This is a genomic window from Rhodospirillales bacterium, assembly GCA_020638175.1.
GTDB lineage: Bacteria > Pseudomonadota > Alphaproteobacteria > Micavibrionales > Micavibrionaceae > JACKJA01.
In genome coordinates this window covers 173,015-634,387 of record JACKJA010000002.1, presented here as the reverse complement: position 1 = coordinate 634,387, position 461,373 = coordinate 173,015, and the positions used below count along the sequence as shown (strand labels likewise).

General features: G+C 52.1%; 441 protein-coding genes, 4 tRNA genes and 2 pseudogenes (2 of these 447 only partly in view). 208 read left to right on the top strand and 239 right to left on the bottom strand.

Annotated elements, in window-relative coordinates:
• The 7 genes from H6868_03105 to H6868_03075 form a co-directional block, all read right to left on the bottom strand.
• On the bottom strand, positions 1-458 hold the start of the coding sequence (locus tag H6868_03105; protein ID MCB9988306.1) for an aminotransferase class III-fold pyridoxal phosphate-dependent enzyme. The gene continues 778 nt to the left of window position 1, outside the view; 458 of the gene's 1,236 nt are visible here — the first part of the coding sequence; the start codon lies at positions 456-458; its stop codon lies off the left edge, out of view.
• A gap of 11 nt (positions 459-469) precedes the next feature.
• Positions 470-2,200 (bottom strand): thiamine pyrophosphate-binding protein, encoded by a 1,731-nt coding sequence (locus tag H6868_03100; GenBank protein MCB9988305.1) that lies wholly within the window; start codon positions 2,198-2,200, stop codon positions 470-472.
• 11 nt (positions 2,201-2,211) lie between these two features.
• Positions 2,212-3,369, bottom strand: a complete 1,158-nt coding sequence (hisC, locus tag H6868_03095) for a histidinol-phosphate transaminase (protein ID MCB9988304.1) — start codon at positions 3,367-3,369, stop codon at positions 2,212-2,214.
• Positions 3,370-4,455, bottom strand: coding sequence for a radical SAM protein (locus H6868_03090; protein MCB9988303.1), 1,086 nt, complete (start codon positions 4,453-4,455; stop codon positions 3,370-3,372).
• Positions 4,456-4,566: 111 nt separating this feature from the next.
• Positions 4,567-5,958, bottom strand: coding sequence for a histidine--tRNA ligase (gene hisS, locus H6868_03085; protein ID MCB9988302.1), 1,392 nt, complete (start codon positions 5,956-5,958; stop codon positions 4,567-4,569).
• A gap of 155 nt (positions 5,959-6,113) precedes the next feature.
• A complete protein-coding gene (locus H6868_03080) occupies positions 6,114-6,797 on the bottom strand; it encodes a hypothetical protein (GenBank protein ID MCB9988301.1) in 684 nt (227 codons plus the stop codon).
• 29 nt (positions 6,798-6,826) lie between these two features.
• Positions 6,827-8,299, bottom strand: coding sequence for a hypothetical protein (locus H6868_03075; protein ID MCB9988300.1), 1,473 nt, complete (start codon positions 8,297-8,299; stop codon positions 6,827-6,829).
• A gap of 105 nt (positions 8,300-8,404) precedes the next feature.
• Here H6868_03075 and H6868_03070 point away from each other — a divergent pair, with 105 nt between their 5' ends.
• From H6868_03070 to H6868_03060, 3 genes are all read left to right on the top strand, one after another.
• On the top strand, positions 8,405-9,076 hold the full coding sequence (locus H6868_03070) for an HAD family hydrolase (protein MCB9988299.1): 672 nt from the start codon (positions 8,405-8,407) through the stop codon (positions 9,074-9,076).
• 100 nt (positions 9,077-9,176) lie between these two features.
• Positions 9,177-10,502 (top strand): histidinol dehydrogenase, encoded by a 1,326-nt coding sequence (gene hisD / locus H6868_03065; GenBank protein ID MCB9988298.1) that lies wholly within the window; start codon positions 9,177-9,179, stop codon positions 10,500-10,502.
• A 57-nt stretch (positions 10,503-10,559) separates the two neighbouring features.
• Positions 10,560-11,474, top strand: a complete 915-nt coding sequence (locus H6868_03060) for a hypothetical protein (GenBank protein MCB9988297.1) — start codon at positions 10,560-10,562, stop codon at positions 11,472-11,474.
• Positions 11,475-11,558: 84 nt separating this feature from the next.
• Here the strand turns inward: H6868_03060 and H6868_03055 are convergent, their stop codons facing one another.
• Together H6868_03055 and H6868_03050 are read right to left on the bottom strand one after the other, a co-directional pair.
• A complete protein-coding gene (locus H6868_03055; protein MCB9988296.1) occupies positions 11,559-13,676 on the bottom strand; it encodes a histidine--tRNA ligase family protein in 2,118 nt (705 codons plus the stop codon).
• Between the two features lie 435 nt (positions 13,677-14,111).
• Positions 14,112-15,092 carry a Fic family protein gene (locus tag H6868_03050; protein ID MCB9988295.1) on the bottom strand — a complete coding sequence of 327 codons (981 nt, stop codon included), beginning with the start codon at positions 15,090-15,092 and terminating at the stop codon, positions 14,112-14,114.
• A gap of 326 nt (positions 15,093-15,418) precedes the next feature.
• Here H6868_03050 and H6868_03045 point away from each other — a divergent pair, with 326 nt between their 5' ends.
• From H6868_03045 to H6868_03035, 3 genes are read left to right on the top strand one after another with little or no spacing between them, the layout of a single operon-like run.
• Positions 15,419-15,796 (top strand): hypothetical protein, encoded by a 378-nt coding sequence (locus H6868_03045; GenBank protein MCB9988294.1) that lies wholly within the window; start codon positions 15,419-15,421, stop codon positions 15,794-15,796.
• Between the two features lie 48 nt (positions 15,797-15,844).
• On the top strand, positions 15,845-17,005 hold the full coding sequence (locus tag H6868_03040; protein MCB9988293.1) for an efflux RND transporter periplasmic adaptor subunit: 1,161 nt from the start codon (positions 15,845-15,847) through the stop codon (positions 17,003-17,005).
• On the top strand, positions 16,995-20,153 hold the full coding sequence (locus H6868_03035; protein ID MCB9988292.1) for an efflux RND transporter permease subunit: 3,159 nt from the start codon (positions 16,995-16,997) through the stop codon (positions 20,151-20,153). The genes H6868_03040 and H6868_03035 overlap by 11 nt, the downstream gene beginning before the upstream one ends.
• A 127-nt stretch (positions 20,154-20,280) precedes the next feature.
• Here the strand turns inward: H6868_03035 and H6868_03030 are convergent, their stop codons facing one another.
• The 4 genes from H6868_03030 to H6868_03015 all read right to left on the bottom strand — a co-directional run bounded on the left by H6868_03030 (position 20,281) and on the right by H6868_03015 (position 23,016).
• Entirely contained in the window at positions 20,281-20,871 is a 591-nt protein-coding gene (locus H6868_03030) for a YceI family protein (protein ID MCB9988291.1), read from the bottom strand.
• A gap of 117 nt (positions 20,872-20,988) precedes the next feature.
• Complete coding sequence (locus H6868_03025) at positions 20,989-22,176, bottom strand: amidohydrolase (GenBank protein MCB9988290.1); 1,188 nt, start codon at positions 22,174-22,176, stop codon at positions 20,989-20,991.
• A gap of 40 nt (positions 22,177-22,216) precedes the next feature.
• Positions 22,217-22,369 (bottom strand): hypothetical protein, encoded by a 153-nt coding sequence (locus H6868_03020; GenBank protein ID MCB9988289.1) that lies wholly within the window; start codon positions 22,367-22,369, stop codon positions 22,217-22,219.
• Entirely contained in the window at positions 22,366-23,016 is a 651-nt protein-coding gene (locus tag H6868_03015; GenBank protein MCB9988288.1) for an HlyD family efflux transporter periplasmic adaptor subunit, read from the bottom strand. The genes H6868_03020 and H6868_03015 overlap by 4 nt, the downstream gene beginning before the upstream one ends.
• 355 nt (positions 23,017-23,371) lie before the next feature.
• On the opposite strand from H6868_03015, the gene H6868_03010 reads away from it, so the two are divergent.
• Positions 23,372-23,719, top strand: coding sequence for an alkylphosphonate utilization protein (locus tag H6868_03010; GenBank protein ID MCB9988287.1), 348 nt, complete (start codon positions 23,372-23,374; stop codon positions 23,717-23,719).
• 13 nt (positions 23,720-23,732) lie between these two features.
• Here H6868_03010 and H6868_03005 read toward each other — a convergent pair whose 3' ends face one another.
• From H6868_03005 to H6868_02995, 3 genes are all read right to left on the bottom strand, one after another.
• Positions 23,733-24,962, bottom strand: a complete 1,230-nt coding sequence (locus H6868_03005; GenBank protein MCB9988286.1) for a sodium:proton antiporter — start codon at positions 24,960-24,962, stop codon at positions 23,733-23,735.
• A 105-nt stretch (positions 24,963-25,067) separates the two neighbouring features.
• A complete protein-coding gene (locus H6868_03000) occupies positions 25,068-27,839 on the bottom strand; it encodes a M10 family metallopeptidase C-terminal domain-containing protein (protein MCB9988285.1) in 2,772 nt (923 codons plus the stop codon).
• 134 nt (positions 27,840-27,973) lie between these two features.
• A complete protein-coding gene (locus H6868_02995; protein MCB9988284.1) occupies positions 27,974-28,150 on the bottom strand; it encodes a hypothetical protein in 177 nt (58 codons plus the stop codon).
• 108 nt (positions 28,151-28,258) lie between these two features.
• On the opposite strand from H6868_02995, the gene H6868_02990 reads away from it, so the two are divergent.
• The 5 genes from H6868_02990 (at position 28,259) to H6868_02970 (ending at position 32,377) form a co-directional block, all read left to right on the top strand.
• On the top strand, positions 28,259-28,657 hold the full coding sequence (locus H6868_02990) for a helix-turn-helix transcriptional regulator (protein ID MCB9988283.1): 399 nt from the start codon (positions 28,259-28,261) through the stop codon (positions 28,655-28,657).
• A gap of 47 nt (positions 28,658-28,704) precedes the next feature.
• Positions 28,705-29,457, top strand: a complete 753-nt coding sequence (locus H6868_02985) for a LuxR family transcriptional regulator (protein MCB9988282.1) — start codon at positions 28,705-28,707, stop codon at positions 29,455-29,457.
• A gap of 71 nt (positions 29,458-29,528) precedes the next feature.
• Positions 29,529-30,182, top strand: a complete 654-nt coding sequence (locus H6868_02980) for an autoinducer synthase (GenBank protein MCB9988281.1) — start codon at positions 29,529-29,531, stop codon at positions 30,180-30,182.
• A 16-nt stretch (positions 30,183-30,198) separates the two neighbouring features.
• Positions 30,199-30,510: a hypothetical protein gene (locus H6868_02975; protein ID MCB9988280.1), complete on the top strand. Its 312-nt coding sequence runs from the start codon at positions 30,199-30,201 to the stop codon at positions 30,508-30,510.
• Positions 30,511-31,021: 511 nt separating this feature from the next.
• Positions 31,022-32,377 carry an MBL fold metallo-hydrolase gene (locus H6868_02970; GenBank protein MCB9988279.1) on the top strand — a complete coding sequence of 452 codons (1,356 nt, stop codon included), beginning with the start codon at positions 31,022-31,024 and terminating at the stop codon, positions 32,375-32,377.
• Between the two features lie 88 nt (positions 32,378-32,465).
• Here H6868_02970 and argH read toward each other — a convergent pair whose 3' ends face one another.
• From argH to H6868_02925, 9 genes are all read right to left on the bottom strand, one after another.
• The gene (gene argH / locus H6868_02965) at positions 32,466-33,797 is read right to left on the bottom strand and encodes an argininosuccinate lyase (protein MCB9988278.1); all 1,332 of its coding nucleotides are present in this window, start codon (positions 33,795-33,797) and stop codon (positions 32,466-32,468) included.
• On the bottom strand, positions 33,794-34,987 hold the full coding sequence (locus H6868_02960; protein MCB9988277.1) for an aspartate aminotransferase family protein: 1,194 nt from the start codon (positions 34,985-34,987) through the stop codon (positions 33,794-33,796). Before H6868_02960 ends, argH begins: the two co-directional genes overlap by 4 nt.
• On the bottom strand, positions 34,987-35,865 hold the full coding sequence (gene argB / locus H6868_02955) for an acetylglutamate kinase (GenBank protein MCB9988276.1): 879 nt from the start codon (positions 35,863-35,865) through the stop codon (positions 34,987-34,989). Before argB ends, H6868_02960 begins: the two co-directional genes overlap by 1 nt.
• 10 nt (positions 35,866-35,875) lie before the next feature.
• Positions 35,876-36,889, bottom strand: coding sequence for an N-acetyl-gamma-glutamyl-phosphate reductase (locus H6868_02950; GenBank protein ID MCB9988275.1), 1,014 nt, complete (start codon positions 36,887-36,889; stop codon positions 35,876-35,878).
• Positions 36,886-38,127 carry an argininosuccinate synthase gene (locus tag H6868_02945; protein MCB9988274.1) on the bottom strand — a complete coding sequence of 414 codons (1,242 nt, stop codon included), beginning with the start codon at positions 38,125-38,127 and terminating at the stop codon, positions 36,886-36,888. Before H6868_02945 ends, H6868_02950 begins: the two co-directional genes overlap by 4 nt.
• Positions 38,128-38,257: 130 nt before the next feature.
• The gene (argF, locus tag H6868_02940; GenBank protein MCB9988273.1) at positions 38,258-39,166 is read right to left on the bottom strand and encodes an ornithine carbamoyltransferase; all 909 of its coding nucleotides are present in this window, start codon (positions 39,164-39,166) and stop codon (positions 38,258-38,260) included.
• Positions 39,167-39,688: 522 nt separating this feature from the next.
• Positions 39,689-40,285: a hypothetical protein gene (locus tag H6868_02935; GenBank protein MCB9988272.1), complete on the bottom strand. Its 597-nt coding sequence runs from the start codon at positions 40,283-40,285 to the stop codon at positions 39,689-39,691.
• Between the two features lie 28 nt (positions 40,286-40,313).
• Positions 40,314-41,093 (bottom strand): hypothetical protein, encoded by a 780-nt coding sequence (locus H6868_02930; GenBank protein ID MCB9988271.1) that lies wholly within the window; start codon positions 41,091-41,093, stop codon positions 40,314-40,316.
• A 415-nt stretch (positions 41,094-41,508) separates the two neighbouring features.
• Positions 41,509-41,847, bottom strand: coding sequence for a hypothetical protein (locus tag H6868_02925; GenBank protein MCB9988270.1), 339 nt, complete (start codon positions 41,845-41,847; stop codon positions 41,509-41,511).
• A 310-nt stretch (positions 41,848-42,157) separates the two neighbouring features.
• On the opposite strand from H6868_02925, the gene H6868_02920 reads away from it, so the two are divergent.
• A complete protein-coding gene (locus tag H6868_02920) occupies positions 42,158-42,817 on the top strand; it encodes a helix-turn-helix transcriptional regulator (protein MCB9988269.1) in 660 nt (219 codons plus the stop codon).
• Entirely contained in the window at positions 42,814-43,836 is a 1,023-nt protein-coding gene (locus H6868_02915; GenBank protein MCB9988268.1) for an L-histidine N(alpha)-methyltransferase, read from the top strand. Before H6868_02920 ends, H6868_02915 begins: the two co-directional genes overlap by 4 nt.
• Before the next feature lie 343 nt (positions 43,837-44,179).
• On the opposite strand, the gene H6868_02910 is transcribed toward H6868_02915, so the two are convergent.
• A complete protein-coding gene (locus H6868_02910) occupies positions 44,180-44,896 on the bottom strand; it encodes a hypothetical protein (protein MCB9988267.1) in 717 nt (238 codons plus the stop codon).
• Positions 44,897-45,067: 171 nt separating this feature from the next.
• Complete coding sequence (locus tag H6868_02905; protein MCB9988266.1) at positions 45,068-45,670, bottom strand: hypothetical protein; 603 nt, start codon at positions 45,668-45,670, stop codon at positions 45,068-45,070.
• 76 nt (positions 45,671-45,746) lie between these two features.
• Between H6868_02905 and H6868_02900 the strand changes: the two genes are divergently transcribed.
• The 4 genes from H6868_02900 to H6868_02885 all read left to right on the top strand — a co-directional run bounded on the left by H6868_02900 (position 45,747) and on the right by H6868_02885 (position 48,680).
• The gene (locus tag H6868_02900) at positions 45,747-45,920 is read left to right on the top strand and encodes a hypothetical protein (GenBank protein MCB9988265.1); all 174 of its coding nucleotides are present in this window, start codon (positions 45,747-45,749) and stop codon (positions 45,918-45,920) included.
• A 211-nt stretch (positions 45,921-46,131) separates the two neighbouring features.
• Entirely contained in the window at positions 46,132-47,448 is a 1,317-nt protein-coding gene (locus H6868_02895; GenBank protein MCB9988264.1) for a ParB N-terminal domain-containing protein, read from the top strand.
• Positions 47,445-47,927 carry a hypothetical protein gene (locus tag H6868_02890; protein MCB9988263.1) on the top strand — a complete coding sequence of 161 codons (483 nt, stop codon included), beginning with the start codon at positions 47,445-47,447 and terminating at the stop codon, positions 47,925-47,927. Before H6868_02895 ends, H6868_02890 begins: the two co-directional genes overlap by 4 nt.
• Before the next feature lie 3 nt (positions 47,928-47,930).
• Positions 47,931-48,680 carry a hypothetical protein gene (locus H6868_02885; protein ID MCB9988262.1) on the top strand — a complete coding sequence of 250 codons (750 nt, stop codon included), beginning with the start codon at positions 47,931-47,933 and terminating at the stop codon, positions 48,678-48,680.
• Positions 48,681-48,973: 293 nt separating this feature from the next.
• On the opposite strand, the gene H6868_02880 is transcribed toward H6868_02885, so the two are convergent.
• Positions 48,974-49,059 (bottom strand) — tRNA-Tyr (locus H6868_02880).
• 68 nt (positions 49,060-49,127) lie between these two features.
• Between H6868_02880 and rlmB the strand changes: the two genes are divergently transcribed.
• The 3 genes from rlmB to H6868_02865 all read left to right on the top strand — a co-directional run bounded on the left by rlmB (position 49,128) and on the right by H6868_02865 (position 51,364).
• Entirely contained in the window at positions 49,128-49,934 is an 807-nt protein-coding gene (gene rlmB, locus H6868_02875; GenBank protein MCB9988261.1) for a 23S rRNA (guanosine(2251)-2'-O)-methyltransferase RlmB, read from the top strand.
• Positions 49,935-49,946: 12 nt separating this feature from the next.
• On the top strand, positions 49,947-50,528 hold the full coding sequence (locus tag H6868_02870) for a hypothetical protein (GenBank protein MCB9988260.1): 582 nt from the start codon (positions 49,947-49,949) through the stop codon (positions 50,526-50,528).
• Positions 50,529-50,650: 122 nt separating this feature from the next.
• The gene (locus H6868_02865) at positions 50,651-51,364 is read left to right on the top strand and encodes a hypothetical protein (protein ID MCB9988259.1); all 714 of its coding nucleotides are present in this window, start codon (positions 50,651-50,653) and stop codon (positions 51,362-51,364) included.
• Between the two features lie 20 nt (positions 51,365-51,384).
• Here H6868_02865 and H6868_02860 read toward each other — a convergent pair whose 3' ends face one another.
• Together H6868_02860 and H6868_02855 are read right to left on the bottom strand one after the other, a co-directional pair.
• Positions 51,385-52,452: a pentapeptide repeat-containing protein gene (locus H6868_02860; GenBank protein ID MCB9988258.1), complete on the bottom strand. Its 1,068-nt coding sequence runs from the start codon at positions 52,450-52,452 to the stop codon at positions 51,385-51,387.
• Between the two features lie 62 nt (positions 52,453-52,514).
• Positions 52,515-53,384 carry a prenyltransferase gene (locus H6868_02855; GenBank protein MCB9988257.1) on the bottom strand — a complete coding sequence of 290 codons (870 nt, stop codon included), beginning with the start codon at positions 53,382-53,384 and terminating at the stop codon, positions 52,515-52,517.
• A 53-nt stretch (positions 53,385-53,437) separates the two neighbouring features.
• On the opposite strand from H6868_02855, the gene polA reads away from it, so the two are divergent.
• The gene (gene polA, locus H6868_02850) at positions 53,438-56,251 is read left to right on the top strand and encodes a DNA polymerase I (GenBank protein MCB9988256.1); all 2,814 of its coding nucleotides are present in this window, start codon (positions 53,438-53,440) and stop codon (positions 56,249-56,251) included.
• 16 nt (positions 56,252-56,267) lie between these two features.
• Here polA and H6868_02845 read toward each other — a convergent pair whose 3' ends face one another.
• Positions 56,268-57,029, bottom strand: coding sequence for a DUF1223 domain-containing protein (locus tag H6868_02845; protein ID MCB9988255.1), 762 nt, complete (start codon positions 57,027-57,029; stop codon positions 56,268-56,270).
• A 45-nt stretch (positions 57,030-57,074) separates the two neighbouring features.
• Here H6868_02845 and H6868_02840 point away from each other — a divergent pair, with 45 nt between their 5' ends.
• The 3 genes from H6868_02840 (at position 57,075) to H6868_02830 (ending at position 59,029) form a co-directional block, all read left to right on the top strand.
• Positions 57,075-57,608, top strand: coding sequence for a DUF4864 domain-containing protein (locus H6868_02840; GenBank protein ID MCB9988254.1), 534 nt, complete (start codon positions 57,075-57,077; stop codon positions 57,606-57,608).
• Positions 57,609-57,749: 141 nt separating this feature from the next.
• Positions 57,750-58,244 (top strand): xanthine phosphoribosyltransferase, encoded by a 495-nt coding sequence (gene gpt / locus H6868_02835; GenBank protein ID MCB9988253.1) that lies wholly within the window; start codon positions 57,750-57,752, stop codon positions 58,242-58,244.
• A gap of 11 nt (positions 58,245-58,255) precedes the next feature.
• Positions 58,256-59,029, top strand: a complete 774-nt coding sequence (locus tag H6868_02830) for an alpha/beta fold hydrolase (protein MCB9988252.1) — start codon at positions 58,256-58,258, stop codon at positions 59,027-59,029.
• A gap of 1 nt (position 59,030) precedes the next feature.
• On the opposite strand, the gene H6868_02825 is transcribed toward H6868_02830, so the two are convergent.
• Positions 59,031-59,441: a hypothetical protein gene (locus H6868_02825; protein ID MCB9988251.1), complete on the bottom strand. Its 411-nt coding sequence runs from the start codon at positions 59,439-59,441 to the stop codon at positions 59,031-59,033.
• Between the two features lie 145 nt (positions 59,442-59,586).
• Here H6868_02825 and rpmI point away from each other — a divergent pair, with 145 nt between their 5' ends.
• Together rpmI and rplT are read left to right on the top strand one after the other, a co-directional pair.
• Positions 59,587-59,829: a 50S ribosomal protein L35 gene (rpmI, locus tag H6868_02820; protein MCB9988250.1), complete on the top strand. Its 243-nt coding sequence runs from the start codon at positions 59,587-59,589 to the stop codon at positions 59,827-59,829.
• Positions 59,829-60,194 (top strand): 50S ribosomal protein L20, encoded by a 366-nt coding sequence (gene rplT, locus H6868_02815; protein MCB9988249.1) that lies wholly within the window; start codon positions 59,829-59,831, stop codon positions 60,192-60,194. Before rpmI ends, rplT begins: the two co-directional genes overlap by 1 nt.
• 52 nt (positions 60,195-60,246) lie before the next feature.
• Here rplT and H6868_02810 read toward each other — a convergent pair whose 3' ends face one another.
• Positions 60,247-60,999, bottom strand: a complete 753-nt coding sequence (locus H6868_02810) for a phosphoglycerate mutase family protein (protein MCB9988248.1) — start codon at positions 60,997-60,999, stop codon at positions 60,247-60,249.
• A 125-nt stretch (positions 61,000-61,124) separates the two neighbouring features.
• Here H6868_02810 and H6868_02805 point away from each other — a divergent pair, with 125 nt between their 5' ends.
• The 5 genes from H6868_02805 (at position 61,125) to H6868_02785 (ending at position 67,099) form a co-directional block, all read left to right on the top strand.
• Positions 61,125-61,799 (top strand): HAD family hydrolase, encoded by a 675-nt coding sequence (locus tag H6868_02805; GenBank protein MCB9988247.1) that lies wholly within the window; start codon positions 61,125-61,127, stop codon positions 61,797-61,799.
• A gap of 64 nt (positions 61,800-61,863) precedes the next feature.
• Entirely contained in the window at positions 61,864-62,958 is a 1,095-nt protein-coding gene (pheS, locus tag H6868_02800) for a phenylalanine--tRNA ligase subunit alpha (protein ID MCB9988246.1), read from the top strand.
• Positions 62,955-63,389, top strand: coding sequence for a GNAT family N-acetyltransferase (locus H6868_02795; protein ID MCB9988245.1), 435 nt, complete (start codon positions 62,955-62,957; stop codon positions 63,387-63,389). Before pheS ends, H6868_02795 begins: the two co-directional genes overlap by 4 nt.
• A gap of 103 nt (positions 63,390-63,492) precedes the next feature.
• Positions 63,493-65,901, top strand: a complete 2,409-nt coding sequence (locus H6868_02790) for a phenylalanine--tRNA ligase subunit beta (protein ID MCB9988244.1) — start codon at positions 63,493-63,495, stop codon at positions 65,899-65,901.
• Between the two features lie 133 nt (positions 65,902-66,034).
• Positions 66,035-67,099, top strand: a complete 1,065-nt coding sequence (locus H6868_02785; GenBank protein MCB9988243.1) for an Ldh family oxidoreductase — start codon at positions 66,035-66,037, stop codon at positions 67,097-67,099.
• Here H6868_02785 and H6868_02780 read toward each other — a convergent pair.
• The 11 genes from H6868_02780 to H6868_02730 all read right to left on the bottom strand — a co-directional run bounded on the left by H6868_02780 (position 67,096) and on the right by H6868_02730 (position 80,069).
• A complete protein-coding gene (locus H6868_02780) occupies positions 67,096-68,772 on the bottom strand; it encodes a long-chain fatty acid--CoA ligase (GenBank protein ID MCB9988242.1) in 1,677 nt (558 codons plus the stop codon). The genes H6868_02785 and H6868_02780 overlap by 4 nt on opposite strands.
• Complete coding sequence (locus tag H6868_02775) at positions 68,739-71,915, bottom strand: efflux RND transporter permease subunit (protein MCB9988241.1); 3,177 nt, start codon at positions 71,913-71,915, stop codon at positions 68,739-68,741. The genes H6868_02780 and H6868_02775 overlap by 34 nt, the downstream gene beginning before the upstream one ends.
• Positions 71,912-73,000, bottom strand: a complete 1,089-nt coding sequence (locus H6868_02770; protein MCB9988240.1) for an efflux RND transporter periplasmic adaptor subunit — start codon at positions 72,998-73,000, stop codon at positions 71,912-71,914. The genes H6868_02775 and H6868_02770 overlap by 4 nt, the downstream gene beginning before the upstream one ends.
• A 165-nt stretch (positions 73,001-73,165) precedes the next feature.
• Complete coding sequence (locus tag H6868_02765; GenBank protein MCB9988239.1) at positions 73,166-73,645, bottom strand: gcrA cell cycle regulator family protein; 480 nt, start codon at positions 73,643-73,645, stop codon at positions 73,166-73,168.
• 194 nt (positions 73,646-73,839) lie between these two features.
• Positions 73,840-74,745: a GTPase Era gene (gene era / locus H6868_02760; protein ID MCB9988238.1), complete on the bottom strand. Its 906-nt coding sequence runs from the start codon at positions 74,743-74,745 to the stop codon at positions 73,840-73,842.
• Positions 74,742-75,434, bottom strand: coding sequence for a ribonuclease III (gene rnc, locus H6868_02755; GenBank protein ID MCB9988237.1), 693 nt, complete (start codon positions 75,432-75,434; stop codon positions 74,742-74,744). The genes era and rnc overlap by 4 nt, the downstream gene beginning before the upstream one ends.
• Positions 75,435-75,438: 4 nt before the next feature.
• Positions 75,439-76,251, bottom strand: coding sequence for a signal peptidase I (gene lepB / locus H6868_02750; protein MCB9988236.1), 813 nt, complete (start codon positions 76,249-76,251; stop codon positions 75,439-75,441).
• Between the two features lie 51 nt (positions 76,252-76,302).
• Positions 76,303-76,701: a holo-ACP synthase gene (locus tag H6868_02745; protein MCB9988235.1), complete on the bottom strand. Its 399-nt coding sequence runs from the start codon at positions 76,699-76,701 to the stop codon at positions 76,303-76,305.
• Positions 76,698-77,297 (bottom strand): DUF2062 domain-containing protein, encoded by a 600-nt coding sequence (locus tag H6868_02740; GenBank protein ID MCB9988234.1) that lies wholly within the window; start codon positions 77,295-77,297, stop codon positions 76,698-76,700. Before H6868_02740 ends, H6868_02745 begins: the two co-directional genes overlap by 4 nt.
• Before the next feature lie 81 nt (positions 77,298-77,378).
• Positions 77,379-79,556, bottom strand: a complete 2,178-nt coding sequence (locus H6868_02735; GenBank protein MCB9988233.1) for a bifunctional (p)ppGpp synthetase/guanosine-3',5'-bis(diphosphate) 3'-pyrophosphohydrolase — start codon at positions 79,554-79,556, stop codon at positions 77,379-77,381.
• A 114-nt stretch (positions 79,557-79,670) separates the two neighbouring features.
• A complete protein-coding gene (locus tag H6868_02730; protein MCB9988232.1) occupies positions 79,671-80,069 on the bottom strand; it encodes a DNA-directed RNA polymerase subunit omega in 399 nt (132 codons plus the stop codon).
• Between the two features lie 95 nt (positions 80,070-80,164).
• Here H6868_02730 and H6868_02725 point away from each other — a divergent pair, with 95 nt between their 5' ends.
• The gene (locus H6868_02725) at positions 80,165-80,818 is read left to right on the top strand and encodes a uracil-DNA glycosylase (protein MCB9988231.1); all 654 of its coding nucleotides are present in this window, start codon (positions 80,165-80,167) and stop codon (positions 80,816-80,818) included.
• On the opposite strand, the gene H6868_02720 is transcribed toward H6868_02725, so the two are convergent.
• The 5 genes from H6868_02720 to H6868_02700 all read right to left on the bottom strand — a co-directional run bounded on the left by H6868_02720 (position 80,815) and on the right by H6868_02700 (position 86,105).
• A complete protein-coding gene (locus H6868_02720; protein MCB9988230.1) occupies positions 80,815-82,362 on the bottom strand; it encodes a 2-isopropylmalate synthase in 1,548 nt (515 codons plus the stop codon). The two genes, H6868_02725 and H6868_02720, sit on opposite strands and share 4 nt — an antisense overlap.
• 352 nt (positions 82,363-82,714) lie before the next feature.
• A complete protein-coding gene (mltG, locus tag H6868_02715) occupies positions 82,715-83,713 on the bottom strand; it encodes an endolytic transglycosylase MltG (GenBank protein ID MCB9988229.1) in 999 nt (332 codons plus the stop codon).
• Positions 83,713-84,984 (bottom strand): beta-ketoacyl-ACP synthase II, encoded by a 1,272-nt coding sequence (gene fabF / locus H6868_02710; protein MCB9988228.1) that lies wholly within the window; start codon positions 84,982-84,984, stop codon positions 83,713-83,715. Before fabF ends, mltG begins: the two co-directional genes overlap by 1 nt.
• An 81-nt stretch (positions 84,985-85,065) precedes the next feature.
• Positions 85,066-85,305, bottom strand: coding sequence for an acyl carrier protein (locus H6868_02705; GenBank protein MCB9988227.1), 240 nt, complete (start codon positions 85,303-85,305; stop codon positions 85,066-85,068).
• A gap of 98 nt (positions 85,306-85,403) precedes the next feature.
• Positions 85,404-86,105, bottom strand: coding sequence for an HAD family phosphatase (locus H6868_02700; protein ID MCB9988226.1), 702 nt, complete (start codon positions 86,103-86,105; stop codon positions 85,404-85,406).
• Positions 86,106-86,221: 116 nt separating this feature from the next.
• Here H6868_02700 and H6868_02695 point away from each other — a divergent pair, with 116 nt between their 5' ends.
• Positions 86,222-88,027 carry an N-acetylmuramoyl-L-alanine amidase gene (locus H6868_02695; protein ID MCB9988225.1) on the top strand — a complete coding sequence of 602 codons (1,806 nt, stop codon included), beginning with the start codon at positions 86,222-86,224 and terminating at the stop codon, positions 88,025-88,027.
• Here the strand turns inward: H6868_02695 and fabG are convergent, their stop codons facing one another.
• The 4 genes from fabG to fabD form a co-directional block, all read right to left on the bottom strand.
• The gene (gene fabG / locus H6868_02690; GenBank protein ID MCB9988224.1) at positions 88,028-88,765 is read right to left on the bottom strand and encodes a 3-oxoacyl-[acyl-carrier-protein] reductase; all 738 of its coding nucleotides are present in this window, start codon (positions 88,763-88,765) and stop codon (positions 88,028-88,030) included.
• Between the two features lie 14 nt (positions 88,766-88,779).
• A complete protein-coding gene (locus H6868_02685; protein ID MCB9988223.1) occupies positions 88,780-89,406 on the bottom strand; it encodes a hypothetical protein in 627 nt (208 codons plus the stop codon).
• Positions 89,407-89,415: 9 nt separating this feature from the next.
• Positions 89,416-90,072: a peptidase C39 family protein gene (locus H6868_02680; GenBank protein MCB9988222.1), complete on the bottom strand. Its 657-nt coding sequence runs from the start codon at positions 90,070-90,072 to the stop codon at positions 89,416-89,418.
• Between the two features lie 101 nt (positions 90,073-90,173).
• Complete coding sequence (fabD, locus tag H6868_02675; GenBank protein ID MCB9988221.1) at positions 90,174-91,121, bottom strand: ACP S-malonyltransferase; 948 nt, start codon at positions 91,119-91,121, stop codon at positions 90,174-90,176.
• Between the two features lie 228 nt (positions 91,122-91,349).
• Here fabD and rpsF point away from each other — a divergent pair, with 228 nt between their 5' ends.
• Genes rpsF through rplI form a run of 3 tightly spaced genes read left to right on the top strand, consistent with a single transcriptional unit; the run spans position 91,350 to position 92,758 of the window.
• Entirely contained in the window at positions 91,350-91,718 is a 369-nt protein-coding gene (gene rpsF, locus H6868_02670) for a 30S ribosomal protein S6 (GenBank protein MCB9988220.1), read from the top strand.
• Positions 91,718-91,990, top strand: a complete 273-nt coding sequence (locus tag H6868_02665) for a 30S ribosomal protein S18 (protein MCB9988219.1) — start codon at positions 91,718-91,720, stop codon at positions 91,988-91,990. Before rpsF ends, H6868_02665 begins: the two co-directional genes overlap by 1 nt.
• 36 nt (positions 91,991-92,026) lie before the next feature.
• Positions 92,027-92,758 (top strand): 50S ribosomal protein L9, encoded by a 732-nt coding sequence (gene rplI, locus H6868_02660; protein MCB9988218.1) that lies wholly within the window; start codon positions 92,027-92,029, stop codon positions 92,756-92,758.
• Positions 92,759-92,833: 75 nt separating this feature from the next.
• Here rplI and H6868_02655 read toward each other — a convergent pair whose 3' ends face one another.
• Positions 92,834-93,349, bottom strand: a complete 516-nt coding sequence (locus tag H6868_02655) for a hypothetical protein (protein ID MCB9988217.1) — start codon at positions 93,347-93,349, stop codon at positions 92,834-92,836.
• 205 nt (positions 93,350-93,554) lie between these two features.
• Here H6868_02655 and H6868_02650 point away from each other — a divergent pair, with 205 nt between their 5' ends.
• Both H6868_02650 and alr read left to right on the top strand, forming a co-directional pair.
• Positions 93,555-95,054 (top strand): replicative DNA helicase, encoded by a 1,500-nt coding sequence (locus H6868_02650; protein MCB9988216.1) that lies wholly within the window; start codon positions 93,555-93,557, stop codon positions 95,052-95,054.
• On the top strand, positions 95,054-96,169 hold the full coding sequence (gene alr / locus H6868_02645; GenBank protein MCB9988215.1) for an alanine racemase: 1,116 nt from the start codon (positions 95,054-95,056) through the stop codon (positions 96,167-96,169). The genes H6868_02650 and alr overlap by 1 nt, the downstream gene beginning before the upstream one ends.
• Positions 96,170-96,236: 67 nt before the next feature.
• Here the strand turns inward: alr and H6868_02640 are convergent, their stop codons facing one another.
• Positions 96,237-96,854: a hypothetical protein gene (locus H6868_02640; GenBank protein MCB9988214.1), complete on the bottom strand. Its 618-nt coding sequence runs from the start codon at positions 96,852-96,854 to the stop codon at positions 96,237-96,239.
• A 212-nt stretch (positions 96,855-97,066) separates the two neighbouring features.
• On the opposite strand from H6868_02640, the gene H6868_02635 reads away from it, so the two are divergent.
• From H6868_02635 to H6868_02595, 9 genes are all read left to right on the top strand, one after another.
• Positions 97,067-97,882, top strand: coding sequence for an ABC transporter permease (locus tag H6868_02635; protein MCB9988213.1), 816 nt, complete (start codon positions 97,067-97,069; stop codon positions 97,880-97,882).
• Positions 97,879-98,661, top strand: coding sequence for an ATP-binding cassette domain-containing protein (locus H6868_02630; GenBank protein ID MCB9988212.1), 783 nt, complete (start codon positions 97,879-97,881; stop codon positions 98,659-98,661). The genes H6868_02635 and H6868_02630 overlap by 4 nt, the downstream gene beginning before the upstream one ends.
• Positions 98,645-99,100, top strand: a complete 456-nt coding sequence (locus H6868_02625) for an NUDIX domain-containing protein (protein ID MCB9988211.1) — start codon at positions 98,645-98,647, stop codon at positions 99,098-99,100. The genes H6868_02630 and H6868_02625 overlap by 17 nt, the downstream gene beginning before the upstream one ends.
• Positions 99,101-99,145: 45 nt before the next feature.
• Complete coding sequence (locus H6868_02620) at positions 99,146-101,569, top strand: penicillin-binding protein 1A (protein MCB9988210.1); 2,424 nt, start codon at positions 99,146-99,148, stop codon at positions 101,567-101,569.
• A gap of 155 nt (positions 101,570-101,724) precedes the next feature.
• Complete coding sequence (locus H6868_02615; protein ID MCB9988209.1) at positions 101,725-104,736, top strand: type IV secretion protein IcmB; 3,012 nt, start codon at positions 101,725-101,727, stop codon at positions 104,734-104,736.
• Entirely contained in the window at positions 104,733-105,281 is a 549-nt protein-coding gene (locus H6868_02610) for a hypothetical protein (GenBank protein ID MCB9988208.1), read from the top strand. Before H6868_02615 ends, H6868_02610 begins: the two co-directional genes overlap by 4 nt.
• Positions 105,282-105,433: 152 nt before the next feature.
• Complete coding sequence (locus tag H6868_02605; protein MCB9988207.1) at positions 105,434-105,814, top strand: hypothetical protein; 381 nt, start codon at positions 105,434-105,436, stop codon at positions 105,812-105,814.
• 12 nt (positions 105,815-105,826) lie between these two features.
• The gene (locus H6868_02600) at positions 105,827-106,975 is read left to right on the top strand and encodes a hypothetical protein (protein MCB9988206.1); all 1,149 of its coding nucleotides are present in this window, start codon (positions 105,827-105,829) and stop codon (positions 106,973-106,975) included.
• A gap of 90 nt (positions 106,976-107,065) precedes the next feature.
• Positions 107,066-107,404, top strand: coding sequence for a P-II family nitrogen regulator (locus tag H6868_02595; protein ID MCB9988205.1), 339 nt, complete (start codon positions 107,066-107,068; stop codon positions 107,402-107,404).
• 40 nt (positions 107,405-107,444) lie between these two features.
• Here the strand turns inward: H6868_02595 and H6868_02590 are convergent, their stop codons facing one another.
• Together H6868_02590 and H6868_02585 are read right to left on the bottom strand one after the other, a co-directional pair.
• Positions 107,445-108,089 carry a porin family protein gene (locus H6868_02590; protein ID MCB9988204.1) on the bottom strand — a complete coding sequence of 215 codons (645 nt, stop codon included), beginning with the start codon at positions 108,087-108,089 and terminating at the stop codon, positions 107,445-107,447.
• Positions 108,090-108,225: 136 nt separating this feature from the next.
• On the bottom strand, positions 108,226-108,843 hold the full coding sequence (locus H6868_02585) for a hypothetical protein (GenBank protein MCB9988203.1): 618 nt from the start codon (positions 108,841-108,843) through the stop codon (positions 108,226-108,228).
• 228 nt (positions 108,844-109,071) lie between these two features.
• On the opposite strand from H6868_02585, the gene rpmH reads away from it, so the two are divergent.
• The 4 genes from rpmH to yidC are packed head-to-tail and all read left to right on the top strand — an operon-like array spanning position 109,072 to position 111,841.
• Complete coding sequence (gene rpmH / locus H6868_02580) at positions 109,072-109,212, top strand: 50S ribosomal protein L34 (protein ID MCB9988202.1); 141 nt, start codon at positions 109,072-109,074, stop codon at positions 109,210-109,212.
• A gap of 21 nt (positions 109,213-109,233) precedes the next feature.
• The gene (gene rnpA, locus H6868_02575) at positions 109,234-109,605 is read left to right on the top strand and encodes a ribonuclease P protein component (GenBank protein ID MCB9988201.1); all 372 of its coding nucleotides are present in this window, start codon (positions 109,234-109,236) and stop codon (positions 109,603-109,605) included.
• Positions 109,602-109,922 (top strand): membrane protein insertion efficiency factor YidD, encoded by a 321-nt coding sequence (yidD, locus tag H6868_02570; protein ID MCB9988200.1) that lies wholly within the window; start codon positions 109,602-109,604, stop codon positions 109,920-109,922. Before rnpA ends, yidD begins: the two co-directional genes overlap by 4 nt.
• Positions 109,919-111,841, top strand: coding sequence for a membrane protein insertase YidC (yidC, locus tag H6868_02565; GenBank protein ID MCB9988199.1), 1,923 nt, complete (start codon positions 109,919-109,921; stop codon positions 111,839-111,841). Before yidD ends, yidC begins: the two co-directional genes overlap by 4 nt.
• A 10-nt stretch (positions 111,842-111,851) precedes the next feature.
• Here yidC and H6868_02560 read toward each other — a convergent pair whose 3' ends face one another.
• Both H6868_02560 and H6868_02555 read right to left on the bottom strand, forming a co-directional pair.
• Positions 111,852-113,483 (bottom strand): U32 family peptidase C-terminal domain-containing protein, encoded by a 1,632-nt coding sequence (locus H6868_02560; GenBank protein MCB9988198.1) that lies wholly within the window; start codon positions 113,481-113,483, stop codon positions 111,852-111,854.
• 31 nt (positions 113,484-113,514) lie between these two features.
• Entirely contained in the window at positions 113,515-114,804 is a 1,290-nt protein-coding gene (locus H6868_02555) for an RsmB/NOP family class I SAM-dependent RNA methyltransferase (GenBank protein MCB9988197.1), read from the bottom strand.
• A 70-nt stretch (positions 114,805-114,874) separates the two neighbouring features.
• Here H6868_02555 and H6868_02550 point away from each other — a divergent pair, with 70 nt between their 5' ends.
• Positions 114,875-115,969: an alkene reductase gene (locus H6868_02550; GenBank protein MCB9988196.1), complete on the top strand. Its 1,095-nt coding sequence runs from the start codon at positions 114,875-114,877 to the stop codon at positions 115,967-115,969.
• A 2-nt stretch (positions 115,970-115,971) separates the two neighbouring features.
• Here the strand turns inward: H6868_02550 and guaB are convergent, their stop codons facing one another.
• Positions 115,972-117,453 carry an IMP dehydrogenase gene (gene guaB / locus H6868_02545; GenBank protein ID MCB9988195.1) on the bottom strand — a complete coding sequence of 494 codons (1,482 nt, stop codon included), beginning with the start codon at positions 117,451-117,453 and terminating at the stop codon, positions 115,972-115,974.
• Between the two features lie 161 nt (positions 117,454-117,614).
• Between guaB and H6868_02540 the strand changes: the two genes are divergently transcribed.
• The 3 genes from H6868_02540 to H6868_02530 are packed head-to-tail and all read left to right on the top strand — an operon-like array spanning position 117,615 to position 119,689.
• Positions 117,615-118,259 carry a hypothetical protein gene (locus H6868_02540; GenBank protein MCB9988194.1) on the top strand — a complete coding sequence of 215 codons (645 nt, stop codon included), beginning with the start codon at positions 117,615-117,617 and terminating at the stop codon, positions 118,257-118,259.
• Between the two features lie 13 nt (positions 118,260-118,272).
• Entirely contained in the window at positions 118,273-119,004 is a 732-nt protein-coding gene (locus tag H6868_02535; protein MCB9988193.1) for a hypothetical protein, read from the top strand.
• A 22-nt stretch (positions 119,005-119,026) separates the two neighbouring features.
• Positions 119,027-119,689, top strand: a complete 663-nt coding sequence (locus H6868_02530; GenBank protein MCB9988192.1) for a hypothetical protein — start codon at positions 119,027-119,029, stop codon at positions 119,687-119,689.
• Here the strand turns inward: H6868_02530 and H6868_02525 are convergent.
• Together H6868_02525 and H6868_02520 are read right to left on the bottom strand one after the other, a co-directional pair.
• Positions 119,686-120,339 (bottom strand): RlmE family RNA methyltransferase, encoded by a 654-nt coding sequence (locus tag H6868_02525; GenBank protein MCB9988191.1) that lies wholly within the window; start codon positions 120,337-120,339, stop codon positions 119,686-119,688. The genes H6868_02530 and H6868_02525 overlap by 4 nt on opposite strands.
• Positions 120,340-120,354: 15 nt before the next feature.
• The gene (locus H6868_02520; GenBank protein MCB9988190.1) at positions 120,355-120,702 is read right to left on the bottom strand and encodes a hypothetical protein; all 348 of its coding nucleotides are present in this window, start codon (positions 120,700-120,702) and stop codon (positions 120,355-120,357) included.
• A 57-nt stretch (positions 120,703-120,759) separates the two neighbouring features.
• Between H6868_02520 and H6868_02515 the strand changes: the two genes are divergently transcribed.
• The 6 genes from H6868_02515 (at position 120,760) to accC (ending at position 125,868) form a co-directional block, all read left to right on the top strand.
• Positions 120,760-122,139 (top strand): M48 family metalloprotease, encoded by a 1,380-nt coding sequence (locus H6868_02515; protein MCB9988189.1) that lies wholly within the window; start codon positions 120,760-120,762, stop codon positions 122,137-122,139.
• A gap of 39 nt (positions 122,140-122,178) precedes the next feature.
• On the top strand, positions 122,179-122,922 hold the full coding sequence (locus H6868_02510) for a DsbA family protein (GenBank protein MCB9988188.1): 744 nt from the start codon (positions 122,179-122,181) through the stop codon (positions 122,920-122,922).
• 15 nt (positions 122,923-122,937) lie between these two features.
• On the top strand, positions 122,938-123,546 hold the full coding sequence (locus H6868_02505; GenBank protein ID MCB9988187.1) for a DsbA family protein: 609 nt from the start codon (positions 122,938-122,940) through the stop codon (positions 123,544-123,546).
• Positions 123,547-123,552: 6 nt separating this feature from the next.
• The gene (locus H6868_02500; GenBank protein MCB9988186.1) at positions 123,553-123,984 is read left to right on the top strand and encodes a 3-dehydroquinate dehydratase; all 432 of its coding nucleotides are present in this window, start codon (positions 123,553-123,555) and stop codon (positions 123,982-123,984) included.
• A gap of 62 nt (positions 123,985-124,046) precedes the next feature.
• Positions 124,047-124,502, top strand: coding sequence for an acetyl-CoA carboxylase biotin carboxyl carrier protein (gene accB / locus H6868_02495; protein MCB9988185.1), 456 nt, complete (start codon positions 124,047-124,049; stop codon positions 124,500-124,502).
• Between the two features lie 16 nt (positions 124,503-124,518).
• Positions 124,519-125,868, top strand: a complete 1,350-nt coding sequence (gene accC / locus H6868_02490) for an acetyl-CoA carboxylase biotin carboxylase subunit (protein ID MCB9988184.1) — start codon at positions 124,519-124,521, stop codon at positions 125,866-125,868.
• Here the strand turns inward: accC and H6868_02485 are convergent.
• A complete protein-coding gene (locus H6868_02485; GenBank protein ID MCB9988183.1) occupies positions 125,865-127,001 on the bottom strand; it encodes a hypothetical protein in 1,137 nt (378 codons plus the stop codon). The genes accC and H6868_02485 overlap by 4 nt on opposite strands.
• Positions 127,002-127,062: 61 nt before the next feature.
• On the opposite strand from H6868_02485, the gene H6868_02480 reads away from it, so the two are divergent.
• Complete coding sequence (locus H6868_02480; protein MCB9988182.1) at positions 127,063-127,737, top strand: leucyl/phenylalanyl-tRNA--protein transferase; 675 nt, start codon at positions 127,063-127,065, stop codon at positions 127,735-127,737.
• Between the two features lie 111 nt (positions 127,738-127,848).
• Complete coding sequence (locus tag H6868_02475) at positions 127,849-128,025, top strand: hypothetical protein (protein ID MCB9988181.1); 177 nt, start codon at positions 127,849-127,851, stop codon at positions 128,023-128,025.
• Here the strand turns inward: H6868_02475 and H6868_02470 are convergent.
• The 3 genes from H6868_02470 to H6868_02460 form a co-directional block, all read right to left on the bottom strand.
• The gene (locus H6868_02470) at positions 127,982-128,467 is read right to left on the bottom strand and encodes a DUF2155 domain-containing protein (protein MCB9988180.1); all 486 of its coding nucleotides are present in this window, start codon (positions 128,465-128,467) and stop codon (positions 127,982-127,984) included. The genes H6868_02475 and H6868_02470 overlap by 44 nt on opposite strands.
• A 64-nt stretch (positions 128,468-128,531) precedes the next feature.
• A complete protein-coding gene (gene mlaD / locus H6868_02465) occupies positions 128,532-128,996 on the bottom strand; it encodes an outer membrane lipid asymmetry maintenance protein MlaD (protein MCB9988179.1) in 465 nt (154 codons plus the stop codon).
• A 19-nt stretch (positions 128,997-129,015) separates the two neighbouring features.
• Positions 129,016-129,414 carry an NADH:ubiquinone oxidoreductase subunit NDUFA12 gene (locus H6868_02460; protein ID MCB9988178.1) on the bottom strand — a complete coding sequence of 133 codons (399 nt, stop codon included), beginning with the start codon at positions 129,412-129,414 and terminating at the stop codon, positions 129,016-129,018.
• An 81-nt stretch (positions 129,415-129,495) separates the two neighbouring features.
• Between H6868_02460 and H6868_02455 the strand changes: the two genes are divergently transcribed.
• Positions 129,496-129,960: a RidA family protein gene (locus H6868_02455; protein MCB9988177.1), complete on the top strand. Its 465-nt coding sequence runs from the start codon at positions 129,496-129,498 to the stop codon at positions 129,958-129,960.
• Here H6868_02455 and H6868_02450 read toward each other — a convergent pair.
• Positions 129,957-130,841: a response regulator gene (locus H6868_02450; GenBank protein MCB9988176.1), complete on the bottom strand. Its 885-nt coding sequence runs from the start codon at positions 130,839-130,841 to the stop codon at positions 129,957-129,959. The two genes, H6868_02455 and H6868_02450, sit on opposite strands and share 4 nt — an antisense overlap.
• Before the next feature lie 75 nt (positions 130,842-130,916).
• Here H6868_02450 and H6868_02445 point away from each other — a divergent pair, with 75 nt between their 5' ends.
• The gene (locus H6868_02445) at positions 130,917-131,660 is read left to right on the top strand and encodes a hypothetical protein (protein ID MCB9988175.1); all 744 of its coding nucleotides are present in this window, start codon (positions 130,917-130,919) and stop codon (positions 131,658-131,660) included.
• Here H6868_02445 and H6868_02440 read toward each other — a convergent pair.
• From H6868_02440 to H6868_02420, 5 genes and pseudogenes are all read right to left on the bottom strand, one after another.
• Positions 131,647-132,135: a hypothetical protein gene (locus H6868_02440; GenBank protein MCB9988174.1), complete on the bottom strand. Its 489-nt coding sequence runs from the start codon at positions 132,133-132,135 to the stop codon at positions 131,647-131,649. The genes H6868_02445 and H6868_02440 overlap by 14 nt on opposite strands.
• An 81-nt stretch (positions 132,136-132,216) precedes the next feature.
• Positions 132,217-132,801 (bottom strand): NAD(P)H-dependent oxidoreductase, encoded by a 585-nt coding sequence (locus H6868_02435; protein MCB9988173.1) that lies wholly within the window; start codon positions 132,799-132,801, stop codon positions 132,217-132,219.
• 42 nt (positions 132,802-132,843) lie between these two features.
• Positions 132,844-135,140 (bottom strand): annotated as a pseudogene (clpA, locus tag H6868_02430) (ATP-dependent Clp protease ATP-binding subunit ClpA).
• 5 nt (positions 135,141-135,145) lie between these two features.
• On the bottom strand, positions 135,146-135,508 hold the full coding sequence (clpS, locus tag H6868_02425) for an ATP-dependent Clp protease adapter ClpS (protein ID MCB9988172.1): 363 nt from the start codon (positions 135,506-135,508) through the stop codon (positions 135,146-135,148).
• 172 nt (positions 135,509-135,680) lie between these two features.
• A complete protein-coding gene (locus H6868_02420; GenBank protein ID MCB9988171.1) occupies positions 135,681-136,058 on the bottom strand; it encodes a phasin family protein in 378 nt (125 codons plus the stop codon).
• An 88-nt stretch (positions 136,059-136,146) separates the two neighbouring features.
• Between H6868_02420 and H6868_02415 the strand changes: the two genes are divergently transcribed.
• From H6868_02415 to H6868_02405, 3 genes are all read left to right on the top strand, one after another.
• Positions 136,147-136,446: a hypothetical protein gene (locus tag H6868_02415; GenBank protein ID MCB9988170.1), complete on the top strand. Its 300-nt coding sequence runs from the start codon at positions 136,147-136,149 to the stop codon at positions 136,444-136,446.
• Positions 136,447-136,697: 251 nt separating this feature from the next.
• Positions 136,698-138,086: a D-alanyl-D-alanine carboxypeptidase gene (locus H6868_02410; protein ID MCB9988169.1), complete on the top strand. Its 1,389-nt coding sequence runs from the start codon at positions 136,698-136,700 to the stop codon at positions 138,084-138,086.
• A 1-nt stretch (position 138,087) separates the two neighbouring features.
• Entirely contained in the window at positions 138,088-138,783 is a 696-nt protein-coding gene (locus H6868_02405) for a hypothetical protein (protein MCB9988168.1), read from the top strand.
• 2 nt (positions 138,784-138,785) lie between these two features.
• On the opposite strand, the gene H6868_02400 is transcribed toward H6868_02405, so the two are convergent.
• A complete protein-coding gene (locus H6868_02400; protein MCB9988167.1) occupies positions 138,786-139,388 on the bottom strand; it encodes an SCO family protein in 603 nt (200 codons plus the stop codon).
• Between the two features lie 108 nt (positions 139,389-139,496).
• Between H6868_02400 and H6868_02395 the strand changes: the two genes are divergently transcribed.
• The gene (locus H6868_02395) at positions 139,497-140,441 is read left to right on the top strand and encodes an L-lactate dehydrogenase (GenBank protein ID MCB9988166.1); all 945 of its coding nucleotides are present in this window, start codon (positions 139,497-139,499) and stop codon (positions 140,439-140,441) included.
• On the opposite strand, the gene H6868_02390 is transcribed toward H6868_02395, so the two are convergent.
• The 4 genes from H6868_02390 to H6868_02375 form a co-directional block, all read right to left on the bottom strand.
• Positions 140,438-141,094, bottom strand: coding sequence for a hypothetical protein (locus H6868_02390; protein MCB9988165.1), 657 nt, complete (start codon positions 141,092-141,094; stop codon positions 140,438-140,440). The two genes, H6868_02395 and H6868_02390, sit on opposite strands and share 4 nt — an antisense overlap.
• A gap of 5 nt (positions 141,095-141,099) precedes the next feature.
• On the bottom strand, positions 141,100-141,867 hold the full coding sequence (locus H6868_02385) for a PhoH family protein (protein ID MCB9988164.1): 768 nt from the start codon (positions 141,865-141,867) through the stop codon (positions 141,100-141,102).
• Positions 141,868-142,143: 276 nt separating this feature from the next.
• Entirely contained in the window at positions 142,144-142,407 is a 264-nt protein-coding gene (locus H6868_02380; GenBank protein MCB9988163.1) for a hypothetical protein, read from the bottom strand.
• Complete coding sequence (locus H6868_02375; protein ID MCB9988162.1) at positions 142,407-143,543, bottom strand: thiolase family protein; 1,137 nt, start codon at positions 143,541-143,543, stop codon at positions 142,407-142,409. The genes H6868_02380 and H6868_02375 overlap by 1 nt, the downstream gene beginning before the upstream one ends.
• A 174-nt stretch (positions 143,544-143,717) precedes the next feature.
• On the opposite strand from H6868_02375, the gene H6868_02370 reads away from it, so the two are divergent.
• Complete coding sequence (locus tag H6868_02370; GenBank protein ID MCB9988161.1) at positions 143,718-144,140, top strand: TIGR02300 family protein; 423 nt, start codon at positions 143,718-143,720, stop codon at positions 144,138-144,140.
• Positions 144,141-144,149: 9 nt separating this feature from the next.
• Entirely contained in the window at positions 144,150-145,067 is a 918-nt protein-coding gene (locus H6868_02365) for a 50S ribosomal protein L11 methyltransferase (protein MCB9988160.1), read from the top strand.
• Here the strand turns inward: H6868_02365 and glmS are convergent.
• The 3 genes from glmS to glmU are packed head-to-tail and all read right to left on the bottom strand — an operon-like array spanning position 145,054 to position 148,651.
• Entirely contained in the window at positions 145,054-146,886 is a 1,833-nt protein-coding gene (gene glmS, locus H6868_02360) for a glutamine--fructose-6-phosphate transaminase (isomerizing) (GenBank protein MCB9988159.1), read from the bottom strand. The genes H6868_02365 and glmS overlap by 14 nt on opposite strands.
• Before the next feature lie 23 nt (positions 146,887-146,909).
• A complete protein-coding gene (locus H6868_02355) occupies positions 146,910-147,317 on the bottom strand; it encodes a hypothetical protein (protein MCB9988158.1) in 408 nt (135 codons plus the stop codon).
• Entirely contained in the window at positions 147,314-148,651 is a 1,338-nt protein-coding gene (gene glmU / locus H6868_02350) for a bifunctional UDP-N-acetylglucosamine diphosphorylase/glucosamine-1-phosphate N-acetyltransferase GlmU (GenBank protein MCB9988157.1), read from the bottom strand. The genes H6868_02355 and glmU overlap by 4 nt, the downstream gene beginning before the upstream one ends.
• Positions 148,652-148,844: 193 nt before the next feature.
• Here glmU and H6868_02345 point away from each other — a divergent pair, with 193 nt between their 5' ends.
• Positions 148,845-149,126 (top strand): hypothetical protein, encoded by a 282-nt coding sequence (locus H6868_02345; protein MCB9988156.1) that lies wholly within the window; start codon positions 148,845-148,847, stop codon positions 149,124-149,126.
• Positions 149,127-149,129: 3 nt separating this feature from the next.
• Here H6868_02345 and H6868_02340 read toward each other — a convergent pair whose 3' ends face one another.
• Positions 149,130-149,942, bottom strand: coding sequence for a DUF3108 domain-containing protein (locus H6868_02340; protein MCB9988155.1), 813 nt, complete (start codon positions 149,940-149,942; stop codon positions 149,130-149,132).
• Between the two features lie 16 nt (positions 149,943-149,958).
• A complete protein-coding gene (locus tag H6868_02335) occupies positions 149,959-150,903 on the bottom strand; it encodes a GNAT family N-acetyltransferase (protein ID MCB9988154.1) in 945 nt (314 codons plus the stop codon).
• Positions 150,904-150,921: 18 nt separating this feature from the next.
• Here H6868_02335 and dapD point away from each other — a divergent pair, with 18 nt between their 5' ends.
• From dapD to dapE, 3 genes are all read left to right on the top strand, one after another.
• A complete protein-coding gene (dapD, locus tag H6868_02330) occupies positions 150,922-151,785 on the top strand; it encodes a 2,3,4,5-tetrahydropyridine-2,6-dicarboxylate N-succinyltransferase (protein ID MCB9988153.1) in 864 nt (287 codons plus the stop codon).
• A gap of 64 nt (positions 151,786-151,849) precedes the next feature.
• On the top strand, positions 151,850-152,764 hold the full coding sequence (locus tag H6868_02325) for a hypothetical protein (GenBank protein MCB9988152.1): 915 nt from the start codon (positions 151,850-151,852) through the stop codon (positions 152,762-152,764).
• 45 nt (positions 152,765-152,809) lie between these two features.
• Entirely contained in the window at positions 152,810-153,937 is a 1,128-nt protein-coding gene (dapE, locus tag H6868_02320; GenBank protein MCB9988151.1) for a succinyl-diaminopimelate desuccinylase, read from the top strand.
• Here dapE and truA read toward each other — a convergent pair.
• From truA to H6868_02300, 4 genes are read right to left on the bottom strand one after another with little or no spacing between them, the layout of a single operon-like run.
• On the bottom strand, positions 153,922-154,701 hold the full coding sequence (truA, locus tag H6868_02315; protein ID MCB9988150.1) for a tRNA pseudouridine(38-40) synthase TruA: 780 nt from the start codon (positions 154,699-154,701) through the stop codon (positions 153,922-153,924). The genes dapE and truA overlap by 16 nt on opposite strands.
• Positions 154,698-155,645: a methionyl-tRNA formyltransferase gene (locus H6868_02310; GenBank protein MCB9988149.1), complete on the bottom strand. Its 948-nt coding sequence runs from the start codon at positions 155,643-155,645 to the stop codon at positions 154,698-154,700. Before H6868_02310 ends, truA begins: the two co-directional genes overlap by 4 nt.
• Positions 155,646-155,648: 3 nt before the next feature.
• On the bottom strand, positions 155,649-156,182 hold the full coding sequence (locus tag H6868_02305) for a peptide deformylase (protein ID MCB9988148.1): 534 nt from the start codon (positions 156,180-156,182) through the stop codon (positions 155,649-155,651).
• Between the two features lie 31 nt (positions 156,183-156,213).
• Positions 156,214-157,431 carry a DNA recombination protein RmuC gene (locus H6868_02300; GenBank protein MCB9988147.1) on the bottom strand — a complete coding sequence of 406 codons (1,218 nt, stop codon included), beginning with the start codon at positions 157,429-157,431 and terminating at the stop codon, positions 156,214-156,216.
• A 42-nt stretch (positions 157,432-157,473) separates the two neighbouring features.
• On the opposite strand from H6868_02300, the gene H6868_02295 reads away from it, so the two are divergent.
• Entirely contained in the window at positions 157,474-158,178 is a 705-nt protein-coding gene (locus H6868_02295) for a hypothetical protein (protein ID MCB9988146.1), read from the top strand.
• A gap of 3 nt (positions 158,179-158,181) precedes the next feature.
• On the opposite strand, the gene H6868_02290 is transcribed toward H6868_02295, so the two are convergent.
• Genes H6868_02290 through H6868_02270 form a run of 5 tightly spaced genes read right to left on the bottom strand, consistent with a single transcriptional unit; the run spans position 158,182 to position 161,515 of the window.
• Complete coding sequence (locus H6868_02290; GenBank protein MCB9988145.1) at positions 158,182-158,820, bottom strand: YihA family ribosome biogenesis GTP-binding protein; 639 nt, start codon at positions 158,818-158,820, stop codon at positions 158,182-158,184.
• Entirely contained in the window at positions 158,817-159,695 is an 879-nt protein-coding gene (locus H6868_02285) for a transporter substrate-binding domain-containing protein (GenBank protein MCB9988144.1), read from the bottom strand. Before H6868_02285 ends, H6868_02290 begins: the two co-directional genes overlap by 4 nt.
• Entirely contained in the window at positions 159,692-160,936 is a 1,245-nt protein-coding gene (locus H6868_02280; protein MCB9988143.1) for an O-antigen ligase family protein, read from the bottom strand. Before H6868_02280 ends, H6868_02285 begins: the two co-directional genes overlap by 4 nt.
• Positions 160,937-160,963: 27 nt before the next feature.
• The gene (locus tag H6868_02275; protein MCB9988142.1) at positions 160,964-161,338 is read right to left on the bottom strand and encodes a hypothetical protein; all 375 of its coding nucleotides are present in this window, start codon (positions 161,336-161,338) and stop codon (positions 160,964-160,966) included.
• 45 nt (positions 161,339-161,383) lie between these two features.
• The gene (locus H6868_02270; protein ID MCB9988141.1) at positions 161,384-161,515 is read right to left on the bottom strand and encodes an entericidin A/B family lipoprotein; all 132 of its coding nucleotides are present in this window, start codon (positions 161,513-161,515) and stop codon (positions 161,384-161,386) included.
• Between the two features lie 406 nt (positions 161,516-161,921).
• Here H6868_02270 and H6868_02265 point away from each other — a divergent pair, with 406 nt between their 5' ends.
• The 3 genes from H6868_02265 to H6868_02255 all read left to right on the top strand — a co-directional run bounded on the left by H6868_02265 (position 161,922) and on the right by H6868_02255 (position 164,691).
• A complete protein-coding gene (locus tag H6868_02265; GenBank protein ID MCB9988140.1) occupies positions 161,922-163,475 on the top strand; it encodes a hypothetical protein in 1,554 nt (517 codons plus the stop codon).
• Positions 163,476-163,500: 25 nt separating this feature from the next.
• Positions 163,501-163,896 (top strand): hypothetical protein, encoded by a 396-nt coding sequence (locus H6868_02260; protein ID MCB9988139.1) that lies wholly within the window; start codon positions 163,501-163,503, stop codon positions 163,894-163,896.
• Between the two features lie 99 nt (positions 163,897-163,995).
• Positions 163,996-164,691 (top strand): HNH endonuclease, encoded by a 696-nt coding sequence (locus H6868_02255; protein MCB9988138.1) that lies wholly within the window; start codon positions 163,996-163,998, stop codon positions 164,689-164,691.
• Positions 164,692-164,698: 7 nt separating this feature from the next.
• Here H6868_02255 and H6868_02250 read toward each other — a convergent pair whose 3' ends face one another.
• A complete protein-coding gene (locus tag H6868_02250; protein ID MCB9988137.1) occupies positions 164,699-165,553 on the bottom strand; it encodes a hypothetical protein in 855 nt (284 codons plus the stop codon).
• Positions 165,554-165,635: 82 nt separating this feature from the next.
• On the opposite strand from H6868_02250, the gene H6868_02245 reads away from it, so the two are divergent.
• The 3 genes and pseudogenes from H6868_02245 to H6868_02235 all read left to right on the top strand — a co-directional run bounded on the left by H6868_02245 (position 165,636) and on the right by H6868_02235 (position 170,199).
• Positions 165,636-166,211: a YqgE/AlgH family protein gene (locus H6868_02245; protein ID MCB9988136.1), complete on the top strand. Its 576-nt coding sequence runs from the start codon at positions 165,636-165,638 to the stop codon at positions 166,209-166,211.
• A gap of 143 nt (positions 166,212-166,354) precedes the next feature.
• Positions 166,355-167,737 carry a hypothetical protein gene (locus tag H6868_02240; protein ID MCB9988135.1) on the top strand — a complete coding sequence of 461 codons (1,383 nt, stop codon included), beginning with the start codon at positions 166,355-166,357 and terminating at the stop codon, positions 167,735-167,737.
• Positions 167,738-167,812: 75 nt separating this feature from the next.
• Positions 167,813-170,199, top strand: a pseudogene (locus H6868_02235) (enoyl-CoA hydratase/isomerase family protein).
• Here the strand turns inward: H6868_02235 and H6868_02230 are convergent.
• Complete coding sequence (locus tag H6868_02230; protein ID MCB9988134.1) at positions 170,196-170,408, bottom strand: hypothetical protein; 213 nt, start codon at positions 170,406-170,408, stop codon at positions 170,196-170,198. The pseudogene H6868_02235 and the gene H6868_02230 overlap by 4 nt on opposite strands.
• A 143-nt stretch (positions 170,409-170,551) precedes the next feature.
• On the opposite strand from H6868_02230, the gene H6868_02225 reads away from it, so the two are divergent.
• The 5 genes from H6868_02225 to H6868_02205 all read left to right on the top strand — a co-directional run bounded on the left by H6868_02225 (position 170,552) and on the right by H6868_02205 (position 176,324).
• The gene (locus H6868_02225) at positions 170,552-172,429 is read left to right on the top strand and encodes a hypothetical protein (GenBank protein MCB9988133.1); all 1,878 of its coding nucleotides are present in this window, start codon (positions 170,552-170,554) and stop codon (positions 172,427-172,429) included.
• A gap of 168 nt (positions 172,430-172,597) precedes the next feature.
• Positions 172,598-173,524 (top strand): c-type cytochrome, encoded by a 927-nt coding sequence (locus H6868_02220; protein MCB9988132.1) that lies wholly within the window; start codon positions 172,598-172,600, stop codon positions 173,522-173,524.
• Between the two features lie 56 nt (positions 173,525-173,580).
• Positions 173,581-173,823, top strand: coding sequence for a hypothetical protein (locus tag H6868_02215; protein ID MCB9988131.1), 243 nt, complete (start codon positions 173,581-173,583; stop codon positions 173,821-173,823).
• A 209-nt stretch (positions 173,824-174,032) separates the two neighbouring features.
• The gene (locus tag H6868_02210) at positions 174,033-175,817 is read left to right on the top strand and encodes an acyl-CoA dehydrogenase C-terminal domain-containing protein (protein MCB9988130.1); all 1,785 of its coding nucleotides are present in this window, start codon (positions 174,033-174,035) and stop codon (positions 175,815-175,817) included.
• Positions 175,818-175,904: 87 nt separating this feature from the next.
• A complete protein-coding gene (locus tag H6868_02205) occupies positions 175,905-176,324 on the top strand; it encodes a hypothetical protein (GenBank protein MCB9988129.1) in 420 nt (139 codons plus the stop codon).
• Here the strand turns inward: H6868_02205 and H6868_02200 are convergent.
• The 7 genes from H6868_02200 to H6868_02170 all read right to left on the bottom strand — a co-directional run bounded on the left by H6868_02200 (position 176,321) and on the right by H6868_02170 (position 184,076).
• The gene (locus H6868_02200) at positions 176,321-176,497 is read right to left on the bottom strand and encodes a type II toxin-antitoxin system CcdA family antitoxin (protein ID MCB9988128.1); all 177 of its coding nucleotides are present in this window, start codon (positions 176,495-176,497) and stop codon (positions 176,321-176,323) included. The two genes, H6868_02205 and H6868_02200, sit on opposite strands and share 4 nt — an antisense overlap.
• 74 nt (positions 176,498-176,571) lie before the next feature.
• A complete protein-coding gene (locus H6868_02195) occupies positions 176,572-177,837 on the bottom strand; it encodes an insulinase family protein (GenBank protein ID MCB9988127.1) in 1,266 nt (421 codons plus the stop codon).
• Positions 177,834-179,234 carry a threonine synthase gene (locus H6868_02190; protein MCB9988126.1) on the bottom strand — a complete coding sequence of 467 codons (1,401 nt, stop codon included), beginning with the start codon at positions 179,232-179,234 and terminating at the stop codon, positions 177,834-177,836. The genes H6868_02195 and H6868_02190 overlap by 4 nt, the downstream gene beginning before the upstream one ends.
• A 50-nt stretch (positions 179,235-179,284) precedes the next feature.
• Entirely contained in the window at positions 179,285-181,000 is a 1,716-nt protein-coding gene (locus tag H6868_02185) for a carboxypeptidase M32 (protein ID MCB9988125.1), read from the bottom strand.
• 115 nt (positions 181,001-181,115) lie between these two features.
• Positions 181,116-181,988 (bottom strand): PEP-CTERM/exosortase system-associated acyltransferase, encoded by an 873-nt coding sequence (locus H6868_02180; GenBank protein MCB9988124.1) that lies wholly within the window; start codon positions 181,986-181,988, stop codon positions 181,116-181,118.
• A gap of 123 nt (positions 181,989-182,111) precedes the next feature.
• Entirely contained in the window at positions 182,112-182,972 is an 861-nt protein-coding gene (locus H6868_02175; protein MCB9988123.1) for a PEP-CTERM/exosortase system-associated acyltransferase, read from the bottom strand.
• A gap of 75 nt (positions 182,973-183,047) precedes the next feature.
• Positions 183,048-184,076: a hypothetical protein gene (locus tag H6868_02170; protein ID MCB9988122.1), complete on the bottom strand. Its 1,029-nt coding sequence runs from the start codon at positions 184,074-184,076 to the stop codon at positions 183,048-183,050.
• 165 nt (positions 184,077-184,241) lie between these two features.
• Between H6868_02170 and H6868_02165 the strand changes: the two genes are divergently transcribed.
• Together H6868_02165 and H6868_02160 are read left to right on the top strand one after the other, a co-directional pair.
• On the top strand, positions 184,242-184,472 hold the full coding sequence (locus tag H6868_02165) for a hypothetical protein (protein ID MCB9988121.1): 231 nt from the start codon (positions 184,242-184,244) through the stop codon (positions 184,470-184,472).
• A complete protein-coding gene (locus tag H6868_02160) occupies positions 184,469-186,226 on the top strand; it encodes a hypothetical protein (GenBank protein MCB9988120.1) in 1,758 nt (585 codons plus the stop codon). The genes H6868_02165 and H6868_02160 overlap by 4 nt, the downstream gene beginning before the upstream one ends.
• A 9-nt stretch (positions 186,227-186,235) precedes the next feature.
• On the opposite strand, the gene H6868_02155 is transcribed toward H6868_02160, so the two are convergent.
• The 4 genes from H6868_02155 to guaA form a co-directional block, all read right to left on the bottom strand.
• Complete coding sequence (locus tag H6868_02155; GenBank protein MCB9988119.1) at positions 186,236-186,799, bottom strand: GNAT family N-acetyltransferase; 564 nt, start codon at positions 186,797-186,799, stop codon at positions 186,236-186,238.
• A gap of 111 nt (positions 186,800-186,910) precedes the next feature.
• Complete coding sequence (locus tag H6868_02150; GenBank protein MCB9988118.1) at positions 186,911-187,735, bottom strand: hypothetical protein; 825 nt, start codon at positions 187,733-187,735, stop codon at positions 186,911-186,913.
• Between the two features lie 650 nt (positions 187,736-188,385).
• Entirely contained in the window at positions 188,386-189,150 is a 765-nt protein-coding gene (locus H6868_02145) for a hypothetical protein (protein MCB9988117.1), read from the bottom strand.
• 147 nt (positions 189,151-189,297) lie between these two features.
• Positions 189,298-190,863 (bottom strand): glutamine-hydrolyzing GMP synthase, encoded by a 1,566-nt coding sequence (gene guaA / locus H6868_02140; protein ID MCB9988116.1) that lies wholly within the window; start codon positions 190,861-190,863, stop codon positions 189,298-189,300.
• Positions 190,864-190,932: 69 nt separating this feature from the next.
• Between guaA and H6868_02135 the strand changes: the two genes are divergently transcribed.
• From H6868_02135 to metE, 3 genes are read left to right on the top strand one after another with little or no spacing between them, the layout of a single operon-like run.
• A complete protein-coding gene (locus tag H6868_02135) occupies positions 190,933-191,757 on the top strand; it encodes a purine-nucleoside phosphorylase (GenBank protein ID MCB9988115.1) in 825 nt (274 codons plus the stop codon).
• Positions 191,754-192,590, top strand: coding sequence for a methylenetetrahydrofolate reductase (locus H6868_02130; GenBank protein ID MCB9988114.1), 837 nt, complete (start codon positions 191,754-191,756; stop codon positions 192,588-192,590). The genes H6868_02135 and H6868_02130 overlap by 4 nt, the downstream gene beginning before the upstream one ends.
• 34 nt (positions 192,591-192,624) lie before the next feature.
• Entirely contained in the window at positions 192,625-194,916 is a 2,292-nt protein-coding gene (metE, locus tag H6868_02125; GenBank protein MCB9988113.1) for a 5-methyltetrahydropteroyltriglutamate--homocysteine S-methyltransferase, read from the top strand.
• Positions 194,917-194,923: 7 nt separating this feature from the next.
• On the opposite strand, the gene H6868_02120 is transcribed toward metE, so the two are convergent.
• The 16 genes from H6868_02120 to H6868_02045 form a co-directional block, all read right to left on the bottom strand.
• Positions 194,924-195,568, bottom strand: a complete 645-nt coding sequence (locus H6868_02120) for a hypothetical protein (protein ID MCB9988112.1) — start codon at positions 195,566-195,568, stop codon at positions 194,924-194,926.
• 173 nt (positions 195,569-195,741) lie between these two features.
• Positions 195,742-196,308, bottom strand: coding sequence for a hypothetical protein (locus H6868_02115; protein MCB9988111.1), 567 nt, complete (start codon positions 196,306-196,308; stop codon positions 195,742-195,744).
• Between the two features lie 242 nt (positions 196,309-196,550).
• A complete protein-coding gene (locus tag H6868_02110; GenBank protein MCB9988110.1) occupies positions 196,551-197,573 on the bottom strand; it encodes a DNA polymerase III subunit delta in 1,023 nt (340 codons plus the stop codon).
• A 4-nt stretch (positions 197,574-197,577) separates the two neighbouring features.
• Complete coding sequence (locus H6868_02105; protein ID MCB9988109.1) at positions 197,578-198,972, bottom strand: hypothetical protein; 1,395 nt, start codon at positions 198,970-198,972, stop codon at positions 197,578-197,580.
• Between the two features lie 246 nt (positions 198,973-199,218).
• Positions 199,219-199,725, bottom strand: a complete 507-nt coding sequence (locus H6868_02100; protein MCB9988108.1) for a hypothetical protein — start codon at positions 199,723-199,725, stop codon at positions 199,219-199,221.
• The gene (locus H6868_02095) at positions 199,718-202,276 is read right to left on the bottom strand and encodes a leucine--tRNA ligase (GenBank protein ID MCB9988107.1); all 2,559 of its coding nucleotides are present in this window, start codon (positions 202,274-202,276) and stop codon (positions 199,718-199,720) included. The genes H6868_02100 and H6868_02095 overlap by 8 nt, the downstream gene beginning before the upstream one ends.
• Positions 202,277-202,326: 50 nt before the next feature.
• The gene (locus H6868_02090; GenBank protein MCB9988106.1) at positions 202,327-202,758 is read right to left on the bottom strand and encodes a hypothetical protein; all 432 of its coding nucleotides are present in this window, start codon (positions 202,756-202,758) and stop codon (positions 202,327-202,329) included.
• A 50-nt stretch (positions 202,759-202,808) separates the two neighbouring features.
• Positions 202,809-203,639, bottom strand: a complete 831-nt coding sequence (gene rsmA / locus H6868_02085) for a 16S rRNA (adenine(1518)-N(6)/adenine(1519)-N(6))-dimethyltransferase RsmA (GenBank protein MCB9988105.1) — start codon at positions 203,637-203,639, stop codon at positions 202,809-202,811.
• A gap of 1 nt (position 203,640) precedes the next feature.
• Positions 203,641-204,606, bottom strand: coding sequence for a peptidylprolyl isomerase (locus H6868_02080; GenBank protein MCB9988104.1), 966 nt, complete (start codon positions 204,604-204,606; stop codon positions 203,641-203,643).
• A gap of 75 nt (positions 204,607-204,681) precedes the next feature.
• Positions 204,682-205,629, bottom strand: coding sequence for a complex I NDUFA9 subunit family protein (locus tag H6868_02075; protein ID MCB9988103.1), 948 nt, complete (start codon positions 205,627-205,629; stop codon positions 204,682-204,684).
• 11 nt (positions 205,630-205,640) lie between these two features.
• Positions 205,641-206,657, bottom strand: a complete 1,017-nt coding sequence (locus tag H6868_02070) for a hypothetical protein (protein ID MCB9988102.1) — start codon at positions 206,655-206,657, stop codon at positions 205,641-205,643.
• Between the two features lie 211 nt (positions 206,658-206,868).
• Positions 206,869-209,088 (bottom strand): UvrD-helicase domain-containing protein, encoded by a 2,220-nt coding sequence (locus H6868_02065; protein ID MCB9988101.1) that lies wholly within the window; start codon positions 209,086-209,088, stop codon positions 206,869-206,871.
• Between the two features lie 41 nt (positions 209,089-209,129).
• Positions 209,130-210,170: a GGDEF domain-containing protein gene (locus H6868_02060; GenBank protein ID MCB9988100.1), complete on the bottom strand. Its 1,041-nt coding sequence runs from the start codon at positions 210,168-210,170 to the stop codon at positions 209,130-209,132.
• 146 nt (positions 210,171-210,316) lie between these two features.
• Positions 210,317-211,222, bottom strand: coding sequence for a DUF1311 domain-containing protein (locus H6868_02055; protein ID MCB9988099.1), 906 nt, complete (start codon positions 211,220-211,222; stop codon positions 210,317-210,319).
• Between the two features lie 96 nt (positions 211,223-211,318).
• Entirely contained in the window at positions 211,319-212,251 is a 933-nt protein-coding gene (locus H6868_02050; GenBank protein ID MCB9988098.1) for a hypothetical protein, read from the bottom strand.
• A gap of 122 nt (positions 212,252-212,373) precedes the next feature.
• A complete protein-coding gene (locus H6868_02045; GenBank protein ID MCB9988097.1) occupies positions 212,374-213,879 on the bottom strand; it encodes a YifB family Mg chelatase-like AAA ATPase in 1,506 nt (501 codons plus the stop codon).
• A gap of 162 nt (positions 213,880-214,041) precedes the next feature.
• Here H6868_02045 and H6868_02040 point away from each other — a divergent pair, with 162 nt between their 5' ends.
• On the top strand, positions 214,042-214,611 hold the full coding sequence (locus tag H6868_02040) for a hypothetical protein (protein MCB9988096.1): 570 nt from the start codon (positions 214,042-214,044) through the stop codon (positions 214,609-214,611).
• On the opposite strand, the gene H6868_02035 is transcribed toward H6868_02040, so the two are convergent.
• Entirely contained in the window at positions 214,608-214,976 is a 369-nt protein-coding gene (locus tag H6868_02035; GenBank protein MCB9988095.1) for a histidine triad nucleotide-binding protein, read from the bottom strand. The genes H6868_02040 and H6868_02035 overlap by 4 nt on opposite strands.
• Positions 214,977-215,034: 58 nt before the next feature.
• On the opposite strand from H6868_02035, the gene H6868_02030 reads away from it, so the two are divergent.
• On the top strand, positions 215,035-215,394 hold the full coding sequence (locus H6868_02030) for an aspartate 1-decarboxylase (protein ID MCB9988094.1): 360 nt from the start codon (positions 215,035-215,037) through the stop codon (positions 215,392-215,394).
• Here H6868_02030 and H6868_02025 read toward each other — a convergent pair.
• Both H6868_02025 and H6868_02020 read right to left on the bottom strand, forming a co-directional pair.
• The gene (locus tag H6868_02025; GenBank protein MCB9988093.1) at positions 215,391-215,942 is read right to left on the bottom strand and encodes a GNAT family N-acetyltransferase; all 552 of its coding nucleotides are present in this window, start codon (positions 215,940-215,942) and stop codon (positions 215,391-215,393) included. The two genes, H6868_02030 and H6868_02025, sit on opposite strands and share 4 nt — an antisense overlap.
• A gap of 203 nt (positions 215,943-216,145) precedes the next feature.
• Positions 216,146-217,024 (bottom strand): amino acid ABC transporter substrate-binding protein, encoded by an 879-nt coding sequence (locus tag H6868_02020; protein MCB9988092.1) that lies wholly within the window; start codon positions 217,022-217,024, stop codon positions 216,146-216,148.
• Between the two features lie 195 nt (positions 217,025-217,219).
• On the opposite strand from H6868_02020, the gene hslV reads away from it, so the two are divergent.
• Positions 217,220-217,777, top strand: coding sequence for an ATP-dependent protease subunit HslV (gene hslV, locus H6868_02015; GenBank protein MCB9988091.1), 558 nt, complete (start codon positions 217,220-217,222; stop codon positions 217,775-217,777).
• Here hslV and H6868_02010 read toward each other — a convergent pair.
• Positions 217,774-219,405 (bottom strand): SulP family inorganic anion transporter, encoded by a 1,632-nt coding sequence (locus H6868_02010; protein MCB9988090.1) that lies wholly within the window; start codon positions 219,403-219,405, stop codon positions 217,774-217,776. The genes hslV and H6868_02010 overlap by 4 nt on opposite strands.
• 168 nt (positions 219,406-219,573) lie before the next feature.
• On the opposite strand from H6868_02010, the gene hslU reads away from it, so the two are divergent.
• Entirely contained in the window at positions 219,574-220,881 is a 1,308-nt protein-coding gene (gene hslU, locus H6868_02005) for an ATP-dependent protease ATPase subunit HslU (protein ID MCB9988089.1), read from the top strand.
• Here hslU and H6868_02000 read toward each other — a convergent pair.
• Positions 220,861-221,868, bottom strand: coding sequence for a hypothetical protein (locus H6868_02000; protein MCB9988088.1), 1,008 nt, complete (start codon positions 221,866-221,868; stop codon positions 220,861-220,863). The genes hslU and H6868_02000 overlap by 21 nt on opposite strands.
• A 99-nt stretch (positions 221,869-221,967) precedes the next feature.
• Here H6868_02000 and H6868_01995 point away from each other — a divergent pair, with 99 nt between their 5' ends.
• A complete protein-coding gene (locus H6868_01995) occupies positions 221,968-222,927 on the top strand; it encodes a M23 family metallopeptidase (protein ID MCB9988087.1) in 960 nt (319 codons plus the stop codon).
• A gap of 86 nt (positions 222,928-223,013) precedes the next feature.
• Entirely contained in the window at positions 223,014-223,214 is a 201-nt protein-coding gene (locus H6868_01990) for a hypothetical protein (GenBank protein MCB9988086.1), read from the top strand.
• Positions 223,215-223,219: 5 nt separating this feature from the next.
• Here the strand turns inward: H6868_01990 and H6868_01985 are convergent, their stop codons facing one another.
• The 8 genes from H6868_01985 to H6868_01950 all read right to left on the bottom strand — a co-directional run bounded on the left by H6868_01985 (position 223,220) and on the right by H6868_01950 (position 230,273).
• On the bottom strand, positions 223,220-223,747 hold the full coding sequence (locus H6868_01985; protein ID MCB9988085.1) for a Smr/MutS family protein: 528 nt from the start codon (positions 223,745-223,747) through the stop codon (positions 223,220-223,222).
• Between the two features lie 9 nt (positions 223,748-223,756).
• Positions 223,757-224,764, bottom strand: coding sequence for a lipid A deacylase LpxR family protein (locus H6868_01980; GenBank protein MCB9988084.1), 1,008 nt, complete (start codon positions 224,762-224,764; stop codon positions 223,757-223,759).
• 7 nt (positions 224,765-224,771) lie between these two features.
• Positions 224,772-225,371, bottom strand: coding sequence for a dephospho-CoA kinase (locus tag H6868_01975; protein MCB9988083.1), 600 nt, complete (start codon positions 225,369-225,371; stop codon positions 224,772-224,774).
• Positions 225,368-226,207: a shikimate dehydrogenase gene (locus H6868_01970; protein ID MCB9988082.1), complete on the bottom strand. Its 840-nt coding sequence runs from the start codon at positions 226,205-226,207 to the stop codon at positions 225,368-225,370. Before H6868_01970 ends, H6868_01975 begins: the two co-directional genes overlap by 4 nt.
• A complete protein-coding gene (locus H6868_01965; GenBank protein ID MCB9988081.1) occupies positions 226,191-227,057 on the bottom strand; it encodes a kinase/pyrophosphorylase in 867 nt (288 codons plus the stop codon). The genes H6868_01970 and H6868_01965 overlap by 17 nt, the downstream gene beginning before the upstream one ends.
• 48 nt (positions 227,058-227,105) lie before the next feature.
• Positions 227,106-228,158, bottom strand: coding sequence for a hypothetical protein (locus H6868_01960; GenBank protein ID MCB9988080.1), 1,053 nt, complete (start codon positions 228,156-228,158; stop codon positions 227,106-227,108).
• Between the two features lie 13 nt (positions 228,159-228,171).
• Positions 228,172-229,470, bottom strand: a complete 1,299-nt coding sequence (locus tag H6868_01955; GenBank protein MCB9988079.1) for a hypothetical protein — start codon at positions 229,468-229,470, stop codon at positions 228,172-228,174.
• A gap of 200 nt (positions 229,471-229,670) precedes the next feature.
• Positions 229,671-230,273: a hypothetical protein gene (locus tag H6868_01950; protein ID MCB9988078.1), complete on the bottom strand. Its 603-nt coding sequence runs from the start codon at positions 230,271-230,273 to the stop codon at positions 229,671-229,673.
• A gap of 403 nt (positions 230,274-230,676) precedes the next feature.
• Between H6868_01950 and H6868_01945 the strand changes: the two genes are divergently transcribed.
• Genes H6868_01945 through hemJ form a run of 5 tightly spaced genes read left to right on the top strand, consistent with a single transcriptional unit; the run spans position 230,677 to position 234,896 of the window.
• Positions 230,677-231,729: a uroporphyrinogen decarboxylase gene (locus tag H6868_01945; protein ID MCB9988077.1), complete on the top strand. Its 1,053-nt coding sequence runs from the start codon at positions 230,677-230,679 to the stop codon at positions 231,727-231,729.
• Positions 231,726-232,751, top strand: a complete 1,026-nt coding sequence (gene hemH, locus H6868_01940) for a ferrochelatase (protein MCB9988076.1) — start codon at positions 231,726-231,728, stop codon at positions 232,749-232,751. The genes H6868_01945 and hemH overlap by 4 nt, the downstream gene beginning before the upstream one ends.
• Positions 232,748-233,611 (top strand): transporter substrate-binding domain-containing protein, encoded by an 864-nt coding sequence (locus H6868_01935; protein MCB9988075.1) that lies wholly within the window; start codon positions 232,748-232,750, stop codon positions 233,609-233,611. Before hemH ends, H6868_01935 begins: the two co-directional genes overlap by 4 nt.
• Complete coding sequence (locus H6868_01930) at positions 233,608-234,447, top strand: transporter substrate-binding domain-containing protein (protein MCB9988074.1); 840 nt, start codon at positions 233,608-233,610, stop codon at positions 234,445-234,447. Before H6868_01935 ends, H6868_01930 begins: the two co-directional genes overlap by 4 nt.
• A 2-nt stretch (positions 234,448-234,449) precedes the next feature.
• Positions 234,450-234,896 carry a protoporphyrinogen oxidase HemJ gene (gene hemJ / locus H6868_01925; GenBank protein ID MCB9988073.1) on the top strand — a complete coding sequence of 149 codons (447 nt, stop codon included), beginning with the start codon at positions 234,450-234,452 and terminating at the stop codon, positions 234,894-234,896.
• Positions 234,897-234,899: 3 nt separating this feature from the next.
• On the opposite strand, the gene H6868_01920 is transcribed toward hemJ, so the two are convergent.
• A complete protein-coding gene (locus H6868_01920) occupies positions 234,900-235,637 on the bottom strand; it encodes a hypothetical protein (GenBank protein MCB9988072.1) in 738 nt (245 codons plus the stop codon).
• A 303-nt stretch (positions 235,638-235,940) separates the two neighbouring features.
• Between H6868_01920 and rho the strand changes: the two genes are divergently transcribed.
• Positions 235,941-237,197 (top strand): transcription termination factor Rho, encoded by a 1,257-nt coding sequence (rho, locus tag H6868_01915; GenBank protein MCB9988071.1) that lies wholly within the window; start codon positions 235,941-235,943, stop codon positions 237,195-237,197.
• Positions 237,198-237,209: 12 nt separating this feature from the next.
• Positions 237,210-238,091 (top strand): transporter substrate-binding domain-containing protein, encoded by an 882-nt coding sequence (locus H6868_01910; GenBank protein MCB9988070.1) that lies wholly within the window; start codon positions 237,210-237,212, stop codon positions 238,089-238,091.
• Here H6868_01910 and H6868_01905 read toward each other — a convergent pair whose 3' ends face one another.
• The 5 genes from H6868_01905 to rfaE1 all read right to left on the bottom strand — a co-directional run bounded on the left by H6868_01905 (position 238,092) and on the right by rfaE1 (position 242,967).
• Complete coding sequence (locus tag H6868_01905; GenBank protein ID MCB9988069.1) at positions 238,092-238,673, bottom strand: hypothetical protein; 582 nt, start codon at positions 238,671-238,673, stop codon at positions 238,092-238,094. It abuts the gene before it with no gap.
• Between the two features lie 17 nt (positions 238,674-238,690).
• Complete coding sequence (locus tag H6868_01900; GenBank protein MCB9988068.1) at positions 238,691-239,422, bottom strand: hypothetical protein; 732 nt, start codon at positions 239,420-239,422, stop codon at positions 238,691-238,693.
• An 86-nt stretch (positions 239,423-239,508) separates the two neighbouring features.
• Positions 239,509-240,318, bottom strand: a complete 810-nt coding sequence (locus tag H6868_01895) for an aldo/keto reductase (GenBank protein MCB9988067.1) — start codon at positions 240,316-240,318, stop codon at positions 239,509-239,511.
• A complete protein-coding gene (locus tag H6868_01890) occupies positions 240,315-241,505 on the bottom strand; it encodes an FAD-dependent oxidoreductase (protein MCB9988066.1) in 1,191 nt (396 codons plus the stop codon). The genes H6868_01895 and H6868_01890 overlap by 4 nt, the downstream gene beginning before the upstream one ends.
• Positions 241,498-242,967 carry a D-glycero-beta-D-manno-heptose-7-phosphate kinase gene (rfaE1, locus tag H6868_01885; GenBank protein MCB9988065.1) on the bottom strand — a complete coding sequence of 490 codons (1,470 nt, stop codon included), beginning with the start codon at positions 242,965-242,967 and terminating at the stop codon, positions 241,498-241,500. The genes H6868_01890 and rfaE1 overlap by 8 nt, the downstream gene beginning before the upstream one ends.
• A gap of 205 nt (positions 242,968-243,172) precedes the next feature.
• On the opposite strand from rfaE1, the gene H6868_01880 reads away from it, so the two are divergent.
• Positions 243,173-244,120, top strand: a complete 948-nt coding sequence (locus H6868_01880) for a transglutaminase-like cysteine peptidase (protein MCB9988064.1) — start codon at positions 243,173-243,175, stop codon at positions 244,118-244,120.
• A 60-nt stretch (positions 244,121-244,180) separates the two neighbouring features.
• On the opposite strand, the gene pyk is transcribed toward H6868_01880, so the two are convergent.
• Positions 244,181-245,629: a pyruvate kinase gene (pyk, locus tag H6868_01875; GenBank protein ID MCB9988063.1), complete on the bottom strand. Its 1,449-nt coding sequence runs from the start codon at positions 245,627-245,629 to the stop codon at positions 244,181-244,183.
• Positions 245,630-246,086: 457 nt separating this feature from the next.
• Here pyk and H6868_01870 point away from each other — a divergent pair, with 457 nt between their 5' ends.
• The 4 genes from H6868_01870 (at position 246,087) to H6868_01855 (ending at position 250,599) form a co-directional block, all read left to right on the top strand.
• Entirely contained in the window at positions 246,087-247,934 is a 1,848-nt protein-coding gene (locus tag H6868_01870) for a ribonucleoside-diphosphate reductase subunit alpha (protein ID MCB9988062.1), read from the top strand.
• A 55-nt stretch (positions 247,935-247,989) separates the two neighbouring features.
• On the top strand, positions 247,990-248,514 hold the full coding sequence (msrB, locus tag H6868_01865; GenBank protein MCB9988061.1) for a peptide-methionine (R)-S-oxide reductase MsrB: 525 nt from the start codon (positions 247,990-247,992) through the stop codon (positions 248,512-248,514).
• A 122-nt stretch (positions 248,515-248,636) separates the two neighbouring features.
• Positions 248,637-249,725 carry a ribonucleotide-diphosphate reductase subunit beta gene (locus tag H6868_01860; protein MCB9988060.1) on the top strand — a complete coding sequence of 363 codons (1,089 nt, stop codon included), beginning with the start codon at positions 248,637-248,639 and terminating at the stop codon, positions 249,723-249,725.
• Positions 249,726-249,729: 4 nt separating this feature from the next.
• Positions 249,730-250,599, top strand: a complete 870-nt coding sequence (locus tag H6868_01855; protein ID MCB9988059.1) for a pantoate--beta-alanine ligase — start codon at positions 249,730-249,732, stop codon at positions 250,597-250,599.
• 355 nt (positions 250,600-250,954) lie between these two features.
• On the opposite strand, the gene H6868_01850 is transcribed toward H6868_01855, so the two are convergent.
• Positions 250,955-252,316, bottom strand: coding sequence for an MATE family efflux transporter (locus H6868_01850; protein MCB9988058.1), 1,362 nt, complete (start codon positions 252,314-252,316; stop codon positions 250,955-250,957).
• A 255-nt stretch (positions 252,317-252,571) separates the two neighbouring features.
• Here H6868_01850 and H6868_01845 point away from each other — a divergent pair, with 255 nt between their 5' ends.
• Both H6868_01845 and H6868_01840 read left to right on the top strand, forming a co-directional pair.
• Positions 252,572-254,353 carry a cadherin-like domain-containing protein gene (locus tag H6868_01845; protein MCB9988057.1) on the top strand — a complete coding sequence of 594 codons (1,782 nt, stop codon included), beginning with the start codon at positions 252,572-252,574 and terminating at the stop codon, positions 254,351-254,353.
• Between the two features lie 172 nt (positions 254,354-254,525).
• Positions 254,526-255,551: a class I SAM-dependent methyltransferase gene (locus H6868_01840; protein MCB9988056.1), complete on the top strand. Its 1,026-nt coding sequence runs from the start codon at positions 254,526-254,528 to the stop codon at positions 255,549-255,551.
• Between the two features lie 9 nt (positions 255,552-255,560).
• Here the strand turns inward: H6868_01840 and H6868_01835 are convergent, their stop codons facing one another.
• The 3 genes from H6868_01835 to H6868_01825 form a co-directional block, all read right to left on the bottom strand.
• The gene (locus tag H6868_01835) at positions 255,561-256,550 is read right to left on the bottom strand and encodes a MoxR family ATPase (GenBank protein ID MCB9988055.1); all 990 of its coding nucleotides are present in this window, start codon (positions 256,548-256,550) and stop codon (positions 255,561-255,563) included.
• Positions 256,551-256,617: 67 nt separating this feature from the next.
• Entirely contained in the window at positions 256,618-257,520 is a 903-nt protein-coding gene (locus tag H6868_01830) for an ATP-dependent Clp protease ATP-binding subunit (GenBank protein MCB9988054.1), read from the bottom strand.
• Positions 257,521-257,545: 25 nt separating this feature from the next.
• On the bottom strand, positions 257,546-258,091 hold the full coding sequence (locus H6868_01825) for a DUF3576 domain-containing protein (protein ID MCB9988053.1): 546 nt from the start codon (positions 258,089-258,091) through the stop codon (positions 257,546-257,548).
• A gap of 319 nt (positions 258,092-258,410) precedes the next feature.
• Here H6868_01825 and H6868_01820 point away from each other — a divergent pair, with 319 nt between their 5' ends.
• Positions 258,411-259,598, top strand: coding sequence for a porin (locus H6868_01820; GenBank protein ID MCB9988052.1), 1,188 nt, complete (start codon positions 258,411-258,413; stop codon positions 259,596-259,598).
• A 90-nt stretch (positions 259,599-259,688) separates the two neighbouring features.
• Complete coding sequence (locus tag H6868_01815) at positions 259,689-260,351, top strand: YggS family pyridoxal phosphate-dependent enzyme (GenBank protein ID MCB9988051.1); 663 nt, start codon at positions 259,689-259,691, stop codon at positions 260,349-260,351.
• On the opposite strand, the gene H6868_01810 is transcribed toward H6868_01815, so the two are convergent.
• Positions 260,302-261,132: a hypothetical protein gene (locus H6868_01810; protein MCB9988050.1), complete on the bottom strand. Its 831-nt coding sequence runs from the start codon at positions 261,130-261,132 to the stop codon at positions 260,302-260,304. The two genes, H6868_01815 and H6868_01810, sit on opposite strands and share 50 nt — an antisense overlap.
• Positions 261,133-261,362: 230 nt before the next feature.
• Between H6868_01810 and H6868_01805 the strand changes: the two genes are divergently transcribed.
• On the top strand, positions 261,363-261,998 hold the full coding sequence (locus tag H6868_01805) for a winged helix-turn-helix domain-containing protein (protein ID MCB9988049.1): 636 nt from the start codon (positions 261,363-261,365) through the stop codon (positions 261,996-261,998).
• 8 nt (positions 261,999-262,006) lie between these two features.
• Here H6868_01805 and H6868_01800 read toward each other — a convergent pair whose 3' ends face one another.
• Together H6868_01800 and H6868_01795 are read right to left on the bottom strand one after the other, a co-directional pair.
• Positions 262,007-262,564: a hypothetical protein gene (locus tag H6868_01800; protein ID MCB9988048.1), complete on the bottom strand. Its 558-nt coding sequence runs from the start codon at positions 262,562-262,564 to the stop codon at positions 262,007-262,009.
• A 31-nt stretch (positions 262,565-262,595) separates the two neighbouring features.
• Complete coding sequence (locus H6868_01795) at positions 262,596-263,318, bottom strand: hypothetical protein (GenBank protein MCB9988047.1); 723 nt, start codon at positions 263,316-263,318, stop codon at positions 262,596-262,598.
• A 133-nt stretch (positions 263,319-263,451) separates the two neighbouring features.
• Here H6868_01795 and H6868_01790 point away from each other — a divergent pair, with 133 nt between their 5' ends.
• Entirely contained in the window at positions 263,452-265,134 is a 1,683-nt protein-coding gene (locus H6868_01790) for a mucoidy inhibitor MuiA family protein (protein MCB9988046.1), read from the top strand.
• 4 nt (positions 265,135-265,138) lie between these two features.
• Here the strand turns inward: H6868_01790 and H6868_01785 are convergent, their stop codons facing one another.
• Together H6868_01785 and H6868_01780 are read right to left on the bottom strand one after the other, a co-directional pair.
• Positions 265,139-265,894 carry an anaerobic ribonucleoside-triphosphate reductase activating protein gene (locus H6868_01785; protein MCB9988045.1) on the bottom strand — a complete coding sequence of 252 codons (756 nt, stop codon included), beginning with the start codon at positions 265,892-265,894 and terminating at the stop codon, positions 265,139-265,141.
• A 3-nt stretch (positions 265,895-265,897) separates the two neighbouring features.
• Positions 265,898-267,901 (bottom strand): ribonucleoside triphosphate reductase, encoded by a 2,004-nt coding sequence (locus tag H6868_01780; protein MCB9988044.1) that lies wholly within the window; start codon positions 267,899-267,901, stop codon positions 265,898-265,900.
• 332 nt (positions 267,902-268,233) lie between these two features.
• On the opposite strand from H6868_01780, the gene H6868_01775 reads away from it, so the two are divergent.
• Entirely contained in the window at positions 268,234-268,854 is a 621-nt protein-coding gene (locus H6868_01775) for a hypothetical protein (protein ID MCB9988043.1), read from the top strand.
• 75 nt (positions 268,855-268,929) lie between these two features.
• On the opposite strand, the gene H6868_01770 is transcribed toward H6868_01775, so the two are convergent.
• Positions 268,930-269,017: transfer RNA gene (locus H6868_01770), tRNA-Ser, on the bottom strand.
• A 168-nt stretch (positions 269,018-269,185) separates the two neighbouring features.
• Between H6868_01770 and H6868_01765 the strand changes: the two genes are divergently transcribed.
• Genes H6868_01765 through H6868_01755 form a run of 3 tightly spaced genes read left to right on the top strand, consistent with a single transcriptional unit; the run spans position 269,186 to position 271,774 of the window.
• A complete protein-coding gene (locus H6868_01765; GenBank protein ID MCB9988042.1) occupies positions 269,186-269,599 on the top strand; it encodes a hypothetical protein in 414 nt (137 codons plus the stop codon).
• A 13-nt stretch (positions 269,600-269,612) separates the two neighbouring features.
• A complete protein-coding gene (locus H6868_01760) occupies positions 269,613-270,845 on the top strand; it encodes a glycosyltransferase family 4 protein (GenBank protein MCB9988041.1) in 1,233 nt (410 codons plus the stop codon).
• Positions 270,842-271,774 carry a glycosyltransferase family 9 protein gene (locus H6868_01755; protein ID MCB9988040.1) on the top strand — a complete coding sequence of 311 codons (933 nt, stop codon included), beginning with the start codon at positions 270,842-270,844 and terminating at the stop codon, positions 271,772-271,774. The genes H6868_01760 and H6868_01755 overlap by 4 nt, the downstream gene beginning before the upstream one ends.
• A gap of 3 nt (positions 271,775-271,777) precedes the next feature.
• Here the strand turns inward: H6868_01755 and H6868_01750 are convergent, their stop codons facing one another.
• Both H6868_01750 and H6868_01745 read right to left on the bottom strand, forming a co-directional pair.
• On the bottom strand, positions 271,778-272,092 hold the full coding sequence (locus tag H6868_01750) for a winged helix-turn-helix transcriptional regulator (protein MCB9988039.1): 315 nt from the start codon (positions 272,090-272,092) through the stop codon (positions 271,778-271,780).
• Between the two features lie 131 nt (positions 272,093-272,223).
• Positions 272,224-273,006, bottom strand: a complete 783-nt coding sequence (locus H6868_01745) for an SDR family NAD(P)-dependent oxidoreductase (GenBank protein MCB9988038.1) — start codon at positions 273,004-273,006, stop codon at positions 272,224-272,226.
• Positions 273,007-273,071: 65 nt separating this feature from the next.
• On the opposite strand from H6868_01745, the gene gmk reads away from it, so the two are divergent.
• Positions 273,072-273,710: a guanylate kinase gene (gene gmk, locus H6868_01740; GenBank protein ID MCB9988037.1), complete on the top strand. Its 639-nt coding sequence runs from the start codon at positions 273,072-273,074 to the stop codon at positions 273,708-273,710.
• Here the strand turns inward: gmk and H6868_01735 are convergent.
• The 4 genes from H6868_01735 to H6868_01720 form a co-directional block, all read right to left on the bottom strand.
• Positions 273,682-274,803, bottom strand: coding sequence for a hypothetical protein (locus tag H6868_01735; GenBank protein ID MCB9988036.1), 1,122 nt, complete (start codon positions 274,801-274,803; stop codon positions 273,682-273,684). The two genes, gmk and H6868_01735, sit on opposite strands and share 29 nt — an antisense overlap.
• Positions 274,804-274,901: 98 nt before the next feature.
• Positions 274,902-275,849: a hypothetical protein gene (locus H6868_01730; protein ID MCB9988035.1), complete on the bottom strand. Its 948-nt coding sequence runs from the start codon at positions 275,847-275,849 to the stop codon at positions 274,902-274,904.
• Positions 275,850-275,926: 77 nt separating this feature from the next.
• A complete protein-coding gene (serB, locus tag H6868_01725) occupies positions 275,927-276,817 on the bottom strand; it encodes a phosphoserine phosphatase SerB (GenBank protein ID MCB9988034.1) in 891 nt (296 codons plus the stop codon).
• 63 nt (positions 276,818-276,880) lie between these two features.
• On the bottom strand, positions 276,881-277,153 hold the full coding sequence (locus H6868_01720) for a hypothetical protein (GenBank protein ID MCB9988033.1): 273 nt from the start codon (positions 277,151-277,153) through the stop codon (positions 276,881-276,883).
• A 171-nt stretch (positions 277,154-277,324) separates the two neighbouring features.
• Between H6868_01720 and H6868_01715 the strand changes: the two genes are divergently transcribed.
• Positions 277,325-278,497, top strand: a complete 1,173-nt coding sequence (locus tag H6868_01715; GenBank protein MCB9988032.1) for a phosphoserine transaminase — start codon at positions 277,325-277,327, stop codon at positions 278,495-278,497.
• A gap of 5 nt (positions 278,498-278,502) precedes the next feature.
• Here the strand turns inward: H6868_01715 and H6868_01710 are convergent, their stop codons facing one another.
• Positions 278,503-279,486, bottom strand: a complete 984-nt coding sequence (locus H6868_01710) for a hypothetical protein (protein MCB9988031.1) — start codon at positions 279,484-279,486, stop codon at positions 278,503-278,505.
• A gap of 169 nt (positions 279,487-279,655) precedes the next feature.
• Here H6868_01710 and H6868_01705 point away from each other — a divergent pair, with 169 nt between their 5' ends.
• Positions 279,656-281,239: a phosphoglycerate dehydrogenase gene (locus tag H6868_01705; GenBank protein ID MCB9988030.1), complete on the top strand. Its 1,584-nt coding sequence runs from the start codon at positions 279,656-279,658 to the stop codon at positions 281,237-281,239.
• Here H6868_01705 and H6868_01700 read toward each other — a convergent pair whose 3' ends face one another.
• Positions 281,240-282,379 (bottom strand): murein transglycosylase A, encoded by a 1,140-nt coding sequence (locus H6868_01700; protein MCB9988029.1) that lies wholly within the window; start codon positions 282,377-282,379, stop codon positions 281,240-281,242. It abuts the gene before it with no gap.
• Between the two features lie 55 nt (positions 282,380-282,434).
• On the bottom strand, positions 282,435-283,169 hold the full coding sequence (locus tag H6868_01695; protein ID MCB9988028.1) for a Tim44 domain-containing protein: 735 nt from the start codon (positions 283,167-283,169) through the stop codon (positions 282,435-282,437).
• Positions 283,170-283,242: 73 nt separating this feature from the next.
• Here H6868_01695 and H6868_01690 point away from each other — a divergent pair, with 73 nt between their 5' ends.
• From H6868_01690 to H6868_01680, 3 genes are all read left to right on the top strand, one after another.
• Positions 283,243-283,713: an FxsA family protein gene (locus H6868_01690; GenBank protein ID MCB9988027.1), complete on the top strand. Its 471-nt coding sequence runs from the start codon at positions 283,243-283,245 to the stop codon at positions 283,711-283,713.
• Positions 283,714-283,864: 151 nt separating this feature from the next.
• Complete coding sequence (gene secB / locus H6868_01685) at positions 283,865-284,344, top strand: protein-export chaperone SecB (protein MCB9988026.1); 480 nt, start codon at positions 283,865-283,867, stop codon at positions 284,342-284,344.
• 131 nt (positions 284,345-284,475) lie between these two features.
• Positions 284,476-285,330, top strand: a complete 855-nt coding sequence (locus H6868_01680; GenBank protein ID MCB9988025.1) for a hypothetical protein — start codon at positions 284,476-284,478, stop codon at positions 285,328-285,330.
• Here H6868_01680 and dnaQ read toward each other — a convergent pair whose 3' ends face one another.
• Complete coding sequence (gene dnaQ, locus H6868_01675; protein MCB9988024.1) at positions 285,331-286,023, bottom strand: DNA polymerase III subunit epsilon; 693 nt, start codon at positions 286,021-286,023, stop codon at positions 285,331-285,333. It lies immediately after the preceding gene.
• Positions 286,024-286,122: 99 nt separating this feature from the next.
• On the opposite strand from dnaQ, the gene H6868_01670 reads away from it, so the two are divergent.
• Positions 286,123-286,911 carry a hypothetical protein gene (locus tag H6868_01670; GenBank protein ID MCB9988023.1) on the top strand — a complete coding sequence of 263 codons (789 nt, stop codon included), beginning with the start codon at positions 286,123-286,125 and terminating at the stop codon, positions 286,909-286,911.
• An 82-nt stretch (positions 286,912-286,993) separates the two neighbouring features.
• The gene (locus tag H6868_01665; GenBank protein MCB9988022.1) at positions 286,994-287,296 is read left to right on the top strand and encodes an SCP2 sterol-binding domain-containing protein; all 303 of its coding nucleotides are present in this window, start codon (positions 286,994-286,996) and stop codon (positions 287,294-287,296) included.
• Here H6868_01665 and H6868_01660 read toward each other — a convergent pair.
• From H6868_01660 to H6868_01635, 6 genes are read right to left on the bottom strand one after another with little or no spacing between them, the layout of a single operon-like run.
• On the bottom strand, positions 287,293-288,375 hold the full coding sequence (locus H6868_01660; GenBank protein ID MCB9988021.1) for a homoserine O-succinyltransferase: 1,083 nt from the start codon (positions 288,373-288,375) through the stop codon (positions 287,293-287,295). The two genes, H6868_01665 and H6868_01660, sit on opposite strands and share 4 nt — an antisense overlap.
• A 1-nt stretch (position 288,376) precedes the next feature.
• On the bottom strand, positions 288,377-289,240 hold the full coding sequence (locus tag H6868_01655; protein ID MCB9988020.1) for an ATPase: 864 nt from the start codon (positions 289,238-289,240) through the stop codon (positions 288,377-288,379).
• A 4-nt stretch (positions 289,241-289,244) separates the two neighbouring features.
• Complete coding sequence (locus tag H6868_01650; GenBank protein MCB9988019.1) at positions 289,245-289,457, bottom strand: Trm112 family protein; 213 nt, start codon at positions 289,455-289,457, stop codon at positions 289,245-289,247.
• 31 nt (positions 289,458-289,488) lie between these two features.
• Positions 289,489-290,163: an LON peptidase substrate-binding domain-containing protein gene (locus H6868_01645; GenBank protein MCB9988018.1), complete on the bottom strand. Its 675-nt coding sequence runs from the start codon at positions 290,161-290,163 to the stop codon at positions 289,489-289,491.
• 26 nt (positions 290,164-290,189) lie between these two features.
• Complete coding sequence (locus tag H6868_01640) at positions 290,190-291,131, bottom strand: co-chaperone YbbN (protein MCB9988017.1); 942 nt, start codon at positions 291,129-291,131, stop codon at positions 290,190-290,192.
• A gap of 24 nt (positions 291,132-291,155) precedes the next feature.
• Positions 291,156-291,695: a prolyl-tRNA synthetase associated domain-containing protein gene (locus tag H6868_01635; protein ID MCB9988016.1), complete on the bottom strand. Its 540-nt coding sequence runs from the start codon at positions 291,693-291,695 to the stop codon at positions 291,156-291,158.
• 115 nt (positions 291,696-291,810) lie between these two features.
• Between H6868_01635 and H6868_01630 the strand changes: the two genes are divergently transcribed.
• Positions 291,811-291,885: transfer RNA gene (locus tag H6868_01630), tRNA-Gly, on the top strand.
• Positions 291,886-292,200: 315 nt separating this feature from the next.
• Here the strand turns inward: H6868_01630 and asnB are convergent.
• Positions 292,201-294,138, bottom strand: a complete 1,938-nt coding sequence (asnB, locus tag H6868_01625) for an asparagine synthase (glutamine-hydrolyzing) (protein MCB9988015.1) — start codon at positions 294,136-294,138, stop codon at positions 292,201-292,203.
• A 161-nt stretch (positions 294,139-294,299) separates the two neighbouring features.
• On the opposite strand from asnB, the gene H6868_01620 reads away from it, so the two are divergent.
• Complete coding sequence (locus H6868_01620) at positions 294,300-294,737, top strand: DNA starvation/stationary phase protection protein (GenBank protein MCB9988014.1); 438 nt, start codon at positions 294,300-294,302, stop codon at positions 294,735-294,737.
• 12 nt (positions 294,738-294,749) lie between these two features.
• Here the strand turns inward: H6868_01620 and H6868_01615 are convergent, their stop codons facing one another.
• The 4 genes from H6868_01615 to mnmG form a co-directional block, all read right to left on the bottom strand.
• Entirely contained in the window at positions 294,750-295,676 is a 927-nt protein-coding gene (locus H6868_01615; GenBank protein ID MCB9988013.1) for a ParB/RepB/Spo0J family partition protein, read from the bottom strand.
• 3 nt (positions 295,677-295,679) lie between these two features.
• Complete coding sequence (locus H6868_01610; protein MCB9988012.1) at positions 295,680-296,546, bottom strand: ParA family protein; 867 nt, start codon at positions 296,544-296,546, stop codon at positions 295,680-295,682.
• A gap of 131 nt (positions 296,547-296,677) precedes the next feature.
• Positions 296,678-297,319 carry a 16S rRNA (guanine(527)-N(7))-methyltransferase RsmG gene (gene rsmG / locus H6868_01605; GenBank protein MCB9988011.1) on the bottom strand — a complete coding sequence of 214 codons (642 nt, stop codon included), beginning with the start codon at positions 297,317-297,319 and terminating at the stop codon, positions 296,678-296,680.
• A gap of 39 nt (positions 297,320-297,358) precedes the next feature.
• A complete protein-coding gene (gene mnmG, locus H6868_01600; protein MCB9988010.1) occupies positions 297,359-299,119 on the bottom strand; it encodes a tRNA uridine-5-carboxymethylaminomethyl(34) synthesis enzyme MnmG in 1,761 nt (586 codons plus the stop codon).
• Between the two features lie 85 nt (positions 299,120-299,204).
• On the opposite strand from mnmG, the gene H6868_01595 reads away from it, so the two are divergent.
• Positions 299,205-299,666 carry a hypothetical protein gene (locus tag H6868_01595; protein MCB9988009.1) on the top strand — a complete coding sequence of 154 codons (462 nt, stop codon included), beginning with the start codon at positions 299,205-299,207 and terminating at the stop codon, positions 299,664-299,666.
• On the opposite strand, the gene mnmE is transcribed toward H6868_01595, so the two are convergent.
• The 3 genes from mnmE to H6868_01580 are packed head-to-tail and all read right to left on the bottom strand — an operon-like array spanning position 299,599 to position 302,182.
• Positions 299,599-300,951: a tRNA uridine-5-carboxymethylaminomethyl(34) synthesis GTPase MnmE gene (mnmE, locus tag H6868_01590; GenBank protein ID MCB9988008.1), complete on the bottom strand. Its 1,353-nt coding sequence runs from the start codon at positions 300,949-300,951 to the stop codon at positions 299,599-299,601. The two genes, H6868_01595 and mnmE, sit on opposite strands and share 68 nt — an antisense overlap.
• Positions 300,948-301,922, bottom strand: a complete 975-nt coding sequence (locus H6868_01585; GenBank protein ID MCB9988007.1) for a permease — start codon at positions 301,920-301,922, stop codon at positions 300,948-300,950. Before H6868_01585 ends, mnmE begins: the two co-directional genes overlap by 4 nt.
• An 8-nt stretch (positions 301,923-301,930) precedes the next feature.
• Positions 301,931-302,182 carry a hypothetical protein gene (locus H6868_01580; GenBank protein ID MCB9988006.1) on the bottom strand — a complete coding sequence of 84 codons (252 nt, stop codon included), beginning with the start codon at positions 302,180-302,182 and terminating at the stop codon, positions 301,931-301,933.
• Between the two features lie 137 nt (positions 302,183-302,319).
• On the opposite strand from H6868_01580, the gene H6868_01575 reads away from it, so the two are divergent.
• The 10 genes from H6868_01575 (at position 302,320) to H6868_01530 (ending at position 311,546) form a co-directional block, all read left to right on the top strand.
• Entirely contained in the window at positions 302,320-302,607 is a 288-nt protein-coding gene (locus H6868_01575) for a helix-turn-helix domain-containing protein (GenBank protein MCB9988005.1), read from the top strand.
• The gene (locus tag H6868_01570) at positions 302,600-303,496 is read left to right on the top strand and encodes an ATP phosphoribosyltransferase (protein ID MCB9988004.1); all 897 of its coding nucleotides are present in this window, start codon (positions 302,600-302,602) and stop codon (positions 303,494-303,496) included. Before H6868_01575 ends, H6868_01570 begins: the two co-directional genes overlap by 8 nt.
• 14 nt (positions 303,497-303,510) lie before the next feature.
• Positions 303,511-304,818, top strand: a complete 1,308-nt coding sequence (gene hisD / locus H6868_01565; GenBank protein MCB9988003.1) for a histidinol dehydrogenase — start codon at positions 303,511-303,513, stop codon at positions 304,816-304,818.
• On the top strand, positions 304,811-306,475 hold the full coding sequence (hisC, locus tag H6868_01560; GenBank protein ID MCB9988002.1) for a histidinol-phosphate transaminase: 1,665 nt from the start codon (positions 304,811-304,813) through the stop codon (positions 306,473-306,475). Before hisD (H6868_01565) ends, hisC (H6868_01560) begins: the two co-directional genes overlap by 8 nt.
• Positions 306,476-306,567: 92 nt before the next feature.
• On the top strand, positions 306,568-307,176 hold the full coding sequence (locus tag H6868_01555; GenBank protein MCB9988001.1) for a hypothetical protein: 609 nt from the start codon (positions 306,568-306,570) through the stop codon (positions 307,174-307,176).
• 3 nt (positions 307,177-307,179) lie between these two features.
• Positions 307,180-307,773 carry an imidazole glycerol phosphate synthase subunit HisH gene (gene hisH, locus H6868_01550; GenBank protein ID MCB9988000.1) on the top strand — a complete coding sequence of 198 codons (594 nt, stop codon included), beginning with the start codon at positions 307,180-307,182 and terminating at the stop codon, positions 307,771-307,773.
• A gap of 3 nt (positions 307,774-307,776) precedes the next feature.
• On the top strand, positions 307,777-308,505 hold the full coding sequence (gene hisA / locus H6868_01545) for a 1-(5-phosphoribosyl)-5-[(5-phosphoribosylamino)methylideneamino]imidazole-4-carboxamide isomerase (GenBank protein MCB9987999.1): 729 nt from the start codon (positions 307,777-307,779) through the stop codon (positions 308,503-308,505).
• The gene (gene hisF, locus H6868_01540; protein MCB9987998.1) at positions 308,499-309,269 is read left to right on the top strand and encodes an imidazole glycerol phosphate synthase subunit HisF; all 771 of its coding nucleotides are present in this window, start codon (positions 308,499-308,501) and stop codon (positions 309,267-309,269) included. Before hisA ends, hisF begins: the two co-directional genes overlap by 7 nt.
• Positions 309,266-309,871: a bifunctional phosphoribosyl-AMP cyclohydrolase/phosphoribosyl-ATP diphosphatase HisIE gene (locus H6868_01535; protein MCB9987997.1), complete on the top strand. Its 606-nt coding sequence runs from the start codon at positions 309,266-309,268 to the stop codon at positions 309,869-309,871. Before hisF ends, H6868_01535 begins: the two co-directional genes overlap by 4 nt.
• Positions 309,872-309,911: 40 nt before the next feature.
• A complete protein-coding gene (locus H6868_01530) occupies positions 309,912-311,546 on the top strand; it encodes a hypothetical protein (protein MCB9987996.1) in 1,635 nt (544 codons plus the stop codon).
• A 95-nt stretch (positions 311,547-311,641) separates the two neighbouring features.
• Here the strand turns inward: H6868_01530 and H6868_01525 are convergent, their stop codons facing one another.
• From H6868_01525 to H6868_01505, 5 genes are all read right to left on the bottom strand, one after another.
• Positions 311,642-311,971 carry a hypothetical protein gene (locus tag H6868_01525; protein ID MCB9987995.1) on the bottom strand — a complete coding sequence of 110 codons (330 nt, stop codon included), beginning with the start codon at positions 311,969-311,971 and terminating at the stop codon, positions 311,642-311,644.
• A 369-nt stretch (positions 311,972-312,340) separates the two neighbouring features.
• Positions 312,341-313,069: an amino acid ABC transporter ATP-binding protein gene (locus H6868_01520; protein MCB9987994.1), complete on the bottom strand. Its 729-nt coding sequence runs from the start codon at positions 313,067-313,069 to the stop codon at positions 312,341-312,343.
• An 11-nt stretch (positions 313,070-313,080) separates the two neighbouring features.
• Positions 313,081-313,746: an ABC transporter permease subunit gene (locus H6868_01515; GenBank protein ID MCB9987993.1), complete on the bottom strand. Its 666-nt coding sequence runs from the start codon at positions 313,744-313,746 to the stop codon at positions 313,081-313,083.
• A gap of 39 nt (positions 313,747-313,785) precedes the next feature.
• A complete protein-coding gene (locus H6868_01510; protein ID MCB9987992.1) occupies positions 313,786-314,292 on the bottom strand; it encodes a hypothetical protein in 507 nt (168 codons plus the stop codon).
• Between the two features lie 50 nt (positions 314,293-314,342).
• Positions 314,343-314,843, bottom strand: a complete 501-nt coding sequence (locus tag H6868_01505; protein ID MCB9987991.1) for a response regulator — start codon at positions 314,841-314,843, stop codon at positions 314,343-314,345.
• Between the two features lie 1,437 nt (positions 314,844-316,280).
• On the opposite strand from H6868_01505, the gene H6868_01500 reads away from it, so the two are divergent.
• The 6 genes from H6868_01500 to H6868_01475 all read left to right on the top strand — a co-directional run bounded on the left by H6868_01500 (position 316,281) and on the right by H6868_01475 (position 331,373).
• A complete protein-coding gene (locus tag H6868_01500; protein ID MCB9987990.1) occupies positions 316,281-323,372 on the top strand; it encodes a type I secretion C-terminal target domain-containing protein in 7,092 nt (2,363 codons plus the stop codon).
• A gap of 243 nt (positions 323,373-323,615) precedes the next feature.
• Positions 323,616-324,977: a TolC family outer membrane protein gene (locus H6868_01495; GenBank protein MCB9987989.1), complete on the top strand. Its 1,362-nt coding sequence runs from the start codon at positions 323,616-323,618 to the stop codon at positions 324,975-324,977.
• An 83-nt stretch (positions 324,978-325,060) separates the two neighbouring features.
• Positions 325,061-327,328, top strand: coding sequence for a type I secretion system permease/ATPase (locus H6868_01490; protein MCB9987988.1), 2,268 nt, complete (start codon positions 325,061-325,063; stop codon positions 327,326-327,328).
• A 6-nt stretch (positions 327,329-327,334) separates the two neighbouring features.
• Entirely contained in the window at positions 327,335-328,741 is a 1,407-nt protein-coding gene (locus H6868_01485; GenBank protein ID MCB9987987.1) for an HlyD family type I secretion periplasmic adaptor subunit, read from the top strand.
• 67 nt (positions 328,742-328,808) lie between these two features.
• Positions 328,809-330,767, top strand: a complete 1,959-nt coding sequence (thrS, locus tag H6868_01480) for a threonine--tRNA ligase (GenBank protein ID MCB9987986.1) — start codon at positions 328,809-328,811, stop codon at positions 330,765-330,767.
• A gap of 81 nt (positions 330,768-330,848) precedes the next feature.
• Complete coding sequence (locus H6868_01475) at positions 330,849-331,373, top strand: translation initiation factor IF-3 (protein MCB9987985.1); 525 nt, start codon at positions 330,849-330,851, stop codon at positions 331,371-331,373.
• Between the two features lie 80 nt (positions 331,374-331,453).
• Here H6868_01475 and trxA read toward each other — a convergent pair whose 3' ends face one another.
• The 5 genes from trxA to tsaE all read right to left on the bottom strand — a co-directional run bounded on the left by trxA (position 331,454) and on the right by tsaE (position 339,497).
• The gene (gene trxA, locus H6868_01470) at positions 331,454-331,774 is read right to left on the bottom strand and encodes a thioredoxin (GenBank protein ID MCB9987984.1); all 321 of its coding nucleotides are present in this window, start codon (positions 331,772-331,774) and stop codon (positions 331,454-331,456) included.
• Between the two features lie 113 nt (positions 331,775-331,887).
• Positions 331,888-335,373: a double-strand break repair helicase AddA gene (gene addA / locus H6868_01465; GenBank protein ID MCB9987983.1), complete on the bottom strand. Its 3,486-nt coding sequence runs from the start codon at positions 335,371-335,373 to the stop codon at positions 331,888-331,890.
• Positions 335,370-338,366 carry a double-strand break repair protein AddB gene (gene addB, locus H6868_01460; protein ID MCB9987982.1) on the bottom strand — a complete coding sequence of 999 codons (2,997 nt, stop codon included), beginning with the start codon at positions 338,364-338,366 and terminating at the stop codon, positions 335,370-335,372. The genes addA and addB overlap by 4 nt, the downstream gene beginning before the upstream one ends.
• Entirely contained in the window at positions 338,363-339,088 is a 726-nt protein-coding gene (locus H6868_01455; GenBank protein ID MCB9987981.1) for a nucleotidyltransferase family protein, read from the bottom strand. The genes addB and H6868_01455 overlap by 4 nt, the downstream gene beginning before the upstream one ends.
• Complete coding sequence (gene tsaE / locus H6868_01450; GenBank protein ID MCB9987980.1) at positions 339,075-339,497, bottom strand: tRNA (adenosine(37)-N6)-threonylcarbamoyltransferase complex ATPase subunit type 1 TsaE; 423 nt, start codon at positions 339,495-339,497, stop codon at positions 339,075-339,077. Before tsaE ends, H6868_01455 begins: the two co-directional genes overlap by 14 nt.
• 18 nt (positions 339,498-339,515) lie before the next feature.
• Between tsaE and H6868_01445 the strand changes: the two genes are divergently transcribed.
• A complete protein-coding gene (locus H6868_01445) occupies positions 339,516-340,541 on the top strand; it encodes an NAD(P)/FAD-dependent oxidoreductase (GenBank protein MCB9987979.1) in 1,026 nt (341 codons plus the stop codon).
• Between the two features lie 19 nt (positions 340,542-340,560).
• A complete protein-coding gene (locus H6868_01440) occupies positions 340,561-340,998 on the top strand; it encodes a hypothetical protein (protein ID MCB9987978.1) in 438 nt (145 codons plus the stop codon).
• Here H6868_01440 and H6868_01435 read toward each other — a convergent pair whose 3' ends face one another.
• From H6868_01435 to H6868_01425, 3 genes are read right to left on the bottom strand one after another with little or no spacing between them, the layout of a single operon-like run.
• On the bottom strand, positions 340,999-343,350 hold the full coding sequence (locus H6868_01435; protein MCB9987977.1) for a PAS-domain containing protein: 2,352 nt from the start codon (positions 343,348-343,350) through the stop codon (positions 340,999-341,001). It abuts the gene before it with no gap.
• Between the two features lie 57 nt (positions 343,351-343,407).
• Complete coding sequence (gene purU, locus H6868_01430) at positions 343,408-344,262, bottom strand: formyltetrahydrofolate deformylase (GenBank protein MCB9987976.1); 855 nt, start codon at positions 344,260-344,262, stop codon at positions 343,408-343,410.
• A gap of 1 nt (position 344,263) precedes the next feature.
• The gene (locus tag H6868_01425; protein ID MCB9987975.1) at positions 344,264-345,583 is read right to left on the bottom strand and encodes an adenosylhomocysteinase; all 1,320 of its coding nucleotides are present in this window, start codon (positions 345,581-345,583) and stop codon (positions 344,264-344,266) included.
• Between the two features lie 113 nt (positions 345,584-345,696).
• Here H6868_01425 and H6868_01420 point away from each other — a divergent pair, with 113 nt between their 5' ends.
• A complete protein-coding gene (locus H6868_01420; protein MCB9987974.1) occupies positions 345,697-346,083 on the top strand; it encodes a hypothetical protein in 387 nt (128 codons plus the stop codon).
• Between the two features lie 111 nt (positions 346,084-346,194).
• On the opposite strand, the gene rapZ is transcribed toward H6868_01420, so the two are convergent.
• The 22 genes from rapZ to H6868_01310 form a co-directional block, all read right to left on the bottom strand.
• On the bottom strand, positions 346,195-347,040 hold the full coding sequence (gene rapZ / locus H6868_01415) for an RNase adapter RapZ (protein ID MCB9987973.1): 846 nt from the start codon (positions 347,038-347,040) through the stop codon (positions 346,195-346,197).
• 2 nt (positions 347,041-347,042) lie between these two features.
• Positions 347,043-348,413, bottom strand: coding sequence for a sensor N-terminal transmembrane domain-containing protein (locus tag H6868_01410; GenBank protein ID MCB9987972.1), 1,371 nt, complete (start codon positions 348,411-348,413; stop codon positions 347,043-347,045).
• Positions 348,379-349,065 carry a response regulator transcription factor gene (locus H6868_01405; GenBank protein ID MCB9987971.1) on the bottom strand — a complete coding sequence of 229 codons (687 nt, stop codon included), beginning with the start codon at positions 349,063-349,065 and terminating at the stop codon, positions 348,379-348,381. Before H6868_01405 ends, H6868_01410 begins: the two co-directional genes overlap by 35 nt.
• The gene (locus tag H6868_01400) at positions 349,037-350,413 is read right to left on the bottom strand and encodes a bifunctional folylpolyglutamate synthase/dihydrofolate synthase (protein MCB9987970.1); all 1,377 of its coding nucleotides are present in this window, start codon (positions 350,411-350,413) and stop codon (positions 349,037-349,039) included. The genes H6868_01405 and H6868_01400 overlap by 29 nt, the downstream gene beginning before the upstream one ends.
• Positions 350,414-350,416: 3 nt before the next feature.
• Positions 350,417-351,481, bottom strand: a complete 1,065-nt coding sequence (locus tag H6868_01395; protein ID MCB9987969.1) for an acetyl-CoA carboxylase carboxyltransferase subunit beta — start codon at positions 351,479-351,481, stop codon at positions 350,417-350,419.
• Positions 351,482-351,556: 75 nt separating this feature from the next.
• Positions 351,557-352,351, bottom strand: a complete 795-nt coding sequence (locus tag H6868_01390; protein MCB9987968.1) for a tryptophan synthase subunit alpha — start codon at positions 352,349-352,351, stop codon at positions 351,557-351,559.
• Complete coding sequence (gene trpB, locus H6868_01385) at positions 352,348-353,580, bottom strand: tryptophan synthase subunit beta (GenBank protein ID MCB9987967.1); 1,233 nt, start codon at positions 353,578-353,580, stop codon at positions 352,348-352,350. The genes H6868_01390 and trpB overlap by 4 nt, the downstream gene beginning before the upstream one ends.
• Positions 353,581-353,593: 13 nt before the next feature.
• Positions 353,594-354,223: a phosphoribosylanthranilate isomerase gene (locus tag H6868_01380; GenBank protein ID MCB9987966.1), complete on the bottom strand. Its 630-nt coding sequence runs from the start codon at positions 354,221-354,223 to the stop codon at positions 353,594-353,596.
• 15 nt (positions 354,224-354,238) lie between these two features.
• Entirely contained in the window at positions 354,239-355,015 is a 777-nt protein-coding gene (locus H6868_01375) for a hypothetical protein (protein ID MCB9987965.1), read from the bottom strand.
• Between the two features lie 26 nt (positions 355,016-355,041).
• On the bottom strand, positions 355,042-355,758 hold the full coding sequence (gene pyrF, locus H6868_01370) for an orotidine-5'-phosphate decarboxylase (GenBank protein MCB9987964.1): 717 nt from the start codon (positions 355,756-355,758) through the stop codon (positions 355,042-355,044).
• Between the two features lie 20 nt (positions 355,759-355,778).
• Positions 355,779-356,114 carry a LapA family protein gene (locus H6868_01365; GenBank protein ID MCB9987963.1) on the bottom strand — a complete coding sequence of 112 codons (336 nt, stop codon included), beginning with the start codon at positions 356,112-356,114 and terminating at the stop codon, positions 355,779-355,781.
• A gap of 45 nt (positions 356,115-356,159) precedes the next feature.
• Positions 356,160-356,453 (bottom strand): integration host factor subunit beta, encoded by a 294-nt coding sequence (gene ihfB, locus H6868_01360; GenBank protein ID MCB9987962.1) that lies wholly within the window; start codon positions 356,451-356,453, stop codon positions 356,160-356,162.
• Positions 356,454-356,702: 249 nt separating this feature from the next.
• Positions 356,703-358,502: a 30S ribosomal protein S1 gene (rpsA, locus tag H6868_01355; GenBank protein ID MCB9987961.1), complete on the bottom strand. Its 1,800-nt coding sequence runs from the start codon at positions 358,500-358,502 to the stop codon at positions 356,703-356,705.
• A 102-nt stretch (positions 358,503-358,604) separates the two neighbouring features.
• Positions 358,605-359,258 carry a (d)CMP kinase gene (locus H6868_01350; GenBank protein MCB9987960.1) on the bottom strand — a complete coding sequence of 218 codons (654 nt, stop codon included), beginning with the start codon at positions 359,256-359,258 and terminating at the stop codon, positions 358,605-358,607.
• The gene (locus H6868_01345) at positions 359,258-360,091 is read right to left on the bottom strand and encodes a transporter substrate-binding domain-containing protein (protein MCB9987959.1); all 834 of its coding nucleotides are present in this window, start codon (positions 360,089-360,091) and stop codon (positions 359,258-359,260) included. The genes H6868_01350 and H6868_01345 overlap by 1 nt, the downstream gene beginning before the upstream one ends.
• The gene (locus H6868_01340; protein ID MCB9987958.1) at positions 360,088-360,921 is read right to left on the bottom strand and encodes an ABC transporter substrate-binding protein; all 834 of its coding nucleotides are present in this window, start codon (positions 360,919-360,921) and stop codon (positions 360,088-360,090) included. The genes H6868_01345 and H6868_01340 overlap by 4 nt, the downstream gene beginning before the upstream one ends.
• Positions 360,918-361,748 (bottom strand): amino acid ABC transporter substrate-binding protein, encoded by an 831-nt coding sequence (locus tag H6868_01335; protein MCB9987957.1) that lies wholly within the window; start codon positions 361,746-361,748, stop codon positions 360,918-360,920. Before H6868_01335 ends, H6868_01340 begins: the two co-directional genes overlap by 4 nt.
• 15 nt (positions 361,749-361,763) lie before the next feature.
• Complete coding sequence (gene aroA / locus H6868_01330; GenBank protein MCB9987956.1) at positions 361,764-363,125, bottom strand: 3-phosphoshikimate 1-carboxyvinyltransferase; 1,362 nt, start codon at positions 363,123-363,125, stop codon at positions 361,764-361,766.
• A 30-nt stretch (positions 363,126-363,155) separates the two neighbouring features.
• Positions 363,156-365,342, bottom strand: a complete 2,187-nt coding sequence (locus H6868_01325) for an EAL domain-containing protein (GenBank protein MCB9987955.1) — start codon at positions 365,340-365,342, stop codon at positions 363,156-363,158.
• Between the two features lie 285 nt (positions 365,343-365,627).
• Positions 365,628-366,746 carry a dihydroorotase gene (gene pyrC, locus H6868_01320; protein MCB9987954.1) on the bottom strand — a complete coding sequence of 373 codons (1,119 nt, stop codon included), beginning with the start codon at positions 366,744-366,746 and terminating at the stop codon, positions 365,628-365,630.
• A 5-nt stretch (positions 366,747-366,751) separates the two neighbouring features.
• Positions 366,752-367,357, bottom strand: coding sequence for an energy transducer TonB (locus H6868_01315; protein ID MCB9987953.1), 606 nt, complete (start codon positions 367,355-367,357; stop codon positions 366,752-366,754).
• A gap of 49 nt (positions 367,358-367,406) precedes the next feature.
• Positions 367,407-369,482 carry a TonB-dependent copper receptor gene (locus tag H6868_01310; GenBank protein ID MCB9987952.1) on the bottom strand — a complete coding sequence of 692 codons (2,076 nt, stop codon included), beginning with the start codon at positions 369,480-369,482 and terminating at the stop codon, positions 367,407-367,409.
• A gap of 145 nt (positions 369,483-369,627) precedes the next feature.
• Here H6868_01310 and H6868_01305 point away from each other — a divergent pair, with 145 nt between their 5' ends.
• Entirely contained in the window at positions 369,628-370,488 is an 861-nt protein-coding gene (locus H6868_01305; GenBank protein MCB9987951.1) for a response regulator, read from the top strand.
• A 64-nt stretch (positions 370,489-370,552) separates the two neighbouring features.
• On the top strand, positions 370,553-371,938 hold the full coding sequence (locus H6868_01300; GenBank protein ID MCB9987950.1) for a cysteine--tRNA ligase: 1,386 nt from the start codon (positions 370,553-370,555) through the stop codon (positions 371,936-371,938).
• A 2-nt stretch (positions 371,939-371,940) separates the two neighbouring features.
• Here the strand turns inward: H6868_01300 and H6868_01295 are convergent, their stop codons facing one another.
• Together H6868_01295 and H6868_01290 are read right to left on the bottom strand one after the other, a co-directional pair.
• Positions 371,941-372,630: a hypothetical protein gene (locus H6868_01295; protein ID MCB9987949.1), complete on the bottom strand. Its 690-nt coding sequence runs from the start codon at positions 372,628-372,630 to the stop codon at positions 371,941-371,943.
• Positions 372,631-372,652: 22 nt separating this feature from the next.
• A complete protein-coding gene (locus H6868_01290) occupies positions 372,653-373,045 on the bottom strand; it encodes a hypothetical protein (GenBank protein MCB9987948.1) in 393 nt (130 codons plus the stop codon).
• Positions 373,046-373,137: 92 nt separating this feature from the next.
• Here H6868_01290 and H6868_01285 point away from each other — a divergent pair, with 92 nt between their 5' ends.
• The 3 genes from H6868_01285 (at position 373,138) to H6868_01275 (ending at position 374,212) form a co-directional block, all read left to right on the top strand.
• A complete protein-coding gene (locus H6868_01285) occupies positions 373,138-373,338 on the top strand; it encodes a zinc-finger domain-containing protein (protein ID MCB9987947.1) in 201 nt (66 codons plus the stop codon).
• Between the two features lie 104 nt (positions 373,339-373,442).
• Positions 373,443-373,964 carry an Hsp20 family protein gene (locus tag H6868_01280; protein MCB9987946.1) on the top strand — a complete coding sequence of 174 codons (522 nt, stop codon included), beginning with the start codon at positions 373,443-373,445 and terminating at the stop codon, positions 373,962-373,964.
• 17 nt (positions 373,965-373,981) lie between these two features.
• Positions 373,982-374,212, top strand: a complete 231-nt coding sequence (locus H6868_01275) for a hypothetical protein (GenBank protein MCB9987945.1) — start codon at positions 373,982-373,984, stop codon at positions 374,210-374,212.
• A 3-nt stretch (positions 374,213-374,215) separates the two neighbouring features.
• On the opposite strand, the gene H6868_01270 is transcribed toward H6868_01275, so the two are convergent.
• The 5 genes from H6868_01270 to putA form a co-directional block, all read right to left on the bottom strand.
• Positions 374,216-374,689, bottom strand: a complete 474-nt coding sequence (locus H6868_01270; protein ID MCB9987944.1) for a PTS sugar transporter subunit IIA — start codon at positions 374,687-374,689, stop codon at positions 374,216-374,218.
• 211 nt (positions 374,690-374,900) lie between these two features.
• Positions 374,901-375,524 (bottom strand): ribosome-associated translation inhibitor RaiA, encoded by a 624-nt coding sequence (gene raiA, locus H6868_01265; protein ID MCB9987943.1) that lies wholly within the window; start codon positions 375,522-375,524, stop codon positions 374,901-374,903.
• Between the two features lie 2 nt (positions 375,525-375,526).
• Positions 375,527-375,778: a hypothetical protein gene (locus H6868_01260; protein MCB9987942.1), complete on the bottom strand. Its 252-nt coding sequence runs from the start codon at positions 375,776-375,778 to the stop codon at positions 375,527-375,529.
• Positions 375,779-375,817: 39 nt separating this feature from the next.
• Positions 375,818-377,284: an RNA polymerase factor sigma-54 gene (gene rpoN / locus H6868_01255; protein MCB9987941.1), complete on the bottom strand. Its 1,467-nt coding sequence runs from the start codon at positions 377,282-377,284 to the stop codon at positions 375,818-375,820.
• 4 nt (positions 377,285-377,288) lie between these two features.
• Positions 377,289-380,378 carry a bifunctional proline dehydrogenase/L-glutamate gamma-semialdehyde dehydrogenase PutA gene (gene putA, locus H6868_01250; protein MCB9987940.1) on the bottom strand — a complete coding sequence of 1,030 codons (3,090 nt, stop codon included), beginning with the start codon at positions 380,376-380,378 and terminating at the stop codon, positions 377,289-377,291.
• Between the two features lie 52 nt (positions 380,379-380,430).
• Here putA and H6868_01245 point away from each other — a divergent pair, with 52 nt between their 5' ends.
• Positions 380,431-381,828 carry an exodeoxyribonuclease VII large subunit gene (locus tag H6868_01245; protein ID MCB9987939.1) on the top strand — a complete coding sequence of 466 codons (1,398 nt, stop codon included), beginning with the start codon at positions 380,431-380,433 and terminating at the stop codon, positions 381,826-381,828.
• Between the two features lie 53 nt (positions 381,829-381,881).
• Positions 381,882-382,385, top strand: coding sequence for a hypothetical protein (locus H6868_01240; protein ID MCB9987938.1), 504 nt, complete (start codon positions 381,882-381,884; stop codon positions 382,383-382,385).
• 2 nt (positions 382,386-382,387) lie between these two features.
• Here the strand turns inward: H6868_01240 and H6868_01235 are convergent, their stop codons facing one another.
• The 3 genes from H6868_01235 to H6868_01225 all read right to left on the bottom strand — a co-directional run bounded on the left by H6868_01235 (position 382,388) and on the right by H6868_01225 (position 385,013).
• Entirely contained in the window at positions 382,388-383,194 is an 807-nt protein-coding gene (locus tag H6868_01235) for a TerD family protein (protein MCB9987937.1), read from the bottom strand.
• Between the two features lie 24 nt (positions 383,195-383,218).
• Positions 383,219-384,199, bottom strand: a complete 981-nt coding sequence (locus H6868_01230) for a calcium/sodium antiporter (GenBank protein MCB9987936.1) — start codon at positions 384,197-384,199, stop codon at positions 383,219-383,221.
• A gap of 70 nt (positions 384,200-384,269) precedes the next feature.
• Entirely contained in the window at positions 384,270-385,013 is a 744-nt protein-coding gene (locus H6868_01225; GenBank protein ID MCB9987935.1) for a TerD family protein, read from the bottom strand.
• A gap of 81 nt (positions 385,014-385,094) precedes the next feature.
• Here H6868_01225 and ettA point away from each other — a divergent pair, with 81 nt between their 5' ends.
• The 4 genes from ettA (at position 385,095) to H6868_01205 (ending at position 395,228) form a co-directional block, all read left to right on the top strand.
• The gene (ettA, locus tag H6868_01220) at positions 385,095-386,774 is read left to right on the top strand and encodes an energy-dependent translational throttle protein EttA (protein ID MCB9987934.1); all 1,680 of its coding nucleotides are present in this window, start codon (positions 385,095-385,097) and stop codon (positions 386,772-386,774) included.
• Positions 386,775-387,028: 254 nt separating this feature from the next.
• Positions 387,029-389,713: a DotA/TraY family protein gene (locus H6868_01215; GenBank protein ID MCB9987933.1), complete on the top strand. Its 2,685-nt coding sequence runs from the start codon at positions 387,029-387,031 to the stop codon at positions 389,711-389,713.
• A gap of 23 nt (positions 389,714-389,736) precedes the next feature.
• Positions 389,737-392,541: a DotA/TraY family protein gene (locus tag H6868_01210; protein ID MCB9987932.1), complete on the top strand. Its 2,805-nt coding sequence runs from the start codon at positions 389,737-389,739 to the stop codon at positions 392,539-392,541.
• 32 nt (positions 392,542-392,573) lie between these two features.
• Entirely contained in the window at positions 392,574-395,228 is a 2,655-nt protein-coding gene (locus H6868_01205) for a DotA/TraY family protein (protein ID MCB9987931.1), read from the top strand.
• A gap of 24 nt (positions 395,229-395,252) precedes the next feature.
• Here the strand turns inward: H6868_01205 and H6868_01200 are convergent, their stop codons facing one another.
• From H6868_01200 to lptF, 4 genes are all read right to left on the bottom strand, one after another.
• Positions 395,253-395,780, bottom strand: coding sequence for an ABC transporter substrate-binding protein (locus H6868_01200; GenBank protein MCB9987930.1), 528 nt, complete (start codon positions 395,778-395,780; stop codon positions 395,253-395,255).
• Positions 395,781-396,176: 396 nt separating this feature from the next.
• Positions 396,177-396,965, bottom strand: coding sequence for a VacJ family lipoprotein (locus H6868_01195; protein MCB9987929.1), 789 nt, complete (start codon positions 396,963-396,965; stop codon positions 396,177-396,179).
• A gap of 249 nt (positions 396,966-397,214) precedes the next feature.
• Positions 397,215-398,315, bottom strand: a complete 1,101-nt coding sequence (gene lptG / locus H6868_01190; protein ID MCB9987928.1) for an LPS export ABC transporter permease LptG — start codon at positions 398,313-398,315, stop codon at positions 397,215-397,217.
• Positions 398,312-399,448: an LPS export ABC transporter permease LptF gene (lptF, locus tag H6868_01185; GenBank protein MCB9987927.1), complete on the bottom strand. Its 1,137-nt coding sequence runs from the start codon at positions 399,446-399,448 to the stop codon at positions 398,312-398,314. Before lptF ends, lptG begins: the two co-directional genes overlap by 4 nt.
• A 94-nt stretch (positions 399,449-399,542) precedes the next feature.
• On the opposite strand from lptF, the gene H6868_01180 reads away from it, so the two are divergent.
• Positions 399,543-401,039, top strand: coding sequence for a leucyl aminopeptidase (locus H6868_01180; protein ID MCB9987926.1), 1,497 nt, complete (start codon positions 399,543-399,545; stop codon positions 401,037-401,039).
• Positions 401,040-401,489 (top strand): DNA polymerase III subunit chi, encoded by a 450-nt coding sequence (locus H6868_01175; GenBank protein MCB9987925.1) that lies wholly within the window; start codon positions 401,040-401,042, stop codon positions 401,487-401,489. It begins immediately after the preceding gene.
• A 63-nt stretch (positions 401,490-401,552) separates the two neighbouring features.
• Here the strand turns inward: H6868_01175 and H6868_01170 are convergent, their stop codons facing one another.
• Positions 401,553-402,158: a cytochrome c family protein gene (locus H6868_01170; protein ID MCB9987924.1), complete on the bottom strand. Its 606-nt coding sequence runs from the start codon at positions 402,156-402,158 to the stop codon at positions 401,553-401,555.
• A 138-nt stretch (positions 402,159-402,296) separates the two neighbouring features.
• Between H6868_01170 and H6868_01165 the strand changes: the two genes are divergently transcribed.
• Entirely contained in the window at positions 402,297-403,145 is an 849-nt protein-coding gene (locus H6868_01165; protein ID MCB9987923.1) for a prephenate dehydratase, read from the top strand.
• Between the two features lie 25 nt (positions 403,146-403,170).
• Positions 403,171-403,356, top strand: a complete 186-nt coding sequence (locus H6868_01160) for a hypothetical protein (protein MCB9987922.1) — start codon at positions 403,171-403,173, stop codon at positions 403,354-403,356.
• 13 nt (positions 403,357-403,369) lie between these two features.
• Here H6868_01160 and H6868_01155 read toward each other — a convergent pair whose 3' ends face one another.
• Entirely contained in the window at positions 403,370-403,732 is a 363-nt protein-coding gene (locus H6868_01155) for a hypothetical protein (GenBank protein ID MCB9987921.1), read from the bottom strand.
• 312 nt (positions 403,733-404,044) lie between these two features.
• Between H6868_01155 and H6868_01150 the strand changes: the two genes are divergently transcribed.
• From H6868_01150 to recR, 6 genes are all read left to right on the top strand, one after another.
• Complete coding sequence (locus H6868_01150; protein ID MCB9987920.1) at positions 404,045-406,441, top strand: DNA translocase FtsK 4TM domain-containing protein; 2,397 nt, start codon at positions 404,045-404,047, stop codon at positions 406,439-406,441.
• A 90-nt stretch (positions 406,442-406,531) separates the two neighbouring features.
• On the top strand, positions 406,532-406,927 hold the full coding sequence (locus H6868_01145; protein MCB9987919.1) for a hypothetical protein: 396 nt from the start codon (positions 406,532-406,534) through the stop codon (positions 406,925-406,927).
• Positions 406,928-407,015: 88 nt separating this feature from the next.
• Positions 407,016-407,300 (top strand): HigA family addiction module antidote protein, encoded by a 285-nt coding sequence (locus H6868_01140; protein MCB9987918.1) that lies wholly within the window; start codon positions 407,016-407,018, stop codon positions 407,298-407,300.
• Between the two features lie 37 nt (positions 407,301-407,337).
• Positions 407,338-407,958: an outer-membrane lipoprotein carrier protein LolA gene (locus tag H6868_01135; GenBank protein ID MCB9987917.1), complete on the top strand. Its 621-nt coding sequence runs from the start codon at positions 407,338-407,340 to the stop codon at positions 407,956-407,958.
• A gap of 3 nt (positions 407,959-407,961) precedes the next feature.
• Positions 407,962-408,684: an oxidoreductase gene (locus tag H6868_01130; GenBank protein ID MCB9987916.1), complete on the top strand. Its 723-nt coding sequence runs from the start codon at positions 407,962-407,964 to the stop codon at positions 408,682-408,684.
• Positions 408,677-409,276: a recombination protein RecR gene (gene recR, locus H6868_01125; protein MCB9987915.1), complete on the top strand. Its 600-nt coding sequence runs from the start codon at positions 408,677-408,679 to the stop codon at positions 409,274-409,276. Before H6868_01130 ends, recR begins: the two co-directional genes overlap by 8 nt.
• A 1-nt stretch (position 409,277) precedes the next feature.
• Here recR and H6868_01120 read toward each other — a convergent pair whose 3' ends face one another.
• Complete coding sequence (locus H6868_01120; protein ID MCB9987914.1) at positions 409,278-409,613, bottom strand: hypothetical protein; 336 nt, start codon at positions 409,611-409,613, stop codon at positions 409,278-409,280.
• A gap of 148 nt (positions 409,614-409,761) precedes the next feature.
• Positions 409,762-410,583 (bottom strand): response regulator, encoded by an 822-nt coding sequence (locus H6868_01115; GenBank protein ID MCB9987913.1) that lies wholly within the window; start codon positions 410,581-410,583, stop codon positions 409,762-409,764.
• Positions 410,584-410,780: 197 nt separating this feature from the next.
• Between H6868_01115 and H6868_01110 the strand changes: the two genes are divergently transcribed.
• From H6868_01110 to H6868_01070, 9 genes are all read left to right on the top strand, one after another.
• Positions 410,781-410,867, top strand: a tRNA-Leu gene (locus H6868_01110).
• 63 nt (positions 410,868-410,930) lie between these two features.
• Positions 410,931-411,545: a ribonuclease D gene (locus tag H6868_01105; GenBank protein ID MCB9987912.1), complete on the top strand. Its 615-nt coding sequence runs from the start codon at positions 410,931-410,933 to the stop codon at positions 411,543-411,545.
• A gap of 14 nt (positions 411,546-411,559) precedes the next feature.
• The gene (locus H6868_01100; protein ID MCB9987911.1) at positions 411,560-412,543 is read left to right on the top strand and encodes a KpsF/GutQ family sugar-phosphate isomerase; all 984 of its coding nucleotides are present in this window, start codon (positions 411,560-411,562) and stop codon (positions 412,541-412,543) included.
• Between the two features lie 44 nt (positions 412,544-412,587).
• Positions 412,588-413,241 carry an LPS export ABC transporter periplasmic protein LptC gene (lptC, locus tag H6868_01095; GenBank protein ID MCB9987910.1) on the top strand — a complete coding sequence of 218 codons (654 nt, stop codon included), beginning with the start codon at positions 412,588-412,590 and terminating at the stop codon, positions 413,239-413,241.
• Complete coding sequence (locus H6868_01090) at positions 413,238-414,047, top strand: ostA-like family protein (GenBank protein MCB9987909.1); 810 nt, start codon at positions 413,238-413,240, stop codon at positions 414,045-414,047. Before lptC ends, H6868_01090 begins: the two co-directional genes overlap by 4 nt.
• A 44-nt stretch (positions 414,048-414,091) precedes the next feature.
• Entirely contained in the window at positions 414,092-414,844 is a 753-nt protein-coding gene (gene lptB, locus H6868_01085) for an LPS export ABC transporter ATP-binding protein (protein ID MCB9987908.1), read from the top strand.
• Complete coding sequence (locus tag H6868_01080) at positions 414,841-415,230, top strand: hypothetical protein (protein ID MCB9987907.1); 390 nt, start codon at positions 414,841-414,843, stop codon at positions 415,228-415,230. Before lptB ends, H6868_01080 begins: the two co-directional genes overlap by 4 nt.
• A gap of 2 nt (positions 415,231-415,232) precedes the next feature.
• The gene (gene purD / locus H6868_01075) at positions 415,233-416,525 is read left to right on the top strand and encodes a phosphoribosylamine--glycine ligase (GenBank protein MCB9987906.1); all 1,293 of its coding nucleotides are present in this window, start codon (positions 415,233-415,235) and stop codon (positions 416,523-416,525) included.
• 96 nt (positions 416,526-416,621) lie between these two features.
• Complete coding sequence (locus tag H6868_01070) at positions 416,622-417,866, top strand: EAL domain-containing protein (GenBank protein MCB9987905.1); 1,245 nt, start codon at positions 416,622-416,624, stop codon at positions 417,864-417,866.
• A 65-nt stretch (positions 417,867-417,931) separates the two neighbouring features.
• On the opposite strand, the gene H6868_01065 is transcribed toward H6868_01070, so the two are convergent.
• Positions 417,932-418,420 carry a nucleoside deaminase gene (locus tag H6868_01065; GenBank protein ID MCB9987904.1) on the bottom strand — a complete coding sequence of 163 codons (489 nt, stop codon included), beginning with the start codon at positions 418,418-418,420 and terminating at the stop codon, positions 417,932-417,934.
• Between the two features lie 74 nt (positions 418,421-418,494).
• Here H6868_01065 and H6868_01060 point away from each other — a divergent pair, with 74 nt between their 5' ends.
• Both H6868_01060 and rsmD read left to right on the top strand, forming a co-directional pair.
• A complete protein-coding gene (locus H6868_01060) occupies positions 418,495-419,241 on the top strand; it encodes an rRNA pseudouridine synthase (protein ID MCB9987903.1) in 747 nt (248 codons plus the stop codon).
• The gene (gene rsmD, locus H6868_01055; protein ID MCB9987902.1) at positions 419,238-419,795 is read left to right on the top strand and encodes a 16S rRNA (guanine(966)-N(2))-methyltransferase RsmD; all 558 of its coding nucleotides are present in this window, start codon (positions 419,238-419,240) and stop codon (positions 419,793-419,795) included. Before H6868_01060 ends, rsmD begins: the two co-directional genes overlap by 4 nt.
• On the opposite strand, the gene H6868_01050 is transcribed toward rsmD, so the two are convergent.
• On the bottom strand, positions 419,758-420,585 hold the full coding sequence (locus H6868_01050; GenBank protein ID MCB9987901.1) for an undecaprenyl-diphosphate phosphatase: 828 nt from the start codon (positions 420,583-420,585) through the stop codon (positions 419,758-419,760). The genes rsmD and H6868_01050 overlap by 38 nt on opposite strands.
• 21 nt (positions 420,586-420,606) lie before the next feature.
• Between H6868_01050 and H6868_01045 the strand changes: the two genes are divergently transcribed.
• The 4 genes from H6868_01045 to H6868_01030 are packed head-to-tail and all read left to right on the top strand — an operon-like array spanning position 420,607 to position 423,113.
• Positions 420,607-420,852, top strand: a complete 246-nt coding sequence (locus H6868_01045; GenBank protein ID MCB9987900.1) for a hypothetical protein — start codon at positions 420,607-420,609, stop codon at positions 420,850-420,852.
• A 17-nt stretch (positions 420,853-420,869) separates the two neighbouring features.
• The gene (locus H6868_01040) at positions 420,870-421,424 is read left to right on the top strand and encodes a cytochrome b (protein MCB9987899.1); all 555 of its coding nucleotides are present in this window, start codon (positions 420,870-420,872) and stop codon (positions 421,422-421,424) included.
• 49 nt (positions 421,425-421,473) lie between these two features.
• Positions 421,474-422,142 carry a glutathione S-transferase family protein gene (locus H6868_01035; GenBank protein ID MCB9987898.1) on the top strand — a complete coding sequence of 223 codons (669 nt, stop codon included), beginning with the start codon at positions 421,474-421,476 and terminating at the stop codon, positions 422,140-422,142.
• Positions 422,143-422,189: 47 nt separating this feature from the next.
• Positions 422,190-423,113 carry an SDR family oxidoreductase gene (locus H6868_01030; GenBank protein ID MCB9987897.1) on the top strand — a complete coding sequence of 308 codons (924 nt, stop codon included), beginning with the start codon at positions 422,190-422,192 and terminating at the stop codon, positions 423,111-423,113.
• A gap of 6 nt (positions 423,114-423,119) precedes the next feature.
• Here H6868_01030 and H6868_01025 read toward each other — a convergent pair whose 3' ends face one another.
• From H6868_01025 to H6868_01015, 3 genes are all read right to left on the bottom strand, one after another.
• Positions 423,120-425,066, bottom strand: coding sequence for a PAS domain-containing protein (locus H6868_01025; GenBank protein MCB9987896.1), 1,947 nt, complete (start codon positions 425,064-425,066; stop codon positions 423,120-423,122).
• Between the two features lie 127 nt (positions 425,067-425,193).
• Complete coding sequence (locus H6868_01020; protein ID MCB9987895.1) at positions 425,194-425,793, bottom strand: redoxin domain-containing protein; 600 nt, start codon at positions 425,791-425,793, stop codon at positions 425,194-425,196.
• A gap of 11 nt (positions 425,794-425,804) precedes the next feature.
• Positions 425,805-427,967, bottom strand: coding sequence for a thioredoxin family protein (locus tag H6868_01015; protein ID MCB9987894.1), 2,163 nt, complete (start codon positions 427,965-427,967; stop codon positions 425,805-425,807).
• 124 nt (positions 427,968-428,091) lie between these two features.
• Between H6868_01015 and H6868_01010 the strand changes: the two genes are divergently transcribed.
• The 6 genes from H6868_01010 (at position 428,092) to H6868_00985 (ending at position 433,067) form a co-directional block, all read left to right on the top strand.
• Positions 428,092-430,044 carry an acetoacetate--CoA ligase gene (locus H6868_01010; protein MCB9987893.1) on the top strand — a complete coding sequence of 651 codons (1,953 nt, stop codon included), beginning with the start codon at positions 428,092-428,094 and terminating at the stop codon, positions 430,042-430,044.
• 79 nt (positions 430,045-430,123) lie between these two features.
• Positions 430,124-430,330 carry a hypothetical protein gene (locus H6868_01005; GenBank protein ID MCB9987892.1) on the top strand — a complete coding sequence of 69 codons (207 nt, stop codon included), beginning with the start codon at positions 430,124-430,126 and terminating at the stop codon, positions 430,328-430,330.
• Between the two features lie 20 nt (positions 430,331-430,350).
• Complete coding sequence (locus H6868_01000) at positions 430,351-430,692, top strand: hypothetical protein (protein ID MCB9987891.1); 342 nt, start codon at positions 430,351-430,353, stop codon at positions 430,690-430,692.
• Positions 430,693-430,971: 279 nt separating this feature from the next.
• On the top strand, positions 430,972-432,174 hold the full coding sequence (locus H6868_00995) for a pyridoxal phosphate-dependent aminotransferase (GenBank protein ID MCB9987890.1): 1,203 nt from the start codon (positions 430,972-430,974) through the stop codon (positions 432,172-432,174).
• Positions 432,175-432,227: 53 nt separating this feature from the next.
• A complete protein-coding gene (locus H6868_00990; protein MCB9987889.1) occupies positions 432,228-432,515 on the top strand; it encodes a DUF2892 domain-containing protein in 288 nt (95 codons plus the stop codon).
• 6 nt (positions 432,516-432,521) lie between these two features.
• Positions 432,522-433,067, top strand: a complete 546-nt coding sequence (locus H6868_00985) for an RNA methyltransferase (protein ID MCB9987888.1) — start codon at positions 432,522-432,524, stop codon at positions 433,065-433,067.
• Here H6868_00985 and H6868_00980 read toward each other — a convergent pair.
• Complete coding sequence (locus tag H6868_00980) at positions 433,064-433,741, bottom strand: cupin domain-containing protein (GenBank protein ID MCB9987887.1); 678 nt, start codon at positions 433,739-433,741, stop codon at positions 433,064-433,066. The genes H6868_00985 and H6868_00980 overlap by 4 nt on opposite strands.
• A complete protein-coding gene (locus H6868_00975; protein MCB9987886.1) occupies positions 433,738-434,340 on the bottom strand; it encodes a sigma-70 family RNA polymerase sigma factor in 603 nt (200 codons plus the stop codon). Before H6868_00975 ends, H6868_00980 begins: the two co-directional genes overlap by 4 nt.
• A gap of 287 nt (positions 434,341-434,627) precedes the next feature.
• On the opposite strand from H6868_00975, the gene H6868_00970 reads away from it, so the two are divergent.
• From H6868_00970 to H6868_00960, 3 genes are all read left to right on the top strand, one after another.
• Entirely contained in the window at positions 434,628-435,146 is a 519-nt protein-coding gene (locus H6868_00970; GenBank protein ID MCB9987885.1) for a hypothetical protein, read from the top strand.
• 29 nt (positions 435,147-435,175) lie between these two features.
• Positions 435,176-435,658: a hypothetical protein gene (locus H6868_00965; protein MCB9987884.1), complete on the top strand. Its 483-nt coding sequence runs from the start codon at positions 435,176-435,178 to the stop codon at positions 435,656-435,658.
• A gap of 86 nt (positions 435,659-435,744) precedes the next feature.
• Entirely contained in the window at positions 435,745-437,211 is a 1,467-nt protein-coding gene (locus tag H6868_00960) for a peptidoglycan DD-metalloendopeptidase family protein (protein ID MCB9987883.1), read from the top strand.
• A 5-nt stretch (positions 437,212-437,216) separates the two neighbouring features.
• Here H6868_00960 and H6868_00955 read toward each other — a convergent pair whose 3' ends face one another.
• Complete coding sequence (locus H6868_00955) at positions 437,217-437,957, bottom strand: 16S rRNA (uracil(1498)-N(3))-methyltransferase (GenBank protein ID MCB9987882.1); 741 nt, start codon at positions 437,955-437,957, stop codon at positions 437,217-437,219.
• A gap of 20 nt (positions 437,958-437,977) precedes the next feature.
• On the opposite strand from H6868_00955, the gene H6868_00950 reads away from it, so the two are divergent.
• A complete protein-coding gene (locus H6868_00950; GenBank protein MCB9987881.1) occupies positions 437,978-438,874 on the top strand; it encodes a 4-hydroxybenzoate octaprenyltransferase in 897 nt (298 codons plus the stop codon).
• A 6-nt stretch (positions 438,875-438,880) separates the two neighbouring features.
• On the opposite strand, the gene H6868_00945 is transcribed toward H6868_00950, so the two are convergent.
• From H6868_00945 to H6868_00935, 3 genes are all read right to left on the bottom strand, one after another.
• Complete coding sequence (locus tag H6868_00945; GenBank protein MCB9987880.1) at positions 438,881-443,719, bottom strand: NAD-glutamate dehydrogenase; 4,839 nt, start codon at positions 443,717-443,719, stop codon at positions 438,881-438,883.
• 72 nt (positions 443,720-443,791) lie between these two features.
• Positions 443,792-444,574, bottom strand: coding sequence for a 3-hydroxybutyrate dehydrogenase (locus H6868_00940; GenBank protein MCB9987879.1), 783 nt, complete (start codon positions 444,572-444,574; stop codon positions 443,792-443,794).
• A 44-nt stretch (positions 444,575-444,618) separates the two neighbouring features.
• Complete coding sequence (locus H6868_00935; GenBank protein ID MCB9987878.1) at positions 444,619-445,584, bottom strand: AMIN domain-containing protein; 966 nt, start codon at positions 445,582-445,584, stop codon at positions 444,619-444,621.
• Positions 445,585-445,877: 293 nt separating this feature from the next.
• Here H6868_00935 and H6868_00930 point away from each other — a divergent pair, with 293 nt between their 5' ends.
• Positions 445,878-448,250, top strand: a complete 2,373-nt coding sequence (locus tag H6868_00930) for a tetratricopeptide repeat protein (GenBank protein MCB9987877.1) — start codon at positions 445,878-445,880, stop codon at positions 448,248-448,250.
• 243 nt (positions 448,251-448,493) lie between these two features.
• A complete protein-coding gene (locus H6868_00925) occupies positions 448,494-449,120 on the top strand; it encodes a DUF4402 domain-containing protein (GenBank protein MCB9987876.1) in 627 nt (208 codons plus the stop codon).
• 127 nt (positions 449,121-449,247) lie between these two features.
• Here the strand turns inward: H6868_00925 and H6868_00920 are convergent, their stop codons facing one another.
• Positions 449,248-450,537, bottom strand: coding sequence for a hypothetical protein (locus H6868_00920; GenBank protein ID MCB9987875.1), 1,290 nt, complete (start codon positions 450,535-450,537; stop codon positions 449,248-449,250).
• 150 nt (positions 450,538-450,687) lie between these two features.
• Between H6868_00920 and H6868_00915 the strand changes: the two genes are divergently transcribed.
• The 9 genes from H6868_00915 to H6868_00875 form a co-directional block, all read left to right on the top strand.
• Positions 450,688-451,254: a DUF4402 domain-containing protein gene (locus H6868_00915; GenBank protein ID MCB9987874.1), complete on the top strand. Its 567-nt coding sequence runs from the start codon at positions 450,688-450,690 to the stop codon at positions 451,252-451,254.
• Positions 451,255-451,305: 51 nt separating this feature from the next.
• Complete coding sequence (locus H6868_00910) at positions 451,306-452,169, top strand: hypothetical protein (GenBank protein ID MCB9987873.1); 864 nt, start codon at positions 451,306-451,308, stop codon at positions 452,167-452,169.
• Positions 452,170-452,327: 158 nt separating this feature from the next.
• On the top strand, positions 452,328-455,153 hold the full coding sequence (locus H6868_00905; GenBank protein ID MCB9987872.1) for a carboxypeptidase regulatory-like domain-containing protein: 2,826 nt from the start codon (positions 452,328-452,330) through the stop codon (positions 455,151-455,153).
• Positions 455,154-455,235: 82 nt separating this feature from the next.
• Entirely contained in the window at positions 455,236-456,534 is a 1,299-nt protein-coding gene (locus H6868_00900; GenBank protein ID MCB9987871.1) for an FAD-dependent oxidoreductase, read from the top strand.
• Positions 456,535-456,558: 24 nt separating this feature from the next.
• The gene (locus H6868_00895) at positions 456,559-456,762 is read left to right on the top strand and encodes a DUF2892 domain-containing protein (GenBank protein ID MCB9987870.1); all 204 of its coding nucleotides are present in this window, start codon (positions 456,559-456,561) and stop codon (positions 456,760-456,762) included.
• A gap of 27 nt (positions 456,763-456,789) precedes the next feature.
• Positions 456,790-457,641 carry a transporter substrate-binding domain-containing protein gene (locus tag H6868_00890; GenBank protein ID MCB9987869.1) on the top strand — a complete coding sequence of 284 codons (852 nt, stop codon included), beginning with the start codon at positions 456,790-456,792 and terminating at the stop codon, positions 457,639-457,641.
• A gap of 75 nt (positions 457,642-457,716) precedes the next feature.
• Entirely contained in the window at positions 457,717-460,383 is a 2,667-nt protein-coding gene (locus H6868_00885; GenBank protein MCB9987868.1) for an MMPL family transporter, read from the top strand.
• A 65-nt stretch (positions 460,384-460,448) separates the two neighbouring features.
• Entirely contained in the window at positions 460,449-461,240 is a 792-nt protein-coding gene (locus tag H6868_00880) for an outer membrane lipoprotein-sorting protein (protein MCB9987867.1), read from the top strand.
• Between the two features lie 113 nt (positions 461,241-461,353).
• Positions 461,354-461,373: the start of a hypothetical protein gene (locus H6868_00875; GenBank protein MCB9987866.1), read on the top strand. 412 nt of this gene lie beyond the right edge of the window; only the first 20 of its 432 coding nucleotides appear in the window; it begins with the start codon at positions 461,354-461,356; its stop codon lies beyond the right edge, outside the window.

The window sequence follows — 461,373 nt, the reverse complement described above, 5'->3', positions numbered from 1 at the left end:
ATCATTTCCTGTTTCAATGAATCGGGGATGCCTGTGGATACGGTGGCGGGAAGAAACGCATAAATTTCTTCATTAAGCCATCCGTGATAATGGCCTACGAATTTTATAATTTTGCTACGGCCAGTCGTAGCGCGCGCCAATCTGATCGCCAAATGAACTGCTTCGGATCCTGAGTTGGTAAAACGCAAACTGTGTTTTTGAGAGATCTCCAAGATATCATTCGCTACGGGCGGAATTTCAATGTTCGCATAGTCCCCAACATTGGTGTATCTTTCGAGCGTTTCCAGTATGGCAGATTGAAAGCTAATCCCGTTGTGCCCGGCAATTTGAGTTAAATTTCCCAAGATAAAGTCAATACATTGTCCGTCACTAACGTCTGTAACATAGCAGCCGTTTGCATTTTCTATCATCAATCCATGCAAATCAAAGCGGCCCGCAATTGAGCTTGGTGTTTTCATTTTATGGTTCCTTAAAAAAAGAATGGGGGTTTAGGACTTGTTTCATTACTGATAACAATATTGAGAAGTCTGGGTTTATTCCCTTGGAGGGCGGCTTGAAATTCCTCCCTGAACTGTTTAATATTTGTGATTGTGACGGCATCAACGCCTAAAGAGCGCGCGTATTCTGTAATGTCTATATCCGGTAAGTGGCACCCGATATAGCGTCCATCACAATAGTCTCTTTGATAGTGTTTTTGGGTTCCGAGTATTCCATTATTCAGAACGCACCATACAACTTTGCAATTGTAGGAGGCTCCTGTAGAGATATCATTTCCCATCATCAGAAAACCGCCGTCTCCGGAGATGCTGATGACTGTTGCCTCGGGGTTGGCCATACTAATGCCAACCGCCCCCGGTGCGGCAAATCCCATGCTCCCCAATCCCGCATTGACGATGTATGTCTTGCGAGAATACGACTTTACAAGAAACTGGCTGAAATAGGCGTTTTCTCCGACATCAAGTACGATAATGTCCTGAGGGCTGCGCAACTTGCTAAGTTCGATTAAAACGTCATAGGGCTGTAAACGATCATCATTTTCCTTGATCGAATAGTCGGCAAGGCTGATGGTCTCATAGTATCCATGTTTTTCTTTTAGATCTTTGATCTTCTCGCGTGCTTCCCGAAAGTTTTTATAAATAGGTTGTTCTGTTTGATTGCTAGCAAATTCATTTAGGATATCTGCCAGAAAGATCTTGGCATCAGACAAGACGGAAAGGTCCGGATTGATATTGCGGGTCAATTCATCCGGATCTATGTCCACTCGAATAATCTTTTTGTTTTTGAGACTTCTCCAGCCAAGGGTAGAAAGCTCTTGAAAAGTGGTTCCCACGGCAATAAGAACATCTGCATGATTGAGGATATAATCATTGGCAGCTTTTTGCCCCCAAATTCCAAGGCAGCCCAGTGACAACTCATGATCTTCGTTTAACAATCCTTTGGCTGGCAAGGATGTTGCAAATGGAATTCCGGTATGTTCTACTAATTCCATGGCTTCGTTTTCTGCGTTTGCAATTTGGGCGCCGTTGCCAAGTAGCAGTAGAGGGCGTGTGCTGCTCCTGATCATGGAGGTCGCTTTGCGCAGTTTTTCTGTATTCACCAACGCGTCAGACTTTTTTATTGAGTATTCTTTTGTAAGATCCACAAAAAGGTCATCTTCTTTAATTTCAATGTCTTCTTGCAGAACATTTTGGGGGATTTCTATGAAAACTGGGCCTTTGCGTCCCGTATTGCTAATCAGATAGCCTTCACGTAGAGCTGATAAGAGTTGTGTAGATGACCTAACTTGGATGGCATGCTTGCTGACCGCTTGCATTACTTTCATTTGATTGGGCGTTCTTCCAATGCCCGTACTTTCTTGTATAGCGTATTTTCCTGTATCCTCGACAGGAGTTTGTCCGCCAATCACAAGCAGAGGGACAGAATCCGTATAGGCAACAGCAACACCGTTTATAAGGTTCATGGTGCCCGGGCCGGTCATCCCAACACAGCAGCCTTTGCCATTTATATGGGAGAAGCAGGTGGCCATATAGGATGCCCCCTGTTCGTGAAGAGTAACAACCATTTCAATTCCACCCATTCGGTATGCTGCATCATATAGAGGAAGAATTTTGCGTCCTGGGATGCCGAAAACGTGAGTAAAACCGTTTCTCTTTAGGAAGTTTATTACAATTTCTGAGCCTTTGAGTACAGATAAAACCATAGCCTTTTATTTCATTCAGAGGCCGAGCTCTTGCTCTTCCCATTTCCACGAAGTTGTGCCAGCAAACTTTTTAGGGAGGCAAGCGCTATGTCGTTATCATGCGACGTGCCAATTGAGAAGCGTAAGTATAGCCCATGCTCGCGATAGTTAAAAAACCTAAGCTGCACTTTTTGTTTCAGTAGATCAAGTGTGAGCTTGGAAATGTCAATGACATCTGGAATTTTTACAAACAGAAAATTGGCATCAGAATGGAAAACTTTAAACTTGAAATTGTCGGATAAAATTTTTGATATGCGTTTTCTTTCGAGATCGTTGTTTTTAATAACGGTCGGGATGTGTTTTTGCAGATCTTCAAAAAAGGCCGATGCTATTGCTTGAGATAACACTCCTACATTATATGGAATCTTTATTTTCAAGAGCACATCCAGAATTTCGGGTGTGGCGATGGCGATGCCAACTCTTAGTGCGGCTAGTCCATAAGCTTTGGAAAGGGTGCGAAGGATAATAACATTGGGTAGTGTCAATGCATGGGAGACAAAGGTTTTCCTACTAAAGTCGTGATACGCCTCATCTATAACAAATAATGTTTTCGGCAACGCTGAAATTGCTGCGAGTATCTCTCTTTCCGAGAAGCAGTTTCCTGTCGGGTTGTTCGGATAGGCAAATATTACCAGATCAGGCTTGTCTTTTACCAATTGCTCGTAAGTATCCGGGGGCAGGTCGAAATTTGTTTCTAAAAGATTAATATCAATGACTTCCATCTCATAAACTTTTGCCAAATGGTAATATATGGGATAGCTAAAAGTCGGGATGGCGACTCGCTTGCCGAAATAGGCTAGGAAAATGAGGCTTAGCAATTCATCGCTTCCGTTTCCTATTAGCAGATTGTTGATGTCAACATTCATGCTATTTGATATTTTTTGCCGGAGCTTGGTTGCAAGGGGATCAGGATAGCGCGATAGGGGGACTTGGTGGACTACCTCGTTCAACATATTCCGGATTTTATCTGGAAGAGGGTATGTGTTTTCATTAGCGTCCAGTTTGACGAATTCAGGGTCTACGAGGGCATCGGCATCATATGCAACATTATACGAAGATATGTCAGAGATCGACTCGCGAGGGGTAATTTGCAGGAAGGTGCTGTCGTTTGTTTTAGACACATTAGGCATTTATCCGCTCCTTGGACTAAACTGACGTAGTATGTCTTGATAAACCCAGCATTCACCATCACTCAAAGGGTCTGGGGACTTTGTTTGGGAAATAGCGGGACATCCCCCGCAATGTTGGGATGCAGGGCATTCGCTGCAATCGCCACTGATATTAAAGCGATCTCTCAATGGTCCGGTTTTTTCTTTGAAAGATTCTAGCCATTGATCATCTTCGAGTACATTTCCATACATATCTCCTACCATAGGGCAACTTAGAAGTTCTCCTTTGTGACTAATAAAAATAGAATGGCCATGTGAGCAGCCTACAGAATTTTCGTCACTTTTTCCCATCAGCAAATTCCACGAAGGCATGCTTGTCATGATGTCGATATGTGAGGTGTGACCTAAAGGTACAAGCGTATCTAAAACAAATGATTTTTCATCTTCTCGAGAGAGACAATATTGTTCATTATTCTCTCCTGAGCCGCAAGGTGTAAATTTTAAAACATAGAGGAACTGGGCGTCTAACTGGTCTACTAACCGGTATAGATCAGAAAATTCTTTGATGTTCTCGGAATGAACCGTGTGATTGATTCCGAAGGGAATACCTTCTGCCTTGAGTTCTTTCAAAAACTCTATGCTCTTGTGCCACGATCCGGGAACACCTCTGAACTTGTCGTGTATGTCCGGATTGTGAGAATCCAAACTGACTTGGACTCCGTTTAGTCTGGAATTTCTAATTTCTGCGACCAAATTTTTTCTTGGTACGGTTCCATTGGTGCCTAGCCAAGTTTCTATCCCCATGAGTCGAAAATATCGAATTAAGTCAAATAAGTCCTTATCAAGCGTAGGTTCCCCACCACTGATGCAGATCACTTGCGCTGAACGGACGATTTGTTGAGCTATCTCCCATTTAAGATCTTTCTCTGATGTCCGCTTTCCTTGTGTTAGGGAGGCAGCTTCCATGTAACAATGTTGGCAGCTTAAATTACAGCTGTTGTTTATGGCCCACTCTATGGTGGCTCCAATTGGAGGAGGGGGGGCATTTTCCCTTATTAGGGTTGCATGCATTGTATTTGCGGATGGTTCGATATTAAAAATTTTCATAATACCAGCCTTCCCTAAACTATTCTGGTTGAGAGTAACGCAGCTTAATTTACTCACTTAGCATCTTTATTCATTCCTACTTTGCAAGAAATAAAAAGGTTTTTATAACAGTTAGAACGGTTTTAATGCCCGTGCGGGAGAAATCAATATTCTCGAAGAGTAGCCGCGATTCTCTTCGGGAACCACCCAAGTTGCAGGATCAACTGGACGTTGTTCCCTTGTGCTCAGGTTTTTGATTTCATGTGAGTGTTCAGGATTAGTAGAAGGAAATAGCACATAGGGGATGCCTTTGGCCAAGGCATATTTTATTTGTTTCTGTATTTTTGCACCTTGGTGGTAAACTTCTACATTATTGCCATTGGCACGGAGGTTTTCGGCAATTTGTGTCAAAAGTTTAGGATCTGCACCATCCTGATAGCGAACGACCAGTATGTTCGTTGGACTGCTTTCTTTCACATTGATCAACCCTTCTTCCAAGAGCTTGCCAAAGATTCGGGTCAACCCGATAGATATGCCTACGCCTGGTAGACTTTGTTTGTGGAAGATGCCCACTAGGTTATCATATCGGCCGCCACCGTATATTGTAGCAAAATCAGGGTAGTCTCTAAATTTCCCCTCATACACTGTGCCTGTATAATAATTGAGGCCGCGTGCAATCGCCATATTGGCCATGATGGAGCCCTGCGGAAGGTCTTCTAGTGAAGAAATAACATAGGAAAGCTCATCCAAACCTTCTGTAAGGGTATCGTTTGTGACTCCCAAAGCCGCGACTTGGAATGCAAAGCTGGCATCTGTAGATTTGATTTGCGCAAGTTTCAAACAGGAATCAATAACTCTATCCGATAATCCCATTTGGGTCTTTAGAGAGTCCCTTACACCATCGGGACCAATTTTATCGATTTTGTCAACGATTTGAATGGCAAGCATGGGCTCCGAAATTTCCAGGCCGGCATAGAAACCTTGCATCAGTTTTCTATTGTTGATGTGCGTTACTGTTGAAGGCAGTCCCATATCCGTCAAAATTTTGTGTGCAATTCTCGGTAGTTCGGCATCAAACTCAATCGACACATCATCCCGATCCAGAACATCAATATCGGCTTGGGTGAATTCGCGGTAGCGCCCTTGTTGTGCGCGTTCTCCTCGGTAGGACTTTTGAATTTGATAGCGTTTAAATGGGAATTGCAACTCATTGTAGTTTTGTGCAACGTATCTTGCCATTGGGACGGTTAAGTCGAAGTGCAGGGCAATCTTTGCGTCTTTGTCACTGTCTTCACTTCCATTCAAACGACCGACAGAAAATATTTCATTATCTACATCCCCCCCCTTTGAACAAAGAGTGGAGACTTCCTCCATTACAGATGTTTGCAAAGGAGTGTATCCGTAGCTTTCGTAATGGTGACGGATTATGTCTTCCCATTGAAGTTCAATAATTCGTTGTTCTGGGAGCCATTCAGGAAAGCCGCTAATTCTTTGGGGCGTTTTGGGGGATTTTGCCGCACTCATAATAATTACACACTCACGTTAGTTTGCTATTTTTCACTTTGAATAATATGTAATTAGATGGCTGTTGTCATATTGTCAAGGAAAATCCTATTCGATCTTAACGGAGACTTGAAATTACAGAATATATTGCTTTGCTCTACTTAAAAGCTGAAATTTCAAATTCTGAAATCAATTTGATCGTAAAAAGCCAAAGGACGATTATAATATGCTGCCCATTCGCGGTCGCCATATGAGAAATGCCACCATTCTCCATCAAAAGGTGCAAATCCTGCCAATAACATACATTGGCGTAATTTTTGCCGATTCAACCAAACATCTTTGCTTAGATAAGGGTTGAACGTGTAGCTTTCTTTGGAAAAGGCATGAAGATCGGAGCCCATATCCAGTTGCTTCCCATCAGGAGTAAGTATTCTGACATCGACTGCTCCGCCAGTCGGGTGACCTGCAACGTTCGGTATTGCAATGTATCTATGAACAGCTTCGTTCAATGAGCTTTCATCCAAGTCGGGGAACTGAGTTGCTATATTTGATTTTATTTTATGGTAGTTTTCTTTTTGGATAGCCTGAGACCTATAACCGTAGACAACATCCAATATGTGTTCGTTCAAAATTTCTTGTAAAAAAAACTGAGCTTTTATCAAAAGGTCCACTACCTTTTGCCGGACATAGACGTTGCTTCCGGTTGATGGAGATAGCAACCCTTCAAGGAGGGTAAAAGAAACACCGTTTTCCCTTAAAGAGACCATCTCTTCGCCACAGTCTTCGACAGGAATCTTTATCAGATCACTGTATGTGAGAAATTTCTCTTCCAAAAGGTTGAAAAACCTATCGTCGACCATAGGATACCAGCGTTTCAATTATCGTTTATTTAGATACACTTAGCTTTAGGGTTAGATGCATGTTCATGTCTTTGTCTTGGAGACGAAATATACATTGTGCCGTCAAAAAGGACTTCAATCGGTCCGTTTACGGTGGCCCCCTCAAAACGGTCATTCGTTCTTTGGATCGAAACCAATAGATCCATTCCGCTCGGTTGTTTAATTCTGAGATTATTGACGGGCTGCGATGTTTTTTTTGCCACCATGACACCAACCGAGGTGGAGCCGCTACCACAACCGGTTTCGTAATAGAGCGTACCCGTATTTCTAACAAAGACGAACGGCTCTAGCTTATATGAGCCATCATCTTGCATATCGACAACCATTACGCCTGAGGCAGGCTGTTCGTCCATAAGATGGCCATCACGCAAGGCGTCTATAACAATCGATTTTTGTGTATCCAAATCTGTCTCGGACATAATACGGCGGCCAAGTGTGTGATTTTTGTCCGTGATAATAAAAGAGATACCATCAAGATGCACCATATAGTCTTCTCCATATGGTTGTGCAGAATCCAGAGAGTCTTTTACCGGCAGGGCTGTTTGTGACATCCCATTCTGAATAACAACCGATAACGGCTTTGTTGCACCGGAAATCTCCAAAAGAGTTTCTCCGTCCTTTCCTTCTCTTACGAGATAGCCAAGAGATCTTGTGGCGTTTCCACAGAATTCTCCGCCAGCCATTTGTCCGCGTACAAGGCCATCTTTACCGTCTTCCACGAACATGACTTGTTCAATTCCGGGGTAGGTGTCTTGTATTTTCTTAGACAAGTCACCTTGTTGATCGCGAGGGATATTATCCCAGACAATTGCTGTGTCATTGCCTCCAGGGCGAACAATCGTAACGCGGTCAAGCTTTTGGGTTTGTCCCGGAGTTGGATGGGATGTGAGGTCAAAATTATAAAATGAGCGGGTATCTGTTGTCATGCGTCCATCCGACCGTCTACTGGTTACACTCTGGAATAGTCCCGAAATTACAGTTCCGCAAGCTTTATTTACAGCACTTATTTGTTTATAGTTATAAATGCTTGTTCTTAACAGAATCGCCTCAAAGCCTTCGTCTCTACAAGCTGTGAGCAGGCGACTTTTCATTTCATTGGAAATTCCTTTTTTGCGCAATTCAATATCTACGCCATCTTCTGCAAAATAGGCGGATTTGTGTATATCAAGGGTATCTTTGGCGACGGCAACTAGATTAAAGTCTGATGTCAGTGGAACTGATGCGACAAATGCAACGGGTCTGCCTTCTTGATTGGCTGCAACAAGAATAATTCCTTTGCTGCGAAAATATTCAAGAAATATCTCATCGACTTCATCTTGCGAGAATTGTTCTTCATAGGGAGGCGCTGCAAAAATTTCCTGATAAAGACTATTAAGTCCGGTGTTCAGCGCTTGTTTTAATTCAGCTTCGCTATTTATTCTGTAATGCGTCAGCTGGAGTTCCTCAAGAATATTGTGGCCCATGAAATAATCCTCTCTCTGTTTGTATGCATGGATTGTAGTGGCACAGGGAAAAGAATTCTGTCAATATAATTTTTGATCGGTCAGTGTTTAAAAGGCAGCATATGAATGGAATGGTGTGCGCAGAGTTGGGGTATTATTTGGGATTTAGATGGAACTCTTTATTGCGACGATACACCAGAGATGGATGATGCTTCCAAGAAGGCTGCAACTCAGAGCATCATGGATTTATGTCAGGACATAGATTTCCAAACGGCAGAGTCGTTAGCTTTAAATTGTTATGGAGAATATGGCGCTTCCATAGAGCATTGTTTTGCACCGCATAACATAAATGAAAAAGACCTGCATATCCTTTATCATGCTATTCTTGATGCAAGCTCCATTTCGTATTCAGAGGATGTTGTGGCAGGCTTTTCCCAGCTATATAACAGTTTCCGGCACGTTTTATTGACGCATGCATCAGGTCAATGGGCACAGAAAGTTCTTGAGCGATTACAATTGACGGAGTTTTTTCCTGCTGAGAGGGTTATTGCTCTGGAAAATGTGGGGTTTTGTAAAAAAACAGAGGGTACGTCTCCTTTTTTGTTGGCGCTCAAAACACTAGGGTCTCCTCCGGACAGAACTATCTTTATAGATGATCACGAAGAAAACTTGGCTGTTGCTGCCAGTTTGGGTATCCATACGATTCATTTTTCGTACCCTCCCCAAACTCATTTGGACGAGCAGAGTACTTTTGGCGACTTGGTAAAGATGATATTGTCTCACACAGAGCTTGAATAGCTTGGTTAATCAATTGACCTATTTCTAATAACATGGTAAGAGCAGCCAGTTATCCAGTTCAGCAGCACTCGAAATTTTATAGACCTTACAAGGAGGTGCCATGTTTCCTATTGTTAATTTCCCGCTGGAATCAGAAAGCGAAATATTGAATGCGTTGACTATGCGTAAGCAACCTCCTTCAGACAATATGGAAGGTGTTGTTCGTAAGGCCTATAATGAAGTCGCTCAAAAAGGTGAACAGGCTATAGTTGAATATACTCGTGAACATGATCACTCAGGTTTTGAGGAGTCAGGGATATTTGTATTGCGAAGCTATGTTGAAGAGTGCGTGCAGGGACTGGATTCCGATATCGCTGATGCCATTCAAGGCGCAACTAAGAATATTGATGCTGTAAACAAAAAAATTGCTGACAGTATGACGGGTTGGGATATGTCCCTAAGTGATGGGCATGAAGTAGGGGAACGTGCATTTCCTTTTGAGAAAGTTCTTTTGTGGGCGCCAGCCAGAAAAGCACCGCTTGTTTCGACTGCTATCATGCTTTGTTCAGCAGCAGCTGCTGCTGGAGTAAAACAAATTATTCTTGCAACACCCCCGGGCCCTGATGGAAAACCGAATGCTGCGACCATCGCAGCAGGTCATATCGCTGGAGCAACGGATGTTGTTTGTGGTAATGCTCTGACAGTGATCGCTGCGGCTGCGACCGGAAATTGGAGACATGGAAAGGTTAATGCTGTTTTTGGCCCGGGACCTGATATTGTAGCTCTGACTATGCTGAATGCCGCACGTTATGGTCTTGTGACCCAGCCTGGTATTGGTCCTTCGGATTCACTTATCGTTTTTGATGGTATAACGGATCAGGAAGCTGATATTTTGGCACGTGACGTACTCACTGAAACAGAACATGGTAAAGATTCGTATACATATGCGTTGACTACAAATAAAGATGCGGCCGACAAGTTGCAAAAAGCCTTGGAACAAGAGGCTCTTGAACTCTTTGGGAAAGACGAAATATATGAAGAGGTGTCGCGGAAAGGTAATGCGGCAATCGTGCTGTTCGAAAACACGGATGCCATGATTGGTTTTGCCAATGAATTTCATCCCGAACACTTAATGGTCTATATGGAAGAAGAGAAAGCTAAGCCGTTGGCTGACAAGTTGACTGGCGCTGCGGAACTTCTTATTGGTAAGAATATTCCCTTTTCTGCAGCCAATTATTGTGTTGGTATCACAGCTGTGCTTCCTACGAACGGTTTTGCTCGCTCTTATTCAGGTATCACCAGCAGACAATTCTTCCGCCATGCAACCAGAGCATATTTGAGCTCCGAGGCAATGAACAGAATTGCTCCGACTGTTGAGGCTTTTGGGAAGACAGAAGGGCTTATGAACCATGCTCACGCCGCAACTGTTCGTCGTGATATAAGTTAAGCCTGACAGAAAAAGCCAAACCTCTCGATCTTTTGAGAAAACTGTAAAGGAAACGGTATGAATAAAGAGACTTCACCAATTGAACACTTGTATCTTTTTGATGATTTATCGATTCACCTTAAAAGAATTTCCAAGGAAATTGATGCCCCTCAAGAAGAGACTGAGGATCTTCTTGAAAAAGTCTGGTCTCTCATTCTTGATTCAGTCAAATGTATCGACCTCAAGCGTGTTGACGTGAATTTGATCAATTGGGAACATGCGTGCGCACAACTGGCCTTTCAATTGAAGAACGCAAATAGAATGTATGACATTATGGTTTCGCAAGGCTGTAATGGTGAATATGCCATGAGGGACCTTAATAGTCTTCATAAGGAAAATTACGGATATCTTGTTGCCGAGAATACCCCTAATGTTCGTTTGGCGCATTTGCTGGATGATCCGTCGGACCCTTTCTATTCCACTTTCAAATTAGGAACGAGCAAAGGCAGGCCGCTGGATGAGCAGATCAATGATGTCGCAGAAATAGCGCGGAAAATGTTCCAGAAACGAGGGACAAAAATTAGACTGGCTGTTTTTGACGACTGTATGGGTACTGGAGAAGGTAGTAAATATGTTGGTGAAAAATTACTTGAATTTCTACCAGATGTTCCTGTTTCGCTTCACATGGTGGCTTTTATTGGTAATGAGTCGGCTATGTACCGTTTCCAGTCTATGGGGTTTGAGACACATGTTGGTGTTTTGTTTCGTGGCAAAGTTTATCCTGAGTCGTGGAAGTGGGACATTTATTTCTTGAAAGACCAATTTCTTAGTTCTGCCATTCGTTATACAGATGGAACTTCTGTGCCATATATGGCAGGTGGATGGTACGATAAAATTTTCGCAGGGAATCCAGAGAAGGCTACTCAAATTTTCCATCAAGTCAGGGATATTTTAAGTGAAGCAGGTTATCTTGCTAAACTGGAGAGTATGTAACAAATTTCTTCCATTTAAATGGAAATCTTACCAGTTGAGATTTTTAAACCTTATCGTCCGCGAGTTATGGCTGCGACAAGCCGCTTAGGCCGGATTCCATTGATTGAAAACCATCTTTCTGGTTTTTCCTGATGTGGTTTCTTCAATGGTCACTGTGTCACAAGAGCCGTTAATTCTCATGATTTCAGGAATGCCCCTTTCTTTAGCGTATTGGCGTCCATGCTCAACATCCCCACATCTATAATCTATTTCGGCAGGGATGCCTTTTTTCCTGATTTCTCCAGCAAGACGTTCTCCTTCTAAGAGATTTTGGGAGGACGCACATATGATCAGGATCTTTGTCGGAGATGCAGCCCCTACTTCAAAACAGCCGGAATCTCTCAGTAGATCAATTGCTCGCGTAATATCCAGCGAGGCCCCAACGCCAGGGCGACTTTGCGCCATAAAATGGCTAACCAGATTATCATATCTTCCTCCCACAATAATGGGAGGATAAGCAGGGTTTCGGGTACATCTTCCTTCGTAAACAGTTCCCGTATAGTACTCCATTCCTCGCACGACAGACATATCGGCGTGAACCATGTTTCCTGGGATGTCTTGCAAGAGTTCCATAACTTGCTGGAGTTCGGCAATCCCTTCCTCAAGTAATTGGTTAGTGCCGCAAACTTTCCTAATTTCATTCTTGAAAGTGCCATACGATGTTCTGATTTTTGCAAAATCAATACAACGGGCAGCAATTTCTCTATCGAGGCCTAAATCTTGATGTAATTGGGCTTGAATCCCCTGAAAGCCAAGAGTGTTTACATTTCCAATGATTCCAATAACTTTTTTGGCCTTTTCTTTGTCTAATCCCAGAGACGAAAAGAAGCCTTGAGTAATCTTTCTGTTACTAATTCCTAGTTCAATCGTGCCCAACCCAACGGCATCAGCTACTTCACACATAATGCGCGGGAATTCGGCATCATACTCCAAGGGTAGAGAGCCATCACCAACAACATCAATATCTGCTTGAACAAATTCTCTATGCATTCCCCTAGTGATATCTTGTGATCGCCAAACAGGGCCAATTCTTGCACTTTTGAATGGTAAAGGGATTGTTCCCAAAGCGGTGTTTTCAGCAATGTAGCGTGCAAGAGGGCCTGTATGATCAAAACGCAAACCAAGGGTTGGGCCTTTTTGTGCTGAGGCGTGTGCAAAAGCTGAACTGATCTCGAATATACGGCTTTTCTCGTTCTCCGTGTTTTCTTCCAGCACCAGCACGGATAACTCTTCAACTGACCTTGTTCTTATAATCGGGTATCCGTGCAATTCAAAAATTTTCCGAATGTTTTCAATCCATCTATGTTCGACAGTCTCAATTTCTGGCGGATAATCCTGAAACCCGGCAATAGCAGTCGGTTTATGATATCTACGTTTCGGTTTATCTTGATGTATAAGCTCTGCCGGCGTGATAGGAGATCCATCGGGCAGGCGCCTAGTTTGCAAAAAAACATCATATGCGACCTGTTTGGCCCCTTTCTTGGATTTATCGGGGTTCAGCGGGTCATAATTTTCAATCATTTCCTTTGCTTGCTCGATTGTTTTCCCGGGGAAAACAATGAATGTTCCGTTTGAAAAAGTTTGGTCACCGTCAGCTGGCCCGTCGAAAGAACCGCTTCCTTTCAAGTATATGGCAGCCGATATTTCATTTTTGTAGATAAATCTACCAAAATAGCCATTTTCGACATCATCTGTGGGGTCATACTTTTTATTTATATCCGAAAGCGAAGCGTTCCAGCGGTCACCAATGCCTGTTTCAAGATATATTCTCTGCAAAGCTGCCGTAATTTTATTAGGAGAACAATCAGGCTGGTCTGCGCCACAAGAGTGTATAATTTCTTTGATTTTGATTGCTTTGGAATCGCTTGGTGACATAAGCATGATACTGCCTGTCCCATCAATTTTAACCCCTTGGGAGGCGTTATCTTTGTGATTGTGAAACCGAAGCCTGTAATCTTTTCTACTTGTTTTAGAATCGATTTTATCTGAGCCATTTTCCTGTTTGGTAAATATGTCAGGATCTTGAAACTTTGGCTCTCCATTTTCGTCAAGCATATTGGGAATCGGCCAACAAAAGCGTGACGATGTCTCAACATCACGGTTGTAATCAACCTCAAATAAACGGGCTGGATCCAGATCCCCAATAGTCCAACGATTACTCATTTTAATTCTCTCCTTATTTGTTGCAACTTTATTGCACACTGTTTTCGTAAAATCAACTTTTATGTCTTTTCTTGTCCGAATCTGCGGTCAGATCTTCAGGAGGATGCCTGAAATGTGGAGCCCTCTGACTGTTTTCCGTCAGCACAAGTTGGACAGAGAACGCATTTATAATGAGGCGTTACTGTTAGAACAGAAAGACCCGCGGTTATTGGGCACTCCAAGGTAACGCGGAGGTAACGTTTTTGCTCAATAACCGCGAGGACAGGGCAGGAATTTAGGGTAAAGGAGAGGAATTGCGGTGCTGGGCAAACTGTTATAAACTAAGGAACTGACAGTAATCGACAAGCACCTATAATAGTTATGTTAATATAACTCCAAAACCGTAGGTCGCAGGTTCGAATCCTGTCGCCCCTGCCATCAACCAAACAATCTTCGCTAACTTTTCTCTAGCAGTTGTTTTATTTCTTGTAGGCTGTAGCGCTGGTCTTTCAGCTTGTGAATTTTTTCTACGCGCGCGATCATGTCTGGCGCATAAAGCTGGTATCCTGATTTGGTAGTTTCAGCCACCTCAAGTAGTCCTTCTTTTGTCCAATGGCGGATGGTGGAGTTATTTTCATTAACAGCTTTAGCAATCTCCCCAATCTTCATAAGTTTTGGCTCAATACTCTGCGTATCTGTTTCACCGTTTATGGCCTTTAGATAAATATCAAGCGAACGGTCAACGGCTTTGCTTATAAGCTTAAAATAATCTTGTTTGGAGTCACCCAATTGCGCTTTTTCAAGGGCACCGATATAGGCCAAACGGTCACGTTTTCGAATAATGGCAGGAGGATAGCCCTCCATCATCAAAATCATATTCATCAATAGGCGTGCTGTTCGGCCGTTACCATCAACAAAAGGATGGATTGTGACTAAGCGATAATGTGCTTCAGCAGCCAATTCAACAGGATGTAGTTTTTTTTCGGACCTTAGCCATGCTTGCATATCAGCCATTAAATTAGGAACTTTGGCTGGGTTGGGCAAAACAACAGATGAGCCGGAAATACGCACAGGGACGTTGCGGTAGTGTCCTGCATTTTCATCATCGATGCCTTTCAGGATTATATTGTGGATTTTGAGAATATCGTCCTCTGTCAAAGCCTGAGGCTTGCGATCGACCTGATCCTTAACCCAGTCAAGAGCCTGCGCGTGATTAGTGGCCTCCAAATGCTCTATTAATGATTTACCCCCGACAGTCAGGCCTTTCTCAACAACCAGCGCTGTTTCACGGCGGGTGAGTGTGTTGCCTTCAATAGCGTTGCTCGTATATGTAAGTTCAACACGAAACCATTCGTCCAGATTATTGACCAGAGCATCTGGGAGTGGCCTGTACTTGTCTAAAACTCGTTTATTTTGCGTTAAAACATCATAATTCATCTATAAACCATAAACCATAACATTATGGTTTTCAAGGTTTTTTGCTCTCTGGAGAATAATTATTGTTCGATTGCATCCCCTGCCATTTAGTCCATAATTTCCCGATATTCCAGATTTTATACGCCTCAGCCCCGCACACCGCGGCGCTTCCCGAATGCCTTCAGTTCGAAGGACAGCAGAGAACACCTTCTCACCCTCATTTCTCACCTTTTTCTCTAGCCCCTGTTTTCCCGTCCTTTGGGCAGGTGAAAATACGATAATCTCTAGTATGAACAATCTTTAGTAACTTTAAGACTTTTTTATCCGAATAGTGTATTATGAGACCCATGCGCAATATTTTGCTTGGATTGATGACGTTTTTGATGCTCACGCCGATACTGACGTGCGCGATGCCGTTTTGTCCTATGAAGGGGGCGCAAGCGGCAGAAGAAAAGCCCTGCCATCAATCGAAAGAAAGTAAAAAATCAAGCCCGATGATGGCGCTGGACTGTATGGGCGTAGATTTGTTTCAGCCAAGTGTACAGGCCGATGTACCGCAGCCGGATCAATCCCTGGACATTATTCATTTCGCATGGGCTGATTTAACCACCGATTACAGTTTTCAGCCCACTGATATTCACGGCATTCGCGGCCCGCCTGATGGAGCCGGGCGAACGCCTAACGAACCTCCCCTGATACTCACCACGCAGCGTTTTAGAATTTAAACACGCCTCTTTTCCTGTTTTTTTCAACCTTAGGAAAGGAGATTTATTATGCGTGTTTTATTTTTCATTCTATTCTTATTTGCGTTTGTCCCATCTGCACTGGCAGCAGAGGACATCTATATATGCCCGATGCACCCGCATATCAGCGGGGAGGAAGGCGATACGTGCCCGATTTGCGGTATGACGCTGGTACCGAAAGTAGCCGAAGCGCCGGATGGCGCAGACCACGAAGGTCACAGCGCAGCCGCCGCTGAAGGCGCATTTCATATTGATCCGTCTTACGTTCAAACTCTTGGTGTTAGAACTGCGGAAGCGATGCATCACGATTTTGGCCGGAACATCCGTGCCTTTGGAAAAATCGCGCCCAGCACACGATTGGAATATGCCGTGGATGTGCGTACCAAAGGCTGGATTGTTGGCCTGCCTGTGGCGGCCGTCGGCGATACGGTCAAAAAAGGCGATCTGTTGTTTACCTATTACAGCCCTGACTTGATGAGTGCACAATCGGATTTTCTTATTGGCAGCCGGATCGGCAATGCGGAGCAACGTCTGCGCCTGTACGGTATGGATGACAAGGGGATCGCAGAGCTCAAAAAGCAAGGCAAGTTCCTGGAAGAAACACCGTTTTATGCACCGGCTGACGGTACGGTGACAATGCTCAATGTGCGTAAAGGCGCGCATGTGAATGAAGGCGGCAGTGTTTTAAAATTGCAGGACTTTTCCAAGCTCTGGGTCAATGCAGATGTGCCGGTGCGTGATGTGCAATTTCTGGAAAAAGGAATGCCCGCCACTATAACCGTGCCGGAAACAGGAGAGCATTACGAAACGACCGTGGATTTTATCGATCCCGTGGATGATCCGCAAAGCCGCACAGTTCAGGTGCGCCTGCTTTTGGACAACCCGGATGGAACGTTAAAATCCGACACTTACGTGGATGTTGTCTTCAATGCCGATGTGCAATCACGCCTCGCCGTTCCGGTGGAGGCCGTTCTGTATGGGGAGATGGGTGCATATGTCATAGAAGACGCGGGCGATGGATATTTTAAACCTGTCATGGTGGAAACGGGAATTACGGCGGACGGTCTGACCGAGATTAAAAGCGGCCTCTCTCACGGCCAGCGGATTGTGACCTCCGGGCAATTTATGCTGGATGCCGAAAGCAATCTGCGCGGCGGCATGGCGGGAATGGAGCATCATCATGGACAATAATCATATTCATGATCCTTCCCAGAGCTTCGCGGCCAAGGTTATCGATTGGTCAGTGACCCATCAGTTTTTTGTCATGCTAGGCGCTTTGGCCTTATTTGTGACGGGAATGGCGGCGGTAACGAAAATCCCGTTGGATGCCATTCCCGACCTGTCCGACACACAGGTGATTATTCGCACAGACTGGCCGGGGCAAGCTCCTCAGGTGGTTGAGGATCAGGTGACCTATCCGCTCTCCACACAGATGCTCTCGCTGCCCAAAACAAAAGTCGTGCGAGGCTTTTCGATGTTCGGCACGTCGTTCGTCTATATCGTTTTTGAAGATAACGTGGATATGTATTGGGCGCGGAGCCGCACGTTGGAATATCTCTCGCAGGTACGCGGTATGTTGCCCGAAGGCGTAGAGCCGCAACTCGGGCCGGATGCAACGGGCGTGGGCTGGGTGTTTCAATATGCATTGTATGACCGCACGGGCCAGCATGATCTTTCGGAATTGCGTAGCTTGCAGGACTGGTTTGTGCGCTTTGAACTGGCGACCGTTGCCGGTGTGGCGGAAGTGGCCAGTGTCGGCGGGTTTGTGAAGGAATATCAGGTCCTGGTCGATCCTAACAAACTGCGCGCCTTTGACATTCCTTTGCAAACAGTGATCGAAGCTGTGCGCTCTGCCAATCAAGAAACCGGGGGCCGGACGCTGGAAATGGCCGAAACGGAATATCTGATCCGCTCTCTCGGCTATGTAAACAAACCGGAAGATTTGCAGCAAGCTGTTCTAAAAAGCATAGATGGAACGCCCATTACAGTTGGTGATGTGGCGCGCGTGGTGGAAGGCCCGGCGCTCCGTCGCGGCGTAACGGAACTCAACGGTGTGGGGGAAGCGGTAGGCGGCATTGTTGTTATGCGCCCCGGTGCCAATGCTCTGGATGTCATCCATAATGTCAAAGCGCGGCTGGAAAGTGTGAAACAAGGGTTGCCAGACGGTGTGGAAATCAAAACCGTTTACGACCGCAGTGAATTGATTGAAGGCTCGGTCGAGTACCTTAAACATAAATTGATTGAAGAAAGCCTGATGGTTGCACTCATTACCTTTCTGTTTTTACTTCATGCCCGCAGCGCTTTGGTCGCCATTATCACCATTCCGCTCGGTATCCTTGCCGCCTTTATTGTGATGAATGCGCAGGGGATTACGGCCAATATCATGTCGCTGGGCGGAATTGCGATTGCCATTGGTGCGATGGTGGATGCGTCGATTGTGATGGTGGAGAATGCCCACCGGAAATTATCCGGCATGGGGGCGGAGGCAGATAAGGAGGAAAAACAAAAAGCACTCATACAAGCCGCCAAAGAAGTTGGGCCGGGGTTATTTTTCTCCCTGTTGATTATTACCGTGTCTTTCTTTCCGGTTTTTGCCCTGACCGGGCAATCGGCGCGGCTGTTCACGCCGCTGGCTTTTACCAAGACTTATGCCATGGCTGCTGCTGCATTGTTATCGGTGACAGTGGTGCCGGTGCTGCTGCTCTGGCTGGTGCGCGGCAAAATCCGTCGCGAAGATGAAAACCCGACCAATCGTTTCTTTATTGCTTTGTATAAACCATTTTTGAATGCGGCTTTGGAATGGCGCAAGACAACGATTGTGCTGGCTCTTATTGCTTTGGTCAGCACCGCGCTTCCGGCCTCGCGTTTGGGCAGCGAGTTCATGCCGCCGCTTTATGAGGGCGGGTTGCTTTATATGCCGATGTCTCTGCCGGGCGTGTCGGTCACCAAAGCAAGGGAGATTTTGCAGGTTACCAACCGCCAGATCATGACGGTGCCTGAGGTCGAACATGTATTTGGTAAAGCGGGCCGTTCCAATTCGGCTACCGACCCCGCGCCACTGGCGATGATTGAAACATGGATTGAACTCAAACCCCGGTCTGAATGGCGCAAGGGGATGACGCCGCAAAAACTGATCGCCGATCTCAATGAGCGCGTCGGCCTGCCGGGGATGATGGATAGTTGGGGCTATCCGATCAAAATCCGCCTCGATATGTTGACCACAGGAATCCGTACCCCGGTCGGGATCAAGGTAGCCGGAACCGATTTGAACAAGATCGACGGGATTGCCAAACAGGTCGAGGGGCTGGTCCGCACTGTGCCGGGCACGCGCAGCGCCATTGCCGACCGGGTTGTTGGCGGAAAATATATCGAGATTGTGCCCAACCGCCGGGAGATTGCCCGCTACGGCATATCGCTTGGTATGGTTCAGCGGGTGATACAAACGGCGCTGGGCGGGATGCAGCTTGATGAAGCTGTGGAAGGGCGGGAGCGTTATCCGATCATGCTGCGCTACGACAGGCCGTTCCGCGAGCATGTAACGGAACTGGATAATATCCTTATTCCCACGCCGCAGGGTGCACAAATTCCATTGGCTGATCTCGCTGAAATCCGTATTGCCGAGGGGCCGTCCATGATAAAATCCGAAGATGCGCGGCTCAATGGCTGGGTGTTCGTGGATATTGAGGGCCGGGATCTTGGTTCCTACATTGCTGATTTGCAGGAAAAACTGAAAACGCTGGAATTGCCGCAAGGCTACACGCTTAAACTCTCCGGGCAGTTCGAACAGATGCAAGAAGCGAATGAGCGTCTGAAAATGGCGGTTCCAGCCACGTTGCTGATTATCTTGACGTTGCTTTACCTGCATTTTGGTCGCTGGGATCGCACATTGCTGATTATGCTCTCCGTGCCGTTTGGTGTAACGGGCGGGGTGTGGTGGCTGTGGCTGGCCGGGTATCATCTGTCCGTAGCTGTCGCAGTTGGGTTTATTGCGTTGGCCGGGATTGCCGTTGAAACCGCGATTGTCATGTTGATTTATCTCGACCAGCAAATGCGCGATCATTGGCCGGATAGTTTTGAAGGTCTACTGGAAAATGTTCGTCGCGGCGCAGTGCAGCGCGTGCGTCCCAAAATGATGACCGTTTCCGTGATTATTCTCGGCCTGATCCCGATTTTCCTGACCGAAGGGCCGGGTTCGGACGTGATGCGGCGGATTGCCTTGCCGATGGTTGGCGGCATGATTAGCACGACGATCCTGACGCTTATCCTTATTCCGGTTCTTTATGCGGCGTATATGCAATGGAAACTGAAACTACCGACACAAACCGAAAGGAAAGATTAACTTTGATTGACGTTTCATACGACGATTTGGGACAAGGAACAGTTAACCTCTGACTGCTTCCGCTGCCATTTTCCAAATATTTTCAAACTTTGACGAGAACAACGGAACGGGTGCGCGCGGAGTGGCCCTACCCTTTCTCAAAGACGAAACGAAGCGTGACAGGAACGACGCGAGTAATCCCCGGCAAGCCCGCCAGCTCCCTTAATTTATCGATTCCGGCATCAATACCAAGATCCTCGGTTGTCACCATAATCATTTCATCAGTCACCGCCAGGATCTTATCCGCGCTCAGCCGGGCCACAAACATTGACGTTTCAACCGGCACGGAGATGCCGGACAGGTCGAGCGCTCCCTCAACATCAAGCGTGGTTGTTTCTCCTGGTGCCAAAGCATCCAGCTTTTCAAGATCAACCTGGGTTTTCAGCGTTGCTGTGGGATGTTCACTATCAAACACGTATGTGCGCATCCGTTCGTTACGAATATCGACGTTTGTTTCCACCGACATGACGTCGATATCAACCGTGACCTGACCGTCATCGCCCACCGTGCCTGAAAACTTTCCGAAATGATTGTTCTCGCCGATCGAATCTTTCTTGATCGATCCATAGGCGATTTTTGATTCACCCAGCGCCAGTGTCCAGACAGCGTCATCGGCCGCAAAAGCCGGGCTTGCCCACAGAAAAGCCATGAAGGCCACAGAAACGATCATTTTCTTCATAAAATGTCTCCTTCGATTACAGAACTTCGCCAATCGCAGCATCTGGATTCAATATGTACAGATAGAAGGCGTAAACAAGCCCGCAGTCCCTTATTATTCTCTTTGTTCACGATTTTTCTAGCTTCCCAGCTTCATTTCCACCAGCCGGACCCAGTATTCCGCGCCTGTGGCGATGACATCATCGTTAAAATCATAGTGCGGCGTGTGGAGACTATGACTGCAGGGCGTACCGTCTTCCCCGCTATTCTGGCCCAGCCAGATATAACAGCCCGGAATTTTACTTAGAAAAGCGCCGAAATCCTCGGCCGCCATCGAGGGTTTGACGTTCGCATCGATATTTCCCGTCCCGACAATTTCGGCGGCCACCCCGGCACAAAAAGCGGCCTGTTCTGCATCGTTGATCGTCGCTTCGGTATCACGAGTATAGGTATAGCTCACGGTCACGCCGCTGGCCTGCGCCGTCCCCTGTAATATCTCCCCCAGCCGTTTTTCCAGCCTGTCCCGGACAGCCGGATACAGCGTCCGGACAGCGCCCTTGATAACGGCCTGGTCGGGGATAACATTCAACGACCCGGTGCCCGCCGCCACATTCGTTACACTAATCACGGCCGAGTCCAGCGGGTCTACCTCGCGGCTGATAAAGTTCTGTATGGCCGTAATCATGCCGGCCGCCGCAATCACGGGGTCTTTGGTGTTGTGCGGCATCGCTGCATGGCCGCCGACGCCCCGAATTTCTGCTGCGAAATAATCGCTGGCGCCCATGATCGGCCCCGGACACACCGCCATCTGCCCCTTTGGCAATCCCGGCCAGTTATGAAGCCCATATATGAAGTCCATCGGGTATTTTTCAAACAACCCTTCCTCAATCACGCGCAGGGCGCCGTTGCCACTTTCTTCGGCGGGCTGAAAAATCAGGTACACCGTGCCGTTAAAATCCCGGTTTTCGGATAAATACCTGGCCGCCGCCAGCAGCATCGCCGTATGACCGTCATGACCACAGCCATGCATTTTGCCGTCAATCTCGGAGACCCAAGGCTTATTAGCCTGTTCCTTTATGTTCAGCGCATCCATATCAGCTCGCAAGCCAATGGCTTTGCCGCTGCCCGTTTTGCTGCCGGCAATCGTTGCGACAATTCCGGTTTTCGCCCAGCCGCGTTCATGCGGAATATTCCATTCGGCCAGCTTTTGCGCGACAAAATCACTGGCAAACCGCTCTTCATAAGAGGTTTGCGGATGCCTGTGCAGCGCCCGCCGCCATTCGGCGGCTTCCTGCGCAATACCAAGAATTTCATCTCTGATGTTCATTTTATTCTTCTTCCCTTACCTGTTTCCATTACCCGTAAAATTAATCCAGTGTACGACGATAGCGTTTCATGGCGATGAGCGTAATGATAACCATGAACACCATCAGCGGCCAGAGATGCGGCCAGATTTCCGTGAAATTACTGCCCTTGAGCAAAACGGCCTCGGCGTGGCGAAAGGAAAAGAAGGTCTTCATGCCTGTTTCCCTTCGCTTTTAAAATTATCCTGAGCATCGGCCATATAGCGGATAAACACGCCTTCGAAAGACGGGCTTGCCTCGTGCCATTCATAGCCGGGTTTCTTAAAGTACGGAGCGAGAGCCTCTTCCAGCTTGTCCTTATCCGTGCCGCCGACATGGAGGCTATCCCCGAACGGCGCAACGCCTTGTCCCGCCTTTAGCTTTGATACCGTGCCCTCCGGCACATAAAAACGGATTTTCACGTTTCCCGGCGGGAGCAAATTCACGACAGGCTGGCCTGCCGCTACATATTCGCCGGGCCGAAAAAACGTCTCTTCAATTATACCGTCAGCCGGTGCAAACGGCGTTGCTTCTATCAGTTTTTTTTCGGCCTGCTTCAATGTTTGTTCGGCCATATCTACGGATGCTTTAGCGGCGGCGATCCTATCACCGCGCGCGCCCAGCCCCGCTGTTTTCAACTGTGCCTCCAGCTCATCCATCCGGGCTTTTGCGCTATCCAGAGCCGCCTTGGCGTCGTCACGGGAGGACAGGCTGGCCGGGGCTATCATGACAAACTCACCTTCGATATAGCCATGGATTTTGGGACCAGACGGTTCACAGGCTACAAGCAAAAGGGGCATCAGTAAAAGCAGGATTTTGCTCATGATACAGCTTTCTTTCTACGGGCTGCGGTAATCGCTTCTTTTTCTTTCAAACCATAACGCTCCGTCCCGGATGGAGAAAGACAAATTCCTTATGCGCTTTAAAAAAATAGACGTCCGGCCCCGCATATAGAAGAATAATGCCTTGAATCACAAAGGATTTAAAAAAAATTTATAGTCCAATCTGACGGGAAAGATAGTACGACGAATGGCGAAATCAATTCCGCTGTCCCTGATTTGTTTTTGCACCATGCTCCCGGACAGCGGGAAACTAGGGCATAAATTCTTGCTTTGAATAACGGCAAATAAATGGTGTAGACTGGCCCCCGCGCTGAAAAAAACGGAAAGTACGGAAAAGATGAGCACTATCCCCCCCTGTCCCCAATGTAACTCTGCTTATGCTTATGAAGACAGAGGCTTATACAATTGTCCCGAATGCGGTCATGAATGGTCGGAAAGCGGTACATCCGGCGAAGAAAGCGGAAACGTCGTCATTCGGGATGCCAACGGCACGGAACTGCAAGACGGCGATACCGTTACCGTCATCAAAGACCTGAAAGTAAAGGGATCGTCAGCCGTTGTGAAAGTCGGAACCAAAGTTAAAAATATCCGGCTGGTCGGCGGCGACCATGATATCGATTGCAAAGTTCCCGGCATTGGCCCGATGGGCCTCAAATCCGAATTCGTGAAAAAAGTATCCGATTAAAATCGTATGTGCTCTAGCCGTGGTAGCGGCGGCTTAAGCGCCCAATGGTCAATCCCTGGACCAGGATCGAAAACAGCACGATGCAATAAGTGACCAGCAACAGGAAATCACGCAGCTCGCCGGTCGGCAGCGACAAAACCATCGCAACAGAAAGGCCGCCCCGCAGGCCGCCCCATACAAGGATCGGGATTACGCCCGCGCTGAAAGTCCGGTAGCGGCTGAGAATGCCGACCGGGAAACTAACCGACAAGGTCCGGATCAAGAGCAGCCCCGGAATCATAATCAGCCCCGCATAAAACGCCGTCTGGTTAAAGGGGATCATCACCAGTTCGAACCCGATCAGCATAAACAAAATCGCATTCAGAAACTCATCTATCAGTTCCCAGAAATTGTCGAGGTTCTGCTTGGTCATATCAGACATCGCATGCGCCCGGCCGATATTCCCGACAATCAGCCCGGAAACAACCATGGCGATCGGACCGGATGCATGAAGCGCATGGGCAAGCTGATAGCCCCCCATCACCAGCGCCAGAGTCAGGAAAATCTCGACCTGATAATTATCGACACTGCGCAGCATCAAAAATGTGATATAGCCCAGAACCGCGCCCAGAACCGCGCCGCCGAGCGCCTCCTCGACAAACAGCAGGGCAACGTGAGACGGGCTGGCATGTCCCTGGGTCACAACACCAAGAATGGCCAGAAACAAAACAACCGCGACGCCATCGTTAAACAGTGATTCACCGACCACCTTGATCTCAAGCGTTTGCGGCACGCCCGCTTTTTTCAAGATGGCCATAACCGCGATCGGATCGGTCGGCGAGATCAAAGCCCCGAACAGCAGGGCATGGAGAAACGAGATATTGAAACCGAGCAAGGGAAACAGGTACCAGCACACCAGCCCCACTAACACGGTCGAAAATACAGTGCCGAAAAAAGCGAGGATCGAAACGATGTATTTCTGGGCGTGCAGGGTCTTCCAGTTAACATGCAGGGCTCCGGCAAACAGCAGAAAACTCAGCATGCCATCAAGCAGGGTTTTCGAAAAATCTATTTCGCCGAAAATACTGCGCACCAACGGCAAGACATCAACCCCGACAAGCGGCAATAGCAGCAAGACCGTCGACATGGTCAGAGCCATCACCATGATGCCAATCGTCGTCGGCAACTTGATGTAGCGGTAATTGATATAGGAAAATACCGCGCAAAAGGTAACAAGGATACTGGTCAGAGAGATAATGCCCATAAGGCTTTTATATATGATCCGGGGGGACGCCACCAGCCTAAAGTTAATCTCTATGTCCGGCTTTTTGCTCCGGCCGGCGATGTGTTTGGTTCTGATGTCAATCCGTTACAGAATCTGGTCTCCCTGATTATGAACATCCAGCAGATCAACCAGCGCCGTCCCCTGCTCGGCACCGCCGGTCACGGTTTCAACTGCGATTGCCGTATTTTGCGTGCCAGCATTGCTCATATTTTCCCATGTATGTTCATCGGAACACAATTGATCCAGCGCATCCTGCTCGGCGCTGCCGAAATCAATCAGGTCGGAGATATCCAATGCCATCGCCGCGCTTCCACCATCCTGTATTACCGTTTCCTGCGTCGCCGCGCCGGCAGGCAGTGTCGTTGTCATGATGAAACTCTGCCACGCCGATGCGTACGTCCCGTCGGATACCTTGGCCCATAATTTATCGGTGCCTTCCGCGCTGCCGCCCACGATGTTCAGGACATCAAATTCGGCCTGCGTCAAGATATGGCTCCCGCCGGCAGACAATCTGACGCCGTTCAGCTCGAAATACCCCGACACATTATTCGTTCCGCTATCCCAGACCTCGTAGGTCAGTGCATCGCCATCGGCATCCGCTGCGATAATGACGCTCGAGGCCAGTATTGCCGTTTCTTTGCCCAGGCTAAAATCACTGGCCGTCACGGTCGGCGCCGTATTAACACCGCCGCCATTGCCGCCCGTTTCGGCGATACTGCCGCTGGTCGTCAGGATAAAGGTTTGCCATGTTGCCGTGTGCGTACCATCGGAAACCCGGACCCACAGCTTGTCGGTGCCGTCGGCGCTGCCGCCCATGATGTGCAGGGCGTCAAATTCAGCCTGCGTTAAAATATGGCTCTGGCTGGCCGCCAGTTTGGCGCCATTCAGCTCAAAATACCCCGATACGTATTTGTTCTCGCCGTCCCATACTTCGTAGCTCAGTGTATCGCCATCAGCATCCGCCGCGGTAATGACGCTCGAGGCCAGCGCAATCTCTCCTTTGGCCAGAGTCAGGCCGCTGGCTGTCACGGTCGGTGCCGCATTACCGCCGCCTCCTCCACCGCCGCCGCCGCCAGCGAGGCTACCGCTGGTCGTCAGGATAAATCTCTGCCAGGCCGTTGTGGTGCTGTCATCGGAAACCCGAACCCACAGCTTGTCGGTGCTATCGGCGCTGCCGCCTACGATGTTCAGGGCATCAAATTCAGCCTGCGTCAGGGTATGCCCCCTGCCGGCGGCCAGTTTGCTGCCGTTCAGTTCGAAATATCCCGACACGCTTTTCGTATCGCCATCCCAGACCTCATAGGTCAGCGTGTCCCCGTCGGCATCCGTGGCGGTAACGACACTCGAGGCCAGCGTGACCTCTCCTCTGGCCAAAGTCAAATCACCGGATGTGAGAACTGGGGCCGTATCAAGAGAACCAAAATTCGCCAAGAGCTGGGCAAACGTATAGGAGCCGTCCGAGAAAATGAAGTTCTCGAAATTAGAAAGAACATCTGTAAAATTCTGGACGATGTGGTGAAAGGAAACAGTGACGCTGTTTATGAAGTTAAAGGCAAAGGCGCTGACCGAATAGTTATAGTTCGCGGTATCCGTCCCGCCGCCGCCATCCAGCGTATCATTACCGATCGTGCCGAATACGACGTCATTGCCGTTGTTCCCCAGCAGGATATTGTCGGAATCGTTGCCGTAAATCGTATCGCTGCCCGCCCCGCCCGTCGCGTTTTCGATCGTTGCGCCGTAGGCAATCACAAGGTTATTTGTCAGGCCGCCGACATTGCTGAAATCGCCGGAAACAAGCGTAATCGTCTGGGCCATACCGTACCCTGACAAATCCAGCGTGTCCGTCCCGCCGCCATCCCAGATAGCAACGATGGGCTGGGTCGTGATCGAAAAATCATACTGGGCGCGCCCGGCATTGCTGTTAAAGCCATAAATCGTGTTGCCGCTGCGCGTGGCATAGTTCGTACCATAGATGTTCTGGATGGCCAGCATATCAATCAGTTGCGGCGTCGAACCGTATTGCCCCATGTGGTTCGCGCCGGTAAAGCTGGCCGAGAAATAGGACATGATCGTGAACTGGCGCGTGTCGTTCGTCCAGATCGCATCGTTGTTATAGGTTGCGCTGCCGTTGTAATTACCGGAGTGCCCCAGACCCAATGAATGTCCGATTTCATGCAGCGCCGTTTGCAGGCCGTACAGACCGATCGTGTTCAGATCCCCCCAGCCGAACACATTCGTATCAATGGAAATCATGTTAGACGCAATATCGCCGCCGACAAAGACGGACGAAGACGAATAGGCGCGGCCATCGTCTCCTTCCACAATATCCATATCCCCGCCGCTGGCGACTTCCGAAAATGTAATATCGGCGATCTCCTGCCACATGCTAAAGGCATCGCGGAGCCCGGCCTTCTGGGCCGCCGTAAATTCGTTGGAGATCGAGTACGTTACGTTATGCTGCGCCCATGATCGCGCAATCGACCCGGCATCCGCCCAAAAGCCGTTGACCAGATAATCAGCGAACTGCGCGGGCGTAGCCGCCCCGCCCGGCGCATAAAGGGGCGCATCGTTAATTATTGTTTCTTCGATTTGTGTCACGGTGTTTCTGGTATCACCAGCATTGCTTTTCTTGCCTGTTGTTACGGGTACATGGGAAGCCCCGTCTTGTCTGATGTGCAGCAAAGCATTTTCAATTCCCGCGGCCGGGGACGTGCTTGTACCGTCGCCGTACAGAATGTCATCATCATCAAAATGATAGATATCTTTTTCTTTGTGCGACAAAACAACGGCTGGTGTAAACATACCGCTGGCGTCACTGACCGGCTTCATGCCGCCCTTTTGTGAAAAGCTCTCCACGTCTGAATCCTTACTGCGCTGGTTGAAGAAGAAGGGAACCCTTCTTTAAGACCTTTCACCAATTATAAGCGGTAAGACGTTGAGCGCCAATATAAAATTTAGACCTCTTTATAAAGGAAGAATGGATTGGAAAATCAGTAGAAAGTCAGCAGTCCTCCGGGAACAAAATCGCTGTCGTCATCTGTTTGCACAGCCCCGCCTTTATCTGCTTTTTTGTTTTCCGAATTATCATTGGCATTTTTATGGGGAAAAATAGACTGGCTCTTGTTCAATAAAGAGCAAGATATTGTCGTTATCTTTGGTTTTTTCATTTTTACAACACACGTTCTAGGTGTTAATGTTAGTTCATGGCTAATAGCCAAAGAATGAGTAACCCGTCAAACTTTACGTTATAAAAAATTAGAAGATATACACAAGCTATGACAAATTTTTCATTGATATCGAAACGCTCCACGACCGATCTTGATCGCTATATGGGGCAAAAACTAAAAACCCTGCGCTCTTTTAAAGGGATATCGCAGTCAGATCTCGCTGAATATATGGGACTTTCGTTCCAGCAAATTCAAAAATACGAAAATGGCAAAAACAGAATCAGCGCTGCCTCCCTGTTCCATATTGCTAAAATCCTGGATGCTAACGTCACAGATTTTTTTCCCGAAGAAAGTGGTCAGAAGGAAGAGGATACGTTATCCGACATATTGCTGGATAAAAATATTGTGGAACTTGTTCGTCTTTATGGTCAATTACCGGACGATGATAGAAAGAAATCTGTGCAACAATTTATACGCTTATTCCTAAAAATACAGGACACAGAATAAACAAAACCGACCGGGAACGTCTTTTGAGGAGGGTATAGCTTGCAGTCATGACCTCAATTGAAGAGTTTATTGAAAAAAGCAATAAAGCATCAAATGCAGAAGAAGCCTTTCATCTGTTTTCCCAAACCCTATCTGAAATGGGGTTTGACCGGGTTGTCTACAGCCTTTTAACAGACCATTTTTCTCTTCAAAAAAAGGCCGGGCACGGTATTGCCTATAATTATCCTGATGATTGGATGAAATACTACGCAGAAAAAGGCTATGACACAGAAGATCCTGTTCCCAAACAGGCTTTTAAATCTTCCCGTCCTTTTTCCTGGGAGGGGTTGACTAAAACAAGTGAACTAACGGCGCTTGAACAGAAAGTCATGAATGAAGCCGAAGAGGCCGGTCTAAAAAATGGCGTTGGCATCCCTCTTTATGGCGCCCATAGCGAAATTGCCGGCGTCGGACTTGCCAGCAGCACCGGAGGGATTGATATTGACCAGAACACACTTTGCAAGCTGAGGGCTATTTCATCCCAGTTTCATATGATTTATTCCGATTTCCTCACCGTAGAAACGTCCGTCAGCAATGTTCGCCTGACGCCGAGGGAAAGAGAAATCCTGTTGTGGGTTTCTGAAGGCAAAAGCGATCCTGTCATTTCTGAAATTATTGGTATCTCCATTCCCACGGTTCGTTTTCATTTGAACAATATCTATCAAAAACTACAAGCCAATGAGCGTACTTTTGCTGTCGTAAAGGCCTTACATCTGGGCCTTATTTCACCGAGTATTATCGCGGCCCCCTATCAGACTTGATAGCTACCTGATCTCCCCTTTTTTCGCTTTTCTAAACCCTGGTGAAACGACAAAGCACGGGGAGAAAAAGCATGATTGATTGTGTCTCAATTGAAAATGCCCATATGTTCAAAGGCAATCCATTAGCTTCGCAACATAAACTTCGTTATCAGAGCATTATTAAACGACAAGGCTGGGATGTTCCGGTTGTAAAAGACATGGAATACGATTCCTATGACAACCCCGCCACCACTTATCTCGTCTGGCGCGATGAAAATAATGTCGCACGGGGCGTATCGCGGCTTTATCCGACAGACCGCCCTTATATGTTGCAGGAAGTCTTTTCTCACCTTGTCACGGAAGAGTTACCCAATGACGTAAAAATATGGGAAGGAAGCCGTTTTTGTGTTGATGAGAGCCTTTCTCCACAAATGAGAAGACGGATCATACAAGAACTCGTTCTGGCCTATCTGGAGTTCGGGCTGGATCAGGGAATTGAACGTTATATTGGTCTTATGTACCCGATCTACTGGCGGAACATTTTCACCAAGGCCGGTTGGGACATTGATTTCATGGGACCTGAAATCCGGCTCGAAGAAGATTACGGTCATGCCGTTCGTGCGGGCGGGGTAAGGGTTTCCGAAGAAAACCTTTTCAAGGTTCGTGAAAAAACAGGCATCCATCACCCTGTACTTAATTATAGCGATTACAGCGATGAAATCGAAAAAATCACAAAAGTGGCTTAACACACAGGTAAAAAAAATGACTATCGCTCACCAAATCGAAAACACAAAAGAAATCAGAAGTATTATGGCCTCTTTGTTTTACTTATATAAGGAGACTGAGAAGTCAGGACTAACCGAGCTTTCCGATATTTTGAAAAATGCTTTGCACGAAACAAATTCATGGCTCGAAGATAAAAAATTGCCTGCTGAACGCCTTATCCTTGATAATCGCACGCTTCAGCTATTTGAAATTCTTTTCAAGGCGACGAGCATGTCACCTCGACAACTGGAAAAATTTCTTTCCATCGTAGGAGACAAGGACACTCCTCCAAGCACCATCCTGAATTAGCCACCCTTCTGATCATTCCCGGCTTTTTCCAGAGTTACGGCTCTTTAATGGAGCAAGGTGCCGAAACGGATAGTAGTTATTCTTACAAAATCACAAATTACATAAATTTCCAGCCTGCGGGTCCAGAAAAACTGGTAGTTCAGGTTGACCGGGTACAAAAAACTCTCTGGATTCTTTCTTACGTAATCAGATGCCCGTTTGCGCCCCCTCCTTTGCCTTGATTCAGCCCGTGCCCAAAAAGGCGATCATTCCGGGGGTGGCCACGGCGTAGAAGATGACATTTTTCACAGTGAGCACAATTTGTAATGCGCCTCATGGTCTTTTGTGCAGAGGGGGGCCGTTTTATTCTTCTTCTTTTGATACCCGTAGCAAGGGTGTATAGATATTCCGTATGAAGAACTGGTGTGCTTCTGCCACCAAACGAACAGCATAAAAAGGCCTGTCCGAAACAGAAACCAGGGATCGGCTACGACAGTGTTGTTTAAACAAGCTGACGGAAAGCGAGATATTGATGAAACTGACGTTCATGGGTGCGACGGGAACGGTAACAGGTTCCAAATACCTGCTGGAAGATGAAGGAAGACGTATACTCGTTGATTGTGGTCTGTTTCAGGGGCTTAAGGAATTACGTCTGCGCAACTGGGACAGGCTGCCGATCGACCCGGCCTCCGTCGATGCCGTTATTCTGACCCACGCCCATATCGACCATAGTGGTTATCTACCGCTGTTTGTCAAAAACGGCTTCAAAGGCTCTATCTACTGCTCCGAAGCAACGCTTGATCTGTGCCGCATATTGTTACCGGATTGTGGCCGGATACAGGAAAGCGACGCCGAGCGTTCCAACCGCCATGAGTACAGCAAGCACAAACCCGCCTTGCCGCTTTACACCGAAAAAGATGCCTTCGCCGCACTGGGACACTTTAAAGCTGTCAGGTTCGGACAAGAGTGCCATCTGAGCGATTTTTTGACTTTTTCTCTTAGCCGGGCCGGACATATTCTCGGGGCGGCCTGCGTTAAGATTAGCGATGGCCAGACGTCTATTGTCTTTTCCGGCGATCTGGGCCGTCCGAATGATCCGATCATGAAAGCACCGGCACAGATCCAGTATGCTGATTATCTCATACTGGAATCTACCTATGGCGACCGGCTCCATGAAGAAACCAACCCGATGGAAAGAATGGCTGATATTATTAACCGTACTTTCAAGCGTGGCGGCATAGTTGTTATTCCGTCGTTTGCAGTCGGACGTGCCCAGCTTATTCTGTACTACCTCCATGAGCTTATCAGGACAAAAAAAATCCCATATGTTCCTGTTTATCTCGACAGCCCAATGGCCATAGATGCAACAAAACAGTGGCAAGACCATGTTGACGAACATCGGCTTGATGCTAAAAAAGTCGGCGAAGTTTGCCGGACCGCAACCTACACACAATCGGTCGAGCAATCAAAAGCGCTGGATAACGGTGCGGTTCCGGCAATCATCATCTCGGCCAGCGGCATGGCAACCGGCGGCCGCGTTTTGCATCATATAGCGCATTATATCGGCGATGAGCGCAACACGATTTTATTCGCCGGTTATCAGGCAGCCGGCACACGCGGGGCGCGGCTTGTCCACGGTGAAAAAGAAATCAAGATACATGGCCACTTGCACCCGGTTCGGGCGGAAATCCATAACCTTGCCAGTTTATCGGCCCATGCTGATTATGCCGAAATCATAGACTGGCTACGTGCATTTAAGAAAAGACCGCGCAAAGTATTCCTGACCCATGGCGAACCGGAAGCCACCAGTTCATTCAAATTTAAGATCGAAGAACATTTAGGATGGAACGTGGAAATCCCTGATTATCTGCAAGAGGAAGAGCTGTAGAGATGAGGAACCGCCAGATACAACGCGGCTTTGACGGCCGCAGAGAATATTGGTGATTTTGACGGTAAAAATGGAATTCTCCTCCCCCTTACTTCTTCAGCCGGGCCTCAACCGCTTTCTCGACATTCAAGGCTTCAAACACTGTATCCGTAATCCGTGGTTCGATGGATTGCATGTCGGCTAATGCCAGTTCATCAAGTTTACAGCTTTTGTTTTCAGCCATTTTGACAATCTGGCCGGTAACATGATGAGCATCGCGAAACGGCATGGCCAGTTCTTTGACCAGCCAGTCGGCCAGATCGGTTGCCGTGGAAAAACCGTTTTCGGTATCGGCACGCATTTGCGTCACGTGAACCTGCATGCCGGCGACCATGCCCCCCATCGCTTTCAGACAGAGCTGCAGCGTGTCAAAGGCTGCGAACACCGCTTCCTTGTCGTCCTGCATGTCCTTGTTGTATGTCAGCGGCAACCCCTTCATCACGGTCAGCATTTGCATCAGTGCACCAATCATCTTACCGCTTTTGCCGCGCACCAATTCCGCCGCATCCGGGTTTTTCTTTTGCGGCATGATAGAACTGCCGGTCGTGAAACTGTCACTCAGACGGATATAGCCGAACTGGGACGTGGACCATAGGATCAGTTCTTCTGCAAAACGGGAGAGGTGAACAGCGCAAATACTGGCAACGGACAGAAATTCAAGCACGAAATCCCGTGCCGCCACCGCGTCCATCGTGTTGGCCACCGGCTGTTTGAACCCCAGTTCCTCAGCCGTCATCGCCCGGTCGATCGGGAACGACGTCCCGGCCAATGCCCCGGCCCCCAGCGGGCATTCGTCAAGCCGCTCCAACGCATCCGCCAACCGCCCCCTGTCCCGCGCCAACATCGCCGCCCACGCCTCCAGATGCAGGCCGAGCGTCACCGGCTGGGCGATTTGCAAGTGGGTAAAGCCGGGCATAATGGTGTTTTTGTGTTCATTCGCCTTGTCATTAAGGACGGCAAGAAAAGCATCAACATCACCAATCAACGCCATCACTGCCTCTTTCATCCAGAGACGGAAATCGGTTGCGACCTGATCGTTCCGGGAGCGTGCCGTGTGCAGTTTTCCGGCCACATCACCGATAATTTCTTTCAGCCGCGCCTCGATATTCATATGAATATCTTCAAGCTCGGTTTTAAAAACGAACGATCCGTTTTCAATTTCCCCCCGGATTTGCTGCAAGCCTTCGGAAATTTTTTGCGCCTCTTCGGCTTTAATAATCCCGCAGGCCGCCAGCATTTTCGCATGAGCCAGCGAACCTTGAATATCCTGCCGGTACAGGCGTTTATCAACATCAATCGAGGCGTTGATCTGCATCATCACATCGTCCGGCGCGCTTTCAAACCGCCCGCCCCACATCTGGTTGGATTTTGTCTGACTCATGCTGTTTCCTCCAATGTCTTTTTCAAAATCTCTATGGCCTCGTCGACTTCCGCCCGTCCGGCGATCAGCGGCGGCGCGAGGCGTAAAGTATTTTCCCCGGCGCTCAGTGCCATCACGCCGTTTTGCAGCAAAGCTTTCAAGAACGGGCTAACCGGGATATTCATATCAACCCCGACCAGTAAACCCTTGCCGCGGATAGCGCCCAGCGCCGGGAAATCATGCCTTAAACCGTCCAGTTGATCCATAAGATAAGCGCCGGTTTCCCGGACATTCTTCAGGAATGCCGGCTGCCAGACCGTTTCCATCACCGCCAACGCCACGTTCGCCGCCAGCGGATTGCCACCATAAGTCGTGCCGTGGGTGCCGTGGCCGAAATGGCTGGCGAAATCGCCCTTTGCCAACATCGCGCCCACCGGAAAACCACCACCCATTCCCTTGGCCAGCGTGATTATATCAGGGATAACGCCGTATTGTTCATAGGCAAAAGCCGTGCCGCATCGCCCGGCCCCGCACTGAATTTCATCAAAGATCAGGGCGATGTTTTTTTCGTCACACAGCGTCCGTAATGCCTTCAAAAAGGCTGGGGCAGCTATCCATACTCCGCCTTCGCCCTGCACGGGCTCGATAATGATCGCTGCTGTTTTATCTGTAACTAGTGCTTCCACCGATGCCAGATCATTGAAATCGGCAAAATTAATTCCCGGCACATAGGGACCCAAGAAAGGCTGGTTATCACGTTTATAGGTCAGGCTCGCCGCACCCATACTTCGCCCATGAAAACCGTTATGAAAGGCTATCACCTCATGGCAGTCCGGTCCTTTGGTTTCATAGGCCCATTTCCGCGCGAGCTTGAAAGCGGCTTCCACCGCTTCCGTTCCCGAATTGCACAGGAACACCCGGTCAAATGCGGAATGCTCGATTAAGAATTCCCCGCAGGCCAACCGGGGAGAGGTCATATACGTCCCCGGACAAGTGGTAAAGCACCGGATTTGCTCTTCGACGGCCTTGATAAAAACCGGATGGGCATGACCAAGGGACGCCACGGCAATCCCGGCGGCAAAATCGAGATAACGCTTGCCATCCGTGTCGAACAGGCAGCATCCTTCCCCGCGATCCAAAACAATGTCCTGCAGCGGATACAGATCGACAAAAACGCTTTGCGCTTTTTCCAGCATTTCCTGTGTATCCATTATGCAGCGTCCTTCTCAATAACCCGTTGTTCCTGATCGTATTTCTTCTTCTCGCTCCGTCGGACAATCATTGTGCCGCAGCCGGACGCCGTATAAATTTCATCCCGCAAAGCATCGGATTTAAAGCCGTTCAGAATATGAACGCGCCGTGCCCCGGCCTCCAGCACCCGGATACAGTTTTCCATCTTCACTTTCATGCCACCGGTAATCATCCCTGCAGCAATTTGCTTGCGCAGGTCATGGGCCGTCAGGACAGAAGCGGTTTTACCGTCAATCAAAACCCCATCTGTGTCGGTCAGGAAAATCAGCTTGGCCGCCTTCGTAGCCGCGGCCAGTTCTACCGCCACATTATCGGCATTGATATTGACAGCCTGACCTTCCGCATCCATCGCCAAACAGGGACACGCGATAAAAGAGGTTCCTTTTAACATCCGCCGGATCGCCTGCGGGTCGACAGTTTGCAACGTGCCGTCAAACCGCTTTGTCTGACCATGCGGCGACCGCCGCTGTGCCTGCCCCCATGAGGGCGGCACAGCATTTAAACAAATTCCTTCCAGATCAATAGCCTTCATCGTTTCCGTCAGTCGGAACGCCAGATCTCCGGCCATGACGTTTTGAATGAGCGCAATATCTTCTGCCGTTGTTACCCGCAAACCGTCCAGTTTCAGGGACGTCCGGCCCGTATTCTTTATGGCATCGTCAATCACATGCCCGCCGCCATAGACCAGCAGGACTTTTATCCCATCATCCGTCATTTCCTTTATATTTTTCAGCAGGTTTTCTCGGGCCGATTCATCCGTAATAACCCGTCCGCCTGCCTTGATAAGGAACAGCTTTCCTTTAAACAGGTGACTATAAAAACCATGGAAATCAAACATACCTATCTCCTTACGGGTAAACCGGGGTTGTAAAGTCCAGCCCGGCCGTTTCCGGCAGGCCGCACATCAAATTCATATTCTGGACCGCTGTGCCCGACGCCCCGCGCAATAGATTATCCAGCGCACCCTGCGCAATGATCGTCCCCCCCGTTCCTTCCCGGTAGTGAACATGGCAATGATTGGTGCTAACGACATGGTTTAAGTGCACCTCCGGCACGACATGCGTGAACAGCTCCCCATCGAAAAACCCGTTCGTGATGTCCAGTGATGCATCAGTCTGCACAAAGGCGCTGGCAAAAATCCCCCGCACATACGGCCCGACGGTCGGCAGAAAATTGAGCTGCTCTGCCGTGATGCCAAGCGTCCGGGTAATCTCGGGCGTGTGACGGTGTTCGTTAATGAGGTAGCTGTTCATATCCTGTGCCAGCACCGGATGGGTGGCCGGATCGCGGGGCGACCGCCCGCCGCCGCTGGTGCCGGAGACCGCCATCACATCTGCCTGTTTAATCTGGCCCCGGAACGGCAACAAAAGCGTCTGGATCAGCAGCGCATAACAACCGGGATTGGCCACAGCCTCCGCGGTTTCGATCGCTGTCCGGTTAATCTCCGGCAAGCCGTAGACAAACGTACCATCCAGCAAGTCCGGGGCTTTGTGATCTTCATGATAATAGCGTTTAAAAGTCTCCGCATCGGACAACCGGAAATCCGCTGACAGGTCGATCAGTTTGGTCTTACCGAGAAACTGCGCCGCGACATCCTGCGAGGCCATATGCGGCAGGCACAGGAATACAACATCACTTTCCGCTGCCACCGTGGCGTAATCGGTATTTGTTACCACGATATCCTGAACCGCTGGCAAGGCTGCCAGCCGCGGATATACCGCGGCCAGCGCCTCATTGTCATGCTGCCGTGACGTCAGGTACGCCAGCTCCACGAACGGATGCGCCAGTAAAATCCGCAGCAATTCCGTGCCCGTGTAGCCGGTGATCCCGACAATCGAGACTTTCAGCTTCGCGCCGGTCATGCCGCTTTCTCCAGCTTATGAGCCGCCGTTTGATAGCCGGCTTTGAGCCGGATGGCGTTAATCCGGATGAAGCCCTGTGCGTCTTGCTGGTTATATCCCCCTTCTTCGTCCATAGAGGACAGCTCGGCGTTATAAAGCGACTTGGCAGAACTCCGCACTACCGGATAGGCACAGCCTTTGAACAGCTTCACGGTGACATCACCCTCGACATTTTCCTGCGCCTTTTTCATGGCATGAAGCAAAAAGGCCATTTCAGGTGAAAACCAAAAACCGTTGTAGATCAGGTCGGCCATTTTGAGCGAGAGCATATCCCGGATGTGCATCACCTCCCGGTCCATCGTCAGGCCTTCGATATCTTTGTGCGCCTGCAGGAGGATTTCGCCGCCCGGCGTTTCATAGACGCCCCGCGATTTAATCCCGACATACCGGTTCTCGACCATATCCAGCCGCCCGATCCCATGCTTCGCGCCCATCTCGTTAAGGTACGTAAACAGTGCCAACGGCTCGGTATGTATCGTCTTGTCGCCCTTGTTCTCGACTTTGACCGGATAACCGTTTTTAAAGCTAAGCACGATATGATCGGCTGTATCCGGGGCTTTTTCCGGCGCAATCGTATGGGAATAGACATCTTCATCAGCCGCCGTGGCCGGATCTTCTAAAACCCCCGCCTCGTGCGAGATATGCAGCAGGTTTTCATCCTCTGAGTACGGTTTTTTGACCGTCGCGGTTACGGGAATCCCGTGTTTTTCCGCATAAGCCAGCATATCCGACCGCCCTTTAAACTGGTTGAGAAATTCAGGCATTTTCCACGGAGCAAGCACCTGAATATCCGGCTTCAGCGCATAATAGCCAAGTTCAAACCGTACCTGATCGTTACCTTTCCCGGTCGCGCCGTGGGAAACAAAAGCCGCACCTTCTTTCTCGGCAATCTCGATCTGCCGCTTGGCAATAATCGGCCGGGCCAGAGACGTCCCCAGCAGATACCGCCCTTCATAAACCGCGTTGGCGGAAAAAGACGGAAAGATATAATCGGTCACGAATTCCTTTTTAAGGTCCTCGATATAGACTTTCGATGCCCCGATTTTTAGTGCCTTTTCCTTCGCAGTTTCGAAATCTTCTTTTTGTCCTACGTCGGCGAGGTAGGCTATGACCTCATACCCCTGTTCCAAAAACCACTTCAGAATGACCGATGTATCCAAGCCACCTGAATAGGCCAGTACGATTTTTTGTTTACTCATTGTTTTTCTCCTTTGGTTTACTACAGATTTACACCGTCATTGCGAGGAGCATCAGCGACGAAGCAATCCAGAATCTTTCCTTGTGGCACTGGATTGCCGCGCTCCCTCCGGTCGCTCGCAATGACAAAGCTCATATCGCGACGCCGGCATTTTCCAGGCACCAGACCAGAACGGCCTTTTGCGCATGAAGCCGGTTTTCCGCCTCGTCATAGATAATGCTGTGCTTTGATTTCAGGACGCTGTCCGTGACTTCCTCTCCCTGATGGATCGGCATACAGTGCATGAACAAGGCATCGTCATTGGCAAGAGCCATCAAATCGTCATTGACCTGATAAGGCTCGAACATGGCAATGCTCTTGCCCTCCTGTCCCATCGACACCCAGGTATCGGTGACAATGACATCCGCAGCTTTGGCGGCACTGGCCGGATCGGCGGTAAAGGATACAGCCGGACCAAAACCCTCATTCGCCGGGTGGAGACTTCCGGGGGCAGCAATGTGGAATTCGTAATCCCAGATCGAAGCGGCCTGTGCCAGTGTCCGGGCCACGTTGTTATAATCGCCCATCCACGCGATCTTCTTGCCCTGCACGCTGCCAAGTTTTTCCTCGATTGTCATCAAATCGGCCATAATCTGGCACGGATGCGACCAGTCGGTCAGGCCGTTAATCACCGGAATATAGCTGTAGCTCGCAAATTCACTCAGAACTTCGTGATCGCTCATCCGGACCATCACGGCATCAACAAACCGGGCCATGACCTTGGCGGTATCTTCGACGCTTTCCGCCCCGCCGATCTGCATGTCGCCCATGCTCATGACGACCGTATGGCCGCCGAGTTGCTTCATGGCAACCTCAAAGCTCACCCGCGTCCGGGTTGACCGCTTGTCGAAAATCATCGCCAGTGTCAGCCCTTTCAGAAGTTGTGGTGGCTCGTATTTTTGCGCCTTCAGGCTATGTGCGTTTTTCAGGATACTTTTCAGCTCATCCACCGGGATATCGGGCAGATCGAGAAAATGTTTGGTTTTTATGGTCGTGGACATTGTCCGGTTCCTTTCGTTCGTTTGCATTGAAAAAGTCAAAAACGTGACGCGCCGCTGCTCTTGTCTGCAGCGGAAAAACGAAAGGGAAATTTCTTTTAGAGAGAGTTAGAAGAAACCTTTACGCAGCCAGCCACAAACGCGACGCGGTTGTACGTCGGCTGCGGCGGCGGGCTGTTACAGTTTGTAAGGTTTGTGTGTTCATGTCTTTACTAACTCATATTTCCTGCGGCATCGTCAAGCAATAATTTTTCCCGGCTTCATTTCGACGAGACGTACCCAGTATTCCGCACCAATCGTGATGACATCATCGTTAAAATCGTAATGCGGGATGCTCGAAAAGTGATCGCAGAGAGAAACGGCTATTTTAACTTTGAAGAATAAAGCATAATCTTCTTTTCATTATACTTATGTTACATTTATGCCTTATCTCAACAAGGAAGATAATAAAGATGAGAAAATTGCCCGTTACGCCCGTTGAAGTTCTCAATTTTTCAACCAGCAAACTGAAATTCAAAACAAATATCATTGTAAAATGCGCTGAATTACTCGGTTTTTGGAAACGGCCTTATCGGCAAGCTGCCACGTCAATGGAAGAAATGACGTTAAAGGATATCTATTATTGGGTCTATAAATCCAAAAACCCGATTCTCCACAGAGAAAAGACGGGAAAAGAAATTGCTTTAGAAACTGATAGCAGCATTGTGACGCTGCAATTAATTTTTCTCCCTCTGGAGCAGTCGTATAAGAAACAGCCGGTCCGACAACATTAGTAAGTTGATTGTAAGATCTCCCTATGGCTCTTATAGAATCCGTAAAAGCAGCATCACTAGGAAAAGCTGTTAAATGTGATTGAAAAATAGCCTGAAACTGCTTATTAACCAAAGCATCCGTTACAGCCCACCCTTCTGAATATTCTGGAGTCTCGGGACTTCCACCATTTTGATATTCTTGATAACCAGCATTGATAGCAGAGTATCCCCCCACAGCAAGATTAGCCATACCTATATAATCAGCTACCTTTGACGCGCCAGTCATACCGGAGTTAGCTAGGTGTCGAGTAAACAATTCCATCGCCGTCAATGTATGCTGGTAATTATTTTCAAAATCGAATTGTGTCATCTCTTATTTCTCCTAATCGAAAGCCAGATTAAAAATTCAAATATTTACTTAACGCCTGCGTTACAGCGAAAATAGACAGGGATGAAAGAAACGAAATCACAAAAATGTCTATGAAAATCCTGAACGTTTCCAATTCTCCACTAAACGTTCCCAGAAACAGAAAATAGAAATAATCGGGAATAAGCGTCATGCTGATAAAAAGGCCACTTAGCTGCAAGTCCAAACCTCTGATACTTGCATAACCATCTCCCGTCTGTACCGGAACGTCGCCGATTTTCAACAATGAGAACCAACGTTTAAAACAAATCGACACACTAAGGATGATGAAAGAAACCGCCCCGATAAGAATCAGGTTCGCAAACAACTTGTATATCCGTAACGTCTCCGTATCCGGATAGCCAGTATAAAAACGGGGCCTCAGATAAACAAGATCCCAATGCTTTATGATATCGAGATAACCATAGGAACTGATTAGCCTCTCCAAACTGGGACTACCATACATAACCACTGCATATAAAGCGCTTAAAGGGACCGCGAACAACACGCCCAAAAGGACAGAATAGCGAAGCGAATCCCAAAGAACCAAACCGCGTTTCTGATAGTCTTCTTTAAAGTCCGCCAGATCATTTTGAGTATCATCAAGCTTTCTTCTCAGATAAAAAGCCAGATAAACAGTCCATAAAATCACACCAACCAAAATGAGTTTGGTAAAAAAAGCCGCCACCATAAAGACGGTAGAGAAAAGGCAAATCAGAAGAATCGGCAAATTCAAAGATTTTAGAAAAATACGGAATAGAACTTCTTTCATTGATCTGCTCCCCCCGCCATAAACGCCGGGATGAACAAAAATGACAGGATAATGGTAATCAGCCGCAGTTTATGCATCGCGTCCCTGTTCCTTTTGTTCTTGTTTTCGTTGTCTCGAATGTGGTTACTAGAGCACAACCTTTTCCCCCTGACAAGCCCGAAAAACTACTTAAGATTGCTCAAAATTTAACCTGATTAATTTAACAAGCATGCCCGTCAACCGCAGGTCAAACCCGTTCAACTCACACGGGAATTTTTCCCGTTATTGTCCTCTGCCAGACCGGCGACAAGATGCTGCACGCTCCGGCGCAGCACGGGCGATTTGACCTTTCCCACAAGGCCGGGCTCTGCGACATCCGCCGCAGGCCCGATAGAGTTTATGTGTGGCGTTTTAAACTTTTTCGGCGCGGCTTTTATTAAGCGGCTTTTTTCATGATTTCTTTTGACCGGGTTTCCGGGTTCAAGCCGCCGATATAGCGCCGGCAAATGTGTAGCGCTTCGTGATGCGCTTTCCTGTACAGGCGCCGGCATGTCTCAAATTGCTGCCGGACAGAGGCGCGCTCCATCACCAGCGCATAACGCTCGTTCAAATCCCGCGACCGGGCCAGTTGTTCGTTTAAAATCCGCAAATCGACGATCTTGCCGCGCACCCGCATGCGCCACAGCGCCGCAGTGTCGTTCAGTTGTTTGCAATCCAGATATTGCGGTTCAATCATCTGGTCCGGCCCCAGGCCGTATATTGACTGGATGGTCATTTTTACTTCCCCTGTACACACACGTTTTTTTAAATGTTAGCGATCACACCCCTGTTACCGCTGTTCGTCCGAAGGCTTGCTTTGCCCCCCTCGCTGCCTTTCGAAGAGACGTCCGTCCCGATTTCATGTGTGGGGAGAACCGGGCGGGCATCTCATCGAAAGACAATATGTTTTGCATTTTTTATAATGTGGTTGCAATTTATACAATTATGGAAAGGGTGTCAATATATTATTGCAATTTTGTTGCATTTTTATTTTTTTCTGCTAAAGTTGAGAAAATTAACAGAATAACTTGCGGAAAAATATAATTATGTTAATTAATGCTAACCAAATTCGAGCGGCGCGTGCGTTAATAGATTGGACCCTTGCTCATTTGGCACAGGAGGTTGGTGTAGGAACAACAACGATTTCTGCTATAGAAACGGGACGGTCCGCCGGCTCCTTAGAACTTCTCACCAAAATCATAGACGCCTTTCAAGCATCTGGCGTTGAATTTACCGAGGATGGTGGCGTACGGCCTCGACAAAGCGCAGTCAAGACATATAAAGGCCATGACGGTTTTGCTGATTTTAGAAGAGATGTTCTGAAAGCTGTTCAATCTGGCGCGCTGGATATTTGCGTTAGCAATGTTGATGAAAGAGAATTTTCCAAATGGGGCGGCGAGCTTGTTAACCGCACTTACAGGGAAGAAATGGCTAAAATCAAAGGCGTGAATTTCAGAATTCTCGTTGAGGAAGGAGACCGATTTTTTAGCGCCTCAAGTTATGCTCATTATAAATGGACGCCCAAACGTGAATTCGACAATATTCCCTTCTATGTTTTCGGAGATACGGTGGCCATTATTTCTTTCGAAGAAAACAACATAGACATTTTCTCAATAAACCATCCCTTGCTTGCTGATTTCTATCGAAAACAATTTGAGCAAAACTGGAGCCGAGCTCTTATGCCAACCGGAGATCAGTCGTCATGAGACAAATGGCCTATAAGCAGCATGATCAAATTATAAACCCGGCATTCCAGAAAGATGTTTGTGATTTTTTTGCAGAACGACGTTCAGGCCACATCGGTCACTGGCGCTATTCCGAACCGCTTTTTCCCGGCGATCACGTCAATGGCATCCAGCATTGGCGTCGTTTTATTGAACAAGCAAAAAACGGCAGTGACTATTATATCTATGGTGATGAAATCAGCGTCATTCAGAATTTTATGCCCCAAATCGGCATGCTTATCCCTAAATCGATCACTGCCATCGAACTCGGTCCTGGCTCAAAGGATGCTCTGGAACAAAAAACTCTCGTCAGCCTTCGGAGTATAAACAAGGTTGTATCGTATGTGGGCGTTGATATATCCGAAAGCGTCCTTGAAAACGCAGAACAGATTATATCTCGCGAAATGCCCCACATTTCTTTTCATGCGATTAATCAGGATTTTTTTCGGAAAAATCTGACGTTTCCCGTAACAGGCATGCCCGTCATGATGATGTTCGGGCAAACGATGTTTAATCTTCCGATATCGCCTTTTTCTCCTTCTGTTCCCAAAGAGATTCTAACCGGATATCTGGCACATTTTAAAAGCCATCTGGGGAATACAGGCTATTTTGTCGTGACACAAGATACCAATCAGGATGCCGATAATCTGTATAGTGCTTACATCGGAGAAAAAGTTTTCGCAGAAAATCTCCTGCATCGTATTATCCGAGATTTGCCGGTTAGTGAAGCCTTCAACCCGGCAGGCTTTTTATTTGAACCCTTCTGGGTCCCTGAAACCAAAGCTTTGGCTCACACTTTTGTTTGTCTGGAAAATATGAAATTCACTATTGGTGATGAGGCCTTTTATATTAAACAGGGCCAACGTTTATGTTTTCACAATACCTATAAGTTTTCAGACAGTGCTTTTTTGAGCATGGCAATGGATTCCGATTTCGTTCCTGTATCCAGTTTCGATGCTTCCGGCGGATGCGTTAAATTGCATGTGCTAAAAGCTACTTAACAAGCAATGCAAGCGAACCCTATCCATCGTCAGGCATAGTTTAGATAGAAAGTGTTAGTTACCGGGGGGGGGACCTGTATCTTGCTTTTCATACTAGAGGTTATCGTATTTTCACCTGCCCAAAGGACTGAAAAACAAGGGCTAGAGAAAAAGGTGAGAAATGAAGATGAGAAAGTATTCTCTGCTGTCCTTCGAACTGAAGGCATTCGGGAAGCGCCGCGGTGGGCGGGGCTTACGCGTTTATCGACGGAATTGTTACCCGGCATAGTGCCAAATTTGATCCCGGCATTATATCCGCGGTTATACGAGTCCATCGCCAGAATGGCTTTCATCAGATCAGGATTCATTGTTTTTCTCCCATTGTAAAATTGCCACCATAGAGTCCGTATGGCGCATTCCTTGATGTAAAGCCGCCATCCAAGTAACCACCCTTAAGTTCGCTTAGCCACGGCAAGACTTGTTCAATACCCCATGTGACGGGCTCGTCTGTCATCTCCACTGTCACGCTATGAAGTTTTACGCCCTCGCCGAAAACTCGTTCGAAATCATCTACTGGGACACCTTTTTGCTGTTTGATATCAAAGACGTTGCCCTTGACGATTTCTACAGTCAGGGGATTGTTTAGATCAGTAAAATGCACCATCCACGGCATATCCTTTGGCAATACCGGAGCTTTAACGCCTTTGAGCTTGCTGTAATACTCGCCGCCTTCGATAGTGAAAAGTGACGGGCCCTTAAATGTATCTGTTACTTCCGGATAGGAATCGGAAGACGTGATGGCGAATAATAGGCCGCGCTTACCAAGGTCAACAACGACGGCTTCTCCCTTCATTTTGTGTGAGGCATAGTATGGGTGTGGTCTATAACCTGGACGCGGTTCTATCTTTATATCAATTTGCCGCACCGCCGATCCGCTCTTGAGCCCCTCCGGCGTTTCGACGGTGACAGTCATTTTGTAGCGCCAGCTGTAGGATTTATTGCCGGCAGTCTCGCCCATGGCATAGGCCACAGCCGCGCCGGTGAGGATGATGAGTCCTGCGATGGCCAAAAACTTTTTCATGGCGATTGTCCCTTCCTTGGCTTCTGTTCTTGCGCTTTATGACTATGTATGACTCCTGCACATAAAAAATTTAAAAACAAGTCTTGATCATTTGTTATAAGTAGGGCACAAATTAAAACTTATGATTGTCTTCCTGATTATCATGTTTCAATCTTCCCTTTCTCTTCATCATCAGATGACCATCGCCTTGGCGGTCAATGCCCGCGATTGTTCGACAGACTGTTCCGTTTGCGGACTAAAAGACCCGTCAGAGTTTTGGGACCATGCAACATCCCCAGAACCCAAAACAGATACATTTTGAGAATCGAAGAAGTAAGCTGGTACGTCACCTAAATTATTACCATTTTCATCAATAAACCAATATCGCATATAATGAGGAGTTATCTCATCGACGAAACTGAGTCCAATTCCTCTTACAGCTACAGCTCCTTCAGGAATTGAGGGATCTTCCGGCAAAATAATCTGATCGCCATCTTTGAAATTGAATAACTGCGTCCCGTCGGACAGGGTCATCTTCCTGTCCTGCATCCATTCATTCCCGGGTTGAGTGAGGAGATTATCAATGCTGCCCAGCTTGAATTCGCTCTCTAACTGCGCTGCTGTTTTATAACCGGCCAAAAATTCTTCAAATTTTGCGAGACTGAAATTGGGGTCGTTAACGTTGAAATCAATGTTGTCCGCCAGATAATCGAGATACGGTAATACCCCAATATCTGTCATACCGTTGTATTCTGCGACTTCCAGTTCTTCTGGCAGTCGTGATGGCGAAGGCACCCCTCTTGATGGATACGTCAGGTGCAAGCTCCTGGTAGAGGCTTACCTGAAAGCGCCACGAACGGCAAAATTCCCCATGGATTACAGCAAGCATGTAACGGCCAGCCGTTATGAGGGTACACGATATGTGACCGTCAATTCCTACGTCGATGCCCAGAACAGTTTTGGTGCCATGCTCCGCATGCCGTACATGTGCAAATCCAAATACAGCAATGGTGAGTGGGAACTGATTGATTTTAAAATGAACTAGAGCAATAGAAAATATAGTCACGAGAAGTATACTTAACAAAGAATTGGTACACTATATCAATCACTTGAAATCTAGTCCGACTTCATTTATAGTGCTCTTACATACAGGTATTCAGACATAGTTAGTTAGGCGTCTGGAAATTCTGAAAATGGCCCTCCGTGCCTTCTTGGCCCGGGGATTGTTTCGAATTTTCAAACGAACGGAGACAGCTATGTCTAAAAATTCATATCTCCCCTCTAATATAAAAATAGAATATATCCCGCCTGAACAACTCAGGCCTCATCCAAACAACGCGCGCACGCACTCAAAGCGTCAGATAGAACAGATTGCCGACAGTATTCGCCGGTTCGGGTTTATCGGCACCGTTCTTGCCGATAGCAACAACAGCATTATTGCCGGGCACGGCCGTGTCGCAGCAGCCCTTACCCTCGGCATCAAGAATATCCCGGTCATATGCATTGACCATTTGAGCGAAGCGGAAAAACGGGCCTATATCATCGCCGACAACCGGCTGGCTGAAGAAGCTGGTTGGAACAATGACCTGCTCGCCATCGAATTCGCCGCTATTATCGAGATGGATCCGGGATTAGATCTCGAGATTACCGGTTTTGAAACCGCGGAAATCGACATCATCATGGGCGATGCCGGGCCACAGGAGGACCCTGCTGATGAACTGCCCGAAGAGAGCGATGGCCCGCCGGTTGTACGGAAAGATGATCTCTGGAAACTGGGCATACACCGGCTTTATTGTGGCGACAGCCTTCAACCTGAAAGCTACAGCGTCCTGATGGATGGTGAAAAAGCCCAAGTGGTCTTCTGTGATGCCCCTTACAATGTCCGGGTCGCCGGCCATGTCTGCGGCAAAGGAACTGTAAAGCACAACGAGTTTGCCATGGCCTCCGGCGAAATGTCCGGTGAGGAATTCACCGGGTTCCTGACAACCACTTTCGGCCACCTGATAGACTGGTCGGAAGACGGCTCCATACACTTTCAATGCATGGACTGGCGGCATATCGGGGAAATCATCGAAGCCGGGGCACAGGCCGGGTATGATCTCAAAAATCTCTGTGTCTGGGTCAAGGATAACGGCGGTATGGGCTCTTTCTACCGCTCGCGTCATGAACTGATCTTTATCTTCAAAAACGGCCAGGCCCCGCACATCAACAACATCCAGCTCGGCAAACACGGACGCTACCGGACCAATGTCTGGGAATATCCCGGCGTTAACACCCTGAAAGCCGGCCGGATGGATGAGCTGTCCATGCACCCGACCGTTAAACCGGTTGCCATGGTTGCCGATGCGCTCCTTGATTGCTCCCGCCGGAACGACATCGTTCTGGATCCTTTCGGTGGGTCAGGTACGACCCTGATAGCGGCCGAAAAAACCGGCCGTGTTGCTCGCCTGATCGAAATTGATCCGTCCTACTGCGACACCATCATCCGCCGGTGGCAGGACATGACCGGCCAGCAGGCCATACACGCCGAAACCGGCAAATCATGGAATCAAACGAGGGAGGCCCGATCATGAGCAAAAATGATGAAAAACCTCAACGCATACTCCGTGACCGGCGGCCCGATGGCACATCCCGGATCATCCCCCTTGATCCGGAGCCTGATGATCTACCGGCTGACTATGAGGTCGGGTACGGGAAACCCCCTGTAAAAAACCAGTTCAAACCGGGAGAGTCAGGTAACCCCAAAGGACGGCCGCCGCGCTCAGAGAATTTTAAAACAATTGCCCGGGAAATACTGGATGAACAGATATCGATCCAGCAAAACGGGCGACGACGGACCGTTACAACCCGCCGTGCTCTTGTCATGGCACTCATAGCGGCGGCCATGAAAGGAGACCGCAAAGCGATGGAAATGCTCAAGAGTATGGATGCAGATGTTGAAGATTTCATGGCCAAAAACCAGCAAACATCGACGGAACTAACAGCAGGCGACCAAGAAATCCTGAACAGCTACAGCGCAAGAATAGCCAGTAACAACACAGAGGGGAATTAAATTATGACCTACACTGATAAACAGGTTCTGTTGAGCCTTTTACGGACCGAATTTTTCAGTTTCGTGTGCAAAGTGTTTGAAGAACTTAATGGAAACAAAAGACTCACAGCCGGAGAATATCTTCAGGTCATGTGCCTGATGCTGGAACAATGTACGAATGGTGACATCAAACGCCTTCTGATTACCATCCCTCCCCGTTACCTCAAATCCATTACCGTCTCGGTCGCCCTCACAGCATGGATCCTCGGTCATTTTCCAGACAAAAAGATCATCGTTGCAAGTTACGGAGCAGATCTGGCGACCGAACACACTCTTGCCTTTCGGCAAGTCCTCGAATCTGCATGGTACAGGGAACTTTTCCCGCACACGAAGATCCGGGCCGGGGTTTCGCGGATCACCGTCCAGCCGGATGCCCTTGATATCGTCATCAATTTGCCAGAGATGATTGCGTATTTGAACGACACCCTGCACCTGACCATCCCGGCAGCCAAACAGAAAGATTTCACGATTGCCACCCCCTTCACAACCCGCCGGTCATACAAGGGTGCCATTATCCTGAAACCGGAAACAGATGATACGGACCCTTTCGACCTGCCACCCCAGCAACTCAGAAATCTGGTTCGCGGGATCGTCTGGCGCGATGAACATTTCGCCGGCATATCGATGAAAGAGATTGCCGATCGCGAAGGGCTGACAAAAGGCGGCGTTCGGAAAATCATCATGGCCAGTTTCGATACCCTGATGGCCGCATAAATTCCCTGCACATTCCCTGTTATTTTGACCGCTGGTCATAGCGCATGCCAGAGATTCTCTGGTGTTTCTCTGTTGAGGATGCATGGAAAACAAAAAATTTCCCTGATAATTCCCTGTTTAACAGGGAATTTGAGATCCCGGTACACTCGAGAAGTGCCCGCAGAGAAAAATGGCGATTTTGGCCGGAAAAACGAAATTCTCTGAGTACACCGGGAAGTACAAATACACAAAACCCCGCGGAGTGCGGGGTTTGCAGCGAAAATTCTCTACGGTATCCTGAAATAAAGACTAGATGGTGGAGGAGGATGGATTTGAACCACCGTAGACCGAAGTCGCCTGATTTACAGTCAGGTGCAATTGACCGCTCTGCCACTCCTCCACATCCGGCTTGCGCCGATAGTCGTGCGGGGTAACAAAAAGGATTTTGCTTTGCGTGTCAAGTGTGACATGTATGTGAACATGAAAAAACATCCACAGCCTAGAAACAAACCGGGGCAAAAACCGCATCACAAGCCCCCTGCGCGGCCCCATACAAAATCCTCTATCAAGGCGGATTTGTGGGGTTCGCACGCCGTTCAGGCCGCGTGGCTGAACCCGGACCGGGATGTCCGGGCGCTGTACATCACGGAAAGCGCCCTGAAGGATTTTTCCCAGAGCGCGCCAGTCAAACGGCCGCCGCCGATGATTGTCGATAAAGCGGCGCTTGACCATGCCCTGCCCAAGGGGGCCGTGCATCAGGGCATCGCCTTGGACTGTCCGCCGCTGGAAGAAACATTCCTGAACGATCTGATTATCCGGGCGGGCGGGCAGCCGAAAACGGTTTTGCTAATGCTTGATCAGGTGACCGACCCGCATAATGTCGGCGCGATTTTGCGCTCAGCCTGCGCCTTTGGCGCGGCGGGCATGATTATGCAGAAAAAGCACGCGCCGGAACTTTCCGGGGTTCTGGCCAAGACGGCCTGCGGCGCGGTCGAACATGTGCCGGTGGCCTATGAGACCAACCTGACGCGCTCTTTGGAAACGCTGCAGGAAAACGGTTTTTTCGTGATCGGGCTGGATGAGCGCGGCGAAGACATTGCCGGCCTGAGCGTTCCTGACAAATGCGTGCTGGTGCTGGGCGCGGAAGGGCCGGGACTGCGGCGGCTGGTAAAGGAACAGTGCGATACGCTGGCACGCCTGCCGATGAACGGTCCGATGCCGAGCATCAATGTGTCGAATGCGGCGGCGGTGGCCCTTTACGCGCTGTCTGTTTAAGGAGATATGACGATGAACTATTTGTTTCTGATGTTTGCTATTCTTGTTCTGGCGTTTTCCCCTGCGCACGCATCGGAAAAACAAAAACAGGATGTTCTGGATTTTTGCCAGAAAAATCAGGACCGCTGGCCGATGGACTGCACATGCGTCATACGGCAATACGATGTCGAGATCGGCCAGATGAACGCCGCGGGCCAGCAGCGTCTGGACATGGATCAGGAAAAGATTGATGAAAAATACCGGACACTCATGGCGGCGCCCGGCATGGGCCCACAGTCTCTTGAAAGAATGTGTACCATCATCAAGAAAAAAGAGCGCGTTGCCGAAAATAACCGGAAATTCCTGGATATACGCACCCCGGCCGCAGAAAAACCGGCGGCGCTGATCGACCGGGATCCGAAACTGGACGAAGAACTGAGACGTTTACAACACAATCTTGATCGCCGGACAGCCAACGCCGTGGTTGGTTATTGCGGATCTCTGAAAATCATTGATAAACGCGAGGCTCTGATCGCGGATGACAGTAAAATGCTGAATGGCTCCACAGGAATGCTTAACCTGAGTCTGGGCAATCACGGTCATTGCCAGCGGTAGGGCTGCCAATATTCCCTTTCACGTTCTCCGGTTTTTATGAGGCGGCTTAAGGCTTTTTTCATAAAGCGGCACTAGACTATGATGAGATTATCGGGGGGCACCTTGCGCCCCAGAGGAGAGCCATGGGCAATTTATCTGACGTACTACGCAATGCTGCGGAGGCCCCGCGCTATTATGACGGCATTGACGAAGAGCACAACATTTACAATAAATGGCAGCCCTTGCTGGACAATGACCGTCACTATGTCTATGTGCCCGGCGATGGCCGGGAAAACCAGTCCTTCGATCAGTGGAAAACCCATAACGACCAGCTACGCGCCACGATGAATATGAGCCCTGCCGAACAGGCTGCACGGAATGAAATGGAAAAAAGCATTGAAACGCTGCATAAACCCAGAGTGGATATGATCAATAAAATCAGAGACGAAGAAATTGACCCGGCGGCGGCAACATCGAGAACAGCCGATCTTCAACATCTTATCGACCATCACACCCAGGAAACCCGTTATGCGCAACTGAATGTGCTAATGAAAGAAGGATATGAACAAACCCCGGAAATTGCTGCTCGCTTTCGTTCACCGGGAACCAATCTTAATCTCCAATATCTGAAAGAGCACCTGGACGATGCCGAAACCACTTTTCGTCATGACCTGAATAGCGATTATCCGGAGAGAGTCGACCGGGCAAACGAGGCTGTCGGCCTGATTGGTCAGTATAAGGATAGAATTGGTTATATGGAACAAACGGCGGACCGGGCGATGAGCCCCGCATTTACACCGGACAACCCTGCACCCTCCGTGCCGGAACAGCATCCTGAATCATCGCTCGACTTTTAACTAAACCGTGTATTGTATTGCTATACTGTGAAGTCCTGCGTTGATACGGCGGGTCCGGCGGGTGTCGGCACCATGACAGGATCGACGGGCTCAACTCCGGCGGCGGCGGGATTGAAAGCAGCCGTGGGGCTTTTTAAACCTTCACTGCTGATTCCTTTGCCCAGACTATTATCTCCTTCGGCAGCGGTCAGGCGGCTGGCCGGCTCTTCTGCCTGCGATGAGGGAGAAAAGCGGGTTCCATCGGTTTGAGCACCTTCCATCTTTGCTCGCAGTAGGTTTGCGCCTGTCATATCCGATCCCCGTAAATCCGCATTTTCAAAATGCGTATGGTTCAAATGCGCGCCCCGTAAATCTGCTCCTTTCAGATCGGCCCCGTCCATTTTGGCCGCATAGAAGTTGGCTTGTGTCATCCCCGGCTCGGCGCTGTTAGCGTCGACCCCGGTCATATTCGCACCGGAGAGTTTGGAATAGGACGCTTCAACGCCTTTCATGTTCGCATTCGATAAATCCGCACCTCTCAAATCAGCGCTTTCAATGTCGGCCTTTTCAAGATTGATGTTAGCGGCCTTGGCGCCAGACAAATCGGTATGTTCGATGTTGGCTCCCGGCCATTGTGCCCGCTCTAGATTAGCCCCGGACAAATTACTGCCGCCAATGATATTCAGTGCGGTCCCCCCACCGACGGGTAAGGCGTGCGTGTTCGATAAATCGGCACCGGACATATTGGTTTTTTCGATTTGCATTGTTCCCAGTTTAGCCCCAGAGAGATTTGCCCCTCTTGCTGTACTGTCTTTGATGTGCATATCAGAGAGATTGGTACCGGAACCGCTTAAATCTGCGTTATCAAGATTCGAAAAACTGATATGAACCGAACCGGACAAGCCGCTTAATTTGGCATCGCTCATATCAACATTGTTAAATTGCAAACCGCCGGGACCGGCTTTAATTCCCGAAAGATCGGCCCCTTTCAGATTGGCGCCATTTATACTGCCGCTCAGGCTTTCAGGCACACCATTTTGCGCAACGTAGTCCTGCCACGCTTTGGTGCCTTTATTGAGTGCCTCAATTGCCGCGTCATTTGATGCCATTATGCCTACTCCCGGTTTTCGCCCTTATTATAAGGTTTCCGGGGTTAACATAAGGTTTATAGCTACAGGAATAGCCCCGCCGCCATCAACACGGGGGTCAGGAGAGTTACCGCTACGTTCAGGGCCATCGCCGGGATAACTGGGCCGGATTGCCACAGGCGGATGATAACAATGACGGCGAGCGGCATGGTCAAAAGGCCGGAGAACACGAAAAGCGGCAAAACCCCCATGGATACAGCGAAAACCATGGCGCCATATGCCCCTGCGTAGAACAGGGCGGCCAGCAGCACAGCTTTCTTTTCGCCCCACAGGATCGGGATGTTTTTGCGGCCGGCGGCGCGGTCGGCGGCAATATCCGGAAGCTGGTTGATAAGCAGCAGGTTGTTGGTCAGGAAAAAGACCGGCAGGGCCGCCGCCAGCCCGGACCATGAATAGGAGCCGCTGAGCACGTATTCCGTGCCCATAATCATCGCCAGCCCAAACCCCGCGCCGGGCGCGATCAGGGTCAGGATCGGGCGGAACACCAGCCACGGCCCATAGGCCGCGACAATCAGGACGCCCGGCAACCCGGCCCACAAAAGCGGCCAACCCGTTTTATACAGCAAGACCAGACCTGTCAGGATCGTGACGGCCAACAACCCCGCCGCCAGTTTTTGCGCGGCGGGCAGTAAATCGGGATGGGCCGGAAGTGTACCGCTGCCGCCGCTGAATGGTGTTTTATCCGTGTTCAGATCGAGACCGTTTTTGAAATCGCAGACCTCGTTCAGAGCATTGACCGCCGCATGCGCACACAGCGCCCCGATCAGGATGATGGCCAGTAACGATCCGTCAAATGCGCCGGCTTTTTCGTGAGCCACGGCCACCCCGACCGCGACACAGGCCGGGACCAGCAATAAAAACGGGGGGCGGATGATACCGATGAGGGCAGACATATCTCTTCTTGATCGTTTGGAATCAGGTCTAGACTTCCCCCGTACCATGCGGCATGTTGACGATCATGACAACTGATAATGACACGCTCTATCTGGTCGACGGGTCCGGGTATATTTTCCGGGCTTATTTCGCCCTGCCCCAGAATCTGACCAACCCGGAAGGCACGCCGGTCGGGGCTGTGCTGGGCTTTACCAATATGCTGCTCAAGCTTTTGACGGACGAGCATGCACCCTCGATCGCTGTGATTTTTGATGCGAAGCGCGCTAATTTCCGCAACGATATTTACCCGGACTACAAAGCCAATCGCGAAGACCCGCCAGAGGATTTAATTCCGCAATTCGGCCTGATCCGCGAAGCAACCGAAGCGTTCGACATCCCGGCGATTGAGCTGGAAGGCTATGAAGCCGACGATTTGATCGCAACCTATGCGCGGCTGGCCAAGGAAGCCGGGAAGCAAGTTGTGATCGTGTCTTCGGACAAGGATTTAATGCAGCTCGTCGATGACGACGTTTCTATGCTCGATCCCATGAAACAGCGCAAAATCGGTCCTGCCGAAGTTGTCGAGAAATTTGGCGTGATGCCTGACAAGGTTGTCGATGTGCAGGCGCTGGCCGGGGATTCCACAGATAACGTGCCTGGCGTGCCGGGGATTGGCATTAAAACAGCGGCAGAGCTTATCAATGAATATGGCGATCTGGAAGGGTTGCTGTCCCGCGCCGCAGAGATCAAGCAACCCAAGCGCCGGGAAAAGCTGATTGAAAACGCCGATATGGCCCGGATTTCCCGGCAGCTTGTCCGGCTGGCACCCGATGCGCCGGTGCCGGTTGCGCTGGACGACCTCAAAGCCCGCGATCCGCACACACCTAAATTGATTGAATTTGTGAAGAAACAGGGGTTCAAGTCCGTTCTGGCCCGGCTGGAAAATAACGGCGCGGGCACGCCGGGCGGCAAGCCTTCAGATTCTTCGCCCACGGCGCAGGATAACAAGAAGGGATTGCCCGCACCGAAGCAAAACGAATATACCCTGATTACCGATGAAAATACGCTCAAAGACTGGATTGCCGCCGCTTATGAGAGTGGTGTTCTGGCCATAGACACCGAAACCACCGGCCTGACCCCGGCCCGGGCCGAACTGGTCGGTATTTCTATGGCTTCCGCGCTCGGCAAGGCAGCTTATATCCCGATCGGGCACGGTGTAAAAACGGAAGCGCCGACCGACCTGTTTGCCGCTCCCGAACCGGTAGATAACGCTGGCGACATCAAGCAAATCCCGCTGGACAAGGTTATCGCCTTGCTTAAACCGTTGCTGGAAGACGAAAGTGTCCTGAAAATCGGGCATAACATGAAATACGATTTCCAGATGTTCGCGGCACACGGCATCCGCCCGGCGCCGTGCGATGACACGATGCTTTTGTCTTATGTGCTTGACGGCTCGGCGCACGGACACGGCATGGATGAGCTCTCCGAACTGCTGTGCGGTCATACAACCATCAAATACGAAGAGGTCTGCGGCAAGGGCAAAAGCCAGATCGGTTTTGCGGAAGTGCCGATGGACAAGGCGCTAGACTACGCCGCCGAGGATGCCGAAATTACCCTGCGGCTGTGGTATGTTCTCAAGCCCCGGCTGGCGCAGGAGAAAATGGCGACCATCTATGAAGATATCGAACGGCCGCTGATCCCTGTGATTGCTGACATGGAGAGGGCCGGGATCCGGGTTGATCCGGCCAAGTTGAAAGAGCTGTCTTCCGATTTCAGCAAGCGCCTGATGACACTGGAAGAAGACATTCACAAAATAGCCGGTCATCCGTTCAATGTTGGATCACCCGCGCAGGTCGGCGATGTGCTGTTCGGTGATATGGGGCTGGACGGCGGCAAGAAAACCAAAACGGGGGCGTGGTCGACTAATGCGGCCATTCTTGAAACGCTGGCCTTGCAGGGGCATGAGATCGTCCAGAAAATTCTCGACTGGCGGCAGCTTTCGAAACTGAAATCGACCTATACCGATGCCTTGCCGGAGCAAATCAACCCCGCAACCGGCCGTATTCATACATCTTTCCACCTGACAGGAACCAATACGGGACGTCTCGCATCGTCCGATCCGAACCTGCAAAACATACCGATACGGACCGAAGAAGGCCGTAAAATCCGGGAAGCGTTCATTGCCGAGCCGGGATGCACCTTGCTGTCCGTTGACTATTCGCAAGTCGAATTACGGCTGGCGGCGGCGCTGGCCAATGTGGGGGCTCTCAAGGAAGCGTTCCGCAATGATGTTGATATTCATGCCCTGACGGCCAGCCGCGTGTTTGGCGTGCCGTTGGAAAACGTCACGCCGGAGCTGCGGCGGCAGGCCAAGGCCGTCAATTTCGGAATTATATACGGTATTTCCGGCTGGGGGCTGGCCAAACAGCTCGGCTGCGAGCCCGCAGACGCCAATGCGTTCATCCGCACGTATCTTTCCCAGTTCAACGAGATTCAGGATTTCATGGAAGCCGCCAAGGACGAAGCGCGTAAAAACGGGTTTGTTCGCACGCTGTACGGCCGCAAATGTGTGATCCGCGGTATTAACGACAAGAACGGCGCGATCCGGGCGGCGGCCGAGCGGCAAGCGATTAACGCGCCGCTGCAGGGCACCGCCGCCGACATCATGAAAATGGCAATGGTCAAAATGCCGGACGCTTTGAAAAATGCCGGATTAAAAGCCCGGATGCTGTTACAGGTCCATGACGAGCTGATATTTGAAGTGCCGCATGACGAGCTGGATAAAACAGCCACCCTCGTCCGGGATATCATGGAAAACGTTGCCGATGTGGGCGTGCCGCTGGAGGCCGAAGCCGGACACGGCGATAACTGGGCGCTGGCGCATTAACTTTTTCTGGAACGATCTATGGCGCGGGGCGCGCATATTGTCCGGCGGCCATGATACCGTCAGGGCCGCTGTCCTGAGCCAACACAACGAAACCTGCGTTCGTATCCTTGAACATCGGCTGGACAATTTTCCCGCCTTCACGGCCATCCCATTCGCCAAGATCAACCAGTGTGCTGACCACGTTGAGATACTCCATAACCTGACCGCGGTTTTGGCCCTCGGCCACCGTGATCTGGTGCGGACGGTCGTACACCGCCATCCATAAATGCAGGGGCTGGGACAAGGTGACACCCAGCGCCGGTAAAACCACCTTGAAAACGCCGGGTTGCGCCGTTTTGACGATGGATAACGCCACAGGTTCTTTTCCCTGCTGGTCCTTTAAAGCTGTAGCAACTTCCTTCATCTTATAGCCGACCGCATCAATCCGGCCATTCACGACAATCTGCGGCGTATAGTTTGGCCCGGCGCGCAAAGCCTGCATGTAATCATTCTGGCGCGTGGTACAAAACGGGCGGGCTAACGAGCCTTTCGTCACATCGAAATAGTCAATGTGACAGGCCAGCCCGATCACATCGTTTTGCCGCACCAGATCCGCAAACAGCCGGTCGGCCTGCGGACAGAAAACGCACGCCTGTGATGAAAACAGCTCGATAACGACAGGCGCCTTGTCCGAAACCGTAATCGCCGCGTCTTCAGATTGCGCAAAAGAAGCGGCGCCGGACGCCAGAAAAAGAAAAGCCGCGAATAAAGCCGTTAAGCGCTGATTAAGTTTCTGCATTTTATAATCAATATGTAAATTATTGAAACGGGTTTACTTGAAATTATGAAGAGCATACCGGATACAGGAAAGCAAGTCATACGCTTTCATGCCTTTTCATCTGTTTTCTGGACAGTGGCGGCGCTTTGCGTATGGGTGGCGGTTTTTGCACTGGTTCTGGCCATGCCGCCCAATGTCCGGGCCGAGGGCCGCGGCCTGCCCCATCAGCAAAACACCGAAATTCCGACCGAAGACCCGGAAGAAGACGCCTTGCGGCTGATCCACCAGCAACTGGCCGCCATCCGCGCGCGCAACGCGGAACAAGCCTTTGCGCTGATGACTGCGCGCTCTCACGAAGCCTTTGAAAGCGCCAACGATTTTCTGGGAACGCTGCGCTTTGAATACCGGCCTTTATATAATTCCGAAAGCCTCCACGTCCTGCACAGTCACAAGGGCGACGGCGATTCACTGCAAACGGTCGAAATCTTCGATGAAGACGGGGACGCCCTGACTGTTCTCTACCGGATCGAGCGCCAGAGCGATGGACGGCTTCTCATTGATTCCTTTACGATTCTGGATGATGAAGCCCTCGCCATTTAGAAAACACCCTTTTCCTATACAGAGCGCAGGTATATTTTTGATCCTCTTTGCTTTGCCAAGAGGTCTGGAAACGTTTATACCTGATTTAGCTGTTTCTGAAAAAACCATGTGGCACAGCTTAAAAAACGAAAAGGATATGTCATGACCAACCCTGACCCCACCGAAGAAATCCAGCCGGAAGAAGTTGTTCTGGAATGGGCAGAAATCCATAAGGACTGCGACGCGCTGGCCGCCAAGCTGAACGACCGGGAATGGCACGGCATTATCGCGATCACCCGCGGCGGGCTGGCCCCCGTTTCGTTGATGGCCCGCGCACTCGACAATAAAATGATCGAAACGCTGTGCATGGCCAGCTATGACCATCAGGATCAGGAAAAACTGGAAGTATTAAAAGCTGTCGAACACATTGGCGACGGTGAAGGATGGCTGGTGGTTGATGACTTGTCAGACACTGGCAAGACCTTTGAAGAGGTTCGTAAAATGTTGCCCGCAGCCCATTATGCCTGCCTGTATGTCAAACCGATGGGGCAACCACACGCCGATACCTATATCCGCGCCTATGAACAGCATGTCTGGATTAATTTTCCCTGGGAGCTGAAAGCCGGATTTTCCGCCGACCATTTCGAGCCTTACTAGACAAGAAACCCATGAGTGAACAATTCATTCCCGTCGGTATCGGACAAAGGCTTTTCAGCCGTTACACGGTCGCCCCCCATACCGCGACAAAAGACCCGGCAGACAAGACGCTGGCCATTTTAGCCCACGGGTTTCCGGGCGGTCATATCGAATGTCACGGCCATATCTTCGCCGATCTGGAGAATATCTGTCACAATCGCAAGATTGATACGCTTTGCTTCGATTTTCGCGGATGCGGCGATAGTGATGGCCAGTCGGAAGATTTCACCCTGACCGCCGCCCGTCAGGATTTCCAGACGGTTTTGAACTGGGCCAAAAAACAGGGCTATCACAAATTCTTTTATATCGGCGAAGGGCTGGGGGCGGCCATCGCCTTGATGAATGCCGACGAAAACCTCAAGGGGCTTGTTATGCTGTGGCCGCTGCTCGACTTCCGCAAGACCGTCTTCCGGGATTTTTTCGATGCCGTGCAAACACCCGTTAGCCGTCAGAATCAATCTATCACGATGGAAGGCTACAAAGTCGGGTTGCCGCTTTTGAACGAGCTTTTAACCACGACTATCGCGCCTTTTCTGGAAAAAATCCGGGCGCCGATCCTGATCCAGCATGGCGATGCGGATACCGCCGCGCCAATCACGCAGCTTGATCTGCTCCGCCGCCATACCCAAAAATCCCGGCGCGTGGATATTACGTCTTACGAAAAGGGAGAACATGGCCTGCCGCTGATCGGGGAGCGGCGGATGATTTTTCATCATGTTGAGCAGTTTTTAAAGACGTATAGCTAGCTCATGGTTTGTACGGCGCTATAACCTTTAGAAAATGGCTGACCATTTTATTGGCGAAAGGCCGGCTGATGTGCCTTTGCTCTACGAGATAATCCGTTCCGCTAATTAGATCACCGACCATCACCCGCCAATCGGACCCCGGAAACCCGATGAGTAACGCATCGTCGTTATGGTTGTTAAACTCTGCGGTCACATCCCTCAAACGCGCTTCATTTTTTGCCTCAAGATAAAGGCCAAGACCATCTGTGTTCTCCAGAAGATCCCTCGCTCTTTTTTCATGGGGGCCCATTAAATCGCGCCCCGGATCGTTACAAATCGACCAGGCAATAATCAGCCGCCCGCTTTGGACCGGGGTTACATCTTCCAATGATTGACAGTATATGTCTGCAAAAGGATACATGGTAGTTGTCATATAACAAAAGCGTTTGGTTTGGCAATATTATTTTCTCTTGCGTTTCCATGATAATCCTGTGTATAAAGCCCCATTCAAATGACAGCCTGGCTAAAACGGCATGCCTCGGTTGTCTTGTATAAGACCACTTTTTAAGGAGTAGAAAATGCCGAAGATGAAAACCAAAAGCGGTGCGAAGAAGCGATTCAAAATCACCGCATCCGGCAAGGTAAAAGCCAAACAGGCCTTTACAAGCCACATGATGATGAACAAATCCAAAAACATGAAGCGGAAAGCCAAGGGGACAACGACCCTGTGCAAGGCAGATGCGCGCATTGTTCTGCGCAGTTTCCTGCCCTACGCCCGCAAGAAAAAAGCAGCGGTTAAAGCTGTAGAAGGGAGCAACTAATGGCACGGACAAAAGGGGGGCCACGCGCCCACGCCCGTCACCGTAAAGTGATTAAGGCCGCCAAGGGTTACTACGGCCGCCGTAAAAATTGTTTCCGTACAGCTGTGCAAGCGGTCGAAAAAGCCGGGCAATATGCCTATGCTCACCGTCGCCGTAAAAAGCGCGATTTCCGCAGCTTGTGGATCCAGCGTATTAATGCCGGTGCACGCCTGAACGGTTTGACCTACAGCCAGTTCATGCACGGCCTTAAACTGGCCGGGATCGAGCTGGACCGTAAAGTCCTGTCGGCGATTGCGATCGACAGCGAAAAAGACTTTGCGGCGCTGGCCCAACAAGCCGCCGATGCCCTGAAAAAAGCAGCATAAGCAGCGATTAAAAGATTGAGTGAAAAAGCAGCCTGTCATAGGGCTGCTTTTTTTATGGTCTGAAACGCAGATGTTCGGGGACTTCAGGTAAGATAGCCTCTCCGGCCTTTAACTTTCGACTCCAGTCGATATCTACGGCTATGGCCCGCTCTCCATTATATATCTGCTTGAGGCTGTAACCTTCGTTTCTGTCTCCGGCGATCAGGTAAACAGATCCATTTTCCGGGTTTGGGAATTTTTTGTAGCGTAGCGGATCAATATGCATGAAAGACATAGCAAGAACCCGCAGCGTAACGCCGTGCGTTACCCCCAAATGCGTATCAACGCCTTCGGCTTTATCACGAAAAATTGTATCAATGAACGGTTCCACCCGCCTTTGGACCAAATACGGGCTTTCCCCGCGCGGCGGGCGGGCGTAAAAACGGTCTTCCCTGCGGGCCCGGTCGAATGCCTCGGCGACCCACGGCATTTTTTCACGGCGTTCCTGATCCGAATGATAAGCTGAAAAATCCCCGAAATCCATTTCGGTCAGTGATTCTTCAACGCGCGGTCTTTCCTGAAAAAAACCATTCGCACCATATATTATGCCGCTTGTTGTTTCGCGCGTACGTTGAAAGGGGCTCATCCAAAGGCGCGGCGGCGGGATATCGTGTTCCTCACAATAATTTCTGATAAACTCCCCGGCGCTAAAAGCCTGTTGCCAGCCTTTGTCCATCAATGAAATCCGGGCATCACTGCGTAACTTATAATTATCAAGATTGTCATTGCCTTCGGAATAACCGTGGCGTGCAAGAAAAATCCGCATATCTCTGCCTTAATATGTTTATTATCCATAAACCGATATCCTGTTTCCAGTCGCCATGCAAGAATTTGCTCTCGTTTTTCCTGACATGGGTGTTTAGTATAAAGCGCCTATTGTGAAAGGATCCCATGACTCATCTCGCTGTTTTTGACTGGAACTGCACACTGTTCGACGATTTCGAACCGATGCTTGATGGAACAAATGCCTCTATATCCCTTTTTGGGCGGCCCGCCATTGATGCTGAAACGCTGCGGGATCATTTTACAATGCCGATTTTACATGGCTACGTGGCGCTGGGGATCGGGGTGGATGAGTACCTGTCCCGGCACGAAGAAGCCGCCCTGACTTTTCTTGAATGCTATGAGAAAGGAGCATTGGATTGCCGCCTAAAGGACGGCGCTCTCGATCTTCTGCTCTGGCTGAACGAGCATGACGTTCACTGCCTGCTCCTCAGCAATCACCTCCGGGAGAACATAGATATCCAGCTGCGCCGTTTCCAGATCGAGAGCATGTTTCACGGCGTTTCCGGACGGGATCAATATGATGCCTCCTTTATCAGCGGCATGGACAAGCAAGAACGGCTGGAAGTTTATATGAACAAGCATGGTTTTTCCCCGGACAAAGCCTTTATCATCGGCGATTCCGAAGAAGAACCCGAAATCGGCAATCATCTGGGGCTGACAACGTTTTCGATTACCGGCGGCGTGGTCAGCGAAGAGCGCCTGAAAAAATGCAATCCGGATTATGTTGTTCATGATTTGCCCGGCGTTAAAACGACGTTGGCGGAAATCTGGTCAATTTAAAGCTTAACCTTGAGCAAATCCGGTGCTAAAAAGGCTTTTCAGGCAATATAAAGCTAACGAAACCATGACAGATATGACACAGACAATTACTGCATTAAAGGATGAGCTGACCTCTCTGATCGAGGCGGCCAACGATCTACAGGCTCTCGACGACGCGCGGGTGACGGCGCTGGGCAAGAAAGGCCGGGTGACCGAGCTGATGAAGGGGCTGGGCGCCATGGACCCGGAAGAGCGCAAAACCATGGGGCCGGCGCTTAACACCCTGAAGGACGATATTGCCGCCCTGATCGAAAAACAGGAAGCGGCCTTGAAAAAGCAAGAGCTGGACGCCCGTCTGGCCCGCGAACAAATCGATATTACCCTGTCGGCCCGGCCTGAGAAAAAAGGCACCATCCACCCGGTCAGCCAAACGATAGAGGAACTCACCACAATCTTCGCCGATATGGGATTTGAAGTGGCCGAGGGGCCGGACATTGAAAGCGACTGGTACAATTTCACATCTCTGAATTTTCCGGCAGGACACCCGGCCCGCGAAATGCACGATACGTTCTTTATGCCGGACGATGAAGAAGCCAGCGAAGAACACCGCATCAAAGTCCTGCGGACACATACATCTTCCGTGCAGATCCGGCATATGCTGGAAAAAGGTGCGCCCTGCCGGATTATTTGCATGGGCCGCACTTATCGCTGCGATTCCGATATGACTCACACGCCGATGTTCCACCAGATCGAAGGACTGGTGATTGATAAAGATATCCATATGGGGCACCTGAAGGGTTGTCTTCACGATTTCCTGAAAGCCTATTTTGAAGTCGATGAGCTGCCGATGCGGTTCCGGCCTTCTTTCTTCCCGTTCGTTGAGCCGGGGGCCGAGGTTGATATCGGTTGTTCCCGCGAAGGCGGCGGCCTGAAAATCGGTGGTGGAGATAGCTGGATGGAGATTCTGGGCTGCGGCATGGTCCATCCGAATGTCCTGAAGAACTGCGGTATTGACCCGGATGAATATCAGGGCTTTGCCTTTGGCATGGGGATCGACCGGATGGCGATGTTAAAATACGGCATTCCTGATTTACGAACCTTTTTCGATTCCGACGTTCGCTGGCTCGATCATTACGGCTTCAACCCGCTGGAACGTCCGAACCGCGCTACGCAGTCATGAGAATCGAGCGCCTTTGTCCTGACGATTACGCTGCCTGGCTGCCGCTATGGGATGCCAATAACAAGGGCCAGTGCCCTGTCGACGCCACAGCGGTCACCTGGGAACGGTTAATGGATGACAACCAGCCAGTTTACGGCCTGTGCGCACGCGATGATAACGGCATTCCGGCTGCGATTATGCACTATGTTTTACATCCGACGACGGGCAATATCCGTCCGGTTTGCTATATGCAGGATTTATTCGTAGACCCGGATCATCGCCGGCGGGGCATGGCCCGCGCACTGGTCAACGAACTGGCCCGGATCGGGCGGCGGGAAGACTGGGCCCGGATTTACTGGCTGGCTGACGGCACCAATGAAGCCGCTCAAAATCTCTACAAAACCCTTGGCATAAAGCTGAATTTCAGCTTACATGTATTGCCGTTACAATAATCAAAAAGTTGTCATTCTGAGAGAGTGATAACGATCGAAGAATCTCATATGATCCTGAGACAGAGATCCTTCGCTAACGCTCAGGATGACAGAGGAAAATGTAATGAAATTCACACTGAGCTGGTTGAAAGATCATCTGGAAACGGACGCAACACTGGAACAGATTGCCGAAGCATTGACGGCAGTCGGGCTGGAGGTCGAAGGGATCGAAGACCCCGCCGCCAAATATGCACCGTTTAAGGTCGCTTATGTCGAAAGCGCCGCACGGCATCCGGATGCTGATCGTCTGCAAGTCTTGCGCGTTAAAACCGAAAACGAAAGCCTGCAGGTCGTTTGCGGGGCGCCCAATGCCCGCGCGGACATGAAGGGCATTTTTGCTCCGGTTGGCGCGATCATTCCGGGCCTTGAAAATATGGAGCTAAAAAAAGGCGTGATCCGCGGGGTTGAGTCCTGCGGGATGATGGCTTCGGAACGCGAACTCGAACTGTCCGACGAGCATAAAGGCATTATCGAAGTTGACGCCAAATGGGACATCGGCACGCCGATGGCCGAGGTTTTTGGCCTGAATGATCCCGTGATCGAGATCAACGTCACGCCCAACCGCGCCGATTGCACAGGTGTGCGCGGCATTGCCCGCGATCTGGCGGCGGCGGGACTGGGGACGCTCAAAAATATCGACGATAGCGCCGTTCATGGTCACACCAAATCACCGATCAGCGTTTCGATTGAGGATACCGCCGGCTGTCCGCAATTTCTCGGGCGTTATATCAAGGGTGTTAAAAATGCCCCGTCACCCGATTGGCTGCAGCGCCGTCTGAAAGCCATTGGCATGAATCCAAAATCGGCGCTGGTCGATATCACCAATTATGTTTCCTATGATCTGGGGCGCCCGCTGCACGTATTCGACGTATCGAAACTGTCCGGTAATATTACCGTCCGGGCGGCCAAAGATGGCGAAAAATTCACGGCGCTGGATGAAGAAGAATACACCCTCAAAGACGGCATGACGCTGGTGTGTGATGAAAAAGCCGTTCACGCCATTGGCGGTGTGATGGGCGGTCTGCACAGCGGATGCAGCCTTGATACCACCGATGTTTTCCTTGAGATTGCCTATTTCGACCCGGCGCGCATCGCCCGGACTGGCCGCGATACAGGCATCGTCAGTGATGCGCGCTACCGGTTTGAGCGCGGCGTCGATCCCGCATTCCTGCCCGCAGCCACCGAAATTGCCACGCGGATGATCCTTGATTTGTGCGGGGGCGAGGCCAGTGAAGTCGTTCATGCGGGAACCGAGCCCTCATGGCAGCGCATGATTGATTACGACCCGGCTTACTGTGAAAAACTGACCGGGATCGCCGTCGATGACAAGGAACAAACCCGCATTTTGGAATCACTGGGTTTTGCGATTGCCGGGATCGGTGACAAATGGGAAGTCCAGCCGCCGTCATGGCGCGGTGATGTAGACGGCAAGGCCGATATCGTTGAGGAAGTAGCTCGGATCGTCGGCTATGACAAGCTACCGGCAACATCCGTGACCAAGCCGTTTGCGATTACGCAGCCCGCCGAGACGACCGCGCGCACCCGTGCCCGCCAGGCCCGCGCCGCGCTGGCCGCCCGCGGCATGAATGAATGCGTGACATGGTCGTTCATGCGGGAAGACTGGGCGGAGATGTTTGGTGCCAATGATTACCAAGCGGCAAAAACGCTCAAGATCAAAAACCCGATCAGCGCCGAGCTATCGCAAATGCGCCCGACACCGCTGCCAAACCTGATTGAGGCCGCCGGACGCTGCGCCGCGCGCGGTTATCCGGAGAGTGCTCTGTTCGAGGTCGGTCCGGCATTCCACACAGCCAAACCCGACGGACAAGTGTTGATTGCTGCCGGGGTTCGTAAAGGCGCGAAAGGGCCGCGGCACTGGAGCGGCGCAGAAGCCAGCCGCCCGGCCGATGCGTTTGACGCCAAGGCCGACGCGCTTGCCGCATTGGAAACCGCCGGGGCGCCCGCCGCGAACCTGCAAGTTACGCGCGATGCGCCGGACTGGTATCATCCGGGGCGGAGCGGCGCTCTGCGCCTAGGGAAGAACGTACTGGCGCAGTTCGGGGAAATCCACCCGGCTCTGCTTGAGGAAATGGGAGTCAAAGGCCCGGTTGTCGGGTTTGAAATCTTCCTCGATAACATCCCCGAAACCCGTAAATCCGGCAAGGCGCGCAAGCTGCTCGACCTTTCAAGCTTCCAGCCTGTGAACCGCGATTTTGCCTTTATCGTCGATGAAGCCATTGAAGCCGGCGACCTGATCCGCGCGGCGAGTGCCGCCGATAAAAAGCTGATTGCCGCTATCGAAGTTTTCGATGTTTATCAAGGCAAGGGCGTGGATGAAGGCAAGAAATCCGTGGCGCTCAACGTAACGCTTCAGCCTGTGGATGCGACCCTGACCGAAGATGACATTGACGGCGTATCAAAGAAAATCATCGACGCCGTGGCCGCCAAAACCGGCGGCGTGTTGCGGGGATGACAGGGCTTGCTCCGTCATTGCGAGGCGGTGAAAACCGACAAAGCAATCCATAGTGTATAATGGATTGCCGCGCTCCCGCTGGTCGCTCGCAATGACGATGCAAAAACACACAAACTGTACTGAGGTTTCAAATATGTTCACCATCGACAAAAACACGTTGGAATCTTTTGCGGCGACATTGTTACAGGCGGGCGGCTTTACGCAGGAAGAAGCAGGTATAACTGCCCAAAGCCTTGTCCTGTCCAATCTTTATGGTCACGATTCACACGGTGTCATTCGGATTATCGAATATCTGTCCTCCCTTGCCGACGGCGAAATTGTCAGCGGCGTTGATCTGCGTGTTGAAAACGAGACGAATAACAGCCTATGCGCCGATGCGTGTTTCGGACTGGGACAAGTCCAGATGCCGCGGTTACTGGACGCCCTGATGGCCAAGCTTCCCGGAAACGGCGTTGTGACCGGCTCTCTTTATAATTGTTCCCATGTTGGCCGACTGGGGGAATGGACCGAATATATCGCCCATAAGGGATTGGCCGGGTTTACACTGGCCAACGACAACGGCGTTGTTGAGTTTGTTGCTCCGCCCGGCGGAAAAACCGCCCGCACGAGCACGAACCCGATTGCCTTTGCCGTCCCGTTGCAAAATGGCGAGATATTTTCACTCGACATGTCGACGAGCGCCACCGCCATGGGAAAGGTCCGCCTTTCTTATCTTGCTCATCAGGACTGCCCGGCAGGCGTTTTGCAGGATTCAAATGGAAACTCTACAAACGATCCTGCGGTTTTGTACAATGATCCCAAAGGCTCCGTTCTACCCATGGGCGGCGCCCAGGGATACAAGGGATTTGGCCTGTCCATGATGGTTGACTGCCTCGTAGCCGGTCTGTCCGGCGGGTTTACGCCGCCCGCGCCAGCAGACTCCCTTTACTGCAACAACGTCATTGCCTGTATCTGGGATCCGGCGCAGTTTGCGGGGCTGGCGCATATGCAGCAGCAGGCCGAGAAATATCTCGATTACGTCCGGCAAACGCCGCCGATTGACCCGGCAAAACCCGTGCGCATTGCCGGGGACCGTTCAAAGCAAGAGAAAGCGAAGCGCCTGAAAGATGGCATTCCGCTCAGCCTTGCCACCGGGCAGCGCCTTGCGAAATATGCCGGGAAGTTCGGCGTGGCCCTGCCGGATGAATTTCCGGACTAGTCCTTTTCCTCCGCCAGCACATCCTTCCGGCTGAGTTTTCCGATCATGGTTTTGGGCAAGGGCTGCTCGCGGAATTCGTAGAGGCGCGGGGTTTCCATGGGCGAGAGTTTGTCTTTCAAGAAATCCTTCATGTCGACCACAGTTAGTTCACGGCCCGCTTTCGGTTTGATCCACGCCTTGACGATTTCGCCGCGCTGTTCGTTTTTCACGCCAGCGACGATACATTCCTCGACCGCCGGGTGGAGGTAAATCGCTTCCTCGACATTGCGGGGATAGACGTTGTAGCCGTTAGTGATAATCATGTCCTTGATCCGGTCGACGATAAAGACATAGCCTTCCTTATCCATGGTTGCCACATCGCCGGTATGGAGGCGGCCGTTTTTCAGAACCGCGGCTGTTTCCTCGGGCTTGTTATAATAGCCTTTCATAACCTGCGGCCCCCTGACGCACAGCTCGCCACGCGCACCCGGTTTGACCGGCTGGCCGGTTTCCGGGTCAATCAGTTCAACAATCGTGTTCGGCACCGGCAAACCGATCGAGCCTGCCTTGTTTTCACCCTCCGCCGGATTGACACAGACAACGGGCGAGGATTCCGACAGGCCATAGCCCTCGACCACCACGCATCCTGTATGGCGTTCAAAGGTGTTTTTAACCTCAACCGGCAGCGGCGCGCCGCCCGATACGCAATAGCGCAGCGACGTCAGATCATGGCTATCGAGATTTTTGTGATTGTTGATAGCGCTGTAAATCGCCGGGACCGCCGGAAAAAAATGCGGTTTCTTTTTGTGAATTATTTTCAGGGTTTCATCGAGTTCAAAACGCGGCGTTGCAATGATTTCAAAACCACAGCGTACGCTCATATTCATGATCGCCGTCATCGCAAAAACATGGAAAAACGGCAAAACGCCAAGCATTTTTTCCTGACCTTCGCGCCGCTGCGGGAACCAGCGCGCCGATTGTTCGAGATTAGCAACAATATTGGCATGGGTCAGCATCGCCCCCTTGGGCGTGCCGGTCGTGCCGCCGGTATATTGCAACACGGCCACATCATTTACGGGGTCGATCATGACCGGCGCCGGGTTGCCTTCATTGGCTGTCAGTTTATCGAACGATATCATCCGGTCCGGGTGGGCGCATTTGGCGAGTTCCCCGGCCTTGAAAATTTTGAACAGCACGTTTTTGGGAAACGGCAAAATAGCGGTAAAAGAACAAACGATCAGCTTGTTCAGCCGCGTGGCATGCAACATCGCGTGCATTTTATCGCACAGCATCTTCAGGTCCGGCGTTACCATGATATCAGTTTCGCTGTCCTCAATCAGATGCGCCAGTTCCCGTTCCGGATAGAGCGGGTTGAAATGGACGACCGTGCCCCCGGCCTTTAGCACCGCATAATAAGATACCAGAAAATACGGGCAGTTCGGCAGGAACAAACCGACTTTTACGCCTTTTGTAACCCCTATATCCTGTAGACCTCTGGCCATCCGGTCGACCAGATTGCCGATCTCCGCCCAGGTCCATTTTTTGTCCAGAAAATCAAAGGCCGGGCGATGCCCATAAGTCTTGATTGTTTCCTCCAAAACCTCATAGACCGGGCGCACCGGAATATCGGCATGCCAGTCAATCGCATCGGGGTAATTATTCAGCCATGGGTAGTCTTGTTTTTGCTTATCCATGTCTTTGATTTTACCATGATTTTTGTAAATATCGAAGATGCCGTTTCTTTAAATACCAAGGCACACGGCGTCACCACCAACGTTAACAAAGTTGAGAAACTCAGGCCGAACGCAATCGCCGTCGCCAGTTGCACCCACCACTGGGTAGACGGCGCACCATGTGAAATTTCCCGTGACGCAAAATCTATGTTGAGCTGGAACACCATCGGCAAAAGCCCCAAAATCGTGGTAATCGTTGTCAGCAAAACAGGCCGCAGGCGCTGCGCTCCGGTCCGCAGGACAAGTTCTTTTACGCTCATCTGATCGTGCAGCTTTTTATGCAGGACATCGAACGTGTCGATCAGGACGATATTGTTGTTCACGATAATCCCGGCCAGCGCGATCACGCCGATCCCGCTCATAATGATCCCGAAAGGCTGGCCGGTAATCAGCAGCCCCAGCATCACACCGATCGTCGACATAATGACCGCCGATAAAATCAAAAACGCCTGATAAAAACTGTTGAACTGGGTCACCAGAATGACCGCCATCATAAAGAGCGCAATCCCGAACGCCTTGATTAAAAACGACTGTGATTCACGCTGCTCTTCATCCTCCCCGCGGAACTTAATATCCAGCCGGGGATCAATCTTGTCGGCATTATCCGCCAGCCATTGCTTGATCTGGTCGACTTTGGCGGCCGTGTTAATGCCGGGCGGTAAATCGGCTTTGACCGTAACCACGCGTTTTTGATCGACGCGGTTTATGGTGCCGACGGCGGGTTCGGCCGTCCGCCGGACAAAATTACTGATCGGTACGGACCCATCGCTGCTTTCGATCCGTATCCGGTCAAGCTGGTCAAGGGTGCGCTCCTCGCGCTTGTGCCGTAAAACGATATCAATTTCGTCATGGCTATCATCCGGCCTGTACTCCGCAACCTTCAGACCATTGGTCACCAGCCGGATATAATTCCCGATCGTGGAAATATCCATACCGAATTTCGCCGCCTGGGCCCGGTCAACATCCAGCTCCCAGCGCACGCCGGGCAGCGGCAGAGTGTCCTCGACATCTATAAAATCACCCAGATCCGTTAACACGCCGCGAACCAGAGTTACCGCCGGAGGAATAGCGTCCGGGAAGCGGGAGCTGATTTCGATTTGCACAGCTTTTCCGGTCGGGGGGCCTTCCTCCATCTTCGCGGTTTCTACGAAGATTCCCGCCATATCGGCTGTGCGTGCCTCGATATCGGATAGAATTTCGTTTGCCGGACGGCGGGTATTCCATTCGGTAAACTCCACCTGAATCTGGCCGATTACATCTTCGGCCAGCTCGGAGCCGGACCCCGCCGCCTTACCCGAGCGCGTGTAAAATGTTTCAATCCCGTCCATGTCAAGGATACGGCTTTCGACTTCGCGGACCAGTTCATCTTTCTCGTAAACCGACAGATTTCCGCGGGCATGGATCAGAACCGATGCAATCTCTGGCTCGATATCCGGGAAGAATTCGACGCCCTTGCCAAATTTGCCATAGGCAACCTGTACCCCGACCAGCAAAAAAACGGCCAGCAGCAGGATTTTACCGGCGTGATTGAGAGCATGATCCAGCACCCGCACGTAAAACCCCGTAAAACCCGGCAACGACAATAGATCGCGAGAGCCCATCGCCGATAAATCTATCTTTTTATGGCTTTTATCCGGCGCGCCAATCAAAGATCCCAGCGTCGGCACAAAAATCAGCGCCATCAACAGGGACGAAGCCAGAACGGCAATCATGGTAATCGGCATGAATTTCATGAATTCGCCGACCGTATCCGGCCAGAACAGCAACGGCGCAAACGCCGCCAAGGTTGTCGCGGTCGAAGCAATAATCGGCCATGCCATACGGGTAGCGGCGGCGGCATAGGCCTCTTTGCGCGGCAATCCTTCGATCATTTTACGATCTGCGTATTCCGTCACGACAATCGCGCCATCAACCAACATCCCCACCGACAGGATCAGGGAAAACAAAACCACGACATTCACCGTCAACCCCATAAGGGAGAGAACCATAATGCCGCTCAGGAACGCGCCGGGGATCGCCACGCCTACAAGCCCCGCCGCCCGCACGCCCAGCGCCGCCACAACGACAATCATGACCAGCAATACTGCGCTGATCATATTATTTTGAAGATCGCTCAACATCGTGCGTATATTTTTGGACTGGTCCTGACTGAAGCTGACATCGACGCCTTCGGGCCAGTAAGCGCGTTCTTCCGCCACCATTTTTTTGACCGCTTCCACGGTTTCGATGACATTTTCACCGCTGCGTTTGACAATCTCGAGGGCTATGGCCCGCTGGCCGTTCAGGCGCGCGAAATTCTCCGGATCTTTAAATGTCCGGCGAATTTCTGCAATATCCTTTAGCTTGATCGCTGAATCCCCTTCGGCGCGGACCGGCATGTCGTAAAGATCCGTTACGCTTTCAAACAGCCCCGGCACTTCAATGGCAAACCGCCCGGCCCCGGTGTCGAGATTCCCCGCCGCGACCAGCCGGTTGGAACGCTGGAAAAACTGGATGATTGCTCCGCCATCGAGGGCGTAGCTTTCCAGCGCTTTGGAATCAATCAGGATTTCAACAACCTCTTCCCTATCGCCGGCAATATTGGCTTCGAGAATAGAGGGAATGCCTTCCAGTTTTTCCTGAAGATCGCGGGCCAGACGCAACAAGGATCGTTCGGGAACGTCACCGGACAGCGTCACAACCAGAACAGGGAACAAGCTAAAATTAACTTCCGTAACTTCCGGCTCTTCGACATCGTCCGGCAAGTCAGGACGCGCATGATCGACGCCCTTTTGCACATCGTCCAGCGCCTTATCCTTGTCAAAGCCGGCCTGAAACTCCAGAAGAACAAAGCCGCCGCCCTGATAGGCAGTCGATTTCAATTCATCCAGTCCCTCTATGCTACTGAGTTCCTGTTCCATCGGGCGCAAAAGCAGCCGCTCGGCATCATCGGGCGACACACCTTCGAGAGCCATCGAGACATAAATCATCGGAATGTCGATATCCGGGTTAGCCTCTTTGGGGATGCTCCTGTATGCCCCCAGCCCGACAATCAGGATCAGCACCAAAACAGACAAAACCGTCCGGTTGCGGTTGATCGCGGCATTAATCAGACGACCGCTCATAAATCACCCTCTTTATCATTCACAAGCCGGGGATCGACCTGCTGGCCTTCCAGAACGAAATCCTGTCCTATCGTGATTAAACGTGCCTTGTCCGGCAAACCCGTCACCCACATGTAATCGGGCGTATTCGCCAATACATTTACAGATACGAACCGAACCGTATCCTTATCATCAACCACCTTGACGCCGATCTCGCCGGCATCATTCAGGGCAATAATCGCGGGTGAGATTTGGTGCGCTTTTTTCTCCCGCGCCGGGATATGTATTTCCGCGGTCAGCCCTTCGACGATCACATAATCGGGATTATCCGCCGTCATCTCTATCGCAAATGTCCGGGTGTCCGGATCGGCCGCCGAGGCAATAAAGCTGACCTCTCCCTTGATCGCCCGGTTTCCCGTCAGGATGGCTGATGCTTCCGTGCCCGCTTTGATCAGGCCGACTTTTTGCTCGCTGATATAACCGGATAGTTCAACCGGGTTCAGATCAACGATACTATAGAGAAGCTGTCCCTTTTCGACGTAATCGCCAATTTCGATATCCTGCGTATTCAGAACCCCGGCAAATGGGGCTTTTATTTCTATGTTAGCCAATTCAATTTCAGCGTTTTTCAGAACGGCCCGCGCCGATTCCAGATCCGCCCGGGCTTGCGCCAACCGGATTTTAGAATTAAACCCCTTGTTTTCCAATGATTTGGCGGCATTATATTCGATCTGACGCTGGTTGACACGTTCGCGGGCCTCTTCCAGTCTGGCCTTGCGATCCCGTTCATCAAGACGAGCGAGAACCTGCCCTTCTTCGACAAGCGCCCCTTTTTCAGCCAGAAGCCCGGTTATTTTTCCGTCCGTTTCCGCTCGCAATTCAACCGTCCGCGAGGCCTTCGTCCGCCCGGTAATCACGATATCGTCAACCATGGGCAGCGCTACACTTTCCTGGACCCGTACCTTCATCAAGGCCGGTCCAGAGGATTCCACCGCCGTTTCTTCTTTGCTACCGCCTGCCGGGTCCGACGAAGAAACCAGCCCGGATATAACCCAGACAGCAGAACAAAGCGCAATGACTGCGGCAATCATGTATGACTTATTCATGGAATGTCGGTGCCTTTTTATCAAGTTCTTCAATATGCTACCGATAACACAAGGGTTCGGTTCCCGTCACCCATTTAATTAGGACGGTCAGAAGGAAAAACATCATGAAAACAAATAAAAACCGCCCCAAACCGGGACGGTTTTAAAAAATAAGGCAAGAACAGCTTAAACCGCTACGACTTTTTTGACATCCTGATCGACGTTATCAAAGTCTTCCGCCTGAAAGGCGCGGGAACGGCTGGTTGTCTGATAGGCCATCCGGGCATGCTCCTCGCAATAGGGCATACTGGGGACGGAATTGCAGCCGCAAAAACGGAAATCGGCGCTTTTGGGATCCCCCATCGGCCACCGGCACATTTTCGGGGTTAATTCCGCCATCGTCACGCCGTCTGTTTTAACCGGGTCGCGCATGACGGGCTTAGCCAGCCTTGCCGCCTTTGGCTTTTCTTCGACAGCGATTTTAGAGGTTACTTTCTTTGTGTTTTGCTGAATGGGAGAAACACGATTGGACAATTTTAAACGGTGCGCTTTTCCGATAACGGCGTTTCGGGTTACGTCACCAAGTTCCTTGGCAATCTCGGCGGCGGTCCGCCCCTCTCCCCAGAGTTTTTTCAAAAGCGCAACGCGTTCTTCCGTCCAGCTCATATTTTCTCTCCTCCCGTGAATCCACACACGCAGGGCACAATTAACCCTTTGAAAAACATAAAAAACATTTTGTTCAGCGAATTTTTGTACTGTAGCAGGCGAATGATTCGCCGACCAGAGTCGGCCTATAAAAAACTGCTTCTTATCCACAAATTCAAAAAAAGAAAAAAGAAAGACTGGACGGCAAGATATCACTATGCCCGGAAATCAAGGCCCATATGTTCATAGCGTTCCGGGTCATCCGCCCAGTTTTCATGGACTTTGACAAACAGCTTCAAATGAACCTGTACACCCATGATATCTTCCAGCTCTTTGCGCGCCATCTGGCCCACGGCCTTGATTGTCTGTCCGCCTTTGCCCAGAACAATCGGCTTATGGGCTTCCCGCGAGACATAAACGATCTGGCTGATTTTGATGCTGCCGTTATCAAACTGCTCCCAGTTTTCCGTTTCAACGGCCAGAGAATAAGGCAGCTCCTGATGCAGGCGGTGGTAAAGCTTTTCGCGGGTGATTTCCGCCGCCATAAAGCGCATCGGCATATCGCCGCTTTGGTCTTCGGGAAACAAAAACGGCCCTTCCGGAACCGCCGCCGCCAGCGTATTTAAAATATCATCCGTTCCCTTGCCTTTGAGCGCCGACACCATAAATGTCGCCTGAAAGGGAAAACGGTCATTCAATTCCTGGGCGCTTTTCAGCAGCTTTTCCGGAGCAATACAATCGACTTTGTTCAACACCAGAAAACAAGGACGTTTGTCGCCGGACTGAACAAGACGGTCAATAATCGCCGCGGTTTCTTCCTTTGCCCGCCCCTTCGCGGATGCATCGACCACCAGCACAACCATGTCGGCTTCGTCGTTTCCCGCCCAGGCCGCCGCCACCATTGCTCGCTCCAGACGTTTTTTCGGCACAAAAATCCCCGGCGTATCAACAAAGATAATCTGGCTGTTTTCGTGCAAAGCGATACCGCGCACCTGCGTGCGGGTGGTTTGTACCTTGGGCGATACAATTGTGACCTTGCTGCCGACCATCTGGTTAATCAGCGTTGATTTACCGGCGTTCGGGGCGCCAATTACCGCAATAAAACCGCACCGTGTTGTCATAATGACATTCCCTTTTCCAACCGGGCCAATAATTTGGCCGCGGCATCCTTTTCCGCCTTGCGGCGGGACGCGCCGGTCGCATCGGCGGAATCAAACCCCTCGACACTGACCTGTATATGAAATTCCGGGGCATGATCCGGACCTTCGCGGGCGAGTTCCTCGTACAGCGGCAACGGCAAACCGCGTCCCTGCGCCCATTCCTGCAGCGCGGTTTTAGGATCGCGCGGGGGCCGGCGCATCACCAAGATACGGTCACCCCACAAGCGTTTAATCAGATCCATACACACATCCAGCCCTTGCTCGAGAAACAGGGCACCGATGATCGCCTCCATCCCGTCAGCCAGAATATTATCATTGTTGCCGCCACCCGCCGCGCGTTCGGATTCCGACAAAATCATAAAATCACCCAGATCAATTTCCCGCGCGATCTGGGCCAGCGTTTTTCCCTGAACCAGTACCGCATGGCGTTTGGCCATATCGCCTTCGTCTTCTTGCGGAAAGGTTTCAAACAGAATCTTAGCCATCACCAGACCGAGAACCCGGTCGCCCAGAAACTCCAGCCGTTCGTAATTGTCCGCCGGCCCCATGCTGGCATGGGTCAGCGCTTTTTCGAGAAGGGATAGATCCTGAAAACGGATTGCCAGTTTTTTCTGAAGGCTATCAATCCGCTGGGGTAATGGCATATTCATGCGCTTATTCCATTGCCGGGCGGACGGGGCCAATGCTCTTGAACAAACGGTCGTAACGTATGCTCCACGGCCATTTCCACACTTCCGCTATGTTGGCGTAACCGTTGGTCGAGAAGAAAATAAACGAGGCCCGCCCCACAATATTTTCCAGCGGTACATAGCCAACAACGTATGATACCCGGCTGTCCTGAGAATTATCGCGGTTATCGCCCATCATGAAATAATGCCCTTCCGGGACGGTGAATTCTTCGGTGTTGTCGAGCGGACGATCGTCAGATTCCTCATAAATACTGTGCATAATCCCGCCCGGCAACGTTTCAATATACTCCATGACCGTGACGCCGTTATCGCCTTCCTTGATCCGCTTCAGCCCCACCGGATCGCGAGGCACCAGTCGCCGGTTCAAATACAGCTTGCCGTCAACCACCTGTACGGTATCGCCCGGCAGGCCGATAATACGTTTGATATAATCAACAGACTCGTTGGTTGGCAATTTGAACACAACCACATCACCCCGTTTAGGCTCTTTCCCGCGGTTCCAGATCCGTCCTTCGATCGGCGCGAAACTGAAAGGAAAGGAATGACGGCTATAGCCGTAGGCCGGCTTGTAGACAAACAAATAATCGCCAATCTCCAGCGTCGGCTTCATCGAGCTGGACGGGATATTGAACGGTTCCATGAAAAACGTCCGCACCAAAAGCGCCAGAACAACGGCAATCAGGGCCGTTTTTATGAACTCTTCCCAGTCCTCCCGCGCATTTAGCGGCGGCGTGACGGGCTTTTGTTCTTCCTGTGTTTCTTCGGGTTTTTCAGACATGATTTGTTTTCTTAACCAATCTTTCCGGCAAAGGCCAGAGGTGATTTAATTTTAAAGCGCTTCTATCACCACAAAAGCCTGTGCATGGTTTCCCTCATCGGTCAGGCTGACATGGATGGCCGCTGTCTTGCCCGGCGGGGTCAAGGCTTTCAGCCTTTCCGCCGCCTCGCCGGTCACCGACAATAACGGGCGGCCCCATTCATCATTTGTCACTTCGATATCCTTCAGGATAAGACCGTCCCGAAAACCGGTGCCCAGCGCCTTGGCGCACGCTTCCTTGGCGGCAAAACGTTTGGCGTAGGTTGCAACTCTTGAATCTTCCGAGCGGCTCTGTGACAAAGCTATTTCCGCTTCGGTAAAAACCCGGTGGAGAAAACGGTCGCCGTGACGGTCGATATCCGCCCCGATCCGCTGAATGCCGGTTAAATCGCTGCCAATTCCTATGATCATCTCCCTGATGCTTTCTTTCGATAGAGCCGTTTTAAATGCTGTTTGCGATAAGCTTTTCGTAGCATATAGACCGGATAATACAAAAAACCATAGGCCAGCGGCCAGAACAACGCCCCGGCCACATAGCCGCCCACCCCGAAGGGCAGCAGGATTTTTACCGGATTGTTGAAAATATAATCCACGAATTCCCTAGGCTGGAGCAACAATTCCCCGAAATTCATGTCGTCCGGCAGAGCTATAAAATCGCCGAAACCCGCCAGACGCACAATCCATGCCCCGACCGTATAGCTGGTCCAGAACAAAAACGGAAAGGTCCACGGGTTTCCTAAAACTGTCCCCGCCAAAGACGCCAGAACATTAAACCGGAACAACCAGGAAAATAAAACGGCCTGCACAAAGTGCGTCCCGATAAAGGGCGTGAACGATATCGCGGCGCCCAATGCCAGACCGCCGGTGATTTTATGCGTGGAATCGCCGCCGCGAAAAATCCGGTGCTTGTAGTAGTACCATGTCCGCAGCCAGCCTTGTGTCGGCCACACAGATTCCTTCACGCGCTGATGGAGCTTACGGGGATTGCGGCGTTTGAGGATGGCCATAGCGCTGTTCAATATTGGGTTGTTTTGGTTTTCTGAAGTTTTATAGACCGGCAGCCTGTCCCTGACAACCGGGAAACACCCTTATCGCCCGCGGGCCCGATTAACCGATGTAATCTGAGGCGTTGCGCGCAGAGCGGCGATCACATTGTTCAGGTGCTTGGTATCGTTCACATAAACGTCGATTAACATGTCCCAGAAATCAAGGCTGCGGTTGGTAATCTTCAGGTTGGTGATGTTGCCGCCGTTTTTGGCGATCACCGTCGATAACGTCCCCAGCGCCCCGGCCACATTGCTGATTGTCATTTCAAGCCGCCCGACATGAGCTTCGGGTGTGTCCGGGCCTTCTTCCCATGAGACATCAATCCAGCGCTCCGGCGTGTCGGCAAAGTTCTCCAGCGTGTCGCAGTCAATCGTGTGAATCGTAACGCCTTTGCCGGTTGTCACGATCCCTACAATCCGGTCCCCCGGCAACGGGTGGCAACAGCGGGCAAAATGAACGGCCATCCCCGGAATAAGTCCCTTGATCGGCATGGGCCCGCCGCTGGAAACAGACCGCTGGCCCGGCGTTCCGGTGCGCTCGACGATCGGGGTTTCTTCCGGTTTTTTCGCCGGGGCCGTTTTATGACCGGGAAAGATCGCCTTGAATACATCGCGCGCGACAATATTCCCCGACCCGATGCCGGCGAAGATATCCTCGATATCATCGGCGCGGAACTGGTTTAAAACGCCGCCAACCGCTTTTTCCGTGAATTCATAGTCTTCTTGCTGGAAGACCTTGACCAACATCGCCCGGCCCAGTGTGACGTACTCGTGGCGCTGTTGCTGGCGAATATAACGGCGAATGTGAGAGCGCGCCTTACCCGTCGCCACAAACCGTTCCCAGGTCGGGGACGGCGTCTGGTTTTTGGCGGTAATGACTTCGACCTGATCGCCATTTTGCAACTTGGTGTTCAGCGGCGCAATCCGGCCATTGACCTTTGAGCCTACGCATTTGTCACCAACAGCCGAATGAATGGCATAGGCGAAATCAACCGGAGTTGCCCCGCTCGGCAGCTCGATCAGATCACCCTTGGGTGAAAAGACATAGACATGATCCTGAAACAGCTCCAACTTGGTGTTTTCCAGAAAATCTTCGGGCCGCGCTTCCTGTTCGATAATATCCAATAATTCGCGCAGCCAGCGGTAATTCTTGGCGTCTTTGATATTCAGCGGCTTACCGCTTTCGCTTTTCTTATAGGCCCAGTGCGCGGCAACCCCCAGATCGGCTTCCTCGTGCATTTCACGGGTGCGTATCTGGATCTCGATACGTTGGTTTTCCGGCCCGATCACCGTCGTGTGGATCGAGCGGTAACCGTTTGGTTTGGGCGTTGAAATATAATCCTTGAACCGACCGGGAACGGTTGGGTAATGCGCGTGGATGATCCCTAAGACATGGTAGCATTCCCCTACATCATCAACCACCACCCGGAACGCCATAATATCGGAGAGCTGTTCGAACGTAACGTTTTTACGCTGCATTTTGCGCCAGATCGAATAGCGGGTTTTCTCCCGGCCCGTTACTTCTGCTTTAATGCCTGCCTCGCGCAACAGTTCTGTTAGCTGCGTTAGAATGCTTTTAACAATTTCCGTCCCCTCTTTTCGCAGGAACGACAAACGGTTGGTAATGCTTTCCCGGGCTTCCGGGTTCAAATAGGAAAAGGCCAGATCTTCTATTTCTTCCTTAACCTTGTGCAGGCCGATCCTCTCAGCCAGCGGCGCATAGATTTCCAGTGTTTCCAGTGCAATCCGCCGCTGTTTTTCCGGTTTGGAAAAATGATGGAGCGTACGCATGTTGTGAAGGCGGTCGGCCAACTTGACGAGCAAAACCCTGATATCTTCACTCATCGCCACAACGAGTTTGCGGAAATTTTCAGCCTGTTTGCCTTCGACCGTCTGGCTTTCAATCCGGGTCAATTTACTGACGCCATCAACCAGCGTGGCGACCTCTTCGCCGAATTCGCGTTTTATGTCCGCAAACGTCGCATCGGTATCCTCGATCGTGTCGTGCAAAATCGCCGTCAGCACCGACCCGGCATCCAGCCCCATATCAACCAGAATTCCGGCCACTTCCACCGGGTGGGTATAATACGGCTCGCCAGAGGCGCGGGTCTGCCCTTCGTGTTTTTCCTTTGCGAAGTCAAAAGCACGTGCTATCGCATCCAGATCAATATCCGGATTGCGTTCATGAACCTGTTTCAGAAAATCTTCTTTTTCTATCATCTAAGTATTATACGTTCTCAAACCGTTTCTGACTATATGTCAGGCGCGGAATATAAGAAAGGCCGGTTTTCACAAACCGACCCGTCATAAAGATAAAATATTTTAAATGAGAGACTAGAAGTCGTCATCATCATCGACGTTATTGCCGGCCAGACTTTTCAGGCCGATTCCGTCGTCGTCGTCACCTTCGAATTCGCTGAGATCAACAGCGGAGCTCTGAGCCGCAATCGCATCCCAGCCTTCTTCGCCATCCATCAGGTCGATCACATCTTCGTCATCTTCCATTTCGATGATGCGCTGGTGAGAACGGATCAGATCTTCTTTCAGTGTTTCCTGCTGAACTTTGTCTTCGGCCAGCTCCCGCAGGGACACAACCGTGTTTTTATCATGGTCACGATCCACCAGCAACGGTGCCCCGGAGCCAATTTCCCGTGCGCGCTGGGATGCCATCATCACCAGTTCAAAACGGTTTTGAATTTTTTCTACGCAGTCTTCAACGGTCACGCGTGCCATGGCTTGTCCTCTTTATTTGCTCGATTTTCTCGATAAATTTCGTATAGTGCCGGTGTTTATAGGACGTCCCGCCACAAAATGCAAGGTCTAATCACATGACAAAGCCGTTCGAAAACCCGCCGCGCGATTGTACGCTGTGCCCGCGTCTGGCCCAGTTTCGCCAGGATAACCGGAAAGCCTTTCCGGACAAATTCAACGCGCCCGTTCCCGCCTTTGGCGGGCTTGATGCCGCGTTCCTCGTCGTCGGGCTGGCGCCGGGGCTGCGCGGGGCTAACTTTTCCGGGCGGCCGTTTACCGGCGACTGGGCCGGGGATCTGCTGTATGCGACACTTTTGAAGAGCGGATTTGCCAAAGGAACTTATGGTGCGCACGCCAATGACGGGCTGGAACTGGTCAATGCGCGGATTACCAATGCTGTGCGCTGCGTGCCGCCGGAAAATAAGCCGATTGGCGATGAGATGAACAAATGCCGTCCGTTCTTACAGCAAGAAATGGCCGCGATGCCGAATCTGAAGGTTATTTTATGCCTTGGGAAGATCTCGCATGATGCCGTGGTGCGGACCTGCGGAGAGAAACTTTCCGCCTATAAATTCGGGCACGGCGCCGTGCACAAGCTGGGGAACGGCCTTATGATTATCGATTCCTACCATTGTTCGCGCTACAACACCAACACCGGCCGCCTGACGACGCAGATGTTTGAGGATGTGTTTGAGGAGATTAAACACATCCTCAAACAACCCAGTATTTAAGGTCCTTCGTCGGGCTGGCGGCGTTCGCGTTTCACCAGCAGCTTATTCAGGGCGTGCAGGTAAGCGCGGCAGGATGAGACCAGCGTATCCGGGTCGGCGCCTTGCCCGACAACCGTTTTGCCGTTCTCCTCGAGCTTCACAGTTACTTCGGCCTGTGCGTCGGTGCCGCCGGTAATCGCGTGGACCTGATAGAGCATCAGTTTGGCCTCCGGGTGCGGGATGATTTCGCGGATCGCTTTAAAGATAGCATCGACCGGGCCGTTGCCTTCGACCCACGCCTGTTTGCGTTCCCCATCAACCACCAGCGTCAGCGCGGCCGTTTGCGGACCGGACGTTCCGGCCTGAACCTGCAGGCCTTCGAATTTGATGCGTTCATTCATGCGAACGACTTCATCATCGACCAGCGCGATAATATCGTCGTCGAAAACGTCTTTCTTGCGGTCCGCCAGTTTTTTGAAGCGCTGAAACGCATCCTGAAACGCGTTATCGCCGATATCGCCGTAACCCAGTTCGTTCAATTTATCCTTGAACGCATGACGGCCGGAGTGTTTGCCCATCACCAACGACGATTTGGTCAACCCCACCGATTCCGGAGTCATGATTTCGTAGGTTTCCGCACATTTCAAAACGCCGTCCTGATGAATGCCGCTTTCGTGGGCGAAAGCATTGGCGCCGACGATCGCCTTGTTGGGCTGGACCTGAAAACCGGTGATGGTCGACAGGGTCCGGGACGCCTTGGTGATTTTGGTCGTATCAATGCCGGTTGTGAAGGGCAGGAAATCAGCCCGCGTGCGCAGCGCCATGACGATTTCCTCCATTGCGGCATTCCCGGCACGCTCGCCGATCCCGTTGATGGTACATTCAACCTGCCGCGCTCCCGCCTGTACCCCGGCCAGCGAGTTGGCCACGGCCAATCCCAGATCGTTGTGACAGTGGGTCGAGATAATCACCTTGTCGATATTGGGTACGCGTTCAATCAACATGCGGATGCGGGCGGCGAATTCCTCGGGCACGGCATAGCCGACCGTATCGGGGATATTGATGGTCGTTGCCCCGGCCTTGATCGCGGTTTCGACAGCGCGGCACAGGAAGTCGTCTTCGGTGCGGGAGCCGTCCTCTGCGCTCCATTCCACATCGTCGGTAAACTGACGAGCCAGCGTAATGCTCTCGGTAATTTTCCCGATGACCGTTTCCGGGTCCATCTGCAGCTTATGCTTCATGTGTAGCGGGCTGGTGGAAATAAAGGTATGAATCCGGCGGCGCGCGGCGGGCTTAATGGCCTCACCGGCGGCCTCAATATCGGCCCGGACAGCGCGGCACAGGCCGGCAACCGTCGCGTTTTTCACGCTCTTGGCGATCTCGTTCACGGCTTCAAAGTCACCGGGGGAGGCCACCGGAAAGCCAGCCTCAATCACATCAACGCCCATGTCATCCAGAATGTGGGCGATGCGCAGTTTTTCCTCCAGATTCATGGAGCAGCCGGGCGATTGTTCGCCGTCACGCAAAGTGGTATCGAAAATAATAATACGGTTTTTGTCAGACATGGTCTTTCCTTTATTTCTTCCCTGTCATTCTGAACTAAGTGAAGAATCTTCGTTGTGCGATCCTTACGATCCTTCGCCTATGGCTCAGGATGACATCCTTGTTAAACAATAATTTCGTGAAATTTGAAACCCCTGAACGTGAGCGCATGAAAAGCGCCCGCTACCCATTCAGGGGCGGGGAAGGAGGAGAAGCAGCAGGACTGTGTTTATTCTCAACGTCATAGGATTTATATAATGCGAAGTGAGAAATATTCGCAAGAAAAATTTATTTGTCATTGCGAGCGTTAGCGAAGCAATCCGGGATGTATAAGATTGCCGCGTCGCTACGCTCCTCGCAATGACGAACCCGGCCTTACTGCCCCTTCCGGATCTTTCGCCATTTGGCGACATTGGCGTTATGTTCGACCAGTGTTTTGGAGAACACGTGCCCGCCCGTACCGTCGGCGACAAAATAGATAAAATCGTGCTGTTCGGGATTAAGCACGGCGGCAATCGACTCCCGGCCCGGATTGGCGATCGGCCCCGGCGGCAAGCCCGGATATTTGTAAGTGTTGTAGGGAGAGTCGATCTCAAGGTCTTTTTTGAGCAGGCGGCGGCCGAGCGGGCCTTTGCCTTCGTCCTGTATCTTTCCGTTCGTCAGGGCATAAATCACCGTCGGATCGGTTTGCAGGGCAATTCCCCGCCGCAAGCGGTTGATAAAGACACCGGCAACGCGGCGGCGTTCACCCGGAACGCCCGTTTCCTTTTCGACGATTGAGGCCAGGACAAGCGCCTCTCCCTTGGTCTTTACCGGCAGGTTATCGGCACGGCTTTCCCAAAGTTCGTCGAGTGTTTGCTGCATGGCTTTTTGCATCTGGGCGATTTTATCGCCCCGGCTTTCATCGCGCACATAATCATACGTTTCAGGCAGGAGCGACCCTTCCGCCGGAATGGTTTCTATATCGCCACTCAAGTCTTCGACCCCGTTTAACAGTTTGACAATCTGCCAGCTCGTCAGGCCTTCGGGGATGGTAAAAAAGCGCTGGTAAACGTCCCCGTTAACCAGTTGTTCCATTACATCTTCCATCGGCATCCCCGGCCAGAAAGCATATTCGCCGGCTTTAAGGTTCTTATCGTTGCCTTTTAATTTGGCCGTCAGTTTGAATAGTAAAGCGCTGGAGATAACGTCTTCGCGTTCGAGATAATCCGCGATAGCGGAAACACCCTGTCCTTTTCTGATATGAAGGATTTTTTCCTGCTGCAACGGGGACGGCGCCAAAGCGTATTGCTGCCAGCCCCACAGTCCGATCCCGGCCACGACCAGTGCGATCAGGATCATGTGGACGGCAACAATCGCCAGAAAAATGCGCATCAGATTTTCTTCATCACCAGTGAAGCGTTGGTCCCGCCAAAGCCAAAGGAGTTGGAAACGGCGATATTAACGGCTTTTTCTTTCGCCGTTTTCGGAACCAGATCAATCCCCTGACAAGGTTCTGAGACATTTTCAAGGTTCAGGGTTGGCGGCAGGATGCCGGTCTGGATTGCTTTGAGTGTAAAGATGGCTTCGACCGCGCCGGCCGCACCTAGCAAATGCCCGATGGCCGATTTGGTTGAAGACATAGACATCGTATTCAGCGCATTTGCAAACAGGCGTTTGATCGCCGTACATTCGATGCCATCGCCCATCGGCGTGGATGTACCGTGGGCGTTAATGTAATCGACATCTTCCGGATTTACGCCGGCATGGGCCAGCGCGGCTTTCATCGCGCGGTAACCGCCATCGCCACCTTCGGCCGGGGACGTGATATGGTACGCATCGCCGGACAGGCCATAGCCGATCACTTCGCCGTAAATCTTTGCGCCGCGGGCCCTGGCGTGTTCGTATTCCTCCAGAATGACAACCCCGGCCCCTTCCGCGATCACAAAACCGTCACGATCTTCATCGAACGGGCGGGAGCCTTCGGTCGGGCGGTCGTTGTACCCCGTCGACAATGCACGGGCCGCCGCAAAACTGGCCACGCCCAGACGGCAAACAGCCGCTTCCGCGCCGCCAGCCACCATGACATCCGCATCGCCATAAGCAATCAGCCGCGCTGAATCGCCAATCGCGTGCGTACCAGTCGCGCAGGCCGTCACAACCGAATGGTTCGGGCCTTTAAAACCGTATTTGATGGAAACATGGCCAGAGGCCAGATTAATCAGCATCGCCGGCACCGAGAACGGTGACAGGCGCCGCGGGCCTTTTTCATTCAGGACCAGTGAGTTTTTATACATCGTATCCAGACCGCCGATTCCGGAGCCAATCAGAACCCCGGTGCGGTACAGATCTTCTTCATCAGTCGGCTGCCAGCCGGAATCCGCAACGGCTTCCTGCGCCGCCGCCATGGCATAGGCAATGAACACATCCATTTTGCGCTGATCGGGGACCGGCACAAAATTATTGATGTTAAAGGAACCATCAGTCGGGTTTTCTTCGTCAGTTTTCGGAACCAACCCGGCAATCTGGGAGGTAATATCCGAGACCTCGAATTCGTCGATTTTGCGGATACCGCTTTCGCCGTTTGTGATACGGCTCCAGTTACGGTCAACCCCCACGCCCAGCGGCGACACCATCCCCAGTCCTGTTACAACAACGCGTCTCATATCATACCCCCAACAAGGAAATGAGGCCGTGTTCTAGACAACACAAGCCTCATGTTTTTAATCCGTTAGTACGCCCGAAAATTAATCGGTAACGTTTTCTTTAATGAAGCTGACAGCATCGCCAACCGTCTGGATTTTTTCAGCGGCATCATCCGGAATTTCAATGTTGAATTCTTCTTCGAAAGCCATGACCAGTTCAACGGTCCCCAGAGAGTCTGCGCCCAGATCATCAATGAAGCTGGCGCTCTCAACAACTTTGCTTTCGTCAACACCCAGGTGCTCAACAACAATTTTCGCTACGCGTTCGGCAATGTCACTCATCGCTCTTCCTTACCTTTGTTTGTTTACAGTTCAAAATTTCGACGGACGGTAACCGCCTCAAATCACAAAATCAAGCAGTTTGTTTGGAGTAACATAAGTTATCCCGTCAAGCCAGCCCTTTCCGGGATAAAATCCACAGCTAAATCATCACGGATATCACCAAGGGAATCATAGATTTTATCGGCGCCGGCCTTTTGCAGGCTGGCGGTCTGGCCCGGCTTGTCATGCGCGGTGCCCACAAAACCGAACACAGTCATTCCCGCCGCTTTACCGGCTGTGACACCCGTGACGCTATCTTCGATCACCAGCGTTTTTTCCGGGGCAGCGTCCTTTTTTTCCGCCGCCAGCCAAAACAAATCCGGGGCCGGTTTGGGGTGTTCGACCATCGCGCCGTAAAAAACATTGTCTTCCGAGAAAAAACGGTCCAGCCCCGTCATTTTCAGCGAGGCAAAGATATTATCCCGCTCGCCATTCGAAGCCATGCAGATTTTTGCATGATGCCGTACAAAATCGACCAGATCCTCCGCCGACGCTGTTGCTTTCAGATAGGCCGGCGCGAACCGGGCCACAAAGTCGACAAAGCGCTGGTTCATGTCTGCCGGCAGCTTTGTGTTGTTCTCATCCTCAACCAGGCGCACGATCACGTCAAAGTTCATGCCCGTAAAGCGTTCACCGATCACAGAAGGCGTATATTGGGGCAACCCCAGCGATTCAAAAAGCGCCGCCACGGCCAGCATGTTCATATGTTCGCTGTCGACCAGCGTTCCATCACAATCAAAAATAATCAGGTCATAAGTCATGCTGTCTGTTTGCCCTAAAAGCCGCCGGGAAGCAATCTAATTAAGTAAAAATTAATATTGCTGCTTTATATATGGAAAGGCAAAAACGTAACCATTCCATGGGGTTTTTACAAAGCATGAGCGACGACGTACTGGCAGATTTGCAAAGCTATCAGAAAAGCACTACCCCGCCGGCCGGGACAGTCGCCGACGCCGAAAATACCGATACATCTTTGTCTCTTGGTGCTTTTTTCAAGCGCCTGTTCAATGTACAGGCTGAAAACACCAACCCCGACAGACCGGTTCCCACTGCGGAGATCGCCCCGCGGTTACAAGACGATGGTACAGCGCTTACCTTTGCCGCATCACCGCCGCCAGTGATTACGGCTACGCCGTTGCCACCGGAAACCGCCGCCCGTGATCCTTTAACACCGGAAAGCGTCAATCTGGACGATCTGCGCCGGGCTGAGATTAAAGAGCTTTTGACAACGCAAGGGAAACTGGGGCTGGATCAGGTCGGACGGTTGCAGGAATTGTTGAACGAAGACGGGCATTCTGTCGGTAACATCGATAAAGATTTCGGCGCAAAAACGGCGGCGGGAGTCGTCGGGTTTTTGAAAGATAACCCGGATATGGCGCGGCTGGTCAGCCCGGAGATGTACGCCTCCCTGATTAACAACGACCCGCATAACGCCAATAAACAAGCTTTACGCGGGATGGTATCCGGCAATGAAACGCTGAAGGCGCAGATCGTCGAATCGACCAAAAATCTGCTGGGCACTGATCCGGCAAGCATGAGCGATGGCCAGAAAATTGCGCTGCAGACCAATTTGAGCCTTTTAGGACATTACGATTACGACCGGGCCGGCAAACAGGAAATTGACGGGACGCTCGGCAAAGGCAGCCGGCGGGCTATTGACGCCTTCCGCACTGAAAACGGGCTGGCGGTTGCCGATAAGGATCCCGTCATCAAAGAAACACCTAGCGAAAAACTAACGCAGAGCTTTACCAAAGAGGCCGACAAACCGCATATCGGCCTGCCGCGCTTGCCGGCGGCGGTCCGTAATCTGGACCCGGAATCCTTTATCACAGAGGATACATACGGCCTTTCACGGGACGCCGTGGCTGAAGCGTGGCGGGTTACACTGAGCGGGGAAACGCCGCAATACAACCCGCAATTCCAATCAGATCACCCAATTTTTGTCGGCATAGCCGCGCATAATCAAGCCAATTCGTACGGCACGATCGACCCCGGCGCCGTTTCGCCTCTGGATGAGACTCTGCACGAAGCCGATATCAACCGGGCCCTAGCACAGGCCTCCGTTAAAGCCGCGTACAAACAGGGTTTTAATGCCGTTTATGTCGGCGGCACTGAAAACACGCCCTTCCCGGTTAATTACAATCGTGACTTGTCCCATATCGCGGTCAAGGGTGCCTTTGCCCATAATCTGGGCATCATCACCGGCGCACCGATTATCGCGGTTAACCATGAAACCAATGCCATCGACAACATAGATGTTAAAGGGGCGCGGGTTTACGCCTTTACCAATACCAAAGACGATGCGGCAACCCGCCCGGCCCTGAACAGCCAGTCGGAAAAACTGGCGCGGGAAATGTCCAGAAATTTCCAGACCGGGGATACGCCAACTTTGGAGAAAACCGCGCGGCATATGGCTCTTCGCGGCGTTGAAAAGGGCGTCATCGAACAAGGCGGCCAGAATGCCGCCATAACGGTTGAAAGCGGTTTCCTGACCAATCCCGACGATGTCCGTGAATTGAAAGCTCTTCGCGACAACCCGGTCAATGCCGGCGCGCAGATTGCCCAGGGCGCTGCCAATTATTACAACGGGACGAACCCGCAAGTGGCTCTCGCCCCGCGCATAGAAGAACAGGACATCCAGATCGCGCAAGCACCCGCGGCGCCCGATACTCTTAAACTGTAATCAGATCATCGCCATACCGCCGTTGACGTGGATCGTTTGTCCCGTCACGTAGGCGGCTTCGTCGGAGGCCAGATAAACGGCGGCCGCAGCGATTTCCTCGCTGGTGCCCATGCGTCCGGCCGGGATGTTTTTGTTGATCGCTTCTTTTTGCGTATCGTTCAGGGCATCGGTCATGGCCGTGGCGATAAAGCCCGGCGCAATGCAGTTCGCCGTAATGCCGCGTGCCGCCAGCTCCGCCGCCATGGCTTTGGTCCAGCCGATCATCCCGGCTTTGGAAGCACAATAGTTGGTCTGGCCCGGATTACCCGTTACCCCGACGATGGAAGAAATATTCACGACCCGGCCAAAGCGGTTTTTCATCATGCCGCGCTGAACGGCGCGTGCCAGACGGAACGGCGCGGTCAGGTTCACATCGAGGACTTCCTGCCAGTCCTCATCCTTCATGCGCATCGACAGGCCGTCACGCGTCAGGCCCGCATTGTTCACCAGAATGTCGATCCGCTCCATCGCCGCCGTTGCATCGGCCACCAGCTTATCCACGCCTTCGGCACTCGACAGGTCAGCCGGCAGAACATGAACCCGGTCACCCAGTTCGGCAGCCAACGCTTTCAGTTTATCTTCGTTACGGCCGGAAATACCGACCGTTGCCCCGCTTGCATGCAGTGCCTTGGCAATCGCGCCGCCGATACCGCCCGTCGCGCCGGTTACCAGCGCCGTTTTACCTGTCAGATCAAACATGATTTTCTCCTTTTTTATTCCGTATATTCCAGTATCCATAGACCGGCCGCATGTCCAGCCTTTTCATTTCGGGCATGTTTACAAATTGAATTGTAAATCAAATCCAGATCGTACGTCCGCCATTTGGCACCGCGGGCCGGATCGACGATACGCAGAGTATCACCCATGATTTTATCCGCAACGACAATATGGCCGGCCCCCGGATCGGCAGGGCCTATATGAGCATGGCTGTCCATGACATCCATCCAGCGCAAACACAACAGAACATCAAAATCCTGATTGAGGCAGTCTTCCAGACGGTTTTTGAAACTGTCGATATCCGGAAAACGATCGGCGGTTTCCATCCGCAAACGCAAAGGAATGCCCAGAGAATCGAACGCCCGATCAGGATCGACAGATTTTGTTCCAACCTGTGTACCATAGAACCCGGACGGCGGCGTTGTGGCGGAAACACGGGGATTATAAAAGTAAGCGCTGTCCTCCGGCGGTACCGTCAGGCCCAGATGCCAGCCCAGATATTCCTGCGGCACCATCGGAATATTCCGGCGCATCATGACCATCTGGATCGACGCCGGGCAACAACAATAAGGTTGCTGCTGTACCGGGACATAACGCGTATCGACCGGGGTAACATTTTGCATTTTTATCAGTTATTCCTTCGGTTTGAAAGCCATCAGTTTTCCGGTATCGCCGCGGTCATTCAACGTGCATGTCCGGCGAAAAAGATCGTAGGCAATATGCTGACTGGCGGCGGCGCTGTCCAGTGATTTGACGCCGGGGTTGTGAGCAATAAAGCCGTCGTCATCATAGCCGTGAATCAGGATGGAATGGGAAATGGCCCGGCCTTCTATTCCTGCCAGAACCGCTTCATCGACCATTGTCAGCAAGACATGACCTTTATCCAGCAACCCTTTCAGATCATCAAACGTGTAGCTTTTCTGATGGATCGTAATCCCGTTCGTCTGAAGTAGCTCACGGGCGTCTTCGACGACGACATCCATCACCGAGTTCTTCAGGATATCAGCGGCCCGGTCCGCGCCATAATTGGCCTTCAGATAGGTTTCAGCATCTTTAATGAATTCCGGATAATCAACGATATCGTAGACGACCACATCATAGCCCCGCGCCGCCGTCGCAATGTAAAGCCGCATGTACCATGCATATTTTCCGGGAATTTTACCGCTGAGCGTATCGAGTTCGTCCCATGTCCATTGCTTCTCCGGGTAAAAATACTCATAGCCCATACGCAGGCAACATTGCTGGCAATGGGTATCGTCGGGGTTGGGGTAGAAGGGAGGTAAAGACATAGCGGTTTCTATAATGATGTCATCCTGAGCGTTAGCGAAGGATCCAGTCTCATTTAATTTGACAGATTCTTCGCTTCGCTCAGAATGACAAATTAAAATTTTTACTGCAACTTCCCGATCAATGCTTCAATCTGTTCCGGGGTGCCGACGGATTCGCAGGCGATATCCTTATCAATGCGTTTGATAAGCCCGCACAGCACCTTCCCCGCGCCCAGCTCAATCATTTCCTCGACGCCTTGCGCCTTCATCCACTGGACCGATTCGCGCCAGCGGACCGTCCCGGTAATCTGGTCAACCAAAAGCTGGCGGATTTGCGCCGGATCGTCTGTGCCTTGCGCAATCACGTTCGCAACAACCGGAACGCACGGTTTGCGGATATTAGTGTCGGCCAAAGCTGTCGCCATTTTCTGGGCGGCCGGGGCCATCAGAGAACAGTGAAACGGGGCACTGACCGGTAGTTCGATTGCCCGCTTGGCGCCTTTTTCCTGCGCCATGGCAATGGCGGCCGCCACGGCGGCCTTATGCCCCGATACAACCACCTGGCCATCAGAATTGTCATTGGCGGCCTGACAGATTTCCTCGTTACCCGAAACGGCGGCGGCGATTGCCTGCACATCCTCGAACGCCAGCCCCAGAATAGCCGCCATAGAACCTTGCCCGACCGGCACGGCGGCCTGCATCGCTTCGCCGCGCAATTTCAAAAGACGCGCGGTATCGGGCAAATCCAACGCCCCCGCCGCCGTAAGCGCCGCATATTCGCCCAGCGAGTGGCCCGCCACGAAAGCACATGTCTCGTCGAGTTTGATCCCGCCTTGCCGCGTTAACACATTTACCACGGCCATAGACACCGCCATCAAAGCGGGCTGAGTATTCGCCGTCAGGTTCAAGTCGGTATCCGGGCCGTTAAATATGAGTGCGCTCAGTTTCTGGCCGATGGCATCATCGACTTCTTCGAATGTCTGCCTTGCTTCCGGGAACGCATCGGCCAAATCCTTGCCCATGCCAACAAACTGCGACCCCTGGCCGGGGAATACAAAGGTACGTTTCATATCGCTTGCGCCTTTACTTTCGTTTTATGGTTATCCAACCCATTGATAGCGCGGGATGGATCGTCATTCAAGCTGACTCAGTTTTTTCTTGCTTTTGGCCCACAATTCCGCAATAGTGCCCGGCATTCGAAAACCTCGCTGGTGCCTATAGACGTATCAGCTTTGTTTTTGGGCTTTGCAAGCGCGGTGTTTGCAAGTCTGGAAGGCAAAACCGAGAGGAGAAAATATATGCCTTATTATGAAACCGTGTTCATCGCACGGCAGGACCTGTCATCTGCACAGGTTGAAGCCATGACCGAACAATTCTGCCAGATCATCAAAGATGGCGGCGGAAAAATCCACAAAACCGAAAACTGGGGTCTGCGGACGCTGGCTTACAAAATCAACAAAAACCGTAAAGGTCACTACGTTTTGATCGAATCCGACACGCCGGCACCGGCGGTACTGGAGATGGAACGTCTGATGCGCCTGAACGAAGATGTCATGCGTTACATGACCATCCGCGAAGATGCTCTGTCCGAGGGTCCGTCCATTGTTATGGACAAAGGTGGCCGCGACCGTGATGACAATAATAATGATGAGAAGGAGGCCGCGTAATGAGTGCGACAGATACACCGACAACAAAACGCCCGTTTTTCAAACGGAAGAAAACCTGCCCGTTCTCTGGCCCGAATGCTCCGGCCATTGACTGGAAAGACACACGGACGCTGGGCCGTTATATCTCTGAGCGCGGGAAAATCGTTCCCAGCCGGATTACAGCCGTGTCCCAGAAAAAACAACGCGAGCTGGCGACCGCCATCAAGCGTGCCCGTTACATGGCTTTGCTGCCGTATGTCCGTCAAGAAATGGACAATACCGGCTCACGCTAAGGGATAAAGAAAGGATAAAAACAAATGTCTGCTGCAATGGAAATTATTTTGCTGGAGCGCGTCGATAACCTCGGAAAGATGGGCGACGTTGTAAAGGTAAAAACCGGATATGCGCGTAACTACCTGTTACCGCAAAACAAGGCTCTGCGGGCAACGAAAAACAATGTTGCCTATTTCGAAGCCCAGAAAGCTTCGCTGGAAAAACTCAGCGCCGAAAAACAAAAGGATGCTGAAAAAGCTGCGAAGAAACTTGATGGAGCCAAAGTCAACCTGATCCGTCACGCTTCGGAAAGCGGTCACCTGTACGGGTCCGTTACCTCCCGCGATATCGCCGTCGCGATCAGCGAGCAAAGCGGTGAAACCGTTGACCGTCAACAGGTTATCCTGACCGATGCGATCAAATCGATCGGTTTGATCCCTGTGACGCTGGCGCTGCACCCGGAAGTCAAGCTGGAGATTACGCTGAACATCGCCCGTTCAAGCGAAGAAGCGAAAATCCAGGCTGAAACCGGGCGGGCCCTGGTTGCCGGTTCCGAAGAAGCTGCCGAAGCGGAAGCCGCTGAAGCCGCGAAGGAACAGATGCTGGAAGACGCCGCACTGGAAGCTGAAAAAGTCAAAGCGGAAGCTGCCGAAGCGGAAGCCGCCGAGGAAGCCGAACGCGCTGCCAAAGCTGCTGAAAAAGCTGCCAAGAAAGCCGCTAAAGAGGCTGAAGAAGCTTCCGATGAAGCTGAGGCACCGGCTGAAGAAGAGAAAAACGAAGACGCTTAATTTTCTTCCTTATAAAGATACAAGAAACCGGGCTGCGATGGCCCGGTTTTTTTGTTGCTGTCTAATAAAGAGGTTTTACGGTGCCAGAGACAACGGCCTGAACATCGAATTTGATGAAACCGTCTCAGACGCTACTTCCACTTCCAACTCTTTTGCGATTTCTTCTTCTGCGCTGCCCGTTGTAATTTCAACAAAGGGGACTGCCGGCACTTCCGGTTCTACATATGTGCCCGGTTCTTCGATCGGACGCCATTTATGGACAGATTCAGAAACCGCCACTTTGGCTAAAGCCACAGCCGGAGATACTGCAGGCTGGGCATGCGCTTCACTGATCAACGAAAAACCGCTTGAAGGTTGATCTGCGGTGTCTTTGTTGTGATTGGCTGCCGTGTTAAAGCTCACTTGCGGCAAGACCAGCGCCGTCGCGAGGGCTATCCCTACGGCCCCAATAATAGAGACGACATCTCCGGCACGATTTGCCGTATTTTCCGACATTTTATGTGTATATCCACCATATTGATCGTGATGATCGGCGAACTCTCTTGGATCGTATGGAACGGCATGCCGCTCGCTATTACCTAATATACTCATTACACCCTCTCTTGGACCTTATGGTCCTTTTTAGTTTTCATAGCATCGAAATATCATGCCTTACATCTTCCTGTCCATAAAATTCGATATTTCTAATATAACTGATTCCCGTTCCGATCGTATCGGATTTTTGCCCCCGTGATTCACAGGGCTGTGGATTATAAAATACTGGCATCAAGGGGCGCTTGTCTGTAGTCTAACCGTCATGGTCACAGAAACTGTTATACAAAATATCGCCCCGGTGCAGGACAACGACGGCAACAAGCCCGGTTATCGCTCTCTGCCTGCCAATCTGGAGGCTGAGCAAGGTCTTCTGGGGGCGCTGCTGGTTGATAACCGCGCGATGGAAAAGGTCGGCGATTTCCTGCGGTCCGAGCATTTTTACGCAGCGCCGCACCGGCGGATTTTCGATGCGATTGCCACCATGATCGACCGTGGCCAGACCGCCAGCCCGGTGACCCTGAAAACCTATTTCGAGAAAGATTCGGATTTAAGCCATGTCGGCGGCGCGGCATATCTGGCCGATCTGGCAGCCAGCGTTGTCAGCATCGTTAATGCCGAGGATTACGCCCGGACCATTTACGACCTGCATTTACGGCGGGAACTGATTACGCTGGGCGAAGACGTTGTCAATGAATCGTTCGAGCACACCATCGAACGGGACGCCGTCGCCACCATCGAACACGCCGAAGCCCGCCTGTTCAAACTGGCCGAAACCGGCGATATTCGCGGCGGATTCCTGACCCTGAAAGAATCGGTCCTGACCGCCATTGAAATTGCCGAAGTTGCCTTCAAAACCGATGGTCATGTGACCGGGGTTACGACAGGGCTGACGGACCTGGATGCAAAACTTGGCGGGCTGCACAAATCCGACCTTCTCATTCTGGCCGGACGGCCGTCGATGGGTAAAACGTCGCTGGCGACCAATATTGCCTTTAACGCCGCGAAAAAATATGCCGAAACCGGCGGCGCGGAAGGTGCTATCGTCGGATTTTTCTCGCTGGAGATGTCCGCCGACCAGCTGGCCACCCGGATTTTGGCCGACGAATCCGAGATTTCCGGGGATGCCATCCGGAAAGGCAATATCAGTGAGTCCGATTTCCGGCGCTTTGTCGAAGCCTCGCAGGTGCTGGCGCAAGTGCCGCTTTACATTGACGATACACCGGCCCTGTCGATTTCAGCGGTGCGGACGCGGGCGCGACGGCTCAAACGCCAGCACGGGCTGGATTTGCTGGTGATTGACTATCTGCAACTGTTGCAGGGTTCCGGCTCGCGCCAGTCAGAGACCAGCCGGGTGAACGAGATTTCCGAGATTACCCGCGGTCTGAAGGCGATTGCCAAGGAATTGCAAATCCCGGTGATTGCCCTGTCCCAGCTCTCGCGGGCCGTTGAACAGCGTGAAGACAAACGCCCACAACTTTCGGATCTTCGTGAGTCCGGTTCTATCGAGCAAGATTCCGATGTTGTCATGTTCGTGTACCGGGAGGAATATTATCTGGCGCGGGAAGAACCGACGCAGCGCGCCAGCGAAGGCGAAGAAAAATTCCTTGAACGGCACGAGAAATGGGCGCAACGTTTGCAGGAAACCGCCAATACCGCCGAAGCCGTCATCGCCAAGCAGCGGCACGGGCCGATTGGCATTGTCCGGATGTTCTTTGATCCGAACCTGACGCGCTTTTCCGATCTTGATAACCGGCATTCATGATGACAGCGGCGCCGCTTTCCTCTCGCCCTGTTTCCCCATCGCCAACTGTGCCTGCGCGCCTGACCGTTGATCTGGCGGCTCTCCGGAACAATTACCGGTTGCTCAAACAAGCGGCGGGCACCGCCGCCGTTGCCGGAATCGTGAAAGCCAACGCTTACGGGCTAGGGATGGAACAGGTTGTCCGCGTTCTGGAATCAGAGGCTTGTCCGCATTATTTTGTCGCGACGCTGGAGGAAGCCATCGCCCTGCGGGCCTTGACGAACAAACCGATCGCGATGCTCGGCGGGCTGTGGGCCGGGTGCGAAAATGAATATCTCCATCACGATATCACCCCGGTTTTGAATTCTCTGGACGAAATCGCGCGCTGGCACGATACCGCCCGCAATAACAATCAAGGGCTTTCGGCTTTGATTCATTTCGATACCGGCATGAACCGATTGGGGATAACGCTTGCAGATACGGATATTTTGCTCAACGATTTTTCCCGGCTGGACGGGCTTGATGTCCAAATGGTGATGAGCCATTTCGCCTGCGCCGATGAAAAAGACAGCCCGATGAATGCGGCCCAGTTTCAAAAATTTTCGACCATCGCCAGCCGCTTTCCTAACGCCCAAAAATCACTGGCGAATTCGTACGGACTGTTTCGGAATCCCGCTTATTGTTTTGATATGGTGCGACCGGGGATCGCTCTGTATGGTGGCAATCCGGCACCGGAAGGCGCTAACAAAATGAATCCGGTCGTGAGTTTAAACACCTTGATTTTACAGGTAAAGTCCATTCCTGAAAATGAAACAATAGGATACAACGCTACGTACCGTTTTAAAAAAGAGGCGCGCGTTGCTACCGTTGCCTTGGGCTATGCCGACGGGTTTTTCCGGTCTAATAGCAACAAGGCAATCCTGTACCTGAACGGTCGCCCCTGCCCGGTGATCGGACGGGTGTCGATGGACCTTGTGACAATCGACATTGGCGATCAGGACGCCCGGCCCGGCGATATGGTCGAGGTGATCGGCCCGCATCAAAGCGTCGATGATCTTGCGGCCAGCGCCGGGACCATCAGCTATGAAGTCCTGACCAGCCTCGGTCATCGTTTCGAGCGCAGCTACGAAGAATAAAACATAAAAAAAACGGCCCCATATACCAAAGTACAGGGGCCGCCATTAATATTTAAAACTTCAAAAATTATCGTGTGAAAACGTTGGGAATAAAGCTTCCCAAACCGCCGGCCTTTTGTTTGGCGGCCCCAGTCGCAGCGCCCGCTGCACTATCGACAGCCCCTTCAGCGGCTTTTTCCATTTTTCCCGGCGCAGAGCTTTTCAAGTCATTTACTTTTTCTTTGCCTGCCTTGTACTTTTCCTGCGTAAAGCATTCAACGGTGTTCCCCAGCGTTGCAAAGGTTTGTTTCACATTAGCCGTTTGTGCATTGTCGGGCAGCTCCTTAACAACCGCTCTCATGTGCGACAGGGCTTCACTGTTAATGTCGCCATCGTCACCAAGCAGCGGCGTTTTTTCCAAACCTTCCTTGTCCTTTTTATAGTCATCCCAGGATCCTTTGGAACCCCGACCGGTTACACCATCAATGGCGCCCTTGTAATGACCCGTGTATTTCAAGAATTTCTGGGCAGCGCGTTTACGGTCATCGACACTGCACTTTTCATCAGTCACATCCAGCGTACTGGCAACCTTGCCACCAAAATCAGATACGGCTTTTCCCGGATTTGACTGGCACCCCCCCAGATTTGTAGCGCCGACAGCCGTAGCCAACACGATTGCAAGACGTTTTTGAGAATTAATATTCATGATTTACACCCTCTTATTTTGTAAAATTATCGCAAATAATAATCATTTGCCGCACTTTTACATATGAAAGTCTGTGGTGCAATTATTTTTTATAAAAAAAGCACGCCACTTCCGTCTGGACCCGCTTTCAAAAATGTTTTAACGTTCCCAAGCTGTTATCAATCTGAGGATTCGCGAAAAACATGTCAGATCACGCTCACGAGCATCCGATAATGGACGAATGCGTCAAGGACAGTAAGCTGGCCATTGATTACGTGCTGGATTCCTGCGCGGCAATCGGCAAAACAGTTTTACACCTGTTTGAAACAACCGGGCGGCTGGTTCATTTTATGCTCCGGGCCATTATGCACGTTTTCCTGCCGCCGTTTTTTCCGCGGCTTATCGGCAAGCAACTCATTGATATCGGCTATTACTCCCTGCCTGTGGTTGGCATGACGGCCTTGTTTACCGGGATGGTGCTGGCGCTGCAGAGCTATACCGGCTTTACCCGGTTTAACGCGGAAGGCGCGATTGCCGGGGTGGTTGTGCTGTCCGTAACGCGCGAGCTGGCTCCTGTGCTGGCGGGCCTGATGGTCGCCGGGCGGATCGGCGCCGCGATAGCCGCTGAAATCGGCACCATGCGCGTCACCGAGCAAATCGACGCCCTGACGACGCTGTCCGTTAATCCGTTCAAATATTTGATCGCGCCACGGATCATCGCCGGGGTTTTGATGCTGCCGGCGCTGGTTTTAACCGGCGATATTATCGGCGTGTTCGGCGGTTATGTGGTTAGTATTTACAGCCTCGGGTTTTCCCCCGGTTCGTACCTGACGCAGACCTGGGACGTTCTGGAAAAGATGGATGTGATGTCCGGCCTTTACAAAGCCGCCGTCTTTGGGCTGATTGTCTCCCTGATGGGCTGTTACCATGGTTTTAACTCCGGGCGCGGGGCACAGGGCGTGGGCGCGGCCACGACGAACGCCGTTGTCTCGGCCTCGATCCTGATCCTGATCTTTAACTATATCCTGACGCAGGTGTTTTTCTCATGACCGGAATTCCCCCGAAATTACAGCTGTGCGGCGTCAAAAAAGCTTTTGGTAAAAACCGGGTTTTACAGGGCGTCGACCTGCAAATCCCGCAAGGTAAATCCATGGTCGTGATCGGGGGATCGGGAACCGGTAAATCCGTGATGCTGAAATCGGTTTTGGGTATCATCGCGCCGGACGAGGGTTCGATCCTGATCGACGGCCATGAAACAATTGGCATATCAGCAAAAGAGCGTGACAGAATGATGCGTAAATTCGGCATGCTGTTTCAGGGCGCGGCTTTGTTCGATTCCATGAAAGTCTGGGAAAATGTAGCGTTTGGCCTCGTGCAGGGACGCGGCATGAACCGCCGGGATGCTTATGACCTGGCGATTGAAAAAATGGCCGCTGTCGGGCTTAGCAAGGATGTCGGCGACCTGTTTCCGGCGGAGCTGTCGGGCGGCATGCAAAAACGTGTCGGGCTGGCGCGCGCGATTGCCGCCAACCCGGAGATTATTTTCTTTGACGAACCGACCACGGGTCTCGACCCGATCATGGCCGACGTCATCAACGACCTGATCGTCAAATGCGTCAAGGAACTGGGGGCCACGGCCCTGTCGATTACGCACGATATGGCCAGCGCCCGAAAAATCGCCGACTATGTCGCGATGATCTATCACGGGAAAATTATCTGGTGCGGGCCGGTTGAAGAGCTCGACGATTCCGGCAACGAATATGTCGATCAGTTCATTCACGGCCGCGCCCGCGGCCCGATTACCGATCTCCATGCCAAAGCTGCCTGAACATAGCGGCCTTGGCCGTCCCGGTGTCGGGGTTGGAATCTGGATTTTCCACAATGATAAAATTTTGTTTTCCCGCCGGATTGGCAAGCATGCCCATGGCACGTGGGCCTTGCCCGGCGGACATCTGGAGCACGGTGAAAGCTTCGAAGATTGTGCCCGGCGCGAAGCCATGGAAGAATGCGGACTGGAAATTCACGATATCCGGCTTTACACTGTTACCAACGATTATTTCACGGAGAACGGTAAACACTATGTGACCGTGCATGTTGTCGCCCGATCCGATTCAGGCACATTTAAAAACCGCGAACCTGAAAAACATGCCGATTTTGGCTGGTACGCATGGGAAAATATGCCAACCCCGCTTATGAAACCTATTGAAAATATGCTAAAGCAAGGGGTGTCACCGCCCGCTGATTTTATGAAGCGTTCAAAAAAGTAATCTAGACTCTTTCCTCATACGCGCGCCTGTGCCATATAAATGCCCATGCGCTTTTTCTGGTACACAGTCATGGCTTTGTTTTCGCTCGGCATGATCGGCCTGGTTGTCGGTATTGTCGGAGCGATTTACCTTGTCTCGTGGTATGGCCGTGACCTGCCGGAATATGCCCAGCTTAAGGACTACGAACCGCCGGTGATTACCCGTCTTTATGCCGGGGATGGGCGGTTGATGGCCGAATATGCCGAAGAAAAACGCGTTTTCGTGCCGATCGAGGAAATTCCCGATATCGTTAAAAACGCCTTTATCGCAGCGGAAGACAAGAATTTTTACACCCATCCGGGCATTGATTATTTCGCGATCATGCGCGCGGTGATCCGCAATCTGCAAGGTGAAAGCCTGCAAGGCGCTTCGACAATTACCCAGCAAGTCGCCAAGAATTTCCTGCTCACCAACGAGCGCACCTACACCCGGAAAATCCGGGAAGCGATCCTTGCTTACCGCATGGAGCGCGCGCTGAGCAAAGACCGCCTGCTGGAGCTTTACCTGAATGAGATTTATCTGGGCGCGGGGTCTTACGGCGTGGCTGCCGCCGCCCTGAATTACTTCAACAAGTCCCTTGATGAACTTCAAATCCACGAAGCCGCCTTTCTGGCCGCCTTGCCGAAGGCGCCGAACAACTACCATCCCGTGCGCCACCATGAGGCCGCGCTGGACCGCCGGAACTGGATCATCGGCCGGATGGAAGAAGACGGCTATATCGGAGAGGGAGAAGGAAGCCTGGCCAAGGATATGCCTTTGGAGATGGTTAATGCCGACAACGCCCGTACCGTGAATGCGCCCTATTTTGCCGAAGAAGTCCGGCGGAAACTGATTGATCGCTATGGCGATGAAATCCTGTATGGCGGCGGGCTGGCCGTTCGTACCAGCCTTGACCCCCGGCTGCAGAACATCGCCGCCCGTGCCCTGCGTGACGGGTTGGTGGAATATGATCGCCGCCATGGTTATCGCGGGCCTGTGGCCCACTGGGAGTCGATAGAGGACTGGCCGGAACGGCTTGAAAGTTTGCCTATTCCCGGGAAACCCGATGACTGGAAAACCGGTCTGGTTCTAAAAGTCACGAACGGGGAGGCGACCGTTGGCCTTTCCGACAAAAGCCGGGCGCCCCTGTATCTTAAACATTTGGGCTGGGCCCGGAAAACCAAGGACAAAGGGTATCTTGGTCCCAACGTCACATCCGTCAAAGACGTCCTGCAAGAGGGCGACGTGATTATGATCGACCGGGTTGATGTCGATGGTGAAAAGGTTTGGGGGCTGCGCCAGATACCGGCTGTGAATGGTGCGATCGTTGCGCTCGACCCTCACACAGGCCGGATTTTGGCTATGGAAGGCGGCTGGTCATACGAACAAAGCCAGTTCAACCGGGTCACACAGGCCACTCGCCAACCGGGTTCGGCCTTCAAACCGTTTGTCTATCTGGCGGCGCTGGATAAAGGCTTCACCCCGGCTACGCTGGTTTTGGATGCGCCGCTGGTCATCGACCAGGGACCGGGCCTGCCGAAATGGCGGCCTTCGAACTATTCCAACGAATATTACGGCCCGACGCCGATCCGGGTGGGGATCGAAAAATCACGAAACCTGATGACCGTCCGGCTGGCGGAATATGTCGGCATGGACAGCATCGTCGATTATACGAAAAAATTTGGCGTTATGGATGACCTGCCGCCGCTTTTGGCCAATTCACTGGGATCGGGGGAAACGACCCTGTTGCGCCTGACTACCGGGTACGCCCAGTTTGTTAATGGCGGGAAAAAGATAAACCCCACCATGATCGACCGTATTCAAGACCGGCGCGGGACGACCGTTTTTAACCACGATACGCGGCCTTGTGCGTATTGCGGATCCCGCGTGGCCTGGGAAGAACAGGATGTCCCTAAGATCCCGGATATCCGTGAACAGATTGCCGATCCGCGCCGTGTTTACCAGATCGTCTCCATGCTGGAGGGGGTTGTCCAGCGCGGCACCGGGGTTCGAATCAAATCCCTGAACCGTCCTCTGGCCGGGAAAACCGGAACAACCAACGATTCGAAAGATACGTGGTTTATCGGCTTTTCCCCGGACTTGGCTGTAGGTGTTTTTGTTGGATTTGATGATCCGAAACCTATGGGCAAAAAAGAAACCGGATCTTCCGTCGCCGTTCCTATCTGGAAAGAATTTATGGAGCAGGCTTTGGAAAACACCCCGCCGACACCTTTCCGGGTTCCTCCCGGCGTCCGGCACGTCCAGATCAACGCTGAAACCGGGGCGCGGGCGCAACCCGGGGATGAAAGAGTCATATGGGAAGCTTTTCTGGTCGGGACCGAGCCTACTGAAAAGATGTATATTCTGGACGGTAGCGGCATCAACCTCCTTCCCTCCCTTGGCGGCTCTCCGCAAAACAACGCTTCGATCGGCACGGGCGGGCTGTATTAGCTCCAAAATCCGGAAAAAATAAATTTTCCTCTGAATATTGTCTTTTAAAGCCTTTTTCTTAGCATTTGCTGTTTGTCGGCGACGCTAAAGTCGCTATACTATTGCGTTGAAGTGTTTATTTATCCGGCTAAATTTTTCTGGAATTATCCTGAACGATGAGTTTTATTCGCAAAGTCCTGTTACCTTTTCAAGTTGCCCTGCGGCAGTCCGTTGACAGCTTTATCCGTCTGGAAACATCGGATGACGATATAACAATGGTCGCTGAAGATGGCTCGCTAATTTCCTATATCAAGGTTGACGGCAGCCGGCAGGTCATCGGGGAAGAGGAATATCAGCTCCTGATTGAAGGCGCGACGCTGAAAATCGGTGCCCGTTTTGACCGCCCCGGCCATGCCCTGCAGATCTATTTTGTACGGGATCCGGGACGGATTGAGGCGCACCTGAAAAAACTCGTCCGGCCCTGCAAAGTGACCGCCGAAACCATCGAAATGGATATGGACGACCTGTTCGAAGAGCGGGTCCGAAACCTGAAAAAATATGTATCTTACGAGGAATGCTATTTTGTTCTCTGGACCCGCCCGGAGGTTCTGACCAAAACGGAAATGCAGCGTGCGGCCAAAGACGCCCGCAGCAATAATCAGAAATGGGTCAATGCCGGTTATGCGCAGAACCCGTTGGCGGCGCTGCCCCCTCTGCGCACCCGTCATAAAAGCTACGTATCGGCCATTCTGGCTTCGCTGCACGAGCTTGGCATTATGGGTGAGACTATGGAAGTCCATGATGCCCTGCGGGCCATCCGTAACAATTTGCACCCCGACCACGCCAACGAAGACTGGAAAGCCTGTCTTCCGGGAGATCCTATCCCGCCGCGAGCGCCGACAGAGCCTCACGACCTTTCCGACATTATGTGGCCGGCCCTGAAACAGCAGCTCTCAACAAGTAATGCTGTTGTCGTAGACAACACAATCGTACGAATCGGGAATCTCCTGTGGGGCGGCGCCGATATGACGCTGGGGCCGATGGACGCCTTGCCGTTTACCCAGCTCCTGAATCGTTTGTTCGACGCCAAGGTCCCTTACCGGATATCTTTCCTGATCGAAGGCGGGGGTGCCAATGCTTCGGCGTTCCGGGCCTTTATCGCAACGATTTTGGGGGTCACCAACGCGCTTAATAAACAAATCAAGTTTTCCCTGGAAAACCTTCAGAGCATGGCGCGCCGGGAACCTGTTATCAAGCTGCGGGTGTCTTTTGCCACATGGGCACCGGCCGACGATATGAGGACCATACAAAACCGTTTATCCGTTCTGGTTCAGGCCGTAGAGAGCTGGGGATATTGCCAGGTCAGCGAGATATCCGGGGATCCGCTTGATTGTGTCATGTCTTCCGCCATGGGTATTCACTGTGCGGGGACGGCGCCGACCGCGATCGCGCCCATGTATGAAATTATGAAGCTTTTGCCGTGGCAACGGGCGTCCAGCCCGTTTGATAACGGCTCTATCCTGCTGCGAACAGCCGATGGGAAAATATGGCCTTATCAAACAGGGACCAACGTCACCACCACTTGGTTCGACCTGGTTTTCGCGCAGCCGGGTGCCGGTAAGTCGGTTTTGCTGAACTCCCTGAACCTTGGCACTTGTCTTTCTGCGGGTTTAAGCAAATTGCCCTATCTGGCGATTATTGATATCGGGCCTTCCTCATCCGGTTTGATCTCCCTGATTAAGGAAGCCCTGCCCATGGGCAGGGATCATGAAGCGGCTTACTACCGTTTACAAATGGCTCACCAGTTTGCCATCAACCCCTTTGATACACAGCTGGGTTGCCGCTTTCCCCTGATTGATGAAAGAAGCTATCTGGTTGAGCTGCTGAGCTTGCTTTGCACGCCGCCGGGGCATGACAAACCGTATGACGGTATCCAGCAATTATCCGGGATGGTTGTCGACGAAATGTTCCGTTGGCGGGACGATGGCTCGGCTAACGCCGAACCCCGGCCTTACCTGCCGCGACTGGATCCGGATGTGGACGAAGCGCTGGCGAAGTTTAACGTTCATCTGCCTTCTGATCCTTATTGGTGGGACGTCGTCGATAAAATGTTCGATCTGGATCAGATTCACATCGCCGGTCTGGCGCAGCGCCATGCCGTCCCGACGCTTAGCGATGCCGTGACTGCGGCGCGCCGGCCCCAGATTCGCAGCCTTCTGGAAGAAACATCTGTCGGGTTCAGCGCCGAAAATGTTGTTAACGCCTTTGAACGGATGATTACCTCTGCCATTCGAGAACTGCCGATTTTGGCCTCTATCACCCAGTTTGATATCAGCGACAGCCGGGTTTGCGCCCTCGACCTTATGGACGTTGCCCCCCAAGGCGACGAAGTGGCGGACCGGCAAACTTCGATTATGTACATGTTGGCACGCCATGCTCTGGTCCGCAGCTGGTGGGTCGGACCGGAATCCCTGCAATTCATTCCTGAAAAATACCGCGATTACCATGAGTTGCGGCTTCAGGATATCGGGGAAACACCCAAACGGCTTTGTTATGATGAGTTTCACCGGACCAGTTCCTCTGGCGGGGTGCGCGGACAGGTTATTCGTGACGTACGGGAAGGCCGTAAACGCGGCGTCCAGATTATTCTGGCATCACAGCTTCTGGACGACTTTAGTCAGGACATGATCGATCTGGCCACCGGCGTATGGGTTCTGGGGACCGCCGTTTCCGAAGCTGCCGTTGAAAACATCCGGGAGCGGTTCGGTTTGTCTGAAACGGCCCGTGATGTTATTCGTTTCCGCCTGACAGGCCCAAAATCCGGCGGGGCGCCGATGCTGTTTATTCTGGGGACCAACGATGGGCGCTATGAACAATACCTGATTAACACATTGGGGCCGATCGAACTTTGGGCGCTATCGACATCCATGGAAGACGTAGCTATCCGTAACCGTCTGTATGGTCGGTTGGGGGCAGGTACCGCCCGCCGTTTGCTGGCCGCCACCTTCCCCGGCGGAAGCGCCCGCGGGGAAATCAAGCGCCGGGTTCTGGCAAAAAGCGAGAAAGAAGGCGAAAGCAAGAGCGCCATGACCAGCGCTGTTATCGAGGAAATCGTTCAGGAGCTGGTAACCAAGGCTGAACAGAAAAAAGAACAAGAATACGATAGCAGACTTGACGAGGTGTCATGACCGATAAAGACAAAGTCCGGCGTGATAAGGCTGCCAAGGCAGACGAACCTGAAAAAGAGGTGCCTGCCTCTGACGAAGAAACCGAAACACCCGGAAAGACAAAAAAGAAAACACCCGGGTGGATGTATCTTGCCGGCGGGGCGGGTGCGCTTTTAATTTTGGTTATATGGTGGGGGATGCAACCCCTGCGGGGAAGTGTTCATTACGGGATATGCAAGACCTTCGTTGAAACACAGCTGGCCTATCCGAGCACTTTGAGCGTTAGTTCCTATGACCAGTTCGGCCCGGCCGTGCGTATTTACCTGAACTATTTTGACCCCTTTGGCGAATACAAGCAGACTTTGGTCCGGTGCGTTTTTCAAAAAGATGAAAATACCGGCCAGATCACCTTGCTGCTCGACAAAGTTAAAATCGGACGAATCGACGTCGATCAGGAAAAATTATGGGCGTTTAATGAAACGGTCCCGACTATCTTGCAATATGAAATGGACTTGTCCGTTCCGCGCCCGCCGGGTGAAGATATTGAAGACCTGAAAACCAACTAACATTCCTGAAGACCGCTGTTTCGTCTCTGATTTCAGCCGATCGTAAAGACTTTCTTAATATTTTACCTCTATGGTGTAATGAAATGAATTTATCATAAATGCCGGATATTTAAATCCGGACAGGTGAGGACAATAAAACGGCAGGCTTTCTTATGACGCAAAAAACGGTACAAAAACATCACAAAGGAAAGGGGCAAATCCCCGCGGCCGCTGTAGCGGACAGTCCGGTTTTGAAGCCGTTAGTAACACAGATGCATTTTGATCTGGTCGTCAACGAACAAGGACAAGCCTGGGTGCTGCATGACAAACCTCTGCCCAGTGTTTTGCAATGGGTCGAATATGACCGGCAAGAAAGCACCCTGACCCTTATCCTGCAGGGTGGGAAGCTTCAGAATATCGGGATGAACGTCGAAAAGCATATCGACGAATACTTGAAAGACATTGAACAGATATGCGTGGCTCATATGAAGGCCGGCACTATGGCTGATTTCGGACTCGTTCCGCTTCTGGTCCGCGACATAGTCTGGCATTAGGGGGTAAAAACGATGGCTACAGAATTAAATGACGTCGCACAGGAAAAACTTAAAAGCTTTGCTTCTGATATAGGAAAAATGACGGGTGGTCCGGATGCTGTCGGCAAAATTACCATGGCTTTTATTCTTCCTTCAGGCGCTGGCGGGTTTGATGACGAAACAAAAAATAAAATCACCACAGCCCTAAATGACAACCCAGATGAAGCTCTTAACAACGCAAGAGAGGCCATAAACGCCGATCCAGAATTATTAAAAAGAATTTCTAGAGATCCATCTGCATTATTACCCGCTATGGAAAAAGCGGAAGCGCCAGCTGTCTCAGCTCCGGCACCGACAGTGGCAGCAGTGCCGACATCGGCAGGTCCAGCATTAGCTGGTCCTTCTCCTGAATTAACAAAGTTTATTGGACAGCTACAAGACCCCAACAATGCCCCTTTAAAGCAAGCCTTCGAGGATATTTTCGGTCAGGGGGGACAAAACTTATCACCTGCCGAACAGATCAAAGAATTACAAAAGCTGGAGGCTCAAGACCCGACATTCTTCAAAAAACTGAATGAGGTCATTGATCGCCCGGATTTTGATAAATTCCTTGTAAAGGCGGGTGAGCATGAAGAATTGCGCGATATGCTGGCCGATACGCTTGGAACATCAGGAAGCAACCCGGAAGAAGCCTCTCAGTTCTTGAACGGTTTGCATAAAGCGGCCATGGGCGATGAAAAATTTTTCACGACCACTAACCGGCTGATCGATGAACACCCGCAACAGATCGGCAACATCATCCGGGAAATTCGCAACGATCCCAACGGGGATTTTGCCAGCATGAGTATGTTCACACAGCTGGCGGGCGGGATGCACAGTATGATTGACGTTGTCGGGGGGCCGAATTCTCAATTCGGTGGTATGTTGCAGGGACTTATGAATACCTTGATGGAAATGATGCCCCAGCTACAAAAAATGTTGGCACCCTTTATGGGCATGATTGACAAGCTAGGCTTAAACGCCCAGCAAAACGGGACCGATCCACGGGCGCAAGGAACCGGGGCTAATCTGGCCGCCGGCCTCGATGATCGACTGAAAACGGCCATAGATGCCCGTAAACCCGGTGACAACGTTATTATCAAACCCGATAATTCGATCGAAATAACGCCAACACTCAGCTAAACCCTACAAAAAACGCTTGGCAAACTCATGAATTCGCCCTAGTGTCGGCGGCGGATTTAACCTGTTTTTTTGCGAAGGATTGTCCCCGCCATGAAAATGATTTCCGCGATTATCAAACCGTTCAAGCTCGATGATGTGCGCGCCGCGCTGACCGAACTCGGCGTCGAGGGCATGACCATTACCGAAGTCAAAGGATATGGCCGTCAAAAAGGTCAGACCGAAAGTTTCCGGGGCAACGATTACGCAACCAATTTCCTGCCGAAAATCAAACTGGAGATTGCCGTTCCGGCTAAACTCGCCGATAAGGTTGTCGCCGCCATCATAGAGTCGGCCAACACAGGCCGCATTGGTGATGGCAAGGTTTTTGTCTATGACCTGCAAAAAGCCATCCGCATTCGCACCGGCGAAACCGGCAATGACGCGCTTTGATTTCAGGATTATAATTTCAGGAAACGCTTAACCGCGCGTTCTACCACATAACCGGCAGATCATATTCCAGACCCAGACGCAGTTCGTGGGCGCCGTAGTCGATATCATAGCTGTCGACTTCCAGACTGGACGTACCCAGATAGCGATATCCGCCGGTAATTGCCAGTGAATCGTCCACGCGATATTTCAAGCCGGCCCCAGCCTGCCACGCCAGCCCGAACGAATTGCCTGTGCTGCTCGGCATGCCGCCCACGCCGCCGATATCGCCGCTATGCATGGCAAACCCCACACCGCCGGTAACGTAAGGCGAAAGATTTTTCCATTCCATGTCAAAATCGTAATAAAGGTTGGCCAGCGCCAGCCATGTGCCAATTTCACCGGCCCCGCGGAACGTCCCGCCGGTAGTGATATCCACCGTATCAATAGAGGCCTTGCGGTAAGATAATTCACCTTCAAGCCGCCAGTTTTGCGTCAACCGCAACCCCAACGCCCCGGCAAAAGACATGCTGTTATCGTATGTGAAATCACCGCTGCGCGGCGTGGTGTTTTCATCAAATTCCGTTTCGGTCGTCAGGTTCAACCCCATATAACCGGCAACATACAAGCGGCTGGACTGCGCATAAGCCGCCGTGGTCACCATCACCAGCGCGATTGCCAGACATAATGTAAAAAGGACTTTTTTCATGATCGCTTTGACAATTCCAAACGATAGAAGATAAAGAGGCGCACGACAGCATCCCCCGAATAGACATGCTGATTCTACCCCACCTGAATCGGGAGCGCAAGTGGCCGTTGCCACAAGAATACCGTTTTAAAGAAACCTACGCGATCGGCGAGTCGACCCGCACCGGCAGATCGGCGGCAATCGGTTCGTCATCAAGCATTTCGATCATCCCGCCCGGCTGGACCGCGAAATTGGCGATAAACAGAGCGTTGGAATAGAACACCACACCATCGCATAGCATGAAGCCCTGCTCGTTTTTGCCTTCATAGGTCGCGGGACGGATAGACCCTTCGACTACCGCACGGGTTTTATCATCCATGTCTTTCGGCAGATCGGGGTTATCAATATCTTCGGCGATCAGGAACGGCCCTTCTTCCCCGCGCACGAAATAACAGAAAAACCGCAGGTAATCGAGGACGTTTTCCTCGGTAATCTTGATCGGCGCCTGAGCGTTTACTTCATGGATCGGCGGGGATGTTCCGTTCAAACGGAACAGATTCCCGTCAAGGGTCAAATAGTACAACGTCAATTTTTGAGGCGTCCAGCTCGGGTCTTTCAGACGGATCAGAACCACGCGCTCATAAAACGGTAATTGCCGCCAGGATACCTGTGTTTGCGGAGAGGTTTTGTATTTACCGTCCACCGGGTTGACCTGGGCCAGAAAACCTTCGAGTTCTTCGCCCGTTACGGGGTTCCAGTTGTTGTCGTCGTACATGAAAAACCTATTTTGTATTTAGTACCTACAGCGAAAAAATTTACCCGCTATCATAACAGATAGCAAGGGCCATCCCCATGTTTATCGTGCAAATATGAATATTTTGTAAAACAATCCGGCCATAAAACGGAAAAATGCGCCGTAAAGATTGACAGCGCGACCGGAAACCATTATATACCCCCCTTACCGAATTAACGAAGAATTTGAAAAGGTCGGAGGACCAACGACATGTCGACAAAACGTACTTTTCAGCCTAGCCGTCTGGTTCGCGCCCGCCGCCATGGTTTCCGCGCCCGTATGGCAACCCGTCATGGACGCGCAATCCTGTCTGCACGCCGTGCCAAAGGGCGGAAGCGCCTGAGCGCTTAAAGCGCCGGTATGGCCCCGGCCATGAAAGCTTTAAAAGAACAAATTGAACGATTGGGCCGCTTGCAAAAGCGGTCTAATTTTTTGCACGTCCAGAAAAATTGCAAAAAATGGGTTTCAAAGAGCCTGATCCTGCAGGTTGCCGACAATGACAGCGGAGAAACCCGCTTTGGCCTGACCGTCACCAAGAAAGTCAATAAACGCGCCGTCGTGCGCAACCGCATCCGGCGGCGCCTGCGCGCGCTGGCCTTTGACGTGTTGCCCGGCCATGCCGCAGAGGGTAAGGATTACGTCCTGATCGGCAGAGCTGAGACAGAGACGAACACTTATGAGGATATGGCCAAGGATCTGAAATGGTGCCTGAAGCGGCTTGAATGCCGAAAGGATACCCCATGATTGATAAATTTTTTGTCCGCATAGCCCAGATTCCCGTCCGGCTTTACCGCTTTTTCCTGTCCCCGTGGATAGGAAACCAGTGCCGGTTTTATCCCACTTGCTCGGCTTATATGCTAGAGGCCATGGAAAAGCACGGCGCCGCCAAAGGATTATATCTGGGCATTCGCCGTATTCTGGCCTGTAACCCGTGGAATAAGTACCATGGACACGATCCGGTGCCTGAGCGGTTTACATGGGGGGATATGCTGGGCTATAAACGCAAACAACATCCACATCCCTGCCACGAAAAAGCAGATAACAAGGAATCGACTTTATGATGAATAATCAGGACCAGATGCACCCGGACGACTGGCGCAATTTCATTTTGTTTGTTGTCGCCTCTCTGGCCCTGTGGTTTTCTTTCGACCACTTTATTCTACAGCCGCGCATGCAGGCCATGGAAGCCGCCGCGCAACAAGCTGCCGAGGATGTCACCGTCAAAAATGACGGAGCAGCGGCAATCACGGAAGGGGCACCCCGTGACCGGGCCGAAGTCCTTGCCGAAAATCACGCCCGTTTACCGATTGATAACGGCGCCATATTCGGTTCCCTATCTTTGCAGGGCGGTCGAATCGACGATATCAGCCTGCAGACTTATTACCGGACATTGGAAAAGAAAGACCACGTTGTCCTGTTTTCACCCGCCGGCAGCAATTACCCCAAATATGCTGAATTTGGCTGGGTTGCCGCAGACAAAAGTGTAAAAACACCTGACAAGACCTCTCGCTGGCGCGTTGCCGAAGGCGATCTGGCCAAAGGTCTGAGTCCTGATACCCCGATTACCCTGTATTGGGAAAATGGCGCGGGATTGCGGTTTGAACGAACCCTGGAAATAGACGACCAGTTTTTGATGACGGTCAAACAGCGCGTTATCAACAAATCGGGCGCGGCCGTTACATTGTATCCTTTCAGCCTGATTGCCGAGCATGGACTGCCGGAAAATGTTTTTGGCATGTATATCATTCATGAAGGGCCGATTGGCTATGTCGGCGGTGAACTGACCGAACTGTCCTACAAGAAAATTAAAAAGACCCCGCTTACCGAGCAAACAGCAACGGATGGCTGGATTGGTATTACCGAGCGCTACTGGTTTGCCGGACTGATCCCCGCACAAGGCGAAGAAACAAAATATCGTTACATCTATGCCCCGGCCAGTAGCGAGAATAGCCGGGAACGATTCCAGACCGATGCTATGGGTGCCGCCCACACGATCGAACCCGGCCAGAGCACCGAAAGCACCAACCGGCTGTTTGTCGGCGCCAAGTCTCTGGGGATTCTCGACCGCTATGAAAAAGAACTCGATATCCGGCACTTTGACCTGGTTCTCGATTTCGGGATGTACTATTTCCTGACCAAGCCGTTTTTCTATATCCTTCATTTCTTCGGTCAGCTCACGCACAATATGGGGATTGCCCTTATTATCCTGACCATCATCGTACGGCTTTCCGTTTTCCCATTGGCCAACACCTCTTTCCGTTCCTTTGCCAAACTGCGGAAAATTTCTCCAAAGATGCAGGAATTGCGCGAAAAATTCGGTGATGACCGACAAAAACTGCAGGAAGAGCTGGTCAAGCTTTATGAGACGGAAAAGGTCAACCCGATGGCCGGGTGTTTCCCGATTCTGGTCCAGATTCCGATTTTCTTTGCCTTGTACAAGGTCCTGCAAATCTCGATAGAAATGCGTCATGCGCCGTTCTATGGCTGGATCGCCGATATGTCGGTCAAGGACCCGACAAACGTTTTGAACCTGTTTGGATTGTTATCATGGACGCCGCCTGAATTCCTACCTGCGATTGGCGCATGGCCCTGCATGATGCTGATGGTTCAGTTAATGCAGCGCCAGATGAACCCGCCGCCGCAAGATAAAACCCAGGCGATGATGATGAACCTGATGCCGTTCGTCATGACGTTGGTTTTGGCTAAATTTGCTGCCGGGCTGGTTATTTATTGGACGTTCTCGCAAGCGCTTTCGATCCTGCAGCAATACGTCATTATGCGCGGCATGGGCGTTGAAGTGCATTTCCTGCGCCGTTCCAGAGAAGACAAGGAAATGGCCAAAGAAGTGGCCGAGGGGCCAGCGGTTCATCCGAAACTGGAAATGATCGAAGAGACAGTGGAAGAAGCCTTGTTTGGGGACGATGAAGGGCAAGATAAAGCCATATCCAAGCCCAAACCCAAGAAAAAGAAGAAGAAATAAGAGGTCGTTATTATTCGGCGGCGCGCATATCGCGGTCGAACATTTCGCCGATTTTCTTTTTGGCCAGAACTTCACGGGCCTTGGCGTATTCGGGATCATACCAGAACACCGCGCAGCCGTTACAGCCTTTGCCGCAGCACCCTTCCGTGCCCAGCCGCGGGGATCGCGGCGAGCGGTCCATCAGTTTTTCTTCCAAAGCAACGCTCAGGTTTTTGCGGTTGGTTTCATAGGCCTTTTCCGATCCCTGATCCTGCTCGCGGCGGTTGGCCGTGCGGTCGAGTTTCAGACGCGCCCACTCGGCGGCGCTCAAAGCTTTTTCCTTACGGATAATGGTGAGTTCCGGCAGAGCCGCGCGCAGTTTTTCCGGATCTTCATGATCGAAAGCGCTAAACGGAATTACGATTTTTTGTTTTTGCCCGGCATGGACGGCTTCGACCGTTTTGCCGTTTTCGAGCGTAAATTCATATAAACGCAAGAGCACCGTTTCGCGGCTGCGCGGCGGAACAAATTCCAGAACGTCACCCGCTTCCAGTTTGTTTTTGACTTCCATGACAAAGGCCTCGTCACGGACTTCGCAGATTGATCCGGCATATTCCCATTCAGCCAACGAATGCGTGTCTTCATAATTATGCGCGTAATTGGTCAGGCGGCCATTGTGGAAAGCCAGCGAAAATCCCCGGTTACCGACCGTTTCCAATTCTCGCATATAAGGACGCGCGTCCCAGTCATCCGGGTTGGCGTAATAGTCGTCAATCGCATGGCGATAGGCACGGGCGTTCACAGCCACGTAATACGGGCTGCGGCCCCGTCCCTCAACCTTCAGGCTGTCGACGCCAATGCGCAAGTAATCGTCGAGTTTCGGCATCAAACATAAATCTTTGGCATTCAGGATATACGAGCCGCGTTCGTCTTCCTCAATCGGTAGGAAGTCACCGGGACGGTAGCCTTCCTCAAGGAAAAATTCGAACATGTCGAGATTGTCGTCGTTGATCTCCAGTTCTTTGAGCGTGCCGTCCTTGAGCTTGATATGAACCTTGTAGTTCCAACGGCAGGAATTGGCGCATGCACCCTGATTTGCACCGCGCTCGGCCATATAGTTGGAAAGCAGGCAGCGCCCGGAATAGGTCATACACATCGCGCCATGGACGAAAGCCTCCAGCTTTACATCCGGGCATTTTTCGCGGATTTCTTCGAGTTCGGCAAAGGACACTTCGCGGGCGAGAACCACCAGTTCCGCCCCTTGTTTATGCCAGTAATCGACCGTCAGAAAAGAGCACACGTTGGCCTGCGTCGAGATATGCAGCGGAATTTCCGGGGCATTTTCCCGGACGAAACTGAATACACCGGGATCGGCAACAATCAGCCCATCGGGTTTAACGCTACGGATCGTGTCGAGATATTCGGGCAGGCGGGCGATATCCTTGTTATGAGCAAACAAGTTAAGGGTCAGGTAAACCCGCACACCATGGCTATGAGCAAACTCAATGCCCTCGACAACTTCCTCCAGCGTCATTTTTGACTTGGAGCGCAAAGACATATCGGGCGTGCCCATATAAATGGCATCCGCGCCATACAGCACAGCCGTTTTCAGGGTCGTTAAAGACCCGGCAGGCATCAGCAGTTCAGAGCGTCTTTGCGTCATGGTTTTTGTCATGGCCGGGACTATACAGGCGTTAGCCTTTTTTTTGCAAGCTTGCCGCGAAGAACCCGTCGGTGTTGTGACGGTGCGGGGTCAGGCGCATAAAGCCGTTCTTATCGCTGGGGACTCCTGCGGGCAGAGCGCCAACTTCAAAATCAGGATGCTCCTTTAAAAACCGCTCGATTTGCTGTTCATTTTCATCAGGCAACAGCGAGCATGTCGCATAAACAAGGCGACCGCCCGGTTTTACGGTTTTGGCGACTTTATCGAGAATCTCGGCCTGAATTTCAACAAGCTCTTCCAGCGGCGGGCCATACACCGTCCAGCGCATGTCGGGATTGCGGCGCCATGTTCCCGTCCCCGTGCAAGGCACATCGGTTAAAACCAGATCAAAGCTTTCCTTTTGCCGGCGCAGCCATTTACGGTTTTTCTCGTCTGACAACGGGCGGACTTCAATACAATCGGCAACACCGGCTTTTTTGATCCGAACGCGCGATTTTTCAAGACGGCGCGGCTCCGTATCCATCGCAACTATCCGCCCCTTGTTACCCATCGCAGCAGCCAACGCCAGCGTCTTGCCGCCTGCACCGGCGCAATAATCAAGCACCTGCATGCCCGGCTGCACCCCGCAGGCCAGTGCGATCAGCTGCGAGCCTTCATCCTGAATTTCGACCCAGCCCTTGTTCCAGGCCTTGGTTTTGGACAGATAGGCCTTGCCCCGCGCCCGCAAACCCCAAGGGGAGATAGGCGTATCATCAGTTTCAACGCCGTCGGCCTCCAGAAACTTCCGGACTTTTTCCTTGTCGGCGCGCCAGACATTCACCCGCAAATCCAGCGTGGCGCCGCCGAGCATCGCTTTCATTTCCGGGACGAAATCGTCACCGAAATAGGCGCGGAGCTTGTCTTCGTAAAGCGGCGGGCATTCAACGCGGACAGCGTCGGGCAGGGATGAATTGTTCAGGTTTTTTCCCTGCAGATCGTCGACGATTTTAAATTCTTCATCGGTCAGCCGCTCCGCGCCGTATTTGGAACCATCAAACAGATCCTTGATCCGTTTGTGGTCGTTACTTTCTCCCAGCACCAGCCATGCGAGCATACGGTTGCGGGGGGTGTCCTCTGCCCCGACCTTTTCCAGCCAGCGTCCGAGCCGCGCTGTCGCCCTGACCATGCCGTATGTCCGTTCGGCAATCGCTGCGCGGTCCTTGGAGCCAATATAACGGCGGTGGCGCATATAATCGCCTGTCACCGTATCCATCGGCACGCGTCCGACAGCAATGTTTTCCAGTATATCAATCGTGGCCTTGATCCGCGCGGCGGGGGTCATAATGTTAGCCTTTCAAAATTCAGTTCATGTGCTAAATAATAACAAGCCGTACTTCTAACAGGAGAGCTCTATGACCGCCAGCCTTTTCGATTCCATCCGTTTTGGTTCTATTGATTGCAAAAACTGTATCATCATGGCGCCGCTGACGCGCGGGCGCGCCGAGGGCAATGGCATCCCCACCGATTTGATGGTGGAATATTACAGCCAGCGGGCCGGGGCCGGGATGATTATTTCCGAGGCGACCGCTATCTCGCCGCAGGGCTATGGCTGGTATCACGCGCCGGGGATATGGACGGACGAGCATGTTGCCGGATGGCGCAAAATTACCGATGCCGTGCATGACGCCGGTAGCAATATGATCTTACAGCTCTGGCATATGGGCCGGGTTTCGCATTCGGATTTTCATGACGGCGCCCTTCCCGTCGCGCCGTCAGCGCTTGCGGCTCAAGGTGATATCCGCGTACCGGATGGGTCGAAAAAACCGCTGGAGACGCCGCGGGCGCTGGGTACCTCGGAAATTCCCGGCCTTATCGAAGATTATATCGCCGCCGCCCGCCGTGCCATGGAGGCCGGGTTTGACGGCGTAGAGGTACACAGCGCCAACGGTTACCTGCTCGACGAATTCCTGCGCGATGGCGCCAACGAGCGCACGGATGAGTATGGCGGCAGCCTTGAGAACCGGGCGCGGCTTTTGTTACAGGTCGTTCAGGCTGTGACCAAGGCCATCGGCGCAGACAAAGTCGGCGTGCGGATTTCCCCGACCAATCCGAAAAACGACATGAATGACAGCGATCCAGCCGCGCTTTTCTCTTACGTCGCGGCACAGCTTGATCAATTTGGTTTGGCGTACCTGCATGTCATGGAACCGTTGCCCGGTCATATGCTGGCCGACCCACAAGGGCGCTGGGTGCTACCGCATATCCGGGAAAATTTCTCCGGGCCGCTGATTGCCAATGGCGGTTATGACCGAGACAAGGGGAACGCGGCCCTGGCAAACGGGGAAGCCGATGCGATTGCCTATGGCGTACCCTATATCGCCAATCCGGATCTGGCGGAACGATTCAAGGCGGGGGCATCGCTGAATGCGCCCGACATCGAAACCTTCTATACCGAAGGCCCGAAAGGTTATACGGATTATCCGTTTTTGAAAGATCGGGCCGCTTAAACCTACTGGGCTTCCGTCCGGTAGTTCGGCGCTTCTTTCGTGATTGTCACATCGTGGACGTGGGACTCACGGAAGCCCGCGCCGGTCATTTGCATGAATTCAGCTTTTTTCTTCATATCGGCAATCGTGGCGCATCCCGTATAGCCCATAGAAGCCCGCAAACCACCGATCATCTGGTGAATTACCGGGCCAACCGGACCTTTGTAAGGCACGCGGCCTTCGATACCTTCGGGAACCAGTTTTTGCTCTTCCTTGACATTACCCTGAAAGTAACGGTCAGCAGAGCCGCGGGTCATCGCCCCGACGGAGCCCATCCCGCGATAGGTTTTGTAGGAGCGCCCCTGAAACAGGATCACCTCGCCCGGCGCTTCATCGGTCCCGGCCAAGGCGCTGCCCATCATGGCACAATCGGCCCCGGCGGCAATCGCCTTGGCAAAATCGCCGGAATATTTGATCCCGCCATCGGCAATCACCGGGATTTTCTTTTTCGCGCAAGCTTCGGCCACATCCATAATCGCCGTCAGTTGCGGCACACCGACACCCGCCACGACGCGCGTGGTGCAAATCGACCCCGGCCCGATGCCGACCTTGACCGCATCGGCCCCGGCTTCGATCAAAGCTTTTGCCGCACTGGCCGTTGCAATATTCCCGGCAATAATCTGAAGGCGTTCACCCAGCAAATCGCGGATCTGGCTCACCGTATCGAGAACGTTTCTTGAGTGGCCATGAGCGGTATCAACTACAACCACATCCAGCCCAGCGGCCGCCATGGCTTCGGCTCGTTCGATGCCGCTGTTGCCGGTTCCGACAGCCGCGCCACAAAGCAAGCGCCCTTGTGAATCCTTGGTAGAAAGCGGGTGCAGTTCCGATTTCTCAATGTCTTTCACCGTCATCAGCCCGGTGCAGCGCCCGGCTTCATCCACGACCAACAGCTTTTCAATCCGGTATTTGTGCAGCAACCGTTTGGCTTCTTCTTTATCAACGCTGCCGACAACCTTGACCAGATTGTTGGCTGTCATCAGATCCTTGACCGGCTGTTCGGGATTTTCGGCAAAGCGTACATCCCGGTTGGTCAGGATACCCACAAGCTGGCCGTTAGCCTCGGTTACGGGAATCCCGGAAATACGGTTAATACTCATCAGCTCCAAGGCCTGCGCCAAGATCGCGTCCGGCTGGATTGTGATCGGATTTTCAACCATGCCGGACTCAAACCGTTTAACGATCCGGACCTGCGCGGCTTGCTCCTCGACCGAATAGTTCCGGTGAATAACGCCCAGCCCCCCGGCCTGCGCCATGGCAATGGCCATATCCGCGCCGGTAATCGTATCCATTGCCGAAGATAACAAAGGGATATTCAATTCAATATCCCGCGTCAGATGCGTTTTTGTGCTGGCGTCGTTCGGATGGATTTCCGAAGCGGCGGGCAACAAAAGCACGTCATCAAACGTCAGACCTTGGCGGATATGGGATTGTTTTGTCGGCATGGCGCAAATTCCTTTTTCAAAGCGGCGATAGCTGAAATTTGCAGGGCACTATAACCAGCAAGCACCGAAAAGAGAAGGGAAAAGTTCACAAAAAGATTGATTTTTCATATTTTCATCGTCTAGGATGTAAAAAACAATGACAAAAGGCGGTTACGGGTTTCATGGGCAAGCCATCGACAAATGTTATTCCCTTTTTGCGTCCGGCGTTTACAGAAACGCAGGATAGCCAGTTTCCTGCACAAACAGAAAACCCCCACCCTTTTTATCTTGATCCTGCTTTAAACATTATCTTGCGTCTCAATGATTTTGCGGCGCGCTTTACGGGTGAAATGCACCGGATGTTGAAAGACCTGAACATCCAGCACTACACGGGTAAGAATGTTTTTTCTCACACGATCGGGATACTCCTGCCGCTTGACAGTGAAGAAGCAACCCTGATCATCGACAGCTACATCGCCGATCTGGCCGAAAATGCGCCGGATAATTTCCGGGATTTTCTGGAAAGGAACGCCCCCGAAATCTTGATCGCTTACGAGGAAGATCATGATCTGAATCATGTACATGATTCTATTGTCCGTGATCTATATCTGAAAGAAATGCTGCGGAGGCTTCAACAGGAAACAGTGCTGGATGAGCTGATGTCCCGTAACCTGCCGGAATTCCAGCTGTCGTTTGATATCCTAACCGCCGATGACAAAGCCGTACTTACCATGACATTCAACTGGGATGAGGATTGCGATGCCCGTCAGGAGCTTCAGCGTTTTCTGAATTGCCGCAGCAAGACCCCGCAACTGGTCAAATGCTAGGAAGGGCGACACCATGACGGATGATCGGGATGACAATGTTATTATTTTGGGTCGTTTTACGCAAGCGGCCCGGCCAGTATCTGAGATGGAAAACGAGGAATTTTCTTTTGATGAATCTCCTTTTCTTGCCTTTTTTATTCTTGACGAGGCCGCAAGCAAATATCCTTTGTTTGATGATCTCGAAATATATTTAAGCAGCGCGCTCGGGGCCATTAATCAAGACCATGCGCGCATGGTTCAGGAATATGGCCCTGATTTTGTAAAAAAAGCCGGACCTATGACGGGCCAGTATTTCCCCCTTAATATCAGCATTCCTTATTCAATGTGGGCAGACGTCGTTACCGATTTTCAGGATAAAATGCGGGCCATCGAACCCAAAGAATTTGTTCGTGTTCAACAGCGCGCCAAACAAGAACAAGCAAAAACCTCTGTCCACGATGTTTTTTCTCCCCAACAAATAGATATAAGAGTTTTTGGCGAACATCTGGTTGGCGGCTTAAAGGCATTCAAGAACTTTGCTAACATTATGAAACGCCATCTGCCTGAATTGGATGTGCGACCGGCTGTACGATTAGCAAGTAATGATGCCGATGCACAAAATCCTATTGTGATTCTGTCTGCCCTTGTTACGCGCAAAGACGGCAACAAGAACATGGATATCCGTGAAATACTTTCTGATTATCTATACCGCGCCCGTAAAGGGCGCCTGCACCTTAGAAGTGTTTCGTGCCCTAAACCTGACTAAAAACAGCTAAAGAATAACCACCATGGCCGATGATAAGGGAAGAATTATTTATGCTTTTGGTGAAAGTGCGCCAGCTCTATCCGAACCTGACGAACCACTATTTGCAAAGCTAATAGGTAAGATTAATGCCTACACAGAGGATTTTGGTTGTAATTTCAGAGCCTATATCAAATCATATTTAAGTGATCTCAATTACCGTCACCATCAAGATATACAGGCTGGCCGAACAGATGGAAAAAAGCCTCTTCTTGTTGTTTTTCTGCCTATTGACGTTGCTATACCGGCCTCCCAGTGGGTCGAGGCCGTTGATAGTCACAGAAATTTTCTGCGGGAAAATCATCCGTATTTGCACGAGGTTTCTATGGGATTTGCCCAAAGAAATTTCAAAAATAGCGATGACCCTGACAAAAACAGCCGCCACTTTATTCTAGATAGTTTCGGAAAGGCTATGGTGACACGGCTTGAATCATACAAAGCCATCACACAGGGGATTCTCAAATATTTTCCACAAACTCAATTTCATGCCGAATTATACGCTTTTGAAGAAGAAGGGATCGGCTTCATATCACCCTGTATTGCTTGGCGTCACAAAGATGGACTTGATATGAAACAGCATATAGAACGCTTTTTGTCTCCCAGTTCACAGTCGCGTTTGGGCGTTGTCTCCAAAAACAGGCCCGATTAACTGGTTTCCGCCCTGTACCCCGTGGCCACAACATATTGCTCCGAGCTTTCTTTCCGGCTGGCGGGCGGTTTGATATGGCGCACGGTTTTAAAATCCTTTTTCATCTGCGCCAGCAGGGTATTTTCCGCACCCCCCTGAAACACCTTGGCGACAAAAGTGCCATCGGGCTTTAGCACCTGCGTGGCGAAATCATAAGCCATTTCGACCAGCGCCATAATCCGTATATGATCGGTCTGTTTATGACCGATCGTGTTGGGCGCCATGTCGGACATGACGATATCAACGCCTTCGCCGGTGGCACGGATCAAGGTCTCCGGCGCGTCATCGTCGGTGAAATCCATCTGGAAAAACGTTACGCCGGCCAGCTCATCCATCGGCAGTAAATCAATCGCCACAACCTTGCAGCCTTTATCGGCCGCGTATTGGCTCCACCCGCCCGGCGCCGCGCCCAGATCGATAACAACCTGCCCGGATTTAAACATGTCCAGCTTGTCATCCATTTCCATGATTTTGAAAGCTGCCCGCGAACGCAGCCCCTGCCGTTCGGCTTCACGGACGTAAGGATCGTTGAGTTGCCGCTCCAGCCAGCGCTTGGACGAGGTCTTGCGGCCTTTTGCGGTTTTCACTCTGGTCTTTGCTTTATTGCGCAAAATAAAAATCCTTTACTAGAGAGTCATCATAATCATCGAAAAGCAAAACGCCAGAATATAGATCGACAGCGATGCCGCGAAAAAAATCACTTTCTGGGTTCCCGGCGAAAAATACGCTAAAATCATATATAACGCAAAAATAATGCTATAGATGATCAGCCCGCGGTTATAGACCGATGATTTCATCAATGCCAGAATTCCGGTGCCATAACCGATCGACTCCATCAGTTCTACTTGCGTGCGGAAGGTCAAAAGGCATACAAATATAAAACCCAGCACAAACCAGCGCTGGTGTTTATGCACGACAAACCACGCCGCAGGCAGCCACAAAAAATCAACCCATTGATAGATAAACTGGCCCATACTAGATTATTAGAGACGTTAAGCGTTACCGGAAAGGCTTTGAAACAGGCAGCCCTTATGAATCATACCCGCTTTTTATCCCCCGTGAACAGAGCCTTTGTTGTTTTTGCGATGATGTGCGCTATCCTGCTGTCTTCTGGTCCACAAGCGCTGGCTCAGGCAAGGCCGGTCATTATTCGTGATACCGAAATCGAGGCATTCATCAAACAGTGGGCTGATCCGGTTATCCGGGCGGCGGACCTGACGCCGGAACAAATCAATATTATCCTGGTGCAGGACCCTGCCATTAACGCCTTTGTCGCCGGCGGTCCGAATATTTTTATCTATACCGGGCTTTTGACCCGCACAGATGATGCCTCCGAAATTGTCGGCGTGATCGCCCACGAACTGGGACACATTCGCGGCGGCCATCTGGTCCGCATGCGCGGGGCGATGGAGAGCGCCTCTTATGAAAGCCTGCTGGGAACGCTTCTTGGTCTGGGGGCGGCACTGGCCACGGGTGAGGGCGGACTGGGGACGGCGATTGTCACAGGGACCAGTTCCATGGCGCAACGTAAATTTCTATCCTTTAGCCGGGTGCAGGAATCGAGTGCCGACCAAGCCGCGCTAACCTACATGGAAAAAGCCTCCATCAACCCGCAGGGCTTGAAAACATTTATGCATAAGCTGGAAAGCGAGGAGCTTCTCCCCTCCGATAAACAAAGTGAATATGTCCGCACCCACCCGTTGACCCACGACCGGATTGAATCGCTGGATGCGGGGTACAAGCGTTCAAGCAATCAGGGCAAGGCTTATCCGCCCGAATGGCAGGACCAACACGCCCGCATGATTGCCAAGCTGAAGGCCTTTATTACCCCGGAGCGCGTGGCCTGGGATTATGACGACCGGAACAAATCGATCCCTGCCCGCTATGCCCGCGCCATTGCCGCCTACCGGGAAAATCAGGTGAAGGACGCCCTGCGCGAAATCGACGATTTGTTGGCGGCAGAACCCCAAAACCCGTTTTTCTGGGAGCTGAAAGGCCAAATGCTGGTTGATTTTGGCCGGGTTTCCGAAGCCCTGCCCGCTTATAAAAAATCTCTGGACCTTTATCCCAACGCGCCTTTGATCCGAACAGCTTACGCCCATGCCCTGATCGAGACGGCGGGTGATAACAAAGCCACGCTCCAACAGGCGGTCAATCATCTGGAACGATCCTTGCGGGAAGAGCCTCGATCGGGTTACGCCCATCACTTGCTGGCCACAGCCTACGGCCAGATGGGGCAGGAAGCGCTGGCCAAATTGCATCTGGCCGAAGAAGCCTTGCTGAAAGGCCAAACCGATTATGCCAAAAAGCAAGTTGAGGTGGCCTTACGTGATCTGGAAAAAGGATCGGCGCCGTGGATCCGCGCACAAGATATTCTGGCCTATATTGAACAAGGCGAGAAAAAAGGCTAGTTTAGTACCCGTATTTGATTTTAACAAAGGAGTCTTCCTGTGACATACCGCCTATTTGGCTTTCTGGCCGCTTTGATAACGACCACTATTGCTCTCCAGCCTGTGTCTGCCACGGCCGCGGATTTTTCCGACAGCCAAAAGAAAGCCATTGGTGAGATTGTCCGCGAATATATTCTCGATAATCCGGAAATTCTCTATGAAGCAGCTGAAAAGCATCAAAGACAGCAGGAAGAAGCGGCGGACAGCCAGTTCAAAACATATTTGTCCGATAACAAGGATGCCGTTTTCAATGGCGCCCCGACAGCCGGAAATCCGAACGGCGATATCGTGATTGTCGAGTTTTTTGATTACAACTGCGGCTATTGCAAAAAAGCCATGGAAGATGTTGCCGCTTTGCTGAAAGAAGACAAGAACCTGAAATTCGTCTTCAAGGACATGCCTATCCTCAGCCAAACCTCCGTTGATGCCGCCCGTTGGTCACTGGCTGCGGACAAACAAGGTAAATATCTTGATTTCCACATGGAGCTGATGAAATCACCCGGCCAAAAAGACGAAAAGACTTTTGAACAGATTGCCAAAAAACTGGGGCTGGACGTTGAAAAGCTTCGCAAGGACGCCGATGACGAATCCATCACCAAGCAAATCCGCGATAATATGGAACAAGCTCAGGAACTGGGCATTCGGGGAACGCCCGGATTTATTATCGGTGACTATCTGGCCCGTGGTTATATGGGGCTTGACGGCATGAAACAAACCATCGCCGATCAGCGCGCCAAAAAATAACCGGAGATTCCGCTTGTGACCCTGTTTTTACGATTTCTGTTTGCCGCCATTATTATCGTCGCCGGTTTGGTCGGTTATAAGGCCTGGAACGTTCACGCCTCGATCAAAAACATGCAGCAAGCTGAACTGGGACAGGTTCTCGGCACCCCCGACGCATCGCGGGTTATTGTGGAATTTGCCGATTATCGCTGCAATTATTGCCGCATGCTCAATACCGTTGTCAGGGAACTGGTTGAACAAAACCCCGATATCCGGGTGGTGATTGCTCATCTCCCGGTTTTGGGTGAAAAATCCGCTTATGAAGCACGGCTGGCGCTGGCCGCCGCCAAACAGGGTAAATTCTCTGAAATCCATGATCTTTTGATGCAGCGGGAAACCCCGGTGGCGGAAGCGGAAGTCGAAGGGCTGGCCGAGCAGCTTGGGCTGGATTATGAGCGTTTGAAATCCGAAATGGAAAGTGATGAAGTAACGCAGGCTTTGCTGGCCAATATTGATGCTGCCGAAGCGCTGGATATTTTCTCAACGCCGACTTTCCTGATCGGCAAAACCATTTACAACCCGGCAGGCACCAACATGCCTACCGCCGAGGATATTAAAAAAGTCCTCGACCAGCTCGGGAAATAGCATCCCATGACACATATAATGGTACTGGCCGGTCCCAATCTTAATCTTCTGGGCGTTCGTGAACCGGACATTTACGGCCATGAAACGCTTGAAGACATCCGGAGCATGTGTGAACAAGAAGCGCAAAAACATGGCTGGAGCGCCGAGCTGCGCCAATCGAATTACGAAGGCGATCTGGTCACATGGATTCAGGAAGCCCGCGAAACGGCCAGCGCCATTATTATTAACGCGGCGGCCTATACGCACACTTCTATTGCCATTCACGACGCGCTAAAGATGTTTGAAGGCCCGATTATCGAGGTTCATCATTCCGATCCTTCGAAACGCGAAGCCTTTCGCCACATTTCTTATATCGAACCTCTGGCCGCTGCCGTTTACAAAGGGCATGGCGCAAAAGGATACACAATGGCTTTTGACCATCTGGCGTCTATGCTTTGACATTTTGTCAAAAGTCGATTAGGGTCCGGTGAAATTTTGGAAAAACAACGCAAGAAAATTCCATGAAAATCGATGAAAATGCCATCCGCAAACTGGCGGAACTTCTTGATGAAACAGGCTTGAGCGAGATTGAGATCGCCGAAGGGGAACAATCCCTGCGCGTCAGCAAGGGCGGATCACAGGTCGTTACGGCCGGGGCGGCGGCTCCTGTCGTTATGAATTCCGATCCGACGATCCCGCAAGCCGCCAATACGCAGGCACCGGCTGCCGACATCCACGATCATCCGGGCGCTGTTACGTCACCGATGGTGGGAACGGCTTATATGTCTCCCGAACCGGGCGCGGCTGCTTTTGTGAAAAAAGGCGACGATATCCGTGAAGGTGATACGCTGATGATTATCGAAGCCATGAAAGTCATGAACCCGATCAAGGCCCATAAAGCCGGAACGATTACGCAGCTTTTGGTCGAAAACGGACAGCCGGTTGAGTACGGCGACGTTCTCATGGTCATCGAATAACAAACGGCCCCTCGCCATGTTTGAAAAAGTTCTCATAGCCAATCGCGGCGAAATTGCCCTTCGCATCATTCGGGCCTGCCGGGAAATGGGCATTCAGTCCGTGGCCGTCCATTCAACGGCAGACGCATCGTCCATGGCTGTTCGTTTGGCCGACGAGTCCGTTTGCATTGGCCCGCCCGCCGCTAAGGATTCGTACCTGAATATTCCCTCTATCCTGACGGCGGCGGCGGTTACCGGCGCGGATGCCATTCACCCGGGCTACGGGTTTTTGTCGGAAAACGCGCAGTTCGCGCGGATGATTGAAGAGCACGGCTTTACGTTTATCGGCCCCAGGGCGGAGCATATCGAAAGCATGGGTGACAAGGTTGTGGCCAAGCAAACGGTCTCTGCCCTTGGCCTGCCCGTGGTGCCCGGCTCTGACGGCGCGGTGGAAAGCGCGGAAGAAGGACTGAAGGCCGCCAGAGAGGCGGGATTTCCTGTCCTGATAAAGGCCGCGTCCGGCGGAGGCGGAAAAGGCATGCAGATCGTCCGTACGGAAGAAGATTTTATGGAAGCCTATTCCACTGCGCGTGCCGAGGCCAAGGCCAATTTCGGGGATGACACGATTTACTTTGAAAAATTCCTCGAAAACCCCCGCCATATCGAGGTCCAGATTTTCGGGGATATGCATGGAAACGCCATTCATCTGGGAGAGCGGGACTGTTCCATTCAGCGCCGTCACCAGAAACTGGTTGAAGAAGCGCCCTCCCCCGTTCTGACCGAAGAAGAGCGGAACCAGATCGGCACCCTTGCCGCGGACGTTATTCGCGAGATGGGATATGTCGGGGCCGGCACAATCGAATTTTTGTATGAAGACGGCAAATTCTATTTCATGGAAATGAACACGCGCATTCAGGTGGAGCATCCGGTCACGGAAATGATTACCGGCATTGACCTGATCGCCGAGCAGATCCGCGTTGCGGCGGGGGAACCCCTGACTATCAAAAAAGAGAGAATCCGTCTGCGCGGCCATGCCATTGAAGTGCGGATCAATGCCGAAGACCCGGAGACCTTTATTCCGTCTCCCGGCAAGATTACCCAGTTCCATGCCCCCGGCGGGCTTGGGGTGCGTTTTGATTCGGCCATTTACGGCGGTTATACGATCCCGCCTTACTACGATTCCATGGTTGGGAAGCTGATCGTCCACGGCCGGAACCGCGAAGAAGCCCTGCGCCGTATGCGCCGCGCCATCATGGAAACCGTTGTCGAGGGCGTTAAAACGACGCTGCCCCTCCATCAGTGGATTTTGGAACAGCCGGAATTTGAAAGCGGCGCGTACAATATTCACTGGCTGGAAAAGAAACTGGCAGAAAGAAATCAAAGTTAAGCCGGGATCAGGTAGGCTTGGCCTTTGTATCTCTCAATTTCCGTTAATGCCGGGCTTTCCGGCTTTACGCACTTCATTTTCCCGGCGGGCACAAAATCATGCCGGAGTGAAAAGTCGACCGTTTTCCCGTTTAAGGTCATTTCCGGTAATCTGATTTCCGGTGCGGCTGTACCGGTTTTCTTCGAGGTTTCTATTAATGGGTCGAGTGACTGGTACGGGTTTTCACGCCGGATGTCGTGTTTTAGTACTTCCACAATCCCAAACCCGGCCAAGAAATTACCAACACCAAAGTACACGTTTTCGTTGGGAACAAATGTTTTTTGCGCCCACATTTGCATCATACCAACGCTTAACATGGTGGCTCCTGCGGTATACTGGAATGCACAAGAGATTCCTCTTGCGATGAAGTTGTTCGACATGTACAGGCCTTTGTCGGCGACTTTCTGTGTTTGTTTCCTGAGCAAACGCGGCAGATTTTTATTACCCGCTATACGGTTAAAGCTGTTCTTGATCTGTACGGCCCGATGATGGGGGTTAACCTTGGAGTCCGTGACAACAAGCGCCATCATACCCAATCCTAGCCCTGTCCAGAGTAGCGCCGGTGTTCCCATGGTCGTGATCATATAAGAAGACAAGGCCAAAACGGCGGCTGCCGAATAAAATTCGGCGCGGCCAAACATGTCACGCCAGAAAAAATTCCGGGAATTGTCGGGAGCAAACATGTTGGGGAATTTTTTCGGTTTCCAGCCATTTATCTGGCCACCCTTAGTAATCGTGTAGGCCGCCCAGTTGAAGTAGGCAATTCCCATGTTCAGGGCGTAGGGTTGCTGAGTTCTGATCCCTCTATCCAGGTAATAAATCGAGGCTGCAAGCAAAGACAGACCTTCCGCGATCATTGGCGACCCTGCATGCTTTTTGAGAAAAGAGCTGTTTTTTGCAGATGGTGAAAACTCTCTGTATGCGGCAACGCCTATAGCTATCGTTGATTCAATCATAGTAAAAATGATTGGTATGATGCCGCCCGGAATAGCCATAGAAAGTCCAGCCCCACCAAAAAGTGTTGCCGGATCACGAAGGACATCGCGCAGCTTTTCCTTAAAATTCTTGCCTGTTTTACGCGTGCCCTTTGCCACGAAGCGTGTTTCCTCTCATAATGGCGTATGGATTGGGGCTTATAGCACAAAGTTTTTATTTATGTCTAATAATGATTTAACCCTTAATGATGTTCTCAATGCCTACGCCAACGGGCTGTTCCCGATGGCAGAGCGGGCGGAAGAAGATGAATTTTACTGGTACGATCCGCCGCGGCGCGGACAGCTTTCGATTGCCGGGCTTCATATTCCCCGGCGGCTGGAAAAGACCGTGCGGCAGGCGCCCTATGACGTGCGGATTGATACGGCCTTTGCGGACGTTATTGATGGCTGCGCCGCAAGTACGGATGTCCGCGCCGAGACATGGATCAACCGCCCGATCCGCAATTTGTTTGTTGCCTTGCACGAAGCGGGTTTCGCACACTCAGTAGAATGTTGGGATGGCGAAAAACTGGTTGGCGGGCTTTACGGGCTGGCGCTGGGCGGTGCTTTTATGGGGGAGAGCATGTTTTCCCGTTCCCGCGATGCCAGCAAAATTGCGTTGGTTCATTTGTGCGCCCGGCTGTGGAAGGCCGGGTTTAGTGTTCTGGATACCCAGTTTGTCAACGATCATCTGAAACAGTTCGGCATTTATGAAATCCCGAAGGAGGCGTATTTAAAACGCCTGCATATGGCCATACAAACGCGTTGTGATTTTCATTTGGAAACTTTCCCGGATCTGGCGGAAAAAGGGCTGGTTGACGATTATCTGGAAAACCGGGAAGCGCTGCCCGTATAAAAAATGTGAATAAATATTTATTATGTATAATATTTGACTTTTTGTTAACATTCTGTTAAGCTTTTGGTATTCTATTAGAGACGGTAAAAAGAATAAGAAAGCGGGTGCGCTATGTTTATTGATATTAGCAATTTTGCGGATGGCGTTTTAGCCAATCACTCTCCCAAACAGCCTTTTGAAGAGGCTGCGACAGGGGCGCAGGCCGTGGCCGCCAATAAAGATAGAGACTGGGATTTCACCGGATTCAATAAACCGCGGGCAGCTGCTGATCTTCGGCCGGCAATGTAGGGGTTTGTATCATTGTTTTATCATCTAAAACGCCGTCGGTTTCGTCGGCGTTTTTGTTTTCCGGGGGAAGGACAGCCCCCTCAATGGCGGGCACTTCAATAGCTTCTTCTGACGGGATTTGTTCTTCCTCTGGCGCTTCGCCCGTACAATCCAGAACCCAGACATCATAAAGCGGATGATCCATTGCCGACAAAGACGGCGAAGAGGCAAACATCCACCCCGAAAAAATCCATTCCGGCTCCTGTGTCTTGTTGTTCACTTCCCAGATTTGCAGAAAAGCAGCCGATTCAGGAGGGTCTATCGGCGGGGCCTTGCGGCAGGCGCGGACTTTGATGTAAAGCGGCCCGTACTGGACGGTTGCGCCGACGCGCGCCTCAAAGGTCGATGTCCGGGCCGTTCCCTTGTCCAGCGCCTGCAGTTTAACGGAAGGGTAATCCTGCATCCCGGCGTAGGCGGGCAAGGCCCATAACAGGCCAGCAACAAGACATCCTATAATGAAAAGCCGATTACTGAGCACCGCTGTCATCTTTGTTCTGCATGCTGAAAATGAATTTTCCAAGCAGCTGTTCAAGATTTTGCGGGGCTTGCGTGTATTGCACACGGCCGCCGGCCGCAATCATGTCTTCGGCCGCGCCCGGCTCCAGCAACAGATATTTCCCGCCCATCAAGCTCGTCGAGGAAATCAGCGCCGTTGTATCTTCGGGCAGTTCTATACCCGGCTCGATGCTCATATGCACGCGGGCCAGATAGGTTTCCGGGTCCAGTTCCACCCCGATAACCGAGCCAATCTTAACACCGCTGATCTGGACATCGTCACCGACTGCCAATCCGCCGATTCCGGAGAAATCGGCAGTCACTTCATAGCCGCTGACCTTTTTCACGTTGGCGGTATTATAGCTGAATGCCAGAAAGACCCCGGCAATCACCAGCACCACTGCGCCCAGAACTGTTTCAATTACACTGCGTTTCATAGATATCCTCTTTAAACTATTATGATTCCGGAGTCCATGCTTCGTAATCGCCGGTGACAACCGGGCGATGGCCGCCCTTTAATATATGCCCCGGCGGACGATAAGCTTGATTGGTGCCCGTGCGGTTTCCTTTATGCGCTTTTTGCCATGGGCGGCGGAAAGATTCAGCCGCGGCAGCAGGTACCTCGTCGGTCTGGTAATGAAGCCAGCCATGCCACTCCGGCGGCACCTTGGCGGCGTCGGGGCGGCCCTTGTAAATTACCCAGCGGCGCGGGTGGTTGTAACCGGCGCGGGCAGGGGATTGATAATATTTATTTCCAGCATTATCCCGGCCCATCCGTTTTGCCCCGCTGGTCAGCGTGACCCAGGTAATATGGACCGGTGAGAGAACACCCAGAAGCTGCTTTATAAATTTCATGGTCTTTGGCCTTTTCGTCTTAACAGGAATGGCTTAAAACAAAGCAAGAATCAACCCTTAAGAGCAAAAGGATACACCATCATGTCCGATGTGGAAACGCGTTTAAAAGAGTTAAATATCGAACTGCCCGCCGCCGCTGCGCCCGCGGCCAATTACGTGCCCTACGTCATCAGCGGCACCACGCTTTTTATCGCCGGGCAAATTCCCTTTCTGAACGGTCAACCGATGCACAAAGGCCGTCTGGGGACGGATATGGATGTGGAACAAGGCGCCGAAGCTGCCCGTGCCTGCGGCCTTAATATCCTGGCACAGGCCCATGCCGCCGTTCAGGGTGACTGGGGGCGGATAAAGCGCTGTGTCAAGCTGGGCGGATTTGTTAACTGCACCCCGGAATTTACCGATCATCCCAAGGTTATTAACGGGGCGTCGGACCTGATGGTTGCCGTTCTGGGTGACGCCGGAAAGCATGCGCGGTTTGCCGTGGGTGCCCCGTCCCTGCCGCTGGGCGTGGCTGTTGAAATCGACGCTATATTTGAGCTTGCCTAACTCGTCTTTTTGGCTGCTTCCGCGCGCAAAAACATGGCCAGCGCCTCGTCATGGCCGCGCTGTTCGTGGGACACTGTACGCTGGGAAAGCGGTTTGGCGATTTCGCCCATAATCCCGGCTTCGCTGACGCGTGCCGCGCCGGTTTCTTCGTGACTCAGGCCATAGAAAACCTTTTCAATGCCGGTGCCAATAATCAGCGCCTCGCCGAGCATCGTCGGTTCGGAGCTGCTGTAGACAACACATCCCGTCAGATCGGTACTGGCGCGTTTTTCGGTCGCCCGGCGAATGGCCAGCACCTCGGCATGCGCCGTCGGATCACAACGGGTTTTAACACCGTTCACGCCCTCGCCCAGAATTCGGCCCGCCGCGTCGGCCACGACCGCGCCAAACGGCCCGCCCATCCCCGAATCGGCATTTTGCCGGGCCAGCATAATCGCCCGGTGCATGAGTTCGTCAGGCGTCCATTGTTTTTCATCACCCATACCGATGGCATCTGGGTTCTTGCCATAAATGCGCAATACGCGCCGAACCGTTTCTATAAATCTCTGCGGCTCAACCGGATTTTCCATGATCTGGCGGATATTGTAATTTCCGGCCTCCATCAATAAATCCGTTGTTGCTTCGGATGTCAGCATTATGACCCCGATATCATGACCTTTGACCAACAGATGTTTGGCAAATTCCAGCCCGCCATGCGGCTTCATCCGGTAGCGCACCACGGCCAGATCGGTACCCTGTTCTTCCACGACCTTGATCGCCGTCCCGCCGTCGATAGCTTGCTGGACCTGAAAGCCGTTTAGTTCCAGAATACCGGCAACATATTTACGGTTTTTGTCATCACTATCGGCCACCAGAACCCTGATATTGTTGGTATAACGCATGAAGCGGTTCCATCCTTTGTAATAAAATGTAAAGATAGAAGACGATACTTTGTCTTTCAACCGGATCATTATATCATGCGTCATTCCCATTCAGAAGCCGGCAGCGTCCTGATCTATATTTTTCTGGCTATTGTCTTGTTTGCCTCGCTCAGCTTTGCGGTCAGCAACATTATGCGCAGCGGCGATCCGACCACTATCCCGCGGGAAACCGCTAAATCCTATGCTACTGATATCATGCAGCAAGCCAACGGTATCCGCCGCGCCATACAGGTCATGGGGATTGACGGATATGAAGACACAGCTATCAGCTTTGAAAATGATTTTGTTTCCGGTTACACCAACCCGAATTGTACCGATAATGGCTGCAAGGTGTTTCACCCTAACGGCGGCGGATTAACTTATATCGTGCCGAACGAGGGTTGGCTGGATACAAGCTTTCGAGCCTCTTACAACGGGGATCCCAGCCGGCCGTGGGGCCCCTGGGCTTTTACGGGACAGAACTCCTTTCCCGACGTCGGCACCGTCTGCAATACGGCAGATTGCAAGGAGTTATCGCTGTGGCTGCATTTTGTGAAAAAAGATGTCTGTGTCGCGATCAACAATTCTCTGGGGATTGCCAATCCGTCGGGACTCCCCCCGACGGAACGACTGGTTTCCCCGCCGGGAACCATTGCCAGCCCGGCCTTCACCGGCACCTATTTCAATGCCTCTCAGGGCGTTGACGTTGGTGCCGGACCGGCGATGGCCGCCTGCCTGACGGTCGAAGATCCCGCAAACGACGAATATTATGCCTTCTATCAGGTGCTTATTGCCCGGTAGGTTTGGGTGTCCCCGGACCTGCCAAGAAGGGCATACAGCAATGATCCGGAACCGTTCGGCTTCTGGAGAAAACAAAGCCATTTTTAGCCACAGACAAGGGAGAGAGCTTGCGCTCTTTGTCAATCTCCGTATCAATAATGGCACTCAGGCGCGGAATATTGGTGCCTGTCTCGCGAAAAAGATTATCAATTATTCTCATCTCCATCAGTTTTTTTAATTTTGTCAGCGTTGTCAGAGCGGACGCCGCTTTCTTTCCCGGTGCAATAAGAGGCGGATTGTACTTTTCTCCGGTATCGGCTTTTAACTTTTTCTCCAGCAAATTTGTATCTGTTCCCGCCATCGTCATGAGTCCTCTGAAATGGCGATTTTTCACGATTTTCAAAAGTGTACGGAGATTTTTTATGTGTGTTGGCACCCCAGAATTTTTATCAAATTCATGGGCGACTGGCGGATAATTACCGGATGATGCGTTCATATTTTGCTCCCTGACCAAATTATTTTATATGTCAAAACGAGAGTGTTTTAGTCATTCTGCTATAAAAAATGCAAGAAATTTTTATTTAGCGAGCCGCCCGGTCGTATTTATAAATGTCGTCATCACATGCTCCAACGCCTTGACCTGTCCGGGATTTTTCAAACGATCGTTCTCATCAAAAGCTTCGTGGGCCTGCGGCACAGCTAACTGGTCGGGGATGACCGTGACACCGATATTGCCGAGCATCATGCGCAGCGGTACCAGCCCGCGCAGGCCGCCATAGCCACCGGGAGAGGCCGCCACCAGAGCTGCAACTTTGCCTTTAAAGGCTATTAAAGGCGGTTCGTCGTCCGTTTCTTTGCGGGATATCCAGTCGAGCGCATTTTTGAGCAGCGGCGCCAGAGAGCTGTTATATTCCGGCGCGGCGATCAGAAAACCGTCACTTTCCGCGAACAATTTTTTGAGATCTTTGGCACTATCAGGCAAACCGCGTTCATCTTCGAAATCGCCGTCATAGATCGGCATCGGATAATCCTTGAGATCGATAAATCGGATGGTTGCGCCTTGTTGTTCCGCAATGGCGGCAGCATGACGGGCGAGTTTTTTATTGAATGAATCTTTACGGGCGCTGCCGGCCAGAATCAAAAGTGTCGGCTTATCTGTCATTTATCAATTCTCCTGAACGGGTTACAGAGAAACGATATAGGTCTAAACCTTTTCCTTGCCAGATTTTTTCTGTGGCTTTTTAGGTTTGTCATCAATGACATCAAAGGTCAAAGCGCCGTCTTCCAGATCAATCTGAACGAGGCCGCCACCGGTCAACTTGCCGAACAACAGTTCTTCGGCCAGCGGACGTTTGACTTTTTCCTGAATGACACGGGCCAGCGGACGCGCGCCCATGGCGGGGTCATAGCCTTCCCTGGCCAGATAGGCGCAGGCCTCGTCAGACATATCAATCGACACGCCCTTATCGGCGAGCTGCGCTTCAAGCTGGATAACAAACTTATCGACGACTTTTTCAACCGTTTCCGCCTTCAGCGCGTGAAACGGCACGATTGCATCCAACCGGTTGCGGAATTCCGGGGTAAAGGTCCGTTTGATTTCTTCCTGATCGTCTTCCATCCGCATTTCACGTTCAAAGCCGACCGGCGCCCGCGCCATTTCCGCGGCGCCTGCATTGGTCGTCATAATCAGGATAACATTGCGGAAATCGACGACTTTTCCGTTATTGTCCGTCAGCTTCCCGTAGTCCATTACCTGCAGCAAAATGTTGAAAATATCGGGATGGGCTTTTTCGATTTCATCCAGAAGCAGGACGCAGTGGGGCTGCTGGTCCACTTTATCCGTCAAAAGGCCCCCCTGTTCAAACCCGACATAGCCGGGCGGGGAGCCGATCAGGCGCGATATGGCATGACGCTCCATATATTCGGACATATCGAAACGGGCCAGCTCCACGCCCAGCGTTTTGGAGAGCTGCCGCGCCACTTCCGTTTTTCCTACGCCGGTCGGGCCGGAAAAAAGATAACAGCCGATAGGTTTGTCCGGCTCCCGCAGGCCTGCGCGCGACAATTTGATTGCATCGCAAAGCGTGTCGATGGCTTTGTCCTGATCGAAAACCAGCGTTTTCAAATCGCGCTCCAGATGCAGCAGTACATCCTTGTCGCTTTTGGTCATGGTCCGGGCGGGGATGCGGGCGATGGCCGCCACGACACCCTCGATATCCTTGACGGTGATCTGTTTTTGCGCTTCGCCGCGGGGACCAACATCTGCGCCGCGCCGACCTCGTCGATAATATCGATCGCCTTATCCGGCAATTTTCGGTCCCCGATATATTTGGCCGAAAGCTCAACGGCGGCTTTCAGCGCTTCATCGGTATATTCCACGCCGTGATGGTCCTGATAATAAGGTTTCAGACCTTTGAGAATTTCAAGTGCCTCATCCAGGGTCGGTTCATAGACGTCAATCTTCTGGAACCGCCGGACAAGCGCGCGGTCTTTTTCAAAATGGTTCCGGTATTCCTTATAGGTCGTAGAGCCGATGCAGCGCAAAGTGCCGTTGGATAAAGCGGGTTTGAGTAAATTGGACGCATCCATCGCGCCGCCGGATGTTGCGCCTGCGCCAATCACCGTATGGATTTCGTCAATAAACAAAACGGCGCCGTCAACCTGTTCAATCTCTTTTAAAACGGATTTTATGCGTTCTTCAAAATCGCCGCGATAGCGCGTACCGGCCAAAAGCGCGCCCATATCCAGCGCATAAATCGTGACTCCCTTTAAAACGTCCGGCACATTGCCTTCGACGATTTTGCGGGCCAGCCCTTCGGCGATTGCGGTTTTTCCGACGCCCGGATCGCCGACATAAAGCGGATTGTTTTTGCTGCGGCGGCAAAGGATCTGGATCGTGCGGTCGATTTCTTTTGCCCGGCCGATCAGGGGGTCTATTTTTCCGGATTTCGCTTTGTCGTTCAGGTTTTTGCAATAGGCATCGAGCGCCTCGCGCCCCTGGCGCGGCTGACCGGCATCATCCCGGCCTTCCTCTGCACCCTCCGGCGGTTTGGGAACTTCCTGCCCCGGCACCTTGGCAATACCGTGGGAAATGTAATTGACGGCGTCAAACCGCGTCATGTCCTGTTCCTGAAGAAAATAAACCGCGTGGCTTTCGCGCTCTGAAAACAGGGCGACCAGGACATTCGCGCCGGTGACCTCTTCCCGGCCTGCGGACTGCACATGAATCGCGGCGCGTTGCAGCACGCGTTGAAAGGCGGTCGTCGGTTTGGCTTCTTCGGATTCGTTGTTCACCAGATAGGTCAGCTCGTTATCAAGATACAACCCGACCTGCTCACGCAGATCCTCCAGATCAATCCCGCAGGACCGCAGGACCGCCATAGCGTCCTGATCGTAGCACAGCGCCAGCAGCAAATGTTCCAGCGTTGCATATTCATGCCCGCGCTCCGTCGCGATTTCGAGCGCTTTATGCAAGGTCTGTTCAAGGTTTCTTGAGAGCATGGTCGTTATTCTTTCTCCATCGTGCATTGCAGCGGTTGTTCGTTGGCGCGGGCGAAATCCATGACCTGCGCCACTTTGGTTTCCGCCACTTCATAGGTAAAAACGCCGCAGATCCCGACGCCCCGCCGGTGAACGTGGAGCATGATGTCGGTGGCTTCCTGCCTATTCTTGCTGAAAAACCTTTCCAGAATATGAACGACGAATTCCATCGGCGTATAATCGTCGTTCAGCAGAAGAACCTTGTACATGGACGGCTTTTTGGTTTTGGGCCGGGTTTTCAGCAAAAGCCCGGTTTCCTTTTCTTCTTCCGTCGCGGCACCATCGTTGCCGTCATCCGATTCATCGAAATCCGGGAAGTCTTCGTCCATTCGCACAGCCAGAGATTTTTTTACATGCATCATAAGCATTAAAATAGCCTCTCCGCTTTTAAAAATCCAATGAAAAACCCCGGCCTCTGACTGCACTCAGAGAGCCGGGGCTGGTTGTCATGTCGGAGGAATCCGACAAACCTGTTTTCAGCCGTAAAAGCACAAAGCCGCTTTAGGCCGCCATGCTTTTGCCAGCTTTTTTAACCGTTTCACCGATTTGCTGGTTGATCGGAGCCATCACGTCCACCGCCAGTTTAACGCACTGTTCGGAGGTCCGGGTCGCCATATCCATCAAATCGTTCAAATTAGCCTGGGCGATTTCGTTTTGGGTTTCCGCCCATTCGTTCAGAGTTTTGACCTGAAGCGAGTCATTCATGTATTGCGCCTGTTTTTCAGCGAATTTCTGGATGAACGCCGTGTTGGTCTTTACGATATCTTCGGAGCCTTTGAACAAAATACCGAAACATGCCGCGTAAGCCTCGGCCTGTTGTTTACCGGCGCTGGTCATGTCTTGCGCAATTTTATCGATTTTCACTTGTCCCTTAGCCATGGTGGCCTCCATTATTTGAACGGGTTGTTTTTGCGGTGCAGGCGCTTTTTTAGCGGCTGCCGCCGTCACTGCTTTTCTGGCAGGTGCTTTGCGTTTAATTGCCGTCTTTACAGGCTTTTTTGTTACTTTTTTGACGGTTTTCTTCGGTGCTGCCGCTTTTTTGGATACGGCCTTCTTCACTGTTTTCTTCACCGTCTTTTTCGGCGCGGCCACTTTTTTCACAGCTTTTGGAGCAGCGGCCTTCGTCGTTGCCGGCTTGGCCGTTTTGGCGGCTGTTGTTTTTTTCACCGGTTGTTTGGATGCCGTCTTTTTCGGCGCGGTCGTTTTCTTCTTACCTGTTTTTGCGGAAGCCATTGTACTGATACCTCTTTGTTGCCGGATTACCTGATTAAAGTGACTTTACAAGCACATGATTGTACAGGCTCTTATTGCATCGCACAATACCTAAAGTAACATTCACACCGGTCCCTGTCAAGAAAATGGTGCGCCGCAACAAACATGGTGCGCGGGGACCACCTATCTATTGGACAGCCTTTCAAAAAAACGCTAATATGAGTGTGTGTGTTTTTCGAAGTGGTCGGGAACAGCACATTTCCGGTCACCCCGGATTTCAAAAACAAAATATCAGGAACGGATACCATGGGCTTTAAAACCCCTCGCATCTTTCATATCGCTGTTTTTTGTTTAATAGCCTGCACGGCCTGCTTTCTGGTGCCGGAAACAGCCGACGCCAAAGGCAATCCCAAATATGCCTCTATTGTTATTGACGCCGATACCGGCATGGTTTTGTCGCAAAGTCATGCCGACCGGGTTTTGCACCCGGCCTCTCTGGCAAAAATGATGACATTGCTCCTGACATTTGACGCCCTTGAGCGCGGGGATCTGAAACTAAGTGACCGCGTTGTATTCTCTCGTCATGCCGCCAGCATGGTTCCCAGCAAACTGGATATTCCCGCCGGGCAGAGTATCCGCGTTGAAGACGCCATTTATGCGCTGGTAACAAAATCGGCTAATGACGTGGCGGTCGCGCTGGCCGAAAAAGTCGGCGGCAGCGAAAATCAGTTTGCCTATCAAATGACCTCGAAAGCCCGGGAAATCGGCATGTCGAGCACCCGGTTCCGCAACGCATCGGGGCTGCATGATCCCCGTCAGGTTACAACGGCGCGCGATATGGCCAAGCTGGCTGCCTATATCATCCGGACCTATCCACAGTATTACAGCTATTTTTCGACCCGGAATTTCAGTTATCAGGGTAAAAGTTATCACAACCACAACCGGCTTCTCGGTGTTTACAAGGGGATGGACGGCTTTAAAACCGGGTACGTTCAGGCATCAGGTTTTAATCTGGTCGCTTCGGCCAAGCGCGATAACCAGCGCATTATCGGCGTTGTCTTTGGCGGCCGCACAGCACGGAGCCGTAACGATCACATGGTTAGCCTGCTCGATAAAGGCTTTTCCAAGATGGAGACTATACGGATTGCTTCGGCCAAGATTCCTGTTCCCTCCCGCAAACCCGTCACTTTAATGCAAGTCGCCGCTCTGGATAATATGGCTCCGGCCGCCGGAAACGACGATGATGACGATGACAGCAATGTTAAATGGGCTGACCTAAACCCGATGCTCCAGAATCAAGCGTTCCAGAACATCATCGGTCAGGGAGACTATGATCCGGCCATCACCAGCCGCTTTGAAACGGGGCTGATGGCCATTGCCGCCCATAAAGAACGTCAGGCGCCGCCCAGCACCGGAATCCAGACTGTTGCCTATACGTCTCCGCAGACCAATAAAGGCTGGGCTATCCAAGTTGGCGCCTTTGCCAGCCGGGTAAAAACCGATAAAGCCATCGCCCGCGCCCAGAAAAAACTGCCGCCGACTCTGGCCGATTCAAAAACAGCGATGATCGCGCCGCTCAAAACCGGTGACGGCTGGCTGTTCCGGGGACGGATCGCAGGCTTTACCAAAAACGAAGCCCTGCGGGCTTGCCGCTATTTACGTGATTGTCTGCCCGTTTCACCGCAGGCTTATTGATATGGCCATCCCTTCGATTTCCAACGACGGATCCGACCCGGAGTCGGGCAATGTGATCTTTTTTATATTGCTGGCGATTGTTCTGATCGGGCTGGTCACGGCGGCTCTTCGCTCCGGCGGTGATGAAGGATCGAACATTGACCGCGAAAACCTTGTCATTAAAACAACGCAAGTCCGGCAATATGCTGGCGAGCTAGAACGTGCGGTCGTCTTTGTCATGCAAAACGGAATCAGCGAGGTCGATATTCGCTTCGCCCACCCCGACGCGCCCAGCGATTACGGAGACATCACCGTCAATCCCACAAACCAGGTCTTCGGCCGCACCGGCGGCGGCGCGGAATACCGGCAACCGCCTAGCGGCCTGAATGACGGCAGTAATTGGGAATTCTACGGTGGAACGCACATGCCGGACGTTGGCTCTTCCCGCGCTGAACTTATTGCCGTTATGCCCAATGTAACACAGGAATTTTGCGATAAAATCAACGAAATGGACGGCTATGACAGCGCCGTCCAGCCCACAGACGGCGGCACATGCCTGTATTCAGGAACTTCCGGCCGGTTCGGCGATGCCACCCAGTTCAGCGGCGCGCCCAACACCACGACCGAAGCGACCTTTACCGTCAAACCCGCCATGCAGGGCTGCGTTGAATGCGCCGATAACTCCCTGCATTTCTTCCACGTCTTGATGGCCCGATAAACTCAGGACCGGCTTTCCAGTATTTTTTTGATTTCGTCGGTCATTTCCTGCGGGCCTGTTTGCATATTGAACAAGGCCGTCAGCTTGTTGTCCGGCCCGATCAGGTACGTATAGGAAGAATGATCCATCGTATGTCCGCCAGAAACCTTGTTTTCCACCTTGGCGCTATAGACCTTGTATTCCTCATGCACCGTCCGAAGCTGTTCCGACGTGCCGGTCAGGCCCACAATGCGGGGATTGAACATCTCGACATAGTTTTTCATCGTTTCCGGGGTATCGGTATCCGGATCGACGGTGATGAAAAGCGGCTGGATATCATCGGCCAGCGGTCCCAAGGCCTCCAGCACCAATGCCATTTTTTTAAGCTCGCCGGGGCAAATCGCCTCACAGGACGTAAAACCGAAAAACACCAGCTTGTAGGGCGCTTTATAGCTGGCGTCGGTTACTGCTTTGCCGTTATGGTCGATCAGGGTAAACGGTCCGCCCGCCATATCCGTGCCGCCCGGTTCGGTCTTTTGCATCCACATCACACCCGCCATCAGACACATCAGCACGATTAATCCGACAACAAACAGGCTACCCGCTTTTTGTTCTTTATTGCTCATAACGACCCCTTATATTTTTGATTGGTTTTTATGAAGGGCATGATATGAAATGGACAAGCTCATAAGCAAGCGGTGATTGAAACAGGGACAATAAAAAGGGGGATTATCATGAAAATCGGGGTTGTCGGATGCGGTCATGTTGGCGCGGCCAGTGCTTATGCTTGTGTCATGCGCGGCGTGGGAACGGAGATCGTTCTGGTCGACATGAACAAGGACCTGGCTATTGCACAGGCCGAAGATATCCTGCACGCCACGCCCTTTTCCCATCCTGTGCCGTGCCGTGCCGGGACGTATAAGGATTTAAAAGGCGCAGGCATCGTGATGATTGCCGCCGGTGTCGGCCAAAGGCCGGGGGAAACACGGCTGGATTTGCTGAAACGCAATGCCGCCGTGTTTGGCGATATCATTCCCCAGATTCTGGCGGCCGCACCCAGCGCTATTTTGCTGATCGCTTCGAACCCTGTCGATGTCATGACCCACATGGCCGCTTTGATTTCGGGTGGATGTTGCAGCCACGACCACAGCCGGATTATCGGATCGGGCACTATTTTGGACACGGCGCGATTCCGCTCGCTTCTGGGGCAACATCTGGGTGTTTCCAGCCACTCTGTCCATGGCTATGTTCTGGGCGAGCACGGCGATTCAGAAGTCCTGCACTGGTCGGGCACGACGGTCGGGAACTTGCCGCTGGCCGATTTTGCCGCGCAGGTCGAAGCCCCGGTGACCGATTCCGTCCGCACCGCCATTGATAACGGCGTACGGCGCGCTGCCGACCGGATTATTGCCGGTAAGGGCGCTACATGGTTTGGGATCGGCGCCGGTATGGCCCGGATTGCGCAGGCGATTGTTGATGACGAACATGCGGTTTTAACATGCTGCACCCCCGTAGATGATATCGAGGGCATTCCCGATGTCTGCCTGTCTTTGCCGCATGTTGTTTCCGCCGCGGGCATCGAGAGAACGATCTATCCGGCCCTGAACGATGCCGAACGGGGGGCTTTGCGCCGCAGCGCCGAGATCCTCAAGGAAGCAATCGAAGCGGTCGGGCTTTAATCTTTCATTTCAAGCCGTTCTTTTACCGGTTTCTGGAACAGGTAATGTTCAACCATGTGCATACCGGCGTCAGAGATCGTCTTTAATCCCATAAAGAGCAAGATTGCCTGCCCTCCCATCGCCGTGCCCAGAATGATCGTCAGGTGCATCGGGACGATCCTCATATAAGGATAAAACATGATCGTGCCGAGGCTGGGTTTTTTGTGCCTGAAATCCTGCCCTTTGTTGTAAACGAAGGAATAAATATGGCTGGAGGCAAAAGCCAGAACACAAAAGGAAACTGTAAAAACCTGCTCCGGGGTCAGGGCACCGTCAAAATTGTCAGAGATCAAAAGCATCGCATAGACAAAGTGGAAAAACCCGTAATGAAACAGGAAGAAAAAGGATACCTGATATTTGCCGGCGCTTGTTTCAGGAACCGGATGATCGTTCATGGTCATCCCTTTTGTCGTGAATTCCTTCAGGTTTATCATCCGGACAAAATTCGTCAGACCGATAATGACACTTTGCGCCCAGTACACCCACAAGACCGGTCCCATTTCCCAGCCCTGTATAAAGGCCATGGCCATCGTCATCACGTTGCTGGCCGTCAAAATCCAAAGAGAGGGGTCGGCAAGACGCCTGCCGACCCCGTTTTTATTCGTCTGATCCATAGACCCTACAAGACCTCCAGCATTTCCGCGACCAGCGGGTGACGAACGATGTCCTGCTGCGCCAGTTTGACCACGGCGATATTGGGAACATGTTCCAGCCGCCGGATGACTTCATCCAGACCGGACATGCCCTCCAGCAAATCGCTTTGCGCCGGGTCGCCGGTCACGACCATTGTCGAATGCCACCCCAGACGGGACAGCAGCATCTTGAGCTGGCCATAGGTACAGTTCTGTGCCTCGTCAATCACTACAAAGGCATTGTTAAGCGTCCGGCCCCGCATAAAGCCGACCGGGGCGATTTCAATGGTGCCATCCTGTATCATCTGTCTGACTTTCTTGCCACCCATCCGGTCACCGAGCGCGTCATAAAGCGGGCGCAGGTACGGCGCCATTTTTTCCTGCAGATCGCCGGGCAGGTAACCGAGGCTTTCCCCGGCCTCCATCGCCGGACGGGACAGAATAATCCGCTCGATCTTGCCTTTTTCCAGCGCTTCGACCGCGCTGGCAATCGCCAGATAGGTTTTCCCGGTTCCCGCCGGCCCGGCGGCAATCGTCAGATTTTTGGATTTGATGGCTTCGTAGAGTTCCGTTTGTCCCTCGGAGCGTGGGCGAATATTCTTCACAAATTTCTGATCGCGGCGACCGTCAAGTTCCTGGTCCAGCGGGTGCCAGTCCAGATCGTCTTCGAAGGCCGCGTGGCGGACGACGTTATTACCTCCTCTGACCGCATTCAGATTCGAGTTTGATTTGTTTTTGCGGATTTTTTTAGCCATGAGGATGCTCCTTTCATGGTTGAGGGAATCCTGCCGCCACCAGTGGCGAAACAGGCACAAAAAAACCGTGCGGCAAGGCACGGCTTAAAACGGTTTGAAAATCGGGTTCGAAAGCGGCCCTCTCGGCATCTCCGGGGATGCTGCCGGGGTAAGTGACCGGGATTTTTTCAAAAACAAAGGGCAAGGATTGTCCTTTTTTGAGAAAGCGTTTAGGTCCGCCGGAACAGCCGACCCGATATGCGAATCATAGCAGAAAAAATGAATCGGGCCAAATTTCTAAATGTCAGATGAATTTTTCCTGTAGATATGTTCGATCCATAGACGTCTTAACAAGGGTAAGGTCTGGGTTGAAATCAGATAAGCGCCTGCCGGTACGGCGGCATGCCACAAGGCATTTTCGACGCCCAGATATATTAGATAGCTGCCAACGATGATGTAGGTTCCTACAGTAATTAAAGCCCGACGGGTTTTTGACGTTTCCCATGCCTTGTCGGCCTCAACACGGATATTGCGTGTTTTGATATCGTCAATATCCGTCATTAATCTACGGATTCCAGAATTGTCGCGACGCCCTGGCCGCCGCCGATACACATGGTAGCGAGGCCGAGCTTTTTGTTTTCACGCTGCATGAGGGACGCGAGTTTCCCGGTGATCCGCGCACCGGACGCCCCCAGCGGGTGACCCAGCGCAATCGCGCCGCCGTCGACATTGACGATGTCCTGCCGGGCTTTCAGGTCGAGCTTATGCAGGACGGCCAGAGACTGGGCTGAAAAAGCCTCATTCAGTTCAACCAGATCAATGTCTTCAATTTTGACACCCGCGCGCTTTAATGCCTTGTCCGTTGCCGGCACCGGGCCGATGCCCATGATTTCGGCCTTACAACCCGATACGGCCACCGATTTAATCCGGGCCATAATCGGCAGGTTGTGTTTACGGGCGTAGTCCTCGGATGCCACCAAAACCGCCGATGCCCCATCGGTCAGCGGTGAAGAGGTTCCCGCCGTTACCGTGCCCTTTTCATCGAAGGCAGGCTTGAGGCCGGCCAGTGTTTCCGCCGTTGTTTCGGCACGGATGGTGCCGTCCTCGGTCACATCGCCGATCGGCACGATTTCGTCGGCAAACTTGCCGTTTTCCCGTGCCGCCGCGGCGCGGACATGCGATTGTACGGCAAAGGCTTCTTGTTCCTCGCGGCTGATTTCATATTTCTTTGCCAGATTTTCGGCCGTTTCGCCCATGGACATGTAAGCCTGCGGGTAAATTTCACCCAGCTTCGGGTTCGGCATCGGGTTAAAACCGCCCATCGGAATGCGGCTCATTGATTCAACCCCGGCACAAATAAACACATCGCCCGCGCCCATCTGGATAAAACCTGCGGCCATGTGGATGGTTGTCATGGAAGAACCGCAAAAACGGTTGAGTGTTGCCCCGGCCACACGCACAGGAAGTCCCGCCAGATTGACCACCAGACGGCCAATATTAAACCCTTGCTCGGCCTCCGGGAAGGCGCAGCCCATCAAAAGATCCTCGATGTCATCCGGCTCAACGCCCGTATCCGCCACCAGCGCCTTTACGACTTCAGCCGCCATATCATCGGGACGGACACCCGCCAGCGCGCCTTTATTGGCGAAGTGAAAGGGAGAGCGTTTATATCCGCAAATGACAACCGATTTTTCCATGGTATGGGCCTTCTTTAAAAATTTTGATTCTTTCTGTCGTCAAATAGATTACCGTCAATCCGACGAATAATCCATGCTGTTCATACGAATGATTTAATTTTGCTTTGACATTGATTTCAAAATCGGGCATCTCGGAAAACATATTTAGCAAGAGTGATTTTATGGAGGACTCAAATCGTGGCCGATGCCGATAAAAAAGGACTAAAAAGGATCTGCCCCAACTGTGGCACCCGCTATTACGATATGAACAAACGCCCCATCATCTGTCCGTCGTGCGCGACAGAGTTTACCGGGGACATAAAGGTTAAAAGCCGCCGCGGGCGCGGGGCCGCCAGTGAAGACGCGGGGCAAGTTACAAAGGCGACCGCTGTTGACGCTGCCGATAGCGATGATCTGGACGATGAAGAAGACAGCGAAGAAGATATCGTAAGTCTGGATGACGTCGAAGACATGGAAGACGCGGATGATGACAGCGAAGAAGATCTGGACGATCTGGACGGCGATGACATTGATCTTGACGACCTTGATGATGTTGATGTCGATCTGGACGACGACACCGATATCGACGTTGATCTGGACGACGACGATCATAAATAAAGCCTGATTTTGTCCGAAGATACGCTTTACAAACTTACCGTAACATTGCCTGCCGATCTGGAAGAGCTTCAGGTCGGCAGTCTTTCTTTGTGCCTGGAAGACCACGCTCTTGCTACGTCCATTTTGCCGCCGAAAGACGGCGCCGGCTGGCGCATCGAATGGCTGATGACGATTGTGCCGGATGAAGCCGACAGAACAGCCCGGCTGGCCGTCATGACGAATCTGGTCGGGCTGCAAAATCTGGCGGATCGCGATGTTATATGGACGACCGAGACGATGCCCGCTCTCGACTGGGTGGCGGCCAGTTACCGCCCCGTCCCGGCCTTTACAATCGGGCCGTTTTTTATCTGTGCGCCGGAAGACAAAACGCCGCCGCCCGCCGGAAGCATTCTCCTCAAAATCGAAGCCGCCACAGCCTTTGGGTCCGGTGAGCACGGCACGACTGCCGGTTGCCTGAAGGCGCTGGCTGATTTAAAGGCGCAAGCGTTTACACCCCGCAATATTCTCGATCTCGGCACAGGGTCGGGTATTCTGGCCCTCGCCGCCCGGAAATTATGGCCGGAAGCCGCCATCCTGGCCACCGATATTGAGGACGAGGCCGTCCGCGTTACGCAGCATCACTGCGTTATAAACGGCGCGCCGGAAATTTCCTGCCTGCAAAGCGACGGGTTTGCCGCGTCCGCCATAGCGGCGCGGGCGCCTTTTGATCTGATTATTGCCAATATTCTGGCGGCGCCGCTCAAAGAGATGGCGGGCGATCTTGCTGCCGCACTGGCCCCGCAAGGCAAGGCTATCCTGTCCGGCATGCTGCGGGAGCAGACGGAAAAACTGTTATCGGTTTACAGCAAGGAAAGCATGGCCATAGAAAACCGCTATGACGAAGATGAATGGACGAGTTTGATCCTGCACGGCCTTATTCCACCGTGACGCTCTTGGCGAGGTTACGCGGCTGGTCAACATCGGTGCCTTTGGCAATCGCGACATAGTACGCAAGAATCTGGACCGGAAAGGCGTAGAGGATCGGCGCAACAAACGGGTGAACATCGCCCAGCTTAATCATCCACTGCGCATGATCGGCCAGACGCTCACAGCCCTTCTGGTCGGAAACCAGCAGAATCTTGCCACCGCGGGCGACATTTTCCTGGATGTTCGAAGCGGTTTTGTCAAACAGGCGCTCGTTCCCCGGTGCCAGCACGACAATCGGCATTTGTTCGTCAATCAACGCGATCGGGCCGTGCTTCAGTTCCCCGGCGGCATATCCTTCCGCATGGATATAGGACACTTCCTTGAGCTTCAATGCGCCCTCCATCGCCAGCGGATAGAGGCTGCCCCGTCCCAGATAAAGCATGTGCTGGGCCTCGGAAATATCCCGGGCCATGGCCTTGATCGGCTCTTCACACTCATTCAAAACGGCGGCGGCCTGCGTCGGGATATGGCGCAAGGCATCGGTCATGGCCGTTAATTCAGTTTTCTCAACCGTGCCCTTACGGATCGCCAGCGCCAGCGTCAGGCACGCCATCGTCGTGAGCTGCGTTGTAAAGGCCTTGGTCGACGCAACGCCGATTTCCGGTCCGGCCAGCGTATGCATAACGTGGTCGGATTCGCGCTCGATCGTGCTTTCAATCGTGTTGACGATCGACAAGATTGTCTGGCCTTGCCGTTTGCAATAGCGCAAAGCTTCCAGCGTATCAAGCGTCTCGCCCGACTGGGAAACAAACAGGGCGACGCCGCCTTCGGGCATCGGCGCTTCGCGGTAACGGAATTCCGAGGCAATATCAATTTCGCATGGCACGCGGGCGATTTGCTCCAGCCAGTATTTGGCCGTCATGCACGCATAAAAAGCCGTGCCACATGCCACCAGCGTAATGCGCGGCGCTTTTTCCAATGATGACAGAATTTCTTCGGGAACAGAAATTTCCCCCGTTGCCGGATTAATAAAGGAGTTCAGCGTATCGCCAATGACGGCAGGCTGTTCGTGGATTTCCTTTAGCATGAAGTGGCGATAGCCGTCCTTGCCGGTCGTGGCGCCGCTCTGGGCCGTAATGCGCACAGGGCGCTGCACGGGCTGGTTATCGTTTACATAGATGTCCGCGCCTTCGCGGGTGACCTGCACGCGGTCGCCATCTTCCAGAAAACAGATTTTTTTGGTCAGAGGCGCCAGTGCATAGGAATCAGACGCAAGGAACATTTCTCCTTCACCATAGCCAACGGCCAGCGGCGTACCCTGCCGCGCGCCAATCATCAGGTTATGTTCACCTGCAAAAATCAGGGCGACGGCAAACGCGCCTTCGAGATGATCGAGCGCCTTGTTGGCCGCTTCACGCGGGGCCATCCCCTGCGTCAGATAATGGGTCACCAGATGGGCGATGACTTCCGTATCTGTCTCGGTTTCAAAGCGGCACTGATGTTGTTCCAGCTCTTCTTTCAATTCCGCATAATTCTCGATAATGCCGTTATGGACGACGGCGACACGCTCGGTGGCATGCGGATGGGCGTTGTTCTCGGTCGGGCCGCCGTGGGTCGCCCAGCGCGTATGGCCAATCCCGGTGGTGCCCTTCAGGGGATGAGCCTTTAATTTCTCGTCCAGATTGACGATCTTGCCTTCGGCCCGGCAGCGATCAATGTGGCCGTTGGAAAGCGTCGCAATCCCGGCGCTGTCATAGCCGCGATATTCAAGACGCCGCAGTCCCTCGACCAGCAAAGGCGCCACATCATTTTCACCCAAAATTCCGATAATTCCGCACATATATGATTATTCCTCTTTGTGATTTAGTAGCTCGTGCAATGCATTTCGTTGCCAACCGGGACGCAGGTCGTCTGGACCGGGAAGCGCCGATCGTAGGCCTCAAAGATTTGCGCGCGATAAGCTTCTTCCTGCAAACCTTTGCGACGAATTTCGTTGAGTTTTTCGATGAAGCGCAACTGGGCATCGGCTTCGCTGGTTTCACCATTTCGAACTTGTTGAACCAGAAGATCTCCGGTTTTCAAATATTCATGGATCAGAGTGTCTCTTTGCATATCCGGTGTTTGCGCCACATTGGCCTTTACGCAAGCCACCTGCTGCGCGATGGTTTCGTAAGTTTCCATGCAAACGCTGTGATATTCCGTGACGCTAGCGGCACAGGCTGTCAGTAAAAAACCTAGCCCGCACAGCATACTATACCGGGCCTTTATCATTGATCTGTTCCTTTCCGCTTTCGCGTTACCCAGCCTTCAATAATCTTAGATTTTTCACGGGCAACGGCCAGCGCCTCGGCAGGAACATCCTTGGTAATCGTTGAACCGGCGGCGACAAAAGCATTATCGCCGATGGTCACCGGCGCCACCATGGTTACGTCGCTGCCGATGAAGGCGTTTTTGCCAATCGTGGTTTTATGTTTGTTTTTGCCATCATAATTCGCGGTAATCGCGCCGCAGGAATAGTTTGTCCCCGCGCCGATCTCCGCATTACCGATATAGGCGTGATGCCCGGCTTTGACCCCTTCGTGTAGAAGGCTGCTTTTGATTTCTACGAAATTTCCAATTTTTGATTTTGTCCCGATTTCCGCGCCGGGACGTAACCGCGCAAACGGCCCCACAGAGGCCTTTTCAGCAATCTTCGTTCCCTCCAGATGACAAAAAGCCTTGATGTGAACGCCATCACCGATCTCGACATCGGGACCGAAGAACACGTTCGGTTCCACGAGAACATCGCGGCCCAGCTTTGTGTCCCAGCTGAAATATGTTGTTTCCGGATCAATCAGCGTTGCCCCGCTGTCCATGGCGGCGACCCGTAGTTTTTGCTGTACAATGCGCTCCAGCGCCGCCAGGTCGGCGCGGCTGTTAACACCCAACACATCGCCGGGGTCTTCGGTCACATGAACATGGCAAACCGCGCCATCGGCGGCTGCGATTTCAACAAGGTCGGTCAGGTAATATTCGCCTTGCGCATTATCATTGGTAATGCGGCCCAGCCAGTCGGCAAGGCGCCGGCCATCAACGCAGTAAACCCCGGCATTGCAGAGCTTGATGTTTCGTTCGTCGACCGTGGCGTCTTTAAATTCGACAATCTTTTCAAGGCTGCCATCCGCATTCAGAACCATACGGCCATAAGCAGCCGGATTATCCGGCTTCATCCCCAAAACGGCGATCTTTGTCATGTCGCTTTTGTGCCGGGTTTCAATCAAGGCCCTCAACGTTTCCGCCCCGATGAGCGGCGCATCGCCCATCAGGATCAGGACATCGCCCTCAAACCCTTTTAGCTCCGGCAGGGCTGCTTTGACCGCGTCGCCGGTGCCCTTCGGTTCGTTCTGGATAGCTGTGTGATACGACTCTACCGCTTTTCCCAAATCCGCCATATCCGGCCCGGCAACCACGACAACCTTGTTCGGTGTCAGGCTTTCGACCGTATCCAAAAGCCAGCTCACCATTGGCCGGCCAGCCAAGGGATGCATCACTTTCGGTAAATCGGATTTCATGCGGCTGCCGCGGCCGGCGGCCAGAATAACAACGGCCAGTGGTTTTGTGGTCATCGTGGTTTTGTTTTCCTGTCATCCTGAGCGTTAGCGAAGGATCCCAACCCAAACAACGAGATTCCTCGGCCTTTTCCAAGGCCTCAGAATGACAAGACAAGCCGGCAAACGCAAGTCACATGATATTGCGGGATGTAACAAATTTCTTGTGTCCGGGCTTTCTGTCTGCTTTTAATACCCAAAGGATTAAATTATGACAAATAAATATCTGAAGCAGCGCTGGGATAAGGTGGCTCCTATCATCGAAGATATACTCGGTCAAATTTGCATGCAGGTCGAACAGGAACGATCCGTTCGGAACGGTTTATGCCGGGTTGAGCTTTCCCCGACGTCACTTAACGAGTTTTTCATGACGGCCGGTCGGCATCTTTTCTCCGGCTGTTACCAGAAAGACGGTAAAATAACCCTGGAGATCAATGCCCGCAACACACGAGACATGATTGATTTATTCAAAGAAATGAATTGCGATTTTTAATCTTTATTTCGCTGCCAGCTTGACCCCATCGCCGTTCTGGTAGCCGACCAGATGCATGAATAACGTGCCATATTCGGTTTTTACACGGATTTTAACGGGAACGGCGGGACCATCTTCACTAATTTTCGCCAGCCAAACCGTTGGCAGACTGCCTTTTTCCCGGCCTTGTTCCTGAATGGACATCCAGCCCCGCGGCTTTTTATGCCAAGCGCCGGCCAGCGGTTTCACTTCGACCTGACAGCGTGCCGCCGTACCGCCATAGATATTGTAACGGCTGGAGTCCAGCGTATCGTCGGATTCATGGCTAAACACCAGTTCGTAGCGGCGGCGCCCATCGAAGACTTCCGAGCTACCTTCACATTTGCCGCCATCAGCCACTTTTTTCATGACCTCCAGCGTCGCCGTCATGGCATCGGTCGTACCCTTCGTCAGAGCCTCATCCAGCTCTTTGGGCGTATAATCGCGGCCATCCTCGATCACTTTATAGTCTTTAAATGAACCATCCGGGGCGTATTGATAGGTTTTGACCTCTTCTTCTTCTTTCCAGACCGATACGGATTTATGTTCCTCGGGGCGATCCACCCCGTCTTTTTTCAGCCAACCCAGTGTCTCGAAAGACCCTTTCCACGGGGCCAGCTTGGCCAAAAACCCCTTGGTCCGCGCCGATAGTTTCATCGCATAGCGTTTGTCATTTTCGTAGGCAACGTCCAGTTCAGCCTGCACAGCATTAATGCCGCCGGCGTAAACTTCGTACGTCATTGTCTGGATATTTTTTCCCAAAGACGATCCCTGCGCCATCGCCGGACCAGCCAGCATCAAAACCGTAATCGCGCTAGCGGTAGCAGCCGACAAGCGTAAGCTCTTGCCCACCCATGCCTTGCTTGAATTTTTTAACGTGTTTTGCCGACTCACCATTGATTCCCCCTAAATCGAAATCACGAAAACCATTCTTCTTTAATTCTAACACAGCCTGCCATAATAAAGCATTATGTGCCGCAACATTTCGTCCTTCATCGGAACTCCATCCGATCTGATAGGTTGCCGACGTGCCGTGACACAGAATTAAGATGGCAGCAACCAGACGATTGTCCAGTGTCGCGTGCCCGATCATCACCTTGTCCCCGAAGCTTTGCGCCAGAGCGCGCAGCAAGGGCAGTGACGGCCCGGCATATCCCTTTTTCGCGCGATCGGATGAATAATTCCTTAACAGCGATGAAAAAACTTCGGGGCTGTTATTCCATCCTGTCTTTAAACCGGCTTTTGGCCCTTTGTTGAGTTTGTTGCGCCATTGCGCTTTCAGGGCACTGCGCAGCTCCTCTTCGTCCTGCGTTAAATCAATCCAGATTGTTTGATAACCGGGGAAATTCTGTCTTTCGTACCCCGCATCGACAAACAACGCGCGGTTTTCCGGCGAATCCCCGGCAGCCGGTATGATTCGCCGCCGCCGCCCAAAGCGCCGGGGAAACCGCCGTGAGAATTCCGTAAAAAATGCTTTGCTATGTGCCGGCGTCCCATAGCCGTCGAACCAAAGCGGCCCGCAATCCAAAATGACGCCATGGATCAGGTTTTTTAAAACCCCCGCTTCGAGGATTTGCACCAAGCCCGCTTCTACGCCCTTTATTTTGATAAGACCCCAACGGGCTTTCTGGCGATTCAACGGGCATATCGCCCGCGCGTAATCATAGGATTGCAACAGGTTCGCCCGGCGGATGCGGCCAAAGCGGTCTTGCCATTCGGCAAGAGAGAGGTTATTCCAGTCAATAGAACATTCCACCATAAGCAGGGAGCATAAACTATGACAGCACTGGCGGCTACACAGAATACCGATCTGATGGGCATCATTGAACAGGCATGGGATGAGCGGGATACGATTAACACGGCGACAAAGGGGGCTGTCAGAGATGCCGTTGAGCAAGCCCTTGCCATGCTCGACAGCGGACAAGTCCGCATTGCCGACAAACGGGCACAGGGACAATGGGTCGTTAATCAGTGGTTGAAAAAGGCCGTTTTGCTTTCGTTTCGCCTGAATGACATGGCCCTGATTTCCAGCGGGCCCGGCGGGGCGCCGTGGTGGGACAAAGTTCCCAGTAAATTTGACGGCTGGGCCGAAGCCGACTTCCGGCGCTCCGGATTTCGTGCCGTTCCTAACTGCATCGTCCGCCATAGCGCCTATATTGCCCCCGGCGTGGTACTGATGCCTTCTTTTGTCAATCTGGGCGCTTATGTGGATGAAGGCACAATGATTGACACCTGGGCCTCTGTCGGATCATGTGCCCAGATCGGCAAGAACTGTCACATTTCCCAGCAAGCCGGAATCGGCGGCGTTCTGGAACCGCTTCAGGCCGAACCGGTTATTCTGGAAGATAATATTTTTGTCGGGGCCGGTTCGGAAATCACCGAAGGCGTGATCGTCGAAGAGGGGGCTGTTCTGGCCATGGGCGTGTTTATAAGCGCCTCGACCAAAATCATCGACCGAACCACCGGCGAAGTGTTCACAGGCCGAGTGCCCGCCTACAGCGTCGTTGTTCCCGGTTCCCTGCCCGGCAAGCCCTTGCCGGATGGCACGCCCGGCCCTAGTCTTTATTGTGCCGTGATTGTCAAACGTGTGGATGAAAAAACCCGGAGCAAAACAGGGATCAATGAATTACTAAGGGATTAGGGGTCCCCTTTTATCCATAATAATTTTTGCTTTTTTACGGGCCGCATGTTAGGAAAGCAGCGTTATGGAACAAAACCCGGAAATTAAATACACATTTCTTGACGCGGGGCGCGGGAAAAACGCGGATTGTGTTGCCTTTTTACAAGAATGTCACGATCTGACCAATGGTGTATGGAAAGCCCTTAACAGCCAGCCTATAAAATTTTCCGCCGCTATTGAGGCTTTCCGTCTTTCGATCGAGCACCACCACTATACAATTGATTCAGACGAAGGTTTCCAACTCCAGCGGCGGCGAGATGGATGGCCCGCTTTTTTGCATCAGGTCTGCCAGGCCGCTTTTACGCTGGATTTATTAAACCGCAACCTTCCTGTCCTTGAGCCGGATGCCCTGTTATCGACCAATTTTTGTCATGATCTGATTGAAGACACGGCGATTACCAAAAAAACCATACAAGAGCGCATCAACCGGAAAACCGCCCACCGAGCACGGCTGATGGCTAAAAAAGAGAACGGTGTTAAGCTTTATAGCGATGAAAATATCTGTGATTATTACGACCTGATTGAAAACGATCCTGTTACCAGTCTTGCCAAGGGACTGGACCGCATGCAAAATATGTCGACCATGATTGGCGGCATGAAACCAGACAAGATGATTGCCTACATTAACGAGACCGAGACCTATATTCTGCCCATGCTGAAACGGGCAGCCAAATTATTCCCCGAACAGAAAGAAACTTATGAAGCCCTCGGACAAACGATCGAGGCCCAGATATGCCGGACGAACCAGTTCCTGTACCAGACCGGGTATAAAAAACAACCCGTGCCGCCGTGGCGGTGGGTCGATGCGCCGAATGATTTGTTTGACACGCTGGATGAGAATTTTCATCCGGTCAAACTGATTGAAAAAAGAGCTGCGGAGACTATGGGGCTTCCCCTGAAATCACCGACTTTTAGCGCCTCTCTGCGCCATATCTTTTGATAATATCCGGTTTGCACGGCTGGATTTTCTGTTATCCTGCTGCCTATGAACAAAGCTACCGCCCTCTTGCAAAATCTGATCCGTATTCCGTCAATAACGCCGGAAGATCATGGATGCCAGCAGGTCTTGGTCGACTTTTTGGAGCCTGCCGGGTTTTCATGCCATGCGCTGGAATTTGATGGGATTAAATGCCTATTTTCTCGCATTGGCGAAGGGCGCCCGCATATCTGCTTTGCCGGGCATACCGATGTCGTGCCAACCGGGAACGAAAGTCGCTGGACGCACCCCCCCTTTGGCGCCGAAATCCATGATAATGTCCTTTATGGACGGGGGGCCGTCGATATGAAAGCTGGCGTGGCCGCATTTGCCGCTGCGGCGCTGGCATACGGAAAGCCGCAAACCGCTACGATCAGCCTGCTGATTGCCGGGGACGAAGAGAGCAGCGTGAATATCGGCACCGCCCGGACGCTGGAATGGATGAAAGAAAACGGCCATATCCCCGATGTCTGCCTCGTCGGCGAGCCCACATCTCTCGATACATTTGGTGATATGATAAAGGTCGGGCGGCGCGGCTCCCTGACCGGACACGTCACAATCACCGGCCAGCAAGGCCATGTTGCCTATCCCGACCGTGCCCGCAATCCGATGCCGGTCATGGGCCGGGTCATGAAGACGCTGGAAGAATTGCTGCTGGATAATGGAAACCGCTATTTCCAGCCGTCAAATCTGGAATGGGTTACGGTCGATACCGGCAATCCATCCGGTAACGTCATCCCGGCGCAGGTGACCGGGACATTCAATATCCGGTTTAATGACGAGCATACGCATGACTCGCTGGAAGCAATGCTTGTGCGTGAGCTTAAAAACCAGGAAAAAGACGGCATTACCGTTGACGTTCGATGGGTCCGCGGGGCCGAAAGTTTTTTCAGCCCGCCGGGGGATTTTGCCACGCTGGTGCAAGATGCTGTGGAAAGCGTATCCGGCGTGCGGCCGACTCTGGATACGATCGGCGGCAGTTCCGATGCGCGGTTTATATACAAATACTGCCCGGTTCTGGAATTCGGACCGTTATGCGGTCTCGCCCATCACATTGATGAGTCGATTCCGGTTGCCCATATCGAGCAAACCGCCGCCGTTTATACCGAAGTTTTAAAGCGTTACTTTGGATCGTAATCCACCCGGACGAGATACAAACCATCGGCCGGGCATGTCGGGCCGCCCTTTGTACGGTCGCGGGATTCGAGCGCGGCTTTTACATCCGCCTTTGTCCATTTGCCTTCGCCAACCAGCGCCAGTGTGCCCACCATATTGCGGACCTGATGATGCAGGAATGACTGGGCTTCGGCATGGATCAGGATTTCAACGCCTTCATGATCGTCATAGGGACGCGTTTCGATATCCAGCCGATCGAGCGTTCGTTCCGGAGATTTAGCCTGACACTGGCTATCGCGGAACGTTGTAAAATCATGATGGCCGAGCAATACCGTTGCTGCGTCAGCCATGGCCGCGGCATCCAGCGTTTTTTTAACGTACCAGACCAGCCCGCCCTCTAATGCCGGCGGTGCCGAACGATTAACAATCCGGTAGGTATAAAGCTTGTTGGTTGCCTGAAAACGGGCATGAAATTCGGGATCGGCTTCTTCCGCCTTCACGATGGCAATAGCATGGTCCCGCAAATGCGCGTTCAGCGCCTTGGCCAGATCAAAACCGGTGAGCGGCCGGGTGCCGTAATCCAGATCGAAATGAGCAACTTGTCCTCTGGCATGAACACCGGCATCGGTCCGGCCCGCCACGTGGATACGGATATCTTGCTGGCAAAAGGCCGTGATGGCTTCCTCGACCGCCTGCTGGATCGTCGGATCACCGTCCTGACGTTGCCAGCCGCAATAATCCGTGCCTTTATATTCAACCGTCAGTTTCCAGCGTTTGAGCGTCATGCAAAGGCCTCGTCAACGTGAACGTACCCCCCATTCACCGCCGCGGTCACATCCATTGCCTTGGCGCTTTCCGGCTGGATCCGGGTCAGGCGCAAAACCGTATCGTTGCCGCATACCACATGCCCGCCGCGATCGGCCAGCGTTCCGGGTGGCTCGGTATAGCGCTCGCTGACCGGTTCAGCTTCGAGAATCTTAATACGCTTGCCCAGCATTGTTTCGGTCCAGACACCCGGCCAAGGCGTCAAAGCCCGGATCTGGCGGTCAATCGCCGCGGCATCCAGCGTCCAGTCAACCCGGCCATCATCCTTGGTCAGCATCGGCGCGTAGGTTGATAACTCATCGTCCTGCAGTTCGCTGTCTAGCCGGCCCTTGGCGGACAATTCGTCCAGAACGTCGACAATCATGGCCGCGCCCAGGGCCGATAATTCATCATGCAAGCTTTGCGCCGTCGTTATCGGCCGGATTTTGACGCTGCGTTTTTCGACCATCGGGCCGGTGTCGAGGCCTTCTTCCATCTGCATAATGGTAATGCCGCTTTCCGTATCACCATCCCAGATCGCATACTGGATCGGGGCCGCGCCGCGCCAACGCGGCAACAGCGAAGCATGAATGTTCAGGCAGCCATATTTCGGCGCGTCCAGAACAGCCTTGGGCAATAACAAGCCATAAGCCGCCACGACGGCCACATCCAGATCATGAGCCGCAAATTCTTCCTGTGCCGCTTCGTCCTTTTTCAGGGAGCGCGGCGTGTAAACCGGGATGCCGTGTTCGGCGGCAACCTGATGAACCGGCGACGGCTGGACCTGATGCCCCCGGCCTTTGGGACGCGGCGGCTGGGTATAGACACAGACAACCTCGTGATCGCTGTCGATCAGGGCTTCGAGCGCCGGAACGGAAAAATCCGGCGTACCCATAAAAGCTATGCGGAGGCGATTGTCAGTCATGGGTTACAGGATGCTCTGGCTCTTTTTGGCCTTTTCCAGCCTTTTGATAATCATATTGCGCTTCAGACGCGAGATATGATCGACGAACAACATGCCGTTCAGATGGTCGATTTCATGCTGGACGCAGTGAGATAACAGCCCACTGGCCGCCAGTTCGGCTTCCTTGCCGTTATAATCAAGGTATTTAACGCGCACGTCTGCCGGGCGCTGGACTTCGGCGTAATGACCGGGAACCGACAGGCAGCCTTCCTCCATCATACTGATTTCTTCGGATTCCCAGATAATTTCCGGGTTGATGATAAAGTGAGGATTGCCTTGCTGGCGTTCACCGTCTTCACCGCGCCAATCCAAATCCATAACGAGGACACGGCTGAGCAGCCCGACCTGATTGGCGGCCAAGCCGATCCCGTTGCTTTCATACATAGTTTCCAGCATCGCATCGAGCTGTTTACGCAGCGCGTCGTCCACGCGCGCGACGGGGTTGGCCATAGTGGCCAGAACCGGGTCGGGGGCTGTGATAATCTCTAACGTACTCATTTTACCTTACTTATCATTATAACACGGACGATCAAGCATTTACCTGCTTTTTCAGGGGTTCTTCTTCGCCGCTGCCCTCTGCCATCATCAGGCCACGCGGGGTTTTATCAAGCGGGCTCAGTTCAGGCAAGTCTTTACTCCCCGATTGTACGCCGAGTTCCTTGAGCCGCCGGGCTGCGGGCAAAACCATCCGGTCGAGCGATCCGACAGCGTCGTTGTAAGACCCCATTGCCCCGCTGATCGAACGGCCGATTTTTTCAAAATGGCTGCCGAACGTCAAAAGACGCTTGTAAAGTTCCGCCCCCTGCGCCGAGATTTTCTGGGCATTTTCGGCGAGTTCCGCCTGCCGCCAGCTAAGGCCCACGACACGCAGAAGGCTCATCAACAAGGTCGGGGAAGCAATGATAATATCGTTTTCCGCGGCAAAATCGACAATCGCCGGGTCGGCTCGCAAGGTCATGGAAAACATGTGTTCCGAGGGTAAAAACAGCACCGTGAAATCCGGGCTTTCAATATTCTCCCAGTAACCGCGCCGTCCCAGCTTACGGACATGATCGCGGACCTGCCGGGCCAGATTTTGCATCAGGGCGTCATGTTCTTCGGCGCTCATATCCTCGGCCAGCCGGTGGGCAAATTCGTTCAGCGGCGCCTTGGCATCAATGATGATGTTAAAGCCGTCCTGCAGACGGATCACGGCATCCGGGCGCTGGCGGCCTTCCGCCGTATCCATTGTGACCTGCGTTTCATAGTGGACACCTTTTATCAGGCCCGATTTATCCAGCAGGCCTTCGAGGATGAATTCACCCCAGCGGCCCTGCGCCGCCGGATCGCGGAGCGCGCCGGTCAGCCGCGCCGTTTCCCGGCTTAAATTCTGCAAATCCACTTTTAGGGCCTGATCGGTTCCTTTGATCTGTTCGATCGCACTACCCAGCGATTTGAGCTGATCCTGGATCGGTTTGACCATTTCATGAATGGATATCTGGCGTTTTTCAAGGTCGTGAACGCTGTTAGCCTGCGCCTGTTTCATCTTTTCCTGCGCCAGTTCGGAGAAGCGCTGCAGGAATTGTTCGCTGTTTTTATCCAGCGCTTCCTGCGCGCTCAGGGCAAATAAAGATCCCATTTCATCGGCAGCCTTTTCCTGATAGCGCATTTTTTCCCGCAAGGCGGCCATTCCGGGAGCCAAAAAAGCCACGGCAATCAAAAGCCCCGCGCTTAGCCCGAACATCAATGAAACCCAGTCAATCGTCATTTTGCTTTTATCCTTCTATGCATGCTGTACAATAACATTGTTATGAACGCTTATTGCAAATCTTTTTCGAAAAAACGGCAGACCGGCAACGCCCTGATCTATGTCCTGATCGTTGTTGCCCTGTTTGGCGCGTTGAGCTTCCTGCTGGCGCGGCAGACCGATACATCCGAAACCGGCGTGGTCGGAGAAGAGAAAATCAATATCTATGCCGGGCAGCTCATATCTTCAGCCAGCCAGCTCAAACAAGCCGTCGATATGATGCAATATAGCGGCAGCGCCATCGATGATCTGGATTTCGTCACGCCCGATGATGAGCCGGCTTATTCAACAGCGCCCCATATCGACAAGGTTTTTCATCCGGAAGGCGGCGCGGTTATCCTGCCCAAGCTGCCGACCGAAGTCGTAAGCCAGTTCAGTAACGATCCGATTGCCAAATGGTATATTGGCCGCTTTAATAATGTTGAATGGACTCCCTCGATCGCCGAAGACGTCATTCTGGTGGCCCACCAGATATCGCCGGCGGTCTGTGCCAAAATCAATGAAACCCTGACCGGGTCGGCAACGATCCCGGCGCTCGGTGTGGCTTATTCCCTGCGTAACGTACTGATCGACGATTCGCTGCATAGCGGTGCTAATACCGATTTTGACGTAGCGGCCTGTGCCGCCTGCGAGGGTGTGCCCTCCCTGTGCATCACAAATAATGCCGGCACGATGTACAGTTTTTACAGCATCGTGGCCCAGCAATAATCTTTATGCTGTTAGCTGGCAGACCAGCGCCCGCAGTTCCGGGATGCCTCTCTCCGCATGGGAGCTTGTCGTCATCACCGCATTAAACGCCGCCGGATGTTTTTTGAGGGTTGTTTCGATCTTTTCGATCAGGGCCGCCAGAGGGTCGCGTTTAACCTTATCGGTTTTGGTCAGGACGATCCGGTAGGATACCGCCGATTCATCCAGCATCTTCATGATCTCTATATCGCTGTCTTTCAAGCCATGGCGAGAGTCCACCAATATAAATACGCACCGGAGCGTTTGTCTTCCCCGCAGATAGGAACGCAGCAGTTTATTCCAGTCTTTTTGCTGGGATTTAGAAACCTTCGCATAACCGTAGCCCGGCATATCAACCAGATAAAACCGGTCGCCCATATTAAAGAAATTAAGCTGCTGGGTCCGGCCCGGCGTATGGGACGTACGGGCCAGCGCCTTACGCCCCGTCAGCGCGTTAAGCAATGAAGATTTGCCGACATTGGAACGGCCGGCAAACGCAATTTCCGCGCGATCCCCCGCAGGAAGTTGCCCCAGATCGGCAACGCCCAACACAAAGTCACACGTCCCGGAAAACAGTTTCCGAGCTTCTTCTATCTCGTCCGGGGAAAATTCATCATTCATCATTGATACGGCTTCGCCGCGCGGTAAATGCCGCCGTCGACCTCTTCATATTTACGGATGGTTTTTTCAACAAACCCGCCATTTAACAACTGCACCAGCGCCGCATTCAGCATGGATTGAAACCGCACATCATCCTGCGGGATAGCGATGGTATTGCCAAATACCCTGATAGGGTTGTCGGGAATAACATTCCTGAGGGTGCCGGGGTTATTTTTCCGGTATTGTTCGCCCAGATAGGTTTCCACGAACGTTATGTCGGCCTTGCCCGTTGCGACTTCCAGCATCTGGGTCGTTTCGTCCGTCATATTCGGCAGGGAAACCAGCCTGGCCGAAGGGAAGTCCTGCCCGGCCACCAAAAAAGCCATATTACCGTCTGTAGCCGATATACGAATTTCCGGGCTGTCGACGTCAGAAAGGCCGCCGTCAAAACGATGGTCATCTTCCTTCACATAGGCTCCCACGGCTGAATAGAACAGGGGGATCGTAAAACCCAGATAGCGGCCTTCCACCGGATTTTGCCAGAAACTTGTACAGATGGCATCAACCCTGTTGCTTTCGATAGCTGTTACCGTATTGCCCCAGCCGAGTTCTTCGGCCCAGTCGATCTTCAAACCGAGCAAACGCGCGGCTTCCTCCATGATATCATGGGTAATCCCGGATTTTTTTCCGGTTGCCGGATCGACAATCAAATGGGGGCTGTAATCAATATACCCGCAGCGTATCGTGCCCGTGCGCATCACCCGTTCATAGGTTGTTTCTTTTTGTTTCTCCTCGGAAACCGGGGATACGCCGTTTTCTGGTGCCGTGATATTGACAACAGAATAGCTGGCAATAATAGCCACTATGGTTGCCAGCATCACGGTCAAGACCTGTTTCATGGTTTCTTTCCTTCTTTTAATCGCACGCCCAGCATAGCGCACGCGGCGCACAAGATAAACAGGCCCAGCCACCAGCCCTGCCACAGGCCGTAGCTTACCGAAGCCGCTGCCAGTATCATCATTAAAACAGGGAGGGCCACCCGGTTTTGTTCAGGCGACAGACGCGTATACATAGCCCGCAGAAGGCCACAAAGCCCGATGATGGCCGCAACAACGCCAATCAGGCCAAACTCGATCCAGAGCTGCAGGACAAAGCTATGGGGATGCAAAACGGACGTCCCCTGATAATAAAGCTGGGCCGTATCAAACGTAATATCGCGGGTGGCTTCTATCCCGTAACCGTAAAACGGGCTGCCCATGATATGACGGCTGATGAAATCCCATATCTCCAGACGCTCGCCACCATAGGCGCCGCCGCGCCCCAGCAAGGGGTTCGCATCAACCGCCGGTCCCAGCCCGTCAAAAGCCGCCATCGCCAGCCACGGAAAGGCCAGCATATAAAGGCTCAGCCCCGCCGCCAGCAAAAACCAGCTTATCTTCCAGCGGTACAAAAAGGCCGGCAAAAGCAAGAACAGCGCGGCAACTAAAAACGATAGCTGGGCTGACTGGCTTTTCGTCAATAATAAAAACGGGATTCCGACGATCAGAGCGCTCAACAATAACGTATTTGTCTTGTTTTCTTCTCGCATCGCAAACGGCAAAAACGCTGCAAAAAGCAAGAACGTTATGCTGACGGTCGACCGGTTTAAACGGCTGGGATTAACACTTTCCGCATAAGGCATCCCGTGCAGCAGGTGATACAGGGGGAAGTTGGCCAGCATTTCAATCGACAAAAATGCCGCCGTCGCCAGCCACGCCAGCGGGAAAAAACGGCTCACCGTGCGGATGGTTTCAAACGGCACGGCCCGTACCACGGAAAACAACAACGCCCCCGGCAACAATATCGCGGCCAGCTTCGCCGCGCGCACCAGCGCGTCGTCCGCGCTTTCTGCCCATAAACTGCTGGCCGCCGCCACAAGAATCACGGCCAGCACAGCGCCGAAAGCGGGGCGATGCAACGGAACGGTTTTTCCAAAAACATAGGGGTAACAAAGCGCGGCGATGAGCCCCGTCAAACCCGGCGCAAAAACCAGCGCCCGCGGGGCCAATAGGGCGAGAAGTGGCATAAAGGCCAGTGCTACGCCCAGCCCGCGGCTAAACCACTTGTCTTTTGCAATAGAAAAAAACGGCAAGGCCGCCATGAAACGCCGCTTTCAAAAAAGAGAGATTTATTGGAATTCCAACAATTTCATTTCAACACCGATCGCGTCATCGTCATCCATAATGCGGTCGTCACGGTCGTTCTGATAGAAAATGCCAACATCACCTTCGCCCACCCGGTCACGGGTCGAAACATCGCCGTCCCCGTGGTCAATTACCGTTGTTGTTACCTCATCGCCCATAACTTCTTCCAGCTCCTCTTCTTCTCCGGAAGCCGGTTCAATAGCCGACACCTCATCGGCCAGAGTCGGCTCACCAAAGGCCGGATGCCCCTGATTGGAGAACTTCTCTTCGCCCGCGCCAAAACCGTCATCCGCCGCCAACGTTATCGCCGGACACATAAAAACTGATAGTGCCAAAAAAGTAACAACCGTGTATTTCATAGGATAAATCCCTGTCTGTTTATTATTATACCGTTCGAAAAATTCTTAAAACGCATCCTGTATTTTTTCGCCCGCCCGTTCGACATCGCGGCCCACCCCTTCCAGGGTATTGCCACATCCGGTCAGAAACGGCATTATCATTACCGCTAGAAAAACAATCAATAGTCCCTTGCTCATCTTTTTTACTCCGTCAAGACTTGTTCCGCTCAGCTTTTATTTAGCTGACATGTGTCTTAGCAAGATTTCTTCGAAAACAAAAGTTTTTATAGCATCTTACCGTAAAACAAGGCAAATTTGCATATGTACTAATTTTTTTACAGTTTCTTGTCAAAATCCAACCTTTTTCACTTTCCTGAAAAACATTTAACTATCTGAAAAATTATATATTTTTTATTTTTCGACTGCTTTTGTCCAGAATAAAGAAAATGTTAACGATTGTAGGGTACTTTAGGGAATATGCGCATTTGTACAATTTGCATAAAATTTTATGGATTTTTGTACAGCGGAAGGTTTTAGAGGGTTTACAATGACAGGTTTTATGAAAACGCCATATAAGTATATAGCCGCCTTTTTAGGCGGGCTTATGCTGCTTTCTGCTACCCCTGCGCACGCCAGTGACGTCAGCGACATCTCCGCAAACATTATTGCTTCTATTTCTAACTGGCCCGGCCTCGTTTCCGGTGTTGCTTATCTGATCGCCCTTCTGTTTGGTGTTTGGGGCGTTATCAAATTAAAAGATCACGTGGAAAATCCCGGCAACACGCCGTTACGCGAAGCTGTTATACGGTTTGCCACCGGCGGCGCCCTATTGGGTCTGCCGATTATCTACGAAGCCATGGAACGCACAATCAGCGGTGGTGTCCCCGCCGTTGAGACCATGCAAACCAACTTCTTTACCGGCATTATGGGACCGCTGGCTGGCATTATGGGGTTTGCCGCTGTTCTGGGACAAGATTTCAATTCCATTCTGGAAAACATCGTCCAGTCGATTCAGGATCTGCCTGGCCTTATTTCCGGTGGGGCTTACATTATCGGAATTATTCTGGGCGTCTGGGGTATTCTCAAGCTCAAAGAACATGTCGAAAATCCGGGTAATGTCGGCTTACGAGAAGGGATTATTCGCTTGCTGGTCGGCGGCGCATTTTTTGCCTTGCCTACCCTGTACGTCGCCATGTTCGAAACGTTTGATGACGGCGGGATTGCTGCGGCCCTTATGCCCTTGGTTAATGTTGTTCTGCCCATGGAAGCGATTGCAACCATCGGCGGCCCATCTAACTGCTTTACAGCCGGAGCCGGCACCGTTGCCACGATTGTCTGTAACACCATGGGCAGCACGGTATACATGCCGGCTTTCCTGTCGGTTGCCTCTTATCTGGCCGGTTTGGTTCTGGCGGTCTGGGCTCTTTTGAAACTGCGCGACCATGTTATTTCACCGCAAAATACGCCGATGTGGGATGTCGTGGTTCGTTTTCTGGCCGGCGGCGCTTTTTTCGCTCTGCCAACCATTGTCGAAGTCGCTTACAACACGATTACCGATTCTGTTCTGGCACCGAACCTGAATAGCGGGTTTAACGGCGCCGTTTCCGGCGGGGGACTGGATGCCATGATGGTCGGATTCGTAGAAAACGTCTTTGGGCCGTTGCTCTCGATGTTTTCCTGGTTCAGTTTCGTTGCCGGCATGATCTTTGTTATCATCGGGATATCCCGTTTGCTGAAATCCGCGCAGGAAGGACCGCGTGGCCCCGGTGGGATCGGCACCATTATGACATTTATTACAGCCGGGCTGCTGCTGTCCATGAACTCTGTCATGGGCGCCTTTTCAAACTCCATGTTTGGCCTTGGCGTCGGGGAAACACAAGTTCTTTTGGCTTACACGACCGGTATGACCGCCGTAGAGGTCGATCATGTTCATGCCGTAATGAGCGCTATCCTGCAGTTCATGATCGTGCTGGGCTATGTCAGTTTTATTCGTGGCTTCTTTATCATAAGAGGCGTCGCGGAAGGAAATTCTCAGGCATCTGTGATGGCTGGAATAACCCACCTTTTGGGGGGGGCACTCGCCGTAAACTTAGGATCGGTCCTCAATGCCGTACAGGCTACTTTGGGATTGGTCGGTTTTGGTGTAAACTTCTTTTAACCATGGAATGAGGAGGACTATAACCATGATTAAGCAACTCAACAAAAAAACCACGCAAATGAGTGCGGCTTTTGTTGTCGGTATGATGCTGGCACCAAATGCGGCTCATGCGAACAACTTTAATAACGTGGCCGAAAACATCGTCGGTTCTATCAACAACCTGCCAGGTCTGTTGTCAGCTCTGTCGTACATCTTCGGTATTTTGATCGGTACTCTGGGTATCCTGAAAATTAAGGATCACGTGGAAAATCCGGGCAACACGCCGCTGAAAGACGGGGCAATTCGTCTGGCAGCCGGTGGGGCGCTTCTGGGTCTGCCGATTATCTTCGAATCCATGTTGGAAACGATCAACACCGGTGGCATGGGTGCTAACGCTACGGCCGCTGTTGCAGACCAAATCGACGGTGGTGGTCTGTTCTAGGACTCTTTGTCGACCCTTTGTTTTTTCAAAAGGGTCGACAACAACTATATAACTCTATTGCAGTTCGCTCTACCTGTCCGGGCTGCGTGGAAAAAACAAATGAAACCTAATTTATCTATTACGTTGGGCGTTGCATGGTCTACCGGCAATGCCCAACTCTCTTCTTCTGATAAAGTGCTTTCTGCTGATTTGCGGCAGAAAATTTTCGAGCGCGATGATCATACCTGTCAGTTTTGCGGATTCAAGGCCCAGAAATATCAGGAAATCCATTTCCTGAATGGAAACCACAAGAATACTCATATGCAAAACATGACGACGAGCTGCATGTTCTGCGCCCAGTGCTTTGATCTCGACCACGTCGCAACCATGCGTTCGGGTGTGTTGATCTGGCTCCCTGAAATTTCACAGACGGCGCTGCACCATATTGCCCGCGCCATTTATGTCGCCCGGATATCCCAAGGACCAATGGCCGAGGCCGCCCGGCGTTCTCTGGACATCATGATGCAAAGGCGGGAAGAGGCCCGCAGCCGGCTGGGGACTGACGACCCTTATGTTTTGTCGAGTGTTTTGCGTGATTATATCTCCGCCAAGACCTATGAGGCGCGGGAAGATAAACTCGAAGGCCTGCGCCTGTTCCCCCTGGACCGTAGAATTATCAAAGAGGCTGATCTGGAATTTAACCAGTTTCCACAGATTCTGGCCTACTGGCGTTCAAAAGACGGGCCATTTGGCGGAAAAATTCCCAATAAATGGGTCGATATCTACAAACAGATAACCCTACCTAAAGCGGCCTGACCGCTGCTCAGCGTTGCTTGTTATAAAAATCGAACGTCTTCCTGATACAATCGGTGCCATCGGTTAACGTAACCGTCATTTCCAGACTGCGCAGAATTTTCCTGAGATCGCGGGAATAAGAAGGTGAGTCAATATGGACTTTGGCTTTTGTGGGTTCGCGCGCATCAACATATATAATAGGAAGGGTCGTTAATTCCCGGTCCTTTGTTTCAATAAATATATCCGCGTCGGCAAAGCCCCTTTCCGAATAAACGGTCACTTCCACAGTTTCCGGCGATACCACGATATCATTAATTTTCAGTCCGGGGAGCTCACTTTCCGTCGGCAGTTTGCTTCTGGCCTCTTCAATCATATCCCTGTATGACACGTTCACCATTGGTGTTTTATCTTCAGCAGGAACAGGCAATGTCAGAAAAATTCTTTGGGGTACGCAGGTTTTTTCATTGCATACCGATGTTTCCATGTTCATTTCAATCGTCACGGGCCGGGCCGGAATATTAACATTTACGTCCAAAGGGATAATTACGTGCCCGGAATAGCCTAAATTCTGGGAACCCCGGTCATTAAAGCGCTTGGGAAAAGGCCAGAGCATATCAACACTTTTGACATTGCTACCCCGGCCCCAGTTCACAGTGGGAGGGATTGCCCCCTCGCCCGGCAAGCGGAAATAAATATGCCACCCTTCCGCTACGTTCAATTCAAGGGCCACGTTCAGGACACGGTGAATACTGGTCTCTTCGATAGGGCTTATCAGGCGCGCATACACCATTCCCCCGTCAAACCAGTTCGTTTCGAGAGCTTTTGCCGATGTTGGGATAAAAACTACCACCAACCCTAAAAGTACACGAAATATGGTGGCCATAAAGAATCCCTTCCAAAAATTTTATCGTCCTGCAGAAACCTGTGCTACTTTCTATTATAACAAAGTAACCGGTGTACGGGCAATGACAACAGACAATAAAAATGAGCATAACTCTTTGACCGGCAAACTGCTCATGGCAATGCCCGGTATTGGCGATCCGCGGTTCGACAAGGCCGTTATCTATATCTGCGCCCACGATCAAAACGGAGCTATGGGTCTTGTTATAAACAATACTCTGGAAGGAATGACGCTGGATATTCTACTGAAACAATTCGATATACAGCTAGAAGACGAAGCTGACATACCCGTGCTCGAAGGCGGCCCGGTTGAAACCGCCAGAGGATTTATCCTCCACAGCCCCGATTTTAATCTGGACGATACCGTCAAGGTCGATGAACGTCTGAGCGTTACGGGAACGATTGATGCGCTGCGCGCTGTCGCAAAGGGAGATGGGCCTCAGAAAATGTTGTTTATTCTGGGCTATGCCGGATGGGGCGCCGGGCAACTCGATCAGGAAATCCAGCAAAATGCCTGGCTGACGGCCGATGCCGATTGCGACCTTATCTTTTTAACGTCCCCTGAAGAAAAATGGGAAGCGGCCGTCTCAATGCTCGGGATTGATCCGGCTATGCTCTCCCACGAAGCCGGAAGGGCGTAATATAAGCCGCCACCCCCCTCTCAACTGTTTAAGCTATTCTGTTCATTATTTTTATTTCCCCATAGGAAATAAGAATTTTGTGAAACGATATCTCGTGCTATAAGGGGCCATATCATCGTTATTTAACAATTCTTGATGGAAAAATGGGTCATTTCTCGTTTATCGATAAATCTTATAAATTGCTGTTTCTCATTTATGCCCCCGTTGCCTTGGCGACTCTGGCGTTGAAATTTTTTTCCGGCATTGAAATAAGCTATATCTTTTTGGCAGCGATTGCTTTCGTCATCGTTTCGACGATGATTGCCTTGCTGGTTGTTGTCCAATTCTTTCGGCATTTCGAAGATGTTAAAAAGGACCGGGAACTTCATATTCCCTATACGCTCCGGCATCAGTTTTTGATCGCGTTTATTGCTATTTCCGCCACAACGTTTCTGATTGCCGGGTCTTACGGGTATTTCGTTTACCGGATCACAGATGGCAAGGGATTTCCCCAGATGATCCCCGGTGAAAAAATTGTTTTTCTCACAGGAATCAAAGATCCTATCGGAAACAAAATCGAGGGATTCGATACCATTATGGCCGGGATCAATCATTTTATAGAGGAAACACCCGACAAAACGGGTCTCTACCATTTTTCTTACATTGACCACCATGATGCTTATGACGAAGGCTTTAAACTGGCCGTCCAGCAAAAAATTAAAGAGGGAGCGCACTATTTCATCTGTACGTCCAGCGACCCTTGTAAAGCCCTGACTGCCGACTTCCCGTCTCTGGCGGGTAAAAATGCCGACGGCCCGGCGGATGCCCGGTTAATCATTACGACGGCCAGCCTGTCGACTATCCAGACCCAAAAAGACCTGATCTATAAATTCTCGGTCAACAATCATGACCAAGGGGACTTGCTGGCCAAAACAGCCTATGAAAGCGGCGCACGCAAAATCGCGTTTATCGCAACGGACGATGAGTATGGTCACGATGCCGTCCAGAATTTTGAGAGCGCCTGGCAAGAATTTAGCGATATCGAGGGAATACAGGGCGTCTTCATCGACAAGAAGCTATCCGCCGATAAAGTAACGGAACGTCTGGCTGAAAGCTTCCTCATAAAAAACAGTTATGATTCTATTTTGATTGCCGGAAACGGTCGGGAAATAAACTTCTTGAATTCTCAGGAAAGTATCAGGGATATGCCCCTTTATGTATTTTCCGAGAGTTCCTATACGTTGATTGACGGGCTGGAAAATCCATCGCGAATGACAACCATCCGTCCCCGTTACCGGGACAGCATGCCCGGTTTGTCCGGGCGCATGGATACAATGGTCTACATGACGCTGGAAAAGCTGATTCATTCGATTGAACTGGCTAAATCAAGCGAAGACAGCTTTGATTCCGTATGGGGCGATACGAGTTATCCGGCGCTGGTTGAATTTGAAAAAGAGGGCGATGCCGATTTCAAAATTCTGCTGCAAATCTATAAGCCCACCGTTGATTCCGATGATCTCGACCTCCCGGATCAGGACGATAGATAATAAGACCTGTATTCCCGCCTTATTTCCTTTTATAATGAACAAACGTCTTTGTCTGTTTCTTCATAAGGGTTTTCAATGTCGATCGAAAAAGTTGCTGTTATCGGGTCCGGGGTCATGGGAAGCGGCATTGCCGCGCAAATCGCCAATGCGGGCGTGCCGGTTGTTTTGCTGGATATCAAGCTGAAAGACGGCCCTGATCTGGCCCGCAATGCGATCGACAAAATGCTCAAAACAGACCCGGCACCACTCATGAGTTCGCACAATGCGCAACTGATTACACCGGGCAATCTGGAAGACGATCTGGACCTGCTGAAGGATTGTGACTGGATTGTCGAAGTTGTTTTGGAAGACCTCGATATCAAGCATAAGACCTACGAGAAAATTAACAAACACCGCAAGAAAGGTTCGATCGTTTCTTCCAACACGTCGACCATTCCGCTGGAATTGCTGGTCAAGGGACAGGGCAAGGATTTTGAAAAAGATTTCCTGATTACGCACTTTTTCAACCCGCCGCGTTATTTGCGCCTGCTGGAACTGGTCGTGGGCGACAAAACCCGGAAAGATGCGATTGATACGATTGTTGAATTCTGTGACGTCCGGCTGGGCAAAGGCGTTGTGCGCTGTAACGATACGCCGGGATTCATCGGTAACCGGATCGGCGTGTACTGGCTGACGACGGCGCTGAATGTCGCGATCGAGGACAGCGTTCCGGTTGAGGTCGCCGACGCCGTGATGAGCAAACCGGTCGGCATTCCCAAAACGGGCGTCTTTGGCCTTTTGGACCTGATCGGGATTGATTTGATGCCGCATCTGGCCGATTCGCTGCTTTCGACGCTACCCAAGGATGATGATTACCGCAAAATCTATATCGACCACCCGCTAATTCACGGCATGGTTGAGGCCGGTTACACCGGACGTAAAGGAAAAGGCGGGTTTTACCGCCTCGATAAAACGGACGGAAAGAAAGAAAAACAATCCTTCCCGCTGGACGGTAAAAAATTTGATGAAAGCACCTTTAGCAAATCCGTTAAACCAAAGCTGGCCTCTGTCGATGCCGGGAAAAAAGGCGTCAAAGCCGTTGTAACGACGGATGACGAGGGCGGGATTTATGCATGGAAAGTGTTGTCACGGACATTGGCCTATGCGGCCTCTCTGGTGCCTGAAATCGCCGGGAATATTGATGCTGTCGATGAAGCCATGAAGCTTGGCTATAACTTCAAAAAAGGACCGTTTGAGCTTATCGACGATCTGGGGCCGGCATGGTTTGCCGCAAAGCTGGAAGAAGACGGTATCGCCGTCCCGCCGCTTTTGAAGAAAGTCGGGGACGGGACATTCTACAAAGTCGAAGGTGGCAAGCTGCAAGTCTTTGGCATTGACGGTAAATACCACGATATCAAACGGCCGGATGGCGTTTTGCTTCTTCGCGACATAAAACTGGCGCAAGAACCCGTGTTTAAAACCGGCAGCGCCGCGCTGTGGGATATCGGCGATGGTATTTTGTGCGTCGAATTTACAGGTAAAATGAATGCGCTGGACGATCAGGTTTTTGAAGCCTATCACAAATCCATCAAGCTCATCGGCGACGGCAGCGGCGATTATAAGGCCATGGTCATTTATAATGAAGGAAGCCATTTTTCCGCCGGGGCCAATCTGGGGCTGGCTATTTTTGCGATGAATATCGCCATGTGGCCTGCGATCGAGGATCTGGTTTCCGGCGGGCAAAAAGTTTATAAAGCCCTTAAATATGCTCCCTTCCCGGTTGTGTCCGCGCCCAGCGGCATGGCACTGGGGGGCGGGTGTGAAATTCTTCTTCACAGCGATCATGTGCAGGCGCATGCCGAAACCTATACCGGGCTGGTAGAGGTCGGGGTGGGTCTTATCCCCGGCTGGGGCGGGTGCAAGGAAATGATTTTGCGCTACATGGAAGAAGAACGCCAAAATTACGATAAGGCCACGGGCGGTAACACCGTATGGTTTTCACCGAAGACCACGCCCATGGGCGCAGTGCGCAAAGCCTTTGAAACGATCGCGCTGGCCAAGGTGGCCAAGAGCGCGCAGGAAGCGAAGGAAATCCGCTACCTCAAAGAAAGCGACGGCATCACCATGAACCGTGACCGGCTTTTGCACGATGCGAAGGAAAAAGCGCTGGAGCTAGCGAAGGGTATCAGGCACCGGAACCGGTGGCGGAAATTCGCCTGCCCGGACCGTCGGGGAAAATGGCGTTGGATATGGCTGTCAGCGATCTTCGTAAATCCGGCAAGGCCACGCCGTACGATGTGACGGTATCCGGCGCGGTCGCCACGGTTTTGAGCGGCGGCGAAAAAGCCGACTGGAGCAAACCACTCTCCGAGGATGATCTCTACAAACTGGAGCGCACAGAGTTCATGAAGCTGGTCCATAATGACGGCACCATGGACCGGATCGAGCATATGCTGACGACCGGGAAACCGCTTCGGAACTAACGATGCCGCGGCCAGAACGGCGCCCATCTCTCTGCCTGAGAAACCGCCGGTTGCTCAACAGAAACGGGCTGCGCCACCCGGGAAACGTCCGTATTATCCACAAATACGGCCTTTAGCCCTGTCGCCGCAAGCGCCGCCGCAACAACAGCGACAAAAACCGGGGGGGTTTGCGCCCCGACCAAATCAAAATTTTTCGGATCTTTTGTCATTTTTGCACCCTCTTTTTTGACAATATAAATTTCTATAACAAGAGATTTACGCTTATGTCAATTTTACCCGCTTTTTATTTGCCATATTGTACATTTTTGTGTAGGTTATCCGCATATAAAAAAAGACTGAGGGTAGTATTTTCATGGCTCTACCGGGCCCTAAAACTGGTTCCGTTCTAACCGGGAACAAAGACGAGCATCATCTGGATGCGCAGCGCGGATTGATTCAACACATGATCAATCTGGAGCATTTTGCGCACGAACTATCGTTTCACCATGTCGAACTACCGACCGGTCAAGACGATGGTTCAACTTATCGCGCTTTATGGGCTATTTCGCCATCCGGTGCTTATACGGTCCTTCACACCCATGTATTATCCGGGAAAGATCCCCATAATGCTATGGCCACCGAACCTGCTTATACGGTTGTCCGGTCCCCTTATCCTTCGGTTTTGAAGACATTGCTGGAAAACGGGCAGAAAAGAAACCATAGCGACTTGTTCGAAAGCGCCCATATACAGGTTTTAAAGACATACCGGGAACGGGATATACACGGCCCGGAAAACGGTAACGGTCTACTGGATTTTCGCTGGGCTTACGAAACAATCCGCCAGTTTGATCCTGTTATCGCCAAAGCCCGGGAAGACCATGGTCTGCTTTCGCAGGAAACTCCTGATTTTTGTCAAAACCGTTCCAGCCTGTTTTGGCTGAAACCCGACGGGCGCGGCAAGTTTCATGTTAATTATTACTGCAATCCCCGTCACAACCGGACAAACCTGACCAATGCAGAAGCCATGAAAAAATGGTTTAACCGCTGGATTTTAAGAAATTTTTCGATCCAAGTGACACAAGAGCCCGTTACCCGGGATGAAGCGGCGGACCTTATTCGCCAAAAATTCAACCGCTATGCCGGTAATATTCTGGAGGGCGCACACCCCTATACGATGCCGGAACAAATCCAGGAAATGAATCTGAACGGTTGGCAAAAATTCAAGCATGTCTATGGCAAGACAACGATGCTCAACACCATGCAATGGTTTGGAGTCAGCATCAGTGAAATGAACAAAACGAAGTTTCTGATTGGTGTTGGCATTGCCGTGGGTATTACTGTGGCGACTCAGTCTTTTGCCGCGTTGGGTGTCTTTGCGAAAAACGCCAAATCGAATACCGTCATCAAGTCGGCAAACCGCATTATGAATGTCGTCAAAAACCATTTTGCATCTCTTGAACGGCAAGTCCGCGGAGACGGCAAAGACATGTCCTTTATGATTGCTGACGGCGCGCCCTTGCGACTGGGAGAGGATGTTGCCATTCACAAGCTGCGGCCCGGCATGGCCGAGGATGTGAAAGCCGCCGATATGCGTATTATCGGTCACGCCTTTCCCAAGACCACGCTTATGAGCGATGATAAAGAGCAAGAGCGTGTAAAACGCATTATGATCGACCCTAAAACAAGCCCTATCGGTACGGTCTTCCGTATAGTCAAAATGGGGGAACGAAATTGGTTACAGGCCGATGAAACAAAAGGCTTGCGGATTTTATACAAACCCGAATGGCGTATGGCGTGCGTTGAAAAAGTCCGGCAGCCGGATAAGGGGCGCCGGCTGGAGGACGCGATTCAAAAAATGCTCGACGAAGCCGGCGAAGATACCATGGTTTTGTTTGAGGATGAAAATGACTTTATTCAATCTGCCGCCTCTTCCGGATTTCCTGAGATCGTCGCCCGGAAGAAAGGTCAGTTTGATGACCTTAAGGCCCAGATGCCGGGACGGTCTTTATACGATCACGGTTATGGTTTTTTGAGATCTCTGGGGCATGAAGAAATACAAAAACTGAAAAAACAAAACTGGAAAAACTATAAAAAAAGTCATAAGCAAAAATTCAGGCAGAGCCGCTTGCCGGCGCTCGCTTTACGGTTTTACATTCATGCTGTGAAGTCGGAAGACCCAGGATCGCTACCAGAACCACAATTCCAGCGTATATTTGCAAAACAAACAACGCCCAAGCCCCACATCACGTGACCTGGGAGAGAACAGTTCATGATGGACTGCAGGGATCAAACCACATCTTGCATTTTAACGGCGCTTATCCTAAAGTCCCTGACGTAATATCAGCACACTCTAATGGATTGAAGGAGACTGTCCATGAAACGCACGTTATTGACTGCCTTTCTGACCGGTGCCGTATTGATGAGCGCCCCGGTTGCTATGGCCCAAATTGATCTGGCGAACGAGCCGGTTCAACCCGTACCCGCCAAGGCCGATCTTGATCCCGCCAAAGTGAAACTGGGGGAGCGCCTGTTTTTTGATGTGCGGCTATCATCCAATAAAATCCTGTCCTGTGCGACCTGCCATAACCCGCAGACCGGCGGAACCATTCCGGGTGTAACGACATCCGTTCCGGGCGCCAGCGGTAAAACCGTTCCGATTAACATTCCGTCTGTCCTGAACAGCGGCGCGGACACCACGCAATTCTGGAACGGGCGCGCGGCAACACTGGAAGACCAGGTAAACGGCCCGCTGGAAAACCAGGATGAAATGGGCGGCAACTGGAATGATGTTCTGGCACTGATGGAAAGCGATGAAGCTTACAAGACCGCTTTCGATTCCGTTTATGGCGGTAAAATCACTGCTGATAACGCCCGTGACGCCATCGCCACGTTCGAGCGTTCCCTGACCACGCATAATGCACCCTTCGACCGTTACCTGAACGGCGACGAGGCCGCGATTTCCGCCCAAGCCAAACGCGGTTATGAAGTGTTCAAGGAAATCGGCTGCACGACCTGTCACACCGGCTCTAACGTTGGTGGCAACATGTTCATGGCGATGAGCGAAGATTACTTCAAGGACCGCGGCACCGAGATCATCGATCAGGATAAAGGCCGCTTCACGGAAACCGGCGATGAGGCCGATATGTATGTTTTCCGTGTGCCGCCGCTGCGTAACGTTGCTGTCACAGCACCATACCTGCATGACGGGAAAGCGGAGACGCTGGAACAGGCCGTTGAGATCATGGCAAAATACCAGCTGGGTCTGGAAGATGGTGAACTGTCGACCGAAGACCGCGATGCGATCGTTGCCTTCCTGAAGAGCCTCCACGGCGAACTTGCCGAATAGCTTTTCTAACAAACGTATAAGCGTTACAATGACCTCCTGAACATCAGGAGGTCATTTTGTTTGGATTCGGAAAAAAGAAGAAAAAAGACCAGAAACCTTCCCGTGAAGAATTGATCGCGCAGGCCACCGCCAATGCACAAATCGCACGCGAAGCGATCGGGGAAGAGACGCTCGACAGAATCGCCGCGGCCATGCGGAAAAAACAGCAATCCGACATTGAAAAGGCCAAACGCCAGATCCAGGGCATGGATCAGGACAAAGTTGCCGACAGTGTTCGCCTGTGGCTGGATGAGGATTAATAAAAAAATTGCGCGGACCTGGAAGGGATTAGGTCCGCGCAATGGAGAGACAGAAATACTATTTATATTAGTATTAAGGAATATTATCGTATGCTCATAGAGCTTTGTCAATGACTAAATTCTAATATTTCAAAAAACCATGATTTGTTAACTGGAATACCCTATACTTAAGGCTCTGAAATTGCACTTTTTCACCGGAGATTTTCCTTATGCCCGTCTATAATCCGCCCCTTGATGATATCCGTTTTGTCCTGAATGAGTTATTGCACGCCGAATCACTGACGGCTCTTCCGGGCTATGAAGAGGCGACGCCCGATCTGGTTGACCAGATTCTGGAGGAAGGATCAAAATTGTGCCGGGATGTCCTGTTCCCGATCAACCAAAGCGGCGATCAGGAAGGTTGTCATTTTGACGGCGGGGCGGTCACCACACCCAAAGGCTTTCAGGAAGCTTACAAGCTGTTTGCCGAGTCGGGATGGTGCGGTGTGAGCGCCAACCCGGAATATGGAGGGATGGGCCTGCCGGTTCTGGTGAATACGGTGATGCAGGAAATGATCTGCAGCGCCAATTTCTCGTTCGGCATGTATCCCGGCCTGTCACAGGGGGCTTATGAGGCGCTGGCGCATTTCGGAACGGATGAGCAAAAACAGACCTACCTGCCTAAACTGGTGACGGGAGAATGGTCGGGAACGATGTGCCTGACCGAGCCGCATTGCGGCACCGATCTCGGCCTGATTAAAACCAAGGCTGTACCCAACGGGGATGGTTCTTTTGCCGTAACCGGTACCAAGATCTTTATTTCCGCCGGGGAGCACGACCTGACCGAGAATATCATCCATCTTGTTCTGGCCCGGCTGCCGGACGCCCCGGAAGGCGTGAAGGGCATTTCCCTGTTTGTGGTTCCCAAATTCCTGCCTGATTCGATGAAGGGTAACGCTGTGACCTGTGGTTCGATCGAGCATAAAATGGGGATCAAGGCCTCTTCGACCTGCGTCATGAATTTTGAAAACTCCCAAGGCTGGCTGGTCGGTGAGGCCCACAAAGGCCTGAAAGCCATGTTCACAATGATGAATGCAGCACGGCTCGGCGTGGCAATGCAAGGGCTGGGCATTGCCGAGGTCGCCCAGCAAAACGGGCTGGCCTACGCCAAGGACCGGTTACAGATGCGGGCGCTGGACGGCGTTAAATATCCCGACAAACCGGCCGACCCGATCATCGTGCACCCGGATGTCCGGCGCATGGTTCTGACCGGCAAGGCTTTCTGCGAAGGCGCGCGGGCGCTGTCTTACATGGTTGGCATGAAGCTTGACGTTTCGCACAAGCACCCGGATGAAAAAGAACGGCAAGCTGCTGATGATTTCGTGGCATTGATGACGCCGATCGTAAAGGCCTACCAAACCGATATGGGGTTTGAGGTGGCCAACCTCGCCATCCAGATTCACGGCGGGCACGGCTACATCGCCGAATACGGAGTCGAGCAATATGCCCGTGATGCCCGGATTGCCATGATTTACGAAGGAACAAACGGAATTCAGGCGCTGGATCTTGTAGGCCGGAAAATGCCACAAAATATGGGGCGTTTGCTGCGGCGGTTCTTCCATCCGGTTCATGAGTTCATTGAAGCTGAACAAGCCAACCCGGCGATGGCGGAATTCATTTTCCCGTTGGCCAAATCCTTTGCCAAGCTGCAACAAGCTACAGCCACAATTGCCCAGAAAGGCTTAAAAGATCCGAATGAAGCCGGCGCAGCGGCCACAGATTATTTACGGCAGTTTTCTCTGGTTTCTCTGGCATGGATCTGGGCGCAAATGGCCAAGATAGCGCTGGAAAAGCTGGAAAGCGGCGATGGCGGCCAGACCAAAGATTTCTATGAAACCAAGCTGGCAACGGCCCGGTTTTTCATGACCCGGATGCTGCCGGAAACCGATGGCCGGTTTAAAATGGTGATGGCCGGAGCGGAACCCTTGATGGCTATGGATGTCCGCCATATGTAATTCATACAATGGAAAATAAAATATTTTGACATAATATAACTTTCTATATATATTCCTGTGCGCAAATAAATATAGAGGAATCCTGTTATGAGTTTAATGCCTACAAACATTTTTCAGCATGCGGCCCGGAAATCATGCACAGTGGGAACGACGCTAAATGAGGCCGAATTTTCTTCCAGCCGTAATCCCATGCGCGGCCAAAGCGCCGTTGTGGCCCTCACCGCGCAGGATATTTATGGTGGCACGCTTGAGCGCCTGACCATTGAATTCGAAGAATCGCATAACGGGAAAACTGTGCAGGAAAGCCATTATGCGAACATCATTGAAGGGCGGCCGATTGATTTTTCCTGGGAAGAGTATACCCGGCGCCCCGGTTGTGAAAACCCACGGGCCGTCGATAGTGAGCAAATCAGCCGGGAACAGCTGTTGGCCGATCAGAAAATAGCGGATAAATACATGCGGTTCAAACGCGAAATGTATTCGAAGCTCTCCCCTAAAGTGGCTTAACGACCGGGATCATTTTTTAACCATGCGGTTTCTTCCCGCGCTTTGCGGATTGCATCCTTGATGCCGTCCTCGGCGGCTTGCGAGACGTTTAGCCCCAGTTCGTTGGCGGCGGTCATCACATCGCGGCGGATGGTCAGATTGACCCGTCTTTTTCCTGAAATATCCTGTGACATAGCGTTCCCCCCCAATGTGCGCATTAAGTATGTATATGATACACATATTATGCGCATATATCAAATTTTATGGGTTAGCGTGCGAACCGCCCCGTCAGATCATCATAGGATTCGAGCCTGCCGAGCGGCCCTAACGCGGCCAGGGCCGGTTTGCTGCCGAATATCTTCTGCGCCACGCGCCCAACATCGTCGATGGTTACAGCCTCGATCTTTTGTCGGCGCTCGACAATATCCACCACCGTACCGGACCCAAACAAGTGCTTAACCTGGCGGTTGGCGCGGCCCATCATGGATTCCTGCGCCATCAGGAGGCTGGCCTTCAACATCGCCTTGGCGCGATCCAGCTCATCCCCGGCCGTAAAATTACGCATAGCCGTTAGCTCGTCACACAAGACCGGAACCAGTTCCGGGAGCTTATCCGGCCCCGTGCCCGCATAAACAATCATCTCACCAACATCACGGTATGAGTTATGAAACCCGTACACAGAATAGACCAGCCCGCGTTTCTCACGGATTTCATGGTGCAGGCGCGAAGAAAACCCGCCGCCGAGAATAATAGCCAGCGCCACAGCGGCATAATAATCATCGTGGCCATGCGGCAACCCTTCAAAGCCCAAAACAATATGGCTTTGCTCCATATCTTTTTCCTGCCGGGCTTCCCCGCCCTCATAACGCGCTTTCGAGGCCGTCGCCTCTGTATCCGCCGGCAGCGCGGTAAAGTGTTTCTCAACCTGCGCCACCAATGCTTCATGATCGACATTCCCGGCCGCGGAAATCACCATACGGCCCGGCGTATAGAATGTCCGTACATAATCCATCAGCGTATCGCGGCCCATGTTTGCAACGATCTCCGCGGTGCCCAGAATGGGCGCGCCCAGCGGCTGGCCGGGAAACGCAACCTGCTGCCACAGATCAAAAACGTAATCATCCGGCGCGTCGCGCTTCATGCCAATCTCTTGCAAGATCACATCCCGCTCCCGCTCGATCTCGTCTTCCGGCATCGCGGGACGCTGGAGCATATCAGCCAGCATATCGAGCGCCATGCCCACGTCTTCCTTCAAGACATGCATGTGGTACGCGGTGACCTCGTGGCTGGTATAGGCGTTCATCGAGCCGCCGACATTTTCAATCTGCTCGGCGATATCGCGGGCGGAGCGCGTCGGCGTGCCCTTGAACATCATATGTTCGACCATGTGCGCCACGCCGTTATGGCGCATATCCTCATAGCGCGTCCCGACATCGACCCACACGCCAATCACCGCAGATTCAACGGTTTTGACGGTATCGGTAATGACCCGCAGGCCGGAGGGAAGCGTCGTTAGTTTTGTACTATTATTCATGCGCCGGATTGCTTTCTGATAAACGCTTTGATCGTGTCGAGATCGTTAGCGAGAGGAGTGTAGCGCTCAGCCTTATCCTTGACGGCGGCAAGACGTTCGGGGACGGCCGGTTCGAATCCCACCGCCTGTTTCACCGCGGCGGGAAACTTAGCCGGATGGGCCGTAGCCGCCACCACAATCGGAACAGAGGGATCGTCCTGCGCCGCCATCGCCGCATGCAGGCCCACCGCCGTATGCGGATCAACAAGATAGCCCGTTTCCCGATAACATTCGCGCATCGTCGCCAGCGTGTCTTCCTCGCCGCAGCGACGCGCCGCGAAATCACCGCGCACCCGGGTCATCAGATTATCCCCCAGCGCAAACGAGCCTTCCTTTTTAAATTTGGTCATGAGGCTGGTCAGCGCCGCCGGATCACGATCCAGCGCCTCGAACAAATAACGTTCGAAGTTGCTGGAAACCTGAATATCCATACTGGGGCTTAGGGACGGCATGACCCCTTCACAGGTCATCGCCCCGGTTTCAAAAAAGCGGGTCAGGATATCGTTGCGGTTGGACCCGATCACCAGTTGATGGATCGGCAGACCCATTTTCCGGGCGATGTGGGCGGCAAAGACATTGCCGAAATTCCCGGTCGGCACGGCGAAAGATACCGGACGCCGCGCGGCGCCAAGCGCTACGGCGCTGCTGACATAATAAACCACCTGCGCCATGATCCGCGCCCAGTTGATCGAGTTAACAGCCGAAAGGTTTAGCTCTGCGCGCATTTTCTCATCGGCGAACATGTCTTTGACCATCGCCTGACAATCATCAAACGTGCCTTTGACCGCAATGTTATGAACGTTGGGCGCATCGACCGTCGTCATTTGTTTGCGCTGAACATCCGAGGTACGCCCTTCCGGATGCAGGATGAAAATGTCGATATTCTCCCGGCCTTTGCAGGCTTCAATCGCGGCGCTGCCGGTATCGCCGGACGTTGCGCCGACAATCGTAATTCGCCGTCCCTCCTGCGCCAGCACATGATCGAACAGACGCCCCAGCAGCTGCAAGGCGTAATCTTTGAACGCCAGCGTCGGGCCGTGGAATAGTTCCAGCACCCAGGCATTCGGGCCGATCTGGACCAGCGGCGCAATGGCGGCATGGCCGAAAACATCGTCGTTATAGGTGTCCTGGATAATGGCCTTAAAGGCCGCGTCATCAATCGAATCGCCGACATAGGGCCGCATAACGTGATAAGCAATATCGGCGTAGGCCAATCCCGCCATGTGATCCAGCATCGCGCGGTCGAGCAGCGGCCAGCGATCGGGCAGATACAGGCCGCCATCCGGGGCCAGCCCCGCCAGTAAAACGTCCGTGAAGCTTTTCGAGTCGCCGCCGCCGCGGGTGGATATGTATTTGATGCTGTTCATGCCCGCGATTATGGCGGCGACTTGCCACTTAAGCAAGGGGGTTAGGTCCCCGCATATCGCTTTTCGAAGTGTGCAATCAGGAAAGCCGGATCAAGGGTTTTTCCGGTCGCCTGTTTGAGCATCTGATCCCATGACAAAAGCGAGCCTTTGGAATGCACATTGGCACGCAGCCAGCCGACTATGTGGCTGAAATCGCCGCTGCGGACCTGGGCGCCCGCCCCCGGCACAGCCTTTGTAATGCTCGCGTATAGCTGCGCGGCAATCATGTGGCCAATCGAATAAGACGGAAAATAGCCAAACTTGCCAACAAACCAGTGTACATCCTGCAGACAGCCCTGCTTGTCGCTTTCGGGGCGAATACCCAAAAGCTCCTCCATTCCGGCATTCCATGCTTCAGGAAGGTCGGCGAGTTTCAGCGTGCCTTCGATTAATTGTTTTTCCAGTCGGAAACGCAGCAGAACGTGGAAAAAATATGTTACCTCGTCGGCATTGCGGCGGTTAAAGGACGGCTTGACCCGCGTGCGGGTCCGGTAAAGATTTTCCGCACTGAGCGCCGGGTTTTTCATACCGTGGAACAAGCCCTCCAGCCGGGGGGAGAGAAACTCGTAAAATTCCGGCATCCGGCCAATCAGCATTTCGACCAGAAGTGCCTGTGATTCATGAACGGCCGTGCCGAGGTCCTGCGCCACAGGTTGATAGCGCCATGTTTTCCGCGGAAGGCCTTGGGTATACAGGCCATGGCCGCCTTCGTGCAGGGTGCTGCGCATCGATAGCATGAAATTAGTCGTATCGACGTTTTTAATCACCAGCCGTGTATCATCCGGCGTGCCGCCCTCGACCGGGTTATGACCGGTTTCGTACAGACCGCCGCGATAAAAATCAAATCCGACCGTTTCGAGCAGCGCATGGTTCAGCCACATCTGCGCCTTTGCCGGATAAAAATCCTGAACCGGCAAAACATCAGGTTCTTTGGCCTGTTTTTCCATGATAGAGGGCAACAGCTTCTTAAGCTTTTTCTCCAGCGTGCCAAACCAATCCTCAATATCGCTCAGCGGCGTGCCCGGCGCATATTGACCGGTCAGCGCTTCGTAATAGGAATTTTTGCCGCTGGCCCGGCATTTTGCCTCGGCGATTTGCTTGTTCAGGTCAATCGTCTTGCTCAGGAATTCACGGGCCGTCGGCCAGTCGCCTTCCGAAAAAGCATCGCGGTGTACCTTGCGGCCTTCATATGAAAGTGATGCTTTTTTCTCGATCAGATCCGCCCCGACATGATGGGCGTCATCGTAACGCGCTTCCATTTCGTGCAAATTGGCGCTATCCCAATTATCCCAGTCATCGGGGTTGTTGGCCTTATGATCCTTGGCCCGGTCGATCAACCGGGCAACATCCGGGTCAACCAGTATTTCATGCAAGTGGCGCTGCAGATAGGAAATCTGTCCCAGACGGCTTTTCCAGGCGCCTTCCGGCATGGCGGTCAGGGAATCCCGGCCCATTGTTTCTTCCACAGCGGAAAGTTTTCCGATATCACGGAACCGGCATTTTAGCTCCGTGTACGCTGTCGACGGGTGTTCCTGATCCTGCCGGACGACCAGCGGGGCCGCCGGACCTTCCGGTTCGGGTGCCGGTTCGGGTGCGACAATTTCCTTGGGTTTTAAAAACGGCAGAGACGGCCATGATTCCCGCCAGCGAGTCCACGTCCGCCCCGGCAGGGAAACCCAAGATTTAACTGACTGCCATATTTTTTGAAAAAACTGCATGAAGGACCGCTCTCAAAGCAAAAAAACACCCTGTCCCATGAAACCACAAGACAGGGTGGGTAGCAAATGAAATAGCGCTGAAACGCTGGTCTTCAATCCTTGATATAAAAGATTTCTACATCAGTTTTTCCATGATGGCATCTTTGCATTCTTTGTCGAAAATGCGCTCATACCAATTATCCTTGGACCGGGCGATAGCCTGATCGTGCAACCGGCCGCGGTCGGAAACGATTTCCCAGCAAGCCGGGTTGGTTTCTTTCATTTTGTCCAGAGAGTGCTTGATGTTAAAGATAATCGGTTGTTGTTCGCCATGGCCTTTCAGGCGCGGGCCCAACACACGGTAGTCAAAGCCCAGCTTTTTGAACACTTCAAACTCTTCCGGCGAAGCGGCATAAACACAATCCAGACGGCCGCTGTCCAGCGCAGCTTCGAATGCCGCCGCGATCAAACCCAGCGGCGCATAAGGGATCCGGCGACGGAAGTAGGAAACCTTGCCATTAGCTGCGGTTTTTCCTTTATCTTCCGGATCATAATAGGCCGGCAGGATCGAGCCGTCTTTTTCCCGGCGACGAAAGAACCGCGCCATGCACAGGCGGGAAATCTCGCCCAGTTGCATCACTTTGTCTTCCATAAACAAAACCGGGTGATCGCACAGTTCCTGCAGCGGAAGGCTGGCCAGCGGGCGATCTTCATGCGGCATCACATAGCGAATGGCGCCGGCCACTTCGTTCGTCAGCTTATGGATCAACAGAAAATGCACGGCGTTATCATCATGGGCATCGCACTCCATATCCTCGGGCGCGCCGGCTTTTTTCGGAAAGCCGTTTTCCTCGTAAAAAACCTTGTGGCGCAGGCGGAAGGCTTTGTCACGCAGCAGCTCCGTATCGGCCTTTACGATTTCGAATGTATTGTAATAAAGATTATAAAAGGTATCTTGTTGCAGTTTGGAAAACCAAGATCCCAGCGTCTTTTCTTTCAGCAGTTTCATTTTTTGTCCCCTTTATCTCTTGGGTTTGTTGTACTTTGACCGTTTCCCGGCCTTTATCTGAAGTTCAGTTTACTGACAGCGGTTTAAAACGGATTTAATTTTACCGGGCGTTTACCTAAAATTTTAGGAATGGGCGCCGGGCTGCGGGTTTTCGCTAAACCCGGTCGTCAAAACCGGTAAGTCAAACGATTGGTTCATCGTTTTTCCGGCCCATTTATGGAGACGCCCGCGATCTGATAAAACCTCCCAGCACAGTGGATTGATTTCCGCGATATGTTCGAAAACCGTTGGGATATTCAATGCCACCGGCTGCCACGAAAACGGGCCATCCTGCACCGGATCGCCCAGCCGCTCGACCGGGATGCCGATCCGGGCGAAAGTCATGAGCGTATCCGGCTCCAGCATCATCAGGCAGTCTTTCTTTCCCGCCGCCAAAACAGCTTCGAACGCCGCCGCGATCAAACCCAGCGGCGCATAAGGAATATAACGGCGAAACAGCGAAAACCCGCCGCTGCTTACCTGTTCTTGCTCATAATAGGCTGGTAAAATAGCGCCGTCCCTGTCCCGGCGGCGATATGACGCCGCCATGCATAGCCGCGATATCTCGCAAAAGCGCACGGCATTCGCCGCATCTTGCACCAGCGGATGATTGCAAAGCTCTTGCGTTTGAAAGCTGGTCAGCGGGCGACCGGTTTCAGGCATTACAACCCGCAAGGTTCCCGCAATTTTATTGGTTTCACGATGAACCAGCAAAAACTGATCGGCGTGGACATCATACTGGTCACGCTCGATTTCCTTAAGCGGATCAGAACTTTCCAGCCATTTATTTTCCTTACAGAATACCTGATAGCGCAGATTCCATGCCTGCTCTTTCCACCATTTGTTTTCCGCGCGCACGACTTCGAACGTCTTGTTATAGGCGTTGTAAAAACTTTTCCGGTGCGCTTTGGCCCGGCAGGCGCTTATGAAAGACTCATGTTCCATGATACGGCTCTCACTCCTGAGGTATAAAATCTTCTCGTACCCCTACAGTTTAAAGGGATTCGGATTAAGAGCCGTTTAATTAAGGATGGGATTTTCTTCAACTTTATCTAAAAGTTGAGCAGGGACAAAAGCACGGGCATAGTCGACAAAAGCATCAGCAATCCGCTGGCATACCGGAACGCCCGTCGCCAGTTCATAGCGATACGCGCCACCGGCGTTCACCGTATTGATCTCTGACAGCACCCGGCGATTCTGACTGTCCAGCAGCGTATCAACCCCGTAATAGTGGACACCCAGCGCGCGCATGAGCGGGTCAATGCGGCGGACGATTTCGATCTCGCGGGCATCGGGCTCTGCGGCCACGCACGATCCCCCGGCCATCAGGTTGCAGATCCAGCCCCCCGGCGGCGGCGTGCGACAAATCGCGCCCAGGATTTCACCATTCAAGACCACCAGCCGGTTATCTGATTGCCGGGGGTTATCGAGATAAGCCATCGCCAGACAAGGGCCGTTCTCACTTAAAAACCGCTCAACATCGGCTTCGTCTTTGAGGTCCGTTTCGCCATGGCTGCGGAAGCGTTTAACACCCTGACCGCCGAAGCTGCTCAGGACTTTCAGCACCATGTCCGGACAGGTTTCCCGGAACGACATGACGTTATCCGCGCCATAGCACAGCGCGATCGGCGGCATCAGCTCTTCCATCATCGGCTGGAGGGACAGCAAGAACGCCTTGGTCCCAGCGCGCACCATCCCGGCAGGATTGTTGGAAATAAACCGCCCGGAAAAGCGGGTTTCGACATACTGGGAAAACAGCTCATCGGCCAGATCCAGACGCATCCACACAGCATCCACCCCGGCCAACGGTATCAGAGTCGCCGGATAGGTTTCCTGTGTTTCGAAACGATAGTCAGAATCGGCCCGGCGGGCATAGACAAATCCAATGCCGGGATCGCGGGCTTCATAGAAATATTCATTGCCTAAAATAGCGCGGTCAGCGATATAAACGGCTGTAACCTCTGCCCGTGCGCATAGACCGCGCAGCAAGGGATAGAGGGTGGCTTGTGGTCCGTAGGACCGGGTATCTGTCAGCACCAAAATTTTCATCGGCGGGATATACCTGTAAACCCAGATTTCAGCAAGCAAATAATGATAGCACAAACTCGTAAAATATACCTTTTTTCCGTTATGAGTTATGCACCGCTTGCCCCTTTATTTACAGGCGGGAAGCGGGTATAAGAAAAACACTGGATTTTAAAGGAGACTACCGCCATGACTGCCGCCAGCGTAACCGCCGCAATGGAAGATGTTTATACCGCGCTCGCCAATGATAATGATGATATTGATGCACAAATCGCCAAGCTGAAAATGGCGTTGGCCGCCGCCGGGCAAAAAGAAGCCGTGTTCAACCCTGCGCGCCTGCCCCAGCCCAACCGGGCCGGACGCAAGATGATGCAGAGCTATTTCAAAAAACGCGGTGTGAAAGTGAGTTTCGAGGGATGAAAATACTGGCCTTTCATACGAACCATCACGATGCAAGCGCGGTATTGTTTGATGACTATCAAATGGTCGCCGCGGTTCAGCTCGAACGCCTGACGCGTATCAAGGGCGATGGCGCCCGGATTCCCGAAGAAGCGATTGATGAGGCGCTAAAAGCGGCCGGCTGGGTGCGCCGCGATATTGATGTACTTTTACTGAGCTATACGGGGTTCCCGGGGAAATATTATTCTCATTTTGCGCCATGGAAAAAGGTCGAGTATGCGCTCACCGGTAAAATTAAAGGCATGACCGAAGAGTTGATTAAAAGACAATCAACAGATCCGCTCGCCATTTTCAAAACAAAGAAATTTCTGTCTGATTACGGATTCCGGGCCGATACGCAAGTGGGTTTTTACAGGCATCACTACGCCCATGCTTTGTCCGCTCTTGCTTATACAAACTGGGAAGATGCGCTGTTGTATACGGCGGATGGGTGCGGCGATAACATTTTCTATTCCCATTATATCTATAAAGATAATGAGCTGACGGAACTGTTCGGCAGCGAAAAGGATATGCTGGCCCCGCAGCGCGCGCACAGTATGGGGCTGGCTTACGGTTATACAACGCAGGCCATCGGTTTTCGTATCAATCGCCATGAAGGCAAGCTGACGGGTCTCGCGGCCTTCGGGCAGCCTGTGCTGGCGGATGAAATAGGGGCGCATTTTACTGTCAATGAAAACGGCCTGATTGAATCTGATTTTGCTTCGAACAAGCATATGAAGACTTACATTCAAGATACCGTGGCCCGGTACATTGCCGGACAACCTGATGAAATGAAAGCCAAAGCGGATGTTGCCGCTTCGATACAAGAGGTTCTGGAAGACAAGATTTTTAAATCGGTAGACCTTCTGGTTAAAAAATACGGCGTTAAGCATTTAGGGCTGGCGGGCGGCGTCTTTGCGAATGTGCGCCTCAACCGCTTGCTGTGCGAGCAAACCGGCATAAAAGAAATCTTTATATTCCCCGGTATGGGCGATGAGGGCATCCCCGTCGGCGGCGTTCACCAATACCTGATTGAGCGGGACGGGCTGGAAACATGGCAGAAAAAACGGCGGCGCCTGACGAACGTTTACCTAGGCTGCGATTATAACAGCAAGATCGCGGATGTTTTTGATGCTTGCGCGGATGTTGTTCTTATTTCCAACGACCCCGTGAATTATACCGCCGATGCGCTGGCGAAGGGATGGGTTGGCGCGCTTCACACAGGCCGCATGGAATTCGGCCCCCGGGCTTTGGGTGCCCGCACGATTCTCGCCAGTCCCGTTGATAATACCATCAATACGACCATCAATGATCGTTTGCAGCGCACTGAGTTCATGCCGTTTGCCCCCTATGTGCTGGCCGAAGATGCGGAAAATGTTTTCGACATCACGGATGCCAACCGTTACGCCGCCCATTTCATGACGATTACCTGCGATGTCAAAGCAAAGTGGAAGGAAAAAATTCCCGCCGTCGTTCATGTGGATGGAACAGCGCGTCCGCAAATTATTGAGCGGGAGGATAATCCCCTTTATGCGGATATTCTCTCCGCCTTTAAGGCCAAGACCGGATTGCCGGTTCTTATCAATACGAGCTTTAACGCCCATGAGGAGCCTATTATCAACACGCCGCAAGAGAGCCTGCGGGCGCTGCTTGATGATCGCATTGATTTTATCGTTTGTCCGAACGGCGTATATGCGACCGCAGAAAAAGCCGGGCAGATGCCCAAAGCCGCTTAAGTAAAGTTATCAAGAGAGGCTTGGTGGAAAGGGAGTTCGCGGGGTAAGGGCGCGCTCATTTCCGACTTTTTTCTGTAGCCGTATCGCCGGTTTTCCTGTGGCATAGTAATCATCTATCTGGCCCGCCGGTTCATAACCGCGCGAACGAAACAACCCCAGCGAGGCCTCGTTGCCGGGTTCTGCTTCCATTACAATCCGCAGGGGAATTTCAGGATAGGCCAGTTGCCAGAAATCTTCGACAACATCAATTAGGACACCGGCAATCCCCCGGCCTTGATGTTCCTCATCAACCGCAATCGACGCCACTTGGCCGACGTATTTCTCATCGTTTTGAATCTGCAGCGTATGATCGACCAAGGAATCTCTATCATGGAGAACCATAAAAATATATCCCACCACGAGGCCGTCCTGATCCGCCACCCACAACAGGGCGTTTTGCGCCTCTATAACGGCCTGAAATTGATCTGCCACCAAGCGCATTCCCGGCTCGTAGAAAGTCTGTTCGTCAATTTCTGCCAGACGCGGTGTGTCGGCTACGGTGGCTTTACGAATGGCAATTTGATCGTCGCTCATAACACACTCTATCCGTTTTTATTGTTTTATGAAAATATAACCTAGCGGATGAGGGGCGGAAATGTCAAAAGGAAATGGCGGAGAAAATAAATTATGTAATATCTTGTTTTTCTATTCTTTTTTATCGCGTAATTTTTCTAACGGTAAAAATACCAATATCCCTCTTTTCTCAATTTCATCTTTATATTCTACATTCTTTAAATCATCTCGATTAAAGACCAATACTTTACCTTCTTTCAAAAGAATAATATTTTTTGAAAGAGTCCTAATAAGCGTAGCTGTTTCTCGCCCCTCCTCTCCTTTCGAAGAAAAGCTGTAGGTTACATTCCATTCTGATATACGAAGTAGCCCAGCATTTACAAAACCTATACAAAAAACCATTATCGATAGTATCGTAAATGCAGAAATAGCAGCACGTAATAGCACGCTCAGGTTAAAAGACCGGGCCATTATTAGACCTGCAAATATCATTATTACAAAAACTTCTAAATCGGGATATGCAGCACCTAACCATATGATAAATAATGGTAAAGCCAAGAGTGCTCCAAATAAAAAACGCTGGACATTATATTTAAACTTAATTTTTTTAATCAAAACACCCTTATCGAATTTTCCATTCTTTTTAATGTGATTTTTGATTTCTATACCAAGTTCTTTGTCTATTCTTTCTTCCTCCTGTTTTTCTTCCGCCTCCTTATCATATTTTCTTTTTGGTAATGCTAAATATAGCTGATGCATAAAGAAAAACAGCGTTGCCGGTAACACAAAGGCAATACCTGAAGTCACATAGTCGCTAACTTCAAAAAAAGACAATAGACTTAAATCTATCGCATAAAAAAAGCCAAAATTATAGACAATCGAAAAATAGACAGCTAGAGCGCTAATAATACCTATTACCGAACCAGCTTGACCTATTAGCTTTTCTTCGACTTCCATCCTTCTACTCCCACTCAATAGTTACTATGCATCTAGTCACTAGATTTAAAATGACTAATTTTTTGTTTGTAGTAAGTTTGTAGCTTATTAAATAAGTAATGAAGCTTTCTTACAATTCGAGGCCTAGAGTAGATGACCAAAATTTCACTTATTTCGTGACGCTCGTTTTTAATAGGTGCGAGACGATAGATTCGGCCCGTAAGAAATTGAGGATGTTTCACCAAAAATTGGATCGAAAAATATTAGGGGTAGATTGGTATAAAAAGCCTCACGATCAGCGCACGTTTTTCATCGCTTTTCCAGAGCATATAGCCTCGAATCTACACTATCATTTACTGGTTAAAGTGAGAGATGAATATAAGGGGCGATTTGAAGAACATGCGCCGAGTGTTTGGGAAGGGTTAGTTAAGAGCGGCTCTATCAATATTCAAGAGATATACGATGAACGCGGGCTTATCTCTTATTGTGTAAAAGAACAGCACAAAAATCAGAATTTCCAATCTTTCATCATAAGTACGGAGTTCTCGTCAAAATGACCATGTGAATTTATGTTGAATACTTCAGGTAAATAGCCATCGTCATTACATCATCTAAAATTAAGCGCATGTTGAATTCGTGAAGAGTTCAGCAATAATTTATTATTATCTAATTCAAAGAGTAATAAAGAATAGGAATATACGCTGTTCTTTTTCTTTTTCATTTTTCGATTTTTTGACCCAACGTACAAATGAGCGAAACATTTGTTGCCATTCTTCCAAAGTCAGCTCGTCTCGTCGTTCGACTTCACCTCTTTTAATTAATAATTTTGGGAAAATGGGGGTCTGGTCGAATCTCAAATAGCCATGTGAAACACCATATTTAAAAAGGGAAGATATGAGAGCACGTTCATTAGTTAATGTTGCATTTCTTACTTCTGGAGCCTGTTTTCTACGCCAGATGTAATAATCTTTAAAATCATGTCGTGTAATTTTATCGACTTTTTTTGTAGGCCCTACAAATTTTAGAAACCAACGATTTAATGAGATGGTTATGGTTTGTACTCGGCCAAAAGTAATCATTTCAGCCTTAGCTTCTTCTGTTTTATATTTGATAAAATCTTGAACCAGTTCTTCTGCTGTTTTTGTGAAGATTCTGTTTCCTGATCTTATATCGGCTTTTAATTGAAAATACTTTTCTCGTGCTAATTCTTTGGCTTCATCAAGATTTCTGGTTCTCATTGAACGTCGATAACATTTGCCCTCTTCACGCAACCAACAAGACATACTCCAAAATTGTCCGCTTTTTGTTGTGCGGATTAATTTAACTTCACCATCCAATATTTCGCACTCATCAACAATACGATGAGAGTTATCTTTTTTCTTACGCTTTGTGCGTTTAGCAGGTTGTTTTTGAGGCTCGGGGCTTTGGTTGTTCACAATAATTCGCTTTTTTGGCTGTATGTTTACAGGGCACAAAAGTTAACTGCTTGAATTATATCATAGTTTGCAGTTAATTTGTAGAAAGCATTTTCTGAACAAAATTGTTTTATTTCAACACATTAAGTTAATTTTTATGAGAAATAACTATTCCCACTCAATGGTTCCGGGGGGTTTGGAGGTGATATCATAGGTCACGCGGTTGATACCCTGAACTTCGTTGATGATACGGGTGGACACGCGGCCCAGAAATTCATGATCGAAGGGGTAGTAATCCGCCGTCATGCCGTCTGTTGAGGTCACGGCGCGCAGGGCGCAGACATAATCATAAGTGCGCCCGTCGCCCATCACGCCGACGCTGCGCACGGGCAAAAGCACCACAAAAGCCTGCCAGATGGCGTCATACAGGCCGGCATTCCTGATTTCCTCGATGTAGATTGAGTCGGCCTTGCGCAGGATTTCGAGTTTTTCCTTTGTGACATCCCCCGGCATGCGGATCGCCAGCCCCGGCCCGGGAAAGGGGTGGCGGCGGATAAAGTCTTCGGGCATGCCAAGCTCCCGGCCCAGGGCGCGGACCTCGTCTTTGAAAAGCTCGCGCATTGGCTCCACCAGCTGCATATTCATGCGCTCGGGCAAGCCGCCGACATTGTGATGGGATTTAATGGTCACGCTCGGCCCGCCCACGAAAGAAACGCTTTCGATGACATCGGGATAGAGCGTTCCCTGTGCAAGAAATCCGGCGTCGCCGATGCGCGATGCGACATCCTCGAACGTGTCGATGAACAGCGCACCGATGGCTTTGCGTTTGATTTCGGGATCGTCGACGCCCTCCAGCGCGCCGAGGAACTGCCGCGACGCATCTTCATGGATCAGCGGAATATTGTAATGCTCCCGGAAAAGAGACACGACCTGGTCGCTTTCGCCTGCGCGCATCATGCCCGTATCCACATAGATACAGGTCAACTGGTCGCCGATCGCTTCGTGGAGGAGAACCGCCGTAACGGAAGAATCCACGCCGCCGGAAAGCCCGCAAATGACTTTGCCGTCGCCGACCTGCCTGCGGATTTTCTCTATGGCTTCTTCGCGGAAGGCCGCCATGGTCCAGTCGCCGCTGCAGCCGCATATGTTATGCGTGAAATTCCGGTACAGGGCTGCGCCGTGCGGCGTGTGAACGACTTCGGGATGGAACTGCACGCCGTAGAATTTCTTTTCATCATTGGCGATAAAGGCATAGGGCGCGCCTTCGGACGTGCCAACCACCGTAAAACCGTCCGGAATTTTGGTGACACGGTCGCCGTGGCTCATCCAGACTTGTTCGTGCGCGCCCTTTTCCCACACCCCTTGCGTGATGGTGCAATGTTCCTTCACATCAACATAGGCGCGGCCAAATTCCTGATGGTCGCCCTTTTCGACGATCCCGCCGAGCTGGACCGTCATGGTTTGCTGGCCATAGCAAATCCCCAGCACCGGGACGCCCATTTCAAAGACACAATCGGGGGCGCGGGGGGAGTCAACTTCCGTCACGCTGCACGGTCCGCCGGAGAGAATAATACCCTTGGGGCTGTAATCCTTTATCTTTGCTTCGTCGGCCTGATTAAACGGCCAGATTTCGCAGTAAACGCCGCTTTCCCGGACCCGCCGCGCGATAAGCTGCGTGACCTGAGAGCCAAAATCGAGGATGAGAATGTGATCGTGTTGGTTGCCTTGCGTCATGTCATTTTTACCCTGCTGTGCGCCATATTCATATTGCGTTTGTAAACAAACACATCCAGACTGTCCAGCATGTCGATTATGATTCAACAATCTGCTGAAATTATCCGCAAAGCCGCGCCCGCTCTTCACCCCAAAATTGCCGTGATGCTGGGATCGGGACTGGGGGCGGTAGCGGATCTTCTGGATGAAACGGCGGCCCTTTCCTATAGCGCTTTACCCGGTTTTCCCGTACCCACCGTCAAGGACCATGAAGGGTCATTGCGGACCGGGCATGTGGCGGGCGTCCCCGTCATTTTCCTGAAAGGGCGCCAGCATTTTTATGAGGGAGCGGGATTTGACGGGTTAAAAATCATGATCCGCACGCTGAAGGCGCTGGGGGTCGACATTTTGATCCTGACCAATGCCGCCGGATCGCTGATGCCTGAAAACGGACCCGGATCGGTTGTCTCGATCAAGGATCATATCAATCTGCTCGGCAGCAATCCGTTGACAGGTGCGAACGATGATGACTGGGGTCCGCGATTTGTTGATATGGGCGATGCGTGGGATAAGCGCTTACGCGGCATATTGCAGGACTGCGCCAAAAAGTCCGGTTCCCGTCTTGACGAGGGCATCTATGCGGCGATGCCCGGCCCGGCGTTCGAAACCCCGGCGGAAATATCCATGCTCAAAACCATTGGCGCGGATCTGGTCGGAATGTCAACAGTGCCGGAAAACCTGATCGCCCGGCATTGCGGGATTAAATGCGTGGGGTTATCGGCGGTTACCAACATGGCGGCGGGGATGAGTGATGAAATCCTGACTCATGCCCACACCATCGCAAATGCAGAGCGCGCGCAAAAGGACATGGCCACCCTGATTGAAACTTTTGTGCAGGAGGCAACAAAAGCATGACGACGTTTAGTTTTGAATTTTTTCCGCCGAAAAGCGACGCGGCACGGGAAGCGTTCTGGGGCGAGTTTGAAACACTCGCCGCCCTGAAGCCGACCTTTATGACTATGACTTATGGCGCGGGCGGAACAACGCGTGAGTGGACGCAAGAGATGGTCATCGCCATGCAGGACAAGACCGGGATACCTGTCGCTTCTCATTTGACTTTTATCGGCACGCCAAAAGAAGAATTAATGGCAATGACAGATATGTTGTGGGGGAACGGAATCCGGCATATTGTTGCCTTGCGCGGGGATTTGCCCGACGACCTTTCGTGGCCGCTGGATACGGATGCCGATTATTTCCAGTACACCAGTGATTTTGTTGAAGCCCTGAAAGTGCAGCATGATTTTGAAATCTCGGTTGGCGCTTACCCGGAAAAGCACCCGGACGCACCCTCACTGGATGCCGATATAAAAGCGTTAAAGCTGAAATGCGATGCCGGGGCTGACAGAGCGATTACCCAGTTCTTTTTCAATGATGCCGCGTTTTTTGATTTTGTTACGCAATGCCGGAACAGCGGTATTATAACCCCCATTGTCCCCGGTCTTTTGCCAATCGGTGATTTTGACCGGATGTGCAGCTTTGCCGACCGGTGCGGCGCGCATGTGCCGCAATGGTTGACAGAACGCTTTGCCGGATTGAATGAACAGGACGCGGCAAAAACCGCACAAGATATTCTGGATAAGCAGGTGCGCGCCATGATTGACGGCGGCGTAGAGCATATTCATTTTTACACGCTGAACAAAGCCAACATGATTGTTAAAGCTTGCAAAGCGGGCGGCCTTGCCGTGTAATGCATTCACTATTTCAAACCTGAAGGAGACAAAAATGGTCCTCTCGACAAACCTTGGATTTCCCCGCGTCGGCGTTAATCGCGAGTTGAAAAAAGCTGTTGAAGCCTACTGGAAAGGCAACCTATCAAAAGAAGCCCTGAAGGAGACTTCGCGGGAGCTGCGGATGCGTCACTGGCAAATGCAAAAAGAATCCGGAATTGACCAGATACCGTCTCATGATTTTTGCATGTACGACCATGTGCTGAGTATGGCCGCAACGCTGGGGTGTGTTCCTCCGCGTTTTAAATGGGATGGTGGGTCCGTCGGCAACGATCTTTATTTCGCCATGGCCCGCGGTGCCGAGGGTATTGCCGCGATGGAAATGACCAAATGGTTCGATACCAACTATCACTATATCGTTCCTGAGTTTGAAAAAGATCAGGATTTTAAGCTGTCCTGCGAACATATTTTTCATGCCTACGAAGAGGCCAAAGCCGCCGGGGTTGAAACCAAGCCCGTTCTGGTCGGCCCGCTAACGTTCCTGCTGCTCGGCAAGGCACGTGGTGATTTCTGCGTATCGACGCTGCTGGATAAAATCCTGCCGGTTTATGAAGAGATTTTATCGCGGCTGCATGAAATGGGCGTGAGCTGGGTGCAGATTGACGAGCCAGCGCTGCTCCTCGACCTGCCGGACTGGGCAAAAGACGCTTACAAACCGGCCTATGAAAGACTAAAAAATGCTGCGCCGGGGCTGAACGTTTTCCTTGCCACTTATTTTGGCGATCTGGGCGATAATATGGAGATTGCCTTGTCCTTGCCGGTTCAGGCCGTTCACCTTGATCTCGTCCGCGCGCCGGAGCAATACAAAGATGCGCTGGCGTTTATCCCGGAAGGCATGAGCCTGTCACTGGGTCTGATCGACGGGCGTAATATCTGGAAAAATGATCTGAGCGCTTCGCTGAAAATCGCCGAAGATGTCGTGACGCATATCGGGTCAGAGCGTGTCATGGTGGGCCCGTCTTGCTCCCTTTTGCACAGCCCGATTGATCTGGATGTCGAAACGGAACTGGATGCTGATATCAAGAACTGGCTGGCGTTTGCCAAACAAAAACTTGATGAAATTGCTGCACTCGCCAAGGGGGTCAATGAGGGGCGCGATTCCATCACCGGCGCCCTGGCCGATTCAGATGCCGTGGTTGCCGATCGGAAAAGTTCTGCCCGGATTCACAATGCCGCCGTGAAAAGCCGTATCGCCGCCATCGTGCCGGATATGTTCGACCGGGTCAGCCCGTTTGCAAAGCGCGCGCCGCTGCAACATGAAGCGCTCGGCCAGCCGCTGTTCCCGACCACGACCATCGGTTCTTTCCCGCAAACGCCGGAAATCCGTAAAGCGCGGGCTGACTTCAAAAAAGGTGAAATGGATCTGGCCGCTTATGAAACATCCATGAAAAAAGAAATCGAAGCCGTCGTCCGGTTTCAGGAAGAGATTGATCTTGATGTTCTGGTTCATGGCGAACCGGAACGCAACGACATGGTCGAATATTTTGGCGAACAGCTTTCCGGTTTTGCTTTCACGAAAAACGGCTGGGTACAGTCTTACGGTTCGCGCTGTGTCAAACCGCCGATCATTTACGGTGATGTGAGCCGTCCCGACCCTATGACGGTTGAGTGGTCGAAATACGCGCAGAGCCTGACGGCCAAGCCGATGAAGGGGATGTTGACCGGGCCGGTCACGATCCTGCAATGGTCCTTTGTGCGGAACGACCAGTCGCGTAGCAAAACCTGCAACCAGATTGCGCTGGCCCTGCGCGATGAAGTCGCTGATCTGGAAGCCGCCGGGATCACATCGATCCAGATGGACGAGCCGGCGATCCGTGAGGGGCTGCCCCTGCGCCGCGGCGAATGGGATGCGTATCTGGAATGGGCGGTGAATGCCTTCCGCCTGTCGGTGGCCGTTGCGAAAGACACAACGCAAATCCACACTCACATGTGTTATTCCGAGTTCAACGACATGATCGAGGCGATCGGGGCGATGGATGCCGATGTGATTTCGATTGAAAGCTCGCGTTCACACATGGAGCTTCTCGAAGCGTTTGAAACCTATCACTATCCGAACGAGATCGGGCCGGGCGTCTATGACATTCACTCCCCGCGGGTTCCGTCGGTCGAAGAGCAGGTTGAATTGCTGGAAGCGGCGCTGAGCCATATCCCGGCCAAGCAGCTGTGGGTGAACCCGGACTGCGGACTCAAGACCCGCGGCTGGGCCGAGGTTGAACCGTCACTGAAAAACATGGTGGACGCCGCAAAAGCCATGCGCGCAAAAGCCGAAAAGGAAAAAGCGGCTTAGGGTCTAGTTATACATTGCGAAGAGCGGGAGCATTTACTTTTGAAAAATGTTTCCGCTCTTTTTCTATTGCGCGGCGCAGCTCTTCCGTTCTTATCATAGCAATAGAGAACGCCGTTACGGTTTCCGCGAGCCGCAGCGCCATCTCGTTCAGGTGTCCAGCCATTGTTTCTTGGGGAATACCTTCGTAGTAGTTATCAGCCAACGTGGCATCCAGCTGCAGGAATTCTTCCATAAAATCGGTGACATCAAGTGAACTGTCCGTCCATAGATCGAGGGGACGCTTGATTTCTTTTTTATTGGCCGCCGCCGGCCATGAGTTATCGTCCAGCTCGACCCAGTTTAAAAGAGCTGTTCTCATCTCACGAAGATCATGACTTATAAATTCCGATATGGCCTCAAAAACCTCCAGTGGTCTTTTTTTCTGCTCATCCAGCGCCTTTACCATACTTGTTATTTCCTGACGGTGAGCCTCAGAATTTTCCTTCATAAACCCTAATTGCATCCCGTACCATTCGATATAGTTCGCCATATTATCGAATTGTTCTTTTCCAATGGCCATAAGGGCATTAAACAAGCCCCGCTCTTCTTCTTTTCCTGAAATGGGGGCAAAATGGCCGGAAAGCGGATCGTTTTTGGTTGATTGATCGGACATGGGGTTTTTCTTTGTTTTTTATTCTATGAAAAATCAGTATTGGTTATTGCCGATAGATTACACTATGTCAATAAAAACAGGCTCGGGCTCATCCCTTCATCTGGCCGCACAGGGTTCCAACGCGGAGCTATCACTGGTTTTTTGTATCAGAAAATCTTGCGGCGCGCAGGATATCAGCCGTAAGCGCGGCGCGGAGACGGAAAATAATCAGCGGGCTTATGCGGTTCAAAGGTTTGCTGTTGTTTTCCGATCATCGCCCGTCTGGTTTCTGTGGCCGTTTTTGTAGAGAAAGGTTGTTCGAATACCGGGGTTAACATTCCGGTTTTATCATCCATCCGGAAACGAATGTGGCGATTCCGGCAGTTGAATGTCAGGCACAGCCTGTCTTGTTCATTTGTCACTTGCCAGGCTTTATCGGATAACAAGCCCAAAGCCGCCATGAACATTTCGTCCTGTTGCAAACACGCATGCGGGTCCCCGTGATCCCGATCAGCCGGATAACGATCCATCCGAGCAAGGCTGGTCATCGCCCGCACCGGCCCAGAGAGAACGCCTGCCTGGTCTTCGGGAAGGTGCTCAAAAGACAGCAGCGGTTCGCATTCCGTTACGTAACAACCATCATCCACGGCATAGTGGTTAAACACCTTGGGCAAATGCGGGTTCTCAGGATGGGCTTCGCAGACCTGCGCAAACGCACGGGCGGCCACGAGATCAAAACTGATCCGAGCATTATCAGCCATTTGTTCCTGTAAAAATTGATGTGTTTTTTGCACGGCTGTTTACAATACCGAAAAAATACACCCCCGGCGGGGGCGTTTGTTTGAAAAGACTCTTTGAATCCAAACCTCTACATTATCTGTATAATCTCTTTTTCAGATATTATCAAAATTCTATCTGATCGCGGTAATAATATTTCTGAGGAAAACTCCTGATTGGAAGTTTATTTCAGAAAATAGCAATCAACGCTTTATGTTTTGGGAACTCATCCCTTCATCTTGCTCAGGCCCAAAAGCATCTGACCGCACAAGGTTTCAACAGGGGTGCCGGTTTGCTTGCACTGGGCCTCAATCTCGGCAACGCGGGCCATTGCTTTTTGCAAGCCGGGCATAGACCAACGATTGGTCTGGGCCTTGAATTGATCCGCCTGTTTAAAAAATATCGGCGGGGAAAGGGTTTTCATGGCGACGTCCATAGGGTTACCCTCCTGCATCGCGGCTTTGACCTGATGCAGGCGGCGGAAATGATTTTGCAGGGACCGTAAAACCACGATCACCGGCACGCCTTCCTCCAGCAGCCTTGTATAGGATTTAAGCGCCAGCGCACTCTGGCCCCCGCCAGTGCCATAAACCAGATCATCAAGCGAACCATCACCTACCCCGCCGCAACAAGCCTGTGCATCGGCCAGCGTGACCTTGCCGCCCGCGCCCGGCCCCATATAGGTCACCAGTTTGTCAATTTCCGCCCGTGCCCGCGCCCGGTCACCGGTCAGGACCGAAGCCAGCCACGACACAGCGTCGGGATCGGCGCCCATTCCGGCTTCGCGCAGCATATCCCGGATAATACCGGACACGCCGCGTTCGTCTTCGACGTAGCACGGCAAGGCCGCCGCGTTTTTGGCGGATTCACAAAGTTTGCGCAAGGATGATTTGGTTCCCAGCTCCCCGGCCTCAATCACCACGAGGTTTTGATCGCTGGGCAACTCAAGATATTCCTTTATCAGCGGGGTGAGCTTGTCTGCGCCATCCTCGATCCGGATCAGGCGGGCGCCGCCCATCATCGACATCGCCCCCGCTTCATCGGCCAGACGCGCCGGATCTTCAGAGAGCTGGTCAGCACTGAGCGTCACGGCATTGAACGGGTCGTTCAGGTCGGCAACCACTGTTTTACCAATGATCCCGGCGCGCTCCTTCATCAGCCCGTTGTCCGGTCCATAGACGAGAACAACCCGCGCCGCCGGATCGGGGCGCTTGACGAATGGCTCAATATCCCTGAATGAGAGTTTCATGCGCCTAGCTTAGCGCAAGCTTTTGTCCTTGAGTAGGCTTAAAGGGATGTTTTCCCAAACGTTGCGCATGGAACTCTGTACAGAAAAACTCCGGATCGGGGAACTCTTTGCGGAAATGCAAAGCCGGCGTCTCTCCCTTTGCCAGCGCTTTCGTCAAGGGCTGTAAAAGCGGATAACGATCACAGAATTTATCAAGCGTTCTGGAGAGCCGCTTGGCCGCCAAATGCATATCCAGCTTGCCGAATGTCAGAGTATGAAGACTGCTGTAATCATAACAAAGCCGTTCTACATCACGCAAAAGCAAGCCTTTGCTATCCCCCGGCCGCTCCGGGCTGTATCCGGCGCTTTTCAGGAAAGCGTCCGTCGCCGCGCCAAACTCTTCATCAAATGCGAGGGCAAAGGTCAGACCCGCCAGAGATTTGACCTGGTAATTGTCGCCGTTATCAATAAAGCGGGTTTCCACCCGGCGGCCCGGAACGCCCGGCGGCAAGGCGGAAATGCTGATGAGCTGATACTGGACAGAAGACGCCAGATTAAAATTGGCGCGGGTATGCATCTCTGGCGGCAATTCGCGCAAGCTGTGCATGGCCATGTCATTGAAAAGCGTTTCACAGCCGGTATCCGGATCGATATGGCAAAATAGCGGCGTATCCCAGATCAGGTCGTTATAAGCCTCCATAAATTTCCGGCCTTCTTCTTCCGACCAGTCTTTGGCATCCCACAGCGCCGGGGCAAATGCCCCTTCGATCCCGCAAGCATCCAGACGGCGCTTGTGCGCCAGATTGTTTTTAATCGCTGTGAATTGATCGTTATCATCAAAAGCATAAGGCGGCGTTGTGCTCAGAGCCGTGGCGATCAGCGGCGTTAAATGCGCCAAACGGCTGTAATACCGAAGAGCCGCGCCCGGCGACGCCGGACTGTGGGAACTTTGTATGCCGCTTACTGTCGTAAAATAACGGGCCCGTTCCGGTTTTTTTTCCGTGAAAAATTTTAAAAATGTCTGGGACCGCGGACGCGGGTGAATATTTTCACAAAGAGTCTGGTAATTTGTTGTCGGGAAAACGGCAAAAGGGCTGGCCATCAGGCACAAATCCATGGCCCCTTTCATAACATCGCTATGCTGGGCCAGAATTTCATCGACACAGGCCTGCTCTTCCCCTTTGGCAAAAGGGTGGCCGCTATTGACTTCGAATGTCTGGGCGCTGGCCTCGGCACAGACCCTCGTTTCAACATGACCGGCCAAGGCTTCAAATGTTTCAACGTCCATTGGACGACTGCCACTGAAAAGCTGCTGTTCGAATTCCAGCCCCGCCATAGGCACGTCCGCGCCCCGCGTAAATTCAGAGCGCGTATCTTCCGGCCCTGCCAGCACTGTGCGGTCGCGGTCTATATTTGACATAATATTTATTCCTCTATTCTAAAAGGCTCCCGGGCCTTATTTCAGCTCTGCTATTCTGTTCTTGATTATTTTGGGGAGCGCTTTATCGCCACAGCCACTTCGCGTGGCAGAGGAGCCTATCCTCTGCCGGGACGCATCATCATGCTGTTGGTCGATAAAATCATTATATTAGCCGCCATTGTCATTTTTTATTTTTATGAGAAATAATAAAACAGGAAAAGGGGCTTTTTTGTCAAGAAATAAAAGTTAAGGCCGACGATCAAAATACAGCGCTAACTGCAATTCAATCTGGCGCGCCAGATCGTTCAGGGCATTTTCCCGGGCGTTGCGCTCGGACACGCGCGTGGTAAACCGCCCCTCCAGGATGTTAAAGCTGGTCATGGCCATTAATTCGCGTTTGAGCAGCGTTTCCCCGGTCGTTTTATCAACCAGCGTCATCTCTGTGTCCAATCGCAGTTGCGCCCGCGTCGCGTCGGATGTTTTGGTAATGTCGAGATCGGTTATGCGCTCTTCAACAGGCTTAATTTCCAGCGTATACAGCGGATCGGCGGGCCTGCCGGATTTGTAAAACCGGTCGATCAGGGCGTTGCGCAAAAACTGGCCGGAGCGATCCTTGATATTATCAATGTAGATCCGGTCCATCTGGCCGCTGACAGCGGCGCTTTCCATGGCACTATGACTGCCGTACATGGGTGAAAACCCGCAGGCGGACAGCACAAACAAAACGCCCGCAAAGGCAAAATATCTAGCCAACAACAACATTGACAATCCTGTTCGGTACAACAATCACCTTGCGAATTTGTTTGCCATCCGTGAATTTCTGAACGCCCGGTTCGGACAGCGCTATTTCCTCGGCCTGTTTCCGATCGGCATCTTTGGGCAGTGTAATCGTCGCCCGGAGCTTGCCATTGACCTGCACGGCGATCGAAACCGTGTCGGCCTGCATCAGGGATTTATCGGCCTGCGGCCATTTGGTATCCACCAGCATTGCCTCATGACCGAGCTTTTGCCACAGCCCTTCAGCCAGATGCGGCATCATCGGATTCATGCATTGCACCAGCACTTCGATGGCCTCGCGCAACGCCCATTTACCAGCATCATCGGATGGTTTGAAAGCATCGATAGCGTTAGACAATTCCCGGACTTTGGCTACCGCCTTATTCATCAGGAACGCTTCGATATCATCGGCCACTCCCGCCGCCGTCTGGTGAGACTTCCGGCGCAGATCCAGCGCAGAATCGGTGAATTTATCCGGCGTTGCCACGCCCGCCGCCGGCAAACCGTCAATCGCGGCGGCTACGCTCTTGTACAATTTATTCACATAGCGCCATGCACCCTCGATCCCGGACTCGGTCCACTCAATATCGCGTTCGGGCGGAGAGTCAGAGAGGATAAACAGCCGCGCCGCATCCGCGCCGTAGGTGCTGATAATCACTTCCGGGTCGACGACGTTTTTCTTGGATTTGGACATTTTTTCGATCCGGCCTTCGATTACCGGGGTACCATCCTCGATTTTCGTCCATTTACCATCGGCTGATTTTTCGACTTCGGTCGGCAAAACCCATTTGCCGCCTTGATCCTTGTACGTCGCGTGCGTCACCATGCCTTGCGTAAACAGGCCGGAAAACGGCTCGCTGACGTCCAGATAACCGCAATCGCGCAGGGCACGGGTGAAAAAACGAGAATACAGAAGGTGCATCACAGCGTGTTCAACGCCGCCGATATATTGGTCGACAGGCAGCCAGTACCCCGCTTTATCCTTATCAAAGCCAGTCGCCTCATTGCGGGGATCGGCATAGCGGGCGAAATACCAGCTCGATTCAAAGAACGTATCGAACGTATCCGTTTCGCGCTCGGCCGCGCCGCCACAGGACGGGCATTTGGTATGCTTCCATGTCGGGTGATGAGCCAGCGGGTTGCCCGGCTTGTCGAACGTGACATCGTCGGGCAGCTCAACGGGCAACTGGTCTTCGGGCACCGGCACCACGCCGCAGGACGGGCAGTTAATCATAGGGATCGGGCAACCCCAGTAGCGCTGGCGCGATACGCCCCAGTCGCGCAAGCGATATTGCGTGGTACCAAATCCCTTGCCCAGTTCCTCGAGCTTTTCAATCGCTTTATTGATTGCATCGGGTACAGACAGACCGTTCAGGAAATCAGAGTTCATCAACGCGCCATCGCCGGTATAGGCTTCGGTCAGCGGCTCTTCGCCGCCAGATACGACCGCCTTGATCGGCAAATCATATTTCTTCGCAAAATCAAAGTCACGCTGGTCGTGGGCCGGGCAGCCGAAAATCGCGCCGGTGCCGTAATCCATCAGGATAAAGTTCGCCACGTAGACAGGCAGATCAACGCCGTCTATGAACGGATGTTTCACCCGCGCGCCGGTATCAAAGCCGAGCTTCTCAGCCTGGGCAATCGCTTCTTCGGAGGTGCCAATGGATTGGCATTCCTTAACGAATTCTTCGAAGCCGTCCTTGTTCCCCGCCAGTTTGGCGCTCATCGGGTGGTCAGGGGCGAGCGCCACGAAGGCCGCGCCATACAGCGTATCGGGCCGGGTGGTGAAAACTTCGATCTGGTCGTCACTGCCAACAATATCGAATTTGAACTGGGCACCGCGGGATTTGCCAATCCAGTTTTGCTGCATGATTTTGACCTTGTCCGGCCAACGCCCTAACGTATCAATCCCGTCCAGCAATTCATCGGCATAGTGCGTGATTTTCAGAAACCACTGGTTCAGTTTCCGGCGCTCCACCGGCGCGCCGGTCCGCCAGCCCTTGCCGTCGACAACCTGTTCATTGGCCAGAACGGTGTTATCAACCGGGTCCCAGTTAACCGTGGATTCTTTCTTGTAGGCCAGTCCCTTTTTGTAGAAATCGAGGAACATTTTTTGTTCGTGTTTGTAATAGCCAGGGTGACAGGTTGCGACTTCGCGGGACCAGTCAATCGAAAGGCCCATCGTTTTCAGCTGGTCACGCATGACCTTGATGTTTTGGTAGGTCCATTCACCCGGGTGCGCGCCGCGTTCAATGGCGGCGTTTTCCGCCGGCAGGCCAAAAGCATCCCAGCCCATCGGGTGGATCACGTTAAAGCCCTGCGCCTTGCGGTAGCGCGCCACGACATCGCCCAGCGTATAGTTACGAAGGTGACCGGCATGAACACGGCCAGACGGATAGGGAAACATCTCCAGCACGTAATATTTGGGTTTATCCTTATCTTCCGTGACTTCAAAAGCGCCGCTTTCATCCCAGCGGGCGCGCCAGCGGTTTTCCGTTTCCTTGATATTATAACGCTCGTTGCTCATTGCCGTTTCTTTTTGCAATATTGATGGACCGGGTATTTAAATCATATCCCCTATTTATGTGCAAGATCGGGCTTTCCCGGCACGACGGCTTTTTTTGGTATCTTTTCCTCAAGGATATTCTGCGCTGCCGTGTTTATAAGAATGAAAGAGGGTCTTTGCTTCATAATAATAATCACCATTTTTGCCGAACCACGAAGGAATTCCTCGTCCTTGTCGTTCCGCAGGTACATGATCGCCATATTATCAACGTGATCTCCGCCCAGAGCCTCGACTAAAACATCAGCATCATCTTCATGATAAGGATGTAAATAGCCGCTTATTTTCCCCTCAGAGTCACGAAGGCCCAAACAAAGATGCTCCGTATAGTTGAGATAACGCTCGATCGTTGCCTTGGGCAGCCCCATTATTTTTTTGTAGTCGTAAGCAAAGTTGGTACTGCCTGTCGCCGCTTTAACAAATTCCCTCAGAACCGCTTCTTTCATTATTACACCCTATCATTCTTAATTATTTAGAGGGTATGGCGGACACTCTCTTATGTCAACATCATTGCCAGATTAATGAATTGATCGACGGTGATTTGCTCGGCGCGATTTGTCGGATCTATGCCCGCCTGTTCCAGCACGGGCAGATATTCTTTCAGTGTTGACCGCAGCATCTTACGGCGCTGGCCAAAGGCTGCGGCCGTCAGTTTTTCTATAGTCTGGAAATCAGGTTGGTCGTTGGACAATGTTTTGGGGATTAGCTGAACAATACTGGAGGTCACCTTGGGCGGCGGCGTAAAGGCACCGGGCGGCAAGTCAAAAACCTTGCGACAATCACATAGCCATTGCGACAAAACGCTCAACCGTCCGTAGTCACGGCCCCCCGGCACGGCGCAAATGCGCTGAACGACTTCCTTCTGGAACATAAGGGTCATAGAGTCATAAGCACGGCCCCCATGTGTCTGGCGTAGCCAACCGATCAAAAGTGGCGTTGCGATATTATAGGGAAGATTTGCAACGATTGCCCGTGGCCCGTCTGGGGCCAACGAGAGCAGATCTGTCTTTAGGGCGTCACCATGTATGACCGTTAACTGCCCACCTGCGGCCGCCACCAAATCTTGCAAAGCGGCAATGGCTCTTGGATCATATTCGATGGCAATTACTTTCTTTGCCCCCGCTTTCAACAAAGACCGGGTCAGCCCGCCGGGGCCGGGACCGATTTCAAATACGGTTTTGTCGGACAAATCCCCGGCGCTCCGGGCAATTTTATCGGTGATATTGGCATCCAGCAGAAAATTCTGGCCCAGTTTTTTTTCCGCTCGCAGATTGTGTCTGGCGATGACATCGCGTAGCGGCGGCAGGTTATCCCATTGCGCTGTCATGTCAGGATTCAGGGTTGCGGTGCTCGATGAAAGCAGAGGATTTCAGATCAAGCAGGTAACGCTGTGCCTGCCGCTCCAGCTCCTGCACACCCATGCGGTGACGCAGCGCATCGGCAGACGGGATCGTTTCCTCGGCAATCGTGCGTTTTTTACGCAAATAAAGGATATGGTAGCCCGCCAGAGTCCTGATCGGCTGGCTCAAATCGCCCTCTTCCATTTTGGCCAGCTGCTCTTCGATTTCAGGGGCTAGCTGGCCTTGCTGCACCCAGCCCATATCGCCGCCGCGCGAGGCACCGGCCGACTGGGAAAACTGGCTGGCAATTTTCGGGAACGGGATATGGTCTTGCAATAACTGCCGGATTAAACGGTCTGCGAGCTGTTTAACGTTGGATTCTTCCTTTTGTTCCTCCACCGGCAAAAATATCTCGGAAAACAGGAATTCCGTTTTGCCGATATCGGCCGTTAGACGAGCCAGCAAAGAATCAACCTGGCTGTCGGTAATCACGATGTGGGATCCAACCTCACTTTGCACAACATCCGACCACGCCATGTTTGCCCGGATCTGGGCCCGCAGCGTATAAGGCGATACGTGTTCACGTTTCAGGATGCTCGAAAATTGTTCCGCGGTCATGTTGTTGGACTCGGCCAAAGAGATAAACCCCTGATCGACCTGTTCGTCCGTGATTTCGATCCCCAGACGGTCCGCTTCCTGCAATTTGATCTGTTCATCAATCAGGCTGGCCAAAATCTGGCTCCGCATCCGGTCGCGGATTTCCCTGTTATCCGGCATCCCGGATGAAACGATAATCAGCCGCATCCGGTCTTCCAGCTCTGATGCGGAAACTGCGCCGTTATTGACGATCGCAATAATGCTTTCCGAGCGTTTTGTTTCAGCACGGCTCAAGGAAGGGGCGCAGAGGAACGTGCCCCATAAACCGGTTATCAGCAATATAATCAGAATCCGCATTTACTTATCCTGCGTTTGTTTTCGTAAACGGTCTTAGCAAATTCCGGGCATCCATGCACGTCTTTTCAAAAATCCTCAGGCGACTGCGCGGGCGAACGGGCCGCCCGGGCGGAAATGTGCCAAGTATCCGGGCAAGATCAAATCCATCCCGGTCGGCTCAACGCCCAGATTCGAAAGGGTCATCGCGCCCTCACTGACGATAGTATCCGTTTTCAAACTTTCAACCTGATCGCGCGTTAAAAGCGGCGTCGGTAAAAATTCCAGCACAAGGGCATCGGCCTTGGCCGCCCAGAAGGGCAGGGATATCAAAGGCCTTGGCCGCCCAGTACAGGAAAACATCCGTTCGTAAATTTCACGGAAGTTAACAATATCCGGTCCGCCCAGTTCATAAATCTTCCCGGTGACGTCCGCCCGCGTCAACGCCGCCATTACGGCATCGGCCACATCCCCGACATAAACCGGCTGAAATCGCGTCTTGCCGCCGCCAATCAAAGGCAGGGCCGGGGCATACCGCGCCAGTTCGGCAAACATGTTAAAGAAATTATCTTCCGGCCCGAAAATAACCGACGGGCGCAAAATTGTTGCCTGCGGAAATGCTTTCAAAACCGCTTCTTCACCCGCCCGTTTTGACCGGGCATATTTTGAGGTTGCCTTATCGACGCCCAGCGCCGAAATATGGACAAAGCGTTTTACGCCCGCTTTTTTACAGGCTTTGGCAATTTGTTCGGGCAATTCCACATGCGCCTTGTGAAAACCGTTTTTTCGTTTCTCAAACAAGCTGCCGACACAGTTCACCACCACATCAGCATCCTTAACCAGCGCCTCAACACATTCCACGCCGCCATCGCAAAGCAGGGGAACAATCTGGCCCACCGCCCCGCAAACCTTCAGGGCGTTGCCCCGCTCCGGTACGCGGGTAGCGATTTTGACGGTGTAGCCCTTGTTGGCCAGTTCCCGCACAACCTGCTTGCCAACAAATCCGGTTCCTCCGAAAACAGTGGCGACTTTGTGTTCGTAGCTCATAACGTCTTTCCCTAGAATTCAAACATGTAGCGCAGCAAAAATCCGGCCATATCGGAATCAACGCCGCCTTCCTCTGTGCCGCGATAACCGACTTCTGCGGTCAGACCGTTGTTGAAGTCATAACCGCCGCTCACCTGAACCAGATGATCGTTCATATCAGAAAATCCGTTGCCCCGGTCAATATTGCGGGCCGTGTAGCCCAGTGCCAGATTCCATTGCTGGTAGCGCGTAATGACGCTGCCATACAGATAATCATGATCGTGAAAATTGCCGGTGACCCCGTCACGGACTCCGCCATAGGACGCGATTGTCGCATATTCGGCTTTCAAGTCAATTTCGAGATCATCATTGACCGGGAAGACATAGCCCGCACCAATCGCAACACCCCTCTCATCATCGCCGTTCACGCCATCAGCATCGCCCGCGCCCAGAAAACGATAGGCCGCATGATAGGTAAGATCTTCTATGCCGAACACGTTTTCTCCGTCCATCGCCACAGAAAAAGAAGAGAAATCTTCTGTATTTCCGGCGCCGCCGTCTTTTTTATCGTGTCGCTCCCGCGCGGTTATCAGAGAGTCGCTTAAAAATGTCGTATCGTTGAAAAATGTCGCCGCCGAGATTATGTGTTCGCCTTCATCTTCTGACCCGAAAATATACCCGGCACCTATGCCGATCTGCTCGGTGATTTCGTAATCCTCCGCAAAATCCTCGCTCCATATACCGCGCCCGAAATCCCATGCCGTACCAAATGCCGGATTAAATTTCCCGGCCCATACCGCATAACGACCATTCTCAAAATTCAGCTTCAATTCTTCTGCAAACACCCCTTCACTATCAAACCAGATATCTTCGTGGTGCCCCGGATTTCCCGCGATAGCTTGATCGAAAGGCTCCAGAACCAGAACGCCGTCAACGAAAAAATGTTCCGTCAGGCCTACAAAGGGTGCGACTTCCGTGCGTAAAAAAGAATGATTTTTTTCATTGTTTGGATCATCCGATTCGTATGTCAGTTCGTTTTGCCATTCGATCACAACATCGCCGGATAATGAGGGACTAAATTCATCAGCCTGCCCTTTCTCCGGGATCAAGCAGCCCCCCAACAAAAGAGTTGGGATTGCTATAAATCCTTTTGTTTTCGTAAACATCCTGTCTCTCCTTTTGCGAACATTTTCTATTCGAAAGTATACTGACCTTGGCCGAAACCGGCCATACAATGATTGTCGGCTATACACAAAAGATCTATCCGGACAGGGTTACGAAACTATCCATGACCCGTTTTTGCCCGGCACGGTCGAACTTGATATCCAGCTTGTGACCGTCAACATGTGTTACCGTACCGGGACCAAATTTATCATGATGAACCCGGCTGCCGCGTATAAATTCCATGCCCTGATTATTAATGGATTTGCGCTCGGCGATCACGGGCTTAGGGGCTGCCGGGCGCGGCTGGAACCCACTGCTATCCCAATGCTGGGAGCGTCCCGATCCCCCGGACAGCCCTGTATCCGCGCTCACCTCGACATGATCTTTGGGTAGCTCATCGACAAAGCGTGAGGGAATGGCGCTGATCCAGTTGCCGTACATCAGGCGCTGGGCCACAAAAGAAATATAGGCGCGCTGCCGGGCGCGAGTAATACCCACGTATGCCAGCCGTCGCTCTTCCTCCAGTCCCTTGATACCATGTTCGTCCATGGAACGCTGGGAGGGAAACAACCCTTCTTCCCAGCCCGGCAGGAATACGGCGTCAAATTCCAGCCCCTTAGCCCCGTGCAAAGTCATCAGCGTCACGTGCGCCCCTTGTGTGTTATCCTGACTTTCCATGACCAGTGCGATGTGCTCCAGAAAGGCCGGAAGGGTTTCAAATTCCGCCATCCCTGTGACCAGCTCTTTCAGGTTTTCCACCCGGCCCGGCGCATCCGGCTCCTTGCTGGTTTGCCACATCGTCAGATAGCCGGATTCTTCCAAAACCATCCCGGCCAGCTCCGTGTGTTTCATCGTATCCAGCAAAGAGCGCCAGCGTTCGAACTGGTCGATCAGGGTTATTAGCGGATTTTTGGCGCGGGCCGTTAATTCGTCTGTCTGGATGATATCCTGAATGGATTGATACAGGCTGATCCCCTGTCCCCGCGCGTGAGCGTAGAGTTTTTGCACCGTTGTATCACCGATGCCGCGTTTGGGGGTATTGATGATGCGCTCCAGCGCCAGATCATCGGCGCTTTGGGAAATTACCCGCAGATAAGCCAGCGCGTCGCGAATTTCCAGCCGCTCGTAAAAACGCGGTCCCCCGATCACCCGGTACGGGATACCGAGCTGGATAAACCGCTCCTCGAACGCCCGCATCTGGAACCCGGCCCGCACCAGAACCGCCATACGGTCGGCCGACCAGCCTTTGCTCTGCAGGGCTTCGATCTCTTCACCAACCCAGCGCGCTTCGGCCATGCCGTCCCATAACCCCCGCACGATGATCTTTTCACCCTCATCATCGGCGGTGAACAGATTTTTGCCCAGCCGCCCCTCATTCTGGGCAATTACGGCGTTGGCTGCGGCCAGAATATGGCCTGTCGAGCGGTAATTTTGCTCCAGTCTTATAATTTTCGCGCCGGGAAAATCTTTCTCAAAACGCAGGATATTCCCGACCTCCGCGCCGCGCCAGCCATAGATCGACTGATCATCATCGCCAACGCAGCAGACATTGTTCGCGCCCTGCGCCAACAAGCGCAGCCACAAATATTGCGCCACATTGGTGTCTTGATACTCGTCCACCAGAACATATTTGAACCGGCGGTGATAATCAGCCAGAACATCGGCGTTTTCAGGATTTTTGAAAATCGTAATCATGTGCAAAAGCAGATCGCCGAAATCACAGGCGTTGACTTCTTTCAGCCGTGCCTGATAGCGGCGATAAATCGCCAGCAACCGCCCGTCTAGCGCTTCGCCGACGTCATTCATCGACAGGTTTTCCGGGCGCTTTCCTTTGTCCTTGAACCGGTCGATCAGGGCAATGACCTGTCGGGGCGGGTTTTTCTTGGGATCGATATTCTCGGCTTCCATGATCTGTTTGATCAGGCGCACCTGATCGTCGGGATCGAGAATCGTGAAATTTGAGGTTAACCCGACAAGATCGGCATGCCGCCGCAACATCCGGGCCGCCAGCGCATGGAACGTCCCCAGCCACCAACCTTCGACCGGCTGTCCATCCAGAAGCTGGCTGACCCGCGCCCGCATTTCCTGCGCCGCTTTATTGGTAAAGGTCACGGCCAGAATCTGTGAGGGCCACGCTTTGCCCGTGCGCAGGATGTGCGCCAACCGCGTCGTCAATACCCGCGTCTTGCCCGTCCCGGCCCCGGCCAGAACCAGTACCGGGCCTTCCGTGGCTTCGACAGCTTCGCGCTGCGGCGGGTTCAGACCTTCAAAATAAGAGGGGGTCATCGGCATGCTTTCAGATAAAGAACTATTCATGCCTTAATAGATAGAGGGTTCGCCGTGAAAAATAAAGCGCCTTACGCCTTCGCCGGGGTCGGCGCGGCAGCCACCTGATTGCGGCCATTGTGTTTGGCGGTATACAGGGCGGCGTCGGCCCGCTCGATCAGGCTGGCGGTTTTTTCACCCGGCACGTATTCAGCCACACCAATAGACATGGTAATCCGCGCCAGTTTTTCCCCGGAATTCCGGTTCACTACATCCTTGGAAGCCATAGCCTTGCGCAGGGCGTTCCCCACCGTGACGCCGGCCGTTAAATTTGTTTCCGGAAGGATAATGGCAAATTCCTCCCCACCATAGCGGGCGGCCATATCCCGGCCCTTGACGCCATCCGTCAGGGTCTTGGCCACCAGACGCAAAACCTGGTCGCCGACCTGGTGTCCGAAATTATCATTGAATGTTTTGAAATGGTCGATATCTGCCATCAACAGCGTAAATGTCGATCCGTTCGCGGCGGCTTCCTTGGTAATCCGCTCAATTTCGCCATCAAAAGATTTACGGTTGGCCAGTCCGGTCAAGCCGTCTGTCAGCGCCTCTTTTCTGAAGGTTTCCAGATCGCGCTGCAACTCTTCCATTACCAGTGTCGACTGATCGAGCTGCTTTTCGAGCTTTATATTGTGTTCCAGCATCGATTCCGTATCGGACATAACAACCTGCAGGATACCGCGCAGCTGTTCGGCGTCTTCTATCGTGCTGATCTGGGAATTTACGCCGCCCAGCTTGCCGCTATATTCCGTTGTCGCATCTTTTACATCGCGCACGGCATCGGTCATATCACTGATGGTCGCATTGATCTGCGCGCCCGCCCGCCGCACAGCTTCTTCGCCACGATCCTTACTCAGAAAGCGCTGGTAAAGCTCAGCGCAAAAAGCTTCATCGAGATTTTTTTGCTCTTTTTCTGCGCCGTCAATTTCCTTCACAACCTCCGGGTTGCACTTGGCATAGTACACATACCAGAGTTCATACATCTCTGGCGTTGGCGATATGGTGAGCTTGCTGATCCGGTCGAATGCCTTTTTGGCATAGGTTGCCGCTTGCTCTTTATCGTGCGTATATTCCATCGGTTGTTGTGCCAGATTGGTCAAAAATTTTATTCCGTTTCCATTCCTATAATGAAGATATGTTCCTTAATCCAGACTTAATATATCCGCATTTTGATTAATTATACACCTGCTTTTTCAGGATTTTCTGCAACAATCGGGTTTTATCACTGCTCAGGGCTCTCTGTTTTTGAAATCCCGTACCCGGTTTCCGTACGCTGAACCTGAAGTAGCGGACATGTTTTATCGTCAATTTTCAAAATCGCAAGGCAAACCTCATTGTCCGGCGCTTCCTGTCCATCAAGACTCAGATCGACCGCCGCCCGGCATAAAAACGGCTCGGTAGCTGGTGCCGAGGCTTCATCCGGCACCACCGGCACATACAACACATGCGCAGCTGGACGGCCCGTTTGTGGATTACCGGCGATGACCAGTGCCATGCTGACAGAAGCCGCTTCCCCGTTTGACGGATCTTTGAACAAAACGCCCGTCATAATATTTTCAGCGGTTCCATCGCAGTCAAGATCGGCCTCCAGCCCGCTGCCATAACGCCAGAAAACATCCGGGTTTTCGGCGGCAACCACATTCATCCAGCGGGGGCGCTCTCCAAATTCGCGGGGCGTTTCGCCGGTCGCACGGCCTTTGAGCAATAACAAGCGCTCGATCCGCGCCGCCGTTAGTTCGGTCAGGCAAGCAAGCTCGTCGATCCGCTCCAGCGCCGGCGCGGCGGCGCGGGTCTTTTCCCATCCACATTCGGCATCACGGTAAGCGATCCATGATTGCTGCGCCGTTTTCAGCGCTTCTTTTTCTTCGTCAGACAAAACCGGCATTTGCGCCTCATCCCCGGATGTTTCCGGGGCGGGCGCTATCAGCGTTTGATACACGTTGTTCAGGCGGCCCATCGTATCTTCGTGGTGATTTTTGACACATTCCAGAACATCCACCGTGGATTTCGCCCGATCGCAATGGTTTGAAAACGGTTTAGAAGATGGTGTTGGCTGGGCCTGCGCCATTACAGGGGCGGTGCACAGCAATATAGCGCTAATCCAGAAAACCGGCCGAAAAACAGACATGGGAATTTTCCTCTGAAACAGGTGAAGTCCTTCGAGAAAAACTATAATGAATTCCTGTTTATATGAACAGGCAATAATGAAAAAAGGTCAGGCCGGTTAAGCCGCCATGCCGGGAACCATTAAGCCGCCGGAATTGTAGGTCATTCTGATCCCGGCCTTCTGGGCAAATTCCAGGTCCCTGGTATTGTTGATTTCAATGGCTTTGCCGCCGCGGATACGCAGAAGATCATCTATTTCAGACGTGTTGTTCTCCAGGTCTTTCAGGCCGGCCTCCAGTTTATCGACCATGGACATACCCGGAACCCAAGTATTTTCCAATGAATAGCCGACTTGATTGGCATCATCCATATTGAATTTTGCCTCTGGCGCCTTTGGGCCCGCCCCGGATAAAAAGCTAACCCCGGCGCCGATCGTGGCGACCGTATTGGCCAACGGCGCAACCGCGCCCAACCCCAGGGCTGACAAGCCGACATTCATTGCGACTGTCGACAGGCCATAAGACACACCCGTCGACATAAGAGAATGATCGTTTCCGCTGGTTGCAAAGTCTTGTCCATCAAAGGATTGCGGCTCGATGCCCGCAGGCGATTCATCCGCACGGGCGGTCATGTTCATCGCATTTTCTTTCAATGCATCCTTGAGGTTGCCTATTTCTTTTTTAAGCGCGCCCGCCACATGCTGGTTCCCCCGATTGGCTTCGGCTATCTGCTTTGTCGACATGCCTGTGCCGTTATTCACATTATTCGTATTGGGGCGCGGCACGTCTTTTATCTGGCCGGACAGTTCATGAATTCTTTTCAGCGAGCCTTCAACCGATATGCCGGACGGCCGTTGCGTCTGTTCTTGTTCGCGGGTTTTGAAAATTGACGGCCCTTGCATAGCGGGACCGTTGGCAATCATGCCGGCTTTATTGGCGGCAAACAGATCACGCGTACTGGTGAATCCAGTACTTTTATCGCCGAACATATCAGCGATCACCCCACGCGGGGTCGTGTCGTTATGTCTGTTATAACCTGCGTCTCCGAACATGCCCTAACGCCTTTATCCTCACACAATACATAATTCTTGTGCTTTTATCCTACAGGCAAATAATTAACATATCGTTAAAATTTCTGCTAGAGATTTTATAACTATCGTTATTTATCAATATGTTACGATATTCGCAGCCGCCGGTAACCCAGCGCCTCGGCCACATGATTTTTACTGATTGTCTCCGGCGCGCCCGCCAAATCGGCGATCGTCCGGGCCACCCGCCACAGTCTGTGATACGCCCGGGCCGACAGCTTTAATGTCTCCGCTGCCTGCAAGAACAGTGCGCGCGCATCGTCTTCCAGCGGCGCCAGTGTTTCCAGCTCTTCCCCGGTCAGATAAGCGTTCAGTTGGCCGTTATTGCGCGCCCTCTGGACATCGCGGGCGGCGGCAACGCGGGCGGCGGCGGCGGCAGAAGGCTCCCCGGTTTTGGCCGCCCCCAGATCAGCGACAGAAACCGGCGGCACGTCGACCTGAATATCTATCCGGTCAAGTAGCGGGCCGGAAAGTTTGGCCTGATAATCCAGCGCGCAACGCGGGGCGCGGGTGCATTCCTGATCCGGATCACCCAGATAACCGCAGCGGCACGGATTCATCGCAGCGATTAGCTGGAACCGCGCCGGGTAGGTCACATGGCTCTGGACGCGGGCCACGAGGGTTTCCCCCGTTTCAAGCGGCTGACGCAAGGATTCGAGCGTGCCGCGGGCGAATTCCGGTAATTCATCAAGAAACAGGACACCGTTATGCGCCAGTGATATTTCCCCCGGCTTTGCCTTGGTTCCTCCGCCGATCAGGGCCGGCAGCGACGCCGAATGGTGCGGATCGCGGTAGGGCCGCGTTTTCATCAGCCCCCCGCCCGGCAACGTCCCGGCCAGCGAATGGATCATGGAAACTTCCAGTGCTTCCTTTGGCGTCAAAGGCGGCAAAATACCCGGCAGGCAAGATGCCAGCATGGACTTCCCCGAGCCCGGCGGACCGATCATCATCAGGTTATGGCCCCCGGCAGCGGCGATTTCGAGCGCGCGCTTGCCGATTTCCTGACCGCGCACGTCCGAAAGATCCGGGGTTTTGACGGGGGCATTGTCATCGGCCAGCTTGGCAGCCGGGCGGTTCATAACCTGCGTGCCCTTGATATGGTTGATAAGCTGGAGCAAACTCCCCGGCGCGAGGATATCAATGTCCCCGGCCCAGGCCGCTTCCCCGCCGCAATCCGCCGGACAGATCAGCGGGTTATCGTTGGATGAAGCATGCAGCGCCGCGGGCAAAACCCCGGCGACAGACCGAATCGCCCCGTCGAGCGAGAGTTCCCCCAACACGGTATAGGCGGCCAGCTCTTCTTTCGGGAGCACATCCATCGCGGCCAGCAAACCCAGCGCGATCGGCAGGTCAAAATGGCTGCCTTCCTTGGCAAGGTCCGCGGGGGCAAGGTTTACCGTCAAACGTTTGGGCGGCAGGGAAATACCGAGGGCGTGCAAAGCACTTCTGACCCGTTCGCGGCTTTCGGCGACAGCCTTATCCGGCAAGCCCACAATCGTAAAGGCCGGCATGCCGTTGGATATCTGGACCTGTACATCCACATCGCGGACATCGACCCCCTGAAACGCCACTGTATTAATCCGCGCGACCATTTATTAAACCATCCCTGACAACCTTAGGTCTTGAACTCTTTTCCTTATTACACAGGGGGCGCATTTAGGAAAGCGCAAAAAAGGCGATCTTGTTAACCGGTGATTCACTTTTACCGCCTAAAACAGGGGGTGGTGAAATAATAATCTTGGGCGGTTACAGCCATGGAAAAAAACGAATTACGGGAACAAGATATTGCCATGCTGGCGCTGGAGCTGGTCGTGCCGCTGGTGGTGGGCGACATTCTGGACGGCCGCGAGGCCTTCGACGAGGTTGCGGAATATACCCTGCATGAAATGATCGGGGAAATGGCCCCGGATACGGCGCTTTTGTGCCTGTCGCTATCGGCGGGGGTTGTGGCGCGCCATTACCGGGACATTCCGTTATGCGGGGCGCTGGTCAAGGAAACCGACCGGATTATCGAGGAATATGCCGCCCTGTGGATTGCCAACAAAAACCGGACGGCTTCAATCGGCGATGCTGAAATCCGCGACCTTCTGGTCTATATCCCGGAAGATCTGGAGGCGATTGCCGATATTCTGGACGCGGCGCAACCGATGATTATGCGGCAAAACGATACGGCCGGTATTTTGTGCGAACTCCTCTCCCTGCAAGCGCTGGCTCATAGCGAGGCCGCACAGATCAGGCTAGAGGAAATCAACCTGCCGGCGCTGTCGCGTAATCCCGAAAAAGTGGCCGATAACGTCATTCCCTTTCCGGGAACGCGCCGTTAAGCGGCCCTCGACACCATCGGCCCGATCCGCTTTCCACCCAGAATATGAACATGGAAATGGGGCACTTCCTGGCCGCCGTTCACGCCCGTATTGGCAATGGTACGGAAACCATCGGCGGCCAGACCTTGATCGGTCGCAATCTTTGCCACCGCCGCCCACAGCGCCTTGACCTCTTCCGCCGGGGCGTTGGCGCTAAAATCCATCACGGAGACATACTGCCCCTTCGGAATCACGAGGATATGTACCGGCGCCTGCGGGTTAATATCCGGGAAAGCCAGCACATGATCGTCTTCGTAAATTTTTTCACACGGGATATCGCCGCGCAGAATTTTGGCGAAGACATTGCTGTCGTCATAAATTGTCATTGCCGGGCCTTTCTCAAAAAATTTGCAATTTCCACTTTTGGACATTATGTAGTTAGCCATGATCTTAACAATGCTCAAAGCCAAAATCCACCGGGCAACGATTACGCAGGCCGATCTTCATTATGAAGGTTCGATCACGGTTGATCGCGACCTGCTGGATGCGGCTGGTATCCTGCCCTATGAGCAGGTCGATGTTCTTGATATCAATAACGGCGCGCGCTTTACGACCTACACGATTGAAGGGCCGCGCGGATCGGGTATTATCGGGGTCAACGGTGCGGCGGCGCGGCTGGTCCAGCCCGGCGATCTTGTAATTATCTGCGCCTTTGCCCGGATGGAAGAGGCCGAAGCCAGCGCCCACAAACCGACAATCCTCTTGATGAATAGCGGCGCGAATACCATCAAGGAAACGCTTTAGTTATCCTGCGCGCCCAGTGATGGGTCAATCATTTTATAATAGCAGCGCCCGGCAATAATCTTGCCATCGATTCGCGCATAACATGGGTGCGTTCCGTAACAGATATAGCCCATGCCTTCATAGAGCGCGATAGCCGCGGTCATCGTTTCACGAACGTCCAGATTAATCACGCCGTAGCCGTTACTACGCAACCAGTTCTCGACTTCCTCGATCAACATGCGCGCCAGCCCGTATTTCCGCGCCCAAGGCGCTACGAAATTGGTTGTCAAAGTTACGGCAAAACTTTGGGCTTCGTTGTTTTTCGGGGGAAGAACAACCTGCGCCGTGCCACAAATCACGCCGTCCAGCCGTGCGACAAATAACAGCCGCGCCGGCACGGTAATCACGCCGCTCCAATACGATTCCAGCACTTCCCGCGCCGGCAGATGAACCCAGCCAAACCCCCCGCCGCTTTCAATCGCGGCGTCGGTGGCGTCGCATAAATCATTCATATCGGCCGGAGATAATTCCGTTACCAGCTCAACGCTGGCCGCCGGACCAGCGGGCATTATGCTTGTGTGTTCGCTCATGGGGTGCACCTGTTCCCTTCATAGACAATCTCGCCGCCTTGAAGGGCGGTCATAGAATTATCTTATCTTAACTAGCGTGGTTATCTTATGATTCAATCACAAAAAAGTGAATAAAACATGACCTTGCGGCGCAGCAATCCGGGGATCGCGCGGAAATAAAAGGACGAAGCGGTGGAAAATTTTTAAAGTTTGAACGGATCGTTGGGCATCAAAAACGAATCCGGTCGTCCTGTATATTTTTCGATGATCTTTTGTGGAATACCCGCGTTATAAAGTTCAAACATGGCTGTATCGAACATCTTTTTCAAACGCCAGTCGTCATCGTTGAACATTAGCGTCGCGGGCAGAATGCGGAACGGATTTGGTATCGCAATCCGTTTCAGGGAGCCGGGATTTTCCCGGATAAATTTGTCCATAACGACGGGCTCATCCAGAGTCGCATCGGCTTTACCGGTCAGAACTTCAAAATAGCGTTGTTTTGTCTGGGCCATTTGCGGCAGGGAAACCCGATGTACCCGCGGAAAGCTTATTTTTATCATTGAATCGATGGCATCACCATCCTGACAGGCGATACGAACATTGGACTGGTTAACGTCGTCATAGCTGTTAAACCGTTTGTCCTCAGCGCGCACATAAACATAGATCGGGCTGTAGTAGGCCGGATTGGAAAAATTAGCCGCGACCGAACGCTGCGGCGTTGGAAACAGAGAACTGCCGAACAGTTCGTACCGGCCCGTTTTGAACCCTTGTATGATTTCTCCCCAACCGACTTCTTCGGTCCATTCAACCGGAAAGCCGAGATATTCGCCGACCAGATTGGTAATCTCGTAGTAAATACCACTCATTTTTTTTGTCAGGGGATCAACGATGGTTGCCGGTTCATAGGTCGCCCAGGCACAGCGGATTTTGCCGGTACGCTGGATGCGCTCAAACGAAGTTTCCTTGTCCCGACTGCGGTTTTCTTCCGGGGCCGGGCCGGACATCGGTACCGCCATCAATGCCCCCGCGGTACCGGCAATAGCCCCCGCACCCAACATCTGTAAAAATTCGCGTTTATCCATGAATAACCTCCTCGGATATGGCCCGGACCGTTATTAATCTCTTAATCTTGATGTCCGCTGTTCTATCATAATATTATGTATAATATCAAGTTTTTCGCTTATTGTGACTCCAAACATCTTCCCTTGTCCAGAGGGCATAGGCCTTGACCTTTTATCTGTTTCCCGCCATGTAAGGAGGCAAAGGAGAATTGCATTATGGCTGATGAGCTGATGAACCCGCAGAAATGGCATTCCACAACGATCCTTGCCGTGCGCAAGAGGAATGACGTGGTGATCGCCGGGGACGGGCAGGTATCGATGGGTGACACGGTCCTGAAGGGCAACGCCAAAAAAGTGCGGCGACTGGGCAAGGACGGCGCGATTATCGCCGGATTTGCCGGGGCGACGGCTGACGCCTTTACCCTGTTCGAGCGACTGGAAGCCAAGCTGGAAGCCCATCCGGGGCAACTGGCACGGGCCTGTGTCGAGCTGGCCAAAGACTGGCGGATGGATAAATATTTGCGGCGGCTGGAAGCCCTGATGGCTGTCTGTGACAAGGAAAACTCCCTGATCCTGACCGGGAACGGCGATGTCGTCGAGCCTGAAGACGGCATTATCGGAATCGGCAGCGGCGGCAATTATGCCCTGTCAGCGGCGCGCGCCCTGATCGACCGGAACGACATGGACGCTGAAAGCATCGCCCGCAAATCGCTGGAGATCGCAGCCGGGATCTGCGTTTACACCAACGGCAATATTGTCATTGAAAAGCTTTAGGACAGGTCTCCGACAGCCTTTTCAAGCGCGGCGCGCCGTGTGTCAAACCGTTTGGCTGTCGGGATTTTTTTCAGGATACCATGGGCGGCCAGCATCGGCGCAATGGCGTTTTTCATGCCCCCGACATAAAGGCGGCAGCCTTTGTCTTTTAATTCTCCGATCATATCGGCCAGCGTCACCATAATGCTGATATCCATCATCCGCGCATCGGTCAGGTCGATAACGACGGCCTTATACCCTTCGTTCAGCCCCTCCATCCGCGCGGCCAGATCGCGCGCCGTGCCAAAACTGAGCGGACCGGTAAAGCGCAAGAGCAGCAAATCCGCGCCTGCCTGATCGAGAAGCGCTTGTTCGCCTTCGGTCAAATTATGACGCACATCGCTCTTGCCGCCGGCCGCAACAAACTGCACGTCGTCAATCTGGTGCGTGGCCAGACGGCGGGCGGTCATCAGGCTTTCCATGATAATGCCGACCGCGACCGCCATAATCAGGTCAACCGTCACGGTTAGAACCATTACGGTCAGCATCACGGCAATCGCCTGCCGGTCAGCGCCCTTGAACCCGGCTTCCACCAGGCGGCGTAAGAACGACCAGTCGATGATATCCCAGCCGACTTTCAGCAAAATACCGGCCAGTGCGGCGCGCGGGATATATTGCACCAGATCGCCCAGCCCCATGACGAAGGCCAGAAGCACCACGGCGTGAACCATCCCCGAGAGCGGCGTGCGGCCCCCTGCGCGGATGTTCACAACGGTCCGCATGGTAGCGCCCGCGCCGGGCAGACCGCCGATCAGGCCCGCCGCTATGTTGCCGATTCCCTGCCCGACCAGTTCCCGGTCCGGGTTATGGCGGGTGCGGGTGAAGTTATCGGCAACAAGAGAGGTCAGAAGACTGTCGATTGTGCCCAGCATGGCCAGTGTTAGCGCTGCTCCCAGAATGGATGATAATAGCTCTCCGCTCAAGGACGGCCACATCAGCGACGGCAGGCCGGCAGGAACGGCGTTCAGCGTCGGCGCCTCGGTGAACAGGAAATATGCCGCGAGAGTCGCCGCGATCAAAGCAGCCAGCGGCGGGGGTAAAAATGCCCGCCAGCGGCGCGGCATAAAGATTGCAACCAGCAAAGCGATCAGGCCCACAGCCAGCGCATGACCGTAAGGCGCCGTGAATTCACGGGTCAGACCTTTCAGGGTATCGACAACGGGGCCGCCGCCGTCATACCCCAGAAATACCGGGAGCTGGAGAATGATAATAATCAGGCCGATACCGCTCATAAACCCGGAAATCACCGGGTAGGGCACGTAAGAAATATAACGGCCCAGTTTTAAGTAGCCGAACAATATCTGGAACAATCCGCCCAAAATTACAGCTGCAAAAGCGGCGCCGGGATGCACCTGCATAGTAACCAGAACACCCGTCATGACAACCGTCATAGGCCCGGTCGGGCCGGAAATCTGGGTCGGTGTGCCGCCGAACAAAGCGGCAAAGAAACCCAGCGCAATCGCGCCGTATAGCCCGGCCTCCGGCCCGGCGCCCGATGCCACCCCAAAGGCCAGCGCCAGCGGCAACGCGACGACCGCCGCCGTCATGCCGCCAAATATATCGCCGCGCAGATGAGAGAAGAGATTCAAGGCGTGTTTTCCTTCCGTGAACAGAGATGATTTTACACCGCCACCGTCTGGAAATAAACGGCCATCTTTTGAAAGCGCCAAAAATCATTGTCAAAAATCCTGACCGCGCTATATATGATGCCCATGACCGAAACAGAAAATACAAAAATCACCAAGGATCCCCTCGACATTCCGGCCCTGACGCCGCGAGAGATTGTCAGTGAACTGGACCGTTTTATTATCGGCCAGTCCGATGCCAAGCGCGCGGTTGCTGTGGCGCTGCGCAATCGCTGGCGCCGGCAACAGCTCGACCCGGCGCTGCAGGAGGAAGTCTATCCGAAAAATATCCTGATGATCGGGCCGACCGGCGTCGGGAAAACCGAAATTGCCCGGCGGCTGGCAAAGCTGGCGCAAGCCCCGTTTATCAAGGTTGAGGCCACGCGCTTTACCGAGGTTGGCTATGTCGGTAAAGATGTTGAATCGATTATCCGCGACCTGACCGAAAGCGCCATTCACATGACGCGGGACAAGCTGCGCAAAACGGTACAGGCGCAGGCCGAGGTCTATGCCGAGGAACGTGTTTTAGATGCGCTGGTCGGCGAAAGCGCCAGCGACGGCACCCGCGACAATTTCCGCAAAAAGCTGCGTGAGGGCGAACTCAACGACCGGGAAATCGAGATTGATGTCCTCGACAAATCCGACATGATGCCAAGCTTTGATATCCCCGGCATGCCCGGTGCCTCGATGAGCATGGTGTCAATCGGCGATATGTTCGGCAAGGCGTTTGGTGAAAAGCGCAAGAAAAAGAAAATGGGCGTTGCGGAATCCTACGACATTCTGGTAACCGAGGAAGCCGACAAGCTTCTGGATGAAGAGAAAATCGTATCGACCGCACTGGATCTGGTCGAGCAAAACGGCATTGTTTTCCTTGATGAAATCGACAAAATTGCCGAACAGCAAGACCGGCGGGGCGGCGACGTATCACGCGAAGGCGTGCAGCGCGATTTGTTGCCGCTGATCGAAGGCACAACGGTTTCCACCAAGCACGGTCTGGTCAAAACCGACCATATCTTATTTATTGCTTCGGGCGCGTTTCATCACTCCAAGCCCTCGGATTTGCTGGCAGAGCTACAAGGACGGCTGCCGATCCGGGTGGAATTGCGCGCCCTGACGCGCGAGGACTTTAAACGCATCCTGACCGAGACTGAGGCTTGCCTGCCGCTGCAATACAAAGCCCTGCTGAACACCGAAAACGTCACTCTGGAATTTGAAGACGACGCGATTGACGAGATTGCCCGGCTGGCTTTCGAAGTTAATGAGAGCGTCGAGCAAATCGGGGCGCGGCGGCTGCACACCGTCATGGAAAAACTGCTGGAAGAAATATCCTTTACCGCCGCCGACCGCGGCGGCGAAACCGTGATCATCACAGCCGACCTGGTCAAAAAGAACGTTTCAGACCTTGCCAAGGATGCGGATTTAAGCCGGTTTATTCTTTGACGACCTGAAGGCCATGGATATCTGGGGATCCGGGGGTTCCGGCGCATGCCAATAACCCGGATCAATCTCTGCCAATTGCTTGGCATTGCTGACATACAGATCAACAGGAATGTTCGAAGGGGGCTCCCCGCTTATCAAACGGTTTCGCAAAAAGGCTCTCTGGGCCGCGGGATAAAAAGGACGGCTGCTGACGAGCATCGGCCGGTCTATGACCAGCGTATTTCTCAGTTTATCATTTTCGAAAGTCAGGCGCGGCGTGATCGTAAGTGATTTTCCCGTACGCAGCCATATTCTCTGCGGTTCGCAATAAACTCTTGTCTTGTCTTTGGAAGAGGCCAGATCATGACGCGCTGTCGGTTTCACGACCGTCAATGACAGGGGCCGCAAGTTCAAAGGATCAAGGTGCTTGTCCGATCTTGTTGCCGCGTCAACCAGTTGTCTGTATTGGTCCGATCCGATAAAAAGATCCTTCCATTCATAGTCTTCGCCCTGATACCACAGCTTTAGACTTGAAAGACCATCGTCTTCTATGCTGTCGAATTCTCTTTCAAGAAATTTAACCATCGCAGAAATGCTGGACACCGCCGGTTTATCCGTATGGTTATGCGCCGCTTCTATTTGCGTTTTACTGAGATGACCCTTGACCCACCGGTCGCGCCCCGGCGATGACCCCAGCGGGAAGTTTACTCGTAAATGGTAAAAGCCCTCTTCATAAAACGTCGTTTCCCGGTGTTTTGAAGCCTTGGCCTCAAAATCATATTTGCAGCCTTGTCCATGCTGACTGGAGGGATCTCTCCGCCAGTAGGGCTTTTTGGGATCTGTATTCTGGAGGCCTGCGGAGCCCTGTACCCAATGATAGGTGGCTTTTTCGCAATCGGGGCAACGGCATGCATAATCACATTTTGTTTCGTGATCCACGTCATCCGCGTTTAACAGATAAGGAAGGTCTTTGCCGGTCGCCTTGAGTTTTGCTTTTATTTCTCTCATTGTTTTATCTTTGTCTCTCGTGGTACACAGTGAGCAAATAAATAACCAATATTTTACATTATGTCAAATATAAAGCTCTTTTCTCTGGGTTTCGTTTTATTGTTTGTTTTTTCAAACGTCGCCCATGCACAACCGAAACTGGCCTTCCCTCTTTCTTGTGACTTAGGCCAGGATTGCTTTGTTGTCAATTATGTTGATGCCGATCCTTCGGACAAGGCCGCTGATTTCACCTGCGGGCCGCGGACCTATAACGACCATCAGGGCACGGATATCGGCCTGATCGACCGCGTAGCGATGGAAAAGGGTGTCGATGTCCTGGCCGCCGCCGACGGCACTGTGCTGCGTGTCCGCGATGAAATCGAGGATAAAGAACCCACCGCCGCCGAAATGGCCGCGATGCTGGCGGAAAACAAAGGATGCGGCAACGGTGTTCTGGTCGACCACGGCGCTGGCTGGCAAACGATCTATTGCCATCTGAAGCAGGGCAGTGTTGTCGTCAAACCGAGCCAGACCGTCAAAGCCGGCGATAAAATCGCGCAGGCCGGGCAATCGGGCGCGGCGGAATTCCCTCACCTGCATCTGGGCGTTTTCTTCGAAAGCCATACTGTTGATCCCTTCACGGGCATTAATAAACAAGATGGGTGCGGCGGGTTCCCCCATCCCTTGTGGAATAAAGAGATCGCGTACAGCCCGGTTTTCCTCTATGCGGCAGGGTTCAAAGACCATGCCCCGGATTTCGAGGCTATTAAAATTGATGCGGCCAGCCCCGGCACCCTTTCCCCGAACGCCGAAGCACTAGTCTTCTGGGGCGGGCTGTACGGCGCGGCAGAGGGCGACCAGATCCATATTGAAGTTACCGATCCCGTCGGCGCGCTTTTTGCCAGCCGCGATATCACGCAAGATGGGACCCGGGCCCGGCAGTTTTATTATGTTGGACGCAAACGCAGCGAAGACAGCTTTATACCCGGCGAATACGTCGGTACCCTGACATGGACGCGGGTCGATCAAACAGGAAATCCGTTAGTCCGTTCCCTTCGTAAGGCTATAGACGTTCGCTAAAAACCTCCTTGGAAACGCATCCGGTTTTCCTTTATAATTAACGCGTTGAGGTATATCATCCTTTTCTGATAAAGGAGGAAAAGACTATGGGAAAAGTAGGTATTTTAATCTGGATTATGCTGGCACCGACCGTAATGGGGCTTTTTGTCCTCGCGCTATTGTTGACGCCGTCGCTGGCCGATCAGCAGATGACGCTGATTTTGCCGGTCGCCGCCGCTGGCGCTGTTGTAGCCGCCCCGCTCAGCTTCCTGATTGCCAAAAAGCTCTCGGCTCTCGGTAAAAAATAAGCGCTTTAACCGCGTTTACGCCGCAACAACACATATAACGCCCCCTCGCCGCCGTGCTGGGGGCGGGCGGGTATTACGCGTAATACAATTTCCGAGAAAGGCGCCATCGAAAGCCATTGCGGCACCCGGCGCCTTAACACCCCCTCACTGCCCTGCGAGCGCCCTTTGCCCGTAATAACCAAAAGGCAGCGCTGACCCTGCGCATAGCTCGCCATGACAAACCGGTCCAGAGCCGCGTGCGCTTCGTCCTGTTTCATTCCATGCAAATCCAGCCGCACGTCTATCGCCATTTTTCCGCGGCGCAGGCGCTCTTCACTGCGGCGATCCAGCCCCGGATTAGGCGGTGATTTTGTTTGCTGGCCGCCGCCGGAATCCGGTGTGGGAACCGGCATTTTTACCGATGTTTTTTTCCGCGGCGCGGGCGGCGATTTTGTCCTTTCCGGCGTTATTTTATCGGGCGTCCCGTCTTTATGGAGCGGAGTGATGGTCCGTATAACATGCGCCCAGAGCCCTTCTTCATCATCGCTGCTCATTCACCCCCCTCAAAACCGGTAAGACAGGCTGACGGCACCAAAAACATCGCCGCTGGATTGTTCGTCAAATTCGCGGGTACGGTAAACCACCGTGTAGCTGAGCCGCGCCGGGCCCAGCGTAAACGCCACCCCGGCATTGGCATCCCCGACCAATGGCAGTTTGTCGACGCTGTGACTGTCACGAAAGCTGTTGCCATCAAGAAAAATATTGCGAGCAACGGCCCGGCCATCAACGCCGCCAAAAATATACCAACCCAGCCCGTTTTCGGGTTTTTCGAAATACCCCGTACCAGGCATGGCAGGACGCACCCGCAGCGGCGTATCTTCCCAGCGATCACTGGCCGGGCTGATCCGGAAACCCAGCCCCGTATCCGCATAGGTATAGATATTCCCCAGACTAACCCCGATATGAGGCCCGGCACTGAAAAGCAAGCCGTGCGTTTCGTGAGAAAACTTCCATGGCCAGCGCCGCCGCCATGACAAAATAACCCCCGGTTCGTTTTTCAACTGGTTATCCCAGCCTCTGGGCCTCGGGCTATCGGTTATACGGCGGTGAACAAATTTTTGCGCCTGTTCGCCCAGCGCCCACGGCCCGACGACGCCCAGTGTCGCTTCCAGTTCGTCAACGTGATTGCTCGTCAGGGTCGCCATCCCCATAGAAGCGTAGAGAAAAGCCGCCCACGGCCGGTCTTTCGGATCTTGCGTCCGGCTGCGGATATCGTTGGGCGTAAAGATGTTTTGCCCCGCCGTATAAAAGATACTGGACGTTTCGTTTATTGAGAAAGTCGGAACATGATCGGCCAGATTATACGCAAAATCGGGGAAGTCGGCCCCGACATCAAAATAACTGAGCCGCACGCCGCTGGTGTAATTATGATCGGTGCCGCCACCGATAGAATCATTTTCGATCGCCAGCGTCCAGAATTGTGCTGACTCCTCCTGTGTCTCTTGCGCTTCTTGCGCCCCGGCGGGGAGAACAAACAACACGATAACTAAAAATATGAGGGATTTTCTCATGGCGCGCTCATACCGGTTTTAAGAGTTGCTGTAAAATACCGGCCAGCGTCCGCCGGGTAAAGGCCAGCCCGTTTCCGGTCGGTACTATGAAATCGGCGCGTCCGCGTTTTTCAGCATCGCTCATCTGGGCAGCTATAACTGCATTCATCCGCTGCGCGTCCATGCCGGGCCGGGATAAAACGCGCTGCCGCTGGATAAAGGGCGGCGCGCTCACCACCAGCGTATAATCAACGCGCGTTTCCGCCCCGGTTTCAAACAAAAGCGGTATATCCAGAACGGCGATTTTCGTTCTTCGTTTTTGTTGCTGTCGCAAAAAGCGGTCTTGTCCCTCATGAACCAGCGGATGCAGGATGTCTTCCAGTTGCCTGCGCTTGTCCGGGTCGCCAAATATCTCGGACCCCAGACACGCGCGGTTGATGCTCTTTGTGGCCCGGTCATAACTATCCGGGAACAAGGCGGACACCGGCGCGACGCCCTGCCCCCCCGCAGCCAGAAGCCTGTGCACTTCTTCGTCTGCGCAATGGACCGGCACACCTATATCGCGCAAAATCGCCGCCGCCGTGCTTTTTCCCATGCCGATCGAACCGGTGAGGCCGAGAATAATCATCGAGCGGCCTCCTGTGCTTTTTGCTGCAAGCCGGGCGTCACCTCCGGCAACATGCCAAACCAGCCTTCAAAAGCCGGGCGAGCTTGATGCAGCAACATCCCCAGCCCGGTAACGACCGGGTTGCTGCGGGCCTGCGCCTGTGCCAACAAATCGGTCATCAGGGGTTTATACACGATATCGCAGACCAGCGCCGTTTCCGGCAATACCCCCAAACTAACCGTCAAAGGCGGCTTCCCGGTCATCCCCAGCGCCGTTGAATTCACCAGGAGATCCACGCCCTCCATAGCGGCTTCCCGGTCATCCCAGTCAATCACGTCCAGATCAAAATCCGCAGCCAGCTCTTCGGCTTTTTCCCGGGTGCGGTTGGTGATGCGAATTTCGGGAACGCCCCGCTGTTTCAAGCCGTAGGCCAGCGCCCGCGCCGCGCCACCCGCGCCGAAAATCAAGGCCGGGCCAGATGTAAAATCAAAATCGGGGGCGGTTTGGACAATGTTTTCTATAAAGCCGAACGCATCGGTATTCCGGCCATAAAGCCTGCCCGCACCGTCAATCTTTACCGTGTTCACCGCGCCGATCGCCTGCGCCGTTTCATCGATTTCCGCACACAACTTCATAATCGCCTGTTTATGCGGGATCGTGACATTGAACCCGGTATAGCCGCCATCAACCAATTCCTGCACGCCGGCGACCAGATTGTCCGGTGCGATATCCAGCGCTTCGTAAGAGCCGTGCAGACCGTATTGCCCGATCCAGTGCGCATGAATCAGCGGCGACAGGCTATGGGCGACCGGATGGCCGATCACGGCGGCTTTTATTGTTTCACTTTTTCCCGGCATTCTCGCCGTCTTCTTTCTTTTTTTGAAGTAAGAACATAATCTCGGCGGCGGTTTCCTCAACCGAACGCCGCGTAACGTCAATAACCGGCCAGCCATGCTTGCTGAACAGGCGCCGGGCATCACGGACTTCTTCTTCGACGTGCTCGACATCCAGATAGTCATTGTCGTCATGCACAATGTGGGTGCCGTCTTCCGTCAAACGGGTGCGGCGCAGTTTCACCAGCCGGTCCGGCGCTTCGGTCAAACCGACAAAGAGCGGTTTTTTCAATGACAGGGCTTTTTCCGGAAACGGGACGCCGGGGCATAAAGGGATATTCGCTGCCCGGATGCCGCGTCGCGCCAGATAAATACAGGTCGGCGTTTTTGACGTGCGGGACACACCCACCAGAATAACATCGGCGTCTTCTATGCCGTGCAAATTCTGGCCGTCATCGAATGACAGGGCAAAATCCATCGCATCAATCCGCGCAAAGTAGGCATCGTCCAGCGCATGTTGCAGGCCGGGAATGCCCTTGCTCGGCAGGCCGAGATAAGAAGACAGCCCCTTGATGACCGGATCAAGAACCGACATGGACGGCACGCCCATCGCTTCACAGCGCTTTTGCAATTTCCGGCGCAGGGTCCGATCGACCAGCGTAAACAAGACAGGGCCGGGATGTTCGGCGATGTTCTCGATTACGCGCTCAAGCTGTTTTTCCGTGCGGACCATGGGCCAGAACCGTTCGACCGGATCAATCCCGTCAAACTGGGCCAGACACGCGCGGGCAAGCCCCTGCAGCGTTGTTCCGGTCGCATCGGATACAAGGTGAAGGTAAAAGGTCTGCGCCGTTTTTTCGGATGGTTCGCTCATAACAGCGCCATCCTAGCAATGAACCGGATTCAAGGAAAGAAGATTGCTTTAGCGCCAGATAGTATGAATGTCTTCTTGCGGGAAAATTTTGTTAGCCAGCGCCCGGTCCTGAAAGGGAACGTTCCCGACCATGACAACTTCCAGATCATAGATTATCTGCAGGAAATGGGACTGGTTAATCGGATCGTGCAGACCGGCAAAGAAAGGGTCCCGGCTGATTGTTTCACCCAGCCCCGCCAGATAGCGCACACCATCGGGCAAGGTTGAGAGCGCCTCGATACAAGCGACCGACAGGCGGTTTTTGCCAAACGGGTTGCGCGTTTCCGCGGCCTGCATAATTTCGTCCAGCGTTTCAAGAACGTCGTGATCGCAGCCATCAACCCGGGATTCGTCGGCAAACCATTGCCGGAATGCATAGGCCAACGCCGATCCGTCAAACAAGGCGGAAGGATCGCGCTCCAGATATTTGGTAAAGACCAACGCCATGTCCCCTTCTTCGGTGCCAATCAAGTGCCGCCACAGGTCGCCGTAACCGGCGCCGCGCAGCTCCCAGCCCGCCAGAAGGGCAACCGTATCGCAATCGGCGGCCCGCACGCGTTCGAGCATCAAAATATCTTCGGGACGGTAATGGGATTCAAAATCGCTCCAGCGCGTTTCGTGCCAGACATCGCGCAGCGCCTTTACGAACATGAACAACAAATTATTGCGAAAGTAAGCCGAGCGCGCCAGCCCCACCGGGGTCATATCATAGCAATCGAGCAATATCTTCCGGCCCGGAATGTCGAGGTGATAACCATTGTTCCCCAGCGCCGCCAGACCGACATGCCAGTCTTGCGTACTGGCCTCCGCCAATAAAGCGGCGGCGGCCGGGCTTTGGGTCAGCAACCGGGCAAACCAGTGAAAAATATCGGATTCATTCTGAAAAGCCGGAACCCGCGCGGACAGATCAACAGCCTCGTTTTCGGCCACGTAAAAATCCGCGAGCGGCAAAATCATGTATTCTTCGGGAACGATATTGGTCAAATCGCACGTAAGAAACGGATCAGCCGGACGGGTCAGCTTTTTATACTGGCTCTTCTTGCTGATGTAATCCGTTTTCATGCCATACGCTTTCTCACCCTTCGCTTCCGCGACGACGGAAAGGGATGATTGTTGCGCTTGTTTCTGCCGGCGCACCTTCGCAAATCCGGGCAGTGGATTTGATGCCGGGCAGGGCAATGACTGTTTGTTCTTTTTCATCGTCGCCAATCCATTCTTTTTTATTATGGGGGTCGTCATGAGAAAGTTCATGACTGTGGACGATTTCAGTCTTTTGCAATTCCCGTTCCGCTTCTGTGAAAGAGCGCTCAAACTTGATAAACCAAAGGAAATTGGCGTTAGAGCGATCACGCACCTCGGTGAAAAGAGCATCTTCCAGGATCAAATGGACATAGGGGGCCAGGTAATTTTTGCCGTAGGGTGCGCTGCCCAGCGCTAAAATCAGCCCGGCGGTAACCTGACGGGACGCTTCGCTATTGTCGAAAACATAGCCGCGGTAATCGGACAACATGTTCTGGATCAGGTTGCGATCCTCGTGAGAGCAACGATCAGACAGGAACCAGCTTTCGAAAACGGCGCTGGATGCCTCCCCGTTGTTCAGCGTCCGGAAGTCCATGTGTGCCTCGCGTGCAAACGCCCGGCCCAGATCAGACAAAGAAGATGTCTCGATCCGCTGCCACGGCAAATTTTCCCCGGCCAGTTGCAGTTCCCAGGCCACGCGAACCATCATAACGTGAAGATCGGCAATTTGTGCCCTGTTGACCAGAATTGCCTGATCCGGGTGGAATGTCAGGGCATGCAACAAAGCGCCGTGGCGGTGCTGCCATGCCCGGCGCAATTCACGCACGGTCAATAAAACCTGATCGGCAATGTCCAGAGAGCCATTAACAAAGATTGTTGAAGCTTGCCGATCGTAAAAAGCGGTATCAACCTGTACGCCGGCAATAATTATAATGGATTCCTCAGCGGCAAAATCAAGAAAGGCCTTGGCCATCCGGCTCTTTTCCATGATGGAACGCAGAGTGGAAAGATCGCTTTCTATCTGCCAGTCCGGGGAAGGCGGGCTTGTTACGGCAGCCGCGCTCGCGGAAAACAACAATCCCTTTTCCTGTTCCGACAGGAAATGATCTTTGTAAGCTGTCCCGCAAGTCGTTACTTTTTCCTGCAGGGACATCAAGCTTTTTTCAATCATGTCGATTTCGAACAGATCGTCAAAATCATCTTCGAGATCGCTTTCATAATCCATATAGAAAAGCGGTTGGTCACCGATGATGGTACAGCGCACAGGCTGGTCATTATTTAGCGTATAGGATACGCGCGGCATTCTGACCGCACTGGCTTCCCATTCAAAAAAATCTTCCGGCGTCTTGCTCATCGAACCCTAACCACTTCTTTAAAGACGTAACTTTCACGCGCCGTTGCAGCGCGCTCATAGGGTTCATTATGGGATGAACTTTATTAACGCTTTCTTGCCAAAAACAAAGAAAAAGCGTTTTTTTGCAAAAAAAATTGCAAGGGTTAACGGGGGTTTAAGAGGAACTTAACAGAGTCCTAATATTTGGCGGGTTTTCGGCGCTATTGCCCGAATGTGTCATCTAGAACCGGCATGTCTTCTATCAATAGACTTTCATCGGACAAGCTGACCAGCCCCCCGGCCGTGACATGAACCTGACTTTTGAACAGGGAGTCTTTGAATATCATGCAGGCAATCAGGTGATACGTCCCGTCACTGTCATGGTCTGTCACTGTCATGGGACAAATCATTTCACTAACGGCCCGGCGGGCAGCGGGCGGCGGATCCTCGCGCCAGGCAATTTCATCGGCGGTTTCGATGATGACGAACCGGCCATGGTGGCCCCGGACATAGGTAAAGAAAAACCGGACATAGGCCGCCACGTTATCGGCGTTCAGTTGCAAGGGTGCTTTTTCATTCAGCATATAAACCGGCTCGTTGGTCCAGTTCAAAGCAACGGCATTTCCGGGCTTATATAAGGCAAACTTTCGTTTGTGCGGCACTGTTTCGTAATCATTGATATCCAAAAAACGGTATCCGGGATAAAAGGACACGTCCTGTGCCAGGATCGTGGCCGTAACGGGATCGAACGGGCTTCCCTCCAGCAACGGGTTGATTTCTTCCAGAATAGCTGTGTTTTCTTCTTCACCGAGTTTTACGAACATATTGCGATTTGCACCTTTCCCTATTAGCCCCTTCTTTAAAAATACCATAGGCTATGGCTGGAAGCGATTCGGTTTTTTGGATGATTTTTATCCCGGTATCGCTGTGTATATGTGGGGGTAAAATCTGGGTGAATCTTTTGAGGAGGAGTTATCCCGATTCCGCTCTTTTTAAAAAGAATGAGTCGTTCCCTGTGGGGAAAGCTGTTTTGGGGAAAGTTTGCTTTCGGGGACGAATCATTCCGAATCGAAAGCATTGCAATGAATGTTCGCCAAGTCTTTGTGGGGGTAAATGCGGGGGTAATTTTTAATCCCCATGACTCACAGGACCTACTATCTACTAAAACCTATTTAAAAAGATTCTTTTTTATTTTGTTAGGACGAATGATCTGCTTTTATGCCTGTCATGAAAAGTGAAATGACCAAACCGTTTTTACAAGCTCTGGCAGGAAATCAGCCGGATCGAACTCCTTTTTGGCTGATGCGACAAGCGGGCCGGTATTTGCCTGAGTACAGGGAATTGCGAGCCAAAGCCGGCGGTTTTCTGGATATGGCATATAATCCGGATTTTGCCTGCGAAGTGACGCTTCAACCTTTGCGGCGTTTTGGGATGGATGCTGCGATTTTGTTTTCCGATATTTTGGTGGTGCCACATGCGCTGGGGCAGGATTTAACGTTTACGGCCGGGGAAGGCCCGCAGTTACCGCCTATTCGTGATGAGGGTGGCTTAAGTGCTTTGAGTCTCGACGGGATTGATGAAACGTTAAATCCGGTTTACGAGGCGGTTTCAAAAATTCGGGAAAGTTTGAAAAGTGAAGGGTTCGATCAAACGGCCCTGATCGGGTTTGCTGGGGCGCCGTGGACGATTGCGACTTACATGGTCGAAGGGCGCGGCAGCAAGGAATATTTGCATGTGAAAGGCTGGGCATACCGGAATCCGGCGGGTTTTCAAAAACTGATTGATCTGGTAACGGAAGCTACGATCCATTATTTGTCGCGGCAGATTGAAGCCGGGGCCGAAGCGTTGCAGTTGTTTGATAGCTGGGCGGGCGTTCTGGATGAAGTTCAGTTTCGGCGCTGGTGTATCGAACCGGCAAATCGGATTGTTACGGCGTTAAAGGTAAAATATCCGCATGTTCCGATCATCGGGTTTCCGCGCGGCGCCGGGTTGATGTATGAGGCCTATGTCCGTGAAACCGGGGTTGATGCGCTGGGGCTTGACCAGATGGTGCCTTTGGAGCAAGCGGTAGCTCTGCAGAAAATATGTCCGGTTCAGGGCAATCTTGATCCTGTGTGTTTGCTGACGGGCGGCGCGGCGATGGAGACATGGGCCAAAGAGATTCTGGACGCGCTGTCCGGTGGACCGTTTGTTTTTAACCTTGGGCACGGCGTCATCAAGGATACGCCGGTTACGCATGTCGAGGTCCTGTCAAAAATCATCAAGGGTCGTTCGCTATGAGCAAGACAGCCGTTGTTTTATTCAATCTTGGCGGACCGGATCGGAAAGAGGCCATTAAGCCGTTCTTGTTCAATTTTTTTATGGACAAGAACATTATCCCGGCGCCCCTGCCGATCCGCTGGACGCTGGCCCGTTATATATCGGCCAAGCGCGGCGGCGGCGTTGCTTTGGAGAATTACGGGTATCTGGGGCATCGTTCACCGCTGCTGGAAAACACCCAGATGCAGGCAGCGTTGCTGGAAGAAAAGCTAGGTGATGATTACAAAGTTTTTATCTGTATGCGGTACTGGCATCCGCTGGCTGATGAGGTCGCGGAAAAAGTCAAAGCCTATAGCCCGGATAAAATTATTTTGTTGCCTCTCTATCCGCAATTTTCAACGGCGACAGTTAAATCATCGCTGGAGGATTGGGACCGGGCAGCGGCAAAGGCAGGGCTGACAATCCCGGCAAACCGGATTGGCTGCTATCCCCTTAATGCCGGATTTATTACCGCTTCGGCGGATCTTATCAAGACAGCTTATGAGCAGATCTTTGAAAGCACTGGACAAAAACCGCGATTGCTGTTTTCTGCGCATGGTCTTCCCGAAAGCGTTGTGAAGAAGGGTGATCCCTATCAATGGCAATGCGAGCAGAGTGCGGCGGCGATTGCCGGATATCTGGGGATCGAAAATTTAGATTGGTCGCTTTGTTACCAAAGCCGGGTTGGTCCTAAAAAATGGATCGGACCGAGCACGGAAGAGGCTTTGCAGAAGGCCGCCGATGATAGCGTTCCGGTTTTAATCTATCCGGTGGCCTTTACGCAAGAACACGTAGAGACGTTGGTGGAAATTGAGATTGAATACCGGGAGTTGGCGCGGGAGATTGGCGTTCCGGCCTTTGCCCGGGTGCCGACCGTGGGGACGCATGCGGCGTTTATTGAAGGGTTAGCCGATCTGGTGACGGGCAAGGCGAAAGGTGGTTGCGCCTGCCCAGAAAAATTCGCACAATGCGGCTGCCGGAAAATGAAGGGAGAGGCGTCATGAAACCGTTTATTTTGGCTTTGTTGGTCTTGTTTATAGCCTTACCCGTACAAGCGGCGGATCAGGAAAAAGAGTCGACCTATGAGCGCGTGATGCGCACCGGCGTAATTCGCTGCGGCTACGTCGTTTTGCCGCCGCACGTCATAAAAGACCCCAATACAGGGGAGATGTTCGGTATTATTTATGATGTTATGGAAGAGGCTGCCCGGATGCTAGACCTTAAGATCGATTGGGCAGAAGAGGTCGGTTTTGCGACGATGAATCCTGGCCTGAAAGCCGGTCGGTATGATGCAATTTGTTTTGGTTATTGGGAAAACCCGTTCGAGGGCAAGCTTGGCTATATTGGCTTTAGTGAACCCCTATATTACATGCCGGTCGGTATGTATGTCCGTGCGGATGATGACCGATTTGATGATAATATTATGGCCGTTAATAATCCGGAAGTCAGGATTTCTTCATCGGACGGGATGATAGCAAATACTGTGGCGCGTCAAGACTTTCCGCAAGCGCAGGTTATCAGTTTGCCGAACCTGACGGATGTCGCACAGAATTTGATGGAGGTTTCATCCGGTAAGGCGGACGTTGCGTTTCTGGCGTTTCGGGATGGTTACCGCTTTATGGAGGCCAACCCCGGGACGATCAAGAACGTGGCGCAGGCCCAGCCTGTACGGGTATTCGGGTCGACGATCGCTATCCCGCAGGGCGATCACCAGTTTGAAGTGATGCTCAATACTGTTTTCAAACAGATGATAAACGGCGGTTATATTGATCGCTTGTTGAAGAAATATGAAGAATATCCCGGCGCGGTTTTTCCGCCGGCTAAGCCATATATGAACACAATGCCCGCAGGAGGCACGCCTTGAAAAATTTGATTTTATCTTTTTTCCTAATGCTTCTCGCTTTTCCCGCTTTTGCGGCGTCAGGCGAAAAAGAATCCACCTATGAGCGTGTCATGCGCACCGGCACGATCCGCTGCGGCTATATTTTGTTGCCGCCGGAGATGATCAAGGACGTCAATACCGGTGAATTTAGCGGGCTATCGTACGATATAATGACCGAGATCGGGCGGCGGCTGGATCTGAAGATTGACTGGGCGGAAGAGGTTAATTTTCAGACGCTGGCGGAGGGTTTGAAAACCGGGCGGTATGATGCCGTGTGTTTTTCCCTGTACCGTTATACGCAGCAAGCCAAGTTTGTGAATTATACCACGCCGCTATTTTTCAGCGAGACGGGTGTGTTTGTCCGGGCTGATGATACAAGGTTCGATGATTACACAGCGAAAATCAATGATCCTGCGACCAAGATCAGCGTGATTGATGGCGAGATGTCCCAGTTTATTGCTGCCGAGGAATTTCCCGAAGCGCAAACGCTGTCTATGCCGCAATTAACCGATCTGTCCCAGATGCTGGTTAATGTCGAAACCAAAAAGGCCGATGTGGCGTTTATTAACCTTCTGGTGGCCGATCATTATTTGAAAAACAATCCGGGGAAGCTGAAAAACCTCGCGGCTTATGACCCAATCCGGGTTTTTTCCCACGGGTTCGTATATCCGAAGGGGGAATACGATCTGGGCAAGATGCTCGATGTTGCGATCGAGGAAATGCACGATCACGGTTTTATCGACAAGGTTCTGAACAAGTATGATCCCGAGGGGCGGACGTATCTGCGTTTGCAAAGACCGTACAGGAAAGGGGAGTGACCATGGCCACTTTTTTTCTCGATCATTATATGACCCTTAAGGCGCTGCACCTGATTGCCGTGATGGCATGGATGGCGGGGCTGTTTTATTTGCCACGGCTGTTTGTTTATCACGTTACGGCAGAAAAAGGCTCTGACAAATCTGAAACCTTCAAGGTTATGGAGTTTAAATTGCTGCGCTATATCATGAGCCCGGCGGCGATTGCGGCGTGGTTGTTTGGCGGGTTGATGTTGTGGGCCAACCCGGTTCTTCTGGAGCAGCCGTGGATGCACGTGAAGCTTTTGTGTGTCGTATTGATGACGGTGTTTCATCATTTTCTGATGGTCTGGCGCAAGCAATTCGCCCGCGATGAGAATACGCATTCCGAGAAATTTTACCGCTGGTGGAACGAAGCGCCGACGGTGCTGATGATTATCATTGTTGTGATGGCGGTGGTCGAGCCGTTTTAGGTGTCAGTGCCAGCGGAAGGCGTGGTTCATTGGCGGCGGCGATGCCATCTTTGCTTCGGGGTTTTCCCGCAAGGTTCTTTTGCGTTCTTGTTGTTCGATAATTGTTGCTATTATTTCCGGACGGTAGCTGCACAAATCATCAAAAGCTATTCTTTGGCATTCTTTGGCAAAAGAATCCAGATCATTGAACGGAATTTCCGGCATTGCTGCGAAGGCCCATGGTTCGATTATTGAAGGATCGTCCGGTTTAGCTCTTCTTCCTTGTGTTGTCCGTTCCCACATCTCCCTTTCCATGGAGACAAATCGCGAGAGAAGCCGCCACAGTTCTTTTTCGGATGTCGCTGCGATCGTATGTGTTTCGTGATCAATATCAGACATGGTTTCTTTTGTTACAAAAGTATATATGTCGCTTATGAAAGCTGTTACGATCTTTTCTGACTCAGGATTACCATCGCTGCTCAGGACAATTTCAAGGGACTTTCTTGGTTGTGTTTCGGTTATGTGATCGTGTATGACAATTCCAAAGGGAATGCTATTCTTCGATTCTTTCGGTGTAAAGTAATTGGTAAGCAATATTTCTGAGACGGATGTTGCTATCATGGCCATTGCCGGCGCATGACGCAAAATTTCAAAAAAGCGGTTTTGGTCCTGCGTATTTAATGTGTCGCCACAGTAGAAAATGTTTCCGCCGAATTCCTCGTTTCCTAGATATTCAATAGTCTCTTCTTCTTGTTCTGACATTTTTATCTTTTTATGAAGCCGTTAATAATATTATGTCTAACTATAGGGGGCAGCCCCTATTGTCAATAAAATGTTTGACTTGTTTCAAAGGGATGGCTATAAAACAAGGGTCTAGTAATAAGAAACTCCCTTAAAAATTTAGAGTTTTTTGGTGAAAAGCGGAGAAATCCGCGCGAAAACGGGATTAAAAAATCCTTTGTTTTGCGATTTGGTAACGAGACAAATTTTCAAACATTAGAGATATTTGATTACAACTCCACATTTATAAACCCTCCATTGACCGTATAATCGAGAGACCTCCCCATGAATCTCCAGGAATTAAAAAACCGCTCCCCCGCAGAGCTTTTGGCTTTTGCCGAAGAACTGGGCATTGAAAACTGTAACGCCATGCGCAAGCAGGACATGATGTTTGCCATCCTCAAGGAACTGGCAACGCAGGATGTGCCGATTGCCGGGACCGGGGTGCTGGAGGTTTTGCAGGACGGGTTCGGTTTCTTGCGCTCTCCGGAAGAAAATTACCTGCCGGGGCCGGATGACATTTATGTGTCGCCGTCGCAAGTGCGTCGTTTTGGGCTGCGGACCGGGGATATTGTTGAGGGTGAAATTCGCGCGCCGAAGGATAACGAGCGTTATTTCGCATTGCTACGCGTTGGGACGATCAATGGCGAGCCGCCGGAGAAAATCCGTCACCGCATTAACTTTGATAACCTGACGCCGCTTTACCCGGATCGCAAGATTAAGCTGGAGATTGACGATCCGACCAGAAAATGCAATGTTCAGCGTGTGATTGAAATGACTTCGCCGCTTGGTTTTGGCCAGCGGGCTTTGATCGTGGCGCCGCCGCGGACCGGTAAGACCGTGATGCTGCAGGAAATTGCGCACTCAATCGAAGCAAATCATCCGGAGGCTTACCTGATTGTGCTGCTGATTGACGAGCGGCCGGAGGAAGTGACCGATATGGCGCGCAGCGTGCGCGGGGAAGTGATTTCCTCGACCTTTGACGAACCTGCCGCCCGTCACGTCCAGGTGGCGGAAATGGTTATGGAGAAAGCCAAGCGCCTGGTTGAGCACAAGCGCGACGTTGTTGTGCTGCTCGACTCGATTACTCGTCTGGCGCGGGCCTATAATACGGTTGTTCCCAGTTCCGGTAAGGTTCTGACCGGGGGTGTGGACGCCAACGCGCTGCAACGTCCGAAACGTTTCTTCGGGGCGGCCCGGAATATCGAGCAAGGCGGATCGCTGACCATTATCGCCACGGCCCTGATTGATACCGGCAGCCGGATGGATGAGGTGATCTTTGAAGAATTCAAGGGAACCGGTAACTCTGAAATCGTTCTTGATCGGAAAATTTCCGACAAACGGGTCTTCCCGGCCATTGATATCCAGAAATCCGGAACGCGGAAAGAAGAGCTTCTGGTCAACAAAGATGTGCTCCAGAAAATGTGGGTGCTGCGCCGTATTCTTAACCCGATGGGGACGGTCGATGCCGTCGAATTCCTGCTGGGCAAGATGAAAGAAACCAAAAACAACGATGATTTCTTCCAGTCCATGAACCAGTAAAAACGAGGCGTCATGAAACCGTTTTCTGTTGTATTGCTGACAGTTATTGTTGCGGTTGTTGCCAGTTTTCTGACGGTTCAGGTGACCGTTCCCAAAAATGCCGGGGGTGGGACGGTCGTTTCCAAGCAAAAAGAGTCCGTGTATGAGCGCGTGATGCGCACCGGGAAAATCCGGTGTGGCTATGCGGTATGGCAGCCGGTCTTGATGAAAGATCCGAATACGGGCGCCTTTTCCGGCGTCTATTACGATTATATGAATTTGCTGGCGGCGCGTCTGGGGATGGAGGTTGAATGGACTCTGGAGCTGAGTCTTGCGACGTATCTTGAGGACATGGCAGCCGGGAAATATGATGTTGAATGTTCGGGTGGCTGGCCGAATGCCCAGCGCGGCAAGGTGGCCGAATACACAACGCCGCTTTATTTCAATCCGATTTATCTGTATGCAAGAGAGGGCGATACGCGTTTCGACGAGGACCGTTCCCTGATTAACACGCCCGATGTGCGGTTTGGCACAATGGTTGGCGAGCAAAGCGAAACATACCGCGCCGAGGCCTATCCCAACAGCAAGGAAGTGTCCCTGCCTGGCAGCGTGCCGCTTTCCGAGCTGTTGATGCAACTTGTTTACGGCAAGGTTGACGTTGCTTTTTACGATGAAATGAGCGCCAAAGAATTCATGCAGAAGCAGCCGGGAAAAATTCGCCGGATTCCGGGGCCGCCCGTGAAAGTTATTCCCAATAACCTGTCTGTGGCCAAGGGTGAACAGGAGCTGGTGAATATGCTGAATACGGCGACACAAGAACTTATTTATGAAGGCGCTATCGAGCGCATCTTGCAGAAATATGGCGTTACGGAAGACGTTGCTTTGCGGCCAGCTTTGCCTTATCGGCAGGACTGATTACCGATATCCTGTGCCCGGTGAGACCATCGCCGGGGTTTCCATGAGTTCTTCCAGATCATCGTTTAGTGGCAGGCTGTAATCGTAGGCCGCCAGAACCCGGCGCGTTCCGGTTTCCAGTATTCTCAGGTTAATCAGGACAGATTTGCGGCCATGGGCGTAGTGGCCGGTGATGGTGGCCGGACTGCCTTGCTGTTGTGCGCCACCCATTGTCGGAGACACCATGTCCCCCGCCATGTCGGTTGGCATACCCGGCATGATTGCGCCGTCAAACGAAGCGGCTGTGACGTTATAGCCGAGCTGGACAAAGCGGGCGCCGATCTGACCGGTGACGATGCGGCCGAGCGCCGTCATGCGGTTCGGATCGTTGATATCGCTCAAGACGCCGATTTGCAGCGGCGTTTCTGGCGTTACGAAGCTTTTTGATTGCTGGATCAGCATATCGGCGGCGGCGTAGTTCGTCGCCGTGATGTCGACTTTTTCGGCGGAAAACCCGCTATCCATAAAGCTGGCCGTGCAGCCGGGCAAGGCCATGAAAACCGCCAGCGGAAGAACGAGTGAGAACAGACGTTTCCGAAACATGGCGGTTTCCTTTTATTTTAGTAAAGCGGGGTCGGGCCACCGACAGACGATTCATCGGCCGGGCGTGTCAATCCGGATGGTGCAGCGCTGTTTTTAGGCATGTAGCCTTCCAGATCTTCAAGCTCGTAATTATCAGAGGTTTCGTGCAGGACAACGTCGCCACTCAGCAAAGTCAGGTTAACGTTGAAGGAGCTGTTTACACCGGGATCGTTGCTTATCAGACGGTAGCGTAGCGTATAGCCGTCTTTTTCCGGTTGAACCGGAATGGCGTATCCCTTTTCTGTCAATGTTTTGCGCAGAACGTGTCCGAAATCTTTTTCCCGGTCATTATTCAGATCGGTTGGCTGGAGGTAAGCACCATCAACCAGAGCCGAGAACCCTGTGTCCATTTCCGTGGAAAGTTCACGGGCCGCGCGGGTCCATAGGGCGCGTTCGGCAAGCAGCCGGGCCAGTTCTTCCGGGGAGAGTTTTTTCACAGCCATATCGCCGTACATGCCTTCGTAGCCGGCATCATTATCCATGGTGCCCGCATTTTCATTTGCGGCGGCATTCATATCGTCTTCCGCCATGCTCTTTTTGTAGTCTTTGCTGAGAGAGCCGCTGTCTTTACAATTTTCGAGGTTGTAGCAATAGCCCTTGGGCAGGGTTTTGAGGTAACCCGGACGGTCTTCGGCGGCGCAGCCGGCCAAGACAAGAACGGCCCCCACGGCCAAAGCAAAGGACAAGCTTGATTTAGAAGCGGATAACATGATGATAACTCCGAACGTGAACGGTCATAATTCTGGTAACATGCTATCAAGTCTTTGCCTGCGCGTACAGACCCAATTCATGCAAATTATGCTGTTTCCAGCGCTTTGATATTATTCAGGATATTCACGGGGTTGAGGCTGCCGAATATCAGGCTGGTGACGCCGGGGATGTTTGTGATGTGGCGCAGGGCGTCTGCCGGGCTTCCAACCTGATCGAGATGCCCGGAGGCCAACCCTTTTTTAATCAGAACAGCCTTTCCTTTCTTGGCGGCATATTCAATTACGGGCAGTTCATCGCGGTAAGCGGGATTATAGGCAACCATAACAGCATCGGTCAGGTCGGCAGCCATTTTCCCGCCTTCTATAGTATAGGTAGACACGCCATAGCTCAGGATATCGCCCTTTTGTTTGTATTGCTCCAGAACTTCCAAAACCGGCGTATCGCGCATCACGGCAACGTCATCGCGGCTTGAATGAACCAGAACGCAGTCCAACCGGTCGGTTTTGAGACGCTTTAAACTGCGCTCGATGCTTTTTTGCGTATGGTCGCGTGTGAAGATGTATTCCGACTGGCCGTTTTCAAACTCTTCGCCTGTTTTTGTCATCAGGAAGAAATCATCGCGCCGGTTCCCGAGAAGTTTTCCCAGTCTTTCTTCGGATGTGCCATAGGCCGGGGCGGTATCGAGAAAATTCAGATTATGCGCCCGGCATAGATCGAGGATTTCTTCTATTTCGGCATCAGATGGCAGGGTAAAGCCTGCGCCGCCGGGATATTTTACACTCTGGTTGCGGCCGAATTTGACGGTGCCGAGACCGAGGATTGATACGGTTTTCCCGGTCTTGGCAAAAGGGCGGTGGGGGACCGGGAACAAGGGCGTTTCAGGGGCGCCCCTCATGCTTTTTTCCATTCTGCGTTCTCCCAGGGGTACAGGCCCATGGGCGGCGGATCGAACGGCAGGGCATTGTTGTTTACCGATGACGGTGCCAAGCCGTCGCGCGCGATGATGCGGTCTATTTTTATGCCGAGGGCCGGGGCAAAGGTCATCTTGGTCGGCCAGACAAGAACGGCATTTTTTTCTTCGCGGAACTGAGGGCCGGGGGGCAGGTGGCCGCTTTTGTCATAGGCTTCGGCCCGGTCGACCTCCCAACTGCTCCATGTGACCGCATCCCAGTTTATTTTCGGGAACAGGTCGCGCATCTCGGAATCGGCGAAGGAAATTGCTTCGTCGTTTGTCATGCCCGCTCCTTTTTCGGCAATGTTGCCTCCCATGTACCAGATATAGGTGCCGTCATTTGCCGGATAGGATGTAATTGTTGCCCGCGGTTTCGGGTTGCTGGTTATGCAATGGCCGAAGAGCGCATGCGGCAGGCCTTTGGCCATGACTTGCCGCAGGGGACGGCGCTGGGTGATTTGTTCGGGAACACCCAGCATCCGGGCGGCTTCTTCATTGCCGCTGCCGGCGGTAAAGATATATTTTTGCGCGCTTATCGTGACGGTCCGTCCCTCTTTTCCTTCCAGAATCGCATGGTCAATCGCGCCGTCTTTTATCGCCAGATCAATCAGGCGGGCCTTGTAAATTGAATCAGAGAAAGGATCGGCCAGTGCCCGCACAACCGATTTGACATCCATAACGGATTCGGCCAGTTCATAGCCGGTTTTTACACCATGTTCCTGTAAAACAGCCGGAAGCGCTTCCGGGGGCAAATGCTGTGTCTCGCCGTTTACGGCTTTGGCGGCGGCGAAGGCCGTGGCCCCGGCCAACAATTTGTGATCGGGCCACATGATTTGTGCATCGGCCAGTGTTTCGACGCCGGTTAAATCAATCGGCCCGGTTCCCCGGCGGCACTCATCCCATAAAGCCGGCATTTTGGCGACGTTATTGGCGACATCACCGATATGGCCGGTCAGGGTATATTTCTGTCCCCCGTGGATCATGCCTTGTGAGCCGAGGGTTTGTGTCCCGCCCAGTGCATCCGGTTCAATCAGGGCTACATCATACCCCTTTTGTTTCAGGGTGTGGAATACCCAAAGCCCGGCAATGCCACCGCCGAAAACAAGAAAATCTTTTTTAAAATCAGCCATTTTGTTTCATCTTTTCAATTGTGCCGGTTGTACTGTGCCCTTCATAGACCGGCATGACCATGACTTCCCCGCCATAGGCCTGCACGATCGGAGCTTCGGGGATCTGGTCGACGGTGTAATCGCCGCCTTTGAAATAGATGTCGGGCTGCAGAAATTCGATCAGGCGTGAGGCTTTGTCATCTTCCTCGGGCTGGTCGCCGAACAAGACGACCAGATCAATGGACCCCAAAGCGCCGATGACGTTGGCGCGGGCGTCCTGGTCGTTGACCGGGCGGTCAGGGCCTTTCAGACGTTTGATCGAGTCGTCCGTATTCAGCCCCATAATCAGGCGGTCGCATTTATCGCGCGCGTCGTTCAGGTACGTGACGTGGCCGTAATGCAAAATATCGAAGCAGCCATTTGTGAATCCGACTTTTAACCCCTGCGCTTTCCAGCGAATGACTTGTTCAAGCGCATGTTCCCGGTCAAGAATGAGGGCCCGACGGTTTGCGTCGGCTTTGTTTTCGGCGGCATCTTCGTCCAGCCGTTTCAAGAGCTCTTCCGCCCGTATGGCGGCTGTGCCGGTTTTTGCGACGACAATGCCGCCGGCTTTGTTGGCGAGGATAGTGGCTTCTTCGAGTGTGGCTCCGGCTGCCAGAGAGGCGGCGACCGTAGCGATGACTGTATCCCCCGCCCCGGAAACATCGAAAACTTCCAGTGCTTCCGTGCTCAGGTGGACGGGCTTGTCCGGCGTATCGGCGGATAAAAGTGTCATGCCGTCTTCCGAGCGCGTGGCCAGTACGGCCTTTATGCCTGATGTTTGCAAAAGCGTGCGTCCAGCTTCCGTGATTTCTTCATCGGTTTTTGTCGGTGCCTTGTTTGTTGCTTCTGACAATTCCTTGCGGTTCGGGGTGACGACGGCTGCGCCGCGGTAGCGGCTGTAATCCGTGCCTTTGGGGTCGACCAATACCGGGATGCCGCGTTCGTTTGCCAGAGCCATGACTTGCTTTATAATAGTGTCCGTCAGCAAACCCTTGCCGTAATCAGACATTATAATAGCATGCACCGCCGGGATGATCTCTGCCGCTTTGGCCAGAATGGCGGCTTCGGTCGCTGGCTGAATCGAGCGAATGTCTTCAGCATCTGTGCGTAAAAGCTGTTGGTGCGCGGCGATAAAGCGCGTTTTGATGGATGTCGGACGGTCATCGCACATAACGAGCATATCGGCATCGGCGCGTTTTTCAGAGACGAGAGAGGCGATTTTTCTTCCTGTATCGTCGTTTCCGATAGCCGCGATAATGTGGGGTTTGATCCCCAGACTTGCTAGGTTGGAGAGAGCATTCCCCGCGCCGCCCAGAGTCATTGTCTCCTGTTTAATGGATAAAACTGGCACCGGGCTTTCCGGGGAAATGCGTTCGACATTACCGTAAACGAACCGGTCCAGCATAATATCACCGATAACCAGAACGTGGCACTCAGGCATGGCAGCCAGATATTTTTTCAGGGTGGCGGTGGTCTGTTTCATGATTATGGGACCCAAATCTTATTCTTATGTAAACAAATAGCGTTTTTTTCAGCAAACAATGCTTTTTTGCCCGTTTGTTTAGAATTCGTCAATCTTTGTCGTCTTTAATAGGGGGACATGGCCCGTGTGTGGTTCGTGTGTGGGAACAGAAGGCAGAGGTCTCATGAAAGAGAAAACAAAGAGCAAGAGCGGTATCCTCGCGGGTTTGCGCACAGTTATGGAGCGTAACCGTCTTGGCGAGTTGATGGTTATGAATGGCTTTTTGACGCCGCATGAGCTGAAATATGCGCTGGTTAGCCAAAAAACCAGCCGTGAACAACTAGGCCGTATTTTGCTGCGCGAACGAATGGTTCGGCGTCGTGACCTGTACCGGGCTTTGGTCCAGCAATGGTCTTTGCGTCTGCTGGTTACAGTCATGACGGTTATGATCGGGGCATCTGCCGTGGGTGTGAAGCCCGCGCGGGCAGGAACGATCAAGGATATTCCGGCGCAGGTGAAGCTGGCCAGCGCCGCCAACGTTGTGTTTGCCCCTGTAAAGGGCTACCCGGCGCTGTTTGGTACATCCGAACGCCGCTCTTACAATCTGGATGCATTCACGAAATGGACAGGCATGTTCCAGCGTTTTGAGGCTGCCGTGAAAACGGAGCAAGGCCAGCGCGTTCTTTATGAATGGAAAAAGGATTTGCATGAATTTGAAGGGCTGCCGCTGGAAGATATGATTGAAGAGGTCAACGATCTGATTAATGGCCAGCGCTACATCGTTGACAGTCGCAATTTCGGCCAGAGTGATTACTGGGGGACGCCGGTTGAGTTCTTCACCCGTGGCGGTGACTGCGAAGATTTTGCCATTGCCAAATATGTGTCGCTGCGGGCGCTGGGTGTACCGGAAGAGCGTTTGCGCGTAGCAATCGTTCAGGATCAGCAAAAAAATATTCCACATGCGGTTTTGGTTGTATACACGGATGACGGTCCGATGATGCTGGATAATCAGATCAAGAGTGTCCGGCCGACCAGCAGCGTTCATCATTACCGCCCGATTTTTTCAATCAACCGTCAGGCTTGGTGGCTTCATACCCAGCCGTCGCGCACGGTTTTGGCTTCGGCGCAGTAGAAATCGCTCATATTTTTGAAAATTATCCAGGCCTTGCTTTAACGGTAAGGCCTGAATTTTTTAATCGACCCAGGCAATGCGCAAAACATTAGTTGAGCCGGGAGTGCCAAAGGGAACACCCGCCGTAATAACGAGGCGGTCTCCCTTTTCGGCGATGCCGTGGGTGCGGGCAATGGACACGGCTTCCTTGACGGTGGCGGCGAACGTCGTGATGCTTTGTTCGTCGGCAACATAAACGGCATGAACGCCATAGGACAGGACCATGCGCCGGGCGACGTCTTCTTTGTGGCTCAGGCACAAAATCGGCACGCTTGGACGATGCCGGGCGGCTCTCAGAGTGGTCGAGCCTGAGGATGTGAATGTTGCAATGCAGGCGGCATGTATGTCCATGGCGACCTGATAAGCGGCGGCGGTAATGGCATCCGATGTATTTTCTTCCGTTTCCGGGTGTTCGGCATCCATGATGCGGCGGTAATAATCGTCGCTTTCGGTGTGCCGGCAAATCCGGTCCATGATGGATACGGCTTCCAGCGGATATTTCCCGGCAGCGGTTTCTGCCGAGAGCATCACGGCGTCGGTGCCGTCATAAACGGCGGTGGCCACATCGGAGGCCTCGGCGCGGGTCGGGGTCGGTGCTTCGATCATCGATTCCAGCATCTGGGTGGCGACGATAATCGGTTTGCCGGCCTCGCGTGTTTTGCGAACGATTTTTTTCTGGACGGCAGGTACTTCTTCCGCCGGGATTTCAACGCCCAGATCACCGCGTGCCAGCATAATGGCATCGGTCAGGTCCAAAATTTCATCAAATTTCTCAAGCGCGGAAGGCTTTTCAATCTTTGCGATCAAACCGGCGCGGCCCTTAATCAGTTTTTTGGCTTCGGCGACATCTTCGGGTTTTTGCACGAAGCTCTGGGCGATCCAGTCGACGCCCATATCCAGTGCCGCGGTCAGGTCTTTGCGGTCCTTGGCGGTCAGGGCGGCGATCGGCAGGGTTACGCCGGGAACGTTAACGCCCTTGTTGTTGGAAATTTTGGTGCCGGCCAGAACTTTTCCTACCAGAAAATCGGCGCCTTTTTCGACGATTTCCATGCGGACCTTGCCATCATCCATCAATATGATCGCGCCTTTTTCGAGCGCTTCGATAATTTCCGGGTGCGGCAGGTTGACGCGGGTTTCGTCGCCCTCGGTTTTGTCGAGGTCAAGGCGGAGCGTCATCCCCGGCTTCAAGGCAATGGAGCCATCCTTGAATTTTCCAACGCGCAATTTTGGCCCCTGCATGTCGGCAACAATCCCGATCGGGAGCGCGAGTTCTTTTTCAATCTTCCTGATGGCCTCGACGCGGGCGCGGTGATCTTTGTGACTGCCGTGACTGAAATTCAGGCGGAACACGTCGACGCCGGCAATAAACAGTTTGCGGATCATTTCATAATCGGCGGAGGCCGGGCCGAGTGTGGCAACAATTTTTGTTTTCCGGTTGCTGCGGACATATTTCTTGTTAATCGCGGTCATGCGCTTTCGATTCCCCTGATAAATGTTCGGGCGATCACCGCCCTTTCTTTTTGCAGGACGCCATATTCGGCAATACGATGGGCAAAATCAACCGTTTCTTTACGGACGAAATACAAGAAACCATTATACCGGAACCTATAGCGTTTCCGTTGTTCTTCGGGGGCTCCCCTTACGATTTTCAGGATTCTATTTTTCCCGTAATGTTAAAATATAATTTCTTTTTTTATCGGGATGGATCAGTGCATAAGTTTTACCAGAGTATAAAATTCAGCATGTTGTCAGGCTTTTCCACATGCAAAGGTATGTCAATTAGGAACAAAGTCATATTGGCGTCCAGCCACGAGATATAGTATGTTGAATACAGCCTTACCGCTACGGATAGTGTTTTTATCCACATCTATCCACATCATATAAGGATAACTTTGTTAATAACCGCGCAAAAGTTGGGGAGCCGGGCATGTTTGATATTGCACAAATGGAACGGGGGAATCGGGTTCGCATCGATCGAAGCCGTGATGAAAATCTGACGGAATTCGGAAAAGCGACTTTGACGGACCGTTATTTGCTGCCCGAGGAATCCTATCAGGATCTTTTTGCGCGTGTGGCGATGTATTACGGGGATGATTCGGCCCATGCGCAGCGCCTGTACGATTATATCTCCAAACTCTGGTTTATGCCGGCCACGCCTGTTTTGTCCAATGGCGGCACCAGCCGCGGTCTGCCGATTTCCTGTTTCCTGAACGAATCGGGCGACAGTCTCGAAAATATTGTGGAGCTGTGGAACGAGAATGTCTGGCTGGCCTCTCTGGGCGGCGGCATCGGTTCTTACTGGGGCAATGTGCGCTCGATCGGCGAAAAAGTGGGCCGCAACGGCAAAACGTCGGGTATCGTGCCTTTTATTCGCGTGATGGATTCCCTGACCCTCGCCATCTCCCAGGGGTCCCTGCGCCGCGGCTCTGCGGCGATTTACCTGCCCATCTGGCATCCGGAAATCGAGGAATTTATTGAGATTCGCCGTCCCACCGGCGGGGACCCGAATCGCAAGGCCCTGAATCTCCATCACGGCGTTCTGGTCACCAACGACTTTATGCATGCCGTTGAAAATGGCGAGGAATGGGCGCTGAAATCGCCGAAGGACAAATCCGTTGTCGCCAAAGTCAGTGCGCGGGATCTGTGGATTCGCCTGTTGACCGCCCGCATTGAAACGGGAGAGCCCTATATCGTCTTTATCGACCATGTGAACGACCATATTCCGGACCACCACAAAATGGCGGGCCTGAATGTGAAGATGTCCAATCTATGCGCGGAAATCACCCTGCCTACGGGCAAGGACCATCTGGGGAACGAACGGACGGCGGTCTGCTGCCTGTCGTCCCTCAATCTTGAGAAATTCGAGGAATGGCAGGACCATCCGCAGCTTATCGAAGATATCATGCGCTTTCTGGATAATGTTTTGTCCGACTTCATTGAAAAAGCGCCCGATTCGATGAAACGCGCAAAATACGCGGCGATGCGCGAGCGTTCCGTGGGGCTTGGCACCATGGGTTTCCATTCCTTCCTGCAGTCCAAGATGATTCCCTTCGAGGGCGTGATGGCCAAGGTCTGGAACCGCCGGATGTTCCAGCATATCAAACGCGGCGCCGACGATGCGTCCCGCAAACTGGCGGAAGAACGCGGGGCCTGTCCGGATGCGGCCGATTACGGAATCATGGAGCGTTTTTCGAACAAAATGTCGATTGCGCCGACTGCGTCCATTTCCATTATTTGCGGCGGCTCTTCCGCGGGGATTGAGCCGGTCGCGGCGAACGCCTACACCCATAAAACGCTTTCCGGGTCCTTTCCGGTGAAAAGCAAATTCCTGACAAAGCTTCTGGAAGAAAAAGGACAAAATACCGAAGACGTCTGGTCTTCCATTTTCACCAACGAGGGGTCCGTCCAGCATCTGGATTTCCTCAGCGACGAGGAAAAAGACGTGTTCAAGACGGCCTTTGAAATCGACCAGCGCTGGGTGATCGAACATGCGGCGGACCGGGCGCCTTTTGTCTGTCAGGCGCAGAGCATCAACCTCTTCCTGCCGGCGAATGTGCACAAAAGGGACCTGCACGGCCTCCACTGGCAGGCCTGGAAGAAAGGGGTGAAATCCCTTTATTACTGCCGCTCCAAATCCATCCAGCGCGCCGAAAGCAATGCAAGCTGGATCCGCAGCCAGTCACAGGCTCCGACCCCTGACCGGGATAAAGAACCGGAACTGACCGAGCAAAAGAGCGACCAGCCGCAATACGAAGAATGTCTGGCGTGCCAGTAGGCTTCTGACCCAATCCGTCTGTAACTTCTTACCGCTTTCATGCGAACTATATCGTATGAAAGGAGGCATCATTATGTCTGTAAAAAATCGTTTTATGATAACGCTGGCAGCGGTTTCGGTAATCGGGACGGTTGCGGTGGCCGCGCAGGCGGAGGATGGCAAGATGACCAAAAAGCTTACCCCCATTCAGGAATATGTGACCCAGAAAAACGGGACGGAACGCCCGTTCGAAAATGAGTACTGGAACAATCACGAACCCGGTATCTATGTCGATGTGGTTTCCGGCGATCCGCTGTTTTCCTCGACCGATAAATTCGATTCGGGGTCGGGTTGGCCGAGTTTCACCAAGCCACTGAAAGAGGATATGGTCAGCACCAAAACCGATGCATCGCACGGCATGACACGCACGGAAGTGCGCTCGGCTGAGTCCGATTCGCATCTGGGGCACCTGTTTGACGACGGTCCGAAGGATAAGGGCGGCATGCGTTATTGCATCAATTCAGCTTCGCTGCGCTTCATTCCGAAAGCCGATATGGAGAAGGAAGGATACGGCGCATATCTGTACCTGTTCGAGGAATAACCTTCCCGGCTGAAAAACAGAGGAAAACCGCCGAAAATCGTTGTGTGCGGGCTGATTTATGTGCTTAAAGAGTTATATGGGTTTTACATGTTTATCGGGATCAGGAAAAAGGAGCGCTTACTATGTCCTCACAAGCACAAATCAGCACAAACTATGAAATTTCGGATGATGTAACAGAGGCGGCCAGCCCGCTTTTGGTCGAGCGCCATGTGTACAAGCCGTTCCTTTATCCGTGGTGCTATGATGCGTGGCTGACGCAGCAGCGTTTGCACTGGTTGCCTGAAGAAGTGCCGCTGGCCGAAGATGTGCGGGACTGGAAAAAGAACCTGTCCCCGTCGGAAAAACACCTTGTGACCCAGATTTTCCGGTTCTTTACGCAGGCTGATGTTGAGGTCAATAATTGCTATATGCGTCATTATTCCCGCGTATTCGGTCCGGTTGAAGTCCAGATGATGCTGGCGGCGTTTTCCAACATTGAAACTATTCACATCGCGGCTTATGCGCACCTTCTGGATACGATCGGCATGCCGGAAGTCGAATATCAGGCGTTTTTGAAATATGACGCCATGAAGAAAAAATACGACTACATGCAAAACGCGTCGATGCGGTCGCGTCGCGATATTGCCAAGACCATGGCGCTGTTCGGCGGCTTTACCGAGGGCATCCAGCTCTTTGCTTCCTTTGCGATCCTGATGAACTTCCCGCGTTTCAACAAGATGAAGGGTATGGGGCAGATTGTCACGTGGTCTGTGCGGGATGAAACGCTGCACTGCCTGTCGATGGTCAAGTTGTTCAAAACCTTTATCGCTGAAAATTCGGATATCTGGGACGACCAGCTTAAAGAAGATATCACGCAGGCTTGTCGTGACGTGATCGAGATCGAAGACGGCTTTATTGATCTGGCCTTTGAAATGGGCGGGATTGAAGGACTGGAAGCTGATGAGGTCAAGCAATATATCCGCTGGATTGCTGATCGTCGTTTGCAGCAGCTTGATCTGGCGCCGATCTTCGGGATCGAGAAAAACCCGTTGCCGTGGATGGACCAGATGTTGAACGGGGCCGAGCATACCAACTTCTTTGAAAACCGGGCGACGGAATATTCCCGTGCTTCGACTGAAGGGGACTGGGAAGATGCTTTCTCCGACCAGATTTTCTCCGGTACCTATGGCGGGGCGATCGGCGGCGTGGATTCATCCGAGGCCGCGGAATAAAATCATGACGACAGCTTTGGTCGCGCAAAGCCAGCCGCTTGTTTTGAGGACAATTTCCGATTTACGGGCTTTTGTTAAAAAACAGCGGTCGGGCGGTAAAAGGATTGCCCTGGTGCCGACGATGGGGGCTCTGCATGAGGGGCACCTGACGCTGGCGCGCGAAGGGTTAAAGCGAGCCGATCTTGTTATCACCACTATTTTCGTCAATCCGACCCAGTTTGGGCCGAACGAGGATTTCGATGCTTATCCGCGGACTCTGGAGGCCGACGTTGAAAAACTGGCCGGGATCGGGGTGCAGGCCGTCTTTGTGCCTGCCGTCGAGGAAATGTATCCGAAAGGCGCGATGACAAACGTTTTCGTTAAGGGGGTGACCGAGACTTTGGAGGGCTTGTGTCGCCCCGGTCATTTTGATGGCGTGGCAACGATTGTGACCAAGCTGTTATTGCAGGCCTTGCCCGATATTGCCTTGTTCGGGGAAAAAGACTACCAGCAGCTTCAGGTTATCAAACGCCTGAGCGCTGATCTGGATATCCCGGCTGAGATCATCGGCGTGCCGACAGTCCGCGAAGAAAGCGGTCTAGCTCTCTCGTCGCGCAATGCTTATTTAAGCCCGGAACAAAAAGAAATTGCCGTGGCGCTCAGCCGGACGCTTAAGGCCATGAGCCAGAAGATTGCCGCTGGCGAGCCATTGGCCGCTGTTCAAAGCTGGGGCAAGGCCCGGATCGAAGGGGCCGGTTTTGATAAAATCGACTATCTTGAGATCCGGGATGCGGTCAGTTTGCAACCAGTGTCAGAAAAGGGTGCACAGCCTTTGCGGGTTTTGGTGGCGGCGTTTCTTGGGAAGGCGCGGCTGATTGATAATGTGGCGGCGTAGAATGCAGCATTTTCCGGGTATCGGTCGCTAGAATTCCAATCGTACGTGCGGTTTCGCGGAATTGGTTGTTCAAGGCGGCTTCCCATGCCGGTTTTCGGGCGCAGCCTATGTCTATTCCCATCTGCCGGGCCATATCATCCAAAAGCAAAACCTCGGTTGTTTGCCCTTCTGCTGCGGCTTCAATATAAGCCTGACGCAGGGCTGTTTCTTTTTCTTCTTGTGTGATGACAGTGTTTTTCATTGTTTCCTCTATAGTAATAGCCGTTTGCCTCTGTTTATAAGAATGAAAATCATTCTCAATAATTATCGTTTATAAGGACTCTTTATTCACGATGCAATCTTAAAAAAGATGATTTTATGAAAAAGGGGCTTCCAGTTTTTTAATCAGCCGCCAGTTGAGCGGGTGGAAGAGTCCGCCTGCCGTTACATTGGCTAGGGCGATGGCGCCGAAAATACCGGGAACACCCCAAAAATGTCCGCCGATCAGGGCCAGCGGGATCGTTGTCAGGATCATTTTTGTGAAGATCAGGGTGAAAGACCGTTTGGGCAGGCCCACCGCATTAAAGGCAGAGGCCCAGCCATGGATCAAACCGCTGGCGGCAAAGGTAATCGGGACAACCCGGAAAAAGAGGGTCATGGCGTCAATCACGGCTTGCTCGTCCGAGAATAACCCGGCCAGCGGATGGGCGAAGAGTGCCAGCAAGGCCGCGATGGCGAGCGACCAGATTAGAACAAACCGGAAAGCTTTGTGCAGCGTTTCATGAATGCGGTCATATTTACGGGCGCCCCAGTTTTGTCCCAGAATGGGACTCATACCTACGGATAGGGCCATGACAACAATAAAGGTAAAGGCTTCGATGCGTGAAGCGACGCCAAAGGCGGCAACGGCGGCGGCGCTATGCCCGGCCAGTAACGAAATAATCACGGCGTTGGATATGGGCTGCATGACTTGCGTCAATCCGGCGGGAATGGCAATCACCAAAAGCTTTTTGGCCGAGTCGCCGATCAGTTTGTAGTGATGGCGGGAGCGGGTTATCATGTCTTTTTTGAATTTCAGGACATAAAGGCCGGCGCTCAAGGCTATAACATTGGCAATAATCGTGGCAATCGCGGCACCTTGCAGCTCAAGCCGCGGGAATCCCCACAATCCAAAAATCAAAAGCGGGTCCAGTATGATGTTAACCAAAGTCGCCAGCATCATGATGGCCGCAGGAATCATCGCACTGCCCGTGGCGCGAATGGCGGCGTTCCCGACTACCGGCATGGTCAGGAAAGCGGCGCCCCAGAACCATATGGCCATATAATCATCAATCAGCGGCAGCATATCCTGGTTCGCGCCCATCAGGCGGAACAGCGGGTCTTTTTGTAACAGCCCCACCAGCGTAAAAAAGCAGCCAAGGATAAAAGCAAACAGCAAGGCATGGGATGTAATGCGCCGTACACGCCGTTTGCTCCCTCTTCCGATCTGGCGTGCGATCACGGACGACGTGGCAATGCTCAGCCCCATGGTCATCGCAAACGCCGCATAGGTAATCGGGAACGTAAAGGTGATGGCGGCCAAAGGCTGTGTCCCTAGCCGCGAGACAAAGAACGTATCGACCAGCTGGAAGCTTATAACAGCCAGAATGCCCCAGATCATGGGAATGGTCATACGGATCATGTGTCCGGATATGGAGCCTTCAGTCAGGTTTTGCTTTTTAGGAATCATTGATGCCATGGAGGACTTACTTATAGCCTGATGCCCCGGTTGGGAAGTTTTTTTTGGAAATACGGTTTATTCTATTAATATTTTTTTCATAATTCTATTAGATTATACATAAAATTTTAACGATATTACGTTAAATTATTATGTTAGAGCACTCTGTGCTATGGGGTACAAACACAATTTGGGGACGTATAAAAAATGGCTGATGTAACAGGCACGAATGGGAATGATATCCTTTTCTTTTCCGGGGATCTTCAACATCTTACAATGACTATAACCAATGCCTATTCCGGGCATACCTTCATGATTGATGAAGAGAAAAACGTGAACAATTCCACATATGAGGGTCTGGCCGGCATTGATACAATGTTTATGACCAATGTGGGTGATGTTCTGTTTCTTGAGAATTCCGTTGGTAACCAGATGGTTTTCAATGTTGAGCGCTTTTTGTCCGGCGCGGGCGGCGATGTGATTGCTTTGGACAGCGATCATATTGTTCTGGGCGATTTATTTATTGATGGCGGGAATGCGGATGATGTTCTGTGGGGGAACAGCGGCAACGATACGCTTGACGGACGTGCGGGCAATGACCTCTTAGAGGGCGGCCCCGGCAATGATACTTACCAGTACACCAACTATTCCCTCTCCCTGCCGGTCGGCCACGACACTATTTTCGATGTTTCCGGCGATGATGTTATCACGGTAAGAAATACGGTTTCTCTGGCGACAATGTCATTTACGCGGGCGGGCACGGATCTGGTTATCGATCTTGAAAGCGACGGCCTTCATGTTATCACGGTTCAGGATCATTTTGGTTTGGGCGGCGATCATGCCGTTGAGACCGTCCGGTTTTCTGATAACACAACGTTCGACCTGACCAGTCTGATTTTAAATACGGACCCGGCAGCGGCCGATGACCTGTTTACAGGCAATGAAGATGAAGTTCTGATCGGTAATGTTCTGGTCGATAACGGCAACGGCGTCGATATGGATGCCGATGGTGATGTCCTGAACGTGCAGGCGGCTGTTTTGACAACGGTGGCCGGCGGTACGGTGACGATACTGGAAAACGGTGATTTTACCTATGTGCCTGCGGCTGATTATTTCGGGGCTGACAGTTTCGATTATACGGTAACCGATGATTTTGGCGGCAGCGCTACGGCCATGGTGATGATTACGCTGATTGATGTGGTTGATATCGATCCGCCTCTTGTCCTGAACGGGACGAACGGTGGCGATCATCTGGTTGGCGGTTCGGGCAACGATGAATTGTCGGGAGCTAAAGGTGTCGATTACCTGCAGGGCGGCGCTGGTGATGATATTTTACATTACAGCGCCGATGCCAAGTGGTCGGGTAATTTTGTTGCCTGGAACGTTGGCCAGCCGGATGCTTTCGGGACAGACCAAAAGATTAACCTGCAAGGGTATAACCGGACGTACGACGTCTATGATGGCGGCGATGGCTACGATATGCTGGTTTTGGGGTCCGGGAACGATGCCGTTTTTGTCGATGATAAATACAGCGCCCGGTACGATGGCACCAGCGGTTCTCGTATTGTTGATATCGAGCGGATCGACGGCGGCAATGGTGACGACATCATTGATTTGACCAGTATGCTTTACGATCACGGCGATGTGACGATGATCGGCGGTAACGGGAACGATGTCCTGTGGGCGTCAAGCGGGGACGATATCCTGTATGGCGGTAACGGTCTGGATAATCTGTATGGCGGGATCGGGATGAACCTGTTCCTGTTTATGGATATCGGCGAGGCCGGTGATACGATTTATGAATTTGAAACCGGTATGGGCGGAGATGTCCTGAACCTGACCGATGTCCTGGAAGGGTTTGATCCCGGACTGGACAATGTCAATGATTTCCTGCGGCTGGTCGATCAGGGCGGGGATATGGCATTACAGGTCGATGTTGACGGACAAGGCGGCGATTTTGTGACGCTGGCTACCTTTGTTGACGGTCTGTCCGGTGTCACGCTTGACGGCATGGTCAGCGACGGGAATCTGGTCATGGATCAGAGTGTTGTCCTCTAGGATTAACATGGTTTAGCTGTTTTTTTCACAGCTGCGAACCGCGGGGCCAATCCCACCCGGCCTCGCGGTTTTTATTGCATTTCCGGGTTTTGTCAAAGCTTGCCTGTGGCCGGTAAATATGCCTCAATGTAACTCCGTTTTCTGGTTGTTTTGTGTACAGGTATAGCTATTCATGTCATCCGATCCCGTTAAAGCGCTGTTTTACGGTCTTGAAAAAATGGAGGCCGTCACTCCCGGTGCTGGTAGCAGTATTCTTTACGTGAATGCCCGAACTCACGAAGATCTGGCGCTTTTTTCCGGCGCGGAAATTCATATGCAGCAATATTTCCAGCCCTATGCTGCGTTTCTGGAGCGGCAAGGTTATCCGGTTTCCTCGGATATGCCTGTGCAGGACGACTTTGATATGGTCTTGGTGTTGGGCGGTAAACAGCAGCGCGAAACCTTGTTTTATCTGGCCTCAGCCCTGAGTGCATTAAAAGATGGGGGGATATTGTTGTGCGCGGCGGGCAATGATGCCGGCGGCAAGCGGCTGGGCAAGGATATCAAGGCGCTGGGGCTGGATATTCAGGAAGACACCAAATTTCATGCCCGGATCGTGCAGGCGACCGTCCATGATTATGACCGGGAAAAAGTGCGGACATGGTTGGCGGATGGCGCTTTACAGTCGATTGAGGGCGGACGGTTTGTTTCCTGTCCCGGTATTTTTGGCTGGGACAGGGTTGATAAAGGCTCGGCTTTGCTGGCGGCGGAAATGCCGGATGGATCGCTGGCCGGTGCCGGTGCGGATATGGGCTGCGGTTACGGCTATTTGTCTGATAGGGTTCTTAAGGGTAATCCTGATATTACGGCGCTTTATTGTCTGGATGCTGATGCGCGGGCGGTGTGTGCTTGCGAGGAGAATATGAAGGCCTTTCCGCAGGTTCATTGCCGATGGGTTGATGTCACGGCGGGCCGGGGCGATTTACCGCCGCTGGATTTTGTCGTGATGAACCCCCCTTTTCACGAAGGCAAGACGACGCAGGCCTCGATCGGGCAGGCTTTTATCCATACAGCCGCCGCCGCTTTGAAGCCCGGCGGGGTTTTGTGGATGGTTGCCAATGCTCACCTGCCTTATGAATCTGTGGTGCAGAAAAGCTTTAAAAGCTTTGAAAAGCGCTATGAAGGCGGCGGTTTCAAGATTATCAGGGCTGTAAAGTAAGTTGCCGGCTTATGGCGCGGGAATAAGCTCCAGAATGTGGTCGACAATTTCGTCGGTGGTGACTTTGTGGTCGTAGGCGCGTTCCCCGCGGCCCAGACGGTGGCGCAATACCGGTTTGGCCATGGCCTGAATATCTTCGGCTGTGACGGTATCGCGGCCATCGAGCCATGCGCGCGCGCGGGCACAGCGGTCCAGCGCCAGTGATCCCCGCGGGCTGGCCCCGACTTTCAGATAGCTTTTGAGCGTATAGCCGTATTTATCCGGATAACGGGTGGCAAAGATAATATCGACAATATATTTTTCTACGGCTTCCGGCACTTTGATCTGATCGACTTCGTTCCGCGCATCGAATATGACTTTTTGTTGCAGCGGTGCGGTTTTTGTTTTTTCGCTTTTTCCGCTGCCGCGTTTTTCCGCTTCTTCTTCGCGGACAAGGCGGATGATTTTGGCTTCGGACTCTTCATCGGGATAATCGACGGTCACATGCATGAGAAACCGGTCCATCTGGGCTTCCGGCAGGGCAAATGTTCCCTCTTGCTCAACCGGGTTCTGGGTTGCCATAACCAGAAATAAATCCGGCATCTTATAAGCGGTGCCGGAGACGGTTACCTGCCGTTCCTCCATGGCTTCCAGAAGCGAGTTTTGTACTTTCGAAGGGGCCCGGTTGATCTCGTCGGCCAGTACGATATTGGCAAAAATCGGTCCTTTTTCGAATTTGGTCAGGCCCGCTTCGCCGTCTTCCCCCTTGTAATAGGTCGAACGTCCGGTGATATCGGTCGAAACCAGATCGGGTGTGAACTGGATCCGGCGATAATCGCAATCCATGTTGCTGGCCAGTGATTTAATAGCCCGCGTTTTGGCAAGGCCCGGTAGCCCCTCCACCAGCAAGTTACCGTTTGCCAGCAGGCCGATAATCAAGCGATCAACAATTTCGCTTTGCCCGATAATGTCTTGTTGTACGTTGCGTTTTAGTTCGAGAATGGAATCGCGTGCGCTCATGGGAAGGGATGCTCCTTGCAGACTTATTATGACAGTTTACAGGAAATATGCGCCGAGACAATGCTCGTTAGTGGTGATTTTTGTCCTTGCCTTCCAAGGCATCCGGCGACAGTTTCGATTCAATCGAAACGATGGTCTGAACCGATTTTTTATCCAGTTCCCCGTGCCAGCCGTATTCCATGACGTGATAGGCGCAGGCGGCATCCATGACGATAATGGATTTATCCGGCTGGTTCCGGCGGCGCAAATATTTATCCGTCATGTCGACGATCATCTGCAGGACGTCATCAGGAATTTTTGTCCGGTGATGCTCCTCGTAAGCCGGGCGCAGGGCTTTTAGAATCTCGAACGTTTCGTGGCTGTTCGGGACTTTCAGGTGGATTTTCTGGAACCGGCGGTCCATGGCCGGGTCTTCGGCGACGTAAACCCGGTATTCATCCAGCGTTGTTGCGCCGATGACCAGCAAATCCCCGGCGGTCAGGTAAGGTTTCATAACTTCCGACAGGCCGCGGTAGGAGCTGTTTTCACAAAGCGGCATGATCTGGTGCATTTCATCAATGAACAGGATGAAGCGGTAATGCCCTTCGACATGATAACGCTCGGCGACGCCGCGGCACAGCGGGACGAAGCGGCCCTGAAACTCGGCTATGGATTCAGTTCCGGCGGCCATACTGGCCAGGTCAATCTCCAGAATTCGGGCATTATAAAGGTATTCCGGTACTTTTTCGGCGACGACGGCCTGTGCCAGCCCGACAACGGCTGCTGTTTTACCAACCCCGGCGGGGGCTTGGAGAACCACGTTCTTCCGGCCTTTTTGCAACAGGGTCAGGACCATTTCCTGAATTTCCTTGTCCCGGCCCGTAATGGGGTCATAGCGTCCTTCGCGCGCCAGAGTCGTTAAATCCCGGCAATACCGGTGGATCATTTCTTCCAGTTCGTCGTCAGAGACCAGAAAACGTTTAATGGCCATGGTGGCGGTCGTCCTTTCCGGTGGTTTATTTATTCATCTGGGCAACGCGCATCTGGCGGGCACGGGTCAGGATGGCGTCTTCCAGCTTCCGGGCGGTGTCATCGGACGAAGCCGCATCGCGCCATTCACTGCCGCGGCGGGTTTGGCGGAAGACTTTTACCTGTACGCCATCGGCCCGTAGCTGACGGTCAAGGATAAAGACATTCAGTTTGAAGCGTTCATCGGGGTTTTCCGGCGGGGAATACCAGTCGGTCAGGATCACGCCGCCAAACGGGTCGGCGCTGGCCAGCGGCATAAAGGATACAGTGTCCAGAGAGGCCCGCCACAGGAAACTGTTTACACCAATACCGGATGAGCCCCCTTTGTCTTCCTTGTCTTCGCCGCCCAAAAACCGCAACCCGTTTGGGCCGAATATGCTTTCCGGCTCGGCATAGATATCTTCCGTGCCGCCCCGGTCGGCGCCGGTCGGGTATTTCGACTCGGTTTTGACCTTGTCGCTGCCGCAGGCAGCCAGCGGCAAAATGATAGCGGTCAACAAAATCAAGATTTTCAAGTTTTTCACGGCAGACATGGGATGGTATCCTGTAATACATTATTAGTATGAACCGGTTTTCTTCCTAGCATGAGTGATCTTGTGGCTCAAGCGAAGATCGCTGTTGCCGGGTTTTTCCCTGTGCAGGAATTGATTAAGGGTTCTTTTCCGATGTGACATTTTTGCAACGATAAAAAAAGTAATGTGACATTTTTGTCGAAACCGTTCTTGACCCTGATTCATAAAAGCGCATAATCGGGACCGTCATTGTTTAACGGCAATGATTCTGTTTTGGTTCAGTTCGAACCATGTTCAACTTATTTGTCTATTCTATGTTGTGTATTGGAGGAAAAAGACAATGAAAAAACTACTTATCGGTACCGCCGCTGTTGCTATGGGCCTTGGCTTTGCTGCACCGGCATCTGCTGAAGACGGCGTTAAGCTGGAACTCGGCGGCCATTCAAAAATGTACTTGTTTTACCAAAACCAAGACGAAATGACAGGTGCGACGGCAGAAGCACGCAGCATTGACGCTGTTCGTGAATCTGAAATCCACTTCAACGGCGAAACGACGCTGGACAACGGCCTGACGGTCGGTGCTCACTTCGAGTTGGAAGCTGACGGTAACCACATGGCTGCTGCTGCTAACAACGAAGGCACGTTCGAAGAATCTTACCTGTACTTCTCCGGTTCTTGGGGTCGCATCAACTTTGGTGCGGAAGATGGCGCTGCTTACCTGTTGCAGGTTGCTGCTCCTTCTGCCGACAGCAACTACGACGGCATTCGTCAGTACGTTTCTCCGTTTAACTACGGCGCAACGCTGCAAAACATGCCGGCTGGTACAGCTCACCTGACGCCAGGTGCTGGTACAGCTACGACGACAGCTGTTGACACCATTTTTGACTACGCTCAAGACCTGTCCGGTTACAAAGAAAAGCTGACCTACTTGACGCCGGTTATGAACGGCTTCCAAGCTGGTCTGTCTTACACACCGGAAATGGGTGCTGACAACGGTTACAACGGTGCATTCGGTACGAACATCGACGACCAAACCAACGATCTGGGTTCTGCATACGAAGCAGCTATCCGTTACGAAGGTATGTTCCAAAATGTTGGCGTTGCTCTGGGCGGTGGTTACACCCTCGTTGACCTGGAAGAAACGACAGCTGGTTCCGGTCATGATGACAACGAAGCTTGGAACGTAGGTCTGGACCTGGACTTCGGCCCGATTGGTGTTGGTGCGGTTTACACGATCGACAACCAAGCTCGTGACGATGACAGCGACAAAGAAACCTGGGTTATCGGTGCCGACTACACGACTGGCCCGTTCAAACTGGGTGCATCTTACCTGAGCCGTAACGAAGAGCTGGGTACGGGCGCTGGTGAATACGAAACCGACCGTTACACCGGCGGTGTTGTTTACACCTACGGTCCGGGCATGACCTTCCGTGGTTCCATCTCCTACATCGAACACGATGTACCGGCAGCCAACGGTCAAGACATGGACGGTACGGCCGTTATGTTGGGTACGCAAATCGACTTCTAATCGAAGCGATTTAGCTCTAAGAATTTGAAGGGAGGCGCTGTTTTCAGCGCCTCTTTTTTTGTGTTCGGCTTTTGTGGTAAGTTCCCTGTCATGACTATTTCTGAAAATATAGCGGTTATTCACGGCCGGATTGCAAAAGCGGCCAAGGTTATGGGGCGCGATCCTGCAACCGTTCATCTGGTTGCAGTCAGTAAGCGCCAGCCGCCGGAGGCCATAAAGGATGCGCTGGCCGCCGGTCATCGCTGCTTTGGCGAAAACCGGGTGCAGGAAGCGCAGGAACACTGGTCGGTGCTGAGAGATGAATATCCCGATTTACACTTGCATTTGATCGGCCCGCTGCAAACCAACAAGGCTGCGGATGCCGTGGCGCTGTTTGATGTGATCGAAACGCTGGACCGGGAAAAGCTGGCGGATGTTCTGGCGGCAGAAATGCAAAAACAAGGGCGGGCTTTGCCTTGCTTTATTCAAGTTAATACCGGGGCTGAACCCCAGAAAACCGGTGTTTTGCCGGAAAACCTGCCGGATTTGCTGTCTTATGCGCAGGGCAAGGGCTTGAATATAACGGGGTTGATGTGTATTCCCCCGGCGGATGAACCATCCGCGCTGCATTTTGCGTTTTTGAAAAAACTGGCGGACCGGCATGATTTAACAGCGCTGAGCATGGGGATGAGCGCTGATTTCGACAAAGCTGTGGCATGCGGCGCTACTTATGTGCGAGTGGGAACGGCTTTGTTTGGGGAGAGAGTGCTATAGGCCGGTCTTCCTGGCGCAAAGGTATCGGCGACAAGGTGACCTGGGTAATTGGCTCTCTTGCCATGACCGGTATGCCGGTGGTATCGGCCTGTGCCATTTTTTTCCGTACGATTGTTCCCGCGGTTCGGCCGTCGGCAGCGGGTACGCGTTCATAATCGCCGGATTTATCGTTGTTGTCTGCCGGGGCAAAGCCCAGTGCCGTCGTTGTTAATCCGGGATCGGGATTGTCCAGTTGCGCCAGCGCCCGTTCAAGGTCCTGTTCCACCGGATCGGCTTTGTTTTTATAAGAAGGGGTATCCCCGTCACGGATCATTGCGAGCATGTTGCCCGATATATCCTTGCCGGTTTCCTGTTCGATAATAACGTTGGCGATACCGCTGGCGGCGCCGATAAAACCGCCATAAACGGTGCTGCCGATGATCTGAGATGCCGGGGCGATCTCATCCCCTGTCAGCGCCCGGTAAATATTGCCGATAAGCGGTATATGCTGGAGCGGGTTGATGATATCGACCAGATCACCAAATCCGAAATCGCGCGGCTCTGCGGCCTTGTTTTCCGCTTGTTGGTCGGCATAGGCCAAGGCGTCGGAAAAGCTTTCGTGTTTTCCGGCGGCAGCCAGATTATCTGTTATATCGTTGCGGACCGAAGACCCGTATTCCCAAACGGGCACCGATCCGGCCATGCGGTCACTCGACCCCATATGGAATCGTTTGCGCGGCGCTGGCACGGCAGACCCTTGTTCCGCCGCCGGCACTCCTGTCTGGATCAAACTTTCAATCATTCAAAACCTCGAAGAATGCGCTGCAAGCGCCGTGCCAGAGGACGATCCTTTAAAATCAGTCGGTTAGCTTCTTTTTTATGAAAGTTTTCCGGAATTATTTGCCGCCGGGTTTTCCTTTTGTTCCGCGTGTAGGCTTGCTACACTAAACAAGCTACAAGGCAGGGGAGGCGTTTGTGGATAGAGACAAAGATAAAATATTAGCGATCATAACAGATCCGCTACTAAAGCGGATGCTGGAGCAGGTTTTAATTCGCTGGCCGGATAAGGAACTGCTGTTTTTCGAGAGCGCCGGGGATGCTCTGGCAAAAATTCATGAAATTCATGCGCATCTGAAAAACAGGCTTGTTTTGCTCTATGGTCAGGCGATGGATATGAGTGTTGCCGAACTCTATGAGCGTTTGCAGGATGAAGCCATTCAAACGCCCTTTGTTGTTCTGGCCGGCGAAGATCACAATATCCCGGATATGTCCTTGAATCGTCATGATGTCTTTTACCGGCCCTTTCGTATGGGGGCTTTACTGGACAGGCTGGCCAAGCATTTACGCGAGAATAAAACGGTAATTGCCGATGAGGTCGTCTTTGGTTCCTGTATTCTGTATCCGGTCGAGAGCAAAATTGTTTGTGGCAAAGAACGCAGAACTATTCGTTTAACCGAGAAGGAACGCGACATGCTGCTTCGCCTTTACCAGCAAAAAGGAGCCGTTGTCAGTCGTCAGGAATTGCTTGATGATGTCTGGGGGTATGCGGCGGGACTGGAAACTCATACGCTGGAAACCCACATCTATCGTTTGCGCCAGAAAATAGAAGACGATCCGGCGAATCCCATGCTTCTGGTTACGGAAGAGCCGGGGTATCGGTTAATGTAAACCCGTGATTACACCGCCTGCTTGGCCAGTGTAACGGCGTCGATCAGACTTTGTATGAAACTGTTGCCGGGTTTCAGGGATAGCTGCAGGTTTGTGTGTCCGGGAAGGTCGTATAACTCACTTATCAGGCGGCGGATCATGTCGATGTCCTCTTGCGTCAGTTTATTTGCCGTTTCATCAGAGGAGCGCGCGCTATGGTGACTGGGGAGGACAGGCGGCTCCCCTTTAGTTTCCGCTGAATGCTGATAGGCCTTTGCGGCGGTGGCGGCCTGAGGGGAAACGGGTTTTTGTGTCGGGAGCGGTTCAGTTTCTCTATTTTCTGAAGATTCGGGGCTGGTTTCCGGCTTTTGGCGCGGGGCGATCAGATCTTCCAGAAAGGTTCTTAGGGCGCTGACCGAGACTTCGGCGCTGTCTTCCCACAGCGAGTTATCGGTTTCATCTTTCCGGTCACGGTCGTTTTTACGGCCTTGTTGCCGGGGATCGTCACGGCGAATGTGCAACCCGGTATCCGTTGTTTCGGTTTGCCGGATGTGTGTTTTGAAGATCGGGTCCAGATGTGAATACATGAGCGTTTACACTCCTTCCCATTCGGGTAGTTTACCAGAAAACAGAGTCTTTTTCGTCTTTTTTGTTTTCTTTCGGTAACCGTTCCCAAAGGAGGGCGCCGGTTTGTTCATCCCGTAAGCGCAGCGCTTTAATATCCGCCATCATCAACCATGCGTCGACGCCCTCGATTTGCAGAGGGGCCGATCGATCAGCGCTGATCGGCTGGAGGACAAGATCGATCATGTTGTTGAAAGACAGATTATGGGGGCCGGCATAAGCGGTGAGACGTCCGCGTTCTTCGGTGCTAAGCGGGGCATGAAAAAAGTAATCAGGCTCATTCAAAATAACCGCGATCCATATTTGCCCGATTTCAAAAACCAGATACGGTCCCTGGGCATCGGTTAATTCGAGCCGGATTTTTGTTGTCTGGTCCGGGCCGGGCTCCAGAGTGACAAGAGCGTTGACGGGGATAGATATCTCTTTTTGTTCAGTGCTGTAGCTAACATACCCCATCTCCAGCCGTTCTTTTTCTTTGACCATGATTGTGCCTTTTTGGCTGGGGCGTGCCTCAATATAGGCCGGTTGTTTGGCAATCCAGAATTCAAATCGCGGGTGCCATTTTGCCAGAGAATGATAGGCAAAACCGATTGTTTCGGGGATGGTGTATCTGTACTGGAAGGTGGTATCGAAATTTTGGGCGCGGAGACCGGCGCTATGGCCAGACAGCACAAGGGATGCCAGCAAGAACAGGCAGAATATTCTGAGCATATTCATGTGTAGAGCCATCTTTCCCATATGTTTATTATGCCTTATTTTGCCGGTTCTGCCCAATTTATTTGATCCTGCGGCAAATCGTATTAAGATCAGATCTGCAGATTTAAGTATATTTTTCAGGGAGATTTTTGTGATGACGCGTGTGTTGTTGGCTTTTCTGGTGGTTTTCGGTTTACTCCCGGCTGTGGCAAAGGCCGCTGATGTCGTGGCGGACAGCAAGATACAGGCGGTTACCGTTTATACAAACCGGGCGACGGTGACACGCTGGGCGGTCGTTGATATTCCGGCGGGGGCACATAGCGTTGTTTTTCAGGATTTGCCAGCGATTTTACTGCCCGATTCCCTGCGAGCGGAGGGCAAAGCGGCGGCGACCGTTAAATTTGGCGCTGTGACGCACAAACGGGTGACGTCCAGTGAGCTGGCATCCGCAAAGGAAAGAGAGTTGAACGATCAACTGGAAGGGCTGCAAGATCAGGTTTATTTGATGGATGCGGAGCGGCAGGCGCTTCAGGTTCGCAAAACGTTTCTTGAAAACATTGGCAAACAAGCAACGCTGCGGACCAACGAGGATATCGCTGAGCTGGATTTGAAGCCCGATCAGTGGGCCGGGGCGGCGGCAACGATTCATCAGGGTATGTCCGAGATTTTAAAAGCCGAGGTGGAGCTGGGCATTAAAAAACGTGATCTGGACCGGAAAATTCAGAAAGTGCGCGAGGAGCTGAATCAGCTGCGGACTGGCCAGCGCAGCAGTTATGAGGTGTCGGTACCGCTGGAATCAGCGGCAGCAACACAGTTGATGATTTCTCTGAGCTATCAGGTGCCAAATGCCCGCTGGAAGCCGGTTTATGATGCGCGGCTGGATACGGGCGCTTCTAAGCTTGATCTTATCCAGTATGGCGCTGTCAGTCAGCGCACAGGCGAGGATTGGTCCGGCGTGGTTTTGACGCTTTCGACGGCGCAGCCGCAGCGCGGCGCCAGCCTGCCGGATCTAAATCCGTGGTGGGTTGACCTATGGAGCCCGGAAAACAGAGGGCGCCTGATGAAGAGCATGAGTATGGGCGGTACGGCGATGGCGGTGATGTCGGATAGTATGGACGGGGTAGCGATGGAAGAAAATATGGCGATGTCTTCCGCCGCGCCTGTGCCGATGAGAGAAGCAGAGTTTGCTGTCGCCGAGATCGAAACCGGCGGCTTTGTCAGTGAATATAAAATTCCGGGGCCGGCGGTGGTGCTGGCGGACGGCAGCGAAACAAAATTGATGGTCGGGGCGTTTGATACTGAAAGTGCCATAATGATTCACGTGAAACCACAGATGAGCACGGATGCTTTCCTGGTGGCGCAAACCAAATTGAAGGGAGAATCGCCGTTGTTGCCGGGGCCGGTCAGTCTGTTCCGTGACGGGGCATTCGTCGGGCAATCGGCTTTGCCTTTGCTGCGCCCGGCCGAGGAATATGCGCTATATTTCGGGGTGGACGATCAGGTATCTGTAACCCGGAAAGTGATGCTGGATGAGCGCAAGGATGCCGGGGTGATTTCCCGCGATAACACGCTGGAACGGCATTATGTGACAGCGATCCAGAACCTTCATAACCAGCCGGTTACCGTTGTTGTGGCTGAAACTGTGCCGACGCCGCGCAATGAGAAAATCGATGTAAAGCTGGTGAAGGACAACACGACCGCCGGATATGAAGAAGATGCCGACGATGTGAAAGGTTTGCTGCGCTGGGAAATGAAGCTGGCGCCCAAGGCTGAGAAAAAGGTGGTGCTCGGCTGGAAAGTGACTTGGCCGAAGGATCAAAACCTGTCAGGTCTGTAGGGTATCAGAAATTACGAAAAGCGCAGGCGAACGATGTGTTCGTCCGGATTTTGCTGCGGTCCAGCGGGCGCGGCTGTTCTTTCAGTTTTCCCAGAGTCGGGCGGTCGTTATCGGCCCTGAAATTCTGGATATGATAGGTACCGCGATATGCTTTTTGTTCCAGATCGGTAATGATGGCGTTAATGTCGCTTTCATCCATCAGGGCCGTATGGACCGTGGTGCGGATTTCGAACGGTACATTTTTTTGCGCACAAAGTAGTGCCAGTGTTTTTTCAAACGCAGCAAATTTATCCGTGCCCGTTACGTATTTAAATTTTTCCGGTGGGGCTTTGTAGTCAAGAGCCACATAATCCAACAGGTCATTTTCAAGGAAATCCGCTATGACATCCGGGCGCAGGCCGTTGGTGTCCAGCTTCACCGCATAGCCCATTTTTTTGACCATACGGATAAAACCAGGCAAATCGGGCCAGATCGATGCTTCGCCGCCCGATAGCACTACGCCGTCGAGCAATCCTTGCCGTTTGCGCAGGAATTGCATGACATCTTCGACCGTGCCGCGGCCCTTGCCCAGAACGATATCCGGGTTGTGGCAATACCGGCAGCGCATGTTGCAGCCCGAAAGCCAAACAATACAGGCGGTTTTATCCGGGAAATCCAGCATGGTAAAGGGGGTTACCGAATAGACGGGCAAGAGCTGGCTTCCCGCTCTTTCACAGGTTCCCGGCTCTTGCTTTACCTCTATTTGACAGGCGTTCGACATGGATCAATTTCCACTGAACAGGTTGCCGGTATCGACCCATTCTTCCTTGAAGAAACGGCGTTCGGCGTGTTCGCCTTTTTTGCCGATGTTAAAGGAATCGACCGGACGGAAATATCCCATCACCCGCGACCAGACTTTGGTTTTCGTATGGCAATGTGGGCATTCGGGCTGTTCGCCTTTCAGGTAACCGTGTTCATCGCAGACTGAGAACACGGGCGTGACGGTTATGTAAGGCATCTGGTAGTTCTCGATGACTTTTTTGACAAAGCGTTTACAGGCTTCCGGCGAAGAGAGCTGTTCGTTCATGTACAGGTGCAAAACCGTGCCGCCGGTATATTTGCATTGCAATTCGTTTTGCAGTTCCAGCGCCTCGAACGGATCATCGGTATGCCCGGCCGGAATTTGGCTAGAATTGGTGTAGTAAATCTGGTCGCCGCAGCCGGACTGGATGATATCGGGGAACCGCTTTTTATCTTCCTTGGCAAAGCGGTAGGTCGTGCCTTCTGCCGGGGTGGCCTCCAGATTATAGAGATTGCCACTTTCCTGCTGGTAGCCTTTCATTTTATCACGCATGTGATCGAGAATGCTCAGCGACATTTCGATGCCGCGTTCATCGGTGATATCATATTCATCGCCGGTGAAGTTGCGGATCATCTCGTTCATGCCGTTGACGCCGATCGTCGAGAAATGATTGCGCAGGAACGGCAGATAACGGGCCGTGTAAGGATAAAGGCCGCGGTCGTACATCCCTTGCGCGAAGCTGCGTTTTTTCTCCAGCGTTGAATAGGAAATGTCCATTAAGCGGTCCAGCTCTTCCATTAAACCGTCATGATTTCCCTTGTACTTGTACCCCAGCCTTGCCATGTTGATCGTGACAACCCCTAGGGATCCGGTCATTTCCGCCGAGCCGAACAGGCCGTTGCCGCGTTTTTGCAGTTCGCGTAAATCCAGTTGCAAACGGCAGCACATTGAGCGCACCGCGCCGGGTGAATATGCTTCCGGATTGGGAATGCGGTTACCGTCGGCGTCGCGTTTGTACTGGCTGCCGACGAAATTCTGGAAGTAAGACGAGCCCACCTTGGCGGTGTTGTCAAAAATGGCATTGGCCACTGGTGTGTCCCAGTTAAAATCTTCCGTTATATTCACGGTTGGGATCGGGAAGGTAAAAGGCTGGCCATTCGAATCGCCTTCGGTCATGACTTCATAGTAGGCAATGACGATCATTTCCATTTCCGGTACGAAATGGCGGTATGTCATGTCTTCCAGAGTCCGGATTCCCATGTCGCGCTGCTGCGCTTTTTTCAGGAGATCATTGTCATCAAGCTCTTTGAACAGATGAATATCCTCGGCGGTCGGGAAATTGTTTTGCAGATCTTCCGGCGGGGTGATGTCGAGCGTGATGTTGGTGAACGGTGATTGGCCCCAGCGCGCTGGGACGTTCAGGTTATAAACAAATTGGCGGATGGCTTTTTTGATATCTTCAAAGCCGAGCTGATCCCGGAACACATAGGGAGCCAAATAGGTATCGAAAGAGCTAAAAGCCTGCGCCCCCGCCCATTCGGATTGCAAAATTCCGAGAAAGTTAGCCATTTGTCCCAGTGCCTCGCGGAAATGACGCGGCGGTCGGGATGATACGCGGCCCGCGACCCCGTTGAATCCTTCGTTGAGCAAGGCCCGCAGGCTCCATCCGGCGCAATAGCCGGTCAGGCAATCCAGATCATGGATATGGACGTCACCTTCGCGGTGGGCGCGACCTTCTTCGGCGCTGTAGACTTCATCAAGCCAGAAATTGGCAATGATCTTGCCCGCGACATTGTTAATCAGCCCGGCGTTGGAATAGCCCGTGTTGGCGTTGGCATTAATCCGCCAGTCTTCCTTGGAAATATATTCGCTGACGGCCTCCGAGCAATCGACATCCGTGCCGCCAAAAAGAGTGGTGATGTTATCCGCGTCAAACGAATCGTTTTTCTTTGGGGTAGCGGGGGCAAGAATGGCGTCAAGAGGCATGAGGAATCTCCTTTTTTGAACGAAAGAGGTGAATAATTTCAATGTGATGTTTTCGCGAAGAGACACAAGATGATGTGCCATCAGGGAGAAAAATATACTAGATATCGTATCAATGAATTGATTTGGGTCAAGATAAAAATACAAAAAAATACCCCATGTTTCCTGATGGGCGGCTATCATGGGTTGGCGCCTTTTTTATTTAAAAGGTCGTATGTTTCCCATATTTCTGATCAGGCTGGATTTTTGAATAATCTCTCTGTTCTTGAAATATGGCGGTTTTGCCATATATGAGGTTATTTGGACGATGAACTTAACCGTGGAGGAGAGATATCATGTTGAAAATCCACCATATTTTATTAACTGCCGGTCTGGTTTCGATAGTGTTTCCCGCATATGCCAGCGAGCCATTGGTACAGATCAGCGGTGATGAGTTACAAAAGGAAGCAGAACAAATTCTGGAATCCGAACCGTCTGCCGAAAAGGTAACTGTGCGGGTGGAAGTTGAGCCGGTGGAACAGGCTTTGCCTCATTCGATCAATCTGGAAAAATTCGATAGCAATCAAGACGGGGTTTTCGAACGGGACGAGATCGGTGAGACGCTGTTTCGTCTTTTTGACCGGGATGGAAACAAGGTCATTGATAATATAGAGATGAAGCGCCCCCGCATCATGACGTTTACCCCGATGGAGCGTAAAACGATGGAGATTGTCGAGTATCGCACGGATGACAAGCCCGTTAAGGAAACGGTCAGCCGGCAGGAATTCTTGCAGCAATCAGGACTTAGCCGTTTCGACGAGGGTAAAGACGGGTTGTCACCCCTCGATTTTATTGGCAAATCATTTTATCAGGTCAATGTTCACAAAGACGGTGTGATTGATATGTATGAATGGAAGCGGGCTTACGCCGAAATGGTTCGTCCTATGCATATGGAAGCGTTTAATTATAACGATTAATGTCTGTAGCGTAGAAGACCAGATTACCGCGGTTTTCTATCCTTCTCAGGGAAACGCCGGGTGGGCGCCGGTAAATGGCGGAGAGGACAGGATTCGAACCTGCGAGGAGTTGCCCCCAACACGCTTTCCAGGCGTGCGCCTTAAACCGCTCGGCCACCTCTCCGTACAAAATAATGCCGCAACCTAGCGGGCGTTGGTGAAAAGTTCAAGTCTTAATTGTTTGACGGGATGTTTTGCTTTTGCCAATAAACCGGGATGTTGCTAGAATGGCCGCACGGGTTTCGCTTTGCGGAGCATTCAGTGGTTTTACGGGATAGACGGGAATTTAATTATGGCAGGCCTGATTTGTTTTTTACTGGCGTTACCGTTTCTGGCGGTTTTGGGGCATGATGTTTATATTGCCTATGGCCGGGCCGAAGAAGATTACATGATGATTCTGGAGACATTTCAGTGGAGCGATCTGGGCTGGCTTTGGGTGCAATATGCCCCCGATTCCTATGACTGGGTTAAGGCCTCGTTGAACCCGGCTGTTTGGGAAGGGGTCGTCGGGCCGCTTCTGGAGCAAACGGCGGCGCTGGTGTTTGCGGTTCCGGCGCTGGTGGTCTACGTTTACCTGATTGTGGCGAAACTGGTCGGTTTGTGGCCTTATAACGGCGACGCGGCTCTGGCCCGGAAAAGCAAGGGTAATTATGCCTTTGACCGGACGGACAAGCCCAAGGGCTCCTTTAAATATAAACGTCATTAACGGATCTCCGATAATGACTGACACGCAGCAGCAACACAGACCGGTGATTATGCAGGTTATTCCGGAGCTCGGTCCCGGCGGCGCCGAGCAAGGGTGCATTGATATTGCTGCGGCCTTGCATCAGGCCGGCGCTTTGCCGCTGGTGGTGTCGCACGGTGGCGCGCGGCTGCATGAGCTGGCCCGTGTCGGCGGCGTTCACATTGACTTGCCGGTTCATTCCAAAAATCCGCTTGTGATGGCGCGGAATATTTTTAGGCTAAAGAAAATCATTAAAAAATATAACGTTGATATTGTCCATGCCCGCAGCCGGGCACCGGCCTGGAGCTGTTATTATGCCTGTAAGAATACGCGGGCCGATTTCATGACGACATGTCATGCACCGTATAACATCAGCGGCGATACCAAGCGGCTGTATAACGAGATTATCGCCAAGGGCGAGCGGGTGATCGCGATATCGGGTTATGTGGCGGATTATCTGAAACGCCATTACCGGATCGATCCGGATCATATTCGCGTGGTTCACCGGGGGATTGCACTGGATAAGTTTCATCCGACAGCGGTCACGCCGGAGCGGATGATTACTTTGTCGCGGCAATGGCGGGTGCCGGATGGCGCCAGTATTGTGATGCTGCCGGGCCGGTTGACCCGGTGGAAAGGCCATCATGTGTTGATCGAAGCCATTGATATGCTAAATCGCAAGGATGTGTTTTGTGTCATTATCGGTTCTGACCAGGGGCGGACCGGTTATCGTCAGGAACTCGAAGAGGCTATTCAAGAACGTGGGCTGGGCGGTCAGGTGCGGATGATCGACCACTGTAACGACATGCCGGCGGCTTATATGCTGGCAACCATTGTGGTATCCGCGTCCACCGATCCGGAAGGCTTTGGCCGGGTGCCGGTCGAAGGGCAGGCGATGGGCCGTCCGGTTATCGCGACGGATCATGGCGGGGCGCAGGAAACGATTGTCCGCGGCGAAACGGGATGGCTGGTGCGGCCGGGGGATGCCCGTTCCCTGTCACAGGCAATTAACGAAGCTTTATCGCTGAACCCGACGCAGCGCGCTGTTCTTGCTACAAGGGCGATGGCCCATATCGCGCGCAATTTTACGCGAGAAAAAATGGCTGATGAGACGCTGAATGTATACGCGGAATTGCTGGAAAGAAAAATGAAAAACCGACCGGAGAGCTTGAAAAAGGACAGGGCCATGCAGGGGCCGTCTCTGGGTATGAAGGATGCAGCGGAATGAGCGATCAAAAAAAGATACTGGTTATTAAACTGGGGGCTCTGGGGGATTTCATCCAGGCTTTAGGGCCGATGGCGGCCATCCGCCGGCATCATCCCGATGCGCATATTACGTTATTGACGACCAAACCGTTCGTACAATTCGGCGAGGCGTGCGGTTATTTTGACGATGTGTGGGTGGATACCCGGCCCCGCTGGAATCAACCGCTTGACTGGGTTGGTTTAGGAAAAAAACTACGCGAAGGCGCATTTTCCCGTGTCTATGATTTGCAGAATAATGACCGGACGGCCTTGTACTTCCGGCTGTTTTTCAAAAATGAAGTTGAATGGGTCGGGGCAGCCAAGGGGGCGTCGCACCGCAATGATTCCCCTGAGCGGACGGCCGGAAAGTCATTTGCCGGGCATGTGCAGACGCTGGCGCTGGCCGGGATTGATACTGTTACGGTTGATGATTTGAGCTGGATTAAAACGGACGTTTCCGCACTGGGGCTTCAACCGCCTTACGTTCTTTTGGTTCCGGGTTGTGCGCCCCAGCACCCCTATAAACGCTGGCCGGCGAAAAACTATGCAGACTTGGCAAAGCGCCTGCTGTCACAAGGGCGTCAACCTGTTTTAATCGGGACGGATTCCGAGGCTGATGCTTTGTCCGCAATAGAAAAAGACGCGCCGGGAAGTTTGAATCTGGCCGGGAAAACCTCTTTGTTTGATATTGCCGTGCTGGCGCGTGGCGCGGATGCGGTGGTTGGCAATGATACGGGGCCGATCCATATCGCAGGTCCAACGGGCCGTCCCACGCTTGTTTTGTTTTCCGGGGCCAGCAATCCTGTTCGTCATGCGCCGCAAGGTGCGCATGTGGATGTTTTGCAGGAAGAAAATCTGGAAAACCTCCCAGTTGAAACCGTCGAAGCGACTTTGGGAAAAATACTGGCGTAGTCCCTACTCTTTTGGAGAGGTGGGATTTGGCCCATATATACTGCACAGGCTTTTCAGGAGACTTTCAACGGCGGAATCCTTGATGGAGTAGTAAATTGTCTGGGCATTTCTGCGGGTGCTGACAAGCCCGTCATGACGCAGGCGGGCAAGATGCTGCGACAGGGCTGATTGACTCAGCTCGACGATTTCTTCCAGTTCGCCGACGCTTTTCTCTCCCTTATGGAGAGCGCAGACAATCATCAGCCTTTTTTCATTAGACAAAGATTTCAGGAGACTTGCGGCCGCCTGAACGTTACTTTCAACTTTTTTGACATCCATGTCGGCCATCTGTCTCTCCTTTGCTTATGCTGGGAGTATTGTTATTATTTTATTATATAATTGATCTATAAATTATAACATAAGCAAGCATATCTTATCAATTCGAAACTGAAAGGCAACATAAATGACAACTATTTGTTGCAAGAAGGTTTTTCCGGCATTTTTGTCTGTAAAAGTAATGCCCATGACGGTGGTAACATACCTAGAAACCCGACGAAGATATACATGGGCAAAGGAAAAGCGATCCGGGTTTTATTACGGCGCAAATTTTTCGCGATAATCCGGGCGGCTTTATCTGCCTTCATAATGAAGGGCATCGGAAAGGGATTTACATCGGTTAAAGGCGTTTTGATGAATCCGGGGCAGATAACATTAATTTTTATGCCTTTTTTTGCGACAGCGCCGCGCAGCCCTTCCCCGTATAGCCTTATCACCCCTTTGGAGGCGCTATAGGCGACAGCGCCCGGCCAGCCGGAAAAACCGGCCAGAGAACTCATCAGGGCGATCTGGCCCCGGCCTCGGCCGATCATCCGCGGAAGGATCGGATCGACTGTGTTCAGGATGCCGGTGAAATTGACATCCATGATGTGGCGCACCTGTTCGGGGTTTTCTGCCGTGTGTGTGCCGCCCGATCCAGCTGAAATTCCGGCGTTGGCGATGACCAGATCCAGCGGCGCGGCCTGATCCGCCGCCTCAATCCATTGTGCGACGGCTTTACGGTCTGTGATGTCAACAAGAGCTATGTGCGTATCGGCGCCTTTGTTCCGGCATTTTTTTGCGATGGTTTCCAGACGCATCTGGTCGCGTCCCCCCAAGAACAGCACGGTATCCGGCGCAGCATAATGCGCGGCCAAAGCGGCCCCGATACCACTGGACGCCCCGGTAATCAGTATGGATTGAGGATGATTGTTCATGATCTTACAATGAACCATGGACTTGCACGGTGCAATTGTTAAAATGGGACAAACGGGGAGGATTTATGTCGCAATTTGATCTGCAGCGCCGGGGTTTGATGTTTGTTTTGTCGTCGCCGTCAGGCGCCGGAAAGACAACGCTGACGCGGGCGCTTCTTAAGCAGAACGCAGATTTGCAGGTCTCTATTTCGGCGACGACACGGGACCGGCGTCCCGGTGAGGTTAACGGCCAAGATTACCATTTCGTGGATGAACCGTCCTTTCAAAAAATGGTCGATAATGGCGAGATGCTGGAATACGCCAATGTTTTCAAGCATCATTACGGAACGCCGCGCGCCCCGGTCGAAGCAGCGCTTCAGGCCGGAAAAGATGTGATCTTTGATATCGACTGGCAGGGTACCCAGCAGCTAAAGGAAATTGCCCGTGAGGATCTGGTGACCGTTTTTATCCTGCCGCCTTCGGGCAAGGAGCTTGAACGTCGGTTGCGGGCGCGGGCGCGAGATACCGAAGAAAGCATCCGATACCGCCTGTCCAAGGCATCGGACGAGATCAGCCATTATATAGAATACGATTATGTTCTGATTAACCGGGATATCGACGAAACGCTGGCGCGCGTCCAGATGATTCTGGATGCAGAGCGCCTGAAACGGCCGCGCGTGGTGGGGCTGTCCGGGTTTATCCGGGATTTAAAGAGCGAGCTTTAGGCTTGTTTTTTGCTTTCCATTCCTCATAGGCGGGCGCGGTCATAAAGGCTATGGGGCTACAATCTTTGTCTATTTCGATTATGATCGTTTTCTTTTCATTCCAGTCTATTTTACTCAACAGAAGCATATTCCTGAACTCAGGAATATTTGCTTTTGAATCTTCCTGTGTTTCACGGCGCAGTTTGTCGTATCTCATAAATGCCCCTACGACGTGGCCTTGATAGACGGCGGTCATAGTTTTACCCTCTTCCAGATCTTTCATGTCCTGATTATTGAAGCCCCTTCTGTCAACATTGCTCAGTTCCAGAGGTTTTCCGACAAAATCCATTTCCGGGTAAGGGTTGTCGGCTTTCCTTTTTGTTCTGGTGGCGGCGCCGGCTGCTGCGGTGTCAAAACCAGTTTGGGCCGTCAGTGTTGATTTCTTTTTTTTCTTTCTTGCAGATGGGCCGGATGTCTGGAGTACTGTTTTCTTGGCTTTTTCCGCGCCCTTTTTCGCGTCGATGACCTTGGCGTAAGCCCCCTGTTCTTCTTCGGTGACCGGTGTAAGGGCATATTCGTCTGATTGCGATTCCTGTTGCAGAATCCCGCGCTCTTCCAGTGTCTTCATCACATGTGCAGACAGAAATACCAGCGCCGTTTTTCTAAATCCGTTTTGGGTGAGTCCCAATGATTTCGCATTATCGGGCTGGAGGTCGCTCAAACGGTTATGAATGAAATGACCGTGCTGCGTTTCGCCCAGATCACCAAAATCGCCCAGAAGGCGCTGGGCAGCGTGTAGCATGAATATTTGCGGGACAAAAGCGCCTATAAGGTTTTGGTCTCTATCTTTTACGAGCAGGATTTTATTTCGATTTTTCTCTGTTTCGATCTTTTGCAGGAGCGCGTTTATCTTTCCGTCTCGCCGTGCCGACTCAATCTGGCGCTTTTTACTATCTTCGTTTGTCAGTCCTTTTTCCCAAGGGAGCGGTGGTTCAAGGTCTGCGGTATTTAGAATTTCTATGTGCAATTTGTCATGGGGATAGGGGGTGATTTTTTCGATAAAAGAATCACTGAATTCGTCGTAGAATAAGTGTGAACTGTCGGTTTTGCCCATGAAATATCATCCGGTTTATTTTCTTTTTTCTGTCCGGGGTGTTCTACACGGCTTTTAACATTTATGTCAAATTTATTCTGGAAATATGTAGCGAAACACTAATACCGGGGCTTTGGTGACGGGCCAAGGCGCCGGGCAATATCGTTCAGCTTTTCAAGAATATCGGGATCAGTAACGATGCGGGGTGGTTTGCGCCCCGGCGCGGCAAATCTGTTAAAGACCCCAATACCGCCATTATCCCGAATTTCCTGTAGCCGCTCGGTCATTAGCTGGACGATATTCTTTTTCGGCTGCTCCGTCGTTCCGGGCGGATCAATTCCCAGCTCTTTTTCAATGATTTCCGAAGCGGTAACAAGAAAGTGGTCGGCGATAATATGGGCGCCCTGATGATCCAGTCCCTCTATATCCAGCGGGACAGGTGTTCGTTCGGCGATTGACTGGTTTATCAGGGCTTTGACCTGTGTATCCCGGCGTTTGGCTTTTCCGTTTCCGGTTGTCGCCGTGGAAAATTCATGGCGCGGCTTTGCCACTGGTGTGGCGGCGGGCCTGTCGTTCGCGCTTTTCAGCGGCCGTGGATGTTTTAACTTTGTCCATTTTACGCTTCGTGTGGCCTCACTTTTTGCGTAGGGATTGGTTAAGGGGTTGAGGTCTTCCGTCGTCCGGATCAGCGGGTAGTGTTTTTTGAATTTATCAAAAAGCCGTACGGGGATGATGCGTACACCCCTTTCCGCGCAATGGAACCCGTGGCCTTTTTGTAGCGCCGGAATGATGTTTTGCAGGAATCGTGCGGGATCTTGAATATCCTCAACTTCGCAGGGCTGTAGCACGGGATAAGGCGCGGCCGGTTGTCCTTCCGGTATGACGGCTCCCAGAAGAACGGTCTTTTCTTCTTTGTCTTGTTGCAGGGGCGAGTAGAGATAAATCATGCCTTGCCGGTTTTTAACCAGATGGCATATACCTGCGGCGTGTTTTACAAACGCCCCGATACTCTTCCCGTAATCCCGGGCTTTATTATCGGCGATAAAGGTCTTGATTGTCTTTCCCATCTCTGTCCCTGCTGTGTTTGACAACCTTTATATGAAAACAAGCGTAAATCAGCTTTTGGGGAGCGTCAACGGTTACTTTATCCGGTTTTTAGTCCCTGGGCGTAAAGGGCGGCGGTCAGGTCGCCATGGATGATGCATCCGGGTAAGGATTGTGAAACCAGCGGTTTGGGGCGGTATCCTATTCCCAGGCCTGCATGTTCCAGCATTGGCAAATCATTTGCTCCGTCGCCTATCGCGAGGGTATCGGCCCGATCAATCCCGAGCTCTTCCGTGTAGTGTTGCAGGAAATTCAGTTTGGCGTTTTTATCAAGGATCGGCGGCGTGACTGTTCCCGCTAATTTACCGTCTGTAATATCCAGTATATTGCCGTGATGGTGATGAAAACCGCATTTTTCAGCAATCGCCCCGGTGAAGAACGTAAAACCGCCGGAAACCAGAACACAGGTTGCCCCGGCCTTTGTCATGGTACTTACCAGTTTTTGGGCGCCGGGGTTCAGTTTTGTTTCCGACAAAACCGTTTCCAGTAAGGAGTTCGGCTGACCCTTTAAAAGGCCGATGCGCTCATCCAGCGCTTCCTTGAAATCCAGTTCGCCGCGCATGGCGCGGGCGGTGATGGCGGCGATTTTCTCGCCAATCCCGGCTTGGGCCGCGACTTCGTCAAGGGTTTCGCCTGCGACGATGGTGGCGTCCATATCACAGATCAGCAGTTTTTTGGCGCCGCGCCTGCGGTCGGCGGCGGCGGTGATAAACAGGTCGATTTTATCGGTGGCCAGCGCGTCGCGCAGGGCGGCAATCTGATCCGTGCCCGGTTTGTTGGACAGCAGGATATCGGCGGCTTTGTGCTGTTCTTGCCAGACGGGATCGCCGCGCAGCCCCAGACCTTGCGAATCGCAATAGCGCCCTATTCCCGCCAGATGGCCTGCGGATAAAGGTTTTTTAGAGGCAACCAAGGTTAAAATGAAACTCATGGATACAAGTGTAAAGGCGCCCGGTGAAGGGCGCCAGTGGAAAATGCCTGTTTTCAAAAAATGCTAAACGTCGAACGTATCGAGTTTTGCTGTGGGCGGTGTGTAGGTTGCTCCGTTCGCTGAATCTTGCCCGGCGATGGCAACTTGCCCGATCGCTGCTTTTTGGAAAGCGTCGACATTCGGCGAAACCGCAGCGGCTTCGATTTTTATGGCGTTGTTTCCGGAAATGGCGTGCGGGCCGTCTCTCAGATCATGAATCCGGTTCTGATCGTCCAGCATGGCGGCGATGCCGGGCTGGCCGTTTGTTTTTGACCCTAATTGGAATGTCCGTCCCATTTGTGTAAATCCCATTCAACTGTTTGTTAGCCTCAAAAATACCAAAATTCCCTTAACAGCCGGTTAACGTGACTTTTGATTATTCTGATCCTGTTTTCTGTCTCTTGTGTTTCCAGCTTTTCGGCGGTAAAAAGCCTGTAGTCGTTCGTATCTAACAAAGGAATTTTATTCATGACCGCGATGCCGTCCGTTAAGCCGCAAAACCCCTGTTTTTCTTCCGGTCCGTGCGCCAAACGGCCGGGGTGGTCCCTTGCCGGGCTAGAGGCTCTGACCGGGCGGTCGCACCGGGCCGGGCCATGCAAAAAACAGCTCGAAGCCGTGATTGAAAAGCACCGAGCCATTCTGGGGATTCCGGCGGATTACAAGATCGGGATTGTTCCGGCATCCGATACGGGCGCTTTTGAAATGGCGCTGTGGTCGATGCTGGGGCCGCGCGGTGTTGACGTGTTTGCGTGGGAGAGTTTTTCATCCGGCTGGATGGCTGATATCACCAAGCATCTGAAGTTGGAAAATGTGAACACGTACGAAGCCGCGTACGGCGATTTGCCAGATTTGTCGGCGGCTAATCCGGCAAATGACACAGTGTTTGTCTGGAACGGGACGACCAGCGGCGTGCGCGTGCCAAATGGCGATTTCATCAGCGCTGATCGCGCGGGTTTGACGTTCTGCGATGCGACATCGGCGGTGTTTGCCTATGACATGCCATGGGACAAGCTGGATGTGACGACGTGGAGCTGGCAAAAAGTTCTGGGCGGCGAAGGGGCGCACGGAATGCTGGTGCTTTCACCGCGCGCTGTTGAGCGTCTGGAAAGCTTTACGCCGTCTGCTCGTCCCTTGCCGAAAATCTTCCGCCTGACCAAGAAGGGCAAGCTGATTGACGGTATTTTCAAGGGTGAGACGATCAATACGCCGTCGATGATTGCGGTCGCGGATTGTCTGGATGCCTTGAACTGGGTTGAAAGTGTCGGCGGGCTGAAAGGCGTTATGGCGCGGTCGCAGGCAAACTACGATGCGCTTGCGGCATGGGCCGGGAAGACAGGATGGGTTGATTTTCTGGCCGTCGATCCGGCCAGTCGTTCGACAACTTCGATCTGTCTGAAGATCGTCGATCCGTGGTTTGCGGGTTTATCCGCTGACGATCAAACGGCTTTTATCGGCGCGATGGCCAAAGCGCTCGACAAGGAAGGCGCAGCCTATGATATCAAAGGATACCGCGACGCTCCGCCGGGCCTGCGGATCTGGGGTGGTGCGACCATCGAATCGTCGGATATGGCAGCGTTGACTCTCTGGCTTGACTGGGCATTTGAAGCGGCAAAAGCCGGTCAGCAAAAAACGGCCGCTTAGAGACGTTATCTGTCCCAGTTCCGTTTTGGTTGGAAAGGAACGACCGGGCAACGGGGTTTTTGATCTCCGGTATCGAATGTCTCGTTGTCTATCATTGATCTCTGGATGGCATGGAAATCAATGGTTAGTTTATTCTCATCGCTGTATGGTATGGCGTAGGAGAAATTTCCGAAGCCCACTTGTAGCTCGGGTTCTTGTGTCCTTGGGTTTTCTGATTGAGAAAACCACCGCTCCGTGCAATCAGGGTCACTGAAAAGAAGATGAGTTTTGTTTCCCATCAAAAATTTAAGCTGCGGAAATGTCTCGGGGATATTAATTTGTTTTTTTAGCGGGATTTTGAACAGTCCGGTTTTTGTGTTTGCCAGCGTTACATACTGTGTTTCTTTATTGATGATCGCGCCGTTTACGTGGGACCGCGAAATTAACTGGGGACCGGTATCGGGCGTTGCACCAAATGTTTCCAGGATATCAAGAAATCCCGGTTGTCCCGGCGTTCCTGTTACCTCGTGGGAGAGGTAGTCGATGTAATCGTCTCGATCCTGTGCTGTTTCAAACGGAATCGTGATGTTTTCAGATAGTGGATTATTGAGCATGCCTGAAAGTCTCAGGTTATCGCCGTCTGTCATCAAATAAACGATCTCGTCCCAGTTGACGAAAGTTTTGCTGTGAGCGCTTTCTGTACTAATCCGTTCAAATCTATCGGCGCTTTGTTGCGTTGATTGCAGTAAGAGACTGGTTTGATTACGCGCTTCTTTGATATCTGTGAAGAAAAATGTCCGCACCTCTCCTGACTCATTAATGACACGGATGGCTGAGTTGACTGGTTGATCTTCAAAGACCGATTCTACCTCCTTTATGCTATCGGCATAAATTTTTTCCTGACACCATTCCGGCAGGGTGTCATCCCGCCATTCAACAAGCTGGATGGCGATTGCAGGCGGCGGCGTTCCTGTGCTTTCGGTAAAATTGATTTTTATGTTGCCAGACAACAGGCGTTTCCTTTTTATCCAATAGATATTATTTTCATATTGCTCTTATCGGTATAAGGCAACCCTAAATTTTACTGTATGTCACATTATCCCTCTTGCTATTCCTAACCGCCCTGCTACATCTGTAGGCCTGTTTTCTTGAACAAGACAAAATCAGGAGTATCCCATGATGTCTAGACCACGCGTCCTTATTTCCGACAAAATGAATCCTTTGGCTGCCGAGATCTTTGAAAAGAGCGGCTGTGATGTTGATGTTAAAACCGGGATGTCTCCCGAAGAACTGATTGCTTGCATTGGTGATTATGATGGATTGGCGATTCGTTCGTCAACCACGGTGACCAAGGATGTTCTGGCGGCGGCTAAAAATCTGAAAGTGATCGGCCGGGCCGGGATCGGTGTTGATAATGTCGATGTTCCGGCGGCGACGGAAGCAGGCGTTGTGGTCATGAACACGCCGTTTGGAAATTCGATTACAACGGCGGAGCATGCAATCGCCATGATGGTATCGCTGGCCCGTGATATCCCGCAGGCGAGCGCTTCGACCCATGCGGGGAAATGGGAAAAATCCAAATTTATGGGCGTTGAGCTTTATAACAAGACGCTGGGTGTGATTGGCTGCGGGAATATCGGAGCAATTGCGGCTGACCGGGCTTTGGGCCTGCGGATGAAAGTGATTGCGTTCGATCCTTTCTTGACGGAAGATCGCGCTGTTGAGCTAGGCGTTGAGAAAGTCGAACTGGACGAGCTGTACAAGCGCGCCGATTTCATCACGATTCACGTGCCGAAAAACGATAAAACCGCCGGGATGATTAATAAAAATTCCATCGCCAAGATGAAAGACGGCGTACGGATTATTAACTGTGCCCGCGGCGGGATTGTTGTCGAGGCTGATTTGAAAGAGGCGCTGGACAGCGGCAAGGTGGCTGGGGCGGCGCTGGATGTGTTCGAGAAAGAACCTGCGAAGGAAAACATCTTGTTCGGGCATGAGAAAGTGATATGCACGCCGCATCTGGGAGCTTCGACGACAGAGGCGCAAGTAAATGTTGCGATTCAGGTTGCTGAACAGCTTAGCGATTATCTGGTGAATGGCGCGGTGATGAACGCCCTGAACATGCCGTCGATTTCTGCCGAGGAAGCGCCGAAGCTGAAGCCTTATATGAAGCTGGCCGAGCAGCTTGGTGCTCTGGCCGGTCAGATGACCGATGAGGCGATTACCGCCGTTAATATTTCCTATGAAGGGTCGGTGGCCGAAGTGAAAACGGCGGCGTTGAGCGCTTTGGTGATGGCGAATTTGCTGAAACCGCAGCTTGATACGGTCAATGTTGTGAATGCCATGCAGGCGGCGCAGGCCCGGGGAATTGAGCTTTCGGAAACGAAGGCGGGATCCTCCAAGGATTTCCGCAGTCTGATTACCGTTAAAATTACGACCAAGGCCGCAACGCATACGGTGGCGGGAACCTTGTTTACGGGCAAGGAACCGCGGATCGTTAATATAGAAGGTGTGCCGATCGAGGCGGCGCTGTCGAATCACATGCTGTACACCCGCAACGACGATACGCCCGGCTATATTGGCGCGCTGGGGATGTTGCTGGGCGGTGCCGGATTCAACATTGCCGATTTCCGGCTGGGACGCATTGAGGGGGGCAGCGAAGCGGTGGCTTTGGTTTCTCTGGATGCCGAGCTATCCGATGATATCTTCAAGGAGGTTGCGAACCTGCCGCAAAACAAAAAGGCGCTGCGTTTGAAATTCTAGCTATTTCGGTAGCAAGAGCCACATCCGGCCTTCGGATTTCATGTGCCCGGCAAGATATTCTGCGCGTTCACCAGCACCCCAAAATACATCGCCGCGCACGGGGCCGCGGATCGCCCCGCCGGTATCCTGTGCCACCATCAGGCGGCGGATGGGGCGTTCCCCATCGACGGGGGCATCCAAAGAAACCCAGACAGGGACGCCATAGGGCATTTTGCTGCGGTCGACGGCCAGCGAGCGTTCCGGTGTCAGCGGGACGCCTTCGCCGCCGAGCGGGCCGGGGCCGGTTAGCTCTTTAAAGAAAACATAGGACGCGTTGGTGTTCATCAGGTTGTCTGCCTGATCTGGATGAGTTTCCAGCCACTGCCGAATTGTTTGCAGGGATACGGTGTCTTTGTCCAGTTCGCCCCGTTTGATAAGCTCCCGGCCAATGGCGTAGTACGGATGGCCGTTCTGGCCGTCATAGCCCACACGCATGACGGTGCCGTCATCCATATTGATCCGGCCTGAACCCTGAATATGCAGAAAGAACGCGCCGACGGAGTCATCGACCCAGATCAGTGTTTCATCATTATGCGGCCATTGGCCTTCGATAATGTCTTCACGATCTTCGTAGGGTTTCAGGTGCGCGCCTTTGACACGGCCGGCGATACGCTGGCCTTTTAATTCGTCACGGAACTCACCGAGGTCGACCATGACAAGGTCATCCGGGCGTTTATGTAGCGGGGTCTGGTATGGACCATGGCGGGTGCGGGAGCCGTTCAGGGCCGGTTCATAGTAACCCGTGAACAGACCGTCTTTGTTTTTGTCGGCAGCGGTGGCTTGATAGGGGCGGAAATATGTTTCAAAGAATCGATTGGCGTTTGTTACCGGCAGGTTTTTGCAGGCGGCTTGCCAGTCGCCATAAAGCCCGCCAATTCCATCGGGGCCGAAACTCTGGTTAGGATCTTTTTTCAAAATCCGGTCACAAGAGCGGGAGAATGCCACCAGCGCCTGTTCATGGTTGTCGGATTCCCATCCAGGCAGATCAGCAAATGAAGAAGGCTTTAAAACCAGCGGCGCGGTTTCAGTATCAAGCTTTGTTGTGCTGCAGGCGGCAAGACTGAAAATAACGAACAGGGAAAGCGTTATACGGTGCATCATGAGACCATGGTCGGTTTGTTAGTGGCGAACAGATTTCACCGTACACGGATCGGCATCAGGCGTCTATCGAATCCGGGACCGTTTTATGATCGTGGCTATCGGCGTCTTCGTCGCGGGTCGCGGTCAAAAGCCATGCCGGGTTGCGGGATTTAATATCGCGCGAGAATGTCCAGATGTCGATGGTTTCGGTTACGCGCTCCGGGTTTCCAGAGATGACGACACCGTCCTTGTCGCGCAGGATATTGGTTTCATCAGCCACAAAGCGGATGGTGATAGAGGCTGCTTTGTTGTTAAGGGCGGCTTCGATTACTTCGATTTTTCGCACCGAATGAATTTCCGTTTCGGCGGTCTCACCCGTTTCGGCCCGGGTATTTATAACTCCTTCGAAAGCCTGATAAACCGGTTCACTCAGGAGGTTTTTCAAGGTGGCCTTGTCGCCGGCGGCAAAGGCCTCGACAATCATAACAAAGGCATCCTGAGCGCCGCGCAGGAAAAACAGGACATCAAACGACCGGTCGGCGCGGGCGATATCCATCAGGCCGACATGAGCCGATTCGGATACGCTCATGTTGCGCTCCAGCCCCTTGCCCCAGCTTTCGCCATCTTCGGGTAGAAGCGCAGATGCCTGTCCGGGCTGATCGGATTTCCCGGTATCCTTGTCTGATGCGGGCGTGCCGGTAAACGGATTCGGGCGTTGGCGTTCTTCCCCGGTGCGGGTTCCCAAAACATTGCGCAGCCAGAAAACAAGACCGGCAGCAACGAGAGCATATAAAAGAATATCAGCGGGCACCTACAGATTCCTTGCGTTTGGTTTATATATGCTCTTAACTTAGCTTCTTAACAGGAAAGCGCAAGAGTCACTTATGCCATTTTTCATTATCTTTCTTATTATACCGTTAATTGAAATCGGTTTGTTTATCACTGTCGGTGAAGAGATTGGTCTGGTTTCAACATTGTTGTTATGCGTGCTTACGGCGGTGATCGGGGCGGCCTTGATACGTCATCAGGGGCTGGAAACCCTGTTTTCAGCGCGGCGGGCTATGGATCGCGGTGAGATGCCGGTGCGGGAAATGTTCGACGGGCTTTGTCTGGCGGTGGCGGGCGCTTTGTTGATGACGCCCGGATTTTTTACGGATGCCATCGGGTTTTCCCTGACCATCCCGGCGGTGCGCAGCTTTGTTCTGGCGGCCCTGCCCCGGTTTTTTGATGTGCAGGTTATGGGGGGCGCCGCTTCCTCGTCGTCGCAAAGCCGGACATACCGCCGGTCGCCCGATGTGATCGAGGCGGAATATGAAGTTCTGGATGAAGACAGGGAAGACCACGACAAGCCTTGAGAGGGTTTTTCCTATGTGCTAGGTAAAACCATGGATTTTATAAGACGTATATAAGGAACCGGTTATGGCTGACGATAAAGAAAATGATGTTGAACGGGAAAATCAGGCGGACAAGGCTTTGAAAGATGCAAAAGATCGTTTGCACGGGCATATGCCGGTGACGATCCAATCGCAATACATCAAGGATTTGTCGTTTGAAAATCCGGGCGCTCCGGAAACGTTGATGGCGCTTGTCGGCAGCAAACCGGAAATGGACATTAATTTCACGATGGATGCCCGCCAGCTAAAAGAAATGGGCGATAACCTGTATGAGGTTGTTCTGGGCGTAACGGTAACGGCAAAGAGCGATGTTAAAACCCTGTTTATCGCCGAGGTCATGTATGGGCTGACTTGTACGCTGAACAATATCGCTGAACAGAAAAAGCATCCGTTGCTGTTGATTGAAATGCCGCGCTATATGTTCCCGTTTGTACGGCAGATTATTGCCGATATGACACAATCGGCCGGTTATGCGCCGTTGTTGCTCTCGCCTGTCGACTTCCGGCGTTTCTATGTGAATCGCTTCGGTCAGGCCGCGCCCAAGTCCGATGACGAGCAGGGTTTGAGCATCAAGGAAGCGGCAGACGCCTAGTCTTTATTTTCGAATAGCATGAGGGGGTGTGGATTTCTTTTTCCATACTCTTGCGCCGTTGTTTCTCTTCCCCCTATGATTGTTTTTAATAATCACAAACAATCCGGGAGGGACAAATGGCGTCGTTGCGCATGTCATGGATGGAATTTTCCGAACAATATTATCAGCCTCGTCTAAACAAGCCCAAGCCGATTCTCTGGGATAAATCAGATCAATACAAGGATCAGGTTTTGGCGTATGCCAAGCAGGTGCCGACCCCGCCCATGGAGCAGATAAGGGATCAAATATACCAATCATTCCGTCCGGAAAATCATATCGGGATTTGCTCGGTTCTTAGATATCTGGCCCAGAAAAATTCTCCGCTTTCCCCCGTCAGGGCATGGGCTGTAAGGAATTATCAGGATCGCATGGATGTTTGGTTGAATCATCCGACCAATATGCGCGACGCCCTTGATGAGTTACGGCGGACAATAGAATTCGATGATCGGGGCAGCGGCCTTTCCATGTATGCGTATAGAACTTTTTACGACCAGATTGACGCTTTGATCGGTAAAGGGTTTTCGCACGACCCGATGCCGTTGGCGGCGGTTGCGGAAATTATGACGGAAACGATTTATCTGGACCCGCACGATCATGAATATACCGTTACCAAAAATCAGGCGTTACCCCGGTTTGAAAAAGCCATGACACGGCTGGCGCCTTATGATCCGGTGCTTTATTTATCGACGTTGGCGCTGGCGGCCAGCTATGCCGGGGGAAGTGCGCGGTTTGATCAAACGGTTGCGAGTCTGGCGCAGAGACACCTTCCCGATATGCTTGAAACATCCCGGAATCAAAAAGATTACTTACAATTCTTGTATGAGGCGGCCCGTCCCGAAAGCCGGACGCAAGCCGTATTCGAGGGATTTTTACAGCGGGGCTTTCACCAAAAAGTCGACCGGCAAGGAAATCACCATGTTGCCGTTTTGGTTCCGCGCATGAATTAATCAGGCTTTTTGTTTCCAGATCGGATCGGTTAACTGGTCGAGCAAGGCCGCATGGGCGGCTTGTTCTTCGGCGCTTGGGGTGTGCGGACGCGGTTCCCGGTAGGGGCGTTCCCGGTCAAGGGTTAAGGAGGCCGATTCGGCTGAGGAAGCGGTTTTTTCTTCGGCCAGTTCAAGGCCGCGCTGGCGGCCGCCGAGAAGCTCCAGATAAACTTCAGCCAACAATTCCGCATCCAGTAGCGCGCCGTGCAGGGTACGGTTGGTGTTATCAATGCCAAAGCGGCGGCACAGGGCATCCAGATTGGCCGGAGAGCCGGGAAATTTTTCCCGTGCCATTTTCAGGGTATCGAAGGCCTGTTTCATCGGGATGGTCGGGTAGCCGACGGTTTTTAGTTCGGCATTGATGAATTTCATATCGAATTCGGCGTTGTGAATTACCAGACGGGCATCGCCGCAAAAATCAATAAATTCATCAAAAATCTGGGAGAAGACGGGTTTGTCTTTTAGAAAGTCTTCGGTCAGGCCGTGGACGGCGACGGCTTCGGCGGGGACGTCGCGCTCCGGATTGATATATTGGTGATAGATACGGCCGGTGGGAATGTGATTATCCAGCTCGACACAGCCAATCTCGATCAGCCGGTGCCCTTCGGCCGGTTCTATGCCCGTTGTTTCGGTATCCAGTACGATTTCCCGCATGCGATATATTATAAATTTTTATTGGGACTTGTCAGCGGCTTGTGTACGCGCCAGTATCATTTATCCAGACATAATCCAGAAAACCGAAAGGAAAACGCCATGGCCAAACAGAAAAAAACGTCGATAGTTCCGGGGATGATTGCCGGATTTGTTATGCTTTTGATTGTGGGCGGCGCTTTCCTGTATCTTAATTTCGGCAATATAGCCAAGGTGCTGACCGAGAAAATCGGCAGTGAAACGCTGGGCGTGCGCGTGTCGCTGACGAAGATGGATATCGCGCCGCAGGAAAAACGTGTTGATGTATCGGGTCTGAAGATCGCCAATCCGCCGGGCTATAAAAAACCGCAAGTGCTGACGGTCGATACGATCCGCGTTGTTGGGGAAAGTTTTTCCAAAGAGCTTCTGGTGTTCAAGGAAATTACGGTCAGCGGGACCAACATCAATATGGAGGTCACGGAAAACGGCACGAATCTCTCGGATTTGAAAAAAAACATCAAGCCCAAGGCGTCCGCAGATGAAAAAACCGCCAGCGGGGAGCCGATCAAGGTGATTATCCGCAAGCTGACGATTGATGATGCGACGTTGAGTCCGGCCGTGATGCTGATCGACCGGGACATGGCGCCGGTAACGATGCCGGATCTGGTGATGACCGGGATTGGACAGAAAACGAACGGTGTTCTGGTTTCAGAGGCGGTGGCGCAGGTTTTGGATCGCGTGACAAAAGAGGCCACCCGCGCGGCCAGCCAGCAAGGGATGTTGCAGGGCATGGATGAACAGGCGCTCAAGGAGCTGGGGGCACAGATGAATATTGGACAGGGGTTGCTTGATCAGACCAAGGAAGATGTAAAAGGTTTGACCGAGGGCATTAAAAACCTCTTTGGTAACTAGTATTTATTGCTAAGGCATTCTTTTCTTAACGATTTTTTGCTAGAGTAAGAATTCGTTATGAGTGAACAGAAGGAATGTTCGTATGTCTTTGGAATCCGTTACCGAGCAGATCAAGCAAAAGCTTCATTTTGCGCCGCAGATTGGGGCGCGTGTCAAATTCGATTTCGGGGATGACGGGGTTGTTTTCGTTGATGCGACCGAAAATCCGCCAAGCTTGTCGCACGAGGATCAGGATGCCGACTGTACGCTTGCCTGTACGCTTGATACTTTCGAAAAAATCCTGAGCGGGACGCAGGATCCGAACATTGCTTTTATGATGGGCAAGCTAAAGGTCAAAGGTTCCATGGGTCTGGCCATGAAGCTCAATGCGATTTTGGAAGATTAAGCCGCTTTATCTGTTTGGGCGCGGTGTTTATGCCAGCCGAGCGGATCGTCCGGATTGACGCTTTCCATGAAGGGCCATTGACGATCGGCGTTGGTGACCTGATAGACCATGCCAATCCAGTTGCCAATCATATTGCGGGCGGTATCGCGCCAGGTGTTATCAAGTAGCGGGGTTATGATTTCTTCGGGGAAACCAAGGGGTTCGCCGCGGGCGGCCCGGTCGGCATATTCATCCAGAACGGCTTTGGCCTTGTCGCTCATATAGCGTAGCGGAAACGGCGGATAATCGGCGCGCTGGCCGTTCTGGAACAGTCCGACTTCGCGTTTGTATTCTTTGAGCAGGCTTTCAATATCGTATTCGGGATGGCCCTGCATACAGACAAGGCGGAAGCCATCGGCGCTGACGGCGAGGTGGACGCCGGCCTCTTCGCTTTCGACGAGGACATGCATACCTGCGGTTTCGAACTGGTCACGGCCGATTTCGTTCCAGCGGGAATGCGGCACATCGAAGATGGTGTTGGTGGCGCGGACAAGCGGATGCGTACGGTCGGTGACGCGGTGTGTGTATACGCCCCAGCGTTTTTCCGGCAAGGGGCGGCGTTTTTGACCGTGGCGTTGTTCCATGACCGCGTGGGTCGCAAGGCATGAGCACAGGGTCGAGGTAACGTTATCCCACGACCAGTCGAGAATTTTTTGCAGCGGTTCCCAGAACGGCTCCGCCCATAAATTGGCTCCTTTGACGTTCGCGCCGGTAATAATCAGGGCATCCAGTCCCTCTTCGGCCAGTTTTTCGAACGGTTCATAATAACGGTCGATATGGTTTTGCGCCTTGGCGCTGCGCGGCAGTTCCGGCAAGGTGAAGGGATGCATGTGAAACTGGGCGATCTGGTTGCTTTCACCGATGCGGCGGTAAAACTGGCGCTCGGTGGCTTCCAGAGCGGCGTCGGGCATCATGTTCAGAAAGCCGATATGAAGCTCGCGGATATCCTGATGCAGGGCGCGCTGGGGGTCGAGAACCGTGCGGCCTTCTTCGCGGAGGCGTTCATAGGTTGGCAGGGTTGAATTGGCGACTAAGGGCATGTTACGCGGCCTCCCTGCCCCGGTCCGGCGTGGCCAGAACTTTGTCCATGAGTTTCAGGAAATCGTTTTCGTTGGTGACGGCGGCCATATCGCGGGCGGCCACGGTGTAGCCGTACGTGTCGGCGATGGCCTGATAGCGCGGCAGGCGCGAACGGAACAAATGTGGAAACACCCAGCGGGTGAAGTCGTCCGGGTCGATCAGGGCGGCATATTCCAGATTTTTTTCTTTCATGTACCGGGCCAGATGTTCGTCGAGGAAAGCTTCGCGGTAAAACAGCGGTTTTGGGTGGGATACGGCGCGGGCAATCAATTCTTTTTCATCGTCTTCCGTGGCTTTGATGTACAAGATCACCGTATTTTCCGCCAGCGTTTGCAGGACGTCATCGTTGTCGAGCTCGCAAAGCGATCCGCCGGCATCGTTGATGAAATTCCGAAAGCCATACATGTCGCGGGCGCGCGCAATAAAATGCGGCACATCCTTCATCGCGGCAATTTCGGCATCGAGATGAAGTTTTTGCCGGCGTTTAAATTCCTTCAGCGGCAAGCCGCCCTTTTCCGGATCGCCGAGTTTGCCGAGAAAGCTGGAAACCGGGGCGAGATTGTCGATGGTGACGTTGCTCTGTACTTTCAGGGCGTTACCGCGCAGCAAGCGCATCAGGAACGGGATATCCATCATCTGGCGTTTAATGTTATCGAGGATATGTTCGTTCAGGTAATGCGAACCGATGCGGTAGTCACCAGAGTAATGAAACCAGTCGTCTTTTGCCAAAACCGAAGACAGCCGCGTTTTGCCGACCCCGGACATGCCAAGCAGGGTAATGCTTTTTTGCGGCCAGTTCCTAAATTCTGCGGCTGTGAGTTTCATCCGTTTACCCTTTTGCGGATTTCAGTTTGGCAACTTCCTTGTCGTCGAGGGGGCGGGCTTCGTCTTCCAGCATAATCGGGATGCCATCGCGAATTGGGAAGGCCAGACGGGCGCGGTCGGAAATCAGCTCTTGCTTTGCCGCGTCATAGCGCAGCGGCACCTTGGTCAAGGGGCATACCAGAATTTCGAGCAATTTAGGATCAACGCTTTGTGTCATATAGTCTGTATAGTCCACAAGACCGCGGTTATCAATGCGCCATTTGCGGATTGTCGGTGACTTTTTTCTTGTGCAGGGCGATTTCCATCATGTCCATGAACAAATGCGCCCGGTTACAGCAGCAGGGCGATTCAAGGAGCGCCTGTTTTTCCAGCGGGTCCAGCGGACAAATCATCGACAGGACAGCGATCAGTTTTTCGTTGCTGGTCTGGCTGATACGCTCCCAGTCGCAATTCAGTTTGTGGAGAGAAAAATAGTCTTTTAACAACGCCAAAAGCCGGCCTCGGTCGAAATCCTGATTTTCATCAGGTGCGAGATCGCAGGCATAGGCCGCCCATTCGGGGCGAATCCGGCGAAATCCGTTGGTCATCGGGAGTTCTTCAGCTATGGAAAACCGGCAAATGCCGCTTAACGTTACCAGATAACGGCCATCGCCGGTTTCTTCGAAGGCGGTGATGCGTCCTGCGCACCCGGTCTGGTGGAGGGCGGCGGTATCCGGGGTGATTCGCTCGATCATATTTTCCGGCTGGACCATGCCGATTATCCGGTCGCCACATAAAGCGGTATCAATCATCGCCAGATAACGGGGTTCGAAGATATTTAAAGGCAACTGGCCATGCGGCAGTAGAATCACGCCGCTTAGGGGAAAAACCGGAATTTCGTCAGGCAAATCCCGGTATCTATATGACAAGTTGCTTTTACTCATGCGACATAATCTAGATCAGATTCTTCTCATGAAAATAGCACGGTCGACAATTTTTTGCGGCCCGCAACCGTCAGAGGGTTGGATGGTCCCATGGCATCGAAAAATTTTAACAATTCCTTGCGGGCTTTTGAGTCTTCCCATTCGCGGTCAAGACGGATCATTTCAATCAGGATGTCGACGGCTTCTTCGCGTTTTCCCTTGGCAAACAGGGTTGTTGCCAGATCGAAGCGGATGGATTGATTGTCCGGTGCTGCTTTGGCGCGTGCGATAAGGCTTTGGATATCGCGGGAAGCAGCAGGTGATTCGGCCAGCTCCAGCGCTGTGCGTGCTGCGGTGATGGCGGCATGGCTTGTTATGGTTTCCGGGGCGTTATCCAGCATTTGCCGGGCGTGTTCCAGAGAGCCGGCCTCAATATATGTCCGAACCAGCCCGGCAAAGGCTTCGGTGTTGCTTTCGTCTTGTTGCAGGATATCAATGTAGAGAATCTGCGCGGTTGCGGGATCGCCCTGTGCCAGTGATTCGGCCGCTTGTTTTAACGTTTCCGGTATATCGAGCGCGTCGGGCCGGGATTGGCGTGCCAGTTCGATCATTTTATCAATAAAGGCTTTGATCTCGCCGGGTGGGCGGGCGCCGCTAAACCCGTCAACCGGGCGGCCCTGAAAAATCGCAAAGACAGTCGGAACGGAGCGAACCTGAAGCGCCGCGGCCAGTTGCTGGTTTTCGTCGATATTGACCTTCGCCAGTTTCACTTTACCACCGGCATTGCGGATGGCGGCTTCGAGGATCGGGCCTAGCTGTTTGCAGGGGCCGCACCAGGGCGCCCAGAAGTCGACCAGAACCGGCACATCCATCGAGACCTGCATGACGGCCATTTCGAACCCTTCGGTGTCGACATCAAAGATAATGCCATCGGCGTTACCTGCCGCGGGCGGGTTTTGATCCGGGCCTTGCGCTTTATTGAAAAACATATCTGTCTCCTTCCCTGCGCCTTTTTAATCTTGATTCGGCGTTGCTGCTTTTAAATCCAGAATAATCGGTGTGTGGCCGCAAGTCTCTATAAATTTTATCAGATCACACGGCTGCAGGCCGACGGTCATCGTATTGATCAAGGGATGATAATTGACAAGGTGGGCGTCCATCATGCTTTGATCCAGTATCAAGGTGACATCCTTGCCGGTGTTATTGGCGATGGCAAAGGGGCACACCGAGCCGGGGCGTACACCCAGCGTACGCCATAATCGCTCCGGAGAGCCAAAAGACAACCGTCCGGCGCCGATCAAGGGCGCCAGCTTTTTTAAGTCGACGGCCGTTTCGTTGGCCAGTGTTATCAGGAACATGGAGCCTTTCTTGTCGCGCAGGAATAAATTGCGACAATGCAGGCCGGGAATGTCCTTTTCGAATTCCAGTCCTTCTTCCACCGTGAAGAACGGTTCATGTTCATAGATATTATAGGTGATCTCAAGAGTATCCAGCTGCGCCAGAAGCTGCGCCGGCGTTAAGGGGGGATCTTGTGTATCGGCCAGTTTGTGCATCTTTTTGTGTTACAGGACGTTTGGCATAAAAATCAAGTGCCGTGTTTATTTTCCCCTTGCATTTCATTCCAAAATGCCTATAACTCTGACTCTCTTTTCTTCCAAGTGAAGAAACGCGAGTGTAGCTCAGGGGTAGAGCACAACCTTGCCAAGGTTGGGGTCGAGGGTTCGAATCCCTTCACTCGCTCCATTTTAGCTTTTTTATTTTCCCCATTTTATATATTCGTTCTTCTTTATATAAGGTTTTTGTAACTTTGTGTCTTTTTCTGAATTTTAAGTTCAGTTTTTCTTTACAGCGAAAATCGATAGGCATAGGTTGCCGGCAACGATTGGTCATCATCAATCGGACGGTGGTGTATTTATCTTTATAACGATATTGAGGGTGTAATGTTTCATGTCGTGTTTTGGGTCGCTATTGTCGGCCTGTATGTTTTGCTGGTTTGATATCCAGTTTGTTCCTTCCGCAAAGAGCCGCCCTTTTGGGCGGTTTTTTGTGTCCGGGGGGTTACTTTTGGGAGTCCAGCCATGCCTGGAACATCAACACGGCCCAGAGTTTATGCCCGTTTCGGCCCTTGCCATCCAGATGATCTCGCCAGGTTTGACGGACGACCAGCGGTCTTAAATAGCCTTCTTCGACCAGCCGTTTTTCATCCAGCAAATTTTCTGCCCATGGCCGGAGATCGCCGCGCAGCCATTCGGCCACCGGGATGGTGAAACCCTGTTTAGGGCGTTCAAACAATTCACGCGGGACGTGTCGGGCGAGGACTTCACGCAGCAACCATTTTCCTTTGCCGTCGCGGATTTTCATGTTTTGCGGCAAGCGCCAGCAATGTTCGAAGACCCGCCGGTCAAGCAAGGGGGCGCGTGCTTCCAGCGATACAGCCATTGAAGCCCGGTCAACTTTGGTCAGAATATCGTTGGGCAGGTAGGATAGTGCATCGCCGACCATCATCCGTCCGGTAAAACCAAGATGCCGGGGGTGCCATGCCGGGTCGGTCAGGGGAATCAGAGGCTCTTTACCATCGCGGACAACCGTTTCCGGGGGTGACCATTGGCTGACCAAGTGGGTATAAATTTCTTCCGCGCCTTTCAGGGGCAGAAGTTCGGCAATCTTGTAGAGCCGTTCGCCGATTTGGGGCTGTCCGGGAATTAGGGTATCCCATTTCTGCGGTGGCCGGGCTTTGATCGCTGCGGCCATGGTTTGCCGGAGGGGCCGCGGCAGCCAGCCGACCCGTTTCCAGAAATCAGGGACGACGCTATGCCGCAGATAACCACCCAGCATTTCGTCGCCGCCGTCCCCGGTCAGGGCGACGCTGACATGCTGGCGGGCAAAGCGGGACACCAGATAGCTGGGGATCTGAGAGGCGTCGGCGAAGGGCTCATCATAAATATCAGGCAGTCTGGGAATAACATCGAGGGCTTCGCGCGCGCCTAAATAATGTTCGTGGTGATCGGTGCCCAGATGTTGCGCGATGGCGCGGGCATGGCTGGCCTCATCAAAGCCTTGTTCCTCGAATCCGATGGCAAAAGTTTTAACGGGCCGGGTTGATTGCTTTTGCATCAGGGCCACGATAGCCGATGAATCAATCCCGCCGGATAAAAAAGCACCCAGCGGGACATCCGATATCATGCGGTCACGGGTGCATTGTTCCAGAAGGGATTCGAACTGGTTGATCTGGGTCTGTTCGTCCGTTCGTATCGGGTTCTGGCGGGCTTCTTCGATGATCCGCGGCATATGCCAGTACGGTTCCATCAACGGGACCATATCCTGACCGGGAACCACTGTTTCCATGGCGAGCGTTAACCGGTATCCCGGTAACAGTTGCCAGACGTTCTCATAAATGCAATGTGGCGCGGGGACACAGCCATAACGCATAAAAGCGGTCAGGGTATTGCGGTTGACTGTCTTTTTAAAATCAGGATGTTGGCGGAGCGCTTTTAATTCGGAAGCAAAAACCAGAGAGCGCCCGGCCCAGCCTATATAAAGCGGTTTTTTTCCCATGCGGTCACGGACGAGGTGGAGGACGCGGTCTTTACGGTCCCATAGTGCGAACGCAAACATGCCATTGATTTTTTGCAGGGTCTGGTTAAGGCCCCAGTGATCGACGGCAGCGAGCAGGACTTCGGTGTCCGAGCGGCTGCGGAACTGTGTGCCGGCGTCTTCCAGTGTTTTTCTCAGCTCCGGGAAATTATAGATTTCGCCGTTATAGGCGATCATATAGCGTCCGGACGGCGCTGCCATGGGCTGGTGGCCCTCTGCGGACAGGTCGATGATCGACAGGCGACAATGGCCGAGCAGTAGCGGCGTGTCGGGGTCTTGCCACAATCCTTTATCGTCCGGTCCGCGGTGAACGATGACGCTGCCCATGGCTTGACCGCTGGTAATGTCTGTTTGCCGGTCTTGATGGACGCCGGTTTTATAAATGCCAAATATGCCGCACATGGATGTTCCCTGTTAGTATGATTGTATTTTATAGCCTGAAAAAGAGCGACAGGTGAATAGCTTTATCGGTCTTTTCGTGATCCGCGTCGGCTTGACAGTCGTATAGGGAAGCATATGTTATTGATCGCAGTGAATTTTTATCATCAAAAAGGAGATATTCCATGAGCAAGCAGGTCGTCGATGGGCTGAACAAGATTCTGGCCGACACGTTTTTTATCTATTTCAAAACACACAGCTTTCACTGGAATGTCGAAGGGCCGCAGTTTAAGTCGCTGCACGATCTGTTTATGCTGCAGTATACCGAGTTGTGGAATGCGACCGATGAAATTGCCGAACGTATCCGTACGCTTGGGGCGTACGCGCCGAATAGCTGGGCTGAAATGGATAAAATTGCCTCTTTGCAAGAAGTTGGTCAAACGCCGGATGCCATGGAAATGGTCAAGATGCTGGCCGATGATAATGTGGCGATTGCCAACAGCATGAAAACGGTGTTGAAAGCGGCGCAGGACGCCGATGACGAAGTAACCGCCGACTTGTTGATTGGCCGGATTACTATTCATGAAAAAGCGGCGTGGATGTTGCGCAGTATCGGCAAGTAAGGTTTTTAGCCTTTAAGAGCGGTGTGAAAGCCGGTGTAAAACCTCGTCCAGCTGGTCGAGGTTTTTATATGCGATTTTCATGACCCCGCCTTTGCCGCTGGCATCAATCGTGACTTTCATGCCCAAGGCATTGGAAATTTCCTGTTCCAGCGCGATTGTATCGACATCTTTGCCCGGTTTTTGGGATTTTTGTCCAGAGGTCCGCCCTTTTTTTGTCGCCGCGAGTTTTTCCGTGTCGCGTACGCTCAGGCCTTGTTCGACGATCGCGCGGGCGGCTTCCAGCGGATCATCCATCCCGATCAGCGCGCGCGCGTGTCCGGCCGAGAGTTTTCCGGTCATCACAAGGGTTTGTACAGATTCCGGCAAGGTCAACAGACGCAGAATGTTGGCGATGTGAGAGCGACTTTTTCCGATCCCGGTCGAGAGTTTTTCCTGCGTATAGTTGAAACGGTTCATCAGGCGTTCATAGGTCAGCGCTTCTTCAATCGCGTTGAGATCTTCGCGTTGCAGGTTTTCGATCAGGGCGATTTCGGTGGCTTCTTCATCGCTTAATTCACGAACAATTACAGGGATTTCGTGGAGCTGTGCCTTTTGCGACGCGCGCCAGCGCCGCTCTCCGGCGATAATCTGGTACATGCCCGGCGCCCCCGGATTTTCACGGACCAAAATAGGTTGCAGGACGCCGTGCGTGGCAATCGAGGCTGCCAGATCTTCGAGCGGTTCTTTGGCAATCGTCCGGCGCGGCTGGAACGGGCCGGGTTCAAGCTGGTCGATGCCGATTGTGCGCCGGCCGGGGCCGCCGATGGCGGGAGCGTGGCTCTCGATTGTTTGCGGCAAGCTGTCTTCATTATCCTCAAACAAAGCATTCAATCCCCGGCCCAATCCCCGGCGTTTAGGGGAAGATGGCGGGTTTGCGGGTGATAAATTATCGGTGCTCATCGGTTAGGCTGCCTCTTTGTGTGTGTGTTTCAGGATTTGCCGTTCGCGTTTCAGGACTTCTCCGGCCAGGCGAATGTAAGCTTCTGCGCCGGGGCAACGCATGTCATAGACAATGGCCGGCAGGCCAAAGGACGGCGCTTCCGATACCCGGACGTTGCGGGGGATTACGGTGCTGTAGACTTTTTCGCCAAAGAAATCGCGGACATCGCTGGCGACCATGCCGGAGAGATTGTTGCGTTTGTCGAACATCGTCAGCAGAACACCATGGATTTCAAGGCCCGGATTGTAATGTTTTTTGACGCGTTCAATAGTTTTTGTCAGATGGGAGAGCCCTTCCAGTGCAAAAAACTCACATTGCAGGGGGACCACGACGGCGTCGGTTGTTACCAAGGCGTTCAGTGTCAAAAGATTCAGTGATGGCGGGCAATCTATAATGACATAATCATACGGCAGTGGCTGGCGCAGCGCTTCGCGCAGGCGGTATTCACGGCGCTCAGCGGTGACGAGCTCGATTTCGGCGCCGGACAGGTGGATTGAGGATGGCGCGATGTGCAGATGCGGAACTCTGGTTTCCAGAGCGATATCCAGAATATGAACGTCACCGAAAATAACATCATATATACTTTGCTGGATACTGGAGCGTTTGACGCCCAGACCGGTTGAGGCATTTCCCTGCGGGTCGAGGTCGATTAGCAGGACCGTTTTACCAACGGCAGCCATCGCTGTGGCCAGATTGACGGCGGTTGTCGTTTTTCCGACCCCACCTTTCTGGTTGGCGACCGAGAAAATCCGCGGTGTCTGGGTGGCTGTGATGGCGATTTCATTGCGGTCGCGTTGGCCGGTGATCGGGCGGTTTGTGGACGCGGTCATAAAAATTACCCTGTAAAAAGTCTATAATGTTGCTGGTGGAATTCAAGGCGATCATGCGCAATTTTGGTTGCGACCGTCAAGTTTTTTGAGTCTGCAGGCGGTTTTAATTTATCCTTGTTTCACGTGAAACATCAGGATTTCAGGTTTGTGATGACGAGAATTTTTCCTGACGGATCGGTTTTGCTGTCAATTATTTTGCAGTCAAATGAATAGGATAAGCGCGCTTCAGTGATTTCTTCCTGTGTTTTTTCCCCCTTCAGGAAGATCATTGTGAGGTCAGGATTTTCATCCGCCCACTTTGCGCACCATCCCAGAAGTTTATCGAGAGAGGCCAGCGCCCGTGCCGTAATGACGTCGGGGACCGATTCGCTGTCGACCGATTCGATTCGGGCGGTATGAACCGTAACAGGCGTTGATGATTCACGTGAAACAGTCTTGAGGAAGGAGCATTTTTTGCTATCGGATTCAACCAGATGGACGTTGATATCCGGGCGGGCTATGGCCAGGACCAATCCGGGGAATCCTGCGCCACTGCCGAGGTCGAAGAGGGTTAACGGTTTTTTGTCATCGTGAGAAAGTGCGGCGACCGAAGGATTTTTAGATTCTTCGCTGACGCTCAGAATGACAGGCAAAAGTTGCAGAGAATCTTCGAAATGCCGGGTCCATGCCTCGTTCAGCGTGTTTGGGCTGACAAGATTGACGGCCTTTTGCCATTTGTGAAGCAGGGCTTCGTAGGCCTTTAATTTTTCCAATGATTCACGTGAAACGTTCATAGGGCTATGCCTGTTTTGTAAGGATGTTTGCCTAAAGATTCAGGCGGCTTTGTTACTATCTTTCTTCCGGACATGACGCAGCAAGGCCACGACGGCGGCCGGGGTTACGCCGGGAATGCGGCCGGCGGCGCCGAGGGTTTCCGGGCGGGCCTGCTCCAGTTTCTGGCGGACTTCGTTCGACAGGCTGCCGACGGCGCTGTAATCAAGGTCGGCCGGCAGCGCCAGGGCTTCATCTTTGCGATAGGCTTCGATATCGCGGTCGTGGCGCACCATGTAGCCTTCGTACAGGGTGTCATACTCCATTTGTTCGCGGATATCGGGACGCAAGTCATCCCAGTTTTTATCTTTAATTTCAGAAGCTTGCGATAGAAGTTTTTCTTTTTCCGTCCATGCCCGGGCGCGCTCGTTACAAACGCAGCCGATTTCCAGCCCTTTCCCTGTCAGGCGGCGGTCGGCGTTATCAGCGCGCAGGCGCAGGCGGTATTCGGCACGGCTGGTGAACATGCGGTAGGGTTCCGGTGCGCCGCGATGGATCAGATCGTCGATCATAACGCCGATATAGGCTTCGGCGCGGTCGAGCGTGAAAATTGTTTCACGTGAATCATTGCTGCCCAGGGCGCCGGATTTCAGGGCGGCGTTGATTCCGGCCATCAGGCCTTGTGCGCCGGCTTCTTCGTAACCGGTGGTGCCGTTGATCTGGCCGGCGAGGAATAAACCCCCTACTCTCTTGTTTTCCAGTGAGGCTTTCAGATCGCGCGGATCGCAGTAATCGTATTCGATGGCGTATCCCCACTCCATCACGTCAACTTTTTCAAGGCCGACGATTGCGTGGATCATGGCGTCCTGTACGTCAATAGGCAGGGAGGTTGAAATGCCGTTCGGATAAACCGTGTGATCGTCGAGTCCTTCGGGTTCCAGAAAGACCTGATGCCGGGTTTTGTCGGCGAAGCGGACGACTTTGTCCTCGATCGACGGACAATAGCGCGGCCCGCGGCTTTCAATCTGGCCGGAATACATCGGTGCCCGGTCGAGGTTGTCAAGGATGGCCTTGTGCGCTTCGGCATTGGTGTAGGTGATGCCGCATTCGATCTGGGGCACGGTGATTTTATCGGTCAGGAATGAAAACGGCACAGGATTGTCATCGGCCTTTTGCATGTCTATGGCGGCCCAGTCGATGGTCCGGCCGTCAAGGCGCGCCGGCGTTCCGGTTTTTAAGCGCCCCAGCGGCAAGCCAAGGCGTTCCAGTGTCTGGCCCATTCCCACTGCGGGTTGTTCGCCGATGCGGCCAGCGGGCCATGTTTCCGTGCCGCGGTGGATAATGCCGCGCAGGAAGGTGCCTGTTGTTAAAACGACGCAAGGCGCTTGAATCTCTTTGCCAGAAGCGGTGACCAAGCCTTTGATTTCATTGCTATCGTTGAGAATTAAATCTTCGGCACCTTCGGCGATAATCGTCAGGTTTTCGTGGGAAGACAGGATGTCCTGCACCGCCAGTTTATAGAGCTTGCGATCGGCCTGGGAACGTGGACCCCGGACGGCCGGGCCCTTGGAGGCGTTGAGCATGCGAAATTGTATGCCGGAGCGATCAATCACCCGGCCCATCAGGCCATCAAGGGCGTCGATTTCCCGGACCAGATGCCCCTTCCCCAGCCCGCCAATCGCCGGATTGCAGGACATCGCGCCAATCGTGTCAAATTTGTGCGTGATGAGGGCCGTACGTGCGCCCATACGCGCCGATGCCGCGGCGGCCTCGCACCCTGCATGTCCTCCACCGACAACGATGACGTCAAAATTGTTCTTCATGGCGCTTTATATAGAATTTTTCCTTGCCAAAGACCAGAAAAATGTTCATAAATATGTCAAATAATTTTCGGGCAGAGGGGGTACCTTGGAAAACGTACTATCTATTTTTAAGAATAAGACCGCTGCGGATTCTCTGGATAGGCAGGCTCAATCTGTGTGGGTGGCACAGGGGTATGATTTTGACTTATGGCCGGATGTCATTGAGAAAATTTATAATGACCGGATATTTTATGCTTTTCGGCTTGCTGCCTTTCCCAGAGGCATGAATGAAAAAGATTTGAGAACGGTTATTGGCGGTATTGTCGCTTTGGAAATGACACCGGAATCGGATGAAAACCTGAGAAATAATTTATCACGGGCGTGCATGGAAATTCTGCGCCCGGTTATTGAGAATAAGCATGTGAACAATATCGATATTCTCGGGACGCCGTCCCATGTGTCCGTTATTTTCTCTCAGCTTGTCGATAGCCTAAGAAGCGTTACTTCCCAATACAAAAATCCTGAAAGATCACATCCAACAAATCTTCCACATCGACCCGGCCGGTAATACGGCCAAGGGCGCGGATGGCAAGGCGGGTATCTTCGGCGATCAGCTCCGGCATGCTTTGCGATAGCGCGCGGATCAGGGCGGCGCGGCATTCTTCCAGCGCTTCCCGGTGGCGGACACGGGTCAATGCCGGCGCGGCGTTGTTGTGATGGCCCATCATGGCTTCGATTCGCTCGGTCATGATTTTCAGGAGCGTTTCAACGCCCTCCCCCTGCTTGATCGACAGCGAGACAGGTTTCTGGCCGTTAATGGTCGGGATGGTGCCGTTATATAGATCCATTTTGTTAATGGCGATCAAGGCGTCTTTGTCGGCCATTTCCAGCGTGTACATGTCGAGATCGGGCAGACGCGCGCCGTTGAAGACCAGCAATTTGATATCGGCTTCGCGGGCGCGGCGGATAGCGCGGCGGATGCCTTCGGATTCGATGCCTTCCTGGCCCTCTTCCCCGATCTGATCCGGGCGCAGGCCCGCCGTATCTGCAAGAATAACCGGATAGCCGTTCAGGTTCAGGTGGACTTCGATAATATCGCGGGTGGTGCCGGCTTCCGGTGAAACAATCGCAACATCTCTTCGTGCCAAGGCATTGACAATGCTCGACTTTCCGGCGTTTGGTTCGCCAATGACAGCGATTTGTATGCCATCGCGCAGTCGTTCACCGCGGTGGTTATCATCAAGGTGGGCGGTGATCTGCTGATTTAGTTTGTCCAAAATCGGGAATACCTGCGCCGCTATGCCATCCGGCAAATCTTCGTCGGCAAAATCGAGATCAGCCTCCATATAGGCGAGCGCGTGGGTCAGGTCTGCCGCCCAGCCCTCGTACAGCCGTGACAGGCTGCCTTCCATCTGGGCCATGGCTTGGGCTTTTTGTTCCTCGGTTTCGGCATCAATCAGGTCGGCCACGGCTTCGGCGGCGGTCAGGTCCATTTTACCGTTTTCAAAGCCCCGGCGGGTAAATTCGCCCGGTTGTGCAAGGCGATGACCTGGCTGCCCGGCCAGAGCCGCCAGCAGCGCATTGATGACGGCGCGGCTGCCGTGCAGGTGGTATTCAACAACATCCTCGCCGGTAAAGCTCGCCGGGCCTTTGAAGGCTAAAATGAGAGCGTGATCAATGGTTTCGCCGTTATTATTGTTAATCAAGGTGCGCAAAGCGCTGCTGCGTGGCGGCGGCGGTTCTTTGTTACTGAGAGCTTGCAGGCTGGTGTACGCGCCGTGCCCCGAGACACGTACAACGGCGACGCCTGCCCGTCCGGGCGCGCTGGCCAAGGCGTAAATGGTATCTGTCATGGCGCTGTCCTGAACATAAAGTTAAAGCCGTAGCCCGTGAGTATAAAGGCAATCACCAAATAAACAACGAAGAACGCCAGCATCTGCGGTTTGAGAACGCGGCGTAAAATCATCAACTCGGGCAGGGAGATGGCAACGGTGCTCATGATAAAGGCTAGTGTTGTGCCGACGGGGAGTCCCTTATCGATTAAAGCTTCCGCGATGGGGACGGTGCCGGTAACACTGGCGTAAAGCGGAATCGCCATAACGACAGCCAACGGGACGGCCCAGAAATTATCCGTTCCGGCATGCTCGATAAACCAGTTCTGGGGCACATAGCCATGAATTATGGCCCCCACGCCCACGCCGATAATGATGTAATGCCATACCCGCCCTACGATGTCGGCGGTTTCCTTTTTTGCGTATTGCAGCCGTTCCCGCAGGGACAGCCCCGTTTCCCCATCTTTCTTGCCGGGAAGCGGGTTTGTCGCTCCCAGCGGCTCCACCCATTTTTCAAGCTTTAGGCTGTCAATCAGCAGGCCGCCGATAATCCCGGTGATCATGCCGGTGGCGATGTATGCCAACGTGAAGTGCCAGCCAATGATTTCCCCGAACATAAGCGCGGCGACTTCGTTGATCATCGGCGAGGCGATCAGGAACGCCATCGTGATGCCCAAGGGGATTCTGGCGCTCAGGAACGCGATAAAAACAGGAATGGACGAACAGGAGCAAAACGGCGTTAATGCCCCCAGAATAACCGCCAGCCCATAGGCAACAAGGCGCGGGCATTTTTCCAGCCATTGCCGGACTTTATCCGGGGCCAGCCACGAGCGAAAAAAACCAACAATAAAAACCAGCGTGACCAGAAGGAAAAATATCTTTGCCGTATCTTCGATAAAGAAATGAAGGACTTCGGCCTCCGGCGTTTCCGGAGAAAGCCTGAAAAGCTGATATGTGACAAGGTCAGCCAGTTTTGTGAAAAAGGTCAGCATAGTGCGGGTTATTTTTTATCTGTGCCGGTTGCGGGCATACCCATTTGTGACCAGAACACTTTTTGCATATCGCCCCAGCCCTGCACTGTGGCAGGCATCCACGTTTTCATAAAGGTTTCGGGGTCGAGCGAGCGGATGTTTTCACTCATGCGTTCTTCCAGCTCCTTCATCATTTTATCCTGCAGCGGAGCAATGTTTGGCAGGCCAATGAACTGGCGGGCTTCTTCGGGCGTACAGTCAATATCGACAGTGAATTTCATGGGTGACTCCTCGGGCATTAAATCGTTGTTCCCGATGACTATAACAGCTTCCCGGCTTGGAAATAATGAAAAAAATCTTGACTCGCATGTGTGCCATCGTGTTAATACAGTAATACAAAAACCGAATGAGGTGAGTTGTGCAGGATCGCAGTCAGCAGGAAAAAGCCTTGTGTGAAGCTTTGGTGCGTCTTAACGATGCGGCAGAGGCACGGGCTTTCCTGTCTGATTTGTGTACACCCCAGGAAATGACGGCACTAGCCGAACGCTGGGAGATTGCCCGGTTGCTGGCGGCGGGAGAGCTATCCTACCGCGAGATCAGCGCCCGGACGGGGGCCAGCACGACAACGGTTAGCCGTGTGGCCCGATTTTTAAAAGATGGCTATGGCGGCTATCAGAAAATGCTGGAGCAAATTAAAGATGAGTAACGATGAAATCCGCTTGAAGATCGCGATTCAAAAATCCGGACGGCTTACAGATAAGACATTGGATTTGCTGGAAAAATGCGGGATTCATCTGGTGCGCAGCAAGGATCAGCTTTTTTGCCGGGCGCAGAACTTTCCACTGGATGTCATGTTTGTGCGTGACGACGATATTCCTGAATTTGTCAGCATGAATGTCTGTCAGCTTGGCGTGGTGGGCCAAAATGTGCTGGAGGAAGAGCTGGCGCTGGATACGGCAGGGGAGCTGGCCAATATAGAGGTGGCGGAAGAGCTGGGCTTTGGGAAATGCCGTCTTTGCATCGCCGCGCCGCATGATTTTGCTTATGACGGTCCGGCATCGCTAACGGGAAAGATAATCGCCACATCGTACAAGGGCATATTGAAGGCCTTTTTGAAGAAGCAGGGGATCGAAGCCAAAATGGTTTCGATGGAGGGGGCCGTTGAAATTGCGCCGCGGATGAAGATTGCCGACGTGATCTGTGATCTGGTGTCTACCGGAACAACGCTTACCGCAAACGGATTGCGCGAATGTGAAGAGATTATGCGCAGCCAGTCGGTTTTGATTCGCAATGATAGCCTTACCGGGGAGCGGCAGGTGCTTTTAGACCGCTTGCTGAAGCGGATGCGGGGAACGCTGCGGGCGCGGGACAGCAAATATATTATGCTTCACGCGCCGAAGGAGCGACTGGTGGAGATTACAAAGGCGCTACCGGGCGCGGAATCCCCTACGATTTTGCCGTTGCAGGGCTGTGATGACAAGGTCGTGGTCCATGCCGTTTGTGAGGAAGCGGTGTTTTGGAACACGATGGAAGAGCTGAAAAACAAAGGCGCTTCGGCCATTTTGGTGCTGCCTATAGAAAAAATGCTCGATTAGGGGGGGGGGGCGTGATGAAAACGGTAATCTGGAATAATTTGTCGGAAGACGAGCGCGCGGCTTGCTTGCGGCGCCCGGATTTGGGCGCTGGTGGTGGTGTGGACGATGCTGTGGCGACGATTGTCAGGGATGTGCAGGCCCGCGGGGATGCGGCGGTGCTCGAATATACCCGGCGTTTCGACGGAGCGTCGCTGACGGCGGCGGCGTTAGCCGTCACTGACGAAGAAATGCAGGCTGCAGCAGCAGGTCTTGATAAAAATACGCGATCCGCCCTACGTATCGCATATAACAATATCCGGGCTTATCATGAGCAGCAGGGGGCGCGATCCTATGAAATTGAAACGCAGCCGGGTGTCACATGTCAGAGGGTTGTACGCCCTATTCCGCGGGTGGGACTTTATATTCCGGGGGGTTCGGCGCCGCTGGTGTCGACAACCCTGATGGTGGGGGTTCCGGCGCAGCTTGCCGGGTGTACGGATGTCTTTATGTGTACGCCGTGTAATGCGGCGGGGGTTATTAATCCGCATATTCTGGTGGCAGCGCAGCTTTGCGGGATCAGTAAAATATACCGGGTTGGTGGCGCACAAGCGATTGCTGCGATGGCTTATGGAACAGACACTGTGCCGAAGGCTGATAAGATTTTTGGGCCCGGCAATGCCTATGTCACAGCAGCAAAACAGTTTGTTTCAAGGGATTCCGCTGGGGCGGCGCTGGATATGCCGGCAGGCCCGTCGGAAGTCATGATTATCGCTAATCGCGCGACAAACGACAGGTTTGCCGCGGCGGATTTGCTTTCTCAGGCTGAGCATGACCGGGTATCTCAGGTTATCCTGATTACTTTTTCGGAGGAAAAGGCGCAGGCGATTAAAGAGGAAGTCGAGCGCCAGCTTGCTTTGCTTCCGCGAAAAGAGGTGGCGAGTGCCGCGCTCGAAAATTCACGGGCGATCGTGGCGGTCGATATGGATCAGGCGTTGGAAATTGCCAATCGTTATGCGCCGGAGCATTTGATTCTGGGCTTTGAGGATGGCGGGCAATATGTGGACCGGGTGCAAACGGCGGGTTCGGTCTTTGTCGGGCCGTGGTCTTGCGAATCGGCGGGTGATTATGCCAGTGGGCCGAACCACGCACTGCCGACTTATGGTTATGCCCGTGCCTATAGCGGTCTAAGTGTTGAGGCGTTCCAGAGAACGATGAGTGTGCAGGAGCTGACCCGTGACGGTCTGGAATCTCTGGGTGATACAATAGAACGTCTGGCAGAGATAGAGGGGCTGGATGCGCATGCCCGTGCCGTCAGGATACGGCGGGAGGCCAATTATGGATAAATCATCAATTCTTAACCGTGCCCGGCCGGAAATAGCGGCGCTGAAAGCGTATCAGTCTGCGCGGACCCTTTTTCAGGGCGGGGATGGGAATACGATTTTTCTGGATGCCAACGAGCTGCCTTGTGCGCCTTTTATCGGTGCTAAAGACTATAATCGCTACCCGGATCAGCAGCCTGTTCCTCTGATGGAGGCGCTGGCCCGGCTTTATGATGTATCAACGCGGAATATTCTGGCGACGCGCGGGGCGGATGAGGCGATTGATTTGCTGGTGCGGGCCTTTTGTGTGCCGGGGCAGGATAACATCGTTATTTGTCCGCCGACCTTTGCCATGTACGCGCAGGCGGTGCGGGTGCAGGGGTGCGAAAGCCGGGCGGTGGCCCTGACAGACGATTTTCAGCTTGATGTTAAGGGGGTAGGTCAAGCTATTGATGATGATACAAAAATAATTTTTGGGTGTTCTCCCAATAATCCGACCGGAAATCTGATGAAGCGGGATGACATAGAGGCGCTGTGTAAGGCTCTTGATGGCAAGGCGCTGGTCGTGGTTGACGAGACGTACATGGAGTTTGCCGGTGAAGAGCACAGTATGATTCAGGCGCTTGAAGCGTTTCCGAATCTGGTGATCCTACGGACGTTATCCAAGGCTTATGCCGCTGCTGGCGTGCGGTGTGGCTGTGCGATTGCTTCGACCGATATTATTGATCTGGTTCGCAAAATCTTGGGTGTATACCCGATCCCGCAGCCGGTCGTCGAGGCGGTCACAACCCTTTTGAGCGATAAAAATAAAACTCGGATGGCTGCGAAACGTCGTGAAACCCTTGAGACCCGCGACCGGTTTATAAGCGAACTTCAGGATGTTCCGGGCATCATCCGTGTTTTTCCCACGGATGCCAATTTTGTGATGATTGCATGCACGGATGCGCCGGCGCTGACGGCGCGCTGCCGAAAGGCCGGAATTATTATCCGCGATCAATCTTATCAGCCCGGTTTGGAAAACTGTGTACGTGTCGGTATCGGAACGCGGGAAGAGATGAGTGCGCTGCTGACCGTTTTAAAGGGCGGTGAGCGGGCGCTGAAAAGCGGGAAGAGAATCGCGGTCATTACACGCAAAACGAAAGAAACGGCGATTGCTGTCCGTGTTAATCTGGATGAGCCGGGGCCGGTAAGCATTTCCACCGGCATTGGTTTTTACGACCATATGCTGGAGCAAATTGCGCGGCATGGCGGGTTTTCGTTGCAACTGGAATGTGACGGCGATCTGGAGATTGATCCGCATCACACGGTTGAGGATTGTGCGATTACCCTGGGGCAGGCGCTTAAAGAGGCATTGGGCGATAAGGCCGGGATCGGGCGCTATGGTTTCACGTTGCCGATGGATGAAGCGCTGGCGAGCGCGGCCCTGGATTTAAGCGGCCGATATTACCTGACATTCGAGGGACGTTTTCCTGAAAGCAGGGTTGGGGATTTGCCGACGGATATGGTGGCCCACGTGTTTCGGTCTCTGGCCGAAAATATGCAGGCCAGTTTGCACATGAGTGTGACCGGTGAAAATACGCACCATATGGTCGAAGGTTGCTTTAAAGCTTTTGGCCGGGCGCTTCGGCAGGCTATTCGTAAGGAAGGTGAGGAGCTTCCGAGCACGAAGGGTATTTTGTGATTGATAATCATTCTCAATTAAAATAAAAGAAGGGATCCCTTTTGAACAAAGGAAGAGGGTGTCCCGATAAATAAACCAAGGAGATAATAGAAATGGGTGTATCAACAAATGTCGCTGTCTTTAGACGGCAGAGTGATGGTGTAAGTGTACTTCCTGAAATTGCTGTTCCCAGCCAGCCCGTTGCAATTTCTTCGGAACGATTTATGGCGGGGTTACAAAAACAGCGATTTGCGGCGGCGGCCATGCCGAGTGAAGCGCTGGCAATGGAAATGATTCGCCGTGCGACGTTATGGTCACAATGCCCTGATATCGTTGATAAATTTGATGATATGAGGCGCGATCACCGGGTGTTTTTACGCACCGGAGCCGCGGAGCTGGCCAAGCGTTTGAAAACGGCGGACCGGGTTGATACAAATTTCGTTGATGTTCTTGGAAAAGCCGGCTTTTTCCAGAGAGGCGCGGATGACAAAGGGTATTGCCTTGAGGTTAAACCCTATACCAGCCAGATTGATTTTGCCTGTGCGATGATAAGCGCTATAAAGGATCCGGGCCCTGTTCACCGGGCTTTTGCCGCGCTGGAAACGGCCCTTGACGATGCACGGCAGGATGTTGGTAAAATTGCTGCTGTGTTTGCTCTTCAACCGATGCCTTTTGGATCGTCTGTCAGCCGGCGCCCTGTTAATTCCTTAATACCCGGGTAGTTTATGATTGTTTTGATTGATAGTGGCGGTGCGAATATTGCATCAGTTGTTTTTGCACTGGAACGGCTGGGTGTTGAGGGCGTTTTGAGTGCCGATCCGGATGTGATCGCACGCGCGTCACACGTGATCTTGCCGGGTGTGGGCGCGGCAAAAGACGCGATGAGCAAATTGCAGGCGCGGGAACTGGTTGACTGTATTAAAGTCCTGACCCAGCCGGCGCTGGGGATTTGCCTAGGGATGCAGTTACTGTTTACCCATTCCGAGGAGGGTGATGCCACGATGCTGGATATTTTTTCCGGAAACGTACGGCATTTTAAACCGGAAGCTGAAAAAACTATACCCCATATGGGATGGAATGGTGTACGTGTCGAAAAATCCGACCATATTTTGTTTCGTGATATACCCGATGACAGTGCCTTCTATTTCGTTCATAGCTATTATGCGCCGGTGGGCGATTATACGCTGACCTCTTGCGTTCATGGCAGCGAGATGTTTTCCGCCAGTGTCACACAAGATAATTTTATGGGGTGCCAGTTTCATCCGGAGCGTTCCGGCGCGGCCGGGCAACAGATTTTAAAGAACTTTCTGGAGATGTGATTGATGATCCTTTATCCCGCGATTGATTTACTCGATGGCCAATGCGTTCGCCTTTACAAGGGTGATTTTGCACAGGTCACGACGTATGGCGACGACCCCGTCGCGGTAGCGCAAAGCTACAAAGATCAGGGCGCGGAATGGCTGCATCTGGTCGATTTGTCAGGTGCTGAAAACCCGGAAAACCGGCAGATTGACCTGATTGAAAAAATTATAGCGGCAACGGATTTAAAGGTGCAAACCGGCGGCGGCATTCGCAGCGAAGCCGAGGTTAGAGCTTTGCTTGATGCCGGAGCCGGGCGGGTGGTGATAGGATCGCTGATGGTTAAGGACCCTTTGAAAACCGAAGAGTTGCTGCAGACGTACGGGGCGGATTCAATCACACTGGCGATGGATGTCGTAGAGCAAGACGATGTCTGGCACATTGCGGCGGCGGGCTGGCAAGAAACGTCGCCGTGGAAACTGAAAGATGTGCTGGAAAATTACGCCGCTTACGGGCTGAAAAATGTTTTGTGCACGGATATTGCCCGTGACGGCACGATGCAGGGCTGTAATACAGAGCTGTACCGGGTTATGAAACTGGATTTTAATTTTCTGGAGATACAGGCTTCGGGCGGCGTTAATTCGCTGGATGACCTGCGGGCTGCTAAAGCTGCCGGGGCCGCCGGGGCGATTGTCGGAAAGGCGCTTTACGAAGGAGTGTTTACGGTCGGGGAGGCGCTGGGCGTATGTTAATGCGACGGATTATTCCCTGTCTGGATGTAAAAGACGGCGTGGTGGTCAAGGGTGTGCAGTTTCGCAATCACCGCGTGATGGGGGATATTCTGGATCTGGCGGCACGCTACCGGGATGAGGGCGCGGATGAGCTGGTGTTTTATGACATCACGGCCAGCAGCGATCAACGGACGGTCGGCAAGGACTGGGTCGAAAAAGTAGCGCGGATATTGGATATTCCGTTTTGTGTGGCGGGCGGGATCCGCACGATGGAAGACGCCCGGATTATCCTGAATAACGGGGCGGATAAAATATCGGTGAATTCCCCGGCACTGGAGCGGCCTGAGTTTATTACCGAGCTGGCGGAAACGTTCGGGGTGCAGTGCGTGGTGGTTGGGATTGACAGCCGGGTTGAGGAAGATGGCTCTATGCGTGTTTATCAATATACCGGCGATGAAACCAAAACGGTGAAGGCCAAACATGATACGGTTAGCTGGGCCAAGGACGTACAGCGGCGCGGCGCCGGCGAGATCGTTTTGAATTGCATGAATCAAGATGGCGTTCGGCAGGGCTATGATATTCGGCAGCTAAAGGCGGTGCGGAACGCGGTTAGTGTTCCCCTGATTGCCTCGGGCGGGGCGGGGGAAATGCACCATTTTGCCGATGTGTTTAAACAAGCCGGTGTGGACGGCGCGCTGGCCGCTTCTGTATTCCATAGCGGCGATATTCCGATCCCGGAATTGAAAAGATATTTGGAACAGGAAGGCGTACAGGTGCGAATATGATTGATATTGAGAGCCTCGATTTTGATAAGGGCAATGGATTGATCCCGACGATTGTGCAGGAGGCGGGCACAGGTACGGTTTTGATGCTGGGCTATATGGACCGGGCGGCGCTGGAGCAGACGCTTGAGAGCAAACAAGTGACGTTTTTTTCACGCAGTAAAAACCGGCTCTGGACTAAAGGAGAGACATCCGGAAATTATCTGCATTTGAAAAATATCACGGCCGATTGCGACAACGATACGCTTTTGGTAACGGCAGTTCCCAATGGTCCTACCTGTCATACGGGCACAAAAACCTGCTGGGGGGATGAGGCACCTTCGCTGGCTTTTTTGGCCGAACTGGGCGCGCTCATAAAGCAGCGCCATGCTGATATGCCGGAAGGCAGCTATACGACATCTTTGTTTGAAGCGGGTAAAGAGCGCATTTCACAAAAAGTTGGAGAAGAAGGTGTGGAAGTGGCGTTGGCCCATATGAGCGGCGACCGGGACAAGATTTTGAATGAAAGCGCCGACCTGATTTACCATACGCTGGTTTTGCTGGAAAATGCCGGGCTGTCTTTGAATGATGTAGCAGACTTGCTTCGGGAGCGTCACCGCCGTTAGTATGGTGTCTTGAAAGACCCCGCGCTATAAGGACACCCCGGTGAGCGAAGATAATCAGGAACAGACGGATTCCTTGCCCTTTCCCCCGGAGATACGGGAGAAGGCTCTGGAGCAGATACGTTCCCTTGTGAAGGGGAACGGCCTTAAGCCAAGTAGTGTGACGCTGGATTCTTTTGAAGGGGCTGTCCTGCAATTTCCGGCCTTCCATCATTTCAAGATCGATCCCCAGACCAGTGAAAAACGCCTTTCGGGGCGGCAAAATGGCACTGTGCTTGCTTCGCGTAGCGACATGCAAAACCGTTTGCAGCAGGATGTCGAGGCGCTGGGACAGGATAAGGAACTGCGTGGCATTGTCACGAAACTGCTTCAGGAACGTGGTGATCTGGGGTTTGCCAACGATGGTTTGATTCTTTCCCTGCAGAAGTACAATCGAAGCTATGTGGTGCATGAGCAATGCGGATCGTGCAAGGGATCCGGGAAGATGCGTTGCAACGCTTGTCACGGGCAACGGCAGATAACCTGTCCGCGTTGTCAGGGCAGCCGGGATTCACAATGCCCGCAATGTCAGGGAATGAAATTCATTAACGGTCCCGGCGGGCGGCAGCCTTGTACCCGTTGTCATCAGCGCGGCCGGATTCCCTGTCAGAATTGCAACCAGCGCGGCACGATTCAATGTACGCATTGCCGGGGGACGGGGGATGTGGACTGCAAAACCTGTAACGGGAACGGTTGGAGCAGCCTGATCACAACGTTGATGGTTAAGGTGAAATCCCGGTTTGAAATCCCGGAGGAGGCGTTACCCCCGGCAGCGCGGCAGATCGTTCTTGAACAGGGACCGGCGTTGGTTACTCAAAAACAGGCGATGGTCAAACTTCTGGGAGATGTGAGCGAAGACAGCAGCGCCGATTCCGGTTTTACGATAGTTTACGGCGTTGATTTGCCGTGGGCAGAAGCGGTTTTTCATCTGAAAAACAGGCCGGTGCCGGGGATTGTTTTTGGTTTACTGCCGGCTTTACATCAAGTCCCGGATTTTCTTGATAAGTTGATTGCCGGAGGGGCGTCGGAATTACGCCGGATTACGCCGTCTTCCGGCCATTCAGGTCAGGTGATTAAAAAGGCCGTCCGCTACCGGGCTTTGCGCGATATCGTTTTGGCGGCATCCCGTTTGCCACCGGGAAAAGCGCTGTCTGCGGTTAAAAAGCACTATCCTGTGGGGTTGTCCGACAATTTAATTAAGGAGATGGTGGTTAGTGCGGACCGGGCTTTGAAAAATATTACCCGCGGGCCGCGATTGACAGGGCTGGCGGTCGGGGTGCTGGCTGTTACCGGATTATATGGATTATATTTTCTCGGTCCTGTGCGGCCTGTTATGGCCTCTCAGATAACGGATGAAACCGTTTTGGCGGCCCTTGATTTTATTTTGCTGGTTGCCGGCGGTATTCTGACGACGCTGTCTATCAAGATCGCGGCGCGGCGGGCGTATTATCAGGTGTTTTCGCGGTTGATGCCTCCTGATAAAGCCAGACGTTTAACGCCTAAGGCCGGCCATAGCGGGTGGATAGGTTATGCTGGGATATTGATTGTCTATGTTGTTATCTTGGAAATATCCCGGATTATGCCTGAGGTTGCGACCCCGGCATGGTATGATGCGTTTCGTGGAACCCTGCCGTTTTGATAAAAAGAGCCCTGTAAAAGAGGGTTCTTTTACAGGGCAATCTTAGAGAGTCAGGGCACAAGATTTAGATTGGTTGGCTGTCAGCTTTGGAAATCTTAACGGTGCCAGCGCCAGTCGGACAGAGCGTCAAACGCCCGGTTTTCCTGACAACTGGAATAGGCCAGTGAAGCGGCCGATCTTCCCGTTGTGTTGCCGTCTTTCATCCAGATCCCTACTTTGGGCTTATTCCGGCGGCCTTGTCTTTTTGACAAGGTGTCGGAGCTCAGAGAGAAGCGGATTCCTACGACAATCCCAAAGTTTTCTGCCGTTGAGCCGGCCGCGCGCCGGTTCCGATCCAGGTCGTCGCTGTAGTGGTCATAGCGGATGTTGAGCAAGGGAAGACAAGGATCCGCCTGGATCGGAGGAGGGAGAACTTGGTCGTTCATTGACATGGTTGTTCCCGCCGCAGACGGGGAATCCGGCGTGATTGCCTGCATCGCTTCGGCAGGGCTGCCGATGGTGCTACATGTCAGAAGGAAAAGTGTTGCTGAAAAGAGGAAAGGCGTGCGAATGAGTCCGCGACGAGCCTTTCGACTGTTGGTCAAATTAAACATTTATTATCCCACCCGTTTTTATTTTTTGGTCTCTTTTGCTTGCTTTGTGCGCAAAAGGATAGCTGCGTTTTTTATCGGTTTATAATTCCAGTCTATACCCAAAAGTATAATTATGGCAAACACTTTCGTTTCGAAATTGATGCGTAACTTATTAAAAATAAAAGAAAATTTGAAATATATTTGTGGAAATTTGATACGGGTTTAGCGCGCCGCCTCGATCAGGGAGACGAATTCTTTCAGGCGGGCGCTTTCTGGTTTACCAAGGATCGACGGCGGGCCTTGCTCCGCGATGGCGCCGCCGTCCATGAAGACGATTTTATCGGCAGCGCGGCGGGCGAATTCGATGGCGTGGGTAATCAGGAAAACGCCGATGCCCCGTTCCTTCAGATGTTCCAGCTTGGTCAGGATTTTCCCGGTTTGCTCGACATCCAGCGCGGATGTGATCTCGTCCAGCAAGATGTAGCGCGGATTGAGAATCAGGGCGCGGGCCAGTGCAATGCGCTGGCGTTGGCCCGTTGAGGCCTGATTAGGGTAGTTGTCGATAAAGTGCTCCATATCGAACAGCTTCACCAGCCCTTCCAGATCCTGCGCCGCTTTATCCGGATTATGGTTGCGTGCCGGCAGCATGATGTTTTCCCGCAAGGTCAAATGCGGCCACAAAAACAGAGACTGAAAGACAACCGTCAAGTGTGGCCAGGGGGGCGTGACTTCTGCGCCGTTGGTCAGGGGAAAATCGTAGTGTTTATCATCAACGGTAATTTTTCCCGTTGTGGGGTAATCAAGAAGCGCGAGGGCGCGCAGCAGCGTTGTTTTCCCGGTTCCTGACGGGCCGATCAGGCAGGTAATTTCCCCCGGCGCTATATCAAGGTCGACGTTTTTAAGGACAACATTGTTTCCAAAGCTTTTGTGAATATTACGGCCGGAGATCATTGTTCAGCTTCCTATTGTTCCGACATGTCACGGGTAAACCGGGCGCGCAGCCATAAGGCAAAGCCGTTGATCGGCAGGCTGACAGCCAGAAAAAACAGGCCGAGGGCCGTGTAGATTTCAACCGGGCGGTAAATCTGGGCATTGATGCGCTGTGCAACACGGAATATTTCCTCAACCGAGATCAGGGAGGCGAAAAGTGTCGTGTGCAGCATAACGACCTGTAGCATCAACAATCCGGGCAATATCTGGCGCAGGATCAGGGGAAGCTGGATTTTAAAGATGGTTTGCCGCCGGGTCAGGCCTGTTACCTTGGCCGCCGTCAGATATTGCTGCGGGAAATCGGCCAAAGCGCCGCGTACGATGTCGGCCACCCCGAAGATATTAACGATTGAGAGCGTTAAGGCCGCGGTGAAAAACGGGTCGATCACGACTTCAAATACGGCCTGGGCCGGATAATGCAACCAGAACAGAAAAACAAGAATCGGGATGCCGGACAGAAGAAACGAAAACATCCGGGATGGTATGCCGACACTGCGTTTAAAACGCGTTCCCGCAAGGCCCAAAGCGCTGCCACAGATAATGCCGACACTCCAGATGATGGCTGATAATTGCAGACTAACGGCTAGGCCGTTTAAAAATGCAGGGTAGTATTTAATTAGAATATCGAAAACGCTCATAAATATATCCCTAACAGAAAAGGGGGCGTTGAAAAAGCGCTATTCTGCAGCAGAGACTTTATCAAAGTAGCGGCGACAGGCATCTTTCAGCTCTTTTTGCAGTTCCCGGCCATGTTCGCCGCCATCACCAGCCATTCTGTTGCTGACGATAGCCCGTAATGTTTGCTGATGAGCATCAACAATATCAACGACGTCTTCGTCCATTTCGTCGATATTTTCAAGGAAGTTCAACATGATGGTTGTCAGATTTCCCATTAGTCCGTAGCCAAACATGCCGGCATTGGCTTTGAGCTGCATAATGGTCTGGGTAATGTCTTCTGCCAGTTCTTTCGGCGCTGATCCGGCTTTCAGTGCCTTGACGACAAGATGTTCCAGTTCATCCAGATGTTCAGTGGCCAAGGGTGCAAAATCAATTTCGAAGTTATCAATGACTTCCTGGCTTTTTGCGATCTTTTTCTCGTCAAGAGGGCCGTTGCCTACCTTTGCCTGTAACAGGCGGTTTGACCGAATGATGTGAGTGAGTTTTTTTTCGGAGTTATCGCTCATGATATCTAAAAATCTCCCTGAGAATACGAGGCTGTGACCGATTTGTTTGTTTATCCGTTGGCTTGATCTTCGTCTCGTCGGAAGGGTCCCTTGTAATCGGGTTGTATGCGCCGGCGGCGATCAGGTCCAAAATAGTCATGGCTGTCGATAAAGTCGCGCGGTTTGTTGATGACATAGGCGATGCGTTTGGCCAGATCATTCGCGGAAAAAGGTTTTACCAGAAATTCGGTTACGCCGGCATCCCGGGCCTGAGCGACCCGTGACAGAGCACTGTAACCGGTAATCAGGATAATCGGCACCATACGGTTTGAGGACATAACGCTTGTCCGGATTTCCTGCGCCAGCTCGATCCCGTTGATAGGCTCCATGTGCCAATCAGCAATAACGATATCGGGATTGTATTTACAAAAAGCGGCAAAACCATCCTCTCCGTTTTCTGCCGAGTACACAAGGCCAACCCCAAGTGTCTCCAGAACGGACATGATGAGCTTACGCATAGGGGCTGTATCTTCAACAACCAGAACGCTCAGCTTTTTAAAATCGAAAGCCATTTATCTTCCTAAAAAAAACAACCGCCTATTTGTCTTTAACCGAACAAAATAGTACGGAAACCATCTTACATGTTCTTCCATTTGGACGATAGCCCAAATTTCTGTAGGGCGGGTTTTTTGAAAAACAAAAGAAACCCCGACAACCAACCAGTCTTTTTACATTATTTGCACGTAAATGCAACCTTTGCAAAAAACCGGAGCGGTGCCGGGGTTTCGGTTTGAGAAGCATGCTCTTGCAGCGCTCTTTACTCACCGAATGCCAAGCATTCGCTGCCCATGTTCGAAGACATGGCGTAAAGTCTGCAAGGGTCAACGCTTTGACCCGCTGTTCAGGAAAGGGGCAATCGCGTTTTGCTCTGCTTTCCCGACACAGCTACGGACAACCTCCTGTCCGTAAGATTATCGTGGTGGTTCATCCACGCGCCGTTCTTTTTCATGATAAAAGGACGGCTTTTTAGGGAACGCTTTATCGCTAAGCTCTGCAATCCACTATCATCATTCACGTTTTAACGTGCGCAACCACGGGAGTTTATGACAGTGGACAGATGCCGCGCAGCGGACCCCTTAAGCGCCACCGGAAGGATGTACGAAACGTCAGAACATAAAGCGGTTAATACCAGTTTGCGTCTTCCGTATCATAGAACCTTTTGGTCCGGTGGACCCGGGTGCCATCCAGACACCCTTTCCCCTGAAAGCCCGACGCGGAAGTCTTCTGAGAAGACGACCGGGAAGGTTGTTTCCGTTCAAAGAAACGTTGTTTCCCGAGGACAAGTTCAGGGTGACTCGGTTTGACGGTACGAGTCGAGTCTTTTTTCAATTTTTTTGAAGAAATATTTTAACAAGTGATGGCTTGTTAAAATTAAATTACAAAATTTTCTCTTTGATTCTCAAATATAAATTCCAAAAATCCCAAGATTTATGCACAGCTTATCCCCCGTTTCCTTTTGCAAGATTATTGCGGTGTGATTGTATGATTCTGTCTAATTTAAGTGTCTGCGGCAGGCGAATCGCCGAATCACCGATTCGTTTTTTGAGCGGAGTCAGTGGTTATGAGGTGTGCAATGTTATGGGTAACGGTCTTTTTTATCGCAAAAAACTGTGGACGGGGATTGAGGGGGATACATCCTCAACATATATCTTATGCTACATCATAAAATCAGGTAGGTGGCTCTATGTTTGACGGGGTCTGCCGCGGTTAAGGGTTTTTATACCTTTGTTGTATTGAATAGTACGTACCCTAAATGCTTTTTGAATGTTTAACGGGGCGATGAATCAGGGAACGGTATAGAGAGTCGATAAGATAAAAGGGCAGAGTTCTTTAACATAATTTATTTGACAGGGGATGGCTAAAACGTGTAAAAAGGCCCATTCCATTTTGAATATATCGGCATGCGGGGTCTGTCATAGCGACGGCAGTGTGTATTTAAGGAGAAAGACATGGCGACGGAGAGCAAGGCGAATATTGATGCATCAGGCAATGAAGGCGTGGCTGACGATGTATGTTTTAGGGATGAAAACGGTAAAATTACCGAAACGCAGGTTTATGCCGATGCCAGCAAGAGTGTCGACATTGTCGGGGGGGATATTACCCAGCTTTCCGTTAGTAGCGCACAAATCGAGGGTATGAGCCTTGATGGCGAGATGCTGGTCCTGACTTTCAAGGATGGCGGTTCTATCAAGATTACTAATTTCCATGATCTGGCGAATGAAAATGCTGAAATTATTCTAGCAGACGACACGGTCTATAAGGCAAAAGACTTATACGAGAGACTGGCAGGCGATTTGGCTCCTGTTGAGTTTGTTATGCCGGAAAATGGCCAGAGCCTGGTTTACAGGCTGGAGCCGGGCCGCCAATACGAATTTAATACAGATCCTGAAAATGGAGCGCAGGCTGTTGAAGAAGACGGGGCGCTGATTATTTCTTTTGATAACGGCGGCAAGTTGATCCTTCAGAATTTCCAGGAAGCCATGGCTTCTGAAAATCCGCCGGAAATGTCTTATGGCGACAATATTATATCTTTGCGCGAGTTTTCTGATGTTCTGAAGCTTGCATCGGCGATGAGCGATGAAATGGCCAAGGACGAGGCGGAAGAGCAGGTTGCGCAAGCCGAAATTCGTTCCCAGCAAGGTCAGGAAGATGATCTTGCGGCTTTGGCACAACAGTTGGCTGAAGTTGAACCTGCTGCCGGTGAAGCTGGCGGCGCGGCTGGCCGTGGGGGTTTTGGTTTCCAGAGCAGTGTTGATTCGGCGCCTTTGGACTCTCCGGATGCGATCGGTCCGATTGGTCCGACGGAGTTGCAGTTTGGTTTGCCGGAATTCCGCGATGAATTGTTTGCAATCGAAGAGCAAGCACCCTCTTTGCCGCGCGCCGATGCGCCGGATTTGCTGGTTGATAATGCACAAGTTAAAGAAGATGGCTCTGTTTTCGTGCCACTTGAAGCGTATCTGACCGATACGGATGGTTCGGAATATCTGACCGTGACGGTGAAGGGTGTGCCTGCGGGCTGGACCTTTACGGGTGCGGGCTGGACCGAGCCTACACCGGGGACATGGACGATTACGATGCCTGCCGGTGATGATTATGTTGGCGGGTTTACGCTAGCGCCGCCGGCGGAAAGCGATGTCGATCTGACAGGGCTGGTTATTACGGCCAAGTCAACGGAAACGGTTGGCGGCGATACGGCACAGACAAGCGAAGCCATTGACGTGATTGTTGATGCTGTGGCCGATAAGCCGGATGTTGACGGTTTGGATAATACCGGTAACGAAGGTGACGTTCTGGCTGTGAATGTCAGTGGTTCTCTGGGCAGTGATACCGATGGGTCCGAAACGATTACCGGTTATCAGATTTCCGGTGTTCCGGCGGGCTTTAGCTTTAATGCCGGTACGGATGCCGGTGGCGGCGTGTGGACGTTTACGCCTGCGGAACTGGCTGGCCTGCAAATTACACCGCCCGCCGATTTCACGGGCAGCATTAATCTGGTTGCTACGATCTTTACGACCGAAAACCCGGTGAGTGACGGTGAAGTCGATTATTCTGATAACGACAATCAGGATACGGATAGCTTCACCCTGACATGGAATCCGGTTGCCAACCCGCCGACAATCGACGTTAACGGTCTGGTTGTCGATGAAGACAGCTTGATTACCTTGCCGGTTGAGGCCAAGCTGGCACCGGGCGGCAGCGGCAATGAAGTGCTGACGGTCAGCATTACCGGAATTGATCCGAGCTGGACGTTGCAATTCACCGAAGGATCTTACAACCCGGCGACGCAAACGTGGTCTTACACGGCACCGGCCGGTCAGGATTACAGCGGTCAGTTGACGATGGGGCCTTTCCCGGACAGTGACGTCGATATGACGGGTCTGGTTGCGGTGATGTCCGTATACGAACCGGCCAGCGCTACGACGGCGACAGTTACATCTGATCCGTTTGATATTCTGGTTGATGCGGTTGCCGATACGCCGGACGTTGATGCCAGCGGTATTGTTGGTCTGGTCAATACGGCTCTGGACATTGAGGCCAGCGCATCCGTAACCGATACGGACGGCTCTGAAAGCATTGCCGGCTTTATTATTTCCGGTGTTCCGGCTGGTTTCAGCCTGAATGTGGGCACCGATAATCTGGATGGCACGTGGAGTGTTGATCCGGCTGACATTGCCGCTTTGCAAATCACGGCGCCGACTGATTTCGTCGGCTCCCTGAATTTGACGGTAACGGCGATTGCCGAAGAAACAACCCTGTCCGATCTGGAACCTGACTTCACGGATAACGTCGCGACAAACGATGTTGATATCAAGGTGCAATGGTTGCCGGTATCGCATGATCCGATCCTTTCTGTCGGCGATCAGATTGTTGATGAAGACAGCACGATTACCTTCCCCGTTATTGCTAATCTGGCGCCGGGTGGTACGGGTAACGAAGTTTTGACCGTAACAGTGACCGGCATTGATCCAACGTGGAGTCTCCAGTTTAATGAAGGGTCTTACGATGCGGGTACCGGAACATGGACCTACACGGCACCGGCCGGTCAGGATTACAGCGGTCAGTTGACGATGGGGCCTTTCCCGGACAGTGATGTTGATTTGACGGGTCTGCAAGCCAGTGCCAGCGTCTATGAACCGGCGAGTGGTACGACGTCTTCTGTTGATGCAATTCCGTTCGACATTATTGTCGATGCGGTTGCCGATACGCCGGATGTTGATGCCAATGGTATTGTCGGGCACGTGAATACGGCTCTGGATATTGAGGCCAGTGCATCCGTAACAGATACGGACGGTTCTGAAAGCATTACCGGCTTTATTATTTCCGGTGTTCCGGCTGGTTTCAGCCTGAATGTGGGCACCGATAATCTGGATGGTACGTGGAATGTTGCGCCCGGCGATATAGCCAGCCTGCAGATTACATCTCCGACTGATTTCGTCGGTACGGTGAACCTGACGGTAACGGCGATTGCCGAAGAAACCAACACAAGCGATGTTGAACCGGATTTGACGGACAATATTGCGACGGCCAGCACGGATATTGCCGTGACATGGTTGCCGGTTGCCGGTAATCCGTTCACGAATATCGGTGATGTGATTGTCAAGGAAGATGGCAGCGTTAACGTGCCGATCGTTGCGACGTTGTCGTCCGAAGGGTCGGGGAACGAAATCCTGACCGTGACGGTTACGGGCATTGGTCCGGGCTGGGGCTTTAGTGCACCGGTTGGGACGTATAATGCCGGAACGGGTACGTGGACGGTTGTATTGCCAGCCGGGGAAAGCCTGAGCACGGTTATGACCTTTACGCCGCCAGCGGATAGCGATATCGACCTGAATGGTCTGGTAGCGACTGCGACGGCTTACGAACCAGCAACGGACACGAGTGCTTCGGCGACCGATGGTTTTGACATTATTGTCGATGCTGTGGCGGATACGCCGAATTTGAACGCTTCGAACGCCAATGGCGAAGAAGGTACGACGATTGCGCTGAATATTTCTACGAGCGTAACGGATACCGATGGTTCTGAAACGATTTCAGTTGTGCGGATCAGCGGGGTGCCTGCCGGCACGACGTTAACAGCCGGTACGGAAGTAGCGCCGGGTGTTTGGGAGTTGAGCACAGCGGACTTGCCGGGACTGGGCATTAACGTGCCGGACGGCGTTACGGGTAATTACACGCTGGATGTTGAATCGGTTGCAACGGAAGCACCGGTTTCTGACAATGAAGTTGACTTTACCGACAACGAAGCCAGTGCTTTCGATGTGATCCGCCTGTGCATCAAGGAAGATGACGCACCGGAAATTGCGCCGGAAGAAAAAACGGTTGATGAAACCAATCTTGGTCCGATTGTTGTTAATGACAGTGTCAGCGTTAATTACGGCGCGGATACGGGCAGTGTGGCGGCCAATGGCGGATTCTTTAGTGGTGTGACACTGATGTCCGGCGGCATTCCGGTGCTTGTGACGCTGGTGGGCAATACCTACACAGGTAAAGCCGGGGCTGAGACGATCTTTACGATGGCCCTGCAGCCGAATGGTAATTACCAGTTTACCCTGCTGGGTACGCTGGACCATCCGGATAAGACTGATCCTAATGACAGTATTATGCTGCAATTCGGCTTGACCGCGACGGACAACGAAGGCGATGCCACGAACAGTGTGATTACTATTAATGTTCTGGATGACGGTTTGACGGCGCATCATGATGTGAACGACTATCAGGTCATCAATGGTGGAACAAATGGCAATGTCATTACCGGTCTGAATGGTGGTCCGGGCGCAGCCGATGATCTGAGTAACGATCTGGACAATACGGTAACGCAAGTGCGTTTTGGCACGACAACCGTGAATGTTCCGGATGGCGGTTCGACAACGATTGACGGCAATTACGGCCAGCTCGAAATTTTCTCCAACGGGACATATAACTATACCCTGTTTGGTGGCACGGGTGGTGTGAGCGTCGATCATGAATTTAATGAGACGCTGGAATTCCCGCTTTTGAGTGGGGGCGTTGCTATTTCCGGGGATGCGCTTAACAATTTGGGTATTTATACCGACGATCTGAAAACGGATGGACCCAGCACAGGGACGATCACGTTTGTTTCTGAAGGGGCCGGGTTTAACAATACGTTTGGTATGTATACGGTGGCCGATGACGGGACGTTGCAGACAGCAGAAATCATTATTAGAAATGGTAATAATCCTGCTCCTGGCACGGAATATAGTTTTTCTGCGGATGCTAATCAGGAAATAGCCTTTTTCATTATTGCTAACGGCTATACCGAAAACAGCAGTTATTCCGGTATTGACCTGAATAACGGGACGTTGCAGTTCGTGTACAAGTACGGTACGGCGGAAGAACGTGCGGCGAATATTGCCGATGACGGCGCTGATGTGGCTCTGATCTACACCAACAACACAACGTTGGCCGATACGGTTTTACAAGGCGCTGTTTACCACACGACGGAACGTGGCAGCACGAATAACCTGAATACAGACGATTCCGTACGGGTTGTTTCGGGTCTGGCGGATGCTTCCGATAGCGAAGTCCTGCGGATCGGCTTTGAAGATCTTCCTAATCTGGGTGACCAGGATTATGAGGACATTATCTTTGATGTAACGTACGCTACCGAGAGCCACGAATGCCCGATTGATGTGTTTGAATACACATTGACGGATGGTGACGGTGATAGCAGCGTTGCGAACTTGACGTTGGATGGCGAATGCCCGCCGCCGGTTGATGTCTGTGTCGTGGTCAATAATTGTGGCTATGACCTGTGTGTCAAAGAAGACGGTTCTATTTTTGTCAATGTTGACGCTCAGGTTACGGGCGGTAACGGCAACGAAATCCTGACGCTTCTTTTGACCGGCGTGGCCGCCGGATGGGGATTCAGCGGGGCAGGCTGGGCAGCGACCGGTAACCCCGGTGAATATAAAGTCACATTGCCTGCCGGACAGAAGTTGTATGATGGCGGTTTTGTACTGGCTCCGCCTGCCGACAGCGATGTTGATCTGACGGGGCTGAGCGTAAAGGCATCTGTTTATGATCCGGACACGGATTCAACGGTTATGTCACAAGACGGCTTTAGCATATTTGTTGATGCTGTGGCTGATGCTCCGACACTGGATGTTTCTATGCCGAGCAGCTCTTATAATACAGGAGCAGGTGAACGCTGGGATGTGATTGATGGTGAGGATATTACCTCCTGGAACTACAAATACTGGGGTAGCGGAATTTCACAGCCGTTTACCATTATAGGTGCCGTTACGGATACGGATGGTTCAGAGAGTATTACTCACTACACCGTTATTCTTCCGGCTGTTCTTTCTGATTTTGGCATAACCTTTAGCGCCGGGACGGAAATTGCGCCGGGTGTTTGGGAAATATCTGCCGCTGATGCGGTAGGTCTGCAGATTGTCTTCCCGTCTATCCCGGTTCCTGATGGCAAGACTTATGCGTGGCAAAACCCGGATTACATTATCCCGCAAGGTATTCATGAGTTCGTTGTTACGGCACACAGTGCGGAAACAAACCTGTCCGGTCAGGAATGTAATCCTTTCGATAACACGGCATCGACCACGAAAGTCGTGGAAGTGACGATCGTTTCTTCGCCGCTGGTTCTTGATCTGGACGGTGATGGTGTTGAACTGGTCTCCGTTTCAGAAGGCGTCCTGTTCGATATGGATAATGACGGCGTGGCCGACAAAACAGGATGGGTTGGCGCGGATGATGGCTTGCTGGCTATCGATATCAATGGCGACGGTGTGATTAACGATCATACGGAGCTGTTTGGTACGGCCGTTACAGACGGTTTTGCGGTTCTGGCCTCTTATGACATTAATGGCGATGGTGTAATCAATGACACCGATGCCGTTTGGAGTGATCTGATTGTGTGGCAGGATGCTAATCAGGACGGGATTTCTCAGGACACTGAAATGTCCGGTCTGTCCAGCGTTGGTATTTCTTCGATTAACCTGTCTGCCGTCGAAACTTCATATTGGCAGGACGGTAACTGGATTTCCCATGAGGGGACGTTCCTTTATGAAGATGGCCGTGAAGGGCAGATTGTTGATGCCTGGTTCTCATTCTATAACGGGGCAAACGGTCTGGAGCCGACAGAAATTTCCGGTGATGATTCAGCGAATGCGATTTACGGATCTTCCCGTGATGACGTTCTTTACGGTCAAGGCGGCGATGATATGTTGTTTGGCGGGGCCGGTGATGATGTTCTCTATGGCGGGGCCGGGGCTGATACGTTCGGATTCGACTCTCTGGCAAAAGGGATAGACACCATTGCCGACTTTGACCTCGAAGGTGGCGACCGTCTGGACTTTACCCAGATTCTTGAGCAGTTTGACCCTGTCAGCAATGCGATTAACGACTTTGTCTATGTTGCGGATAACGGAACGGACACCGTGATTGCGATCGATGTGAGCGGGACGGGTGATATCAGCAACGCGGTTGGCGTAGTTGTCCTGGAGGGCGTTACTGGTTTGAGCGCCGAAGAGCTGGTTTCTTTGCAAAACAGCAGCAACGTCGCTTAATAACGAACGATAAACAAAATTTAAAAACAGCCCTTTCCAGAAGGGCTGTTTTGTCAGGTGAATTTGTCGGGTTTTTTGCTTGCATAATTACCGAAAAAGGGGCTAAGTAATTGAACCGACATAAGGCAGTATTATATTGGGATCAAGACAGGCGATTTGTAATAATCGAAGGTCAGGCGGATATAGTCTAGGCAGATTACCTGTTTCGTCGGCTGAAGGGACATTTTAAAAAGGATAGAATCAATGTTGGGAAAAAAGATTAAATATTTGGCTTTGAGCGCATCCTGTGCGGCCTTGATGGCGGTTAGTGCGACAGCTTTGGCGCAGGGCGCCGAGAATTACCAGCAGATTAATCTTCGCGATGCTGTGGCTGTAGGGCTTGCGCTCAACCCGGAATACGGCGTTGTGGCAAATAACCGCCGGGCGACTGATGAAGAATTGAACCAGGCTAAATCCTTGTATCTGCCCTCTGTTGATTTGCGTGCCGATACCGGTTACGAACACAGTGACGACCCGGCAACGCGCGCCGGTGTTGGTAATGACGAAGAAAACATGTGGCGCTATGAAGCCGGGCTGACTTTGACCCAGCTGTTGTTTGACGGGTTTGAAACCAAGTATGAAAACCTGCGTCAGCAAGCCCGCGTTTTGTCGGCCTCGAACCGGGTTCGGGAAGCATCCGAGCTGGTTGGTCTGGCGATTGTTGAGGCTTATCTGGAAGTAATGCGTCAACGTGAATTGTTGAAAATCGCACGTGATAACGTTGCGGAACACGTTTCTCTGATGCAGCAGATTGATGAAAGCGCTTCCGCTGGCCGTACGACGCAGGCGGATGTCGAGCAAGCCCGTGCCCGTGTGGCTTCGGCGCGGGCTCAGGAAGCCAGTGTTCGTGAATCGCTGCGCTTTGCCGAGGCTTCTTATATCCGTGAAGTTGGCGAACAGCCGAAAGACCTGATTATGCCGATGGTGCCGGTTGACGGCCTGTCCGGCAGTGTTGATGAAGAAGTTAAAATGGCGCTGCATCAAAGCCCCACCATTGATATTTTTGAAGCAGACATTCAGGTTGCTCATGCTGAGTTTGAAGGCACCAAGTCGACATTCTATCCGCAGGTTGATTTGCAGCTGAATGCCCGTCAAGGTGAGGATATCAATGGCGTTGAAGGCCGTGATACCAGCGCTTCGGCTCTGGTGGTTCTGAACTGGAACCTGTATCGCGGTGGTGGTGATACGGCCCGCGTTCGTGAACATATCAGCCGTGAAGCACAAGCCAAGGAAGAGCGTTCCAAGGCGGCGCGGGGTATCGAAAACGATGTGCGTCAGACCTGGGCACGAATGATCTCTGCCGGTGAGCGTGCCCGTGAATTTGCTTCGCAGGCCGATGCGAATACGGAAGTGGTTAAGGCGTATAAAGACCAGTTTGACCTGAACCGCCGGACGCTTCTGGATGTTCTGGATGCCCAGAATGAATTGTTTGTATCCCGTTCGAATACGGTCAATTCCGAATATCTGGAAATCTTTGCTGTATACCGCTTGCTGGCCCTGAAGGGTGAATTACTTGCGGCGCTCGGTGTGGACTATCCGCGCGAGTCTAATCCTGCTATTATGTGAGCCGGATTTAGACAAACGGGGTAGGAAAACCGGTGACAGACAAGAGCCAGGATTCGAAGCCAAAACCATCGAAATCAAAGGAAATCAAAGGTGTGGAGACCGTTCAAGAAACGGTTTCCGTGCCAGAAGACAGCACTTGGCCGCTGGAAGCCGACAGGGTGGCGATTCGTAGCCCGTTGGTTGAATGTTTGCGGCTTCTCGCCGGACATTATGGCCGCCGAACCAGCTTTTCTTCTTTGACGGCGGGATTGCCGATTCCGAAAACCGGCATTACACCAACCTTGCTTATTCGTGCGGCGGAACGGGCTGATTTGTATGCCCGGCTGGCGGAAAGACCGCTGGAAGCTTTGGCGATTGCACCAACCTTGCCTTGTCTGCTGGTTTTGGATCACGACCAATCCTGCATTCTCTGGGATATCCATCATCCGAAAAAATATCCGCCGAAAAAACAACCCGGCAAGGATGTCGAAGTTCATCCGGAAACGGTTTTTGAAGTGCAGTTTCCGGAAACGCCCGATGAGCGTAAGAAAATGACGCTGGCCGAGCTGAATATGATTTATACCGGCTATACGTTTTTTATCCGGCCTGTGGCGCGCGGTGACGAACGGGCGGGACCGGCGGAAATAGATACGGCGCGTGACTGGTTCTGGAGCCGGGTTCTGAAGGAAAACAAGAATATCCTTATCGAAGTTGCTGCCGCTTCGGTGATGATTAATATGTTTGCGCTGGTTAGCTCGCTGTTCATTATGAATGTTTATGACCGCGTGGTGCCTAACAGTGCTTTTGATACGCTGCGCGTTCTGGTCGTTGGTGTTTTTATTGCTTTTATTTTTGATTTCCTTCTTAAAAACCTGCGGGCGCATTTCCTCGATTATGCCGGGCGTAAGGCGGACGTAAAAATATCGGCCAGCTTGTTCGAACAGATGATGGGCATGACGATGGCAGCGCGGCCCGCCAGTGCCGGGGTTTTGGCCAGCAATATGCGCGAATTTGAAAGCCTGCGTGATTTCTTTACCTCGGCGACAATGGTGGCCCTGATTGATTTACCGTTTGTGTTCATGTTTATCCTGATTATCGCCCTGATCGGCGGCTGGCTGGCTCTGGTGCCTTTGGCGGCTTTGCCGCTGGCAATCTGGATCGGTTATAGCGCGCAAAAGCGTTTGCGGAAAATCGTCAAGGAATCCCTGATGGAGAGCGCTTTGAAAAATGCGCTGTTGTTTGAGACAATCAGTGGACTGGAGACGATCAAGGTACAGGCGGCCGAGGGGCATACCCAGCGACGCTGGGAGGAATTAACCGAGAAATCGTCACGGACGGCTGTGCGGTCGCGCCGTCAATCGGCTTTGGCGCTGAATGCAACGATGTTCGTTCAGCAAATTACATCGGTGGCTGTGGTGATTTTCGGGGTGTTTTTGATTTCCGAAGGCATGGTCAGTATGGGCGCGCTGATTGCCAGTGTGATCCTGACGGGGCGGGCGATGGGTCCGCTGGCGCAGATCGCCGGGCTTTTGACACGGCTGAGCCAGTCCCGTGAGGCCTTAACCCAGCTTGATGATTTGATGAAACGCCCGGTCGAACGTCCGGCGGGCAAGCATTTTATTTCGAAACCCGACATGATCGGGAAAATCGATTTTCAGGATGTTGTCTTCCATTATCCGGGGCAGACCGTTCCTGCTTTGAACCACGTCAATTTTTCGATTGAGCCGGGTGAACGCGTTGCCATTATCGGTGCGGTCGGATCGGGGAAGACGACCATAGAGCGCTTGATTCTAAACCTGTATCAGCCCGATAGCGGAAGCGTACAGATTGATGGGACAGACGTACGGCAAATTGATCCCGGTGATTTGCGGCGCGCGGTCGGGGCTGTTCAACAAAGCCCGCAGCTATTTTATGGCTCGGTGCGTGAGAATATTACAATGGGCCATGAAACGGCGCCGGAGGCTGCTGTTTTGCGGGCGGCGGAAATGGCCGGCGTAATGGAGTTTTTGCGCGATTCACAGTCCGGGCTGGATACACAGGTCGGCGAGCGCGGCGAGTCGTTATCCGGCGGGCAGCGGCAGGCCGTCGCGATTGCGCGGGCTTTGCTTTACGATCCCCGGGTTATGATTCTGGATGAGCCAACGGCGTCGATGGACCCGGCTTCGGAAAATCGTCTACGCAAGCGGCTTCATACGCTGTGCGCCGGGAAAACGACTATTTTGATTACGCATAAGGGACCGATGCTTTCGCTGGTCGACAAGATTATCCTGATCGACCGGGGGCGGATTGTGGCGCACGGTCCGAAAGATGATGTGATTGCCAAATTGCAGGCCCGCCAGTATGGCACTCAGGCTGAACAGACAGACATATAGAGTACGATGATGGCTAAGGAAAAACAGAAACAAGACGAAAGCCTGCGAATTAACGAGGCGGCAGACTGGGCTAAGATCCGTGGTCAGTGGGCGAAAGAGCGCCTTGAAACCATGCGGGCGCATGCTGAAAATGTTTTCGATCCGGATGACGATTTGCCGTTGTCCCGGCATATGATGCTGGTGGTTATCGGTACGTTTTTCGTGATTTTTGTTGTGTGGGCCAACTGGGCGACACTGGATGAGGTTACGCGCGGCGATGGAAAAGTCATTCCGTCGAGCGAGATCCAGATGGTTCAGCATCAGGAAGGCGGGATTGTCCGTGATTTTCTGGTTAAAGAGGGCGATAACGTAACGGCCGGCCAGGTTTTGATGCGGCTGTCCGATGTGGGGGCTACATCAGATCTGGGTTCGAACCAGAAGCGGTATCTGGGCTTAAAGGCGAAATCCCAGCGTTTGCAGGCCGAGGCCGAAGGGCAAGTGACACCGCAATTTTCCGAAGATGTTATGAAGGGTGTTCCGCAAAGCGTAACCGAGGAATTAAACGCGTTCAAAGCTAACCAAGCGAATGTGCATAGCCAAACGCAGGTTTTGGATCAGCAGATAAGCCAGCGGGAGCAGGAAGTGCGCGAACTGGAAACGCGCGCATCGGATTTGCGCGGTGTGATCAGTTTATCGCGGCAGGAAATGGATATGATTCGGCCATTGGTTGAGCGCGGCAGTGCTCCGAAGATGGAACTCTTACAGTTAGAGCGCGATATGAAGGAGCGTCAGACCGAGCTTAACGGCGTTCTGACATCCTTGCCGCGGGCAAAATCGGCGGTGGAAGAAGCCAAAAGCCGGATTGAAGAGCTGAAAAGCGCAGCGCGGGCCACGGCCCAGACCGAACTTGCGACGACCCAGATTGAGATGGGAACGATCAAGGAAACGCTTTCAGCGCTGAGTGATCGCCAGAAACGGACGGATATTCGGTCCCCTGTTTCCGGGACGATCAAGGATTTCAAGATCAATACCGTGGGCGGCGTCATTAAGCCGGGGGATGATGTTGTTGAGATTGTGCCTCGGGATGACCAGCTTTTGGTCGAGGCGCGTGTACGTCCCGCGGATATTGCTTTTCTTTATCCCGGTCAGCAGGCTATCGTTAAAATCACAGCTTACGATTTCTCTATTTATGGCGGTTTAAAAGGGGAGGTCGTCGATATTTCAGCGGACACCATTACCAATGATAAAGGGGAGAGTTTTTACCGTGTACGTGTCCGTACGCCCGAAAAAAACCTGAAGCGCAAAGGCGAAATTTTGCCGATCATTCCCGGCATGGTCGCGTCTGTTGATATTCTGACCGGCGAGAAGACCGTGATGGAATACATTATGAAGCCGTTTATCAAGACCCTTGATAATGCCATGAAAGAGCGTTAAACCTTGTATATCAAGCCTTACAGCTATAAAAGATAAAGAGGTTAACGTGAGTGAAGCGGCGCATAAGATGAGTGAAATTACCATTACATTACCGGATGGATCGGCGCGGTCCTATGAAAACGGTGTGACGGGGCTGGGGATTGCGGAAAGTATTTCTCCGTCGCTGGCTAAAGCTGTGGTTGCGGCCCGTATTGATGGTGAGATCAAGGATGCGACGTTACCCATTACTGAAGATGCGCGCGTTGAGCTGATTAAACGTGATGATCCGGCCGCTTTGGAAATCATTCGCCACGATGCGGCTCATGTGATGGCGCAGGCCGTGCAGGAGCTTTTTCCCGGTACGCAGGTAACCATCGGCCCGGCGATTGAAAATGGCTTTTACTATGATTTTTACCGCAGTGAACCGTTTTCAACCGAAGATCTGGAAGCGATTGAGAAGAAAATGCGGCAGATCGTCGAGAAGGCTTCTCCGTTTGTTCGCGAGGTTTGGGACCGCAATGAGGCGATTGCCCATTTCAAGGAAATCGGGGAACAATTCAAGGCGGAACTGATACAGGATTTACCTGAATCTGAAACCATCACGATTTATCGTCAGGGCGACTGGTACGATTTGTGCCGCGGGCCGCACATGCCGACAACCAAGCATATTGGAACGGCGTTTAAACTGATGAAGGTGGCAGGGGCTTACTGGCGCGGGGATTCATCGAAGGCGATGCTGACCCGGATCTACGGGACGGCCTGGCGCAACGATAAAGAGCTTAAAGAGTACCTGACTCAGCTTGAGGAAGCAGAAAAGCGCGATCACCGCAAACTGGGCAAGGAAATGGATCTTTACCATTTTCAGGAAGAGGCGCAGGGCTCGGTTTTCTGGCATCCGAAAGGCTTTGTGATTTATAACCAGCTGGAAAATTACATTCGCCGCCGGTTACGCGATTGTAATTATGTAGAGGTTAAAACCCCGCAGTTGATTGATAACAAGCTGTGGGAGAAATCCGGGCATTGGGGAAAATTCCGCGAAAACATGTTTGTGGTGCCGGACGAAGTACCGAATACCGATGATGACGGGCCGGTAATTTCAGGAAAAGGCGCTTTGATGGCGATCAAGCCGATGAATTGCCCGGCGCATATCCAGATTTTTAATCAGGGCATTAAGTCTTACCGCGACTTGCCTCTCCGGATGGCTGAATTTGGCTGTTGTCACAGGAACGAGGCGCATGGCGCTCTGCATGGTTTGATGCGCGTGCGGCAAATGACGCAGGATGATGCTCATATTTTCTGTACGGAAGATCAGATTCTGGGCGAAGTGAAAGACTTTGTTGAGCTGTTCTATGCTGTTTACAAGGATTTTGGGTTCGAAGATATCCAGATTAAGCTGGCGACGCGTCCTGAGTTGCGGGCCGGGTCAGACGAGGTCTGGGATCGCGCTGAAAAAGCTATGGTTGACGGGCTGGAGGCTTTGGGGCTGTCTTACGAAATCGCTGAAGGAGAGGGTGCTTTTTACGGGCCTAAATATGAATTCCATCTGCGGGATGCGATTGGCCGGACATGGCAATGTGGTACGTGCCAGCTCGACTTTAACCTGCCGGAGCGGCTGGATGCTTTTTATATCGGTGAAGATGGCAACCGGCATCGTCCGGTTATGATCCACCGGGCTGTTTTCGGTTCTTTGGAGCGCTTTGCCGGTATTTTAATCGAAAGCTTTGCCGGGAAATTGCCGCTGTGGATTGCGCCGATACAGTGTGTGGTGGCAACGATTACATCCGACGCAAACGATTATGCGCAAAAGATTTATGATGAGCTTCATGCTGCCGGGTTACGGGTTGAGCTCGATGTGCGTAACGAGAAAATTAACTACAAAGTGCGCGAACATTCTCTGGCTAAAGTGCCGGTGATGTTTGTTGTCGGGGCGCGGGAAGCCGAACAGGAAACAGTGGCTGTTCGTCGTCTGGGGACACAAGAACAATCATTTATACCGTTTGCCGAAGCGCGGGAATCTCTTGTCATTGAGAGTAAACCGCCGTATTAATTGGTTTTTAAGGGTGACTTGCGATGATGCAAGGTGCCTGCTGTGTTAATTAAAAAAGGAGATATTGCCATTCGTAAACCTATGCAACCGCCGCGGAAAGAGGAAGGACCGCGTATTAATGAACAGATCAGGGTCGCCGAAGTACGGCTTATTGGCCCGGAAGGTGAGCAGATCGGAGTAGTTTCTATTGATGAAGCGATGAGTCAGGCCGAGAATGCCGGGCTGGATCTGGTGGAAATATCGCCACAGGCCGAACCGCCGGTTTGTAAGGTTATGGACTACGGCAAATTTAAATACGAGCAGCAAAAAAAAGCCAACGAAGCGCGTAAAAAGCAAAAAACGATCGATGTGAAGGAAGTGAAATTACGTCCGACGATCGAAATGCATGACTATAACGTCAAGCTGAAGAATGCGATTCGGTTCCTTGAAAAAGGCGATAAAGTTAAAGTTACCCTGCGTTTCCGGGGGCGGGAGATGGCTCACCAGGATTTGGCCAAGGAGGTCGTCGAGCGGTTTCGCAATGATGTCGGCGATCTGGCCAAAGTTGAACTGGAGCCGAAAATGGAAGGCCGCCAAATGATTATGGTGTTGTCGTCGACAAAATAACCCATTCGCTCAGACATTAAAAAACAGCCCTTGTTGATATAAACGGGGCTGTTTTTTGTGGATTTTATTTTTTGATCTTATCAGACGGCTGAATTGAGCCATTCGCTGAACTGGCTTTTGGCCATACCACCAACGCGGGTATCAACGACTTGCCCGTCTTTGAAGACCATAAAGGTCGGGATGCCCCGCACACCATATTTGGTGGGAGCGTCCGGGTTTTCATCGATGTTTACTTTGACGACCTTGAGTTTACCGTTCATTTCGCCGGCGATTTCATCGACGATCGGTGACATTGCCTTGCACGGCCCGCACCATTCCGCCCAGAAATCGACAACGACCGGTCCTTCGGCCTTCAATACTTCATTTTCAAAATCACTGTCACTTACATTTACGCTGGACATGGTTCCTAACCTCTTCTCCCAGATGTTTATTCACAAATACTGATGTAAGTATGGCACTTTCGTCACGCAGGTCAAGAATACCCGTGCCGATTCCCTGTCGGTTTTTGATATTTTTACAGATTTACTTCCATCAGGTGCGGTCCGTCGGTCCAGAGAAGGAAACAGCGAACCGGTCTGTCGTCATATATATTAGCGACAATGTCTCTATAGGATTTCATTTGCTGACGGTAAAGGGCAGGGATTGCCTGTTCTTCTGTCGGCGGCGGCCGATTCGTTTTGTAATCAATGATCCAGATAGCATCTTTTGTCACCAGAATGCGGTCAATCTGGCCGCTGACCAGACGACCGTTTACATAACCTGTGACAGGGATTTCGGCTTGTGATCCGGGTCCGAACAAGGGCGCGTAATCGGGGTGTGACAATATCGCCATTGTTTCGCGGACGACGTCCCGGCGGACAGAGTCCGGCAGATCGCCAGCCTGACGGTCGATATAGGCGGCGGCGGTTGCCTCTCTTTTTTCGACAGGCAGGTCCGGTAATATCTGTAAAAGCAAATGTGTGATGTTTCCGCGTCGGAACCGGTATGTATCCTGCCGGGAAAGCGGGCTTTGCGCGGCGGGTTGTTCCTCGGATGGCCGGGACGGGGTCAAGGGCCGCGGGGGATCGGGTTCTTCGGGCGGCGGGGCTGTCATCCACGGCATGGCGGGCAGGGGGCCGGATATTTCCTGCGGAGTCTTTTGTGATTTTTCGGCGCGGTCGGGATCACGGGTACGGGGGTCGGTGATTCGTAGCGCTGTTTGAGAACCAAACTCTATGGTTTCGGTATCACCTAGTGCAGTGAAACCGGCGGATACGTAATTATACCAGCTGTCATCTATGGGCTTGGTCCGGCCACAGTAACCCGCGATATAAAGCCGTTCTTCGGCGCGGGTCATGGCGACATAAAGTAATCGCCGGTATTCTTCGTCCAGCCTGTCCTCGACTTTTTTTCTGGCGCTTTGATATAGCGCCGGGTCATCGGCGCTGCGTGCGCTCCACAGGGGGAGTCTCAGCCCGGATTTATCCGGCCAAAGCAGCCGCGGTGTGCGTTTGGAGGCGTGCGTGCGGATCGTGTCGGGTAAAAATACGATCGGTGCCTGCAGCCCCTTGGCGGCATGAATCGTCATGATGCGGACGTGGTTTCCGGCTTCTTCCATCTCGCGTTTGATAACGATGTCTTCTTTTTGCTGCCAGACCAGAAAATCCTGCAAGGCGGGAATATGATCGCGCTCAAAGGCCAGAGCGGCGTTTAAAAATTCATCCAGAGGATCCTGGGCGTCGATGCCCAGGCGTTTTATAATCGCCCGCAGACCGCTGACGGGATCGGCCGGGCAGGGTTGCTGTAATACCCGGCTGAAAAACTCGTATGGATGGTCGGCGGCGGCGTTAAAGATTAGCGTTTGCAGCCAGTCTACCAGCTTGGGCGGCCCTTTTTCCCCGAGCGTCTGCCAGAGGGATTGATTTTGTCTGTCGATGGCAATTTCGTATAGCTGGTCCTCGGTCCAGCCGATCAGGGGGGATTTCAGAATGCAGGCGAGCGTTAAATCATCATCGGGAAGCAACGCAAACCGGGCCAGCGCCAGCAAATCCATCACGGCGAGCTGTTCGCCCAGAACCATCCGGTCGATCCCGCTAACCGGGATTTTTCTGGTTTTCAGGGCGCGGACAAGTTGTCCGACAAAAGCGGTGCGGGTGCGGACCAAAATCATTATATCGCCCGGAATAACAGGCCGTCCCGCCGATTCGAGAATGTCTTTGTTGTCTAGCCACCGGGCAATCGTTGTCCCGATATGTTCGGCCAGCTGTGCGCCGGGGCCGCGGCTTTCGACGATCGTGGTTGGTGGCGTCCACGGTGGTTCTTCGGGGATGTCTTCCAGGGTGAAAAGAGGCCAGAGTTCGACCAGACCGGCCTGACCGGTGCGGAAAGAAATGTGTTCGGGGGATTCATTTTCCATTCCCTGCCGGGCCGGATCCATGGCAAAAACCGTATCGACCAGTCGCAGGACAGTTTTGGTGGACCGGAACGATATATTCAGGGTTTCCGGGGTAAACTTTTGCGCGGCGGCTTCGATCTGCGTTGCAAAATGATGTTTCATGCGATCAAATTCCTGCGGCGCGGCGCGCTGGAAGCTGTAAATAGACTGTTTTTTATCACCGACTGTGAACAAGGTGCGTTCGATGTCATCGTGGGCGCTGTTCCCGGAAAAGAAATCATCACACAGGGTGGAAATGATTTGCCATTGTTCGGGGTTGGTGTCTTGCGCTTCGTCTATCAGGACATGGTCCAGCCCGCCATCGAGTTTGTATAAAACCCAAGGGGCGCTGTCCGGTTTTTGCAGCAAAGCCAGTGTTCTTAAAATCAAATCGTCGTAATCCAGAGCGGCCAGCCGTTCTTTGGCGCTTTGATAGGCCTGTAAAATGCTGCGACCCAGAATGAACAGGTTACGCGTGTCAGCGGCGCAGCGGACCGCCCGTAATTTATCCTGTATATCAAAAATACGGAGACTCTCGGCTTGCAGGGCGGGCTCTGCCTCCGGAAAGTTTTGTGCGGGTTTGCCGGTGATTAGTTTTTTATAGGGCGCGCCATCAGATTTAAGGTAAAGCGCGCTATAGCTTTTCCAGTTTTCCCGCCGGGTATGCGGGGAAGAATCCAGCCAGCTTTGCAGGGCGATGCCTTTTGGCTGGTCGCTTGCGGCGGTGCCTGTCGCCAGAGCCGCACAAGCGGATCGCAAACCGGACTCATCAAAAGAATCGCTTTTACAGGCAGCGGCCAGAATTTTATCTTCGTCTGCATCTGACTCGATGTCTAAAAGCGCACATATTTTTGTGTGAAAGGCCGATAGAGACAGATCATCGTCTGCCCCCGGTAATTCTTTTTCCAGCAGCAGTCTTTCCCCGGTCAGGTGGCCGAGAAGACTCATGAATTGTGATTCGTTCTGTGTGGTGGCCAGCATACGAAACGCCGGGGATTCAGGAATATCCTCATTTTTGCGCGCTGTACGGAGCATATGGTCGCGGGCGGTAATTAACAGTTCACGGGCTTGTCGCTCATCAATCACGGTGAAATGCGGTGGCAGGCCGGCTTCGAGCGGGAAGCGTCCCAGAACGGACTGGCAGAAAGAATGAATTGTCATGATTTTCAGGCCGCCGGGCGTGTCGACAACCTGTGCGAACAGGCGCCGGGCGGCTATGATATCGTCGCTTGAGGGCTCATAACCCAACAGTTCCTGTAACTGAGTGCGCAGGCCTTTTTGATCGGTGCCGGAATCGTCTGTGCTGATAACGGCCCATTGGCTCAGGATCGTATTAATTCGCAAGGCCATTTCGCTTGCGGCGGCTTTTGTAAAGGTCAGGCACAAAATCCGATGGGGGAGCGTTCCGTCCCGGCCATCTTGCCGCGGTAAAAGAAGGCGCAGCAAACGATCTACCAAGACTTTTGTCTTGCCGGTTCCGGCTGATGCTCCCACCCAGACGGACGCGTGCGGGTTTGCCGCATTACGCTGCTTTACCGTGGGGTCAATATCGCGAACCGATGTTTCCATTTGCGCAGCATTGGTCATCCGGAAGCATCCTCTCCTTCATCCAGCGCCGCCCATTCCTGTACACGGGCGAGATGGGCGTAGTCCTGCCATTGTGCGGGCGGGGCACGGTCAAAATGCGGCAAACTGTAGTAAGGGGTATCCGGATCGTCAAAAAGCGCTATCAGCTGTTCCAGACCTTCCCGGGCATCGGCGCATAACTGATTCAGATCGTCAATTTTAAGAGGTTGCGGAAGGCCGGGATCGCTGGCGCCGGTTAGCTGCCAGAATCCTAGATATCCAATGGTTTTAACAGATCCCAGTCCCGCGAATCCGCCGGCTTTTAAAATGCTTCCTTCCAGGGGCATTTGCGGCGACAGGCCGGCGATAACGGCTTTTTTGCCAGGGACTGTCCCGGTCTTGTAATCAATGATTGCGGCGGTGCCATCAGTGCGCTGGTCAATGCGGTCGGCTTTGGCGCCGAGGACGAACGATCCGGCGGGGCCGGGGAGCGCTACTTTTCCGCTGATTTCGGTTTTAATCGTCTGAGGCCGAGTGTCTTGCCGCCATTGCTTTTCATGATCGGCAAACCAGTTTGCCAGTCGCTCGAATCTCGGCCACCAGTAAGTCCATGACGGGTCCGTTTCCAGACGTTCGCCCAATTTTTCCTTTGCGATGTTGCATAAAATATCTGCAGCATTTTCCGGTGTGGTATCGGGGTTTGCCGTTATGAATTCCTGCAGGGTTTCGTGAATCAAAGTGCCGCGGGTGGCGGCATCGCTATCTTCTTCTACATTATCCAGTTTGCGAAGACCAAGAACGTAGCGGGCATAGATGCTGTAAGGATCGCGCATCCATTTTTCGATAGCGGTAACGTAGAGTTCGCGCGGGCGTTTTTCGACCGGCGGGCGTGGCTGGGGGCGTTCTACCGGACAGAAATCATCCGTTTCGTCGAGCATGCGGGCGTAATGCAGATACGGGTGTTTTTGCAAATCCTGAGGATCAAAGCCGGCGGCCTGTAAAACCGTATCCAGACGTTGCAGCCAGCGGGCTGGGACGGCCGGCGTGCCGTCCACGCGGCGGGATCTTGTCATGACAACATTTTGTGCACAAAAACCCTGCACAAAATCGTGGGCGGTCTGGCCAATGGTTCGTTCTGGTGCGGGCAGTTTGAATTCTTTGCGCATGGGCCGGGACATCCATGGATCGGCAGGGGCTTCGGGGGGCCACGTTCCCTCGTTCAGCCCGGCCATGATTAGTAAATCGGCCTGAGTCAGACGTGCCTCTAGCTGGCCGAGAATGAAAAGGCGGGGATGCGATCCATAAGCGGGACGGACGGCAATTCCTGCCATCAAACGGGATATGACGGTCAGGTAATTATGGCTGGTCATTGGCGGGAACAGCGGTGCCTGATCTTTTAATTCTGCTAAAAACAGGGCTGCCTGTTCACCGTCTTCGCCCTGCCACAGGACGCCGCCGGTTGTTTCGGACAGGGATTCTACCAGTGTGATGTGTGCGTCGAGAAGTGTGGCGAAGTTTTGCTTGTGCGTGTCTTCCATGAGCGCCATAAGCGGTGACAGGGCATCATCAAGACGATTGATAAAAGAGGCGATCATTTGCCGGGTCGGCCCGTCAATTTTCTCGTTTTTGGCGAGCGTTGTTCGCAATCCTTCAAACCCTTTGGCGGGCATCGGGCCGCGCAGGACAGAGATTTCAAAATCTTCGATCAGGCGCCGGTTCTTTTCGAAACAAAAATGCCGGTGCTTTAATAACGAAAGCAAGGTGGCCGGTTTTAATCCGGACAGAACTGTTTGCGCCGTTAGCCGGATAAAGCTGCCGACGGCTGTATCGCTTAAGGCTTGTCCCGCCGAGTCATCGACCGTAATATCCCACCGGCGGCAAGCCATGGCCACGCGGCGGGCCAGGCGCCGGTCAGGTGTGATTAAAGCGGCGGTGCGGGCGTCGTGTTCCAGTGTTTCTCGCATCAGGCAGGCGATCAGGTTGGCTTCTTCTTGCACTGTGTCGCAATCGTAGCGCTGGATATTGTTTAGAGATCGGTTCAGGCGATCGCGGTCTTGTTCATTAAGTTGCAGATCTTTCCACTGGTCGACGGTGTCTGCCGGACGCATCATTTCCCGGGTCAGCCACAGCCGCATTTCGTTTTGTTCATCCTGTTTTTTGTGCGGCCAAGGTGCAACATTTTTACGCTCTGTTTCCAGACGCTTCAAAAGATCCTTCATGGTTGCCTGCGGATGAGTTGGCTCTAAAGCGTCCCAGCTTTCCTGATCCATGGCGTTGTCCAGCCCCGGCAGGATGACGCAGCCCTGGGGGAGCGTGGCTATCGTTTTCAGCAGTGCGGCGGTTGCCGGTATGGAGCCTGTCGACCCGGCGGCAATAACGGGGGTCTGCGGCGGATGTTTTTGCCAGTGCTTTGTGAGTATGCGCAGTAAACGGTTGCGGCGGTCGGCGGCATCAATGACCCCGTTTTCCGCCAAAATGGCTGGCCAGTTCTCACTGAGGATTTTTAAAAAGTCGAGGGTGATTTGCCAGTGCTCTGAAAGGGAATCGGGTACTAGATTTTGCAGATCAGCCATATCCAGATTTTCGATATAGATCTGGTCGATAAAACGGCCGAGTTCATGGGCCAATGCGAAGGCTTGATCGGGGTTATGATGTAAATCACGGGCCTTCATAATGAGGCGTGCCAGTAAAACCTGACGTTTGAGCGGCGGCAACCCCGGCGGCAATTCAAAAAAATCCGGGATGTTCTCATATCCTGAGAGCGTCAGAGAAAGTTCGTCTTCGTCGATATCGCCAAGCGGCTGCATCCGGGGGAGCAATAGGGGTTTGCCATTGCTCAGGCGCAGGAACGCTTCGCGTAGATTACGGCAGGCCCGGCGTGTGGGGAGTAAAACCCGGAATGTGGAAAGCATTTCCGGCGATCCGTCACTTTGTTTTAGCAAGCCGTCGGCCAGTGCATCGACAAAAGGGATGCCGGGGGGAATGGTATACAGGCCGCGCAGTGTTTCCGTCATGCGCCGTTCTCCCGTGTCAGGGCGGCATTGACCCTTTCTACGTCTTCCGGGGTGCTGATATGGTGCCAGGTGCCGTCATGGACGAGGCCGTAAAGCCGTCCTTGTTCCTGTGTCCGGTCAAGAATATCGAGAAATGAAAACGGTCCGTTCGGGGTGTTTTCGAAAACGGAAGGTTTACAGATACGGATACTGGTCCACATGTAAGCACCGTTCTGGTCCCGTGCGCGCGTCAGTCGCCCTTGTCCGTCCCGGTGATAATCGCCAACCGGCGTTGTCAGGGTCATGGTTTCTACGGGTTGCAAAAGCAAGAGGATATCCATGTTTTCCGGATCCCACGCCGCTGCCATGCGCTCAAGCGCCGGGATTCCGGGGCCGTTTTCCCAGATAGAATCGCCGCTGACGACGAAAAACGGATTGCCTCCCATCGTGGGCAGCCCTTTTTTCAGGCCGCCGCCAGTGTCGAGAAGGGGTTCCTCCCGCGAGAACGTCAAAACGGGGGCAGGCCGCTGTTTCAGGTGGCTTTCGAGTATATCGCCCTTGTAATGCAGGTTGACGGTCACATTTTTAACCCCGGCGGCGGTCAGGTGATCGAGGGCGTGGTCGATCATCGGTTTTCCGGCGATTTCGATCATCGGTTTGGGGCGATTATTGGTCAGGGGCCGCATGCGGGCACCCATCCCGGCGGCCAGAACAAAAGCGTGATCGGGTTTAAAGTGGCTCATCGACAATAATCTTTCGCTCGTGAGGGCCGGTTTGGGCTATGTGAATGTGGCGGGCGCTGGCCGGTAAAAAAACGCCGGCTTTTTCCGGCCATTCTATCAGGGTGATTCCTTCGGCCAGCGCGTCGTCCCAGCCCAGCTCATAAACTTCTTCCGGGTCTTCCAGTCGGTAAAGATCAAAGTGGTAAACGGGGCCGCGGCGGGTGTCGTATGTCTGGACCAGTGTGAAAGTCGGGCTGGGGACGTCCAGGTCATTGTCATGGCTTAACGCGCGGATCAGGGCGCGGCAAAAGACGCTTTTCCCTGTTCCCAGATCCCCGTGCAGGCACAGCGTGTCACCGGGCTGCAGGGCTGCCGTCAGAGAGGCGGCAAACGTTTCAGTGTCTTTTTCGCTTTTCGATATGAACTCCATATGCTTAATAAATACGTCATGAGTGAAATTTACAAGACAGATATCGCGGTGATTGGCGCCGGGCCGGTTGGTTTATTTGCCGTTTTTGAGTGCGGGATGCTCGGCATGCGGTGCCATGTGATTGATTCGCTGCCGGAAATTGGCGGGCAGTGCAGTGCTTTGTATCCGGAAAAACCGATTTACGATATTCCCGGCTATCCGCGGATTGACGCGGGAGACCTGATCGCCAGACTGGAAGAGCAGGCGCAGCCTTTTTCCCCGGCCTATCATCTGGGGCAGGAAGTCGTTTCTTTGCGAAAATCAGAAACAAAGTGGCTTTTAGAAACATCTGCCGGGCAGCGGATTGAGGCTGGCGGCGTTATTATTGCCGCGGGGGCGGGCGCTTTTGGGCCAAACAGGCCTCCTCTGGACGGGATAGAGGCGTATGAGGGTATCTCGGTTTTTTATATGGTTCGCCGCAAAGATGATTTTGTCGGCAAGCATGTTGTGATTGCCGGGGGCGGTGACAGCGCCGTGGACTGGACGTTGGCGCTGGCCGATGTGGCGGCGTCGGTATCCCTGGTTCATCGCCGGGATAAATTCCGGGCGGCGGCCGATAGCGTTGAAAAAATCCATAGACTGGCAGCGGATAAGAAAATCCAGTTGGTTGTCCCTTATCAGCTTAAGGGGCTGGAGGGCCAAGATGGTTATCTTACAGGTGTACGTGTCGAATCACTGGATGGAGACGTACATGTTCTGACGGCGGATGTTTTGTTGCCTTTTTATGGCCTTGTGCCGCATTTGGGGCCAATTACGGAGTGGGGGTTTGATATATCCGGCCATCATATCCCGGTTGATCCGGGGACCTGCGAGACCAATCATCCCGGAATATATGCCATTGGCGACATTGCTTCTTATGATAACAAGCTGAAATTGATTTTGACCGGTTTTGCTGAGGCGGCACAGGCGGCTCATGCGGCTTATCACCATTTAAACCCGGACCGGGAACTGCATTTTGAATATTCGACTACTCATGGTGTGCCGGGCATAGCCAAAAAAGCTTAAACCCTGTTATAATGGAAATATGATGAGAGCGGTCTTTATATCTTTTTTATTGTTTTTGGCGACGGCGTTGCCGGTTATGGCGCAAGACGGGGAACCACGGGCTTTGGGGCCTGTGACGGATCAGCCGGTTTGTTCGCGGATCGTCAACGACGCGCCTTATCTGGTGTTTGGCGAGGTTGCAACACAGCAATTTATCCGGCCTGACGGTATAAAAACCCGTCATCGTTCGACGTTCCGGCTCGAATCCGGATCTTTTAATGAATTTTGTACGACGGGCCCGTTTTACGAGGGGCGTACGGTTGATTTTGTCATCCGGACGTTGATCCCTATTTTTTCCTGCCGGACGGGTGTGGGTGGCGATATTGTTATTCATGGTCGCCTTAAGCCTGAAGGGGGTGCGGAAACGTGGGCCGATTGTTTGCCGGCCATGGCCCCTGATCCTGATGACGTTCTATAATCAGGCGGCTTTTTCTTTTGTTTTTTTGTTTTCTTCTATCGGGAATGACAGTGTGACCGTCGTGCCCCGGCCTTCTTTGCTGGCCAGTTTGATCGTGCCGCCATGCAGCTCAACAAGGTTTTGAACCAGAGTAAGCCCCAGCCCAGCGCCGGTCTGGTTTTCGTTCTGGCCGTTTTTGGTCAGGCGTTCAAACGGTTTGAAAACACGATCCTGGTCTTCTCTCGATATGCCAATCCCGGTATCGCTAACTGTGATGGTTAGCCGGTTTGGGTCCTTATGCGCGGCCAGTGTGATGGATCCGCCCTCCGGTGTGTTGTCGATGGCGTTACGGATCAGGCTCAGGATTATTTGTTTGAGGCGCCGCTCATCCAGATAGGCTTTGCCGATGTTTTTCGGGCAGTCCAGAGTAACTTCGATCTTTTTCTTACGGGCCCAGTCGGTCACCAGTTCATGTAGAGCTTTAAGTGTGTGGCTTATTGCTACGTTGTCTCTTTCAAGTGACATATAGCCCGCCTCGATCGTTGACAGATCCAGAATATTATCAATCAGGCTGAGCAGTTGCCCGCCCGCCTCATTCATGCCGGCGGTGTATTCTTTTTGTTTATCGTTCAGCGGGCCAAAATATTCATTATCAAGAATCTCGGTAAAGCCCATAATGGTGCTGAGCGGCGTTCGCAACTGATAGGAAACATTGGCGAGGAAATCCGATTTTAGCTGTTCTGCAGCTTCCAGCGCGGCGTTTTTTTCGCGCAGGGCGTTTTCAACCTGCACGGTATCGGTCACATCAATATGGGTCACCAGAACGCCGCCATCGGGGAGGGGCATCGTGGCGTAGGCAATCAGCCGTCCGTTCCGGCAGACCATGTGGCCTTCGCGGGCTTTGCGATCCAGACTTTGTTTCAAAAGGGATTCGCGGGATTTTTCCCAGTCATCCGGTTCAAAGTTGTCTTTTAGCTTTTCAACCAGACGCGTGATGTGCGGTTCGGCATCCAGACCTTCCGGGTGGAGCGACCATAACCGCGCGAAGGAGGGATTCCAGAGTTTTAAACGACCGTCGCCCCCGAACACGGCAACGCTTTCCGCCAGATTATCGAGAGTTTCTTTCTGGACGGCGATCAGGGTGTTATAGGATGATTCCAGCTCCAGACGGCTGCTGACGTCTTCGAATGTCATCATCAGGCCGCCCATCGGGTGGGGCATCGCCAGCATGCGCAGGACCGTGGCATCGGGCAGATAGAGCATATCTTCATGCGGTTCCAGAAGGCGCGTAAACATACCCAGCCATTCCTGTTTGAAGGACCTGAAATCGGCCTGTTCAGGCAAGCGGCGCATTTCCCGCAATTTTTCCATGATATCACCCAGCTTGGGGCGGGTGTTCAGGTAACTATCGTCCAGATCCCATAGCCGGGCGAAGGCGGAATTAAAAAACTCAAGCTGTCCGTCGGCATTATATATGGCGATGGCTGTTCCCAGATGTTCGAGCAATTCGTTGTTAGCGGCGGTGTGGCGTTTGTGGACAGTTTCCAATTCTTCTTCCCGGCTTATATCGGTGGCCATGCCCAGTGCGCTGGAGAATGTGGAAAGAGGCATTTCCGTGAAGCGCATAAGGCGGCGCCGACCGTCGAGGACAACGTGAAAATTCTCGGAAATGTTTTCGCCGCGATCAAGGGCGCTTTGCACCAATGTTTTGATAGAGACCTTGGTGCCGGCATTTTTTTTGACCGGTTTTAAATTCCATTCTCTTTGTTCGGCGATGACGGTTGCCGGCGAGGTTCCCAGATATTTGGCCAAAGCCTGGTTGCACCAGACAAGCGTGCCATGTGAATCGTGGATCCAAAGCGGCATAGGCAGTCGGTCGAGGGCGGCCTGTAGCCGTTCACGTTTTTCTTGTATGTCTTCCTGATTGACCTCTTGTTTCCGGCGTTGTTGCTCGGATTCGGTTATATCTTCCAGCCATAAAATATCCAGTGTTTCGCTTTCACTTTGATCCTGGCCGCGGGTGCCGGAGAGTTTCAGGATACGCTGGCAGTTGGCCGTTTTAACGGTGACCGAGAAAGGCTCGCCGCTGTCTTGCAGACGCTGGGTCATGCCTTCCAGCACAGCGGCGTCGGCAGGGGTTAAGGCGTCCTGGATATCGGTGAGAGCGCGGATGGATTCCAGCCCCAGTATCTTGCAAAAACCCTCGTTATAGGCAACCGCGCCATCGGCGGCGAAGCCACAATAATCAAGGGGAACCGCCAGCATAAAAGCTTCCAGACGGGCTTTTTCGGTGTGTGAATGTCCGCTATCGCCACCGATCATTGATCGCAGCTTGTTGAAGAATCCGGTTGTTGTGGAAGGTTCCTGTGTCACAAAAACGAGTTTACTGCGGCAACGCCTTCAGGACAAGCAAAAGCCAGAAGGGCAGGCTTATAAAACCACAGTTCTGTGGCCGTGCAGGAAAATCCGCCGTTCGGTGTAATCAAGCATGGCGCGGGACAAGACTTTGGCTTCGATGTCCTGCCCGAGAATTTGCAGCTTTTCCGGGGTATGGGCATGGTCGATGCGGGCGGTTTCCTGCTCGATAATCGGGCCTTCGTCCAGATCTGCTGTAGCGAAGTGGGCTGTGGCGCCAATAATTTTAACGCCGCGTTCCCATGCCTGATGATAGGGGCGTGCGCCTTTGAAGCCGGGCAGGAAAGAGTGGTGAATGTTGATGACCCGTCCGGCATAACGCGTACAGATATTTTCCGAGAGAATCTGCATATAGCGGGCAAGGACGACCAGCTCCGTATTTGTCTGGTCGATGATTTCCGACAAGGCGCGTTCCTGATTGGTCCTGGTTTCTTTTGTCACCGGCAGATATTCGAAACGCAGTCCGTTATTTTCAACCAGCTCCCGGCAGGTTTCATGGTTGGATACAACGGCTGTGATATCAATGGGCAGATGCCCGGTGCGCCAGCGGTATAAAATATCGTTCAGGCAATGGTCGGCTTTTGACACCATCAAAAGTGTTCGGACCTTTTCTTCCTCTTGGTGTACGTTCCATGTCATATCGAACGTACGGGCAAGGACGGTAAAAGCGGTTTTGAAATTTTCGATGGCGGTTCTGTCTTTAACCGGCGAGAAAACGATGCGCACGAAAAACCGCCCGGACAGTTTATCATTGAACTGGGCGGCGTCTTCGATGTTGCATTCTGCGTCTGACAGGGCATTGGCCACAGCGGCGAGGATGCCCGGACGGTCCGGGCAATCAACGCGCAGGATGTGGTTTGTACCTGTCATACTAATAACGGTAATGTTCCGGTTTGAACGGGCCTTCGATTTCTACGCCGATATAATCGGCCTGTTCCTGGGTCAGTTTTGTCAGTTTTACACCCAGTTTTTCCAGATGCAGTCGGGCCACTTTTTCATCCAGATGCTTGGGCAGGACGTACACCTTGTTTTCGTACATGTCGTGGCACGTCCAGAGCTCGATCTGGGCCAGCGTCTGGTTGGTGAACGAAGCGCTCATGACAAAAGACGGGTGGCCTGTGGCGCAGCCCAGATTTACAAGGCGGCCTTCTGCCAGCAGGATAATGCGTTTTCCGCTGGGGAATTCGATTTCGTCAACCTGGGGCTTGATATTGGTCCATTTCAGGTTGCGCAGCGGTTCGGTCTGAATTTCGTTATCAAAATGGCCGATATTGCAGACAATCGCCCGGTCTTTCATTTCGCGCATATGGTCCATGGTGATGATGTCTTTGTTGCCTGTTGTGGTGACAAAGATATCGCCGCGTTTGGCGCCTTCTTCCATCGTCACGACCTCATAGCCTTCCATTGCGGCCTGCAGCGCGCAGATCGGGTCGATTTCGGTGACAAGTACGCGTACGCCTTGGGAACTTAAGGATTCCGCGGAGCCTTTGCCCACATCCCCAAATCCGGCCACAACGGCGACCTTTCCCGCCAGCATAATGTCTGTCGCACGGCGGATGCCGTCGACAAGGCTCTCCCGGCAGCCGTATTTATTGTCGAATTTGGATTTTGTGACGGAGTCGTTGACATTGATGGCCGGAGCCAGCAATTCCCCCTTTTTCTCCATTTCGTACAGGCGCAAAACGCCGGTCGTGGTTTCCTCGGATATCCCTTTGATCTCTTCAAACAGGTCGGCATAATTGTCGTGCATGATTTTGGTCAGATCCCCGCCGTCATCCAGGATCATGTTCGGGCGCCAGCCGTTCGGGCCTTCGATGGTCTGGGTGATGCACCATTCATACTCTTCTTCGGTTTCGCCTTTCCAGGCAAAAACGGGCGTACCTGTCGCGGCGATGGCGGCTGCGGCGTGGTCCTGCGTGGAGAAAATATTGCAGGAAGACCATCGGACTTCCGCGCCCAGCGCCTGAAGGGTTTCAATCAGGACGGCCGTTTGAATGGTCATATGGAGGCAGCCGACAATCCGGGCGCCTTTCAGGGGTTGCTGCGCGCCATATTCTTCGCGCAGGGACATCAGGCCAGGCATTTCCGTTTCGGCAATGATAATTTCTTTCCGGCCCCATTCGGCCAGAGACATATCCTTGACTTTGTAGTCGGTGAAATCGGAAGAGGCAGCAAGAGGTTGGCCGGTCATAAAAAGCTCCTGAAAAAGTGATTTTAAGGGATTGTTTACAAATTTCTGTCATGAATTAAGAGCAAAAGGACAAGAAAAGCAAGATTGGACATACGTTTTTTTCAGGATTTGACATGACATTGCACGATTTTAATACGATTACCGCCAAGCAGACCTATACATACCGCCGCAATCCGTTGCATGCGGCCTCTTTTTTGCTGCTGAAGCAAAATGAGGTTACGGGGGCTTATGTGCCGGTCGGCGATTATACGGTGCTCGATAGCGATGAAAATCCCGAGCTGTCCGAGAAAAAAGTGATGAATATTGTTTCGGCGCTGAATGGCAATGAAGATCTGATTTATCTGGGCGATGAAACGGGCGCGCGGACCTATTACCATCCGGTGCCGCGAAACGATCCGGAGGACCGGACAAAGGTGATTTTTTATAGCTGGGAAGGTCAGGGCGTTTCTCAGGAAAATGCTATTATGACGATTGAAGAGGATTTTGACAGAGATGAGTAAGAAAATTGATTTATCGACAGTGTGCGGTGCTTTTTGCGCATCAACGACCAATCCGAGTATCGGGCGTCCCGAGGTTATTAAGAAGCCTGAGACTCCAAAGCCGCCACAACGCTAACGTTCTATATCCCGGTGCGTGAGATAGACGGGCAAGCCCTGGTTTTCCAGCCAGGGCTTTAGTTGTTCCACAACATAGACGGAGCGGTGTTTACCGCCGGTGCAGCCAAGGGCAATGGTCAGGTAGCTTTTGCCTTCATGACTGTAGCGGGGGAGAAGCGGGCCAACCAGCTGTTTAAAATGTTCCAGAAACGGCGCGCAGCTTTCATCCTGTTCGATGTGGGCCGCGACGGCTTTGTCCCGGCCGGTCTTGGGTTTGAGCTGTTCGTTCCAGTGGGGGTTTTTCAAAAAGCGGACGTCCATCACAATGTCGGCTTCGCGGGGCAGGCCATAGCGAAACCCGAAGCTCATCAATGTAACGGCCAGTTTGGCGGTATGGTTTTCACCAAACTGCGCTTCCAGCGTATGGCGCAAATCGTGAATTGATAACAACGAGGTGTCGATAACCATATCCGTCGCTATTTTCAGGTCATGAAGCAGGGTTTGCTCCTTTTTGATCCCGGCACTGACCGGGCGGTCTTTGGCCAGCGGATGCCGCCGTCGTGTTTCTGTGAACCGTTTTTGCAGTATATTTTCATCGGCGGTCAAAAACAGCAGGCGGGCCTTGTGTGTTTTAACAAAGTCAAGAATAGCCGCCGGGTCGAAGCCGCGGCTGCGGGTGTCCAGACCGATGGCGACGGGTTGATCTTTATAGTCCGGATCATCGACCAGCGCATGGGCCAGACTGAGCGGGAAATTATCAAAGACATCCCATCCCAGATCTTCCAGATGTTTGAGTGTACTGGACATCCCGGCTCCTGACAGGCCGGTAACAAACAACAGGTTTTTATTGATCGCTGCCATCTTTATGCTTTGTTCAGTTTAACGGTGAAGCGGGCGCCGGTTATTTGTTCCGCCGCGTTCCGGATATTATCGGCCTGAATTTCCCCTTTATGGGCGGTGACGATTTGCCGGGCGATCGACAAGCCGAGTCCGGAATGGCGGCCATATTCTTCATGGCCGGGCCGTTCCGTATAAAAGCGTTCAAAAATCTCTTCTTTTTTATTTTCGGGGATGCCCGATCCTTCGTCACTGACCGTGATGGTGATTTGCTGTTTATCGGCGGCCAGATTTATCGTGACGGTGCCATCGGGCGGGGAGAAAGACAAGGCGTTGCCAATCAGGTTGTCGAATATCTGCGCCAGCCGGCCCTCATTCCCGCGGACTTCATATGTTCCCGTCTCAGGGGCAGGGAAGAGGATTTTGTGATGATTATCTGTTTGGTAAGGCCTGATGAGTGTTTCGAGTAGGGCGCTGATGTCAACGATGCCCATTTCTTCGCGGCTTAAGGCGGAATCAAGCCGTGAGGCCTCCGATATATCGGTAATCAGGCGGTCGAGGCGCCGGACGTCGTGGTGAATTATATCTGTTAACCGCTGCCGGTCATTTTCGGTTTTGACCTTACCCAGCGTTTCTACGGCGCTGTGCAGGCTGGTGAGCGGGTTTTTTAGCTCATGGGCGACGTCGGCGGCAAAACGTTCGATTGAGTCCATGCGGTCCCACAAGGCTTGCGTCATGTCGCGCAAGGCGACGGACAGGGCGCCGATTTCATCCCCGCGCCGGCTGAGGTCGGGGATGACGGTTTCCCGGTCGCCTCCCCGGCGGATACGTTCCGAAGCGCGGGCCAGTCTTTGAAGCGGGTTGGCGATGATCCACGCGAGATAGACCGAAAGCAGGATTGTCAGGCTGAGAACGCTGTAGAAAAAGGCCATTACCCGAAAGCGAATCAGGTTCATTTTTGTGTCAATTGAACCACTGTCGCGGGTCATGTGAACCGTTTCTATGCCGCGTTTGTTGTTGTCGAGGCGCACGGTTGTTTTTAAAACGGCGGTGTTTTTATCGGAAGGCCCCGGCAGGGCGTTGGCCTCGGCTATGAGTTTCCCCTGAGTGTTGTAGAGTTGTAGATGACTGTTTGTTTGTCTGGAAAAGCGGTCCAGTAATGTTTCAACCTCGGTGTTGCTGAGGGATAGGGCAGTGGCAATCAAGGCGGCTTGTTGCTCGGTTGCGGTCTGCTCGGTTTGGATCAGATCCTTGTGATAATCATCCAGATAAAGCAGGGCGATTACAAAAATGACGGGCACGATTAAATTAACGGCCAGAATACGCGCCGTCAGGCCGCCGAATTTCCGGTCTTTTATCTTTTTATGCGGTTTGTTTGTATTTGTATCCGATGCCATAAACGGTCTCAATCTGGTTAAAGGCCGGGTCGATATCCCGGAATTTCTTGCGCAGGCGTTTTACGTGTGAGTCGATCGTGCGGTCGTCTATGTAGATATTCTCACCGTAGGCGCTGTCGATCAACTGGTCGCGGCTTTTAACGTGTCCGGGTCGTTCCGCCAGTGTTTTGATTAACAGATATTCTGTGACGGTCAGGTTTAGTAACTGCCCGTTCCAGTGGCATTCATGACGGTTGTCGTCAAGGGTGAGTGGCCCGCAAACGATATTCCGTCCGGCGGGCTGTTCGCTTTCTGTCCGGCGTAAGAGCGCCTTGATTCGTGCGATCAGGAGGGCTTGTGAGAACGGCTTTGTTATATAATCATCGGCGCCGCGTTCCAGACCCGATAATTCATCTGTTTCGTCGTCTTTTGATGTCAGAAGAATAATCGGAAGCGCTGAATCCTGCCGTAGTTTCTCCAGAAGCTCAAGCCCGGTCATGCGGGGCATTTTGATGTCCAGAACGGCCAGATCGGGCGGATTGCCAGCGATGCCATGATAGCCCTCTTCGCCGTCTTTATAGCTGTGCACCGTAAACCCTTCGGCCTCCAGCGCCATTGTCACGGAGGTTAGAATATTGCGGTCATCATCCACCAGCGCGATGGTAAAGGTCATTCAGAAGGCTCCCCACCAGATATAACGAGCCTGTAACAAGGACGCGGCCCGCTGAATTATCCTCCGGCAGTGTAGTATATTTTGTCCGTAATGATAATGCTTCATTTAGGGACCCGGCGGTTTGTACCGGACAGGGGGCTGATTTTTCTATTCTTTTCTTTAAATCTTCCGGAGAGCTGCCGGCGGGTTCGCCGTTGATCGGGATGCAGGTGATGCTGGCGGCATAGGGAAGAATCGGGGTTACAAAGGCCTCCGGGTCTTTATTTTTCATCATGCCCATAATGATGTGAAGCTTTTTATTGTCTTGCTGTTGCCATATCCGGGCCTGATGGCCGAGAATTTGTCCGGCACTGTCATTATGTCCTCCGTCCAGCCATAGCTCCCAGCCGTCCGGCAGGTCAGGTATGGGGGCGTCCATTATTTGTTGCAGACGACCGGGCCAACAGATTCGGGTCATGGCCTGTTTTAATGCTTCATCCGAAACCGGGAGGTCCGCGATGCTGTGCAGGCAAGCTAACGCCATGCCGGTATTGTCGAACTGGTGAGGGCCGATGAGGCATGGTTGGGGCAATATCAGCTCTTTTGTTCCAAATGAGAACCGTATAAGACCCGTTTTTGCATCATGATCCTGTGTGCACCGCCATTCCGATCCGGAGCGTATCAGGGGGCAGGGAACTGTTTTTGCATGATTTTCGAGAGCGTTCATGACATCCGGGCTATCCTGTGGCCCGATGATGCATGGCACGTCCGGTTTCATGATCCCGGCTTTTTCCAGGGCAATATCTGTCAGGGTGTCACCCAGAAATTCGGTATGATCGCGGGATATGCGGGTGATAATCGTCGCCAGCGGTTTGTCGATGACATTGGTGCAGTCCAGTCGCCCGCCCATGCCGACTTCCAGTAACAGGATATCAGCCGGGCTGCGGGCGAAGGCTGTCAGGGCCAGAGCGGTTGTTATTTCAAAGAAAGTCAGCGGTGCGTCATCGTTTTTTTCCATGACTTCGTCCAACAGGGCTTCCATAGCGCCATCGGATATTTCTTTTCCGGCGAGGATGATTCGTTCGTTAAAGCGCACCAGATGCGGCGAGGTATAGACGTGAACTTTATAGCCTTGGGTTTCCAGACAGGCGCGCAATGTGGCAATGGTTGACCCTTTGCCGTTGGTTCCGGCCACATGGATGACAGGCGGCAGATTTATATGCGGATTGCCCAGTTTTTCCAGCAGGGCCATGTAGGGAATGCGAATCGATAAATCGACCTTGGCAACGACGTTGCTCCGCAGGCGATAGATAGCGTTTAGCTTTTTTTGCAGGTCTGAATTCGGGTGAAGCGCATCAGCCGCATACATGGTTTATTCTTCGGCGATTTTTTTAACCGCCGGTGCCGGCACATTTGCCGGCTGTTTGGCGGGCACAGTTTTCTTAATCTGTGCCTTTAAGGGTACGACATTGTTTTTTGCCGCGCGGGGTGCAGCCGGCTTTTTGCCGTTTTCTTTACCGTTTTTGCCTTTTGCGGCCGGGTTTTCTTTTCCGCCGCGGCCCGGTTTACGGGCGCTGTCGCCATTAGATGTGTTGAACAGCAGCCCTAAAATGCGCCCCAGCGTTTCATGCAGATCTTTCCGCGGTACGACCATGTCAACCATGCCGTGTTCCATGCAGTATTCCGCCGTTTGGAAGTCTTCCGGTAGTTCTTCGCGGATGGTTTCCTGGATAACGCGTTTTCCGGCAAAGCCGATCATACAGCCCGGTTCGGCAATGTGGATATCGCCGACCATGGCAAAGGACGCGCTAACTCCGCCGGTGGTAGGGTCGGTCAGAATAACGATATAAGGCAGCCCGGCGTCCTTGACCATTTCTACGGCGACGATACTGCGTGGCATTTGCATCAGGGACAAAGCGCCTTCTTGCATGCGGGCACCGCCGGAGGCCGGAATGGCGATCAGGGCTGCGCCGTCTTTGATGGCTTCCTGGGCGGCGGTGACGAGTCCCTCACCGACGGCTGTTCCCATGGACCCGCCCATAAAGGCGAAATCAAAAGCGGCAATAACGGTCGGTGCGCCGCCTATCGTGCCTTTGGCAACGATGATGGCGTCGTCCCGCCCGGTTTTGGCGCGGGCTTCCTTCAGGCGGTCGGCATATTTTTTCCGGTCTTTGAATTTCAGCGGATCGTGCGGGACTTTCGGTACGGGCACCGATTTATAGCGGCCTTCGTCAAACAAAAGCGTTAGACGCTCTGCGACAGAGATTCGCATGTGATGGCCGCAATGGTAGCAAACATTGATGTTTTCCAGCAGGTCACGGTGAAACAGCATGCCTTCACAAGACGGACATTTGCTCCACAGGTTTTCCGGGACGTCTTTTTGCTGTTCGACGATAGAGCGGATTTTCGGGCGGATAAAGTTAGTCAGCCAGTTCATGATCTCTGTTTTACCGTTGTTAATGAGAAGGGTGATTTATCTCGCATTTAAGGGGCGTATGTCAAGGGGAACGCTCTAAAGGGCGGCGGCCAGCGTTTTGACTTGCCGGTCGACATCCTGAACCGCTTTTTCACCGCTCTGTATTTGCGCTATCGTGGAGACGATAGATGACCCGACAACGACCGCATCACCGATCCGGCTCATTTGCGCGGCATCGTCCGGTGTTTTGATGCCAAAGCCGATGGCGATGGGTAAATCTGTCATTTTCCGTATATCTTCTATGTGACCTGCAACCTGATCCGTATCGGCGGAGGCCGTTCCGGTAACGCCGGTGATCGAAACGTAGTAGAGGAAGCCGCTGGCGCCCTCCAGAATCGTCTCAAGCCGCTCCGGTGTGGTGGTCGGTGTGACGAGCCGGATAATGGCTATGTCGACATTTCGGGCCGCTGCGTTCAGCTCGGAATCTTCTTCCGGAGGCAGATCGACAACAATCAGGCCGTCGACCTTGGATTCTTTACAATCAGAGATAAAACGGTCCGTACCGTATATATAAATCGGGTTAAAATAGCCCATCAAAATGACGGGGGTTTCTGTGTCTTGATCCCGGAATGCGCGGACCATCTCCAGCGTTTGTTTCATACAGGCGCCGTTTTTCAGGGCGCGATTTGAGGCCATTTGAATGGCCGGCCCATCGGCCATCGGATCGGAGAACGGCATACCGAGTTCGATGAAGTCTGCACCGGATTCGGGGAGGCGATTCAGGATCTCTTGCGATGTGTTTTTGTCGGGATCGCCCGCCGTGATGAAGGTAACCAACCCGGTCCGTTTTTGCGATTTCAGCGCGGCAAATTTTTTCTCTATGCGGTTCACAGGGTCACCCCCAGACGATCAGCAACAGTGAAAATATCTTTATCGCCGCGGCCACAGAGGTTCATGACGATGATGTGATCTTTGGGCAGGTTCGGGGCGATTTTCAAGACATGAGCAAAGGCGTGGGACGGTTCAAGTGCCGGGATGATGCCTTCGAGCTTGGAGAGGCGCTGAAAGGCTTCCAATGCTTCATCGTCAGTGACAGATACGTAATCGACGCGGCCCTGATCGTGCAGCCAGCTATGTTCCGGCCCGATGCCGGGGTAGTCCAGCCCCGCAGAGATCGAGTGCGCTTCGGTGATTTGCCCATCTTCGTCCTGTAGTAAATATGTTCGGTTGCCGTGTAGAACGCCTGGTTTTCCACCGGTCAGAGAGGCGGCGTGGGCGCCTGTGTCAATGCCGTAACCGCCAGCCTCGACGCCGATCATGCGGACATCCGGGTCGTCAAGGAACGGGTGAAACAGGCCAATCGCGTTTGATCCGCCGCCGATGCAGGCCACCAGCGTATCAGGCAGGCGTCCTTCGCGCTCAACGATCTGCTCGCGGGTTTCATTACCGATGACGCTTTGGAAATCGCGGACCATGGCCGGATAAGGGTGTGGTCCGGCTGCCGTTCCGATGATGTAGAACGTGTCATCGACGTGGGCGACCCAGTGACGCAAGGCTTCGTTCATAGCATCTTTCAGCGTTGACGCGCCCGATGTGACGGGCACGACTTCGGCGCCTAGAAGCTTCATACGAAAGACGTTGGGTTTTTGCCGTTCCACATCGGTGGCGCCCATGAAAACCGTGCAGGGCATATCGAACAGGGCGCAAACAGTGGCGGTGGCGACGCCATGCTGACCCGCGCCGGTTTCGGCAATAATCCGCTTTTTTCCCATGCGTTTAGCCAGCAAAATCTGGCCCAGGCAGTTGTTAATTTTATGGGCGCCGGTGTGATTGAGTTCATCCCGTTTGAAATAGACTTTGGCGCCGCCCAGATGGCCGGTGGTTTTTTCGGCAAAGTAAAGCGGGCTGGGCCGTCCGATATAATCACGGGCGTAGCTGAAGAATTCACTCCAGAAATGCGGATCGTCCTTGGCATCGTGCCAGGCCTCTTCAACCGACAAGATCAACGGCATCAGCGTTTCGGCGACGTAACGGCCGCCGTAAATGCCGAAATGGCCATTTTCATCCGGCCCGGTTTTGTAAGAGTTCGGGGCTGTCTCTATTTTTTTCTCGCTCGTCATAATAGACGGATTATTAGCGGGTCTTATGCACTGCGTCTATAAATTCTTTGATTTGCCCGGCGTCTTTTTGACCGGGGGTGGTTTCAACGCCGCTGGAGACGTCAACGGCATCCGGGGATAAAACGGTCAGTGCTTCGTTTACGTTCCGGGCATTGAGGCCGCCTGCCAGCATCCATGGGGTTTTAGAGCGGTAGTCTTTTAAAATCGTCCAATCGAAGGTCTGGCCAGTGCCGCCTTCCTGTCCGCTGATTTTTGTATCGAATAACAGCCAGTCGGCGATGCCTTCAAAGTCGCTGGCCTGTATCAAGTCGGATGCATCGGCAAGGCGGAGTGCTTTTATAACGGGCAGATTGAACCTTTTTTGCACGTCTTTGACCCTGTTTTGGCTCTCATTCCCGTGGAGCTGGATCATTGTGATCCCCGTTGCGGCTGCTCGTTCCAGTTCTTGATCGGTGGGGTTTACAAACAGGCCTACGGCTTCTACGCCGGTGGGCAGTTCCCGAATGAGCATGGCGGCCAGAGCCGGGTCTACGGCGCGTGGCGACGGCGGGTAAAAGACGAATCCGACAAAGCGGGCCCCGTTTTTCACGGCGGCGCTCAGCGTTTTGTTATCTTTGATGCCGCATATTTTAATGGAAACCATGGTCCGGGCGGCTTTCTAAAAAGTTTTGTTCTGCATGGCGTGCTGGTAGTAATTGGACAATACGCCCACGCCCAGCGCGTAAGATACAGGTTGCAGGTAAACCAGCATCGGCAGGCTTACGATGAAATTGATGATCCCGATCATTGCGGGGGAGACACCGGCAACGGTTAAAGCCCCGACAATGCCGCCTGTGATGCCGCCATAGAGGATCGAAGCCAGGATAATACGCCATGAGGCAAAAAACGGGGCGGACATGATTTTCCAGATGTACCCGTTGGTTGCCTTGTATGATTGCCTCAATGACAAATGGCTGCGGACGGCTTTGGCCGGGAAGTAAAAACAGACTTTGATGAAGGCGTAGAACAGGAAAATAATGATGGCGACGAACATGATTATGCCCGGCGCGCCAAGAAAGAAAAGTACGCTTGATAATGCACCAATCACTAGAAGTCCTAGGAAAACGCCAATTCCCATGCCCAAAAAGGCCAGATCTGATTTCTCCGGTTTGAAAGGATTGACCGGGTCGGTGCGTTCCGGGCCGAACAGGACCACGCGGTGCCATGTAATCATAAAGCAGGTATAGAAATAGGCGGCTATGACACTGCCGAAAATGAAATTCCCTCTCATTTGGGGAATCATGATATTTCCGAGAACATCCAGAGCATGTAACCCGATAATCCAGGGGAGAAGCGGTCTTAGATAAAGCCAGAAATACCCCATATTTTCCTTGGTAAAGGTTCGGATCATGGCGCCGGTTTCGCGGATACCCAGAGTTGGTGTGATATGGGGCATGTGCGGATGCTTTCTGTCTATTCAGGTCACGAGAGAGTTTGCAGTATTTCCTTTGCCGCCGTTTCCGGGTCGTCTGCTCCGGTGATCGGGCGGCCAATGACGAGGTGTGTGGCACCTGCTTTTAAAGCGGCTTCCGGGGTCATGACCCGTTTTTGGTCGCCGATGGCTGCTCCTGCCGGGCGGATGCCGGGAACCATTAGTGTGAAGTCAGGGCCGCAAGCGGCGCGAACGGGTTCGATTTCCTTTGCCGAGCAGACAATACCCGCCAGTCCGGATTTCTGGGTCAGACGCGCCATTTTAACTACTTGCGCTTCCGGGCTGTCGGCATAGCCAACCTGCCGCAGGGCGGTTTCGTCCAGTGATGTTAAAATGGTCACGGCCAGAACCTTGGGAGCGGGCACCCCGATTTTATCCGCCGTTTCGTTTGCCGCGTCGAGGGCGGCCTTCATCATGTCCTCTCCGCCGGCAGCGTGAACGTTGATATAGGCGGGTGATAAGTGCGTTACGGCGCGGACGGCCCCGGCCACGGTGTTGGGAATGTCATGGAATTTCAGGTCCAGAAACAGCGGCAGTTCTTCATAAGCCTGCCGGATTTCGGCGATGCCCTGCGGACCTTGCGCATTGAAAAATTCGAGTCCCAGCTTCAGGCCGCATCCGGCTTTTTGCATGGCGGCGGTCAATGCTTTGGCCCGGTCCAGATCGGGGGTGTCGATGGCGCAAAAAATGGCGGGCTGGGCGGTCATGGTTGGATCCTTACTTGTGTTCAGTCATAATCCTGTGCGGATTGATCGGCCAGCAAGGCGCTGGATGACGGGGCGGGGGTTCCTTGCAGGCGCGTTAGTTCATTTTCAAGCCGTTCGATTGTTTTACGCTGTTTGCGGCGGTCCCGGCGGGTGGCTGCCCCGTTAAACCAGACAATCAGGCCGCCGAACAGGAAGCCCACGAACAGGCCGCCGACCACGGGCAAAAACAAAGGAAGATCAACGGGGCCGTGAACAGGACTCCATGTCACCGCAACCGGGGTACGGTTGACCAAGGCAAACACGATGATAATAGCGGCCATAAAAACAGATACAAGCCAGCGGAGAAATCCCACCATTGATCCTTTCCGGTCTTGTTGGTTTTAAAGAGAACCGGCGGCGGATTAAATGTCGCCGTCCTCGTCATTCAATCGTTCGCGCAATCCTTTTCCGGTCTTGAAGAACGGCAGGCGTTTGGCTTCGACCTGCACGCTTTCCCCGGTCCGCGGATTGCGGCCTGTGCGGGCATCACGTTCCTTGACGGAAAAAGCGCCGAACCCGCGCAATTCAACACGGTCGCCACGGACAAGGGCAACCGTTATTTCTTCAAAAACAGTGTCGACGATTTTTTCAATGTCGCGCAAATACAAATGCGGGTTTAGTTCTGCCAACCGCTGGATTAATTCAGATTTGGTCATGGACCTGTGCTCCCTTAAGTTCGACGGTCTTTTGTCCATTAAAAAACGACCGCTGCTACGAATAATATGTAACCAATAATGTCCCTAACAAGCCCACAATGCCCTATTCGAAATTCATTCGTCAAGGAAAAGTCTTTGATGGAAAAGGAAAATTTATATATATATGCCCAAAAAGAAACCGGGCGGTTTGGGGCCGCCCGGTTTTGTTTAAACCCTTGTTATCCAAACGAAGGAGATGGATTGTCCGGGTTATTCTTTTGATTCAGCCTCGTCATCTTTCGCAGCTGCTTTTTTCTTAGGTGCTGCTTTTTTCTTAGGCTTTTCTTCAGAGGCGTCTTCTTTGGTGCTTCCTTTTTCTTGCAGGGCGGCACCCAGAATATCACCCAAAGACGCACCGCTTTCGGTCGAGCCAAACTCTTCCAGGGCGGCTTTGTCTTCGTCAATTTCACGGGCCTTGATGGACAGGCTCAATTTGTGAGATTTCTTGTCAACAGCCGTGACTTTGGCATCGACTTTCTCACCGACAGCAAAGCGGTCAGGGCGTTGCTCGGAACGCTCACGAGACAGGTCTGCTTTCTTGATGAAGCCGATCAGGACATCGCCGACTTTGACTTCGACGCCGCCAGCGTTCACTTCGGTGACGATCCCGGTCACGATATCGCCTTTCTTGACGCCATCTGTGGCGCCTTCAAACGGATCGCTGCCCAGTTGTTTGATCCCCAGAGCCACACGCTCTTTGTCAGCGTCTACTTCAAGGATCTTCACTTTGACCATGTCGCCTTTGTTGTAGGCTTTCAGGGCTTCGTCGCCAGACTCTTCCCAGGAAATGTCGGAGAGGTGAACCATACCGTCAATGTCACCCGGCAGGCCAACAAACAGGCCAAACTCGGTAACGTTGCGGACTTCACCTTCCAGAATTTCTCCGGCTTTGTGATCTTTGGCGAACGTGGACCACGGGTTATCCTGACACTGTTTCAGGCCCAGAGAGATCCGGCGTTTTTCTTCGTCAACATCCAGAACCTTGACTTCGACTTCCTGAGATGTGGAAACGATTTTACCCGGGTGAACGTTTTTCTTGGTCCATGACATTTCAGAAACGTGAACCAGACCTTCGATCCCAGGCTCAAGCTCAACAAACGCACCGTAATCGGTGATGTTGTTGATGCGTCCCTTGATGACATTGCCAACCGGGAAACGGGCGGCGATGCCGCTCCATGGATCGCATTCCAGTTGTTTCATACCCAAAGAAATACGTTGGTTTTCTTCGTTGTAACGAATGATCTGAACTTCGATTGTTTGGCCAACAGTCAAAACTTCCGAAGGATGGTTGACGCGTTTCCAAGAGATGTCGGTAACGTGCAACAGACCATCTACGCCGCCCAAATCAATGAACGCACCGTAGTCGGTGATGTTTTTAACGACGCCCTGAAGAACCTGGCCTTCTTTCAGCGTGTCCATCAGGTCGGAGCGTGCTTCTGCGCGTGATTCTTCCAGAACAGCCCGGCGCGAGACAACGATGTTGCCACGGCTGCGGTCCATTTTCAGGATGTGGAACGGTTGCGGCGTACCCATCAACGGGCTGACGTCGCGGACAGGACGGATATCGACCTGAGAGCCCGGCAGGAAGGCAACAGATCCGCCCAGATCGACGGTGAAACCGCCTTTGACCCGGCCAAAAATCACGCCCGTTACGCGCTCTTCTTTCTCGAAAGATTTTTCCAGTTCGACCCATACTTCTTCGCGGCGTGCTTTTTCGCGCGACAACTGGGTTTCTCCGTCCCGGCCTTCCATCCGTTCGACGAAAACTTCGACAACGTCACCGGCTTTGATTTCCGGTGTCTGCCCCGGCAGGGAAAATTCCCGGAGGGCAACGCGGCCTTCTGATTTTAGGCCGACATCGATAATTGCAAAATCGTCAGTCAGGGCGATAACATTCCCTTTGACGACGCTACCTTCAAAAGATTTCTGCGATTGCAAGGATTCATCAAGGAGGGTAGCAAATTCCTGAGAGTCATCCCGGTCTTGTAAGTTTGCGGCTATATGTGCCATGGTTAGAGTTCCTTTTCATATGTTTACTAGACATCATCACGACCTGTTTTCTCCCCGCGGGGCAGGTGTTATGTGCCTGTAGTGTTTCGGAAGATCAGTGCTCTAAGCCCGGACGTAAGACAGGGCTTTTCCTAAAACATCATCGATAGTCATATCGCTGGTGTCCAAGAGGATTGCGTCATCCGCAGGTTTCATCGGGGCACTGGCCCGTCCGGCATCCCGCGCGTCGCGCGTTCGCATATCCGCCAAAACGGCGTCATATGTAACGGAAATTCCTTGGGATTGCAACTCTTTAAAGCGCCTTTGGGCACGGATATTGATGTCGGCGGTGACAAAGAGCTTCAAATCAGCGTCCGGACATACCACCGTACCTATGTCGCGGCCGTCTAAAACCGCTCCTTTTGCGCCTTTTGGCGGGTGTGCGGCAAAGTCTTTTTGGAACGCGAGTAGAGCTGCTCGAACAGCCGGAAAAAATCCGACTTGGGAGGCGGCTTGTCCGGCCTCGTCCGAGGTCAGGGCCGGGTCTTGCAAGTCTTCCAGCTTTAATGTTTCGCTCAGATGCTGTGCTTTGGTAACCGCCGCGGTTTCATCGGACGGGTCATTGCCGTCCTGAATGACCCTGTAACCCACATAGCGATAAAGTTTGCCGGTATCCAGCCAGGCATAGCCGAGCTCTTGCGCCAATTTGCGGGCCAGTGTGCCCTTGCCGCTGGCGGCTGTGCCGTCGATGGCGATGATCGGGAGGCCAGAGGTCATTATTCAGCAGCCTCATACGGTTTGGCGATTAGGCGGTAGGAATCAAGTTCTGGATCGTATTTGCGTAATATATTTTCGATTGTGCCGTTTAACAGCAACGTTCTGATCCCGACGTCAAACAAGAGTTTTAATTTGATTTCATCGGGATGAAAAGCCAAGGGCGGCGCCGGGTAAGCCCTAATTGGCTCTTTGCCGATGGTTTTTATTTTTCCGGGGTTGGCTTCTATAAAACGGCGTCCCGGTGCTTTTTGCAAAAAGGCAACATCCGCTTTTTTTGTCGCTACAGATTCCAAAACCATCGAAATATCCGTTAGTTGCGGCAGGGCATAAGTTTTAGCATCGGGAAACATTTCAGCTGCGATTGACTGCGCCAGTTCCCCGTCGATAACGGCGATGGTGATGTCCGGGCTATTGACGGCTGTCAAGGAATCGTCGAACCGGGTATCGTCGCTGCGGGCAAAGGCGTACGTGACACCGTAATTGCTCGGCACACTGAATAAAGCACGTTTGGCGCGTTGCGGGTTTTCGAACAGCCCTGAACACAGCGCGTCATGCCGTCCGGAATATAACCCTTCGAACATGTGGGTAAAGGGCACTTCCTCGGTCCACTCAATTTTAAGATCTAGTTGCTTCCCGAGCGCTTCTATCGTTTCGACAACCGTTCCCGACAAAGCCCCTGTGTTTGGATCCTTGATCGTTTCCGGGGGATAGACGATATAGGCGCAACGCATCACACCCGTATGCATCACCCGGTCATAGACGGATTCTTTCTCCGCTGCCTGGGCGGGTAAGGCGATCAACAGGGCGATTATGGCTAGAATTATCTGTTTCATTGGGCGACCTCATAGTCGGGTTGTATGCGTAGGAATGTGCCCGGGTATTTTTCGTATTTTTTCAGGATGGCTTCGAACGTGCTATTATTAAGCATTTCAATGGTGGCGATGTCGAGCATGCGTTGGAAGCGATATTCTCCGCCTTTGACGGGGATTGATACCGGCATGGCTTGAAAAGGTTTTTCGAGTTTAACGCGCCGGATTTTTCCGGGATTGGCAGCCATAAACTCCAGCGCTCCGGATACTTCCGATAAGGTGGCGTCAGCTTTGCCGTCGGCTACCGTCATGTAAAGCTCTGCCATTGAGGCTAGTTGTGGCAAATCAAGAGTTTGTGCCTGCGGGAAATTGCGGTCTGTGATTTTATTATAAATATCCCCTTCGACAATTGTCATGGTGATCGCCGGATCGTTCAATTTTTCGGGGTGATAATCAAAACGCGTGTCGTCTGCCTGCACGAACAAATCACTGGGCATGTAGAAAAGCGGGGACAGGAAATCAACTTCCCGCGCGCGTTCGGCATTATAGGCCGTCGTTACGCAATAGGCGTCAATGCGGTTAAATTTCAGGGCTGCAACCATATCGCCCCAGCCGATTTCTTCGGCCCATTCGATTTTCAGGTTCAGGTTTCGGGCCAGCGTTTCCATGTAATCATAAAAAACGCCGGACATTTCACCCGTATTCGGGTCTTTGTTCAAATGACCTGGCCACATGGCATAGCCGCAGCGGATCGTTCCGGATTTCATGACACGGTCATAGACGGACTCATTATCCGCGGCGTGGACCGGGAGCGTAATAAACAGGATCAAAAGGGTCAGAATGAGAGGCTTCATTTTTGGACCTCGTAGGGTTTGGCAACGGGCAGGAACGAGCCGGGGAACAGTTCCCATTTATCAATCAGACGGGTCATTTCGCCGTTGTGGATAAGTTCTTCAATCGACTCGTCAATCCAGAATTTCAGGTCGTATTCGCCGCGGGCAACGGCGACCTTGAACGGGTAGATGCGGATCGGGTCATCGTTGATTTTTTTCAGGGCGCCGGGGTGGGCCTCGTTGAATTGCATGAACCGATTATGATCCAGAAAGGTTGCGTCAGCCTTTTTGTTCATGACGTTTAGCTCCATCTGGGTCGCCGGGGCATCTCGCGAAATACCGGTCGTTTTTGCGTTTGGAAAGCGCAGTTGGCGAATTTGATCTTCGACGGATCCGTCCTGAACCGAGACGGTGTAGGATTCATCATTCAAGGCCATGAAGCCATTGTCAAAGCGGGTGTCATCGCCGCGGACATAGACGTTGATGCCGGAAAAAAACACCGGGACGGTATACAAAGCCACACGGGCGCTGGCGGCGTTGGGCCAGTCGGGGGTGCAGATTGCGTCATAGCGGCCGGTCATCAGTCCTTCATACATGTTGCCGAAGGAGAGTTCTTCGGTCCATTCAACATCGAGGTTCATGTTTTTGCCAAGGATTTCCCACATTTCAACGAACATGCCCGATAGCTCACCGGTGTTGGGGTCAACCTGCGTGGCCGGGGGAAAGACATAGTAGCCGCAGCGAATCTTGCCGGATTTTATGACCCGGTCATAGGCGTTGTCTTTATCGGCGGCATGAGCAGGAAGAGCGATAAACAGGGCCAGCAGGGTTACGATCAGGTATTTCATGGCAGCGGTCCTTTGTTACAGGGCGAGGGCGACCGGATTGTCCGGTGAATCAATGGCCGCGCCGAGATCGTTCATTAAATCGACAAAATTCGGGAAACTGGTGGCGATCGGTCGGGCATCGTCGATGGTGACGGGTTCGTCCGTAACCGTGCCGAGGACCAGAAAGCTCATGGCGATCCGGTGATCCAGCGCCGTTTCGATGGTGGCGCCGCCGTACGGCGGTTTTCCCGTGCCATGAATTGTCAGCCAGTCTTCGCCCATTTCAAGGTTTACACCGCAGGCTTTCAGCCCTTCGGCGACCAACAGCAGGCGATCGCTTTCCTTGACGCGTAGCTCGGCCAGACCGGTCATGCGGGTTGTGCCGTTAGCACAGGCGGCGGCCATAGCCAGAACAGGGAACTCGTCGATCATCGCCGGCACGCGTTCGGCCGGGACATTTATCCCCTTCAGGGAACCGGTGCCTCGGATAATCAGATCGGCGACCGGTTCCCCGGCTTCGGTACGTTCATTGGCAAAAGTAATATCAGCGCCCATTTCCTTTAAGGTGACGTACAGCCCCGTACGTCTGTCATTCATGCCAATCCGCGGCAGTTTGATTTCCGATCCATCGACCAAAAGCGCGGCAACAGCCGGGAAAGCTGCCGAGCTGGGGTCGGCGGGGATATCGACGGTGCAGCCGAATAATTCCTGTGGTCCGTCAATCGTGATAACGTACGCTCCGGTGTCGTCGCGGGTTGTCGTTACGTCTGCGCCAAAAGCGCGGAGCATGTTTTCAGTATGATCGCGGGTAGGTTTGTCCTCTATGACCGTGGTTTTGCCTTTGGTATTTAAACCGGCCAGCAAGATCGCGGATTTAACCTGTGCCGACGCGACGGGCAGATGGTAGGTGATCGGCCTTAGGTTGTCTGATCCCTGTATCGTCAGCGGCAGGCGGTCGCCCGTGCGGGTCAGGAACTTTGCGCCCATTTCTTCCAGCGGTGTTTTTACGCGTTTCATCGGGCGTTTTCGCAACGAACCATCGCCGGTCATGGTTACTGTGATGGGGTGGGCGGCAATCACACCGGCCAAAAGCCGTGTCGAGGTGCCGGAGTTCCCCATATCCAGAACATTGTCCGGTTCCTGTAGATGCCCAGTGCCGACGCCATGAATGCGCCATGTGCCGTCTTGCGCGTTTTCTATCCGGGCGCCCATGGCTCTCATCGCTGCGGCTGTGTCGAGGACGTCCTCGCCCTCCAGCAGGCCATGGATGATGGTCTCCTCCTTGGCTAAGGCGCCCAGCATAAGAGACCGGTGCGACATAGATTTGTCTCCGGGGATGCGGGCGGTGCCAGTGAGCTTTTCAGCTTTGGATGATGTCAGGGGTCCAGTGTCTATCATGCTTCTTGATAGCGCCGGACGGTTAGAAAATCAACTGTCGAAACTAGCCAGATCGCCGTTATATTCAGACAGGAACGTGTTGATCTGATCTTCCGGAATGGGACGGGAGTAGCGGAAACCTTGTACTTCATCACAATTTTCAGCCCGGAGGAAGTTTTCATGGTCAATGGTTTCCACGCCTTCCGCGATGACTTTCAGGTTCAGCGAATGGCCAAGGCGAACGATTGTTCGTGCAATCGCTGCATCATCCGCGTTGTTCAGGGCGTTCCGGATAAAGGACTGGTCGATTTTCAGCCGATCAATCGGGAATTGCCGCAGGTATGACAGGGAAGAATAGCCGGTTCCGAAGTCGTCAATTGCCAGCTCAACACCCAGACCGTGAAGGTTTTGCAGGGTTTGAATGGCGTGCGTAATATCGTCCATAAAGACGCTTTCTGTTACTTCCAATTCTAACTTGTTGGCGGGAAGTCCGGTTTCCTGAAGTATTTTGGATACGGTGGCTACCAGGTCACTTTGATAGAACTGGGCGCCGGATACGTTGACGGCGATGCGGAAATTGTGACCTTCGTTGTTCCATCTTGCGGCGCTTTCACACGCTACGCGCAAAACCCATTCTCCGATGGGGACAATCAGCCCAGATTGTTCGGCAATCGGAATAAAATCGACAGGCGGGATAAAGCTTCCACCTTCTTTGCTGTTATCCGGCTTCCACCAGCGTATCAGGGCTTCCGCGCCGATAATGCGGCCTGTGTTGAGATCGAATTGCGGCTGGTAGTGCAAAAGTAACTGGTCGTGCTCCATGGCATCGCGGAGATCGCGGAGCATCTGGAAGCGCTGCTGGACCGCCCGATCAAAATCTTCGGAGTATTCACGGACGGTGTCCCGGCCTTTTTCTTTGGCCTGATTTAGAGCAATATCGGCGTTTTTCAGAACCTGATCGGGGTCGGTGCCATCATCCGGGAACGTGGCGACGCCGATGGAGGCGCGGACCTGAAAGTTTTCGTTAAATGCTTTAAACGGTTCGGCACGGATTACGTGCGCCACTTTTTCACCGATATCGCGGGCGTCGGTAATATCCTTTGTCAGGGCCATGGTGATCGCGTATTCGTCCTCGCCGGTCCGGGCGACGACGGCTGATTCCGGCATAGCCGCGCGCAAACGTTTGCCAACGGCCCGCAGAATGGCATCGCCAACGTTATGCCCCATACTGTCATTGATGTCTTTAAAGTGGTCGAGGTCAAGAGCCACGACGGCAAATCGGCCTTCGGCCCCCTCCGCGCTGTTTTTCTTGGCCTGTTCACTTAATTTCTGGATAAACAGGGTCCGGTTGGGCAGTCCTGTCAGGCTGTCATAATAAGCCAGCCGGTGAATCTGGTCTTCGGCGGCGCTTTTGATATGCCGGATGTTTTCCGCGTTCTGGTTGATTAGTCGTTGGGCGATGCTGATGGTGCTGCCTATTTCATCATTGGGATCAAAGGGCGATGCCGGAATGTTAGGCTGTTCCGGGTTTTCCGAAGCCCGCATAAAGTTATCACGTAAGAACAAAATGGGTTCAAGAAGCCAGCGTCCCAGCGCAATCATCAAAACCGTTGTCACAAACGCTGACATAAGAAGCATAATCCACATGGTTTGCTTGATATGATCGATGACCATCCCCTGGATATGGGTTGCATCGAGCCGGGCGACGATTGTGTAAGGCCGACCTAAATGGCCGGGGCGAAAAACGACTTCATAAGCGTTGCCGTCGGCGCTGCGATAGGAAGACATGGTGTTATCGCGGTTGAGCATGCTTAGAACAACCTGATCCCCAAAGGAACCCAGAAGGTTCTCGCCAATCGCTGAATAAATAACCAGACCGGTGATTGCTGTGTTCGTAATTAAATGTTCTGCTTTTTCGGTGTTGATTGGGGATTCCAGCGAATTGCTGGTTTTTTTGTCCATAACCAGAGCAATGCCGGCTCTGCCTGTTTCCGCCAACTCATTCAGGCGTGTTTGTTCATAGTCCTTGATGGTCAGGCTGAGTATGGTGACCTGTACGGTTAAAATCGTCAAAAACACAGCCAGAGCAATGCGCCAGCTCAGACGGCTGCGCCACATGTGAACAGGCGTAGACATAGCGCCTAAGCTCAGCCCACCCAGTTTTCCGGCTTTTTCAGTTGTTTTCTTTCTCATGCTGTAAGGCAGATCCAGAACAGATTGTTTTTGAGAATGTGACATAGAACAAGTATCCTGAACCATCCTATTGTTTTTTGCGTGTAACCTCAATCACAAAGATTGAAAACTTGTTGTTCTTCTTGTTCCTGAAATCAAAAAAACAGCTCTTTTCGCCATAATTTTTTAGCCCAAGATTTACTGTCAATCATACCGTGAAAAGTATTAATAAGGGCTTTAGAAATTTGAACGAGATAGAATTTCGATCTCTTAATTGTTTGAAATACAAAGGAAATTAACTTTAAAATTTTATGAAAAATTGTATTAGATTTTCTTTATTTAATGGGCTTTTTACGACAGGTTCCACGGAAGAACGGTTCCTTTTTCCGAATGGAGCGGATTCATGCCTGCCGGCAGAGGTGTTATCGGCCCCGCCGGAGTGTTCAGGATATCGATTTTCTGGGGTTCTTTGGTCAGCGTGAAGGTCTCTTCCGGGACGGGCAGGTTATAAAAATCAGCACCGTTCAGACAGAGAAAACGCTTGAAACGTTCTTGCCCGTCAGTGCCGGACAAATCAATCCCGCTTTCTTCAAAGGCTTGCGCGTAGAGTTGTGGGGCGACGCCCCCCGTGAAGCATCCGGCGGCGCAGCCGCATTCGGTTGCTTTTTTGGTATGCGGCGCACTGTCGGTGCCTGCAAAGAATTTGGTGTTATCGGGGGCTGTTGCCGCGACCCGCAAGGCGGTCCGGTCGTCTTCGAACTTAACAACGGGCAGGCAGAACAAATGGTATTTTAGACCTTGAATCAGTGTCCCGACGGTATAGAGCAAATGTTGCGGTGTGATGGTTGCGGCGACGTTGGGGCCGTGGCTATGAACGAAATCAGCGGCGGCTTTGGTGGTGATATGCTCGCAGACAATTTTGAGGTTCGGGAATGTACCCGCCAGTTTGGGCATATGGTCGCGGTAAAACAGGGTTTCGGCGTTGATATGCCTGTCAAAGTAGTGTTCGGCACACAGGCCGTGTTCTTCGCCGTGGATGCAGAGAACAATGCCATGTTTCTCCATGGCCGCGAAGACGCCGTTTTCGATGAATGTTTCCAGCGGCGCGCCGAAATCGGCATTGGTTGTGCCGTGTGGCGGGTAATATTTACAGGCTTTCAGTTGGCCGCTTTGAGCGCCTTCGGCAATCATTTCAGGTGTGGCGGCGCGGGTCAGGTACAGCGGTACGATGAGTGTCGAAAAGGCATCTCCCCCGGCGGCGCGAATGGCGGCGGCATAATTTTCGATGCTTTGCATGCCGTCCGTTTCATCTTTTGCGTGGACCACCGCGGTGGGCGGCCTTGTGTTCGGCATGGCCAGGACCCCGGCACAACCCATGGAAATCTGGGCTTGCACCAGTGGCGTCAGCAATTCTTCTTGCCGCATATGCATATGCAAATCGTACCATTTGGGAAGCGTGAATTGGGTCATGCATTTTACCTCTTGAGACTGAAATGAATGGGTAGCTCGAAGGCTCTGGCCTCCAGAGTTTGGGGTGGCGGCGGATAAGGGCTGGCTTGCCGGATGGTGACCAGCGCCGCGTTATCCAGAATGTGTTGTCCGGATGTCTTGATAACGCGGGCGTGTTGCAGATTCCCGGCGGGATCCATGCTGAAGGCTACGGTGGCCTCTCCTTCCAGCCCGCGGCGGCGCGCGGCTACCGGGTAATATTTATGCTCTTCGATATGCCGGACCAGTGTTTGCCGGTAGTCGTAAGGCATGATGCCTTTGTGACCGGACTCTTTTGCCGTGGCCGTTCGGGGGGCGGTTACGGGCGTGGATTGCTCGACGCTTTGTGGTTCGGTAGCCTGTTTTTGGCTTAAAACCGGGCCGATATCATCCAGAAGGACCGATTTTTGTGTTTTCGGTTGTTGTGGTTCGGTGACCGGTATGATTTGATTTTGTTCCGGCACGGGCACCGTTTCGGGAATGAATACCAGATCGACAGAGATTGCTTCGGTAAAGGCAGGGCCACGGCCATATATAACGCCGGCACTGACCGTAACGATCAAAGCCGCCAGTATCAATCCGTGCAAAGACACGGACAGGATGAAGGCCGGCAGCTTTTCCGATTTATGGCGCAGTGTGTTCCTAGAACTGGGCCGATACGCGCAGCCAAGCGGCTCGTCCGGGTTCGTTGACCTGGATTTCCGTGGGATCGAAGGCATTGCTGCGGTTAAGGTGGCGCGCATAGTCATGATCCAGAACATTATCAACACCAAGCTTCACCGTAAAGACCGGATTGATCTCCATATCCGCATAAAGGTCCAGTGTGATATAGCCGGGTGTCTTGTCGGCGTCGCGCATGCTGGTGTCATTGTCGATCCGGTTTTGCTGGGTTGCAAAGTTCATGCGGCTACCAATGGTCCAGTTGTTGCGCCCATAATTGACGGCAACGTGACCTTCGATCGGTGGAATTTGTGCCAGCGCATCATGGTCTTCATCATTGTTGCCGTAGGTATAAGCCAGGGCGGCGTCAAGACCGACAACATCGCTAATCTGCCACTTTCCTTCGATTTCTCCGCCCGCCAGCGTAGCGTCGATATTGCGGTAAACGGCTTCATTGCTGTTGGCAACGATGCCGTCCTGACCGCGGGCGAGGTCACGCATGATGAAATTGTTGACATCGTCATAGTAGGCCATGGCCCCGAACGACCAGCTTTTCCCTTCGGTCGAAAATCCGGCGTCAATCTGATGATGGGCTTCAGGCTCAAGCTGTGGATTACCAACCCAGCGCTGGGCGGCGGCGGCGCTATTGGCAGCCATAAAGCGCTCGGTGGTGTCGGCGGTGCGGACCGAGCGGCTGATCCCGGCAAACAGGGTTGTGTTTTCCTTCATGTCGTATTCCAGCCGTGCCAGCGCTCCGAAATTATGTTCGGTTTGATCGGTGGCGGTATAGCCGTAATGGTTTTGGTACAGGGTATTGGCTGATATAGCGCCAAACACGATGTCAGCGGCGTTGGCCTCCGCCTTGACCCGGTCATAGCGCCCGCCGAGTTTCAGGCGGGTTTGGGCGGCCATCGGTATTTCCCCTTCAGCGAACAGCCCTGTCTGGGCGATCGTGGCATCCGGCCACATGTAGGATTGCGGGGTGGTAGCATCGGGTGCCGCCGGAACGCCGCTGTAACGCTTGGCGTCGCGGTTATTGTCATGGTGTTCGATTCCCAGAGTGAATGGAATATCCTGCAGCATCATGTCTGCCGTAATTTTCCCGCCGAATGTATCTGATTCCGAGGGAACCCGCATTTTCATGCCGGTGTTGGTGCGCAAAGAGTAATTATCCATCATGTGATCAACCAGCGATTTATAAGCCTCGACCGTAACCGCGCGCATGAAATCATGATCGTATTTATGGGTAAGCTTGCTGCGGTAAATGTAGCTTTCGTCCAGCGGTGCATCCATGCCGGCGCCTTCGAACAAGGCGTCATCCGTGCGCAGACGTTCAAGTCCCAGTGTTAAAGCGGTGTTGTCACTGATGTTCCATGTCGGCATCAGGTTAAGGGTATGAGAATTAAAAGCGCCGCGGACTTCATTACCGCTGCCGTCTTCATAGTTGTGGGCGCGTGTGACGGAAGCGTTCAGGCGGAGTTGTGCGATTTTATTGCCGGCAGCAACATCGACAAAGCCATCACGTACGTTGCCGTTCAGGCCGTATCCGGCTTCGGTTTTGCCGGACCACTGGATTTGATCGCCGGTGAAATCATAGGGCTTGCGTTCGAACAATACGGTTCCCCCTGTGCCGCCAGGGCCGGCTTGTACAGTTTGATAGCCTTTTAAAACCGTGACTTCGTCATAGCTGTTTACTGCAGCAAAAGAGGCGGGGGGATCCATCCGGTTGGGGCATCCGCCGTGGATGAATGCGCCATCGACAAGGATGTTTAACTGGGTTTGTTGCTGGCCGTGAATGACGGGCTCAATTCCATGGCCACCCATGCGGCCACCGGATACGCCGGGGATCAGGCTCAAAAACTGGCCGCCGTCATGGGCCGTTCCGGCGTATTCGTCAGGGATAATGACGCTGGTGCCCGGTGTGTAAGGGAACGGCGCGGCTTGTACGGTCATTTGCGGCAAAGGTTCATAGGAGGAGGTCTGCGCCCACGCACTTCCTGCCAGAAAACATGAAACAAGGCTGAGAGAAAAAGACAGGGTATGCAGGCGGGAATTCATGGTTTTATCTCCTTCATGTTTTAGAAAAGACTGATATTCGTTTAATCCTCTTGTTGTCTGAAAGCAACCCGTTTTGTCTCCGAAAATTTATGGTATAGTGAGTTCTGGTTATGTCGCCGTTCTGGCAAGGGAATTGTAGATAAGAATGAAAATAATTCAGGAAAGCCCGGAGCATCATTTTCTGGGATTTATCGAAAAAATACGCAGCGATGCCAGTGGCTGGGTTGGGATGCATTTTGCGTTGTCGGGGAAAATCAATCATTTTGACCTGACCGATCAGCCGAAGACCATTAAAAAAAACCTCGACAAGATACAGGTCGAAGGGCAGGCGCTTCTTGCAAAGGCGCAGGCAAAAATTGATGTTTTTGGTAATGCTATCCTGTACGGATTTTCCGATGGGGATGTTGTTATATTGATGCGGCCCCGCAATGAAGCAGAGCAGGCCACATCAAAGGAACTATTCGAAACGCTTGCGGGACAGGCCGGGAAAAGTCTGTCCCGTTACAGCCATTTGGCCAAGGACAGCCATACCTATCAGAAACTGGCCGAGCAACGGTTGCTGGCGGCCAAACGCGTGGAGGCTTACCGGGCGATGGCTGATGCGCACAAGGTCGGTTCGTTGGCCTTGCGCCGGAAAAAACGGACCGAGCCGTTCGTGTTATTGGTTGAAGATGACCGGTTTACGGCGGCCTGCGCCATTGATATCCTGAACAAGCAATATAAATTTTCTTATGTCAGCAGCGGGGAAGAGGCGATTATATCCTATATCGAGCATGCGCCGGATATCGTTTTGCTGGATATTCATTTGCCGGGGCTGAATGGCCATGAAACGCTGCATGCGCTTAAGAAAATCGATCCCGATGCCTATGTCATCATGGTCAGCGTCGATACGATGAAAACGAATATCGTGTCTGCCAGCAAAAGCGGCGCTGCCGGGTTTTTGAAAAAGCCCTTTGCCAAGGACCGGCTTTTGGCGGCCATCCAGAAATCGCCCTTTATTAAATAATCCCGTGCTTGCTCTTTTTTACGCAATCGCCTATTCGTAAAGAATAGCAAAAGAGGGATGATTTATGCCGGAATTAAAGCTCCATAATACGTTGACAGGTAAAAAAGATATTTTTACACCGATCGATCCGGTGCATGTGCGGATGTATGCCTGCGGGCCAACGGTTTATAATTATGCTCATATCGGGAACGCACGGCAGGCGGTTGTGTTCGATATGCTGGCGCGGGTTTTGAAGATGCTTTATCCCAAAGTTACCTATGCGTCCAATATCACGGATGTTGATGACAAGATTATGGTCCGGGCCAAAGAGCTGAACGTTCCCATTGACGAGATTACCCGAAAATATGAGCGTATTTATAATGATGATATGGCTGCTTTGGGTGTAAGCAAACCGGATATCCAGCCGCGGGCAACGGAAACCATGCCAGAGATTATCACGTTGATTGAAAAACTGATTATGGCCGGGCATGCTTATGAGAAGGACGGGCACGTCTTGTTCAACGTTCCGTCATACGAGCAATATGGCCGTTTGTCCGGGCGCAGCCGGGATGAGCAAATTGCCGGGGCGCGGGTCGAGGTTGCACCGTACAAGAAAGATCCGGCGGATTTTGTGCTGTGGAAACCTTCTTCTGCTGACCAGCCGGGCTGGGATAGCCCGTGGGGCTATGGGCGTCCGGGTTGGCATATTGAGTGCTCGGCGATGAGCGAAAAATTTTTAGGGCTGCCGTTTGATATTCATGGCGGCGGCGCCGATCTGAAATTTCCGCACCATGAAAACGAGATGGCGCAGAGTTGCTGTGCCCACGGTCATGAAACCGATATAACCGCTTTTGCCAAATACTGGGTTCATAACGGTTTTCTGACGATGAGCGGTACAAAAATGTCGAAATCGCTGGGGAACATCGCGCTGATTCATGAGCTTCTGGAGGATCATCAGGGGGAAGTTTTGCGTCTGGCTCTTCTGGCTGCTCATTACCGGCAACCGCTGGACTGGGGGGATGATACGATTGCCCAGTCGAAGAGCATGCTTGATCGTTTGTACAATGTTTTGAAGGATCTCGCTGATGTTCCGGCTAGCCCGGATGCCGGTGTGCCGGAAAGTTTTATGGACGCTCTTTGTGATGATCTGAATACACCCAAGGCTATTGCGGTTCTTAATGCTTTGGCAAAAGAGGCTGCGTCTGAACGGACTCCCGAACTCAAAGGACAGTTACTTGCGGCGGCGAAGCTGTTTGGTATTTTGCAGGAAGATCCGGCGACTTGGCTTGGATACTCTGTTTCCGGTGATGATATTGATGCCGGGAAAGTTGAAAAATTGTTGCGGGAAAGAACAGATGTTCGTGCAGCAAAAAACTTTGCCCGTGCCGATGAAATCCGGGATGAGTTGACAGCGATGGGGGTTGTTATTGAAGATACGCCTGACGGGCCCAAATGGCGCCGGGTTTCCTGAGGCTAACGGGCGATTAAGACCTGGTAGTAAACGTACTCCCCGGCAGCACCGTCATAAAAACACCCTGCCGTTTTTCCTTTTAGATCGGAGGAACCCGCTTCATCCCCGATCGTGGCCCCATAATTGTAGGCACCGGCAAATTCCGTTATGTCGAGGCCACCATCGGTTGGCGGCGGGTCGTTTTTGTCACCAATGCCCAGCGTATTGTTGATTTCAATGCAGACGGACTCTTTTAAATTCGGCACCACAAAAAGCAAATCGGTACACTCGGCTGCGTTACAGGTAGAGCCGACTTCTTCCACTTCATTTTCACCATAAAACTGAAATTTGGTGCTGCTGTTGGTCAGGGCCAGAGCATCGGGCGTTTTGTATATAATAGCCCCGCCTTCGGGATTAAAGATTTCATTGTCCGGATCGTTATCGTAGGTACCGTAGGCCGGATCGGCATTGGTGTGGGCGAAGCTGATTTCGGTGGCTAGTGCGCCGCGCAGCCGGATCTGGATAGCGGCTTTTTTGATGGTATCGCCGTATTCTATGATGTCCGATGCGTAGAGTTTCAATTTGTCTTTGGTCAAATTTGACAGAGTTGTCCGGTCGCTTTGGGCAACGGCAAAGGTTAGCGCCGCCATGAGCGCGACAGCGATCAGGATGTAGATCATAACATTGCCGGATTGGGAGCAGCTGTTTTTCATGATTCCAGTGTACAGGGAAAATTCAGGCTAAAAAAGGCCGGAAATCATCCCGGTGGCTTTTGGGAATATGAACGGGCATGGTTTTTACTTTGTGGGCGGCCAGCGTTAGAAGAACGGCTTTCCCGGCGCCGATTTCAACATTGTCCATTAGCCCGATTCCCAAAACAGGTTGTTCCAGAGGTTGCCCCTTTTCAAAGGCGGTTTCTATCATCAGGTATCTTGATTTTTCCGATTCAGGGAGGGATTCAAACGGCTTGATAGCGCCCTTTTCGTCCAGCCATTCGAAGGCATAGAGAGAATGGCGCCAGCTTTTTAAAACGGTTTCCAGGTTAACCGACAATGTAATGTAGGACTCTTCGCGGCCCTTTATCGCCGGATTGCTAGTGAAGCGGGTTTCGTTTGCTGTCGTCCCCATCGTTGCGGTTTTCCTCTTGTCACCGGGGTTTTGTAATGTCACTCTATAATAAAGATGCAAATAAAAAGTTAAAGCCTGTAGGAGAGCTTTTCATGCCTGTTCAGACCCCGGAAATGATTGTGGTTGCCGATGATGTCAGCGATGTCAAATGCGATGGCGGGGGTGGGGCACTGGGGCACCCGGTTGTCTGGTATACATTTGATGGCAAGGATGTCGTTGAGTGTCTTTACTGTGATCGGGCTTTTGTCAAAAAACGGGCGGAAAAAGCCTTTAAAGCCGGCAAAGCGGCTTGATCTTGATTTGATCGGTTTCTTTTCTATATACTATTGTTAATAGCGGTGCTGCTTTAAGGCGGGCTGCCGATTGATATTAACTTGCTCATAAGAGGAGTTAGACTATGACAGCAAGACTATCTTTGTTTGACCATCCGTTTTTTCTCGGTTTTGACCAGTTCGAGCGTGACCTTGATCGTTTGAAAAAGAATGCGGACGGTTACCCCCCCTATAATGTGGAACAAATCGGTGACGATTGCCTGCGGATTACGCTGGCTGTTGCCGGGTTTACGATGGATGACCTTGATGTTGAGGTCGAGCATAATCAGTTGACTGTTCGTGGCAAACAGGTTGACGATGAACAGCGGATTTACTTGCATCGTGGCATTGCCGCGCGCCAATTCCAACGGTCTTTTGTCCTGGCTGACGGGATAGAGGTACGTGGCGCGGCTTTGGATAACGGGCTGCTTCACATCGACATGGTGCGTGTGATTCCGGAATCGGCGGCGCGCAAGATCGAGATTTCTGCTCCCGCGGGAAAAGGTAACGGTAAGGCTGCCTTGCCTCCGCAGGCGATTGATGTTGAAATAGATGACCGGGCCGAATCAGGATCGTCTTCTTCTAGCAAAAAAGGCCGGAAATCGTAAAAAAGGGGGCAGGAAAAATGCATCATCCAACAGAAAAATCCCTGCAGGCCCTGAAACGTTTGACGGTTCAGGACTGGCGGCTTTTTGGGGCGCAGTATCTTGCCTATATCCGGCCGGTTGTTCAAGATGGCGTTAAGGCATACGGAGTGTATGCTGCGGACGGCGATTTGCTGGGTATCCTGGAAAACGAAACGACTGGCGCTGTGTTCGCGCAAGAACAATCATTAATGCCCATGACCGTGCATTAACGGTCAGGCGGCAATCATAATTTGTTCGGGGTCATAAAACATGACCTGCAGCGCTTCGGCGTCATGAGAGCCGTGCAGGCGTCTACGCATATCTTCATGGCGCAAAAGCCGGGAGATATGTGCCAGACGGCGCAAATGAAAGGCTTGATCTTCTTTCTGCGGTGAAAGAATCAAAAACACCATATCAACAGGGTCACCATCAGGTGCATCAAAGTCGACCAGATGAGACAAGCGGGCAAAAAGGGTGAACGGTTCCCGAAGTCCGCGTACGCGCAAGTGCGGTATGGCAACACCATCGCCGATGCCGGAGGAGGTTCTTTGCTCTGTATCCCATAAAGCGGCCATTAGATCATGACAGCCAAGCCCTGTAGCCAAGGCTGCTTTTTGGGCCAGTGTCTGAAAAATCTGTTTACGGTTTGCAGCCTTCAGATTAGGCAAAACCAAATCAACCAGCATTTGCTCGTTTGCAATAACCATTTATGTACCTCCACACTGTTTATTGTGCGTTTTGTTTTTTGTTTTTGTAGGAAGATAGATAGTCTGAAAAAGGCCGGGTGCCAAGCTTTTTTAGTATAAAAACTTCATTTAAGTCATTGCTAATACTTAACTTTTTTATATCCAAAGAAAAACCCCTTATTTTCACAAGGGGTCTTTCTAATCTATTTTTTGCTGCGCGATCTTTAGAGAATCAAGCAGCGTTCGCGGCACTGTTGCCATTTCCTTCCGGGTCTACCCAGCCGATATTTCCGTCGGCCCGGCGATAGACCATGTTCAGACCGCTATGGGAAGCATTACGGAACAGCATGGCGGTTTGACCGGACAGATCGAGTCTCATGACGGCTTCCGAAACGCTCATGGTCTGGATGGCCGTGGTCAGTTCGGCTACGACAACCGGATCTTTACCATGGGGCACACTATCTTCACTTTCATCGTGATCTTCGGGCGTAGCTTCCAGCACATAATCGCGTGCCTTCATGCTTTCGGCTTCCGGAGACTTTTCGAGGCGGTCATGGTGATCGCGCAAGCGTTTCTTATAGCGCCGCATTTGTTTGGCAACTTTTTCGGCGGCTGTGTCAAAAGCGCCGTACGGATCGCCCGCGATATTATCGGCCATGACCATAATGTCCTTGCCGATACGAATGGAGATATGAGCTTTGGTCGCGCTATGGCCGTGGCCTTCCTTCGAGAATGTGACGGTGGCGTCGGTCGCATGGTTGAAATATTTGTGATTGATTTCGTCCAGCTTGTCCGTGACGTGGGTGCGCAACGCATCGCCCAGATCCATCTGTTTGCCTTGAACCGTGATTTGCATGGCTATTGTTCTTTCTGTTGATTGGATACTACGTTTGTTAAAACCATAGGCGTTTTAACAGGTTTTGGCTTGTAAAGACAAGAGGAACACATGTTTTTTTCCTCTTTAATGCCTCTCTTTATCAGTTGGGGTTCTGTGCTTTGAAATTCAAGGAATTCTTTTAGAATTTTACCATCAGGGTCGGAGCGGTCAGGCTCAAGAGCCGGATGTGACGAAACATAGAATCTCTCTCTTCTCTGGATTTTTAAAATCATCTCATATCTGCTTTATTCGCAGGTCACGAGATTATGGTTTCAAAACCCGCTCTTTTTTATTCGCCGCCGCTGGACAGATGACGGGATGTTCAGGGCTTCCCGGTATTTAGCCACGGTGCGGCGGGCGATATCAACCCCTTCGTCGTTCAATATAGTGACGATTTTGTCATCCGACAGGATTTTTTTCGGATCTTCATTGTCGACCAGTGTTTTGATCCGGGCTTTGACGGATTCGGCAGAGTGAGCGTCATCGCCGCTGCCCAATGCGGTGGAGAAGAAAAACTTCAATTCGAACAGGCCGCGCGGTGTGCCGATATATTTTCCGGTGGTGACGCGGCTGACTGTGCTTTCGTGCATGTCGATGACTTCCGCGATGTCGCGCAGGGTTAGAGGTTTGAGAAACTCGATTCCATAGAGGAAAAATCCTTCTTGTTGTTCGATGATTTCCCCGGCGACTTTCAGGATGGTTTTGGCACGCTGGTCAAGAGAGCGCACCAGCCAGTTAGCCGAAGCCAGTTGTTCGTTCAGATAGGTTTTATCCTGTTTGTTTTTTGCGTGCTGGGCGACCTCTGTGTAGTAGGTTTGGTTAACGAGAACGCGGGGCAGCGTGTCGTTGTTCAGTTCAACCCGCCAGCCGCCCCCGAGGTTTTTCGGCAGGCGCTTCATCAAAACATCCGGCACGGCGGTCTGTACGACCAGATGATCGAAATCTCCGGCGGGTTTGGGGTTCAGGCGGCGAATTTCGTCTATCATATCCTTCAGGTATGTTTCATTCACGCCGCAGGCCTTGCAGAGGGCTTCATAATCGTGAGTGGCCAGCAAGTTTATGTTGTCTAAAAGCGCCTTCATCGGGGCGTCCAGCGCGCCTTTTTCGTCCAGTTGCAACGCCATGCATTCGGATAGATCATGGGCGAAAATGCCGGTGGGATCGAATTGTTTCATCCGGGTTAGCAGGCGTTCCAACCGTTCCGGGGAGCAGCCGAGGCGGCCCGATAATTCAGCCGGGTCGTCGCGCAGATAACCGCTTTCGTCGAGCAGATCAATCAGCAAACCGCCAATCATGCGGTCCCGTTCATCGGAAAATCCCAGATGCAATTGCTCCATCAAATGATCGCGCAGGGTTTTATCGTCGCTCAGGCGGTTTTCGAAGCTCTCATCCATAATATCGAATGATGCACTTCCCCCGGCGCCGACGGTGGCCATGTTTGATCCGGAATCGAAATCCGGCGGCGTATCGCTGGCTTGTTCGTTTCCGGTCCAGACTTCGTCAAAGGCGCTGTCCATGGAATCCGATTCGACGGCCGCGGATGAAGACGTATCATCGTCCGAGCCGTCGTCATCGCGGGCTTTTTCCAGCAGCGGATTTTTTTCCAGCTCTTCCTCGACATATTCGGCCAGTTCCATGTTGCCCATTTGCAGCAGCTTGATGGCTTGCTGTAGCTGCGGCGTCATGACAAGGTTTTGTGACTGGCGAAGGTCGAGATTCTGGGAGAACGTGTTGCTCATGGTTTTATTTTATCATGTCTGCTTCTGAAAGCGATACCAATGTGGCGTTGCCGCCTTGGCGGGTGGTGTCGGTGGAGACGGTTTTTTCGGTGGCAAAGCGCGGCAGGTAATACGGCCCGCCGGCTTTGGGGCCGGTGCCGGACAGTCCCTGCCCGCCGAAGGGCTGGACCCCGACGACAGCGCCGGTCATGCCGCGGTTGATGTAGATGTTTCCGGCGGTCATCGCACCGGCCAGTTTATCCATGGACGGACGAATACGGCTGTGTGCGCCAAATGTCAGTCCAAACCCCGTGGCGTTTATGGCTTTGATAACCTTGTCGATATCGGCAGCCCGGTAGCGGATGATATGCAGGACTGGCCCGAATATTTCCCGGTCCAGCCGTTTTATCGTATCAATTTCATAGGCGCAGGGCGCGAAGAAGTGAGCATTTTCCGGCAGGTCATCAGGTAAAACGGCTTCGGCAACCCGTTGCCCGATCCGGTTCAGTTTGCTGCGGTGTTGGTGCAGCATATCCAGTGCATCGTTATCAATGACCGGGCCGATGTCCGCGGCGATGCATGACGGGTCACCAATCCGTAATTGCGCCGTCGCACCATGGAGCATGGCCATGGTTTTATCGGCGATTTCTTCTTGTAGATATAAAACCCGCAAGGCTGAACAGCGTTGCCCGGCGGAGCCAAAGGCACTCAGGATCACATCGTCAACGACTTGTTCCCCGAGGGCCGAACTGTCGACGATCATGGCGTTTTGCCCGCCGGTTTCGGCGATCAACGGGACGATGGGGCCGTCTTTGGCGGCGAGGGCGCGGTTGATAATCCGGGCGACCTCTGTCGAGCCGGTGAAGGCGACGCCCGCGACATCGGGGTGGGCGATGATTTGCGCGCCGATATCCCCGGCGCCGGGCAGCAACGTAAACGTTTCAGGCGGTACGCCCGCTTTATGGATCAGGCGGGCGGTTGCCATGGCGATTAACGGTGTTTGCTCGGCAGGTTTCGCAATCACTGCGTTTCCGGCCATCAGGGCGGCGGCAATCTGGCCGGTAAAAATAGCCAGCGGGAAATTCCAGGGGCTGATACAGACAAAAATGCCGCGTCCGTGAAGAGTCAGGATATTGCGCTCTCCCGTCGGGCCCGGCAGGCGTGTGCCTTCTTCATCGAATATCTGGCGGCCTTGGGCCGCGTAGTAACGGCAAAAATCGGCTGCTTCCCGAACTTCGGACAAGGCGTCGGGCAGGGTTTTTCCTGCTTCCGCCGTGAGTAGCCCCATGAGGGTTTCCCGGTTTTCCTCAATCAGGTTGCTGAGATTTTCCAGTATGGCCGCCCGTTGAACTGCGGGGGTTTTGTGCCATGCTTCAAATCCGAAGCCTGTTTTGGTAAAGGCTTTCTCGATCTGGTCGGGGGCCGTATTCCAGACTTTACCGATTATCTGCTCAGGGTTGGCCGGGTTTATGACTGGCTCCGGCGATCCTTCGACTTCAATTTTCCCGGCGATCAGAGGTGCGGATTCAAAGGTGCGGCCTTCGGTTTCTTTTTTAATGGACGAAATCAAAGTTTGCACTGTTCTATCGTCACGCAAATCAAGACCGCGGGAATTTCTTCGGCCGGGACCATACAGGTTTTCCGGCAGGGGGATGCGGGCATGGCGGTGCTCTTCGTCCATCCGGTCCCGGATTGTCACGACCGGATCGAGAGCAATAATCTCCGGGGCGCGGTCTTTATCGTAGAGCTGATTGACAAAGGAGCTGTTGGCACCGTTTTCCAGCAAGCGCCGGACCAGATAGGGCAATAAATCTTCGTGGGCGCCCACGGGGGCATAGATGCCGCCTGCGGCCAGACCGTCTTTCAATAAAATATCATGGAGCGCTGTGCCCATGCCGTGCAGGCGCTGGAATTCAAAGCCGCTATGGTCGCTGCCGGCCATTTCCAGAACGGCGGCGATGGAATGGGCGTTATGGGTGGCAAACATCGGGTAGAGCCGCTGTTTTTTCTGAAGCAGCTTATAAGCACAAGCCAGCCATGACAGGTCGGTGTTGGCTTTACGGGTGAAAACCGGATAATCGCACAGGCCCAACACTTGCGCCCGTTTGATTTCGGTATCCCAATAAGCGCCCTTGACCAGCCGTACATTGATTTTACGGCTGTGCTTTTCAGCCAGCTCATCCAGACGGTCAACCAGCGAAAAACAGCGTTTATCGTAGGACTGAATAGCGAGGCCCAGCCGCGTCCACCCGGTGGTTTCAGGATCGGCCATGGCAGCTTCAAAGATTTCGAGAGAAAGCTCCAGACGGTCCGCTTCCTCGGCGTCGATTGTCAGGCCCAGATTGTGAGCGGCGGCTATCCGGCATAATTCAATCAGTTTTTCCGACAGATATGGGACGCAGATATCTTTTTGGCTATATTCATAGCGGGGATGCAAGGCTGACAGTTTGACTGAAATACTAGGGCGGTTGGTTTCTTTCGGACCGGTATGGCGGGCAATAGCTTCAAGAGATTCGCGGTAAGCTTCAAAGTAGCGATTGGCATCATCGATGGTGCGGGCGCCTTCGCCCAGCATGTCATAGGATGGGCGATATCCGGCTTTGCGGTAGGGGACGGCATTTTTGACAGCTTCGTCAATCGTCCGGCCCAAAACGAATTGCCGGCCCATCATGCGCATGGCCGCGCGCATGGCCCGGCGAATCATGGGCTGCCCCAGTCGTCCGGCAGCGTTTTCCAACAGACGGCGGGTGGTGGATAGGCCAACACCGGTCATGGTGACCAGCCAGTCTTCTGATATTTTTTGTTTATCAAACCAAGCGGCTGCCAGAATTTTATCGGAAATCAGCGCGTCGGCGGTCGGTGCATCGGGAATACGGAGCAAAGCTTCGGCCAGCGCCATCAGGGCCAGCCCTTCTTGGGTGTTCAGGCCATAGCGCTGCAGGAACGATTCCAGCTCTCCGGTTTTCCGGTCAGCTTTTCGCACCCGTTTAATCAGCGTGACGGCGTTTTCGCTTACGCGCGCGCTGATCACGGCCGGCCAAGGCAGGTTTTCCAGCAGGGTTTTGACGCAGAGCGCTTCGTCAGCATAATGACAGGCAGATAATGACTTGGACATAACCGGATGAGGATCGTTTGCGTTTTTGTTTCGCTTCTATATTATCACGAGAATGAGTGAGCAAGCACCTATAAATACGCAGGGCAATGTCCCGGAATTTTCCGTTGCCGAGCTGGCATTTTCTTTAAAGAGGACGCTGGAGGACACGTACGGGCACGTACGTGTGCGCGGCGAGCTGGCCGGGGTCAAGGTTGCTGCTTCCGGTCATCTTTATGCCGATATCAAGGATGAAGATGCCAATATCAATATCGTGTGCTGGCGCGGGACGATGGGGCGTTTGTCGGTAAAGCCGGAAGAAGGGCTGGAAGTCATTATTACCGGCAAGGTATCCAGTTACCCAAAATCATCACGTTACCAGATCATTGTTGAATCAATGGAGATGGCCGGGGAAGGCGCACTCCTGAAGATGCTGGAGGAGCGAAAGAAAAAACTGGCGGCAGAGGGGCTGTTTGATCCGGCCCGGAAACAAAAACTGCCATTTTTGCCCCGGACGATCGGGGTTGTGACGTCACCGACCGGCGCGGTGATTCGCGACATTATGCACCGGCTGCGCGACCGGTTTCCCTCCCACGTCTTGCTTTGGCCGGTATTGGTTCAAGGCGACGGGGCGGCGGACCAGATTGCCGGCGCGGTGCGCGGGTTTGATGCGCTGGAGCTTCCTTACCGACCCGATATTCTGATTGTGGCGCGGGGCGGCGGATCGCTTGAAGATCTGATGGCGTTTAATGAGGAATCTGTTGTTCGGGCTGTGGCTGATTGTACGATTCCCGTGATTTCGGCGGTTGGCCATGAAACCGATACAACCTTGATTGATTTTGCGGCGGATTTACGGGCGCCGACACCGACGGGGGCGGCGGAAATGGCCGTGCCTGTACGCGCTGAATTGATGGCCCGGATTTTAGAAAACCAGCAAAGAATAATTGGCGGGGCCAGTCGTCTGGTGGGGGAACGGCGCCATCAATTGGCGGCACAAGCCGCCCGGCTGGGTGATCCGGGGCGGTTGCTGGAAATAAAAAACCAGGCACTCGACCATAGTTCTCACAAATTGACGGGGGCGTTCGAGAAGGGGGTGAGCGGTAAGCAGAGCCGTATGGCTGAACTGGCAGCTCAGCTCCGTCATCCCCGGACGCTGATCGAAGAAAAAACACGCATGCTTTCTTATCATGCGCAGGCATTGGTTCGGCAGGCGCCTGTTTTGTTTCGGGATGGAGAAAATCGACTGCAATCAGCTGGCCGTATGCTGGAAAGTCTGTCATTTAAGAGTGTTCTGGAGCGCGGCTTTGTTGTCGTTCGCGACGACCGGGGTGTGCCGGTTACGGCCGCTGATCAGACACGTACAGGCCAAAATATACAGCTGCAGTTCAGGGATGACAAACGAGTCGATGCTGTGGTTGGCAAGGGGCACAAGGATAAATCCGTTCCTCCTGCGCCGCAGGGCCAGCTATTTTAGCCTTTCTTCCTGTATTGAATAAAGCTATGTTGTCCGCGGGACAGAGGTAGAGAATGCAAGCCACGAAAAAAGAACTGATGGACAGACTAGGCGTCGGATACGTATTGGGTCCGTATGAAAATTGCCCGTGGCTGGTCTATGACGGGGAAAAAGGCGTGACATGCAGTGCCGAGGTTCGCATGGGCATGGATGACTCCGACGGGGTTGAGGCCGCTATTGAGATGATCTACGAAATGCCCGATGCGGGGCAGCCGCCTGCCGAACATACGTTTTTGTTGCAGGCCCGGAATACTAATTCCGGGAACTGGACGATTTCCAAGGTCTGGATTCGCGGTGAACCGATTGATGAGACTATAAGCGGCTGGCCCGAGAAAGCCTGTAATTTCTTTGCCGCCGTGGTTCAAAGCCTGAAGCAGGATGAGGTTCCTGATATTGATGATCTTTTGGAACAGGAATTAAGAGGAGGCCGCGGGGCCGACCAATATGGCGGCGGGGGGGGTAAATCCCCCAAAATACAGGCAAACAAGTTGCTTAATCCGAGGGGCCGCGGCTTTTAGGGCTATCCGGTCTGTTCGGCAATCAATAATCCGTATTGTTGTGCAATGGCGCCCAGCCCGCCCGGAACGGGTTTGTTCTGAATTTCGACGAACCATTTAGGGCCTTCTCTGACCAGGGTCGCTAACACTACGGCATTTTGCTCGATAATGCTTGCTTCATCGACGCTATAACGGAAAATTTCATGATTGTCCAATATGTTGATGAAACGCAGATATATGTTTCGAACCATGCCAAAATGGTGGCCAATGAGTTCCGGGTCATAAATCGACAGAACAAAAACAACTTTGATGATGTCGAACGGGATGCCCGTCAGGTCCAGAGTCATCGTTTCATCATCACCGTCTCCGGCGCCTGTGCGGCTATCTTCCTGTAACCTTACGGCGCCAGCGCATCCTGCCATGTTGTTGTAAAAGACGAAATCTTCGTTTTCACGGGTCTGTTCGGCCTTGTTGAGTAGAAAACAGCTGATGTCGACATCGACTTTGACGTCCTCAAAAGCTTTTTGATCCCAGCCTGCGCCGATTTTTATCTCCCGCAGTCCGGTAATTTTTTCGGTCAGGTCGATATAATCACCAACTTCGACAAAATTGGCTGAATCATCATAGGTGTGATGAAGAGCCTCTTCAGAGAATTCCAATGCGGTGTCTTCCTCCGGTGCTGGTGCCACGGGGGCGGCTGAAGGGCTTTGATGCTCTTCCGGCTTTGGTTCGGGCATTCCGAAATCGATCGGCTTCAGATGGTCGTCCTCGGAGAGAGGGGTGAAGTCGTCTTCGTCGGGTTTATCCTGATTCAAATCGTTGTCACTCATGATGTATCGTTCCCCTGCGTACCATTATGCCATATAGAAAGCATAGGTCGCTACAATATATACCATATAGGCGGCTATAAACAGAATACCGATCGGCTTTGTGATTTTTTTGTAGATCAACAGCAGCACCGTTAAAAGCAAGCTGACTGCTAAAGTTACCCAGATATCGATATTGATTAGTTGCGGAGCCAGTTCGCCCATGATGATCGGTTTAATCGCGGCGGTTGCCCCCAAGATCATCATGATGTTGAAGACGTTTGATCCAATGATGTTGCCGACAATTATGTCGCTATGATTTTTACGGGCGGCGATGATGCAGGTTGACAGTTCCGGCAAGGATGTCCCGACGGCAATAACGCTGAGGCCGATGACGGCTTCCGGGACACCGATAATTGCGGCCCCGACCTTTGCTCCGCGCACGAGGAACTCGGCGCCCAGAGCAATCAGGATTAAACCCATGACAAGAAAAGAAACGGATGCGCGGATGTTGTTAAATTCGTGTTGTTCTGGCTCCGGGATGGCCGCTTGTCCGCGCGCCGCCATGATATATTGCCAAAAAACGTAAGCGAGTAAAATCAAGATCATGAGACAGCCGGTCAGATGACCAATTTCGCCATACAGCATCAGACCCAGAAGGCCAACTGTGACGGCCATCATCATCGCCAAATCGCGGATCAGGGCGCGAGGGATGATGACCAGCGTTGTAAACAGGGCCGTTATTCCGATCACCAGCAAGATGTTGGCAACGTTTGAGCCTAAGACATTGCCAACAGCAATGCCCGGCGATCCATGCAGACTGGCGTTGACGGAGACGATCAGCTCAGGCAAAGATGTGCCAAAGGCCACAACGGTAAAACCGACGACCAATGGTGAAATCCCCATTTTCCGGGCAATATAAACGGCCGCATCAATGGTCCAGTTTCCGCCGCGAATCAGCATAATCATGCCAAGTCCCAAGGCGCCGATCGCCAGGATAAAGGCTTCTGTTGCTGTCATTTCCATCATGATTAATTGCAGGCTGTGTGGTTGCTGTTCAGAAAGTCACGATACGTTAAAAGCCCGTCAAACGGAACCGCTATTTTTTGCCATCTTCCCATGATAGTCCCCAACCGAATGCACGGCTCATTTCGGCGTGGCCGGGATAGTACTCGGTGAAATTTTCAAGCTTGATACCGTTGCGGACGTTTTCTATTGCGCCAATAACGCAGATCGGCAGTTCGCTTTTTCCTACGCCGGGGGTGACCACCATAGGGGTTTCTCCGGGGACGTTGATCTGGATTTGCGGTTTTACGGATGCCCAGTGCGGCGCGCCGTCGTAAATATAAACATACACAAGAATACGTTTGATATCCGCCCAGTGAGAACCGTTAACTTCCAGATATTCATCGTCACCCTCTTCGTCACCTTCACGTTCGTCGCCGGAATGGCGGATGAAGGGCGGACGGTCAAATGCCCCATACAAATTCCCGAAGGCTTGCAATGCACCCCGGCTGCCATCTTGCATCTCATACAAGCAGCCGAGATCAAGGTCTACGTCCATCAGCTTTGTTCGTGTACGTCCCAGTGCCTTATCCATGATATTTTGTTTTTGCCTGACCTTCATCATATCCCAGGCTGCGCCGATCCGGATCGTGCCAAAACCGTCAGCCCGCGGGTTTATAATGGATGTTTGCCCGGATGCGGATAGAAACTCATAGTTTGTATCAGTGCCTTCGACCTTGTAGCCTGCGGCGCCCTTGGAAGATCCGTGCCCGGAGAATTTCGCGCGGCTGCGGGTGGCCTCGATCAGGGAATCGGCAGACAGATTTTCACGCGACATGATTGATATCCTTTTCTTTACACACTATAAGACTAAAGCATATCGCATTACGCAGGAAAATCAAAAACGGGGAAGAAAATTATGGCCTCATACCAGTTTGTTTATGTCATGAACGGTTTGTCCAAAAGCTATTCCGGCGGGAAAAAGGTTTTGGAGAATATTACGCTGAGCTTTTTTCCGGGCGCGAAGATTGGTGTGTTGGGGCCAAACGGAGCTGGTAAATCGACGTTACTGCGGATCATGGCGGGCGTGGATAAGGAATATAGCGGTGAGGCGTGGGCTGCGGATGGCGCCAAAGTCGGTTATTTGCCGCAGGAACCGCATCTGGATGAAACCAAAACCGTTCAGGAAAACGTTCTGGAAGGGCTGGGGGAGATCAAAGTCAAAGTTGATCGCTATAATGAGATTGGCTTGCTGATGGCCGAGCCGGATGCCGATTACGATGCGTTAATGGCGGAAATGGGCGAATTGCAGGAAGAAATTGATGCCGCGGACGGTTGGGAAATCGACCGGACCGTTGAAATGGCGATGGAGGCTTTGCGTTGTCCGCCGGGGGATGCCGCCGTGACAAACCTTTCCGGGGGTGAAAAACGCCGGGTGGCGCTGGCCCGCCTGTTGCTGGAAAAGCCCGATTTATTGCTTCTTGATGAACCGACCAACCACCTTGATGCCGAAAGCGTTGCATGGTTGCAGCGGCATTTGAAAGACTATGCTGGCGCAGTGGTGATGGTTACTCACGACCGTTATTTCCTCGATAATGTTACTGGCTGGATTCTGGAGGTCGACCGGGGGGCGGGTATTCCTTATGAGGGGAATTATTCCGTTTATCTTGAATCGAAACGCAAGCGTCTGGAACAAGAGGCCCGCGAGGAAAAATCCCGTCAGAAAACACTGGACCGCGAGCTGGAGTGGATCCGACAGGGGGCAAAGGCCCGGCAGGCTAAATCCAAAGCCCGGATTAACTCTTACGAGGATTTGCTGGCGCAGTCTCAAAAACAGGACACCAAGAATACACAGATCGTTATTCCGACACCGGAGCGTCTGGGCGGAACGGTTATAGAAGCCAAAAACCTGTGCAAGGGTTTTGGCGACCGGTTGTTGATCGAAGACCTGAATTTCAAATTGCCGCCGGGGGGGATTGTCGGTGTTATCGGTCCTAACGGGGCCGGGAAATCCACCCTGTTCAAAATGATTACCGGGGTTGAAAAACCCGATAGCGGTAGCCTTGAGATTGGGGAAACGGTGCAGCTTGGCTATGTTGACCAGAGCCGCGATGCGCTGGATCCGAACAAAAATGTCTGGGAAGAAATATCCGGTGGCGTTGATGTTTTAAAGCTTGGAAAAATAGACGTACAGTCACGCGCGTACACCGCGGCTTTTGGCTTTAAGGGCGGCGATCAACAGCAAAAAGTCGGCAATCTTTCCGGGGGGCAACGTAATCGCGTACACCTTGCCAAGATGCTGAAGAGCGGAGCGAATGTTTTGATTCTTGACGAGCCGACTAACGATCTGGATACGGAAACGCTGTCGGCGCTTGAAGAGGCGCTGGAGCAGTTTCCGGGCTGCGTTCTTGTGACGTCACACGACAGGGCGTTTCTAGACCGGCTGGCGACTCATATTCTGGCGTTTGAGGGCGATAGTCATGTCGAGTGGTTCGAGGGGAACTATGAAGATTACGAGAAGGATTTGCATCGTCGTCTCGGCAAGGATGCCGATCAGCCGCACCGGATCAAATACAAACCGCTTCGTAAGGCCGGATAAGTAAAGTTTTTAACTATTTATGGGATAATTTCAGGGAGAATGTTTCTATGGGGCATTCTCCCTTAACGTATAGAAAAATAATAAAAAAACGCAAATAGGCGGTAAATTTAATAAAATTTTATCTATTTTGGCGTTACTATAGAATACGGCGAAGCCTGTATATACTGTGTGAGTTAGAAAAAGTGTATAAAATACAACAAGTTAGACCGAAACGGGTGTTGGGATACGTCTTTTTACCGGGCGTTGTTCCCCGTTTGCGCGATTTCGCGCAGAATGGTTTTGGCTGGCTGGCGCATTTGATGGCGCTTTTGTACTACACGGTTCGTTTGTTGCCGCCGGGCCACCCTTATTTGAATGCATCGAATATTGGCCGCTTTGGCATTCGCCATGTCATTACAGAAGCCGCGAACAATCTGGTTATTAAAAAAGAAAATATCGATCAGATCGCGATTTTCCTGCTTTTGATTTTAGGCTTTATTCTTCTGATATCGCAGTTTGTTTTGCTGATCTGGGGATTCCTGATCCAGCCTGCTTTTGCCCAGTTGTTTACTACAGTTAATCCGACCAACGATATCGCGTTTATGTTGTTGGACCGGATATTTGCTATCCCTAATTTGTATAATTCGGCCTTTGACCCTAACGCGCCGGGAAACATTCCGCCCTTTAACCAGGGTTTGCATGTTTTGCTAGAATTCTACAGTCTGGCGATGCTCATCGTTGCTGTCTTGATTTTCCTGTATTTTGTTATGGTCGTTGTGGCGGAAACCGCCCAAACCGGCACGCCTTTTGGGAAAAGATTTTCACATATATGGGCGCCCATTCGTCTGGTTGTGGCGCTGGGACTTTTGGTTCCCATCAATTACGGATTGAATTCGGCGCAGTATATCACTTTGTTTGCGGCCAAGCTGGGGTCCGGCTTTGCGACGAACGGCTGGGTGCTGTTCAACAATACTCTGACCAACGGATTCGGGATGGATGATGAGCGCCTGGTTGCACCGGTCGAAGCCCCGGACGTACAGGATCTGGTAAAGTTCATGTCAATTGCCCGGGCGTGTAAGGAGCTGTACCAGTGGAAGCATAATAAGGAATACAATAATCCGGTCGAATTGATTATCGAGCCTTATCTGGTCAAGGATGCGTTGAGCAGTACGCAAATAACGCCGGGGCCGGCCCCTGACTATGCTACAGCGCGCGGATTTTATGATGAGGGCGATATCATCATCCGTTTCGGTGAGGACGGAAAGGGTAAGGGTCCGGGGGGGACGGATAAATATCCGCGGGACACCGGCGGGGTTAAGCCGATTTGCGGCGATATAAAAGTCCATGTTACGTCGATTGATCCTGTAGCCGGGGCGCCGGCAGACAGGATTCAAGAAGAATACTACAAGATGGTCCTGCAGTTGTGGGAGGATCTGGATTTCATCAAGGTTGGCCGTAAACTTGCGCTGCAGCATTTATCGATTCAACCTGCGGAAAGAACCAATGCCGGGTCGACGAATATTAACGATCATATTGTTTCGACAGGTGATGCAGGCGAGAAGCAATTACCGAACGATAACTTCAAGCAGGCAAACTTTACCCTTTATCAGGGCTTTGTAAAAACCAATGCCGATATTGCTTATCTTGATTTTCTGGTCTGGAACGACTTTACGGTGCCGGCGGATTTGCTGGAGCGGGGCTGGGCTGGTGCCGGGATCTGGTATAACCATGTCGCGGAGTGGAACGGGGCGCTGTATGACGCGGTTAAACATTATCCGACCCCCATGTTGTTGCCATCCGTGATGGAAGAGGTGAAGGAACAACGCCGTAAATCAAACGAAAATGCCTCGGTTTCAAACATGTATCAACCTAATTTGAAAGATGGGAAATCCGAACTGGAGGATGAGGATATCGCTCGGGCTTTGAGCGCCCTTTACCAATACTGGCTGGTTTCTGATTCTCTGACGCCGACGGATGAAAAATTATCCGGGAACTGGTTTTTTGACCTGGTCATGAAAATTTTCAGTATTGACGGCCTGGTTGATATGCGTAACGGGGATATGGTGGGTGGTGTCCACACTGTTCATCCTTTGGCACAACTGGTTGCCGTTGGAAAAAGTATTATAGACAGCGCCGTTTTCGGGTTGATGGGGGCGATGGCCTTCTCTGCGGCGGGTGGATTTCTGGGAATGATGAATCCTCATCTTGGTGGTGCTGTTCACGCGGTTAGCGGGCTGTTCGTATCATTTACGTCAATCGGGTTAACCGTGGGGTTCATGCTTTATTACGTGTTGCCGTTTTTGCCCTTTATGTACTTCTTTTTTGCCGTTGGCAGTTGGGTTAAGAGTATTTTTGAAGCCATGGTCGGTGTGCCGTTATGGGCGCTGGCTCATTTGAGAATTGATGGGAACGGCTTGCCGGGGGAAACGGCCCTGAACGGGTACTTCCTGATTTTCGAGATTTTTATTCGCCCGATTTTGACCGTTTTTGGGTTGCTAGCCGGGTTGATTATTTTCACGGCCATGGTGCGAACATTGAACGGCATTTTTGATCTGGTGTTGCTGAATATGAGCGGTTTTGGCGAAAAAGACCCTCTTATCGTCGGCGCTTATCTTGGTCTTGAAATGAAGCGAGGAGCGGCTGATGAGTTCTTCTTTACACTGGTCTATGCTATCGTTGTTTACATGATGGCGACGGCCTCATTCAAGATGATCGACATGATTCCCAAGAGTATTTTACGCTGGATGGGGGCCGGGGTCAGCTCCTTCGGTGACCAGCGTGATGATCCGACCGAAGGGCTGGTACAATATGCTGCGATTGGTGGCGCCCGGATGTCGCAACAAGCTGTGGGCGTGATGGTTGACGGGGCCAAGCTGGCGGGACAAGTTCCGGGCGCTGTCGTTAGTGGTTTGGCGGGCCGTAATACCGGGCGCACAACCCTGACAAACAAGACACCATAGGGAGTGAACGATAGGGAACAATTATGCTGGGTAACGTGACGAAAAAACAAGTTTTGCACTATGTTCTGATGCCGTCGGTGATGCCGCGGCTCAATCAGCTTGTTTTTTCGGGATTTGGGTTTGTGGCCCTGTTCGTAGCCCAGATCTTTTTTGCCGCCCGGTTGTTGCCTGTGGGGCACCCCTATCTTTTGTCTGCGAATATGGGGAAATTCGGTATTCGTCACGTGCTGGCGGAAGCTGCCAATAATCTGGTTTTTTCGCGGCAGAATTCGGATCAGATTATTATTCTTTTCACCATGTTGCTTGGCATGGTGCTTTTGCTCATCCAATTGTTCTTTTTGGGGATGGCGTTGTTTATTCAGACGGCTCATGCCGGGATGCCGGCGACGTTCGAAGATTTTTTTGCAACGGCAAACCCCGATCACGACATTGCTTTTATTCTTCTCGATCGGGTTTTTGCCGTCCCGGATATCTTTAATTCCTGTGTGATGCAGCCTGGGGTTAACTGTACGTTTGCCATGACTGAACAAGAAGATCCGGTGATGCCGTTTCATGATGCCTTGCGCAGTCTTTTCCAAATGTACAGCATGGGGCTTCTGGTTGTGGCGATGCTGATTTTTATGTACTACGTTGTTGCTATTGTCGCGGAAACAGCTGAATCCGGTACGCCGTTTGGCCGTCGTTTTAATCATGTATGGGCCCCTGTTCGTATGGTGGTGGCTATCGGGCTTTTGGTGCCGGTTGCCAACGGTCTTAATTCGGCACAGTACATCGTTCTATATGCGGCCAAATGGGGGTCCGGATTTGCAACGAATGGCTGGAATTTGTTTGTCGATACAGGGTCGATGGCTGGTGCCGGGGGGCAGGCTCTCGGTGATCCCAGTGAAATGGTTGTTATTCCTAATCCGCCGCCGATCAACGGTTTGCTCGAATTCTATACAGTGATGCAGACTTGCCGTTATGCCGAGCACTTCAGAAGACCTGAGGGTGCTCCCCCTGTGAATATTGACGCTTATCTGGTGCGTGGTGCGGGTATGGGACCTCCGGGTTTTTTCCAACTGAAAACATATGGCGAAGCGCTTGATTTTTACAATAAGGGCGACATCCTGATCCGGTTTGGGGAACACGACTTTAGTTATCTGGAATATGAGAACAGAATTGCGCCTGTTTGCGGCAATCTTTCCTTAAGAACGACAACCGTCGATGATCCAACCTTTATGGGCGGGAGCATCGGTGCCGGGGGTGCTTTTGGTCCGGTTGCCTGTAACGGCGCGGAATCCGGCGCGGGATGTATGCGGCGAGAGTTCTATGAATTGTTGCGTGAACTGTATGAAAATGAAGAAATCCGCAAGTGGGGTTGTGCGTTTGCCGTTGTGTATGCCAATCAGGGAGAGGTGAAATCTGTAAATCAGGCTCTAGATATTGAAAATATCTGCAATAGCCCGACTCTTCCTGGCTGGCTCAGAATTGCAGGGGCGTATTTGCCCACGCATAATGATCTGATTACAAAAGCCAAGGATCCATATGAAGCGCAGGTGAAGCTTATTGTGGAAACGGCGACTATTCATGAACGGACTAATCCTAAATGGTTTGATGATCTGAAGCGGCATGGCTGGGCCGGGGCCGGGATCTGGTACAACAAAATCGCGCAGCTAAACGGTGCCATGATTGCTTCTGCTTACGATTTGCCGCGTTCCACGGACTATCCGATGACTATGAAGGCAGTTTATGAGAAAAGAAGTCAACAGGACAGCGATGTGACGGCCGGGGGCGAGCACTGTTCCTATATGTCGGACCAGAAAGCCATGACCATTGATGATAATATGAAAGCAAAGGCGCTGGCGATGTGTCAGGCGCAGGACCGCTGGAATAATATTTACGACGAGCCAACCAATGTTGTCTTTATTGATGCGATCAAGACCATCTTTGGTCTGGAGGGGCTTTATAATATTCGTGATAATGAAACCCAGAACGTTCATCCGCTAGCCCAGTTGGTCGGTATTGGCAAAAGTCTGGTTGATAGCGCTATCATCAATCTGGGGTACGCCACGGGCGCATGGCTGGGCGGCGGTGTTGCCAGTCTGGCCAAGGGATCGTTAATGGGAACCGTCGGCGGTATCGCCGTTGGTATGGGTAAATTTATCGGCGGTATAGCGATGATTGGTTTGACGGTCGGGTTTGTCCTTTTCTACGTCATACCATTTTTGCCTTTCTTGTATTTTTTCTTTGCTGTCGGTAACTGGATCAAGGGTATTTTTGAGGCCATGGTCGGTGTGCCCTTATGGGCGCTGGCTCATATCCGGATTGATGGGAACGGTTTGCCGGGTGATGCGGCTATGACCGGTTACTATTTGATCTTTGAAATATTCCTTCGGCCGATTTTGATTATTTTCGGATTGTTGGCGGGTATTTTGATTTTTGCCGCGCAGGTAAGGGTTTTACACGAAATCTGGGAGCTGGTTGTTTCAAACATTGCCGGTTTTGATGAGCAAGCTGCCGGGGCGCTGCTTGCAGGCGACGTCGGTAGTTTCAGTTATTACCGGGGGGTTATTGATGAATTTTTCTACACCGTCATCTACGCTATCATTGTGTATATGCTGGGGATGGCATCGTTCAAGCTGGTTGATTTGATCCCGAACCATATTATGCGCTGGCTGGGTGCAAGTGTCAGTACCTTTGCCGAGCAGGCCGGCGAGAGCGCCGAGAATCTGGTGCGGAATACCTTTGTCGGTAGCGGAACCGTAATGGGACAACTGGGTGGTGGTCTGCAAAGCGTTGAATCTGCTGCTTCGAACGCTAAACAATTTGTTCAGGGCCGTGGAAATTAGTCCTGAGAGAGTAAACTGGTAAGAAGGCCATAATGAATGTACGGGTAGGGAAAGCGCTGAAATATACCTTGTTGCCGGAAATACTGCCGCGCATCAAGGGTTTCGGCGTTTCAGGTTTTGCTCCCATTGCCATTTTTATTGCCTATGTTTATCAGGCCGCGCGCTTACTGCCAGCGGGTCACCCCTATCTGAATCCTGCTAATTTTGGGAAATTTGGCATTTTTCATGTCATCCGTGAGGCCCGTTCCCATCTGGTTTTCAAGCGTCAGAATATCGACCAGATTATTATTTTCCTGACCATACCGATTGGCCTTGTGATTTTGTTGATGCAGTTTGTCTTGCTGGTGCTTTCTTTATCGATGCAAACGGCGCAGGCGGCGACGCTTGTTTATCTGGCCCAGTTTTTTAAAACGCCTAATCCGGAAAATGATATTGCTTTTATGTTGCTGGACGGGGTGTTCGGTATTGACAGCCGTCCGGGGGCCGGAGGTTCATTGTTCGAATCGAAGGTTGCAACTCTGGGGGCATGGGGCGTATGGCCCAATACCTTTCATCAGGGTTTGCATGCGTTGTTTGAGTTCTATTCATACGGACTGTTTTTTGTTGCTCTTCTTATCATGCTTTATCTGGTTGTTACGGTTGTTGCCGAGACGGCGGCTTCCGGTGTGCCGTTCGGCCAGCGTTTCAACAAGGCGTGGGCGCCTATTCGCCTGATTGTTGCGGTTTCTCTGTTGTTTCCGATTACGGGCGGTATTAACGGCGCGCAACTGATTACGCTTTATACGGCTAAATTTGGTTCCAGCCTTGCGACGAATGGCTGGCACAAATTTCTTGATACATTGACAACTGGCGGTGTTACTCCGCTGGGGGTAGAGCCCAAGGATCTTGTGGCAACGCCTAACGATCCCCAGTTAAGCGGGTTAATGGAGATTGTGTGGCTGGCGCGGACTTGCACTTATATGCAGGAATATGTCCATGGCAGAACAGTAAAGCCCCATCTTGTTCATAAAACGAAGCCGCCTCTGGATTTTTTAACCACAGGTTTTAATGCAGCCCTAACCTATACGGGCAACCAGGATATTGTGATCCGATTTGGTGAGAATGACCCGGACTACGATCAGTATGACAGTAATGTCCGGCCGCTTTGTGGCGAGATTGTCGTTCATCCCTGGGATCTGGATACTCCGGGCGCTTTTTATCTTCAGGAAAGTTACTACGATTTAATAAAAGATTTCTGGAATAACTTCTTCTTTGATGTTTATACTCAGGCCATTTCGGAACGGGTTACGCCAACGGTTATCAGGGATAACTGGACAGGGACGGCGGTGCCGACAGCAGCGGAAATGAACCTGATGATTCAGGAATATTATGAACTGAATATGGCCCAAGGCCGGGCCGGCGGGGCGTTGCTTATATCCGAGATTATCAAAGAAGCTGTCACGAGACAGGAGGCCGCACCATCGTGGGCGACATCGTTCCGAGACCGGGGCTGGGCTGGCGCAGGGATCTGGTACAACCGGGTGGCGGAGCTGAACGGTAGTCTGATCGGCTCGGCCAAGGCGATTCCCGATGTGGGGCTTTATCCGGAAGCGATGGAAATTGTCAAAGAGCAAAGACGGAAGGCCAGCCGCGCCGTCGGTGGTAACGATACGTTTAAGCCAGTTATGCCTGATGGCAAGATGGTTGAATTTCCTGAGCCGGGGGATGAATATATTGCCCTTGCTCTTTATTATGCACAAAGTCTCTGGTTTGAAAAACATGGGCAGTCGACCGGTAATATCTTCATAGATTCAACGCGGCTTATGTTTGATATTGACAGCATCAGCGGTCTTTTTGGGCTGGATGGGTTGTTTAATATGGTCAAGAATCCCGACACACACCCATTGGCTCAACTTGTTGGGCTGGGGAGTGGCCTTGTCCAGAATGCCGTCGTCAAGTTTGGGGCGGCGCTGGGGACCGGGGTTGCCAGTAAGATTCTAGGGATTGCTAAATGGAATAATGCCGCCGCTGTCGCCCAGACCGCGAGCAGTGTTATGAGCGGCGTTGCAATGCTGGGTTTGTCCATGGGCTTTATTTTGTATTATATCGTTCCGTTCCTGCCTTTCGTTTATTTCTTCTTTGCGGTGGGGAACTGGGTAAAAGCCATTTTTGAAGCCATGGTCGGGTTGCCGTTATGGGCGTTGGCTCATATCCGGATCGATGGTGAAGGGTTGCCTGGACCCGCGGCGATGAACGGTTATTTCCTGATTTTTGAAATTTTAATCCGGCCGATCCTGATTATATTCGGGTTTATCGCGGCCATTAGTATTTTTGCCGCTCAGGTTTATGTCCTTCATGAGATCTGGCAGCTGGTTGTCTCCAACCTGACCGGCTATGATCCCAGTGCCACAGGTCTGGCTGCTCCGGATGGAACAGGGGCGATACAATATATGAGGGGAGCTATAGACAGTCTTCTCTATACGGTTATCTATGCCATCATTGTTTATATGCTCGGGATGTCGGCATTCAAGCTGGTTGATTTGGTTCCGAACCATATTCTGCGCTGGCTGGGCGCCAGTGTATCGACCTTTGCTGAGCAGACCGAGGATCCGGCTCAAAAACTGGTTCAGAACGTCTATGTGGGTAGCAATCTGGCGGGTGGACAGCTTGGCGGTATGTTCGGCGGATTGATGGGCCGTAACAGCTAGTCCGGTTTTATCTAGAGCTGGATATTACAGATTTTGTTGTTTTTTCAGGTGATCCAGAAGAACACCTACGTCTCCGCCGCCGCGCTGTATGACGGCAGAGAAATCGGAACGCTGTGTTACCGACATGCTGACGCCCTCTACGATGATGTCGACGATCTTGTATTTTCCATTTTTGTAACGGACGCGCCAGTCGACTTGTACCTCCGGACCCTCGTCAGAGAGAATAAAGGACATGACGATCGTATCTTTCTCGCCATCGGGATGGAAGCCCCGGGTTTCAAATTTCTGTCCTTTGTATGTGTCGAAGCGGCTTGAATAGACATCGACGACCATATCGTTAAAGAGTTTCAGGTATTCCTGACGCTGTTCAGGCGTGGCAACCCGCCAGTAACGGCCCAGAGAAAACCGGCCGATTGTGTCCATATCAAAGCTGTCTTGCAGCAGATGGCGGAACTGGCTCTTTTTCTTTTCCCGATCAAGGTCGGAATCACCAAGAAAATCGAGGGCTTTTTGCGCCATGTTATCAATGAATTTCTGCGCGCCCTCATTCATTTTTTTCAAATCCTGTGTGGCGGCAGCTGTTTTGATTGTTTCTGTTGTTGCCAGACCCGCAGTGCTGGATTCATAGGCCGATCCCAATGTACGGGCGGCAATGTTTGATGTATGCCCCGTAGAAGCAAACAGGGAAGAAAAGAGCGTGCTTGCCGATAAAATCAGTAGCGTGCTGCCTGTCTTTCTAATGCCGTTATTCTTGTTCATCGTTGTCGTCCTTGTAGTCTTGCGCGATCTCTTGGTAACAGGGATCTCCTGTATATTATTTTATAATGAATGTGTGAAAAAGCTTTAAATTCATTTAGCGCGTTAAAGAGTATATTCCAAGATATTTCATAACAGAGGCGTGTCGGAATATTCTGACACGCCTCGTTTATTTGTTCCTACCGGATTTCTCTAGTTAAAGTCATCCCCGTCGTCATAGTCCGGAATGCTGCTCATAGAGCCGGAATTTTGTGCTTCGTCGCGGACTTCTGCGGCGCGGCGCTGATAGTAAACGCTGCGAAGCGCGGCATAATAATCAAACGAATTCTTTTCCAGCTCTTCCAGAACATCCAAGAGTTCTTCCCGTTTGTCGATGGCTGTCATGCCGATCCGGGCATAATGCCATTCTTCCTTGTCGACGTTGAACAGGTAAAGGCGCAAAGGATCGGCGTAAGCATCAACCGCCAGCCCGGTTGCATCCCGTACAGAAGACGGTCCCAAAATCGGTAAGACCAGATAAGGACCGTGGCCAACGCCCCATGTTGCCAGTGTTTGGCCAAAGTCTTCCTGTTCGTATTCGTAACCTTCGGATCCTGCAACATCGAACAGACCGCCGACCCCGACCAGTGTGTTAACGACCATACGTGTCAGGTCGTTACCGGCGCCGCTAACGTCGCCTTGCAAGACCTGGTTGGCAATGTTGATCGGGCTACGCAGGTTGCGCAGGAAATTCCGTACGCCTTTGCGTGCCGGCTTCGGAACGGCGGCGCGATAGCCACGAGCAGCCGGTTCCAATAAAACCGTATCAATGGCATTATTTACTGCGAAAGTTGTTCTGTTAACGCTTTCAAGCGGATCGCTGATCTCGCTATTGTCGCTATATGATTTTTGGGCTTGCGTCGTTGAGCAAGCGGCCAATAAGGAACAGGCAGCGACGGCAAGAACCAGACGTGTCCCGTTTAGTAAGTAATTACGTGCCATATTTTTTCTCCGGCTTTAGTGTGTCCCCAACTCAATGTTCTTTGAGTTAATCATGTTCACGTTACAACTTTGTTAATGTTGGATAAAATTGTATATATTGCCCAACATCCTGAAAATTAAAGAAAATAATCCCTTATAGAGCATACAGATTTCAGCTGAAGGGGCAAAGGTCAATGAAAAACTATCAACATGTTCTTTCGCGTGTAATTTTTTATGCACACTGTTGCAAAGTGGCAACAGTTCAAGGTTTTAACCATCCTCGACGCTCATCAAAACGGTAATTCCCAGTAACATCGTAATAAAAGCCGGTGACCAAGCCGCCAGGAAGATTGGGATTTGGTGAGAGGCTCCCAGAGCTTGCAAGAAACTGGACAGGAAAAAGACGGCGAATCCGGCGATGACGCCGGTGATTACCATTAAGAATGTGCCTCCGGATCGTCCGGTGGGTTTTAAGGAAACGGCGGCGGCAATCAGTATCATAGCAGCGAATAGAAGAGGCTGGACCAAAAGCGTTTGGAAATGAATCCTTAAGCGTGTCGTGTCAAACCCTGTTTCTTCCATGGTGCCGATAAAAGACGGCAGGGACCAGAATGAAACGGTTTCCGGAGAGGCAAAGCTTTCTTCTATGTCCTCGATCGTTAAATCGGTCGGCAAGGTGAGGGTCTGATAGGTTTCTGACGGTCCTTTCGGTTTGTTGACGACACTGTCCTGAAATAACCACTCTCCATTATCAAGCCGGGCGGAGGGCGCGTCGATCCTTTGGAAAAAATCGTCTTTATTGTCGAAAAACAAAACCATGACATTTTGTAATTGCCATTCAGGCACCTTTATCTTTCTGGCATGCAGAATGATATGACCGTCTCCGGCGGCTTGCCGCAGCCATAAACCTTCTTTGAATAGAGTGACATAGCTTTTGCGATTGGCGAGATAGCTGTTTTCCATGGCTTCGAATTTTCCGAGGAGGAGCGCGCCTACGGGATTGATAACGGCGATATGGAGCATCCCGGCCAGCAAGGCTACACCGATAATAGGGGCGAGGAATTGCCAGACAGACATTCCCGCTGCGCGTACGATGACCAGCTCATGACGCCGGGATAGCTGCCAGAATGTAAAAATAGAACTGAATAAAATGGCAAAAGGCAGAATAATTTGTCCGACTTCCGGCAATTTTAAAAGAGACATATGTAAGACCAGAGCCAACGGAATATCGCCTTTGTTATTGGCCCTGCGGAGAAGTTCTACGGCGTCGAATAAATAAATCATACCCAGCAGGACACCGAGGATGCCCAGAAGATTGAAAATATATTTTCTGGCTAGATAGCGACTGAGCGTTGTCGAGAGCTTTATCATGTATGTATCCCCCGTTTACGATCATACAGCCATTTTTGCCGGAGCTTTTCCGCGCCGGGGCTTAGACTGAACAAGCCAAGAACGATCGGCGAGAAAACAAGTATATATATCAGAACCAATCCGGCATCCTGATGGCGGGCAAGGCTGAGGGCACTTAAATATAAGACCTGAACTAAAATCACACATAATACGGCGCCGCCAATTCTAAGCCCCTGTCCGCGGCGATCAACCGGGCCAACCAGTAAGAATGACAAGACGATCAAGGTATAAGCGGGTGCCAGAAGCGGACTGATGATGCGTCGGTGTATTTCAACAAAAAATTGCCGATGTCTTTTTACGTCATCAACGTCAGACATGTCAGGGTGAAAAAGTTCGAGAAAGGTCCGTTCATCCGGTTCTCTCCAGCGTTTTGCAATCGGGGTGGCGCCGCCATTCGGCAAATCAATAATATAGCGTTCAAAATCAAGGCGGGATAAAACGTGGGTGTTCTTGTCAAGGCTTTGGCGGGAGCCATCGTAAACCACGACTTGTTGTCCGTCCGGGGTGGAAACAATAACGCCGCGTTTGGCGATGATGGTGGCCGGCGTTTCTGTGTTGTCCCGGCTGTCATGGATCATCAGTCCCAATAGTTCCCCGGATCCTGTGCGTTGCCGGACATAGACCGTGAGTCCGTCCCCGATCGAATTGAAGACACCTTCCTGAAACAGCAGGGTCGAATATTGCTCTTTCACGATATGGCGCAGATTATTCATGGATGAAAGAGATTTCGGACCCAGCCACATGACGACGCCCCAAAGGATAACGGCAACCACGAGGGACAAGACCAAAGCCGGGCGTGCCAGAACCAGTGGCGGGGTTCCGGTGGCGCGCATGATAACGATTTCGTTGTCTACGGTCATGCGGTTATAGACAAAAACAGTGCCGATCATCAGGGCGATCGGCAAGATAATCTCGAGAAATCTCGGCAAGGCCAGCAAGGTTAAGATGGCGAAAGTTCCACTGGATGCGCCCGCATTGATAACCAGTTCCAGAAACCGCAGGGACTGAGTCAGGAATATGACAGCCGTCAGTGTCAGTGCAACGAAGGTTGTTGCAACTGTCAGTGTTTTGAATAAATAGCGATCAAAAACCATTTTTTCCTGTTTGTGCCGGTTGCTATGCCGTATCGGTCAAGCATATATTGTTTAAACCGTATACAGGAAAACAGAACAACTGGAAAATTAAACTATGACCCTTTCCGTAACCTTTCATAAATCTCCTCGTAGCCGTGTTGATACCGTAGTTGTCGGAGTCTACGCGGATAATCGTTTATCGCCGGGTGCTGCGAAGCTTGATGGTGAGCATGGTGGATTGCTCGCCGATTTTTTGGCCGGGCAGAAAAAATTTACCGGAAAATCCGGTCAAAGTGCCTTTTTAACAGCGGCGACGGCCGGAGTTGTTACCCGGATTGTTTTGTGGGGGCTGGGTGATGAGGAAAAACTCGATGGCATGGCCTGTGAAACGCTGGGTGGTAAGTTGTATCCGGTTTTGGCAGAGGCCGGGGCCGGTGATTCTGATTTTATAGCGCCGGGGTGGGACGCCGCACAGGCGGCCCGGTTTGGTTTGGGCCTTTTGTTGCGTTCGTATAAATTCGACAAATATAAAAAGGATACCGCAGAAGATAACGCACCGCAGGGTGTGGCCCTTATTGGTGAGGCATACAGCGCGGCGGCGCAGAATTATAAAATGCATGCCCAGATTGCTGAAGGGGTTTTCTTTGCCCGTGATCTGGTGACCGAGCCGGCCAACGTTCTTTATCCTGAATCTTATGCCGAGCGAATCAAGGATGAACTGAAACCACTGGGGGTGACGGTTGATATTTTTGATGAGAAAAAGCTGCAGAAACTCGGGTTTGAGGCGCATATGGCTGTCGGGCAAGGCTCCGATCATCCGCCGCGACTGGTTGTGATGCGCTGGAATGGTGGCGGCGCCAAAGGTAAAAAAGTGCCGGTGGCGCTAGTGGGCAAGGGGATTACCTTTGATACCGGCGGTGTGAACATGAAGCCAACCGGTGAAATGCTGACCATCATGAAAATGGATATGGGGGGGTCGGCCGCGGTGGTCGGGGCGATGAAAGCCTTGGCGCTGCGTAAAGCCAAGGCGGATGTTGTCGGGGTTGTGGCGCTGGCCGAAAACATGGTTTCCGGCAATGCGATCCGGCCCAGCGATATTATCGGCAGCTTGTCCGGAAAAACGATCGAGGTCGGTAATACGGATGCGGAGGGGCGTCTGGTTCTGGCCGATGCCCTGACCTACGTACAGAAGACGTACGATCCTGATGTCATTATTGATGTTGCGACCCTGACGGGCGCTGTTTTAATGGCGATGGGGAACGAGTACGGCGGCGCGTTCGTCAATGATGACGAGATGTGGGTGCGGCTTGATAAGGCCGGTTTGGAAACCGGTGATAAGCTCTGGCGCTTGCCGCTTCATGAAGTGTACCGCGAAGCGATGAAAGGCCAGATTGCCGATCTGAATAATTTGGGGTCCATGACACCTTATGGCGGGACTTGTACGGCGGCGGGTTTTCTGGAGCTGTTTATCGACGAGGGGCGTAAATGGGCACATCTGGATATTGCCGGGTCTGCATGGACCAAAGCCGATCGCCCAACGTGCCCGAAAACATTTACCGGCTTTGGCGTACGTGTTCTGGATCGCTTTATTGCCGATAGTTATGAGGCATAAGTGACGGAAATCCGCTTTTATCATTTAACGGTTAAGGCGCTGGATCAGGTTTTGCCCGAGATCCTGACGAAGGCTCTGTCGACCGGGCGGCGGGCCGTTGTTAAAACCGTCGATGAACGGCAGGCGGAGACTCTTAATGCTCATCTATGGACGTGGCGTCCGGATGCGTTTTTGCCGCACGGCAGTGCGAAAGACGGATTTGCCGCCGACCAGCCTGTCTGGATTACGACGATTGATGAAAACCCGAACAAATCCGATATCCTGATTTTGGCCGGCGGCGTTGTTAGTGATCAGGTTGGTGCTTTTGATCTGTGTTGTGAAATGCTGGACGGGAATGACGCGGCGGCAGTTAAAGCGGCCCGGGTACGCTGGAAGGACTATAAAGAGGCCGGTTATGGCCTGACGTACTGGCAGCAGACCGATACCGGTGGCTGGGAAAAGAAAGCCTGACTATAAAAAAACGGCGGAGATGATCCCGCCGTTTTTTGTTTTGTTATTTTCGGTTTGGAAATTTTATTCCAGCGGCAGCGGGCTGTCGGCTTGCTCACGCAACCAAGCGATCAAAGCCGCACGATCTTCGGCTTTTTTCATGCCGGCATAAGTCATTTTGGTGCCCGGAACCATGGCCTTTGGCTTGGTCAGGTAGGTATCCAGATCTTCATATGTCCATGTTCCTTCCTGGCTGGCCATTGCGTCTGAGTATTTAAACCCTTCGACGGATGCTTTTTTACGGCCAATAATACCCCACTGGTTCGGACCGACGCCGTTTTTGCCGCCTTTGTCAAAGGTGTGGCATGCGGCGCAGGCTTTGGACAGTTTTTTACCGCGTTCAACGTCGGCAGCGGCAATCATTTCTGTCAGAGACATTTCCGGAGCAGCTTCTGTGGCGGCTTCTTCAGCAGCAGGCGCTGCTTCTTCGACAGCAGCTTCCACAGCTTCCACAGCTTCTTCAGCTTCGGCAACGATGATCGTTGCTTCTTCCGTAGCGGCCGGCACATCAATCGGGTAGGCGTTGGTGGCCAGTTCCTCGGAGTGAACAGCTTTGTTGGCAACGAAGCCTGACAGGTAAATCACGGCAACGGCAACGACAAGTGCGGAGATCATTTTTACGAAGTTCATTTTGCTTTCCTCTCGTAATAGATGGTGGTTGAACTTTCCGACCGCACTATAACATTTTTTTCGTGCTTGTCGACAAGCAAGACTCGATCCTTTATACAGAAAAAACAAAGATGTGAAACAGTATAAGAACAAATGACGATGACACGGAAAAAGATAGCCTTTCAAGGACAGACAGGGTCATACCATGATATGGTATGCCGTGCGACGTATCCTGATATGGAACCCATGCCGTGCGCCACTTTTGATGCTGCTTTTCGTGCTGTGAAGGAGGGTGACGCGGATCTGGCGGCGATTGCCGTCGATAACACGCTGGCGGGCCGGGTGGCGGATGTTCACCATCTTTTGCCCGAAAGCGGCCTTTATATTATCGGGGAATATTTCCTGCCGATCCGTCATATGTTGCTGGGGGTCAAGGGGGCGCGGCTGGAAGATTTAAAGCACGTGCACAGCCATATCCATGCCCTGCCGCAATGCCGGAAAATTATTCACAAGCTGGGGCTGGAGCGGCATGTCAACGCCGATACGGCCGGGGCGGCCGAAATGGTCGCCACCAAAGGGGATAAGTCCCATTGTGCGATTGCCTCGGCTTTGGCAGCGGAGATCTACGGTCTGGAGATCCTGAAGGCAGACGTACAGGATGCTGCTCATAATACAACCCGCTTTTTGATCCTGTCGCGGGAGCATGTCGTTCCGGCTTATGATGAGGATTCCTGCGTTCTGACCAGTTTTGTTTTTCAGGTTCGGAATATTCCGGCGGCGCTTTACAAGGCGCTGGGCGGGTTTGCGACCAACGGGATCAACATGGCCAAGCTTGAATCTTACGTTGATGAACATTTTCAGGCGGCGCAGTTTTACTGCGACGTTGAAGGGCACCCGGACAGCCGGGCGTTAAAACTGGCATTAGAGGAGTTAGCTTTTTTTGCCAAGGAAGTGCGGATTTTGGGGACGTATGAAGCGCACCCGTTCCGCCAGTCACGTGCCTGCTGATGCGGGGTTAACGAAAGGAATTGTTATGACGACAACAACACATGCTCACCTTGCGGCGCGTTTGCTGCGTGATGCGGCGGCATTTTTCCGGACGATCGGAGAGCAAAACCCGCCTTTGGCCGAACAGATGATGGAAAACGCCCGGGTGTTCGATCAGGTGTCTCATCTGGTGGAAACCGATCCGAATGGTGTGGTTGAATCCGCCGAATGAAGACGAGGGCGGGTTAACCGCCCTTGGTTAAGAGATAGGTCAGGGCGAATGCGCCAGCACCGCACAGGATCGAGGCCAGAACCAGTAAAATCAGGCCAAAATCTTTTTGCGTTTTATGCGCGAATGTCTTGAGCGTGATGTCGATGTCGCGGTTTTTCTTTTTGTCGAAATATTTTTGTTTCACTTCGATTTTTTCATACTTGCCGCTGTTAGCAAGTTTTTCGGCGTGGCTCAAGGCTTTTGCGCGGTCTTTCATGGTGTCTGTTTTATGCCAGCGTGCTTCTTCGGCTTTATTGGAATCATCATTTATATCAAATACATAAATGTTATATTCAATTCCCTGTGTTGCGATGGCTGGTGATGGGGATCCGCTCATGAGGTCTCTCCGGTCTCTCGTGTTTTCCAAGAAGAATTTAGCTTCGGCAGGATGTGAGACGAAATGTCTCTTCTCTAGAAAACCTTAAAAAAGTTAACAAAAGATTAAAAAATATTAACAGGCCGGGGGTGGGGCGCAGGATTGCTTGTTTTTGTGGGTGGGTAAAGGTACAATATAGTCAGCATAACCATCGAATCTTTTGTCTCGCCTTTTCGGCGCAGGCGTTTCCCGTAACCAGTCAGACAGATCACAATTATCATGGGTCAATATTCCAAAGTTATTCGTAAAAAGAAAAAATCGCCGCTGTCCTTTATTCCGGAGCGCTGGCAGGCCTTTATGGCGCGGCGTTTGATTGATGTCGGCGGCGGTATCTTCGGTGTGTCGGGGCTGTTTATTTTATTGGCGATTGCCAGCTACCATCATGCCGATCCTTCATGGAATACGGCTGCGGTGGAAAACGCGGAGATTGCTAACTGGCTGGGGGCCGCCGGTGCGGGCGTGGCGGATCTTCTGGTTCAGACTCTGGGGCTGGGCGGCCTTGTGTTTGGCGCGGTTTTGAGTGTCTGGGGATTCCGGATTGTCCGGCGTCAACCTTTCTTTCATTTCTGGGCGCGGGCGGCGGCAATGATGGCCGGGGCGTTACTGGCATCAATGGCGTTTGCCCGGCTTTCTGCTGGTGACTGGATGCTCACACCTTATCTGGGCGGCAGTGGCGGCACGCTTTTACTTGACCGGGCGGCGGCGGTAGCGAGTCCGTTTTCTGCCGGGTTCGAGCATAGTGCTATGGCAGGGCTGGCGGCGGTTTTAGCTTTGGCTACTATTCTGTATGCCATGGCGGTGAGCCGGTCTGAGATCAAGTTTTTTGCCAGCCGTGTCTGGTATGGCGCTGGGTGTGTGGCGCTGGGTGTGTTTAATGCTGTGAATGCGTTTTATGGCTGGGTCCGGCATTACGGCGATCCCGACTATGTGGCACCGGCGCCGCGGCAGCCTAAAATTGCCAAGCCGGTGAAAGAGAAAAAAGAAAAGAAAATGGCGCCGTCGATCAGTGCCGAGGAAGCGGCCTTCTTTGACCCGCCCATGGCAGCACCTATGGCCGCTGCGCCGCAGGCCAGTATCCAGATTGCCGCGCCGAAGAAAGCCGCCCGCGCCGGATCGCAGACCAGCTTTACGCTGGGTGATGGTGGAACATGGGAATTGCCTTCGACAGATTTGTTGCAGGAATTGCCTGAAGAGCATCTGGATGATGTGCCGGATGAGGAGGCACTGCGGAGAAATGCCGAGCTTTTGCAAAGTGTTTTGCGGGATTTCAATGTCGAGGGCGAAATTGTCAGTATTCACCCCGGCCCGGTTGTTACGCTGTATGAGCTGGAGCCTGCCCCCGGCGTCAAAACCCAGCGTGTGATTTCATTGGCGGATGATATTGCCCGGTCGATGGCGGCGATATCCGTGCGCTGTGCCGTTATACCGGGGCGTAATGTGATCGGGATCGAACTGCCGAACAAGACCCGCCAGACGGTCTTTATGCGCGAGCTTCTGGAGACGCGTGAAGTCCAGAATGCCAAGGCGCATTTGCCTATTGTTTTGGGGAAAGATATCGGTGGTCATCCGATTATTGCCGATCTGGCGCGGATGCCGCACTTGCTGGTGGCCGGGACGACAGGCTCGGGTAAATCGGTGGCAGTGAATACCATGATTTTATCGCTTCTCTATCGCCTGCCTCCTGAAAAATGCCGATTTATTATGATCGACCCGAAAATGCTGGAGCTATCGGTTTATGACGACATCCCGCATTTGCTGGCGCCTGTGGTGACAGAGCCGGGCAAGGCGATTGTGTCGCTGAAATGGACGGTGCAGGAAATGGAAGAGCGTTACCGCGCCATGTCCAAACTCGGTGTACGAAACATTGAGGGCTATAACGAACGGCTTCGGCAGGCTTTGAAAAAGGGCGAGACCTTGATGCGCAAGGTCCAAACCGGGTTTGACCCGGATACCGGCAAGCCTGTGTTCGAAGACCAGCCCTTCGATATGAAGGAACTACCCTATATCGTGGTGGTGGTTGACGAATTTGCCGATCTGATGCTGGTTGCGGGCAAGGATGTCGAAAATGCCATCCAGCGTTTGGCGCAGATGGCGCGGGCGGCGGGTATTCACCTTATTATGGCAACGCAGCGCCCGTCCGTTGACGTGATTACCGGTGTGATTAAAGCCAATTTCCCGACCCGGATTTCTTTTCAGGTGACCTCGAAGATCGACTCGCGGACTATTCTGGGTGAAGGCGGCGCCGAGCAGCTTCTGGGGATGGGGGATATGCTGTATATGGCGGCCGGCGGCCGGATCAAGCGGGTGCATGGCCCGTTTACCTCGGATGAGGATGTCGAAAATGTCGTCAATTACCTGAAGGCGCAAGGCGAGCCGCAATATCTGGATGATATTACGGAGGGTGGCGATTTTGGCGACAGTGAGGTTATGGGCGCGTTGTTTGGCGACGGCGAAGGCGGTGATAATTCTGTTGATGAGCTGTACGATCAGGCTGTGGCTATTGTGGCGCGGGAGCGCAAAGCGTCAACGAGTTTTATCCAGCGTCATTTGCAGATTGGCTATAACCGTGCCGCCCGGATTATCGAGGAAATGGAACGGCAAGGCGTTGTAACCAAGGCATCCCCGACTGGTAAACGTGAAGTTCTGGTTGGCGATTATAGCGACGCTTGATAAAAAAATTCCTGATATTTTCTTGCTTTTTTGGATGCGTGTCCGTACATAGATTGACATATTCACCAATCTATTATGAGGGGAAACGCTATGAGCGCGGTTCTGGATGGAAGAGATTTTGGAATTAGGGCGCGACCTATGGCGGATCTGAGACGCGCCGTTAGAATCGTGACTCCCGAAGAACGGGCTGCTGATGAGTGCGCCGTTCGCCTTGATGACTGGTTGAGAGAGAAGAGCCTGCCTTTAATTGCGTATTTGCCCTATGAGGGCGATGTTTTCTTTGTTCGTGAAAGAACCGACCATCAGGTTCTATCGGCTTTGCTTCGTGATCAGGCAAGGGATTTAGTCGAGGAGGTCGGGTTGGATGACAAGATGGTGAGGACCGTCATTGAGAAGGCCGTCGAACATAATTATGATCGACACGGAGTTTCCGTGACCGAGCGTATGCAATGGAAAACACCCGCTCCGGTCAGGTATCCCCTTTAATTTTATTTCTTCGTATCGGCGGGTTATTTTCTTGTGTCGTGTGATGCATGACGCTATTCTGTAGCAGAACAAGAGAAGGGGGTTTGTTATGAATGCAAAAGCAGCGCCGCACCCCGGTGCGATGATTAAAAAAAACATTGTCGAGGCCAAAGGTCTGAATGTAACCAGTACAGCCAAAATACTGAATGTCGGGCGGCAAGCTATGTCGGCGCTTTTAAACGAGCGGGCCGATTTGTCGCTTGAGATGGCGCTGCGTATTGAAAAAGCCTTTGGCATTAGCGCCGATTTGTTAGCCAAGATGCAGCTGGCCTATGATATGGCGCAGCTTCGGCAAACGGAAAATAATCTGGGCGTGAAGAGCTACGAAGGCTAGGCTCTTTCCTTTTAACGATTCATCCTATATCAATCGAATGATGAGATATCTGCTTTTAGCCGCCTTGGTGGCATTTGTAATGGTCCCCTCCCTGTCCCGTGCTGAAACCGATGCGCGGAGTGCGCCTTCTGTGGTCAAGGCCGAGGAGTATTTGCGAAGTCTGGGGATGGCCAAGGCCCGGTTCTTACAGACGGCACAGGATGGCAGCCAGCTTATCGGTACGTTTTACCTGAGCCGGCCGGGGCGGCTGCGTTTTGAATATGATGCGCTCGACGATTTTATCGTGGCAGATGGTTATTTCCTTTATTTCTACGACAGTGATCTTGGTGAACAATCCAATGCACCGATTGGCCAGACACTGGCGGATTTCCTGTTACGCGATGATTTAAGCCTATCCGGTGACGTAACGGTTAAATCCGTGCGGCGTAGCGATGACCTGCTCCAGATTACCCTGATGCAGACCGAAGACCCGGATGCCGGTTCTCTGACGCTAGGGTTCAAGGAAAATCCCATGGAGCTTAAAAAATGGGAGGTAACCGATGCTACCGGCGCGGTGACCGAGGTCGAACTGTTTCAGCTCGAATCCGGCATTGATTTGCCGCACAATTTGTTTGTGTACAGCGATCCCAAGAAATCAGAACCCCGTTACAACGATTGATCCATGTTTAAGGCAACTGTCAGCGCTATTGAATCCATCAGTGATGACATTCGTATTTTGCGCCTGATTCCTGATGCGGGCTATGACTATAAAGCCGGGCAATACGCGGAATTGACTTTTGATGGGTTTGAGGCGCGGCCTTTTTCCATCGCCAATGCACCCGGCGCAGATTTTATCGAATTCCATATTCGCGGCGTGGGGCATGGTGCGCGCGCTTATGCGGCGCAGGGGTTGAAAGTCGGGGATGAGGTTATGGTGTCGGCGCCCATGGGGGCGTGTGTCTATATCGAGAATTGTGCGAAGCCGATCATGGCGATTGCAGGGGGGATCGGATTGGCGCCGATCAAAGCCATTTTGGAGGAAGCTGTGCGGCACAAACACGGCGCGCCCGTTTATCTGTATTTCGGCGGGCGGATAGAGAGCGATTTATACCTACATGACGCACTGGAAGCACTGGCTGCCGATTACGGTGATTTTACAATTGTAACGGCCTTGTCCGAACAGGATGACGGGCGTCATCGTTCTGGTTTAATTGCCGATGTCGTATTGGAAGACTTTAAGGATTTGTCGCCTTTCCGGGTTTATATCGGCGGACCGCCGGCAATGATCGAGGCATCGGTTCCGGGATTGCTGGGAGCGGGCCTTGATGTTTCCTGTATCCACAGCGATACGACGATCACGATGGCTCGGCCGGATAACGGCGACCCGGCGAGGGTGCATGGCTGAGTCATCGGATATTGAAACCCTGATAAAGGCTATGGCTCGTTTGCCGGGACTGGGGCCGCGGTCGGCGCGCCGGGCGGTCTTGCATCTTTTGACTAACAAGGATCAGAAAATGTTTCCCTTGATTCAGGCTTTGCAAAATGCTGCCGATCATATCGGGGAATGTGAAAGTTGCGGTAATCTCGATACCGTTACGCCGTGCCGTTTGTGTCAGGATGTCCGGCGGGACCAAAGTATTTTATGTGTTGTGGCCGGTGTAGCGGATTTGTGGGCTATCGAGCGGACCAAGTCGTTCCGGGGCCGTTACCATGTTCTGGGGGGGATTCTTTCGGCTCTCGATGGTGTGCGGCCCGAAGATTTACGGATTGACTCTCTTCTGGAGCGGACCAAATCTGACGGGGTTTGCGAGATTATTCTGGCTCTCAGCGCCACGGTCGACGGGCAGGCTACGGCCCATTATCTGGCGGATCGTTTGAGTGCGGTGGCGCCGGATCTAAAGATTACCCGGTTGGCGCATGGCGTGCCGGTGGGCGGAGAGCTGGATTATCTGGATGACGGTACCATTACTACCGCTCTGCGCGCCCGTAGCCAGTAAGCTACTCTTTTTCCGATATATACAGGATACAATTTGTGTCGGCGGCCAGTGCCGCAATGTGCGTGTACTGATTGACTTTGTCCCCGCCAATGGCGAGATCGTAATAAACTCCTTCCGGGAAATAATGGTCGTTGGTGGTGGCGGTGACGCTGCTGTCGCCGCATTTGATGTAGACCGGACCAGTGGCGTACAGGCCGACGATCCGGGTTTCGGAGTCAAAGGCGGCGGCATTGCGGGCTGACGCAGCGCTGACAGAGATGGCATGGGCACCGCCGTCTTTTAGACGTATAGCGGGAATGACGTGGTCGTTGGAGTCGGTGGGAAGTATGGTGGGCATTTAAATCTCCTTATTCAAAATGTTTGAAAAGCAAAAAACCCCGCCGTTTGGCAGGGTCTGGATACAGTGGTGCTGTTTGTAAAAATAATTATGTTCTATAAATGTTCTTTTGTCAAGAGGTGCTACGCCGGGCGGCTTTTTGTGCCTTTTAGCTTTTTGTATGGGTGATAATGTGTTCGATCTGCTGGTTACCGGAAGGGACTTCCAGCAACCGAACAAAAATTTCGACTTTCCCCTGCACATTATAGCAAACATCTTCCAGTTTGCTGAGAGCTTCAGCAAAGCGGTTGGCGGCTTCCATCGGCTCGGTTTCATATTGGGGCCGTTGAAGCATCAGGACATATTCACTTTTCCCCGTCTGGGCAATGATGTCGCTCTGGCGCCGCAAGCGCACCAGATATTGCGAGAGTTTCGCGGCTGAATACTGAGCAGCCTGCGGGCCGTCATGATTCAGAATATCTTCGTAGTTGTTCAGGCCGATAAAGACGAGATAAGAATGCTCGCCGTAGCGGTCGGCCCGGTCAAGAGATGACAGAAAAAGCTGGTTGAAGGCTGATTTTGCGATGACACCGCCCGCGCTGGGGAAGTCTTCGCTGTCATCACCGATCCGGCGGATCAGGGTCGTCAGGCGCTCCGCATTTTCAACGATGGCGTTTAACCGGCTGGCGTCCATAGGCTTGGCCAACATGTCATTGGCTCCCGAACGAATGGCCTCTTCTTTCTCCATATCGGTCGATGTTAAAACGATATAAGGGTAGTTTTTCACAACCCTGCGGATGCTCAAAACAATAGGCCGGGCATTGTTGAGAGGAGCCGGATCAAAAAAGACAACATCAAATTTTTCAGATTGCAGCCGTTCCAGCGCACTGTTTTTGACCGGTTCTTCGACAACGACGTGGCCGATGCCCTCCATTTTCGAGCGAATTAGCTGGGCCGATAAGGCTTCACGGTCAATAACAAGCATTCTCATCATGATGGACAATCCGTTTTTGCGTACATAAGTCAGGCGATGAAGGTCATTCCATCGCTCCTGTTATTCTATCCTATATATTTAATCTGCCAATAGAACAGTTAAAAAACCGACAAGATTTTTCGATTCAGGCATAGAATCCTGTTTGACATTTCCTGTTTGTTCCTTTAGATAAGACCCCCTGCAATGCCCCCTGTGCCCAGGTGGCGGAATTGGTAGACGCGCAGGTTTCAGGTACCTGTGATCGCAAGATCGTGGAAGTTCGAGTCTTCTCCTGGGCACCATTCTTACCGGATATATGATTAGCGGATCTTTACTATCCGGCATAACGCGGCTATAAAGTTTTCATGACAATTACGCTTCATCAGGGGGATATCCCCGCCGACATTGATTTTGGTTCCTCTATCGCTGTTGATACGGAGGCCATGGGTTTGCTGAATCACAGGGACAGGCTTTGTCTGGTCCAGCTTTCTGCGGGCGATGGTACGGCGCATCTGGTCCAGTTTCGCTCCGGGCAGGGATACGATGCCCCGAATCTGAAAAAGTTGCTTAGCGATCCCGAAGTGACCAAAATTTTCCAATATGCCCGTTTTGATATCGCGCTTATCAAAAAGTATCTCGATGTTGAATGCGCGCCTATTTATTGCACCAAGATCGCTTCTTATCTGGCCCGGACGTATACGGATCGTCACGGGTTGCGGGATTTGTGCCGGGAATTGCTGGATGTTGACCTGAAAAAACAACAACAATCTTCGGATTGGGGCGCGGATGAGTTGACGCAAGATCAGCTGCTCTACGCGGCCAATGACGTTTTATATTTGCATGATTTAAAAGCCAGACTCGATAAGATGCTGGTCCGTGAAGGCCGTATGGAGATGGCGCAGAAGTGCTTTGAATTTATTCCTGTGCGGGCTGATCTGGATCTGGCCGGGTGGCTGGATGTCGATATCTTCGCGCATTAATCAAGGCGTATTCCATGACCAGTGAAAACAAGGACGTTGCCAGTGCCATCCGCACACTAAAAGCCGAAGCGGCCGGTCTGGAAGCCTTGGCGGATTCTCTGAATGGTGATTTTACCCAGGCTGTTGAAACCATTGTCGCTATGAAAGATGCTCGTCGCGGACGGCTGATCGTTACCGGCATGGGGAAAAGCGGTCATGTTGGCCGCAAGATTGCGGCGACTCTGGCGTCAACCGGCACGCCGTCTTATTTCGTTCATCCGGGTGAAGCCAGCCATGGCGATCTGGGCATGGTGACCAGCGATGATGTGGTGCTGGCCCTGTCCAATTCCGGCGAGGCACCGGAGCTGTCCGATATTATTCATTATACCCGCCGGTTTTCGATCCCGCTGATTGCGATTACCAGCGGCGCCGATTCAACGCTGGGCAAGCATGCTGACATGGTTTTGTTGTTGCCACCTGTGGGGGAGGCGTGTCCGAACGGTCTGGCGCCGACGACTTCGACAACGATGACCATGGCGCTCGGCGATGCGCTGGCTGTGGCGTTGCTGGAACGGATGGGGTTGACGGCTGAGCAGTACAAAATTTTTCATCCTGGCGGCAAGCTGGGGCAGAAACTTCTGAAAGTTTCCGAGCTGATGCACGGCGGGGATGACATGCCGCGTGTCCGGGATAGCGCCAATATGGAGACAGCCTTGCTGGCTCTGACCGAGAAAAATCTGGGGGCGATTGTTGTTGTCGATGATGCCGGCGCTTTGCGCGGGATTATTACCGATGGGGATTTGAAGCGCCATATGGGGCCTGACTTGTTACAAAAACCGGTGACAGCGATTATGACTGCCGGGCCAAAGACAATCGGTATGGAGGCGCTGGCGGCTGAGGCGCTTGATATTATGCTGAATCACTTTAAATCGCCGATTACTTGCCTTGTCGTGATGGATGATGGCAAGCCCGCCGGGTTGATCCGGGTTCAGGACTGCTTGCAGGCCGGTGTGGCCTGACGATTTTCTTTGCCTGAAAACGTTGTGCCCCTATAATCTATTCAATGGAAAAAGAACAATCCAACCGTTTGCAACATTTAAACCGTCCGCGGAAGATCGAATCGACCGCGCGGTATACGCGTTTTGTACGCTGGATGCGGGTGGTTCTGCCGCTTATGGCTGTTGGCATTGTCGGGATTTTGATGGCCTGGCCGCGGGTGGAAGAAACGTTCGAGGCGATCCCGAAGGAAAACCTGATCCCGCAGGCGGTCATCGGCAAAAATGAATTGGTTAGTCCTCGTTTCGAAAGCGAAGATGAAAGCCAGCAGCCTTTTACCATTACGGCGACGCGGGCGCTGCAGAGCTCGGATGATCCCGATATGGTGCTGCTGGAACAGCCTATGGCCGACATTACTTTGAAAAGCGGAGACTGGATTGCCGTTGAATCGCAAAAAGGAACATACCGGCAGGAGAAAAAACAGTTGATGCTGACAGGAGCGGTTAAATTGTTTCACGATCAGGGATATGAGCTGCAAACGGAAAAATTGCTGGTTGACCTGCAGGCGCAAGAAGCGTGGTCCGACCAACCGGTTTCAGGCCACGGCCCGGCCGGAACGCTTCAGGCCAGCGGTATGCAGGCGGAAAACATATCGGAACGGCTGATTTTTACCGGCCCGGCCAAACTGGTTCTCAACCGGGCGATTAAGGGGATAGAATGAGATTTTTGATATTTAATTTTTTGATCGTATTTTTTCTGGCGGTATTCCCGGCTGCTGCCCAGAATGCCGGCGGTTTTAACCCTCAAAAGGACGAACCGCTGGAGATTACCGCGGATCAGACGTTGGAGTGGCACCGGGATACCCAGCAATTTATTGCCCGGGGGGCCGTGGTGGCAAAGCAGGGCGATGTGATTATTCATGCTGAAGTTCTCACGGCGGATTACCGGGAAACGGAAGATGAAAATTTCGATATTTATCGTCTGACCGCGGCGGGGAACGTTGAAATCGAATCCCGTGGCAACAAGGCCTATGGCGATAAAACGGTTTATAATGTCGATCAGGGTGTCGCGGTGATGACGGGTGAAAATTTGCGGTTGGTTTCGCCCGATCAGACTGTAACGGCGCGGGACAGTTTTGAATACTGGATCAATGAAGGCAGGTTGACGGCTCTGGGGGATGCCAAGGCTATTCGCGGCGAGGATACGATTACCGCGGCTCGTCTGGCGGCTTTTTTCACCAAGGGCGCTGATGGTAAGAACCAGCTTAACCGGCTGGAAGCTTATGATAATGTGGTTATTATCACGCCGACGGAAACGCTGAGCGGCCAGAAAGGGGTCTATAACGCGGCAACCAATGTGGCCGAATTGATCGGGACGGTGAAAATCCAGCGCGGCCCGAATGTTCTGGAAGGGGATAGGGCGGATGTTAATCTGGCCACTAATGTCAGCCGTATGCATGGCAGCCCCGAAACCGGGGGCCGTGTTCATGGGACATTCTATCCCGGAAGTGATAAAACCCAGCCATAAAGTAAATTGCATAAACCCGTAAAACCCGGCATGATGATTGTGCTATGCAAAAACGAAGACGTTTAAAATCAGTTCCCAAAGGCTTACAGGCGCGGCACCTGTCGAAAAGCTACAAAAAGCGCCCGGTTCTCCGCGATGTTAGTTTGTCGATCCAGCGGGGCGAGGCTGTGGCTCTCTTGGGGCCGAACGGAGCGGGAAAAACCACCAGTTTTTATATTATGACCGGTCTGATCGGGGCGGATGGCGGTTATATTATGCTGGACGGGCAGGATGTTACGGCGTTGCCGATGTACCGCCGGGCCCGAATGGGAATTGGCTATTTGCCTCAGGAATCCTCGATCTTCCGAGGGTTGAACGTGGAAGACAATATCAGGGCAGTTTTACAGGCTCAGGATTTGAAGCCCGAGGATCAGGAGCATTTTCTTGAGGATTTGCTGGCCGAGTTTTCCATCGCCCATTTACGGCGTACGCCCTCTGTGGCGCTGTCGGGCGGAGAACGCCGCCGGGTTGAAATTGCCCGGGCGCTGGCCGGTCGCCCGCAATTTATGTTGCTGGACGAGCCCTTGGCCGGAATCGACCCGATCGCGGTCAGTGAAATCCGCAATCTGGTAGGGCATCTGAAAGACCGGGGGTTGGGGGTTTTGATTACCGATCATAATGTGCGTGATTGTCTGGATATCGTTGACCGGGCTTATATCCTGCATGATGGTAAAGTCTTGATGGAGGGAACGCCGGACGAGATCGTTTCTCACGATGATGTACGGAAAGTGTATCTGGGCGAAGGATTTTCTTTATGACTCAGCCGGTTATCGCGCTGGCTTCCAGCACTAAATTTTATGATGAGACAAAAGAGTATGTCCGACAGCTTCAGGATGCCGGGTTTACCGTGCACCATCCGGCCTTTGAATTTGACGATGCCCATGACCAAACTATAACCCAGAAAGAGAAAGAAAGCCTGACTTTTCGCTTTCTGGATTTGTTGGACGAAACAAATATTTTATATGTTGTCGCCAAGGATGGTTATGTTGGCTATAGTGTAACAATTGAAATAGCCTATGCGTATGCAAAAGGTTTGTCGATTTATAGCAGTGAATCGATCCGGGAAATGGCCGTTAACGCTCTTGTTGCAAAGGCTCTTCCTTTCACGGATTTTCTTGATATGGTTCGTTCGGGGGACAGTTAAAAATGAATATTCTTGTTGTTGGTGGTGGGGGTCGCGAACACGCTTTGTCTTGGAAGCTGGCACAATCACGATTGTGTTCGGCGCTCTATGCTGCGCCCGGTAATGCGGGCATTTGTGAAAGTTCCGAATGCAATGGCATTGCGGCTGACAATATTGATGAAATTGTTGCCTTTGCCCAAGACAGGAAAATTGATCTGGTCGTTATCGGGCCGGAAGTGCCGTTGGTTGCCGGCCTGACCGATATCCTTAAAGAAAAAGGGTTTAAGGTTTTCGGCCCGAGCCGGGCGGCCGCCCAGCTTGAAGGCTCCAAAGCTTTCATGAAGGACATGTGCGCCAAGTACGGTATCCCGACGGCTGCCTATGGCCGGTTTACCGACCTGGATGCAGCCCGTACGTTTATCCGTACGCATGGGGCGCCGATCGTTGTCAAGACCGACGGGCTGGCGGCGGGTAAGGGCGTGATTATCTGTCAGAGCGTAGAGGAAGCGGAAAAGGCGGCGGAAGAGATGCTGTCCGGTGCAGCTTTCGGTGATGCGGGGACGGAAATTGTTATTGAGGAATTTCTGGAAGGTGAAGAAGTCAGCTTTTTCGCGCTGGCCGATGGGAAAACCGTTGTGCCGTTGCTTTCGGCGCAGGACCACAAACGTGTGGGGGACGGCGATATGGGCCTGAATACAGGCGGGATGGGGGCGTACGCCCCGGCCCATTTCATGACGCCGGAGCTGGAGAAGGAAATTTTTGACCGGACGATCAAACCTCTGATTGACGGGATGGCCAAAGAAGGTTGCCCGTTTACCGGCGTACTTTTTGCCGGATTGATGGTTAAAGATTGTGAGCCAACGTTGCTGGAATATAACGTACGGTTTGGCGATCCTGAATGTCAGCCGTTGATGATGCTGTTGAAATCCGATTTGCTGGAAATTTTACTGGCGGCGGCGGAAGGACGTTTGGATGAGGTCGCTGACCAGATTGAATGGCGTAATGCCACGGCTTTGTGCGTTGTGATGGCTGCAAAAGGTTATCCCGGCGACTATGAGAAAGGGTCTGTTATAGATCTGGATCATGCCGAAAGTGAAACGGAACACTGTAAAATTTTTCATGCTGGAACATGCCGGAACGGCGAAGGGCAACTGGTTGCCAACGGGGGCCGGGTTCTGGGCGTGACGGCGCTGGGGAATACTGCAAAATTGGCGCAGGAACGTGCGTACCATGCCGTTGATCTGATTGATTGGCCCGATGGCTTTTGCCGCCGCGATATCGGGTGGCGGGCTGTAAAAAGTGAAGGCGAGAGCTAGGAGCGTATCGTGTCAGAGGGGCAGGCTGTCGTTGCCAAAAAATGGTCTCAGGATGATTCACAAGACGCGATCCTGGCCCGGAATTGTGCCGGGATGATCCGCCGGTATGTTTTCCCCGCCGGGACGGTGTTGTTCAGAAAAGGAGAGCGCCGGGAATGTGCCTATCTTATCGACGAAGGCCAGGTCGATATTTTTGATGAGGACGAGGCCGCAAAAGATTCTTGTCTGTGTGTTTTGGGCGCGGGTGAGATTTTCGGTGAGATGGCCCTGATCGATGATGCCGCCCGGACCGCCGGGGCCGTGACGACGGCAGAATCCACGATTTTTGTTATTCCCCGTGATGCCCTGCGGGACCGCATTTCCGGACTTGATCCCATTCTTTCCTTGCTAGTTAGTTTGTTGATTGAGCGTTATAGCCTGACGCGTATTTACCTTCCTGAATCGATCAAGCAGGATCAGGGCGGTGATTTTGTTGAAAAGATCAGCCGCTATGAAAACCTGCCGGAAGTTCTCGTTCGTCTCCATAATACCGAGGAGCAGCGGGAAATAGCTTTGCGAGAGTTGAAGCTGGAGCAGGAATTACGGGCGGGACTGGATAACCGTGAATTTATTCCTTATTTGCAGCCTATATTAACGCTTCCGGATCGGCGGCTGGCGGGGTTTGAGGCTTTGATTCGCTGGCAGCATCCTGAAAAGGGGATGATTTTTCCTGACCAGTTTATTCCCGTGGCGGAGCGTACCGGAGTGGTCCAGCATCTTGATCGGATGATGCTGGAAAAAGCGTGCGAATATCTGCCGGCGTTGATGGAAAAGGCTGGTCCAGCCGGGAAAGATTTATTCATCAGCGTTAACCTGTCGGGGATTAACTTTGGTAATACCGATATTGTGAGAATGGTCGAAAAGACGCTGGAGAACAGCAATATTAACCCGCAGCAGATAAAGTTGGAAATTACCGAAAGTGCGTTGATCGGCGATGCGGATCTGGCCGAAGAGGTTCTGCAGGGGCTTAAAAAGCTCGGTGTGGGGATTGCTCTGGATGATTTTGGGACCGGTTATTCGTCGTTGGGATATCTCCACCGTTTTTCGATTGATACGCTTAAGATCGACCGGTCTTTTGTCATGCAGCTACACGATGATAATAAGAGCATCGATATTGTCCGGGCTATTGTGGGGTTGGCCCGGAATTTCAAGCTGCAGGTCGTTGCCGAGGGGATCGAAAAAGAGCGCGATGTTGTGGCTTTGAATTCTCTGGGGTGTGATTTTGCGCAAGGTTATCTGTTTGAGCGGCCTTTGCCTCTGGATGCCGCTTACCGGTTTATCGAAGAAAATCTCTTGTCTTGATAGCTCTTTACTATTTGAAATAAAATAAGTAATGTAATGCGTATTACGGGGTACGTATCTCGTAATTATATTTCAGCCTGTGAATTTTTACTGCGTTTTTGTGCAAAAAAATCCTTGAGGATCTTGCCGCATTCTTCGGCCAAGACTTCCTTGGTTACATCCGGGCGGTGATGACAGGTGGACAGATCATAAAATTTTCCGCCATGCTCGATTCCACCGCCCTTTGGATCCGGCGCTCCGTAAATAACGCGGCGGATACGGGCGAAACTGATGGCAGCAGCACACATAGCGCAGGGCTCGAGGGTGACGTACAGGTCGTATTCAGGAATACGCTGGGCGCCGGTGTTTTCACAGGCTTCACGGATTACAAGAATTTCCGCGTGTGCGGTGGGATCTGACTGTTCCCGCGTGCGGTTGCCGTTGCGGGCGACGATCGTTCCTGTACCGGGGTCTACCAGAAGGGCACCGATCGGCACTTCGTCGCGCAGCGCTGCTTTTTGCGCCTCTTCCAGCGCTAACGTCATGAATTTTTTATCTTGTTCTTTAATTGTCATGTATGCTTCTTAACGCCAAGATACGGCGATCGCCAAGATAAAAAATAATATTCCTGACGTTAAGAGGAGTTACGATGTCAGAAAAAAAAGAAAGAATAGCCAAGGTTATGGCGCGGGCAGGGCTGTGTTCCCGCCGCGATGCCGAGCGCTGGATTGATATGGGCCGTGTGAGCGTAAATGGCCGGGTTTTGGATACCCCGGCCTGTACCGTTGGGCCAGAGGACGAAATTCTGGTTGATGGCAAGGTTTTGCCACAGGCTGAAGGCACCCAGCTTTTTATGTATCACAAACCCGGTGGTCTGGTGACGACGGCGCGTGATGAAAAGGGCCGCCCGACGATTTTTGACGAATTGCCCGAAGGGTTGCCGCGGCTGGTGACGGTGGGGCGGCTGGATATGAATACGGAAGGGCTGCTGCTTTTAACCAATGACGGGGAGCTGGCGCGTTATCTGGAGCTGCCGGCGACGGGCTGGAAGCGCCGCTACCGCGTGCGGGCGCATGGGACGATTACACAGGAACGGCTGGATACGTTGAAAAAAGGAATTACGGTTGATGGCATGCGCTATGGCGAAATCGAAGCCAAGCTGGATAAGCAGCAAGGGAGTAACTGTTGGCTGACCGTATCAATCAAGGAAGGCAAGAATCGGGAAGTGCGCCGGGTGATGGAGGCGATCGGTTTGAAAGTGAACCGTCTTATCCGTCTGGCATATGGTCCGTTTCAACTCGGAAACTTACCCCTTGGCGCTGTTGAGCAAGTGAAAGGTAAGATTATGAAAGAGCAGATTTCCGGCTATTTTAAACAGCAGGATAAGAAATCATGAGAATTACGGCGGGGCTATATCGAGGGCGGCGGTTATCCGTGCCCAAGGGCCTGGACGTACGCCCGACGACAGATATGGTCCGGCAAGCGGTTTTCAATATGTTGCTTAAATATGATTTACCTGTGGATGCGGTTGTTCTCGACGGCTTTTGCGGAAGCGGGTCTTTGGGGCTTGAGTCCCTGTCCCGCGGGGCCGCGGCCTGTATTTTTATTGATAAGGATATCCAGCCTGCCCGTGATAATGCGCGGGCCATCGGTATCGAGACGGTGTGTACTTTTCTGAAAAGGGATGTACGAAAAGCAGGCGTACGGCCTGAAAGCATGCCCGCCGCGACACTTGCTTTTCTCGATCCCCCTTATCGTCGGGATCTGGTTCTTCCGGCGCTGGCTGCCTTGGCCACAGGTGGTTGGCTGACTGCGGGGGGCATGGTTGTTGTTGAGGCTGAAAAGCAGTTTACTCTTTGTCCACCGGCCGGGTTTTCATTCCTGGATGCTCGTCCCTATGGCGACAGCCAGATTATAATGCTCCGCTATAAATCAGCCCCAGAAGAATAACGCCCAGCACAATCCGGTAGATGGCAAAGGGGGTAAAACTGATTTTCTCCAGCCATTTTAGCATCAGGGCGATGGCGGCGTAGGCCGACAGGAACGACAAAATAATGGCAATCAGTACGTCAAAGCCGAGCTGCGTATTTTCCGAATCCAGCAGGCTCAGGCCTGTCAGAGCACCGGCGCCGCTGATAGCTACCATGGCCAGCAACAACGAGTAATGGGCGGATTCCTTGCGGGAAAAGCCGAGCATCCGTCCGGCTGTCATCGTGATACCTGATCGGCTGGTTCCGGGGACAAGCGCCAAAATCTGGGCTAGCCCGATTAAAATCGCGTCTTTGATGGTCATGTTTTGTATTGTGCGCTGAACGGGGAATTTTGTATCGGCCACCCATAGAACGATCCCGAAAATCAACGTGCACCAAGCGGTGACTTTCAGAGAATTCACAAAAGCCGGGGCCAGTTCATGAATAAAGAAGCCTGCGGCGATTACTGGCAGAGAGCCAACGATAATCAGATAGATAAGCTGCGTGCCTTCTTGGTCGCTTTTTTTATTGAAAACAGAGAGCGCCGCGCAGGCCATATGCCAGACGTCCTTCCTGTAATAGAGCAAGACCGCCAGAAGGGTGCCGATATGCACGGCAATATCCATGGTCAGGTTTTGTTCCCACTGTGCCAGACTGCCGGTTTCGCCCATCAAAGCATGAGACAGCGCCAGATGGCCGCTGGAGCTGATGGGTAAAAATTCTGTGATTCCCTGAACCAGTGCGAGGATGACAATATGAAATAAAGGCATTATGATCTCTGGGTAATATTGTTGGATGTGCCCGGCACCATATCTGAAAAAAATACGATGGTCTATCTTGTTGCTATATTGGGGTTTGTTTGTGGCTTTTTTGCCGGACAACTGATTTTGATGAACGCCTTGCGTGAGTATTCGAAGGAAGAGATTCTGGAGATGATGAAAGATCCTGTCTCCCGGCTAAAATATGGTATGCTCAACTGGCTTTTAGCCGTGCTTGGGACGATCAGTTTTGTTATGATATATAACCATTATTTTTAAGTACGAGGAAATATACGATGTGTTTCAAAAATACAGCAGAGCGTTTTGGGTTGGTGGCTCAGGGATTCCACTGGGTTATCGCATTTCTGATCGTTGGGATGCTGGCTTTGGGGCTGTATATGGAAGAGATGGAGCGCAGCCCGGAAAAATTCGAGTTGTATGGTATTCATAAATCGTTTGGGATTTTGGTTCTGGCGCTGGTTGTCCTCCGGATTTTATGGCGGTTTATGAACGCAACGCCCGCGCCGTTGCCCAATCACCAGAGATGGGAAGTTGTTCTGGCCAAGAGTGTGCAGGGGATTTTGTACCTGATGATGATGGTTATGCCGTTGTCGGGCTGGATGATGTCGTCGGCGGGTGGTCATGACGTGGCTTTCTTTGGTTTGTTTACGATGCCGCCCCTGGTCGAGAAGAGCAAAGAGATAGGCGAGATTGCTTCCGAGATCCATGAAGTGGCGGCCTGGATTATGATAGGAGCGATTGTCTTGCACGTCGCGGGCGCTTTAAAGCACAAGCTGATTGATAAAGACGGAACAGTTGCCCGCATGCTTCCCTGGGGGCATGCAAAATAAAGCGCATCGGGGGCTGTTTTTTACGAAAATATGAGGTAAGCTCATTCCCATGAGGACATTATTTCACCTGTGGCTTCACCCTTTTTCCAGCAAGGTTCGGCTTGCGTTGGCGGAGAAGGGGCTTGATTTTGAATTGAAGATAGAAAAGGTCTGGGAGCGCCGTACCGAATTTTTGGCGCTGAACCCGGCAGGTGACGTTCCGGTTCTGATTGAGGAAGATGGCACGACTCTGGCCAATTCGCAGGTGATTTGCGAGTATCTGGAAGAAGTTTATCCGGATGTTAATTTGCTGGGGCAGGATCCTGTTCAGCGCGCTGAAACCCGGCGGCTGGTCAGTTGGTTTGATGTGAAATTCAATCAGGAAGTGACGGAAAACCTCGTGGGTGAAAAACTCATGAAGCGGATGTTGAAGCTTGGGGAACCGCATGGCCCGTCAATTCGGGCGGGGCACGCCAATATCCACTATCATCTCGATTATATAGGGTTTTTGACTGAAAAAAGACGATGGCTGGCCGGAGACGATTATTCGCTGGCGGATATTACGGCGGCGGCGCATTTGTCAGCGATCGATTATATTGGTGATGTGCCGTGGGACGAGCATCAGGCTGCCCGTGAATGGTATGGAAAAATAAAATCCCGTACGAGCTTCCAACCTTTACTGGAAGATAGAATCCCGGGATTTACGCCGTCCAATCATTTTGAAGACGTCGATTTTTGATGATAAACAAGAAGGCTGGATAAAGCCTCCAGAGGGTTAGTACATAAATGGAAAAAGAAACTGCCGACCATAAGCTCTTTTGCTTCGGGTACGGGTATACATCCGACTATCTTGGTTTTGCCCTGGAACATCTGGGAAACTGGGAAGTGGTCGGTACGACCCGCGATCCGGACAAGCGGGCGTTGCTCAAGCAGCAAGGCATTAAAACATATCTTTATGATTATCAGCATCCTTTGGAAGATCCCCAGTATTTTCTAAAAGACACGACTCATGTCCTGATTTCCACGCCGCCGGGCGATGAGGGCGATCCGGCCTTTTTATCTCATGCCGAAGATATCCTTAAAATCCCAAGCATTCGCTGGATTGGTTATTTGTCGTCCATATCCGTTTATGGTGACCGGCAAGGTGAATGGGTGGATGAAACTTCTGAAATCCGTCCTTCGTCGAAACGTGGTTCCCGCCGGGCGCTGGCTGAACGCCAATGGTTATCTTTGTTCCAGCAAGAAGGGCTGCCGGTTCATATATTCCGGCTGGCTGGTATTTACGGCCCCGGGCGTAGTGCTCTGGATACTGTGCGGGCCGGTGTGGCGCGACGGATTGATAAGCCGGGCCATGCCTTTAACCGGATTCATATCGAGGATATCGTTCAGGTTCTGGTTGCTTCCATGACCCATCCGAATCCGGGCCGGATTTATAATGTTTGCGATGATTATCCCGGTCCCAGTCATGAAGTTATCGCGTATGCCTGCAATCTTCTGGGGCTGGATGTGCCGCCGTTGATTCCGTTCGACCAGGCTGATTTGTCACCGATGGCCCGCAGTTTCTATGCCGATAATAAAAGGATAGCTAATGCGCGCATTCGTGAGGAGCTCGGTATTGAGTTGAAATATCCGGACTATGGGGCAGGTCTGGAAGGTTGTCTGGCCATGGAGCACAAGATTATAGAGGCCCATAAAGCTCAAAACGGCTAGGGTTTATCAGGCTTTACCAGATTTTTTCCGCTTTTTCTTGACGTATGTGTACGCGTTGTACGGAAGACGTACAGTGACGGTAGTCCCTACGCCAACGGTCGATGAGATGTTCAGCAGGCCGCCATGCATTTCCGCCAGTTCCTTGGTGATGGCCAGACCCAGCCCGGTTCCTTCGTGTTCCCGGGTATAGTGGCTGGCGGCTTGTTCGAACGGCCGGGTAATGTCTTTGAGCTGATTGACTGGGATACCCACCCCGGTGTCGTGGACTTTGATCGAGAGATAATCTTTTCGCAGCAGACATTCGACCCGTACGCTGCCGCCTTCATTGGTGAATTTCAGGGCGTTGGAGAGCAGGTTCAGCAAAATCTGCATAATGGCGCGGCGGTCAGCGATAATCGTCAGGTCGTCATCCTGAATATCGGCTGTCAGTTTGATCCGGGAATCGAGGGCGCGGCCTTCCATCATATGGACGGCCAGCTTGATCGTTTTTGCCAGATTAAGCTCTTCCAGATCGAGTTCATATTTCCCGGCTTCAATTTTCGACATATCAAGGATATCGCTGATAAGGTCCAGCAGATGTTCGCCGCTTTCGCGGATGCCGGCGATGTAATCCAGATATTTTTCCGTGCCGATCGGTCCGAGAAGCTGGCGTTGCATCATTTCGGAAAAACCGATGATGGCGTTGAGAGGGGTGCGTAATTCATGGCTCATGTTGGCCAGAAACTGGGATTTGGCGGCGTAGGCCCGTTCAGCGGCTTCCTTGGCGGCGTGAAGGTCGCGTTCATGCAGAGTACGTTCGGTGATGTCCTGCATAATGCCAAACAGGGCAATAACATCGCCATCTTCGTCCAGCTCGCATTTTCCTTCGCAGCGGATGTAGCGTATTGAACCGTCCGGGCGCTTGACCTGGAAATCCATGTCGTAATTGTTCTGTTCTATAATGGCGCGCTGGAAAGCCTGCATCAGGCGGCCGAGGTCGCGTTTGTGCAGCATGCCGTTGATGTTGTCCAGCGTCGGGGTGAAGTCATCCTTTTCAACGCCGAAGATCCGGTAGATTTGTTTTGACCACTCAATCGTTTCTTCGCCGACTTTCCAGTACCAGTGCCCCATGCGGCCAATGGCCTGCGCTTCGCTGAGTTGTTGTTGCTGCCGTTTCAGGGCGACTTCTTGCTCCTTGATTTCCGTCAGGTCACGGCCAACACTGTAGACCTTGTTTTCCGAGCGTTTTTGCCGCCACTCGATCCAGCGTGTCGTGTTGTTTTTGGTGACGATGCGTGATTCAAAGTCGATGATTTTTTCCTGCCCGTTATCTTCGTGCATCATGCCGTGCAAGGCGCTGCGGACATGTGGGCGGTCGTCCGGGTGGACCAGATCCATAAACGTCATATTGCGGAGTTCTGCGTCTTTGTAGCCTGTAACCGTGTTGAAGGCATAGTTAACCCGTGAAAAAGTGCCGTTCAGATGTGAAATCGACATGATCTCATTCGACATGTTCAGGAAATGGCGCAGTTCGTTTTCATCCGTCCGCGCCGTGATTTTTCCGTCGCCGGTTTTGTTGTTTTCCTGTTCGACGATATGAACGAATTTCTGGGTTATCAGGGGATCGAATGTTTCCTGGCCTGTTTTAAGAATCGAGCCCACCATAAAGGTTTGCCCGTCTTTACCGGTAATGCTGTCGAGCTGGATTTTCAGGGGCGTTTTGCGGCCCGCAATGTGGATTTTATGGATGCCATCATTGGGAGCGTCTGTATCAAAACTAATGATTTCTTTGATATTTTTACCTTTTAGGGCGGATGCAGATTGTTTGAGCAGTTTTGAAAAATCGTCGGTTAAAAACAAAACGGTCCCTGTCCCGTCGGTGACAAAACGGGCGCCCTGATCCTTTGACTTACCTGAACTGGCGGCTGCTTCGCGGGCCGAAGCAGCAGATGTTTTTTTGTTATTTCTGGACATGAAATTTAACGCCGTACCTATACTCTAGACATAACATAGCGCAAAGAATCGCCGCATGCCAACTTTCTTTGCATTTTTTGCGAAAAATGAGCGGGCGTCCGGCGGTTCCTGATTTTTATAAGGTTCCCTAGTATTTCACGCCACAGCCATAGGCTTGTGTCTGCGATACTTCAACCGCCGTTCCAGCGGCCAGATTATCCAGCGCTGCTCTCACGTAATTATGGGCGCCTTCGATTGTTTCCGGGCGCGGGGTGGGCTGGTCGTCTATGGCTCCGGCGTAAACCAGCGTTCCTTCCGCGTCGATCACGAACATATGCGGCGTGGTCTTGGCATCGTACAGGTGACCGATCGTGCCGTCCGGATCCAGAATACGGGCAGTTGCGTGGGCGTCGACTTCGGCCATGATCTCATTGGCTTGTTCGCCTGTTACGTTGCCTTGCTTGCCGGGGGCGGAGGAGACGATGGACAGCCAGATTACGCCTTCATCCGTGGCTTGTTTTTGCAGGGCTTGCATATTGCCGCTGCCATAATGTTTCTTGACGAACGGGCATTCATGGTTGGTCCACTCCAGAACAACCGTTTTGCCGAGATAATCGCTTAGGGCGTGTTCAACACCATTGGTGTCGGTGCCGGTGAAAGCCGGGGCCGGTTCGCCGATAACGGGCGCGGCATACGCCGGGGCGCTCAGGGCGAATAAGGCCAGAAAAGCAGTTAAAAAGCGGATCATTGTATGTCTCCTTATTCCTTGTGTTGGATCGTGTTCCTGATAATTTCCGGCGTCAGTAATTGCGGTAAAACAACAGGCGCCGGCCGTATCCCGGTTTCAGGATCGCGGGGTGCGTAATAGATGTAGAGCGGAACACCCTGCCGGTCAAAGTCGGCCAGAAAGTTTGTTATTTCGGCGTTGCTATTGGTCCAGTCGCCCTTTAAGGAGCGAATTTTCCAGTCCGCAAAGAGGGCTTTCGTTTCGGCGCGGTTCAAGGCAACACGTTCGTTGACCTTGCAGGTAATGCACCAATCGGCCGTCATATTGATGAAGAGCGGATCATTGCCTTTTTCCAGTTCTTCAAACCGGGCGGTTGAGTAAGGTTCTTCTAAGACGGCTGTTTCAAAGGCATGGGCCGGTGTCTCAACCGTGCAGCTTTTCATCGGATTGTGGTCCAGCAGCGCAACCAGTCCGGCCAGTACGAAAAACAGGGCGGCTATGGCGGTTACTATGATATGGGTGCTTGCTGCTTTTACAGGGCGGCGGAGCAGCCATATGCCAAAGGCGATGCCAACGGTGCCGCCCAGGGCCGCTAATACGCCGATGGAGCTGGTTTGCTGGGCGTAGACCCAGATTAACCAGGCACCGGATGCAAACATCGGGAAAGCCAAGAATTCTTTGAAGCCAACCATCCATGGCCCCGGCTTGGGCAAGGCTTTGCGAAGAGGTGGGAAGAGCGTCAGCAGCAGATAGGGAAGCGCCAGACCAAAGCCCAGTGCCAGAAAGACACTTAAGGCAATCGGTGCGGGTTGGGTCAGGGCAAAGCCCATGGCAACGCCCATAAAAGGCGCGGTGCAGGGGGTGGCGACCATCGTGGCCAGTACGCCGGTGAAAAAGGAGCCGCCGACCTTGTCGGGGCGTGTTAAATTTGCCCCCAGATTGGTGAAGATGCCTTTGATCTCAAAAAATCCGGCCAAATTCAGGCCGATGACAAACAGAAGATAAGACAAGAACAAAACGATGATTGGGTTTTGTAGATGGAAGCCCCAGCCAATGTGGGCGCCGCCTGCTTTCAGGAAGATCAGAAGCCCGGCAATCACAGCGAAGCTGACCAGGACACCGGCGGTATATTCAAGGCCATGAAGGATTGCCGCTTTGTTTTCTTTGCCGGATATATGGCACAGGCTGAGTGCTTTCATCGACAAAATCGGAAAAACGCACGGCATCAGGTTTAAAATTAACCCGCCGAGCAGGGCAAAAAACAAGGCTTTGAATATACCGCCGCTGGTTTTTTCAGGCGGCGGCAGTGGTTGTGTTGTATTTGGGGACGGGGCAGCGGGGGCAATAGCTTCCTGTTGAGTGGTATTGGTGTGGGCGGACACTTCAATCGCCGTGCGCTGGCCGTTTTCATCCGTGATGGTGATAACAAACCGTCCTTCTTCGATGTCTTCCAGAGGGCGGCTTCCGCGTTTTTGCCGGATTACCAGTTTTTCATCCGAGAGTGTGGCACGGGCGGCGGCAGTATTGTCGATTATGCCCCATTCGTATGGAAACAGTTCGTAGACAGCTTTGTCGCCCATTCCAAAAACCCGTGCGGGGCTCTGGAAATTCATATTGTCGAAGGTAATCGTCAGGACGAAATCTTCACCGTCTTCCGTCATCGTCACGGGCCATTCGAAAACAGCCGGTATCGAGTCGAAGGCTGCCGCGATAAAGCTCTCGTTTTCTTCATCCCTGTCATTCAGCGTCAATTCATAGTGACCGCTTTCGGGAATGCAGATATCGTTGCAGACCAGAATATCGATTGTTGCACCCAGCGTTACGGGTTCGCCGGAAAAGTCAGGCGGGGCTTTGATTTCCTGCAGGATAACAGCGTTATCGTGGTAGCCGTAATTAACCAGTACGTCGTAAGGCACTTTGCCGGGTGTCGGCCACAACATTTTCCCGGCGACGAATCCCGGTGGCAGTTCCCAGCGTACCCGCATGGGTTCACCGGAATCGCCGGGATTGCTCCAGTATGTATGCCATTCCGGTGCGATTTTTTGTTCAATAGCGACATAGATTGTTTCCCCGGCTTCTATCTTCGTTTTTTGCGGGGTAAGCAGAATCTGGCTGTAACGCTCTACTTCCTGTGCCTGTGCAGGCGAAAAAGACAAGAAAAGGAGAGCGGCGGTTAAAATAAAAGTACGTATCAAGACGGTTTCCTTCTCGTTGGTTTATTGTTCAGCTACTCTATAATTCAAAGCATCTTGACACAAGGTTACAAAAAGCCTGAGAGTTTCATGAAATTTCATCTGCGCAAAGAGAGAGACCTCAATCATGAATAGTACGGAAATGCCGTTGTGGGTTCCTTCACCGGACCGGGTTAAGGCGTCGCGCCTGTATCGCTTTATACAGGGGATCGAAGAAAAAACCGGACGTTCTTTTGAGGGGTACGAGGATTTCTGGCAATGGTCGGTTGAAAATATTGAAGATTTCTGGGCTTGTGTCTGGGATTTTTGCGGCGTCATCGGTGACAAGGGATCAGAGATCTTGATGAATGGCGATAAAATGCCGGGGGCGCAGTTCTTCCCGGAAGCGCGGCTGAATTATGCCGAGAACCTCCTGCGGCGCCGGGATGGAGGGACCGCGATCATTTTCAGGGATGAGAAAGGGGATGAGCGTACACTGACATACGGTCAGCTTTATGATGACGTCAGTCGTTGGCGGCAGGCGCTGGCCGGGGCCGGAATGAAGGAAGGGGACCGGATCGCGCTTTATCTGCCCAATATTCCCGAAGCCTTGATTGCGATGCTGGCGGCGTCCAGTATGGGCGTTATTGTATCCTTGGCTTCGCCCGATTTCGGTGTGCAGGGCGCGGTCGACAGATTCGGGCAGATTGAACCCCGTATTCTGGTGGCGGTTGACGGTTATTATTACGGGGGAAAAGACATAGACTGTACGCAAAAAGTACAGGACGTACGTATGCAGCTTCCCAGCGTTGAGAAGACCGTGATGGTTCCGTTTCTGGGTAAGGGGGCGGTGGCGGATAGTGTTACGGTGGAAGATTTTATCGCTTCTTATGCACCGCGGGATATAGCTTTTACGCGCGTGCCGTTTAATCATCCCTTGTTCATTATGTTTTCCAGCGGGACGACGGGCGTTCCCAAATGTATCGTCCATGGCCATGGCGGGACATTGCTCCAGCATTTAAAAGAATTCCAGCTTCATTGCGATCTCGGACGTGATGACCGGGTGTTTTATTTTACCACGACGGGATGGATGATGTGGCAATGGCTGGTTGGCGGATTGGCCAGTGAAGTTTGCCTTTTGCTGTTTGACGGATCGCCGTTTCATCCGGACGGGGAAGCGCTCTGGGCGTTTACCAGTAAGCATAAGGCCAAATTGTTCGGGACGTCAGCCAAATATATAGATGCGCTGAAAGTTAACGATATCCGGCCCGGTGATAAATACGACCTGTCGGACTTGAAAATCATTACATCGACCGGATCGCCGCTGGTACATGAGAGCTTCGATTATGTGTACGACGCGATAAAAGGTGACGTACATCTGGCGTCTATCTCCGGCGGCACCGATATCGTGTCGTGTTTTGTGCTTGGCAATCCGATCTCTCCGGTATGGCGCGGTGAGATACAGGGGGCGGGGCTGGGGATGGCTGTCGATGCCTTTAACGATGAGGGGCAGCCTATTCCGCCCGGTGCCGGGTCCGGTGAGCTGGTTTGTACGCGTCCGTTCCCCTGTATGCCGGTACAGTTCTGGAACGATCCGGACGGGGTTAAATATCACGGCGCTTATTTTGAAAACTACCCGAACATCTGGTGTCATGGCGACTGGATAGAGCGTACCGCGCATGGCGGATTTATCATTCATGGCCGTTCGGATGCTACGCTCAATCCCGGTGGAGTGCGGATTGGAACGGCGGAAATTTACCGTCAGGTCGAACAGGTGCCCGACGTTGTCGAGTCCATTGCCGTTGGGCAGGACTGGGACGGCGATGTTCGGGTCATCTTGTTTGTGAAGATCAGAGACGGCGCCGTCTTGACGGAAGAGCTGATTAAAACCATTAAAACCCGGATTCGCACCGGTGCTTCGCCGCGGCATGTGCCGGCCAAGGTCATTGCGGTTGCGGATATTCCCCGCACCAAATCGAACAAAATTGTCGAACTGGCTGTCCGGAATGTTATTCATGGTCGTCCGGTCAAGAATGTTGAGGCGCTGGCTAATCCTGAGGCTCTGGATTTGTATAAGGATTTATCCGCGCTGCAAGATTAATTATTTGACATAATTAATACCCTTGTGTTACTAATTCTTGCGTTATAAATATTTTGCTAAGGGGAGTGTTACTATGTCCATGGATTTTTCAAATTTTAAAGCATCAACGGCCCGGAAAGCCGGCAGAGCCGGGGCTGTTATAAGTACGCTTATGACCGCGACTCTGGCCTTTGCGGCGGTAACCGCCCATCAATGTGGCGAAGACCATGCGAATGGTGTAAAGACGCCTGTTTCCGCTTGTTCTGCACTGGGCGCTGTTGCTAGTTTTATTGCCGGTCCCCGGTAAACATAAAAGAAGATAAAATTATGATATCTCAAAGTCGTGTAAGAAATGCCTCCAAAGGACGAGGCCTTTCGATTCGCCGGGCCTCTGTTATTCTGGCGGGCGCTTTTGTGGCGGCCAGCGGTCTGTCGACGTGGATGCACCATAAGCTGGAACACAAATATTTTCCGGGCGCAGATGGTGCGATGTTGAGGGCCGTTTATGATGCTGCCGTGAATGATCGTTGTGCGGGTGTGCCGGATGCCTATCAAGTGGGGTGTAAAAAAATTACCCGGATGAATCCCGGCCCCCGGTTTGGGGCGTTTTTAGCGAATTTAGGTCGTGAGGCGGGAAATTTAACGCCCTCGAATCCGGCCATAAAGTAATAAAGATACAAAAAAATCAAAAAAACTATTGTATCATTTCTTCAAATCGTGTTTGATTGGAACATGATAATAAAATGCAATGCAGAGACAGACATTCAGAATAACCGCGCCCTTCTATGGGCCGCGGGGTTCTGCGTTGCTGCGGCCGCCGCGTGTGCCGCCCGTTAGGGCTGGCCATTTTTCGACATAGCGCGAGGCGCGCGAACAATTTTTCCCAGAAATAAACAGAATTTCCTTTTAAACGAACGGGATTCGTGTATCTAAAAAGGTCCATAAACAATGAAAACACTACAATTATATGAAGGCGGGATGAGCGGCGAACAGCCCTCTTATATGAAGATGAGATCAGTTATTGAAAATTTGTCATCAAATCCCGGTGCGGATGTGGTGCGTTACGGTCGCAATCGCAAGGATATTTTGACGCTGGCGCAGGGGGAAGGTGATAAAGCCACTCCTGATTTTATTATGGCGGGTGCGCAAAGAGCCTTGCAGGAAGGGCTGACTTTCTACAGCCCTGTTCTGGGCCGGGAAGAGCTGCGGCAGGAAATTTCCAATTATTATGCCCGGATATATGGCTTGCAAATCCCGACCAACCGGATTTTTGCCACGGCGTCCGGTACAACTGCTATTCATTTGGTTTTGACGGCTTTGCTGGATGAAGGTGACGAGGTTGTTGCGGTTACGCCGATCTGGAAAAACCTGCTGGGCGCGGTGGAGTTGGCGCAGTCGACGATAAAAGAGATGCCTCTGTCCTGCGAGGATGGCCAGTGGACGCTTGATATCGAGAAACTGTTTGATACCTGTACACCGAAGACCAAAATTATTATGATTACCACGCCGTCAAATCCGACAGGCTGGACTATGACCAAGGCCGAAATGAAGCAGGTTATGGATTTTGCGCGCGCGCGCGATATCTGGGTTATTTCCGATGAGGTCTATGGCCGTCTGGTTTATGACGGGGTGCGCGCTGACAGTTTTCTGGATATTTCCGAGCCGGATGACAAGCTTTTTATTATTAACAGTTTTTCAAAAACATGGGCGATGACAGGCTGGCGGCTGGGCTGGATTGTCGGGCCGGCTGAAGCGGAAAAGGCGATTTACGATGTTGCCCTGTATGACAATATGTGTCCGCCAACCTTTACGCAGTTTGGGGCGATTGAGGCATTGCGCCACGGGGAGCCGTTTTTACAAGAGCAGCTGGCCCTGTGGAATCAAAATTGCGATTTGTTGATGGCGCGGTTCGATGCTATGGGCAAGGTACGGGCTAATCGCCCGCAGGCAACGTTTTATTCGTTGTTTCAGGTCGATGGAGAGCCAGACTGCCTAACGTTTGCCAAGCGCCTGATTGACGATGTTGGCCTGTGTCTGGCACCGGGTTGTTCGTTTGGAAAAATCTCCCGCGGATCAATGCGTTTGTGTTTTGCCGTATCTCAGAGTAAATTAAACGAGGCGCTGGATCGTCTGGAGCAGGCTATATCCTGAGCGTTGGCTTAATACACTGTGGTAAATACGATAATCAAAGTGAGGAAAAAAACATGAAAATTGAACAAAACGTGGGCGATCAGGATAAAAAACTCCGCCTATCCGCAGCATTGGTGACGGCTATTTTGGCTCTGGTTTTGAGTGGTTCGCTGGAAGCTGTTTTCTGGGTTCTGACGGTTGTACTGGTTGTAACCAGCATCGTCGGCTTTTGCCCGGCTTATACGCTTTTGGGTAAAAATACCTGTGGCATGGGGAAAAGCGGAAAAGGCGAATGTTGTGGTGGCGGTTGCCATGGCGAAGACAAAGCTGAAGAAAAATCAGAAGACGATAAAGCCGCCTAAAGATTAATGCGCGGTTATTTCGGAATAGGGGTGGAGGGGATCAGCAAGGAAGCCAATGTTGGCAATCTGGTCCGCTCCACCCACGCTTTTGGGGGCAGCTTCTTTTTTACCATCGCGCCGCATGTCGATGTCCGGGCGATGCGGGTGTCCGATACATCGGGCGCGTTTGACCATGTTCCTTATCATCAATATGAAACGGTTGACGATCTGGCTTTGCCCAAAGGGTGCCGGTTGGTCGGCGTTGAATTGACCGAAGATGCTGTTGAACTGCCCAGTTTTAGGCACCCTGTCCGGGCGGCTTATGTCTTGGGGCCGGAAATGGGGAGTTTGTCACCGGCCTTGCAGGCGCGGTGCGACCATATTGTGCAAATTCCTATGAAATTCTGTGTCAATGTCGGGGTGGCGGGCGCTCTGGTGATGTATGACCGGATGCTCTGTATGGGCCGGTTTGCCGAGCGACCGGTCAAGCCCGGCGGCCCGGCTGTATTCGATGTGGCTCAACAGCAGGGGCACCGACGAAAAATACGTTCCCGAAAAAACGTATCATCCTAATACCGGAGAAAAATCTGAAAAAAGCGGCGGGTTAATGAATGCGGCCGCACCGGGGCATCTGTCGTGACCAGACACAGGCAGCCTTTGAGGGGATCCGCAATCGGATGATGATCGCTGCCGTCGTCCATCAACAGCAAATCCCCGCGCTCATAATGACCGTTTTCATCGCTGAATCCGCCTTCCAGTACCAACATGCATTCCCGCCCCCGGTGACTATGGGCCGGGGTTATGGTTCCGGGGGCAAGCTGCATCAGGTGCGCCCGTCTTGTCGGATTGCGTAGCGGGATAGCACAAATCTTGATGCCGGGAGCCAGATTTCTCCAGCGCAGCCCTTTATGAGAACACGCTTTTGTCAGGTAAGTGTGGAGCGGTGTTGGGAGGCAAAGCGATTCCGCAAATGTTCGGAGGGCTTCCTGTCGGCAGGAATTGTCTCCCGCCGGGCACTCCTCAAGTTTGTCCAGAACGGCGGTCAGGCTTGCCGCGTTCATCGAAACCGGGGGGCAGCATCCCTCGATTATTGCGCCGCCAAGCCGTTCGCACGATTCAACATAGCGCCGGGCTAACGGGGAAAGCGTGATATAAGATGCCGCGACCAAAGACTGGGCCTCATCCAGTGTGCCCGCGGCGTATTCCATGAGCATGACTTCGCAATCGGAATGGAATTTTCTAGTCATGACAACGTCTCCCCCAGATGGTGGCGCAGACGCTCCAGCGCCAGTCTTATGCGCGATTTTACGGTGCCGAGTGGTAAACCGGTTTCGGCAGCGATGTCGGCGTGGGTTTTGTCTTCAAAATATGATTTGCGGATAATCTCGGCCTGCTCCGCCGGTAAATCTTCAATGGCCGCGGCCAGGATATCGTTTTCCTGAGTTTGGTTTATGGCCAGATCAGCGGAAAGCGGGGCATCCGGGATCATCAGGGGATCGTTCCGGTCAGGTTCCGGGCGCCCGCGTTTGCGGAAGTAATCAATCCGTTTGTTCCGGGCGATGGTGTAAATCCATGTGCTGGCGCTGGACAAGGCCGGGTCATAAGTCATAGCCCGGTTCCAAACGGTCAGCATTGTTTCCTGCGCCAGTTCGTCAGCCGTATCGTGATTAAGTCCGCCCTTGATGAAAAAACCTTTGATCCGGGGGGCGTAATATTCAAACAGATGAATAAAGGCCTGCCGGTCGCGCTTTTTACCGACAGCGGTCAAAAAATCTTCAAAAGACGGAGGAGCCGGCCCCTCCGTGTCTGTTAACGGTTGTTTCTTCAAAAGCCGCTCCTGTTGCATAGCGCCCCCCTTTCCTGCAAAAGGCAGGTCGTTCATTGATAGCATATAGGATGCGGGCTGCAAATTTTTCTCCTGAAATCATTGTGTGATTTACAAAATATATCTTCATACGTTGGCGAATCGATTGGGGATCACCTTCGATAAGGCTTATTTTGGGGTTTTGCCTTTTTCTGTAGCGGGTATATAATGGAACGAGCTGTTTCAAGCTTTCTTTCGGTTTTATCGCCGTAAATTGGGTTTATGTTTCGTATCAGTAGATTAAAAACTGGATAGATTAAGGGTTGTTAATGATGAATAAGGTGTTTTTTCTCGTCGCTTCCATTGCGTTTTTTTCGCTTATCAGTGCCGGGAGCGCGCTCGCTTCAGAGCCGCGTCTGATAGGAACCTATGGTGATTGGTCGGCTTATGTCTTCGAAGAAAATGGCGGTAAGGTCTGTTATATGGCCAGCCAGCCTAAAAAAGCCGAAGGGAATTACACCCGCCGGGATCAGCCTTATGCCCTTCTGACGCACCGACCTTCCGAAGGCAGCAAGGATGTTTTTAGCTATATAACCGGTTATTTATACAAAACCGGCAGTGACGCCACTGTGACGATTGATTCAAAGAAATTTACCCTGTTTACGCAAGATGACACGGCCTGGGCGCCGGATGCGGCCACAGATGGTGAAATTGCCGCTGCTATTCGCAAGGGATCGAAGATGGTGGTTAAAGGAACCTCCGCCCGGGGGACGCTGACGACGGACACTTACGGTCTGAGTGGCTCCGGCGCGGCCCATGATGCCATCAACAAAGAATGTGGCATGTAATCTGTCGGTGCTTCCGGAAGGGAAACTGTATGAAACACATAGAAGTGTCGAAAAAAATAAACCTGTCTCAAAAAATAGAGGCCGATTCTCTGAAGGAGATATTAATTGAGCGACTGGCTCATGCTCTGGATATTGAAGTGGTTTCCGGGGAGGGAGCGCAATTCAAACTGACGGGAACCACGGGATCGCCGGCGGGGATTGCCCGTCATGCCCGTTTGGATCTGGATGTATCGGTGAAGCTGGATGATGCTGTTGCCAGAATTATTATTTCCGGCTTTGCCCGTCCGGCGCGGTCGTTGACCTTGCTTTATTCAACCTTGTTTTTCTTTTTGCTTTTGGTTGGGCTTTTGCCGGGTTTTGTGGAAACGAGTGCTGAAAACAGCGGTCCGGTTGATGCCTTGGTGTTTTTGATTTTCGGGATTTATATTGTTATGGATGTAAACAAGAAGCTCTCCGAACCCAAGGAGCTTCTTGAATCGGCTTTGGAATCGCTGGATACTACCTTTGGATAAACAGCGGTTGGAACAAAATTATATCTATGGTAGGTAAGGGGTTTCCTGTACATAGAGACTTTCACGAATCAACGTTACACATACGAATGTCAAAATTTATCATATTTATAAACGCCGTCGCCCGTTATGTGCCCTTGCGCCACCGTTATTTGTTGACGAGAAATAATCGTCTGCGTTTGCGTTTTGTTGTTTTACCTTTGATTGCCGGATTGTCGTTCGGCTTGGCGGCTATGGTCGGGTTTTCAAAAGATTCCGGAGCTGTGCGGATGCCAGTGCCGATGGAGCGCTCTATGGCGCAGGCCTTGCAGCCGGCTGTTTACCGGCCTTCTTTTTCTGTGCTGGATGGCCAGTCGCAAGAGCAAGCTGCTTTGCCGGAGGCGGAGGTTGTTCTGGCAGCGGTTTCGGCTCCTATGCCCCAGCCCAAAGAAGAGCATCTGAAAATCGGTAAGGGTGATACCCTGACGGCGGTTTTGGAAAAAGCCGGAATTTCCGCCAGTGATGCTTACCGCGTGGTCAAGGCGATGGAAGATGATTATGATCCGCGCCATATTCGTCCTGGCCAGGTTCTTGCCGTCCGTTATGATCCCAGTGAGGATGGCGATGATTATAGCTTTGCGGCTATGCGCATGGATATTGATCCCCTGAAGACGCTCGTTTTATCCCGTCAGGGCGATGGTTTCGTTTCGGATATTGAAGAAAAAGAAACGGTCCGCCGGACGTATGCCAGAGATGCCGAGATTGAGGTCTCCCTGTTTGGTTCTGCGGCGAAGGCCGGTGTTCCTAATGGTGTGATTGCCGAAGCAATTCGTATCTTTTCATGGGATGTCGATTTCCAGCGCGATATTCGTCAGGGCGACAAACTGGAAGTACTTTATGAGCAAATCGAAACCGAGGACGGCGAACTTATTAAAAGCGGTGATGTGCTTTATGCCCGTTTGAACGTTAATGGCCGGGATATTCCTGTTTACCGCTATGAAGATAAAAACGGGGACGTTGATTATTATACGGCCGAGGGCCGCAGTATCCGTAAAGCCTTGATGAAAACGCCGATTGACGGGGCGCGGGTTTCATCGGGATTTGGTCTGCGTAAACACCCGGTTTTGGGGTACAGCAAGATGCATAAGGGGCTGGATTTCGCGGCCCCGACCGGGACGCCGATTTATGCTGCCGGGGACGGGACGGTCGAGAAGGCCGGACGTTGGAGTTCTTTTGGAAATTACATTCGCATTCGCCACAATTCATCGCTGAAAACGGCCTATGCGCATTTGAACCGTATTGAACGCGGCGTTACGCCCGGAAGCCGCGTCAAGCAAGGTCAGGTGATCGGTTATGTCGGGACGACGGGACGGTCGACCGGTCCGCACCTCCATTATGAGGTCATGGTTAACGGGGCGCAGGTCAATCCGCAGTCTCATAAATCACCGCAGGGTAAGTCTTTGACGGGAGAGCAGCTCAATGCCTTTAAGGTAAAGGTTGGGGCTCTGGACAAGCAATATGCTTCGTTGCTGACTGATGGCGATGACCGCAAAACGGCGATGAATTTAAATCAATAATTCCTTTATAACAGGGCACTTCGAACGGCCAAGGCGTAGAGTGCTGCCGTTTCGCTGCGCAGGACGTTGTTTCCCAGAGAGACGGGCGTGCAGTTTTGTGTGCTTGCCAGTTTGCTTTTTTCCTTTTCAGTAAAGCCGCCGGGCGGGCCAATCAGCAAGGCCACGTTTTTTGTGTCTAATTTTGATAAAGCTGCCGCTAGCGGCGCGGTATCCGTTCGTTCAATGCAGGCCAGCAAAGGCGTGGCAGTGGGCCAATCGCTGAGCGTTTCTGTTAATGAGCGCAGGGCGTGCAGGCGTGGCAAGCTCAGCCGTTCGCTTTGCTCTGCGGCTTCCTGGATCTGTGCAGTGATTCGTTCAGTTTTTAACGCATGAATATCGGTGTTTTGCGTTGTAACCGGGCATAGATCCGTAACACCCAGTTCCACCGCTTTTTCAATCAGCCAGTCTTGCCGGTGTTTTTTTAAGGGGGAGAATAAAAGCATTGTTTTGGCTGTTGTGGCGATTTGTTCGCGAATTTTCTCCACAGGGCATGCTTGTCCGCGCTTTTTATCCAGCAATCTCAGGCGGGCCAGCCATTCACCTTCTTGGCCGTTAAACAGGCGCACTTCGTCGTCTACCTGACGCCGCATGACGTTTTTCAGGTAATGAAGCTGTTCCGGGGCAAGGTCGATTGCGCTGTCTTTTTGCAGCGGGCTGTCGACATAGAGCCGCGGGAGTTTTATGATCGTCTCCGGATTTTTCATCATAACTAGCTATAGAGCATTTCATGCATACCGATATCAACCAAAAAAGCTGGATTGAGTTTTTGCCGGAGGCGCTACGGCCCTATGGCTATCTGGCGCGGCTGGATCGTCCGATCGGTATATGGTTGCTGTTATTGCCGGGCTGGTGGGCGATTGCCTTGGCGGCAGGCGGCGCTTTGTCAATGAACGGCGATGACTGGAAGGTGGCCGGGCTGTTTGCTGTGGGCGCGGTCGTTATGCGGGCGGCAGGCTGCGTGGTTAATGATCTGTGGGATCGTGATCTGGATCGACGGGTTGAACGTACGGCGCTGCGGCCTCTGGCGGCGGGAACGGTTAGCCGGCCGCAGGCTTTTGCGTTTTTGCTGTTTTTATTGCTGATCGGTTTGTCAATTTTGCTGCAACTGTCATTGGTGGCCGTGTTGCTGGGTATCCTGGTTATGCCTTTGATTGCGCTTTATCCGCTGATGAAACGTATTACATGGTGGCCGCAGGCTTTTTTGGGGCTGACATTTAATTTTGGCGTGTTGATGGGATGGGCTGCGGTTTCTTATGTTGTAGGCCTTCCGGCGCTACTTTTATATGGGGTGGCGATATTGTGGACGCTGGGGTATGACACGATCTATGCCCATCAGGATAAAGAAGATGATGCCAAAATCGGGATAAAATCCGCAGCATTGAAACTGGGTGCGTGCAGCAAAAAAGTGATCGCTGGATTTTATGCTGCCGCCTTTTTGTTGTTGTTGGCGGCGATGGTCGCGGCGCAGGCAGGCGTGTTATCCTGTATTCTGTTGTTGTTGCCTGCGGCCCATACCGCCTTGTGTCTTCGGAAATGGAACCCGGATAACCCGAACAGCTCGTTGTCGGTTTTTAAAGCCAGCCGTGATACGGGGCTTCTGGTGCTTTTGGCGATAGCTTTTTGATATCGACTATCCGCCGTATAGGTGCCGCAGGCGTTGTTCGGCAATAATCAGCATCGGCAAATCCACATGTCCGGAACGGCGCATGTCCGTGAAAAGCGGTTCGAGCTGTACGGCTTGGTGCCCGTGAGTTTCCAACCAGCATTTGACGATATCGTGTCCATCCGGTCCGCAGGCGCCGCTTTTTATTTCGTTGCGCATGTCATTCAGAACACGAATGGTCAGACCTGTCTGGCTGGAATATAGATGGTCGATCATGCCGTCGATGGCTTCCGCCGTCCAGCGATCATCGGTGCTCAGATACCGGGCTTGCTTACGCAGCCAGTGTAGGGGGAAATACTCGCCCACGGCGAAGTAGGCCGCTGCTGTCACAGGAATGCCCATTTTGCAATCAAGGCTGGTGCGGATGATGTCGCAAGCCGCACCCAGACGCGGGATCAGGGCGATCTGGTATGCCAGTTCTTTAGGCAGGCCATCATTTATACCCATAGAGGTATGGCGCTGCATGGCTTCGATTTGCTGCGGCGTAATAACATTTTCCAGCTCTTCTTTCAGCATGGCGATGCCGGATTTGAATTCGCGGGTATCTTTTGTAATTTCGGGATCGCGGCCCAGACGGGTCAGGAACCATGTGACTTCCCGCTCTGTCATCTTGGCGATATCGCGCATGGCCCGAAGCTGGACTTCGGCAGGAACCTTGTTATCGAGGCTCTCAATACTGTTCCACATATCGACTAGACCGAAGGCATCCCGCACAATCAGAAAGGCGCAGGCAATGTCAGCCGGGCTGGCCCCGGTTTTTTCCATGCGGTCCTTGATAAAGGTCGGACCCAGACGGTCCACCATCGTGCTGGCGATGGTGGTGGCGACGATTTCCCGGTGCAAGCGGTGGCTTTCGATTTCCTTTATATATTTTTTACGCAAAGGCGTTGGAAAATAGGATACCAACCAGTCTTTTGTTTCCGGCAGATCGGGAATATTGCTGGCCAACAGGTCTTTGGTAAAGGTGATCTTGGCGTAGGAAATCAGGACGCAAAGTTCCGGCCGGGTCAGTCCCTTGCCGCTCCGCAGGCGCTTTTCGATCGTGTCTTCATCGGGCAGGCCTTCCAGCGCGCGATTGATGCCGATGTCCTGTTCAAGATCCTTGATCCATTCGGCATGCGCCGTCAAGTTTTCGGCAGCGCTCATTTCGGCCAGGCTGATGCCTTGCGTTTGCTGGTAATTATGGCGCAGCACAAGTGAAGCGACTTCGTTCGTCATGCTTTCCAGCAATTTATTTCGCTTGGGCAGTGTCATGCTGTTTGTTTTACTGGCCATGACTTCGGCCAGTAAAATTTTGATATTAACTTCGTGGTCGGATGAATCAACGCCGCCGGAATTATCTATGAAGTCGGCGTTCAATTTACCGCCGTGCAGCGCGAATTCGATCCGTCCGCGCTGGGTGATGGCCAAATTGGCTCCCTCGCCCAGAACGCGGGCGCGGATTTCTGCCGCATTAATCCGCAGGGAATCGTTGATTTTATCGCCGACATCGCTGTGTTCTTCCGATGAGGCTTTGATATAGGTTCCGATCCCGCCGAACCACAGCAAGTCTGTCCGTGCGCGCAGCATGGCCTGAATCAGTTCAGACGGCGTTACCCGGTCGTTTTTCAAACCAAAGCGGTCCTTGATTTCCTGTGTCAGTTCCAGACTCTTGTCGCTCCGGGAATAGATACGGCCGCCTTTTGACAGTTTGGCGGTATCGTAGCCGTCCCATCCTTTGACCTCTTCAAACAGGCGTTTGCGTTCGGCAAAACTGACGGCCGGATCGGGATCGGGGTCACAGACAATGTGCAGGTGATTGAAAGCGCCGACAAGGCGGATATGCTCGGAGAGCAACATGCCATTTCCGAACACGTCGCCCGACATGTCGCCAACCCCGATCACGTCGAAAGGCTGGGTCTGGATATCATGGTTAAGTTCCCGGAAATGACGCTTGACGGATTCCCAAGCACCGCGGGCGGTAATCCCCATTTTTTTATGATCGTACCCCGCCGATCCTCCGGAGGCAAACGCATCGCCCAGCCAGAATTCGTATTCGGCGGAAATGCCGTTGGCGATATCGGAGAATGTTGCGGTTCCTTTGTCGGCGGCAACAACCAGATAAGGATCGTCACCATCGCGGCGAACAACGTCCTTGGGCGGAATAACTTTCTTGCCTTTGCGGTTGTCGGTGATGTCCAGAAGGCCGCGAATAAGTGTTTTGTAGCAACGGATACCTTCTTCGATGAAGGCGGCGCGTCCGCCCTCTTTCGGGGGCTTTTTAACGATAAAGCCGCCTTTTGCGCCCATCGGGACGATAACCGAGTTCTTGACCTGCTGTGCTTTCATCAGGCCGAGGATTTCGGTGCGGAAATCTTCATGCCGGTCTGACCAGCGCAGACCGCCGCGGGCAATAACATCACCGCGCAAGTGCACACCTTCCATCCATGGTGCGTAGACATAGATTTCCCGGTAGGGTTTGGGTTCCGGCAGGTCATGGATCGCCTTGCTGTCAAGCTTGATCGACAGGTAATGCTTATATTCGCCCTCGGCATTCTTTTGATAAAAGTTTGTGCGCAAGGAGGCATCAACAATATTGGTAATGCTGCGTAGAATTCTATCTTCATCGAGTGAAGCAACGGCTTCCAGCGCATGATCTATCGCGATAGAAAAACCGGCGGCTTTTACTTGCGCATCATCACCGTTTTCAGGATCATGCAATGCTTTAAACAAATTGACAATTTGCTGCGCCAGTGTCGGGTTGTTGGTCAGGGCGCGTTCCATATAACGTGTCGAGAACGGATACCGGGCTTGCCGCAGATAGCGAACGCAGGCCCGTAAAATCATGATTGAGCGCCAGTCCATTTCCGCCAGAAGAACCAGACGGTTCAGGCTGTCGTCTTCGGTTTCGCCGTACCATATTTTGGTCAGCGCCGTTTCAAAAATATCTTTAACGGTTTCGATCTTTGCCGCATTGTTTTCTTCTCGCGATTCCAGCATGAAATCATGAACCCAAACGGGTGATTGTTCACCGGCGATCTGGATCTTGAAAGGCAGTTCTGACATGACCTGCAGCCCCATATTTTCCATGACCGGCAGGATGGCGGAGAGCGTGACGGGTTCGTCCTTGTGATAAATTTTTACGCGAAGCTGATTGCCTTCGCACATTTTGCATTTGTATAGGTCCAGAGAGAACCGGCCGTTTTTCAAAACCCCTTCTATTTTTTGGATATCATAGATTGCCTGCCGTGGCTGAAAGGCTTCCCGGTAGCTGACGGGAAACGCCTCACCGTACCGCTCGACAATTTTCAGGGTATCGTTTTCACCGGTGCCTATATCGTGCAGGGTTGCCGCCAGCTTTTCACTCCACAGACGTCCGGCTTCCTGAAGCTTGGCCTCGATTTTATGGAAGTCATATTTTTTCTTTTTGTTCTGGTCGATATAGACCGTGTACATGACCCGTGCGAGCGGCGAATCATCAAGATTCGTATGAAAATTATCGACGGTGCCTTGCAGTTCGTCGGCCAGTATTTTCTGGATTTTCATGCGCAGGCGCGTGTCATAGCGGTCACGCGGAACATATACCAGGCAGGAAATATAACGACCAAACGGATCGGCGCGCGTGTACAGGGCAATGCGCTGCCGTTCCTGCAGGCGTAAAATGCTGAGGGCTGTTACCATCAGATCATCAACGGAGATCTGGAACAGTTCGTCGCGCGGGTATTTTTCTAGGATATGGCGCAATGCTTTGTCGTCATGGGTACCCCCGGCGAAGCCAGCTCTTTTTGTGACGAGTTCGGCTTTGCGGCGGAGATAGGGGACGTCCTGAATCGACCGGGAATAAGTCACGGATGTAAACAAACCGATAAACAGGACTTCGCCTGTGACCTTTCCGTTTTTGTCGAATTGTTTTACCGAGACGGCATCCAGTGGTACGGGCCGGTGAACGGTTGATTTTTTATTGACCTTGGAGATTGTCAGCGGCGGCATGTCCCGGCGCATGCGTTGCAAGTCCTGTGGCAGACCGTCTTTATTGGCGCTGATATAAACGGGCAATACATCATCGTGCAAAAGGCCCAGGCTGGCGCCTTTGACCGTTTGGCTGAGAAGTTTGCCATTGCGTTCCACGTATTTGTATTCACGATAACCCAGCAGCGTGAAATTATCTTTATAAAGGTATTCAAGGAAATACAGGTACTCTTCAATTTCACGATCGCTATATTTTGAAGGTGCGTTGTTCAGCGCTTTTTGACAGCTACGCAGTTTTTCCCGCATGGCCGCCCAGTCACGGGTGCCGTATTTAACATCGTCGATGATGTGCAGAAGATCCTGCTCCAGCTTCGAGATAAGCTTTTCCGGGACCATACCCTGTAGCTCGATGTGCAAATGCGCCTGCATTTGCTCGGACGCCGTTGTTTTTTTATCGTTGGAAAAACTTTTAATCTTTCCATTTTTGTCGAGTGTAACGTGCAGGGTCGGACGGATTAAAAGATGTATCAGGCGGTTATGCGCACTGGTAATTTCTGCGGCAATCGAATCAACCAGAAAAGCCATATTGTCGGCGACGATATCAATAACGGTGTGTCCGGCGTTGGCTTCATCCTTGTCGGCAAACGCGGTGTAAATCCGGATGGACGCTTCTCCGGGTTTGCGTTTTTGGGCCATGTCCCAGTGATTTTCAGCTGTGCCGGCCATGATAACCGGGTCCATCATAGCCAGATCATCCGCCGGGGCTTTTTCAAAGAATGCTTGCAGGAAAGCTTTCATCGCTTCCGGCGCTTTGGGAGGAAGAGCTTTGATTGCCTGATCGATTTGTTTGTTTGACATGGTTGCCGTTATTGTTGGTTTTTTAAAAAACTGTCTGGGTTATACACCCGCTTTTTTGCAAGGGGAAGGGGTTTACTGTGCTGTCCATCCCCCATCAACCGGCAAAGCAGCGCCTGTTATGTTCTGGGCGGCATCGCTGCATAAGAACAAGGCCATTTCTCCCAGATGTTTAGGCTCTACAAGCTTTTTAACCGGTTGTGGTTTGAGCATGATTTTTTCCAGAACTTCATCTTCGGGAATGCCATGACCTTTGGCCTGGGCCGGGATTTGTCCCTGAACCAGCGGTGTGTTGACATAGGCCGGGCATATACAGTTGCATGTAATATTATCCTGCGCTGTCTCTAAAGCCAGAACCTTGGTCAGGCCGAGCAGTCCGAATTTTGTGGCAACATAGGCGGATTTGTTTGCCGAGGCTACAAGACTGTGGATCGACCCTATATTGATGACCCGGCCCCATCCGGCCTTGCGCATGCCGGGGATCAAGGCTTTGCATGTATGAAAGCTTGAAGATAGGGAGATGGCTAAAACGGCATCCCATTTTTCATCCGGGAAATCCTCGATCGGGCTGACATGCTGGATGCCGGCATTGTTGACAAGAATGTCGATTGTGCCAAACGTATCAAGTGCTTTTTGGCACATGGCGCGAATATCTTCCGGTTTGGACATGTCTGCTGCATCATACAGGGCTTTTACGCCATATCGATTCTCTAGACCGGCGCGCAAAAACTCAATCTCGTCTTTGTCGCCAAAGCCGTTCAGGACAATATTTATCCCGGCCTCGGCCATAGCTTCCGCCACAGCCAATCCAATACCGCTTGTCGATCCCGTGACAAGTGCTGTCTTACCTTTCATCATCTTCATTTTACCTTTTCATACAACCTTCCTTTCCTTCCCATGGGTTATTTGTGGATATCGGGGCTTGTTAAATCGATGACGATGCGGTGATCCGGATAGCCATTGGCTTTGATGGCCATTTCGTCAATAACTGATGCTTTGTGTTTCAAGGCGATGATTACACGGCTGCCGCCGTTATTTTCCATCGGTTGGACAGAGTAAGAGGCAACCAACGGGGCTTTGTCGGCTTGCCATTTGGTTTGTCCCTGCCATCCGGTTCCGGGCAGGTCAATCACCATAAGATTTTCGCTGTTATCAAGATCGTAGCGGTAGGAAACCTTGCCGCTGATATCCAGAACAATGCGGGTTTTGTCCGGATGTTCGCCGATCCGTATACGTTTGACGTATACAGGGCCGTTAATCGCCGGTTGCGCGCGGGCTGGCGCGGGCATTGCCTGTGGCGACGGGGCGGGCGACACAGCGGGAGACGGGGCTTGTTCCAAGGGTATCGGCGGCGGGGTTGCCATGGCAAAAGTCTGGGCGGCAGGGGCTGCCGGTTCAGGGGGCGGCGCTACGGCCATGATGGCTTCCAGCTGGGCAATCATTTGGCTGAGATCTTTTTCTACAGCAACAAGACGTGTGATAGAGGGCATCATGGCGTCAAAGTCTTCCCGCAGCTCTATGACGGCACCTTCTACGCGATCAAACCGTTCACGTGTGCCGCGCACATCCTGGGAAAAAAGTTGCCGGAGATTTACACCGCGGGGCGGTGTTGTGCCTGGCGGGCTGCCGGGAATATACGAATCGCCAGCCAGTCCATTCAGGGGTGGACGGGCGTTCATGGCAGGGGGGGCTGTCAGGGGGGCGGCGGTTTCGTAAGGGGTTTGGGCGTAGGGGGAGGCTTGTTGTTCGGGGGCTTTTTCATCAGAAAACAGGGGGCCACAGGCAGACAATGCAAAAGCACAGAACATAATTCCTATGCTCTGTTTCGTTGCTATAAATAGCCTATTGATGTCGACGGACGTCGACATGAGAGTCCAGATCCTGGACATATGGGAAGGATCCTGAATTTGATATTTTAACAAGCCCCAGGGGTGATTCGCCCCTTCTATAAGGGTACGTGTGAGTTATAGGTACCGTCAATAGAATAGATGCGAAATATTCAAAATTTATTCAGAGGCTTATCAACAAGTATGCGCAAAGTTATCAACAGCGCTGTTTCTTTTTATACATGGGTCTTTACTCTTGGCATGGAAAAATTTAGGGTACGCGAACAGTTTTATGTTTTTAGAGATCGTGCGCATGACAGCAAGGGGGAATCGCCGTGTCAGCAACTGAACAAAACACGCAGCATGAAGTAACGCTGGATCAGGCCTTGGAATTGGCGCAAGGCCATCATCAGGTGGGCAACCTGATTATTGCTGATCGAACATACAGGGATATTCTAAAAGCCGTGCCGGATCATTTCCCGACGGTTCATTATCTGGCAACGCTGCTGTACCAGCGCGGTAATCTGGAAGATGCCCTAGCGTACAGCCAGAAAGCTGTTGAGGTGGCACCGGAGGATAAGGCTTGCTGGGTTAATAACGGTGTTATCTTGGCGGCGAACGGCCAGACGGAAGAAGCATTGCGCGCGTTTGATGAAGCGTTGGCGATTGATCCTGAACTTTACGAGGCTTATTCCAACAAGGCGTATGCCCTGTGGGAACTGGGTCGTTATGAAGAGGCTGAGGATATTGCTACGCAGGCTGTGTCTATCAATCCGGATAACGCCGATGCCTATATTAATCTCGGGATTTCAATGGCCGAGCAAGGGAAGCTCGAAGAAGCTTTCGGGGTCTGGGAGCAAGCCGTGGCTCTTGATCCGCAATCGGCGCGCGCTTATAGCAACTGGAGTAATACGTTGCGCTCGATGGGGCGCCTTGAAGAGGCCAAACAAAAGGCGTTAAAGGCTGTTGAGCTGGAAGATAAAAATCCGGAATCATACAACAATCTGGCCAATGCCTATCGTGATATGGGACAGATGCCTGAAGCGGAAGAGGCTTATCGCAAGGCGACAGATCTTAAGCCGGATTATTATCTGGCCCATAACAATCTGGCGACGGCTTTGCTTGATCAGGGGCGCTTTGCCGAAGCGGCAACGGCGGCCCGTTATGCGATGTCATTCAAGCCGGATTATGCACCGGCCTATAATAATCTGTCTTTGGCGCAGCAAGGGCTGGGTAATTATGATGAGGCTTATAGCGCCGCTGATCGCGCTATATCTCTCGACCCGAATGATGCCGGTCATTACCTGAACCTGGCCGATATTTTGATTGCCATCGATAAGTTTGATGATGGCGAAGCTATCTTGCAGCAAGCACAGGCGTTGGAGCCGGATTCGGCACGGACGCTGTTGAAACTGGCAGATGTTCACCGCAACCTTGATCGCCCGGACAAGGCGATTGAAGCGCTGGACAAGGCGATTGAATTAAACCCGGAAATGCCCCTAACTTATGTGCACAAAGCGCGGGTTTTGCAGCATGATAACCGGGTAGAGGAAGCGCTGGTGGTTATTGAGAAAGCTTTGGAGCTTTTCCCTGATAATCCGTATGCGTTGCTGGCGAAAGTTGATTGCCTGTTAACAACCAATCGCAAAGATCAGGCGCGGGAAGTGCTTGATAAGGTCAGAGAGCTCGGCGGAAACCTTCTTGGTTTCTATTATAATTTGACCAACTTCAAAAAATTCACGGCCGATGATGAAGATTTTCTGGCTATGAAAAAACTGGCTGAGAACATCGACAATTTTGGTCTGGACGGAAAAGCGATTTTGAATTTCTCTCTTTTCAAGGCCTACGAAGATATGGGCGAGTATGAAAAATCATTTGAATGTTTGAAATCCGCCAATGATGCCAAGCGTGATTCCCTGCCGTTCAGAGCGTTGCAGGAATCGACGATGGTTGAAAATAAAAAAGCGACATTTACGCCAGCCTTTATGAAGGAGTATGAGGGTAAGGGGTGTGATTCTGATGTTCCTGTCTTCATTTTGGGGATGCCGCGTTCCGGGACGACATTGACCGAACAGATTATTTCGTCGCATCCGCAGGTTTTTGGTGCAGGAGAATTACCAGATCTGGGGACGGTTTTGCGTGAAATGGGGCCAATGACTCCGGCAAATGCTGCAGCTATGGGGCAAGCTTATGTTGATAGAATCAAGGCGCGGGATGTTACCGGGAAGGCTATCCGTATCACAGATAAAATGCCGGGGCATTGCAACAATATCGCTTTGATTCGCTGCATGCTCCCGAATGCAAAAATTATTCTGTGCCGGCGTAACCCGATTGATAATTGCCTGTCGTGTTACAAGCAGAATTTTGCTACGGGGCATTACTGGTCTTACAACCTGGAAACAATGGCCGGGCACTACAATAAATTTGCCGAGCTTATGGATTATTGGAAAGAGCTGATACCGGATGGATTTATCGAAGTGCAATACGAAGAAACCGTCAACAATTTTGAAGAGCAGGCGCGGCGTTTGATTGATTATGTCGGGCTGGAATGGGATGATGCGTGTCTCGAGCCGCACAAGCAAAAACGGGCTGTCCTGACGGCAAGTAAGGATCAGGTCATTCGTCCGGTTTACAAAAGCTCGGTCGAAGCTTGGCGGCGGTATGAAGAACAGTTGCGTCCGCTCATCGAGGGAATCAAGTATCCATAAAGCAAAGACTGTTTGTTTTACGTATCGTTTTAATAAAATATTTATAGTTTTCCGGTTACCATTCTGTATGGGAATACGTGCAGCGAAGTTTTATTGGATAAAAGCGTAAAAGAATGTTTTTTGCCTTTTCAATGAAATATTTCTGTGTTAATTTCAGCATGTTATTTTCGGACCGTGACCCAAAAGAAAACAGAAGTTTTCAAGGTTGCAATTTTAAACCTGATTTTAAACAAGGAGTGTATTATGAGTCATACCAATAAAAGACTTATGGCCACGGGCGCGGTTATGGTGGCGCTCAGTTCTTTCGTTCCCAATCCTATCCTGACCAATGAAGCTTTCGCACAGGCATCGACTGTTACGACGATGAGTGCAAGCGCAACGGTTGTTAACCCGCTGGGTTTGACACCGGGGCAGCTCGTAAAGTTTGGTAAATTCGCTGTTAAAGGCGCGGGTAAACTGGGTCTGACAACGGCTGGCGCTCAGTCAGTTATTTCCAACGTTGTTCTGATCGGGGGCGCAACAACGCAGGCCGGTAGTGTGAAAATTACGGCACCCAAGAGTGCTGCTTTCGTGATTAGTGTTCCGACCTTTGGTGCGGCCGGTCCGATCAAGCTGGCACACAGTGCGAAAATAACCGGTACGGCGACGGCTAACTACCTGATGTCCATTACCCAGCTGAAAATGGCAGCGTTCACGGCAGGGGTTCCTGCTGCGGCTGTGACGTTCAGCAACGGTAACCCGACGACGGCTGCTAGTGACCAAGGTGCGGCTGGTTTTCAAACCGTTGCTCTTGGCGGTACGTTGGCTGTTAGTGCCGGTCAGACACCAGGTGTCTACACGGGTACATACCAGTTGCTGACAACCTTCTAGGATTTGTCGCATAGAGAATTCAAAAAAGCCTGCTGGAGTATAGCAGGCTTTTTTCTTTGCAAGGTGATTCGAATTTAGTCAAAAAAATGGAGCCACTAGATGCTCCATTTTTTGTTTAACTTTGTTTTTATTCGGCTGCGTTTGCTGCGGGTTCTACACCTTGGCGTTCGTAGAATTCTTTGTAGAAGACATACTTGTATAGTTTGGTCAGCTGCAGATTTGCCAGATCCTTGATTTGCCGCCAGTAAGGTGATTCGGGGTCATCTTTGCCGCGGGAATCGAGGGCTGCTTTTGTGTCGTTTGCAAGTTGTTCATAGAAAGAAATATTGGCCATGATGATTTGTTCTTCGGCGGCCAGCGTCGCCTCCCACATTTCGTCCTGTGTCAGTACGTGCGGGCGCATGTTGGAGATAATCAAGCGCAGAACCCGGCGCAGTGCTTGCGGCGATTGCATGACAGGAATCAAAAGGTGTGAAATTTCAATCAATCCTTCTTCATTTTTAACGGTCAGCGGGATGAAGGTCTGTATGCCGGCGATGTGTTTGGCGAGCTTGCCTTTTTTCCATGGGCATAGCGTGCTGTTTAAAACAATTTTTCCTGTTTTCGGGACATCAATTTCCATCGGTACCGACCGTACGATCGGGGCGCGGGCATCAGGGAAGCCATAGTGCAGGAACGCGTCAACGGCGTCCATCTGGTTATAAAAGGCGAAGCATTCACGGCGTTCCAGAATAGGCTGGCTGGGGGCCAGAAACAGGAATTCCCGGTCCGGTTCTTCTGTTGAATAGTTGATACCAAAATTAAAGTTGCCAGCAAAAAAGTCATGGTTAATGAAATCAACGATGGGCATGATTTTCATTGCCAGAGATTTCTCTTCGGTTTTTTGATCGACTTCTTTGTGGCCGATTACCCTGGTTTTCAAATATGTATCGCACAGGAATTTTTCGGTGTCTTCACAGCCGGGCTTGTTTTGCGTATAGGCCAGCATTTTTTCCTGATTTTCGTTTAGTGTCCGCCCGGCCAGTAGCTTTTCAAACGGTTCTGGGGTGCCTCGGAACCAGACCCACGGGCAACTATTTTTGTGATGGGCGATCTTGTCTGTCAGGTTGTAAAGCTCGACCATGCTGGCGGCAATTTTATGTTGGGTATCGCTCATTACCCCTTTTTCGGGGTTCATGAGGATTTGATCGCCCTTGACACTCAGCCCCATCCTTTCAGCAGGCAGCAACAAATCTTCCGGGATGGCCATTAATGGTTTTCCGAGGCGAATCAGGCTGTCTTTCATAACGCTGAGTTCGCCGTCCTCGCATTGAATGACCAGACCGGGGTCAAGTTCTCCACCGTTTTCCACTACGGTTTTTTCTAGAAAACGAATTTCTTTTTCAATAGCGGCGTTATCACTTTCAATCTTGATCATGACGGTCTCTTTATCCGGTTTAGTCATTGTTGTTGTAATATGCCCGTAGTTTATAGAATGAATGTGTTTAGGCAAGTGTAATCAGGAGCCGATCCCGATAATCTTGCTTGCCAACGGGCTTGCCGATGTGGTGTAAAAGGGGGTAACCCGGTGACAGGAAAAGACCTTATAAAGATGGCAAGAAAACAAAATACCATAACATCGTCCAAGTGCAGGGAGCCAAAGCATTCCGGTGCGCAGGTTATGGTGCCTTTAACGCTGGCTGCTGCGATGTGTATGCCGTGGGCTTTGCCGGTTCAGGCTATGTCAGCGCAGTGTTCACAGAATCTCCAGTTTGGCCGGCTATTTGATTGCGGCAATGGTGGAAAGTTGGCGATTTCACCCTCCGGGGTTTTGAATACGATCAGTGGCTGTTTTAGCTTTATTGATGTACCAAAACAGGCGATCTGCAAAGTATCTTCTTTTGTGACGACAGGCACTCTGAAAATTGAAATGTCGGCAAAAAAAATGGTGATGACCGGTCCTCCAGATACCATGCGGATGTCTGTATTTAATATTGGTACGCCTTTGGGCGGTACCCAGAAAACTTATACATCTGCTTCATTGACGACGACGCCCTTTTCCTTTGGTATTGGTGGGCGCCTGCGTGTTACTGGTAATCAGGCAACTGGTAGTTACCTTGGTAAGATGAGTATTACCGTTACGTTTACAAACTAGTTTTTTACGTTATCTTTCTGGAATAAAATTTAAACAAAGAAAGTGATTTTGATGCATATGAATACAGTACGAAAGATACAAACCCGTTTTTCCTTTTTTACGGTTTTGTTTTTGTTTCTTCTGTCTTTTGGGGTGGCGCAAAAGGCCCATGCTTTGTTGTTGCTCGATTCGTATGTGTTTATCGGAGAGCGCTCAAATTCAGCCGTTTTAAGTGTCAAAAACACATCGAAAAAACCGCTGGCCTATAAGGCGGAATGGACGCAGGTTTACATGACGCCCGATGGCGATCGGCATGCGGCTGTGGAAGGACAATTTATACAGAACGTTATGCCGGCGGAACCGTATTTGTATCTATCGCCGCGCCGGATGATTGTTCAGGCAGACCAGTTGCAAAATATTCGTTTTATGCTGCGGCGGAAACAGGATATGCCTGCCGGTGAATACCGGTCGTATATTTATCTCAATCCGGAAGACATTCCTGATTCATTTGAAAAGAACATGACGTTGACACAAAAATCTTCGCAAGGGCAAACGGCCCAGCTTGAAATGATGGCCGGTTACCGCCTCCCTGTTTTTTTCCTGCATGGCGATACGACGTTGAATGTCCAGTTTTCGGATGTGCGGCTGGCGGTTAAAGACAGCAAGAATGCTGTTGCCTTTAATCTTCAGCGTTCGGGAACGCGTTCAGCCATAGGGACTGTTGATATTATGTGTGATGCCGGTATGGAGACGCAAAAAAAACTGGCGGGGATCGACGTAAAAGTTTACACGGAAATCGGTTACCGGTCTTTTTTGAAGCCGGTTGAATTGCCGTCCGGCGGGTGCAGCAAAATAACCTTGTCGTTCATGCCCCATAATCGTGATCCCGATTTTAACGGCCAGCCTATGGCCGTGGCGGAATTACCTCTGCGCTAAAAAACCAACCGTTTATTTTCTAATCCGGGTGTGTGCTCTTCGCACTTTTTGCTGCGCTGAAAATTCTTTCAGCCATTTCCGTTGGGCTGTGGATAAAACCATGGTATAACTTCTGTAAGTTATTTTTTTATCTGCATGATTTTTTATTTTTGTGGCGCATGTGTAAAATTGTTCGGGGAGATACGATACAAAGTATCGCCATCATTGCGATGGCGGTTATGGCGTTTGTGCTGACGGTATCGCCTGCCTGGGCGCAACAACAATCCGTGCCGGTATCTGCTCCTGCTTCGGCCTACAGTGAGCCGCCCTATGATGAACTGGTTCTCGAGGTGCGCCGGAACGATGATTTGCTTGCCCGGACTATCCTCGGTTTTCAGGGGGGGATGACGGACTATTACATACCGCTGGGGGATCTGGCGCGTCTGGTTGGGTTTGACGTGGAATTGAACCTAAACCGGGGTTTTATTCGCGGATGGTATCTTTCAACCGATAACACATATGAAGTAGATGCAAAAAATTTAACTTATACGGTTCGTGGCCAGACTGTTCCTTTGACTAAAAACGATATATTCATGCGCGATTATGGTGCGGGCTTCGGTGATATCTATGTGCGCCTGGAAACGCTGAACGAGATATTGCCGCTTGATCTTCATCTTGATTTTGCAGCCTTGAAACTGGATGTGCAGACATCGGAAAAACTTCCTTATGAAATGAAAAAAGAACGGGAAGCCAAGAGGGAAAAATTTCTCTCTATGCAGCAGGGGGAGGAGAGCTTTGCCGGATATCGCAATATTGAGAATCCCTACAGGATGTTCAGTGAACCGATTATTGACCTGGACGGCAGCTTTGTATGGGATAGCGAAGAAGAATCATGGAACAATAATATTCATGCCTCCGGCAAAAACGACTTGCTGGGGTTTTCCGCGGATTATGGCGTTAATATTCATGCCGATGACGGAGACTGGCAGGCACCTGACAAGGTGCGCATGACTTTGACGAAACAGGCGTTTGGCAATGACACAATGCCTTTAGGAGTGCGGAATTTAAGTTTGGGGGACGTTAGTGCCCGGACACCGGAATGGGTCCGCGGATCGAATGCCGGGCGCGGGGTTAGCGTTTCCACCCGGCCGGTTAAACGGCAACAGACTTTTGATGAAATTACGGTCGAAGGGACAGCTGCCCCCGGATGGGAGGTCGAGTTGTATCGTAACAATGAGCTTCTGGATTTTGGTGTGGTCGGTGAGCGCGGCGATTATCGTTTTGATAATGTCGAACTTCTGGCCGGACAAAATAATATCCGGACGGTTCTCTACGGGCCTCAGGGACAAATTGAAGAACGGACCGAAGAGTACAAAATTGGCTCCAGCCTTGCTCGTCCGGGGGAAACTTTTTATGAAGCCAGTATCGTCGATACGTCGAACTCTACGATTGCCTTTGATGATAATAACGGGCGGCAGAACCAAGATAAAGGCATCGCTTATAGCGGGGCGGTGACACATGGCTTGTCGCGGAATGCTACTGTATTTGGAACGGTTTCGAACTCCATGACCCGGAAGGGTGAAAAGAAATATGTGACGGCCGGGGTTAATGCTTCGGTTGGGCGCGTCATCGGGAAGGCGGAGGTCTATAAACAGCTTGATGGCGGACAGGCGTTGGATACGCGTCTGGCAACAAGTATGAAGGGCTGGAATCTGAATTTACGGACGGCCATGTTTAAGGACTTTGAAAGTGATCGCGCCGGTTATGAGGAATCGGCCCGCACTCTTGATACCAGAGTCCGGGCAACCAAACGGTTTCCGACAGCTGCCGGGATGGTGGGGCTGAGCTTTTCCGGTTCGCATGAAATCCGAAAAAACAATACGGAGGCAACCCAGTTGCAGGCGGCGCAGAATCTGGCGCGCCGGACATGGCGGACGGGAAACAGTTTGCAAATGAACTGGCGTGATCGGCAGCTGGAGACAGTACAGGGCCGGCTGGATGGCTCTGTGCGATTGGGGCGCCAATGGAATTTGCGGACGGCGCTAAATTATGATGTGCGCCCGGACTTTGCTTTCGACGATTTTATGGCTGATTTGCTTTATCGTCATTCCCGGAAATTGACCACGGGGGTTAATCTGGGACGGGATCTGCAAGATGGCCAGATGTGGGGTGGCGGCCACATCGATTATGATTTCGGTTCGTTTATGAGCGGGCTGCAAATGAACTGGCGCGAAGATTCGGGATATAATCTGGCTTTGCGGGCGTCGACGTCATTGGGGCCGTTTGGTAAAAACGGCGGCTATACCGCCAGCAGCCGCAGCATGCAAGGGCAAAATGCCGTGCGTGGGCGTGTGTTCTGGGACAAAGACCTTGACGGGGTTTACACAGGCGAGGATGAGCCGCTGGAGGATGCCCGGATGATGCTGGCCGGCAAACGGACAGAGCGGGCGGATGAATCCGGTTTCCTCAGTCAGGTCAGTTCTGAGAATGGCGATTATGTCGGTATGACGTTCGACCGTAATTCCGTTGATAACCCGTTTCTTGTTTCCAGTGAGGACGGTTATCGTCTTTTGCTGCGGCCCGGTGTCGCGCAACATATAGATGTTCCCGTAGTCGAAGGGGGGACGGTTGACGGTACCGTCTTTTTTGAGGATGGCAATCCGGTCCCCGGACTGCGCATGCAGATGGTTAATAAAGAGGGCGTGGTCGTTGGCCAGAGTGTTACGTCTTTTGACGGGTTTTATACGTTCGAGCTGATCCGGCCCGGTGCCTATGTCATTCAGGCTGATCCGGCGCTTGATCTCAATATGGCGCCGCAGCTTGTGACGGTTACGCCGGAAGAGCTATTCCGCTACGGGATTGACATGGAAGTGCAGGACAAGGAAGAAATCAAAAATGCCAAGCGTTTTGCGGCTTTACCGGAAGAGTTACAGAAAAACAAATATGCTTCAATTTTGGGAACTTTAAAGCAAATGCAACAGACACTGAGTCAGGTCGCGAACTGATAAATCGCTTTGAAAACACAGTGGAAAGGCGCATTATATTTGCTGCATTATTTTTATGACCTTTAGAACACAGGAGAAAAAAATGAAACATGTTGTCGTTTTGGGCGGTGGTATTGGTGGGGTGTCCATGGCGTATGACATGCGCTGTGAAGCGAAGTCGAAAGATGTGAAAATTACTGTTATTTCCGATTCTCCAACTTTCCACTTTGTGCCATCCAATCCGTGGGTTGCGGTGAAATGGCGCAAGCCGGAAAAAATTATTGTGCCGCTTGAAAAATACCTGAAGCGTAAAAAAATCGATTTTATTCCTGTGGCGGCAAAGAAAGTTCATCCTGAAAAGAATACGATCGAACTCATTGATGGTCAGGAAGTGACGTATGATTATCTGGTGATTTCTACGGGACCAGAGTTGGCTTTTGATGAGATCGAAGGTCTGGGACCGCATGGCGGATACACCGAGTCGATCTGTCATGTTGACCATGCGAAGGCTGCCTCTGAAAATTGGGAAAAACTATGTGCTGAGCCGGGGCCGATCGTCGTGGGCGCAGTACAGGGGGCGTCTTGCTTCGGTCCGGCTTATGAGCACAGCTTTATTATGGACCGTGATTTGCGGAAGCGTAAAATTCGGAACAAAGTGCCGATGACATTTGTGACATCGGAACCTTATGTTGGTCACATGGGGCTTGGCGGTGTGGGCGATTCCAAAGGTATGCTGGAGCATGAGTTGCGGATGCGGGATATCAAATGGATTTGTAACGCGAAAGTAGCCAAAGTTGAAAATGGCGTGATGCACGTTGTTGAATGTGATGAAAAAGGCGAAGAGAAAAAGAAGCATGAGCTTCCATTCAAATATTCGGTCATGATTCCGGCTTTCCGCGGTATTGGCGCTTTGCGTGAAGTCGAGGGACTGGTTAATCCGCGTGGCTTTGTTGTGGTGGATGAATACCAACGTAACCCCAAATACCCGAATGTTTATGGTGTTGGTGTTTGTATTGCCATTCCGCCTCTTGAGGCAACGCCCGTGCCGGTAGGTGTGCCGAAGACCGGTTATATGATTGAATCGATGGTTAAGGCGGTTGCTCACAATATTGCCGACGATTGCAAGGGAAAGGCTCCTTCTCACCGGGCTACATGGAATGCGATTTGTCTCGCGGATATGGGCAATACCGGTGCGGCTTTTGTTGCCTTGCCGCAAAACCCGCCACGTAATGTGGCGTGGATGCGTTTGGGTAAATGGGTTCATTTCATGAAGCTTGGCTTTGAATGGTATTTCCTGCGCAAGGTACGTAAAGGAAATATTTCGCCGTTTTATGAGACGTTTGCTCTCGGCTTTATGGGGATTAAGAAGCGTCAGACCGAAGGGCATGGCGATTCTAATTAATGTAAACTACGGAGGAACATATCCATGAATATAGACCGTATGATTTTTGCGATTGCCGGTGTTTTTATTCTGGCATCTCTGGCGCTGGGCTATTTCGTGCATGAAGCCTGGTTCTTGTTTACCGCTTTTGTCGGCCTGAACATGTTTCAGGCCGCCTTTACCGGGTTTTGCCCGTTGGCGATGATCCTGAAGAAGCTGGGGAAAGAGCCGGGCTGCGCGTTTAAATAGACACGCAAACAGGCGGGAGGGGCAGCAATGAAATTCGTTAGGTGTTTTCTGGTTTTTCTGGCGCTGTGTTACGCATTGCCGGTCACCGTTCATGCTGCGGACAACGAGAAAGAGAGCGTTTACGAGCGCGTCATGCGCACGGGAACGCTTCGCTGCGGGTATTATCCATGGCCGCCATTTTTTGAGGTCGACCTTAATACGGGTAATGTCGGTGGTATGATGGCTGAAATATCGAAGGCCGTTGGCGATATTCTCGATATTGATGTTGAATTTGTACAAATGTCGGCGTTGGGGTATCAGGTTACTGAATTGGAAAAAGGGATTTATGATGCGTTTTGTGTCGATTCTTACTATGTTTTTTCCAGTATCAAATATCTCGATTATTCGACGCCTGAGTTTTATGCCCCTGTTTTTGTGTATGTACGGGCCGATGATGACCGTTTTCAAAGCAATGCTGACCTGAACAAAGCCGATGTCAGTTTTGTTGGTATTGATGGTGACATCAGTGTGACAATGGTGGAGCACAGCTTTCCAGACGCTAAAATTGTGACACTTCCTGCGAATTCCGACGGGGCGCAGATCATGATGAATGTGACGACCCGGAAAGCCGATGCCGCGATTATTGATCCGGGTATTGTCGAGGTGTTTAATAGAACCAATATTCCGGGATTAAAGAGACTTGATTTGGACGCCCCTGTGGCGACATACCCTATTGGAATATCCGTTTTGAAGGGGGAAGTTAAGCTTCTTAATATGCTAAACGGGGCGATTTCTGCGCTCCAAAATACCAATTCGATTGAACCGATTCTTAAACGATATGATCCGGCTGGCGAGGCTTTATATCCTGTCGCCAAGCCCTATACGGTTCCGGGGCAGTAAAAAGCGGGTGAAAAGAGATTTGTTTGAGTGTAGAATATCAATTCTTTCTAATGTAATAAGAGGTTGAACGGGATTATGCAGGTACTATCTAGCATCGCGGCGGACAAGCCAAAACGGTTTATGTGGGTGGCGGGGCTTTTAAGTCTCGTGATGATTTTGCTGGTGGCGATACCGACATTGGCGCCGGGTAAGGTGCCATTGTTGCAACCGCTTCATATTGATACTGACCCGGAAAACATGCTGTCTGCGGATGAACCGGTGCGGGTGTTTCATAACGCCATGAAAAAGGAATTTGCCCTGAACGATATTATCGTGGTCGGGGTGGTGAACAAGGTCCATAAAAACGGCGCATTTAATGCCGAGACGCTGAAAAATGTCTATGAATTAACGGAGACAGCCAAACAGATTCGCTGGGAAGATCCGGAAACAGGTAAGATGGCCGGCGTTCTGGAGGTTGATCTTCTGGCGCCGTCGACTGTCGATAATATCGAGCAGGCGGGGCTTGGCACGGTACGGTTTGAATGGTTGATGGCCCAGCCGCCCCAGACCGACGAAGAAGCTCTGGCTGTTGCTGAAAAGGCCCAGAATCTACCGTTTCTTGACGGTACACTGATTTCCGAAGATCGCAAGGCGATTGCCTTGTATGTGCCGATTACCTCTAAAAATATCAGCTATAAAGTCGCCAAGCAGCTTGAAGATAAAATAGCGTCTTTTGGCGCGACGCAGGAAGAATATCACATTACCGGCATGCCGGTGGCCCAGGATACGTTCGGTGTCGAGATGTTCAAACAGATGGCCATGTCCGCGCCTCTGGCGATGCTGCTGATTTTCCTTTTGATGTGGTATTTCTTCAAGAATATCAAATTCATCATTTCGCCGATGATTGTGGCGCTGGTGTCGGTGATTTGCACGATGGGTGCGTTGATCGCGACCGGGCATACGGTGCATATTATGTCTTCGATGATCCCGGTGTTTATCATGCCGATTGCCGTGCTGGACGCGGTGCATATTCTCTCTGATTTCTTTGACCGCTATCCGCAGATTAAAGACCGGCGCAAGACGCTCGATCATGTGATGGAAGATCTGTCCAAGCCGATGTTGTTCACATCCCTGACGACGACGGCCGGTTTTGCTTCGTTGGCGTTCACGCCGATTCCGCCGGTGGAGACGTTTGGTATCTTTATCGCGCTGGGTGTTTTGCTGGCGTATCTGTTCACGATTACGCTTATTCCCGCCTATATCATGTTGATGAGTGACAAGTCGATGGATGGCTTTGGGCTCAAACGCGAAGAAAAAAGTGGCAAGAAAACCAAGAAATCAGAAGAGAAAGAGCACTGCACGCCTCTGGCCTGTTTCCTGAAAAAACTGGGACCATTTACCTATAACCATGCAAAACTGGTGTTGCTGGGGGTTGTGGCTTTGTCGGCTGTGGCGGTGTACGGGATTACCAAAATCCAGATTAACGATAACCCGGTTAAATGGTTTTCACCCTCTCATAAAATCCGGGTCGCGGACAGGGAGCTTAATGACCGCTTTGCCGGGACTTATATGGGGTATTTGACACTGGCGTCTTCTGCGGAAGCGCAGGGCGTCGATGCCGCTGTGCCGGAACTGAAACGCGCTTTGATTGATCTGGGTACTTATGCCGCCGTTGATACATCCAAGCAGATTGATCGTTTGGCACCGGAAGTAAAAACCCGCAAAGAACTTTTGCAGGCGCTTCAGAATTATGCGGAAGAACAGCTTGATGTTGCCGAGGACGATGCGCTTTACGATCAGTGGGATACGATTGCCTTGTGGCTGGACGAGCAAGCGGCGGGTGGTGAGGTCTTTAAAGACCCCGAAGTGTTGCATTATATCGAGAAACTGCAGGCTTATCTGTTGACGACCGGGCTGGTCGGGAAATCGAATGCGTTGCCGGATATTATTAAAACCGTGCATCGGGAGCTGTTTCTGGGTGAACCGGAAGCGTATCGCATACCCGATTCTGTCGGGGGCGTGGCGCAAACCCTGATTACCTATCAGAACTCACACCGACCGGATGATTTGTGGCATTTCGTGACGCCGGATTACAGCCGTGTGTCGCTGTGGATTCAGCTCAAAAGCGGTGACAACAAGGACATGAACAAAGTTGTGGCGTCTGTTGAGAAATTCTTTGCTGAGAACGAAGCGCCGATCGGCATCGACCATCAATGGTTTGGCCTGACTTACATCAATACGGTCTGGCAGGATAAAATGGTCTCCGGTATGGCTGAGGCTTTTGCCGGGTCGTTTGTTATTGTTCTGGGCATGATGATCTTCCTGTTCCGTTCGGTGCTGTGGGGCGTCTTGTCGATGATCCCGCTGACGGTTACGATTGCCTTTATTTACGGTCTGATTGGTCTGATCGGCAAGGATTACGATATGCCGGTGGCTGTTCTGTCTTCGTTGTCGCTGGGGCTGGCGGTCGATTACGCCATTCACTTCTTGGCGCGGGGCCGCGAGATGCAGAAAAAATACGGTAGCTGGAAGGACACTGTTGGGCCGCTGTTTGGTGAGCCGGGCCGGGCGATTGCGCGGAACGTGATTATTATCGGCGTCGGATTCCTGCCGCTGCTGGCGGCGCCGCTGGTGCCTTACAAGACGGTCGGGTTCTTTATTTCGGCTATCCTGCTGTTTGCCGGTGCGGCGTCTCTGGTCATTTTGCCGGCTTTGATGACGCTACTGGATAAATGGTTGTTCAAGGAGAAGAAGACAAAGTGATCTAGTTTTATACGGGGAACGTATATATTTATTAGAAATATCTAATATATAGAGAAAGGATTGATATGAGACAGGTATTGAGAGCTTTAGTGGTGGCGGCGCTGGCTATGCCGATGGCGGTGGGCGCACAGGCAGCTGATGTGAAAGAGGTGGTGGCCAAGGCCAACCATGCGGCTTACTATCAGGGCGAAGATGGCCGCGCCAAGGTCAATATGGTCATCAAGGACGATCAGGGCCGGGAGCGTACGCGCCAGTTTACAATCCTGCGTAAGGATGTTGGCGAAGGTGACGGGGAGCAAAAGTTCTATGTTTATTTCTCCCGCCCGGCTGATGTGAACAAGACGGCTTTTATGGTCTGGAAACATCCGGGCAAGGATGATGACCGGTGGCTGTATTTGCCGGCCCTGGATCTGGTCAAGCGGATCGCCGCCAGCGATGAGCGGACCAGCTTTGTCGGATCGCATTTCTACTACGAGGATGTGTCAGGCCGGAATCCGGATGAAGACAACCATACGCTGGTCGAAGAAAACGACACGTTCTATGTGATCGAAAGCAAGCCGAAGGTGCCGGAAACGGTCGAGTTTAGCTCATATAAAAGCTGGGTACACAAGGCGAGCTTTATCCCGATCAAGGTTGAGTTCTATGACAAGAACGGCGTGAAATACCGTGAAGGTATGGCCGAGAAAGTCGATGAAATTGCCGGGCATAAAACCGTGACGGCTAGCCGGATGAAGGATTTGCGCTCCGGCGGTGAAACGATTCTGACGTACGAGAATGTGAAGTACGATACCGGTTTGCCGGAGGATATCTTCACCGAGCGTTATCTGCGGACACCGCCGCGTGAATATCTGCGCTAGGCGTCAGGTTTCGTGAAAAAATAAAAGGGCCTTTCCTTTGGAGAGGCCTTTTTTGTTGCACCCTCCTTTTAGATTATGGTTAATACAATGGATCATCAAGAAAAGAGGGTTTTGTGGGTATTAAAATAGACTT

Excerpts from the sequence above, each read along its gene's own strand:
- H6868_03100 (MCB9988305.1), bottom strand. The coding sequence starts at position 2,200 with ATGGTTTTATCTGTACTCAAAGGCTCAGAAATTGTAATAAACTTCCTA.
- hisC (MCB9988304.1), bottom strand. The coding sequence starts at position 3,369 with ATGCCTAATGTGTCTAAAACAAACGACAGCACCTTCCTGCAAATTACC.
- H6868_03090 (MCB9988303.1), bottom strand. The coding sequence starts at position 4,455 with ATGAAAATTTTTAATATCGAACCATCCGCAAATACAATGCATGCAACC.
- hisS (MCB9988302.1), bottom strand. The coding sequence starts at position 5,958 with ATGAGTGCGGCAAAATCCCCCAAAACGCCCCAAAGAATTAGCGGCTTT.
- H6868_03080 (MCB9988301.1), bottom strand. The coding sequence starts at position 6,797 with ATGGTCGACGATAGGTTTTTCAACCTTTTGGAAGAGAAATTTCTCACA.
- H6868_03075 (MCB9988300.1), bottom strand. The coding sequence starts at position 8,299 with ATGGGCCACAATATTCTTGAGGAACTCCAGCTGACGCATTACAGAATA.
- H6868_03070 (MCB9988299.1), top strand. The coding sequence starts at position 8,405 with ATGGAATGGTGTGCGCAGAGTTGGGGTATTATTTGGGATTTAGATGGA.
- hisD (MCB9988298.1), top strand. The coding sequence starts at position 9,177 with ATGTTTCCTATTGTTAATTTCCCGCTGGAATCAGAAAGCGAAATATTG.
- H6868_03060 (MCB9988297.1), top strand. The coding sequence starts at position 10,560 with ATGAATAAAGAGACTTCACCAATTGAACACTTGTATCTTTTTGATGAT.
- H6868_03055 (MCB9988296.1), bottom strand. The coding sequence starts at position 13,676 with ATGAGTAATCGTTGGACTATTGGGGATCTGGATCCAGCCCGTTTATTT.
- H6868_03050 (MCB9988295.1), bottom strand. The coding sequence starts at position 15,092 with ATGAATTATGATGTTTTAACGCAAAATAAACGAGTTTTAGACAAGTAC.
- H6868_03045 (MCB9988294.1), top strand. The coding sequence starts at position 15,419 with ATGCGCAATATTTTGCTTGGATTGATGACGTTTTTGATGCTCACGCCG.
- H6868_03040 (MCB9988293.1), top strand. The coding sequence starts at position 15,845 with ATGCGTGTTTTATTTTTCATTCTATTCTTATTTGCGTTTGTCCCATCT.
- H6868_03035 (MCB9988292.1), top strand. The coding sequence starts at position 16,995 with ATGGACAATAATCATATTCATGATCCTTCCCAGAGCTTCGCGGCCAAG.
- H6868_03030 (MCB9988291.1), bottom strand. The coding sequence starts at position 20,871 with ATGAAGAAAATGATCGTTTCTGTGGCCTTCATGGCTTTTCTGTGGGCA.
- H6868_03025 (MCB9988290.1), bottom strand. The coding sequence starts at position 22,176 with ATGAACATCAGAGATGAAATTCTTGGTATTGCGCAGGAAGCCGCCGAA.
- H6868_03020 (MCB9988289.1), bottom strand. The coding sequence starts at position 22,369 with ATGAAGACCTTCTTTTCCTTTCGCCACGCCGAGGCCGTTTTGCTCAAG.
- H6868_03015 (MCB9988288.1), bottom strand. The coding sequence starts at position 23,016 with ATGAGCAAAATCCTGCTTTTACTGATGCCCCTTTTGCTTGTAGCCTGT.
- H6868_03010 (MCB9988287.1), top strand. The coding sequence starts at position 23,372 with ATGAGCACTATCCCCCCCTGTCCCCAATGTAACTCTGCTTATGCTTAT.
- H6868_03005 (MCB9988286.1), bottom strand. The coding sequence starts at position 24,962 with ATGGGCATTATCTCTCTGACCAGTATCCTTGTTACCTTTTGCGCGGTA.
- H6868_02995 (MCB9988284.1), bottom strand. The coding sequence starts at position 28,150 with ATGAAAAAACCAAAGATAACGACAATATCTTGCTCTTTATTGAACAAG.
- H6868_02990 (MCB9988283.1), top strand. The coding sequence starts at position 28,259 with ATGACAAATTTTTCATTGATATCGAAACGCTCCACGACCGATCTTGAT.
- H6868_02985 (MCB9988282.1), top strand. The coding sequence starts at position 28,705 with ATGACCTCAATTGAAGAGTTTATTGAAAAAAGCAATAAAGCATCAAAT.
- H6868_02980 (MCB9988281.1), top strand. The coding sequence starts at position 29,529 with ATGATTGATTGTGTCTCAATTGAAAATGCCCATATGTTCAAAGGCAAT.
- H6868_02975 (MCB9988280.1), top strand. The coding sequence starts at position 30,199 with ATGACTATCGCTCACCAAATCGAAAACACAAAAGAAATCAGAAGTATT.
- H6868_02970 (MCB9988279.1), top strand. The coding sequence starts at position 31,022 with ATGAAACTGACGTTCATGGGTGCGACGGGAACGGTAACAGGTTCCAAA.
- argH (MCB9988278.1), bottom strand. The coding sequence starts at position 33,797 with ATGAGTCAGACAAAATCCAACCAGATGTGGGGCGGGCGGTTTGAAAGC.
- H6868_02960 (MCB9988277.1), bottom strand. The coding sequence starts at position 34,987 with ATGGATACACAGGAAATGCTGGAAAAAGCGCAAAGCGTTTTTGTCGAT.
- argB (MCB9988276.1), bottom strand. The coding sequence starts at position 35,865 with ATGTTTGATTTCCATGGTTTTTATAGTCACCTGTTTAAAGGAAAGCTG.
- H6868_02950 (MCB9988275.1), bottom strand. The coding sequence starts at position 36,889 with ATGACCGGCGCGAAGCTGAAAGTCTCGATTGTCGGGATCACCGGCTAC.
- H6868_02945 (MCB9988274.1), bottom strand. The coding sequence starts at position 38,127 with ATGAGTAAACAAAAAATCGTACTGGCCTATTCAGGTGGCTTGGATACA.
- argF (MCB9988273.1), bottom strand. The coding sequence starts at position 39,166 with ATGTCCACGACCATAAAAACCAAACATTTTCTCGATCTGCCCGATATC.
- H6868_02935 (MCB9988272.1), bottom strand. The coding sequence starts at position 40,285 with ATGACACAATTCGATTTTGAAAATAATTACCAGCATACATTGACGGCG.
- H6868_02930 (MCB9988271.1), bottom strand. The coding sequence starts at position 41,093 with ATGAAAGAAGTTCTATTCCGTATTTTTCTAAAATCTTTGAATTTGCCG.
- H6868_02925 (MCB9988270.1), bottom strand. The coding sequence starts at position 41,847 with ATGACCATCCAGTCAATATACGGCCTGGGGCCGGACCAGATGATTGAA.
- H6868_02920 (MCB9988269.1), top strand. The coding sequence starts at position 42,158 with ATGTTAATTAATGCTAACCAAATTCGAGCGGCGCGTGCGTTAATAGAT.
- H6868_02915 (MCB9988268.1), top strand. The coding sequence starts at position 42,814 with ATGAGACAAATGGCCTATAAGCAGCATGATCAAATTATAAACCCGGCA.
- H6868_02910 (MCB9988267.1), bottom strand. The coding sequence starts at position 44,896 with ATGAAAAAGTTTTTGGCCATCGCAGGACTCATCATCCTCACCGGCGCG.
- H6868_02900 (MCB9988265.1), top strand. The coding sequence starts at position 45,747 with ATGGATTACAGCAAGCATGTAACGGCCAGCCGTTATGAGGGTACACGA.
- H6868_02895 (MCB9988264.1), top strand. The coding sequence starts at position 46,132 with ATGTCTAAAAATTCATATCTCCCCTCTAATATAAAAATAGAATATATC.
- H6868_02890 (MCB9988263.1), top strand. The coding sequence starts at position 47,445 with ATGAGCAAAAATGATGAAAAACCTCAACGCATACTCCGTGACCGGCGG.
- H6868_02885 (MCB9988262.1), top strand. The coding sequence starts at position 47,931 with ATGACCTACACTGATAAACAGGTTCTGTTGAGCCTTTTACGGACCGAA.
- rlmB (MCB9988261.1), top strand. The coding sequence starts at position 49,128 with ATGTATGTGAACATGAAAAAACATCCACAGCCTAGAAACAAACCGGGG.
- H6868_02870 (MCB9988260.1), top strand. The coding sequence starts at position 49,947 with ATGAACTATTTGTTTCTGATGTTTGCTATTCTTGTTCTGGCGTTTTCC.
- H6868_02865 (MCB9988259.1), top strand. The coding sequence starts at position 50,651 with ATGGGCAATTTATCTGACGTACTACGCAATGCTGCGGAGGCCCCGCGC.
- H6868_02860 (MCB9988258.1), bottom strand. The coding sequence starts at position 52,452 with ATGGCATCAAATGACGCGGCAATTGAGGCACTCAATAAAGGCACCAAA.
- H6868_02855 (MCB9988257.1), bottom strand. The coding sequence starts at position 53,384 with ATGTCTGCCCTCATCGGTATCATCCGCCCCCCGTTTTTATTGCTGGTC.
- polA (MCB9988256.1), top strand. The coding sequence starts at position 53,438 with ATGTTGACGATCATGACAACTGATAATGACACGCTCTATCTGGTCGAC.
- H6868_02845 (MCB9988255.1), bottom strand. The coding sequence starts at position 57,029 with ATGCAGAAACTTAATCAGCGCTTAACGGCTTTATTCGCGGCTTTTCTT.
- H6868_02840 (MCB9988254.1), top strand. The coding sequence starts at position 57,075 with ATGAAGAGCATACCGGATACAGGAAAGCAAGTCATACGCTTTCATGCC.
- gpt (MCB9988253.1), top strand. The coding sequence starts at position 57,750 with ATGACCAACCCTGACCCCACCGAAGAAATCCAGCCGGAAGAAGTTGTT.
- H6868_02830 (MCB9988252.1), top strand. The coding sequence starts at position 58,256 with ATGAGTGAACAATTCATTCCCGTCGGTATCGGACAAAGGCTTTTCAGC.
- H6868_02825 (MCB9988251.1), bottom strand. The coding sequence starts at position 59,441 with ATGACAACTACCATGTATCCTTTTGCAGACATATACTGTCAATCATTG.
- rpmI (MCB9988250.1), top strand. The coding sequence starts at position 59,587 with ATGCCGAAGATGAAAACCAAAAGCGGTGCGAAGAAGCGATTCAAAATC.
- rplT (MCB9988249.1), top strand. The coding sequence starts at position 59,829 with ATGGCACGGACAAAAGGGGGGCCACGCGCCCACGCCCGTCACCGTAAA.
- H6868_02810 (MCB9988248.1), bottom strand. The coding sequence starts at position 60,999 with ATGCGGATTTTTCTTGCACGCCACGGTTATTCCGAAGGCAATGACAAT.
- H6868_02805 (MCB9988247.1), top strand. The coding sequence starts at position 61,125 with ATGACTCATCTCGCTGTTTTTGACTGGAACTGCACACTGTTCGACGAT.
- pheS (MCB9988246.1), top strand. The coding sequence starts at position 61,864 with ATGACAGATATGACACAGACAATTACTGCATTAAAGGATGAGCTGACC.
- H6868_02795 (MCB9988245.1), top strand. The coding sequence starts at position 62,955 with ATGAGAATCGAGCGCCTTTGTCCTGACGATTACGCTGCCTGGCTGCCG.
- H6868_02790 (MCB9988244.1), top strand. The coding sequence starts at position 63,493 with ATGAAATTCACACTGAGCTGGTTGAAAGATCATCTGGAAACGGACGCA.
- H6868_02785 (MCB9988243.1), top strand. The coding sequence starts at position 66,035 with ATGTTCACCATCGACAAAAACACGTTGGAATCTTTTGCGGCGACATTG.
- H6868_02780 (MCB9988242.1), bottom strand. The coding sequence starts at position 68,772 with ATGGATAAGCAAAAACAAGACTACCCATGGCTGAATAATTACCCCGAT.
- H6868_02775 (MCB9988241.1), bottom strand. The coding sequence starts at position 71,915 with ATGAGCGGTCGTCTGATTAATGCCGCGATCAACCGCAACCGGACGGTT.
- H6868_02770 (MCB9988240.1), bottom strand. The coding sequence starts at position 73,000 with ATGAATAAGTCATACATGATTGCCGCAGTCATTGCGCTTTGTTCTGCT.
- H6868_02765 (MCB9988239.1), bottom strand. The coding sequence starts at position 73,645 with ATGAGCTGGACGGAAGAACGCGTTGCGCTTTTGAAAAAACTCTGGGGA.
- era (MCB9988238.1), bottom strand. The coding sequence starts at position 74,745 with ATGACAACACGGTGCGGTTTTATTGCGGTAATTGGCGCCCCGAACGCC.
- rnc (MCB9988237.1), bottom strand. The coding sequence starts at position 75,434 with ATGAATATGCCATTACCCCAGCGGATTGATAGCCTTCAGAAAAAACTG.
- lepB (MCB9988236.1), bottom strand. The coding sequence starts at position 76,251 with ATGTCTGAAAAACCCGAAGAAACACAGGAAGAACAAAAGCCCGTCACG.
- H6868_02745 (MCB9988235.1), bottom strand. The coding sequence starts at position 76,701 with ATGATCATAGGAATTGGCAGCGATTTAACCGGCATTCAGCGGATCGGG.
- H6868_02740 (MCB9988234.1), bottom strand. The coding sequence starts at position 77,297 with ATGGCCATCCTCAAACGCCGCAATCCCCGTAAGCTCCATCAGCGCGTG.
- H6868_02735 (MCB9988233.1), bottom strand. The coding sequence starts at position 79,556 with ATGATAGAAAAAGAAGATTTTCTGAAACAGGTTCATGAACGCAATCCG.
- H6868_02730 (MCB9988232.1), bottom strand. The coding sequence starts at position 80,069 with ATGGCACGCGTGACCGTTGAAGACTGCGTAGAAAAAATTCAAAACCGT.
- H6868_02725 (MCB9988231.1), top strand. The coding sequence starts at position 80,165 with ATGACAAAGCCGTTCGAAAACCCGCCGCGCGATTGTACGCTGTGCCCG.
- H6868_02720 (MCB9988230.1), bottom strand. The coding sequence starts at position 82,362 with ATGTCTGACAAAAACCGTATTATTATTTTCGATACCACTTTGCGTGAC.
- mltG (MCB9988229.1), bottom strand. The coding sequence starts at position 83,713 with ATGCGCATTTTTCTGGCGATTGTTGCCGTCCACATGATCCTGATCGCA.
- fabF (MCB9988228.1), bottom strand. The coding sequence starts at position 84,984 with ATGAGACGCGTTGTTGTAACAGGACTGGGGATGGTGTCGCCGCTGGGC.
- H6868_02705 (MCB9988227.1), bottom strand. The coding sequence starts at position 85,305 with ATGAGTGACATTGCCGAACGCGTAGCGAAAATTGTTGTTGAGCACCTG.
- H6868_02700 (MCB9988226.1), bottom strand. The coding sequence starts at position 86,105 with ATGACTTATGACCTGATTATTTTTGATTGTGATGGAACGCTGGTCGAC.
- H6868_02695 (MCB9988225.1), top strand. The coding sequence starts at position 86,222 with ATGAGCGACGACGTACTGGCAGATTTGCAAAGCTATCAGAAAAGCACT.
- fabG (MCB9988224.1), bottom strand. The coding sequence starts at position 88,765 with ATGTTTGATCTGACAGGTAAAACGGCGCTGGTAACCGGCGCGACGGGC.
- H6868_02685 (MCB9988223.1), bottom strand. The coding sequence starts at position 89,406 with ATGCAAAATGTTACCCCGGTCGATACGCGTTATGTCCCGGTACAGCAG.
- H6868_02680 (MCB9988222.1), bottom strand. The coding sequence starts at position 90,072 with ATGTCTTTACCTCCCTTCTACCCCAACCCCGACGATACCCATTGCCAG.
- fabD (MCB9988221.1), bottom strand. The coding sequence starts at position 91,121 with ATGAAACGTACCTTTGTATTCCCCGGCCAGGGGTCGCAGTTTGTTGGC.
- rpsF (MCB9988220.1), top strand. The coding sequence starts at position 91,350 with ATGCCTTATTATGAAACCGTGTTCATCGCACGGCAGGACCTGTCATCT.
- H6868_02665 (MCB9988219.1), top strand. The coding sequence starts at position 91,718 with ATGAGTGCGACAGATACACCGACAACAAAACGCCCGTTTTTCAAACGG.
- rplI (MCB9988218.1), top strand. The coding sequence starts at position 92,027 with ATGGAAATTATTTTGCTGGAGCGCGTCGATAACCTCGGAAAGATGGGC.
- H6868_02655 (MCB9988217.1), bottom strand. The coding sequence starts at position 93,349 with ATGAGTATATTAGGTAATAGCGAGCGGCATGCCGTTCCATACGATCCA.
- H6868_02650 (MCB9988216.1), top strand. The coding sequence starts at position 93,555 with ATGGTCACAGAAACTGTTATACAAAATATCGCCCCGGTGCAGGACAAC.
- alr (MCB9988215.1), top strand. The coding sequence starts at position 95,054 with ATGACAGCGGCGCCGCTTTCCTCTCGCCCTGTTTCCCCATCGCCAACT.
- H6868_02640 (MCB9988214.1), bottom strand. The coding sequence starts at position 96,854 with ATGAATATTAATTCTCAAAAACGTCTTGCAATCGTGTTGGCTACGGCT.
- H6868_02635 (MCB9988213.1), top strand. The coding sequence starts at position 97,067 with ATGGACGAATGCGTCAAGGACAGTAAGCTGGCCATTGATTACGTGCTG.
- H6868_02630 (MCB9988212.1), top strand. The coding sequence starts at position 97,879 with ATGACCGGAATTCCCCCGAAATTACAGCTGTGCGGCGTCAAAAAAGCT.
- H6868_02625 (MCB9988211.1), top strand. The coding sequence starts at position 98,645 with ATGCCAAAGCTGCCTGAACATAGCGGCCTTGGCCGTCCCGGTGTCGGG.
- H6868_02620 (MCB9988210.1), top strand. The coding sequence starts at position 99,146 with ATGCGCTTTTTCTGGTACACAGTCATGGCTTTGTTTTCGCTCGGCATG.
- H6868_02615 (MCB9988209.1), top strand. The coding sequence starts at position 101,725 with ATGAGTTTTATTCGCAAAGTCCTGTTACCTTTTCAAGTTGCCCTGCGG.
- H6868_02610 (MCB9988208.1), top strand. The coding sequence starts at position 104,733 with ATGACCGATAAAGACAAAGTCCGGCGTGATAAGGCTGCCAAGGCAGAC.
- H6868_02605 (MCB9988207.1), top strand. The coding sequence starts at position 105,434 with ATGACGCAAAAAACGGTACAAAAACATCACAAAGGAAAGGGGCAAATC.
- H6868_02600 (MCB9988206.1), top strand. The coding sequence starts at position 105,827 with ATGGCTACAGAATTAAATGACGTCGCACAGGAAAAACTTAAAAGCTTT.
- H6868_02595 (MCB9988205.1), top strand. The coding sequence starts at position 107,066 with ATGAAAATGATTTCCGCGATTATCAAACCGTTCAAGCTCGATGATGTG.
- H6868_02590 (MCB9988204.1), bottom strand. The coding sequence starts at position 108,089 with ATGAAAAAAGTCCTTTTTACATTATGTCTGGCAATCGCGCTGGTGATG.
- H6868_02585 (MCB9988203.1), bottom strand. The coding sequence starts at position 108,843 with ATGTACGACGACAACAACTGGAACCCCGTAACGGGCGAAGAACTCGAA.
- rpmH (MCB9988202.1), top strand. The coding sequence starts at position 109,072 with ATGTCGACAAAACGTACTTTTCAGCCTAGCCGTCTGGTTCGCGCCCGC.
- rnpA (MCB9988201.1), top strand. The coding sequence starts at position 109,234 with ATGAAAGCTTTAAAAGAACAAATTGAACGATTGGGCCGCTTGCAAAAG.
- yidD (MCB9988200.1), top strand. The coding sequence starts at position 109,602 with ATGATTGATAAATTTTTTGTCCGCATAGCCCAGATTCCCGTCCGGCTT.
- yidC (MCB9988199.1), top strand. The coding sequence starts at position 109,919 with ATGATGAATAATCAGGACCAGATGCACCCGGACGACTGGCGCAATTTC.
- H6868_02560 (MCB9988198.1), bottom strand. The coding sequence starts at position 113,483 with ATGACGCAAAGACGCTCTGAACTGCTGATGCCTGCCGGGTCTTTAACG.
- H6868_02555 (MCB9988197.1), bottom strand. The coding sequence starts at position 114,804 with ATGACCCCCGCCGCGCGGATCAAGGCCACGATTGATATACTGGAAAAC.
- H6868_02550 (MCB9988196.1), top strand. The coding sequence starts at position 114,875 with ATGACCGCCAGCCTTTTCGATTCCATCCGTTTTGGTTCTATTGATTGC.
- guaB (MCB9988195.1), bottom strand. The coding sequence starts at position 117,453 with ATGCCGACAAAACAATCCCATATCCGCCAAGGTCTGACGTTTGATGAC.
- H6868_02540 (MCB9988194.1), top strand. The coding sequence starts at position 117,615 with ATGGGCAAGCCATCGACAAATGTTATTCCCTTTTTGCGTCCGGCGTTT.
- H6868_02535 (MCB9988193.1), top strand. The coding sequence starts at position 118,273 with ATGACGGATGATCGGGATGACAATGTTATTATTTTGGGTCGTTTTACG.
- H6868_02530 (MCB9988192.1), top strand. The coding sequence starts at position 119,027 with ATGGCCGATGATAAGGGAAGAATTATTTATGCTTTTGGTGAAAGTGCG.
- H6868_02520 (MCB9988190.1), bottom strand. The coding sequence starts at position 120,702 with ATGGGCCAGTTTATCTATCAATGGGTTGATTTTTTGTGGCTGCCTGCG.
- H6868_02515 (MCB9988189.1), top strand. The coding sequence starts at position 120,760 with ATGAATCATACCCGCTTTTTATCCCCCGTGAACAGAGCCTTTGTTGTT.
- H6868_02500 (MCB9988186.1), top strand. The coding sequence starts at position 123,553 with ATGACACATATAATGGTACTGGCCGGTCCCAATCTTAATCTTCTGGGC.
- accB (MCB9988185.1), top strand. The coding sequence starts at position 124,047 with ATGAAAATCGATGAAAATGCCATCCGCAAACTGGCGGAACTTCTTGAT.
- accC (MCB9988184.1), top strand. The coding sequence starts at position 124,519 with ATGTTTGAAAAAGTTCTCATAGCCAATCGCGGCGAAATTGCCCTTCGC.
- H6868_02480 (MCB9988182.1), top strand. The coding sequence starts at position 127,063 with ATGTCTAATAATGATTTAACCCTTAATGATGTTCTCAATGCCTACGCC.
- H6868_02475 (MCB9988181.1), top strand. The coding sequence starts at position 127,849 with ATGTTTATTGATATTAGCAATTTTGCGGATGGCGTTTTAGCCAATCAC.
- H6868_02470 (MCB9988180.1), bottom strand. The coding sequence starts at position 128,467 with ATGCAGGATTACCCTTCCGTTAAACTGCAGGCGCTGGACAAGGGAACG.
- mlaD (MCB9988179.1), bottom strand. The coding sequence starts at position 128,996 with ATGAAACGCAGTGTAATTGAAACAGTTCTGGGCGCAGTGGTGCTGGTG.
- H6868_02460 (MCB9988178.1), bottom strand. The coding sequence starts at position 129,414 with ATGAAATTTATAAAGCAGCTTCTGGGTGTTCTCTCACCGGTCCATATT.
- H6868_02455 (MCB9988177.1), top strand. The coding sequence starts at position 129,496 with ATGTCCGATGTGGAAACGCGTTTAAAAGAGTTAAATATCGAACTGCCC.
- H6868_02450 (MCB9988176.1), bottom strand. The coding sequence starts at position 130,841 with ATGCGTTATACCAACAATATCAGGGTTCTGGTGGCCGATAGTGATGAC.
- H6868_02445 (MCB9988175.1), top strand. The coding sequence starts at position 130,917 with ATGCGTCATTCCCATTCAGAAGCCGGCAGCGTCCTGATCTATATTTTT.
- H6868_02440 (MCB9988174.1), bottom strand. The coding sequence starts at position 132,135 with ATGAACGCATCATCCGGTAATTATCCGCCAGTCGCCCATGAATTTGAT.
- H6868_02435 (MCB9988173.1), bottom strand. The coding sequence starts at position 132,801 with ATGACAGATAAGCCGACACTTTTGATTCTGGCCGGCAGCGCCCGTAAA.
- clpS (MCB9988172.1), bottom strand. The coding sequence starts at position 135,508 with ATGGACGAAGACTTCCCGGATTTCGATGAATCGGATGACGGCAACGAT.
- H6868_02420 (MCB9988171.1), bottom strand. The coding sequence starts at position 136,058 with ATGGCTAAGGGACAAGTGAAAATCGATAAAATTGCGCAAGACATGACC.
- H6868_02410 (MCB9988169.1), top strand. The coding sequence starts at position 136,698 with ATGGGCTTTAAAACCCCTCGCATCTTTCATATCGCTGTTTTTTGTTTA.
- H6868_02405 (MCB9988168.1), top strand. The coding sequence starts at position 138,088 with ATGGCCATCCCTTCGATTTCCAACGACGGATCCGACCCGGAGTCGGGC.
- H6868_02400 (MCB9988167.1), bottom strand. The coding sequence starts at position 139,388 with ATGAGCAATAAAGAACAAAAAGCGGGTAGCCTGTTTGTTGTCGGATTA.
- H6868_02395 (MCB9988166.1), top strand. The coding sequence starts at position 139,497 with ATGAAAATCGGGGTTGTCGGATGCGGTCATGTTGGCGCGGCCAGTGCT.
- H6868_02390 (MCB9988165.1), bottom strand. The coding sequence starts at position 141,094 with ATGGATCAGACGAATAAAAACGGGGTCGGCAGGCGTCTTGCCGACCCC.
- H6868_02385 (MCB9988164.1), bottom strand. The coding sequence starts at position 141,867 with ATGGCTAAAAAAATCCGCAAAAACAAATCAAACTCGAATCTGAATGCG.
- H6868_02380 (MCB9988163.1), bottom strand. The coding sequence starts at position 142,407 with ATGACGGATATTGACGATATCAAAACACGCAATATCCGTGTTGAGGCC.
- H6868_02375 (MCB9988162.1), bottom strand. The coding sequence starts at position 143,543 with ATGGAAAAATCGGTTGTCATTTGCGGATATAAACGCTCTCCCTTTCAC.
- glmS (MCB9988159.1), bottom strand. The coding sequence starts at position 146,886 with ATGTGCGGAATTATCGGAATTTTGGGTGAAAATGATGTGGCGCCTTTG.
- H6868_02355 (MCB9988158.1), bottom strand. The coding sequence starts at position 147,317 with ATGATAAAGGCCCGGTATAGTATGCTGTGCGGGCTAGGTTTTTTACTG.
- glmU (MCB9988157.1), bottom strand. The coding sequence starts at position 148,651 with ATGACCACAAAACCACTGGCCGTTGTTATTCTGGCCGCCGGCCGCGGC.
- H6868_02345 (MCB9988156.1), top strand. The coding sequence starts at position 148,845 with ATGACAAATAAATATCTGAAGCAGCGCTGGGATAAGGTGGCTCCTATC.
- H6868_02340 (MCB9988155.1), bottom strand. The coding sequence starts at position 149,942 with ATGCTGGCTGGTCCGGCGATGGCGCAGGGATCGTCTTTGGGAAAAAAT.
- H6868_02335 (MCB9988154.1), bottom strand. The coding sequence starts at position 150,903 with ATGGTGGAATGTTCTATTGACTGGAATAACCTCTCTCTTGCCGAATGG.
- dapD (MCB9988153.1), top strand. The coding sequence starts at position 150,922 with ATGACAGCACTGGCGGCTACACAGAATACCGATCTGATGGGCATCATT.
- H6868_02325 (MCB9988152.1), top strand. The coding sequence starts at position 151,850 with ATGGAACAAAACCCGGAAATTAAATACACATTTCTTGACGCGGGGCGC.
- dapE (MCB9988151.1), top strand. The coding sequence starts at position 152,810 with ATGAACAAAGCTACCGCCCTCTTGCAAAATCTGATCCGTATTCCGTCA.
- truA (MCB9988150.1), bottom strand. The coding sequence starts at position 154,701 with ATGACGCTCAAACGCTGGAAACTGACGGTTGAATATAAAGGCACGGAT.
- H6868_02310 (MCB9988149.1), bottom strand. The coding sequence starts at position 155,645 with ATGACTGACAATCGCCTCCGCATAGCTTTTATGGGTACGCCGGATTTT.
- H6868_02305 (MCB9988148.1), bottom strand. The coding sequence starts at position 156,182 with ATGAGTACGTTAGAGATTATCACAGCCCCCGACCCGGTTCTGGCCACT.
- H6868_02300 (MCB9988147.1), bottom strand. The coding sequence starts at position 157,431 with ATGACGATTGACTGGGTTTCATTGATGTTCGGGCTAAGCGCGGGGCTT.
- H6868_02295 (MCB9988146.1), top strand. The coding sequence starts at position 157,474 with ATGAACGCTTATTGCAAATCTTTTTCGAAAAAACGGCAGACCGGCAAC.
- H6868_02290 (MCB9988145.1), bottom strand. The coding sequence starts at position 158,820 with ATGATGAATGATGAATTTTCCCCGGACGAGATAGAAGAAGCTCGGAAA.
- H6868_02285 (MCB9988144.1), bottom strand. The coding sequence starts at position 159,695 with ATGAAACAGGTCTTGACCGTGATGCTGGCAACCATAGTGGCTATTATT.
- H6868_02280 (MCB9988143.1), bottom strand. The coding sequence starts at position 160,936 with ATGGCGGCCTTGCCGTTTTTTTCTATTGCAAAAGACAAGTGGTTTAGC.
- H6868_02275 (MCB9988142.1), bottom strand. The coding sequence starts at position 161,338 with ATGAAATACACGGTTGTTACTTTTTTGGCACTATCAGTTTTTATGTGT.
- H6868_02270 (MCB9988141.1), bottom strand. The coding sequence starts at position 161,515 with ATGAGCAAGGGACTATTGATTGTTTTTCTAGCGGTAATGATAATGCCG.
- H6868_02265 (MCB9988140.1), top strand. The coding sequence starts at position 161,922 with ATGCTGCTTTCTGCTACCCCTGCGCACGCCAGTGACGTCAGCGACATC.
- H6868_02260 (MCB9988139.1), top strand. The coding sequence starts at position 163,501 with ATGATTAAGCAACTCAACAAAAAAACCACGCAAATGAGTGCGGCTTTT.
- H6868_02255 (MCB9988138.1), top strand. The coding sequence starts at position 163,996 with ATGAAACCTAATTTATCTATTACGTTGGGCGTTGCATGGTCTACCGGC.
- H6868_02250 (MCB9988137.1), bottom strand. The coding sequence starts at position 165,553 with ATGGCCACCATATTTCGTGTACTTTTAGGGTTGGTGGTAGTTTTTATC.
- H6868_02245 (MCB9988136.1), top strand. The coding sequence starts at position 165,636 with ATGACAACAGACAATAAAAATGAGCATAACTCTTTGACCGGCAAACTG.
- H6868_02240 (MCB9988135.1), top strand. The coding sequence starts at position 166,355 with ATGGGTCATTTCTCGTTTATCGATAAATCTTATAAATTGCTGTTTCTC.
- H6868_02230 (MCB9988134.1), bottom strand. The coding sequence starts at position 170,408 with ATGACAAAAGATCCGAAAAATTTTGATTTGGTCGGGGCGCAAACCCCC.
- H6868_02225 (MCB9988133.1), top strand. The coding sequence starts at position 170,552 with ATGGCTCTACCGGGCCCTAAAACTGGTTCCGTTCTAACCGGGAACAAA.
- H6868_02220 (MCB9988132.1), top strand. The coding sequence starts at position 172,598 with ATGAGCGCCCCGGTTGCTATGGCCCAAATTGATCTGGCGAACGAGCCG.
- H6868_02210 (MCB9988130.1), top strand. The coding sequence starts at position 174,033 with ATGCCCGTCTATAATCCGCCCCTTGATGATATCCGTTTTGTCCTGAAT.
- H6868_02205 (MCB9988129.1), top strand. The coding sequence starts at position 175,905 with ATGAGTTTAATGCCTACAAACATTTTTCAGCATGCGGCCCGGAAATCA.
- H6868_02200 (MCB9988128.1), bottom strand. The coding sequence starts at position 176,497 with ATGTCACAGGATATTTCAGGAAAAAGACGGGTCAATCTGACCATCCGC.
- H6868_02195 (MCB9988127.1), bottom strand. The coding sequence starts at position 177,837 with ATGAATAATAGTACAAAACTAACGACGCTTCCCTCCGGCCTGCGGGTC.
- H6868_02185 (MCB9988125.1), bottom strand. The coding sequence starts at position 181,000 with ATGCAGTTTTTTCAAAAAATATGGCAGTCAGTTAAATCTTGGGTTTCC.
- H6868_02180 (MCB9988124.1), bottom strand. The coding sequence starts at position 181,988 with ATGAAACTGCTGAAAGAAAAGACGCTGGGATCTTGGTTTTCCAAACTG.
- H6868_02175 (MCB9988123.1), bottom strand. The coding sequence starts at position 182,972 with ATGGAACATGAGTCTTTCATAAGCGCCTGCCGGGCCAAAGCGCACCGG.
- H6868_02170 (MCB9988122.1), bottom strand. The coding sequence starts at position 184,076 with ATGAAAATTTTGGTGCTGACAGATACCCGGTCCTACGGACCACAAGCC.
- H6868_02165 (MCB9988121.1), top strand. The coding sequence starts at position 184,242 with ATGACTGCCGCCAGCGTAACCGCCGCAATGGAAGATGTTTATACCGCG.
- H6868_02160 (MCB9988120.1), top strand. The coding sequence starts at position 184,469 with ATGAAAATACTGGCCTTTCATACGAACCATCACGATGCAAGCGCGGTA.
- H6868_02155 (MCB9988119.1), bottom strand. The coding sequence starts at position 186,799 with ATGAGCGACGATCAAATTGCCATTCGTAAAGCCACCGTAGCCGACACA.
- H6868_02150 (MCB9988118.1), bottom strand. The coding sequence starts at position 187,735 with ATGGAAGTCGAAGAAAAGCTAATAGGTCAAGCTGGTTCGGTAATAGGT.
- guaA (MCB9988116.1), bottom strand. The coding sequence starts at position 190,863 with ATGACGCAAGGCAACCAACACGATCACATTCTCATCCTCGATTTTGGC.
- H6868_02135 (MCB9988115.1), top strand. The coding sequence starts at position 190,933 with ATGTCGATTATGATTCAACAATCTGCTGAAATTATCCGCAAAGCCGCG.
- H6868_02130 (MCB9988114.1), top strand. The coding sequence starts at position 191,754 with ATGACGACGTTTAGTTTTGAATTTTTTCCGCCGAAAAGCGACGCGGCA.
- metE (MCB9988113.1), top strand. The coding sequence starts at position 192,625 with ATGGTCCTCTCGACAAACCTTGGATTTCCCCGCGTCGGCGTTAATCGC.
- H6868_02120 (MCB9988112.1), bottom strand. The coding sequence starts at position 195,568 with ATGTCCGATCAATCAACCAAAAACGATCCGCTTTCCGGCCATTTTGCC.
- H6868_02115 (MCB9988111.1), bottom strand. The coding sequence starts at position 196,308 with ATGGCTGATAATGCTCGGATCAGTTTTGATCTCGTGGCCGCCCGTGCG.
- H6868_02110 (MCB9988110.1), bottom strand. The coding sequence starts at position 197,573 with ATGAAACTCTCATTCAGGGATATTGAGCCATTCGTCAAGCGCCCCGAT.
- H6868_02105 (MCB9988109.1), bottom strand. The coding sequence starts at position 198,972 with ATGTCAAATATAGACCGCGACCGCACAGTGCTGGCAGGGCCGGAAGAT.
- H6868_02095 (MCB9988107.1), bottom strand. The coding sequence starts at position 202,276 with ATGAGCAACGAGCGTTATAATATCAAGGAAACGGAAAACCGCTGGCGC.
- H6868_02090 (MCB9988106.1), bottom strand. The coding sequence starts at position 202,758 with ATGAAAGAAGCGGTTCTGAGGGAATTTGTTAAAGCGGCGACAGGCAGT.
- rsmA (MCB9988105.1), bottom strand. The coding sequence starts at position 203,639 with ATGACAGCGCAATGGGATAACCTGCCGCCGCTACGCGATGTCATCGCC.
- H6868_02080 (MCB9988104.1), bottom strand. The coding sequence starts at position 204,606 with ATGCGGATTCTGATTATATTGCTGATAACCGGTTTATGGGGCACGTTC.
- H6868_02075 (MCB9988103.1), bottom strand. The coding sequence starts at position 205,629 with ATGAGCTACGAACACAAAGTCGCCACTGTTTTCGGAGGAACCGGATTT.
- H6868_02065 (MCB9988101.1), bottom strand. The coding sequence starts at position 209,088 with ATGAATAGTTCTTTATCTGAAAGCATGCCGATGACCCCCTCTTATTTT.
- H6868_02060 (MCB9988100.1), bottom strand. The coding sequence starts at position 210,170 with ATGGAATATACGCACGATAAAGAGCAAGCGGCAACCTATGCCAAAAAG.
- H6868_02055 (MCB9988099.1), bottom strand. The coding sequence starts at position 211,222 with ATGTCTGTTTTTCGGCCGGTTTTCTGGATTAGCGCTATATTGCTGTGC.
- H6868_02050 (MCB9988098.1), bottom strand. The coding sequence starts at position 212,251 with ATGTTCGGAGACGCAGGTTATAACAGACATAACGACACGACCCCGCGT.
- H6868_02045 (MCB9988097.1), bottom strand. The coding sequence starts at position 213,879 with ATGGTCGCGCGGATTAATACAGTGGCGTTTCAGGGGGTCGATGTCCGC.
- H6868_02040 (MCB9988096.1), top strand. The coding sequence starts at position 214,042 with ATGGAAAAAAACGAATTACGGGAACAAGATATTGCCATGCTGGCGCTG.
- H6868_02035 (MCB9988095.1), bottom strand. The coding sequence starts at position 214,976 with ATGACAATTTATGACGACAGCAATGTCTTCGCCAAAATTCTGCGCGGC.
- H6868_02030 (MCB9988094.1), top strand. The coding sequence starts at position 215,035 with ATGATCTTAACAATGCTCAAAGCCAAAATCCACCGGGCAACGATTACG.
- H6868_02025 (MCB9988093.1), bottom strand. The coding sequence starts at position 215,942 with ATGCCCGCTGGTCCGGCGGCCAGCGTTGAGCTGGTAACGGAATTATCT.
- H6868_02020 (MCB9988092.1), bottom strand. The coding sequence starts at position 217,024 with ATGGATAAACGCGAATTTTTACAGATGTTGGGTGCGGGGGCTATTGCC.
- hslV (MCB9988091.1), top strand. The coding sequence starts at position 217,220 with ATGGCTGATGAGCTGATGAACCCGCAGAAATGGCATTCCACAACGATC.
- H6868_02000 (MCB9988088.1), bottom strand. The coding sequence starts at position 221,868 with ATGAGAGAAATAAAAGCAAAACTCAAGGCGACCGGCAAAGACCTTCCT.
- H6868_01990 (MCB9988086.1), top strand. The coding sequence starts at position 223,014 with ATGGGAAAAGTAGGTATTTTAATCTGGATTATGCTGGCACCGACCGTA.
- H6868_01985 (MCB9988085.1), bottom strand. The coding sequence starts at position 223,747 with ATGAGCAGCGATGATGAAGAAGGGCTCTGGGCGCATGTTATACGGACC.
- H6868_01980 (MCB9988084.1), bottom strand. The coding sequence starts at position 224,764 with ATGAGAAAATCCCTCATATTTTTAGTTATCGTGTTGTTTGTTCTCCCC.
- H6868_01975 (MCB9988083.1), bottom strand. The coding sequence starts at position 225,371 with ATGATTATTCTCGGCCTCACCGGTTCGATCGGCATGGGAAAAAGCACG.
- H6868_01970 (MCB9988082.1), bottom strand. The coding sequence starts at position 226,207 with ATGCCGGGAAAAAGTGAAACAATAAAAGCCGCCGTGATCGGCCATCCG.
- H6868_01965 (MCB9988081.1), bottom strand. The coding sequence starts at position 227,057 with ATGAGCGAACCATCCGAAAAAACGGCGCAGACCTTTTACCTTCACCTT.
- H6868_01960 (MCB9988080.1), bottom strand. The coding sequence starts at position 228,158 with ATGAAAACGGATTACATCAGCAAGAAGAGCCAGTATAAAAAGCTGACC.
- H6868_01955 (MCB9988079.1), bottom strand. The coding sequence starts at position 229,470 with ATGAGCAAGACGCCGGAAGATTTTTTTGAATGGGAAGCCAGTGCGGTC.
- H6868_01950 (MCB9988078.1), bottom strand. The coding sequence starts at position 230,273 with ATGTTCGTAAAACTCGGTGAAGAAGAAAACACAGCTATTCTGGAAGAA.
- H6868_01945 (MCB9988077.1), top strand. The coding sequence starts at position 230,677 with ATGAAAAGTGAAATGACCAAACCGTTTTTACAAGCTCTGGCAGGAAAT.
- hemH (MCB9988076.1), top strand. The coding sequence starts at position 231,726 with ATGAGCAAGACAGCCGTTGTTTTATTCAATCTTGGCGGACCGGATCGG.
- H6868_01935 (MCB9988075.1), top strand. The coding sequence starts at position 232,748 with ATGAAACCGTTTATTTTGGCTTTGTTGGTCTTGTTTATAGCCTTACCC.
- hemJ (MCB9988073.1), top strand. The coding sequence starts at position 234,450 with ATGGCCACTTTTTTTCTCGATCATTATATGACCCTTAAGGCGCTGCAC.
- H6868_01920 (MCB9988072.1), bottom strand. The coding sequence starts at position 235,637 with ATGTCAGAACAAGAAGAAGAGACTATTGAATATCTAGGAAACGAGGAA.
- rho (MCB9988071.1), top strand. The coding sequence starts at position 235,941 with ATGAATCTCCAGGAATTAAAAAACCGCTCCCCCGCAGAGCTTTTGGCT.
- H6868_01910 (MCB9988070.1), top strand. The coding sequence starts at position 237,210 with ATGAAACCGTTTTCTGTTGTATTGCTGACAGTTATTGTTGCGGTTGTT.
- H6868_01905 (MCB9988069.1), bottom strand. The coding sequence starts at position 238,673 with ATGTTTCGGAAACGTCTGTTCTCACTCGTTCTTCCGCTGGCGGTTTTC.
- H6868_01900 (MCB9988068.1), bottom strand. The coding sequence starts at position 239,422 with ATGTTATCCGCTTCTAAATCAAGCTTGTCCTTTGCTTTGGCCGTGGGG.
- H6868_01895 (MCB9988067.1), bottom strand. The coding sequence starts at position 240,318 with ATGAGGGGCGCCCCTGAAACGCCCTTGTTCCCGGTCCCCCACCGCCCT.
- H6868_01890 (MCB9988066.1), bottom strand. The coding sequence starts at position 241,505 with ATGGCTGATTTTAAAAAAGATTTTCTTGTTTTCGGCGGTGGCATTGCC.
- rfaE1 (MCB9988065.1), bottom strand. The coding sequence starts at position 242,967 with ATGCCTGAGTGCCACGTTCTGGTTATCGGTGATATTATGCTGGACCGG.
- H6868_01880 (MCB9988064.1), top strand. The coding sequence starts at position 243,173 with ATGAAAGAGAAAACAAAGAGCAAGAGCGGTATCCTCGCGGGTTTGCGC.
- pyk (MCB9988063.1), bottom strand. The coding sequence starts at position 245,629 with ATGACCGCGATTAACAAGAAATATGTCCGCAGCAACCGGAAAACAAAA.
- H6868_01870 (MCB9988062.1), top strand. The coding sequence starts at position 246,087 with ATGTTTGATATTGCACAAATGGAACGGGGGAATCGGGTTCGCATCGAT.
- msrB (MCB9988061.1), top strand. The coding sequence starts at position 247,990 with ATGAAAGGAGGCATCATTATGTCTGTAAAAAATCGTTTTATGATAACG.
- H6868_01860 (MCB9988060.1), top strand. The coding sequence starts at position 248,637 with ATGTCCTCACAAGCACAAATCAGCACAAACTATGAAATTTCGGATGAT.
- H6868_01855 (MCB9988059.1), top strand. The coding sequence starts at position 249,730 with ATGACGACAGCTTTGGTCGCGCAAAGCCAGCCGCTTGTTTTGAGGACA.
- H6868_01850 (MCB9988058.1), bottom strand. The coding sequence starts at position 252,316 with ATGGCATCAATGATTCCTAAAAAGCAAAACCTGACTGAAGGCTCCATA.
- H6868_01845 (MCB9988057.1), top strand. The coding sequence starts at position 252,572 with ATGACTATAACCAATGCCTATTCCGGGCATACCTTCATGATTGATGAA.
- H6868_01840 (MCB9988056.1), top strand. The coding sequence starts at position 254,526 with ATGTCATCCGATCCCGTTAAAGCGCTGTTTTACGGTCTTGAAAAAATG.
- H6868_01835 (MCB9988055.1), bottom strand. The coding sequence starts at position 256,550 with ATGAGCGCACGCGATTCCATTCTCGAACTAAAACGCAACGTACAACAA.
- H6868_01830 (MCB9988054.1), bottom strand. The coding sequence starts at position 257,520 with ATGGCCATTAAACGTTTTCTGGTCTCTGACGACGAACTGGAAGAAATG.
- H6868_01825 (MCB9988053.1), bottom strand. The coding sequence starts at position 258,091 with ATGTCTGCCGTGAAAAACTTGAAAATCTTGATTTTGTTGACCGCTATC.
- H6868_01820 (MCB9988052.1), top strand. The coding sequence starts at position 258,411 with ATGAAAAAACTACTTATCGGTACCGCCGCTGTTGCTATGGGCCTTGGC.
- H6868_01815 (MCB9988051.1), top strand. The coding sequence starts at position 259,689 with ATGACTATTTCTGAAAATATAGCGGTTATTCACGGCCGGATTGCAAAA.
- H6868_01810 (MCB9988050.1), bottom strand. The coding sequence starts at position 261,132 with ATGATTGAAAGTTTGATCCAGACAGGAGTGCCGGCGGCGGAACAAGGG.
- H6868_01805 (MCB9988049.1), top strand. The coding sequence starts at position 261,363 with ATGCTGGAGCAGGTTTTAATTCGCTGGCCGGATAAGGAACTGCTGTTT.
- H6868_01800 (MCB9988048.1), bottom strand. The coding sequence starts at position 262,564 with ATGTATTCACATCTGGACCCGATCTTCAAAACACACATCCGGCAAACC.
- H6868_01795 (MCB9988047.1), bottom strand. The coding sequence starts at position 263,318 with ATGAATATGCTCAGAATATTCTGCCTGTTCTTGCTGGCATCCCTTGTG.
- H6868_01790 (MCB9988046.1), top strand. The coding sequence starts at position 263,452 with ATGACGCGTGTGTTGTTGGCTTTTCTGGTGGTTTTCGGTTTACTCCCG.
- H6868_01785 (MCB9988045.1), bottom strand. The coding sequence starts at position 265,894 with ATGTCGAACGCCTGTCAAATAGAGGTAAAGCAAGAGCCGGGAACCTGT.
- H6868_01780 (MCB9988044.1), bottom strand. The coding sequence starts at position 267,901 with ATGCCTCTTGACGCCATTCTTGCCCCCGCTACCCCAAAGAAAAACGAT.
- H6868_01775 (MCB9988043.1), top strand. The coding sequence starts at position 268,234 with ATGTTGAAAATCCACCATATTTTATTAACTGCCGGTCTGGTTTCGATA.
- H6868_01765 (MCB9988042.1), top strand. The coding sequence starts at position 269,186 with ATGGCAGGCCTGATTTGTTTTTTACTGGCGTTACCGTTTCTGGCGGTT.
- H6868_01760 (MCB9988041.1), top strand. The coding sequence starts at position 269,613 with ATGACTGACACGCAGCAGCAACACAGACCGGTGATTATGCAGGTTATT.
- H6868_01755 (MCB9988040.1), top strand. The coding sequence starts at position 270,842 with ATGAGCGATCAAAAAAAGATACTGGTTATTAAACTGGGGGCTCTGGGG.
- H6868_01750 (MCB9988039.1), bottom strand. The coding sequence starts at position 272,092 with ATGGATGTCAAAAAAGTTGAAAGTAACGTTCAGGCGGCCGCAAGTCTC.
- H6868_01745 (MCB9988038.1), bottom strand. The coding sequence starts at position 273,006 with ATGAACAATCATCCTCAATCCATACTGATTACCGGGGCGTCCAGTGGT.
- gmk (MCB9988037.1), top strand. The coding sequence starts at position 273,072 with ATGTCGCAATTTGATCTGCAGCGCCGGGGTTTGATGTTTGTTTTGTCG.
- H6868_01735 (MCB9988036.1), bottom strand. The coding sequence starts at position 274,803 with ATGGGCAAAACCGACAGTTCACACTTATTCTACGACGAATTCAGTGAT.
- H6868_01730 (MCB9988035.1), bottom strand. The coding sequence starts at position 275,849 with ATGGGAAAGACAATCAAGACCTTTATCGCCGATAATAAAGCCCGGGAT.
- serB (MCB9988034.1), bottom strand. The coding sequence starts at position 276,817 with ATGAGTTTCATTTTAACCTTGGTTGCCTCTAAAAAACCTTTATCCGCA.
- H6868_01720 (MCB9988033.1), bottom strand. The coding sequence starts at position 277,153 with ATGGGACGGACATTCCAATTAGGGTCAAAAACAAACGGCCAGCCCGGC.
- H6868_01715 (MCB9988032.1), top strand. The coding sequence starts at position 277,325 with ATGACCGCGATGCCGTCCGTTAAGCCGCAAAACCCCTGTTTTTCTTCC.
- H6868_01705 (MCB9988030.1), top strand. The coding sequence starts at position 279,656 with ATGTCTAGACCACGCGTCCTTATTTCCGACAAAATGAATCCTTTGGCT.
- H6868_01700 (MCB9988029.1), bottom strand. The coding sequence starts at position 282,379 with ATGATGCACCGTATAACGCTTTCCCTGTTCGTTATTTTCAGTCTTGCC.
- H6868_01690 (MCB9988027.1), top strand. The coding sequence starts at position 283,243 with ATGCCATTTTTCATTATCTTTCTTATTATACCGTTAATTGAAATCGGT.
- secB (MCB9988026.1), top strand. The coding sequence starts at position 283,865 with ATGCCGGTGACGATCCAATCGCAATACATCAAGGATTTGTCGTTTGAA.
- H6868_01680 (MCB9988025.1), top strand. The coding sequence starts at position 284,476 with ATGTCATGGATGGAATTTTCCGAACAATATTATCAGCCTCGTCTAAAC.
- dnaQ (MCB9988024.1), bottom strand. The coding sequence starts at position 286,023 with ATGCGGGAAATCGTACTGGATACCGAAACAACGGGCATAGAACCGGCC.
- H6868_01670 (MCB9988023.1), top strand. The coding sequence starts at position 286,123 with ATGGCCAAACAGAAAAAAACGTCGATAGTTCCGGGGATGATTGCCGGA.
- H6868_01665 (MCB9988022.1), top strand. The coding sequence starts at position 286,994 with ATGTCTTTGGAATCCGTTACCGAGCAGATCAAGCAAAAGCTTCATTTT.
- H6868_01660 (MCB9988021.1), bottom strand. The coding sequence starts at position 288,375 with ATGCCCTTAGTCGCCAATTCAACCCTGCCAACCTATGAACGCCTCCGC.
- H6868_01655 (MCB9988020.1), bottom strand. The coding sequence starts at position 289,240 with ATGAAACTCACAGCCGCAGAATTTAGGAACTGGCCGCAAAAAAGCATT.
- H6868_01650 (MCB9988019.1), bottom strand. The coding sequence starts at position 289,457 with ATGACACAAAGCGTTGATCCTAAATTGCTCGAAATTCTGGTATGCCCC.
- H6868_01645 (MCB9988018.1), bottom strand. The coding sequence starts at position 290,163 with ATGAGTAAAAGCAACTTGTCATATAGATACCGGGATTTGCCTGACGAA.
- H6868_01640 (MCB9988017.1), bottom strand. The coding sequence starts at position 291,131 with ATGTTTTTCAATAAAGCGCAAGGCCCGGATCAAAACCCGCCCGCGGCA.
- H6868_01635 (MCB9988016.1), bottom strand. The coding sequence starts at position 291,695 with ATGCACAAACTGGCCGATACACAAGATCCCCCCTTAACGCCGGCGCAG.
- asnB (MCB9988015.1), bottom strand. The coding sequence starts at position 294,138 with ATGTGCGGCATATTTGGCATTTATAAAACCGGCGTCCATCAAGACCGG.
- H6868_01620 (MCB9988014.1), top strand. The coding sequence starts at position 294,300 with ATGAGCAAGCAGGTCGTCGATGGGCTGAACAAGATTCTGGCCGACACG.
- H6868_01615 (MCB9988013.1), bottom strand. The coding sequence starts at position 295,676 with ATGAGCACCGATAATTTATCACCCGCAAACCCGCCATCTTCCCCTAAA.
- H6868_01610 (MCB9988012.1), bottom strand. The coding sequence starts at position 296,546 with ATGACCGCGTCCACAAACCGCCCGATCACCGGCCAACGCGACCGCAAT.
- rsmG (MCB9988011.1), bottom strand. The coding sequence starts at position 297,319 with ATGAACGTTTCACGTGAATCATTGGAAAAATTAAAGGCCTACGAAGCC.
- mnmG (MCB9988010.1), bottom strand. The coding sequence starts at position 299,119 with ATGAAGAACAATTTTGACGTCATCGTTGTCGGTGGAGGACATGCAGGG.
- mnmE (MCB9988008.1), bottom strand. The coding sequence starts at position 300,951 with ATGACAGATACCATTTACGCCTTGGCCAGCGCGCCCGGACGGGCAGGC.
- H6868_01585 (MCB9988007.1), bottom strand. The coding sequence starts at position 301,922 with ATGCTGACCTTTTTCACAAAACTGGCTGACCTTGTCACATATCAGCTT.
- H6868_01580 (MCB9988006.1), bottom strand. The coding sequence starts at position 302,182 with ATGAAATTCACTGTCGATATTGACTGTACGCCCGAAGAAGCCCGCCAG.
- H6868_01570 (MCB9988004.1), top strand. The coding sequence starts at position 302,600 with ATGAGTAACGATGAAATCCGCTTGAAGATCGCGATTCAAAAATCCGGA.
- hisD (MCB9988003.1), top strand. The coding sequence starts at position 303,511 with ATGAAAACGGTAATCTGGAATAATTTGTCGGAAGACGAGCGCGCGGCT.
- hisC (MCB9988002.1), top strand. The coding sequence starts at position 304,811 with ATGGATAAATCATCAATTCTTAACCGTGCCCGGCCGGAAATAGCGGCG.
- H6868_01555 (MCB9988001.1), top strand. The coding sequence starts at position 306,568 with ATGGGTGTATCAACAAATGTCGCTGTCTTTAGACGGCAGAGTGATGGT.
- hisH (MCB9988000.1), top strand. The coding sequence starts at position 307,180 with ATGATTGTTTTGATTGATAGTGGCGGTGCGAATATTGCATCAGTTGTT.
- hisA (MCB9987999.1), top strand. The coding sequence starts at position 307,777 with ATGATCCTTTATCCCGCGATTGATTTACTCGATGGCCAATGCGTTCGC.
- hisF (MCB9987998.1), top strand. The coding sequence starts at position 308,499 with ATGTTAATGCGACGGATTATTCCCTGTCTGGATGTAAAAGACGGCGTG.
- H6868_01535 (MCB9987997.1), top strand. The coding sequence starts at position 309,266 with ATGATTGATATTGAGAGCCTCGATTTTGATAAGGGCAATGGATTGATC.
- H6868_01525 (MCB9987995.1), bottom strand. The coding sequence starts at position 311,971 with ATGAACGACCAAGTTCTCCCTCCTCCGATCCAGGCGGATCCTTGTCTT.
- H6868_01520 (MCB9987994.1), bottom strand. The coding sequence starts at position 313,069 with ATGATCTCCGGCCGTAATATTCACAAAAGCTTTGGAAACAATGTTGTC.
- H6868_01515 (MCB9987993.1), bottom strand. The coding sequence starts at position 313,746 with ATGAGCGTTTTCGATATTCTAATTAAATACTACCCTGCATTTTTAAAC.
- H6868_01510 (MCB9987992.1), bottom strand. The coding sequence starts at position 314,292 with ATGAGCGATAACTCCGAAAAAAAACTCACTCACATCATTCGGTCAAAC.
- H6868_01505 (MCB9987991.1), bottom strand. The coding sequence starts at position 314,843 with ATGGCTTTCGATTTTAAAAAGCTGAGCGTTCTGGTTGTTGAAGATACA.
- H6868_01500 (MCB9987990.1), top strand. The coding sequence starts at position 316,281 with ATGGCGACGGAGAGCAAGGCGAATATTGATGCATCAGGCAATGAAGGC.
- H6868_01495 (MCB9987989.1), top strand. The coding sequence starts at position 323,616 with ATGTTGGGAAAAAAGATTAAATATTTGGCTTTGAGCGCATCCTGTGCG.
- H6868_01485 (MCB9987987.1), top strand. The coding sequence starts at position 327,335 with ATGATGGCTAAGGAAAAACAGAAACAAGACGAAAGCCTGCGAATTAAC.
- thrS (MCB9987986.1), top strand. The coding sequence starts at position 328,809 with ATGAGTGAAATTACCATTACATTACCGGATGGATCGGCGCGGTCCTAT.
- H6868_01475 (MCB9987985.1), top strand. The coding sequence starts at position 330,849 with ATGCAACCGCCGCGGAAAGAGGAAGGACCGCGTATTAATGAACAGATC.
- trxA (MCB9987984.1), bottom strand. The coding sequence starts at position 331,774 with ATGTCCAGCGTAAATGTAAGTGACAGTGATTTTGAAAATGAAGTATTG.
- addA (MCB9987983.1), bottom strand. The coding sequence starts at position 335,373 with ATGACCAATGCTGCGCAAATGGAAACATCGGTTCGCGATATTGACCCC.
- addB (MCB9987982.1), bottom strand. The coding sequence starts at position 338,366 with ATGACGGAAACACTGCGCGGCCTGTATACCATTCCCCCCGGCATCCCT.
- H6868_01455 (MCB9987981.1), bottom strand. The coding sequence starts at position 339,088 with ATGAGCCACTTTAAACCCGATCACGCTTTTGTTCTGGCCGCCGGGATG.
- tsaE (MCB9987980.1), bottom strand. The coding sequence starts at position 339,497 with ATGGAGTTCATATCGAAAAGCGAAAAAGACACTGAAACGTTTGCCGCC.
- H6868_01445 (MCB9987979.1), top strand. The coding sequence starts at position 339,516 with ATGAGTGAAATTTACAAGACAGATATCGCGGTGATTGGCGCCGGGCCG.
- H6868_01440 (MCB9987978.1), top strand. The coding sequence starts at position 340,561 with ATGATGAGAGCGGTCTTTATATCTTTTTTATTGTTTTTGGCGACGGCG.
- purU (MCB9987976.1), bottom strand. The coding sequence starts at position 344,262 with ATGACAGGTACAAACCACATCCTGCGCGTTGATTGCCCGGACCGTCCG.
- H6868_01425 (MCB9987975.1), bottom strand. The coding sequence starts at position 345,583 with ATGACCGGCCAACCTCTTGCTGCCTCTTCCGATTTCACCGACTACAAA.
- H6868_01420 (MCB9987974.1), top strand. The coding sequence starts at position 345,697 with ATGACATTGCACGATTTTAATACGATTACCGCCAAGCAGACCTATACA.
- rapZ (MCB9987973.1), bottom strand. The coding sequence starts at position 347,040 with ATGGCAGCGATCAATAAAAACCTGTTGTTTGTTACCGGCCTGTCAGGA.
- H6868_01410 (MCB9987972.1), bottom strand. The coding sequence starts at position 348,413 with ATGGCATCGGATACAAATACAAACAAACCGCATAAAAAGATAAAAGAC.
- H6868_01405 (MCB9987971.1), bottom strand. The coding sequence starts at position 349,065 with ATGACCTTTACCATCGCGCTGGTGGATGATGACCGCAATATTCTAACC.
- H6868_01400 (MCB9987970.1), bottom strand. The coding sequence starts at position 350,413 with ATGTATGCGGCTGATGCGCTTCACCCGAATTCAGACCTGCAAAAAAAG.
- H6868_01395 (MCB9987969.1), bottom strand. The coding sequence starts at position 351,481 with ATGAACTGGCTGACTAACTTTATCCGCCCGAAAATCCGCTCTATCGTC.
- trpB (MCB9987967.1), bottom strand. The coding sequence starts at position 353,580 with ATGACGAGCGAGAAAAAAATAGAGACAGCCCCGAACTCTTACAAAACC.
- H6868_01380 (MCB9987966.1), bottom strand. The coding sequence starts at position 354,223 with ATGGTTTCCATTAAAATATGCGGCATCAAAGATAACAAAACGCTGAGC.
- H6868_01375 (MCB9987965.1), bottom strand. The coding sequence starts at position 355,015 with ATGCCCCATATCACACCAACTCTGGGTATCCGCGAAACCGGCGCCATG.
- pyrF (MCB9987964.1), bottom strand. The coding sequence starts at position 355,758 with ATGACCGCCCAGCCCGCCATTTTTTGCGCCATCGACACCCCCGATCTG.
- H6868_01365 (MCB9987963.1), bottom strand. The coding sequence starts at position 356,114 with ATGGTGGGATTTCTCCGCTGGCTTGTATCTGTTTTTATGGCCGCTATT.
- ihfB (MCB9987962.1), bottom strand. The coding sequence starts at position 356,453 with ATGACCAAATCTGAATTAATCCAGCGGTTGGCAGAACTAAACCCGCAT.
- rpsA (MCB9987961.1), bottom strand. The coding sequence starts at position 358,502 with ATGGCACATATAGCCGCAAACTTACAAGACCGGGATGACTCTCAGGAA.
- H6868_01350 (MCB9987960.1), bottom strand. The coding sequence starts at position 359,258 with ATGACCTCTGGCCTCCCGATCATCGCCATCGACGGCACAGCCGCCAGC.
- H6868_01345 (MCB9987959.1), bottom strand. The coding sequence starts at position 360,091 with ATGAAACAGATAATTCTAGCCATAATCGCCCTGTTGATCGCCTTACCC.
- H6868_01340 (MCB9987958.1), bottom strand. The coding sequence starts at position 360,921 with ATGAAGCCTCTCATTCTGACCCTTTTGATCCTGTTTATTACGCTCCCG.
- H6868_01335 (MCB9987957.1), bottom strand. The coding sequence starts at position 361,748 with ATGAAATACCTGATCGTAACCCTGCTGGCCCTGTTTATCGCTCTTCCT.
- aroA (MCB9987956.1), bottom strand. The coding sequence starts at position 363,125 with ATGATAGACACTGGACCCCTGACATCATCCAAAGCTGAAAAGCTCACT.
- H6868_01325 (MCB9987955.1), bottom strand. The coding sequence starts at position 365,342 with ATGTCACATTCTCAAAAACAATCTGTTCTGGATCTGCCTTACAGCATG.
- pyrC (MCB9987954.1), bottom strand. The coding sequence starts at position 366,746 with ATGACCCAATTCACGCTTCCCAAATGGTACGATTTGCATATGCATATG.
- H6868_01310 (MCB9987952.1), bottom strand. The coding sequence starts at position 369,482 with ATGAATTCCCGCCTGCATACCCTGTCTTTTTCTCTCAGCCTTGTTTCA.
- H6868_01305 (MCB9987951.1), top strand. The coding sequence starts at position 369,628 with ATGAAAATAATTCAGGAAAGCCCGGAGCATCATTTTCTGGGATTTATC.
- H6868_01300 (MCB9987950.1), top strand. The coding sequence starts at position 370,553 with ATGCCGGAATTAAAGCTCCATAATACGTTGACAGGTAAAAAAGATATT.
- H6868_01295 (MCB9987949.1), bottom strand. The coding sequence starts at position 372,630 with ATGAAAAACAGCTGCTCCCAATCCGGCAATGTTATGATCTACATCCTG.
- H6868_01290 (MCB9987948.1), bottom strand. The coding sequence starts at position 373,045 with ATGGGGACGACAGCAAACGAAACCCGCTTCACTAGCAATCCGGCGATA.
- H6868_01285 (MCB9987947.1), top strand. The coding sequence starts at position 373,138 with ATGCCTGTTCAGACCCCGGAAATGATTGTGGTTGCCGATGATGTCAGC.
- H6868_01280 (MCB9987946.1), top strand. The coding sequence starts at position 373,443 with ATGACAGCAAGACTATCTTTGTTTGACCATCCGTTTTTTCTCGGTTTT.
- H6868_01275 (MCB9987945.1), top strand. The coding sequence starts at position 373,982 with ATGCATCATCCAACAGAAAAATCCCTGCAGGCCCTGAAACGTTTGACG.
- H6868_01270 (MCB9987944.1), bottom strand. The coding sequence starts at position 374,689 with ATGGTTATTGCAAACGAGCAAATGCTGGTTGATTTGGTTTTGCCTAAT.
- raiA (MCB9987943.1), bottom strand. The coding sequence starts at position 375,524 with ATGCAAATCACGGTTCAAGGCAAACAGATGGATCTGGGCGATGCGTTG.
- H6868_01260 (MCB9987942.1), bottom strand. The coding sequence starts at position 375,778 with ATGATTTTAAAAATCCAGAGAAGAGAGAGATTCTATGTTTCGTCACAT.
- rpoN (MCB9987941.1), bottom strand. The coding sequence starts at position 377,284 with ATGAGCAACACGTTCTCCCAGAATCTCGACCTTCGCCAGTCACAAAAC.
- putA (MCB9987940.1), bottom strand. The coding sequence starts at position 380,378 with ATGTCCAAGTCATTATCTGCCTGTCATTATGCTGACGAAGCGCTCTGC.
- H6868_01245 (MCB9987939.1), top strand. The coding sequence starts at position 380,431 with ATGAGTGAGCAAGCACCTATAAATACGCAGGGCAATGTCCCGGAATTT.
- H6868_01240 (MCB9987938.1), top strand. The coding sequence starts at position 381,882 with ATGCAAGCCACGAAAAAAGAACTGATGGACAGACTAGGCGTCGGATAC.
- H6868_01235 (MCB9987937.1), bottom strand. The coding sequence starts at position 383,194 with ATGAGTGACAACGATTTGAATCAGGATAAACCCGACGAAGACGACTTC.
- H6868_01230 (MCB9987936.1), bottom strand. The coding sequence starts at position 384,199 with ATGATGGAAATGACAGCAACAGAAGCCTTTATCCTGGCGATCGGCGCC.
- H6868_01225 (MCB9987935.1), bottom strand. The coding sequence starts at position 385,013 with ATGTCGCGTGAAAATCTGTCTGCCGATTCCCTGATCGAGGCCACCCGC.
- ettA (MCB9987934.1), top strand. The coding sequence starts at position 385,095 with ATGGCCTCATACCAGTTTGTTTATGTCATGAACGGTTTGTCCAAAAGC.
- H6868_01210 (MCB9987932.1), top strand. The coding sequence starts at position 389,737 with ATGCTGGGTAACGTGACGAAAAAACAAGTTTTGCACTATGTTCTGATG.
- H6868_01205 (MCB9987931.1), top strand. The coding sequence starts at position 392,574 with ATGAATGTACGGGTAGGGAAAGCGCTGAAATATACCTTGTTGCCGGAA.
- H6868_01200 (MCB9987930.1), bottom strand. The coding sequence starts at position 395,780 with ATGAATGAGGGCGCGCAGAAATTCATTGATAACATGGCGCAAAAAGCC.
- H6868_01195 (MCB9987929.1), bottom strand. The coding sequence starts at position 396,965 with ATGGCACGTAATTACTTACTAAACGGGACACGTCTGGTTCTTGCCGTC.
- lptG (MCB9987928.1), bottom strand. The coding sequence starts at position 398,315 with ATGATAAAGCTCTCGACAACGCTCAGTCGCTATCTAGCCAGAAAATAT.
- lptF (MCB9987927.1), bottom strand. The coding sequence starts at position 399,448 with ATGGTTTTTGATCGCTATTTATTCAAAACACTGACAGTTGCAACAACC.
- H6868_01180 (MCB9987926.1), top strand. The coding sequence starts at position 399,543 with ATGACCCTTTCCGTAACCTTTCATAAATCTCCTCGTAGCCGTGTTGAT.
- H6868_01170 (MCB9987924.1), bottom strand. The coding sequence starts at position 402,158 with ATGAACTTCGTAAAAATGATCTCCGCACTTGTCGTTGCCGTTGCCGTG.
- H6868_01165 (MCB9987923.1), top strand. The coding sequence starts at position 402,297 with ATGACACGGAAAAAGATAGCCTTTCAAGGACAGACAGGGTCATACCAT.
- H6868_01160 (MCB9987922.1), top strand. The coding sequence starts at position 403,171 with ATGACGACAACAACACATGCTCACCTTGCGGCGCGTTTGCTGCGTGAT.
- H6868_01155 (MCB9987921.1), bottom strand. The coding sequence starts at position 403,732 with ATGAGCGGATCCCCATCACCAGCCATCGCAACACAGGGAATTGAATAT.
- H6868_01145 (MCB9987919.1), top strand. The coding sequence starts at position 406,532 with ATGAGCGCGGTTCTGGATGGAAGAGATTTTGGAATTAGGGCGCGACCT.
- H6868_01140 (MCB9987918.1), top strand. The coding sequence starts at position 407,016 with ATGAATGCAAAAGCAGCGCCGCACCCCGGTGCGATGATTAAAAAAAAC.
- H6868_01135 (MCB9987917.1), top strand. The coding sequence starts at position 407,338 with ATGATGAGATATCTGCTTTTAGCCGCCTTGGTGGCATTTGTAATGGTC.
- H6868_01130 (MCB9987916.1), top strand. The coding sequence starts at position 407,962 with ATGTTTAAGGCAACTGTCAGCGCTATTGAATCCATCAGTGATGACATT.
- recR (MCB9987915.1), top strand. The coding sequence starts at position 408,677 with ATGGCTGAGTCATCGGATATTGAAACCCTGATAAAGGCTATGGCTCGT.
- H6868_01120 (MCB9987914.1), bottom strand. The coding sequence starts at position 409,613 with ATGCCCACCATACTTCCCACCGACTCCAACGACCACGTCATTCCCGCT.
- H6868_01115 (MCB9987913.1), bottom strand. The coding sequence starts at position 410,583 with ATGAGAATGCTTGTTATTGACCGTGAAGCCTTATCGGCCCAGCTAATT.
- H6868_01105 (MCB9987912.1), top strand. The coding sequence starts at position 410,931 with ATGACAATTACGCTTCATCAGGGGGATATCCCCGCCGACATTGATTTT.
- H6868_01100 (MCB9987911.1), top strand. The coding sequence starts at position 411,560 with ATGACCAGTGAAAACAAGGACGTTGCCAGTGCCATCCGCACACTAAAA.
- lptC (MCB9987910.1), top strand. The coding sequence starts at position 412,588 with ATGGAAAAAGAACAATCCAACCGTTTGCAACATTTAAACCGTCCGCGG.
- H6868_01090 (MCB9987909.1), top strand. The coding sequence starts at position 413,238 with ATGAGATTTTTGATATTTAATTTTTTGATCGTATTTTTTCTGGCGGTA.
- lptB (MCB9987908.1), top strand. The coding sequence starts at position 414,092 with ATGCAAAAACGAAGACGTTTAAAATCAGTTCCCAAAGGCTTACAGGCG.
- H6868_01080 (MCB9987907.1), top strand. The coding sequence starts at position 414,841 with ATGACTCAGCCGGTTATCGCGCTGGCTTCCAGCACTAAATTTTATGAT.
- purD (MCB9987906.1), top strand. The coding sequence starts at position 415,233 with ATGAATATTCTTGTTGTTGGTGGTGGGGGTCGCGAACACGCTTTGTCT.
- H6868_01065 (MCB9987904.1), bottom strand. The coding sequence starts at position 418,420 with ATGACAATTAAAGAACAAGATAAAAAATTCATGACGTTAGCGCTGGAA.
- H6868_01060 (MCB9987903.1), top strand. The coding sequence starts at position 418,495 with ATGTCAGAAAAAAAAGAAAGAATAGCCAAGGTTATGGCGCGGGCAGGG.
- rsmD (MCB9987902.1), top strand. The coding sequence starts at position 419,238 with ATGAGAATTACGGCGGGGCTATATCGAGGGCGGCGGTTATCCGTGCCC.
- H6868_01050 (MCB9987901.1), bottom strand. The coding sequence starts at position 420,585 with ATGCCTTTATTTCATATTGTCATCCTCGCACTGGTTCAGGGAATCACA.
- H6868_01040 (MCB9987899.1), top strand. The coding sequence starts at position 420,870 with ATGTGTTTCAAAAATACAGCAGAGCGTTTTGGGTTGGTGGCTCAGGGA.
- H6868_01035 (MCB9987898.1), top strand. The coding sequence starts at position 421,474 with ATGAGGACATTATTTCACCTGTGGCTTCACCCTTTTTCCAGCAAGGTT.
- H6868_01030 (MCB9987897.1), top strand. The coding sequence starts at position 422,190 with ATGGAAAAAGAAACTGCCGACCATAAGCTCTTTTGCTTCGGGTACGGG.
- H6868_01025 (MCB9987896.1), bottom strand. The coding sequence starts at position 425,066 with ATGTCCAGAAATAACAAAAAAACATCTGCTGCTTCGGCCCGCGAAGCA.
- H6868_01020 (MCB9987895.1), bottom strand. The coding sequence starts at position 425,793 with ATGATCCGCTTTTTAACTGCTTTTCTGGCCTTATTCGCCCTGAGCGCC.
- H6868_01010 (MCB9987893.1), top strand. The coding sequence starts at position 428,092 with ATGAATAGTACGGAAATGCCGTTGTGGGTTCCTTCACCGGACCGGGTT.
- H6868_01005 (MCB9987892.1), top strand. The coding sequence starts at position 430,124 with ATGGATTTTTCAAATTTTAAAGCATCAACGGCCCGGAAAGCCGGCAGA.
- H6868_01000 (MCB9987891.1), top strand. The coding sequence starts at position 430,351 with ATGATATCTCAAAGTCGTGTAAGAAATGCCTCCAAAGGACGAGGCCTT.
- H6868_00995 (MCB9987890.1), top strand. The coding sequence starts at position 430,972 with ATGAAAACACTACAATTATATGAAGGCGGGATGAGCGGCGAACAGCCC.
- H6868_00990 (MCB9987889.1), top strand. The coding sequence starts at position 432,228 with ATGAAAATTGAACAAAACGTGGGCGATCAGGATAAAAAACTCCGCCTA.
- H6868_00985 (MCB9987888.1), top strand. The coding sequence starts at position 432,522 with ATGCGCGGTTATTTCGGAATAGGGGTGGAGGGGATCAGCAAGGAAGCC.
- H6868_00980 (MCB9987887.1), bottom strand. The coding sequence starts at position 433,741 with ATGACTAGAAAATTCCATTCCGATTGCGAAGTCATGCTCATGGAATAC.
- H6868_00975 (MCB9987886.1), bottom strand. The coding sequence starts at position 434,340 with ATGCAACAGGAGCGGCTTTTGAAGAAACAACCGTTAACAGACACGGAG.
- H6868_00970 (MCB9987885.1), top strand. The coding sequence starts at position 434,628 with ATGATGAATAAGGTGTTTTTTCTCGTCGCTTCCATTGCGTTTTTTTCG.
- H6868_00965 (MCB9987884.1), top strand. The coding sequence starts at position 435,176 with ATGAAACACATAGAAGTGTCGAAAAAAATAAACCTGTCTCAAAAAATA.
- H6868_00960 (MCB9987883.1), top strand. The coding sequence starts at position 435,745 with ATGTCAAAATTTATCATATTTATAAACGCCGTCGCCCGTTATGTGCCC.
- H6868_00955 (MCB9987882.1), bottom strand. The coding sequence starts at position 437,957 with ATGATGAAAAATCCGGAGACGATCATAAAACTCCCGCGGCTCTATGTC.
- H6868_00950 (MCB9987881.1), top strand. The coding sequence starts at position 437,978 with ATGCATACCGATATCAACCAAAAAAGCTGGATTGAGTTTTTGCCGGAG.
- H6868_00945 (MCB9987880.1), bottom strand. The coding sequence starts at position 443,719 with ATGTCAAACAAACAAATCGATCAGGCAATCAAAGCTCTTCCTCCCAAA.
- H6868_00940 (MCB9987879.1), bottom strand. The coding sequence starts at position 444,574 with ATGATGAAAGGTAAGACAGCACTTGTCACGGGATCGACAAGCGGTATT.
- H6868_00935 (MCB9987878.1), bottom strand. The coding sequence starts at position 445,584 with ATGTCGACGTCCGTCGACATCAATAGGCTATTTATAGCAACGAAACAG.
- H6868_00925 (MCB9987876.1), top strand. The coding sequence starts at position 448,494 with ATGAGTCATACCAATAAAAGACTTATGGCCACGGGCGCGGTTATGGTG.
- H6868_00920 (MCB9987875.1), bottom strand. The coding sequence starts at position 450,537 with ATGATCAAGATTGAAAGTGATAACGCCGCTATTGAAAAAGAAATTCGT.
- H6868_00910 (MCB9987873.1), top strand. The coding sequence starts at position 451,306 with ATGCATATGAATACAGTACGAAAGATACAAACCCGTTTTTCCTTTTTT.
- H6868_00905 (MCB9987872.1), top strand. The coding sequence starts at position 452,328 with ATGTGTAAAATTGTTCGGGGAGATACGATACAAAGTATCGCCATCATT.
- H6868_00900 (MCB9987871.1), top strand. The coding sequence starts at position 455,236 with ATGAAACATGTTGTCGTTTTGGGCGGTGGTATTGGTGGGGTGTCCATG.
- H6868_00895 (MCB9987870.1), top strand. The coding sequence starts at position 456,559 with ATGAATATAGACCGTATGATTTTTGCGATTGCCGGTGTTTTTATTCTG.
- H6868_00890 (MCB9987869.1), top strand. The coding sequence starts at position 456,790 with ATGAAATTCGTTAGGTGTTTTCTGGTTTTTCTGGCGCTGTGTTACGCA.
- H6868_00885 (MCB9987868.1), top strand. The coding sequence starts at position 457,717 with ATGCAGGTACTATCTAGCATCGCGGCGGACAAGCCAAAACGGTTTATG.
- H6868_00880 (MCB9987867.1), top strand. The coding sequence starts at position 460,449 with ATGAGACAGGTATTGAGAGCTTTAGTGGTGGCGGCGCTGGCTATGCCG.